The sequence below is a fragment of the Psychrobacter sp. JB385 genome (genome assembly GCF_900163785.1).
Taxonomy (GTDB): domain Bacteria; phylum Pseudomonadota; class Gammaproteobacteria; order Pseudomonadales; family Moraxellaceae; genus Psychrobacter.
The window spans coordinates 1-362,993 of sequence record NZ_FUKN01000010.1; the positions used below are offsets into that span (position 1 = coordinate 1).

The following is a 362,993-nucleotide window of genomic DNA, read 5'->3' on the forward strand; positions in this document are numbered from 1 at the left end:
ACCTGCTGCCACTGTCACCATCACCATAGACACGGTCGCCCCTGATGCGCCAGTGAGTGTCACCGTTGGCAACGATGATGGTTTCATCAATGCAGCAGAAGTGGATGTAGATGGCAATGTCGACGTTATCGTCGGCCTGCCTGACAATGCAGTCGCTGGTGATACCGTGATTGTCAATGGGGTTGAACAAGGCGTGACGCCTGATGACATTGTAAACGGCACCGTCACCGTTAAAGTACCAGCCCCTGTCAATGGTGACGTACTTGAGGTCACCGCCACCATTACCGATGCGGCGGGTAACGTATCGGGTGCCTTAACAGACACGGCTGGTGTGGTCGACATCATAGCCCCTAATGCCCCAACGATTGATACGCCCATCGCCATTGATGACATCGTCAATGACGCTGAAGCCACCGCAGGCTTTACTGTCACAGGTACAGGCATTGACGGTGACACCATCACCTTAAGTAACGCAGCAGGGGGCGTGATTGGCACGGCCACTGTGATAGGCGGCACATGGAGCATTGCCGTTGATCAAGCGGATGTGGATGCCATGGGTGAGGGGTCAGAGGCCTTAAGCGCCACCGCCACCGACCCTGCTGGGAATACAGGACCTGCTGCCACTGTCACCATCACCATAGACACGGTCGCCCCTGATGCGCCAGTGGTGGACATTGCAGAAGCTGCTGGTGGTGTGAATGCCGATGAATTTGTAGATGGCGTTCAGACCCAAGTGACTATACCGACTGGCACCTTAGCAGGCGATACCATCACCTTGACCGTGACGCCAACAGATGGTGGTGATGTTACCAACACAACCTATGAGGTCACAGACGCTGATATCATTAGTGGTGTGGCTGAGGTCACCATTCCAAATGGCATGGATGGTGTCAGTATGAATGGCAACTATAGTGTAGTAGCTACTGTGACAGATAGCGCTGGTAATGTTAGTGCTCCAAGTAATGTTGCTAATTTTGATCTGAATACCACTTTTGATGCTCGAGACGATTCAGATACTTTGGATCTAGGTGAGTTACAAGAAACCACTTATGATCCGGTAACTGGATCTGGTTTAGTCATACTTGGTGCTCTTGAAGGTAGCGATGGTATAGAGAGTGGTCTTGGCTTTACAGTTAATGAAGGTACGAGTGGTACTGTAACTATCGGAGTCCAACAGACTGCACTAGTACAAGTAGCTGATGCGATTAGTCTAGAGATTTATGATGATCAGGGTAATCTTCTTTACATCGCTGCTAATGAAAACAACCCACTTGTAGGTAACGTTCTTGGCTTAGAGGTTTTAGGTTTAACAAACAACGCTGGCGGTTTGACAGCAACTATATCTGGTCTAGAGCCAGGTGACTATACGATAGTAGTTAGTAAAGATGATAGCTTATTAACAGAGTTAGTAAATGGTCTCACGTTAGCTGAGCTAGGTGAAGCTGGTGTAGTATTAGGACCTGAAAACCAAGATCTCATTTTAGATGCAGTAGGAGATGCGCTAGGCCCTCTTGGTGATTTAGTTGTCGGACTTCTTGAGCCAATTCTCACACCATTGCTCTCTTTACCTGATGGTCTAGGACTTGAGGAATTAGAGGATACTCTTGAGGGCTTAGATTTAGGTCTAGGTGTAGGTTTAACGGTTACACAAATTGATCAAATACTTGATAATGTAGTTGCGCCATTACTCAGTAATATCTTAACGTTACTCGAAACGACCGACATCACAGCCACAGTGACTGAGTTCGACTATGCTAACAATACTGTAATCACAGGTAATGTTATTGACCCTAATCCGGGGGCAGAAGGTGAGGATGGTGAAGATACGGTTACTCCTGATACGACAGTTACTGACATAGGCAGTAATAGCAATCAGGTAGAGCCCACATCTGAAACAGTCGATGGTATAACGGTATTTACCATACAAGGTCAGTACGGTGTTTTAATTATCGATGAAAATGGTGACTATACTTATACTGCAAACGGTGATTTTGCATCATTAGGTCAGTCGGAGACATTTACTTATACGGTTTCTGATGGCATCACTAGTGATACGGCACAATTAGTTATCAATATCGATGCTACGACACCACCTGTAGATGCAGTAGATGATCTTGGTACAGCAGAGATAGTCGTTACGCCTATCACGACTACTGAGACTTTATCCAACTCAGCGACATCAGTGTTGAGCCTCCTTGGCGCTGGTAATATTCAAACTGCAGTTGATTTCAATATTGCGGAGAACAGTACAGGCTCTGCAATAATTGATATTTCTGCCACTGGAGCAGTTGATGTTCTAAACAGTAGTAGCTTAGCTCTACAGGTAAGAGATGCTAGTGGAACCTTTGTTAACGTTGGTAACTCTAATACCAATACTGGTTTGATTGATGTGCTTGGCCTCTTTGGTACGAATGCACGTTACGAGATATCAGACCTACCAGCTGGTGAATACCGTCTTATAGGTTATGTTAATCCGGCAGTTGGCGTTATCACAACTGGTACCATAACAGCCACGGTCACTGAAACAGATTTATCATCTGTAGCATCTATAGACACATTAGCTGCTGAAGGTAATGTGATCGATGAAAATGACGCAGCAACATCTGATACGATAGTTACTTCAGTTGAGTTTGATGGTCAATCATTCAGTATTGATGGTACAACGTCTATCATAGGTGATCATGGTACGTTAATCATAGACGCTACTGGTGCTTATACTTATACACCGAACTCTAGTCTTGTTGAGATCGGTCAAACAGACGTATTTACCTATACTATTGTTGATACGGTCACTAATAGTACCGATAGTGCCACACTAACCGTCGGTATCGAAAGTGACTACCCCGCAGTCAACTTCCCAATCGATGCGGTAGATGATGTAGCAACTACAGAACTGATTGTGAATCCACTAGTGACAACGCAAACCATATCTTTATATGATGATGTAGCTATTGCTGGCACTGCAGAAGTTTCACAACAGTTTACGATTACTGGCGACTCAGGATCAGCAGTCTTTAGCGTCGCGTCAAGTGCTTTATTAGGCGGTACTGACCTCATTGTAGAAGTACAAGCTGGCGCTTTTTGGTTAGAGGTTGCTGATCAGGCGGATGCTGGGGTGCTTGAGCTGGGAAGTCTATTGGGGGATCGCTTAGTTCTGACGTTAGACAATCTAGATCCAGGTAATTATCGTGTGATCACTAGAGCAAGTGGAGTAGGTGCTAGCGTGACTCTGAATGGGTCTGTGACGTCAGTAGATTCAGATGTCGCAGGCACTTACGGCTCGCAAGCTGCGGTTGGCAATGTTATCAGTGAAAATGATGATGTCACTTTATCGACTGTTGTATCGTCAGTCGATGGTACAAACGTTATTGGTGCCACTGTTATTGACGGCTTATACGGTACGCTAACGATTAAACCAGATGGCTCGTATTTCTATCAACCTGATCCAGATACTAACGTTATCAATCAAGTAGAAACGTTTGAATACACGATACTTGATGGTTTTAATAATACCGATACAGCCACACTGACCATTAATATTACGAGTGATTGGCCTGCACCAGCGCCAGTTACTGCAGACAGTATGCCATTCGATGATGGTTTTATATTTGCTGATGATAGCAGTGATGACACTATCGAGCTACCTGATACATCATTGACTTTATCAGATGAAGGGCTTGATGTTCTGAGTTTTGAGGGCGCAGATCAAGTGATTAGCTTAGCGGATCTTATTCAACCTGAAACGCTTGATATCATCGATATCAGTGGCTTGGGTGCGAATACCTTGAACGTGGCGGCTGAAGATATGAGTTCCACTCTTTATATCAAAGGTGATAGTGATGATACCGTTGATTTAGGCGGCGCTGGCGATGACCTTAGTGATACCGATGGCGCTGGTAATCCCTCAAGTTGGATCGATACAGGAGTGGATGTCACAGATACGGGTGGACATGCATATAATGTATGGCAATTAGACAATGATATATCTACTCAGATGTACATTGATACGAATATTACGAATGTTATCTAATATTCGGTAATTGTATTTATAAATTCAAAACGCTCTCGAAATGGGGGCGTTTTTTGTATCGTATTTCTAATTTTTCAAATATAGTTAAGGGGTATTCAAAAGTAGCGATTCAATATAATTGCTTGATATTTACGTTGATTAAAAAACAGCATGAAAAAATAAAAAGGATAATAAAAACATGGATGAGCCTATAAAAATAAAGCGTTTGATGAGTCATCTAGCAGACAACCTTCCAGCCATTTATGACCGTTGGATACAAACTCATATTGCTCATATAGACAATAAAAATAATATAAAAGCGAGTAGCACGGACACTTTACCTGGTACTTTTGTTCTATCTATATCTGATGGGTATAAAAAAGCCAAAACAGTTACTTTCATCGTTGATGACTTGATAAAAGCAGATAAAACCGATAGCGCCAATCGCTTTGCAGATTTTGACAAAATACTACCTATCATTCACGCAAAAGTAGACAAACTCTCAGCAAAGTTTGACGCACCAATGGTGTGGCTGCGACTTGAGTGGCTGCATCAGGCAACATTCACAACGTGGACAGATTTACAGCAAGATTTAAAACGCTTTAAAAGAAATTACTATCGCTCAGGTATTGCGTTTGAAGGCATACGTGAGCCATGGTTATTGCTGACAGAAATGGAGCTAAATGCCAATGCTTGTCTCTATGCAGGAAATACTGTGGCTCATGCACAGGTAAATAATACTAATCTTGATGTCTACTTTAAGGCGCGCCATGGTAGCAGCCAAATACCCAATTTTCGTGATGATTTACCAGTAATTAGTTTCAACACAGCGGGTGTGTTCCTTGATGGCGATACGGGTGATTGTCACAATCTTGATATAAAGCCACGATTTAAAGGTCACCGCAAGCTGTTGCCGCTCTCAGCTGATACGACTCACCCTATCATTGAGCAGTCCACGCAGTATTTAGCCAGACAAGTCCAGCCTTCGGGCCAGTATGTCTATGGATATTTTCCTTGTTTTAATCGCAAGATAAATACTTACAATAGCTTGCGTCATGCCAGTAGTACTTATGCATTAATTGAAGGTTATGAAGCCTGTCGTGGTTTTAGTCATCTTAATAGTTCTAACAGTTTAGATAGCGTAAATATAGCTATGCCTGCCAAGTTAAGTTTGACTGAGATGCAGAACAATATTGATGGCTCAATGAGCTATCTGACTCATCAATTGATTCACACCTATGATGACAAAGCGTATGTCATAGATACAGGTGGCGAGATCAAACTGGGCGCCAATGCAGTCGCAATATTGGCAATCGTCAAGTATTTGCAGGTATTTGCAGAGACACCATTGGTAAGTGAATACCGTGATTTGGCCAAGAAGTTAGCGCTGGGCATCACTGAGATGCAGCAAGAAGACGGCAGCTTCGTGCACGTATTACATAAAGATTTAACCCTCAAAGCAAAACATCGCATCATTTATTATGACGGTGAGGCTGCATTTGCGCTCATGCGCTTATATGGTTTAACCAAAGATGAGCGCTGGCTAAACTGCGTGACTCGTGCTTTTGATTATTTTATCGAAGCCAAGCATCACCGTGCTCATGATCATTGGCTGTCTTACTGCTCAAACGAGCTCATTATCTATAAGCCCGAAAAAAAGTATTTTCAGTTTGCGGTCAATAATATCGCAGGCTATACCGATTTTATCAAAAATCGCATCACCACGTTTCCGACCCTGCTTGAGCTGTCGATGGCATTTCACAAAATGCTATTGAAACTTGATGAGCATCCAGAGTTCCATGACGTATTAGTAGGTTTTGATACTCAGCATTTTTATCAAGCCTTACATGCGCGCGCCAATCATTTAATGAATGGCTTTTTCTTTCCCGAGATGGCAATGTTTTATAAAGCGCCGCAGACTATTTTGCATGGGTTTTTTATCCGTCATCATTCATTTAGAGTGCGTATTGATGATGTGGAGCATTACCTATCAGGATTGATTGCGTATCAATATTTTTTAAAAACAGGTCAATATCCAAAAGTCGCGACAAAAAAATTTCGAAGTGCCAACCAGATAGCCACTAAAAACAATGGAGAAACGTTGCCTCGAACACAGGCAGACAGCCCAAAATTAAAGCAATCTGTATTAATACCTCATGCGCTTGTAGCGGCAACCAAAGGTAGGTGGCTGGTCACACCAGCAGAGGATTGGTCAGCGACAGGGATTTGCATTTGGCCACCCAGTTTTGAGTCAGGTCACATAATAGTGGCTCGAGGTAAGACAATGGATGTGGGTTATCTCTCGAAAAAAACGGTGGCATCTTTAGTAAAAAGGGGCGCTGCTGCGATCATCACTGATGATATGGAAGCCTATAGAGACATGGGCATCCCTGTATTGTACGTACGCAATGTGCGTCAAGCGACGATAGATATTGGTCGTTATGCTCGGCAGGCGTTTAATGGTCAAGTCATTGGCATCACGGGTAGCGCAGGGAAGACCACGACCGTCCACATGTTGGCGCATACCCTAAATAGTTTTGGCGAGGCTCATTACACGCAGTCTAGTGCAAATTTGCCCGTCGGTATCGCATGGAACTTGGCCTGTATGCCGCCATGTAATGACTACTGGGTGTTAGAAATGGCGATTGGGTCTATGTCTGTCAATACCGATTTGGTGCGTCCTCATGTGGCGTTGATTACCAATATTGCACCAGCGCATCTTGAGTATCATCATAATACCGATAATATCGCGCTCAAAAAATCGCGTATTTTTGAAGGCATGGCACCAGGTTCTTTAGCCATCGTATGCCGAGATATTGAACAGTATGAATTGATTGAACGTCTCGCACGCATTTGGGGTATTCGTGTCATTAGCTATGGCAAGCATGAAGACGCTGTCATTAGACTAGTAAACTATGGCCAAGAAGACGGACAAGCACAGACAGCAATAGACCATAAGACTTATACGCTGAGTCTGTCAGCCCGTGGTCAGCATATGGTTCTGAATGCAATGGCTATTTTAGCGGTGGCTCAGCATTATCATTTATCAATTGATAACGCTATCACTAGATTGGAATTTTTTACAGCCGTTGCTGGACGTGGACAAGTACTTGATACCACTTATCAGGGCCGAGCAATCACGCTCTATGATGACGCATATAACGCCAACCCACTCTCCATGCAATCGGCGTTCGAAACCTTTGAGCAGTTAGCGGTACCCGCGCATCAAAAAATACTGATTTTGGGCGATATGCTGGAGCTTGGTAATGACAGTCGCAAATATCATTTAACACTGGCGCCCATTATCGAAGCGATGAATTTTAGAGTGTTGCTTTTGGTTGGTAAGCACATGAAAGTATTGGCAGACCAGCTTAAATTATCAAATATACATGCTTATTATGCCGAAGATACGCAAACGCTAGCGACTCAAATACCTAGTTTTATTAAAAAAAATGACCATGTTTTTATCAAAGCCTCTAACGGTATTGGTCTTAATAAACTGTTTTTAAGGGAGCAAAACGATGCCGTGCAAAATCAAGACACAGACTCTGCTGAGCTAAAAAATAGGCTGTTAACAGAGGTTAAAACGAATGCTGCCATATTGGTGGAACGTTTTGAGTTAGACGAATATCAGTTTAGCGAACATAAAGTTATAACGTCTGTCCAACCAAACACTCCAAAAATGATGGCGTCACTGGCGAAACTAATGACCGTCATGCTGATATTGGACAAAGTCAAACAGGACAATATTGACCCAGCGCAAACGCTCATTGAGATGCCTGTGGATTTATTAAAAGGCAGTAGTGAGTATCATCAGTTTTATAAAAAAGGGGAGAAAATCCCATTAATCATACTTATTAAATCTGCTTTAATCGCCAGCTCTAATGAGGCCGCCTTTGCTTTGGCTTGCTGGCATTCTGGTAGCGAAACCAATTTTGTGCCGCATATGGTTCGTAAATCGCACTTGCTTGGTCTCACGCAAAGCCATTGGAGCAGTTGTACAGGACTTGAACGACGGGCTTATACCACGGCCCAAGACATGAGTACGCTTGCAAAAGTGTTTATCAGTCAATACGCAGTAATTGCTTCCTACTGCTCTTTGCAAGCTTTTACACATAATAATAAAAAAGTTTTTAATACCAATAAATTGATACGTTCTTATCCAAACATTAAAGGATTAAAAACGGGCAATCTGGTTGGTATTGGCTCTAATTTAATCAATTATTGGGTGGATAAGGACGTTCATTACCTCAGTATTGTTTTGGAGGCTGAAAATCGAGAGACTTGCTATGCATTGTCTGAAAGAATAATGGAGATGTGTGTTCAACCTATTATGCGAACATAAATTTTGAGTGATTTTTATAAGGATTTACCAATTTATCAAACCTTCTGTGTGTTGAGGTTTGATTATTTAAATTATTGGTGCTTAAATTTTACGACCAACACCGATTTTATTTTCTCTTAAGGATTCGCCATGTCTTTTATTCAAAAAATCACATATATGCTTAATTATCAATAAAAAATGGACAATAATAAGAGTGTAATGCCAACAATATATTGTCGTAGCCCCTGTCTATAAAGGCGTAGCAAGTAATAAAACATGACGCTGGTAGCATGGTGTCTATTTTATATTGACTTGACTGCATCTTGTTTTATCAAAATTATACTGAAAATTACTCATGCATTTTATTTTTTATAATAGTAGATTAATAGTTGAGTCTGCAAGCCTATGACTAGATATAAAAAATTCTGCTTAAAATTCTATAGATTCATCAGGTTACTTCGTATTAATTTTTCTATCATTCATATCTCTTTATACCCATCTGTTATTAAGCCCAATCTCGGCTGATTTATTGCTTTAAACATTTCTTTAGCCAGTATATGATTGTTTTATACTCTAAGTTTTAGTAAGGTTTAACACACAAAAGCTAAACACTTAATCAAGCGCATTTTTATAGGGCTAGCTACTGAAACTTAATATGAAAAAACCGTCAAACAAAAACCAGTTATGCCATCGGCTGTTACGTTGCCATTATGTGACGCTTTTAGTAGTTGGTACGTGTTTTACTATGACAGCGCAAGCCGCCGTACAGGATTTGCGGGTAGACAGTTTGATTACTCAAGCCATTCAGACGCATCCTCTGGTAGGCTCGGCAAGAGCCAATCAGCAAGCTACTACAGAAGGCATCAATGCAGCAAAGCTCAACCTTTTACCGACACCCAGTGTGAGCTCAGGCTACGATAGAGACAATGATTTTATCTCTCAAGTGTCTATTCGCCAGCCTTTATGGACGGGTGGCAAGCTGACCGCCGATGTCAATCAAGCCATCTTTGATGATAAAGCCGCCACAGAATATATCTACGAACAACAAAACCTCGTTGCCAAAACAACAATTGATGCGTGGCAAAGCTATATCCAAGCGATTGCAAAACAAAATGTTCATTCAGAAGCCTTAAAAGAGCTCAGCGAGTTTGAGGCTATGATGCAGCGCCGCGTGGGGCAAGGTGTTTCTGCTCGCATTGAGCTGGATCTTGTGACCAACCGCATCTTGCAAGAACAAACGGCTTATCAAGCAGCTGGCGAGCAGCAACGTATCGCAGCGGCGAGACTTGAGCAGATCATCGGTCAGCCTTTATCGCAAATAAGCGCTATGAGTCTTCCTGATATCAAAGTATTGGTCAATCAAGCCAAACAACAATCTGCTAACTTCGAAAAAATGGCATTTGAAAAAGCCAGCTTTTATAACCCCGTCATCGTCAAAGAGCATTTTCAAATCGAATCTGCCAAACAAGGCGTCGAGTCACAGCAAGCCGCTCGTTATCCCACCGTTTATGCTCAATACGAACACGCCTACTATCATGACGATAATGAAAATGACGGCAAGTTTTCGCTAGGATTGAGTTATGCGCCCGGCGCTGGGTTTTCTAATCTGGCGTTGGCACGCGCCTCTCAGGCACAGGTCAATAGCTTGGTACAAACGCAAGAAGCGTCACGCCGTCAGGTGATTGAGAATATTCAGGTTCAGTATCAGCAGTTTGTAAGCGCAAAAGACCGAGAAAACTCACTCATTGCTGCTGTGGTAGGCGCGCAGATTGTCGTCAACTCTTATCGTAGACAATTCATTGCTGGGCGTAAATCATGGCTTGAAGTATTGAACGCTGTTCGCGAACATAATGATTATAAAGTGCAGCTGGTACAAACGCGCGCAGACATATTGGGTGCATTTCACCGCCTACAAGTAGATTTCGGTACGATGCCGTGGCAACAGTTTGGGCACAACCGTCAGCCTGTGACGTTATTTAGACCGACAGATCCTGTCAGAGAGTGGATAAATAAACAGGATAAAAAAGCAGCCAGCCAACGCTTGGGCTATCAGCCAGAGATGTCAGATGCCAATGAAGAATACATAGAAATCAGACTGCCTGCTGGTGTAGAAGAAAGCCTAAATAAAGGCGAACGTATCATGCTAAACGATGACTATAGCATTACGCCTATCGTTGAAGGAAACAGTGTCAATTAAACAAAATACCACGACCAAAATAATCGGGCTACTAATCATATGGCTGTCCCAAATATCAAATAAGTGATGACTATGAGTTCAAACTTGAAACCGACGAAAGCAGATTTTGTTCATCACGATGAGCAAAACATGCCTGATCAGAGTGAGATGACCTCAAGCCTCGTAGATGCCATCAAGCATTTACTGAGTCAACAAGGATATCCAGTCGATAACATACGTCTGAACGATGTCGTTAAACAGTACAGTGAGCATCCCAAAAACAACCAAAGTATTCGTGAAGTGGGCGGTATTATTGCGGTCTTGGAAGGTATTGGTATTACTGATATGCCAGAAATACTAGAGCAGCCAGACGCCGCTTTTTTACCATTATTGGCCTATCATCCTGATTTAGGGTGGGGGGTTGTCGATGGTCAGACACCGCAAAAAAATTGGAATTTTCGTCAAGAGAAACGTCATGTTCACACACGTGCCGATGAGCTGTCGTTAATCCTAAAAATCCGTTTGAAAGACGACCCTGCCAAACAGCGTAAAGTGTCTTTCTCTGATTTGCTTAAGTCAGATTTAGGCAATTACAAAGGTATTTTGATTGAAGCGGTGATTGCGACATTTTTGATTAATGTATTGGCATTGGCGGTGTCGCTATTCTCTATGCAAGTTTATGACCGAGTGATTCCAACGCGCAGTGAATACACGCTTATTATCTTAGCCAGTGGTGTGTTTCTTATTATTCTTTTTGAAGCCTTTATGAAATTCTCACGGTCGAGAATCATGGATAAGGTGGTTGTGGGACTCGATCAGTATTTGTCTCGCGAAGTGTTTCAGCGCTTGCTCAAAGTGCGTATCGACCAGATGCCAGGATCGGTGGGCTCTATGGCAGCGCAGTTACGCGGCTATGAGCAAGTACGTAGCTTCTTTACGGCAAGTACTTTATTTGGGTTGGTCGATCTGCCGATGACCATTATTTTTGTCAGCTTAGTGGCGTTTATTGGGTCACCTCTGGTGGCTGTCGTCCCTGTGATTGCGGCGGTGATTGCGATAGTCATGGGTTTGTCTGCGCGCAAACGTATTGATGCGATTGCGGCTGAAGGCGCGACGGCCTCTTATTATAAGACAGGCTTGTTGGTAGAGGCGGTAGAAGGGGTTGAGACGATAAAAGCAGGGGCGGGCAATTGGAAGTTTTTGTCACGTTGGCTTGATGTGATGAATGTGACGATCAAAAACGATCTGGATATGAAGCACACCAATGACAATCTCACGTATTTTACCCAAATGCTGCAACAAGTCAGTTATGTAGGAATCGTGATCGTTGGCTCGTTTGTGGTGATACAAGGCGATATGACCATGGGTGGATTGATTGCCTGCTCGATATTGGGTGGGCGAGTGCTAGCGCCAGTGATGACGCTGCCCAGTCTGTTGGTTCAGTATTCGCATGCGAAAGCCGCCAAGCTCAATATCGAAGCTTTATTTGAGCTTGAGCAAGACAACCATGGCGTCGCCTATCCTTTGTCGCCTAGTCGCATTAGTGGTTTTTATCAATGCGACAATCTGGTGTTCAATTATAAAGACAATGATAGGGCGGCTATTAGCATTAACAATCTGACCATTCGTCCAGGTGAGCGTATTGCCATTCTTGGCCCCATAGGCTCAGGAAAATCTACTTTGCTAAAAGTATTGGCTGGCTTATATGCGCCTACCAAAGGAAAGGTATTGTTAGATGGGTTGGATATTCATCAAATCAGCCGCGAAACCTTGAGTGAGTGTTTGGGGTATTTGCAGCAAGACCATCGACTGTTCCAAGGCACATTGAGAGAGAATTTATTGATAGGAATGGCGGCACCTGATGACGATATACTACAAGACGCCTTGATGAAAACAGGACTGATAAATCTGGTGTCCAGTCATTCAAGTGGTTTGGATTTGCCGATTAGTGAAGGCGGTCGCGGCTTATCAGGCGGACAAAAACAGCTCGTTGCATTCACGCGTCTGCTTTTAACCAAACCCAATGTGTTTTTACTCGATGAACCCACAGCTTCGATGGATAACAGACAAGAACAGCGCTGCTTGCAGGTACTGAAACAAGCCTTGAACGAGGGTCAGACTTTTATTGTATCGACCCACAAAACAGCGCTACTAGAATTGGTGGATCGCCTGATTATCATGGACAATCAACGAATTATTATGGATGGTCCAAAACAAGTCGTGCTTGATGGGTTAAGAAAAAACGAGCAAACAAAAGCACAAGCGAGTCAAACACAGAGCAAAACCACTACCATCAAACCTATCCCCACCAAAACCCAAATACAGGCGCAAGGTAAGTAGAGATGGCAGACTATAAATATACGCCCACAAAACTTAAGATTGGCCGCTCAAGATTGAGTATTTGGATCGCTTTGGTGGGCATCATTACGCTACTCATATGGGCATCCTTCGCTAAGATTGATCAAGTAACGCGTGCCAAAGCAACGGTGATTGCTAGCGCACGCACGCAAGAGATTCAAGCGTCAGAAGGAGGCATACTGACAAAGTTGGCAGTTGTAGAAGGTCAGGAAGTAAAAGCAGGACAGCTGCTGGTGGTTTTAGAAGAAGAGCGTGCCAAAGCGGCGGTGGATAACTCTGCCTCTAAGACAGCGGCATTAAAAGCCAAACTGTCACGTCTAAATGCAGAGATTTTTGAGACGCCTTTGGTCTTTCCAAAAGAGGTCAAAAATTATCCAGAATATGTACAAAACCAAACCGCCCTCTATAATCGTCGTAGGCAAGCCATCAACGAAGAGGTTTCTTCACTTGAAAAAATGCTCGTGCTGGCAAGACAAGAGCTTAAAATGAATGAGCCGTTATTGAAGTACGGTGATGTCAGTCAAGCAGATATCATAAAGCTGAGTCGTCAAGTCGCTGACATCGAGGCGCAAATCAATAACAAGCGCAATAAGTATTTTGAAGAAGCGCAAGCGGAGATGACCAAAGCACAAGAAGAGCTAGATACCGAGATTGAGGTGCTGCGAGACAGTCTGCAAGTATTAGAAGAAAAGCGTCTGCTGTCGCCGACAGAGGGCAAAATTAACAACATTAACGTGACGACCATTGGCGGTGTGGTAAAACCAGGCGAAACCATCATGCAGATCTTGCCGACCAGCAGTGATCTTGTGATTGATGCAAAAGTCAGTCCTGCTGATATTGCCTATGTGCAAGAAGGACAAAGCGCAACCGTCAAGCTCGATGCTTATGATTATTCAATCTTTGGGGCTATGAATGGCACAGTAAATTACATCAGTCCAGATACCTTGATAGAGCAAACGCCCAAAGGTGAAGAACCTTACTATCGGGTATTGGTTGTTATTACTGGTGCTGAGTTTGAAGGTCGGGAAGATGAGATCGTCATTAAGCCTGGTATGACAGCTTCTGTCGATATCAAAGCAATGGAGCGTACGGTACTGTCTTATCTCACCAAACCTATCACCAAAACCTTGTCAGAAGGCATGGGGGAACGATAGTAAAGGGTTGATAAACCTTGAGCGTGCAAACAATAAAACCCCAGTTACTCGCTGGGGGTTTATTATCAATGCAATGTTGTAGTTATCTTTAGAGTGAATCACCTTGGCGCTCTTGTTCAATCACCTTGTTGGCGCTTTGACTGTCACTGGTATCAACGCCATTTCTTAACCGCTGCGCCTCATCTATTTTTTGCTGATTGCGGTTTTTGACCTCATTAATGGCGGCGCTCAATTGGCTGTTAATGTCTTCTACTTCAGATTTTACCGAGAGATAGTCTTTGTCTATTTTTATAGTGGGCTGCTGGGTCGGCACGTCGATAGACAACAAACCAGCACGAGTCTTGATACTCTCTAGCGCCTCGATATTGTCTGACGGTATCGACACAGACATCTCCTCTGTATCGGGACTTGGCGGCTTGATTTTTTCGGCACGCGATTTAAGCGTGGACGCTGACTTAGTAGGCATTAAAACCGAGTCTTCGGTCAGTGTTTGAGCAGCGCTGATGTCGTCTGTCTGTGCAAATGTGATAGGGTTTTTCTGAGTCGTTGATGGTGTTTCTGTCGTATCTTTGGAGCTGACGGTATTTACATTTTTGTCAGGTGCAGTATAGGTTTTGGCAATGGTAGGTGGCAAGTCATCTATAATGTCAGGCGTCACGGAAGGCTTGGCCATATCGATACGACTATTGGTCACTGGCAGCGAATCTTCTTTATTCACATTCATATAAAAAATAAAGAAAAACCCCACGTGCACCAATATCGCAAGGCACAATGCCCAAAGCCATTTTTCACGAAATATTATCATTGGATGACGATACCTTTTATAGGTGATAGCGTGCGGTCAGTATCTTGAGACTATAAATGAGGTTAACAAATAATGTCGCACGTTGCTATCGATATCAGTCATTACAAACGTTGGTTTTAAAAATAAAACATACCTATTAAACCAAAAAACCCTTAAGCGATATGACTGAGTATAAAATATCATCATATTGCTTAAGGGATTGCTAGTGTTATAGCAAGTATGGTCACTGCTACTAAAGAGCGTCGCCTATTAGGCAGCGCTTTCTGCATCGTTGCGTTTTTCAATTTTGTGCTGGTCTTCGGTATTGTCAACTTTCCAATAGCTTGAGATGTATAAATGCGTTTTTTCTATCGGACGATCGACTTTAAAAAATTGACGTAGTGCGCGCATGCTATGAAACTCACAAGCTGCCCATACCGCGGGCTCTCCTGTTAGCCACGTTAACGTTTTGGTGTGCGCAAGTAATGGACAGTTCTCTGCGTTTGGCTCTGCATTGATAACCCAGTGAATATCAATGTTTTCGGGTTTTTTGAGCGTTTGACTATCGTCCTCTGTTTTTATCTCAATGATAGCATAGCCACGCGCATCATCAGGAAGCTGGGCAAGATTGACAGTAATTGCAGGTAGGGCCGTCATATCACCAATTAATAAAAACCAATCGGCATCATTGTTTATAAGCTTCTTTGGACCAGGGCCACCCACTAGGATTTTATCTCCGATTTGGGTATTGCGTGCCCAAGTAGAGGCAGGGCCTTCAGCATCATGTAGCGCAAAATCCACATCTATCTCGTTGTCACGTTGGACGCTGACAGTATAGGTGCGCATCAATGGTTTATTTTCTTCGCCCTGAGGGAATATGAGTTTGATATAGGCGCTTTCTTGATCGATAGGAAAATCTATCAACCCTTCACCGCCAAGTGTGACGCGGCACATATTTGGCGTAAGGTACGTTGTACGAATGACTTCAAGCACTCTTGGATTAGATTTTGCCATGGGTATTTCCTTTTTGTATAACGATTCTTTTGATACGGTGTTAATGAGCGTATGGCTTATTATCTTGTGACGGTGTGACAATAATAAAACCCGTTTTTATGCAAACGGTGTTGAGAAAGAGATAGCTTGTATGGATTAAAAATTGGCCTTTAGACTGACTGACAGTTGCCGCTCAGGTCCCATCCAGCAATTATTGATGTCATAGCAGGCACCCACGTAGGTTTTATCAAACAAGTTATTGATGCTAGCGCCAACCGTAAGCATAGGGTTGATTTGATAATTGCCGCCAACGTCTACCAAGGTCACACTTGGCAGCTCATCTGAGTTTTGTTTATCAAGTTGCATGCCATCCTCATAACGCACGCCTGCGTTTAGGGTAAGCTTGTCTGTAGCATAATAATCTGTCCATAGTGTGGCCTTGTGTTTGGCCGTTTGCGCGGGCGTATTACCGACTACATCAGGGTTGAATTCATCTGCTGTGATTTCAGCATCGGTATAACTGTAGCTTGCGGCAACATCTACCCAGTCATTGAGCATGTGACTGCCTGAAACCTCAAACCCTTTCGAGCGGATTTTACCGGTTTGCGTTTGGCTTCTATAGTTGATCTCATCCGCTACGACGACGTTTTTTTGCGTGATATCGAAGACCGCCAATGTACCTTGTGTGGCTCGGTCGGGAGAGAGATACTTGATACCTGCTTCTAATTGATCTGCCGTGGTAGGTTCAAATGGTTTGTTGGTAATAAAGTTGCTGCCTACGACAGGTTGAAAGGACTGCGAGTAGCTGGCATAAGGCGATATACCATTATCAAAAGCATAGATGGCCGCGAGACGACCACTGGTTTTTGATGCATCATTATCAATCGTTTGGTCGCTATAGACTGCACCAGCAGATGCTTTGGTCTGATCAGTCATACTATCAAAGTTATCATGACGCAAACCTGCGACGACCGTCAAATCTTGCCATTTCATCTCGTCTTGTACATAAAACCCAAGTTGGCTTTGTTCGATACTCTCATCCTGACGATAGTTATTTAGCGGTAAAGTATCGGCATTGATCTGCGAAAAATCGGGATTAGACAAATCAAGGTTTGGTGTGCCATCCGCCCCAGCATCATAGTAAGTGGCGGTGCTGTCTGTTTCTTGATATTCCACACCGAACAACAAATTGTGTGATGTATTGGCAGTATCTAGTTGATAAGCGAGCTGATTGTCCGTGGTCCAATTACTCATGCTCTCATCGGTCGTGTAGGCCACGCGATTCAGTATTTTATCACTACCACTCACAAACCCATTGTTGTACATATTGCGCTGCTGCGCCTCGGCATCGGTATAACGAAGTATGTGCTTAAAGGTCAGCTTGTCATTGATATCCCAGTTGACGGTAACACTTGGCATGAGCACTTCTTTGCTAAAGCGATTCCATTTGTCGCCTGCATAAGCATCGCTACCCAGCTTCCCATAGCTGGCATTGTAGACAGTGCCCACAGCAGGTAGCGGCGTCGAGGGCACCATCTCCGGATCGTCTTGATAAAAGACATTGGCAAGCACTGAGATATCTTCTGTCGGTCGCCACTCGATTGATGGGTTAATCAGAGTACGCTCTTCTTCAGTGGTCTGCATCTGACCATCTTTTTTACGCTTTAATGCTACTAAGCGATAATTTAGCGTGTCTGTGATAGGGCCTGTCGTATCTACGCCAACTTCTTTGAGGTTTTGATTGCCAAGTCGCAGCTGCACCTCAGACGCTTGGGTGCTTTTTGGGGTTTTGGCAACTTGATTGACCAAGCCGCCTGGTGATGCGTAGCCATACAACGAGGATGCTGGCCCTTTTACCACCTCGACCGACTCGGTTGCATAGATATCTACTTGCGGCATCAGATTCCAAGCGCCATCGTAGGGCAGTCTTAGTCCATCATAAAAGTTGGAATACGTTTTAAACCCGCGGATATTGTATTCATCAAAGATAGACACTGTCCCGCGGCTCTCAGCACTGATACCCGGCTCGTAACGTAAGGCGGCATTGACGCTGTCTGCCTGACGTTTTTGCAATAATTCTTGATCAATTCTGGTATAACTCATTGGCGCATCATTGGGATCTAAGGCGGTTTTTGTACCTGTACTGCGGTAGCCGTCGGCATAAACAGTGATAGTATCCAAGGTGGTCGATGGTGTGGCGGTCTCATTGTCTTCAATATTGCTTCGTATGTCTTCAGCGTAAGCGCTATGACTGACGCTTAAGATCAGACCAATTTGTACAGCCGTAGTGAGACGTTTTTTTTGAATGGATTTGGAGGTGACAGGAGACCGCATCGTATGTCCTATTAGCAAGTTATCAGTGAATATGGCAGGTTATTTTGGCAAGAGTAACTGCTGTAGATAATAACACTAATGATTATTATTATCATTAAAAATAATCGCAAACCGTCATTGCTTTATTGGATGCAATAACTAAAGAATGGGTCGTCTAATATAAAAATGGACTAAAAATCAATCTGTTACAAAAGTGATTCGCTATGAACAGTGGTGTTTGAATACGTTTTCTCGTATCATGCAGCCGTAGCGAAAATATAGAAAAGATGACTGGCGTAAAAAACGAAGGTAATCACGATATCTGTGATGATTATCCATACGTTTGGGTCATTTATTGAGCAACCAAAGAGTGTTAAAGGTCATATCCATGAACAGACAATCCCTTCAATCGGACAATAATCAGCGCTATTTTACGGTATGGCGTTGGCATTTTTATGCTGGCATGTTTGTAGCGCCTTTTTTAATCATCTTAGCGTGTACAGGGCTTGGGATGATACTCATGTCCAACACCTTGGGCCGAGACAATGATCGTTTGACTGTGCCTACGCCAGAATCAATGGTGCAAGCGCCTGTCGCTACTCAAGCCAAAAATGCGCTGGGCACGTTGCCTGATAGTACATTGATCAAATATATCTCCCCTCGTGAGAGCGATACCGTGGCCTTGTTTCAGGTAGTATCAGAAGGGCATGACAATATGGTGGCGGTGAATCCTTACACGGCCGAGGTTGTTACAAGCACGCCCACCAATAGTGACTTGTATAGTACATTTGATGATATTCATAGCGATTTATTATTGGGCAGAGTCGGCGATTATATTCAAGAAACCACAGCCTCCTTAACGATTTTAATGATTTTAACGGGCTGGTATCTGTGGTGGAAAAAACGTAAATCTGTCAAAGCTATGTTGATTCCTGATGACAACACTACGCTTAAGAAAAAACGCTCATTTTTTCGAACCATTCATGGAACATTAGGAAGTTGGATATCGATTGTATTGTTGTTTTTTTGCATTTCAGGTATGGCGTGGGCGGGTATTTGGGGCGAGCGAATTGTACAAGCATGGAGTCAGTTTCCTGCGGGTAAGTGGGGTGTTGCGCCCATACCGCTTTCGATTGACCATAGTCAGCATCATGTTGGTATGGATATGGATATGGACAACGCTGATGCCGCGCCGCACGTTCATGGCGCAACACCAGCGATTGCACCAACACATGGCGATGCACTAAACACCGGCAGTACCAAGGATGTGCCTTGGGTACTAGAGTTGACACCGATGCCCGTATCAGGGACAACGATGGGTGAGAACGGTATTGCGCCCAATATTCCCATTATGATTGATACGGTAGATCGGTTTGTTCGTGAGATTGGTTTTAAAGGGCGTTATCAGATGAATTTGCCTCAAGGCGCGACTGGGGTATGGACGATTAGCCAAGATTCGATGAGCTATGATATGAAGAGCCCAACAGCGGATCGTACAGTGCATATCGATCGCTATTCGGGTAATGTCTTAGCAGATATTCGCTTTGATGATTACAATGCTTTTGGCAAATTTATGGCCGCAGGTGCCGCCATACATATGGGAACGCTAGGATTATGGAGTGTGCTTGCCAATGTGTTATTTTGCTTATCTGTCATTGCTATTTGTGTGAGCGGATATGTCATGTGGTGGAAGCGCCGTCCGCGTGGCATCGATGAGAGGATAGGATTGAACCCGCCCGCTCGTCATCTTACTTTATCGGTGTGGTGGCCGTTTGCCATTCCTTTATTGATAGTGGCGCTCATATTTCCGACCGCTATCATTGCCATTGTTGCCATAGCATTATTGGATTTCTTGGTGGTATCTCGGGTTGATTTTCTGCGTAAGCTACTAAAATAAAGCTTCAAAAAAATCGCATTTATATCAAATAAGTGATTTGTTTGACTACTAAAAAAGGGCGTCTTTTAGCAAGACGCCCTTTTTATTGCAATCGAATCAATATGATTGACGCTGTATATTTTTACTCATATGGCTTAAAAATTAAAAGTCGCTGACACTTTCAGTGCAGTAGGATCGCCTGCATTTAGATAGCCATAGGTTGGTAGGCCACCTACTGATTGCCAGTAGTCTTCACCAGTGACGTTGGTCACCATGCCTTTTAACGTGACATCTTGTCCTGCCAGTACCGTACGATAACGCGCACCAAGGTCTAGCGTGGTGTAGCCATCAACCTTCAATGTGTTGGCCGCGTCTGCATAACGAGCGCCTGTATGGATAATATCGCCCGTTAATGTTAGTCCTTCGATGGCGGCTAAATCATACTCTAGATTGACGTTGCTTTGGAGCTTAGGCACACCAATCACGCGGTTGCCATCCAATGTTATATCGCCTGTGTCTTTTTGCTTAGCACTCAAATAGGTGACACCTGCGATCAGGCGCATGTTTTCGCTTGGACTACCAAATACGGATAATTCAGCACCTTGATGACGGTTTTCTCCGGCTTCCACAAAAGTGTCATTGTCATCAACATAAGCGCGTGGCTCATCGGTACGGAATATTGCAAGACTGCTGCCAATCATACCATTGTCGTATTTTACACCAACCTCTGTTTGTTTGCTGACATAAGGTGCCAAATCTTGACCACCATTGGTGACCGTGGTGCCACCTTGTACCAAAGGTGCAGTATCTCCTTTGGCTAGGCTCTCGATATAGTTGCCATAGACAGACCAGTCCATACTGGGTTGATAAACAAGACCGACACTAGGTGTCCATTTGCTTTCATCGTAATCCGAGGTCTTTTCTTGCGTGTTGTAATCATAGCTGGTTGTTTGAATGTTTTGATGACGCACGCCCACGGTGGTTTTTAATTTGTCATCGAACAGAGAAAAAGTATCTGCTAGCGCGAAGCTTTGTAGCTGCGTTTCGCCTGTTAGTTTTGGGTTGTCTAAGTCACCACCAAAAAAGGCGGCGTCTGACCAGCTGTTATCACGATACTTAGTAGGGCTGTATAAGTTGGTCGCAAGTAAGTTACTAAAATCAAAACCGTAAGCGCCTTTTTCTTCTTGATCATAAATCTCTGTTGCGATTACCCAATCATGATCTATTTTACCCGTTTGTAATTTACCACGTAGACCAAGCTCCGCACTTTGTACCAAGTCTTTTCGAGCATTGTCAAAGCGGTAAGTTGTGCCTGTACCATCGACGTCATTGACCGTTAAATTGGCTAGTGAGTTTTCTTCCTCGCCACTTCTGACGCCATAAGCACCATAAGCCGTGATGGCATCATTGAAGTCATATTCGCCTCTAATGGTACCGAATACGTCTTCTTCGTTTGAATATGTCCAAGGCTGTGCCCAGTTTTTGGTTGCTTTTGGCGCTTTTGGTACTCTAGAAACTCCTTCAAGCGTGACGTTGGTGCGAGTCTCATTCATCTTGTTGTCTTGCCAACCTAGGTCAGCAGACAATCGATACTGATCGCCTCTATAGTCTAAGCCCAAAGCGGCTAGACCGAGTGTTGCAGATTCGTCGTCGATGGCGCTGTCACCATCTTGGTAAGCAGCATTGAAACGCACGCCAAGTGCATCATCTGTACCAAAGCGGTCACTCACATCTACGGCTACTTTGCCTTGATCGCCCGGACCATAACCGAGCGTTACCTCACGTAGTGGCTCATTACCAGCACGTTTTGGTAGTAGGTTAATCGTACCACCTGAGTTACCGCCACTTGGAGCTGCACCATTTAGCATGGTAGAAGCGCCGCGTTGGACTTCGACGCGCTCAAACAATTCAGTTGCGATGTACTGTCTTGGCAATATACCGTATAGACCGTTGTACATGGTGTCATCTGATGTCGTCACAAAACCGCGCATGAAGTAGGCTTCTTGAAAGTTACCAAAGCCTCTTGCGACGCGGACAGTCGGGTCTTTTTTGAGTAGATCACCCACACTTTGTGCTTGCTGATTGGTGATGTATTCATTGGTATAAGAGGCGGTGGAGAATGGCGTGTCCATAATGTCTTGATTACCCAAAATACCGACTCGGCTACCAGTCGCCACTTGCCCACCTTCATAGGCAGTCGGCAATCCATCAGCTGACGCATCAGCACTGCTGGTCACTACAATTGTATCAAGCACCACACTAGGGTCAGATTGAGTATCCGTGTTTGGCTCAGTTTGTGCCCACGCAACTTGGCTTGCACCAATCAGTAATACTGAGGTAGACAGGCAGGTTGAACCAAGTGATCGTAGAGAAGATGGTGAGCGAAATAAAGCAGAATATAAACGAGACAGTTGCATGCAAGCAGTTCCAGCAGATGGTTGAATTGCTTATTATAATGATAATTGTTTTCATTACAATATTATTACAGGATTAAGTTTTAACCTATCTGTCAAGGATATAAACAGTTACCAACGTTATTTTATTGTTGATCTTCATGCTGATGCAGGGGACTAAGCTTATCGGTAGTCGTTTGGATAACAGTCTGATTGCACGTGCAAAAAAAGCCAATATTTATCCGTAAAAGAATTAACTGTTGTGGATGAATCATAGCGTAAGCTTGTCTTAAGATTCGTTTGTTGTAATAGCGATATCTCACTTAGATTCGATATCTAACGATTCTATTGCTCGCAAATCAACGAATTATTTAAGGAATCATGGCTATGACTAAAAACAGCATAATAAACCCGACTCATGAGTCCGATCCTTTGTTCTCAAATACCCCTAAAACGAGGCAGGTACGCGTTTGGGATATCTTAGTCAGAGTGACGCATTGGACAGTGGCAGCTGGTATTACGGCCAACCTGTTGTTTACTGAAGCAGGTAGTCAATGGCATCAATATGTTGGTTACACTGTGGTAGGGCTGGTGGTCGTACGTCTACTGTGGGGATTGGTTGGCACACGCTACGCCCGTTTTAGTGATTTTTTGCCCACGCGATCTCGTATCAAGCGTCACCTATCTGATTTGGGCGCTCGCCGTATAGATGAGCAGCATCTGGGACACAATCCATTGGCGGCCATCATGATGATTGCACTATGGGCTGTGATTATAGGATTAGGTATCAGTGGTTATCTGATGGAAGCAAACATGTTTGGTGATAAAAACCTGCTGGAAGAAATCCACGAAACACTGGCCAATAGTTTATACTTACTTGTCCCCTTGCACATTATTGCTGCGATTGTCATGAGTTATTGGGAACGACAAAATCTCGTTAAATCGATGATAACGGGTAATAAGACGGTGACAATACGTCGTCCACGATAATATATAAAACAGAGGAGTGCTCATGGCACGCATCTTATTAATAGAAGACGACAACAATATTGCAGAAGGTATCGTGCTTGGCCTAAAAAGTCACGGCATGATGGTCGATTGGTTCTGTGATGCCAAACAAGGTGAGATAGCATTGCAAGAAAACATGTTTGATGCCGTGTTGCTGGATTTGACGTTGCCAAAAGGGGATGGGATGACAGTACTACAAAATTGGCGACACAAACGGATAGATACGCCTGTATTGATCATCACTGCTCGTGATGCCATTGCCAATCGCGTGGCCGGATTGAATGCAGGCGCTGATGATTATTTGGTTAAGCCATTTGCCTTAGATGAGGTGGTGGCGCGCTTGCAAGCTTTGATACGGCGCAGTCAGGGACGCAGTCAACCTGAGATTCGCTATGGCGAAGTCGCTTATTGGCCGCACAACCATCAGGTCTCTTATCAAGGTCAAGTCATCGAATTAACCATCAAAGAAGTGGCTGTACTTGAGCAAATGCTGACGCATCCCAAACAAGTTCATAGCCGAGCCAGTTTGGAGGACAAGCTTTATGGCTGGCAACAAGACATCGATAGTAACGCGATTGAAGTGCATATCCACCATTTACGCAAAAAACTGGGCAATGATTTTATTTTAACCAAGCGCGGTATTGGCTATTATCTCAATCCAGCGCTTGGCTAATGAATGATCTATCTTTAGTTTGACCTTTAATAGATGAGCCGTATGTGAGCTTATGAAAAGTATCCAGCAGCGATTATTAATCTCTTTACTCATTGGTCTGCCTTTACTGTGGCTCATCACATCGAGCTTCATCGCTTGGCGATTGTGGCACGAAATCAATGAGATGAATGACACACAAATCACGCAAGTTGTGCGCTATCTGATTGGCATATCTGCGAATGACAGTGATCAACAAAGCAGCGCGCAAGAAAGCAATGATCAAGAAAGCCGCCAAGGTGAGCGTAAAAGTAGTAACGAAAAGGTGGATAGCGAAATCCCTGTTGCCAAGATATATAATTTAAAAAGTAAGGAGCTATCAGGGGATCTTGGTGATGCTGAAGATGATTATATGGGCTTTGCTATTTGGGATAAGCAGGGGCATCTGTTGGCAGCTGACGAGAATGGTCAGTCTTTTTCTTTTTTGCCAGACCAGCGTGGTTTTGTAGAAGATGATAACTCAGCCTATCAGCGCCTGAATCCGTTTAGCAAGCGCTGGCGATTGTTCTATGCGCACGAAGATTATAGTAATGATAATAATAGCAAAGATGGTAAGCGTGGAGGACGGGTATTGGTGGTTGGTCAAAGCCTTGACTCTCGTCAAGAAATGATTGTTAAAGCCATGTCTGTGCAAGTGCTGCCTATGTTAATTGGCTTATTTGCCTTTATGGTTTTGGCGGTTTGGTTGATACGGCGCGGGCTGATGCCGCTCAGTCAAATCAGTGCTGAGGTTGAACAGCGACAACCGCAAGATGATAGTCCTATCACAGCAAATGTCCCGCAAGAGATTCAACCCTTAGTCACTGCTCTAAATGTATTGTTTATTAAAGTGGCAGATACTCTAGAACGTGAACAGCGCTTCACGGCGGATGCCTCTCATGAGCTGCGCAGTCCGCTGGCTGCGCTAAAGCTACAGGCAGATCTATTGCAACAGCAGCTATTGCAATTGTCTGGTATAGAAGATGACAATCAGTTGTTTTATCACACACAAAGAATCAGTGATGGTATTGAGCGTGCCACGCATTTGGTCGATCAGCTGCTGATTTTGGCCAAATTGGAACCACAACAGCAATTGCCACCTGAGCAATTAGAATGCCCAGATTGGCTTATGCTCACCAATACGGTACTCAGTGATGTGAACCGTCTGGCGCGTGAAAAACACATCCAATTGAAACGTATAGTGCAGTGTGACAATCCTGAGGACATTTTGCCCATCCGTATCAATCCAGTATTGTTTAAATTGTTAATCCGAAACCTATTGGACAATGCCATTCGCTACTGTCCAGAAGGCTGTTTGATTGAGCTGCATTTAGATGTAAACACGATCAAAGTGATCGATAACGGTGTGGGCGTTGATCCAGAACAGCTAGAGCGACTCAGTGAACGCTTTTATCGCCCCGCCGGTCAAGTGCAGTTAGGCAGTGGTCTTGGCCTATCCATTGCCAATCGAGTCGCCGAGCTTCACAACCTTACGCTAGACTTTGCCAATCGCGTAGCACCAAAAACAGGCTTTGTCGTCACAATAAGAAGTAAAAAACCACTATCAAGGATGTTGTCGCAATAAGCTATCGTCAGGTCACTATAAAAAAGAATCATCGCGAGCGCAATGCTATGTGAGTAAAACAAAGGCTTTGTCGTTTGTCGCCTTCGTCGATAATGGTACCGCAAGCCGTCAAGGTTTATACCAACCACGCATCAGCATATCGCGTATCTGTCTCATTGAGTATGAGCTATAGCGTAAGCTTGATATATTCTTATGTCTCAAATGGTATGAGCCGCGGTGGCATCAAAAATGTCATCAGAGTCATGCTGTTCTGTCTGCACTTTTGGGGGTTTTATGCATCATTCTATTCATGACGAAACGCATTTGAGCAATCGCAATCATTGGCTGAGGGCAGCAGTGCTGGGCGCAAATGACGGTCTAATTTCGACTGCCAGTTTGCTGGTTGGGGTAGCAGCGGCGGGGCCGAGCAGCCAGACATTAATGCTGACAGGGATGGCCGCATTGACGGCAGGCGCTTTGTCGATGGCTGCGGGCGAGTATATTTCTGTCTCATCGCAGGCAGATACCGAAAAAGCAGACCTCGATAAAGAAAGATACGAGCTGACGCATAACGCTGAGCGCGAGTTACTAGAGCTCACAAAAATTTATGAGGCACGCGGCCTGAGTCATGAGTTAGCAGAGCAGGTTGCCGTGAGTTTGACTGAGCACAGTGCGCTAGAGGCTCATGCGCGTGATGAGATTGGGCTCACCGATCTTAGTCAGGCAAAACCCATTCCTGCATCAGTCGCTTCGGGCTTGTCATTCGTGGCTGGAGCGATAATTCCGATTATCGGTATAGTACTCTTACCAGCAAGCACTTTGGTGTGGTCATTAGCGATGTTGACTATCGTGGGCTTAATACTACTCGGAATCATCTCTGCTCGGCTGGGCGGTGCACCTGTTATCCCTGCGACTACCAGAGTAGTGGTTTGGGGCGTGCTCGCTATGGTGGCAACCTCGTTGATTGGTCGCTTATTTGGCGTGTCAATTTAAATGCGCATTCACTCCACAACCATCTAGCTGATTATCATGATTTTCCAGCATATTTTTTGATGGTGGGTAAGTCTTTGACAATGGCATTACCAACGACATTGGGAAATAACCGATTGAGCCATGCAAAAAAACGTTCGGGGAATCCCAAATGCTGATGAGACTTTGTGGTTGATATAAAACTCACCAATGCCTTTGCCACTGTTTCAGGCGAGTCCATCTTGACCTTCAATGCTTGATTCATTGCAACGACTGTATTTTTATTCATGGTGGTTTTTGTGGCTCTGGGCGCAAAATAGCGAAACTTCACTGAGGTATCGGCATACTCACGACCTAAGGCTTCACTGGCCCCGCGTAAGGCAAACTTACTGGCGCTATAAGCGCTAAAACCAGGATAGCCAATGCTCCCAAACGTTGAGCCAATACTTATTATTTGGCTAGGGCTTTGTTGAATCATCAACATAGGGAGCAGTCTTTTTATCAGCTGTAAAGGATAAGCCACATTGACCAACATCATCTGTTCGATAATCTCATCACTTTGGTCAGTGAGTAAGGCAAAATCATTGATACCTGCATTGAGGATGACCGTATCAATGACATTGCCACAGTCTTGTACTGTCTCTCGCAGCGCTGCTGTCAATTGGATTTGTGATGCCCGTGAGCTCAAATCACAACTGAGCGACAGTAGTGGTATATCAGGATACGCTTTTGCCAATGTTTTAGCCAAATACGTCAACGTTTGGGCGTTACGCCCAACCAAAATTACAGGTTGATTGTGCGCACATAATTGTGTTGCAATCGCTTGCCCGATACCACCTGTAGCGCCGATGAGTAAAGTGTATGACAGGGTAGACTGAGCTGGGTTTGATTGAGATGTTGATTGCTGGTTAGATGATGTCATGATATCGCATCCTTAGTGAATACTGATTTTTGAAACATGGATTTTTGAAACACAAATTGTAGTGATACGTGCGGCTTTCAATCGTCTGAATCTTTGATACCAAGTCCCATCGCAATATAAAGCTTACGCTCAGCTAAAGGCACCTCGATTTGACGACGACCATGCATGATGCGTTTGTTGTCTAATATCACCACATCACCATTTTGCCAATGCACTTCTTGAGTATGTTTTTCACAGATTTGCGTGAGCTCAGCGACCATTGCCTCATCAACACTTTGACCATCTGCTAAGGTAAACTCAGGTTTTTCATAGTTAAATGATGGCCCGAGCAACGTATTGGCAAAGGCGGGCTGTCCACTTAAATTGTCTGCGCGGATAGCAGGTATTTGTAATACGTAACGCACGCCATCATCAGCTTGAGGCTCTACGTAATGCATTAATGTCTTACTCGTCGTCGCAGTGATAAATGTATCTAAATCATCCAAACTTATTTGATCGGCGTTTGCTCTACCGGTCGCAGTCGCTACATAATTTTGCCAAATGGCTTGAGGCAAATAGCGACTGATACGCATCGGTTGACTAAATAGTGCTTTTAATTCGGGCGATAGTGCTTGATATACAGCATATCCGTCACAAATGGTCGTTTGTGAGCCTTTTTTGGCACTTAATTCGCTAAAAAACGCAATGATATCGGGTGGCATGGGCGTGTTGCCATTCTCGATGTGCAGTCCAATCGCATGTGTGCCAGCATCTACCTTTTGCGCTTCAGAAGTGATGTTTTGACGGGCAGGATCGTAGGTCAGGGTTTGACATAGCTGTCTCATCAATTGGCTAAACGTCTCTACATCGTAGTGCTGACCTCGCAGTAGTATCCAGCCCTGTGTTCTTAAGGCTGTTAAAATATCTGAGGTGTCAGACAAGGGTGGCGTCATTGATGATGGAAAAATGACTGTTTTAGCATCATTATCGTTGAGATGGTTGCTTGACAGTGGATCATGAGACATCGCGTTATGTGCCATAAGAGTGGTTTTCATAATAGAATCCTTCAAAAGTAAATGATAAATACCATGAATCACAAGCCTAATACCGACTTATAAGTGGTGAAAATTTGTGGTCGTCGCAGTTTGCCGTTATCCGTCAATAATCCATTGTCAGTGCTGAATGACTGTTTTTCTAGATGCCAGTGTTTGATACGGGCATAGTCGGGTAAGGCCTGATTAACGGTTTCTATAGCGTGTTCGATCGCCGATTGTAGGTCGCTACAATTGGTCGCTACTTCGTTAGGGTTGGCGACTATTACAGCAGATAGGCTTGGTTCCCCATCTCCCAGCACCGCCGCTTGATAAATGATTGGCTGCGTTAAAAGCTGTGCTTCTACCCATTCAGGCGAGATGTTGCGCCCAAAACTACTGATCAGTACGTTTTTTCGTCGACCCGTGATATATAAATACCCATCGTTATCTATATAACCGATGTCACCTGTGGCGATAATGCCATTGTCTTTGTTATTCATATCTTCGCTGCTCGTGTCATGGTTTAGGTAGCCTTGCATGGCATTGCCTTTTACCATAACTTCGCCACTGGCTGCGATGCTAACCGAGGCATGGGGCATGGGTTTGCCCACACTGCCTTCACGCTTTGCTTTGGGTGTATTTAAACTGACCACAGAGCCACATTCAGACAAGCCATATCCTTCATAGACAGGCAAGCTCAGTGCTTTAGCATCTTGTAATAGGGTGGGCGAGACTTTGCCACCACCGACTGCCATAAACCGTAGAGATGGTAAAGCAGCGCTCGTACGAGCGTCAGGGTTTTTATTGGCTGCCATATACTCGCAAATAGCTTTGAGCATTTGCGGTAACAAGATAACGCTAGCAATGCGATGCGTTTGCACGGTTGTGATCAGTCGTTTGGCGTCAAATGCTTGATTGGATAGCAAGCCAAATTGATCAATCTTACCAATGACTAAGGTGCGACCCATGTATAGACTCACGTAGACGCCAGCCACATTTTCTAACAAAGTGGCAAACGGCAATACGCTCAAGTGACCGAAATGACTTGTGATATCTAAAGGGTTAGCAGCGTCGTCTGTCAAGGTGTCAGCGAGTGCTTCTGCTAGAGATTCGACAATACGCATCAAAGTGTCTTGTCCTAAGCAAACTCCTTTTGGCATACCTGTGCTGCCAGAGGTATAAGTAACTTTGCAAAATTCGCTAGCAATAGCTGACGCTTGAGAGGTCAGCGTATCAGCCGCATCGTTGTTAAGTTGATAAAACTCACCTGTGATATAAGCGGCGTGTTCAAGCTTTAATGCGGCTACTTCTGCTGTTTTAGCAATAACCCAATTATTCACATTGTGATTCACATGATCTACGTCATGTATGGCGGGCAGTGTCAAACCTGCGCCAACGTATACCAGCTCGATCTGTGCATCTTGGAGTAAGTGAGCCACTTGCGAGTCACTAAAAAATAAGGGTATGGGTATTACGACAGCACCTGCGGTACTTAGTGCCAAATCAAGTATGACCCAATCTATCTCATTATGCGCATACAAGGCCACACGCTTGCCTTGCCATGTATGCAATGTCTGATGAAGCAAGGCGAGGGTGCGCTGAAGCGCATCATAAGTGAGGCTAACGGTATGCTCGCCCACTACCGTTTTGATTGCTACTTGCTTGGGTACCTTGCGAGCGTGCTCACATATTGCGGTATAAATTGGTGTCATTTCGTCCTCATTACTTTGTGGTTATACAGTACTATCCGTTAAGTGGTTATTTTGTGAAGAGGAAGATCTGCGGTAGCGGCCATCTCCAACATTTCGGTATAGCGATAATGGGGCGCGCATACGCTTTTGGCGTCCGCCACATTGATGGCAACGACCAAGGGATTTTGTTGATAGTAATGTCCCCATGCTGATATTTGTTCAGGATCTTTTAGAGCCTCGGCAGTGGCTTTGGCAATGATATGGCTACGAATACCCATATGTGCCAATATATGCCGCACAGCCTCTGTACCTGTACAGACCACCCAATCGGCTTTGGTTTGGCTCTCATGGGTTACTGGATGCAGAGTGGGAGTAGATAAATAAAACACCAAAAATGCAATCATAAGCCGAGCGCTGCCAGCATGACCGGATGCCAAATTACCAATCTCAAAAATGCGCTCCCGACTGACTGGCTCGCCTGCTATCTGACTGACTTCATTTTGTATATGAGATTCCAAATACTGCTCTAAAAATATCTTATCTTCAGAAATAGGCCTTAGACCAATCGCAACACTTGTCCCTTTAAATGCAGGTAAGGCGCTGTCATCAGAGGATAACCAATCGCCATAAGAGGGCATATCAGCAAAACCTGAAAACAAAATAGGCATAAAATAACTTAATCTGGCGTGATGGATGTATTCGTAGATTTGCTTGATAAAAGCTTGAGCATCTTGGTTTTGAGCATATGAAGCGGGCGATGCCTCTACTGGCGTTTGTGTGCTGGCGCGAACATATAAAGACGAGGGGATTCCTTGCACATTCAATACTGGCATTGGCTTAACTGCCTCAATATAGAACGTCGTGTTAAAGACATTTTGTAAGGTATGAGTGCTATCGATAAATAATGACATGAGCGATCTCCAAATTGTTAAAAGTGTTTAGAACGATTAACATCATGGAAGAATCATAAGGTACCAACCTTAACTGAACCTTAAGACAATATCGTTGCAAATATCTAATAGGATAAGAGGTTTATACAAGGGTATAAAAGGTAAGGCACGGCACACAAAAAAATAGCGCATCCATATCATGAATACGCCAAAAGCTGATCAATATTGAAAGGGGTTATGGTACTAAATATAAGGTGTTAATCAGTTCTATGTCGATATTGGGGTGTTTAAAGTACTTGACTGGGTTTTGCTTTTTTTACCATCGACAGCTGCACTGAGATTGACTAAAAAGATGGCGACGGCTGCAATCATACCTGGGATGGCAATGAACAAGAAATTGGTCTGATGGCTCAGCTCAAGCGTCAGTAATGCACCCGTCAAGATGGGTCCGACGATCGCGCCAATACGACCGATACCTGACGCCCAGCCCATAGCTGTTGTACGAACGGCGGTCGGGTAGTACTGTGCCACAAAGGTATAAAGCAGTATTTGAGAACCAATCGTGGTCGCGCCAGCAATCGCGATGAGCGTATATAGAACCACCTGCGGGCTGTTATAACCAAGCAGTATCAATGAGATTGCCCCGAGCGCAAACATAATGGTCAAGACGGGTTTAAGATGAAATTTATCAGCAAGCACACCGCCACCAATCGCGCCAATCATACCGCCAATGTTGAGCGCAAATAAGAAAATCATACTTGCTCCTAGCGAATAGCCTGCTTGAATCATCAGTTTGGGTAACCAGCTGGCTAAGGCGTAAACCATCAGTAGACACATGAAAAACGCCACCCAAAACATCATCGTCGTAAAGCCACGGTTTTTTAGGAATAGCGCTTTGATAGGGGCATCATCCCCTTTGGTTGGCTCGTCCAATAGCAAGGTGGTAGCTGGAGTGATAGTTTCTTGTGGAGCCAGTTTTTGTACAATAATCTTTGCTTCGTTATCCCGTTTCTCTTTGACCAAATACATCAAAGACTCTGGCAGCATTTTCCAAATGATGGGAAGTAATAAAGTTGGTATGCCTGCGATATAAAACATGATTTCCCAGCCAAAATCCACCACCAAAAATGATCCAAGTAGGGCAGACGCCATACCACCAATGGCATAACCGCTGAACATAATAGCGACCAACGTACTGCGAATGCGTTTTGGTGCATATTCAGACGTCAAGGCAACGCAGATAGGCATGACACCGCCAATTCCTAAACCAGCAAAAAAACGCAAAGTGGCAAATTGCATTGGACCATTAGCAAAAGCGCCAAAAAAGGTAAAGCTACTAAAAAGCGCAACGCAGATCATAATCGTTTTCTTGCGACCGATTTTGTCAGACAACGTCCCAAAAATCATTGCGCCAAACATCATACCAAAAAGTGCCGCGCTCGCGAGCAGCCCTGCCTGTACAGCAGTCAACGACCACTCTTCCATAAGTAGTGGTAGCGCTACGCCATAAATAACAAGATCGTAGCCATCAAAAATGATAATGAGCAAACACCAAAACAGCACCTTCCAATGAAAGGGTGTAAATTTGGCATCATCAATGACCTTATTGATGTTTAAAGTTGGTGATTCCATTCGACTTTCTCCGTGGGTAATGTCCCTATAAGTACTTATTAAGTTAGGGTTTTATCAGGATCAAGTCAAAAACCCTCTAAGTATAAATTTATACCTAGAGGGTATGGATATTGATTGGCTGATTGGTGCAGTATCGGTATTAATGGTCATCCTTCTTTTAAAAAACTCAACGCCCTAACAATACCAATGTAAAAATACCAATAAAAAACCGCTCATCTATCTTTTAAATAGATGAGCGGTTTTTTATTTAAGCGTGTTAAGTATTCACAAACTGGATCAGTTCAAAATACCATAAGCAACCAACGCATCGGCAACTCTCTTAAAACCAACGATATTGGCACCTGCCATATAATCGATATAGCCATGCTTAGTTTGACCGTACTGCTCTGAGGCATCGGCTGCGCTATCATGGATGTTTTTCATGATATTTTTGAGACTTAAATCTATTTGCTCAAACGTTTTGTATTGACGTACTGAGTTTTTTGACATCTCAAGCGCAGAGACAGCCACGCCGCCTGCGTTGGCAGCTTTGCCAGGAGCATAATGCACACGGTGCAAGCGCACGTAATCAATTGCCTCGGCAGTCAGCGGCATATTGGCACCTTCAACGACATAGGTAACGCCATTGTCAACCATGAGCTTGGTGTCGTCTACCGTGACTTCGTTTTGGGTTGCTGATGGAATTGCAATATCACCTTTAAATTGCCAAGGTTTTTGCTTGGCACACCATTCACCGCCGTACACAGCCACATAGTCGGCCAAAGGTTTGCTTTTTGCTTTTTGCGCTTTAAGCCAGTCGATTTTTTCTTGGTTGAGACCCGCTGCATCGTACAAAGTACCTTTTGAGTCTGATACTGTGACGACGATACCACCCAGCATATGGGCTTTTTCAGCAGCATGTAGTGAGACATTACCTGCACCTGAAATGAGTATTCTTTTGCCATTGATAGATTCGTGTTGCGCCGTCAGCATATTTTCTAAGAAATACACGGCGCCATATCCTGTTGCTTCCGTTCGCATCAAACTTCCGCCAAAACCAACGCCTTTCCCAGTCAATACGCCGCCATACTCATGCGTGAGGTTTTTATACATGGCAAACATGTAACTCACTTCACTCCCACCCACACCAATGTCGCCTGCAGGCACATCAATGTCTTTATTCACGTAGTGATGTAGCTCGCGCATAAAGGCATAACAGAACCGGCGTATTTCGCTGTCCGTTTTGCCTTTGGGATCAAAATCTGAGCCACCTTTACCGCCACCCATTGGCAATCCAGTCAGTGCGTTTTTGAATATTTGCTCAAAACCCAAAAACTTCAAAACAGACTGATTGACGGTAGGGTGAAACCGCACACCGCCTTTATAAGGCCCCAGCGCATTGCTAAACTGAACGCGCCAGCCGCGATTGACCTGCACGTCACCTTGATCATTTTCCCAGTTAATACGGAACGCCATAATGCGGTCAGGCTCAACGAGACGCTCGAATACTTTCAATGCACTGTATTCAGGATGGGCGTCGTATAGTGGTGCAATCATCATGGCAACTTCTTTGACCGCTTGAACGAATTCAGGTTGGTGGGCATAACGCGCTTCGACTTTTTCGATGGCCTGACTGATACTCATATGTTTTCCTTGTTAGTATGGCAAAGCTCGTGGTAATGGTTTAGCGTCATTAAAATGACTAGGCTTGATGTACAGGTTTTATGCGTCACTGATTCATGGCTAAATAATCTATGGCCAGCTGACTCAGCGCTTTAGTACCGATTTTAAAAGAGGATTCGTCGGCGTAAAAATAGGGAGAGTGGTTGTAAGGGGCTTTACTGGCATCTTGTCCTACAGGTGTACCGCCTAAGAAAATAAACAGGCTCGGTACTTCTTGAGAATAAAACGCAAAGTCTTCAGAGGCTGTTAGTTTTGGCACATCAAAGACATTGTCAGCACCCGCTACATTTTTGAGTGTGGGCAGCATCTGTGCGGTAAGCGCGGGATCATTGATGGTGACAGGATAGCCTTTGGTGATTTTGACGTCTGCCTCTGCGCCTGATGCCATGGCTATATGAGAGGCCGTTGTTTTTATATTGTCAAAAATCTTGGCGCGATTGTCCATATCGAAGTTACGAATCGTACCAATCATGTTGACACTATCTGGAATAATATTGTCGCGGACACCGCCACTTATTTTTCCAAATGAGATAATGGCAGGCTCTTTAGTGATGTCAATTTGACGGCTGACAATATGATTGACCCCCGTCACGATCTGTGAGGCGGCCGCGATAGGGTCAACGCCATTCCACGGTGCTGACCCATGAGTCTGTTTGCCTTTTACGGTAATATCAAACGTGTCGCCACTGGCCATGATAGGGCCGCTTCGATAACCAATCTGTCCAGTATTTAGATTCGACATAATATGCAATCCAAACGCAACGTCTGGTTGATACTTCTTAAATATGCCTTCTTTTAGCATCAAGTTGGCACCGCCTTCCTCTCCTTTAGGTGCGCCTTCTTCTGCTGGTTGAAACACAAACATGATATTACCGTTCAGCTCTTTTTGTACCGCAGCTAATACTTCAGCTGTCCCCATAAGCATAGCCACATGGGTGTCGTGTCCGCAGGCATGCATCACACCCACGTCTTCTCCCATGTATTTGGTAACAATCGTTGATTTAAATGGAACATCGGCTTTTTCGGTGACGGGCAGGGCATCCATGTCTGCTCGTATCATCACGGTCGGGCCGGGTTTTGCCCCTTTTAAGTAGCCCACAACACCAGTATGGGCGATATCAGTTTCAACCTGCATACCGAGAGATTTTAAATGCTTAGCCACGAGAGCAGCGGTACGGGTTTCTCGGTTACTTAGTTCAGGATGCTGATGAATGTCGCGTCGCCATTCAATCACCTTTTTTTCAACACTTTTAACTTCTTTATCGATATTGATATCAGCGTGAGCGCTAAAGGCACTACAGGCAGCAATGCTAATAACCAATGCTTGCAATGATTTTTTCATGTTTCTTCCTTGTTTGGGGTAACGTCCTTGTGGGTAGTACTTTTATAGCTTCGCTTGGATACGCCGTAGCAGTGATGTGATCAACGCACCAAGTATTGCCGTATAAACTGATTGAATACGTCAGGTTGTTCAATATTCGAGATATGTGACGCCTCAATGGTAGTAAGCGTGGCATTGGGAATGCGTTCGACCATATATTGAGCGTCCTCAACGGTCGTCACGGGATCGGCTGACCCTGCCACCACGGTAATAGCAGCATCAATATCTTGTAATTGCGAGCGCGTATCAGCGTTCGATAATGCCTCACAGCAACTGGCATAACCTTCGCTACTACCAGCGGCAAGCGCCTCAGACAAGGTCTCGACTACATCAGGATGACTGCTGATAAATCCTTCTGTAAACCAACGCGATGCTGCTGTGGCCGCGATAGGATCTAAACCTTGCTCTCGTACCAATTGCGCGCGATCGTTCCAAGCAGCTTCGTTGCCGATTTTTGCAGCCGTATTGCACAGCATCAAATGATGAAAGCGATTGGGATGATGAATAGCCAGCCATTGACCTGTCATGCCGCCCATCGAGATACCACAAAAAAAGGCTTTATCAATGTGCAAATAATCAAGCAAATCAATGACATCTTGTCCAAGATCATTAAGGCTGTAAGGGCCTTTGGGTGCAGAGGATTTACCATGACCGCGCGTGTCGTAACAGATGATAAAGTACTCGTTTTGTAAGGCAGCGATTTGCGGCTGCCACATCTGATAGTTGGTTCCTAAAGAGTTAGAAAATATCAGGGCAGGGTTGTGGCGATCACCAAAAGTGGCATAGTTTAAGGTAACATCTTTATTTTCAAGTACAGGCATAACGATCATCCTTATTTGTCATTGTGGGGTGATTATGATGGTAGTGGCGCATCGGGTTATGACTACGATGACTGGTGATCTATGCGTTCAATAATCATGGCAATTCCTTGTCCCACGCCAATACACATCGAGCAGATGGCAAAGCGTTTGCTGGTTTTTTCGAGCTGGTTGAGCGCGGTCAAAACCAATCTTGCCCCTGATGCACCTAGCGGATGACCAAGGGCAATCGCACCGCCATTGGAATTGACGCGTTCGCTATCGTCAGGCAATTCCAAGTCACGTGTGCAGGCCAACGATTGGGCCGCAAAGGCTTCGTTCAGTTCGATGACATCCATCTGGTCAAGCGACAGACCTGTTTGTGCCAGTAATTTTTTTATGGCAGGGGCTGGAGCAAATCCCATGATGCGCGGTTCTACACCGACCGTTGTTGCAGCCACAATACGAGCGCGTGGTTTTAAGTCGAACTGTGTCACTGCTTGCTCTGAAGCGATTAAAAAGGCGGCCGCACCATCATTAATACCTGAGGCGTTACCTGCCGTTACGGTGCCATTTTCTTTGACGATGGCACGAAGTCTGGTTAATTTTTCAAGCGTGGTATCAGCGCGAGGGTGCTCATCTGTATCGACAATGACTGCATCGCCTTTGCGCTTCGGAATAATGACAGGGGTAATCTCGTCTTTAAAGAACCCTGATGCTTGCGCCGTATTGGTACGTTGTTGGCTACGTAGCGCAAACGCATCTTGGTCAGCGCGATTGATATCAAATTGTTCAGCGACGTTTTCGGCAGTTTGTGGCATAGTTTCAGTACCATACAAATCATCAAGCCTAGGGTTGATAAAGCGCCAGCCCATCGTGGTGTCTTCAAGTGTTTGCGTACGACCAAATGCTTTGTCTGATTTGCCCATCACAAATGGCGCACGGCTCATGCTCTCAACACCGCCTGCGATAACAAGGTTGGCTTCTCCCGCTTTAATGGCGCGGGCTGCAATGGCGATGGCGTCCATCGATGAGCCGCACAAACGATTGACCGTGGTTGAGGGCACTTGATAAGGCAGACCAGCCAGCAATGATGACATGCGTCCAACATTACGATTGTCTTCTCCGCTTTGATTGGCGCAGCCATAGATGACATCATCTACTTGCTTCCAGTCGACATTGGCATTACGCTTCATTAATGCTTTGATGGGGATAGCACCTAAATCGTCTGCTCTTATTGGTGCCAAGCTGCCGCCATAACGCCCAAACGGTGTGCGAATGGCATCAATAATATAAGCGTCATGTAAACCAGTGATAAAGTCGGTCATGGTCATATCCTGTTCTTAGATTTGGGTTTTGAGTATGGAGTCTTGTTATGCCTGCGTGGCATCAATGAGTGTGGCGCCAGTCACAGCTTGCAACTCAGTAAAGCTCATGCCGTCTACTATCTCTGTCACGACCAGTCCTTTCATCGTGACATCAATGACACATAGATCGGTAAAGATACGATCCACGCAGTGTTTGCCTGTCACAGGATAAGTGAGTTCGCTAACTATCTTTGGCTCGCCTGTTTTGGTCGTGTGGTTGGTCATTACAAAGACTTTTTTGGCACCAACGGCTAAATCCATAGCGCCGCCAACAGCAGGTATGGCATCTGGCGCACCCGTACTCCAGTTGGCCAAGTCACCATTGGCTGCTACTTGGAATGCACCCAGTACACAAATATCAATGTGACCACCGCGCATCATGGCAAATGAGTCGCCATGGTGAAAAAAGCTACCGCCATCAAGCATGGTGACGTATTCCTTGCCGGCATTGATAAGCTCTGGGTCTTCCTCACCTCTGGCAGGTGGCGGGCCAAAAGCCAGTAGGCCGTTTTCTGAATGCAAAAATACATCTTTGTCAGCAGGCAAGTATTTGGCAATTTTGGTGGGTAACCCAATGCCCAAATTGACATAGGCGCCATCTGGAATATCTTGGGCAGCACGCTCAGCGATTTGATCCCGTGTGAGTAATGTATGGCTCATGGTGACGCTCCTTATGATTGATCGTATTAAGCGATAGCCGCAACGTTAGAATGAGCAGGCTGGACTTGCACCACGTGCTGTACAAAGATACCGGGCGTGATGATGTGTTCGGGATCCAGCTCACCAAGCGCAACTGTTTTAGAAACTTGAGCGATAGTGACGTCAGCTGCCATCGCCATTATGGGACCAAAGTTACGGGCAGATTTGCGATAGACTAAGTTACCCCAACGATCGCCACTATCCGCTTTTATTAATGCAAAATCTGCTTTGATCGGATACTCAAGGACATAGTCTTTACCATCGATATGGCGCGTTTCTTTACCTTCGGCAAGTAAAGTGCCAAAACCTGTTGATGTATATACTGCTCCAAGTCCCATACCTGCGGCCTGAATACGGCATGCCAGATTGCCTTGTGGCACCAGCTCAAGCTCGATTTTGCCTGCATGATATAGCTCATCAAATACCCAAGAATCCGATTGGCGCGGAAACGAGCAAATGATTTTGCGTACCGCCCCTGTTTTTAATAGCTTGGCCAGTCCATGGTCGCCATTACCAGCATTATTGTTGATAATCACTAGGTCTTTGATACCCAAATCAATGAGCGCATCAATCAGTTCGGCAGGTTGTCCTGCTGTACCAAAACCACCAATCATAATGGTGGCGCCGTCTTTGATTTGACTGAGCACATCCTTGAGGTCTTTATCTGCTTTGTTAATCATGTTGATATCCTATAAAAAGGGAGAATTGGTTAACGTTGGCTGGCACTTTCTTTAATAAATTGTTTAGTAAATCATACGGCTGATTTGGTTTTAACAAGGGTTACTGGAAAATAGTACTATCAATAGCTCGTGAAATTTGTGATTAAGAAAATGACAATAGACGCTTTTTGTTTAACACATAATGAGCCACCATACCGATAACAATGCCCCAAAACACCGAGCTCAATCCCAAAAATCTCATGCCAGAAGCGGTCGCCAAAAAAGTGATTAAGGCGGCATCTCTTTGTTCGTCGTCTTTCATGGCAATCGTAATGTTGGTAGCGATAGCCCCAATGAGCGCCAGTCCAGCCAATGCCGCGACCAGCTCTTTTGGCAACAGACTAAACACAATGACAATACTGCTTGCAAACAAGCCGCCTAATAAATAAAAGATGCCGTTGGCAACCCCTGCGATATAGCGTTTTTCTCGCAGCTCATGCGCATCTTTGCCCATACACAAGGCTGCGGTGATGGCCGCGAGTACAATGGTAATGCCGCCCACACAAGCGACGGCTAATGACGCAAGGCTTGCCACACTGACAATGGGTTTGGCAGGCGTGTCGTAGCCACTAAGATTCAAAATGGCCATGCCGGGTAAAAACTGTCCTGTTAAGCTGACCAAGATAAGCGGAATGGCAAGGTTAAACGTCGCATTCCACGTCCATTCAGGCCAAATAATCGTCGGTATGGTAATGGCCAAATCCATATCGACAGGGTTCATTCTGCCAAGTAACACGCTTAATATCATCCCGCATAGCAATACCCAAATCATGGTGTAGCGCGGTGAAAACCGCTTGGCGAATAAATAGCAACCGAGCATGCTAAATACGATAAATGGCATGGTGTTGGTGGCAACAAAAAGCTCTAAACCAAACTGAAACAAAATACCGGCCATCATGCCTGCCGCAATACCATTAGGAATCCACCGCAAAATTTTGTCAAAAGAACCAGTAGCGCCTACCAAAAATATCACTACGGCTGAGAGGATATAAGCCGATACGGCCTCATTGATGCTCATCTCAGGAAACACGGTCACCAGTAGTGCCGTGCCAGGCGCTGACCAAGCAGTAATAATAGGTGCCTTATATCTAATAGACAGATAAATGCCAGAGACAGCAGCGCCTATAGATATGCCCCAAATCCAAGAAGCCATCATAGTATCTGAGATCTGAGCGGCTTGCGCAGCTTGAAAGAAAATAATCAACGGGCCAGCATATGAGATGAGTACCGCCAAAAATCCTGCCACAGACGCCGAGAGTGACCAGTCTTTTTTTAAGGTTTGGATGACAGAGGCCATATTGCTTCCTTGCAAATGAGCGATAATCAAAGGGTAGTAACGATGAGTCAGTCTACAATACTGCTAAAAAATTTAGCCTGCGTCGCCACCACCAACAGGAAGGGTGCTGCCAGTGATATAGGAGGACTCATCTGACGCTAAAAACACAATGGCATTGACCTGCTCATCGATTGTGCCGTAGCGTTTCATAAAGGTGCGATCAATGGTTTGGTCAACGACTGCTTGCATCCATAGCTTTTCATCATCTGTTAAGGGCGTAGCATTTCGAGGGATTTTTCTGGGCGGTGCATCAGTACCGCCTGTGGCGACTGCATTGACACGAATTCCATCATTGGCGTACTCAAAAGCGAGCGAGGCGGTCATGGCGTTGACACCGCCTTTTGCAGTGGAATAGGGAATACGGTTGATACCACGTGTGGCGACGGAAGAGACGTTTACGATAGTACCTGATTGCTGCTCGACCATGGCTGGCAATACTGCACGGCAACACCACAAGGTTGGAAATAATGAGCGACTGACTTCCTTTTGAATGTCTTCTTCTGAGAAGTTGATAAAGGGTTTCATCCATATCGCACCGCCAACATTATTCACGAGTACATCGACACGACCATAAGTCTCTATGGCTTTATTGACCGTGTCTTGTGCCCCTTGATAGGTCTCAAGATCTGCTTGAATCGTTATCGCATCACCGCCGTTCGCGATTATTTTAGCTAAGACTGCTTCCACCAATGGCGAGAAGTCTGCCATAACGACTTTTGCGCCTTCGTTTGCGAGACGTAAAGCAACGCCGCGCCCAATACCTTGGGCGGCACCCGTGACGATACAGACTTTATTATCAAAGCGTTTACTCATTGCTATCTCCTAAAAACCTTGCTTGTCTTTTTATAATCTAAGCCCTGTTATTTTTCACTTGGCGTAAATTTCTCATAATAAAAATTGCTGGGCTTGAGCTGACTGGCATCTAACCAATGACTGACCGCGTCAACCATGGCTAAAGGGCCGCAAAGATACACGTCGACATCGCCGCCATTTAACCAATCCTCTTCCACATGACTTGTGACATAGCCTTTACGCTCGTGATGACTGTCTTCGCTTGCCACACAGGTACGATAATCAAACCATGCATGGTTTTGTTTTACCTCTTCTAGCTTTTCGATTTCTACCAAATCCGTATCATTGGTGACACCATAAACCATATTGACAGGGTGATGACCGCCACTCACTTCTAAGCTTTTTAGCATCGATAAGAAAGGTGCAATGCCCGTTCCACCTGCCAAAAATAGAGTCGGGCGAACCAGCGGACGCAAATAAAAGCTACCAAACGGCCCTTCAAAATCAATGTCTTGACCAAGTTGCGCGATATCCGATAAAAAGGTGCTCATCTTGCCGTTAGGAATATTACGAACCACAAACTCAGCCTGCTTGGCATTCGGTACAGAGCTGAACGAGTAAGAGCGTGTCTCGTCAGAATCGGGGATATTGATATTGACGTATTGTCCTGGCAAAAATACCAAGGCATCTGGATTTTCGATATCAATGCCAAAGTGAATGGTTGATTCAGACAAGACATTGAGCTGTTGAAGTTTGCCTTTGAAAGTCGATTTACCGACTTTGCAAGCTTCAGAAGAGCTTGGTACTTTAATGACACAGTCGCTTTCAGGAATCATCTGACAGGTCAATACATAGCCTTCGCTGGCTTCAGCTTCTGTGAGGGCATCTTCGATATACATATCAGGGTGCATGTCATAGCTGCCCGATTCGCAATGACAACGGCAAGTGCCACATGCGCCATCTAGACAATCCACTGGAATGTTAAATTTTTGACGATACGCGGCTTCGGCAACCGTCTCATCTGCTTCACACTTGATGAATCCTGTGACGCCGTCTTCGAACTGTAGAGCAATACTGTATTCCATGAGAAATATCCTTTTTTCAACACGTATTAAATGAAGCATTTACTAAATATTGATTAGGCAGTGGCTGATTAATAGCCAAATAATGAGCGAATATTAGACGTGATAGACATCCATAATTTGATGCACATAGTCGTCTTTTAAAACCACATATTTATCCAAAATCTTTGGACGATCTTGAGTCATGTCTATTTTGTATTGAGAGTAACCCCAGTAGGTATTGGTCTCGTGATAGCGAAAAGACTTGTTGATCCAATTAAAGCGCACCGTCACGATACCGTCGTTATTCTCCAGCAACTCAATATTGGACAAGTTGTGGGCAGTACGAGTATCGGGAATGGTTGCGGATGAGCGCTCCGTTTCGATACGGAAGATACGATCTTCAAGACCACGACGATCAGGGTAATAAATCAGTGAGATCTCTCGTTGCGGGTCACTAATTAGCTCGCCATCATCATCCCAACTCGGCATCCAAAATGGGCAGTCTTCGTCGTAACACGTGAGCCATTCTTCCCAGTTTTTTTCATCCAGTAAACGTGCCTCACGGTATAAAAACTTCCGAATCTCTTCGATACTAATGCTTGTGTTTTTCATAATCCTATCCTTATATATTGATTGGTCTTGCCACCATCAGCCATCGACAGGCTTTGGTCGCCAGCTATACCGTGTCGTTGTTTTTTTGTGCCAAGGCTTTTTTCATCTCTTCATGCCAGTAGCGATGCTGTACGGTATAGAGACCCTCATCTTCGGTCTTAACCCCACTCATCAAAGGTTTAAGATCAATGGCAGCAGCGCCTTCATCAGCCCCTTCAATCCAATGCTCTGAGCCTCGGCACATATCGTTCCATTCCAGCTTAATCCCGTTGTAGCCTTCTTGACATGAGCGGAATTCTTCCAAATCGTCAGGCGTCGCCATGCCAGTGACATTAAAGAAGTCTTCGTATTGACGAATGCGGCGCGTACGTGATTCATCACTTTCGCCTTTTGGCGCGATACACCAGATGGTGACTTCAGTTTTATCAACGGCTAATGGACGAAGCACGCGGATTTGCGAGCCAAATTGATCCATGATGTAGACGTTTGGATACAGGCATAAGTTACGCGAACGCCCAATCATCCAATCCGCCATCGCCTCGCCATATTTGGCCACATAATCGTCACGATACGCATAGTTTGGACGGTCTTGTGGGTTTTCCCAATGTGTCCATAGCAGCATATGACCGTTTTCAAAGGAGTAAAACCCACCGCCTTGACGACCCCATTTCCCTGCATTCATGGCTTTGATATTGTCGGCCTTTATCGCTTCTTGCTCTTTACGGCGCGCAGTCGTCGCCGCGTAGTTCCAATGTACGGCTGACACGTGGTAACCATCGGCACCATTTTCTGCTTGTAGCTTCCAATTTCCATCAAAGGTATAGGTTGAAGTGCCACGTAGGACTTCGAGACCTTCTGGAGATTGATTGACGATCATGTCAAGGATTTTGGTAGAGCCGCTTAGCCACTCTTCGATAGGGGCAACGTCATCATTTAGACTGGCGAATAAAAAGCCTTTATAGTTGGCAAGCTTGACCGGTTTGAGGTCGTGTGAGCCTTCTTTGTTAAAGCCTTCAGGATACCCTGCGTGTCTTGGGTCTTTTACTTTGAGTAGTTTGCCTGAGTTATTAAAAGTCCAGCCGTGGAAAGGGCAGGTGTACGTGGTCTTGTTGCCTTTTTTGTGGCGGCATAATTGTGCGCCGCGATGTGAGCACGCGTTGATCATGCAATGCAGCTCACCTTCTTTATTACGGGCAAGGATGACGGGCTGACGTCCAATGTAGGAGGTGTAGTAATCGTTATTATTTGGCACCTGACTTTCATGCGCCAGATACACCCAATTGCTTTCGAAGATATGTTTCATTTCAAGCTCGAACAGCTCTTGATTGGTGAAGGCGCTACGATGCAAACGATAAACGCCTTCTTCTTTATTTTCTTCTAAAAAATCATCAATGGTAATATCTGATCCTTCAGGTACTAGATTGATACGCTCGCTCATAATGGCCTTCCTTGTATAATAACGGTGTGAAATAAGAGTAAGAGTTGACGCTTGATACGGCAGCTATGGACGTATCAAACGCAAAACGTGATGGTTTATTTATATTTAATAGCGAGTAGTCTTAAACGCTTGCTGTAGTCTTAAATACTTGCTATTGCATGACGCTATCAAGCAACCTTAACCTTGGGCGCGTCGGCGTTCGACTTCGCTGCCTTGAACAGTTTGTTCGATGTCTTTGACAAGATAAAAATCAAAATCAATACTGGCATAAGGCTTATCAACTTCTTTTTCTTTTAGCTTGTCTGCATCTTCGACCATAGTAACCTCTGGTACTAAACCTTCACGGCTTGCAAAAGCAAAGTCATCCCATAAGTATTCATCGCCATCGATGTTGATCTGTGTGGTCAACTTGCGATAACCCTCTGCACTAGCAAAGAAATGAATGTGGGCAGGGCGATGACCATGACGTCCTAATGCCCCGAGTACTTTTTGTGTCATGCCATCTGGCGGTACTGAGTATCCAAGTGGCACGATGCTACGAAAAGCATACTTGCCGTTTTCGTCCGTGATGATACTGCGACGTAGGTTGAAAGGTGTTTGTGATTCATCAAAGAACGAATAATTGCCCAAGCTATTGGCATGCCAGACCTCTACTTTGGCGTTTGGTAGTGGCTGATTGTCTTCACCATAAACCGTACCTTGCATAAATAACACGGTACCAATATCAAGGTTTGTACCGTCATCTAGACGCGCAAAGCCTTTTTCTTCTGGCGCACCAGCGACATATAGTGGGCCTTCGATGGTACGAACCGTCCCACCATCCAGACCCGCTGCTTTTAAATCTTCTTCAATCATCAGATCCATGAAATGATCAAAGCCAAGGCCGGGTGATAATAATCCTGCTTCTTTGCCCAAATCACCGATGAACTCCACACCAGACCAGTATTCGTCGGCCGTGATTTTGAGATCATTGATGGCTTGCATAAGATCGGTGACGATACGTAGTACAATCTCTTGTACGCGTGGATTGACCTGCTCAGGGAAGTCTATTTTGCCTTTGACGAACTGCGTGGCTAAAGATTCAATTTGGCTGCGTTCCATGTCTCTCTCCTTGTTGAGGACTGTTTAAAAGGTCAGGTTATCGAGTATTCTTACTCAAATTTTGTTTGTCTTATTAACTGTTTGATCAAATTTTGGATGACGAAATATACTGGGTCTTATATAGACCACGGCTGTTCAGTAATAAGAAATAAGAAGCTGTTAGTTAGATGTGCTATTGAGGAGGTGTCTGGTTGTGATGACACCTATTGATAGCATTAGCAATTATCAGCTATCGTCATCACGCACAGAGGATGGATGACGGAGTAATGGGGTGATCTCAACTTTCATATAAGGATAAAGCGGCAAAGACATCATAATGTCGTGTAACTCTTCATGACTCTCAACATCGAAGATGCTAAAGTTGGCGTATTCACCAGCCAAACGCCATATGTGACGCCATTTGCCTTGCTCTTGTAGTTTTTGCGATAGGGCTTTTTCGGTGGCTTTAAGCTCATTGACCGCATCTGCATCCATATCGGTCGGTAATAAAACATCCATTCTGACGTGATATAACATAACTGTTTCCTTACATTTAATGAGGGGAATACGACTGATAAGGGCTTTCTATCAGCCTTTATTACTATAGGTATATTCTTATACCCAATAGTGCTCGGTTACACGGTCTCACTATAAGTGTTATTTGCATAATCTAACGATGGCGTTGTTAGCATGGCTGCGGCCTGCTTGGCATAATGATAGACTTTGTCGTTATCAACTTCGATGCCCAGACCTGCACCTGTAGGGACATTTAGGCCAAAGTCTTGATAATCTAATGGCTGCGCTAAAATATCTTCAGTCAATAAGAGCGGACCGAACAGCTCTGTATCGAACCTTAAGCTTGGATATGTTGAGAACACATGGGCTGATGCCGCTGTGCCAATAGGGCCCTCTAACATCGTACCGCCATACAGCTCCACGCCTGCCAAATGTGCCATTTGTCCAATCAGGCAGGCTGCTTTTAGGCCACCTGCCTGATTGATTTTTACCGCAAAAACATCTGCACAGTGGTCGGCTGCTAATTGAAAAGCATTTTGTGGGTCTTGAACCACTTCATCTGCCATAATCGGTACATCAAAGTGCTCCGTTAAGCGCTTCAGTGCTGATTTATTACGCATCGATATGGGTTGCTCGATAAGATCAACGCCGCCATTTTGTAGTAGACTGATACCTTTCATTGCTTCAAGTTCTGTCCAAGCCTGATTGACATCGACCGTGATGCGGCAGTTGGGTAACGCTTGCTTGATTGCCAATACATGCGCCACGTCGTCAAGTATAGGACGGCTGCCAATTTTTAATTTAAAAATGCGGTGCCTGTTTTGTGCAACCATTTGCTTGGCTTCATTGATATCGGTCGCGGTATTACCGCTGGCAAGTGTCCATGCAACTTCGATACGATCACGGACACGACCACCGATTAGCTCACTAACAGGCAGGTTCAGACGTTTGCCTTCAATATCGAGTAACGCGGTTTCAATCGCACATTTCGCAAAACGGTTGCCATTGATATGAACATTTAGCAGTTGCAAGGCTTTTGCTACGTTGGCAGGCTGCTCTTTCAGTAATAACGGGGTAAGGTAGGTATCGATATTGGTTTTGATGCTGTGAGGACTTTCGTCAGCGTAGCTTAGACCACCAATCGTTGTCGCTTCGCCCCAGCCTTCATAGCCATCTTCTGTTTGGATGTGTACGAGTACGAGTACTTGTTCGTTCATGACGGTACAAGCAAGCTTGTGTGCTCGGATAGTAGGTATTGGTACCAGCAGGGTATTAATTGAACGAATCATGACAGTCCCTAATTGATGAATGGTGCTTCCATATGCTTAATAAGAACTATAAATGTTAGATATCAGCATGTCTAAGACCTATTTAGTTTAATACTGATACCTTTTAGGTATTTTGATATTCATCTTGCCTCATGTTATGTTCTTTAGGTATGAAGACCATTATGTCTAATCTTACTCAACTGACATTGTTATCTATATCAAGGAAGAAATAAGATGGAATTGAGGCATTTACGCTACTTTGTGGCAGTTGCAGAAGAAAAAAGCTTCAATAAAGCGGCAACCCGTCTGTATATTTCACAGCCGCCACTTAGTAGACAGATTAAACAGCTAGAGGATGAGGTGGGTGTGACGCTCATTGATCGAGAAAATCGTCCACTTAAGCTGACTGAAGCAGGCGAGTTTTTTTATGATCATGCTATTGAGATCTTAAAAAAGTCAGATGATCTGCGTGCAATGACTATTCGTAAAGGCAATTTTGATAATACGCTGTCTATCGGCTTTGTCTCATCGATTCTATACGGTCTCTTGCCAAAGGTTATTGCTCATTTTCGCGAGGCATATCCAAATATAGAGATTAAACTCTATGAGCTGAACTCTTGGCAGCAAACACAAGGATTGATAGACGGAAAAATAGATGTTGGGTTCGGCAGATTGTTATTTGAGGACGCTTCTATCAGGCGAATGGTACTTCGAGAGGAGAGCTTGGTCGTTGCGGTTCCTATTGGTCATCCTTTAGCAAAAGAAGGTCGCACCAGTCTCAGATTAATCGATCTGACCAACGAAAATCTATTGTTGTATCCAACCGCGCCGCGTCCCAGCTTTATAGATTACGTGCTGGAATTGTTTGAAGCACGCAAATTAAAAGCCAATTATTTTACAGAAGTGCGTGAGTTACATGTGGCATTGGGACTGGTGGCAGCAGGTGAGGGTTTGACCATTGTGCCAAAAACGCTTGAGCATTTGCGTAATCAAGAAGTGACTTATATCCCTTTTGAAGATGGACTGATCACCTCCCCAATTGTGATGAGTGTTAGGCATTTTGACAAATCGGAGCTGCTAAAAACATTACTAAACGTCACTTATCAAATCTACGATGCAGAAGGTTTTGATTATAAAAAAGAACGTATCTGAGGTATATAAAGTACAGCACATTAAGAATACTCAGTGAATATTTACCCAATAAAAACCCCTGATAATTCAATGATTGTCAGGGGGTTTTTTATAATCGTTCAGAAGACAGTATGTTTTAAAATCAATTGGTATTTGAAGGCCATTACCAGTTAGAACCAGGCTTATAAATTTTGCTGAGCGTATTGGCAGCATCAACAATGGCTGGGGTAATATGCTGCTCAAAATGCTCTAAGCTAAAAGCCTGTGCAGGAAAGCTTATAGATAGCGCATATACCATTTTATTGGAGGACAAATCCTTAATAGGAGCGGTACATGCAACCATGTCATTGTTGAACTTTTGCCAACTGGTTAAATGACTTTTGCCGCGCGCGCGCTTGACTGCCTGTAGCAATTCATCAAGGTTTTTAGGTGTGGCATCAGAATAAACTTTCCAGTCCGAAAAATCATCAAACCTTTTTTTAACTTCTTCATCCGACAAATCACTTAAGAGCATCTGCCCAATGACAGTGGCATAAGCGGGCCATCTTAGTCCAGGCAATATATTTGAAGTAAAACTACCTAAAGGTTGAATGTTTTGTAAATTGACGATCTCTGTGCCATCTAAAGTAAAGAGGTGTACGGCAGTTCCCGTATCATCTCTGAGTTGTTCCATGACCGCATAAGCTTCTTGTTTGAATGAAATAGACGTAAGATAAGAGTGAGACAAATCAACCACTTTGATATCTAACATGTAGTTTTTATTATGGTCTTTTTTGATGTAACCCATCTGCTCTAGAGTAAATAATAGTCTATATGCACTGGATTTATTAATACCTAACTGTGTTGCTATTTCTGATAATGACATCTCCACGATCTCATTCTTATTAAACAACTCCATCAACAAAAGCCCATTTTTTAGGCTGTTTACCATATATTTATCATCAGGTAATGATTCGGACATTATATCGATCTCAAAAATTGGTTAGAAATATTCTATCATACAAGGTAATTTATCGCGTAGTCCATAAGACTCGATAATAAATAGACAATGGTGAGCAGTTTATTGACCTATCCATTTTATCTCAATCTCTATCCTTCCTGCCTCTACGCGTATCAATAATATTTTCTAACTAATTTTATAGATCAGTCATTCAAGTCATGCGGTTCATTAGTTTTAGTCATGCGGCTACTGAGCTCTATCATCAATGTCATCTTTCTTATCTAAATCGTTCAAACCACGACTTCTGATTTTCTAATTTATAGGTCATAAAACGACTTTATCCACCTCAGTTACATTGCTTCTTCCTACGTCATTTTGACAGTTTTTATCCTACAAAAATGACGCCTGTTATTCTAGCCTTGCATCAAATACCTATAAATATTTTATAACTTAAAACTTTGTAAGCACAGATAATCGCAGATAAGTTGCTGATTATAAAAATTATTCTTTGAATCTTAGTTGCTTATAAGCCCTTTAATCTGTAGTTGACAAGTGCAGAAAGTCTACGCTATATTAAGTTTTACACATTAAACAGTGTTTCATATACAAAACTAAGGACGGTTTACATGGACTGGTTACCCATATGCGATTTATCAGATCTCAATGAAGATGAGCCTAAATCTGTAGAAGTCAACGGCAAGAAAATTGGGGTTTTTCAGATTGAAGAAGCTTACTTTGCGCTAGAAAATGTGTGTCCACACGCGTATGCCTTGTTGACGGACGGTTTTATCGAAGATGAGACAGTAGAGTGTCCTTTACATGAGGCTATTTTTGATATTAAAAGTGGCAAATTATTGAGTGGTCCTGCTGATCGAAACCTATGTACGTACGCTTTAAAAATCGAAGCGGACAAAATTTACATTCAAGACAAAGCTTAAAAGACTAAAGCAATGCACCAAAAAGGAGAAAGAGGATGCAGCAATACAACGAAAGCTTGATCCGTTGGAAGCAACACAGTCCTAGCAAGGATGCGGGAATCAACAATATTCAAATGCCAGGCCAGCCAACATTGATGGTTTGGCAAACCCGTGATCACGAGCCGACAGACTATGAATTGTCTTTAGCAAAAAATTTAATTGCTGCGTTTTCGTCTGGCGCTGAGACCGTGGAAGAAGTCGTCAGCGCTCTGAATGAGCAAGGCATGCTTCATGGAGATGGCAGCGCTTTTACCACTGAGTCATTTGAACGAGAAATGGCACGGTTGGGATACTAAAAAATCATCAAATAGGGAGTATAAGGCGATGAGACAGTTTCAGTCATTAGAAGAGTATTTGTCATTAGGACTTAGAAATCGCTGGCACCCAGTGTTGTCTTCTTGGGAAATAGAAGCGAATCCAGTCGGTATCACGCGCTTGGGTGAGAATCTTGTGTTATGGAGAGACGAAGCAGGCGAAGTCCATGCCCTCGAAGACAGATGTCCGCATCGCGGTGCCAGACTGTCTTTAGGTTGGAACTTAGGTAACAAGGTTGCTTGCTGGTATCACGGGGTAGAAGTCGACAAAAAGGGTACAGTTGTTGATGTCCCGGCGGTTAATGACTGCCCAATGAAAGGTCAGACTTGCGTACGGAGCTATCCAGTCCAAGAGTCAAATGGTGCCGTCTTTGTTTGGTTTGGTTTAGAAGATGGTCAGACGCCAACGCCACTTGAGTTGCCAGAGCAGCTAGCAAGTGACGAGTGGAGCAGTTTTTTGTGCATGGCTGATTGGAAAGTCAATTATCAGTATGCCGTTGATAATGTCATGGATCCAATGCACGGCGCTTTTTTGCATGCGACGTCTCATTCTATGTCAGAGGGCGATAAACAATCTGATATGGAGTTTAGAAAAACCAAAGATGGCTTTGTATTCGAAAAAACAGGTCAAAAAGGTGTGAACTTTGATTGGGTAGAATATGGCGATACGGGTAGTCCTTGGTTAAGACTGTCTATTCCTTATAAGAAAGATTTTGGTCCTGGCGGTGTGTTTTGGATTGTCGGTTTTGCCACACCGATTGATGAGCATCATACCCGTGTCTTCTTTTGGCGCTGCCGTGAAGTGCAAGGCTGGCAACGTGATACGTGGCGCTTTATGTACCGCACTTATCTTGAAAAACTGCACTGGGACGTCTTAGAACAAGACAGAATTATTTTAGAAAATATGGCACCACAGGCTCAGGCTCATGAATTTTTGTATCAGCATGACGTGGGTCTTGCTCGTTTGAGAAGAATTTTTCAAAAAGAAGGCAAAAAGCAATTTAACCAGCTGCAAGCGTTAAAAGAGCCTAAAGAAGAGAAAGTCAACGCTTAACTGGAATGCTTCTTAAAGGTGACATACAAGCAAAATACAAATTGAAAGGGAGTTCCAGCACTAATGAACAATTTACTACTCAATAAGAGAATTGTTGTATCAGGCGCAGCTCGTGGGTTGGGTCTGTCTTTTGCCACTGCTTGTGCCAAGCAAGGCGCAGACGTGGTCATGTTGGATATCTTAGCAGATGAAGTTCATAGCCAAGCCAACTTGTTAAAAGAGCAGGGGCTAAAGGCAACTGCTTGGCAGATAGATTTGGCAGATGCATCCAACATCAAATCGACAATTGATAACGTGATTGCTCATAGTGCTCAAATTGATGGCCTTATCAACTGTGGGGCTTTAGCAACTGGGGTTGGCGGCAAAAACATGATGGATTATGACGAAGATCTTTGGGATCGCGTAATGCAGATTAATGTCAAAGGTACGTGGCTATTGAGCAAAGCATTGGTTCCATATCTTAAAGCGTCTAGCGCTGGAAAAATCGTCAATATTGCCTCTGATACCGCGCTTTGGGGTGCACCAAACTTGATGGCTTATACCGCAAGTAAAGGTGCCATCATCTCTATGACTCGCTCCATGGCGCGTGAGCTTGGTGAAGACAACATCTGTGTTAATTGTATTTTGCCAGGTCTTACCATCGTTGAAGCAACCGCTTATGTACCACAGCAGCGCCACGACCATTATGTCAATGGTCGCGCGCTCAACAGAAAGCAATATCCAGAAGACATAGATGGTACAGCAGTATATCTCTTGTCCAATTTGGCGTCATTTGTTACAGGTCAAAATATTCCAGTAAATGGTGGCTTTGTATTTAACTGATGGTATTTAAATAGCAAGCTTGTGTCACAGCGAGTGACCTAAGCACTCCAATAAGGATCTCACATGATAAACGGAATTAAAACCTTAAAATTCGGTGTTGAAGACCGAGAGAAATGCCAAAACTTTGCTACTGACTTTGGATTAGAAGAAGTCAGCTCAGATATAGAAGGCACGACAAAATTTAGCATGGACAACGGTAGTGCCATTTATGTCTACGACAAAGATGACACCAGATTGCCGCCTGCTTTTGAAGACGGCTCGACGCTAAGAGAAGTGACTTGGGCTGTTGATGATCAAGAGAGTTTTGACACGCTAAAGGATCGCTTACAAGGTGTCGATGGTTATAAAGTAGATACAGATATTTTGTATTGCCGTGATCCAAATGGGCTGACGTTGTCTTTTGAAATCAGTGTCATGCAAACCAGTCTCGATCAAGCAAGCGCGGGCATCAATCAGTATGGTTCTATTAATAGAATCAATGAAGCCAGTCCAGTCTACGAAAAAGCCGCCCCATTGGGAATTGGTCATGTCGTGCTCTTCAGCCCAAATCTTGTAGCGGCACAAACATTTTACGAAGATAAATTAGGCTTTTATCTATCAGATGCCTATAACAATCGAGGGGCGTTTTTGCGCTGCTCCGCGGAAGGCTGGCACCACAATCTGTTTTTATTAAAACTGCCTCATAAGGATACGCCTGGACTAAATCATGTGGCCTTTATTGTCAGAGACATACATGAGGTCATTGGCGGCGGTCTGCACATGAACCGAAAAAAATGGGATTCGTTTATTGGGCCTGGTCGCCATCCTGTGTCCTCTGCGTACTTTTGGTATGTGCATTCACCATTTGGCGGGGCATTTGAATACTACACCAACGACGATTACTTAACGCCTGAATGGCAAGCTCGTCATTATGATTATTCACTTGATTTGTTTACAGAGTGGGCAGTCGAGGGCGGTATTGATGATACCACGAGACGGCAAATCAACAACATGTGAATGACCAAAGTTGGATGAGTTATATAGAAAGAGATGGCACACAAATAAGGAGGTTTACCATGAATCAGATAGTCGTAATTGGTGCAGGTCAGGCCGCAATATGGGCGGCAAAAACCCTAAGATCCGAAGGTTATACAGGTCGCATCACGATTGTGGGTGACGAAGATCATGCCTTTTACGAACGTCCTCCTTTATCCAAACAGGTGCTATTGGGCGAAGCCACTCATGAGTCGTTACAGATATTTAAGAATGAGGTTGTTGCTGAGCTTAATATCGAGCTATTGAAGCCAGTCAAAGTAACTCGTATTGATCGTCAGAATAAGACGGTCTATACCAACACTAATCAAGCAATTGCTTACGATAAATTATTGATTGCCACTGGCAGTAAGGCAAAAATCCCTGTCGAACAATGGGCGTCTTACGACAACGTGGTTAGCCTACGCAGTATTAAAGACAGTCTGCATATTGGTGACAAGCTCAATCAGGTAAATAAAGTTGGCATCATCGGTGGTGGCTGGATTGGTTTAGAAGTTGCCGCTTCTCTATCCAAAAGAAACATCGACGTGACGCTCTATGAAATGAATGACCGATTGTGTGCCAGAAGCGTGAGTCAAGAGGTGTCAGATTATCTATTAAAACTTCATGAGCAGCATGGCATCCATATCAGACTGTCTTGTAAACACCTTGACTTGGATCAATCAGATGAGGATCAAAGCGTCACCATTCATGTTGATAGTAGCAATGACAACGATACTGCTGTCTATGACTTGGTGTTTTTGGGTACAGGGGCGCACATTAATAAAGAGATTGCGGAAGTATCAGGATTAGAAACAAGCGATGGCATTGTTGTCAATGAATACTGCCAAACCAGTGATCCTGATGTTTATGCGGCAGGCGACGTGGCGATTCATCCGAGTTTGGGATTCTGTATTCAATCTTGGTCAAATGCTCAACATCAAGGCGTCGTTGCCGCTCAGTCCATGCTTTCTCAGCAAGTGCCTTATGAAGAGATACCATGGTTATGGTCGGACCAATACGATAAAAACATTCAAATATTAGGCTCGCCTATCGATATCGACCACTGTCAATTGGTGGTTAGAGCAGACGAAGATGGGGATCATTGCTTTTTTTATCTCGATAATGAGAAAAAACTGCGTTACCTAGTCGCCGTCAACAACAACAAAATTGTCAAAATAGCCAAAAGGTGGATAAAAGCAGAATGGCCACTTGATCCAGAGGTATTAAAAGATCAGTCATTCAATCTTATGAAGATCAAACCCAAATAGCTAATCACAAAAAATAGAACCTGAGACATGCAGTGCTATTTTTTGAATAGGAAAGACGCTTCTACTAGACGATTTGAATGTCATTTAATCATTGATTGAATCATCAAATCTTAAGTTAATTCTCAAGGATGATAGAAATGGATACGACCGTAGACAATGTCGATGCTGTAGGCGCACAAAGAAATAGACCGAGTGGTTTTAGATACTGGTTACCTGCCATTGTATTGATGGTAACAGTGATCTTGGCATTTTTTGACAAGATTAGTATCGCTGTTCTTTTCTCAGACCCCGCTTTTTTGTCTGACTTTGGCATTGCAGGGGACAAAACCAAACTGGGCTGGTTGATGAGTATTTTCTTATTAGCCTATGGTCTCTCATCTGTTTTTCTTAGCTTTGTAGGTGATATTTTTGGGCCAAAAAAGATACTGCTGTGTGGTATTGCCAGTTGGGGGGTGTTGATGCTCCTGATGGGGTTGACCAATAGCTTTTACATGCTTTTGTTTTATCGTGTGTTGCTTGGTATTGCTGAAGGACCGTTACTGGCGCTTTGCTACAGCATTGTTAAGCAAAATTATACGGAATCCGAGCAGGCACGTGCGTCTACTTTATTCTTATTGGGTACACCGCTGGGTGCGGCACTTGGGTTCCCGCTGACCGCGCTTATTCTACAAAACTACCACTGGGAAGCCACTTTCTTCTTCATGTCGTTCATCACCATATTCCTATTCATCCTCGTATTCTTTGGCTTAAAGGGTATTACGTATGTGAAAGCGAATAGAAAGAGTGTTGACCATAAAACGAACTTCACAACACTGTTAAGTAGTAAGCCATTTTGGTTGGTTACCTTCTTTAATGTCGGAACATTGGCCTACCTATGGGGTTTAAACAGCTGGATACCGACTTACCTAATAGAAGCAAAAGGTTTTGATTTAAAGCAGTTTGGCAGCTTATCTATGATTCCATTCTTAGCCATGCTTATTGGCGAAATCATTGGTGCATTTAACTCAGACAGGTTTCCAAATAAGAGAGCGTTACAAGTCTTTGGCGGTTTGTTTGGCGCTGGTGTCACCATGTTCTTATTAATTTATCAACAAAGTGTGGTGAATGTTCTCATCTTCATGTCTGCCAGTGCTTTTTTATGGGGCTTCAATGTTTCAGCGATTTTCGCTTTGCTTGCTAACACGACTGCAAAAGAAGTGGCGACAACAGCAGGCGGCATCTTTAATGGATTTGGGAATTTCGGTAGTGCCTTAGCACCCGTTATCATCGGCTATATTGTTGTTTATACAGGTAATATTGACTACGGAATTATGTTCTTAGCAGGTGTGGCTATCGTATCGTCTTTCTTCTTATTGCCACTACTTAAGAAATACTAGGTTTAAAAAGAAAGAGCGTAAACAGCACAAAATTTTGTTAAATCAACCGATTAAATAGTGAGTGAAACCACAAGGAGTGCAGTTATGAATACTAAAAACACTGAAACTTGGAAAAGACCAGAAGGCAGTACGTTAAAAGATTGGATATCAACCCGTGTTGCAAGATTTGAAAATCGCGAATATGACTTTAGCGCACTGAAGTTTCAAGCAGATTTTGATCCTAAATACAGACGCGCTCAAATGCGCTATATGGGAACAGGGGCGACCGGTATTTCTGGAGATAGCAATACGGTGCCAGCTGAAAACTTTACCTTTTCGACAATGCTCCTGCCAGCAGGATGTGAAGGCCCGCCACATGTGCACACCGATGCTGAAGAGGTTTTCTTTATGCTGCGCGGCTCTATTGAGTTGACGGTAGAAGAGAACGGTGAAGAAACCTCTTTGGTTTTGAATTACAGAGATTTGATCTCAATACCGCCCAATGTCTATCGAGGGCTTCGCAATCATACGCAAGAAGATGCGCTGATGTGCGTCATGATTGGTAACCCAAAACCTGTCATACCCACGTATCCAGAGGACCATCCGTTGTCTAAGATTAAACGTTAGAACTTGCGAACACGTCTTTGCTTCATCGACGGCTTTGAGCTGAACCTGCTCTGATTTTTGGATACATAAAGGAATCTGTATGAAAAATTTTGACAAGGAATATGATCCCATCAGTCGTATTGAGTTTATTCAAAATGATGGGCTAGGTAAGGAGACGATTGTCTTGTTACACGGTATCAGCTCAGGTTCTGATTCTTGGTCAAACCAAATAGATGCCTTGGCAGCTAATGCGTCTGTTTTAGCGTGGAATGCGCCTGGATATGGCAACAGTAAGCAAATCGAACCAGATATGCCTACTGCGCTTGATTACAGCCAGCGTCTATTGGCGCTGCTCGAATCAAAAAATATCGATCGTATCTATCTTGTAGGGCATTCCTTAGGTGCGCTTATCGCTGCGGGTTTTGCCTCCAAATATCCGACAAAGGTAAGCAAGCTAATCTTGGTCAATCCTGCTCAAGGCTACGGAGAGTTTGAGCAAGCAAAGCAGGATGAGGTTGCCAAGATGCGTCCAAAGCTGCTGCAAGAATTGGGCGGCGCAGAGATGGCAAGGCAACGGAGTAGCGCTTTATTATTCGACGCCAGTGATGACAAGGTCGCGCTGCTCGAGAAAATAATGGAACGCATTACGATAGAAGGGTTTGAAAAATCATCACGGCTATTGGCCCATGACAGTATTCACTATTATCTAGCAACGATAGACAAACCTGTCGACTTAATCTATGGCACTGAGGATGGTATCACCACGCCCAAGATTATGTTTGAGATTGCAGCGCGGCATCAAAATATCTCGTTGCATGCTATCGATGCCGCCAGTCATTTATCGTATTTGGATCAGCCAGCGCGTTTTAACCAAGTCCTTTTATCAATCATTCAAGGTGATGATTTATGAGTTTTAAAGTAAGAGATAAGGTAGTCATCATCACTGGTGGCTCCTCTGGTATAGGACTTGAATTGGTCAAGTTATTCCTAGCAGAAGGTGCCAAAGTCGCTTGGTGTGGTAGAAACCAAGAAAAGCTCCAATCAACCTTTGACGCATTGAGTGCAGAATACGATGCAAACCAGATGTTCATTCATCACTGTGACGTGCTTAATAAACAGCAAGTAGCAGATTATGTCGCGTTAGTGATCGAAAAGTTTGGCGCAATTGACATGCTTGTGAATAACGCCGGACAAGGTAAGGTGGCAGATTTTTTTGCCACCGAAGAGCAAGACTGGGTCGATGAGCTTAAATTAAAGGTTTTTAGCGTCGTGAATATGGTTAATGCGACGTTACCACATTTAAAACAGTCTGATATTGCGTCGATAACCAATGTGAACTCTTTACTGGGTCTAAAGCCAGAAACGCACATGGTCGCAACATCAGTCGCCAGAGCAGGCTTATTGAATCTAAGTAAAAATCTCGCTAATGAGCTGGTCAAAGAAAACATTAGAGTTAATTCTATATTGATTGGGTTGGTGGAGTCTGGACAGTGGCGCAGACGTTTTGAGGAACGGTCGGACCAAAGCAAAAACTGGCAAGAATGGACGGCCCATGTCGCTGCCAAAAAGCAGATTCCACTTGGTCGTCTAGGCAAGCCAGAGGAAGCAGCTTACGCACTTCTGTTTTTGGCATCGCCATTATCCTCTTATACCACAGGCTCAGTGGTTGACGTATCTGGTGGCTTGAGCAAAGAAATATAAAAGATATAAATAGGAGTAAGGCATGAAAAGTGTGATGTTCATAGGTTACGGATCAATGGCAAAAAAAGTACATGAGATGCTGCCTGAAAATATCGTTTTATCAACGGTAGTTGCCAGTCCTAAAAGTGTAGACAGTATCAAGGCAGAGATAGGCGACTCTATCGAGGTGATTACTTCTGTCGATGATTTAACCAACATGCCTGATTTGGCCATTGAGATGTCAGGACAAAATGGACTCAAAGAACACGCCATCAAAATCTTGGAAAAATGTATCCCGCTTGGCATTGTCTCCGTCGGTGCGTTTACCGATGAAACGTTTGCCGTAGCACTTGCTGATACCGCACAAAGAAACGGGGTGAAAATCCATATCTTAGCGGGTGCCGTGGCTGGCATTGATGGTATCAATGCGGCAAGTTTGGCAGGACTGGGTCGTGTGGTTTATCAAGGCAGAAAGCAGCCCGACAGCTGGAAGGGCAGTCATGCTGATCAGCTTATCGACTACGATCATTTAAAAGAAGCAACGGTCTTCTTTACAGGCACTGCGAGAGAAGCGGCGGCTTTATTCCCAGCCAATTCAAATGTTGCTGCCACCATCGCGCTGGCAGGTGTTGGTCTTGATAATACAACGGTAGAGTTAATTGCTGATCCAGCACTTGAACACAACATTCATCATATCACCGCTGAAGGCGTATTCGGCAAGCTTGAGATTAGTATGACGGGATTACCCTTAACCGAAAACCCCAAAACCTCAAGTTTAGCAGCCTTTAGTGCTTTGAGGTTGTGCTGTCAGATTGACCAAACCTTACAAATATAAAGCGCCATTAACGTGAGAAATCCTATGAAAAAAATATTTATTGCAGGTAAGTGGAAGCTTGGTGGTGGCAAACCGACAAAAAGCTATTATCCAGCCGATCATTCAGAAAATGCGGAAATATCAACTGCAAGTTTGGATGATGTCAATGAAGCGGTTTTAGCGGCTGATGCTGCTTGGAGGCACTCAAACTGGCGCGACACGCTACCGTCAGAAAAAGCTGCGATTTTATTTAAAGTGGCGCACCTATTAGAAGATAAAAAGATATTTTTAGCCAAAATACAAACCCGAGATAACGGTAAGCCAATCTCCGAAACCATGGGTTTGGTAAATAGTGCGATCGCCACGACCCGCTATATCGCAAGCTGCCTTGAAACCTTAGACAACGAGCTGACCAATCAGCGCATCAAGTCTGTCTTGACGTTCACCACTTATGAGCCGTTAGGGGTAATTGCCGCGATCACACCATGGAACTCTCCAATTGCATCAGAAATACAAAAAATTATACCTGCACTGGCAGGGGGCAATGCCGTTATCTTGAAACCAGCGGAAGCAACCTCTCTTATCGCCCTTGAGCTGGCGACGATATTTGAAGAGGCTGGTTTGCCAGCAGGCTTATTTAGTGTATTGACAGGTAAAGGCTCTGTGATCGGTGAGGCGATTGTCAAACATCCGCTGGTACAAAAAATCTCTTTTACTGGTAGTACCAGTACGGGTAGACATCTAGCACATGTGGCGGCCGAAAAGCTTATTTCTACGTCCTTAGAGCTGGGTGGCAAATCTCCTACGATTGTCTTTGAAGATGCCAATATTGATATCGCCGTAAACGGTGTGATTTATGGCATTTTTAGCTCATCGGGACAAGCTTGTATTGCAGGTTCAAGACTGTTTATTCACCAAAGTATTTACGATAAGTTTTTAGATGCTTTGATTGCAAAAACCAAGAAAATCATCGTGGGCAATCCAGAGGCGTCCAACACACAAATGGGACCTTTAGTCAGCGAAGCGCATCTTAAAACGGTTGATGATTACGTCAAAATGGCTCAAGAAGAAGGCGGTAATGTTGTGACTGGCGGCTACAGACTCACTGGCGAATACTTTGACAAAGGCTCTTACTACGCGCCAACCATTATTACTGATCTGACCAACAACGCCCAAGTTTGCCAAGAAGAGATATTTGGTCCCGTGCTGGTTGTGATGCAATTCAGTGATGAAGAGGCACTGGTGGCTGAGGCGAATCAGAGTGTCTATGGTCTTGCCGCTGGTATATGGACAGAGGATTACCGTAAAGCGCTCAATATGGCAAAACGTCTTGAAGCTGGAACGATATGGATCAACACCTACAAGAAATTCTCTATTGCTACGCCTTTTAGTGGACACAAAGAAAGTGGCGTCGGTAAAGAAAAAGGACGCCTGGGTATTTTGGATTATATGCAAACAAAAAGCATATTTTTGAACCTTGATGACACGCCAAATCCGTGGTGCGAAACCAAATAGCCACGTATTAAATAGCGATGTATCAAAAACCATGTACCAGAAAACCATGTTTAACATTCTTATTAAGCAATCAGATGATACCTATAGACAGGGATGAGATTATGACAACCACGAAGACAAACGGCATAAAAACGACAGTGACTGTTGGTGAATTAGTAGCCAGAGTCTTAGAAGAGCATGGTGTAAGCGATGTTTTTGGCTTGATTTCTATTCACAACCTACCGATTGCCGATGCCATTGGTCGAAGGAATAAAATCAGATTTATCTGCTCACGCGGAGAAGCAGGCTGCGTCAATATGGCAGATGCGTATTCTCGATTCAAAGGATTGGGCGTGGCCATCACCAGTACGGGTGCAGGGTCAGGGAATGCCATTGGTTCTTTGGTTGAAGCCTGTAACGCGGGTAGCCCAGTGATTCATATTACAGGACAAGTCGAAAAAGAATACTTAGATCGTGATGCCAGTTTCATTCATGAAGCGGCTGATCAGCTTGGTTACTTAAAAGCCAGTAGCAAAGCGGCTTTTAGAATTTTGAGTCCTGAGCATGCAGTTGGCATGGTGAGAGAGGCGATTCGGATAGCGACGACTGTACCCAAAGGCCCCGTCAGTATTGAAATACCGATTGATGTACAAGCGACAACCATTGAGCTGCCGACTGAATTGTCGTATGTCGGTGCTATGCAATTACCTGATGCTCCTAAGCACGCTGTGGATTTTGTGGTTGAACAAATTAAATCTGCCAAAAACCCTATTTTATGGATAGGCGGAGGCTGTATCGAAGCGAGCGCTGAGATCAAAAAATTGGCTGATATGGGCATACCTGTGGTGTCTTCCACTCATGCACGCGGTGTCTTGGCCGATACGCACCCAAGAAGTTTAAATGCGTTTCATAATTCATCCGCAGTCGAAGCGCTCATCACAGAGAGTGATGCTTGCATCGTTATTGGCTCTCGCTTACGTAGTAATGAGACAAAAACCTACTCACTAAAATTCCCAGACAACCTGATACAGATCGATGCAAGCCCAATGGCGCAGCAAAGAAATTACTTAGTCAAACACTTCTTTTGTGCTGAAGCAAAATCCTTTTTACAACGCGTGATTCAGCAGTTAGGGGACACTGATAAAACCGATAGCGACTATGATCAGCGGATCAAAGCGGCTAAAGATTTTGCCATTGATGCACTAGAGACTCAATTAGGACCATATGCAGATTTGTGCTACTTACTGCGTAAAGCATTGCCAGAAGACGGCATCTTGGTAAGAGATATTACAATGTCGGGTAGCACGTGGGGCAGTCGATTGTTCCCAGTCAATAAGCCATTACAGAACATTCATTCTTTGGCAGGCGCGATTGGCCTTGGTCTATCACATGGGATTGGTACAGCCATCGCCAATCCAGATAAAAAAACAGTGGCACTGGTCGGTGACGGTGGTTTGATGCTTGGCGTGGGCGAGATTGCCACAGCCATCCAAGAGAACGCCAATATGATTTTACTGGTGATGAACGATGGTGGTTATGGCGTCATGCGCGGTATTCAAAAGGAGTACTTTGATGGCAGACAATACTATAACGAGCTGCACACGCCCTCTTTTGTTGCACTTGGCGAAGCAATGGGCTGCAAATCTTTCAAAGCCGATTCTTTAGAAGAGTTTGATATCAAGATTAATGAGGCTATGAAACAAGACGGTATGTGTCTGGTTGAGGTCAATATGAACGCGATTGGTCCGCTCAAGTTTGCAGGGCCACCACAAAAGAAATTGTACTAAGCATTGATATCGGTTGGTTTTATAAAAAGGATTTTTACTCCCAAGATAATAGGAATGTGTCATGACCAAACTAATTTTCAAATCATTAATAGTGTTAGCGCCAGTGTTATGGCTACCGGCCATTACTAGCGCTCAGGCCAAAGTCCTTGAACTCAAAAGCGAGGACGGCAGCAAAGAACTAAATGTTGGGGGCGTCATTCGATTCAACCAGCGTTATCAGAGCTGGGGTGACGATAAGTACAACTCTGGCTTAGGTGATCCTGATTTTGATATTTTTCGCTTGGATGTGGACGGAAAATACGACGATTTTTATTTAAATAGTAGTTATATCTTTCAAGACGATGATAAAACCTCAATCGAGAAGGCGTACGTGGGTTACAACGTTGATGAACAAAATAGCATTGAGGCAGGTTTGGTGTATAAGCCTTTTGCGATTTATCCTTATCCGCAAAATGGCTGGACCTATCATCTGCCTTTCTTTTTGGGTTACGGCAACAATATTGCCCCAGGTGTAAATCTAAATCATGAAAGCAAAGATTGGGATATAAAGCTTGGATATTATCCTGAAATGTTGGCAGAAGATTTACGGTATTCGCCTGAAAGCGGCGCTTATAGTGAATTGGACAATACGTTTCCGTCTATGAGTAAATATGAGAATGAGAAGAAAAACCAAGTCAATGCGCGTGTCGCTCGTAAGTTTGAAACGACATCAGGCAAGCAGGAGATCGGCTTATCAGGCGCTTATTCCCAATTAGAGAATGGTTTGACCAATGATGATGGCGACTATTACGCAGTTGGTCTTCACACTAATAATAATTTTGACAAGTTCAATGTGCAAAGCTCGCTTATCCATTATGACTATGATGCCAAAAACCCGAGCGGTGTTGATGATAGTATGACGCTGATGGGGGCAAACGGATTAACGCCAGCCTATTTTATTGCCTCAGAAGGTACAGTGGGTAGTTTAAACTTAGCATATACAATCCCAATGAAAGATATGGGTGCATTGAAAGCTGTCAAAGTATATAACGACTACAGTTATCTTAAAAAACATCATGATGACTGGTCTGACTCACAAATGAACACCACAGGCTTGATGTTCATTGCACCGCCATTTTTGGTTTGGTTAGACCATACTTACGGCAAGAATTCTAATATCATTGGCGGTGCGACTAATAGCACAGGCTTTACGTCAACGACGTCTGAAAACAGTGATAAATGGCTGTCACGGGTCAACTTAAATGTTGGATTTAGTTTCTAACGTTAATTATGAATGGTCTATCGCTAGATCTCTTGTTTGAATGAACGCCAGTTGTTGACAAATTATCAATTCGGAACAAGCGCGCATTTTTGCAAGAGATCTAATGGATACCTTTAGACCTATTAAACTTGTTGAGATTTACGCTCACCCTCTCGAAGCGTAAGCACTTCATAACCATCTGATGTGACTGCAATGGTGTGCTCCCATTGAGCAGACAGCTTTTTGTCACTCGTAACCACAGTCCAACCATCATTTTTTGTTTTCACTTTGGCCTTACCTTGATTGATCATGGGTTCAATCGTAAAGGTCATGCCTTCTTCGAGTACTAACCCTTTTCCCTCATGCCCATAATGCAGCACTTCTGGTTTTTCGTGCATTTCACGTCCGATGCCATGTCCACAGTATTCTTTTACGATAGAGTAGCCATGTTTTTCGGCATAAGTCTGAATGGCATGACCAACATCGCCAAGCGTTGCGCCCGGTTTTACCACTCGTATCCCTTCCCACATTGCCTCGTAGGTCTTATCCACCAAACGTTTTGCCAGCGGTGACACCTCACCAATCATATACATTTTGCTCGAATCCGCGATAAAACCACCTTGTTCTAAAGTGATATCCACATTCACAATATCGCCTGATTTGAGGATTTGAGTATCTGAAGGAATGCCATGACAGACGACATTATTGACAGAAGTATTTAAGGCATATTCATAACCATATTGACCTTTGCTTGCTGGACGTGCGCCTAGTTGATCGACGATATAACGTTCAGCCAGATCGTTGATAGCCATTGTGGAAGTACCGATAGTAATGTTCTTATCAAGATAATCAAAAACAGAAGCGAGTAGTCGCCCAGATTCGCGCATTATCTTTAACTCTTCAGACGTTTTTAAAATGATGTTAGCCATCTATCAGATTCCCTATGTTGAGGTTGGCATTGATATCTGCTTTTCTCATTTCCTCATTGATAATCTGAGAGTAAGACAGCGTAGGATTGGCCTCAGCCAGCATACCTATCTTCATCCAATACTCAGCTTGGGCGTTGATGGAGCGCACCATAACAGTACTCGCTTTGCGAATCTCTTCGTGGAGGTCATCATCGATTTTTACGATACCCATGGTAAATTCCTAATATATGAAACGTATACGAATCATATATCATTATCATAAAATTTCAAGCAGACTTTTGAACGGGTGAGTAACAATCTTGGCTTATAAGTTGTCGGTAATTGTTTATGATATATGTCTAGATAGCATGTAATGATGAAACGATCATGCTGGTAGCGATGTATTTGTTTTAAAAGAAAGTAACGACTCTGATTAATGTAATAAAAATTTTGGCTTTGATAAACATAAGTAACTTTACCAATAATAAGACCATACCTATGCAAACATTTGAACGTACGATAAATCTAGAAGGCAAAAATGCCCGATATTATGACTTATCCACTTTGACGAAAGAGAGCAGGCATACCGAAGTGCAACCTGCGCATTTTTATGGCGGTAATGGCTTTACGACGGGTGTCTATCTACCGCTATTGACCAAACTTAGTGAGCGCTTCGAGCTGAGTAGTCTGGCCATGCGTGGATATTGGCAAGATTTGCCTACCCTAAAAAAACTGACCCGTGAACAAGATGCAGATATGTTGATTGGTTTTTTGGAAAAAACGCAAGATAAGCCTGTGGTGGGAATTGGTCATTCTCAAGGCGCGACGGCAACTGCCATCGCTGCTGCCAAACGTCCAGAGCTGTTTTCACAGTTGTATTTAATAGAGCCGGTCACATTTACCAAGTCGCAAAAGCTTGTAATGGATTTGATGCCAGCCACCTTAAAAATAGGTCATGAGCCGTTCAAAAGCACGCTCGCTAAGCAAGCAGAGTGGCAAAGTATTGAAGCTTACTTTGACTATCTGCGAGCACATCGCGCCTTCAAGCGTATTGATGATGACAATCTTTATGTCTTTGCAAAACACAGTCTGATTCAAAATAAACAAGGAAAGTATGATTTGCTGTTTGCGCCTGAGCAAGAACTGGCAAGCTACTTTGACACACCATTCGTCAATGACGCATTAAAAACACTTAATGACATAGCGCTTCCTTATACTATCCTTATGGGTAAGCCTTCTATTTTTATTAGCCAAAAAGTCCGCAAAGTCTGGAAAAGTTTGGTTCCAATCACGCAAATTATTGAGTTGTCAGACCATGGGCATCTTTTGCCAATGGAAGCACCTGTCCAATGTGCAGAGCTGATTGTTAAAACCTTTAACGACAGTGTCAGCAGTGCGGTATGACAGCTACCCAATAAGCATTAGTGTAATGCCTGCGCCAATACCTCAAATATTTTGGCATCGTTCGCTTGAGCGACATTAAAGCGCATGAAACTACCTGCGTTTTTGGATTGGCTAAACGTATTGCCTGGAGCCAAGACCACGCCTTTTGATAAGCAGTGGTTTGCTAATGCTGCGGCGCTATTATTGTCAGGCAGTTTGCACCAAAGAAACATACCTGCCTGCGGTATCAGCCAAGGCACGATACCCAGTTTGGTCAATCGTGGTACGGTTTGGGCACGGGCGCGTGCTAAGCGAGTATGAAGCGCCGCCATATGCTTACGGTAGCCGCTGTCTGTCAGTGCAGACAATACAACCGCGGCCGCTAATTGACCACTGCCAAAACCTGTGGCTATTTTTAAGTCCAACAAACTCTCTACCCATTCACTAGGCGCTGCAATATAGCCGCAGCGCATGGATGCCGATAAGGTTTTAGAAAAACTGCCAATATAAAATACCTTCGATAATCCATCCAATGCCGCAAGCCTAGGCGCTGGTGTGGTCTCAAAATCGGCAAAAATATCATCTTCAATGATGTACAAGCCAGCCGCTTGTGCCAACTGTAATACTCGATACGCCGTCGCTGGCGTTAGGGTCGCGCCAGTGGGATTATGAATGGCGGCGTTAGTAATATAAAGGCGCGGCTTATGCTCGTTTAAGATTGTGGCAAAGGCATCAACGTCTGGGCCAGTTGGCGTATAGGGCACACCAATGACTTTCACCCGATGTGCTCGCAGCAAAGCATGAAAGTTAAAGTAACAAGGATCATCCACCACCACAGTGTCACCAGGCGTCAATAAAAAGCGAAAGATCAAATCTATTGACTGAGTGCCAGACTCCGTCAATATCACCTGTGAGGGTTCTGCCTCAATACCCAGGCCTGCCATGCGCCGTGTCAATAACTGGCGCAGCTCTAGTAACCCTAATGGCGAGGCATACTCACTGATTATCCTAGTATCCGCCTTGGCGACGCCGCGTAGACCGCGGCGCATGCCTTCTGTATACAACCAATCAGGCGGCAACCAGCCGCAACCAGGTTTGAGTGCCTCACTTGTTGTTTCAAGCGACTGTCTTGATACCCATAGCGGGTCTACAGCTCGATCCAGATTTGGCCCTATTGCGGCCAACGACAAAGGTGCTGTGACGTCAGAGACATAAAAACCTGCACCAGGGCGAGAGGTAATGATGCCATCCGTTTGTAAGCGCTCATAAGCTTCTACCACCGTAGAGGGTGAAAATCCATGGTGTTTGGCAGTGGCGCGAACAGATGGTAAGCGAGTTCCCGGCAGGTAAGTGACGGTGGCTATTTTCGCCTTAACATCTGCCATTATGATTTCAATTTTTGTCATTTCAGCGCATCTCAGTACAGAACTTCTTAAAGCGAATTTTCGAACGTAAGCCGACTATGGAAAATTATAGAGAGCCTGCTATCAAAGTTATAGCTAATTCTAAATAAAAAAGGTACAACAATAATGTTGGACTGCCAACGATATATTTTCGTCGCCTCTGTCTGCGAAGGCACAGCAAGCAAGAAAATATGACGTTGGCAGCACTGTGTTTATTTTATAGTGGGGTGACTATAGTGCCCTCTTAATATTAAAAGAACTGTATGGGTAAATGACACCAAACAGTTCTGTCTTATTGTACGGTATTGTATATAGATAACCTATCACGCTTTTGGTGTAATCATCACCTTACCTACACAGTGATATGATTATGAAAAAATTAACTCAAGGATGGATTAGTGGGCTGGTTGGCGTGGTTATTTTTGCAGGATCGCTGCCAGCGACCCGCTTAGCAGTGATAGACTTTGATCCTATATTTTTGACTGCGGTACGAGCAACGCTCGCTGCAATAGTGGGCGGTATGGTTTTATTAATGTTAAAGCAACGTCCACCAACTAAGATGGATTTACCAGCGCTATTTATTGTGACTTTGGGTGTGGTCGTTTGGTTTCCTCTGCTAAGCGCCTTGGCTTTACAGTACGTCACGTCTGCCCACGCCACTGTCTTTTTAGGCATCTTGCCATTATTTACCGCAATTTTTGCCGTTTGGCGAGGGGACGAGCGTCCACCAGTATTGTTTTGGTTATTTGCTCTGTTGGGTAGCTCATTCGTCGCAGGATATGCTGCTCTAAATAGCGGACATGCCTCACTGGTCGGTGGACTGTTGATGTTGGGCGCGGTGATGGCTTGCGGTTTGGGTTATGCAGAAGGTGGGCGGTTGTCACGAACCCTTGGCGGCTGGCAGGTGATTAGTTGGGCATTGGTGTTATCGCTACCTATCATGCTACCGATGGTATGGTTGACGTGGCCTGAGTCTTTGGCAAAGGTGAGCATTGCGGCTTGGGCAGGCTTAATTTACGTGTCTTTATTTAGCATGTTTATTGGATTTGTGTTTTGGTATCGTGGTCTGGCATTGGGCGGTATTGCTGCTGTTGGCCAGCTGCAATTGATACAACCCTTTATGGCACTGGTACTGGCGGCTTTATTACTTCATGAGATAGTGAGCACAGGTATGCTAATCAGTACGTTGGGTGCAGTGGCTTGTGTGGTCGGCGCAAAGAAATATGCGGTTTAAACGAAAGACTAACGTACGCTTTAGCTATTTGTATTTGGCAAGTATCAATCACAGGATTTGACAATCAATGGTTAGCATATACTAACTGCTCATAGATCATCATTATGAGATAGACCAAACCTGCGGCCACGGTCAAACTGCCAAACCATACCACCACAAAATAGCCTGTCTGGTATGATAAGTAGGTCAGTAAAAACGCAATTACTAGTAGCGTAAAGCCTAGCCAACGTAAGCCTTGTCCTTTTGAAACAAGCGGCAGTTTACGTTGAAATTTGTCTTTGTGTTTTTTACTGGTCATCATTAAGGCAATCATCCCCAGCAAATTCAGCAAAAATAGCAGCTCAGATAGCGGCAGACTCGACATGTTATGACGCCTCTATCTGAGAAGTAACGCGACGTTTTGACGTCGTTTGTTGCTTAGGAGAGATTTTCTTAAAACTGGCCGCATAAGTGATGTAAGCAAATATCAGCGCTAGTATCAAAAACGCAATATCAAAGCTAATGAACAACGCATCATCATTCAAAACACTCTGGAAAAATCCACGCTCGGTCGTGAGACTATTAAGAAATGGCGTGAATAAAAGAGATAGGGTGACCAATGATAATAATACACGCCATGCATGACGACTAGGGAGTAATAACGTCAGCACAAAACTACCAGCCCATATCATAAAAAACCCGTCTACTTCCCATTTGGCACGTGCGGTCATCTCTAAAGGTAACAATCGGTTGAGCCATAACAGCCCGACCATAGCCAATGGCAATCCAGCCAGTGTCGCAATGTTGAACTTTTCTACCAGCCAAAATCCCAGATAAGGCTTATCCATAGTGAGCAGTTGGCGACGACGTTTTACGGTCCAAAGCACCAATCCCGTCGCAATCATACCGCATCCTGCTACCCCCAACAAAAAATACATCCAGCGTAACCAATAATCGGCAAAGCGACCTGCATGCAGTCCTACCATGACCGTATGGGTAGTCACAGCGAGTGGCGGTGGTTTACTTTGCTCAAGGATGTCTCCTGTCTGCCCATCATAAATACGAAACGCACCGATTGTCGAGATTTGACGGTCGGCTCTGCTATCAACAATGATTTTACTATGGTCAGTATTGGGGTGATTGATACTGACACTGGTAATCGTATAATTGGGATTGAGTTTTTGCCAATCTGATTGAGCGGTTGTTAATAGCGAGGAAATATCGACCATCGGTGCAGGTTGCAACTCGGTCGCATCGGCGGCTCGATAAGAGTAAATGCCTTCAAAAAGCTGCTTGGTATCAATATCGGCAACTTTGCCGCCCCATGGCATATACAGCGCAACAAGCGTGATGATACCAGTGAACGTAATCATGATATGAAAAGGCAGGGGTAGCACAGAAAAAGCATTGTGTGCATCAAGCCATGAGCGCTGTCCTTTGCCCCAGCGAAACGTAAAAAAGTCGGTAAATATCTTTTTATGAACAATAACGCCTGCAATAATCGCGATCAACATCATCATAGACGCAATGCCGACGATGATTCTGGCCCATATCACACTCATATAATGCAGATCAAAATGCATGCGATAAAAGAAATTGCCGCCCGCCGTGTCTCTTGGTATATAGGCGGTTTGGGTTTGTGTATCAAATTGATAGCGTAATCTTTTGTCGTCAGCACTGGTGGTGACATGTAAACGCTGCTCGTTACTGGTGCTGGTCGGACCTTTGGTGATAAACCAGTTTTTGGCGTTTGGTTGAGTGGCTTGCAAGTGAGCGATTGCCACACCAAAAGGCTCAGGTGTCTGCGCTGTATTTGGCAAATGTTGCGATGAAGAAGGTAGTGTTGAAGACTGAGAGACAGTCGGAATCTCAGGTTGCATCCATGCTGTCAGCTCATTATTAAAATAACTGACCGTGCCCATCAAAAAAATTGTGAACAACAACCAACCCAATAGTAACCCAAACCAAGTATGGACATCAGACATCAGCAGCCGATAGCCTTTTACCTTGGTTTTATCTTTCTGCTGACGTTTGGTCATCGGCACGGATTGGGTTTTAGTAGAGTCTGACATCAAAGATGACCTGATAATAAACGTCTAAATAGTGGCATAACATATCAAGCCTAAGATGCTTGAAATACCCGCCACTACTGCCCATGCTAGCCACAAGCGACGCAATGAAAATACCAAAATAATCACAAGGGCACAGACCACGACACTCGTTATCTGTCCCCAATAAATAGCAGAAATGTCATACATGGGCAACGCCAAAAACATCAGGTCAGTGAGTACCGCGATGCCGTAGCTACCGCCAATTGCTAAAACAATACGACTGATAACGCTAAAGTCTGGTAGATAAAAACCGTGGCTACTTTTTTGGCTACTACGGCGTTGACTCATGTGACGGCCTATGTACTCAAATAATTAAGATTAAAAACGATAGGTCAAGCGGCCCACCACATTCAACGGCTCACCATACGTCAAGCCAAAGAAGTTTTCACCAGCAAGGTACTTTTGGTTGAATAAGTTATTGATGTTGAGTTGTGCGTCTAAATTTTTATTAATAGCATATTTTGCCATGATACTAGCAAGGGTCACATCATCTTGACCATACTTTTCAGAGCGCTGGGTCACAGGATTGGTGACAACGCCATAGTAGCCGTTTGACCAATCAATACCGCCGCCAATAGTTAAGTTAGGAACAACATCGTCAAGATCATAAGTGGCAAATACGTTCAGCGTGGTATCGGCATAACCTGTATTGATGGCTTTGCCGTTCTTGTCTTCAGCATTAAAATGCGTGTAGCCAATAGTGGCTTTTAGTTTGTCGCTAAGCTCACCCGTCACTTCTACTTCGACGCCCTGACTGGTAGCGCCTTTTGCCCCAACGTAAGCATTTTCAAGGCTGGTACCTGGGATGATCTGGCCGCCATCAAGTTGCGCAAGGTTGTCTTGCTCGATTCTAAAAATGCTGACTTGGCTTTGTAGCGCGCCCGTGTCAGATTCGCTTTTTAGCCCGATTTCGTAGTTTTTGCCTTCGATAGGGTCAAGATAGTCGCCTTTGATATCGCGCTGAGTTTGCGGTTTAAAAATGTCACTGTAGCTGGTGTAGAGGCTATGGTTTTTGTTGATATCATAAGTAATACCCGCATAAGGCGTCCAAATATGTTTGGATTCAGTGTCTACATTACGACCATACTGTACACCTGAGCGCTCATAATCAGACACACGAGACCCTAAGATTACGGATAAAGGATCAGACAGTTTGAGCTGGGTCGCAGCAAAAATAGCCTTTTCTTTGATCGTGACATCAGAGCTTTGGGTTTTATCACCCCACGCGGGTTCAGGATAATTACCATCCCAATCTGCAAATTCAGAGACTGGTAGCAATCCATCAGGTGGCGCTTTATAAGTGAATGTATCAAGATCACTCTTATTATAAGATCCGCCAACGATAAGCTTATGCGTTCTACCTAATGCGTCAAAATTACCGGTTAACTCAGTTTTTACATTGACTTGTTTGCGTTCGGTATCCGCATGAAATGGGTTTAAGTTATAAACCAGTCCAACGTCAGGATCAATAACTTGACTGCCATTGGCATAGAGATAGAGCAGTTTTGGGCTACTATCGCTCTCGTTGTAACTGGCTTTAGTAGTTAGATTCCAATCTTCATTAAAATCATGATCGATATCAGCAAAATAGTAAACGTTGTCAGAGTCCCAGTTTGACCAGTTGGGGCTGGCGTTTGTACTGGTATCCCAATCTGCTTTTGAGCCATCACTTAAATAACTTGGCAAACCGCCCCACATGGTTGATTTTGATTTGTTGTGTTGACGACTGGCACCCACACTGACGGTGGTATTGTCACTCACATCTGCATCAACTGTGGCATAAATCAGGCTTTGTCCCAGCTCTTGACGATCGATAAAAGTATCACCATCTTGATAGCTGGCAACCACTCGGCCTCGTACGGCACCGCTGTCAACCAACGCCTGACTACGGTCAACGCTGATACCATAATTGCCATAACGATTGACATTGGCAGACAGCTCTGTGACAGGGATGTCGCTATCTGCACGTTTGCGTATAAGATTGATATTGGCAGAAGGATCACCTGAGCCACTCATCAGACCCGTAGCGCCGCGTACGATTTCCACGTGATCAAACATAGCAGTATTGGCAGAGTATTCGCCCATTGCTGCTTGCTGGACAAAATCCGTATTCAATCCATCGATTTGAAAACCCGTAATCCCAAAACCCCTTGCGGAAAATCCACTACGAGCCCCATCAATACTACCAACCTGAATACCAGAGGTGCGTTTGAGTACCTCTGTTAAGTTGGTTGAGTTTTGATCTTTGATTTGCTGATTGGTGACCACACTGGTGGCTTGCGGCGTCTCTTTTGCTGATAAGGCGAGTCCTGTGGCACTACTGGCGACAGGGATAGTATAGCTATCCGTATTTTCTGTGATTTGTTTGTTTGTTTCTGCTGTGACTACGATGGTGGGTAGCGTGGTGCTTGGTTCTACAGTGCTGTCGGCACGATTGATTTCGCTGCCCTCATCGGTGGTCGTGGTTTGCTGTGAGGTTTCAGCATGGATCATCGAAGAGCTGACAGCCAAAGATGCAATCGCTGATAAGTGCATGGTCTTTTTGACAAACCAACTTAATGTGCTTGGCTTATGTTGCTTTGTACCTTGTGCAATGATAAACATCGGATGATATCTCAATTAAAGTAATAGAAAAATTAGGGCGCCATTTTTCAATAAAGCATTAGATGGCTGACCAATAGACAGTTTGATAAGAAAATATACCGAGAAGTATTCTCAATTGCGTACATGATAATGATAATTATTATGATTAGCAATACAATACAGAAATATTTTTGACACATAGTTTCTGAGTGGAAGTGATGATGAGTTTTTCTAGAGAGGAGAAATCGTAAATATTTATGAACAATATTTTATAGATGTAACAAGCTCATAAGGGTAGGTCTGCGTCAGAGTGACGCTTATTTGTAACTAGGAATTCGCCAAATACAGTGAATAGAAATAAGATAAAATGTATATGAGCGCAGTATTTCAAATAATACTGCGCTCATCATTTGGCTGGATATTGGCTTTGTTTAGTGCAGCATAGAGATAGCATCAGCACTGGCACGCTGTCGTTCTTCAGCATTCAGCTCGATTAATTTACCTCGTTTCATCAACAGCAGTCGATCAGCGTGTTCAAAATATCCGTCATCGTGACTGATGATAAATAAGGTTTTGCCCATGGCTTTTAATTCAGGGATGAGCGTTTGGTAAAATACGCGGCGAAACGCAGGGTCTTGATCTGCAGCCCACTCATCAAGCAGGAGAATATCTTTTTGTTCTGCCACAGAAATCAACATGGCTAAGCGCTTACGTTGTCCTTGTGAGAGCTTATCTGTTGATAGGCGCTCGTCAGTCACGCTGACCTTGTCCTGTAGATTGAGCTTGTGCAGCCACGACGTTACCAACGTCATATCAGGGTCCTTACCTTCGCGACCGACAAGCTGCTTAAACAGATGCTGATCGCTAAAAATAGCAGAAAATAGCTGTCTATAATCAACCACATTGGCATCTGATATAGCCTTCTCATCAACCCTTACCTGACCTATGGTTGGGGTAAAAATGCCAGTAATAATCTTAGCCAAGGTGGATTTGCCGCTACCATTTGCGCCTATCAAAAAGACCACGTCGCCACGTTTGAGCGTCAGATTGACGTCACTTAATATATCGCCAGCCGTATCAGGTGTTTGAATGGCGGCATCTTGAGTATTTTGAACAGTGTCTTCGACACTTTGGTAGCGATATCCAATATCGGTCAATGAGATAGATTGCCAGTTCTGTATGGTGGCATTGGTGGCAAATTCTGGATGATAATCACTAAGTTCTAAAGAGTGAATTTTATCCAGTGCCACTTGAGCGGTTTGTATAGTAGGGTAGGCGCCAACTGCATGTAATAAGGGCGACTGCATAAACAAGATTGTTAAGGAAAAAGTTGTCGCAACACCCATCGGTATATCTAGATAATTGGACAACGCAAACACCACTCCAATAGCGGCGAACATCATAATATTGGACCAATTTACCGCTGATAAATGGAACGTATCGGCCTTGATCACAGATTTTTCATACGATTTAGCATGAGTGACAAAATCGGTTTTGTATAATTTTTCAGCACGGTGCTGGTTCAAAGCCAGCTCTTTGCGTCCTTCGATGATGGACTGATAATCTTGATATAAAAGATCGTTAAGCTCTCTTAATCCTGTTAGGTGTTGATAGACGTGCTTGACCAAGATAGTGCTGATCCAGATTGTTATCGCAATCCAAAATATGACAATCAATAGTAATGGCAGTGATAGCCAACCTAAATAAATCGCCACCCCAGTCGACAAAATCACCCCTTGCACCAACTCTGGCATACGCACAAAAGCGACCGTAATTGATTGAATATCAGAGGACAGACTGGCAATTAACCGCGCACTCCCCAAATGATCGATTTGTGGCACCTTGGTATCGATGATCTGTTTGACCAATTTGGTTCGTAGCTCGTAGACGAACTTATGTCCCAAGCAGGTCAGAGTATATTGCGATATAAACGTGGTAACCAGCAGTAGCACTATCAAGCCTGCAAAGTATCCTAGGCTTAACCATGACAAGGTGTCGAAGACAGGCTGACTGATAAAGGTATGGTTAATATAAGCAATAATGCCCACACTGACGGCCGCATTAATCAAGTTCAGAAAAATAACCTTGAGAAAGGGCAGGCGATAGTATGCCCAAATCATACGATACAAAGACGTTGGAGTGCGAGAAGACATAATGGCTCAGTAATAGAATGAATGTTATGTATGTTTGATGGCATAAAAGAGAGTGAAACCGCGTCCAATCTCTTTTGTGCATGTTATAAATCGTGTCAGGTGAGTAGGGTTGTCAGTGACTCACAGCGAGTGCTTTTAACTCTTTTGTGCTTAGCTACTTCTATTTAGTATTTATGCTTTAATACGGCGCATGAGATACAAGAAGTACGCGCCACCAATGATGGCAGCAATGGTGCCAGCTGGTATCTCGTAAGGAAAAATAATATACCGACCAAGCCAATCTGCGATTACCATCAAAGCGGCACCCAAGATAGCAGCCAGTTGCAACTGGCGTTTGAGCTGAACCGCACCAAGCGTTGTTGCTAAATGAGGAATCATCAATCCCACAAAACTAAGCGGTCCAACTGCCAATGTTGATACGGTACTAAGCGCCGCTACCAAGATTAATATCAAGCTTTGGAACAGTCTTAAAGAAACGCCAAGCTCACGCGCTATGCCACTGCCCAAACTTAGTATCTCTAGGGGTTTTACTATCATTAAACTCAATAAAAAAAGGGCGGCAGCAAACACCACCAGCAGCCATGCAGTCTCAGGACTGGCAAGATAAGTAGAGCCTGACAACCAGCTGAGAACCGCTTGTAGTCGTTGATCTCCGGATATTTTGACCAGACTTAACACACCACCCATTAAGGCTGCAATTGCTACCCCCACCAACAACAAGTAAGCGGCATTTACTCTGCGAGCCAGCCACAAGATCAAACAAAGTACGATAGAGGCGCCCAGTAATCCTGATAGTACAATGCCTGTATAGCCAAAGCTGGGTAAGAAAATAAACGCCAATACCACGCCTATTGCTGAGCCTGAGCTGATACCCAATACTTCAGGACTCGCCATCGGATTGCGAGTCAACGTTTGTAATAATACACCAGCAGTTGCCAGCATGACGCCCGTGGCTGCTGCACTCAAGGTACGAGGAAGCCTAAAATCAATAATTAAATCCCATACGGCATTGAGCTGCCAACCGTTGGCGGTAGCAGTAAAAACGAGTATGCTGCCGATCAGTAAAACCAAAGCAACGCTCCAAGCAAGCAAGTGGGTCTCGCGACGTTCTGAAACAAGTGTTGGCGCAAGATCCTCAGTATGCTTACGGCTTTGCATCATAATCAGCCATATAACCAACGGCGCACCCAATAAAGCCGTCATCGCATCAGCAGGAATATTGAGAGACAGGTAATGCTGTAGTATTGTCGTGACATTACTGGTAATCCACAGTAAAAGCGCCCCAAACCCATAGCCCAATAACAGCCGATACCCGATGTGTCTGACAGAAAACACATTGACGAGAGTAGCCGCGCCCAAACCAATAAATCCAATAGGGCCCACGCGACTGACGACAAGCGCCGTGAGAATCGCCACCAATCCTATGACGATTCCACGAATGAGATTGACAGGCACGCCCAAGCTTTTGGCTTGCCGATCATCTAGGCTCATGATTTCTAGCGGCTTTAACAACGGCATCAAGCTGATAAAGGCAACCACGCTAGCAATGGTCAAAGCGACAGAGACTTGCCAGTTATTTTGGGTAAGACTGCCTGCTGCCCATACCATGATATTTAAGGATTCTTCAGCATAATAGATTAATAATAAAGCGGCGATAGCACCCAGCAAAATATTGGTGACTAGCCCCCCTAGTACCAATACCAAAGGATTCATGCGACTAGGAGCCGCTAGGATAAAGACGATTGCCATACTGCTGATAGCACCAATAAAAGCCACCCAAAAGCTGCCGCCCAAATTGAAACTGGGAAAGAATAATGTGACCAGTAGCAAGGCTATGTTTGCACCGCTACCGACGGCCAAGGTCGTGTCTGAGGCAAGCGTATTTTTTACCAGCTGCTGTAGCAAGACGCTGACCAAGCCTAAGAGACCGCCAGCCGTTGATGCCACCAGCATCGTTGGTAAGATTTGTAGCTGGATACTCATGTCCGTAAGGGATAAGTCAAATGATGGGGTAAACAGCTCAATGAAAGGCAGATTCCATAGCTGCTGCACGACGGCATAACTACTGATTACCGCCATGATTATCAAAAAAACAACCATGAGATAAATACGGCTGGTAGACGAAAAGGTATTTTTAATCATAAGTCGGTATTGCCTACAAAAGTGGCATTCATAAGGCGATCGGCCAAGACATTCATAGAGGCGACGCCACTATTGTTCCATGTTGCGGGCAGTACAGTAAGACAACGGCTTGTACCAGCGGATTTTGGGTTTTCGCTAAAGGCGTATCCTAAGCGCTGCCACACGAGGCTATCTTCTAGCTCTAGTTTTAGAAGATCGCCAATAGGTTCAACGACCACAAGACACGTATCATCATCAAGCTGCGCTAAGTCGCCAAGCATAATGGGCATAAATCCCCATTCGTTGCCGTCTGCAAATGCGGTTAGCTCTAGACCCATGGTATCTAGCGCTGGTTGAAACAAGCTGTTGTATGAAAACATGCGCAAGTTGTTGGTGTCAGCAAATTGTACGACTGCCATTTTTTTGATATAAGGATAGCGTTTGTGAAACGTTTGGCCTGCTTGTGTTATCTGCTTTTTACTCTTATCGAGATACGTTTGAGCGGCTTGCGGCTGATTGATGGATCGTCCTAATTCTAAGGTTGGCTCTATAAAATCTTCCCATTTTGCCATCTGATTTGGACTGGTCAATTCGATAGAATGAATAGGTAAATCGCCGTACATAGGTTGCAGATGCTTATAAAAAGCGTTGTCTATCACCACATCCAAGTCGAGCTGAGAGAACATCTCAGGATTGGGCTGATAGCGTGTACCCACATCGTAGGTATCTGCCGGTATCAGCGGTTTGCCGACCCATTCTTTATAAAACGTTTTGTCACCCATGGCAACTGGCGGATATCCCATACCCGTTAGCGTGGCGGCGATGCCCCAGTCTGGAGTCATCACGCTGGGCGTCTTTTGAGGGTCTGAAGCACTCAATGCTGCTGGCGTTGCATCGGATGATTGGCAGCTACTCAGCAATAAGCTTGAGCAGAGTGCCATGCAGAGTCCGATCGAGGAGGGGATTGCTTTCATATAACCGCTACTTTGTGATTGGTATCGGGATGCGTTAGCAAGGTAAAATCCACCCCAAATATCGACTGCAATACTTCTTTTTGCATGGTGCTTGGAACATCGCCCATGTGGCAAAGCTGACCTTGTTTTAATGCAATGAACTCATCACAAAATCTTGCTGCCAGATTGAGGTCATGTAAGATGATGACCACACCCAATCCTTGCTCGTCAACCAACTGCCGAATCAGCTTTAGTACCTCGACTTGATACACCACGTCAAGTGCTGCTAATGGCTCATCCAATAGCAAAAACTCTGTTTGCTGCGCTAAACACATGGCCAACCACACACGAGCGCGTTCGCCGCCCGATAAGGTAGACACTTGACGGTCTCTAAAGGCATCGACTTGAGTCAGCGCAATGGCTTTGTTTACATGCTCATGATCCTGAGTACTCGGTTTTTGTAGCCATTTTTGATGGGGATAGCGTCCTAGCATGACCAGCTCATAAACCGTAAATGCCCCAGCGTCAGGGAGATTTTGGGGCAGATAGGCGAGATTTTGTGCGAGCGCCTTGGCTGAGAAGTCCTTTAGATTGTGCTCATTGATCTGAATGTCACCTTGAGTCGGTGTCATTTCTCCTGCCATCGCCTTGATAAGGCTGGATTTGCCCGAACCATTATGACCAATCAAAGCATATAGCTTCTTCGGCTCAATTTTAAAAGAAATGGGCTGTAGCAAGACTTTCTTTTGGCGTATCAAGCTTAATTTATTGATGTACATCATAGTGAGCAGTCTAAAGTAAATGAAGCATTCTAAATAAAAACCACTAACTAATGCAAATGATTTTCATTTTTATTCAAGCTGTTTGTGTCACGGTGTCACAATCTTAGGAGGTGCGCCAATACACTTGTATCGTCATGTCTTGACGTGACAGCCCAAGTGCTGACTTTAATTGTGGTCTCAATGATTTGATATCGGCAGCTTCAAGTGCACCCCAGACTTTGTCGATTGTAATTGGCGTGGCGGTTAGGCGCGTGTTCAGGGTGGTCATGATTTGTTCAGTCAGTGTCGTCTTTGCCGTATTGACGATATGTAGCAGATTATTTTGTTTAAAATGCTCGTCATTAGACAATCGCTCACTAAGCGTGAGCGCGTTTAAGTAGCTGATGTCGTCTGCATCATTGGTAATAACGAGGACTAGCGGCGGTAGCGGGTTTTGCCAGTTTTCTAAGAGATTGGCGATGGTGGGTAAAGAGGTTTCGTCACCGATGAGAAGGCATTGACCATTGATAAGGTGGTCAAGCTTTTCAGGATATTCACGCACGCTTTTTATTTGTGCGCCAGTACCAAGAGATCTCGCCCAGTTACCACCTGGGGTATCACCATGAATATAGACATCTATCCAAGCGTTGACAGATGAGCTGTCGGTATCTTGCCATGCTTTTCTTAGTGAGTAATAACGGTACACACCTTGGAACTTATCAGAGTTATCGCTGTCGTCGGCGTCGCTCTGTTCACCTGCGGCTATGGTTGAGGTGACGAAGGATGCACCCAAATCAAATAAATAGGCATAACCGGGCTGATTAAGAGGCGTATTGTCAGGAGCAGTGACCAGCAGACGGTACATATTAGGACTGGCATAATAACCTCCCATCACCGTAAAAAACTGCTCGCGTAGTTTTATCGTGCGTTTGCCAAGCTTGGTGGCGGCTCTCTGTAGTAAGGCGATATACTGCTCTTGCAACGACACTGAGTCACTGACAGGAGCCGTAAAATGAATAAAGTGTTGCTCAGTTGGGTAGGGCGCATGCTCAAAATGAGTTTGGTCGCTATTGATGCTGGTCAACGCCAGCAGCATGCCATCAGGATACAGCTCAACGATTGAAGGTATAGAGTCTTCGCGTAAGGTTGCTTTGGTAAAGACATTGATAAACATGGCCAGCTCGTCTTGGTGCTCATCGTTGATATGATCGACAAACAGGTCTTTATCGGCAACCATCAGTGGCGTTGTATTGGAATTTTCTTGAGTAAACAGTTGAGCCATAGAGCGTTCATCCAGTCTATAAATGAGATAACAGTGATTTTGAGGTGACATTACCGCCTCTAAAAGTGCATGCACAACCAACTTAATTATGCGTATTGGTGATTACAGTGGTTGTAATGTCAGAGGCAGAGTATTGAATAGAAAAAATGAGTGATTGATAATCATTATTATTTTGCTTATTGTTATATCTATTCATTCTCATGTCAATAGCTCACACACCTATTGAGAGGAATGAGGGCAAGACAAACCAGCTTTGACATCATATAGCGAGAAAAAATGTTATATTTAAGCGGCTAAAAGTATGACAAAAATGAGAAAGTTTTGACGGGTACTGTTACTTTTTATACCTCACTACAAAAACGCATCAAGGAGAAAGTATGCGCATCACAGCGAATTTTGACGCAGGTAATATCGACGTTATTAACGTAGAAGATAAAGCAGACATCCAACTGGCTATTCGTCCAGATGTTGGTGGAGAGTTCTTTCAATGGTTTAACTTTCGCTTAGAAGGTCAGGTTGGAGAGCAGTATGTTCTTAATATCCTGAACGCAGGAGAAGCCTCATACTTGGAAGGGTGGGAAAATTATCAAGCAGTTGCTTCATACGATCGTCAGCATTGGTTTCGTCTGCCCACGTCTTATAAAGACGGAAAGCTCACCATCATTGCCGACTTAGATCATACAACCATTCAGATTGCGTATTTTGCCCCTTACAGTTATGAGCGTCATCAAGATTTGCTAGCCGCCGCTCAACAGCACCCTTTAGTAACATTGGAGCATTTAGGCGAAACCCTTGATAAGCGTGACTTAACCTTGGTCAAAATTGGTGATGGCGACACGAGCAAACGAAGCATTTGGATCACGGCACGTCAGCATCCTGGTGAGACCATGGCTGAGTGGCTGATCGAAGGCTTAATAGATAGCTTGTTAGATGATGATAATGCCAATAGTAAGTTGCTATTAGAAAAAGCCAATGTCTATATTGTACCGAATATGAACCCCGATGGCAGTGTACGCGGGCATCTACGTACCAACGCAGTGGGGACTAATTTAAACCGTGAATGGTCAAATCCAAGCCTAGAGAAGAGTCCTGAAGTCTTTTATGTGATCAATAAAATGGAAGAGACGGGTGTCGATTTGTTCTATGATGTACATGGTGATGAGGCATTGCCTTATGTATTCCTTGCAGGTTCTCAAGGAGCGCCAAGTTACAACGAGCGACTTGCACGTCTACGAGATAAGTTTTCAGAAGTATTGACATTGGCCAGTGCTGATTTTCAATCTGAGGTTGGTTACGAGGTCGATAAATTTGGCGAAGCAAATATGACACTTGCTACCAACTGGGTGGCAGAGCGTTTCGATTGTCTTGCCAATACGTTAGAGATGCCTTTTAAAGATAATAATAATTTACCTGATGCAGAGACAGGGTGGTCGCCTGCACGCTCTGCAAAATTTGGCGAAGCCTCGCTAACTGCAATGCTGGCAGTCGTTGATGATCTGCGTTAGTTGCTAAATTAATATTGAGTGTTGAGATGGTATTTATGGTTAAAGATGTTCTGAATCTAGTGAGGTTTACTCGCTAGGATCAGAACCAGGTGGAAACTCATGACGTAGCTGCGCCACATTGGCCGCAGTCACGGTATCTGTGAAGGCATTGAGATCGCTATGCACGTACTGCGTGACGGCTGCTATTTGCTCGTCGTTCATCATGCTATGGAACGATGGCATACCGCGCAGACCATTCATGACGACGCTGATAATATAGTACTTCGATTGCATCTTACTATTATTGGCGAGCGGCGGATAGTAGCCTGCGCCTTGTGCACCTTCACCTTTAGACATATGACAGCCCGCGCAAGAATCATTGTAGAGCTTTTTGCCGTTGGTCGTAAAAAAACCAGTTTTACCTTGGGTGCTGCCTTCAAATTTGGTAAGCCATTTTTGTAAGTTGGCATCTTCGGCCATTTTCGGTATCGATTCGACATCAACGATATTGATGGGCGGATGGGTTAGCTCGTCATCGGACATATAGACGGCGCCCCAAGCACCGTTATTTCGGCTGGCTTGATGATCAAAAGTCGTTGCAGCCGATTGGTCACTGGCAATAGTAGGCGCGTTTTTTTTGGTGTAGTGACTACACCCTGATAAAAAAGCCATACCACCTATCATCACTATGATTGGTAAGTGATATGACTTATGTGAGGTCAAATTCATTAATGTTGTTTTTATCATGACTACTCGCCTTAAGTAATATACTGACTCAGAAATACCTATCAACCAGTCATTTTGGAGGTTATTTGCTGAACTAGCCGAGTTTTTTAGCTCTTTGGTGTAAGCGCTTGGCCGCATCCATACCTGACAGTATCGCGCCTTCTTGCCACGCTGGAATGTGTGAACAGTGCTCACCAGCCAGTACGATACGATGATCGATAGCGCATAGCGTCTTGTAGTATTGTTTGCGGCTCGATTCACTCCAAATACCGTAGCAACCGAGCGACCAAGGAATACGATGCCAAGCGACTGACGTACCCGAACGGAATTCTTTGGTATATTGAGGGTGAATGTATTTGCCATATTCAAGCGCTGCATTGATGCGCTCTTTTGGCGTCAAAGAATTGAATTTGTAAGAGGATTCTCCAAAGCCGTAAGCGCCCAAAAGCACACCTGACCCTGAGGTAAATAAATCTTGCGAAGGATAAGATATTTGGTTGATAGGTAAGTCGGTATAAGTAATGCCGCCATAGATCCACTCATCTTCTTCCCAAAAGCGCCGTTTAAACTCAAGCCCCACTTTGAATGAGCTTTCATAAGGCACAGCAGCCATTGCTTGTTTCATAGGCTCTGAGACATTGATGTCGATTTGTGTCAATACAGATAAGGGGATATTGCAAATACACCAATCAGCGCGAATGCTTTTGACGCTACCTTTTGGAGTGCTATTGTCAGAGTTATTAACATCTACATAATCAACGGTGACGCCAGTGTCGTCTTGATGGATTCTAGTTACCTTGGCGTTAAATTCAATCATGTCACGACATTCACGGGTGAACGCCTCACCGATTTTACCCATACCGCCTACTGGCTGGAACATGGCAGGTTGATGCACATAAACGGTGTAGTTGGTGTATATGTCCGACCACATGCCAGAATTCAATAATTTGTCCCGCGGTATCGGGGTCGATGGCTTGGCATCAGGCATAAGTCCGCCACCTGGATAAACGCTATAACCGCGATGTTTGCTGGTTTCATGGCTTTTGACATAGCGATAGTTATTATCAAGTACGCCCCATCCTTTTAACCCTTCTAACAGCTTTTCTTTGTCTTCTTTGGTAACAGTATCATCCAAGCTACCTTTGTTGACAGCTTTAGACAATAGCTCTGACACGTAGCCACGAATATCGCTTTGTACTTCACCTAAGCGCTGCGGTGTGCCACTAAAATGATTGGTACGATGCAAATACGCGCGATCGTTGGTTTGGATAAAAGGTTGTAAGGCAACATTGAATTTTTTGCAATAATGGAAGACCGCGTAATGATGGATAGGTAATCGCCAAGGTCCGCCATTGAAGTAATTGCCTTTTTCAAAATCACAAGTGACCTCTTCGCCGCCAAGCTCGGTATATTTATCGCCACTATTCAACGTCCAACTGCGTCCGCCACCGCGATTTTGATATTCCAGCACCGTCACTTTATAACCTGCTTTGCGTAACTCATAAGCGGCCGTCAGCCCGCCCAAGCCTGCCCCAAGAATGACAATACTTGCACCAGAAGGCGCGCCTTTTAAATTCATTTCTTGCTTGAAGCTGGACTCAGAAGCGAACCCTAAGGTAGTCATGGCTTGATACATAGCGGTCGCACCAGCCGTTTTACCGATCATCGAGAGCAATTGTCGTCTTGTAGGCGAGGGCAGCGTATCGTTCATCTCATTATCCTTAATTTCGATAGTAACAAAGTCAGCAAGTTTTCAAATCTATTTAAAACGTTAGCTTTTGTTCTTAATAATACGTTCGACATCACTAGCACTGACTTGGCTGGTGGTTAGACCGCCAAAATTAATGCGCACATAATTGGTGATATCAGCGATTTGTGCGTGACTCAAATCTTCATTGAACCCAGGCATTTTGGGCGCAGTATTAAACGCGCCTTTTGCACCAAACGCGATCACACTGATAAGTGCATCGGGTTTCGCACGGCGAATACTACTAAGACCGACGATAGAGGCATAACGCGCATCAGGTTGAGCATAACCATCAACGCCGTGGCAGCTTGCACAATGAGCCAGATATAAAGATTTTGGCGAATGGCTATCGTTTGTATTTTGGCTTAAGAGCGCGGTTTTGGCTTTTGTCTGTGCCAGATAATCTTTTTGCTCAATCAAATCATAAGTAATAGAGGTGCTGACAGGGTTTGGTAGCCGTGCGATATTGACGGGTATCAGATAATCGTCTGTCTTGATGGCAGGGACGACTTTTAGGTAAGATGCCATCGCGCTCAAATCGTCATCAGTTAAGTAGCGGGTGCTATGTCCTACTGCTTCTGCCATAGGGCCGCCCGCATAAGCCCGCTTATCAAGTTTGCCAGTTCGTAGGTAGGTGACGATGTCACGCTCACTCCAACGCCCAATACCAGTGTCAATATCAGGGGTAATATTAGGAGCGAACCATTTACCAAGCGGTGCACCAGAGAGGTAGCGATCTTTATCGAGGCCTTGCGTGAGGTTACGCGGCGTATGGCAAGTGCCGCAGTGTTCTAAATTATTGACCAGATATTCGCCGCGCTGCTGCACGGGTGTCAGATCAGTACGGTTTTCGGTAGAAGGCACATTGATGACATTCCATGCGAGCATCAAGCTACGAATGTTTAAAGGGAAAGACAGGTGAGTGGTTTTTTCAGGTGGTTTATCGACAATAGCAACCGTTTGGAAGTAAGCAAATAAAGCGCTAATATCATCATCAGTCATGCCATGATAAGAGGGATACGGCATAGCAGGGTACATTTGATGATTTGGTGAGCGACCTTTGCGTAGCGCTGTTGCAAAGTCAGCTTGGGTATAGTTACCGATACCGTAGCGCTTAGATGGCGTGATATTGGTTGAGTAAATATTACCAATAGGTGTCTCAATAGCCACGCCGCCGCTATAATCCTCACGGTGACAAGCCATACAATCTGCCGTACGGGCAATATAAGCCCCGCGATTGACCAAATCGCTGTTAGAGGCGCTCACATTGGGTAAGCTGATTTTAGCAGGCAGGTCAGTGTGTGTGATATAAAAGCTGTCCAAATTTTTATCGTCAGCTATGACAGTGCCAGAAGCCAATGTAAGCCCGCTCAATACCAATATCGATGTCGTGATAGAAAATGGCTTCATAATATCCTTATGACGCTAAACAAATAATGTTAGTCAATCGTCCTTGATTACCTTTACTAAAATAAAACTATTTTTCAGTAATAGCTACTGTTTCATCGCCTCAATCTGAATTTTTAAATCAAGATGCTTAGTCAGACCAAACAATGAATATTTATTGATATTCCATTTGGTTCGATCTATGGTAGTGGCAAACTCACCACTACAAACCTGTTTGTTAATGATAGAGTTTACATAGCAATTGAATGTAGTGGCCGTTAGACTGATGGGATGAGTTTTACCGTTTAAGGTTAAATTGCCATCTACTTTCGTCACCGCATTTTTATTAAAATACCAGTTAGTTGACTGAAAGCGAGCAGATGGAAAATGCTGCATGTCAAAAAAATCAGCCCCTTTTAAATTCTTGTTAAGCGTTTGATTGCCTGTTTCTAAAGAGCCAATAGGTATCATCAGTGAGATATTGCCTGATTGTGAACTCGGATCGTATTGGAGTTTACCTTTAACATTGTAGAATCCACCAGTAGAGGCGGCCGTTTTGAAGCGCTCAAGTGAGAAGCGTATATTGGTATTGGTAGGATTGATGATGTAGCTCGCAGCATGACTATTTACGATGCTACTTAACGCCAAAAGGCATCCTGCAAACGGTTTATAAGCATTTACTATTAATCGATTGATCCCTAACCCTACCATAGCCATATTCCATTATTGATGCGTCACTTGCATAACAATCATTGAGTTATGATAAGTTGGCGGTTTTCATAACATGAAAACAGGCCAATATCCAATGATATGAATCAGATGGTTTTTGTATTTTTGAAGAGGAATCACATTTCAATTCAAAGTGTCAATGATATGACACTTAATATAAATGGTAGATCATTAAGAAAACGTTAAGATGATGCAGCCGAGTGAATAAAAGCTGTCTGTAAGAGCTGTTTTTATTGAGTAAGAGGGGTTATCACGATGACAAGCAAGCCTAACATGGGTACATTTATCGTTACTGCCTTAAAACATTGGCATAGCAAACATCAGCACATCACACCGTAGTTATTGATCAATGGTTGAAAACTTTCGAATTGACAAAAATTGTTTGTCATAAACAACAATATGATGCCTACAATCAATAAAATAATCGCCCACAAGAGTAGCGTTAAAGGCCAGTTGGTCAAATCTTGATAGCCGCATTGCTTACAACTCCAAGCAGCACGTTCTAGTTTGGTGCCGCATTTTGGACACTGATTATGATCAATAAACAATGTGGCCTCCTATCCATACAGACTTTATAAAAATTATATATCCAATTAATCAAGTAAGCAATTGTTTATTAAAGTATCGGTAAGGTAACAGGGTTTGAATCAAGATTGATGCGTTCAAAGGTGAGCAGTTCTAAAAACGTAGATTTAGCAATTCATATCTCTCGCTTTCTTTCAATTATTCTTAATTGCTATTTAAGTTGTTCGATTTTTTTCAAGAAGGCCATAATTTCAGTATAATAGTGCTCTGTACTGACAAGCCCACCTAGACGTTTGTTTTACCAGTCGGATGACGTTTAGATCGATGTTGTTCATTAACGAACAACAGTTGTACTAGAATTGGCATTATTATTTGCTATCTTTTTGACAGCTTCCGCTTTAAATTCGGTACCATATGTCTGTATTAACTTCGTACCACCATACACTTTTAATAAGAAGATTTTACTATGCAAACCAAACGTCCGTTATACATTCCTTTTGCTGGACCAGCCCTATTAGAAACCTCTTTATTAAATAAGGGTAGCGCTTTTTCGTCAGAAGAACGGGATAACTTCAATTTAACAGGTTTATTACCTCATAACATTGAGACGATTGAAGAGCAGTCACTACGTGCTTATCACCAACTTCGCTCGTTTAATAATGATATGGATAAGCATATCTACTTGCGTAATATACAAGACACAAACGAGACCTTATTTCATCATTTGGTTGAGCAGCATATTGAAGAAGTGATGCCCCTCATCTATACGCCAACCGTTGGCCAAGCTTGTGAAAAATTCTCACAAATCTATCGTCGTAAACGCGGTTTATTCATCTCTTATCCTGAGCGTCATAACATCGATGACATGCTGCAAAATGCGACCAAGCAAAAGGTAAAAGTTATCGTTGTGACCGATGGCGAGCGCATCTTGGGCTTAGGTGATCAAGGTATTGGCGGTATGGGAATCCCTATCGGCAAATTGTCTTTATATACGGCTTGCGGCGGTATCAGCCCCGCTTACTGCCTACCAATCTTATTGGATGTCGGCACCAATAACCAACAATTGCTTGACGATCCGATGTACATGGGCTGGAGAAACCCACGCATCTCTGGTGATGAATATAATGAATTCGTTGATTTGTTTATCCAGGCGGTTAAACGTCGTTGGCCAGAAGTATTGTTACAATTTGAAGACTTTGCACAAGAGAATGCGACCCCGTTGTTGAACAGATATCGTGACCAATTGTGCTGCTTTAATGATGATATTCAAGGAACTGCTGCTGTTTCAGTCGGTACATTGATTGCAGCGTGTTTAAATAAAGGTCAAAAACTGAGCCAACAAAGAATCGCTTTCTTAGGCGCAGGCTCTGCAGGTTGCGGTATCGCAGAACACATTATTCGCCAAATGCAACGCGAAGGGTTAACAGAAGCGCAAGCTCGCAGCCAAGTATTTATGGTGGATCGTTATGGCTTATTAACAGATAGCATGACAGAGCTACAAAAATTCCAAGTACCGCTAGTACAAAAAGAGTCTGATATTGCCCATTGGGATAAGAGTCAAAAACTTGGCTTGGCGCAAGTGGTTAAAGAAGGCAAAGTCACGGTATTGTTTGGTGTCAGTGGACAAAAAGGTCTGTTTACCCAAGAGGTAATCGAAACCTTATGTGCAAACACGGAACACCCAATTGTATTGCCGCTATCAAATCCAACGTCTCGCGTTGAAGCGACACCGCAGGAAGTGATGAACTGGAGTCGTGGTAAAGCGATTGTTGCAACCGGCAGTCCTTTTCCTCATACCACTTTTGAGGGTCAGACTTTCGAGGTTTCTCAGTGCAATAACAGCTATATTTTCCCCGGTATTGGTTTGGGTGTTCTGGTATCGCATGCGACGGGTATCAGCGATAATATGTTGATGGCTGCTAGCCAAGCATTGGCAGATATCTCCATGGAATATGAAAAAGCACCAGGTGCTATATTGCCTTCAATCAATTACATTAGAGAGATTAGTGAAAAGATTGCTTATGCAGTAGCACTACAAGCGATAGAAGATAAGCTGGCCTTACCAGTCACAGCAGAAAATCTAGAGCGTCGATTAAAAGCCAACTTCTGGTTGCCTAGATATCGCAATTATCGTCGTACTTCTTTCTAGACGTTAGAAAGTAGCTAAGAAGTAACTAAGAAGTAATTAAGAAGTAATTAAGAAGTATCAATGAAAAAGCCGAGTACTACTGTGAGCAGTGGTATTCGGCTTTTTCGATTTGCAGGTTACGTTTTTAGAATGAGTGATTTTGACTTAGAAGATCAAGGTGATACAGAGCCCTCGACTATTATTTTGGTTTAAAATGTTCGCGGTGGCGTCATCCATAAAGACATCAATACCTGCTTGCTCGCAGATTGACTTGACGATAGAGAGTCCTAGCCCAGTTCCTTCCACCGTTTGTGCGCTCTGACTGGCACTATCTGATCTCGATTCATGGCTATCATCACGGAGTTGCTCATCGCTACTTGATAACTGATTAAGCCGTACAAAAGGCTCAAAAGCATTTTTATACTCATGAGGGTGAATGCCTGTGCCTGAATCTATTATCTGTAATACCACTCTGCTATCCGATGCTTTAGACAAATGCCTTGGTTTTCCAGAGTGAAGGACATGGGTGCCAAAATTATACGGCATATCTATAGCGGATTTATGTGAGCTGTCCAAGTTTGGTTCAAGTTGATACAGTTTCACAATGACTTGACCATTAGCTGGTGTGTAAATAATGGCGTTTTGAATAAGGTTTTTGACGAGCATGAATAATGAAGTCTCGTCTATAGTTACGTTGCTATTAGGTTGCAAATCAACGGTCAGCCCGACGTTTTTATGATCAGCAATAGGGATGAGTAAGCCAATGACTTGCTCGACAATAAATGTGACGTTGGTCGGTGTGTCATCGTCTTCTAATGCAGTCTTAATATTGCCAGCTCGAGCGAGTGTTAATAGCTGCTCGACCAAACTTTGATTACGCTTTAGGCGGATAGCCAGTTTATCTAAACCTTCTGACATGGCTTTATCATCAGCAATACGTTGTAATCGCTGTAGCTGTAAGGAGATGGCAGTCAGCGGCGAGCGCAGTTCATGGGCGGCATCTGCTATAAATCGCTGTTGACGCTCGATGCTACGCTTTACCACCGCCAATAATCTATTTAAGGATTCTGCTAGTGGTAGCAATTCAGAGGGCAGTCTGTCAATCTGTAAAGGGCTTAGATCGTTCTCATTACGTGCGCTGATTTCATGATGCAATTGGCGCACAGGCTTCATCATTCGCCACATGATAAAAGGCAATAGAATTATTAAGAAAGCGATACCGATAATAAGGGGTAAAAAAGATTGTAGCGCACTGGCCTTGGCCAAATCGTCTTGGAGCTCCGTTTGTTGACGCAAGATAAGTGCGACTGCTTCATCATGATCTAAGGAGGTAATCTTCACGTCATTCCTATACGTTCGCCAAGAATGACCGTCAATATCTTGATCGCTGATTCCTAATGGAATGTCAGACAGTAACGCCATCGGTATCGGTGCTGAGTAATCATGCTCATCATCAGTTTCATTGTCCTGATAGTCTTGTACTTCATTATCGAGTGGGGCTGTGAGTATGATGATATCAACGGTAATAGCACCATCATCGTCATCGGTGTCAAAATGGATATTGCTGCGCGCCCAATCCTCATGGCCTAAACGAGCTGCATCGCTATCCAAATCTCTATTACTTAAGTCTCTATTACCTAAAACACTGATATCAAGTGACTGCTCTAACAATGCTGCTGTATTTTTCAAGTTATCATCTTGAAAGTCGCTTATCTCATTGTAGCTATACCAAAATCCATAACCACCAGCGACAATAGCCAATGATAATAATGACAAAACAGACCAAAAGATGAGCTGGAACTGTAGGGAGTTTAAAAGCTTACGGCGTTTAGACATCTAAGTTTACTTCTAGCAATGATAACGCACGTTTTTGAGTGGTTCGATTACAGTTAGACATTGCTGATATACCACCCAAGTCCCCGAACATTTTTGATTCTATCTTGTCCGACCTTTTTACGTAAGCTATGAATTAAGAACTCAATGGCATTGCTTTCAACTTCATCGCCCCAGCCATATAAAGAATCTTCCAGCGCGTTTTTAGACATGACTTTATCAGGAGATAGCATAAAGGTCGTGAGGAGCATATATTCTTTTGCAGTTAAATCGATAGGGTTACTATCCATCATAACGCGTTTGTGCGCGGTATCTAGACTTAGATTGCCAACGGTAACGTGATTGTCAGCCATGCCTTGAGAGCGTCGTATCAATACTCTCATGCGTGCAAATACTTCGCCCAATTCAAAGGGTTTGACGACATAATCATCAGCTCCTGAGTCTAAGCCTGCAATTCTATCTTTTAACTGATCACGTGCAGTGAGTATCAAGACCGGTGTCTCAATCTTAGCATCCCGAATAGCCGTTAATACGCCCATGCCGTCAACCTCTGGCAGACCTAAATCTAAGAGAATGATATCATAAGGTTGTACTTTTAACGTCAGAATAGCCTGACGACCATTCTTGACCCAGTCGACCGTATAGGCTTCATCCTGTAATGCTTCGCTAAGACTTTCGCCAATCATCAAGTCATCTTCAACCACCAATACTCGCATTAAATCTCCTTACCTATAGAGCCTATAATAAAATCTGAGACGTTCAGCGCAACTATTTTAGTGATCGCTGTCTATCGGATTAATAATAACCTGACATATCCTATTGTCGATAATAAAATCAGATAGCTGTACCTCTTTAAAAGAAGAGTAGGCGATAGGTTTAGAAAATAAAAAGTACAATCACTATGTAGTTGATGCAATGATCTTTGGGTAAAAGGGTGCAGATTAGTATTCAATTATAGTGATGACGTCTAGAAGATGTATCAATAAAAAAGCAGCAACTAATATCTATGCTATCGAGATATCGGCTACTGCTGTGCATTAACGTTAATGTCTCGTTCAATCTTAGTCGTCTCTATCAATCTGACTGCTTAACACTTTACCAGTATTGGCATCTACGCTTACATCATACTTTTGATTGCCTTTGACCACTTCGATATCATAGATAGACTGACCTTTTTCCAAATCAAATGTAGCGGCTATTACTTTGCCATTCACGCTTTGAGTGGCTTTTTGGATAGCGCTATTCATAGATACTTTGGCTTGCTTCATGGCGCTATATTCAGCCATGTCTTCTTTATCCAATCTCTCTTGTTCAGACTTAATCACTTTACCCGTATCGGCATCGATTTTTACTTCGTAAGAAGTGCCATTTGCGATGAGCTTAACTTCATATTCATTAGTCGCATCGTCGTCGTCATAGTCAAACTCTGCACTGATAAGGTCGCCTTTAGCATTTTTTTTGGCTATAGCAATCGCTTGCGCTAGGCTGATTTTACTTTGCATGGCACTGATGGCTTCATTTGAACTTGTTGCGGCTTTGGTATTAGAAATAGGTGCTGCGAAAGCGGCTGCACTGACACCTACCACCGTAAGGGTAATGATTGCTGACTTGGTTAGCGCTGATAAATTTTGCATGAGGATCACCTTTATATTAAGTTTATGTCTGACAGTTTGTTTATTGATTTTGTCAGCTACCTTGTTGGTATGGGTCTATCATACGAAATAAGACATAGGAGAAACTTAGCGAGAGCCAAAGGTTTTAAATCACATGTTACGTATAATCATCATCAGACAATAAAAAAGACCTTCAATCTCTTAAAGGTCTTGCCTCTTATATATGGTGGGCTAAGTATCAACTTAGCTGAATAATTAAACCATTGGTTTTTAAAGATATTTTAAAAAATAAAATTGTTATACCAATAAGATATTTGAGTAGTAATCCAATTGGATAACTAAACTTATAAATAAAAAATCTGTAAGAAATTATTGTTACTACCTGTAAGATCAGTATTTTATCATGATTGCTAATATCGAAATATCAACAAAAACAGAGCAAGAGTCGCATGAGGTGGAGTGAATTACTTGATAGTTGGAGTCTCTGCTCATTAAGTTTTACAACAGGCTTTCAACAGCTGGAGTGGCAACCCAAGGTACAATAGCAGAGTGGGCGGTTACCTACCTGCTGATTGTCTTTTATCAGACGTATGGAAAAAATTGATGTGGACAGTAATGCTTGACGTTTTATGAGCAGCTACTTAAAAGTGATATTTACAATCACAGCACGCTATTCGATGATAAATAAATACATGGCGTATTTCAATCAGTGTGAGAGAGATAACACTTGTAAAGGCCTTATTCTTTATCTTAGAATGATGCTCTTAACAGTTTATGTGTTATGTTAGATTTTCTTTCTAGAGTCATTCAAACTGCAAAGTATTTATTCATAAATATTACTTATATAATATCAGTTGGTAATAGATGACAACATCATGCTTACTAAGTGGCGAACGCTCACTCTAAGACACTCATCACCAGTAACATTATGGTTTGGCATGCTGCTTGCGTGCTTTGCCTGGATCATGCATTTCTCGATGTTGCTGACGCCTTTATGGGATGATAACGCCCATTTAGGTCACGGCATTTGTATCAAGCTTGCACCTGTTGTCTCAACCGCTAAGCAGTACGAGCAAATACAGGCAGATATTACCCATACTGCACACAATATGCCTGATGATAGCGCCGCTTTTCATCTGCACCATCATACCGCTCCTAATTCCTTAGCATCGACTTCAAACGCCAGCTCAATAGTAAATGCTCACACAGAACTGTCGTCAAAAGAGTTACATAGCAAGCATCACCCTGAAAGCTCTGATCCAGATGCTATAAAACATGCCAGCTGTGATATTTGTCTTTCTATGACGGCGGTGCTTACACCAGAAGTGTTTGCACACACTGACTCTGCTTTATTTGAGTTGCCCGCCGTATTAGTCGCGTTTTTATATCACTCAACCACTCACTATCCTAGTCATTTTCTACGGCCTCTCACCCGCGCTCCTCCTCAAGCCATATTTCAATAACCTTAAACATTCATAGTTCAATATTTTATTGGTGCATTGGCACTCGCTATCAATCAATAAGCTTACTTATTGCTTTGATTGATGGTTTGTACTCGCTTGTCCAAAACACGGTATTTAAAATACAGTGCCCAAAATATTGTGCTTAAAATGCTATTTATTTATATCAGTACCTATTCAGTAAGCACCTCATCTGAGCTCTTAAGTGGCTTGGATTGTATGTTGGTGCAAAAAACGGAATAGCTGATTCAATTATGTTTTAGGAGTCATTTTTATGACGATGGCATTGTTAACAGCAGCGTTGTTAATGGGATTTTTTGGTTCACCGCATTGCTTAGGCATGTGTGGGGGGATTGTTGCAGCATTCGGCTTGTCTATGAAAGACATTAGCCCAGCAAAAAAACGAGGCTTAATCGCCACTTATCATTTAGGTCGATTACTCAGTTATGCACTATTAGGACTGATTGCAGGTTTGATTGGTACGGCTGTACTAGCGCCACTGATGGTGGGCAATAGTACGCCTCGCATCTTACTGGGGCTGGTTTTGGTGTTTGTCGGACTGACGATGCTCGGCCTTCCTTTTTTAAATAAGCTTGAGCGACTTGGTATGCGCTTATGGCAAGCACTCGCACCCCTACGTACAAAAGTCTTTCCCTTAAATACCGTTCCTCGGGCACTGGCAGCCGGTTTGCTCTGGGGCTTTTTGCCATGCGGTCTTGTGTATGGTGCGTTACTCATTGCCGTTGTGGGTCATGACCCATTGACAGGCGCTGTTCTGATGTTTGCTTTCGGTCTTGGGACGATTCCGATGCTGGTGGCTACTCATGAAACCGTCAATTGGGTACGCCATCATATTGGGCGTCTACGTCTACGACAATTGAATGGTGTGATCATGATGATATCGGGATTGGCCGTTATCGCTGTACCCATCATCATGGCAAACATGCATGGACATATGGATCACGGGCAAATGAATCACGAGCAAATGAGTCATGAACAGATGAATCACGAGTAAATGAATCACGAGCACTGAAAACTAAACAGTCGGACTCTGCTTCTAGCGCTTGCCATCCTTTAGATAGCGAAGCCTAAAATGACGAGTGTCGTCAAGAACAGAGCCATATAGCCCATTATTATTTAAGGATCTACTAATGAGTAGACAAAGTCAGAAACCAAAAAATTCTCAGCATTACTTTACCGTGTGGCGTTGGCACTTTTATTCAGGGATTTTTATTGCCCCTTTTTTAATTATTCTTGCTTGTACTGCGCTTGGCATGTTGCTGATGTCTAATACGACTGGCCGAGATTACGATCGCTTGACCATTATGCCGCAGGCTACGGTACAAACGCCTGTTTCCACCCAAGCCAAAGCTGCACTTGAAAGCGTGCCTGATAGTACGCTTGTCAAATACATCGCGCCCCGAGAGCCTAATACCGTTGCGCTGTTTCAAGTACGATCAGACAGTCAAGACAACATGGTCGCTATTGATCCTTATACGGCAGATATCGTCAAAAGCATCCCGACGCAAAGCAATTTGTATCATACTTTTGATGCGATTCATGGTGATCTACTTTTAGGAACAGTCGGTGACTATATCCAAGAAACCACGGCAGCGTTGACCATCCTGATGATTCTAACAGGTTGGTATTTGTGGTGGCAAAAACGCAAGTCGGTCAAAGCAATGTTAGTCCCTGACAATGATACTAATCTGAAAAAAAAGCGCTCGTTTTTTCGAACCATTCACGCCACTTTAGGAAGTTGGATATCTATTCTACTTCTATTTTTCTGTATTTCTGGCATGGCATGGGCAGGTATTTGGGGTGGCAAAGTGGTACAGGCATGGAGTCAATTTCCTGCTGGCAAATGGGGCGTGGCTCCTGTACCTATTTCGATCAATCCCGATGATCCTCATGCGGGTATGGATATGAGTGGGGCTAAGCCACACGTTCATGGTTCAGACAGCACACCAACACATGGTAGCGTCTTAAATACAGGTAAGACTAAAGAGGTGCCTTGGGTACTTGAGCTAACACCAATGCCAATCTCTGGCACGACCAAAGGAGAGAATGGTATAGCACCCAACATACCTATCAACGTAGATACGGTAAATCAGTATGGCCATGAGATAGGATTCACAGGCCGCTATCATATGAACGTACCTCAAGGCGATACAGGTGTCTGGACACTCAGCCAAGATTCTATGAGCTATGATATGCACAGTCCCACGGCTGACCGTACCGTACATATTGATCGCTATTCTGGTAAAGTATTGGCAGATATTCGCTATGACGACTACAACGCGTTCGGGAAGTTTATGGCAGCAGGTATCGCCATACATATGGGCACACTTGGATGGTGGAGTGTGCTTGCTAATGTACTGTTTTGCTTAGCCGTCATCGGCATTTGTATCAGTGGTTATATGATGTGGTGGCAGCGCAGGCCTAGCGCTCAAGAGGTGGCTGGGCTAAATCCACCAGCTCGCGGTAGTAAGAGATCGATACCTATCTGGCTGATGGTCGTACTACTTGTCGTAGCAGTCATCTTTCCCACAGCAATCATTGCTATTATCGGCATAGCGTTGTTAGACTTTTTGGTTATCTCGCGTTTTTCTGTTTTGGAGAAACTGTTGAAATAACGCTTTATCAAAAGTAAGACCACAACAAATGCGATGGTTTTTACTATCACATTTGTTGTGTTATTAAATAGTTCTAAGGAATGACATCATACTTAAATAGCAAAATAGCTACTATCGAGCAAATGAGTACACTAAGAAAGATGTAAAAGAACAAGCCATCATTTGCCAACTTTTTTTCAACTTCAGAGTATCCTAAAGTATCAAACGTAATATGATCAAAATCCTCATCTATGTTGGAATAGTTTATTATCTTGACACATTCTACAAAATGCTCTACAAACCAACTTGGCCAAGTTTCTGGTTTAAATGGCGAAACACTACTTAATTGCGTATGATTTGAAATCTTTTCCCAGTTACTATCGTTTAGATAAAGGCTATGCATGTGCCAATCTGAAAAGCTATAACCACCTACTTTTTCGGTAAAAATAACATCTACCTCTTTGTGATTGACGTCTTGAAAAATTCTTTTCATAAGAGAAAATACAATGCCCTTTGAGCCTTCTAAACACTGCAAAAAGCTTTCTTCGTTATTGCACAAAAAGCCCGTAATATTATTGCCTTTATTGAAGCGCTCTGAGTGAGTCTGTATATGTTTAAACACAGACTTCTTATTGGTATTTACCTTACTGATATATATTAATCGTATGAGAGAATCTGGAGAGATATCGCTCATACAACCTTCTAATGATTCATGATTTATTATGCTCATTCTTACGTCCACTCTCCCGAACAACCTTATACTTTTATTAATAAAATAGTTGCTATTTTACATGTTTTCTAAGTATTGGTTCAGGTTCAGCGTATGAAAAATATCTTTATACGTCCATAATCACAGCTCTGACAATGCATATTGATCTGACATTTCTTAATAATGCCCAATCAATAGATAGGTATAATATCTCTAGATTGCAGCGCGACGCGCACATCATTACCCATCGTATCTTCACTAAGATAAGTAGTACGAGGCTTGACTGTGTTCCAAAGTTTCTTAGCTGTCAGTGTCTCAATGAGACTTGGCTTAATAATAGGGAATTTAGATTTATTAAAAAACTTAAGCGTGAAAAATTCCAGACGGCATTAAGGGCTCGAAAAGTAGCATTGGCTTGTGAGGGGCTGAGTTTGGTTAACGCCAAGTGTTTTTCAGTCACGTTGCTTTGCATAATGTCGTTCATGGACTTATCTAGCCACTCTGCCAGCTTACCTAGTATCTGCCGATTGTATGTAGCAATGGTGGATGGTTTAAGTCCAGATTTATGAGAGAGGTAATATTCATAAACTTCGCTAAGGGTAGGTACAACCACGTTTTTCATATTGTCATTAAATGGGTCTTTGCACGAAACGGCAATCCAACCAAAAGCAGCAGACAATAAAAAACCCTTATAAACCGTGGCTTATAAGGGTTTGAATATGGTGGGCCCAGTAGGACTTGAACCTACGACCAAAGGATTATGAGTCCTCTGCTCTAACCAACTGAGCTATGGGCCCTAACGTTAGACGCACAATGATACCTGATTTTTTGAATTTTTCAAGTAAAAGATAGAAAGTTGTGAAGAAATTTCTTATTAAGCGCAATTTTATATTAAACAAGGCTTCCAGCTAAGGTCAAACTACGCCCGCCATCAATTGTGATAATCTCGCCAGTAATATAATGAGCCTCTACCAGATACAGCACGCTGTGGGCAATCTCATCAGGTCTTCCTATCCGCTGTAGAGGAATTGAGCGTATGATATTTTGTTGTTGCTCATAATCAAGCGCTTGGTCGCTATCCATTTCTGGTAATACATTGACCCCAGGCGCGACGCCGTTGACTCGTATGTCCGGTGCCATCTCTAATGCCAAAGACTGTACCATCATGCGGTGAGCGGCTTTCGCCATGTTATAGACAGTATAGTTAACGAAAGGCCTATCATGGGCATGAATATCGAGTAGGCTGACAATACAGCCTTTTTGCTGTTTCAGGTAAGGGGATAGGGCTTGGCTTAACCACAAAGGCGCTTTGGCATTGGTTAAAAAAAGCTCATTCCACTGTGTATGACTGATGTCTCCAAGCGGACTTGGATAGAAGCGGGAGGCATTGTGAACCAGTACATTTAGCTGACCAAAGGCATGTATGACCTCATAGACGAAAGCAGTTAGTGAGTTAACCTCTTCAATAATAGATAAATCAGCAACCACAATAGCAGCACTAGCGGTACGTATATGATTGAGTTTTGCTGCTAGAATTTTGGCTTCTTGCTCACTAGAGTGACAGTGAATGATGACTCTATAGCCTTGGTAATGTGCGGCTTCGATAGTGGCAGCGCCGATGCGTTTAGCGCTACCAGTCACCAGCATCACTGGCGCATCGTTATGAGCTGTGGGCGTAGTAGGTTTTTGGTTCATCACAATTACTTATTTTATGTTCAAAATTAAATTTTAATAATGTTAGTAGTGATTGGTCTGCAAATGATCGATTCTGGCTTGCTGCAAAGCGTCACCAATCGCAGGACCTTTTAGGTTTGGCTCGATATCTGCCATACCGATAGCATGAAAGCTATTGAGCGCAATCATCATCTGACGGTGCTGGATTGCTAACTGTAAGACATGGCTGGTTACTAGCAGTTGTGAGAGCTTATCAGGCTCCTTGTGAGCACCGCAAACTTGTATCAACTCAATTTTTTCGGCAGCATCAAGCGTATCTATTGTTGCTAGTTTTTTAATCTGTTGAACGAATAACTTGGCAAATTGGGTGTGCGCTTTTGGCACCTTAACCGCATTACCTATATCAAGAATTCCTTTTGTAATCGTTGATTCGTCAGGCTTTGATTCCTTGTATTTCGGATCAAACCAAGCAGGGTCGAGACTGGTCATCAGTAAGGCCCAGCGCTGTGACAAGCTCAGTTGCATTTGACCTGAAAAGTATAACGCTGTTTGTATCGTTTCTCGTACATGAACGTTCGCCCAAGCATGATGTAGCGACGCAAAATACTCGCTTAGTGCACCGATATCGTACAGTTGTTGCCAGTATACTTGAGGTGATAGCTGCATGGTTGCATGACTCGATTCTTGCCAGACACGCTCTGCACTCAAATGCATAAGCTCCCCTGAGTCTACAAGCTGGCGCATCAGTATCAGGGTCTCATCAGCGATGGTAAACCCCAAATCATAATAACGGCTATAAAAACGAGCCGTTCGCAAGACCCTTAATGGGTCTTCACTAAATGCAATGGAGACATGGCGTAAAGTTTTACTCTCTATATCAGCCAGCCCCCCATAATAATCTATCACGTCTCCTGTGATAGGGGAGTCGTCCATTAAGCCTTTGACTTCGATGGCCATGGCGTTGATGGTCAAATCACGACGCTGCATATCGTCTTTTAAGCTGACCTCGGTGCTGGCATGGACACTAAAGCCTTGATAGCCAACGCCTTGCTTACGCTCGGTACGAGCCAGTGCGTATTCCTCGTGACTGATAGGATGCAAAAACACAGGAAAATCCGCGCCCACTTGCTGGAAGCCTGCGTCCAGCATTTCAGACACTGTGGCACCAACCACAACAAAATCTTTGTCTTTAACAGGACGCCCTAACAGATGGTCACGAACAGCCCCGCCAACGAGATAAACTTGCATATCACTCTCTTTTTTTGACCCAATTTTACTTACCCAGCTTGCACTGAGCAAAAAAAACCAGTCAACGCGATTTGAGTGGCGTTGACTGGTTTTAGTATAGCAGACAGGTTCTATCAATAGACAATAGAACCTGCTTAATCATATTTTCATACGGCTATATTCGCATACCAAGTATGAAGTACTGCTAAATATGACGTATTACTGATTCTCGTTTTCTAAGTCTTGAGCTTCTGTCACAGTAAGAGCAGTCATGTTGACGATACCACGTGCAGTCGCTGATGGCGTTAGAATATGTACAGGCTTACAAGTTCCGAGTAGGATAGGGCCAATAGAGGCACTACTGGTTGCTGTTTTTAAGAGGTTAAAGGCAATGTTCGATGCATCAAGTGTTGGCAAGATAAGCAGGTTTGCAGCGCCTTTCAATGGACTTGATGGCATTTGGTTTGAACGAATGATTTCGTTAAGTGCCGCATCACCTTGCATTTCGCCTTCAAACTCGAAGTCAACATTCATGTCAGTCAGTAACTGATGAACTTTGCGCATTTTTACTGCGCTGGCACGATTTGATGCGCCAAAGTTAGAATGAGAAACCAGCGCGACACGTGGCGTGATACCGAAGCGATGTAACTGCTCGGCAGCCAAAACAGTCATCTCAGCCAACTGTTCAGCGGTCGGGTCTTCATGAACATAGGTATCAGCGATAAAGATATTGCGATCTTGCATCAATACAGCATTCATAGCATAAAAATCATTGATGCCTTCTTTTTTGCCAATGACGTTTTTGACATACTCTAAATGCATCTGATAATCACTGAACGTACCACAAATCATGCCATCAGCATCACCGTTGTCGACCAGCAAAGAGCCAATTAAGGTAGTTTTGCGGCGAACATCACGACGAGCAAGCTCAATACTGACACCGCGGCGTTTGTTTTTCTCATAATACCCCTGCCAATATTCTTTATAGCGAGGATCATCATCTTGATTAACGATAGTGATATTTTCACCATCTTTTAAACGTAAGCCTAATTTTTTGATGTGATCGTTGATAACGGCTGGGCGACCTACCAAGATAGGTTGAGCAAGTCCTTCATCAACCACAACCTGTACTGCTAGTAAGATATTGTTGTCTTCACCTTCACAATATACGATACGCTTTGGCGCAGATTTAGCACGAGCAAAGATAGGCTTCATGACAAACGCAGAGTTGTAGACAAACTCTGATAGACGCTGACGATAAGCTCTCATGTCTTCGATCGGCAAGGTTGCTACCCCTGAGTCCATTGCCGCTTTGGCAACAGCAGAAGCGATTTCAATGATTAAGTTTGGCTCTAGCGGACCTGGGATTAAGTAGTCGCGACCAAAGCTCTGAATGGTTTCAATGTTTCTAGCACTAGTGGTTGGTGTGGCTTCAACGTGTGCCATCGCAGCGATTGCTTTGACACAAGCAACTTTCATTTCTTCATTGACCGTTGTTGCGCCAACGTCTAAGGCGCCACGGAAAATATAAGGGAAGCATAGCGCGTTGTTTACCTGATTTGGATAGTCTGAACGACCAGTTGCCATAATGACGTCTGGACGAACGGCGTGTGCCAATTCTGGCATGATCTCTGGCGTTGGGTTTGCTAGTGCAAAGACAATAGGGTCTTTTGCCATACGGCGCACCATATCTTCTGACAACGTGCCTGGCATGGATAGACCCAAGAACATGTCAACATCGTCCATGACTTCTTCGATAGACGTAGCGGTTGTATCACGAGCATAGCGCTGCTTGGTTTCATCAAGATTTTCACGGCTGGTGCTGATAATACCGCGTGAATCGGAAACGAATATGTTGTTTTTATTGACACCCAAAGCGCAAATAATATCTAGACAAGAAATAGCTGCCGCGCCTGCACCTGAACAGACAATTTTAATCTCTTCAATCTTTTTGCCAGTAATCAACAACGCATTGAGCATTGCCGCCGCAACGATAATAGACGTACCATGCTGGTCATCATGGAAGACCGGAATATTCATGCGATCACGTAGCTCGCGCTCGATCTTGAAACACTCTGGTGCTTTGATATCTTCTAAGTTAATACCGCCAAATGTAGGCTCAAGAGAAGCAACGGCCTCGATGAATTTGTCAGGATCATTTTGTGCAATTTCAATATCAAAAACGTCGATACCGGCAAATTTTTTGAATAGAACGCCTTTACCTTCCATCACAGGTTTTGATGCCAATGGACCAATATTACCTAAACCCAGCACAGCAGTACCATTGGTAATAACACCGACCAAGTTGTTGCGCGCCGTATATTTGGCTGCCAATTTTGGATCTTTTGCAATTTCAAGACAAGGTACGGCGACACCTGGCGAATAGGCAAGCGCTAAATCGCGTTGATTGGCCAGCTGTTTGGTAGGGGTGACTGATATTTTACCTGGGCGTGGGAATTCATGGTAATGTAAGGCAGCTTGTTCAAACTGCTCTTTTTCTGTACTAAGATTGTCCGTATTCAAACTGGTATCGTCATTCATAATAATGGCCATGGTTGGAATAAATTGTATTAAAGTAAAGGGTGGTAAGTATGTCAGATGCTTAAAAGATCATTGAATGATGAAGATCAAAGCGTAAACTGACATGGGGCAACAATAATAAGCGATTGAATATCAGATTAAAAAAACAGCCTAATACAGGCCATCCTCCTAATATCATTGGCAATCCACTACATTGTTAACAGCAATGGACAGCACGAATAATATACTAAAATGATATTCATTATTTCGCCACTTGATAATACTAAAGACTATAGTCCTTTATCAACCATAATCTCTACATTATTGTTATTATTATTGCTCAATATTAGCGCTTATGATGAGCAACTGATTGGCATTTGCGGTGCATTAGGATGAGGGGGTGTGCTGTCAAGCTCAGTAGCAATATCCTGTACATCGTAAGGGCTTTTTAATAATGAAAATAAGCGATCGACTTCTTCAAACTGACCTTGCTCTGCCGCCGTGATTGCGCGCTGCGCCATACTGTTCCGTAAGACATAGACAGGATTGTGGGTTCTCATGTCATTGATGGCTTGCTCAAAAGATACAAGCTCTATTCGGGCCAAATAAGCGATTGACCAATCTTGCCATGCTTTTTGTGCTTTTTGATTGAGCTCTGTCGTCATCATTGCGAGTAGATGCCGCTCATAAGGATGTTCGTCTGGCGCGACAAGACCCAATAACGCTCTAAAGCTGTTAGTATAATCCAGCAGGTTGTCTTCGAGCAGCGTCAACCACTCAAATGCCAAGGTTAAGCTGTCTCTTTCATGCGGCAGTCCAAGCTTACGGCACAGTCCTTGTTGATAGTGCTGCATAAAGGTTGCTTCATAAGGCGCTAAGCATTCTGATAGCGTCTCACGAGTCACTCCTTCTAAACGCATAAAATGCGGCAACCATATATTGAGGTTCCAATGTCCAATGGCAGGCTGGTTTTGGTAGGCATAGCGTCCGGTATGGTCAGAGTGATTATTAATCCAAGCAGGATTAAAGCGCTCCATGAAACCAAAAGGACCAAAGTCTAATGTACTACCAGTAATCGATAAGTTGTCTGTATTCATCACTCCATGGGCAAAACCAATCAATTGCCAGTCGGCGATCATCTTTGCTGTGCGTTCAACCACAACCGTCAAAAATACCGGTACTGGTGTCTCACTATCGCGGCACTCTGGATAATAAGTGTCGATCATATAATCGGTAAATTCACCAAGTAAATCCGGTGCAAAGCTGGCAATCCATTCAACATGACCAAGGCGAATATGACTGTCTGCCACGCGCATCAAGGCCGCGCCTGCTTCCATACGCTCGCGGCGCACCTTGGTGTCAGAGACAACAAATCCTAATGCATTAGAAGACGGAATACCAAGCTGAGTAAGCGCATGGCCACATAAGTATTCGCGAATGGTGCTGCGTAACACCGCACGCCCATCCCCCATACGTGAGTAAGGTGTTAGGCCAATACCTTTCAAATGTAAATCTTGCAACTTGCCTTGCTTATCCACCACCTGCGCCATCAATAGCCCGCGCCCGTCACCCAATTGACCAGCCCATTGTCCAAATTGATGTCCTGCGTAAGCCATAGCAAGCGGTTTAAAATCAGCTGGCACATATTGACCAGCAAGAATATCAACCCAGTGTGTCATGAGCTCTTCATCATCTGTCCAGCCCAATTGCTGAGCAACTTGCTCGTTAAAATGCCCAGCACGCGGATTTTCTAGAGGCGTTGGTGGCTGCTCATGATAGAGGCGAGTGTCCAAGTTAATATAAGTGTTTTTATAATGCATACAGCCGCTCCAATTGCTCAATAAAATGAATGACTCACTATAGCATAGCCTTTACGCTGCATCGTTTTACTATGTCCATCTCTTGTAATATATGACAACTTAATCGTTGCTGTAAAATATTGCGATACTAAAATAGTATAAAGCGACATAAAAAAACCCCCTATCTTTTGCAGATAGAGGGAGGGAGAAACATCAAAATAAAAGAGCTTGATTACAAATACATCATTAGCAATTAAGCCGCTTTGGTGTTTTGACCAATAGAACGAAACGCTGTTTTTAAATTGCTATTATGCTCAAGTATCTTTTGCTCAATCTTGGCATAGTCATGCTTTAGCTTATCATCAACTTCATGCAATCGATCAGCAAACTCTGTCTTTTTCAGCTCGATCGTCTTCGCCTTGAGTGCTTGCCATTCTTCAACTGTTTGCGTGAATGCATCGTATTCAAACTTAATGCGATCTTGGAAAGCTTTCATTGCGTGCGGCAAATCAAGGCCTGTGCCAGTTGCAGTATCAATCTGCTGTTGTGCCTTTTTGAACTGCATTTGCACTTCAGCATGCTTGATGGTTGTGTCATCAACTGTCCGCAACTCACTGGTCAAACCAAGTTTTGATAAACCAGCAATCAACCATTTGGTTGGGTCATATTGCCACCATTTCACACCATTACGGTAGTCGTATTGGAAGAAATGATGATAGTTATGATAGCCTTCACCCCAAGTCACTAGTGCCAAGAAGAAGTTATCTCGTGCACTATTGGTATCGGTATAAGGGCGCGTACCAAACATATGGCATAAAGAGTTAATGAAGAAGGTAAAGTGGTGCGTTAAGACCAAGCGTAACAGACCAACGATAACCAGCGTGCCCCATACGTCACCAAGTAGCCAGCCAATTGCAGCAACCATACCGACGTTCAGCGCCACTACCCATAAACCATAATATTTATGTTGAATTTGTAGCGTTCTGTCTTTGGTCAAATCTGGGATGTTTTTGTAGTCAAACTTACCACTCGGGTAGTTACGCAGCATCCAACCAATATGACTGAACCAAAAACCGCGCTTCGCTGAATACGGATCGTCCAAACGATGATCCACATGGCGATGGTGAGTACGGTGACCTGATACCCAATCAAACGCAGAACCCTGAACCGCTAGAGTAGAGCCAAGCAACAAAAAGTTTTTTACCACTGGATGTGCTTTGTAAGCACGATGCGATAACAGACGGTGATAACCAGCAGTGATGCTGATACCAGTCCAAACCATAAAGGCACCGAATACACCCCAAACAGGTGCGCTGACATTATGAGTAAACAAATACCAGGGTGTAATGATAGCCGCAGCGATAGGCGTGGCTACCAGTATGGTCGCTGGAATCCAGTTGATTGGTGCTTTTGTAAACTCAAACTCACGCATATCAATACTGGCTTCTGTGCTAGAAACCTCAGTTTGATCAACGTCAGCGTAGTTGCGTTTGGCAACAGGCTGCTCATTGAGTGCGCTTTTCGTTTTATTCTCATCGTAACGTGTTTTAAAACGTGAGACTTGAACGCTGGCAGCTTTTACAAGCGTATCACCAGATTTGATAGCGAAACGTAAGCCTTTAAGCGGGAAGCCAAGTGCTTTTTTTGCAATCATATAATATCCCTAGCGGTATTAATTTAAGACCCTATAGTACCTGAAAAACATCATAAAGTGAACAGTTATGCACTATAAAAATATTGCTAAATAACAATAACTTGTATCGATTATAGAATGTATTTGCAAAAATAATCGGTCACTTATCAGGCGTTGGGTGAAAGTGTAAGAAACACGGTAAATATGTATGGTTTTGGGGGTAAAAGGTACGAAATGCAAGTGGGCTAATTTAAGAGCAAATAACTCGGAAAATCGGTGATAATAACGTCAGCCTGCCATTTAATCAATTGCTGAATACTATCCGTGTCATTGACTGTCCACGCGCTAACGGGTAAGCCGTAGCGATGGCTATGTTTGATAAAGGAATGACTGAGTAGCGGATGATACACACCGAGTCGAGTACAGCCAAGGGTCATCGCCGTATTGGTAGCGACCATTAAGGCCTCAGGCGTACGAATTAATAAGCCGCGCGGGATATGTTTTAATCGTTCACTGCGCTGTAGTCGTGCATGTAGCTCCACATCGAAACTGGTTAAAACTATGGGTAGAGTGGACAAAGGACTGTGTATCAAATCCTGTACTAGTGCTGCGATCAGTTTATTATAGTTAGTACGAGCATGTGTTTTGATTTCAAGCTCAATATAAATAAAGCCATTCAAAGCTGAGGCGATACTGGTCAATGTGACAATCTGCTGACCGAATTGTCGCTGTCGCTGTATCTCTTTAATATTTAGCTGATCGATGCGCGATTGCTGACCACACATACGTGCCAAATCATCATCATGGAATACTACCAAACAACCATCAGCGCTTAATTGAACATCAAACTCAATGCCGGTTAAGCCGCGTGTCATCAGACGCTGTGCATACTCAAAACCCATTACAGTATTTTCTAATGACTCACCACGAGCACCGCGATGACCTAATAACAGCGTACGTTCAAAATTTATCATGGCTCACACAGTGTTGCGACTTTTACGAGTAATCATATAGTGTCATAGGGATGGCGTCTAATGGTTTTTATGGATAGGTCTTTGTTGATGAATAAAGGTTCAATCTGGTTTATCGATATCGTTCATATCTTAGTTTGTTATGTTTTTGCAACTAAGTGTAGTTTTTAGGCCTAACAAGGGGCGCTATTTGTACATACAGAGGTTACAATAATGACCATTCCGTTCAGAAAACAAACAGTAATGGGTTTTATAACCTAGGATAGTTAGAAGGGCGGTCTGAACATCAATCACTGTCCATCAGTGGCGGTACGAATTAGTAATTGGGAGCAAGAACAGCATGAGCGTAGCAAATAATAGTTTGAGCAAGTGGCACAAAGTTGCTGGAGTTGGCATTGTATGTAGTTTGGCGCTTGCAGGCTGCGATCGCTCAGAGAAGGAAGACACCACTCAGGCAGCAGAAGTAACGGAGCAAGAGCCAGTCGTTGAAGAAAACACGGTGGCCAATGCTGTCAATTGTGATGATCCAATGGTACAAGATCGTCTTAAAGCCGCTTTGAAAAACACACTCAATCAACAAGCCCAAACACTGGCTGCTAACTACGCAAACGACTCAGAAATCAGTTTAGACAACGGCGTCGTCACCAATAAAACCAATGGCATTATGATAGATGTACAAAATGCAGCTGTCATACAAGAAGCCAATAGCAATGGTATGACCACTTGTCAAGCAAGCGTTAGCATGACATTGCCAAGTGAAGATCTATATCAAGCAAGTCAAGTGCAAGCGGCCAATAACCAGCCAAGTTTACAGTCACGTTTGGCACAAAACAACATTCGTATTAATAACAATATGTTAGTTGATGACGCCTTTACCTACGTGGTTGGTACCCAAGGTGGTCAAGTACGCACGCGTATTGCTGGGCAGCCAGCTTTGTTGACCGTAGTCGCTGATGTGATGGCAAGCTCTGTATACCAATCAGCGATGGACAATGAGCGTGCCCAGCGCGCCGCTGCTCAGAGAAGTGACAGCAATAACCAACCAGCGCCAGCTCGCCAGCCTAGACCAACAACGCCAGTAGAGCCAACTCGTCCTGCTGAGCCTACTACGCCACCGACAGTCAATCGTCCAAATAGCAATCAAGACAACGCGACAGGAAATAGTGCAGCAACCGCCCCATCTTCTGAAACCAAAAATTCTACAACACCTGCTTCACCAAAGCTAGTACCTAAAGATGAAAGTATCGATATGGTCATTATTGAAGACGATAGCGCGACTTACTAATTCGTCAGATCAGCACTGTTGTTAAGTATCGGTATCAGTGAATGGTACTTTACCAAAAAATCCCGCAAAACTTATATTGCGGGATTTTTTTATATCATTATTGGTCTTTAGCAAATACTTGTAATACTTGACTGTCCCACAGTACTTCAGACACTTGCTTAGGATCTGTACAAAAGCGCGCAGCGACAAACAACCAATCAGATAAGCGGTTGATAAGGCTCACTGCGGTAGGACGAATCGCCTCTGGACGTTGCTGCTGTAATGAAACCGCTTGACGCTCAGCACGGCGACAAACACAGCGTGCGATATGCAATTGACTGACCAAGACCGAACCCGTTGGCAAAATAAAATCTTTTAGTGGGGGTAAGCTTGTATTCATGGCATCAATTTGCTGCTCTAACCAGTCAATATGAGTGGCATTGATGCCTTCGTATTCTGGCATGGCAAGCTCACCGCCTATATTGAATAATAGATGCTGGATGATGACTAATGCTTGCTCAAAGTCTGCTGCTTGTTGTGGCAACACATGGGCAAGTAGTGGCTGATTTGATATCTGATTGTTGGCTGGTTGAGCCAAGTGTGCACGCACAAGGCCAATGTGTGAGTTGAGCTCATCGACATCACCCATGACATTGAATAAATGATCCGCTTTACTAACGCGGCTACCATCTGCCATGCCCGTACTACCATCATCTCCCGTGCGTGTATATATTTTACTTAAGCGATTGCCCATGTTGATGCCCTTGGTTGTTTTTAGAATCGAATAATATTAGTTGCGCGCTCATTGTAGTATTTTATGGCTGTTTTCGCTAAGATAATGGGTTAAGTTTTATATGACCCGCATTTTTTAATACTAGAATACTTGTATTATCCTCTATGTTTATTGATTCTACGTTTTACTCATAGCGTTGACCTGTCATATTTTACTTATATTGTTATTTTATTCTCTATACTTTTAATAAATAAAAAGGCTTTTTTACTATGACCACACCACTTGCAGACGCTATGTCTCAGCTTGCAATCTACGACTCACTCACTGGGCGCAAGCAGTCATTCAAACCGCTTGTTGAAGGCAAGGTTGGCATGTATGTGTGCGGCATGACCGTTTATGATTATTGTCACATCGGTCACGCAAGGGTGATGGTTGGGTTTGATATGGCCGTTCGCTGGCTCAAGCAATTGGGTTATGACGTCAATTACGTGCGCAACATCACGGACATTGATGACAAAATCATTGCTCGTGCTGCTGAAAATGATGAAGAGATTGGTGTATTGACCGAGCGATTCATTAAAGCGATGCACGAAGATGCCGCTGCACTTGGCTGTGAGAGACCTGATCTCGAACCACGTGCGACAGCGCATATCGATGAGATGCAACAAATGATTGAGACTCTTGTCACAGGTAATTATGCGTATGCAGGTGACAATGGTGATGTCTATTATGCCGTCGATAGTTTTGCCGACTACGGTAAGTTATCGAAGCGTAATCTAGAGGATATGCAGGCAGGCGCACGAGTCGATGTCGAAAATGATAAACGCAATCCTTTCGACTTTGTATTGTGGAAAGCGGCAAAACCTGACGAGCCGCAGTGGGCATCGCCGTGGGGACAAGGGCGTCCGGGTTGGCATATTGAATGCTCGGCTATGTCAACCAAATGCTTAGGTCATACTTTTGATATTCACGGCGGCGGTCATGACTTACAGTTCCCGCATCACGAAAACGAGATAGCTCAATCAGAAGCTGCGACGGGGTGTGAGTATGCTCGTAACTGGATGCACGTTGGATTTATCAACGTCGATGGTGAAAAAATGTCCAAGTCATTGGACAACTTTTTTACCATTCGTGATGTCGTTGCCAAGTATTTGTCTGAAACAGTACGGTTTTTCTTACTATCTAGCCACTACCGCAGTCAAGTGAACTTCTCAGATAGTGCTTTGGATGAAGCACACAATAGCCTAAGCAGACTATATAATGCATTAAAATTGGCTGAACAGCAAAAAGGGCAAGCAATCGTAATCGATGAAGACTTGACTACCGAAGCATATCGTACGACTGCTGGACAAGATTTTATTAAAGCCATGAATGATGATTTTAATAGCTCTACAGCGATTAGTGTGTTATTTGGGCTAGCACGTGATATCAATAAGGCGATTAAAGCGGAAGACGTAGAGACAGCTTGGAAATTGGCTCAGCAGCTCAAAGCGCTGGCACAAGTGCTCAATATTTTACAACAACCCGTGCAGCAATTTTTGCAAGCCGTAGTAGGTGATACCACTGAGAACAGCTTAACAGATGTGATGATCGATGATCTTATTGTTGAGCGTGCAGAGGCCAAGACCAACAAAAATTTCGCGCGTGCAGATGCCATACGTGAGCAATTAAAAGAAGCAGGTATTGAGCTTGAAGACAGCCGAGCAGGTACAACATGGCGCCGTGCATAAGGTAAAAATTACAAAACATATCCATTTATAGTAATAAACTAAGTCAGCTATATGCTGGCTTTTTTTGTAAACTGCATCCACCGATTATTAACTTAAACAACACACGTTTTGCATCCAAACCTTATATGAATTGATGGCTTTTAAAGATATGAATACTCTCAAAGACCGCTCTAGAGCAGTCAATAATATGAAAACCAAGGTTAACGATAGTTCGTTGAACGGTATTCAATACGTGCATGAGAATGACGAATTACGGCGTTATCATGGCTTTCAGTTTCTGCTGGCTTCTTTATTTATTGTGATAAGCGCCATTTGTGTGCCAATTGCGTCTGCCCAAGCAGCAAGCAATGCTGATACACAAAGCAGTAGTGAGGACAGCACAAGCGCGCCAGCTACCCTAGCTGAATATGCATCGCAAAAGATTGATACGATTAAAAGTCATAAGATAAAGCTTTCTGATGTTTCAGAAGAGATGTTTGACCCAACTGAGCGAAATGCCGTAGAACAAGCAGGCACAATGCAAGGCGACGCTAGTCTGACGGGGGAATACAATGAGAGCTATTATGAACTGAATAAGCTCAATGCGGGACTACCGCCATTATCTGTGCCGCCAAACTTGACAACCCCGCTTGCAACCTTAGAGTTTTTTCAATCAGCGGTGATGAAGCAGCAATATGACTTGGCAGCTTATGCTCTTAACATGAATTTAATTGATGAAAAAATTCAGCGCAGTCGTGCTATTGAACTTGCAAAGCGTCTGGATTTTTTGTTATCTGAAAAAAAGCTTTATGTCTTTGATGATTTGCCGGATCGACCAGATGGTTTGATGGAGCCATTACTAGGTAATGAGAGTAGTGTAACAGGTATTGTTAGGCGCTCCATTCAGCTGGGCTATATTGATTACCGCGAACGCCGTGTTCCTATTTATTTGCAACGAGTACGGATAGAAGACAGTGCCCCTATTTGGGTGTTTTCTGAGCAAACAGTGGGCAATATTGACAATCTTTATGAGCAGTATCACCCATCAGAGTTTGAGCGCTATTTACCAGAATGGTTAAAACTTAAGTTTTTTGGTATTGCTCTGTGGGAGTTTATCGCACTCACGACTTTTCTCTTACTCACAATGGGGCTTGGCTGGCTGTTGAGCAAAGGCACAGAAAAGCTGATCAGTCGCTATATCAATGCCGAAGAGTACAGCATGTATGTAGGCAGTAGCAATGGCGTTGCTGATTTGGTTAGTAAGTTGACGGTGCCTTTGACGTTTACCATCAGCTTTTTATTGGTTTTTACATTAGTCTCAGGCGGCTTTCCTTATCTAGATGCGGTCGCTTCATCCACTCGTCCATTAATTTGGATCGTTTTGGTCTTTAGTGCCATGTGGTTGGGTATTCGTGTCATTAACTTCTTTGCCAATCGCTACCAAAGTATGCAGATTGAAAACCTAGGAGAAGAGCAATTCGATAAAGTGCGACGTCGACGCACCTATGTATCAATCTTTCGCCGCGTGTTTATCTTTTTTATGATTCTAGGGAGCATTTGGATTGGACTCAGTGAGTTTACCAATATCGAAGGCTTGGGCCGAACCTTATTGACCTCAGCTGGTATTGCCAGTGTGGTCATCGGTATCGCAGCACAGCCTATATTAGGCAATATCATCGCAGGTGTGCAAGTGGCAGTGACACAGCCCGTGAGAATTGGTGATAGCGTGATTATGAAAGGTAACTTTAGTACGGTTGAAGACTTACGATACACTTATGCTGTCCTAAAAACATGGGACGAACGACGATTGATCGTACCGATGCGTGAGTTGATTACTGAAATGGTTGAGAACTGGTCACATACAGAAGTGCATCAAACCTGTCCTGTGTTTTTGTATATCGATTATGGAGCAGACATTGAGGCCATTCGCCAACATTTCATATCCGTGACTAAAAAAAATGAGCTTTGGGATAATAAAACTGAACCTCAAGTGTTTGTCGTTGAGGTGACTGAAAAGACGATTCAGCTGCGTGGCGCCGTGTCTGGGGTAGGGCCTATCGAGGCATGGACACTCGCTTGTGAAGTACGCGAACAGATGCTTGGCTATTTACATGAGCAGCAACACCAGTACTTGCCCACAGAGCGTTTTACGTTAGGTGAAAGTAAGTAGTAAAAAATGATCAGTAACGAGTCACAGTTGCTAGCTACGACAGGAAGTGACTAATGTCATAAAGCGCTTGTGATTAAATAAAGACATGATTCTACAAAATAAGCATGCGCTCTGTCTGCTTATTTGTTATAATATGGCGTTATTTTTAAGGGATAAATGAGCCGTCAAGAATAAGACAACGCTATATTTGCGTACGTTTATGATTGATGAATCAATAGCAATGATCGAGTGAAATAGTTAGCTGGTCTATTGTTGATTGTTTTAGTGCAAAAATCCCACCCATCAAAATAACCACCACTAGGGGTCTGTATGTTGCGAATTGTCGATGAAGCCTTAACCTTTGATGACGTTTTATTATTGCCAGCCTATTCTGAAGTATTGCCAAAAACTGCCGATCTGTCTACTCGTTTGACCAAAAACATCACCTTGAATCTACCGCTAATCTCTGCGGCTATGGATACAGTGACTGAGTCTGAAATGGCCATCACGATGGCCCAATTAGGTGGTATGGGTATCTTACATAAAAGCATGGATATCGTGCAACAGGCTACTCAAGTACGCCGTGTTAAAAAATTTGAAGCAGGTACGGTCGTGGATCCAATCACTGTGCATCCAGAGATGACCATTGGTGAATTGCTACGTTTGACTCAAGACAATAATATCTCAGGCGTACCTGTGGTTGAAAAGGGTACAGACAATGTCGTGGGTATCGTCACTCATAGAGACTGGCGCTTTGAAACCAACTTGTCAATGCCAGTCAGTCAGATTATGACGCCAAAAGACCAATTGGTAACGGTACATGAAGGCGAAAGCAACGAGAACATCAAAAGATTGCTGCATGAGCATCGCATTGAAAAAGTTATCGTGATTGATGACAAGTTCCGTTTACGTGGTTTGATTACCGTCAATGATTTTGCAAAAGCTGAAAACAATCCAAATGCTTGTAAAGATGAGAAAGGTCGTCTTCGAGTGGGTGCAGCGGTCGGTACAGGGGCAGACACGCAAGCACGCGTTGAAGCGCTGATTGGTGCGGATGTAGATATTATTGTTGTAGACACTGCGCATGGTCATTCAAAAGGTGTGATTGACAAAGTTTCTTGGATCAAGAAAAACTATCCAAACGTTCAAGTAATCGGTGGTAATATTGCAACAGGTGATGCAGCCAAAGCCTTGCGTGATGCAGGCGCTGACGCTGTAAAAGTTGGTATTGGTCCAGGATCTATCTGTACCACTCGTATTATCGCTGGTATTGGTGTGCCACAAATATCAGCCATTGATAATGTCGCCAGTGCTTTGCAAGACAGCATTCCACTAATCGCTGATGGCGGTATTCGTTATTCTGGCGATATGGCAAAAGCCATTGCTGCTGGTGCGTCGTGCATCATGGTAGGTTCATTGATGGCAGGTACGGAAGAAGCACCAGGTGAAGTAGAATTGTTCCAAGGTCGTTATTATAAAGCCTACCGCGGTATGGGTAGTCTTGGTGCGATGTCAGGATCAAATGGCTCATCAGACCGTTATTTCCAAGATGCCAAAGATGGCGTAGAGAAGCTGGTACCAGAGGGTATTGAAGGCCGTGTTCCTTATAAAGGACCAGTAGCTGGTATTGTTAACCAGTTGGTGGGTGGGTTACGTTCTTCTATGGGCTACACAGGCTCTGCGACTATCGAAGACATGCGTACCAATCCGCAGTTTATCAAGGTGACGTCAGCTGGCATGAAAGAGTCGCATGTTCATGATGTTCAAATCACTAAAGAAGCACCAAACTACCGTGTGAATTAAACATCGACTTATAATCCTGTGTTATATTGATAGCAGCGTTTTTGCAGGATTGTAGTGACTTTGATATACAAACGGCCAACAATGCTTTGTTATTGTTGGCCGTTTTTTTTGTAAAATACTTAACGGATTACTATAACAATAGCAATGCCAACATATACGTTTGGCTTTCTACTTTTAGATTGAGTTTACAATTAGGGAACACACACAATGAGCTACTTTGGCACCGATGGTATTCGCGGCAAATTTGGTCAGTTACCGATTACGCCTGATTTTATTTTGAAATTGGGTTATGTGACGGGTCAAGTATTGATGGAAAACAATGACAATCCTGCCCGTAAGCCGAGTGTGGTCATTGGTAAAGATACTCGTTTGTCAGGTTATGTTATTGAAGGTGCCCTGCAAGCAGGTTTTAACGCCGCTGGTGTTGATGTTCACATGCTTGGTCCATTGCCGACGCCTGCTATCGCACATTTGACCCGCAGCTTTAATGCGGATGCTGGCGTGGTTATTTCAGCCTCTCATAATCCTTATTATGATAACGGTATCAAGTTTTTCTCAGCGGATGGTAAAAAGTTAACCGATGAGATGCAAGCTGCTATCAATGATAAATTAAAGGCAGTGATGAGTCAGTCAGACGCTGGCGATGCCGTCATTATGCCAATTCTTGATCCGGCCAGTCTTGGTAAAAACAACCGAATCAATGATGCAAAAGGTCGTTATATCGAGTTTTGTAAAGGCAGCTTCCCTTACCAATACGATTTGAGCCATTTGACCATCGTAGTCGATTGTGCCAATGGTGCAGGTTATAGTGTGGCGCCAAGGGTCATGCGTGAGCTTGGTGCCAATGTAATTGCAATCAACAATGAACCTGATGGCATTAATATCAACGATGACTGTGGCTCTACGCATCCAGAAGGTCTTCAGCAAGCAGTGCTTGATCACGAAGCGGATGTTGGTATTGCCTTGGATGGCGATGGCGACCGTATCGTGATGGTTGATGAAACTGGTCAACTGATTGATGGCGATGGTATTTTATATCTGTTGGCTACCAAAAGTGCTACCAAAGCTAAAGGCGTGGTCGGTACACTTATGAGCAACATGGGGTTAGAGCTGGCGCTCAAAGATGCTGGCATTGACTTTATGCGTGCAAAAGTAGGGGATCGCTACGTCATGCAGACGCTCGAAACCAATGGCTGGATATTGGGTGGAGAACCTTCTGGACACATCCTATGCTTGGATAAGAGTCGCACAGGCGATGCCATCATCGCAGGCTTACAGGTGTTGGCTGTGATGCAAGCTCAAGGACGCGCGCTGAGTGATCTTATTGAAGGGTTCGAAGTATTGCCACAAAAACTGGTCAATGTACGCTTGGCTAAGATGCAAGACCCTTATGATCATGATGAGCTGGTTACTGCTTTTGAAAAAGCACAGTCTACGTTGGAAGGCCGTGGTCGTCTCTTGATTCGTCAGTCAGGTACAGAGCCGATGATACGTGTTATGGTTGAGTCGGATGACATTATAGAATGCGATGTGATGGCAAATGACTTAGCTGATCTTATCAAATCCGTATTAGAATAACCGCCCTTGAACGAATAAGACAAAACGAGGAATAACCATGAGCATGGACTTCACTGACCAACGCCTGTCATACGAAAAAGGCACACTGGATCAAACATCAATACCAGAGTCACCGTTTGAGCTCTTACATGCTTGGATGGATGAGGCAATAGAGCAAAGCTTCCAAGAACCCTATGCCATGAGTTTGGCAACCTGCGGCATGGATAATAAACCCAGTGTGCGTATTGTATTGCTACGTGAGATTACAGCAACGGGTATTATCTTTTATACCAATTACGAAAGTGCAAAAGGGCAGGATATTGCAGAAAATCCTAATGCCGAAGCCCTGTTCTTTTGGCACGAGCTTGAGCGCCAAATTCGTATTAGTGGAAAAATTGCCAAAATTGATGCGACAAAATCTGCGGCCTATTTTCAAAAGCGTCCGCATGACAGTCAAGTCGGAGCATGGGTAAGCCAACCACAAAGTGGCGAAGTGGCTAACCGTGAGGTAATGGAAGAAAAATTTGCACAATTGCAGGCCGATTATCCAGAGACCCTAGCCGTACCTACGCCAGAGTTTTGGGGCGGTTATGAGATTACGGTTGAAAAAATTGAGTTTTGGCAGGGACGGGCGAATCGCATGCATGATCGCCTCGTTTATGTGCAAGATAACAATGAGGGAACACCTACTTGGACAACGAAACGCTTATTGCCGTAATGCTAAAGGTGGGTTGTTAGGAGTATTTGATAGATAGTATAAAAGCCATTCTAAATTCCTTGATTAGTGGATTTAGAATGGCTTTTTTTATGCTACTTTTTGGCGTTGTGATCGGTGTCTATATCGACCGAAACTGACATGCCAGGACGTAAGCGCGCAAGTTCTGGTTGACCTTTATCTAAGTCAATCCGTACAGGAATACGTTGAGCAATTTTGATGTAGTTGCCAGTCGCAGGATTGGCAGCGCCAGCACTAAACTCACTACCAGTTGCTGGTGATATATTACTGACATGACCAGTGAATTCTGTGCCACCCAGTGCATCCACCCGAACGGTTGCAGGTTCACCTATCGCCATATTTGCCACTTGAGTTTCTTTGAAGTTTGCAATAATCCATACGCCTTCAGGTACGATATACATTAGCTGAGTACCCGCGCTGACATACTGTCCTTCTTTAACACTCACTTGACTAAGCTGACCAGATTCAGGCGCTGTGATAATGGTGTTGTCTAGATTGATCTGTGCTTGCTTCACACCAGCTTCAGCACTTTTTATGTTTGCGTCCAGTGAGGAACGGCTACCGCTGGTTTTATCACGGTTTTGACGAGCGGCTTGCAAATTGGCTTCTGCCTGTTGCACACTTGCTTGTGCTTGAGCAAGTTGTGCTTTGATATGAGCCACTTCCGCTTTTGAGACTGCACCAATGGCATCCAAACCTTGATAGCGATTTACATCCTCGCGCGCGCTTTCCACGTTGATTTTGGCACTGTACAGATCCGCTTCTCGTGCTTCGATTTGTGCTTGGCTGCTTTGCGTATCTTGCGTATTACTAGAACGATTGGTGAGTGCTACCTCTGTATCTGCCTGTGCTTGATCAAGCTGTTGCTGAAAGGTGCGATCGTCTATTTTTATGAGCAAGTCACCTTCTTTTACCGTAGCAAAATCTTGTACAGCCACTTCAGTCACATAACCTGAGACTTGCGGACTGATGATGGTTGTTTGACCTTTGACAAAGGCGTTATTTGTCTGCTGTATGGTGGGTGTAAAAGGAGGTAATTTCCACGCATACAAAATCAAGGTCACCCCAATAATAATGAGTAGTACCAATAATCCCAAATTTAAATAGGATTTTTTCTTGGGCGACCAGCCAGTTGAGTCAGGAATAGGCTCTTTTGGCGGCATGGGCGGCTCATTATCAGTTGGCGGATCATCCACACCAGATGCTTCCGTATTGCTAGAATTTGCAGTTGGTTTATGGTTGTCCTGAGCGGAGTCAGTCGCAGCTTGAGCCATACTAGCATCGGATTGTGTCTGTGAGTTCACTGCTGGAGCGCCATCTGACGTTTGAGCTTTTTGAGTCAGATCATTGGGTTTTTCTTGGCTCATGACGCTCTCCTGATTGTATTAAACATAGGCTTACAAGTTTTTAGTGCTGTAGAGTTAATAGATTGGGTCATTTGTTTTCACGCATTTTGGCAATCACTGCCAGCTCTTTGGCCAGTGGATTACGTTTATGATAGCGATAATAGAAATAATTTATCAATAGAATAATGGTAGTGATGGTAGCAATGCTTGCCATCAAAAAGAATAAGTCATTGTACGCCGCGACAGTTGCCTGTTTTTGTATACCTTGCAAGACTTGACTCATGGCGGCTACATTGACTTGCGTGGCATCTGTTATTTGACTTGATAAAGCCCGACTGGCACCTGCAACTTGTCCCATTAAAGCGGGGTCGCCCAAATTCAGTGAGCCAACCATATCTGCATAATGTGATTGCGTACGAATTGTGGTAAAGGCCTGAATAGCGGCAGCACCTGCAAGCCCGCCAACCGTTTGTGAGATTCCGAAAATCACAGAAAAACTGATAATATAGGCAGGCCCACTAGCGATAGCACGTAAAAATCCTTCAAAAACCAGCGGTCCCATGAAGTATATAGCTGCGAATGCAATTAAAGACTGACTGAGATAAAACATATAAGGTGCTGAATTAATAGAAACGCTTGTATCCATCCAAGATCCCAAAGCAATCAATGCCACTGCAAAAATAACGGGACGGCGTAAATCCATTGCATCAGTGCTAAAAATACTGATAATCAATGCCAAGGCACTGGCGGATAGTATGACAGCATAAAAAGTAATCAGCTGATCGTTGCCATAACCTAAACTAGAGAGTAGTCCTGCGGCACCCACATTCTGCTCAGACAGCAAAATACGCATCACAGCACCCGTAATCATAAAGGCAATGATATTGCGACTACGCATCCAGCGAACTTGTAACATAGGATTTTTGCGATGCGTTTCAATCCACAGTGCTATGCTAATATTAACAGCGGCAATAATAAGTGCATAGATTAGCCAAGGCGTTGTCCACCATTGAATACGGCCTTGTACCAAAAACACCGCCAATGCGGCAAGACCACTGGCAAAAAAAGCAAAGCTTAAAAAATCGAGCTTTTCAAAGACTTTTTCGGTATTACCAGGTGGTAATTCTAAAATATTGATCAACCCAAAACAGATCAATGCCAAACCAAACTGAAATAAGAATAAGTTTTCAAGTTGACCATCGATAGCGAGATAGGGTGAAATAATTCGTGACAACGGGATACCAAACTGCACCAAACCGAAGCCCAATATCAAGCCACTGGTGCGTTTGACCGTAGGCATGCCTTGCAAACAATAGAATAAACCTAGGATGGTCATACCACTAGCAACCATTCCACTCAACCCTCTAGCAATAATCTCTAGATAATAAGCATCAATTTGGATATTAATCGCGTCCAAAAAATGACTGTTGACAAACCACTGCAAACTTGTGGCCGCTAATAGAAAAAACAGAGTGATTTTGCTAAAAAGCGACATACCAAATTGCTGGCGAATTTTGTATAACAAAACGGTGATACAAGCATTGGTCATGTTATAACTGACAGATATCCAGCCACCTTCTACTGGTGTTAGATTCATTTCACCTTGGATTTGTGTCAAATTCGCCACCAATAAACCGTTCTGGAAGCTGGCAGTCAGACCAATAAAAATACCGATAAGTAGGTAGAATAATTTACGGCGTGCAGGATGGTCAGGATTGGCTGGAGAGCCAACCATCAATGGTTGTTCATGCGGCTTAAATTGATATTCAGTATTCATGAGCGTACGACGATGTTTGTAAGAGAGTCAATGACATGGGGCAGCGCCCAGACAAAAACTGTACCTATTGGATGGGTATCAATTAAGACAGACGCTATTCAATACGGATAAGACAAAAATATAACTTAAAAATAGCGGGCAGGATTTTATCATAACTTTTATCAAGTTTTTGTCATATACACGTAACGCGCTATGCTATTTTTAACTTATATTCAAATACTATCGTACGCCAACTTATAGATAATGGACATATGATTGAATCAAAAATAAAAACAGCTCTTTACAGAACTGTTCTTATGTCATAAAAATTAAGTGAGAGTATTAAAGGAAAATATTAAATCGACTGGTCATAATTTGCTTCCAAACGCATGGTACGCTGATAACTGTCAAGACTAGCGAGTTGTAAGGCGTACTGTTTTATAGACGGGTAGTCTTCTAACATCTCGCGCTTGGCAAGCATAATCAAATCAAAAGACAACATAAAGTCAGCCCCGCTCAATTTATTGCAAACAATAAAAGCCTTACCAGCCACTTCATCATTCAAATAGCTCAGCAACTTGTGTTTTTCTGCGGCAATATAATCATTCAAAAACTCGTTATCGTTAATACCCGCTTTTTTGGTAAATAGTTCAAGTAATAACGGCAACATAAGTGAGCTTTCGGCAAAATGGATCCATTGCAAATACGTCCCATACTCTGTGCTATCTATAGAAGGACGTAAATGCTCTGGCGCAAATCGTTCAATCAATAGCTCAGTAATAGCCCCCGACTCAGTATAACATTTGCCATCCATTTCAATAACTGGAGACTTACCAAGTGGATGTACCACTTTTAGACTCTCTGGTGCCAAATGAGTCTTAGCATCGCGTTGATGACTAATGACCGTATAAGACACGCCAAGCTCTTCTAGAAGCCACAGGATGCGTAGCGAGCGTGATTGATTGAGATGATGTAAGCGAATCATGGTAGTGGCCTTTTTGAGTGGTTGATTATATTCACCTTAAAGTCTCAGATTAACCTTTTAATTTGGCCATTAGGCGTTTGGCTGTTTCTTCTGATGAGGCGGGGTTTTGCCCAGTAATCAGCAAGCCATCTTCGACAACAAATGATTCCCAATCGCCCGCTTTTTCATAGTGACCGCCATTGTCTTTTAACGCATCTTCTACTAAAAAAGGTACGACATCGGTTAGGCTAACGGCTTCTTCTTCTGAGTTAGAAAACCCAGTAACGGTTTTGCCTTTGACCAGATACTCGCCATCAATTTTGACATTTTTTAGTGCCGCAGGAGAGTGGCAAACAAAAGCCACTGGCTTGTCTTGCGTCACAAACGTCTCAATCAAATTGATTGAGTTTTTATCGACGGCCAAATCCCATAATGGTCCATGACCACCTGGATAAAAGACAGAGTCAAAATCTTCTGCTTTCATATCAGCAAGTTTTTCAGTGTTGGCAAGATGTTCCTGTGCTTTTGCATCTTCTTTAAAACGTTTGGTGTCTTTTGTCTGTGCATCGGCTGTATCACTACTAGGGTCAAGTGGTGGTTGGCCGCCTGCAGGAGAAGCTAGTGTTACGTTGACACCAGCGTCAATAAAAGCATAGTAAGGAGCGGCAAATTCTTCTAGCCAAAAACCTGTTTTTTTACCAGTATCGCCGAGGCGATCGTGTGAGGTTAGTACCATTAAAATATTCATAAGTATCCTTGGTTATTATTGATATTTGATTAAATTTCATGAGTAGCCAAGCGCTAATAGTCATACTGCATAAAGATATTATGATTAACACTTGGTTATTGAACGAGTTGTCATTGCTTGTCTATTTGTCATTAATAGTATTAATGCAATGTAATCAGTTTGCAGTAGCAATATGAGTAAATTGTGTTGTTAAGTAGTTATTATCACTCATCTAATGTTAACTAATCAAAAAGTACTAAAAGTACTAGTTGACGTCAGCAATTTTAACCACTGTTTTACCAAAATTGTCACCGTTTAACATGCGAACGAAAGCATCAGGGGCATTGTCTAAGCCTTCAGCAATGTACTCTTTGGTTTTGACATCACCTGATTCTACCCATTTGCTCATGGTTTCTAAGAATTCAGGATAATGATCTCCATATTCTTCAAAAATAATAAACCCTTTGATCGTCAAGCGGCGGCTCAGGATGAGGCCTGTCAACACACTCAAACGATCTTTACCTTCAGGTAAATCAGTCGCATTGTACTGAGCGACCAAACCGCAAACTGGGATGCGAGCATGAGCATTCAAGAGGGGCATGACAGCATCAAACACGTGACCGCCGACATTTTCGTAGTAGATATCGATACCATCTGGACAGGCGGCTTTTAACTGCTCAGCAAAATCCTCAGCTTTGTGGTCGATACAGATATCAAAACCAAGCTCATTAACCGCGAAGTCACACTTCTCTTTACCGCCAGCGACACCCACCGTACGTGTGCCATATTGTTTACCCACTTGCCCGACAGTCGCACCAACTGGACCGGTTGCGGCTGCAACCACCAACGTCTCACCCTTTTGTGGTTTACCAATGTCAGTCAAACCCATATATCCGGTAAAGCCTGGCATACCTAATACACCTAGCCCATAAGAGGGGTTTTCCATATCTTTATCAAGCTTTAGGACGCCTTCGCCATTGCTAACGCTATAATCCTGCCAGCCTGAGTTTGAGACAACCAAATCACCGACAGCGAATTTATCTATATTGGATTCAACAACTTGGGCAACTGTTCCACCCATGATGACATCACCTACTGCCAAGGGATCGGCATAGCTTTTTGCATCGCTCATGCGCCCACGCATATACGGGTCTAATGATAGATAAACGGTGCGTAATAGCATCTCATTGTCGTTGGGTGAGGGAATATCGCTAGTCACTAGGTCAAAATTTTCAGCCTTTGGCTCACCTTGGGGGCGGCTGGCAAGTTTGATTTGACGATTGGTATTCTGGTTTTGTTGCTTATCAAAGCTCATTTTAATAATCCTTTTTTTATTTATAAATATTAGTATTCGTTGTTAAAGGAGTAACCACTCAGTGCCGAGTGGTTACTCTACAATACAATCAAAAAGACGTATTTTTATTATTATCGTATTGCTGATTACGACGCTTTACTAGTGACCGCACGTTGCAAAATACGGCGTGAGACATCTAGGTCATTTTTGCCATGCTCACCCAGTTTTACCATGTTATGTGCTTCAAGCTGTGTGACGATTGGGTCAATTGCCTCTTCTGTTAAATCAACATCTTCTAAGCTAACTGGTAAACCAAGATCGCGGAAGAAGTTTTCGGTATAAACAATAGCCGTCTCAATGATAGTGTCATCATCTTGCGCTGTATCAGTGATGTTCCATACATTGCGAGCATACTGAAGCAGCTTCTCTTTTTTGCTTTCTTTAAGCTCACGCATGACGGATGGAAGCACGATGGTCAAGGTACGAGCATGATCGATGCTATGCAACGAAGTCAATTCGTGACCAATCATGTGGGTTGTCCAATCTTGCGGAACACCTGTACCGATTAGGCCGTTCAGTGCCATCGTGGCTGTCCACATAATGTTCTTACGAGTCTCTAGGTTATTTGGCTCTTGCTTGACCACCAAACCTTCTGCGATAAGAATTTTAAGCAGGCTTTCAGCAAAAGCATCTTGAACCTTAGCATTTACTGGATATGTTAAGTATTGCTCCATTACATGGACAAAAGCATCAGCAACACCATTCATAACTTGACGCTCAGGTAGTGTCAATGTCTTGATAGGGTCTAGGATTGAAAACTTAGGGAAAGCAAGTGGATTGCCAAATGGTAGTTTTGCTTGGCGTTCACTGTAATTGATGACACCACCTGAATTCATCTCAGAGCCAGTTGCTGGAATGGTCAGAACCGCGCCTAAGTCAACCGCAGAGTCAAGATTTTTGCAATAGCTGATTAAGGCATCCCATGCTTGCTCGCGTGAAACGGTGCCGTCTTCTTCAGTTAAAGACGCAACCAAAGCGACAAACTTACTACCATCAATCACCGATCCGCCACCAACTGCCAAGATAAAGTCAATATTATGCTCATTCACCATATCTGCCGCTTTTAGTAGTGTCGTGAATTCTGGATTGGCTTCGATACCACCAAACTCAAACACTTCACGTGACCCACTTGCTGCCAAAGCTTCTTTTACTTCATCTAGCGTACCAGTACGCTGCGCTGAACCACCACCATAAGTAATGAGCACGCGTGCTTCTGTAGGCACTAGTTTTGATAATTGAGCGATTTGACCTTCGCCAAAAACGATACGGACAGGATTGTAATATTGAAAGTTGTTCATAAAATTCCTAAATGTTATTAGATATTTGTTAAATAAAAAGTGTATGAAGATGACGGTGGCTTATTTGCCAATCCGTTCATTGCATCTGCGGCTATTGTACATTAATTAGACCGGTCGTCTAGTAAATTTACAAAACTCTCTAACAATGCAAATTTTCTGCTAGAAGATATTTCTATACACGTGGTTTACAGCAATCGAATTAACGTCCCATTTGTGTGGTCGTCATCTGCCAAACTTCTGCAAGTGGAGTGTTGGTCTGACTGGTTTTGGCAATTAGGCTGGCACCTAACCAAGCAAAGTACCACCGTTTGGCCATACTCTCAGCCGCAACATTATCAAAGCGAGGGACAGAGTTGTCAGCCCAACCAGCTTTGATCTGCTCAGCCAGCCAATTGATGATTTGTTGATAACCAGCATTTAGGGCAAGACGCATAGACTCAGACATGTCTGCTACCTCAGCACTGAGTTTAACCACCAAGCATTTTCCGTGGTCACAACCGTTTTGCTGGGTGTCATACCAGTTCTGAAAATAGTTATAGAGCTTTTGCTGAGCACTAATGTCTTGGTCTGCAATAGCGTCTAAGCGCACTTTATAATGAACAAAATAATTACTGATGATCGCTTCACCAAAAGTCTCTTTTGAAGCAAAGTAATGATAAAACGAGCCTTTAGGAATACCCGCTGTATCTAGTATCTGTTTGATACCAACAGCGGTAAATCCTTTTTTAGCAATAAGTTGATAGCCTATATCTAACAAATGGGTTTTGGTGTCTGGTAGGGTATTCGCCGAGTTAACAGACATAATAGTCGTATGCTCCTAAGATTGAATAAGTGGTATGAATGGATAAGTGTCATCAATGAAAAGCTGAACGAGGTTAAATAGGGCAATACGCTTCACTTGTTTTTATCAAAGGTTATGTTGTGAAGTTACGTTTTTTCAACAAGACTTAATGATCAAATATGCTCATTCTCATTAAGTTTATGGTAGCATTAGACCAGTCGTCTAGCAAGTATATGTTTTAAAGAACGTTACTAGATGTTACTCATCCTTTATAGATTTGCCGCAAGTTTAGAGCAGCATTTATAACTGAGTACCTATTAATAAGAATAATATGGCGCCGGCGTGATGTGTTGTAAATCTCGTCGCCAACTATTTTTATTCAAGTAGATTTTTACTCAATATGACAACCACAATTATAAAATACTTAGGATAAATTATGTCAACTGATACCAATAGTACCAAACCCACTGTCTATCAAGATTTTCATTTGCAATATATCGCAGGTGAATGGCAAAGCGGACAAGACGATAGTGTCAACACCAATACCAATCCCTATAATGGTGACACGCTAGTAGAAATCCAGCAGGCGACCAGCAAGCAGCTTGATGAAGCTTATCAGGCAGCCAATACGGCTCAAAAAGAGTGGGCGCAAAGCACCCCAGCTCAGCGTGCTGCTGTTCTGTATAAAGTCGTCAGTATTTTTGATCAGCGCCAAGAAGAGATTGTCGATTGGCTCATCAAAGAATCGGGCAGCACTCGTATTAAAGCGATGGTAGAGTTCAGTAGTGCACGCGCCATTACGCTTGAAGCGGCCAGTTTCCCAAGCCGTGTGCATGGTGAGATTCGCCCTTCTAATATTGCGGGTAAAGAAAACTTCATTTATTGTGAGCCGCTTGGCGTAGTGGCTGTGATTAGCCCATGGAATTTTCCGTTGCATTTGACACAGCGCTCTATCGCACCAGCTTTGGCGCTTGGTAATGCTGTAGTATTGAAGCCTGCAAGTGACACACCTATTACAGGCGGTTTGTTATTGGCGAAAATATTTGAAGAAGCAGGTTTGCCCAAAGGGCTTTTGAATGTGGTCGTTGGTGCGGGCAGTGAAATCGGTGATGCCATTGTTACGCATGACATTCCAAGCTTTGTGTCATTTACAGGCTCTACGTCAGTCGGTAAGCATATTGGTGAGCTGGCAAGTGGCGGTGATTATATCAAACAAGTAGCGCTTGAGCTGGGTGGCAATAGTCCATTTGTTGTGCTAAAAGATGCCGATATTGAGCAGGCAGTCAAAGCCGCCGCTTTTGGTAAGTTCTTGCATCAAGGTCAAATCTGTATTGCTATTAACCGTATTATCGTAGAAGACGACATTCATGATGAGTTTGTAGAGCGCTTTTTGGCTCATGTAAAAACACTAAGTGTCGGCGATCCTAGCAAACAGGATACAGCAGTTGGTCCCATTATCAATGAAAAACAAGTCAAATCCCTCAAAGACAAGATCGCTAAAGCTCAAGAAGAAGGGGCCACGTTGTTATTAAGTGGTGAGATTAAAGGTCAAGTAGTACCGCCGCATGTCTTTACAGAGGTGACGCGCGAGATGGACTTGTCTTGTAACGAAGTATTTGGCCCATTGGTCGGTATCATCCGTGCCAAAGATGAAGAAGATGCGCTGTCGATAGCCAATGATTCCATGTATGGCTTATCGAGTGCCGTTTTTACCACAGACATGCGAAAGGGATTGCGTTTTGCCCGTGGTATCAGAGCAGGTATGACTCACATCAATGATATCTCAGTGAATGATGAGAGCAATGTGCCGTTTGGTGGCGAGAAGAACTCAGGTATTGGTCGTTTTAATGGTGAGTGGGTACTAGAAGAGTTTACTCGAACGCATTGGATATCTATGCAGCATAAGCCCCGTGATTATGCATTTTAATAACGGTTGACTCCGTTAAGCACCAAGTCAGACATATAAAAAAGACCGCCTTAATGGCGGTCTTTTTTATACATAGTATTTTATCTGGCATGGAAACCAAGCAGACCTTCAATCTCTTCCATACTCATTCGTCTAACCAGCGCTTGCTCCTCTACAGATAAGCGATTGGTATGCTCTTTAATCATTTTATAGAGACTGCGAGCGATTTCGGAGGTGGAGGCATAATACATTTGTGGTTGCTCTTTTGTCAGTATGATCAAAAAGCGGTTAATAAGCTGACGTTTTTCGTCTGAGGCATTTTTTTCAGTCATACCATATTCTCCTAAGGGCGAACTATTCATGTCTAAATACTAAATATAAAAATAGGGCAACCCTTTTGTATGTTGTTACATGTTCAAGACAGATGGCTAGTTAAGTATTTTCTAACTTTGGACGCGCTTTATTGATAGCCTTTAACAGCGCTTTTTTGAATTCTCCTTTGTGAAAGGTCACCAGATACGAATGTGCGGCGCAAAAATGACGAACATCTTGCCATTCATGTGCCAGATTGGTTGCCCAGTCGCAATACTGCTGACCAGCATTTGGTTTGTCTTTTAGTGCTTTTTTGGTCGTAGGGTGTAGTATCAATTCAGGCAATATGGCTTCTAAAGCTTTGATCGGTGGACTTATAAAAGTGTCATCGACATGCAAGCTTTTGCTGGCAGGGTGGTAGGCCAATAAAGAGCCTGCATGGATCATCTCATTGGAGGAGATATAATCAATACCTCTCACTATCGAAAACTTAAGCTCGGGATAGCGCTGAGCCACTGCGTCACTTTCGACCAAGTCTTCGGCCCATTGGACTTCAGGTACTTTTGTCGGATGGCGGCTACTGCCATAAAAGATGGCTTGCGGAAAATCTTTTGCCATTTGTGCACAGTGGATTGTATGAAAGGGATGTAAATTGAGCACCGCTTCCACTTTCTGACCGTTATCAGTCAGAGCCATGACCTCATCTCGAACGTCACCAGTGAGCGCATAACTGTCTAAAAAGATAAAGTTCCCTGATGCTAACTGAATAAGTGAGCATTGCGCGCCGATATTTAGTATACCACCAATGCGAAACGAGCCGCGTATGTTCCAAAATCCTGCATCTAAATTGTATATTTTATCTGACATTATTGTCTCTTCTTAGCTAGTGTTTAAAAGAGTGGCTTAAAGTGTGAATAAGTCTTAAAAGACATTTCCTTAAATATTGTTTTTACTTTGAGCGTTATTTTATGGTCTATGGTGATTGAAGCTCAGAACGAGCCGAGTCAATAGCAGACAGTAGCGCTGATTCAAACCTGCCTTCGCCAAACTCCACCAAGCCTGAGTGCGCACCGCAAAAGTATCGGGCGTCACGCCATGCGTGCGCAAGGTTTGTTGCCCAATCGCAATATTGCTCGCTTGCTGTAGCTTCATCGATTAGCGCTTGCTTAGTTGTAGGATGTAAACCCAAACTCGGTTGTACCGCATGAAACAGTTTAGAAGGTGGAATCTCAAAGGTATCATCAATATAGAGACTTTTGCTTGCTGGATGATAGACTAATAAAGAGCTTGCATGGACGTTTTCATTAGGCGAAATGTAATAGATGCCTTTAGGAAGTGAGAATTCAAGTTCCGTGTAGCGTGTTGTCACAACCTCGCTTTCGACCAAATCCTTGGACCATTTTACGTTTGGTACTTGCTCTTGATGACGACTACTGCCATAAAAAATGGCTTCTGGGAAGTCTTTTGCCATTTGTGCGCAGTGGACAGTATGAAACGGATGAACGTTTAGTACCGCTTCAACATCTTGACCATCATGGGTCAGTGCCATAACTTGCTGTCGAACCTTACCAGTTAGTGTATAGCTGTCCAAAAAAATAAATCGCCCTGAGGCCAGTTGTACCAGAGCAGATTGTACCCCGATGTCCATTATGCCATTTTTGATAAAGGATCCTCGTATGCTCCAAAACCCTTGGCCTAAATCATAAATTTCATCGGTCATAAAATTGGTTCCTCGATACTGGATTTTTTAATTATTCATTATTGTCATTAAGAAGATTATAGTTACGAAGTTTCGGCCATAAATACTATCGAAAGTGTCTAAGACTATACGAGTATGATTTTTTAAAGGCGTAATGTCTGTAATAAAAAAGATAGAAACAATGTAGATGTGTAAAAACAAAACGAACAATATACTGAACCTTTCGCTTATTATTCGCTATGATAGTCAGCATTAGCGAGAATGTTGCTACTGTGCGGTGGCTATAAGTCTCGCTTCTATTATCCCATTTCTATCACCCACGCCTATCTAGCCTTTGCTGACAGGCGCCCAATATAGTCAGTAATATTTTGAATAATCATATAAGCAGTAACAATAACGGTAACAGTCAAATCAATCAAAATACGCGTGCGACGGAGATAAAGACGCCTATCGTGTCTGCTCACCAGCCACCATTTGATTCGCCTTCATGGGGTTTAAAACTAACAATCGGTCTGATTGCAATGTTTGCTTTTTTGCAGGTCTATTCTATTCAGGCCATTTTGCCTGTCTTAATGATAGATCTTTTGGCAAGTGAGGTGCAGGCAGGAATGGTGGTCGGTGCGACTGTGTTAGCGATTGCTATTATGTCACCGTTTTTGGGGATGCTCTCTGATGCAGTAGGCCGTAAGTCATTTATCGTCGGTGCGTTATTATTTTTAGCCATACCGACGGCGTTGATTGCACAAAGTCCTAGCATCGGTTGGATGGGCATGTGGCGTTTTTTGCAAGGCTTGTCTGTACCTGGCATCACCGTGGTGACCATTGCTTATATCGGTGAGGAATTTGAGGGACGGGCGTTAACCGAGTTGATGTCTTTTTATGTATCAGGGTCAGTGCTCGGCGGTTTTTTGGGTCGGTTTTTACTGGGTCACTTGCATGAGATGATCGGTTGGCGTTATGGCTATTATGTGATGGCTGGCATGACGCTGATAGGTGCCTTATGGGTGATTAAGATGCTGCCATCGTCTCGTCGTTTTGTGGCCAATCCAAACTTTCGCTCAGCCATACAGACATTGGGCGAGCATGTGACCAATCGTTATGTGGTGACCGCCTGCCTGCTCGGTGCCTGTGTCTTATTTTCTCTGGTAGGGTGTTTTACTTTCATCAATCTTCATCTTGCCAAATCGCCTTATGAGTTAAGTACGGGCGCGCTTGCCAATATATTTGCGGTGTATCTGATAGGCGTGATTATCACACCATTGTCAACCAAGCTCCTCAGACGATTTGGTTCAGCACGGACAGTCAAAGTCGCTGTTTTGGTATCAATGGCTGGCGTGTTGTTGACGCTTGTTACGCCTTTGTGGGGTATCATCGTAGGGCTTGCTGTGATGTCATCAGGGGTGTTTATTACGCAATCTGCGACTATTAGCTACATCGCTGTCAATGTCAAAAAGGGACGCTCATTGGCCTCGGGTCTATATTATATGGGATATTACGCGGGCGGAACGTTGGGTGCTTGGCTTGGCGGTATAGTCTATGCACGCGGGCAGTGGTCACTCACAGTATGTCTGCTGTTGTTGGTGCAAGTGTTGGCGCTGCTTATGGCAAGTTTTGGTATGATTAAAACCAAGTCACCTGCTCCTTAAACACTTACATCTCTAGGAAACGACTGGTTCTATATTGGCTGTATGATACTTACTCAAGGTTGCTTTACATAACACTGATTTTTTCTTACTATCAATGGAGATACGATTAATTTTATTGATAATGCAAATAGTGGCTATCAAGAAAGACTCGCGTTCTAAAACATTGATCGTTGCATTGCTATTCGGATTTATACACATAATAATTTATACATATGACCAACAAGGAAGTCAGATCTATGTCAAATATTTACCAGAGTGCGCCGTCTGCTTATGATTATCCATTATTGGTAAAACAATTATTAAATCGCGCCAAAACAGTATCGCAAGAGCAAGAAATTATTTATGCAGACAAAAAGCGTTTCACTTACAAAGACTTATTCAACCGTATCAACCGTTTAGCCAATGTATTAGCGGGCTTGAATCTCGATGCAGGTGATGTAATTGCTGTCATGGATTGGGACAGTCACCGCTACCTTGAGTCCTACTTCGCTGTGCCAATGTCAGAGTATATCTTGCAAACGGTTAATATACGTCTGTCGCCAGAAAAAGTCCTTTACACCATCAATCATGCTAAGCCTAAAGTATTGTTACTCAACTCTGAGTTTGCACCATTAGTCAAAGATTATCAGTTTGAAAACTCTAGCATCGAGCATATCATTTGGTTAGATGATAATGGGGCAACGTTTGAAGGGGTTTTTGGCGGTAATCAAGGTCGGGTAATAGGGGAGTATGAGGCATTACTAGACGCCGCTGACAGTGAGTTTGATTTCCCAGATTTTGATGAGAACACCATTGCAACCACTTTCTATACCTCAGGTACGACAGGAGACCCAAAAGGAGTGTTCTTTAGTCATCGCCAATTGGTATTGCATAGCTTGGCTGAAGCGGCAACGCTTGGTATGCTGCCTAACAAGCAAGGTGTCAGCTACGGGGATGTTTACATGCCATTGACACCAATGTTTCATGTACATGCGTGGGGGTTTCCATTTACCGCCACGATGGTTGGACTAAAGCAAGTCTATCCAGGACGCTATGCACCTGATGCTTTGATGGATTTGATTATTAATGAGAAGGTGAGTATCACGCATTGTGTACCGACGATCTTGCAGATGATACTCAAAGAAGCGCAGGATCGTAATGCCAATTTCAATGGTCTTAAGATGATTATTGGTGGGTCAAGATTGACAGAAGGTTTGGCAAAAACGGCCATGTCACAAGGTATCGAAGTGTATACAGGCTACGGCATGTCAGAGACAGCACCGCTCATTAGTTTGACAGAGTTCAGTTTGAATGAGCCCAAGATGACAGAAGAGGAAGATATTGCCCGCCGCTGTATGACAGGTAAGCCTGTTTTGATGGTGGATGCACAGGTATGGGGTGAGGACAATCAATCGGTAGGTACGGGTAAAGACAATACGGGTGAGCTGGTATTGCGCGCGCCTTGGCTGACTCAAAGCTATTTGAAAAATGACGATGCAGGTAAGGAGCTGTGGGAAAATGGCTATATGCATACCCAAGATATCGCTTACATACGCCCAGATGGTTATCTTAGAATCACCGATCGTCTAAAAGATGTCATCAAATCAGGCGGTGAGTGGATTTCGTCCCTTGAGATTGAGACAATTTTATCTCTGCATCCAGCGGTTGGAGATGTGTCTGTTATCGGCATTCCCGACAAGCAATGGGGCGAGCGTCCATTGGCGCTCATTGTACTCAAACCCAATTGCCAAGATACCAGTGCTGAGGATATCAAAGCGATTGCTGAAAAAGCGGTAGAGCGCGGTATGATCCCTAAGTATGGCGTACCCAATCAGTTTAAGTTCGTGGATGAATTGCCAAAAACCTCAGTAGGCAAACATGACAAAAAGGTCATGCGCGAGATGTATGCCAAACCAGTTGAAAAACGCTAATACCCAATTGTCTATCAATTAGGCAGGTGTGCTTACTAATATCGACTAAAGTACACGCTTAACAGTTGACCTTTACAATTTGCTCTGTTACATTTTAAACCGATACATATTGTATCGGTTTTTTATTTTGGCAGGGACAGCCAGTTTTATATTATTATCTAATAAAATCGCATTATTATCGTTTATGCTAAGGACAGCCATTATGAGCGAGCACGCCACCAATCCAGATTTTAATCATACCTCTCAAGCACCAGCCGCTACTACCTCAAGCTTCACTGACATATATCAGGCTTCACTCAGTGACCGAGAGCAATTTTGGGCCAAGCAAGCTGAGCGTATTTATTGGCATAAAAAACCTGAGCAGATTTTGGACGATAGTAGATTGCCCTTTGCCAAATGGTTCGTTGGTGGTGAAACCAATCTTTGTTATAACTGTGTGGATCGCCATCTAGAAGAGCGCGCAGAACAAGATGCCTTCATTTGGCTATCGTCAGAGATCAATCAAGAGCTGATTGAAACCTTTCCAGGCGTTGTTAACGCATTCAAAGACTTAGGCAACAACGTCGAGTTTTATACTGACTATACCAAGCGTCGCCTGACCTATAATGACTTGTATAAAGAAGTCAATTATTTCGCCGATGTGCTACAGCGTTATGGGATTAAAAAAGGCGATCGTGTCATCATCTACATGCCAATGATTTTGGAGGCAGCTTACGCCATGCTAGCCTGCGCCCGTATCGGTGCGGTTCATTCGGTCGTGTTTGGTGGCTTTGCTGCTCATAATTTGGCGATACGCATGAATGACGCTGATGCAAAAATGGTCATCACAGTCGATGCAGGCTTGCGCGGTGGTAAAGTCATCAATTATAAAAACTTGGTCAATCAAGGGGTTGAGCAAGCAACCAAAAAGCCTGAGCATGTGCTTGTGGTAAACCGCGGTGTATTGCCTTTTCAACCGCAAGATATCGATGTGGATTACGCGACAGAGCGTCGCTATAGCTGTGAGGCCAATGCGATAGTGGCACCCGTCTGGCTTGAGTCAAACACGCCATCGTATTTACTTTATACTTCTGGTACCACGGGTACACCAAAAGGGGTACAACGTGATACAGGCGGTCATGCCGTCGCACTCACCACCTCAATAGATTATATTTACGATGGGAAAGCTGGCGAAACCTTTTGGGCAATATCAGATATTGGCTGGGCGGTTGGGCATTCTTATACGATCTACGCACCATTACTTGCAGGTATGACCAGTATTATGTATGAAGGATTACCACATCGCCCAAATCCAGGTATTTGGTGGCGTATTGTCGAGGCCAACAAGGTCAATATTTTGTTTACTGCACCTACAGGTGTGCGTATGCTCAAAAAACAAGATGAAACTTGGATGACTCGCTATGATGTTTCAAGTGTTAAATCGTTCTTTTTGGCAGGTGAGCCACTAGATGAATCTACCGCCAATTGGCTCAGCAGGCATTTGGGTGTGCCTATTTTGGATCATTACTGGCAGACAGAGTCGGGCTGGCCCATCTTGAGTAATACGCCCAAATTCGATGATAAGCAGCACAAACAAGGCTCGCCTGGTTATCCTATGTATGGATATGATGCGCAAGTCATCAATGAAGAAACAGGCAAACCTTGCGCGGCGGGTGAAAAAGGTCTGCTAGCCATTAAAGCGCCTTTGCCGCCAGGTTGTCTCACGACAGTATGGGGCAACGATGAGCGTTTTATCAGTAGTTATTTTGGCTTATTTGACGGTCAGCAATACTCTACCTCAGACTATGCGGTCACGGATGAAGACGGTTATTTCTATATTTTAGGACGTACTGATGATGTGATTAACGTAGCAGGCCACCGTATAGGCACACAAGAAATTGAGGAAGCCATTAGTAGTCATCCTGAAATGGCAGAGTGCGCTGTTGTGGGTATCCAAGACCAATTGAAGGGTGAGTTGCCGATTGCGTTTTGTGTACTAAAAGATCACGAGCAAGTGGCAACCACCGAAAACCGTTTCCGCCTTGAGCAACAAGTGATCGGTGCGGTTATCAAGTCATTGGGCGGCATCGCGCGTCCAGCAGCGATTTATTTTCCGCAAGCCTTACCAAAGACCCGTTCTGGCAAAATCTTACGTCGAGCTATTCGGGCATTAGCAGAAAACAAGGACACAGGAGACATGTCAACGCTTGATAATCCAGCAGCGATTGATGCCATCAAACAATCTATGAAAGAGTATTAGCGTTCTCATTCAGACGAGAGTTATAACAGAGTATCGATATGAAATAACAGGCTCATGAAACCTCATGGGCTTTTTTATTGCTTGGCTTCTCAAATCAGCTAAAAGTTCAATAAAGCGCTTGACCCTAAAATTGTTTTATTGTTATAGTCAATAACGATACAAAATAAATCATTTTAAATTATAACTTTTTAAATTATAGCCGTAAAAACAGTCGTTTTTAGCGCTTTTTATAGATATACAGACATCACAAATATAGCGATATTGTCGCCGCAGTCACATAAACAAGATAAGGATATCTTATGCACCATGTTCAGCAACTCATTAATGGTCAATTTACACAGTCTACTACTGATGAATGGATTGACATTACCGACCCTGCCACTCAAGAAGTCATCGCAAAGGTGCCACAAACAACTGATGACGAAATCAATCAGGCCGTTAACGCTGCTCAGGAAGCCTTTCAAACTTGGCGTAAAACACCGATTACTACTCGCGCTCGCATTTTCTTAAAATATCAATCCCTGATTCGTGAGCACATGGATGAGCTTGCAGAGATTTTGACCGCAGAACAAGGCAAAACCATTGCCGATGCCCGTGGTGATGTATTTCGTGGCTTAGAGGTGGTTGAACACGCAGCAGGTATTGCCAATTTGCAGATTGGAGACTTTGTCGAAAACGTCGCCTCTGGTGTCGATACTTATAGCATTTGGCAGCCGCTCGGGGTCTGTGCGGGTATTACACCCTTTAACTTTCCTGCCATGATTCCGCTATGGATGTTCCCAATGGCAATTGCGACGGGTAATACCTTTATCCTAAAACCCTCTGAACAAGATCCAATGGTAACCATGCGTCTGATTGAGCTTGCCGTAGAAGCGGGCGTTCCTGAAGGGGTGCTCAATGTGGTTCATGGTGGTAAAGCGACGGTGGATGCTATTTGCGATCACCCAGATATCAAAGCGGTGTCTTTTGTTGGTTCTACCAGCGTCGGTCAACATGTCTATGAGCGCGCGAGCAAATCAGGCAAGCGTGCACAGTGCATGATGGGCGCCAAAAACCACGGGGTAATTTTACCTGACGCTAATAAAGAACAAACGCTCAATCAATTAGCAGGTGCTGCCTTTGGTGCTGCCGGTCAACGCTGTATGGCGCTATCGGTGGTTGTGCTAGTCGGCGCAGCAGGGGAATGGATTGATGACATCAAAGCCAAAGCAGAAGCCTTGGTCGTATCGGCTGGCAAAAATGATAAAGATTTAGGGCCGCTGATTTCACCAGCTGCGAAAGCTCGTGTCGAGCATTTGATTGGTACTGGTGTTGAAGAAGGCGCTAGCTTGATTCTTGATGGTCGCGGCATTACCGTTGAAGGGTTTGAAAAAGGTAACTTTGTCGGACCGACTATTTTTGACAATGTCACAAGTGATATGCAAATTTATCAGCAAGAAATCTTTGGTCCCGTATTGTGTATTATGCGCGCTGCGAGTTTGGATGAGGCGATAGAACTGCTTAACGCCAATCCACATGGCAATGGTACGGCCATCTTCACCCAATCAGGTGCCGCTGCGCACAAATTCCAGCAAGACATTATGGTCGGCCAAATTGGTATTAACTTACCGATTCCTGTGCCACTACCTATGTTCTCATTCTCAGGTTCACGTGCCAGTAAGCTTGGCGATCTTGGTCCTTATGGTAAGCAAGCCGTACAGTTCTATACTCAGACGAAAACGGTGACGGCGCGATGGTTTGATGACGAAGCGAGTCGCGGTGTAAATACGACTATTTCGATTTAATAGCTGACTCATTATCGTTGCAGTGTGTTCATTGTTCTGATTGTTATTTTGCAGTAGGATTCGTTTATCACCATACTGCGTTGATGATGAAATAACAAAACAAGAAGACAATGACACACTCAAGCTCATTCACCATATTTGCTATACATGCACAAGGATGACCATATGGATTTTTCACTCACTGATGATCAAATTGCCTTTCGTCAAACTGCCAGACAGTTTGCTCAAAAGGAGCTTAAACCAAACGCAGCAGAATGGGATCGGACATCGCATTTTCCCATTGATGTTATCAAAAAGTCAGGCGAGCTTGGCTTTTTAGGACTGTATACCAATCCAGAGTACGATGGTTTAGGATTGCCACGTTTGGATTCTGCCATGGTTTTTGAAGAACTGGCGTGGGGCGATACGGCAGTCGCGGCTTATATGAGTATCCACAATATGGCAAGCTGGATGATTGGTGAATATGGCAATGATACGTTGTGTAAGAAGTATCTCCCAAATATGGTCAGCGGTGAGTGGCTTGGCAGCTACTGCTTGACAGAACCAAATGCGGGTTCTGATGCCGCCTCTTTACGTACCAAAACTGATAAGCAAGGCGATTACTATATTTTAAATGGAGAAAAAACCTTTATATCAGGTGCAGGATCGACCGATATATTGGTGGTGATGGCACGTACGGGCGGTGCAGGACCAAAAGGTGTGTCAGCATTTGTGGTCGAAGCTGATAGTGCTGGTATCGAATACGGCAAAAATGAGCACAAAATGGGCTGGAAAGCGCAGCCAACACGAACGATCAGTTTTAAAGACGTCAAGGTGCCTGCAGAAAACTTAATAGGTGAGGAAGGTCAAGGCTTTCGTATTGCTATGAAAGGTTTGGATGGTGGACGTATTAATATTGGGATATGTGCGGTTGGTACGGCACAGTCTGCGTTAGAAACCGCAACCAATTATGTCCAAGAGCGTAGTCAATTTGGCAGTCCGATTGCTAGCTTACAGTCCGTACAATTTAAACTAGCAGATATGCTGACCCAAACGATTACGGCACGGCAGATGCTGTATTTAGCAGCAAATAAGGTCGATAACCAAGATTCGCAGGCCTCTGTATACTGTGCAATGGCAAAACGCTTATCGACCGATCTTTGTTTTGACGTCGCTAATGAAGCCTTACAGTTACATGGCGGCTATGGTTATCTGAATGAATACCCACTTGAGCGCCATGTTAGAGATTTACGTGTCCATCAGATTTTAGAAGGTACCAATGAAATCATGCGAGTGATTGTCTCACGTCAACTGTTACAAGATGACGCGCTCAGCCAATTACGCTAATACATCGATATTAAAACAAGGATGTTTTATGACAGATTATACCAATCTTACATTATCCATTGACCATCATACGGCGATTGTGACACTGAATAATCCACCTGCCCACACGTGGACAATGAACAGCTTACAAGCGCTCAAAAAACTGATTGCTGACTTGAATGCAAAGGATGATGTCTATGCTTTGATCATTCATGGAGACGGCGAGAAGTTCTTTTCAGCAGGCGCGGATCTGAATAATTTTGCAGATGGGGACAAAGGTCATGCAATCAGCATGGCCATCGCTTTTGGCGAAGCTTTTGAGGCCTTATCTGCCTATCGTGGCGTTAGTATCGCTGTTATAAACGGCTATGCAATGGGCGGCGGTCTTGAGTGTGCACTTGCCTGTGATATTCGTATCGCAGAAGCACATGCGCAGATGGCATTGCCAGAGACGGGCGTCGGATTACTGCCTTGTGCGGGTGGTACACAAAATCTGCCTTGGCTTGTAGGTGAAGGCTGGGCAAAACGAATGATATTGTGCGGCGAGCGCGTCGATGCAGATACAGCATTACGAATTGGGTTGGTCGAAGAAGTAACGGCTAAAGGCGCGGGTCTAACAGCAGCACAAGCACTGGCACAAAAGGTTGCCAAACAGTCACCAGTTGCTGTCAGCTATTCTAAAGCACTTATCCAAGCAGCTAGAGACACACCGCCTGCACAGAACCTTATTCTTGAGCGTGAAGCCTTCGTTAAATTGTTTGATACCAAAGATCAGCGTGAAGGCGTCCAAGCATTTTTGGAAAAACGTCAACCAAACTGGCAAAACAAATAAATTAAACTTTCTAATTTTTGTAGGTGACCTTGATGGCAACAGCGATGACAGCGATGGATGATAGTGACAATCAAAAAACGATAGAGCAGGATGCGTCTGTACTTTTCGATACGGAGCCAACAGATTGCGGTCATCTTATCGGAATAATGACCTTAAACACGCCCAAATCCTTGAACGCGCTGAGCGTCGATATGTGTCAGCTATTATCAGCACAATTAGAGCAGTGGCAAAATGACGAACAGGTAGTCGCTTTGATATTAAAAGGCGCAGGCGATAAAGCGTTTTGTGCAGGCGGTGATATTCGTAAACTGTACGACAGCATGTCAGCGAATGCGCCACTGCCAAACCCGTATGCCACAGAGTTTTTCAGTCATGAATATCGTCTCTATCGCCAGATGCATTTTTACTCAAAACCATTAATACTATGGGGTGATGGCATTATCATGGGCGGCGGTATGGGACTGATGGCAGGTTGCAGTCACCGCATTGTCACCGAGCGCACGCGTTTTGCCATGCCTGAGGTGACTATTGGCTTGTTTCCTGATGCCTCTGGTAGCTGGTTTTTGCAACGCATGCCAGCCAAGACAGGGTTGTTTTTGGGACTGACGGGTGCGATGTGCAATGGTAATGACGCTCTCTTAGCCAATCTTGCAGAGTATGCAGTCGCAAGCGATGATTATGAAGCCATTATTCAGCGTTTAAAACAGAGTAATTGGCAAGCGGCAACTGAATCTACTGATGCTAAGAATCTTCATGATAGTAATGCTTATCATATCGTCAGTCGTGCACTGGCTGCACAGTCCGCTGTTGACTTACCCCCTAGCAAGTTGGCTACCTACTGGTATCCAATTCAGAAACTGATGAATAGTGGCGGTTTGGGCGATATTGATGCGCTGCTACAAAGTGATGAGGCGCTTGCACAGCTAGGGGCAGATTTTTTTGAGGACAGTTGGACACAACGAGCGGTAGCAACCTATCGTCATGGTTGCCCTACGACGGCTGCATTGACTTATGCGCTGTATCATAAAGTGACTGATTTATCGATAGAGCAAGTTCTGTATTTAGAAACCAATGTGGCCGTACATTGTGCTGCCAATCCAGATTTCAAAGAAGGCGTACGAGCATTACTGATTGACAAAGATCGCAATCCGAAGTGGTCACGTTCGTTGGCTGATTGCTTGAATGAAGAAGGGCAGGCATACATTCAGCAGCATCTCGTCAATCCTTATCCTAAGGGTGAACATCCTTTAGCGCATTGGTTGAGCGATCATGCTTTGGGTAATGAGCTTGTACGTTAAAGGTTTGATTTGACGCATCAGAATAATTACTAATTATAAATAAGACTTAAAAATAATACATACCATATGTAGTGATACCTACATAGCAATCATCAAGGAGCGATGAGATGGATATCAACGATAAAAACGCAACTGATAAAGACGGCGATAAGCCAAATATAGCTTTTATTGGGCTGGGTAACATGGGCGCACCCATGGCAGAAAACCTACTAAAAGCAGGCTATACCTTGTGTGTCTACGACTTGTCGCAAGCTGCAACAGAACGATTGCAGCAAGTAGGGGCAAGCGTTGCATCTAGCCCTATTGAAGCTGCGCGTCATGCTCAGGTGGTTATCAGTATGTTGCCTGCTGGCAAGCATGTTCATTCTGTTTACTTGGGTGAAAACGGTTCTAACGGATTACTGACTGAATTGCCCAAAGGCACGCTTGTGATTGACAGCAGTACGATAGCGGCCGCAGATGCGATAAAAGTCGCTGAGGCAGCAAGTCAGCTTGGTGTCGATTTTTTAGATGCGCCCGTATCTGGTGGCACAGGCGGTGCAATCGCTGGTAGCTTAACCTTTATTGTTGGGGGCAGTGATGAAGCTTTTGCCAAAGCGCAGCCAATGCTAGCCGTCATGGGCAAAAATATCTTTCATGCAGGCGATCAAGGCGCAGGACAAGTCGCAAAAATATGTAATAACATGCTGCTGGGTATTTTGATGGCGGGAACAGCAGAAGCCATCAATCTAGGAGTTAAGAATGGCCTAGACCCCAAAGTTTTATCAGATATTATGCTGCAAAGCTCAGGTCGTAATTGGACATTAGAGGTTTATAATCCTTATCCCCAAGTCATGGAAAACGTGCCCTCTAGCAATGGCTATCAGGGCGGCTTTATGAGTAAATTAATGCAAAAAGACCTCAATCTTGCCATGCAAACCGCCCAAGATACCAATGTCGAAACGCCCATGGGGTCGAAAGCCGCAGAGCTGTATGAAGCCCACACCGTAGAAAATGGCGATAAAGATTTTTCAAGTATTATGGGTCGTCATGATCATTCAGTGCTCTTTTAAAATATTCTTTACCTATCCTATCAAAATTTAGTTTGCTGACGTCTCTTGCGGCCAAAATTAAAAGAATAAGCAAATAAAAAAGGGTCTGCATGACTATATAATGCAGACCCTTTTTTATTTTATATGAATTGCTCTATTAGCTTTGCAAGTCATACACAAGGGCTTGAAGGTCTTGTGCCGCTTTTTGCAGGCGTGGAACATGAACTAGGAGTTCATCCAGTGATACACGTATGGTTGGCGCATGTAGGTATAACGAGGCCAGATAGCGAGACTTTTTATCTAATATAGGTACAGCCACTGCTACCATTTCAGAAATAAACTCTTCATTGTCTATGCCAATACCGGTTTCAGCAATACGATCAAGCTCGGCGTTCAATGCCTCAATGTCCGTGATGGTATTTTTAGTGAACTTATCGAGTGGCAGGCCTTGGAGTATCTTATGGCGACTGGTAGCAGACAACTGGCTCAAGTAGAGCTTACCTGTTGCAGTACACCACATTGGCGATTTTGCGCCGACGGGTAAGTAAATTTGTAGCGGTAGGGTCGTTTGAGCACGATTGGTATAAATCATATTCATATGATAAGGAACCCCAATACCGCAGGTTTCTTTTAGCTCATCAACCAGTTTTTGCAAAATCATTTGTCGTTCATTAAAGAACAGTCTTTGCTGCCAAAGCTCAACACTCAGATTACGTACGCGTTTTCCAGGGATAATACCGCCACCAATATCGACAGTCAAAAACCCTTCATCAACTAAGTTTTGGATCAATCTATGAATGGTTGGTTTGGGAATATCCAATTCTTGCGATAGCTCAAGTGGAGACAGGGGTTTTGAAGCGTAAGAGACTGCTTCTATAATCTCTAGCACACGGGTAATCGACGATACTTTAGGCATATAGAGGGCTCAACAGTGGTAAAAAGAACAAACAAAGACCATTACAAGCAGTCACAAAGCAAATAAATAGAGACAAACACAATGGATTGTAACCTCTTAATTTTTGCTTCTGATTCAGTACAGTACTGAACGTAGAGGACGTTTTTTCTTATTATATAGAAACATTAGTCTTACGTGGGCATCTATCCCAAATTTTATATAAAGGTAATAATAGATACGTGAACTCACAAAACACAACAAACTGTAGTATTAAGCTATATAACTGTCATTGAGTTAAATAATAAAGTAAGCCATGATAATGACATATTTTGTAATATCCTCACATGAACATTAAGCATCTAGTGTTCCTGTCGGGGTCACTTAGTTGGTTTGAGAGTATTGTGTAACAGAAAGTCGAAGTTTTACGGGTTAGTGTAGTAATTATTACAATATCTATGCAATCTTTACATAACGGTAAATAAAAAGCGCATCTGTAGGGGTGACTTTTTGAGCCAAAATTGTTTTAATCTGCTCAACAAAATGATCGATTTAAAAAAAGCTAAGTTGTCATTTTTTTTGGGCGAGTTATTCCACACTTTAGGAGAGTATTTATGAAACTTATTAAATTAACAGCAATTTCTGCTGCCGTTTTAGCGTCAACTGCTGCACTAGCAGCTGAACCTGTTATTGTTGTTGATAATAACGATGCAATGGCTTATGAAGCACAACCAGTTGCAGTAGCTTATGAAGCAGAGCCAGTTGCAATGGGCTACGAAGCACAACCTGCTCCTTCTTATGCTTACAACGCTGATGCTGGCGTACTAAGCAACACTACTGGTGCTGTATTAGGTGGTACTAAGACTTTGTTCCAAACTGCTATCAACCCAGCCTCTGTAAGTGCTGAAGTTGGTACTTTAGGTTATGGTGCTAACGTTGCTTGGTCAATGAACGAAAAAACTGAATTGCAAGCTGGTTGGGCAGGTGGCGATGTTGCTGACCTATTCGGCGGTGATTTTGATGCCAATGACATCAACTATGATGTAGATGCTGATTTTAGTAACCCATACCTAGGTGTTCAGTACCGTCCAGTTGCTAACTGGTTCACAATGGGCGCTGGTATCATTGTTCCTGATAACGATATCGATGTACGTGCAAATTCTAAAGGTCCAAACTTCAGAATCGACGATGTTGATTACAACGCTAGTCAGACTGGTACATTGTCTGGTACTATCGAACACCGTAACAAGTTAGCGCCTTATGGTACTATCGGTTTCCGTCCTAACATCACTAACAACTTCGGTGTGTTTGGTGAAATCGGTGCAGCATACATGGGTAAAACTGATGCTACTGTTCGTTCAAGCAATCCAGACGGCCTAGTTACTGCTGTATCTGGCAATAGCGGTAATACTTCTACTACTGTTGTTACAGGTAAAGACGTTGCTAAAGCTGCTGAGCAAGAGCTTGAAGATAAAGATTACTTAGAGTGGTTCCCAATTGTTAAAGTTGGTGCAACTTACCGTTTCTAATCTAATGACAGTCTAAATACTGTTACTAGAAAAGATTAAAGTAAAAAATGACCCTTTTTAGGGTCATTTTTTTTGCGAAAAAATCATAAAGTAGTTTATTTAAAATATAACGATCGTTTGTTGGTTAGGCAAAATAGCAACACGGTAATGAGGTAAATCACATTGAACGACTTGGATAGTGGATTCGCCTTCTAGGCAACACATCAAATCAGGAATGAGAGCGGCATAATTCATACCCAATCCTTGTGCCAAGGTATATTGATGAATTTTGATAAAGCTTTCTTTTATTTGCCATAATAGTTTAGCAAGATTATCACGTTGACTAATAGGCAGTGAATTTAGGACAGAAAGCTCATTGATTGAGTAAAAACGCTGTGCGATTCGCCATTTCACATGATTACTTTCTACATCAATACCTACAGGACGATGACGACTGATGATGACGGCAACGCGACTTTCGAGCGTCTCATTGAGTGTTGAAGCAGAGCGTTCATTAACGCTACTCTTGTTAGCGCTGCTTGTATGGCTAAAGCATACATAATAGCCATTATTATTGAGGCGATAAGGGAAACTTGATTCGTCTAAAGAATCATTTATATTGAGCTTGCTGAGTAGTTTCTTTAATAATAATCGAACGCCTTGCCGTTGTAGTTGGCGCTGCTTGTGAGCCAGTTCTCGTACCGATAGAGTCATGGCTACAGAGTAATGCTGCCAATTTAACTCTGCAAAGTCATAGCAAGCTATATGAGAAGTAAAAGCAGCTGTTTGCCGTATTATTTTTTCTTGCTGGGCTTTAAAGGTTTCACTTACTTTTGCAGTAGCACACCATGTTGTGGCGTCAAGCTGAGTATAATGCAGCTGGGTCAGACTCAAGGTTGATATCATTGGTCAGTATCGATTGATATAAGTTTGCTTAGTAAAACATAAAAAGCCCAGCAATATAATATCGTTGGGCTTTTTATTATCAAGTAGAATGCACTTGATGAGCTGTACCAGTATTAATAAGACAATTCAGCACGGCGGTTTTGCGCATAGGCTTCTTCAGTCGTACCAGTAGCAGCAGGACGCTCTTCGCCATAGCTGATAACACGAACGTTATTTACAGCGACACCTTGAGCCGCTAGGTAGTTACGAGCAGCCTGTGCACGGCGCTCACCCAATGCCATATTATATTCACGGCTACCACGCTCGTCAGTGTGACCTGCGATAACAACACCAGCGTTCGGGTTTGAGCTTAGTAAGCTTGCATGCTGATTGAGGACGTTTGCAGCTTGTGAAGTGATTTCACTGCTATCGAAAGCAAAATAGACGACCGCTTGCAAATTTTCAGCACCAGTAACCACTGCACTAGAATTATCGACGATGACAGCACCGTTATATCCTGCTTGACCACCTGGAATACCTAATGGCGCAACGACAACTTCAGAGGTAGCGCGTTTGGTAGCACAACCTGTGGTCAATGCCACAGCACTTGATAGTACAGCGAGGACTACGATCTTAGAAAAACTGGTTGACATAATAAGCTCCTAAAATTTTAATTAATTTTGTTTTTTTAAACTGCTTACGATAAAACCTAGGCAATTGCTATCTAGCATATACTAAATGTTACATTATGTAAGTAGTATTACTGTAAATAACCCTTGAATTTACATATAGATATCGGCTGTATTACCAACGGCTTTTACCCCAATTCTCGGGATTGGCCCAATAATCAGCATTGAGCCAGTTTGGTAATTGCTTATAGTCATATAAGTTAAATTGCCACAAAGTAGCTGAGTTTAATGAAGTATTTGATAAAGAAGATTTTGCTCTATCAATAGCTTTATCTTCTAAATTTTGCTCACTTAAGACATCAAAAGGCGTAAATCCATAAGCTTTGAGATCTACAGTATTATCTAAAGCGATTAAAACGTGAGCGGCATAGAGATCGCGATAGCGCATGAGTAATGGAATATATTGTTGTAGAAGCTCTAGTGATAATGTTGGTAGCCAAAAGCAGGCGAGTGTATAACGCTCAGGTATGGCTTGGTGAAAAAGCTTCGATAATGTATATATCTGTGGTTTTTGCATGTGTGCTGTTGATGAGCTGTGGCTCTCATTAATCACATGGCTATTTAACTGTGGCTCAATTGCTAATTGCGCTTCTTTATCTTGTAGTACCCATAGCACTTCAGCGTTATCATGAGTTTGACTAGATATTGCGTCCACGTGTGTGGTCAGTGATGGTAACAAGGCATCAACATAATCTATGAGGAGAGGCAAGGTAATGTTTGAGTAAGTAGTATTATATTGGGTCATGTAATAAGCCATTTATCGGATGTGAAGTGTCAATGTGCTTATTAAATCATTTTAGTGGCCATTATCCAATGTATAGGATAAGTTAATTATTTTGGTAGCTATTTCTTGTCTTGAAGGCTGTTCTGTCTTAGCAACACAGTCAAAAAACAACTGCTTTGGCGTACGCTCTTGAAATTTGAGGTTTTAGGTCAATCTAACTATCAGATCAGGAAGGTAAATCGTCTCTTACCCTTGGCCTTATCTGATCTATTGCACGTATGATTCAGTCCTTGTCATCGTCACATGCTACTATTGCTACTCATATACTATAAATAATAATAGGAATCTATATGTCTATCGCCGAAACTGATGCTCAAATCATCAATCCAAATATGCCTGATGTGCCGCCAACTGCCCCAAACAAAATCAATTTAAAAGACTATAAAAAACCAAGCTTTGATGTAGAAACTGTCAATTTGGATATCAAATTGTTTGAGGAGTATGCGCAGGTAAATAGTACTTTGAGAATGATGCGCCAAACCGCAGGTGATCTAGTGTTATTTGGTGAAGAGCTTGAGTTACTAGCACTTACGATGAACGGCCGTCAATTGGGTGAAGAAGACTATCATCAAGAAGCAGGTAAGTTAACCATTGCACATGCGCCTGATGAGGTAACATTGGACATTCAAGTACGTATCTGTCCGCAGACAAACACCGCGCTAGAAGGACTATATATGGCAGGTAGTGGTGACGATACGATGTTTGTGACGCAGTGCGAGCCAGAGGGTTTCCGCAAGATTACTTTTTATCCTGATCGCCCTGATGTGCTAGCGATATTTACCACTCGACTCGAAGCTGATAAGCGCTATCCAACGCTATTAGCCAATGGTAATTTAGTCGAAGCAGGCGAAGTGGCTGATGCACCAGAGCGTCATTATGCGATTTGGCAGGACCCAACCAATAAGCCAAGTTATTTGTTTGCCTGCGTTATCGCTGATTTGGATGTGTTGACAGATTCTTATACGACGAGTGAAGGACGAGAGGTCTTGCTTGAGGTGTATGCAAAATCTGCCGATATCGATAAATGTGATGTTGGCATGCAAGCGCTAAAAGATGCCATGAAATGGGATGAGGTCAATTACGGCCGAGCCTATGACTTGGATCGCTATATGATTGTGGCGGTCAGTCAGTTTAATATGGGCGCAATGGAGAACAAGGGTCTTAATATCTTTAACACCGCTTGCGTGTTATCGAGCCCTGAGACCACGACCGATGCGCGCAGTTTTAGCGTAAAAGCCATCATCGCCCATGAGTATTTTCACAACTGGACGGGCAACCGTATTACTTGCCGTGATTGGTTCCAATTGTGCTTAAAAGAAGGTTTTACCGTCTACCGTGACCAATCATTTTCAGCGGATCAGCAGTCAAGTGCCGTACAGCGTATCGATGATGTGGCGACATTGCGTGCGCATCAGTTTGCAGAGGATGCAGGACCGCTGGCGCATCCAGTACGCCCCGAGAGTTTTGTTGAGATTAATAACTTTTATACGACAACCGTCTATGAGAAAGGCGCTGAAATCGTACGCATGATTGCCAACACGTTAGGTTCAGATGATTTCCGCAAAGGAACGGACGAGTATTTCCGTCGTTATGATGGACAGGCGGTCACGGTAGAAGACTTTTTATCAGCCCTTAGCATCACTGATGACAAGATTGAAGATTTCATTGATTGGTATCGCCAGCCAGGTACGCCCGTCGTTTCGGGTCATCAAAAGTATGATAGCGCCGCACAAACACTCACCATTACCTTGAGTCAGCAAACACGTCATGTGAAAGGCTTTGATGCACCAAAGACATTACCGATACCCGTTGCGACCGCATTGTTTGACAAAGACTCTGGCCGCATTGTTGCTGAGCGTATGCTACTACTTGATCAAGCCACACAAACCTTTGTATTTGAAAACATCACTAGTGAGCCTGTTGTGTCTTTACTGCGTGATTTTAGTGCGCCAGTACAGCTCAACTATGATTACCAAGATGCAGAATTAGCATTTTTGCTCAAGAATGAAACCAATGGTTTTAACCGCTGGCAAGTGACTCAAATGCTCGTCAATCGTATTTTACTACAGGGACAAAAATCAAAAAGTAGTCCTGATATATATCTACAAGCATTGGCACAGGCATTGCCCATCCTAGCGTCTGATGATGCGATGCTGGCCGCACGATTGCTCGATATTCCCTCAGCACAAGAACTGGCTTCGGCAATACAGAAAGATTATGATCCAGAATTAGTCAAATCTCAGCGTGAAAGCTTGTATCAACAAGTGGCAGATACATTTAAAGATCAATGGTCAACGCTCTATAAACAGATACCTGTAGTCTCTTATGAGGATAGCGCTGAAGCGCGCGGTGAACGCGCTTTGCGTAATGTGGTACTCGACATGGCTTTGACTGCTGATGTCAATGGTGCAGTAGAATGGGCTGAGCAGCAGTACACTAATGCCAGCTGTATGACAGAACGTTTTGGCGCTCTAAAAGCCATGGTCAATCATCAGCTGCCAAAAGCCAATGATTATTTGACCGATTTTTATCAGCGTTTCCAAGCAGATGATTTGGTCATCGATCTATGGTTCAGTGTGCAAGCGTCTGCCAATAATGTGAGCGTCGATGTGATCGAGTCATTGCTTGCGCACGAAGATTTCGATTGGAATACGCCCAATCGTGTACGCTCAGTTGTTGGAGCATTCAGCGCGCAACCTACTGTACTGTGGACCCAAAAAGGTCTTGATATGTATACTGGTGTGATTAAGAAGTTAGATGATGCCAACCCTGTCTTGGCATCACGCTTGCTACAAGTATTAGCGCGCTGGAATACATTGGTTGAACCACGACGCCAAATGGCTCATGACAGCTTATTGGATTTAAAGAAACACGCTACTTCCAAGCACGTGCTCGAAAGTTTAGACAGTGTGTTAAATGCTGCAAACAGCTAACTATTGACCTATCCTTGAGTAAAAGCTATAAAAAGCCCGTTTGACAGTAGTATGTCAAACGGGCTTTTTATAGCTGATGAACATCAACATCATTGATGTTCATAGTGATTAACGGTTAGGCAATACGTCTTTTACCATGTCACGTAAGTTACGTAGTGACGCGACCGTACTTTCCCAGTCTAAACAGCCATCAGTAATTGATTTACCGTATTCAAGTGCATCCAAATCAGCAGTCAGTTCTTGGCGACCACCTTTGAGATGGCTCTCAATCATCATGCCAATAATGGATTTGTTACCATTTTGGATTTGTTCGGCGACGTTTTGGATGACCATTGGCTGCAAATAAGGATCTTTGCCCGAATTGGCATGACTTGAGTCAATCATGATTTTGCCATTCGTCTTACCTTTTGCCAGCTCATTTTCGACTTGAGCCACGGCAGTTTCATCATAATTAGGTTTACCGTTACCACCGCGCAGTACCACATGGGCGTAAGGGTTACCTTTAGATTTGATAATACAGACTTTACCATCAGATGACAGACCCAAGAAGCTATGACCAGCTTTTACGGCTTGCATCGCGTTGACAGCAACTGTCATACCGCCGTCAGTACCATTTTTGAAGCCGACAGGGCAAGATAGGCCAGAGCTCATTTCACGATGTGTTTGGCTCTCAGTCGTACGTGCACCAATAGCAGACCAGCTAATCAGATCCTGCATGTACTGCGGAGTATTAGGATCTAAGGCTTCGGTCGCACATGGCAAGCCTTTTTCGTTTAGGTCAAGCAATAGCTTACGAGCAGTACGTAGGCCTTTTTCGATGTCAAAGCTGTCATTCATATCAGGGTCATTAATCATACCCTTCCAGCCGACAGTGGTACGTGGTTTTTCAAAATACACGCGCATCACAACAAATACGCTGTCTTCGATCTCTTTCGCCAATACGGCCAAACGATCGGCATATTCGTGAGCGGCTTTGATATCGTGGATAGAGCAAGGGCCAATGACCACAAATAGGCGCTTATCTTTACCATCTAGGATATCTTGGATGGTGTTGCGTCCTTTTAGAACCGTATCATACGCTTTGTCTGATAAAGGCAGCTCGGTTTTTAATTCAGCGGGAGTAATCAAAGGAATAAATTTTTCAATATTCACGTCGTCAATGTCTGCATTATGGGTAACTGATGTTGTCATGGTTATATATCATCTAGCTGATTTATAGGAATATTCATTATGCGGACAAAACACTTAGTTGACAAGGGCAGTCGAGCAGTTAATTAACTGATAACTGGAATGTGGAAACCAAAACTTAGTTATACTTACACCAACTTAGGGTTGTATTTAACATCGCAAATGCATGTTTGGTATTTCGTTTTTCTGTCTATTAATAAGTATTGATTAACCATTGGCTATCCAATACTCAGTTTTTATGCGTGATTTTCGCTATTTTTGCCATCGTCACGTATGATGGCGACTTACACAATATGATTGAGATACCCTAAATAATAAAGAGGCTCAATGGCTTTAGCATTTTATCTCTCATTCTCTGTGGTATATTTTATAATATCCCTTTTGTATCAATTGTATTTTTGAATATTGAGAGCTTGTCATGACAGATTTTGCGACGCCTAATAGATATACTGACTTAACAAATTCGACAGCGATAGATTCTCAGGTAGCTGATTTAAAAAAAGCGCCACTCATTATAGGTATCGTGGCAGGGGAGGCATCAGGCGATAGCTTAGGTGCAGACTTTATGCAACAAATGAACAATTTGCGTGATGATATTGTCTGGGTAGGCGTTGGTGGTAGTAAGATGCAAGCGCAGGGACTACAAAGTATTTTTCCCTTGGAACGTTTGGCTGTGATGGGACTGGTAGAGGTCATGGCACAGTTGCCTGACTTACTCAAAGCCCGTCGCGAGCTATTGACTGCGTTTGAAGCAGCTGATATTGATTGGTTTATCGGTATTGATGCGCCAGACTTTAATCTTAGGGTCGCTAAAAAATTAAAGCCCAAAGGTATATTTTGTGTGCAGTATGTGAGCCCCTCTATTTGGGCATGGCGTGAGTCGCGCATTCATAATATCAAAGCTGCGACTGACTTGGTGCTGTGTTTGTTTCCCTTTGAGTTACCCGTCTATGAGCGCCATAATCATCCTGCCATCTGTGTTGGTCATCCGCTGCTTCGTACTATGGATCGAACGCTGTTAGAGACACCGATCAATCAGCGACGTAGTGAATTGGTCTGGCATAATGATGGCTTGCAGCAGTTTTTTATTGAGCGCTTCGATGATGTCAGTCAACTTATTTGTGTGATGCCTGGCTCTAGGCGCAGTGAGATTACTGCTATTTTGCCCTTGATGCTAGATGGTATTCAAAAGCTTTTATTATTAGATCCTAAGCTGTGCTTTATTGTTCCAACTGTCGATCAAAACCATCAATATATCGTACAAGATGTCATTGATCAGCGGTCAGAGCAGCTGCGTTCTGCTATCGTGGTGGTGTATGATAATAGTCAGCCAACCTTTAGTCAGCAGGCAATGGCAGCATCAGATATTGTCATGCTGGCATCTGGAACAGCAACTTTGGAGGCAATGCTGCTTGAGCGCCCAATGGTGGTGGTTTATCAATTAAATCAAATGACTTATCAGATTGCTAAGCGTCTTGTTAAAGTTCCCTATGTTGCATTGCCCAATATTTTGGCAGGTACAGCGATTGTTCCTGAGCTTATTCAAGAGCAGGCAAGCGGCGATAATATTTGCCGTACCGTCATGCGTCTTCTACAACCTCGCGCGTATGCTGAGCAATCCAGCGATCTCTTAGCTACCAAACACGCGTTAGAGCAGCAAAGCAATCATGAGCCTGCCAATAGTGTGATTGAGCAATGGTTCATAAAAAACAACCAACAATCCTAACGTATAATCACTTTTAATCCATATTTATCCCATTAATAACATAGACATAATAACTCTATGAGTAACCAGCACTCTACCAAGAACTCTGCCACACCGTTTGATATCATTATCGAAACCATTGATATTAACGGTCAGTATATCCATTTGGCTGAGCCTGTCCATTTATCAGGTCAGCTCAATGTCTCTGAGCTGCGTGCTCAATATTTGACAAGTTCAGAAGAAGATTTGGCGTTACAGATGGGGGTTGATGAAGCAGGACGCGGCCCACTTTTGGGGAGTGTCAATGTTGCGGCTGCAATATTACCTAGCGCTTGGGCAGGACTGATTGAGAATCAGCCTCTCAAAGATACCCCGTTGTCCATATTAACCGACTCCAAACAGTTGAGTGAAAAAAAGCGTGACGTGCTTTATCCCTTGGTGCAGAAATATGCAATGGGGTATGTGGTTGCAGACGTTCCAGCCGCCGTTATTGATCAGATCAATATCTTGCAAGCGACGATGCTTGGTATGCGCCTGTGTACGGAAGTATTATTAGAAATGGTCGCTCCGTACCTTATGATTGACAACGCTGATAGCGATTTGCAGCAAAAGTCTCATACGTGCGTACAGGTATTATTCGATGGCAATCGGTGTCCTGATTTGGACGAAGCCACACTTGAAAAAGCAGGTATCAAAAAATCTGCCATCGATAGTCAAGCGTGGGTAAAAGGTGATGCGCGTCATACCAGCATTGCCGCCGCCAGTATATTGGCAAAAGTCAGTCGCGATAAAACCATGTATACGCTTGATAATCAATATCCAGAATACGGAATTGCCAAGCATAAAGGGTATCCAACAAAGGCACATATAGAAGCCATTGCAATGCACGGTATTTTGCCAGCGCATAGACGCAGTTTTGCACCAGTCAGAAAGGTGCTTGAAAACTAAAACAATCACTCATTTGAGAACAACTTAGATTCAAATAGCCTAAGCAAAATATATAAAATAACATTATATCGCTTAATGACATTGAGATAGTTAACTTTAAGCTATATTAAACTCGTATGAGGGCTACTACGCTATAGGATAAAAAGGAATGTCACACACCTCACATGACAACGTTGCAACCATCCTGTTTTTGACGGTACTTTTGACGGCTTGTAATGGGGGCGGGGAAGATGCTGATAAGACTCCTGCCCCAAGAGTCACGCCACCTATCATCGAGTCAAGCGATACCTCTATAGACCAATCAAATGATAATCTTGACGATCAGGCTGCCAATTCAATAGGGAGCAATGATACCAATGCGGCGCTAATTGCCAACAATGCATTCAGCTTGGCGAGGACCAGTTGTGGGCTGAATGGCTTGTCTGCTGATACAGCCTTAGAAGATATTGCCACCCAGCATACCAATTATATCCAATACGTTTTTGCCAATAGCATACCGACCGTATTCAATGCGCATTACGAAAATGAGATTGCAGATATTGCAAACGTGACCAATACCAATAATCCGTTTTTTGGCGGGCTGGATTTGGGAGCGCGGTTATCCAATGCAGACTATGCTAATGCACGTTTTGGGGCTGCCGAAAATATCGCACAATCGATGTATTACAGTTCAGCAGGTAAGCTATTTAGCTCAGAGGTCATGGCAAACTCAATGGCCAAGTCATTGCTAGCCGCGCCGTATCATTTGCGGTCTCTTATGTTGCCAAGTTTATATCTGACTGGTACGAGTATCGTTACCTATAAGCCACATAATAAAAATGCTACCAATAACCAAGGTTATATATTGGTCAATAATAGCGCAGCCACGCAAGCAACCAAAAATGAAACCGTCAAAGGCGTATTTACTTATCCATGTCAAGGTGTCACGGATACTGTGACCGCGCTATATAATGAAACTCCTGACCCTGTTAAACATACAGGTCGGGACTTACAAAATGATCCGATTGGGCAACCCATTTATATCAGTGTGCCGTCTGCGCGCACGATTACTATCAGCAATGTGACGTTTTATGATGTTGGGCGCAATATCAATGTACCGATTGAATTGCTAGATTATCGTCAAGATCCCTACAAAGATACAGTCAATGAACTGCCAGCAAATGAAGCGTTTATCTTACCTATTACTGACGATTTAAAAAGCTGTGAGGCTTTTTATAGTAACAATAAAAACTGCGGCTTGTATGGCAATAGTGAATATCGCGTGAGCTTTGATGTATTGATAGATAACAAGACGATAGAACGTAAGAGCTTCGTCTTTAAGACGGGCGCTGTAAATGAAGCATAGACAGCACCCTGACTATGGTTTTATGTCTGTGAAATCAAAAAGAAGAGTTCGGCTGCTGCAAAAAGGCTTCTTCATCATCGCTTGACTCACGATCTAGCGTGTCATTACGATGAGGATAACGACCAAACTGCTCAATAATACTTTTATGACGATGTTCAAAATCCAAGGTTTCAGCATCGTTCAATTGTTCAAACAAAGGTAGATAACGCTCATGAATCATCAGAGACTCAGAGTGCATGAATGGCATAATCATAAATTTGCGCCAGTCTACTGGTAGCGTATCAAAATGTGGTTGCTGGATGGCTTCTTGTGCCAAGACTACAGCCATACTGTCCTGCGCAAAAGCACACGCCTGTCCGCGACACAGATTACGCGAGAATTGGTCTAAAACAATAATTTCTGCTAAACGTCCAGCCAAAGCGGTAATAGAGCTGTTGCTGTCCTTGGCGGCTTTTGCACTACGCCATGTCACGCATTCGCCTCGTTTTGCCGCCTGCCAAATTTTTCTAAACTGATCGTTTATTTGCTGGTCAAAACGATCATTTTTTGCAAACCAATATGACTTATTGTCTTGGTCAAACCAAAAATCTAAAACAGCTCGAGCATCAGCGTCAAGGTATTCCACATTCATATTTTTTGGATCAAGCTGGGATAAATTGGCTTGGCTACTAGCAGTAGAATAGTCGGTTGATAATGACATAAAATATTCTAATTATGATGAATTTAGTCTACTATAGCGCAAATATTTATATCTGTCATGACGCCAATAGCGCGATTAGGTAACCTATTATGAATTTAGAAAACTCAGTAAAACCGTCCGACGTATCATTACCACCAACCCCTTATTACTTGCTAGATGAAGCTGCCATCGTTGCCAATATGCAGATTATTGCTCGTCTGTGTGAGCTCTCAGGTGCCAAAGCATTATTGGCGCTCAAATGCTTTGCAACATGGGGTGTGTTTGATGTGATGCAACCGTATCTGCATGGAACGACTTCTTCATCATTGAATGAAGTGCGTTTGGGTTATGAGACTTTTGGTAATAATACTGACGTCAATAGCAAAGATAAAAAAGAAACTCATGCCTATAGTGTGGCATATAGCGCCGATGAGATCGATGAAGTGCTGAGCTATGCGGATAAGATTATTTTTAACTCAATCTCACAGCTGACAGCGTTTAAAGATAAAGCTGCTGCAAAAAGTATTCCTGTCGGATTGCGATTGAACCCTAAGACCAGCAATTCGTCATTTATTATTGCTGATCCAGCGCGCCCTTTTAGTCGTCTTGGCGAGCACGATAAAGAAAAAATCACAGGGGTGCTTGGTGATATTACGGGTGTCATGATTCACAATAACTGTGAAAATGACAGCTTTGAGGCTTTTAGCGCGAGCTTAGCAGACATTGAGACACGATTTGGCGATATTTTAAAGCAGTTAGAGTGGGTGAGTTTGGGCGGTGGTATTCATTTTATCGCGCCTGATTATCCGCTCGAAAAACTGGCCGAAAGACTAAAAGGCTTTAGCCAAACTTATGGTGTCCAAGTGTATCTTGAACCAGGTGAGGCAAGTATCCACGGTGCAGGGTCATTGGTTACGACGGTATTAGATACCATGTACAATCAAAAAAATCTTGCTGTCGTTGACTCTTCTATCGAAGCGCATATGCTGGATCTGCTGATCTATCGTGAGTCAGCGCCCATTACAGCCATCAATAAAGCGACTATTGATGTCAATCCTGTCAAGTCTATTATCGACGATTCAGCTGTTCATGAGCCCTCGACAGCCAAATCTGAGCAAACGACAGAAAATACGATTATTTATGGTCGTTCTTGTTTGGCTGGCGATATTTTTGGTGAGTATGAGTTATCGGACAGTTTGACAGTAGGTGATACCATCACTTTTGGTAATGCTGCCGGTTACACCATGGTCAAGAAAAATTGGTTTAATGGTGTTAATATGCCAGCCATTGTCATTCGTCGTTTAGGTGGGCGCATTGATGTACAGCGTGAGTTTGATTATCAAGACTATAAAGCGAGTTTGTCTTAATTTTAAGTCTGCTGGTTTTTAATATATAAAACTATTGGTTATCTTAGCGATTAATTGTTGCCGAAAAGCATGTAAAAATTGCTATAATCGCCACGGGCAAAAATAGCCATATTTGCCCGACGGGTGCGTGGGTTTTCCTCGGTCTTCCTTTTTAATTCACGCATATCATTCACTCGTTTCTGCTTTGCATAGCCACTATTAATGGTATCTACAGGAACACAAAGGAGGATTGTTCATTGAACACAAACCAATCAGTTAAGCCCAACAAAAAAGACGTACTCATCATTGGAGCCGGCGGAGTCGCTCAAGTGGTTGCGCATAAGTGTGCCATGCACAATGATGTATTGGGTGAGATTCATATTGCCTCGCGTACGGTAGATAAATGCAGTGCAATCGCCCAAAGCGTGATAGATAAAGACAGTTTTAAGCTGCCTGCGGTATTGCATACGCACCAAGTTGATGCCATGGATACCCAAGCATTGATAGAGTTGATCCAAGCCACAGGCGTACAGATCATCATCAATGTTGGATCAGCATTTATTAATATGACGGTGCTTGAGGCTTGTATTGAGACAGGCGTGGCATATATTGATACTGCCATTCATGAAGACCCGCGTAAGATTTGCGAGACACCGCCATGGTATAACAACTATGAATGGCAACGTCGCGAGCGCTGCGCAGACAACAATGTCACTGCTATTTTAGGGGCAGGTTTTGATCCTGGAATGGTCAATGCGTATGCGCGTCTTGGGTATGACATGATGGATGCAGGATCAGTCAGTGACATTGATATTATTGATATTAATGCAGGCAGCCATGGCAAATATTTTGCGACCAACTTCGATCCTGAGATTAACTTCCGTGAGTTCACGGGTACGGTTTACTCTTGGCAAGACAGCAAGTGGCAGTCTAACAAAATGTTTGAAGTCAAACGTACCGATGATTTGCCAGTTGTGGGCGTGCAAAACAGCTATCTGAGTGGTCATGATGAAGTGCATTCATTATCTGCTAATTTAGATGTACCAAACATTCGCTTTTGGATGGGCTTTGGTGAGCATTATATCAATGTCTTCACTGTCTTGCAGAATCTAGGTCTACTATCTGAGCAGCCAGTGATGACTGCTGAAGGCCAAGAAGTGGTGCCGCTAAAAGTTGTTAAAGCAGTACTACCAGATCCAAGCTCACTTGCACCAAACTATACAGGAAAGACCTGCATTGGTGACAAAGTCAAAGGCAAAATCAATGGCGTTGGGGCTGAAGTGTTTATCTATAATGTTTCAGATCATAAAGATGCCTACAACGAAGTGGGTAGCCAAGGCATCTCGTATACCGCAGGCGTGCCACCTGTTGCGGCAGCTATGCTAGTTGCAACTGGCGAGTGGGATGCGGGCAAAATGGTCAATGTTGAAGAGCTAGATGCCAAGCCATTTATCAATCTGCTCAACAAGATTGGTTTGCCAACGCGTATCAAAGACAGCAATGGTGACAGAGCGCTTGAGTTTGATATTTGAGCCTACGATCAAAATAAGTGTTGTTATCAATAGCAAAAAGCCTATCTATTATAGATAGGCTTTTTTATGTTAATAGAATTAAGAGGGTTGATGCTAAAAATATTCAATCCCTCACATGTTCTACTATGCTTTATTGGGCTATGCTTCACTAGGGTTATACTTTCGCAATGCTTCAATACGATCATCAAGCGTCGGGTGTGAACGGAAAAAATTAGCAATACTAAAGCCTTGAGTTTGCCCTGTTGAGATCGCAAACGCTTTCATGTTCTCAGGCATTTGGTCTGGACGTTGTTCAGCTGGGCGTAAGGCATTTAACGCACTGATCATTTTTTCACGGCTGGCAAGTTTCGCGCCCATCTCATCTGCACGGAACTCACGTAGACGTGAGAACCACATCACGATGGCAGATGCCAAGAAACCAAGCAAGATATCCATCACAATACTGGTGACAAAATAGCCAATACCAGGTGCATCGCTTTCATTTTTGAAGACAGTACGATCAACAAAGTTACCAATGATGCGAGCGAAGAACATAACAAAAGCGTTTACCACTCCCTGAATAAGGGCCAGTGTGACCATATCACCGTTTGCCACATGACCAATCTCATGCGCCAATACTGCTTCCACTTCATCCGCTGTCATATTTTGCAATAGGCCAGACGATACAGCAACCAATGCTTTGTTCTTATTCCAGCCAGTTGCAAAGGCATTGGGTTGTGAATTGTTGAAAATACCAACCTCAGGCATGCTAATATTCACAGCACGTGCTTGTTTTGCCACGGTATCCATAAGCCATTGTTCTGTTGGGTTTTTTGGCGTGTCAATCACAACTGTGCCAGTCGAGCGTTTCGCCATCCACTTTGAGATAAACAATGAAACCATTGAACCAATCATACCGTACAAGCCACACATAATAGCAAGACTGGTATAGTTGAGCCCGCCTGCTGAATGCACACCGCCAATACCGAAGACTCGGGATAAAATACCAAACACGATGCTAAATACGACAATCACAGCTAAGTTGGTTAATAAAAATAATCCAATACGCATCATTTCGCTAATTTCCTAATAAAAGTTTAAATGAAACTTTAGAATAAAACGCTTTAATAAGCGATTACTTGTATTTTGATGTTATATAAATGGCGTTATTTTGGTAAATAACAATGCCATCATGGGTTTAAATTGGGCGATATTCTCAAAAATATATAGATCAGCAAACATTCATTAAAAACGCTAAAGTACGGCCAATATTGATCGATATAATGATACAAACCGTTGAAATGAGAACATAACATGCAACTAGAAATCAATACTATTGACGCTTTTACCGATACCGTGTTTAAAGGCAATTCTGCGGCAGTTATTATCACAGAGCGTTGGTTATCCAATGATTTGATGCAGTCCATTGCTTTTGAGAATAACTTATCTGAAACGGGGTTCATTGTCCCTAATACTGACGGACTTTATCATATACGCTGGTTTTCACCATTTAAAGAGATTGCTTTTTGTGGACATGGTACATTGGCATCCGCTTTTGTTTTATTTAAGAAAAACCCTACAGCGAAGAGCATTCGGTTTTCAGCCAATGCGGTGGGCATTTTTACCGTCATACAAACCGCTGACGGCAAGATACAAATGGATTTTCCCAATAGAATGCCTAAAAAGGTGGATGAAATCCCTGACAGTTTGTTAGCAGGTCTCTCTATCGCACCTACTGACGTTTATTACAATGAAAAAGCCTATTTTGTGGTCTATAACGCTGAATCTGATGTGCTCACTGTTGCTCGCAATAATGAGAAGTTAAAAGAGCTATTACCACTAAATGTCGTGGTCACTTGTCAGGCGACGTCCGACGAATATAGTGATTTTGATTTTATCTCCAGATATTTTTGGTCAAACGATGGCGGCGGCGAAGACCCAGTAACAGGTTCAGTGCATACTGGGCTTGCGCCTTTATGGGCACAGCGTCTAGATAAAAATAAGTTGACTGCATATCAAGCGTCCAGTCGAGGTGGTGTGCTTGATTGTGAAATAGTAGGGGAGAGAGTACTTATTTCTGGCAATGCCGTGCAGTATTTGACGGGCTTTATTACGATTGAGGAAGCATAGGTTTTGACAGAATTAAAAACAGTTGGGCTTTTTGCGCTGACGGCCCTTGCAGAGATTGTAGGTTGTTATCTGCCTTATCTGTGGCTGCGAGAGGGTAAGTCAGTGTGGCTTCTTGTGCCTGCCACGCTTAGTTTGGCAGCATTCGTCTGGCTATTGACGTTGCACCCAACAGCTGTCGGTAGAGTCTATGCTGCTTATGGTGGGGTATATGTGGTCATGGCAATATTATGGCTGTGGACGGTTGATGGTATTCGTCCAACTATGTGGGATATGATGGGCTCTGCGGTTGCACTTTGTGGAATGGCAATTATTATGTTTGCACCGCGTGGCACTTAGATTTAGAAGTACCTAGTGATTTAGAAGTACCTAGTTGGACAGGTGCCTATTTTAAACTGTGGATTCTTAAAAGCGCTAATCGAACCATAGATTCAATTAGTGCTTTGATGTATAAGATATTAGTGTTTACCTAAGATACTACCATTGTCATCTTTCTTCGCTTGTTTGGCTGCTTTTTTCTCTTTGGCAGTTAATAGAGGTTTCTTTTTAACGTTCTTTTTGCTGTCCTGACCTTTACTCATCATTTTTTTCTTTTGGGGTTGGGCAGGTTGCCTTGTAAAAGCAATTAGACTTGAAGACAAATGCTACCCGTGACGCAGAGAGTGCGTATTTGATTGAGTATAGGCTTAAGACTGAGCAATAGATAGCATTTGCACAACCCCTCTACCTTTTTATCTTTTTATAAGTCGACTGTTATTTTATTTACCTATAAATTTATCAGCTTGGATTGATTCGTTCAATCAATACGAGTATTCATAAGTGCTTACTTACGGATACATGACGATTTGCTATAATAAGCAATAAGCCGATAACTAGAAGCGGCAAATTTTATTTAGCACGACTACCTTTAGCACGACAGTGCTTACTGTTTTGGTTGATTATTATGCGTATCCGTAAACTCTTCAAATTTGAAAATGCTCATATTGTTCGTAACTGTAGTTCTGAGCGCTGCAAGCACTCTATCCACGGCCATAGCTATCAGATCGAATTGATCTTGGAAGCGAAACGCTTGGACCATGGACAAATGGTGTATGATTTTGGATTATTAAAATCTTCGATTAAAGACATTATTGACAGTTTTGACCATGCTATCTGTTTTTGGAGCAAAGACGATCCTGAGTATGTCGCTGCTTGCAAAAAGTTCAGTGCGCGTTGGATCAGTTTGCCAGTCTCACCATCCGCAGAGCAGTTTTCACGAGTTATTTTCTTTTGGGCGCAAGAGATCTTGCAACAAACTCAAATGCAAAATGGCGAGACAGATGTTAGCGTTTATTCGGTGATTGCTCACGAAACCGCGACGGGTTATGCGCAATGTTTTGCTGATGATGTTGCCAATGAACAAATGGGCAAACTTGTCTTGGAGGACTTCGAATTTAGTGATCAAGTCCGCGCTGAATGGCACGATACCGATCTGTATGCCAAGCTGATTCGTGGTGAGCGCTTTGTGAATCCATCAGTGACCATGCAGGTTCAGCCCGATGCATAATGATAACGCTCAAATTGCTACCGACAAAGATAGCAAAGCGGTGCACACGTTAACCTTACACTCTGAAGACGATACGCAGGCATTGGCTCAGCAATTGGCAGCGCTACCACTGACAGGAAGCGTTTGGCTGGCAGGTGACTTGGGGGCGGGCAAGACCACTTTGACGCGTTATTGGCTACAAGCTTTAGGACATAAGGGCGCGGTAAAAAGTCCGACCTATACGTTAGTAGAGCCCTATCGTATTGACCAAGGAAACGGCATAACCAAACCTGTCTACCATGCTGATCTATATCGTCTACAAGACCCAGAAGAGCTATCATTTATAGGGTTTGATGAATATCTTGATGAGCCAAATGTACTGGTGATTATTGAATGGGCGAGTCGCGCGGATGGCTATTTACCAGTACCAGACTTATTCGTTGATATCACGCAAAAGGCGAATAGCGATGATGGTAAAGAAGTTCGTCAGATTGAGCTAAGACTGTCCAAAACTGGACAGGCACAAGGGTTAGATTTATCCATACTCAATATTTAAATATTACCTCACATATTTGCCAAAACGTAATCTACTACAATATATAATCGTTATTCATGACCAATAATCCCTCTGATACCCGTATTAAAAAGCTATCGCCGCTGCTCATCAACCAATTGGCAGCTGGTGAGGTAGTAACGCGTCCTGCCGCCGTGGTCAAAGAGTTGCTTGAAAATGCCATCGATGCGGGTGCGACTCATATTGAGGTACATGTTACTCAAGGGGGCATGGGGATGATCGAAGTGGTGGATAATGGGATTGGTATCCATCCTGATGATATGATCATGGCGATTACTCGTCATGCAACCAGCAAAGTGGCTGATGTGGCCAATCTACACGGTATTATGACCTTGGGTTTTCGAGGCGAAGCATTGGCGGCAACGGCGGCGGTTTCTCGTTTGACACTGATTAGCAGTCATGATCATAGTGGTATCGGTCGTCAACTCCAAGTTGCTGGGGTATTGGATGACATACCAAGACTGTCGCCTGTTGTACACAATCGTGGTACGACAATTACGGTCAGAGACTTATACTTTAATGTACCGGCACGCCGAGGCAATTTAAAATCAATGGCCATCGAGTTTGGTCATATTGAGACTGTGGTTCGTGAGGTTGCCTTGGCACGAGCGGATATTACCATCACCCTTTTTCACGATAAGAAAAAACGACTGTCATTATCTGCAAGCACCATATCTACCAATACCGTCGATGGCGATAACAACCGTTTATCCGTGTCCCGTCTTGAGCAAGCCATGGGTGTCTCGTTAACAGATAACGCTATTGAAGTCGCTGTGGACTTATCGGGCTTGGTGCAGCCACCGATAGGATACGATGTCAATCAAAGCGAGCGCCATGCGGGTATTACTGGCTGGTTGTGGCCGATGCATGAAAAAAATGATGCATTGCCAAAATTGATTTATGTGAATGGTCGATTGGTCAAAGAAGCCATCATTAGCAATCAGCTTCGACAAATCGCCCAAGAGGCGCAGCTGGCAGGTATTGGCTACGCACTCTATTTTGACTTACCTATTGAATGGTTGAATGTCAATGTACATCCATCCAAACAGCGGATTAGAATCAGCCCGTTAAATAATATTATGGCACATTTAAGTCATACGCTACGCCCAAAGCTTGTGGCACGCAAGTTGAGAAATAATATTCAACAAGACAAGAGAGTATCAAGCGATGTCTTTTCAAATATTGATTCTATAAATACTGGTTCTGCACATGCTGATGTTATAAATCAGCCATCTGATAAAGACTTACCAAAGACTGGCTCGATCAATCATAATGATGTTACACAAGGCAGGCAGGTGCAGTCGCCAAAAGCTTCCTATCAATCCTCAGAGAAGAGTGAATACCCTAAGCATGTAGACTCTTTTATTAGGGAGCCTTTGAGCCCAAGCTCTAGTACGCCCAATATGCCTACAACTGATGCTGCTGCGGTTCGGAGTAGATCCTCTGGTGATATAGCGTCTTTACCGCATTGTCTAGATGTCATTACTGGCGTGAGCGATGTGGTTTCCGAGTCTATCATTGGTCAGTATCGTTATGATAAACCGCTACCTTGGTTACTTTTTTATTATCAAAGGCAGTGCCTATTGATTGGCGCAGAGGATTGGCGAGTGCAAGTTGGCTTGTTGTTTGAATCTACAGTATTAGATAGTCATATATCCAAAAATCGCAAAATTCATGCCAATGAGATCAATCAACAACTAGCGACCATAAGTGCTCAAATGACGCAGCAGGACTTAGCATTATTTATAACGGATATTGAAGCTTTGTTAATGAGTAATGCCATAAAAGTGATCAATCGTGATCAGCTAGTTGCATTGATGCTCACATCCATATAAGCATCATTACTTACCATACAAATTAATACTAAAGGCAATTCTATGAGACAGTCGTCTGATAGCCTATCTCACCATCTCACAGATAATAGTGTGGTGTGCTTGATGGCACCAACAGCAAGTGGTAAAACCGCTTTGGCCTATGAGCTTTATGATACAGGGCGTTATGAGCTGATATCAGTAGATTCAGCGCTGATATATCGTGATATGAATATTGGAACCGCCAAACCAACGACTGCTGAGCTTACGCGTTATCCTCACCATTTAGTAGATATTGTTGACCCGATGCAAAGCTATAGCGTGGCAGAGTTTGTCAATGATGTTGCGCAGCTGATTGATAACTGTCACCAAAATGGCAAAATACCTCTACTTGTAGGCGGTACAATGATGTATTACATGGCGCTGCTTGATGGATTGTCTCCTGTACCAGATAGCGATCATGACGTGCGCGCACGCGTGGAGCAATGGCGACAAGAAGAAGGCATCGATGCACTATATGAGTATCTGAGTAAAGTGGATCCAGCAAGTCATCAGCGTCTCAATGCGACTGACACCCAGCGCATCACCCGTGCAGTCGAAGTGTATTTACAAACCAATACTCCAATCAGTGACTGGCAAGCTCAGCCCAAACAGGCATTGGCACAAAACCCAAATCAGCAGTGGTACGCACTAGGTGTTATGCCAGATCGTCCATGGCTGCACACACGCATTGAGCAACGCCTAGAGATTATGTGGAATGATGGCTTGGTAGCTGAAGTCATTGATTTACTGAATAAATACCCTTTGACACCCAACTTACCTTCTATGCGCTGCGTGGGTTATCGGCAAGTTTTAGAGTACTTAGTACAGATTGAGCACCCAGTATTTGAGCAACCGCATTTGGACAAAGCCGTGTTTTATGATGCGTTTAAAACGGAGAAAGACACAGCCTACAAGAATACGAAGGCAGAAAATACGTTGCAAATACTATCGCAATCAATTACCTCAGATGCACAGATTCAGGCGCTTGCTTGTCAGCAAATGCAAAATAAGGCATTATATGCTACAAGACAGCTTGCAAAGCGTCAGTACACGTGGCTAAGAAAAGTAAGTCAGTTATCTGATGCTTCAGTAGATTCATCGATTAACGCTAGCCCAATCGATACTCAAAACGCTCTTATTAATCGAGGTATAAAGATAGAGATGTTTACCTCTATGGCGCAAGCAAAAGATTATTTACAATAATAACTCATTATTGTAAATAATAAGGGCATAAAATTTAGACTATTCTCAAAAGATAGTTTCTTAACCATATCGCTCAGTAAAAGTTTTTATAAACAAACAATACAGCGATGACAATTAGTTTCAAAATACACCTTTGATAACTGTTATAATTTGATTTAGTTGTAATAATAAACTGGACATTGGTCTTGTTCGCCTCTAATTATTACTGATTAGTGAGTGTTTATATGGTTTTTTAATGAGATAAGCAGCTGTTACATTGCTCATCGCATGAATATATTTATAGTCACTTAATATCGGTAAAGCACGTTGAATGTTTATTTAGATACGTTTTAAAAAGAAAACCTAGCATTGTATCTACCTTTGGCCATTATAATGACAGTAACACTTAAAATAATTGGCACTTAAAATATAACTACATAATATTTAGGAGAGATTTCATGTCAAAAGGACAAACTTTACAAGATCCGTTCTTGAATTCGCTGCGCAAAGATCGCATTCCTGTTTCTATTTTTTTGGTTAATGGTATCAAGCTGCAAGGGCAGATTGAGTCTTTTGATCAATACGTAGTATTGCTTAAAAATACTGTCAGTCAGATGGTATACAAACATGCCATTTCAACCGTTGTGCCAGCGCGTAATCCTCGTAGTGCAACCACAGGCGCCAGTAGCCAAGCGCAGGGCGTAGCACCAGCTGGCTATCAAGGCGGTGGCTTCGAACGTGGTAATAATCCAGCCAGTGCAGGCGGCTTTGAAGAACGTGGTTTTGCTGCCAATCGTAGCGGTTTTAATCGCGGTGGCTTCAGTCAAGGTCAAGATCGTGGTTTTGAACGTGGCAGCTTTGGTCAGAGTCAGGAGCGTGGTTTTGAGCGTGGTGGTTTTGGTCAAGACCGTGGTTTTGATAACTCGATGGAAACTCCAAGATTTGAAGACAAGCCAAATGACGGTTCTGATGAGAATAACGGCTAAGTGTGTGCATTATTGAAGATGCGCTGTTGAGACATGTTTATTTGATCAAGACCTGCTTCTAATAGTGGGTTTTTTTTGTTTGAATGAATATGTCGAGAACAGCTGTTTGGCACTATGTGTGAAGATAACGGCCTTTGATTTCGTAGATTATTATTAATATGAGACATAGTATAGTAAAATACTATGCTGATTCATTATAAAAATAGAGTGGATTCATGAGTAATACCCAAGTCGATTTAACCTATGAGCAATTTATAAGCACCGCTATAGAGGCGATTAATACTGAGATCTCTGCCTTGTCATTATTGACTGAGCAGATAGATGATAGGTTTGCGCAAGCGTGTGATATTATTTTGGCTTGTAAGGGCCGTGTGGTCGTCACTGGTATGGGCAAGTCGGGACTGATTGGCCGAAAGATAGCAGCGACCTTTGCATCGACTGGTACGCCAGCTTTTTTTATGCATCCGGGCGAAGCGGGACATGGCGATTTGGGTATGCTGGTGAAGGGTGACGTCTTGCTGGCAATTTCTAATTCTGGGGAGTCAGATGAGATTAAGATGCTGTTGCCTGTTGTAAAACGGTTAAACATTCCTTTGATTAGCATCAGTCGTGACAAGCGTGGGATGTTGCCACATGCGGCCGATATCGTTTTGACGCTTGGTAAGTCGCAAGAAGCATGCCCATTGAACCTTGCACCTACTTCAAGTACAACAGCAACGCTCGCGCTAGGAGATGCCTTGGCTGTTGCCTTAGTACACGCCCGCAACTTTACTTCAGAAGATTTTGCTTTATCGCATCCTGCAGGCGCATTGGGTCGTCAATTACTGACGCGAGTTGAGGATTTGATGCATACTAAGTCTGAGTATTTGCCTCTCATTCATCAAGATGAGCCACTACAAGAAGCTCTATTTACCATGTCTGCTGGTCGTTTGGGTATGACAGTAGTGACTGACGACAATGATAAGGTTGTTGGGGTGTTCACAGATGGCGACTTACGCCGTGGCCTAGAGAAAGGTATTGATCTAAAAACGCCAATGCGTGAGCTGATGGTAAGCAATCCGCGCCATGTTAATAAGACCATGCGCGCATCTGATGCACTTAGTGTGATGAATGAAAGCGGCATCAGTCAGTTGTTGATTATTGATGAAAATAATTGCCTAGAAGCGATTATTACTGTACATGATTTGCTGCAAGCTGGCGTGAAATAACGACTGTATTAAAAATGGCCTTTAATAAGAGACAACAGATGCAAGACTTAATCAAAAAAGCGGGACAAGTGAAGCTGTTAGTAATGGACGTTGATGGTATTTTATCAAATGGCCAAATCATTTATGATGCTAATGGTGTCGAGACCAAAGCATTCTCTGTTCAGGATGGCGTCGGCGTTAAGTCTCTGGCGCGTTATGGGATTTTGACGGCTATCATTACAGGTCGTAGTAGTGCCATGGTCGATAAGCGTGCTACAGAAATGGGCGTCAATTATGTGGTGCAAGGTCGTGATGATAAGCTGATTGCATTAAACGAGCTGTTGTCTACGCTTGATCCTGCTCTCGGTATTACCGCTGCTGATTGTGCTTATATGGGCGATGATTTGCCAGATATCAAAGCGATGCAAACTGTAGGATTTGCGGCCACAGTCCCGAATGCGCATGCAGAAGTTATTAATCGTAGCGATATGGTGACGACTCGCGCAGGTGGTACAGGTGCCGTACGAGAAATCTGTGATTTGATATTAAAAGGTCATGGTTATTATCAAGACTTTATCGCACACTATACACTTGATGAAGCAAAAACTCAGGATGATTTGTCGTGAATACTCGTGTCTTAATAATCCTTGCATTGATTGTGGCTGGTATTGCAGGCTGGTTTTTTCAGCAGCAAGGTGAAGTATCGCCGCCTGTTAGTATGGGAACGTCTGATGTTGATTATGAAGCAACAGAGATCAAAGCGGTGCAGACCAATGAGAAAGGCGAGACAGAATACGAGCTTACTGCTGAATCATTGAAGCACAATCCACAAACCAATTTAGATGAGATGTCAGGCATTACCATGAATTGGGAGCCGTCACCCGAGCAACGCTATCGTATTGAAGCGGGTAGTGCGGCAATCAGTCAGCAGACGGGTGATCTTAATTTATCAGGGGGATTTACCTTAGTTAGTGAAGGCAACAAAGGTGGGTCTGATATTGAACCGATAAAGGTAACTGGTAATACCCTCAAAGGTAACACCAAATCTGGGAAAGTCTATAGCGAAGAGCCTGTCAAAATTGAACAAGGTATGAATCGGTTTGAAGCCTCAAGCATGACAGCCAATCTTGAAACAGGTGAGTATGAGTTTGGTCAAGTTGCTGTTGCTTTTACGCCTTCTGATCGCCAAGATAAAGCGTTGTTCTGATCTCAGTTGCGTTTATACTAAACCATATGACAAAGCACTAGCTCGCATGAAGTTTGCAAATCCTACTACCCCTTATAAACGAGTGATTTTTATGACATCTAAATTTTTGCCTACTTTGCGCTCATCATTGACCCGCTCTCATTCAACACTGTATCGCTTGCGTCGATTGCAAGCGTTGCCAGTAGTCATGCTTTTGGCGCTACCGCTTTATAGTCACGCATTGCCATCAGATGCCAATCAAGAGATTAAACTGTTGGCTGATAAAGCAACTTATAGTGAACGTACAGGCGTTACCAGTTACTCTGGTAGTGTTATTATCACTCAGGGTACATTCAAGATGACGGCTGATAATATCACTGTCAATTTGTCACAACAGCGTAGTATCAACTCTGCTGTAGCAACTGGACGTCCAGCGACAATGCAGCAAGTCGTCACGCAGGAAAAAGGCCTAGCCAAAGGTCAAGCTAATAAAATCGATTATAATGCGGTCACAGGCATCATTACATTGACAGGGAATGCAAAATTGGTTCAAAACGGAGCGAGTTTTGCAGGTAATGTCATTCGCTATAGCCTAAAAGCAGGTGACGTTGAAGCGACGGCAGGTGGTAATCAACGAGTAGAGCTTGTTTTCCCGCCAAGCGGTAACAATAGCCAAAGTGGTGTACGCTAATAAGAAGAGACTGAATCGTTCATTTATCGATACACAAACAAGTCCGTATGTCTCTAACGGTGCTTGTATGTCGCCACAGTATGAGTAAGTTATGAGTGATAATAAAAATGCAGATTCTTTAATAACCGATGCACCTGCTGCGCGATTAACCATGCAAAATTTGGGTAAACGCTATGGCAAACGTTGGGTGGTTAAAGACGTTTCTTTTTCTGTTGAGCAAGGTCAAGTTGTTGGACTGTTAGGCCCCAATGGTGCGGGCAAGACCACCAGTTTCTACATGGTGGTTGGTCTGGTCAATATGGATAAAGGACGTGTCACCTTAGGAAAAATGGACTTGTCTAAATATGCAATGCATGAGCGCGCGCGCGCGGGTATTGGTTATTTGCCACAAGAAGCCTCTATTTTTCGTAAATTATCTATTGAAGACAATATTTTGGCTATTTTGCAAACCCGCAAAGAGTTAAATGTAAGCCAGCAGCGACAAGAGCTTGAAAAATTGATTGGCGAGTTCCATCTAGAACACGTACGCAAGTCATTAGGTATGAGTGTCTCGGGTGGTGAGCGTCGTCGCTGTGAGATTGCTCGTGCCCTAGCTGCCAATCCAAAATTTATCTTACTAGATGAGCCTTTTGCAGGGGTTGATCCTATCTCTGTGGGTGATATCAAAGACGTTATTTTGACCCTCAAGAATCGGGGAATTGGTGTACTCATAACCGACCATAATGTTCGTGATACGTTGGCGATTTGTGAAAAGGCATATATCGTATCAGAAGGTGCGATTATTGCTGAAGGAACCTCTGATGAGGTCTTAGATAATGAGCTGGTGAAGTCTGTCTATTTGGGTAAAGACTTTCAAGTATAGGTCAATATATCAAGACATATTAAACCCGATATCTACGTTTAATGCTGGTTCAAAATTTTAAAGTAAAATCTTGAGCCAACTGTCACTAATCCTCTTTTCTTATGTATACATTCTTCTTATATTTTGCATTGTCTCTTCTATAAAACTAAGCCAGTTATATCGACTATAGGCTTCCCTGAAAAACTATTCTTAAATTAACGCTCATTGAAGCGTCACGTTATTTTATTCATTATTCTCGATTGACCCTCTGAATAAGGCTGATAGGTTATGGCAAAAAGTAAAAGTAGTTATGTCTGCCAACATTGCGGAGCGCATTTTGGAAAGTGGGCTGGACAGTGTACAGATTGTGGCGAGTGGAACAGTCTGGTGGAAGCGCCAAATGTCAGTATGCCGCACCATAATAAAAATACGACCAAGCCCAATGCCAGCCGTGCTACTCCTCGCAATACTAGCACGCCAGCTGGAAATTACTCTGGTACTCATAGTGCCGTTATGCCTCTCAATGCGGTTAGTGTCACATTAGATACTCGCTTACCAACAGGTATCAGCGAGTTTGATCGTGTGCTTGGTGGCGGTTTGGTTGCAGGTTCCGTCGTATTGATCGGGGGCGACCCTGGCATTGGTAAGTCGACAATCTTGTTACAGACGGCGACCAACATGGCCCGTGCTGACTCACTGGCAGGTAGTGCATTATATGTCACTGGCGAGGAATCACTAGCACAGGTTGCTATGCGGGCTAAGCGTTTAGATTTGCCTGCTGACAGATTGAGAGTATTGGCCGAAACCAATGTTGAAACCATTTGCGCTGCACTGACACAAGAGCAGCCTGCCATTGCCATTATTGACTCTATTCAGACTATTTATACGGACGCGATCAATTCAGCACCAGGTGGCGTTAGTCAAATTAGAGAGTCGGCTGCGATTCTGACGCGCTATGCTAAGCAAACGGGTACTGCGCTATTCTTAGTGGGTCATGTGACTAAAGAAGGAACGCTCGCAGGCCCACGCGTCCTTGAGCATATGGTTGATACGGTATTGTACTTTGAAGGTCAGTCTGATTCACGCTTTCGAATGATTCGCGCAGTCAAAAATCGTTTTGGCGCAGTTAATGAGCTGGGTATCTTCGGTATGACGGATATGGGTCTCAAAGAGGTTGCCAATCCATCGGCGATATTTTTAAGCCGCTATGATAAACCTGTCGCAGGCTCTGTGGTGATGGTGAGTCGTGAAGGCACGCGACCGCTATTGGTTGAGGTGCAGGCATTGGTTGATGATTCGCAAGGGCAACCGAGACGTATGGCTCTAGGCTTAGATTTTCAGCGCTTATCTATGCTATTGGCTGTCATGCACCGTCATGGCGGTATCCATACTAGCGGACAAGATGTATATGTCAACGTGGTTGGTGGGGTCAAAGTGATCGAAACAGGATCAGATTTGGCAGTATTATTGGCTTGTGCCTCTAGTATTAAAGAGAGAGCATTGCCATCTTCACTGGCGGTATTTGGTGAGGTGGGGTTATCTGGAGAGATTCGCCCCGTACCCAACGGACAAGAGCGTTTAAAAGAAGCCATGAAACATGGATTTAAACACGCTATCATCCCGAAAGCCAATGCACCTGCTAAGAATTCGCCACAATTTAAAGGTATTAATGTCATTGCGGTAGAGCGTCTGGATGATGCGATTGAAAGCGCTTTTGAGCTGTAAATTCATCTATTATTAGTTCAATATAAGCACGCGTCAGTGTGACTGGAATGCTTATCTTTAAACGAGAAGTGATGCTTATTTTTATGACAAGCATTAGCCAAAAAAAGAGCGCCTAACTATTAACCAAGTTAGGCGCTCTTTTTTGCTCTGGTTTATAACCATAAAGCTAAAACTATGGACCTGAAACACGCTCGATAGCAACGTTACCAACACCTTTACTCGTGATACCTAGACGCTTCGCAGCACCATAAGATAAGTCCATCACACGGTTGCCATGAAATGGACCGCGGTCATTGACTTTTACCACGACGCTTTTGCCATTTGTTTTATTGGTCACTTTAACGTAACAGTTAAGCGGTAATGAACGATGAGCGGCTGTCAAAGCATTCATATCAAATGTTTCGCCACTGGCTGTTTTGCGACCATGGAACTTACGACCGTACCAAGACGCCAAACCAGTTTGTTTGAATTTACTCACTGAGTTAGAAGCCACTGCGGTCAGACGTTCTAATACATCTTCATCATTACTGGCTAGTGTGGTATCACTTGCTAGTAGAGAGCTGTTGAGTGCTAGCGAAGTGGGTTGACGTGCTGATTTGACCAAACTTGATGCACCGTCATGTTGACGGCTAAGTTCACCAAGTACACGATCGATGTGGGAGGCGTTATCTTGTGAGATCATCGCAAGAGAGGTTTTTGCTTCTACCGCATTTGCATTGGTAGCGACTGCAGAGCCAGCAAACAATATAGCTGACATAGTAAGTAGACCAGATAAACGCTTATTCATAGATACCTCTATAACTTATATATCAAAACCTAGCTCTAATCATCGTTAGATTGAGTGTATAAGTAATAGACCAATCTAATACTCACACAAGCTCTAAAGCCTTCCATCAATGCATTGTCTATATCATCGTTGATGTCAAATTATGGCTTTTATAGATTTTAATATATGGTAATTTTCATTTCATTATAATAAGTGGGTAACGGCAACATAGCCGATAATACTTATAAAACGCTCAAATGATAGTTAGTAATACGGGTAAGCCCATAATTTACAATAAGAATCTGGGTGCTAATACCACTATATGCCAAATTTACAAAATCTCTTTCTTTGCTAAATTAATATGTTTTTTAAAGGACATTACGTATTGCTTTGTTATTAAAACGTTAATTAAGTAGTGTATTTGAAATTCGTAAATCTATAAGCTGCTAACTATACGTAAGGGCTATAACCAAACTATAATTAAATGCAAAGTTTATTAGCAGCTATGTACGGGTTATGTATCACGCTGCAATAAAACGAGGTTAACGCAATTATTTGTAAAAAACAAGGACTAAGTTCTTTTTAACCGCAGTGTCAAACCTCGTGATTCTGAAGAAATCCTTATAAAATGCATACTAAAACCAAAAAAATTACAGTCAATAATAATAACTTTTTTGTAACTACTGTCAAAAAGTTATAGCCCCTGACCGCTCCTAAGTTGATTTAAGGATATCAATCATGACTATTCATGTTTTTAGAGTAATGGAATCAGTAACAGATTAGAAGAGTAATCGTCTACGTGAAATGATTACGCAAATTTCTTTGTTCAAACTGAAATAAGACGGGCGTTAGCAAGAAGGGTAGGAATGCCAGTTGAAAAATAAACAGCATTCTTATGTAGCTTATAAAGATTGGATACTAACTTTGCATCATATTTATTATAGCGAGGAGGTTTATATAATGGGTTTACTGACACATTTCAAGGGCATTGTAAGATAAAAGTGACAGTAAACCGTTGATTTATATATAATTTGGTAGACTGGAGCCTAGTTGCTTTTATGCGTATGAATAGACATCAATAGCCCAAATCCAGCCATTAGGGTGACGATAGCTGTACCGCCATAACTGATGAAAGGTAAGGGTACACCAACGACAGGCAAAAGACCGCTGACCATCCCAACATTAACAAACACATAAACAAAGAAAGACATGGCAATAGCGCCAGCTAACAATCTGCTATAAACGTCAGGATGCGTAAACGCAATATACAACGCGCGCATAAGCAAACAAGAGTAAATAAACATCAATAGCATGACGCCTAACAGACCAAACTCCTCGGAGAAAGCGGCGATGATGAAATCGGTATGACCTTCTGGTAAGAAATGCAAATGGGATTGTGTGCCTTCCAAATAGCCTTTACCAGTGAGACCACCTGCACCGATAGCCGTTTTCGATTGAATGATATTCCAGCCAGCCCCTTGGACATCTGCTTCTGGATTGAGTAGGGTCAAGACACGTGTGCGTTGATAATCATGTAATAAAAAATTCCATGCAAAAGCAATAAAAGGCACGGCTAAAATGGCAGCGGCTGAAATCAATCGCCAAGACAACCCTGCCAAAAACAGGACAAATATACCACTGCCTGCTACCAGAAGCGATGTACCAAGATCAGGCTCTTTAGCAATCAGTAATACGGGAACAACGATCAAGGTCAAGGTAATCGCAATACTCGAAAAAGAAGGTGGCAGGTCACGTTTGGATAAAAACCAAGCGCACATCATGGGCATACCCAGTTTCATAAATTCAGACGGTTGTACACTACCAAATCCGGGTAAATTAATCCAGCGCTGAGCACCCATACGTACTTCGCCGATGATATCGACCAAAATCAGCAGCACTAAGCCAAGTACATAAAAAATAGGCGTAAAGGTGCGATAGATACTGGGTGGTATCTGCGCCATAGTAAACATAACCGAAAAAGCCACCCCATAGCTGACCATTTGACGTATGACCATATTCACTTCTTGGCCAGAAGCGCTGTATAAAATTGTCAGACCAATACAGCAAACCGTTAACAAAAGAAGGGTCAACCAAGGATCTATATGTATACGTTGCCATAGTGTCGGTGCATGACCTTGACCTAAGTGATGGCTTTGACGTGAAAAACGATACTGCAGGTTAGAAGACATAGGCAAAAGGTGACTAGCAATTGAAGGAGTAAGGAGTTTTTACTTAAAAAGAAGGCTCAAAATGTGACAATACTGTGTCTATTCTAATTGAACATCAACAATAAGGTAACGTACAAGTACCAAAATCACGTAATTATAAAAACTGTGAGGATAAGTGTTAATTACGAATATCACCTCTCTAATTAGAGACGATAGTTTAGCTTGCTTACCAAAAATTTGATAGTATCGATAAAACCTTTTTATTGGTAGTTTCTTGCAATGACCAACACAAAAAATTCTACTTACAGACAAATTCACAAACCGCTTGTCGTACTATTTATCTGTGCCAGCAGTCTCTCTGCCCAAGCCGCTTTACTGAGTGACAGCAGTGAGCGCCGTATTCAAATACGTCAGGGTAATAACACCGATAGTATTAATGCTTATATCAGCGCTTCTACCAATGCTTCAAATCACAGTCCTGGTGTAACGATGCTAAGCGGTGCAAATACTGGCGATAGTATGCAAGGGCTCATTGCCCAAAAGCAGCGTGATTTTACGCCCAATGCAAACATATCGATTCAAGAGAGCAAGCAGGTAAATATCAATCGCCGTACGCCTGTATATAGCACCACTTATAATAAATACAGTACCGCAAACAATACTTATAATAGTACCAATAGTGACTCTAGCAACATAAGTTTTAATGCGTGGTTAAACAGCAATAGCTACCGTGCTCAGCAAGTTGCAGAATATCAACGATATCTGACTACAAGAGTAGGAGCGCGAAACGTACCACCCTTGTCGCAACTGCTCACTACAGCGCGTAGCTGGGACAAATGTGGCTATGAGCCTTACCAGTTACCCCCACAAGAGTTATGGGCAAATATAGTACCGACGTTACGTTTGTATACTGAGCTCAAAAACCAAGGCATTATTCCAGCCACCAGTGAGATACGCTCGGTATATCGCAGTCCTGGCTTAAATAATTGTGCAGGTGGTGCAGACAGTAGCAAGCACATGAATGGAAGTGCAATGGATATCTGGGTACCAGAGTACGAAGATAATTTGTGGCAGCGCAGTACCATGCAAGATGGTTTGTGTCAGTTTTGGCAGTATCAAGGAAAAGAGCACAATTTTGGTTTGGGATTGTATGCCACAGGCGCCATTCATTTAGATACAGATGGTTACCGCAAATGGGGTTTTAACCATGCTAGTAGTAGCTCTTCTTGCCGTTACTAATTGATCTTATCTATAAACCATTCGGACTTTAGATGAGCATTTTGCAAGGCGAGAAATAGAATAACACTCATAAAGATTGGTACAGAAGTTCAAATATTGTAGATTTAAAAGATAGACGGTCAAGTCATCATAAATTTTCTAACACTCATAAATTGTGCTTTAATAGTAAGTTTTATTCACTTTATATTTTTGATGCATAAAGTAAAAAAACAGCACTGACTATGAGCAGGATTTATGAAAAAACGGTATTCAATAATACCTAAAGATGACGATTCTGGTAAATCAAAAAGGACTTTTCTACGACCAAACAATATAGCCGTGGCTTTGTTTGGTCTGGTTTTTCTGTTCTTACTATTTGTGAGTGCTTGTAGTCCAGAGACCTCGCCTGAAGACCATTCGTTGACGAGAGATAAATCTACCAAGCTCAACAGAAAAGCACAAAATGCGAAAGAGGTTGAGGAAAACATCAAAAACTCTTACGCCAGATTGGCGGCTGAGCGTACAGACCTTTGTCCAAAACTCATACAAGAAGAAGTGGGCAGTCAGGTCATCGAACGCACTAAAGAAGTTATGATAGACAACCATTGCGATTATTTTTTATACCCACGTAGTGGTCAAAGCATCTCTGTCAAAGTCAATGACAGTCAAATCGAAGCACTATTGATAGTACCTATGATGCATAATTTCGCCAATGGCGATTATAAGGTCGATTCTTACGACAAACATGTGATTCGATTGGCATATAATGGGGCAACTTATAAACCCAAAAATCTTGTGTATGACGTGGCCGTAACGGTTTCTGATTAATGGGTTCAGTTTTAAAGTGACATATATATTATTGGTATTTATACTAAATAAGGGGCGATGCTGTATGCATTGCCCCTTATTTATATGTCTTTTACCGCAGGTTTTATGACGATGGTTTTTTACCCTTTTTGTCTTTCCATGGGTCGTCTTGTCCAACGGTGACAATTAAAAAGTCTTCAGGTTTTAGGGTGTCGCGCATCGCTTGATTGACGCCTGCAAGCTTCACTTGATCAATACGATTGATATAGTTACTTAGATAGTCATTGGGTAATTGATAAAAATTCATCATACCGAGTAAGTTATTGATACCAGCATTGCTTGCAAAGCCCATCGGGAAGCTGTTTTTAAGATTGTCTGTTGTTAGGCGCATCTCACTATTGGTAATGCCTTGATCCAAAGTGTCATTGATGACGGCTAAGCTGGCATCAATGGCATCACGCGCTTTATCATTACGGGTCGAAAAACCAATCTGATAAGGGCCTTTGGCCAGCATCGGATTCATTGAGCCCGTAATTCCATAGGTATAACCAAGGTTTTGCCTAACCTCAGTCATCAAGCGTGCATTAAAACTGCTACCGGCCAGCACTTCATTACCCACCGCAAAATTGGTTTGTTGCTGCTGATCTTGTGGGTTGGTCGCACGTTTACTGCCCAATTGACCCATTAATATGGTGGTCTGAGTACTTGGAAACGGAATGTGGATGTGTTTTGTCTGATTGAGCGGTTTTGGCTCAGGTAACGTTGCGGCAGATTGACCAGCGGGTAATCCAGCAGTGATACCTTCTGCCAGTTTTTTCGCTTGTGCCAAGGTCAGATTGCCTGTCATCGCAATAGAAGCGTTGGCAGCAACCAAATAACGGTTTTTAAAGTCAATCAATTGTTGTCTGTCGATATTAGGTACAGTGTCTAAAGTACCAGCTGACGGATGGGCGTAAGGATGGTCACCATACAAGGCTTGGTTAAAAGCGTTACTTGCCAAACTGTTTGGGTCTTGCTTTTGCTGCTGTAAGCCCACCAGAAGCCGTGCTTTGTTGCGGGCTAATGTTTGATCGTCAAAAGCAGGATCAGTGAGCATCTGAGTCATTAAGTCGATACCAGGTAGTAAATGTTTGTCGTCAGACAAGCTACGCAGCGAGACGATAAACATATCCTTATAGGCACTGCTGTTTAGATCAATACCCAATGTTTCACCTGCTCGGGTGAACTCATCTTCATTGAGCTTGTTGGTGCCCTGTGTCAGCATCGTCGCAGTCATATTGGCAATACCAAAACCGTCTTTACGTATGCTGCCATCACGAGCGCTACCAGCGTTAAAACGCAAATCAATATCGACAATTGGTAGGGTGGTCGTTCTTACAAAGAGTACGGGCACGCCAGCTTTTGTTTTAAATTGTTGAATTTCGGGTGCGGTAACCTTTAAGGGCTTGGCCTTGTCAATGCTGGTCAATTTTGATAAGGCAGCAATTGGTGCGTTGGTGTCAACCAATGTCGCTGATCCACGAGGCTCTTCAGCACCTGCGGTCTCTGCCTGTGCTGTCACAGTCAGCGTTGTAAGACCTAATAATACGCCAACGCTCAGACTGGATAATTTCTTGAGCGTAGATGTGGCTACTAGCGTTGAGGGGCGCGCGTTATTCAACGACTTTTTTCTAATTTGATATAAATCACTGGGTTGGGTCATGGTTTTCTTCTTATTAATGAAGCCTGCTTAGTTGGCTTTTTGATTGGATGAAGGAATCATGCATTATCATTACTAATCTTTTTTAGCAGCACTATCGTTGGGCGGTATGATATGCATCACTGTCAAATTATCCTTTACCAAGTACTTTTTACTTGCCGCTTGAATATCAGCAATCGTTACTTTATCGAGTTTGGCGGGTAGCTCGGCAAGCAGCCTGTCATCAAGACCAATAGACTGTAGTGAACCAATCATACGTGCTTGACCTTCCATACTATCTTGAGCGTAGACGAGACCTGTTACTGTGTTGGTTTTGGCACGACTGATTTCATCGGCGTTGATGGGGTCGGTCTTTAGCTTTTCTATTTCAGCGATGATGGCTTGTTGCGCTTGATCGAGGCTGACGCCTTCACGCGGCGTCGCCTGAATCAAAAATAGCCCGTCGCCACGATCTAGTAGGTCATAAGATGTACCTACTGTCGTCAAAAGGCCTTTTTCACGTATTAATCGACTCTCCAATCGTGCAGACAAACCGCCATCTAATACGTCCTGAGCCAATGACAGTGCATAAGCTTGATTTTCATTATTAGCACCTGCTGTTACCAGACTTGGTACGTTGTAACCCATCAATAGCACTGGAACTTGTACGGCTTGCTCAGAATCGACTTTCTGATAGCCACGGAAACCTTTTTGATTGACAGCAGGACGATTTGGCAGCTCGCTAGGGGACAGCTCACCAAAGTAACGTTTGACTTGCGCCAATACCTCTGTCGGCTCGACATCACCCACAATGACTAGTGTGGCATTGTTTGGGGCGTACCATGTCTTGTACCAGTCTTTTAGGTCTGAGAGCTTGATAGATTCCAGCTCATTCATAGGCCCAATGACAGACTCGCCTTTAGGGCTATCAGGTAAGGCAAGTAAACGAAACGACTCGTAGGCTTTAGCCAATGGATTGTCATCAGTGCGCTGGCGACGTTCTTCCATCACAACTTGATGCTCTTTAGCAAAAGCGTCATCGTTAAACATTAAGTTTTTCATGCGATCTGCTTCAAGCTCTAATGCTAAAGGAAAGCGGTTGGCCGGAAACAGCTCGTAGTAGCCCGTATAGTCATAGCTAGTAAAAGCATTATTGACGCCGCCGAACTTGGCAATCAAACGCTCATAATCATCACTTGAAACATTAGACGTGCCTTTGAACATCATATGTTCAAGCAAGTGAGAAATACCGCCTTTATCAGCGGGCTCATCTGTAGAACCCACCCGATACCAAATCTGTGTCATAACCACTGGTGCGCGATGATCTTCTTTTACCACTACTTTTAGGCCGTTTTCTAACTGATATTCATGTCGACCTGACGTATTCATGGTCAGCTCAGATGATATGTCTGTTTGCGCTTTTTTGTCTTGATCTGCTGTGTTTTGACCTGAAGTGTTCTGGCTCAGGGTATTTTTATTTGAAACCGCTTGGGTAGCTGGATTGTTGAGAGTAGAGGAGTTAGAGCCAATAGTACTGGTTTGGCAAGCAGCAAGCGTAGTGGTCATGGCCAGCGCACAGGCGATACGCAGCGAAAGAGTCGATAGAGGTAAAGACGATGACATGGTATGTTCTACTTATATAAATGACAAGTTGTAGAGGAAGGGATGGATGCACTACATCCAAATATAACCATAAACGGTTTTATAATGATTTGTGTGCCCCAACCATTACGCTGGCAGTCGGTTTAAATTCTTGTGTGGTTGTGCAACCTGAGACGGCTGATAGAGCAAATGTCGCAAATAATAAGGTGGCGCTCATAACCACTGTTTTTTTGCTTTGTCTTTTACGAAGAGTAGATAACGATGTCATGGGGGATTCCTATAAATTAAGTATAAAGTGACAAAAAAATGATGAAGTAAAGCTTGTTAGAGTAGGCGAAGTTCGTCTGATAAGAGGTCAGATTTTTGTGTCCAAATCTTAAGCAAAACTTTCTTAAACGCTCCATTAGTCTCTTGAACTTGTAAATTTTGATGATAGTCTACGATGGTAAGGTCTGAGAGCCACTTGAACTATGCTAAACTAGGCTAAAAATTGTCTGTCATAAGGCAGTATGCTTATGACGATGAATAAATCTACTTAAAATAAACGAATAATTGATAGTGATAACTTTTAGGGCGAACTTATGAACAATCCAAATAATAGCAATCGTGTGGTCATCAATCTTGACGGCGATCTTGATGACTTAGATGACGATGATATTACCTTACCCAGTCTGCCGACGCAATCTGTCCCCATCATTGACGAGACTGAAGAGACTGTCGCAACCAAAACGCCCAATAACAAAGGCATATCAGAGCAACAAGTCAATGATACGAGCGAGCAAGATATTGTCAGTACTGACGAATCCAATAGTATCGCTCTGGCCACGCCCGTTGGTATGACAGAAGGACAGAGTACCCTTCATAATACATTTGAAAGCTTTTCAGATGCCAAAGAGACAGAAGCAGCTGTCAATGTTAATACTAATGTTAACACCGATGCCATGTCTTCTATCCCAGCGATGCCGTTACAAGAGCAGCTAGGGGATACGCCAAGCGTTGCGCCTATGGACAACCCACCAAAAGCGCCAGAACTAGAAAACTCTGCTGTAGCATCACAAGAGACTCAAGAAAATAAAAAATCAGGCAGCTGGTTTAATCGTATGAAAACGGGGCTTAGTAAGTCGCGTAAGAATTTGGCTGAAGGTATGGTCAGTATTCTTATCGGTGGGAAAGAGATCGATGATGAGTTGTTAGAAGAAGTGGAAGATCAGTTGTTGGTTGCCGATATCGGTGTCAATGCCACCAATCGCATTATCAAAAGCTTAACTGAGCAGACGGCCCGTGGCGATCTAATCTATGCTCATTCATTGTATAAAGCACTACAAAGTGAGTTGGTTGATATCTTAACCCCTAAAGTCGAGCCACTCGTGATTGATACCAGTAAAAAACCTTTTGTTATCTTGATGGTGGGTGTCAATGGAGTGGGGAAAACCACTACCATCGGTAAGCTTGCTAAGCGTTTACAAGGTGAAGGCAAATCAGTCATGCTGGCGGCAGGTGATACGTTTCGTGCGGCGGCTACTGAGCAGCTACAAATTTGGGGTGAGCGCAATAACATCCCAGTCGTCGCACAAGGTCATGGTTCTGATAGTGCCTCTGTTATCTTTGATGCCATGCAATCTGCCAAAGCAAAAAATATTGATGTGCTCATAGCCGATACGGCAGGGCGTTTGCAAAACAAAACGCATCTGATGGCTGAGCTCGAAAAAGTAGTACGAGTCATGCGTAAAGCGGATCCAAGCGCACCGCACGAAGGCATGATTGTTCTTGATGCGGGCACTGGTCAAAATGCGATTAACCAAGTTGAATTATTTAATAAAGCAGTACCATTGACGGGTATTACTATTACTAAATTAGATGGTACGGCTAAAGGCGGGGTGGTCTTTAATATTGCTGAGACGACCGATGTGCCTATCCGTTATATTGGGGTAGGCGAATCAATTGACGATTTGCGTGCCTTTAGTCCAAAACAATTCGTTGCTGCATTGTTTGAAACAGACAATAAAGAGTAGCTAGAGTAATCATTGATATTGCCAGTAATCAGATAATAGGAAAGGAGTCTCAATATGATCGTTACCAGCGTTGCATTAACCGATATCGTTCATGACGATAGCTCATCACCTAAAGCAGCTTTGTTGCTGGCAAGCCACGTCATTAACAATACAGCAAAGCTGATTTGGTGTAATTGGCTTACGCTTGATGAGCACTGGCAAGATAAAATCAAACTCAAGGCTCTATCAAAGCATTATAAGTTTGATGCCGATGAGGTGATATTTATTGCAGCTGAGCAGTTAGATGCTAATGACAAGGAACAAGCGGTATTGCTGGCAAGCATTGCTCAGATACAGCATTATATGCAAGGACAGCGCTGCGACTTTGATTTGCCGATTGATACCAGTTCGGGTACAGAATTTCAGCAAAGAGTTTGGAACGCACTGCAAGAGATTGGATATGGCGAGACTATTAGCTATGCCACTCTTGCTCAACGAGTAGATAACCCCAAAGGCTTTCGCGCAGTAGCAAATGCTAATGGTAAAAATCCCTTTAGCGTGATTATTCCTTGTCACCGAGTCATTAGCAGTGATGGTAAACTTGGCGGTTATACAGGCGGGCTGGATAAAAAGGCATACTTGTTGGCACTAGAAGGGGTTCGTTGCAAAGTCTAGTTTGAGTTAAGTCACAACCCATAGTTATCAGTCGTAAAGTAAAAAAAGGCCAAACGTCATAAACGTTTGGCTTTTTATGTGAGTAACAACCAATAACGGAATAAACTTATCCCTCAAGCTGTGCCATTACGTCAGCAGAGAAGTTCACGTTCGTATAAACTTCTTGCACATCATCAGCATCTTCTAACATATCGATCATTTTGAGGATTTTTTCGGCATCATCCACATTGTCTATCTCAGCGGTGGTTGATGGCGACATAGTCACTTCTGCATTGTCAGAGACAAGACCAGCAGCATTAAGCGCGTCTTGAACTTGACCAAAACTTTCCCATTCAGTGATGACCATCAATGTTTCGCCATCATTTTCGATATCGAGCGCGCCAGCCTCTAGCGCAACCAGCATGATATCTTCTTCTAAGCTGGTATCATTAAAACTGATTTCACCGCGTTTGGTAAATAGGTAAGCCACCGATCCTGACGTGCCCAAATTACCATCATTTTTTGTAAATGCATGACGTACTTCGCTGACAGTACGATTAAGATTGTCAGTCATAGTCTCAACCAATACTGCCACACCGCCAACCCCATAGCCCTCATAGCTGACTTCTTCCATGTTTTCGTTGTCACCGCCACCAGTACCGCGATCGACAGCGCGATTGATGGTGTCTCGGGTCATATTGACCGACAATGCTTTTTCGATGACAGCACGCAAGCGTGGGTTCTTATCCGGATCAGGATCACCTTGCTTGGCAGCAGAAACAATTTCACGAATAATCTTGGTAAATATCTTACCTTTTACCGCATCCTGACGGGCTTTACGGTGTTTGATATTTGCCCATTTTGAATGGCCTGCCATATTACATCCTTAATTTTTGCGTATTATTTTTTATGCTTAAAAAACCGATTAATAACACTTCTCAACGCTTAAATGTATATCTGTCATTGAGCCTATCTGAGTACTTAAAGTAATAGAGCTACCTACGTACTAACGATTTTTATGTCGTTAGAAGTGCTTTTTTGCTACACTGTGGCAACTTATGCGTTATATTCACGGTGATAAGTCGGGAATATTATAAACCAGTTTCGTGTATTTTAACCAATTTGGCCTTATTCCTCATATTTTAAGTCATTGCTTATTATCAAGCCATTGATTTTACGACGTACGGACTCTATGAAACAACCAACCACCGAAGCCATCACACACTTACGCAACCGCATTCATATCATCATTGAAGGTACGGATACCCGTTTGGGTAAGCTTTTCGATATTGTGTTGCTGATTGCTATTTTGGCCAGTGTGGGCGTGGTCATGTTAGACAGTGTGTTGTTTGTACGCTTGCAATATGGAACGATATTTTTTTATGCAGAATGGTTTTTTACCATTTTGTTCACGATTGAATATATATTGAGGCTGTTTTCGGCGCCCAATCGTTTTCGTTATGCATTCAGTTTTTTTGGTATTGTAGATTTGCTGTCTATCTTACCCAGTTACTTGAGCCTTGTCTTTGGTGGCGTACAGTACCTTATTGTCATACGTATTTTGCGTCTTTTACGGGTGTTTCGGGTTCTTAAGCTCAAAGGTTATATGCAACAAGCAGGTTTTTTGGCGTCAGCACTAAGAACCAGTCAGCAAAAAATAACGGTATTTTTCTTATCACTCGTTCTTTTGGTGACTATCTATGGCTCCATCGTATACGTGGTGGAAGGTCCAGAAAACGGTTTTACCAGTATTCCAATCTCTATTTATTGGGCCGTTGTGACATTAACCACAGTAGGATATGGTGATATTTCACCGAAAACGCCACTTGGTCAGGCCATCGCAACGATGGTCATGATTACAGGTTATGCCGTCATTGCGGTACCAACCGGTATTTTTACCTCAGAGTTGACACGTAACATGCGTCCGCAGCTTAATCCAGTGACCTGCCCGAACTGTGGCAAGTTCGGTCATGCCATAGGGGCTGAGTTTTGTGATCGCTGTGGTCATGCATTACACGTCTAGATAGTGACACTGGCGTTCGTCTAACATCCAGAAATATACTTATTGTCTAGACATCAATATAATCATCGACGAATGGTGACAAATCAATCTTAACACCCAAATTGACTAAGTTCCAATACTGTCCAGATATGGTACGATCTAGCATCATAGTGGTTGCAGACGGCTGAAATTGACCAAAGTATTTCAAAGAGGTACGCATTTGCGCAATGGCTTCGTGATGTATTTGGCTACTACCAAAATCAAAATCGCCTTCATGATAAGGCTTAATAGATAAAGGTTTTAGACCAATGGATAGCCATTTTTCATAGAATTCCCCAGGTATGTTTTTGTCATCATCTCGGCGGATATCTAAGGCAATCAAATCCTGCTCAAGCGCCGTTACATCGCCTCTAATGGCATGTTTGGCGAATCGACGAAACAATTGAACCTCGCTGTCACTATAGCTACGAATACCACCAAAATCATAAGCGACAACACTGCCATCTTCTCGAAAAGCAAAGTTGCCGGGGTGTGGGTCACAGTGCATGCGATATAAGCCAAATAATTGCCCTGCAGTAAAGTGAAACAAGCGCTCAGCTATCTTTTCTTTGATGTCGTTGTCCCAAGTGGCAGCAACTGTTAGGGTTTCGCCCATCTCTTCAGTCAAGGTCAAAATGCGCTTAGATGAGTGACTGCTGATGACTTTAGGGATAACAAGACCTTCATCATTGGCATGGAAAGCCCCAAACACTCGTAAATTGTGGGCTTCTTTAATATAGTCCAATTCATCATGCAAGCTTTGGCGAATTTCATTAAATAGTTGTTCTTGTAGTTGCTTGCTCATATTGAGCACACCAGCGATTTTCAACGCCATACGGACTTGCTTTAGATCACTGTCACAGTTTTCATCCACATCAGGATACTGAACCTTCACCACCACTTTTTGTCCAGATGGCAAGATGGCTTTATGCACCTGCCCAATGGAAGCGGCGGCAAAGGGCATCTCTTCAAATTCGCTGAATAGCTCATTGATGGGTGCTTTTAATTCACGCTCTACTTGTGCGCGGATTTGCGCATAAGGCATCGGCGGTGCGTCTTTTTGCAGTTTTTCTAGCGCAGTTGCCACTTCAGGAGGGAATACGTCTTTGTATTGTGAGGCAATTTGTCCTACTTTCATGACGGCGCCTTTCATCTCCCCCAAGGTTTCGGCTATCTGAATACCCACATCTTGCATCAACTCTGAGCGCGCTTGTATTCGCTTTTCTTCGTCGCTTGAGAGATGTCTAAATGAGTTTTTAGCTGCTTTACCGGCAATACTTGCTGTCATACCAGCGAGTTTCATAAAGCGCTTTCCAGACGATTTTGCCATTCATATCACCATATAGTGGATTGTTTGCTCAGCCGTAATTCTAATACTTTAACCAGATGATTGCTGTTTAACTAATGTGCTGATAAAAAAGTTATCTGATACAAACCCTGACCTGTACTTACCTTTAGTTGCTACTATGGATATTGTGAGTATCTATATCGCTCATATCTATAGAGTAGAGATGATCAAGCCAATACGTCAACGCCATCTGATATCCTAAATGTCCCAAGCCGCAGATAACCCCAACAGCGACATCGCTCAAGTAAGAATGATGGCGAAAAGGCTCGCGCGCATGAACATTGGATAGATGCACTTCGATAAACGGTTTTTGTGTGCCAAGTAGGGCATCGCGTAGCGCCACCGAGGTATGAGTGAACGCGGCAGGATTGATAATGATCGCATCTACTTGCTCGGTTGCATTGGCCAACAACCCATAATGCTGTATGTCATCGACCAGCTTGCCTTCATGGTTTGACTGTATACAAATCAACTCGATACCGTGCTCGGCAGCACGTGCTATCAAACGCTTCTCAATGTCTGCAAGCGTTGTATGACCGTAAATCTCAGGTTCACGCTTACCCAGCAAGTTTAAATTGACGCCATTAATCAGCAGTAATTTATGGGTTAGGTGTTTGGTGGTATTTTGCTTTGAGGTTTTTGTATTTGAGGCAGGTACAGAAGGGGTTGTCATAATGATCTCTATAACAGTTGAGCAGTAAGGGTAAATTATAATTTATTGTAAAATATATCGATGGTAAAAAAGTAAAAAAGCTAATTTCATAGTATTTGTCTTTATGATAACAGCTTGCCCATAAGGTTATAAAAAAATTATGAGGTAAATAAAATAAAGAATAAAAAACAGATTAAAAGTCTTTATGTTGCTAAAAACCCGTGCTATGATATTTTTTACGCAATATTTATTGCAAGTTTGTTACTATCATTATGATAAGCTTGAGTAGAAGAGAAGCGTTGGTTGTAAGAACGACTCTTTGAAGCCATGGCTTTATGCAAATAATGATGGTAAAAGTAGTACTCTTAAGTTTTTGATTTTATAATCTTAGATCCCGTTTGTATGCAATGTTGCAAAGGAATTTGGGGCTAAGCGGACTTTTTTAGGAAGCAATATTATGTCAGCTCGTGAGCAAGGTATCGTTAAGTGGTTTAATGACTCAAAAGGCTTTGGTTTCATTCAACGTGACAGCGGAGAAGACATCTTTGTTCATTTCCGTGCGATTCAAGGTGATGGCTATCGTTCTTTGAAAGACGGTGAAAAGGTTGAGTTTAGCGTAGTTGAAGGCGATAAAGGTCTTCAAGCTGAAGAAGTCAGAAAAGTAGGAGAGTAATCTATCCAGTCATGACAGCGGTTTCGCTATATTGTCTGTATACACTACTGATATACTACTGAGTCAAGCCCAGCTTATCTTACCTGTGTTGAGTGACATCAACATACTCGGTAGAATAAGGTATTGGGTTTGACTTTTTTTATGCTCCTATGTTTGTCAATGATATGCAAATCAAACGCTGCTCTCATGATTGCGCTCATTGCGCAATAAGACAACCGATTATCCACTTTCCATTCATAATCAATAACAAGTAGCCATTCATTTAAAAGGATATTTTTTTGAGTAATTTTACGACTTTTACTGACTTGCCACTGTCAGCTGCAACGTTACGCGCTGTTAATGACTTAGGGTTCACAGCATTAACCCCAATCCAAGCAAAAATACTGCCTCATACTTTGGCAAATCAAGATGCTATTGGACAGGCACAGACGGGTACTGGCAAGACGGCAACGTTTTTATTGACTATCATGGAAGCCTTGCTTAAGCGTCCTTTTGGTAATGATGAAGAGCGCTACTTAGGGGAGCCGCGTGCTGTGGTCATGGCGCCCACTCGTGAACTTGCTCAGCAAATATTTGAAGATTGTCTTGCGTTGACTAAGTACACCTCACTTCATAGTGTGTGTATCATGGGTGGAACCAATTATGAAAATCAGCAGCATGAGCTTGATCGTCAATATGTTGATATTCTAGTAGCAACGCCTGGCCGTCTCATTGATCTTGCCAATAAGGGCATGGTTTTTTTAGATCGTGTAGAAGTGCTGGTATTAGATGAAGCCGATCGCATGCTTGACATGGGCTTTATCCCAGATATCAAGCGTTTGGTAGGCCGAATGCCCGCCAATACAGATCGTCAAAGTCTACTGTTTTCAGCCACCTTTAACCAAGATGTCATGAATCTGGCCTATCGCTGGTTACATGAACCACAGTTTGTTGAGATTGAACCTGAACACAAAACCAGCGAGTTGGTCGATCAGCATTTTTACTTATTGACAGAAGATCAAAAGCTGGCAGCGTTGCAGCGCATTATTAGCGATACAGCGGTAGATAAAGTGATTATCTTTGCCAATCGTAAAGATCAAGTTAAGCGTCTCTACCATAAGCTGCGTCAAGCCCATAAAATTGTCATGTTATCAGGTGACGTCATTCAACAAAAACGTGAGAAGTATCTACAGCGCTTTAAAGACGGACATGCCTCAATCTTAGTAGCGACGGACGTGGCAGGTCGCGGAATTCATGTCGATGATATCAGCCATGTCATCAATTATACGTTGCCTGATCAGCCAGACGATTATGTACATCGTATTGGACGTACTGGTCGTGCTGGACAAACAGGTATTAGTATCAGCTTTGTGAGTGAAGATGATGCCTTTAATATACCGGCGTTAGAAGACCACTTAGAGACTAAGTTTGCGCTTGAGCAATGGCAAGAGTAAATTTTATACAATAAGAATTACTCAATAAAAAAGTCCCTACTATCAAAAGTGAGAGTAGGGACTTCTTTATTGTGCATAGAAAAATTTAGCGTTAAAAAAATTACTGGAAATCAGTGAGTATGATGCATCGTCTCCGTGTCATCACTCATATTATGCATACTATGATCCATCTCTTGGTTCATATCATGATTCATTTGACTCATGTCAGAGTGGTTAGCAGGATCCGTAGTCGTATGATTGCCGCCGTGATTGTGTTCACCGTGCATGCTAGACATGACAATGGGTGTAAAGACAACGGCTAAACCAGATATCACTAACACCGCACCATTTAACTGCCTTAAACGAAAACGTCCAATTTTATCACGCAACCAACCAACAGTCTCATGAGTGGCGACAAGCATCGGCACGGTTCCTAAACCGAATACAAACATAAGCGCCGCACCGCTCAGTGGATTATGCGTAACCACAGCGATAAGTAATGCACCATATACCAGACCGCAAGGTAAAAACCCCCAAAGCAGCCCTGCAGTTAGCGCGCGCGGGAAGGTATTTAAGGGAAATACTTTTTGACGAAGCGGGCTTAGATACTGCCAAAAACGCATACCAAACCGTTCAAGTTTATTCAAAAAGGGTGCGCCAAGCATGGTGACGCCAACAAATGCTAGTACTAAGCCCAATAAGATACGTGGCAGGTTATTACCCGTCATCAGCGGCTCTAACACAGTCGTACCAATCAAGCCTGCCATCAAACCTAAAAATGCATAACTGGCCAAACGACCAATATGATAGGTGGCAACCAGCGCACGACGTTTGGCTGGGCTTGAATCTTTCATCGATAACCCAAATGCGGTTACAAGACCGCCGCACATACCTAGGCAATGGGGAGAGCCGAAAAACCCCATAAGTAACGCGGCGACAAGTAAAGCGGTGGTCATAGAGGGCATCTCCAAAAAAGAAAACCTAATACTGTCTTTAATAGTGAGTATAAGAGTGCGCTAAACAGCTCAATGAAGGAGAGAACAGATGACAATCAAAGTGTGAATGTTTTTTATTTACTAACGTGCTTGATGGACTTTGTATCGGTACGGTCCGCTTTTGTGCTATCGATGTCAGCCTCAGTCAGCTTGCTCTTCTGAGAGGTAGGCTCTGTATGAGCTTGCATGGTTTGCCTACGTTCTTGACGATCGTCCAAGATGATACGCTGTGAGGCATTGTCTAAGTCTTCGAACTGGTTTGATTTGACAGCATATCGTACGGCCCAAATGGCAACCACAAACAGCATGAGACTTAATGGAATTAGTAAAAATATACTGAGCATGGTCACTCTCTTAAATAGCAATTTCCCTAACCATTATACACCTATTGTCAGTGTGGTGATGAATGTGAGGCAAATGAGTATCATAAAATATGCTACCAAGGCAAAGGTCTGTCGCTATTCATCCGTTGTCTTAGTAGCATTACCTCGTGGCGTTAGCAACTGCTGTGACGTCACGTCTCTCGCTTGACGGCAATCTACCTGCGGTCGTATCACATCGCGCAAATAAGCGGCAACCTCATAAACAGCACGTCTTGAATGACTGAGGTTTTGTGCAGGTTTCATCCAATCACGATTGACGGGTAAAGGCGCATTAAGCGGCGTACTATTGATACCATTTAAAGCAAACTGTCTACGGGCGCGCGCCATATGATAACTATCAGTAATGAGATACACATGGTATAAAGGAATGCGTTTGGCAGTAAAGCGCGCGTTTTCGCAAGTATTCATACTGGCATTTTCGCTAATCAAGCCATCAATGCCATGTTCAATAAGCCATTGACCAAGCCATGGCGCTTCAGCACCACTTAAGACAATGGGCAACGGCAAGTCGTGATAGGCGCTAGCAGCTGTACGAGCACGATTGAGACTGTAATTATTGAGGATGATTTGATTGTTATTATCATTGGTTAATCCTCCTCCTAATACCACATAAGCAGTCGGTGGCGAAGTCATCGCCATGCCAGACACTTTGGGTAACGGTAGTAGGGTAAATAGATAAACAACTGTTTGAGAAAATAACGGTGTGAATAAGCTGATGAGTACTAAAATAACAGCCGTTGAACCCAGCACAAAAGTAATATTGATAATACGAAACACCCTCATCATACGCTCAGCTGAGCGCAAATAATACCGCCATAGCCTTTTAGATAACGGCTTTCTAGACGATCGTCTATTGGATCTTGACGATTTACGCCACATACTCATCATATCCAACTGAGCCATCCGTATTTACCCAAACTGGCTCACGGGATAATTGAATAGCAAATTTTTCAAAAACAACCATGGCGATATATTTTTGAGAGGTTGCCACGTCATCTTGGGTTGCTTGATAAGGCGTATGATTAGTCAGTACTAAGGCTTGATGTTGATGAGTAACGATAGGTGCAATGCCGCCACCTTTTAATCCTGATTGCTCAATCAGCCATCCTGCTGCAACCTTGACCATATTATCAGGCATTGGGTAGCCAACGATAGCAGGATAGGTGGTTTGTAATTGGGTGAATTGCTCTAGAGATATGATAGGGTTCTGGAAAAAGCTACCACAATTGGGTAAATGTTTAGGATCAGGCAGTTTTTGCTGACGGATATCTATGATCGCCTGCATCACATCAACCGGCGTTGCTTGAGTACGACCTTGCTGCTCAGCATAGCGCTGTGCAACCGTTTGGACATCTCCATAACTGGCTAAGACTTTGTTGATATCAGTATGCAATCTGAACCCAACGCAACTGATTAACCATGTATTGGGGGCGCGTTTAAAGATACTATCGCGATAGCCAAACTCGCAATCAGCTGTACTTAACTGGTGCCATGTTTTGGTTGGTAAATGATAAGCGCGTACATATTGCATGCAATCTTCTAGCTGCACGCCGTAAGCACCGATATTCTGTACAGGAGCAGCTCCAGTAAGACCAGGTATTAACGCAAGATTTTCAAGTCCATACCAGCCTTGGTTTACCGTATGTACCACCAAGTCATGCCAGTTTTCGCCCGCCATGACTTCAATATCAACGTACTCATCAGTCTGCGCTACTAGAGTAATACCGCGCATTTTTGGCTGTAATACGATTGCATCTAATTGTGGTGGCAGTAAGACATTACTGCCACCAGAGAGTACAAATAATGGTTTTTGGTTTATGATGTCTGCATAACTTGCCATAACAGCGTCAAGTTGCGACTCATCTGTCAATGTCACGACTGAATCAGCAGCACAGGCCAGTGCCATTGTATTACTGTGTGATAAATCCACCGATACATCAGAGGGTAATAGGTTGGATGAATCAATTCCCATGGTAGATGGAGCGCTAGTATCAAAACGTGCAGTTGAGGTCATAATAGAGCCTATGTGGCGAATAAATAGCAAACTATGCGGCGTTTATTATAAAGGATAAGAAACATAAAAGGAGCATAAATGAGCATTCAAACCTAGCAAGCTTTCCAACTCTCAATCCAAGCTTGGGCGCTTGATTCGATACGTTCAATGACATCTTCAAAATCGTCATTCTCCCCTTTATAAGGGTCAGGCACATCATCACCGCTGTAGATAGGATCTTCTTCGCTAAACAATGCCAGCTTGGCTAAAGAGTCCTCAGGATCAGCTAACTCATCTTTGATAGCCTGTAAGTCAGCTAAGTTTTGTGCATCCATCGCTAAAATCAAATCAAAATTACGGAAGTCATCGGCACTTACTTGACGTGCGACCAACTTATTGATTTTATAGCCGTGTGATTTTGCATGGCGCTGCGAACGCTTATCAGGAGCATCGCCTACATGCCAATCACTTGTCCCTGCCGAGTCCACTTTAATTGATAATCCCGCAATGGCTGCTTGCTGACGGAAAATCTCCTCAGCTGTGGGCGAGCGACAAATATTGCCTAAGCAAACCAGTAGTACAGAAGAGGGCGTACAGGTTTTTATCAGCATAATATGACCTTTTAGAACGAAAAAACATGTCACAAGAAACCAGCATGAGTAATGCGATTCTTAGTAACATGCTATCAATAAAAAACAGATGCCAGAGTAACGGTTAATGCCTTGAATGGCAAGGGCAGAGGCTGAACACAGTGGTCATCCAAACATTAGATAATGACAGCAGTCACAGTCAAACACCTTGATATTGTGGTGGCTTTAATCTTGCTTACTTTTAAAGCGTTGAATGTCGCGGCGCTCTTTTTTGTTGGGTTTGTTATCGGGCCTGGCAAGGTTGGCAAGTTTACGCTGCTCAGCATAATAAGCGCGCCGTGTTTCACTTTCCTCAGTCTCTGAATATAAGACTTGAGCCGCATCGGCATTGCCACGTTGGGCAGATAGCGCCTCAACGATCACGGTCTTTTCAGTCATTGCAGTGGCTGACCCTTGACGAATCGTTAGTTCATCCCCGACTGCAATCTCTTTACTGGTTTTGACTCGGCTACCACCATAATGTACCCGTCCACTTTCGATGGCCTGTTTGGCAAGTGTGCGCGTTCGATAAAAACGTGCTGCCCAAAGCCATTTATCAAGACGAATTCTAGCAAGTGCTTGATTTTTATCATCAATGTTGTTTTTCATAATAATCACTCTGTATTGATTTCTGTCTCTCTTTAAAACAAGACAATACTCATAATATTAGGGCGAATTTCGCATTTACAAATAAATTTTTCTTATTAATTACAATAAGGTAGCCACTTTTGGTCAACGTTTAGAATGACGATAAACCTTTACTGCCATGGTTTTTGCCGTATTCGATTTTAGATTTTCTAAGCCATCTATCACGCCATCGATATCTTCTACCGTTTTATTTTGACTTAGTTTAAATTGGGCTTGTATTGATTCAATTGTGAGTTTGAATCCAACAATACCTCGACACATTGCATTGATATAATCATCAGGTGCATCATCCAATGACCAAGGATTATCTGAGATAGCTTCTTGTTGCATGGTCATCGTGCTTAATAACCATTTAAGCTTGTTGGTTTCTTCAATCAGCTCTATTTTAGATTGGATATGAATACTCTGGTAATTCCAAGTGGGTACTACTTTATGTGCTTTAGCTTTGGAAGGATACCAATTTGGACTGATGTAGTGTCCTGAATCTTGAAAAATAACCAACCATGAAGCATTTGGTAAAGCGGTTTGATAGATAGGGTTCTTACGACCAAAGTGACCGTAAAGACAGCCATTTGTCTTATCAGAATCATTGCTTTCATTGTGCCAGAACAAAGGTATATGACAAGCTTCCATATCATTAGGCGTTTGTGCGACTGATGTCGCTAAAGGGTTCGCTGCTATAAACTCAACAATAGTATCTATATTGTCTTCGGCGAAAGTTGAAGGAATGTGCATGATGCTCTCAAGGTGAAAGAGCGATCCGTCTTACTAAGAGAGATCGCTCATACTTGCTATGTACAAGAAGATAATTTTTTATAGTATGCTACTTTTGTTGATAATGACTCATTTCAAAAATAGCTGATAGCCGATATTGTCATTTAGCATCGTACAGTCATAGCCAATATCGAGTAGGGCGTCTTGTAATTGGCGAGAGTTGCTTTCAGTCGCTTGTAAACCGACCAAAACGCGTCCTTCAGCAGCGCCATGATTGCGATAATGAAACAAGGTAATGTTAAAATCATCGCCCAATTTTTCTAAGAACGTCAGTAAGGCACCTGGGCGTTCTGGAAACTCCACTTTTAGCAGTTGTTCATTTTCGATATGAGCATGACCTCCAATCAAATGACGGATATGCGATTTGGCAATGTCGTCATCTGTTAAGTCGTGGGCTTCATAGCCGTCATCTGCTAATTGATTGCTAATGGTTTGTCGTTCTTTTTCACCTTCTTTTAAGGCGATACCGACAAAGATGGCTGCTGGCTCCATAGAATCAGGGGATTTTTTACTACTGGCACGATAGTTAAACTCAGTGATATTGCGTCCATGTAGACTGCGGCAAAAGTTTAAAAAAGCACCCGTTTGCTCAGGAATCGCAACGCCAAAAATGGCTTCTTTCTTCTCACCAATTTCGGTACGTTCAGCGATATAACGCAAACGATCAAAATTCATATTGGCACCGCAGACGATACCGACACAGTTTTTGCCCTGTAGGTTGTTTGCTTTGATATATTTTTTCATGCCTGCTACAGACAAGGCACCAGCAGGTTCGACAATGCTACGGTTTTCTTCAAAGATATCTTTGACAGCGGCGCAAACCTCATCATTAGTACAAGTAACGACTTCAGGCTCGACCACAGGACCTGAACGATCGCTCTTTTGCATACGTACCACATCAAAAGGCAATTCGCCTATCTGTGCGACTGCGACGCCATCTACGAACAAGCCGACTTGCTCAAGCTTAACACGTTCACCTGTTTCAAGTGCTGCCTTCAAGCAGGCAGATTGATCCGCTTCTACTGCAATGACTTTGACATGCGGCGCGACCTCTCCTAAAAACGCGGCAACCCCTGAGATTAGACCGCCACCGCCTACCGCTACAAAGACATAATCCATATTACGCCATTGCTGAGTCAGCTCTAGACCAATGGTGCCTTGTCCAGCAATGACCAACTCATCATCATAAGGCGGGATAAAAGTGAGGCCTTCGCGCTCAGCACGCTCAATGGCATAACGATTGGCTTGATCAAAGCTATCACCATGTAAATCGACGTTGCCGCCCAATGCTTTCACCGCCTCTACTTTAATATCAGGCGTGGTAGTGGGCATGACGATGATGTTATTCAGCGATAATTTGCGAGCAGAGTACGCAACCCCTTGCGCGTGGTTGCCAGCCGAAGCACAAATCACGCCACGGGCTTTTTGCTCGTCGCTCAATTGGCTAATACGGTTATAGGCACCGCGCAATTTGAAGGATTTGACGGGTTGCAAGTCTTCACGTTTGAAGCGAATGTCGTTGGCAAAACGTTGGGTCAACTTGGGTGCAATTTCCAATGGTGTTTGAATGGCAACGTCATAGACAGTGGCTTGCAAAATGGCTCGTACCCAACGTGACAGCATAGTAGTTCCTAAACAGATGGTAAATGAATATAAAAAATGAAATAGATTAGCCTATGCTGATTTTGATTGTCTTGCAAGACACAATTGCATTTTTTGCTATGATTGACGGTTTTGTGGCTCGCCAGTAAAAACTGCGCCAGTAAAAAAGTGAAAATACGCGACGCACTTTAATAAAATGCCGCATCAGAGACTTGACGTACTTTAATATGTCTGTATTATTAGACATATGGAAATGACTACTGCTATCGCCAGCTTTGCTGCGCTCTCTCAAGACACTCGTTTAAAAGCCTTTCGGTTACTTGTCAATCAAGAGCCGAACGGCTTACCTGCGGGTGAAATAGCCCGTCAATTGGACGTGCCCCACAATACTATGTCAACGCATTTATCTGTGCTGGCACGAGCGGGATGGGTCGTCTCAAAAAGACACAGCCGTCAGATAGTGTATCGTGCTTCTTTGTCGCATATGGAAGCGGTCGTTCAGTTTTTATTGCAAGATTGTTGTGCAGGACATCCTGAATTTTGCGCATCGCTTGTCAGTAGCTTGAGTGGGTGCGAAGTGGTTAAAGCCGACCATTAAGATGATTACCAACGCATATTTTGATAAACATATTTATAAAATAGACGAGGTTATTGTGAAACCATTTGAAGCATCAAAACCATTGATTTTTCATAATCCTAACTGCGGTACTTCGCGTAATACGTTGGCTATTATGAAAGCCTCAGGTGAACAGCCAGACATAGTGGAATATCTAAAAACACCACCAACGCGTGACTATCTGGTTGAGCTATTAACAAAAATGGCGATACCTCCGCGCGAGCTGCTACGAAGTAAGGAGCCAATCTGTAAGGAGCTGGGTTTAGACAATGCTAGCGTCTCTGATGATCAATTGATTGATGCCATGATTGCGCATCCTATTTTGATCAATCGTCCTATCGTGGTGACGGATAAAGGCGCGGCCTTATGTCGTCCTTCAGAGCGAGTGTTTGACCTACTAAACACGCCAGTGAGCAGTTTTACTAAAGAAGATGGAGAGGTTATTCATTATGGACAACCGTAACCATCAAGCAGAAAAAGCAAACCTTGAATCGGCGGACTCAGAGTCGGTAGGGTTAGAGAGTATTAATTTTGATGAGTTACCCAATATTGATCCAAGTCACATACAGCCGATTGATATTGAATCTTTGGTTGGTACAAGTGATCCACGTCATCCACCCAAGATACTCGTATTGTATGGGTCTTTACGCACACGCTCATTTTCTAAATTGGCGGCGCAAGAAGCCAGTCGTTTATTGCGTTGGTACGGCTGTGAGGTCAAAATGTTTGACCCATCAGGTTTGCCGCTGCCCGATGATGCAGACTCTGAGCATCCCAAAGTACAGGAATTGCGAGAGCTGGCACAATGGTCAGAAGGGATGCTTTGGGTCAGTCCAGAGCGTCACGGTAGCATGACCAGTATTATGAAAGCGCAGATCGATTGGATACCACTATCACTTGGTGGCGTACGTCCGACCCAAGGCAAAACGCTGGCTGTGATGCAAGTGAGTGGTGGCAGTCAAAGCTTTAATACAGTCAATCAGCTACGGATTCTTGGTCGTTGGATGCGAATGATTACGATCCCTAATCAATCTTCTATTCCAAAAGCCTTTTTAGAGTTCAACGATAACAATCGCATGGATATGTCTCCTTTATATTTGCGCCTCGTGGATGTCTGCGAAGAGTTAGTGAAGTTTACTTGGCTCACACGCGGGCGCTCAGCGTATTTAACCGATCGCTATTCAGAACGCGTAGAAAGTGCCGAAGAGCTCTCACGCCGTGTGAATCAAAAATCAATTTAACCTCATTACTAAATTAACGGTTCTAAATTGAGTCTACTTAAATAAGGCTGTTCCATGCTTGCGCTCATTATATTTATTATGACTTTGGTTTTGGTGATTTGGCAGCCCAAAGGATTAGGCATTGGGTGGAGTGCATTAGGCGGGGCGTTGATTGCCTTGGCTTTTGGTGTGGTGCAATGGTCTGATGTGGGCGTGGTTTGGGATATTGTTTGGGATGCGACTTTTACCTTTGTGGCGCTTATTATCATATCGCTGATCTTAGATAAGGCAGGGTTTTTTGGGTGGGCCGCGCTGCATGTGGCAAGATTGGGCAATGGGCAAGGGCGCTTACTGTTTCCCATGATTGTGATTCTGGGTGCGTTTATATCGGCATTTTTTGCCAATGACGGGGCTGCGTTACTACTGACGCCCATTGTGATTGCTATCTTACTGCGTTTGAACTTTTCACCGCCCTCTGCATTGGCTTTTATCATCGCAACGGGGTTCATTGCTGATACGGCAAGCTTACCACTGGTGACGTCTAACTTAGTCAATATTGTCAGTGCCAATTATTTTGATATTGGTTTTGGGCGTTATGCAGCGGTGATGGTACCTGTGAATATCGTTTCTGTGATAGCAACATTAGCTGTGTTGTGGGTGGCATATGCTCGCCATATTCCAACACATTATTCAATTGCCAATCTGAGCAAGCCTTCGTCCGCGATCGAAGATCCTTTAGTATTTAAGGCCGCTTTCCCATTGTTGGCATTATTGTTGATGGCTTATTTTGCCACTGAATCTTTGGGTTTGCATATTTCACTTGTCACGGGCGCGGCGGCCTTATTCCTGATAGCAATTGCCAGTCGCTTTTGGCAGGGCGGTCGCGGGGCGGTTGTTTCCGTACGTGATGTCGTGCGTGACGCGCCTTGGCAAATTGTACTGTTTTCAATCGGCATGTATTTGGTTATTTATGGATTAGGAAATGCAGGGCTGACTGCTTATGGCGCGCAAGTTCTAAACTGGTTGGGGCAGCAAGGTGCAATCACTGCAACGTTAGGTACAGGGTTTTTGTCTGCTATTGTGGCATCAATTATGAATAATATGCCATCGACGTTGGTCGGTGCACTGGCGATTGATAGTGCGCAAGTACCCGTAGCGACTCGCGAGCTAATGATATATGCCAATGTGATTGGTAATGATTTGGGGCCAAAATTTACGCCCATCGGTAGTCTTGCGACTTTATTATGGTTGCATGTGTTGGCAGAAAAAGACTATAAGATCAGTTGGGGCCAGTATATGAAGGTGGGGTTGCTTATCACGCCGCCTGTGCTATTAGCGACGTTACTGGCTTTGGTATTTTGGTTGCCTTACTTGTCAAATGTGTAAACTCAATCTAAAAATACCATGAGCTAAAAAATTGACATGAGCTAAAATTGTGGTCAGTTCAAAATTTAGAAAAAGGATTACGCTGACATTCAGTAAAGTCATCGGTTATAATAGCCGCGCATTTTATCTCTTTTAGCCTTTTACTTTTTAAGACGATACGTTTATTTTACCAAGGATTTATGATGAGTGATCAGCAAGCACAAAAGCAAGCCGCGGCCAAAGCTGCTCTAAGTTACATTGAAGACAATATGATACTTGGGGTAGGAACAGGCAGTACGGTGAACTGTTTGATTGAGCTGTTGCCGACGCTAAAGCTTGCCGGAGCCGTTGCAAGCTCACAGGTGACGGAAGATAAATTACGCGCACTTGGCATAGAGATAGTCGATTTGAACTTTGCGGGCACGCTTGACGTTTATATCGATGGCGCGGATGAAGTCAATAATAACCTACAATTAATAAAGGGCGGCGGCGGGGCACTCACTCGCGAAAAAATCGTGGCAGCGGCTTCAAATAAGTTTGTGTGTATGGTTGATGCCAGTAAAAGTGTTGAAACATTAGGTCGCGCCTTTCCAGTACCGATTGAAGTGCTACCACAAGCACGCTCTTATGTGGCGCGCCAATTGGCGAAATTGGGCGGTGAGCCAGTCTATCGTGAAGACTTTGTCACCGACTATGGCAATGTGATTCTTGATACGTATGACTTGGATGTCAGTGATCCACTAGCGCTCGAAAAAGCGTTAAACAATATCGTTGGCGTCGTCTGTAACGGTATTTTTGCCGCTAATCAAGCAGATGTGCTACTCAAAGCGAGTAGTAACGGGGTTGAGACGCTCATTCGTTAAACACTGCTCCGTTAATTGAGCGTGAACACTTGGATAAACACAAAAAAGGCAAAGCACATTTATAGTGTTTTGCCTTTTTTATTTGCTACTGTCTATTTTTTAAATATTTTATAAACTGTTTTTGAGTTAAGCAGGTAGCTTAATTTTGTCTTTTAATAAAAATTCCATCAAAGCTTTTTGCGCATGCAGACGGTTTTCGGCTTCGTCCCACACCACTGAACGCGGATCGTCTAGCATATCATGAGAAATCTCTTCGCCGCGATGCGCAGGTAGGCAATGCATAAACACCACTTCAGGATCAGCTTTATCTAGCAGAGAAGGCGTCACTTGATATGGTGCAAAACGGCGCGCGCGGGTATTTTGTTCAGACTCTTGTCCCATACTTGCCCATACATCGGTGACAATGAGGTTAGAATCTTTTGCTGCATCTTGTACGTTTTCGACCAAACTTACGCAATGAGAGAAGCGCTCCATCAGCTTTGGGTCTGGCTCAAAGCCATAGGGCGCAGCCACTCGTAGCTCAAAGCCGAACTGGTTTGCCGCTTGCATAAAGGATGAGCACATGTTGTTGCCATCACCGACCCATGTCACGATTTTATTTTCGATACTGCCGCGATGCTCATAGTAAGTTTGCATATCAGCAAGCAATTGGCAAGGATGAAATTCATCAGTCAGCGCATTGATAATCGGCACACTAGAGTATTCAGCAAAGGTTTCGACCTTTTCGTGACCAAAGGTACGAATCATAATGATATCGACCATACTAGAGATAACACGGGCAGAGTCTTCTAATGGCTCACCGCGTCCAAGCTGGGTATCGTTCGGCGATAAAAAGATCGCATTACCGCCAAATTGACCCATACCCGTTTCAAAAGAGATGCGCGTACGGGTAGAGGATTTTTCAAAAATCATACCAAGCGTACGACCAACAAAGGGCTGGTATATTTCGCCCGCGTGTTGCATCTTACGTAACTCGCTGGCGCGTTTGATAAGGGTTTCTAGTTCTTGTTTGGTTAAATCAGATAAGGTCAAAAAATGGCGCAAACTCATAGTAATCCTAGCAGTCGATCGCAGTCAGTGAAACGTTATCAATCTTCAATAGCATCGCATTAGTGTGCATACTGGGGTGACAACAAACTTTTAGTATAGCGCAATTACTTCCAATGTAAATGTCCAATTTACGCTGAATGATAAGTCGCTTAAATAGACCATTCATTCGTCATTCTCTAACGCCAGTTACGCCAGTAAGCGTTTTGGTCGCATGGTCACACGGCACAGTAATTCATAGCTAATGGTATCAGCATGTACGGCTACCTCGTCAATGCGTGGCGTATCTCCCCACAGCATTACTTGACTGTTTAACAGCGCCATGTCATCTGGCACGGTGCTGATATCAATGACAATCATGTCCATTGCCACACGTCCAATCACAGCACACGGGTAGCGTTGGTTAGTCGTACTATCAATAACAGACACGTAAGCATCATCACTGACAACACGCGGATAACCATCTCCGTAACCCACACTGACTAGGGCTGTTTTTGTGTCTTGCTGTGCTACCCAGCGACTACCATAACCGATTGCGTCATTTGCCTTAACCGTTTGCAGCGCGATAATCTGTGCGCTAAAGTCCATAGCGGGTTGTAAGTCAAGGTCTTGTGCAGTTTTATCAATAACAGGCGAGCTGCCATATAAAATAATACCGGGGCGTACCCAATCGTAGTGATATTCTGAAAAATTAACCGTGCCAGCTGAATTGCACAATGATCCCTTAATATCAGCGCTAACGACCTCTCGTAAGGCAGTTAGGGCGTCGGTAAAACGCTGTATTTGTAATGCATTTAGTGGATGGTCGTGGTTATCAGCATTGGCAAAGTGCGTGGTCAAAATCAGCTTGTATCCTGCTTCGTGTAGGCGCTTAGCTGCTGCCATAACCCCTTCGGCATTGAAACCTAAGCGGTTCATACCCGTATTGTATTTTAGCCACACCACATGGGTTGCACTGTCAGCTGGTGGCACGTTGTCTAGTGCCCACTCTAATTGTGGTAGATGATGAATCACGCAGCTCACATCTTGTTCAATTGCTTGCTGCCACTCATCAGCCGTAAATGCCCCTTCTACCAAACCAATGGTTTTGTTCCAGCCCAATTGTCTGGCTTCTAATGCCTCTGCAAAGGTAGCGACGCCAATACCATCTGCTTGCGTTAACGCTGGTAGTACTGCTGCTACTCCATGACCATAAGCATTGGATTTGACCATCGCAAGGACTTTGGATTGTGGTGCCAATTTTTTGACCTGATTGAGGTTGTGAGTAATGGCTTTTGGTTTGATGGTAATGGTACGCATAATCGCCTTCTTTATTAGCAAAATGTCAAAATTAGCAGAGCTATGGAATGGTAGTACGAAGGTATAAAGCCAGCAATACATCAATCACGCTGATGCATTACTGGCTATTTTATCAAAATTTACTTGTTGGCTTATCTTTAAGCTCAAACTGTATAAGGTTATTTATTCATCGTTCTCAAAACTAACCCCTTGATAATACTCTGGCGTCAGGTTGATAAAGCGGGTATATTGCCCCTCAAAACCCAAACGGACAGTACCAATCGGGCCATTACGCTGCTTACCAATGATGATTTCTGCCACACCTTTATGGTCAGAATTCTCATTATAAACCTCATCGCGATAGATAAACATAATCAAATCGGCATCCTGCTCAATCGCACCAGATTCACGCAGATCCGACATGATAGGGCGTTTGTTGGGACGATTTTCTAGACTACGGTTAAGCTGCGACAAGGCAATGACTGGGCACTCAAGCTCACGTGCCAGCGCTTTTAAACTACGAGAAATTTCAGAGATTTCGCCCACACGGTTGCCATCTAAGCTTGGTACTTTCATCAACTGTAGATAATCGACGACGATAGCGCCCAAACGTCCGTCATGGTTTTTGGCAATACGGCGGCAGCGAGATCGCATCTCAGATGGTGGCAGCGCCGTACTGTCATCAATATATAAATGCTTTGATTGCAGGTGCTGAATGGCATTCATCATTTTTGCCCATTCATCCTCGTTCATTTGCCCAGAGCGCAGATGCGTCTGGTTAATCGCGCCCCATGAGGACAGCAAACGCATGACAATAGACTCAGCAGGCATCTCCATCGAAAATACCACAACCGGCAAATCTTCATTGAATAAAACCCCTTCTGCCAAGTTCATGGCAAAAGTGGTTTTACCCATAGAAGGACGGGCTGCCACAATGATCAAATCGCCTGCTTGTAGACCTTGGGTTTTGTTGTTCAATTCAACAAATGGCGTTTGCAAACCAATCATGCCATCAGGGTTCGATTTTAGCTCTTGTATTTTATCAATGACGTTGGTCAATACAGAGGTAATTCCCACAGGACCACGCTGTTCAGCACGTTTGTTGTGCTGCTCATTAATGCTAAATATCTTACCCTCAACACTGTCTAAAATATCGCTGACGGTTTGGTCTTTTGGGTTATAAGCCAGCGTCAGCATCTCGTTGCCAGTGGTAATGAGCTGGCGTAGGGTGGATAGCTCACGTACGCGCTGTGCGTAAGCGGTCAAGTTAAACAATGTCGCAGGACTTTGACTCAAAATATCTGCCAAATAACTGTCGCCGCCCGCACTTTTTAACAGCTTTTGCGCTTCTAACCAGTCATGTACCATGACCGTATCATAAGGCTCATTGACGGCTGCAAGATGGGCAATGGCATCAAAAATATACTGATGTCGTCCTGCATAGAAGTCATCTTTGGTAACGATGTCTGCAATCTTGTCATACGCCTCTTCAATACTCATCAAAGACGCCAGCAACGCCTTTTCAATGTCGATATTGTGAGGCGGTGTCTGATTGAGTAGTTCGTCGGTTTTTTCGGTGTCTGCCATGAGTGCCCAATGTGTCAAAAGAGTGTTTAAAAGTCGGTATAAAAAATATTTGTGACTAAAAGAGAATCGATAGTAGCGCCCACCCCATAAGTCTGGTTTCTAAAAGAGAAGTATCAAAATGGCGTCTCAGCATCATCAGGTAAATGCTACAATCAGAAGCGAAAGTTTAACACATAATGTGATTTTTTAGGCTTCATCGCTAACTAAATCTAAAGTGATTGTTGTTCGTCAAAGAGAAAATAACAGAGAGTGTCTAGATATAAAAACCAAATATTTTATTTATAAACATAATAAAATCAATAATTTAAAATTAGGTAGTTACCATGAATAAAGAAAAGAAACCGTTATTAATTACGACAGGTGAACCAGCTGGCATTGGTATGGACGTTGTGTTGCTGCTCGCAGCAGAAAATAAGTTGCAAGATTTTTTGCGTCCAATATGGGTCAGTGCTGATGCTAATGCCATGAAAAAGCGTGCAGATGAGCTTGTCGCCGCTGGCGTGCTCAAAAATTGTCCTACTTGGCAAACCTTTGATATAGATGGTGTAAAAGAAGACGCTATAACACAGCAAATATCGCAACGAAGTACTGATAATGATAGTGCTTTTGTCTTATTAAATGTACCTTGTGCTGCACCAGTCACTGCTGGGCAAATCAATATTGATAATTCAGCGATGGTGGCACAGCAGTTAGCAATTGCCCATAAACTTGCGACAAACCAAACCGTCGCGGCAATTGTCACAGGGCCATTACAAAAATCAGCGCTCATAGATGCAGGTATCAAGCTACCAGATGGCACGATGTTTAGCGGTCATACTGAGTTTTTTATGCAGCAAAGCGGCTGTGAAAAAGTCGTGATGATGCTGGCCAATCAAGCTATGAAAGTCGCGCTTGTGACCACCCATTTACCGCTCAAAGACGTTGCTTCTGCTATCACTATGGACAACGTACGACAAACGGTGCAAATTGTCATCGATGATATGAAAGAGAAATTCGGACTCACGCAGCCTCGTATTTTGGTGTGCGGTCTTAATCCGCATGCAGGCGAGGGCGGTCATTTGGGGACAGAGGAGATTGACATTATCAATCCTGTCCTACGTGAGTTTATCAAGGCTGGCGTGGATATTTCAGAAGCCATGCCAGCTGATACCTTGTTTACGTCTAGGCACTTGGCAAACTGTGATGCGGTGATTGCTATGTATCACGATCAAGGATTGCCTGTACTCAAGTCACATGGTTTCGGCGATACAGTCAATCTAACCTTGGGCTTGCCTTATATTCGTACCTCGGTCGATCATGGGACAGCGCTTGATCTCGCAGGACAGGGCGGTGCAAGTGCCACCAGCTTATATCAAGCACTGAATATGGCTAATGAGATGGCTGATAGATCACTTATCAATAAACCTCTTGCATAAGTCGCTGCCTTGATGAGATTTATTCCGCAGTATTGAATAAGTCTAGCATCAGTAATGTCGATTTATAAATTATCAAGCATGACCTAATATGAGTGGTTCTATTATATTGGCCTGTTTTAAGTAATCTATTAATAGGTTTGAGGGGCGAAATAACTGGTTCCCTTGGGGTATGCTCAAATGAGAGTTTTTATAAGCTCAACAAAATCACCAAAAGGCATTTAAGCACTTAATCCCATTGTTTATGCATTGAGCTAGGCATCACTAACTTTCAAAATGATAAATAGACTTAGCGCTGCTTGTCGGCGCACTTTCTATAGTATTTAAATCGTCAGTGATGCTAGCTTTAACATTGCTTGAATTGGGAGATGAAGGAGTAAGCCACAGCACCATAATCATGCCTAGTAGAACAAAAGTCACACCTACTAAACGCCCAGCATTTATTTCTTTCATCGGTAAATTCATAAGACCGTATTGGTCTAATATTAATGAAATAAGCATTTGCCCTGCTATCACGCACACGATAAAGCGAGTTGCGCCTAAACGAGGGACTAAAATCAATGCAGAGGTAATATAGATGACGCCAGCAATTCCACCAAACCACACCCATATTGGTAATTGTCCAATTTGATCCAATATTGGCGCAGGGACACGCATAGCGAGAATGACAGGTATTGCTATAACTACGCTCACTAATAGCGACACTACTGTGGCCCAAAGAGGATGTCCAAGAGCACGGCCTAGCTCAGCATTACTCGCCGCTTGAAGAGGGACTAAAGCGCCAGCAACTAAGGCTATAATGGCAAAAGAGATACCAGTCAGTGAGAGATTCATAAGTTTGCTCCAGATTTATTTAATTTTCTGGAATAATTATTTCATATTAAAAATTTGAATTGAAATTCTTGTTTTTTTACTTCACTATTCGTCATATGAATAACTTAAGACGTATAGACCTGAATTTGCTCGTGACGTTGCATGCCTTGTTAATGGAAAAGCACGTGTCGCGAGCCGCTCTCCGATTACATAAAAGTCAGCCAGCAGTTAGCCACGCGCTGGCCCATTTACGTACCATATTTGATGATCCTCTATTGGTGCGACGTTCGGGAAAATTGGAATTGACTTCGCGAGCGAGTGAGTTGATTCTGCCCTTAACGGATGTTTTAGAGCAGCTCGGTGCACTGATTGAGACACCAGAATTCAATCCTCTTAGTGCGAAGCGAGTATTTCGTCTGGCCATGTCTGACTATGGCGCGCGTGTATTGCTGCCTGATTTGGTGAAATCCTTAAGAGTGCTTGCACCTAGTATTGAGCTTGAAGTGACTCAAGGAAGCCGCAAAGCGATGATGGCGGATGTGTTCGATGGTGAAACTGACATGGCTTTGGGTGTGTTTCCAGATGAAGTGCCAGAAGCGCTTCGTACGCACACCTTATTTGTTGAGTCTTTTGCTTGTTTAGCAGACAAAAACACTTTGCCAGAGAGTAGTAATCTTGACCAGAATAGTTGGTTGGCTCGACCGCATATCCTCGTTGCGATGCAATCAGGTGCCAATAATGAGATTGAACGTGCACTTAGTGGCGCAGGATTAAGTCGTCATGTTGTAATGACTTTGCCACATTGGGGAATTGCTAATCAATTAGTAGCTGGTACTGACCTGATTTTGACAGCGGCGAGGCGTAGCTTTGATCTAACTGATAGCAACTCACAGGTTCAAATATTCGAACCGCCTTTTCCAATTGAATCATTCGATTTTAAATTGCTATGGCATCAACGCCGTGAGGGCGATGCAGCGCATAATTGGCTGAGGCAATTAATTATTAGTGTGCTTAATTCAGAGCTTAACGAAAGAAGTTAGAAGAACTACCTAGAACAATGACTCAACCTAGGCTGCAAGCATATAGTTCTATGCCTGTATAGCGCATCGATCACGATTTCATACTATTTTCATGCTTGCAAAGCGTATTAGTCAATATAAGGTTAATTCAATAAATGGCTCATTTGGATATACATGCTAAAGCAGAGATTGGTAAATCCTTAGCAGGGTTCACACTAGGTGAAAAATTGCAAAGCTTTTTGCATTATGTCGATCAGAGTGTAGATGGGAACAAGGTTTCTTGGAATGTTGATTTAGTAAACAATAATGAAGGTGTTTTACTATATAAATGGGGTTCATCGTACGGTAATGGATACGCAATATTCTTTAAATACCCTACACTAGAGCTTAGTTTTTCTGAACAAGGTACGCTTATCTTCATTCAAGCTGGTGAAGGTTATCAAGGTGAAATCTTTGATGGTGGTATCAAAATTGGCAGTCGTATCGGAGATATAGATCATGCGTTAGTTTTGGATGATACGGAAGATGTGCATTATCTAGCGGATGAGAAAGGACATTTCATTGAAGGGATATATTTCGTAGCTGGGGGCTTAGAGCTTGAAGAAGATCCTGACGCCATCATAGAAGAAGTGAGAGTTTATAATTACAACTTAATATAATAACTATTCTGGTCTAGATACCATCTTACTCAAGTAACCTTGCATCGCCCAACAAGTACACTGTGAAGTACACTACAGTTATCACTATAATTCAAAACCTTGATACCATTAGCCTACATCTTGATATTCGAGTCCTCACTAGGGTACCGAACCGATGGAAGCACCTCATTGGTTTCTTATAAATATACTAATACCTAACCATAAAATTTCGTGGAGAGAATTTCTTACACATCGCAAATAACAGCAAAATCCCAACAATCATTCCAACCCATGCTCCTGTTAAATCACTTGAAGCATCAATCAAAATACCTGCCATGAACGGGAATGCTGAAGCAATCAAATATCCACCACCTTGCACAAAAGCCAATAGAGTCACTGCCTGCTTAGCATTAGAAGCGTAATCAAGTGCTGTGATTAAAGATAAAGGAAATAAAGCACCAATCCCTAACCCTAAAATTATAACGGTTAAAAATGCAAGCTTTGAAGGGATATAGATAAGCAATATTAAACCAACTAATATGAGCGATAGGGTGACAAATAATGGCTTTCGGCGATCGGTGAGTTTTTTGATAAATATAGAAATTAAGGTGCCAGAAATGACTTCTGCAACCGTTAAAATACTTAGTAAAGCGCCAGAAGCATTTCTACTCCACCCAAGCTGGGTATAATTTAGTGGTAACCAAGCTAAAACTAATGTGTATGCACCTGTCCCTATGCCAAAGAAAAGCATTAACAGCCATGCATTTTTAGATTTTATAGGTAGAGATAAATAACCGTTTCTACTGCTCTTAATATGTGGCATACCAGAGGAAAACAGTATAATTGCTAATATGACAGGGATAGCCATAATCGATAAAGCGATATTCCATCCAAATGCTCCTTCTAAAGGAGAGGTTATAGCAGCTGAGATTGCAGCACCAGCCATAATACCTGTTGTAAACAATCCCATAAAAACGCTAGCATTGTCTGGCGAAATTCTTTTTAAATAGGCGGGCATTAGAGTTTGGATGATTGCTATACCAATGCCTCCGATGAGAGAAGTCAGAAGTAGAAGTAATGTAGAGTCAGCAAAAAATCGGTAGCCACAAGAAAGTGCTATCGCCAACAATCCAACTAATATACCTATATACATACTCGCTTACTCTAGATTGAATTCTGGGACCTAAAAGTGCAAAGCAGCCCATCATTGCAACTGGGAAAGTGGTCAGTAATCCAGCAGTTTGATTATTAATTTTTATAGAGTCTGTTAAAACGGGTACGATTGGAGATATCGAGGCCATAATAGGCCTAAGATTAAGACCTACAAATATTGTTATGGCGGCTAGTATCCACTGGTTATAACTAAACCTACTCATTTCCTACCTCACTCTCTTGGTTATATGTCTTTTTAGTTATGAGTCGATGCATGATCACTATTTTAAAAGAAAGATAAAACTTCCTAAGTTCAGGCTTCATTACTCACTTCAAATTTTTGTTCTAATCGTGCCATCATTTTCATACCACCCCATGTAACAAGCGCAACGCCAAGTGCAATCAAAGATGCACCTAGAATAAGTCCATCCGGTGGAGACTCACCTTGTAAAAAAATAGCGACAGGAACACCTACAATGGCGCCAATAGATCCTAATAAGCTTAGTAGAACCGGACCACCCGTTTTTTGAAGTAGAAACAATAATTGAAACTGACCGGCGAATATGAAGGCCTGTAAAGTAATTAAACCAAATGGCAGAAAATCTTCTAGTGGAAGAGTAAGTGAGAAGTCAGGTAAGAGGCTTGTTACGCTAAGTAAGAGTACAGCCGCAATGAGCATTCCTGGAGCAAGCGCATTGGGAGACGCTCCTTTCGGCCAACGCAATGTACGATAGATATTGCCAATGGCAAGCAAAACAGGACCGCAGAGTGCTATTAAAATCCAAAACACACTGGCATCTGGTGCAGAAAATTTACGGGCAGCTAGTATACCTGCACCGGCAAGTGCAGCTGCTACCCCAAGCGCTCGAACAGTCTGAAATCGCTCTATTCCTAATGCTAGTGCCCCAAGATAAGTGAGAAGCGGTGGTAAAGAAATAATTAGAGCGACAAAACCAGCACCGACATGAGGAATAGCGGAGAATAAAAATAAGTTGGAGCCTGCAACGCTGACCAAAGCAGAGATAAAGTAATACTCAAAGCTGCGCTTATTGAGAGGTGGAAGTTCATGACGCAGTAATGCAATAATTAATAAGATGGTGGCAGCACCAGCAATTGACCAAAATAAAAAGGCAAGTGGAGATAAACCAATTTCACCCGCATATTTTGCCACATTGGTAGAGATACCAAGTAATGCGCCTCCAACCAGAAGACAAATTAAAGGAGTTAACCATACACTCCTACGGGGAGGTCTATCTCGCTCTATAAATTTAGTCATACAATATCCTAATGGCCGAAATGAACTTGGTGTCAGAATATCATTTAATGTCTTGATGTCAAGATAAAAATATTGCTACTATTCCTGCTTATAAGTAATATCTCAGTAGAAATAAACATTTTAATATCTCCAAAATCATAAAAATTTTGATCGTAATGAGGAATAAATCAATGCAAAATGAAGGGTGTGTACAAGAGGATGCAGTACAGAAGATTATTAGTCAGTGGCAAAACCAAGGGTTTGCTACTGATAGTTTATTAGCCATGGAGACTATGGGGCGTATAAAGCGGTTAGAAGTGATATTAATGCGAAGGCTATCTGTTAACTATAAGATAAACTATCAAATATCACGTTGGGAGTTTGATGTGTTGGCGACATTACGACGCACAGGAGCCCCATATTTAATGAGCCCAACCGTTTTATTTGATAGCATGATGGTTAGTTCTGGAACGATGACCAATCGCTTACAACATTTAGAAAAGAAGGAACTCATTGAGCGCATTGATAACCCAGAGGACAAGCGAAGTTTATTAGTTAAACTGACTCCGAAGGGTCTTGAGTTGATTGATAGAGCTGTCGCATCACATGTGCAACTGCAGAATGACTTGATGAGTGATATGAGTAAGGAAGAACTACTTATCATCAATTTATTATTGAAGAAAATTGAGAATCAACTTCCTATTATTTAGTTATTAAATATACCTCTATATGAAGATAGTTTTTTATATGGCGATAATATTTTAAGGTAACTGGATTTACCTTCGAAAGTCTTGACTAATGTAAATTATAAGTACATCGTAATTCCATAACTTACGAAGGGTATTGATATCAGTAGCCTGCTGTCGAAGATCCAAATCTAGGCTTGGAAGTTACTCTTTATTCTCATAAAGGTACATTATGGTAAATGATTCTAAGGGTGGAAAATTATGATGCTGATTGCGCTAAGTTATGAATGCTCTATCAATAATAACGTCTCGAAAATATGCCCTAATTATGAGCTGTGGTATAATTCATCATTATAGAAAAAGCACGTCGTTGCTATAGCGCTATTGCCCATTTATCCTCTATACATTAAGACTCTCTTATGTCCAACTCTACGTTTGATGCTCAAACCATTTCTAACAGCTTAAAAACTGCCAAACACCAACCGCGTAAACGCTTTGGTCAAAACTTCTTGCATGATACCAGTGTCATTCGTCAAATTGTCGATAGTATTCGTCTGGAACGTGATGATAATTTGATCGAAATCGGACCAGGTATGGGTGCGCTGACTGAGCCACTGTTGGCAGAAGTGGATGGCATGACAGTGGTAGAACTAGATCGAGATTTGGCAGACAGTTTGCGTATTCGGATTGGTGCCAATAGCCATCCAAACTTCACCATTATCAAAGACAATGCGATGCATGTTGATTACCGTGAGTTATATAGTGAAGAGCGCGGTAAGCTTCGTGTGGTAGGTAATCTGCCTTACAATATTTCTACGCCGATCTTGTTTCATTTGCTAAGCTTCGCTGATGTGATTCAAGACATGCATTTTATGCTGCAAAAAGAAGTGGTTGAGCGTATTACAGCTGACGTTGGCAGCAAAACCTATGGCCGCTTGTCTGTCATTATGCAGTATCATTGTGATACCGATTATCTGCTGACTGTACCACGTGGCGCATTTAATCCGCCACCAAAAGTCACCAGTGCTGTTTTTCGGTTGACGCCGCATATCGATAAGCCAGTCGTGGCAGAAGATGAGGATTATTTTGCCATTGTGGTGCGCGAAACATTCAATCATCGCCGCAAAACGCTGCGCGCGATTTTTAAGAATTCGACCCTATTGCCGACGCTGAGCGAAGAAGACTTTGCTGCCTGCGATATCAATCCACAAGCCCGTCCTGAGACCTTAAGTGTTAAGGACTTTGTGACGCTAAGCAATCGCGCAAAACAAATAGAAGCGTAAACAATCATTGATGAAGAGAGCGAGCTTGTCTTAATTTTGACGCTCGTTTTTTATTATTTTCAAACCTGTGAGGTCGTATGAGTTTTCGACATCAATATGTCATTGGTGACTTACAAGGTTGCTATGCTGCCTACTGTCAATTACTTGAAACGCTGGATTTTGATCCCAGTCAAGATAAGCTGTGGTTTGCTGGTGATTTGGTCGCAAGAGGCGAGGACTCGTTGAACACCTTGCGCGATGTTAAGGCGCTATGTGAGCAAGGTGCGGCTGCAACAGTACTTGGCAATCATGATCTCAACTTGATTGCGGTGTGGCGTGGCGCAACCAAACTCAAGAAAAAAGACAAAACAGCACCGATTTTTGCCGCCGCTGACTGTGATGAATTACTCGAATGGTTAAGACATCAGCCATTATTGGCTTATCCAGACGAGCAAACGGTATTGGTGCATGCGGGTATCCCACCGCATTGGAGTATCGAGGCGGCAGCAGCCTATGCAAAAGAGTTAGAATCACAGCTGCAAGGTAGTTTAGAGCAGCTTGATGAATTATTACCGAACTTATATAGCAAAAAAGCAGATGACTGGCATTCAGATATTGCAGGCTTTGCCAGAATGCGCGCCATTGCCAATTATTGTACACGCATGCGCTTGTGTAAACAGGACGGGACGCTTGAGTTTGGATTTTCAGGAACTTTAAGTGAAGCCATGCCAGAAGATTTTTTGCCCTGGTTTGAATGGCAGGTGCCGCGCTCGCGTAAGATACTGTTTGGTCATTGGGCAGCGTTGCAAGGGGAAATTGATTTGCCTTATGCTCGAGCCCTTGACGGTGGCTGCGTCTGGGGCAATTACCTATTGGCTTACAGATTGGGTGATGAAGAAGTCATAACCTCAAGTGCGCAGTGCGAAAAACCATAATGGGTCATTCAAAATTAATGGTTAGCGCTTTTTGAGCGCTAACCATTATTCTATACAAACCACCAAAGTTATCTCTTTAATTGGGCAACTTTGGTGGTTTTTTAGGTTTTGGCAATGGCGTTTTGGCATCGCCTGTCGTCTTACTGTCAAGGCCAGTCGGCTCTACTTCATTGCCAGCCAATTCAGGATTATCGCTATTGGCAGTGTTTAGCGTTTTGGTTGCTTGGTCATACTGAATATCATCCGTATAAGGTGAGCTGTTCAATTCTTCATCTACCAAGCCATCATCTAAATCGACGACTTTTTTGGGCGATGTGTGCGGCTTTATATGTTCACCTTGAGGTTGGCTGTCATAGTATATGTCGGTATTCGTTTGTGAGTTTTCTTGGCTTGCTTGCTGAGATTCAGGTAATACTCTGACATCAGACAATCTTCGCACCACATAGTTGCTGGGTATTGCCTTGCTACCTTTTTGTACGGCAGAACTATCGTCAAATATCATATGACCTTGGCTGTCAATACGGGCGTATTTCATTGGTTTGTCACGCGGCCAAAAAAAGTCAGAAGGATGACTGATAATGTGACCAAAAATCAGCTTTGTGAGACGACCCCATTCGAAGAAGCGAACCTCTTTAGAACGCAGCGCAACAAATAATGCCAGCGAGAAACTGACAATGAGGTTGACCATACCAATAAGCGCTACGCCAAGTATCGACAGTAAAATTACATTCCAGCTTATTTGATCGGCAGAAAGGTTGAATAGGCCATGGGCTAAGTTTGCTGAAGCGAAGGCAATGTGACGAATGTCAATTGGTAAGCCAAATATAAAGCCAATAGTAGCGGTACTACCTAAAAATACCCCAAATAGGAAATTGCCCATAATGGCGCCTAAATTGGCTTCTACAAAGCCCCCTAAGCGTTTAAGCCATGACTCGGGCAGTATGGCTTTGAGTAATCTGTGGCGCTGAATACGCGCCCCCACATGGTTATAAACCGCTAAGTTATCATAATAACCTGCTATCAAACCCGCCAAAAACAAATAGACACCTGCAATAGCCGCATGAGGAAGGGCTAGTGAATGAAACGGATCAAGGTCATGAAGCAGGTGCCCTGCTTTTTCAGAGTCAATCATCGGTGCGCCTGTATATTGCAACCACGCAAAAGAGATAATGAGTGCGACGGGTATCGCAAGCATAACGTTACCCATGATCGCAATAAACTGAGTACGCAAGATATCGACGATCAACTCTGACAATTTGGTCAATTGATGAGACTTTTTGCCAGAACTTTCAGATATGGTAGACGCAATGGCTGCTGCTGTCATCGCTGGCTGTTTGGTTGCCACCGTCCCTCGAATAACATGGATAAATACGAAACCCAATCCATAAATCATACTGTTGATGAAAGCACGACCCATAGGGGCAAGCGCCAATTGATATGCCAGTATTTTTAAGGTCGCCATGAACGCAATGACAAACCCGCCGATAGAGGCTTTTTTAAACATTTGGCGATAGCCAGCTCTATCGGTGCTGATATAGTGCTCACCAACACGGCTGGCATTTTCAGTGACTTTACGTGAGAGCAGTTTGGTGTTGTTATCGATCAAATAGCCAATACTGTAGCGGCGATTGGAAGTTGTAATCAGAGTTTGAATCAGTTCAATCACTGCACGATCACGATTCTGATGACTTTCGGTTAGTAGCGCTGTCAAGATACGCATGCGTTGTAAGCTTTGATCCAAGCGCAGCATCATATTAGTCAGGCGAATGGAGATACCTGTCTTATAAATACGTTTTCGGACAGTGGCCACAATGTCTTCACACTGCTCAATCATCACCAATAAAGGCGCAGGATCGACTGCCTGTTCAGGCGTAATATCCGTCAAGCTATCTAACTCATGCGCTTGTCTATATTGATTGACAAACAGTACCGCTTCTTGGTTTTGAGCCACAAAAGATGCCGAATAGTTCAATATCTGCGGATAAGATTCCATCAAATCAGGATGTAGACCGATACCACTGATTCGATAAGATAAAATAATAATCGCATTCAAGATACTGTTTTTTGCTGTGGCAACCAAGTCTAAGTGCTTTTGTTCTACTCTGATTAATGAAACCAGCTCATCCCACTTTTCTTTTTCGACATTGGCAAGCCATCTCTCATCAGATCGCTTATTGAATAAGTAACCGGCCAATTCGACCACGGAATCATCTTGAGGTAATAGCGGTAAAAATCGATGACCGATTAAACGGCGTAAGCTATTAAAAAATCCTTGATCTGACATGATGCCAGTATCGGTATAGAGCGAGATCTGACGGTATTGAATGATTAATTTTAAAACAAAACTTGATAAGCCATCGCCATATTCTGGATGTTGACGAAGAATATCAATCAAAGACTGAATTTTTTCATTGGCCAGTGCGGTTTCTTTTTCGCTTACCCGCAGCTCATCTATTAAGCGTTTGAGTACCGCAGGATCGGGCACATCACTCAGGGCTGTAATCTGCTGTAAAATGCGTTTTAATTCTGACACGTCGCATCCTTTATTATGATTATTTCAGTAGTTTTTATAATGAAGTGTTGACCACTATGTGATGCGTAGTAATGGCAAACATTGCTAAAAACTCGGTAATATTTACATTTAAACTGAGCTATGTAATCTACGCGACACTTTTGCTTGCGTTATTTTAATCGTAACCATGCATCGATGGTTAATTATTTTGTTAGCAGTTATTTTTTCGTAATACATCTAAAAATCATTCCGACAAAAAAAAGGACAGTAGCGTCACTGTCCTTTTGATTAGGGTACTATAAATCGATGAGAATAACTACTTAACTGGCAGGAACATCGAAATAACCAAGATCGAAATTCATCATTGGATCACTACCAGCTTGCACCATTTTTGCATGCGCATCGATACGTGGCAAAATACGGCCAACGAAGTAATCAGCGAGTTTGGCTTTATTGGTATAAAAATCACCTTCTTTGCCATTTGCAGCTTCGACCATTAACGCAAACATGTATGAGTAAGCGAGGTAACCAAAGGCATGCATGTAATCAACGGCACAGCCATTGATCTCGTTTTTACGTTCAGCAATATTGCTTAGGACTGTATTGGTTAAGGTTTCTATCGTATCAGCAGCCTCAAGCGTGGCTTGTTTGATACCATGATTGGCTTGCATATTGTTCACAAAATCACGAATTTCACCTAAGAAATGCATGACATATTTGCCGTTATTTTTTGCCACTTTACGGCCCAATAGATCAAGTGCTTGAATACCATTGGTGCCTTCATAAATCTGGGCAATACGAGTATCACGAACGATCTGCTCCATACCCCATTCACGTATATAGCCATGACCGCCAAAGACTTGCTGACAATCAACGGTGGCTTCTAGCGCTTTGTCAGTCAAGAATGCTTTAGCCACTGGGGTAAGAAGGGCAACGCGCGCAGCAGCAGCTTGAGCAGCTTCAGGGTCAGTACTAAATTTTTCTTCATCAAGGCTTTTTGCCACATACATCGCAAAACAACGTGATGCTTCGGTATTGGCTTTGGCGTTCAATAGCATGCGACGGACATCTGCATGATGGATAATGGCATCGGCTGGTTTTTCTGGGCTTTGTAATTGCGTATCGCTGCGGCCTTGACCACGGTCATTAGCATATAGAGCGGCATTTTGATAAGCAAGCTCTGAACCACCAAGACCTTGCAAGCCCATAGTGACACGCTCATAGTTCATCATGATGAACATTGATGACAGACCTGTGTTTTCTTCACCAACCATCCAACCTTTAGCACTGTCGAAATTCATGACACACGTAGCAGAAGCTTTGATACCCATTTTGTGCTCGATAGAGCCAACGGCTAATGTGTTGCGCGCGCCTAAGCTGCCATCATCATTGACCAAGAATTTTGGCACAACAAAAAGCGAGATACCTTTTGATCCTTCTGGCGCGTTGGGCGTTTTTGCCAACACCAAGTGAATGATATTGTCAGTCAGATCATGCTCGCCGCCTGTGATAAAGATTTTGGTGCCAGAGATATCATAGCTACCATCGTCGTTAGGGACGGCTTTGGTTTTGATAATACCTAAATCCGTACCCGCATGTGGTTCTGTCAAACACATGGTGCCAGACCATTCGCCACTGTACATTTTTTCTAGATAGGTTTGTTTTTGCTCTTCAGAAGCCGCTGCATTGAGACAAAGCGTTGCTCCCACTGTTAAGTTTGGATAAAGCGCAAACGATTGGTTGGCCGTGAATACCATCTCTTCGGTCAACATGGTGACCATTTTTGGAAAGCCTTGACCACCGTATTCAGCATTACCACTTAAGCCAACCCAGCCTGATTCTGCATATTGCTTATAGGCTTCTTTGAATCCAGTAGGGGTCTTGACCACGCCATTACCTTCAAACGTTACGCCTTCTTCGTCACCAGTGCGGTTGATAGGTAATAGGATGTTTTTCGACAGTTTTGCCATTTCTTCCAAAATCATATCGACCGTTTCCATGTCGACATGCGCTAAGTTTTCGTTATTCTGCCAAAATTCTGGCGCTTTAAAGACGTCCTTTAACATAAAGCGCATGTCATTCAGAGGGGCGTTATAAACAGCCATAAACATTCCTTTGGTTCAAATGAATAAAATTGGAGTCACTAAGAATATCAACTGAGCTAATTATCAACTGTTTTTTTGAGGTCGTCTTAGCGATTGACAATCAAAGTTTAACAAATAAGCATGTGGGCGGGTGTATTTCTTCGTGAATTATGCGTGCACCAAAAGTTGGCAGTGGCTATTGTAGTAATAAAATATATTTTGATAACCAGCGCTATTTTTAGAGCTGTTTTGTTTTTTTAATGGTAAGAATAACCAATAGAGTTAACGTTTCTAAAAGGACGGCTGTTTTAAAGAGATGCCTAAAATAAATCGGCAACACACCGAAGTATGTTGCCGATAAAATACAGTATGAAAAGTCTCTAACCTTTCATTAAAAAGCAAATTGATCCACATCCATACTCATGTATGGCTCAACACCCGTGCTGATACGCTGTACATGTGTTGTGGTGCGTGGCAATAGTTTAGCAAAATAGAACTGCGCTGTTTTAATCTTGGCATCATAAAATGCTTGTTCGCCAGTGCCATCTGCAATAGCCGTTTGAGCAACGAGTGCCATACGTGCCCATAAATAAGCAAGAGTCACATAACCGCTAAAGTACATATAATCAACAGCAGCGCCGCCGACAGCATCTGGGTTTTCAGTAGCTTGCATACCAATACGTGACGTTAGATCGCCCCATTCTTTGACATGCTTGGCAAGTGGACGAATGAATTGACCCATCTCATCGTTGTCTTTGTTTTCTTCACAGAATTTTTGAATGATTTTTACAAAATTTGCGAGTAGCTTGCCTTGTGAGCCTAAGACTTTACGGCCTAATAGATCCAGTGCTTGGATTTCAGTCGTACCTTCGTAAAGACAAGCAATACGAGTATCACGAACGTTTTGTTCCATACCCCATTCACTGATAAATCCATGCCCGCCGTACACTTGTACGCCATGATTTGCCGCTTCCAGCCCAGTTTCTGTCAAGAACGCTTTGGCAATAGGAGTTAATAATGACAACATTTGGTCAGCGAACTTAAGCGCATCGCCTTCACCTTTTGCCACTGTATCAGCAAAGTGTGAGAGGTAATAAACCAATGCGCGACCACCTTCTGCAAAGGCTTTTTCTGTCAATAGCATGTTGCGAACGGCAGGGTGAACGATGATCGGATCTGCGACTTTGTCTGGCGCTTTTGCCCCTGAAAGTGAGCGCATTGCTAAGCGATCTTTTGCATAAGTCAGCGAGCCTTGGAAGGCATACTCTGCAGCCGTAAGACCTTGAACCGCTGTACCAATACGAGCAACGTTCATAAAGGTAAACATACATTGCAACCCACGGTTTTCTGGTCCAATCAAATACCCTGTTGCACCATCGAAGTTCATGACACAAGTAGCAGAGGCTTTGATGCCCATTTTGTGCTCAATAGAGCCACACACCACACTATTGTTTTCGCCTAAGCTATTGTCTTCATTGACCATAACTTTGGGTACGATAAACAGTGAAATGCCTTTTGTACCAGCAGGCGCACCAGGTAGACGAGCCAACACAATATGAATGATGTTGTCTGTTAAATCATGCTCGCCTGCTGAAATAAAGATTTTTTGGCCGGTGATGCTATAGGTGCCATCTTCTTTAGGCTCAGCCTTGGTACGGATAATGCCTAAGTCAGAACCTGCATGGGCTTCAGTCAAACACATGGTGCCTGACCATTCACCAGTGACCATTTTTTCTAAATACGTTTGTTTTTGCTCGTCAGTACCATGGTGCTCGATGGTTTGAATAGCGCCATGCGATAGGCCAGGGTACATAGAAAATGACCAGTTAGCGGTACCCACCATCTCATTGATGACTGTAGATAATGAAAATGGCATGTTTTGACCACCAAATTCTTCTTCAGCAGACAAAGCTGGGAAACCAAGCTCACAAAATGCCTGATATGCTTCTTTAAAGCCTTTTGGCGTGGTCACGACGCCATTGTTAAATTGACAACCTTCAGCATCACCGCTTTGGTTCAAGGGTGACAGCTCGTTTTCAGCGAAGCTTGCCGCCATCTCAAACAAGCTATCCATCAATTCACGATCGGCTTCTTGAAACGCGGGCAAGGTTTTGTAATGGCTTTCACTATCAAGCAGTTCATGCATAACGAATTGGATATCGCGTAAGGGTGCTTTGTATTGCATAACTTCCTGTCCTTTTAGAATATAATCGATACCAGATAGTAGGTACATAACTGCATACGCATTTCGTACGCAGATGTTATCCACTTCAATCTAGCGAGCCTAAATGATCCGTAGGCAGGAACGCAGAGTGATGCGGTGATCAATTACTTAAAATATTTATCGAAGAGAATGGTAATTGTCAGAGTCGGCGTATGACTTGATTCAATCTAACAAATTCTTCATAAAAGATAGGCTTTCACAGGCGATTATACAAGTTTGGTCATAACACTGATAAGTCATGAACCTATCTTGCATCGATTGGGTAATCAGCGGTAAGGATACATTTATAAATGTATAACCATTTGAAATTATTATTAATATTAAAAATGATAAAGGAGATAAAATAAATGGGTTAGGGAGCGTATTGCTTTACCAGCATTTCGGTTGCTATGTCTGCTGTCACGGGTTTGCCAAACCAATAACCTTGCCCTTGTTGACAGCCCATGTCTAACAATACATCACGCTGCTCTTCGGTCTCGATACCTTCAGCAATTACTTGCATGTCAAGGGCAACAGCCAAGTCTAAAATGGCTTTTACGATCGCACGCTGGATATGATCAGTCGTGATGTTAGAGATGAAGCTTTTATCAATTTTAATAAAATCGAATGGATACTCTTGAAGATAGCTCAAAGAGGCATAGCCCGTCCCAAAGTCATCTAACGCTAAAAAAACGCCCAGCTCTTTGAGTAAATCAAGTTTTTGTCTGATATTAGAGTGGCGCTGAATCAAAGAGGATTCAGTGACTTCAATATGAAATTGATGAGAAGAGATGCTGTACTCTTTGAGCAGACAACTGACCATATCAAAAAAATCAGGATGACTAAATTCGGCGGCATCAGCGTTGACACAAATGTGTTGGCAAAAGCCTTTTTGTCGCCAGATAGCCAGCTGTTTGGCAATTTGAATGGCCATCTGTGAGAACAGCTCAAACGATAGCCGATTATTGATGATGGCATTGATAAAATGATCAGGTTTTAACAGTCCACGTGTTGGATGCTGCCAGCGTACAAGGGCTTCAAAACCTGTAATGATACCAGTTTTTAGTTCAAACTTTGGCTGGTAATAAGGAATAAACTGACCTTCATTGAAAGCAGCTCTTAGCTCTGCTTCTAGTCGTAAACTGTCATCAGTTGCCTCGTTGATGGTTATGTCATACCAGCAAATGTCGTCCCCACCTTGTTGTTTGACATAATGTAGCGCTTTTTCGGCTTTGGCCAATAGGGTTTTTAAATCATCGCCATTTTCAGGAAAATAGCTGACGCCAACAGAAATATGACAATAGATATTGGTATCAGTCGTAGTATTCTGGCGTAGCGAAAAAGGGCGCTCACACATTTGCATCAAGCTGTCTAACTGATGCCGTATCAGATTGGCATCATTACATTCAAATAATAAAGCAAAATCATCGCCACCGAAGTGAGAAAAACAGTGTAAGTTATCTAGCTTGAGATCTTTGACGCGACCAACAAAATCTTTAACCAAGGTATTGATATCGTCTGGGCCCAGTAAGCTGGCAAGATTACGATAGCGGTCAATGTTCAGTCGGACAATAACCACATCTTGATAACTATCTAATAACAGATCGCTGGTTTGACTTAAGAATACTTTGCGGTTTGGTAAACCAGTTGTCTGATCATAGTTGAGCAAGTGTGCAACTTGTTTTCGGTCTTTAACGATGGCAGACATATCGCGCACCATGCAAGCATAATACACTCTTTGCTCTATACAAATTTTACGATAGGTCATATGACATTCAATGACCTGTCCGTAACGGTTCGGCATAGAAAAGTCATTTTCATAAAAACCATTGATATCTAATTGCTGGATAATGTCTTTTAAGACAACCCTTTCTTCTTCTGACAAAAATTCTGCTGCATAAATACCCAGTGGTCGCCCTAGTATAAACGTCTCGCTATAACCAATAATCATCTCGTAACTGGCATTGACTGCCAGATAACGCAAATCTGCATCTAAAATAAACACAGCATCCTCTAATTGCTCGCACAATGTGGCGAGTAGTTGCTGTTTGTCTGCAATAGGAATAGGCGTGAAATCAGGCATAACAGAACTCACAACGTCAAAGGTGAATCAGAAATGGACATACGTAAATGAGATGCTGACACGCTAAAAGCTTAAAGCGTGCATCGTTGCAAGTGCCACGACTGGCGCAGTCTCAGTACGTAAAACTCTTGTACCAATTTGCCAAGGTTCAAAACCTGTTTCAAAGGCTTGTTTACATTCATCATGACTGAGTCCACCCTCAGGACCAATCAATAACTGAATATAAGACGTTTTTTGTTTCAAGATTTTGGGTAACGACTCAGGCATATTAGCTTGCCCTGCGGCAGGTACACTGAGCTGCATCCGCAAGTCGGCTGAGTGTTGTAGCACTTGATAATGAGCGTCTTGGCTGAGTGCAGCGACAATAGGACTGACAGCTGATGTTAAATTCGAAGAATGGATAGATAGATTGCTCAGCCAATCTCCAATCGACAAAGGCGCTATGATAAGGGGTGGACGATTGAGTCCACATTGCTCGCAAGCCGCGATCGCCACTTGTTGCCAATGCGCCAGCTTCTTTTCTACTTGTGCAGGCTTGAGATTAACTTCGCCATGATGGCTACTAAGTAGCTGAATGGCAGTGACACCAAGCTCAGTTGATTTTTGGATGGCGTAGTCCATTCTTTCACCGCGGCTCATGACTAAACCGATTTGAGTCATGACGGTGCTGCTTCGATCATCCGCCAAATGTGAAAGTAAGGTTGCAGTAGCGTGTTTTTTACTGATGGTCTGCAATTGCACCTGATATTCACCACCAAATCCATCAAATAAGATACCTTGGTCGCCAACATTGGCTCTCAGAACCCGGCACCAGTGATGAACAATACTCTCTGTTAATTCAATACTGGCACCCATAGACAACGTATCCAGTCGAGAGTAGGGTGTAGCTTTGTCAGTATTGATGTCATCACTAATGGCATAAAAAAAACGTCGCACAGTCACTTAGTCCTATATTTTAAATAATAGTATGCTCAAATATCTTAGCAGAATATCATTACAGAAGGTAAAGGTATTATAAGTAGTAGGTGATATCCTACAGTTATTATTCTTTATGTCACCAATGAATAAAAATAACAATGGCAACAAAAAACTGGCGCTCCTAAGAGCGCCAGTCGTTAAGGTATGCATATATTGCAAGTTTACCCAGTCAACCCTAAGGCTTCAACCAAGCGTTTATTTGGCTCAACTTTATTCATGCTATAAAAATGCATGGCTGGCACGCCCTCGCTAATCAAGCGCTCGCACAGACGGTAAACCACATCAAAACCAAACTCACGGATGGCTTTACTGTCATCACCATAGTCAAATAACTGCTTACGTACATAGCGAGGAATGTCAGCGCCACAGCTATCAGCAAAGCGTATCAGGTTGCTAGAGTTGGTGATTGGCATAATGCCAGCTACCAATGGTTGGGTGGTGGTATCGATACCACGTTTTTCTAGCGTGTCACGCAGATACAGGTAACTATCCGCATTGTAAAAAAACTGTGTGATAGCTGCATTTGCGCCTGCTTGAAACTTATTGACTAAGTTGTCAACATCGAACTCGAAGCTGCGGGCTTGAGGATGCATTTCAGGATAAGCCGCCACTTCAATCCGAAAATGATCGCCTGAATGCTCGCGAATGAACTTTACCAAGTCCAATGCAAACGGCAGCTCGCCCATACCAACCTGACCCGATGGCAAATCACCACGCAGGGCCACAAGGCGGTTGATGCCTAAGCTCTTATAATGCTCAAGTAACTCAGCGATTTCTGCTTTGTCATCACCGATACACGACATATGCGGTGCAATATCAGTCTCACCGCGTATGCTTAATGCTTGTACAATGTCTAGGGTGCGACTACGAGTTGAACCTCCAGCACCATAGGTCACTGAAAAGTAAGCCGGTGACAGCTTATTTAACTCATCATAAGTGCCAAGAAGCTTTTGATGACCTTGCTCGGTTTTTGCAGGAAAAAACTCAAAGGAAAAAGCAGGCTTACTCACAGTGTGGCTCCTTTTAGTATTTATAAGCGTCAGGTTTGAATGGACCTTCGACAGGCACACCCAGATATTCAGCTTGCTTTTGGGTCAGCTTAGTCAATGTACCGTTAAAGCCTGCAACCATCGCAGCGGCCACTTCTTCGTCTAACTTCTTAGGCAATACTTTGACGTATAAGTTATCAAAGCGCTCATCAACTGGCAGGTCAGCAAACTTCTCTTCGAACAGATACATTTGAGCCAATACTTGGTTGGCAAATGAGCCGTCCATTACGCGTGATGGGTGACCAGTAGCATTACCTAGGTTTACTAGGCGACCTTCAGCAAGCAAGATCAAATAATCATTTTCATCGTCTGAGCGGAAGATTTGATGTACTTGTGGCTTGATTTCAACCCAGCGCCAGTTGTCACGCATAAACTGAGTGTCGATTTCGGTGTCAAAGTGACCGATGTTACATACCACAGCACCAGGCTTAAGGGCTGCTAGCATATGACGGTCACAAACGTGGTAGTTACCAGTCGTGGTGACGATCATGTCAGTGTCTTCAAGCAAGCGTTTGTTGATGTTGTCTGCGCCGCCAGTGTTGTCGCCGTTGATGTATGGTGACAATACTTCAAAACCGTCCATACATGCCTGCATGGCGCAGATAGGATCGACTTCTGAGACACGTACGATCATGCCTTCTTGACGCAGGCTTTGTGTAGAGCCTTTACCGACATCACCGTAACCGATAACGAGGGCGCGGCGACCCGCAAGGAACATGTCGGTAGCGCGTTTGATAGCATCGTTTAAGCTATGACGGCAGCCGTATTTATTGTCGTTTTTAGATTTGGTCACTGCATCGTTAACGTTGATAGCTGGTACTTTAAGCGTACCTTTACCAAGCATTTCAACCAAGCGATGGACGCCAGTGGTGGTTTCTTCTGAGATACCATGGATATTGTCAAGCAGCTCGGCATAATCGTTGTGAATCAAAGCAGTCAAATCACCGCCATCATCCAAGATTAAGTTGGCATCCCACAGCTGGCCTGACGCTTCGCCGCCAACATGTACTTGCTGGCGTAGACACCATTCATACTCTTCTTCTGTTTCGCCTTTCCAAGCATAAACAGGGATACCAGCAGCAGCAATTGCCGCAGCAGCATGATCCTGAGTTGAGAAGATGTTACATGAGGTCCAGCGTACTTCAGCACCAAGCGCGACTAGTGTCTCGATAAGTACAGCCGTCTGAATGGTCATGTGGATACAGCCAGCGATTTTGGCGCCTTTAAGCGGCTGGTCTGCTTCGTAGCGACGACGCAAGCCCATTAGAGCAGGCATTTCAGCTTCGGCAAGCGTGATTTCACGGCGGCCGTAATCAGCAAGGCTGATGTCAGCGACTTTATAGTCAGTGAAAGAGGGATCGATCGTATGGGCAGATGGTGTAGTAGACACTGCGTCCATAATATGCTCCTATCAGTGGTTGATTTATGATAAAAAGAATAAAAACGCAGGTGCCGTTATTTGCGCTGTTGATGACCTAAAATAGATAACCAACAGTTAACCGAGCCTAACATAAGAGTTAAATAGCAAGTGCTTGAATAAAAACACTGTCATCAATCATTATGGCGCAACACCTCTCGGAGGTCGTTATTGTAATAGATGAGGCTTGGCTTGTCACCTATTGGATAAAGTAAATGATAGGCGGTAATGGCATATGTGGTACGTGATTTCGATTATCATAAAAAAGGCCACCAATCGGTGACCTGTTTATTGTTAGTGGTTATTTACTGTTAAGTGTTCAAAATTAGAACCAGTTATAAGTGAGCGAGGTAAAGTAGTTGATGCCGTCAGTATTATAGCCAATATCTGTTATATAATCTTCGTTAGTAATATTGTTTAGACGTGCAGTCATAGATAGGTTATCAGTAAGTTTGTAGTTACCACTGATGTTCAGCAATCCATAGCTGTCCACAAATTGAGCGTCAGTATTGGTGATTCTGCTGTAATAGTCTCCCACATACTGATATTCAGCGCGTATATCTAAACTTGGTAGACGGTATCCGACATATACCAAGCCCTGGTGCTCAGGACGATAGGGAAGAGAGTTCCCATCATCACTTCCGCCACTACTGTCTTCTGCCTGCTGGTAGTCATAGCTGCCGCCGAATAGATAGTCGTTCATTTCCCAGTCAGATGTTAATGAGACACCTTTGATTTTAGCTTTATTAATGTTTTGACTAGCCCCTGCATAAGGGTTACTAGGCGTAGGGCTTGCGACATAACTGATTAAATTTTCAACATCATTATAATAACCAGTTAAGCGTGTAGTCTGTAACAACGTGTTGTATTCAGCAAAAGCTTCATAGTTGTCGCTAGTCTCAGGCTTTAGATCGGGGTTACCACTATATACAGGGCTTAAATCATTAAAGGAAGGTGCGCGGAAGCCTTTAGCATAGCTTGCGCCAACACGGAAATTAGGACTAAGATGCATCGCACCGCCTAAATTATAGGTGGTTTCATCACCATAACGTGAGTCATCATCGTAGCGTAGGTTGGCTTGTGCATCAAAGCGGTCATTGGCGACAACATAGCCAGCAAAGGCACTTTTGACATTACGGTCATCAATACTGTAAGCCGTGCTATCTAAGTCTTGAGTAAGGTATTCGAGACCATAAATACCTTCACCAGCTAGCAGCTTGTTTTTACCAACTAAGCTAATCTGGTCTTGAGTACTATCGAATACATTCGGAAATTGAGCATAAGATTCACTTTTATCAATAGAGTGACCGTATTGGAGCTTAACAGAGGCATCAGGCATATATTGCCAGTCTACATAAGCTTGCGCTGCGCCATTTTCTTGATCAGCATGAGCGTCTTCAAAAGTACCATCGTCATATTTAGTAGTGGATTTACTGTACAAGATGCTAGCACCTGTCAGTAACGTGTCACCAAAACGCTGATTGACTGCTAGGCTTACGCTGTCGCTCTCAAAACCATCATCGTCTTTATTATAAGGGTCATATTGATTACTGGTATCTGGTCGGGTCGCATTGATACCATCTGTTTCGTTGTGACTGGCTGAAAGGCTTAATGTAGTACCATTAGTATTGGCAAGTTGTGCGCTTGCACCGTATACATAATGATCGTTTGAGCCGATACCCGCGGTAACTGACATACTGCTTCGATCTATATTGCTGCCTTTAGTGAATACTTGAATCACACCGCCCATCGCATCCGCACCATAGATGCTAGAACCTGATGCACCATAGAGAACTTCAATTCGATCAATTTGATCAGCAGGTAGCAAGTTTAACGCGGCGCCTCCAGCACTGACTGAGCTATAACGTATACCATCAATCAATACGAGGATTTGTTTGCTGTCGTAGCCACGCATGTAAAAATTTGAAGTAGCACCAAGACCACCGTTTTGTTTAAAAGCAATGCCTGGCTGACGTTTAATCACTTCCAAAACAGTCTGACCTTGATAACGTTGCAATTCTTCGCTATCAATGACTCGAGTTTGTGCAATCACATTACTGGTTTTGGTAGGCGTACGCGTCGCTGTCACGACGATTTTATCAAGCTCAACTTGTGGTATCTCGCTATCATTAGTGTTGGTTACCTCAGGGGTCGCCGCCATTGCGGTATTGACGGCAAATAAACCAAGCGCGCTTAAAATACTTAGGCGAAGATAGGTACGTGAAGATGAACGTGATAAAACCATTTTTAATTCCAAATTAATCAAAATAGAGAAGTTACAGAAGTGAAAGTCAAGAAGGCAAAAATTACAAAAAGTAATAATTGGTTTACAGGCCGCTATTATCTATAAAACTGCTTCATTTATAAACCACTTTAATCTAATATTTATTCACGCTAAGCTGAATAACTTTCAATAGGGAGTATTATCTGGCGGTTTTGGCACCTATTTTGTCGACTGTTTAGATAGTTTTTATTAGTCATACAGGTGAGAAAAATCGAATTATAAAGTAATCATATCCACAGTTATGTAAATGCGTAATCAAAAGCGTGGCGGTTATAAATAATTGCTATCATAGGAAACCGTTTTATTCATTTCAGTTGTAGTGCCTACCAAGCTAAGAGGTTTGTTTTGTCTATTGAGCGTAATTTGATTGTCAATACTGGGTTGTCTTTGTCATCTCTGATCAGAACAACATCTTTAGCGATGAGGATGTTTTTGTTTGCGATGATAATGAGTTTATTATCACTTGGCACAGCTTTTGCCGCTGAGCCTAGTGCGCTTATTGGTGGGAGCAGCAGTGAAGAGTCGTCGACGAATACACCGCTACCGGATTCTTTTGGACGCGATACGCCACGACATGCGGTCCAAGGGTTCATTAGTGCACTGAGTGAAAACGATTATCTGCTGGCGAGTAATTATCTCAACCTATCAAAGTCTGATAATCCAACCACAATTGTACGACAATTCAAACAAGCTTTAGATGCGGGCGGGCGTTTTCAGCCCGACTTACAGATTAATAATACTCCTGAGGGTAATCTAACGGACCAGTTGCCACCAAGCCAAGAGAATGTTGGTGTTATTAGCATTGGTGACAAAAGCGTTTCACTAGTACTAGAGAGAGTGGTATCTAAGGAAGGTGAGCAGTACTGGCAGTTTTCAAGTGAGACCCTTAGCTCTATCCCAGAAGTCATAGAAAATACCGAACCGACTTTGGTGTCTCGTTATACCTTGGGGTCGTTAGAGGGTAAGAAGCTTTTTGGTTATGAAATGGCGGATTTGGTTGCAGCATTGACCATGATTGTCAGCAGTTTTTTGCTCACTTATATCTTTGTGTGGTTGTTATATCATCTACTGCGAATCACATATCCTCGTGTGCGTGGTGTACCGCTGCCGCTGCCTGACAAAGTGATATTGCCAATGGCTGTGGTCATTATGGCGTTAATATTATCTGAAGTGATGGTATATGCTGGTGTGTCCGTCACACTGCGTGAGCCTATCAATCGCTTTACGCAGATTGCCTCTTGGCTTGCACTGACTTGGTTGCTGCTGCGAGTTATTGATGCCATATTCACACGAGCAGTGAATTTAAGCTATAAGAAAAATTATACTGAACGTGTGTCGATTTTGGGCTTAATGCGCAAAGTCGTCAAAGCATTACTATTGATATTTGCTGTGATCGTCATCTTCGGTAATTTAGGGTTTGATTTGACAACAGGTATTGCTGCACTGGGTGTGGGTGGTTTGGCATTGGCACTTGGTGCACAAAAGACCATCGAAAACCTAGTTGGTAGTGTGGTCGTTGTAGCAGATTCGCCCGTACGAATAGGGGACTATTGTAAATTTGGGACGTATGAAGGCACTGTTATTGATATTGGGATTCGATCATCGCGTGTACGTACGTTGACGCGTACAGTGGTTACTGTACCAAACGGTGACTTTTCATCTATGCAGATTGAAAACTTTACCTCGCGTGATATGTTCCGCTTTTTTCATCAGCTATATATCAAGCGTACGGCCGATATCGATGTGGTTTTCAAAATGGTCAAAGAGCTAGATGAGTATTTGAATGAGCATTATTTAACCAACCAAGAGTGGAATCAGGTCAATATCTTAGAGTTACGCCAAGACTGCTATGTCATTCAATTACAGGCTTATATCAATGCCAATGGAATCGGGGAGTTTTATGACAAACAAAACGTTTTATTTGTCGATATGCTGACCCAAGTGGCCAAGTATAAAGTCGAGCATGCGCTCCCAACACAGCAGCTTATTGTCAATCAAAATGATCCTGATCCAACTTCAGATGAGGATACAGATAGTGGTAAAGAGACAATCGATGAAAGTGGTGTAAATGATACTGACATTATTTCTGCCGATAATAAAAATGACCGCTATAATTTTGTGTTAGACAAAAAAGATGATGATACCCAAAGTAAAGACAAAGTTGATCAGAAAACGAAAAAATCAGAAGCCAGCAAACACAATCATCCTCTTCGGTCATTGAGAAATAAAGGTCGCTTATTGAGAAAAAGCACCTTTAAGCAGGCCAACAAGCAAGAAAAAAGAAAACTGGGTCTTTCCATATGGAATCAGTTTTGATCATATCGCTTGAGCAGACTTGCTGGTAATTTTGATAAAAGAGTTTATGTTTTATAAAGGAATGGCGGTCTTATTGCGCAACAAGCCGTAATAGGACCAGAGTAATAGACTGGCTGCACTGCGATGGGGCGACCAGTCTTGAGTCAGACTTGTCAGTTGCTTTGGCGTTGGACGTTCAGTGAGTTCTAGTATCTCCATCGCTGCAACTTTAATTGCCAAATCGTCCACAGCAAGTATGTCTGCGCGCTTTAATGAAAACAGCAAGTACATCTCTGCGGTCCAGCGTCCAATACCAGTCACGGCAGTCAATGTTTTGATGACTGATTCATCTGGCATCATCTTTAATGCCTTAAAATCAATATTATGCTCGACTAATGAGCGAACGTAGCGCGTTTTTTGTTTAGACAACCCTTGTGTACGTAACGTCTCATCTGTGGCTTCCTCAATTGCTTGCGGAGCCGTCAAACCTGCATCTATTAGTCGTTGCCAAATACTCGCTGCCGCTGCTACAGATAATTGTTGACCTACCATGGCTCTCATCATTTGCTCAAACCCACCAGCATTATGTCTTAGGCTTGGTGTACCAACTTGCCTGTAGACAGAGGCGAATTTTGGTTCAATAGCGATCAATGCTGCAATATGCTCATCAAGCGCTTGTGTATTTTCAATCGTATTTATGCTCATACTGGATGCTCCTTAACAACGAAAAAGATATCTGCATTAAGATAATATAAAACCTTGCTTAAAGGTAGGTGACATATGATATACGGTGCTAGCGATACAAAAAAGGACTGCAAATAAGCAGTCCTTTTTTATGTTTGAATGCTATAACTTACTCGCCATCAGCTTTGGGTTTTTTTAGTAATACCAATACCGCACCGTTGCCACCATCTTTTGGCGGCGCTGAACAAAATGCCAATACTTCTGGCAATTGACGTAACCAACCATTGACACAAGTCTTTAGAATGGCTTCGCTACCTTTACCATGAACGATTTTTACCATGGTTTCATTGTTTTGCTTGGCTTGGCTCAGTAATTGCGTCATTGCATCACGTGCTTCTTCGATGGTGCAACCATGAATGTCGACTGCATCATACCAACGTAACTTGCCTTTTTTGAGCTGATCAAAAATCTTGTTTTGCAAAGTTGGCTGTTTATAAGAAAGATACGCTTCACCTGCCACAGGGTTCAACAGTGCTTGCATGTCTGATAAGCCTGCACCTAGATCGATTGAGTCACTGCCTTGTGCAGCGGCACGTTTCGATAAAGTTGCTGCATCAGGTTTGCGTGCCCTTGCCGTGCTTGTGGGTGAGCGCACGTTTTTGTCTTCAAGTTGATTGACACCATGCATGGCTTGCATGAACAGTACTTTATCGTCATCCACATGTTCGCTGTTCAATTGCTTTACCGTTTTTTTGACCTGTTTTTGGGTAAGCAATGACACAGGCTCATCTGGCTTCTGATTTTCGCCTTCAGGAGCATTGGTATCACGCCCTTTGCTCAATTGGCCTTTTAGCTCTTTGAGTTGATCTTGCATTTCTTTTGAAAATAGAGAGTTTGACATAAAAGTTAACGTATCGTTGATTGATGAATGAATAAGCTCATACTGTGTATGATAGCCAATACTGTATAAAAGTAATCGAGTAGCTTTGATAAAAATTTAGTCTTATCAAAGCTTAAATAGCTAATGAGAGCTACTTTACCCGTCTGCTGCAACGCCTGCAAGTAAGGATTGTAACGCTTGACCAGGATGATCAGTTTTCATAAATTGCTCACCGATTAAAAAGTGCTGAATATCGTGATCTAGCATCAAGCGAATATCATCACTGCTGTGAATGCCACTTTCTGTGACAATCAACGGTTTTGGCGCTGCGTTGTCAAGGTCTGCGTTTAGTGCTTCAATCAACAGGTTTTTCAGATCAAGAGTGGTTTGTAGGCTGACATCAAAGGTATTTAAATCTCGGTTATTAATACCATAAATATTGTGCTGTGAGCGAGGTAGCTGTAGGGCACGCTCAAGCTCAGCTTTGGTATGTACTTCTATCAGTACATCCATCCCCAGCTCGATACTTAATGCATGCAGCTCTCGTACTTGTGCATCATCAAGGCAAGCCATGATCAGCAAGATACAATCTGCTCCCATCAAGTAGGACTGGTAGATTTGATAGGTATCAATCATAAAATCCTTACGTAGTACCGGTAGGCTTGCAGCATTAGAGGCTTGGATGAGGTAGGTGTCATCACCTTGAAAGTACTCACGATCCGTTAATACCGATAAGCAGCTGGCACCAGCGCGCTCGTACTGCTCTGCAAATAAAGCGGGTGTAAAATTGTGATTGATGATGCCTTTAGAAGGAGAGGCTTTTTTGATCTCAGCAATAACACCAATGTCAGCCGCTCGTAGCGCGGCTGCAAAGCCTCGACGCGGTTTGGTGTCTGCCGCGACTTTCGCTTGTAAGTCCTCAAGCGATAAGGCTTGACGGGCGGCTTTTACTTCTTCTACTTTGGTTGCGACAATACGCTGTAGTACGGTGGGAATCTGTGTATGAGTTGTGGTCATGCTGGTATCCGAATAGTGTTAAATGTCAATAAAGAGTAAGGGCTAAGCTCACCTACTGATCGCAATTCTTGCTTAAGCTTTGGCTGCTAACTGCTGTGTATATGTGGCTAATGACTCAAGTTTTGTCAGCGCGTCACCGTTTTGAATGATACTTTGAGCTCGGCTTACCCCATTAGGATAGTTGCTGGCAAGACCGGCAGTATATATTGCTGCACCAGCATTTAAGGCAATCATGTCACGAGCTTTGAGAACAGAGCGATCAGTGGTCTCTACTCCTGATAAAGCCGCACGAATCAACTCAAGACTTTGTTTTGGAGAGTCAACATCGAGACCAATCAGCGTTTGTGATTCAATACCTGCATCTTCTGGCATCATCTCATAAACACTCACTTCACCATCTTTTAGCTCAGCGACTGTGGTAGAGGTGGCAAGGCTGATTTCATCTAGGCCATCTTTTGCACCAACGACCATCACATGACGGGCGCCTAAGTTTTTCATGACTTTTGCAATGGGTTCACAAAGCTGAGCCGTGAAGACGCCAATGACTAAGTTTGGCGTGCCAGCAGGGTTGGTCAATGGCCCCAAAATATTGAAAATTGTACGAGACTTTAATTCGCGACGTATTGGATTGGCATGGCGCATGGCGCTATGGTGATTAGGCGCGAACAAAAAACCAACGCCTTGGGTTTCGATACAGTCTTGGGTTTGCTCAGGCGTGAGGGTCAAACTAATACCAGCTGCCTCAAGTAGATCTGAGCTACCAGACTTGGTTGAAACACCGCGGTTACCATGTTTGGCAACTTGCGCGCCTGCCGCAGCCACCACAAAAGCTGATGCAGTAGACACATTAAATAAGTTTGCTCCATCACCGCCTGTACCTACAATATCTACCAGATAATCACAATTTTTTGGCGTAATGTTTGCTGCCAAATCGCGCATGGCACTGGCAGAAGCTGTAATCTCATCAATAGATTCTCCCTTCATGCGCAGACCAGTCAAGATTGCACCCATCATGGCATCACTACATCTGCCTTGCATAATGATGAGCATTACCTGATACATCTCATCAAAGGTTAAGTCGATATGCTGAAATATTCTCGCTAATGCTGTGGTTAAAATCTTGTGTGTCTCTTCATCAGACAGCTGTGCAACGTTCTGTTTAGAGAAGTTATCTGGGTTAGGCGTTTCTGTCGTTTTAGAGGTGTTCATTATTATCTCTCTTACTAATTTTTTATGAATGGCTTTTATTATAAATACTGATTTTGATTAGCAATTAACCAACTTGTGGCAAATCGTCTGAGGTTAATACTGCCAGATGATGGGTTTGCAAAAAACGGTTGAGTAAATGATATCCTGACTCGCTTAGGATAGATTCTGGATGGAACTGCACGCCTTCAATAGCAAGCGTTTTATGACGAATGCCCATGATTTCCTCAATACTGCCATCGCTATTTTGTGTCCAAGCAGTCAGCTCTAGACAATCGGGTAGGCTGGTTTTATCAATGACAAGGGAGTGGTAGCGAGTTGCCTGTGATGGATTGGGCAATCCTGCAAAGATACCTTTGTCATTGTGATAAATAGCTGATAAGCGTCCATGCATGACTTTGCCAGCTTTAACAATCTGGGCACCAAATGCTTGTCCGATCGCTTGGTGACCTAAGCAAATCCCTAATATGGGTATGATGCCCTTGAAGGTTTCAATAATTTCCAATGAGATACCAGCACGATTAGGATCGCAGGGACCTGGGCCAATGACAATCACATCTGGTTTTAACGTTCTAACTTGCTCGATAGTCATTTGATCGTTACGCCAGACAGTGATTTCCTGCTGCAATTCACCGAAGTACTGTACGATGTTGTACGTAAAGCTGTCGTAATTATCGATCATTAGAATCATTGGGCTATCAACTTATAGGTAGAGACACATGTTTATCTACAGGGCTTTTATATCTTGACGTTTTACCAAAACGAGAAATACTGTTTCATTGGTTTGATAAGACGCGGTTATCTTACCACTATTTTGTGCTCTATCAAATGTGGCATAAAAACAACGCACATGACCCACATTGTGAACTTAAAAATAGCTATCTCGCATCTTATAGAGCTGAATCATCGAATACTTAATAAATTTAAATTCTTATGCTGCACTAAAAAAATACAAGTCGCATAACGATAGCGCTTATTTATGCACTTATTTTGTGCATTATCTTGCTATAACGATTTGTTATCTCGTATTGTAAGTAAGAAGTCACTAATTAAAAATACACGAAAAATATTTTTGATGTACTTAAATAATTGAAAAATATATAAATAAATTTAATGCAGCTTTATTTTTTTATTAAATAAATGATGTTGGCATATCCTTTGCATCGATAATATTATGGTGATTGATGGTTGTTACAAAGCTAAAAATGATGATTGACACATGCCGCAAGAGTTCGGCATGATGGGTCACAGATTATTAGCATAAGATGATAGCTGGTTTGGCAGATTTTATGATGGTTTATAGTCTGATTAAGCCGATGCTCTAGATGAGTCTCTTGACCAATATTATGAGTGCTGATAATGATGCGCATAGTATTAAGGACATTATAAGTTAGTGGCACTATGCTACTATCAGAGACATTATGCTATTAAGCAGTTGAAACCATGACGTCATTTAAGATATGACATTGTTAAAAACACGGTGTCACTTTAGATGCGCATACAATCCTCATTCTTAAACCAAAAAAGTGCAGTAATACTTTTAGATAATTAAATCTTTAAATAAATGAATCGCAATAATGTGATCTACACAACGGAGACTATTTATGTCGAACAAACTACTAGACCTTATCAAATCCTCTAATGCAAAATGGGTCGACTTCCGCTTTACTGATACACGCGGCAAAGAGCAACATATTAGCTTTCCAGCGCACAGCATTGACGAAGAAGTCATGGAAGACGGTAAAATGTTTGACGGCTCATCTATTGCAGGTTGGAAAGGTATTGAAGCGTCAGATATGATCTTGCGTCCTGATCCAGAAACTGCCTTTATTGACCCGTTCTTTGACGCTGTGACAGTAGTCGTCACTTGCGATATCATTGAGCCATCAACACTGCAAGGCTATGATCGTGACCCACGCTCTATCGCACGCCGTGCTGAAGAGTATTTGAAGTCTACTGGTATTGGTGACACTGCGTATTTCGGTCCTGAGCCTGAGTTCTTTGTATTTGACGATGTTAAATGGTCAGTCGATATGTCAGGTGTGAGCCATAAGATTACAGCTGAAGAAGCTGCTTGGTCGACAGGCGAGACTTATGAGTGGGGCAACATGGCGCATCGTCCACGCGTAAAAGGCGGTTACTTCCCAGTACCACCAATCGACAGCTCACATGATATGCGCGCTGTTATGTGTGAACGTATTGAAGAGATTGTTGGTGAAGGCAGCGTAGAAGTACACCATCATGAAGTGGCTTCTTGCCAATCTGAGATTGGTGTGGCATTCAATACCATGGTTCGTAAAGCCGATGAAGTACAACAGCTAAAGTATGTGGTACACAATGTCGCGCATCAGTTTGGTAAAACAGCAACCTTTATGCCTAAGCCAATCGTTGGTGATAACGGTTCAGGCATGCATGTGCATATGTCTATCTCAAAAGATGGCGTCAACACTTTCTCTGGCGATGAGTATGCAGGTTTGTCTGAGACAGCCTTGTACTTCATCGGCGGTGTGATCAAGCATGCCCGTGCTTTGAACGCAATTACCAATCCATCAACGAACAGTTATAAGCGTTTGGTGCCACATTACGAAGCGCCGATCAAATTGGCTTATTCAGCGTCTAACCGCTCAGCATCTATCCGTATTCCACATGTTAGCAGCCCTAAAGCGGTACGTGTTGAAGCACGTTTCCCTGATCCAACAGCGAACCCATACTTAGCGTTTGCAGCACTATTGATGGCAGGTCTTGATGGTATCCAGAATAAGATGCATCCAGGTGAAGCGGCTGATAAAAACTTGTATGACTTACCACCAGAAGAAGAAGCACAGATCCCAACCGTTGCTGAAAGCTTAGATGTGGCATTACAAGCGTTACGTGACGATCATGAATTCTTGCTAAAAGGTGATGTATTCACAAAAGATATGCTAGAAGCATTTATTGCTTTGAAAGAGGAAGAAGTACAGCGTCTTAATGTGACTGTGCATCCTGTTGAATTTGATATGTACTACAGCTGCTAATTTTTGCTCCAAAAGTACATCTAATCTAATAAATAAAACCAGCTAAGTGAATCTTAGCTGGTTTTTTTATATTTTTAATCACTCATAGTATAAATGGATAAGCGAAGTTTCTCTACATTCACTACTGATTTCACCGCAAAAGTACCGCATAATATCGATCATGCTATTCATAACACATACCAGCAAGGTGAACTGACCATGACTTCTTTAATGAAAAATACCGTTTTAAATAATAAGTTGCCGCAAATTTTATTATCCGGTTTTATGATTAGTACTGCCAGTTTTTATATGACCATGGCAACCGCTGCACCTATTTATAAAGTTGTCGATGAAAAGACAGGTCAAGTAACGTTTACTGACCGTCCTCAGAACCATGAGCAGCAAGTGGGCAAGAGGGTGACTGAAATGGCTATCACCACAGGTAATGAGACCAACAGATTAGATAACAATACGACAAGTAATCAGTTATCTGATACTCAGCAAAATACCACCAAGCCTGTGACAAATACTAAACCCGAAGTACAAGTGAATTATCAGATTACCATTGCAGAACCGAGCGAAGAGCGTGCCTACCGTCGTCCAGCGCAAAATATCGATGTAAATGTGCAAATCAAGCCAGCCCTACAGGCAGGCGATACAATTAGCATCTATTTTGATAATAAGGAAGTCGCACAAGGATTGACTGCCTCGATTGCAACCATCGATATTTTGCCAGGTGCGCATAATATAAAAGCAGTGGTAAAAAATCAGAAAGGCGGAGTTGTCCAGCAAGTGACGCGTACTGTCTATGTCATTCAAAACACGACCGCATTACAAAATAAAAAGAAAATAGCGAAGCAACTGTTGGCCTATCAAAATTTGCCATGGCATCAAAAAGTCATGTTAAAAATGCGCCAAAAACAAGCGGCTAACCCTTAAGGCAGCTTTTAAAAGTAGTCAAATCTTGTCAAATCGCTTATTGATACCTCAATATTATTTGCGCTCTATATTAGATAAACTTAAAAAAAGAAGGCAAGCGCTTTTTACAGTGCTTGCCTTCTTTGTTATAAAGACTTCAACTTGCTTCAAATAAGGAGTGACTTATTTGGTCAGCTCAATCGTACCATTCGCGGTCACAGAGATGGTGCTATTACCAGATTCAAAGTTCTGTCTTGGCACAGCATCAGCAGATTCAGCCTTCATAGCCATTGCACTATACATTGGGCGTGGGTAGTTATTACCTGTATTTAAATTGACATTGACCACACGATATCCACGAGCATCCCATGCACGCGTTAGGTTTTTGGCCTGTTGTTGAAAGGCGCGAGAAGCGTCCGTCATCAGTTTTTGCTCTAGAGCATCTTTTTTAGTGTCTGAAACCCCAAAAGTCAAATTGTCCATCACGAGCGTTTCTTGCAGGTCTGCAATAAGCTGGCTCGTTGCTGCAAAGTCTGTGCTTTTCAAATCGATATTGGCTTGTCCAGTCCAGCCGATGATTTTGTCATTTTTGTCATAGCGAGGATAGGTGGTTTGTTGGCCTGTACTGACCGTAACGCTAGGATAGCGCTTAGCAATTTTCATTGCATTGTTAATGGTCGTATTAAGCGTGGTCGCTAGCGTTTTAGAATCCGTTGCCTGAGCTTTTTTGTATAGACTGGCACGTACTTCATCATTTTGTACTTCTTCTTTTACTTCTGCTTGAAAAGTAAGCTGGTCATAGCCAGTGGTCTCTGCGTGCGCGCCGCCCATCATAGCCGTTAATAGAAGCGCCGTACCAGTCGTCAGTGCTGCTTGGTTAAGTAAAGTTGTTTTCATAAATATCTCCTAAATTAATGTCAATATAAGTTTTAGTCCGATAAAACTTATGTAATTGTTGAAAGCTGTTCATTTTATTTGTTAGATGGCCATTTATTAGATAGACCATGTGTGTCCAGCTTCCTGAACTAAAATAACAAAATTTTAGAAGGCTGCTGTTAGAATTTTGTCACTTATGGTTACTATTTTTCTTGTGCAATAAAACAAATAGTTTGGAGAAAGGGGTTGCAATGCTAAAAAATTCTTGTATAATTTGCGACTGGTGGCTCCATTGGTAGCCTCGCAACATTGTTCTATGAATCCCGCCAGGACCGGAAGGTAGCAACGGTAATAGCCACAATGTGTGCCGAGGATTTGCTTTTGGAGTCGCTTTTTTTTGCCTAAAATTTGATGCTTGTGTCAAAAATTATGAGCAACACGCATATATTATATTAAGCCCTTCATTGTAAAGGGCTTTTTTTTTGCGAAAAATTTTGTCTAATAGCAAGATGACATTGACTAAGATGAGTTAAAATAAAAGGTGCTAACTTTTGTTAACCCTAAACGTTTTGGAATCTGACTATGAAGATGTTTGCTTGGTTGTTTATCGCCTTTGTTGTACTGATAGTAGTATTTGGGGTTAAGATTTTTAATAAATTGGTGCGTGCGCGCAATCAAGCAAAAAATGGTTTTGCGCAAATCGATGTGCAACTTAAACGCCGTCATGATTTGATTCCAAACTTGGTTGAGACAGCCAAACGTTATTTGACTCACGAACAAGAGACACTGACTCGCGTTATTGCGGCGCGTAACCATGCCCAAAGTTTGCAAGAGTCAAGTAAGCATCAGCCAGATTCGCTTGAGCACATAGCTTTGTTTGCCAAAGCAGAAGATATGTTGTCTAAGGCCTTGGGGCAGTTTTCCGCTGTTGTGGAAGCCTATCCTGAGCTAAAAGCTGACAGCATGATTAAAGAGCTGATGGATGAGTTGACCAATACTGAGAACCGTATTGGTTTTGCACGTCAGCATTACAATGATAGTGTCATGTTTTACAATAATGATCGTGAGGTCTTCCCAAATAATCTAGTTAGCACAACCTTCGGGTTTCGTCCTTTGAGTCCGTTAGTTTTCGAAGATAGAAAGACCATTGCTCAAGCACCAGTTGTCAATATGGGCTGATATTAAATGTGCTCGATTATTTTGAGGTCGGACAAATAGATGGATTTTTTTGGTGCCCAGCGAATACGCACTAAGCGCAGCTTATTGCTGTACGGACTGTTTTTTATTATTGTGTTTGCCCATATGGCAGTAGCGCTTGCTGTTATGGCATTACTGTTGACGCTGTTTACGGACGGTATTTATCATTGGGTATTGGTGCTGGTCACGATATGGATATTAGGAACCTTTATCGGTGGTAGCTTTTTAGAGTATCGTCGTCTAAAGGCAGGTGGCCGCGCGATCGCTCAGAGAGTAGGGGCGGTGAGACTATTTATTGATCGCAGTCAAGACGAGTGGGAGCAGAGTCGCGGGATTGCTCATCAGCATATACCTATGCAAAAAGTGCGCTACAGCTCCCGTCATATAGCGGTACGAGATGAGCGCGATTTGCCCTCTGTGTATCGTCGTTATTATGAGATAGCCCAGCAGCTAGCCATTGCTTCAGGTGTGCCTATGCCTATCCTCTATGTATTGCCTTATGAGCAAGGTATCAATGGTTTTGTCGCTGGTCGTCATCATCAGGATATGGTGCTTGTCGTGACGCAAGGGGCGCTGGATAAATTGTCTGATGAGGAATTGTACGGACTCATTGGGCATGAATACGGTCACATACTACACGGTGATGCGAGGTTCAATCTGAAGCTAATGGTCGTGCTTGCAGGCTTACAGATATTATATGATTGGAGCGATCCTTTTAATAATACTGGTTCCCGTAACAACTCAAGTGACTACTTTGAGAGTGCAGGCAGTCGCCACGTGCCTTTATCGCAAATGTCGCAACGTACTGTGGACACTCATGCAAGGCGTACTGAGGCACAGACTGATAACTTTAAAAGTCACAGTGATTGGATTGCCTACTGGCAAACACAGTCACAAAGACAGCAATCACAAGCCAAACAGCAGTCGAGGTGGTTACCCAATCGAGCGGCTAGTGATTGGTCAACATCACGTAGTGTGTGGGCATTGTTATTACATGCGTTTAGCTTCTCAAGTATGGCCAGTGCTCAGCTGATTAAACACAGTTTTAACCGTGAGCGTGAGCTACTGGCGGATGCAACCAGTGTGCAGCTGACGCGATCACCTGCCATCATAGAAACCTTAAAAGCCATTCATCAAGATGCAATCGGCTCACGTTTGACAGGTATCGGCAATCTCAATGGCCTCAGTCATTTCTTTTTTGCCAGTAGCGGTGCTGATTTGGGCGATGTGTCATGGTTTGCGACCCATCCCAGCCTGGCCGAACGTATGACGGCGATTAATACCAGTGCTTACCACAGTTTTGCCATAAAAATTGCTAAAGAAAAACAGCTCAATCAGCAGAAAATAAAGCAAATATATGAGCAGCGTCGATTGGGTAATTGGGAAGCAACAGAAAAAAATAGCCTAAGCAAAAGATTCCAAGAAAACACAGCCTTACAATCGCAAATATTATCTAGCAATCAAAAAATCAAAACTCCAGCTGACGAGCAATTACTCCAAACCCCAAACAATACTAATGATAGTGGCTCAGGCGTGTCTTCTGGGACTCTCTTGGAGCATGAGTCAGGGCTTGAGTTCGTCACAGAAACCGATGTCATCGTCGATGGACGCTTGCAAGTAAGTACATTAGATACGGATAGTCAAAAGTTATTAAAACCTTGGCAAGCAAAATCGCATAGCGAATTGCCTAATACAAAGCTGGTTACTAGTGAAGACGTAAAAAGAGCCGCACTACCGCAATATATAATCGATCATAGTCATCATCCGCTGGGCGCACAGGCACTTATTGAGGCGGTCATGTTATGTCATCAAGGTCAGATGTTATCGACAGCGATAAGTTATGATTTGACAGCGATTTGGTATCAATTACCGACGATGCCTGTTGGCACGGATAATAACGCTATAGAAGCGATGGCAAACGCTGCAAAAATATTACCGCATAAGATAGACAGTGAATTGTTAGAAAAAGTTGCCAGCCTTGATCGACGTTTGGATAGTACGCTGATTACATTGGCCATAAAACAATTAAACAACTACGATTTGTCTAAAAGCGCCATTGACGCGCTGCGATTAAAATATGAAAACCAGCCTGATAACCCTAGCTATCAGTATTACATACGGCAAAAAAAATGTCGTACCATGCTTGAGCGCTATCAGGAAGGAATGTTAGCCTTACTCAAAAGACAACTCACCACTGATTTGAGTGAAAAGTTTGCTCATCAGGTATTAAGCGATAAATCTGTTAGCGGCACGCCTCAACCGACACTCTTTCTTTTAGAAGACAATGCGCCCTCAATGTTATCCTTGTGGCAAGCATTACACATGCAACTACTATTACCTAGCTTGTTTGGTGTTTTAAACCATGAACAGCCTGTCGCACAAGCGGCATGGCAACAAGCATTGCAAGCGGGTAGAGGCAGTATTCTGATCCAGCTTGATCCTTCGGGTCAGATATTTGAGACGCTATGCGTTGCTAGGCAAGCGATTTTGATATTATTGGCGTATCGCTTATCAAAAGATATCAAAGGTCAGATGATATCGGCATTGGATAGCTCGACTCTATATTTTAACCATCCCAGTGTGGCTCACTATATTGTAGATTTAAGACGCCATGCACGCTTGATTGATATTGATCTAGCAACGGTCAGTGATGCCAATTTGCAGTGGTTGTTGTTGACAGCCCAAAGCTTAAATGGTGTACAATTATTGGCGTTGATACAGGCAGTGCCTATTTTTATAGCGCCTATCAGTGCAAGTCATCAATATGATAGTGACCAAGAGAAACCACAGAATGGTCTTCAAATAGATTATAATGAGCATACTGATAGCACTGCTCATCCTTACGTCTATAATGATTATAGGCAGTGGCTAAGTACATTGCATACGATGATGTTACACGATACGATAGTCAGCCAAGATGAGTACGACTGCTTGGTATTATTGTCAGAGCATTGGCTAGGCGTTCGAGAGCTTTTTTGAGCGATATGGCGCATCATTTGTACAGTAAAGGTTGGACTGCCAAAGTACTACAGGTGTTAGATCTTCTTTGCAATAAAAACCCATTTGATATTAGCAGGATAGTAAAGACGCATGAGTGATACCCAAGACCCGCTAATTGTATTGCAACATCGTATGCAGCAGCGTCAGATTTTGGCAATGATGGGTATTAATCAATGGGTGCAATCAGGCTCAGACACCATCAATGTTGCCAATATTTCTGCACCTGTCATCGTTGATACGGTAGTTCAGTCAGTGTCTTCTCATACCGCCATTGAATCACTAAATGTTGAACAATCAAGTATCGATGATGATGTAAATAACGATGTATCAGCTATGGATGCTGCTGAGACCGCCGCTTTAAACAATAGCGCTGTGAACAGTGCGTCAATAAGCAATGCGTCTATTAACAGTGATTACTTTGATGATAATGACACAACGTTAAGCCCACCGTCTGAACCAAATCCAGTCACGTATCGTTTTGATACGACGAACACTGATACAGTTACCCCCGATACAGTTAATCCTAATACGGCTGTCAAGCCTCTTGCCGAGAGAACAGAACGGCCAGCAGCCGCTTTTGATAAACAAGTTCAGTCAACGGACGGTTATTCTGACAATAGTCTCAAAGTTGCACCATTTAATCTACAAGGTGGTCGCTATGGCAATTGGGTGGTTTTGGTTGATATTCAAGCTCTAAATAAAAACAGCCAAAAGCTGTGGAGTAATATCACGCAAGCGCTGTCGATAACCTGCGAGACCACATCATTTCCGATCTGTGACGGTATGGATACGGCTGAGCTTGCTAATGCCAGTCTGGCAGGCTATGTCTTCAAAATAGGAAGAAGTGAGGACATACAAGTGGCTGCATTGACAGCGCTACCTGACGGACTTGAGCATCCGAACTTGACTACTGTACCTACATTAGATGAGATGCTCGCTGATAGCCGTTTAAAACGTCAATTTTGGGAGCAGCTCTCTGATGGATAAAGAGCGATTTGACCGTTTTATATATAATACGCCGTAGTCAATACAAAAATATAAGACCTTTTTTAAGGTGGTTTAATAATTACGTTTGAGTCCCAACCAACAACGATTAATCTTTTTATATCTAGGATGATAGCCATGTCTACAAACTCAATGCCTACGAATACAACAGCGACACCAGAAGCGGATACGGCTCCTCACCGTGTACCTAATTTTTCTGCAGGGCCAGCCACGATGCCGACTGCCGTATTGTCACGTGCTCAAAAAGAGCTGCTTGACTGGCAAGGTAGTGGTGTGTCAGTAATGGAAGTCAGTCATCGTAGCAAAGAGTACATTGAGATTACCGATAAGGCTGAAGCCAAACTGCGCTCATTGATGGACATTCCAGATAATTATAAGGTGTTATTTTTACAAGGTGGTGCCAGCTTACAGTTCTCAGCGATTCCTTTAAATTTGCTAAATGGTAAGCGTGCCGACTATCTAACAACAGGAACATGGTCAGGTAAAGCCATCAAAGAAGCCAAACGTTATGCCAATCTTGGTCTTGGTGAGGTGAATCTTGTGGCAACTGGTACAGACAGCAGTTTCACTGATGTGCCAGCTCAAAGCGATTGGAATCTTAGCGAAGATGCCGCTTATTTTCATTATTGTGCCAATGAAACCATTCACGGGTTACAGATATTTGAGCCACCGACAGTGGATGCGCCAATCATTGTTGATATGTCGTCTTGTATCTTGTCACAGCCGATTGATGTGTCTAAGTTTGGGATGATTTATGCGGGTGCACAAAAGAATATCGGCCCTGCAGGATTGATTATTGTTATTATCCGCGAAGATTTATTGGGGCAAGCAAGCGAGTGGTGCCCTATGCTACTAAACTATGAGCATCAGGCCGAAAAAGAATCTATGTCAAACACGCCAGCCACTTACTCTTGGTATTTGGCAGGATTGGTTTTCGATTGGCTAGAAGAGCAAGGCGGTGTCGCTGCTATTGGGAAAGTCAATCAACAAAAAGCAGATTTATTATATAAAACCATTGATGACAGCAGTTTTTATAACAATCCAGTTGCCCCTCAATATCGCTCTATTATGAATGTGCCATTTACATTGGCTGACAGCAATCTTGATAAAGTATTTTTAGAAGAGTCAAAGGCAGCAGGCTTGCTCAATTTAAAAGGTCATCGCGATGTTGGCGGTATGCGTGCCAGTATTTACAATGCGGTGCCTCTAGAGTGGGTACAGCAACTGGTTGACTTCATGATAGCGTTTGAAAAAAAGTATGCTTAAGAATGTATAAGCCGTAAAACGAAAAGACGCATCTCTTATGGATTGCGTCTTTTTTATTGAGTTTGCGCCAATCTTTTAAGAGATTGGTGTCTTTGAGTCTACACTTAGCATGGCAAACCATTAGGTTAAAAAACCTAAGTTTGTTATGATGAATTTTTATGGCGCTGCTCTTTTTTACTCACTCTCGATAAAATTTTAATTTTTCAATAAATTCTCAATACATTCATTGGTGTCGTTTGGAGGCTGGTGGTAACGTTATGATGATAAAAAATGCCCTGCTAAAAACCGCCATGCTCACCATTGCTATAAGCTCGATACCAGTGAGTTTGGCTGCACCAATAACCACCACTGCATTAGGGCACAATAGCCCGACTGAGTATATCAATGCGTCTTATATGCCTTATGCCAATCCAGATGCCCCAACAGGTGGCACGCTTTCATTGGATGCACGTGGTACTTTCAACAGTGCAAACAAATGGATGACCACTGGTGTGGCTATGATTGGAACTGATTATCTCTATGATACCTTGATGACTGGATCATTGAACGAAGCGTTCACCATGTATCCGCAGTTGGCAAATAAGGTCACTTATGACCCAGAGGATACCAGTTGGATTATTTACCATGTCAATCCTAAAGCACGGTTTTGGGATGGTTCACCTGTCACCAGTAGCGATGTCAAAGCGACATTTGATGCCCTGTTAACCAAAGGGCCTATGTATATTCGAAGTTATTTGGGCGATATTCGCGAAGTGCAAGTAATTAGTAAACAACAAGTAAAGTTTGTTTTTGCCTCAAGCGATAATAAAGAGATACTACTCACTGTCGGACAGTTTCCTATATTTGCCAAGTCTTCTATCGATAAAGATTTTGAGAAGATAACGTTGACGCCGTTAATGGGAAGTGGTCCCTACAAAATTGGGCGCGTCGATGCAGGCCGAGCAGTCAGTTATGTGCGTGATCCCAACTACTGGGGACGGGATTTGATGGTCAATCGCGGTCGCTATAATTTCGATATGATTAAGTTTGTCTATTATCAGAGTGATGAGATCGCTTTTGAAGGGTTTAAGTCTGGTCAATATCGCTTTCGTCCCGAAAACAAAGCTTCCAACTGGGCGACAGGCTATACTTTTCCAGCAGTCGAGGCTGGCATGATTAAAAAAGAAACCATCAGCAGTGAAAATCCAGTCCCCATGCAAGCGCTGGTCATGAATATGCGTCAACCGATCTTCCAAGATATTCGTGTGCGTCAAGCATTGAGTGCTGCCTATGACTTTGAGTGGATGAACAAGACGTTATTTCATGGTCAGTATGAACGTTTGCAAAGCTTCTTTCATGGTTCGGAGCTTGCTGCTACAGGCACACCATCGAGCGAAGAGATGAAGGTGCTTCGCCCATTATTATCTAAGCTCGAACCAATACAACGTCAGGCTGTATTAGCAAAGTGGCAGCTGCCAACCAGTGACGGTAGTGGCTTTAATCGTCAAGGATTGCTCGCTGCACGGCAATTATTATTGGATGCTGGGTTTTACTATAAAGATATGAAGTTGTATAAACCTAATGGTCAACCTGCCAAGATTGAAATCTTGATGACAGGCGAAACGATGGGACGTGTACTGCTGCCTTATATTCGTAATTTGAAGCGTTTGGGATTTGATGCGACGCTACGTCAAGTCGATGGCCCCCAGTACTATGAGCGTACGCGTCGTTTTGATTATGACATGATGGTTAATGTCTTCGCGCAAAGTTTGTCTCCTGGCGCAGAACAAGCTGGCTTTTGGGGTAGCGAGGCGGCTGACCAAATGGGTAACAGTAATACCGCTGGTATCAAAAATGCAGTGATTGACACGATTATTAAAAAGCTTGGCAATGCTCATAATCGTGATGAGATTGTTCTTTATACGCATGTGCTTGATCGTCTATTAAGAGCAGGCTATTACGTGGTGCCCTTATACGGTAAGTCTGGCACCAATGTCGCTTATTGGGATCAATATCGCCATGCCAAAAAACTGCCGACCAATGCGGTTGGGATCGATTATTGGTGGACGGACAAAGCGGCAGAAGCACGCGTCAATAATTACTTGAAGCAGTAAATCAGAGCTGCGCGTAAGGAGCGTATCGCCTTTGAAATGATTCGACTATACATAAGTATTTGTATAAAAAATATGAGCAATAATAATAACGACTGGTAAGGATTTAATATGAGTATCCGTATTCACCCTATTAAGGCTTTCAATGACAATTACATTTGGACCTTAATCAATGAAAACAATAAACAAGCGATCGTTATAGACCCCGGTCAAGCGGCCCCTGTCATTGCTTATTTAGAAGAAAATGAGCTGGAGCTAACCTCAATTTGGACCACGCATCACCACCATGATCATATCGGCGGCGTCGCAGAGCTACAAGAGTCTTATCCTATGACGCATTTGGTTGCTCATGCAGAGCACAATGTGGATGAAGACCAGACGATAAAAGAAGGTAGCACAGTGAGCGCTTGGGGCTGCGCGGCTCAAGTATGGGAGGTGCCTGGTCACACCCAAAGCCATGTGGCCTATATTTTAGATATCGAAGGACGTCATTATTGCTTTTGCGGTGATACGTTATTTAGCGCTGGCTGTGGGCGCGTTTTTACTGGTACGATTGAACAATTGCATGACAGCTTTAAGCGTTTGGACAGTTTGTCAGATGAGACGCTACTCTATCCAGCTCATGAGTATACGGCAAGCAACTTACGTTTTGGTTTGTCTATCGAGCCTACCAATGAGGCAATGGCGCAGGCGCTGGTACAAACACAAGATAAGACCGATCAAGGGCTACCAAGTTTACCTGTTACCTTGGAGCACGAGCGCGCGGTAAATGTGTTTTTGCGGGCGCAAGAGCCGAGTGTAATAGCAGCGGTCAAGTCTAAAACGGACATTATTGATGAGAAGTCTTTGACTGTGTTTGCTGCTCTGCGTGAGCTCAAAAATAATTTTTAAACGTTTATGTTTGATTCTTAAACCCCTATGTCTGTACTTGCGGTGTCATGGATGGTTATACAGACTTGGTAAAAGCGAGCTACCCATTTTCTCTGTTGTTGTATGTTTACCTTAGGAAGCTATCATTATGGGTCGTTATATCTTAAAAAGGTTACTGCTAATATTGCCGACGCTTTTTTTGATATTGCTGGCAAATTTTGTGATTGTACAAGCAGCGCCTGGTGGCCCTGTAGAACAACAACTGGCACTTATCGAGCAAAGCGCAAAAGATAACGCGCTGAGCGGAAACATTGGTGCAGGCAGTTCAGGTAGCAACAGTACCTATCAGGGCACTCGCGGCTTATCTGAAGACATGGTTGCTGCGATCAACGCACAGTATGGTTTTGACAAGTCTGCCCCTGAACGGTTTTGGCTCATGCTAAAAAACTATGCTCAGCTTGATTTTGGGGAGTCATTTTTTAAGGGACAACCTGTAACAGATCTTATTATAGAGAAGCTACCAGTCTCAATCTCACTTGGGCTTTGGAGTACGCTGCTCATTTATATGATTGCCATTCCACTTGGTGTGTATAAAGCCATGCATCATGGTTCAGGTATTGATAAAATTACTGCTATGCTCCTCGCTATTGGTCATGCGGTTCCTGTGTTTGTATTTGCCGTTATACTCTTGGTGTTTTTTGCAGGCGGTAGTTACTGGAATATTTTTCCTTTGCAAGGCCTAACATCCGAGAATTTTGATCAATTAAGCGCGCTGGGTAAGGTAAAAGACTATTTTTGGCATCTGGCATTACCACTTCTGGCAAGTACGGTTGGCGGGTTTGCAGGCTTGACCTATTTAACCAAGTTTAGCTTTTTAGAAGAATTGGGTAAGCAATATGTACTCACCGCTCGTGCTAAAGGTCTAAATGAGCGACAGGTTCTATATGGGCATGTGTTTCGCAATGCGATGTTGATCATTATTGCCGGTATTCCAGCCGCTATCGTTGGTATTTTCTTTGCCGGTAATTTTCTGATAGAGATTATTTTTAAACTTGACGGTTTGGGTTTACTGGGCTTTGAAGCCATTCAGCAGCGTGATTATCCCGTGATATTTGGTACGCTGTTTATTTTTACGTTGGTGGGGCTGTTATTACAGTTAATCAGTGATTTAAGTTATCATTTGATTGATCCTCGTATCGATTTTGAGGGGCGCTAATGTCAAGTCATCCACCAATCTCAATGGCATCTTCTGTCTCTATGCAAAAGAAGCGCCGTCTGAATCCTATCTGGCAAGCGCGATTAGGTCGCTTTCGCCGCAATCGTCTTGGCATGATATCGTTATTTATTTTTGCACTGATATTTGTGATTTGCATGGCAGCCAATGTGATAGCCAATGACAAACCGTTGCTGGTGCAGTATCAAGATGATTACTATTTCCCAATATTGAAAGCCTATCCAGAAACCACTTTTGGGGGCGTTTTTGAGACTGAAACCAACTATAAAGATCCAGCGGTACAAACCCTGATTAATGATCAAGGCTACTATGTCATGCCGCCGATTCCTTTTGCGGATCAGACGCCAAATGTCGAGCTTGGTCTACCGTATCCAGCAGCGCCCAATAGTCAGAACTGGTTAGGTACGGATGACTTGGGCCGTGATGTGCTGGCGCGAATACTTTATGGGTTGCGGGTGTCACTATTGTTTGGTCTGGCGTTGACGCTTGCAGGCGCGCTGATTGGCATTGTCGTTGGAGCGATACAGGGATATTACGGGGGCTGGGTAGATTTGGCGGGTCAGCGATTTATGGAAGTGTGGGGCGGTATGCCGCAGCTTTTTATGATTATTATCCTAGTCAGTTTGTTTAGTCCCAGTATCACGATGCTATTTGCCATGATGCTTTTGTTTGGTTGGATGGGTTTGGTGGGTCTGGTCAGAGCGGAGTTTTTGCGAGCGCGTAATTTTGATTATGTGCGTGCTGCCCGAAATCTTGGCGTGTCAGATAGCCAAATTATGCTGAGACATATCTTACCAAATGCACTGGCCTCAAGTCTGTCACAGCTGCCATTTATCCTAACGGCCAATATTATTGCGTTGACCGCGCTAGATTTCTTAGGATATGGGTTGCCACCTGGCTCACCATCACTCGGTGAGCTGATGGTACAAGGCAAAAATAACCTTGATGCGCCTTGGTTGGCATTGTCAGGCTTTTTTAGCTTAACTTTTATCTTATCATTGCTTATCTTCGTTGGCGAAGCGCTGCGTGATGCGTTTGATCCGAGGCGCTCTTAATATGACAACGACTACCGCAAAAGACGACCGCTCTAAGGCCAACCATACAAGTGAAAAAAATAGGCTTGTGCTCATGGTAGATAAGCTCAGTATCGTGACTCCTGCCAACGTCACACTCGTTGATCAACTTTCTTACGAGCTTAGACAAGGACAAACGTTAGCCATCGTTGGCGAGTCAGGCTCTGGCAAATCCATTGGCAGTCTTGCGCTATTGGGATTATTACCAGAAAATCTGACGATTCGTGGTGAGGTGCAACTGGTAAATGATGTAGGCATGACTGCGTTGCCGATAGTGAATAGCCGCGAGCGTAATGCTTCATTGCGCGCTATTCGCGGACAGCGCATTGGTATGGTCTTCCAAGAGCCAATGACGGCATTGAATCCATTACATACCGTTGCCAAGCAAATCGCTGAATCACTGCGATTAAGCGGTGTACCCAAAAAATCATGGCGAGACAGAAGCATTGCTTTACTAAACGACGTCAATATTACTGATCCTACTGATAAGCTCAAACGCTATCCACATGAACTATCAGGCGGTCAGCGGCAACGTGTGATGATTGCCATGGCGTTGGCACAGCAGCCCGATATATTGATCGCTGATGAACCAACCACCGCGCTTGATGTGACTTTGCAACATGAAATACTTGAGCTATTAGATGACCTTAAGCATCAACATAACATGGCAATGGTGCTCATCAGTCACGATCTAAATCTGGTCAGACGTTATAGTGATGAGGTTATTGTCATGCGTCAAGGACAGACGATTGAGCAGGGGCCAACGGCCGCTGTATTTAATCAGCCTCAGGCAGAATATACGCGTACGCTTATCCAGCAAGATTTTGGGCAGGCATTGACGTTACGTACTGATGAGCAGAGCCAGCATGTGACAGTACTGCAAGTCAATCATTTACAAGTGCAGTTTCCAATCGAAAAAAGCTTGTTTGGTAGTACGAAACGCTGGTTTGATGCAGTCAAAGATGTAAGTATGAGTCTAAAAAAAGGGCAAGCGCTGGGAATTGTTGGAGAATCTGGCTCTGGCAAAACGACCATTGCCCTTGCACTCAGTCAGTTACTCAGTAATCAAGCACGTGTGAGCGGTCAAATGCAGATTAATGGACAAGAGATTTCAACATTGCCCAAAAAAGCGCTACGTGCCTTTCGCTCCCAGATTCAAATGGTGTTTCAAGATCCATTTGCCAGTATCAATCCTCGTATGACCGTATTGCAAATAGTTGAAGAGGGATTGCTGGTGCAAGGCGTTGACAAAGTGGCTCGTCAGCAGGCAGTGATGGAAAGTCTTGCTACCGTACATTTACCTATAGAGTTTGCGCAGCGGTATCCACATGAGCTATCAGGCGGTCAGCGTCAGCGTGTGGCTTTGGCACGAGCACTCATCATGAAGCCAAGCTTATTGATCTTGGATGAGCCCACCTCTGCGCTTGATAGTACAACGCAAGTGACGGTGGTCAAATTATTACGAGAAATTCAAGAAAAATTGAACATCAGCTACGTGTTTATTAGTCATGATCTAAAGGTCGTGCGTGCATTATGTCAGCAGGTGATGGTGTTAAAAAATGGTGTATGCGTCGAGTTTGGTGATACCGAAACCGTTTTCAATAGACCGCAACATCCCTATGCAAAAAAGTTATTGCAGGCAGGTATTATTTAGCCTAAGCAAAATTCTTGTCTTAATAGAAAGTAGTTTGATTAAGACAATCAGTAGTGGTCAGTAAGTGAAAATTTGATTACTTCATGCAAATGATTTGACGAAACCACGGCATCATAGTGAGTTAGAATCTTATAACAATCAGAGCATGGCCCTTCATAATAATAACGACATACTCAAAATGGCGGTGGTACAATGAGTTGAAGCCATTGCTCGATAAAATGAATGATTGTGCTGATGTTATTGTTGGTGCAATCAAAAGCATAAATGGTTGAGTAAATAGTCACCATTGCTATGGTTAACATTGTTAAAAAGGATTTTGTACCCATGAAAAAACAAAACAGTATGGCTAAATTGGTAAGTATGAATGGGTTACAGCATGCTGGTTATTTGGCAGTTGCTAAGACCCGTGCCAAAGTACTAAAAGCGTTTTCTTATGTCATACCTATCAGAAGACCAATGTTATTTGTTGGTGAAACTTCTTGTGATGAGCTGTGCGATATGCTCATCAATGAAGGCAATACCAATGTCTTTATCGTCACTGATGCGGTGCTCAATAAACTGGGTGTGCCGACTAGAGTCACTGATTATTTGGATCAGCACAATATCAGTTATACCGTCTATGATGGCGTGACGCCAGACCCTACATTTAAGGTCGTTGAAGAAGGGCTACGCCAGTCGTTGGAAGCCAAGTGTGATTCGATAGTTGCTATTGGCGGTGGCTCAGTAATTGACGCGGCTAAGATGATTGCGATGTCACAAGGCAATGATTGTGCTCCCCAAAAGCTTATCGGTATACTTAAAGCAAGAAAACCTGCAACCCCTTTATATTGTATTCCTACAACGGCGGGCACAGGTTCAGAGGCGACACTAGGCGCGGTAGTATCAGATGACGAAACCCATCAAAAAGCCTTATCTATCGACCCAAGAATGGTGCCATTAGCCGCCGCTATTGATCCTATCATTATGAAAGGCATGCCAGCACATATCACAGCAGACACTGGGATTGATGTGCTGACGCATGCATTAGAAGCATGGATGAGTGTGAATGCGAGTGTGGAAACAGATTATTATGCCGCCTCTGCTGTCAAATCCGTGATGCATTATTTACCATTGGCCTATAAAGACGGCAGTGATTTAAAAGCCAGAGAAGAGATGGGAATAGCAGCACATTATGGCGGCATCGCATTTAACAAGGCTGGTCTAGGTTATGTACATGCCATTGCTCACCAGTTAGGCGCGCACTATAGTATCCCTCATGGTCGCGCTAACGCTATCGTGTTGCCTTATATACTTGATGTAAACCGTGATTCTAGCAAAAAGAGATTGGCGGCACTGGCCAAAAGAACGGGTATCGTGAAAGACAGTCAAACGAATGATAGTAACCTAACCGATTATCTTATTACCCAAGTACGTAATTTGATTGAAATCGTAGGGATCAATCCAACTGTCAAAGGGATGCAGGTCAGCGACTTTGATAAGATTGCTAAAGCGGCTGCCAAAGAGGTCAGTGATACCTATGCGGTTCCGACTTATATGTCGGCATCTGAGATAAAAGATATTTTAATGAAAATCAAGCAGGCGAGTGATGGGCTTTCAGATAATGAAGAGACAAGCGACAAGGTTGCTTAAGAGTAGGTAGGGATTAAAGGACAGAGTATCGCTGAGATACTCTGTCCTTTTTAGTATGGTAATGACTTAAATGATAATAGTGATCTGTTTGAATTACTTATTTTGAGCAAGGTCAAAACCAGTTATTTAAAACGCTGGTTGACGTCTAGGTATCGCCGTCAAAAATTCCATTCGTGCTTGATTGTCATGAACAAACTCACCCAGCATTGAAGTGGTGCGGGTAGTAGATTGTTGTTTATTCACGCCACGCATCATCATACACATATGCGAGGCATCCATCACAACAGCCACACCGCGGCAGCCTGTCACGTCCATAATGGTTTGCGCTATTTGATCACTTAGGTTTTCTTGAACCTGAAGACGACGGGCAAACATATCGACAATACGAGCAAATTTTGACAAACCCAATACCTGACCATTGGGCAAATAGCCTATGTGTGCGATACCATGAAAAGGTAACATGTGATGTTCGCACAAGGAGTAGAATTCAATATTTTGTACCAATACTAACTCGCGATTGCTCGATGGAAATAGGGCGTCGTTGACAACTTCATCCAAGCTTTGATGATAGCCTTGTGTTAAGTGAGCAAAGGCTTTTGCGGCACGCATTGGCGTCTCTTCAAGACCCGGACGTTCTAAGTCCTCGCCAGTTGAGCCAATCAGTTGACGATATGATTCAACGCTTTCTTGGTAATCTGATGTTATAGTTGGGGTGTTACTCATAAGTTTGGCAGCCATCCAAAATGTGGGTGTAGCTTAACGCTAAATCCTATTATGTAAAGGATTTTTATAAAAATTGTGCAAGCTGGGGAGGGTTGTGATTATACTTGAAATCTGACTAACTTCATACTGCTGTAGTGGCAGTTAAATTTTTAATGAATATTTATCAATATCGTAAGTTGTAATAGTTTACGAATGTACACTTAAAATATTTTATGTATAATGTAAAAGATTTTGCTTTCTTACACTGTAGTGAACTTACAGTTATATTAAAACACATTAATTAAACAACTTTTATCGACTAAAAAGGGAATACTATGTTGCTACAAGGCCAAAGATTTGTTGTGACCGGCATTGCAAGTAAGCTGTCTATCGCTTGGGCTATCGCAGAAGCACTACATCGTGAAGGTGCGTCGCTTATCTTGACGTATCCAAACGACAAAATTAAGAAGCGTGTCGATATGGCGGCGGAACAATTCGAAGCAGACTTGGTATTAGAGTGTGATGTGGCATCAGACGATTCTATCGCTGCCTGCTTCGAGCAAGTGAAAGCGCATTGGGGCGATGGTATTGATGGTGTCGTTCATGCGATTGGTTTTGCACCCATGGATCAGCTAGACGGTGATTTTGTGAATGCGACCACTCGTGAGGGCAGTCATATTGCTCATGATATCTCAAGCTATAGTTTTGTTGCATTAGCCAAAGCAGCACGTGAGTTATTGGCAATGCGTCATGGCTCTATGTTGACGTTGACTTATGAAGGTAGTATCTCGGTATTACCGAACTACAATGTCATGGGTATGGCAAAAGCCAGTCTTGAAGCCAGCGTGCGTTATCTAGCGACTTCTATGGGCGGCGAAGGTATTCGTGTCAATGCCATCTCAGCAGGTCCTATTCGTACACTTGCTGCCAGCGGTATAAAATCATTTCGTAAGATGCTCGACATCAGCGAAAAGATTGCACCATTACAGCGCAACGTCACTCAGAATGAAGTAGGGAATGCTGCGCTATTTTTATTATCACCTTGGGCATCTGGGGTTACTGGTGAAATTATGTTTGTTGATGCAGGGTTTAATACTGTTGCAATTAGTGAACAATTGATGTTGCTCGACGAACCAAAGCAATAACCATTTAACCCCATTGGTTATTGTAAATGTTTAACTTAATTTAATATAAAAGGCAACTGTGTTGCCTTTTTGGCCAAATGATAGATGGTTTGGCACTGATTTTTGGACAACACATATGATAACTAAATTACCAAAATGGATAATGTGGGGTGGGGCGCTACTGGCATTGAGTGCAGGTTGCGTAAATACAATTGCGTTAATGGGATTCACGACTTTATCAGTCTCTCATGTGACTGGGAATGTAAGCTTATTTGCAACCGCTATCGCTGCTTTAGATATGCGCAGTATTTTGTTTATTGGTGCAACATTATTAACTTTTTTAATAGGGGCAATATTGAGCGGTGTTATCATCGGTCAAACGTCATTAAAGCTTGGCAAGCGTTACAGTCTTGCGCTTAGTATTGAAGCGGTATTACTGATACTCAGTTATTGGTTATACCAGCAGGAAAATAATATAGGGCAGTTGACAGCTGCCATGGCTTGCGGATTGCAGAATGTGATGGTGGCCACTTATAGCGCGTCTGCTATTAGAACCACGCATTTGACAGGTTTGACCTCAGATGTGGGTCATGCCATTGGTAACTGGATTGCTGGCCGCTCTATCGATAAACCAAAGCTGACATTTCAATTAATTATTTGGCAATGTTTTTGTGGCGGCAGCGTCTTAGGTGCACTGTTATATAGTCAATTTCAATATAGGGCATTATTTATGCCGATCATGATTGTTTCGACAACAGCGATTTTATATAGCGCTATGCTGCAAAAGTTACCAGAAAAAAGACAGCCAATCGAAATATAAGAAGGACATACTTTCTATATAGATACTCTTGAAAACGCTTTTCAAGAGTATCCTTTCAAACACTGAGTATTAAAGTTTAATGCTCTAGCTGTTTATTTTACTACTCTCTACTTACCCAAACTATTATTTATCTTCTTGTTCATGATCTTCATGTTCATGCATACCTTGCATCATATCTAGCATCGAATCATCCGTGCGCTGCTGATCTTTTTTGGCAAGGCCATCTTGGTTGATATCTTTTGGCGCCATTTTGGTCGTCGAATCTGTTTTGTTATCGTTTGGCATAGCATACTCCTAGTCATCTCTATTAGTGTTTTTGCTCAACCTTATAATTATGTGACATCGATTTTGGCTTGTATAGGTCTGAATGATAATTGTTTGAATGCTTTATGTAATTTTTATAAGCCAAAGCGCCCATACGAAGCAGTGAGAGAGCCATGATTGAAAAATAAAAAGAATTGTGAGGTGATTATTGTTAATGAATCAAACAGATATCTTAAGAAACAAAATTAATCAATATGTATTCATATATAAATTATTCTGATATGATATTTTCGCGCGTAATATTCACTATATGAATATTATGATGACTTATAACAAGTGTGTGTTGCAATGATTTTTGTCTTCATACTCACTCTGGATGCGATAAGGATGATTTATGTCAGAGAAAAAGCTGGATAGCCATATTCCTGATGATGGTAATGAATATTTATTTACGGATACCTTTCCAAAAGGTACAGGCAAAGGATTGATCGTGGTCGCCATCGCGGCAATCATCAGTTTTATTATTTACAATGTATTGCCATTTGAAGTCAGTGCAAACAAAGGGCTAGCAATGCTGTTTTTTATCGGCGTGCTATGGCTCACTGAGGCGATACACGTCACTATCACTGCGATCTTGGTGGTCGTAGTTGGAACATTAATTGGCATTCCTGATTTTAATGCTGAAGTAGGTCTGCAAAGCTTTGCTAGTCCCATTATTTATCTCTTCTTTGGTGGTTTTGCCTTGGCTGCCGCATTACATGTGCAGAAATTGGATAGAAAGATTGCGCTAAAGATTTTATCATTGTCTGGCGGCAAACTGAGTACCGCCGTATTTTTGATATTTGGGGTAACGGCATTTTTGTCAATGTGGATCTCAAATACGGCAACAACGGCAATGATGCTACCGCTGGCACTTGGTATCTTAACGCAAGTTGACAGTAAAGAAGATCGCGGTACGTTTGTGTTTGTATTACTTGGTATTGCTTATTCAGCAAGTCTGGGTGGTTTGGGTACGATTGTTGGCTCGCCACCAAATGCGATCGCGGCAAAAGCCTTGGATATTGCGTTTGTTGATTGGATGAAATTTGGTATTCCAATGATGCTGATACTATTACCAGTATTGTTGGGTGCGATGTATTTATATCTGAAACCCAATCTAAACCGCACGATGACCTTGCAACAGGACGAGAACATTCATTGGAACAAGCCGCGGGTATTGACAATCATTGTCTTTATTGTGACAGCAGTGAGCTGGATACTATCTAAGCAAATTGGTGCTGCAATTGGTATTGAGGATACGGATGCCGTTGTTGCATTACTGGCAGCAGTAGCGGTCGTGAGTTTGGGTCTGGTATCTTGGAAGCAAGTGTCAGATAATACGGATTGGGGTGTATTGATGTTATTTGGTGGCGGTATTGCGCTATCGAATATCCTAAAAGTATCAGGCGCATCATTAGTACTGGGTGAGACGGTTGCTAATGGCTTACAAACAGCACCACTATTGGTCGTAATGCTTGCAATCTCAGCCTTTATTATTTTCTTGACAGAGTTTGCATCAAACACGGCATCAGCCGCGCTCTTAGTGCCTGTATTTGTGGCAATTGCCGAGCATATGGGTATACCGAGTGAAGTCTTAGTACTTATCATTGGTATCGGTGCGTCTTGTGCCTTCATGCTACCCGTTGCCACGCCGCCAAACGCTATCGTTTTTGGTACAGGTTTGATCAAGCAAACAGAGATGGTGCGTACAGGTGTTATCCTCAATATCATCTCTACTGTTATCGTTGGGTGTTGGGCGTATTTCTTCCTACTATAAGTCTAACGAACCATTAGCATTACCATGATAAATAGAACCTGATGCCCCAACATTAATGAGGCATCAGGTTTTTATTTTGTGTACTCTATTCATTTACCACATTGCAATTTATGGGGATAATAGACATTATGACGACATTCAATCGTAAGACTTGCATGACAATCGCTGCTATTTCAGACATTCATAGTAATGTCTTCGCGCTTGACGCGGTGCTTGGGGATATCAAAAAGCGCGGTGTCGATCAAATCGTCAATCTTGGTGATATTTTATATGGGCCGATAGCGCCTAGGGCGACCTATGAATTATTAATGGCCCATCGAGATGATATTGTTACCATTCGGGGCAATCAGGATAGGCAAATTTATGAGGCGCTGCATTTATCAACCATGGCAGAAATCGCTGATAATCCAACGATGGATTTTATTGTGAAAGATTTACCCAAAGACGCGATTGAATGGATGCGCGCTTTACCGTTTGATTGTCATTTAAGTGAGGACGTTTATCTTTGTCATGGGACGCCAACTGATGACATGGTATATTTGCTTGAGGATATCGCAACAGGCGTACCGACAGTACGTAGCGACTCGAACATCTTTTCATTATTAAATGGTATCGATAGCCCTGTCATTGTCTGTGGACATACGCATATTCCACGTACAGTCACACTATCGTCAGGGCAAATGGTTATTAATAGTGGCAGTGTGGGTTATCCCGCCTACGAAGATGATTTGCCAGTCGTCCATAAGATGCAAACGTATTCGCCTCATGCCAGCTACGCGCTTATAACCTGTATAGAGACGCCGCAAGGTAAACGCTGGCAGACTGAGCATATTAAGGTGGCTTACAATCATAAAGCAGCAGCAAAACTGGCACTAAACAACGGTCGTGAAGACTGGGCATTTGCATTGAATAGCGGACGGGTATTGTAATAAGACGCGCTCGATATTATGCTCAATTAAAACTAGCTACAATGAAAAATTTATAAGGACTGCGTTACATGTTAACTTTATATATGGCTCAACTTGGTGGCCGTCCCAAAGGTCGTCTGATTGAGCAGCACGATATCTTTTTTGGTGTGGCCAATCACGTCAGTGAGCTGGTAGAAGATATCAATCAGCATTGGCCAGAGGTTAAAAATAAATGGCATATTGATTCTTATCGAGCGATTACTAAGGTTGATGGCTATGCGATCAAACTGGTTGAATCAGATGAGCAGGTAAGCAAAGATGCTGACGTAAAGCTGTTTTTTATCAATTTGGGCGGCTATCAGCAGGGTAGTTTTGAAGAGTTTCACTATAAGCTTCTGATCGTCGCCGCCAGTCAAGCCGAGGCCATTAAGCAAGCAAAGCAAAGCGAGTTTTATAAACAGTTTACTTTTAAAGATGACGCATCGCCGTTCGACGCCGCTTCACATATTGATGATAAGTTTGAGGTCGATATAGATGATATCTATAACGTGAATGATCTGCTCTCAAATGTTCAGCTGTTGATTGAGCCTATCGTTGATGCAGACGGTGTCGATATCAAAGAAGATAAAGAATACGTGGGTTATCTGAGTATTAAAAATTTAAGGAAATTATCCTAATATGTCACTAGATATGTATTATAAAAGTGGTCTAATCCGCAAAGCGCGCTGTCAAATTTCGGATGACATCTTACCCACCTTATATCAGATTCATAATAATGCTAAGTTCCCACAATTGACTTGGTTAATTGACACTCTTTATGACAATCCGCAGATTCAACCTGAAACTGCCAAAGCTTTAGCGAATGAGATGGAGGCGCTAGAAAAATTAATACTTTCGCTGCACCTTCCTTTTCCAATGCAGCCCCTACAAAAAATTCATACCTTTTTTATAGGAGCTGCTACTAATCAGCAGATTATTTATACTGTTAGTGCTTAATTGTAGTATCCATACTCAATAAGTCAGTCGCTCATACAGATAAGGTTCATAGGTTTGAAAAACTTGATTAAAGAATTTATTAAGTGGGTTATTGTCGGTATTTGTATGGGGGTAGTACTTTTCATCGTTTTAGTGGCTATATAAAACTAAGGTAGCAAAAACACATAAGAAGCCTAGGTTAATAATACAAAGGTATTTCTGGCTTTAACCAAACACTATGATCAACTTGAATCACACTTAAAATACCCCCATAATCTAACCACTTCTACATAATAAATAGCCTAAGTAAATATGCCCAATACTCCAAAAAATACGACTTTAGACACTTCTACTATAGACAATAGCCAAGAAGAAAAGAAATTCGTAGTACCAAATGAAGATTCAATTAGCGTACTAGATAGTAAAAAAACATCTTCAATCACTGATAGCATTGATTTGCCAGTACTTGCAAAAGACAGCTATTATCTAAGCCGTCTAGAGCGAGAGTTGGCGCGCGCCGCAGTAAACACTAAAAAATCCAAGAGTACAAATAGCGATAACGATCATAAGAATAATAAAGCTGAAGACGCACTCGCTAAAAAACGTGCCCAATATGACAAAATAAAGAGTCGCTCACAGCAAGCGGTACAGGGGCGTATCGACAGTATTCCTGATGACTTACCTAGTAAGCTAAATCTTGATTTACCCGTCAGTCAACGAGCTGAAGATTTGGTACAAGCGATCATTGATCATCAAGTTATCATCGTTGCAGGTGAGACAGGTTCTGGTAAAACAACACAGTTGCCTAAGCTTGCCATGCTGGCAGGTCGCGGCATTACAGGTCAGATAGGGCACACGCAGCCAAGACGACTGGCAGCGCGTAGTGTCGCAAACCGTATCGCTGAAGAGTTGGGTGAGCAGTTGGGCAATACGGTCAGTTTTAAGATTCGCTTTAATGAGCAAGGCTCAGCCCAATCGGTCGTTAAGCTAATGACTGATGGTATTTTACTCGCTGAGCTGGGTCATGATCGTTTCTTAAGTAAATACGACACCATTATTATCGATGAAGCGCATGAGCGTAGTTTGAACATCGATTTTATCATGGGGTATCTCAAAAAAATGCTGCCCAAGCGCCCTGATTTAAAAGTCATCATAACGTCAGCGACGCTCGATACCAAACGTTTTAGTGAGTACTTTAGTCATTACGATGCCAAGCTAAAGCGCCAAGTCCCTGCACCGATTTTCAATGTTGAAGGCCGCAGCTTTCCAGTAGAAGTTCGTTATCGTCCGCTTACAGATGAGCCTGTTACTAGCTCTGATGATGATAGCTATGATGACTTTGAAGACAATCTGCCACGTGCTGTCGTAGCGGCGGTCGATGAATGCTTTAGTGATGCTCAAAACAAAGGTCATGCCGATCAGGCTGATATCTTGATATTTGCCGCGACTGAAGCTGAGATCCGCGAGTTACAAGAAGTCCTTGTACGTCATGGGCCCAAGCACACAGAAGTACTGCCACTATTTGCACGGCAGACTTATGAAGAGCAGCAGCGTATCTTTCAGCCATCAGGCCGTGGTCGACGTATCGTCATCGCCACCAACGTTGCCGAAACGGCATTGACGGTTCCTGGTATTCGCTATGTGATTGATTTGGGCTTTGCGCGTATTTCGCGCTACTCGTATCGCTCGCGCGTGCAGCGTCTACCGATCGAAGCGATTTCGCAAGCGGCGGCCAATCAACGTAAAGGTCGCTGTGGTCGCGTGGCACCTGGTGTTTGTATTCGTTTGTATAGCGAAGAAGATTTTAGTGGTCGCCCTGAGTTTACAGAGCCGGAGATTTTGCGAACCAACTTAGCGTCTGTTATTTTACAGATGGCAAACCTGCGACTGGGCAGCGTGGATGATTTTGCTTTTATCGAGCCACCGGATAGTCGTCTAGTCACTGATGGACACAAGCTACTTGATGAATTGGGCGCCATTACTACCAAAAGTGAATCGGCTACCACTCAAACCAGCAAGCCAAAACCCAAAAAAGGCATGGATCATCTCAATCTGACTCGTATCGGTCAGCAAATGGCACGCATGCCCATCGATCCAAGGCTGGCACGTATGTTAGTCGCTGGCTCTGATTTTGACTGTATTCGTGAGATGTTGATTGTGGTTGCCGCGCTTGCTGTACAAGATCCGCGCGAACGTCCTGCTAATAAGCGCACACAGGCTGATCAAAAGCATGCGGTTTTCCGTCAAGATGACTCTGATTTCTTGTTTTATTTGAGTTTGTGGAAAGCACTGTTTGAAAAGGATGAGGACGGCAATAAGCTGTCTGGTAATCAGCGTAAACAGTTTGCGAAAAAGAACTATCTGAGCTTCCCGCGTGTACGTGAATGGCATCAGACCCATCGTCAGCTGGTACAAATGGTGACTGAGCTTAGGCTGACCGATGTGAGCGATGCAAAAGCTGATGATGAAGCCAACGTCAAAAATGCTGCTATCGAAGCCGTGACCAGTGATCCTACCGCGATTGAAGACGAAGAACTCAAAGCGGTCAAATACGCCAACTTGCACCGAGCATTATTGACGGGCTTATTGTCCATTATCGCGCATAAAACTGAAAATCGCGGTGAGTATCTCGCAGCGCGTCAACAAAAAGCCAAAATTTTCCCCGCTAGTACTGTATTTAAACAAGTACCGCCTTGGGTCATGGCATTTGAGATGGTTGAAACCTCGCAAGTCTTTATGCGAACGGTCGCTAAAATCGAACCTGAATGGATTATCTCAGCCGCAGGTAACCTATTAAAATATCATTATTTTGAACCGCATTGGTCAAAGAAGACAGGACGTGTGAAAGCTTACGCACAGATCAGTTTGTTTGGTTTGATTATTATTAGTAAGCAGCTGACCAACTATGAGCAAGTCAACCTAAGCGAGTCGCGAGAAATTTTTATTCGCGATGGTTTGGTGACCGGCAATCTAGGTCGCGCTGCACCATTTTTGCAGCACAACATGGATAAAATTGCTGATATCGAGCGCATTGAGGATAAATTGCGTCGCCGTGATTTATTGGTTGATGAAGAGTCGCTATATCAGTTTTATGACAAAAAAATTCCAGCTCACATTGCCAGCCGTAAAGCCTTTGAAGACTGGCGCGCTGAGGTAGAAAAGACCGATAATAAGCATCTGTTCTTCACAGATGACGATGTGCTAAATAGCCAAGCCCCAACGACGGGCGACTTTCCAGAAGTATGGAAATTGGGTGATTTAAAACTGCCACTGCGTTATGTCTTTGATCCTGCTAGCGATGATGATGGGGTGACTATTCGTGTGCCACTTGCGGCGCTGCCACAGCTCGATGCGATTGAGCTACTGTGGGGCGTACCCGGTTGGCGCTTTGAGTTGGTATTGCAATTATTGAAGTCCTTACCAAAAGATATTCGCCGTCAGATTGTCCCTATTCCCGATACGGCTGACAGCTTGTTTGATGAGTTGCAGCCTACTGGCGGTCAAGGGTTGTTAAAGCAACTGTGCCAAGCCCTAAACCGTCGCGGCATCATGTCAGTGACGCCAGAGAGCTTTAATCCATCGTCGATCGATCGTTATTTGCAGCCACAAATCAGTGTGGTCGATGATAAAAACCGTATTATCGAAAAAGGACGTGACCTGCAAACACTACAGATTCGTCATGCGTCTGAGACCAGCCAAGCAGTGACCGAGCAGCAGGGCGTTCATACAGAATTTCCGGAGCACTTTGCCTTTAGTAAGAATCATCACAGTGCAGGTGTGGTGATGAAGCAGTTTTCGGCATTGGTTGCTGATGAGGCAGGAGAAGCTGTATCGATTCATCAATATACGGACGTTAATGCAGCATTGCAGGCGCACCGCATTGGTGTTTTGACGTTAATTAAAGGTAAGCTTGGCGCAAAGAAAAAACAGCTTACCAGTCAAATAGATAAAATATTTAAACTGGCCTTTGCACCGCTTGGTGACATGGAAAAACTCAAAACCATTATTGTTGATGCTGCACTAGACGCCGCGCTCGAAGAGCACTATGTGTTATTTGATCATAGTACAGATATACCTGAAAGTGCCGATAGCATTGCTGTCAGTCTGAGCGAAGAGCTGCCGTTTACCTCCGAAGAGTATCAAAAAACACTAGACGTGGTAACAAGTAACTTCTTATTGACGGGTCAAAGTGTGATAAAAACCCTCAAAAATGTCTATACCCGCTGGCAGCGTATTCGTCAGGGATTGTTGATGCTGGATCGTGAGATATTTGGTGAGTCTATCGAAGATATCGAAGATCAGTTAGAAGATTTGCATTTGGCTGATTTTGTTTACCGAATGGATTACAGTCATTGGCAGCAGTATCCGCGTTATCTTGAAGCTCTAGAGATTCGTCTTGAGCGCCTTGAACACAATCTGGATGCTGATCTAGACGGTGTTTATGCGCTAGACCTACATATGGAGCGTTTGGCAGGACGGGCAGACAAAGAAGCTATTAGTGAATACCGATGGATGGTGGAGGAGTATCGTATCCAGCTGTTTGCTCAGCCGATGAAAACCCGTGTGGCAGTATCGCCGAAGCGCTTAAGTAAAATGTGGGATAAGGTGGGTTAAAAGCAAAAAGTATTTCCAATTTTTAGGCGGGATTAGCAATTGTTAATCCCGCTTTTTTATTTGAAATGTTAATGCCTGATATGCTCTGTCATCACACCCACGCTATAGCATATAAAGGCAATTGTAGTTAGCGCGACGATAAATGGTGTAAATATCCAAATAATGATATTCATCAATATAGAAAGTAATAGGCTGTCGAATAATATATCTTTTGATGTAAAAAAATCTGTCATTACATCGATGGCACGCTTAGCAATAGGAAATAGTAACGTGCTAAGCATCAGCATATAAAGATATTTACTAAAGCTTGGGTCACTCATGACCACCATGAAGTAAAAAACTAAGAAAAAAGTGACACCTAATGCCCAGCATTTGAGAGTGTAGCTTAAATACATCATGGCGGTTCCTCCATAATTCTTCTTATGAGCATGCATAAAGAAAAGAGTACCTCTTTATATTCTAAATAACGAATATTATATATGTTATATTATGAATATATATGTCAAGTCAATCGCTTTTGGATAGAAGATGGAAGATAGGAGATAGAAGGTAATATTGAAGTATTCTGTAGCAGTTGTATTAGCGGGTAAAAAACATGTTGCATCGTTAATTGTATTTTTGATGCCAACAAGATATACCACTGCGATATCGATATACTTAAGAAAGGCAATAAAAAATCCAATGTTAGCGTTTTGATTCAAACGCTTAACACTGGATTTATACACTTAAAATGTGCTTAAGTTAGGCTTCTAACTAGCTTTCTAGTTGCTCAATCATACCTTGATATTTTTCTTTTTTCTCAACAAGCTTCTGACGCTCTTTCTTACTATTGGCATCTGACTCCTCAGAATCTTCAGCCTTTTTATCGAACGCTTCTAATTCAGCATCTATGCCGTCTACAAGTTTGTTCAACAGCATAGCAACCGCTTTTTCAGAGACACCATATGTCATGCCAGAAGCTTCAGATTTAAGATCATCTTTAAGTTTAGACGCCCATTGATAGATATTAGATACAGTGGCACTGTACTTGTCTTCTTTATCTGATTTATCACTGTCTGACTTATTGTCTTCTGATGTTTCACCATCGGATTTTTTGTCACTTGATTTTTTATCATCTGACTTGTTTTTGTCCGACATAAAATCATCTTTAAGCTTGGTAGCCCACTGATAAATATTGGCTATTGTTGTATTTTTATCATCTTCGCTAGATTTGTCGTCTTCGCTAGACTTGTCATCTTCGCTAGATTTGTCGTCTTTGCTAGATTTATCGTCTTTGCTAGATTTGTCGTCTTTGCTAGATTTGTCGTCTTTGCTAGATTTGTCATCTTTGCTAAATTTGTCATCTTTGCTAGATTTGTCATCTTTGCTAGATTTATCATCTTTGCTAGATTTATCGTCTTTGCTAGATTTGTCATCTTTGCTAGATTTGTCGTCTTTGTTAGATTTGTCGTCTTTGTTAGATTTGTCGTCTTGATCAGAGTGGTGATCTTCAGAGATAACATCGTCTCCTTTTAAAACCTCTACTGAGGTTACCGCATTGTTCGTAGGCGTATCTTCTGATTTATGCTCTGCATTATTATTATGTGAATTATTTGACATGATTTTTAGTCCTATTTATATTAATTATCGGAAGATTTGACACTTGATACTAAGCCAGTGGCTCTTTTTATTCAGTATATTAATGTAAATTTTTAGTATGAAATTTTACTTTTATTCCATAAATACTCATAAAATTGTCTCCTTAAACAGCAGAATTGGCTTACATGAGGCGTTATATCATGATTGATAAAAGCTAAGGATAGTTTGATATATAAGGTGTGACAGTGAATAATGATGAACAAGAACGCACTGCAAAAGTTACATTTGACTCATAATAGGTGAATGACGTTTCTTAACACGACTCAATAAAAACACAACATTCGCTATGCTAGTATTTTCTGATTATGACTAATAATGAGGTGCAACATGGAAAAAATAATAAATAATTTGAAAAAAGTGTCTGGTTTGACATTATTGTCTGTCGGTCTGTTTGCCACAGCGCAAGCATCCGCTGCCAGTGGCTGTGATGATGCCTATACTCAAGCGGATATAAATAAATGCATAGCAACTGAGCTATCGGCGGAAGACAAGAAATTGAATAAATCATACAGTGATTTACAACGTCTATTAAACGCTAGTGAAAAAAAGCAATTAAAGACAGTGCAGCTTGCATGGATTGACTTTAGAGACAAGGCTTGCAAATTCTCAGCTCGTAGCTTTAGTGGGGGCAGTGCTTATCCAATGGCAAGCAATGGCTGCCTAGCAACTTATACAAAACAGCGACGTGTGCAACTTGATGAAGAGATTCAAAACCTTAAAAAGTAAAATCTCAAAAATGAAGCCGTAGTATGTGAATCGCAGTCTTTAAAAATAGTATTTAGACAAAAAAATTCATCTTTGCTACTTCTGTTTTATCAAACACATATAGACGATTATACAAAAGCATTGGCTTAGGTTTATCTAAGCCAATGCTTTTGTCTGTAACACTAATATTATCGGTGTTCAATTTGGTTGAGTTTTGGTTCAATAAACGACAAGGATCGCTTAAGTAACTTTGCAAATGCTAGAAAAGTTATTAGGCGGCTGCTACTTCAGACTTATTACTAGAATAAATAAAATAGAGCGCAATCGCCAAACAAACCAACGCACAGATGCGACTGGTGGACAAACTGATTGCTTCATTACCCAACCAACCAAAATTATCAATCAATACGCTCATACTCAACTGACCGAAAATGACGGCTACCGTTGCAACGGCAGTACCGATCCGTTGTACCGCGACAACCATAATTACGATATAAGGCACACCGCACAGCGCACCAAGGAGTTGCCATTTGGGCACATCCATTAAAGTGACCGAATGATTTGGTTCAAAAAAGAAGATCAGCAATGCGGTGACCACAGCACCTACCGAAAAAGTCAAAAAAGCGCTTTTAAAGACACCAACATTACTACCAAGGCGACCATTTAGTGCCGCTTGCACGCTCAAAGTCGCGCCACCAATGATGGCTAGTACAATCATTAAAATAAGTGTCATTTATTTTACCCCTTTGCCATAAAAAACAGTGCTGCAATAATAAAAACCAAGGCAATAATTCTTTTATTGTCTATTTTTCGTTCAGTGGTTCCAAATAAACCATAGTGATCGATGATTAGGCTCTTGGATACCTGTCCTGCCAATATGCCAATCATCGTCAGCGCAATTCCAATCACAGGCGTCACAACGGTGAGTATCACGACATAAATAGGGCCTAAAATACCGCCAATGAGTAGCAAAGGAGGTTGCGAAAAAAACGAAGGGCTTTCGCGCGGGCTAAAAAATAGCATCAAAAAGAAGGTGAGCGCAGCACCGACACCGAAAATACTCAATGTTGCCCATAGTTCTCCAACTTCATGTCCTAATGGACCAAGTAAGCCTGCTTCGACAGACAATCCCATGCCCCCCAAAATGACCACAAGTACTAATAATATTTGCATAAAAAAATCCTTGATGAGCAATGGCGGTATTCTACAGGAGCTTATATTCATGAAAAACGCTATAATGTGGAAATGACCTTTGCATAAGTTGCACAAATGAATAATATCGATAACATCAGCATAAAGACTTTGCTTTTCTATATCAGTGTCTACAATGCTCAGAGTTTTTCGGTCGTGGCTCGAAAAGAAGGGGTTTCTGCGTCTAAAGTGTCTCGTATTATCAAACAGTTAGAAGATTCCTTGGGACAACAGCTTTTTTATCGTAATACTCGTGCTGTCATTCCTACCGAAGCGGGACGCGTGTTTATGACGTACGCGCAAGCTATGACAGAAAGCATGAACAGGGCACAAAAAGAGCTACAGGATAGGACGCTAGAACCAGGCGGCTTACTCAGAATTAATGCGCCAGTATTTTTTGGACAACGACACATCGCGCCTTGGTTGTCTCAATTTAGCGCTCAGTACCCTAAAGTACAGATAGATCTGACGTTGACTGATGACTTTATCGATCCTCATCATTATCCAACAGACGTCATTTTCAGAATTGGGACATTAAGCGATTCGGCTTTTCATGCGCGAATTTTTGGTGAGCAAACCTATCACTTGGCGGCCACTTCTGAGTACATAAATCAGTACGGAGAGCTACAATCGCCAGCAGATTTGATTCATCATAAGGGGTTGGTCTACAAGGGGTCGTCGGGGCCAAATCGTTGGCTTTTTAAGACTCAGGGTGAGGATTGGACGTCTTGTTTAGCACCTGCTTTACTCATGTCCAATAATGCAGAGTCTTTATTGGTAACCGCATTAAAAGGCATGGGGATTGTGCTTTTTCCTGATTGGCTGATTGGTGAATATTTAAAGAGTGGTCAGCTGGTAAAGTTGTTGCCCGAATACACTGCTGCTGTTAAAACCACCACTCAGCACATCGCCGCAATCTATCCCAATACTCGTCATGTTTCTTTAAACGTGAGAACGTTGATCGATTACTTTGCTGAGGTCTACGGCGATCCTTTTTATTGGCAGCTCAATGAATAAATGAAAGTGAGTAAGCTAAAGATAAATTTTGAATGGTGATATTAGTGAAATGACACCTTTAGCTTGATATTTCTGATGTCTTTTTACTTAACATAAAAGTTAAAACTGCGCCTAAAATGACAGTGCTTGCTATCACGAATGGTAAGCTTAACTGCTCAGATAAAAAGACCACACCCAGTATGGCTGCCAGTATCGGTACACATAATTGTACAATCGCTGCTTGTGTGCTTTTCAATAGTGGCATGGCTGTATACCAGATGCTATAACCGATACCAGATGCAATCGCGCCTGAAGCGCCTGCCAGTAGGATTCCTTTGGTCGTGACACTGTCCAAACTGACAGTAGCAAATCCTATGTTATCCATGTAATACATACTTACCAATAATAGTATTGGAACCGAGACAAGGCTTCTGATGAAATTAAAACCGGTGGCTCGTAGTGGTGATACGCAAGTTTTGCCACGTATACTATATATACCCCAAGCGATACCACTCATCGTCATCAGTATGGCCGCCAATGGTGACGGTATTGCCGCTGACGGCAACATTAAATAAATAAATCCCGCTACTGCTACAATAAATGCTGTCCATTGCAATGCGCTTAACTGCTCTTTTTTATAGACACCCCAACCAATCATAGTGAGCTGAACCGCTGAAAATAAAATCAGTGCGCCAGTACCTGTATCTAATTCTACATAAGCAATTGAAAAACATAACGCATAAACGACAAGGGTAAAACTGCTTAACCAGCTGCCTTTATCGCTTAAGATGAGAAGTGTGTCATTAGAAGCACCATTCATCTTATGCACTTGACGTTGTAAGCGAGAGGCGTGCAGCACCATGATGATACCCAAACAGCCAGCAGCACTCAGTAAACGAACGATAGTAAAGCTCCACGCATCTATATAGCCATCTGCTAACGCCATTCTACAAAACAGAGAATTCGCCGCAAATGCGATTAATGCAACAGTGGTATAAATTGTGGCTTTCAAAATAATTCCTACAATGATTCAGTTATTTTTCTAATAAAATAGCGAGTGAAAACGTGGTCGCTCTATCTTGTTTGGGCTGCTTTATTGATTGTCTCATGACTGATTCAATTTTGTGGCGCTTACGACAAATAAGTCGCTTGAATGGTACAGGCGGCTATTAAGCTTATTGGTTCTATTGGTGAGTAGCTGATTGGAACTAACGACAATATCCAACTTAATGTATTAAAAAAATGATAAATAGGAAAGAGATATATGGATTGGGCAAGTATTTTTATTCATGACACCACTTGGGTGTTTGCCATTGAGATTTTAATACGTGTCGTCGTGATGTTTACACTGATTATTTCGTTTTTACGATTTACCGGTAAGCGTGGTGTTCGGCAGCTCTCTATTTTTGAGTTGACCATTATTTTGTCACTTGGCTCTATTGCAGGTGACCCTATGTTTACTGAGGATTTGCCGATTATTCAAGCAGTCCTGATTATGAGTACCGTTATTTTACTTTATCGTCTATGCACTTGGGCAATGATGAAGTTTAATCCTGTTGAAAATTTTTTGGAAGGCAAATCCCTTTATATCGTAGAGGATGGTGTGTTAGTACTTGATAAGATTAAGAAAGGCAAAATGTCACATGATGAGTTTTTTGCAGAAATGCGTCAGCAAGGCGTTGAGCATTTAGGGCAGGTACGTACTGGATTGCTAGAGACAGACGGTAACTTTAGCATATTATTATACCCACCCGAAAAAACGAGATATGGCATGCCACTTTTCCCCAAAGAGTATCAAGCAGTCGAGCAAATAGAGGCAGGGGTGTCTTATGCTTGTATGCATTGTGGTCATGTTGACCATCTCACTGACACCAATCAGTTGTGCGAGCGCTGTGAAAACGGTAGTAAAAACTGGGCAAAAGCTCTGAATTGTAAGATTGTTAGATAATCACCTTATCGGGCAGCTCTAGGCGCATTACATTACGTATATTAATTGAGGCTAACGTAGAACTGCCCGATATGTCACTATATCAGTACGTCTTCATTGAACTAGGCAATTTTATACCAATCGATTTTACGAGTCATTACCATCACGCAGGCAAGAATGGCAAAGCAAAAAACCGCACCCAGTAATAAATTCATATCTTCTGTGGTTAAGATGCCAAAAAACGCTGCATACAATCCTGCCAACGTGCCTGTAAATATTGCTGCTCGTTTTATACCGCCTAAAACATAGTAGGTATACCAACCAATAAGCCCAACACAAGCACTAGCAGCAATGGCATAAGCTTTCCAAAATATGATTTGTTCTGCAAGTGGTAGTAACAAGACATAAAAAACAAATAAGGCACAACCGACCAACAGATATTGGATAGGGTGAATACGGCTCGATTTCATCACTTCAAAGAGAAAAAAGGTACCAAATGAGACGAGGATTAATAATAAGGCATATTTCATGGCTCGTTCTGTTTGTAAATACACATCATTTGGCTCAGCAAAACTCACACCAAAGCTGTTTAAACTCACCTCCCTAAAGCTATTAGGTACAGTGTCTGCGTCTGATATGGGAGAGCTTTCCTGCATTATCATACCAGTATCAGGATTCATTGATTGGTGAGTGCTATCAAGCGTTGCGCGACTTATGACCGTACATTGATTGTTAGCAATATTGATACACTGCGATAAGTTCTGATTATTGGCAATGGTCAAATATTGATTCTGCCAACTGGCCTCAAAGCCTTTAGAGGTCAGTTTTTTGGTATTTGGCAGCGCTTTACCAATAAAATTTGGCGTCAGCCAGTTGCTATGCATTGTCAGACCAAAGTTCTGTCCGGTCGGTACCGTGTTTAGGTTGCTGATACCTGCTAATGGCAGATCAACCATAATATCAATGACCTGATGACGCTTTTCTGTCACGTTTTTTCCTAAGCCACTCAATATTTCTTGTGGAATAGCAACTTCCACGTAGGTTATATTTTTTATAATGGGTATTTGCGGATAAGTTGCTTTGATTGGTTTTTTATCAATCGTCACTGTTGGCAAAGTAGCAAGACCACGCAGATCTGATACGGGAATGATTAATCGTGCTTTGTCCCAGTGAATGGTAGTTTTCTCTGGTTTTATTTTGCTTTTAGTGTTATCAGTGCTGATTTGATTTACTTCTGGATTGGCTACGCTTGTCGATTCGCCCAAGTTTGCGATGGCGTCATCAAAAGTATGGTTTTGAAAAGTATAGTCTTGATCAAATGTCAGGGCCCCATTGTAGCTGGTCGCATGGTAAATACCGCGTTGGTAAGTGTCTGTGCTAACATCAAGATCTTGAGTCGCTTGAGTTTGGTTGGCAAAGATAGTCTCGATCTTGGTATAAGCAGCCGCGCATTTATTGTTTGTCTCTGATGTTTCGGTCTGACATTCAGGTATGAGCGTGGTAGGAATGGCAATGAATGGGGTGATGATTTCTTGTGGATTGACGTGCTGCTGCGCAATCTCTCTTACTACGGATTCTGCATAGGTTTGCCGCTCATAAATGACGGAACCAATCATACTAAGACCGATGGCAAAAATAAGGCAAAGCCCAGCGATGATGGCTAACTTGGTAAATAGTGTTTTTTGCATAAAAGCTCCTCATATGACTCTTTATTCCAAGACTGTCGATAAGGCAGTCAATAGGGTTAAAGGAATCATAGAGGGGCGATAAAGAAAAAAGATGTAAGAAGCGTGGAGAGTGTATGGAAAAATAAGCGCTAGTGCTTATTGGTATCGCCAACAATTTTGTCCATAATCGCAAACAGCAATCCGGACAGAACGAAGGTCATATGAATAATGACTTTCCACATAAGTTTGTCGGCATCGCCTTCGCTCATGCCACTTGTTATATCCATAAAAGACTTTAGAAGATCAATAGCAGAAATGGCGACGATTGCGCCGATGACTTTGAGCTTTAGCCCAGAAAAGTCCACTTTCCCCATCCAACTAGGACGGTCATCATGATCTTTGGTATCGATTTTGGAGACAAAAATCTCATAACCGCTAAATACGATAATAAGTAATAAGCTTGCTACCAGTGAGATATCAACCAACACCAGTATGTCAACAATCACATTTGCTTCAGAAGCAACCAGAATATTTGCAAACATTCCCCAAAGCTTTTGAATGAATTTGATGAATAATAAAATAATGCCAAAAACCAAGCCTAAGTAAAAGGGTGCCAATATCCAACGACTATTGAAGATGGTTTTTTCTAAGTAACGTTCAATATTTTTCAGCATTGATATCTCTTAAGGTACTTATAGATAAAATTACCAATAATTTATGGGATGGAAAGATATTTAATCACTGATTTCAGAGAGCCATGCTGCCACTTGCTGAACCCGATCCTTTCTATCGCCACCAATATGACGATAGGCCTTTTGGTGATTCATTAATTGATTCTCAAAAAATTCACTTATTTCTTCGCGCTGATACGGACTATCCCGTAAGTCATCTGCTACCCAAGGAACGTCCACACTTGTGAGTAATATTAAATCATAATCATGCGTCAATGCTGCTGTCGTTAACGCTTCAGGACAATCACCATAATACCAGTTGGAATAGACCATCAGTTCAAACAAACTGGTATCACAAAATAAATAAGTAGGCGTGTCTGATGTAGACGCAGCTTGCTTGGCCAACGTATTTTCTAGCTTGATCTGACCTTGCGCAATAGGAAGCAGATCCTCCCATGTACAAGTCAGTTGCTCATCATTCCATTTTTTTTGTAGATAGGTGCGCATATATTCAGGAACCCAAAGGCTACCAAAATGCTCAGCCAAGTCACGACACAATGTGGTCTTGCCCGTACTTTCTACCCCTAATATGGCGATGCTAATGACGGATTTAGGCGTATGCTGTGTGAGGTTGCATGCGATAGCGGCGCTGCCATTCATAGTAAGCCCAGATTGCGATGAGAGTAAAGACTACGTATTGGAACGCAGTGAAAGTAAGACCTTTATAAAAATATAAAGGTATGGAAATAGCGTCGGCCACGATCCACAGTAACCAATGTTCAATCTTGCGTCGAGCCATCAGCCACATTGCCATCAAAAACAGCGCAGTGGTAAGCATATCGGTATAGTCGACCCACGTAAATAAATGCAAACCAAGCGTGGCACCATCTAGACTAAAACCATTATTAATGACAGGACGGAAGTAATAAACCAAAGCCACAAAAGCGATGGTAATGGTGGCTAATGCTGCCAATATAGGCACATCTTTAGTGGTTAAATGCTCAACCTGGATAGTATGATTGGTATCAGCCTTTTTCTTTGATCCCTCTTGTTGGCCAGTAGGATTTATGTGATCTTGCTTCGAGTCTTTATTCTTTGTCCAGTTGACCCAACCATAAATACTCATGATGCTATAGTAAGCATTGATAAACATGTCACCAAACAACTGCCATTTCCATAATAAATAAACGAATATGGCGGTACTTACAAGGCCAATAGGAAATACCAATATATTGGTTTTGCTGGCAAGTAGAACGCTTGCAATGCCGAACACCACAGCAATCAGCTCAAGCGCTATGAATACCGTAGAGTAGTCAGCATATTGACCAAATAACCAGCTTAAAAGTTCTACCATTAATATTTCCAAAGATAAGTATCTGTTGTCTTCAATCGTTTTTGATGCGGTTAGATTGCGATCAGCGTATAATCAAACGGCGATGATTATAGCGTAGCTATAATAAACTAAAAGTAATCTTTGCTTATTTTTCTCCACGAACAGATTATTTGTAACAAAGTATTAGAAAAATAATAATATTCAGGCATAATAAGGACACTGATTTTAAGTTTACATTTATTCACTGGAATCGAAAGACTGTGGTCTTTTTTCACCTTTATACTTATACCAATCCCTAAAGTAGTAGACAAGGAAGCTTATCATGACGACTTGTATCACAGGCACGGGCCTGTATATTCCGCCGTATAGCATTAGCAATGAAGAGTTAGTAAATACGTTTAACCAGTATGTTGATAATTATAATGCAAAGCATGCTGATGAGATAGCAGCAGAGACTGTTACAGCACTTCAGCATTCTTCGGCTGAGTTTATCGAAAAAGTATCTGGTATCAAGTCACGTTATGTGATGGAAAAAGAGGGTATTTTAAACCCTGAAATCATGGCCCCAGTGATCGCTTATCGTAACTTAGGCGAAGAGTTGTCTGTAATGGCAGAGATGGGTGCAGCAGCCTTAAAAGACGCGCTTGCTGATGCTGGGTTAGAAGCGAATGATTTGGATGGTATCATCCTTGCTTGTTCGAGCTTTCAGCGTACTTATCCTGCTGTTGCCATCGAGATTCAAAATGAGATTGGCATGGTAGGCGGTTTTGCTTATGATATGAATGTGGCTTGTAGTGCTGCAACTTTTGGTCTCTCACAAGCACATGGTTCTATTGTCTCTGGTCTTGCCAAGCGCGTCGCTGTAGTCAACGTTGAGATTACCTCAGCGCATTTGAACTGGCGTAACCGTGACAGCCACTTTATCTTTGGTGATGTTGCCACGGCTTCTATCGTTGAAGATTTGGATACACCAAAAGGGTATGAGATTCTTAACGCCAAGCTGTTTACAGAATTTTCGACCAATATTACCAATGAATATGGGTTTATGGATCGATCAGAGTATCTAGCAGCGCAAACAGAGATGTATCCTGATATCAAGGATCCTGTCACGCCTAAGCTATTTTTGCAAAATGGTCGCAAAGTATTTCGTGAAGTCTGTCCGAAGGTTTCGGAGATTATTACTGAGCATTTAAAAGAAAACAACTTACCAACGTCCGATGTTAAGATGATGTGGCTACATCAAGCCAATGCCAATATGCTTGATCTTATTCTCAGAACTGTGATGGGCAAAGAGGCAGACAAATCTATCGTACCAAGCGTCATTGCTGAATTCGCTAATACCAGCTCAGCCAGCCCTATGGTTGTATTCCATCGCTACAAAGATGACTTAGCATCAGGTGATTTGGGCGTTATTTGCTCATTTGGTGCAGGCTATTCAATCGGTTCGGTATTGGTACGTAAAGTTTAATCCGTCATTCTAAACGTTTTTCGTGATAAAAATAGCTAAGAGTGCTCTTAGCTATTTTTTTATGCCTATTTTTCGCTTAGTATTTTATAAATTACTAGATCGAAAATAGTGTCAAGCTCTCAGTTTTTGTGATGCTGTATTGTCACTCTTACGACAAGATTTCTTAGAATGAGACCAAGATTTCTGAGAGGTTTTAATTTATGCCAAAAAATTTGCTATAATCACCGTCTTATTCCTCTCATCTAACTAAAAGTCCTTTTATGAAAGAATCCTTACGCCTGCGTTTAGACCAGATGGTAGACCGTTATGAAGAGGTCACTGCCTTATTATCAGATCCTAGCATCATTAGTGATAATAATAAATTTCGTGAGCTATCTGTTGAGCATAGTGACTTGATGGATATCACTACTTTATGGCAAAACTATGTGCGTGCAGAAACCGATCAGGCTGATGCCGAGGCTATGCTAAAAGAAGCCTCAGATCCTGATATGAAAGAGATGATGCAAGAAGAGATTGATAGCGCATGCGAAACCATCATAGACATGGAAGAAGCGCTCAATGTCATGATGCTGCCGAAAGACCCAAATGATAAAGTGCCAGCGTTTTTAGAGATTCGTGCTGGTACAGGTGGTGACGAAGCGGCTATTTTCTCTGGTGATTTGTTCCGCATGTACCAAAAATATGCACAGACGCAAGGTTGGACAGTAGAAGTATTGTCGGCCAATGAAGGTGAGCACGGGGGTTATAAAGAAATCATTACTCGTGTATCTGGCAATAGCGTTTATGGTCGCTTAAAGTTTGAATCGGGTGCTCATCGTGTACAACGCGTCCCCGAAACTGAAAGCCAAGGCCGCGTGCATACGTCAGCTTGTACCGTCGCGGTTATGCCGGAAGTTGAGATCGACGATACGGTTGATATCAATCCTGCCGATATTAAAATGGATACATTTCGCTCAAGTGGCGCAGGTGGTCAGCACGTCAACACCACTGACTCAGCGGTACGTTTGACACATATTCCGACCGGTACCGTGGTAGAGTGTCAACAAGAGCGTAGCCAGCACAAAAACCGTGCGCATGCGATGAAGATGCTGGTCTCTAAAATCCAACAAGCAAAAGTACAGGCGCAGGTCGATGTGGCAGACTCTATACGTCGTGATTTAGTTGGCAGTGGGGATCGCTCAGAGCGTATTCGTACTTATAATTTTCCGCAAGGACGTATGACAGATCATCGAATTAACTTAACGTTATACAAACTTGATTCAATTATGGAAGGCGACTTAGACGAGATTCTTGATGCACTGTTGCGCGAGCATCAGGCAGATTTAATGGCCAGTATTGGCGGCGATTAGTAGCGTTTTAATAAAAGACAAATTGATAACATTTAATTTTATATAAACAGATCCATATCTTATAGGTGAGAATTATTATGAATAATCGTATAGCTTTATATTTTATGGGTTTGTTTGCTCTAATTTTTGTCTCTGCCTGTCAGACACCAGCAGTGACTGCTGAGCAAAACAGTACTAACAATTCGTCAAAAAGCCCTGAAAACCTTGCAAAAGAATGCCTTGCTAAAGGTGGTACATATACCCAGCAGGGCAGACTACAGATGTATAGATGTGTCATGAATTTTTCAGATGCAGGAAAATCTTGTAGTGATAGTTCTGAGTGTCAAGGAAGCTGCTTGAGCTCAGATACAGATATTGCGGCAGGCACATCAAACCTGACTGGAACCTGTGCCGCTACTGACAGCCCCTTTGGTTGCCGTCAGATTATCGAAGGCGGCGTTTCTAAAGGCACTTTGTGTGTTGATTAATTGTGTGTTGATTAATCCTATAATTTTCTAACTATAAAACTTAACTTATCAAAATTTGAGAGCGTTATGTCAAAGTCCAACAATCAAAATCAGAACCAAGATCAAGCCCCAGCAGTAGAAGACGCTAACGAGTTGATTGCGCAACTACAAGCCAAATTAGACGACATCACAGCTTCTGGTAAACAGCCGTATCCAAATACGTTCAAGCGTACTGATTATGCAAAAGACCTACAAACAGCTTTTGATGGCGTCTCGAAGCAAGAGATCGAAGAAAAAGCTGCTAATGGTGAAAAAACACAGGTCAATGTGGCAGGCCGTGTCATGCTTAATCGCGGCGCATTTATTGTTATTCAGGACATGACCAGCCGTATCCAGCTATACGTTGCACGTAAAGAATTAGATCCAGAGATATTGGCGACCATTAAGTCGCTAGATTTGGGCGATATCGTTGGAGTATCAGGTTATATCGGTCGCTCAGGAAAAGGCGACTTGTATGTACATATCGAAACGCTTGAGCTGTTGACCAAGTCATTGCGCCCGATGCCAAACAAATTTCATGGTTTAGCAGATGTAGAAGCCCGTTATCGCAATCGTCACCTTGATTTAATGACCAATGAGACAACTCGCGATACTTTTATGATTCGCAGTCAGGTCATTAGCGGTATTCGTAAATTCATGCTAAATGAGCGCTTCATGGAAGTAGAAACGCCAATGATGCATCCTATTCCAGGTGGTGCAGTGGCGCGTCCGTTTGTAACACATCATAACGCGTTAGATATGCCGCTTTACTTACGTATCGCTCCTGAGCTGTACTTAAAACGTTTGGTTGTTGGCGGTTTTGAGCGAGTGTTTGAGATCAATCGCAGTTTCCGTAACGAAGGTGTATCCACTCGTCATAATCCTGAATTTACGATGATTGAGTTTTATCAGGCTTATGCTGATCACAACGACTTAATGGATTTGACAGAACGCTTATTTAATAATTTGGCAGTAGATATCTTAGGCACGACTGAGATTACGTATCAAGAAGAAGCCATCAGTTTAAAAGCACCTTTTGAGCGTCTTTCTATGCCAGATGCCATTGCAAAGTATGCAGAAAACTTTGACATGACACGAATCAATGACCGTGAGTACCTTGCTGAATATACCTCAACGGTTTTGAAGCAGCAAGTAAAAGAAGGTTTTGGTGTAGGCAAATTGCAAACGATTATCTTTGAAGAAACGGCTGAACATCAATTGCGTCAGCCAACTTTTATCACACAGTATCCAGCAGAAACCTCACCACTGGCACGCCGTAACGATGAGAATCCTGAGATTACGGATCGTTTTGAGTTGTTCATTGGTGGTCGTGAGTTGGCAAATGGCTTTAGTGAGCTTAATGACCCAGCTGATCAGGCAGAGCGTTTCCGTGGTCAGGTTGCTGAAAAAGATGCAGGCGACGATGAAGCCATGCATTTTGATGAAGAATATATCGAAGCATTGTCTTATGGCTTACCGCCAACGGCAGGCGAAGGTATTGGTATTGATCGCTTAGTAATGCTATTGACGGACTCTGCTAGTATTCGTGATGTGATTTTATTCCCACACATGCGCCGCAAAGTTGATTAGCCGTAAAGTTAATTAATGGTAGCTATTTTTTTAATGAAGATCAGCTATTAAATACCTGATGAGCCGTTATTGAACCAGTAAGAAGCCAGACGAATGCGCTGGCTTTTTGCTATAATGAGTATTCAAAATTATATTTAAAACAAGAACATTAACCACTTGGCACAATGGATAGATATGTCGCAGCAATATCAAGTTTTAGCGCGCAAATACCGTCCCAAAAACTTTCATGAGTTGATTGGGCAAACACATGTATCGCAAGCATTGATCAATGCAATTGATTACAATCGTCTGCATCATGCCTATTTATTCACTGGTACACGTGGAGTGGGTAAGACGACGATTGCGCGTATTTTATCTAAATGTTTGAATTGCGATATGGGTATTACTAGCACCCCTTGCGGTGTGTGTGATAACTGTGTAGCTATTGATCAAGGTCGTTTTATTGATCTTATTGAGATTGATGCCGCTTCTCGTACCAAAGTCGAAGACACGCGCGAACTATTAGACAATGTGCCTTACGCGCCAAGCCAAGGGCGTTATAAGGTTTATCTCATTGATGAAGTGCATATGCTATCGACGCACAGCTTTAATGCATTGCTCAAAACATTAGAAGAGCCGCCCGAGCATGTGAAGTTTTTGCTCGCAACGACTGATCCACAAAAACTACCAATTACGATTATCTCGCGCTGTTTGCAGTTCGTGTTGCGTCCATTGCCGCAAACGCTGCTTAGCGAGCATCTGGCAAATATTCTGACTCAAGAGCATGTAAATTATACTCAACCAGCACTTTGGCAACTCGCGAGTGCAGCCAAAGGGTCAGTACGTGATGCCTTGTCATTAACAGATCAGGCCATTGCTTTTGGCCAAGGGTCACTAGATGATGCGACTGTTAATGCGATGCTAGGTCTCATCGATGCCGCTGATTTGGTCAGTCTGATTACCGATATTTATAATCACAATAAGTCTGCCGTTGCCGCGCATATTGAACAGATGCGAGCACAGATGGTTGATGCTACCAGTATGTTTGATGGGCTTGCTGAGCTGCTACATCAATTGGCATTAACGCAGTTATTACCTGAAGTTGCTCTAAATGTAAACGAAGCACAGGCACAAGATATCAATGCGCTTGCGCAACATATTAGCCCAGATGTACTGCAACTGTACTATGAGATTGTTGTGCAGGCACGTGAAGGCGTCAAACTTGCTAGTACGCCTATGCAAGCGCTTGAGATGTGCATTTTGCGATTACTGGCGTTTCGACCATTGCCAGTAGATGAAGTATTGAAAAATACTTACGATAATGTTGACGCAGCACCAAAAGCATCTGCAATAGAAAACAGTAAATCTATGCAGCCTCCACAACTGGCATCTGTACCGCCTTTGCAGTCTTATGAGGTTGATTATCAAGCGCAAGATAACAATGTAGCAAAAGATATCGTCTATGATGATAGTGAATGGTCAGCTAATGGCAGTGCACCTGAGCCAATTGCTGAGCCTGAACCAATTGTTGAACCTGAACCGATTGCTGAGCCTGAACCAATTGTTGAACCTGAACCGATTGCTGAGCCTGAACCAATTGCTGAACCTGAACCAATTGCTGAGCCTGAGCCAATTGCTGAGCCTGAGCCCATTGCTGAGCCTGAACTAATTGCTGAACCTGAACTAATTGTTGAGCCTGAACTAATTGCTGAACCTGAACTAATTGTTGAGCCTGAACCAATTGTTGAGCCTGAACCAGTTGCTGATTCTCAAATAGCCATGCAGCCTGATGATCCTCGTACTTTGCTGCGCTGCCCACCTCAGGATCTGACAGGCGCGTGGACACCCGAAAAATGGGATTACTGGTTACAAACGGCTCGTGAAACTGAAATCCTAGCTCAAGATGAGTTGGCGTTGGCTCGTCAAGGCGTAATAGCAGGGTTATGTAATGGTAAGGCAACTTTTTTAACGAGTGTCGATAGTAGGCATTTACAAGCGACTTTTCAGCAGTTAGCGCAAAAGTTACAGCAACAATTTCCCCAATTAGAGATTGATTTACAAATTGATGGCACCATCATGCATGCTGAGGACAAAACGCCTGAACGACGCCAACAGAAACGTTTGGTGCAAGCCAAAACAGTGGCAGAATCAAAACTGCTTAATACGCCGGTCATGCAGTATTTGACTGAGCGCGGTGAAGGGAAAATGGGTAAAGTTCAGTTGTATTAAACAGTCTAAAAACGTCCTATTAAAAATATTTAAAAAGTATATAAAGCTATTAGAAACAGTTATGATATAAAATATCAAGGTGATGTTAGTCTATCGCCTTGATATTTCTGTTTTTATTAAGTGTAAATAAAGCTGTTTAAATAAAAGTAGCGTATTTTATAACAGTAAGAAAAATTAAAATTCGTTATAATGGTTAAGTTATATTAAAAATTAAGATACAGCTCAGGTGAGAATATGTTAGATAATTTACGCGGTATGGCTGTGTTCGCCAGTGTGGTTGGACATGGTTCTTTTAGTGGCTCAGCTCGTGAGCTAGGTATTACGACAAGTGCGGTCAGTCAACAGATCCGTTCATTAGAAAATGAGCTGGGTGTGATATTGTTGCATCGCTCAACTCGTAAACTGAGTTTAACAGAAGCGGGTGAGAGCTTTTACGAAGCGGCAAAAGATGTGGTCAGTGCGGCTGAACAAGGTAGAATTAAAGTCAATCAGTTACGTGATGAGTTAGCAGGTAGCTTACGCGTCGCCACTACGCCTGAACTTGGTGTTAATCACATTTTGCCTGCTCTATCTACATGGATGGCTGCACATGATGATCTGAGCATCACTTATCTGGCAGATAATCATTATATCGATATGATTGATGAGCGCATTGACATTGCTATTCGTATGAGTCCTACAATCAATGACTCGACGCTAAGCAGTCATCCACTGACTGATGTTCGTCAGATGCTGGTAGCTTCTCCACAATATCTTCGTCAAAACACTAAACTACAAACCCCAAAAGATTTGGCCGATCATCAACTGATTTGTATTGAAATCATGAAAGATGCCAATCAAATCGATCTGATTCAAACAGAAACTGGCAAAAAAACCCGTACAAAAATGAATTCACGCATTTATACAAATAACGTCTTCATGGCAACCACATTGGCCAAAGAAGGTCATGGCTTGGTTAGAATGATGGAGATGGATATTAAGAAGGAATTGGAAAGCGGAGAGCTTGTCGAAGTGTTGACTGGTTATCAATTGCCAAGCTTTGTACTCTATGCAGTCACCTTAAACCGTGACCAGCAACCTGCCAAAATTACTCGTTGTTTAGAAGTATTAAAAAAGTATTTCCATGCAAATTAAATCGACATCAGAGTGATTACTAATCATTCTAAAAACGTCAAAAAATCCTATAGATAGTGGATATCTATAGGATTTTTTTAACATAGAAATTGATAAGTCTTTAAAAACTTGGCGTTAACAGTTTAATTAAACGTTCAGCTACCTGTGTGCTTTCGTCACGGTTCATATTGAGCGGTGGTAATAAACGTATGACATGACCGCCAGTGACGTTAATAATCATTTTTTGCTCGTCACGCGCTCGATCCACCAATTGGCTACAGTCCATATTGTCTGGCATCGCAATACCTATCATCATGCCAGCACCGCGACTACTCACACCATGTTGGCCCAATGCATCAACCACAGTCTCTCGAATGAACAACCCTTCTTTGACAGCATTTTCCATGATGTCACTATTTGCTAGTACATCATAGACGCTGTGTACAACGCGACTTGCCAGTGGCGTACCACCATAAGTAGATCCATGACTACCAGCACCGAATAGGCCGTTAGCACGTCCACGTACCATACACGCACCAACTGGGAAGCCGTTACCCAAGCCCTTAGCTGTGGTTAATACATCGGGGCGAGCATTGCTGTGCTGATAGGCAAAGTACTTACCAGTACGCCCATTGCCCGTTTGAACCTCATCAAGCATGAATAACCAATTATTTGCTTCGCATTCTGCTTGCAACTCTTCAAGATAAGCGAAACCATTAGCCGCTGTATTAAGACCACCTTCCCCTTGAATTGGCTCTACAAATAGGGCACAAATGTCATCATGATCTTGGGCTGCTTGTTTAATCGCATTGATGTCTCCAAATGGCACACGAATAAAGTCTTCATCTAACGTATAAAAACCCTCACGCGCTTTTGGGTTAGCAGTCGCTGATAATGACAATAATGTACGACCGTGGAACGACTGCTCCATAACGATGACTTTAGGACGTTTAAAACCTTGCTTGTGTGCATATAAACGAGCAAGTTTTAATGCAGCCTCGTTTGCTTCAGCGCCGCTGTTGGCAAAGAAGACGCTGTCCATTTGAGCCGCAGTACATAGAATCTCGCCTGCGCGTTCTTGCCAATCAATCCCAAATAAGTTGCTAGTATGTACTAGGGTAGCAGCTTGCTGTTGGATAGCGTCAGTCACCTGTGGATGGCAATGCCCCAACCCACATACGGCAATGCCTGTCAGCGCATCTAGATAAGGGGTATCATCTTTGGTATATAGCCAACTGCCTGAACCGCGAGTAAAGCTGATTGGTTGACGGTTATAAGTGGGCATCAGGTAAGTTGCAGGCATATAAAACATCCTTGAAGTAATAGAGTGGTTAAAAATACTGGTTATAATTCGTCAGAAAAAGGCGTCGTTTCAGCAGGTAAAGTATAGTCTTCATTTGCCCAAGCGCCCAAATCAATAAGTTTGCATTGACTGCTACAAAATGGCTTATATTTATTGTCTTGCCATGCCGTTTGAGTGCCACAACGTGGGCAGGGGTAGGTCTTAGGGGAAGTATTAGCAGTAGAGTCAGACATAATAAGAGAGAAGATATCCTTGAGGTTGGAGATATGCGTAAAGCCATTGATAAATAATAGTAATAAATACTGCCTATCCTAGTATAGATCACACTGATAGATGGATACACACCGTCGTTATATTACTATTCAGTTGGATTGGCTATATAATAGCATGCGACCGAATAATGGCAAAAGACAAATACTTTAAGGACAGTAGATGACTGACAATATCGAGCTTACGCATCGCCAATCACGTGTATTTCAACCAGAAAAGCTCTCACCACCGCGCAATTTTATTATTCCAAATATCATTACAAACAATAAAGACAATCTGCCTCTGCTTTTAGAGATTGGTGCAGGGAAGGGGAAGCACGCTCTAAGCTTTGTATCAAAAAATCCTAATAAGCACTTGATTGCGATTGAGCGCACGCGTAATAAATTTGATGCCTTTGCTAAATTGGCAGACCTACAGAATACTTCTAATCTCAATGCCATACATGCTGATGCGATTGCTTGGATTGTTCATGCTATCGCACCTAGTAGTGTGGCCAAGATTTTTATTCTATATCCCAATCCTGAACAGCATAATCCCAACCAACAGTGGTTAAACATGCCTTTTTTTGAGTTCTTATTGTCACGTTTACAAGATGATGGGGAAGTGGTGCTAGTGACCAATATCGAGTCATACATGGACAATGCTGAGCAGCGAGCCACTGAGGTTTGGTGTTTACCCAATACGCGTTATCAGGTACCAATCGATAGCCAGCGCACACATTTTGAAGTTAAGTATTTAGCAAGGGGTGAAACTTGCTGGGAGCTCAGCATTCATAAGCCACAAGGTTATAAGACCAGATTTGATAACTGGCATATTAGCTACGACTGTACTAAAAAATAGCCTAAGCAAATAGAAGAACTAGGGTGAAGCTACTGAAATTTAATCCAAGATAAATACATAAAATAGCCTAAGTAAATAAAAATAAACAAACAAAAACCGCCACAAAAAGGCGGTCCAAAAATCACCATTAAATAAGCCTATAGATAAGGTCTAACCAATTTATTCGAGTCAGTATAAGAATTTAACACCGTTAAAAGAGTGTAAGCACCTATAAACTTACGACTAATAAACATAAACTCTTTTGGTGGTAAATTAAATTCAAAAGATTGCATGGCACGCGTAGCAGCAGTGGACAGACGAGAGTGAAGTTTGCTATTCGCCCAAATATAACGCCCCCTTTCATCTAAGCGGTCACTAGGAATATCAGGATTGGTTGCAGGGTTGCTAAAAGGTTCTGTCGCTAATAGAAATAAGGATGCGACATCAGAGCGTACCTTATTACTCATACTGTCAAAGAAATCATACCCTGTCATTGCTAATACCATGGCATGATGATCATGATGATAACCAGCCTTTAATAATCCGTGAGCAATAGTTAATAAATTCTCATCAAACTGACGGATAGCACCAAAATCTAATAATACTAATTTATCAACCTCTTCTTCATTTTCACTGACCCGAACCAAATAATTACCAAAATTTGGATCAGTTTGCATCTCTCCCCACACAAAGATTTCTTGCATCATAATTTCTATGGCGGCCTGACCAATAGCACTACGACGCTCATGTGACAACTGTTGCAAAACTTCAGATACCACAGACACACCAGGTTCATAAGACATGCACAACAAGCGCTTTTTTGAATATTCGCGATTAATTTTGGGAACAACGTAGCGTGGATCATTACTTAGACGATCATAGAAACGCTCAGTCGTTACCGCTTCTGCTTCATAATCCACTTCATGATGTAATAAATCACGTATTTCTTCAAACCAAGCATCTAGCGAGCGAGTCTGCGGGACAATATTGCTCACCTTTAACAGTCGTTTGAATAAAGCAAGGTCGGAATTGATAGCATCTGCCACACCAGGATACTGGATTTTTAGTACGATCTGTTCGCCTGTAGCAATGACAGTAGCACGATGGACTTGGGCGAGGGATGCAGTGCCAATCGGTATAGGATCGATATCAAGCTCGTTCAATCTATCGCCCAATAAATCACGTAACGTAAGTTCAATCGTTGGCCATGATAGGGTCGCTGTATCATCATTTAGCGTTTGTAGTGCACGCGTGATTTCAGGCGGTAAAATGTGTTCTCCATAAATGGCAAGCATTTGGCCTATTTTAACAACAGAGCCTTTTAACTTACCGAGTTCAGTCGCCAGATAGTTCGCCTGTGCTTCCATAAACGCTTGGTTGCGCGCTGTACGGGCTTCTTTATTTAAAAACATACCAGACACACTATTACCCGCCCATCGACGACCAATATTCAAGGAAGTTTTGGCAATCGACATTCGACGCTCAAATCCTGAGGTTTTTAAGTTATCGATTGATTGCTTGTTGCTAAAAGGTTTAGACGTATCATTTGACATAAATATAATCATTCATCCAGTTGGTATTGATGTGCGGGTTCGAAACCTACAATACAAGGGAGATGTGATGCACAGATACGAAATTGTATCATAGAAAGCCCGTGTATTTGATGAGCCTTAGTAAGGTGCTGGCAGTTAGTTTGTAAGCTACAAGAGCTTTATAGACATAAGTACATAAACAAGAATGAATGGAAGAATCGATAAAGTATATTGTCTTATCTGTACCCTGTGATCGCACTAGATCCCACAAAAAAGATAAGGCAAGAGTAATAAGTGAGTTAGATACATATAGCGACATCAAAAAATAAGACCTAGCACTCAGCCAGGTCTTATTTTTTGGATATCAGAATGATTCAATTGAGCAAAACAGAGATTAACTCAGTTTACTTGATCCTCAGATTTTAAGCATTTTCACGAGCAATGGCATGATGACCAATATCACGACGATATTGTGCACCATCAAAGCTGATTGCGCCTGTGACTGCTAATGCAGCTTGTTGGGCATCAGAAATGGTATCAGCTAAGGCCGTCACGCAGAGTACACGTCCGCCATTGGTCAATACTTCTTTCTCAGTAGTAGCTTCATCACTATTAGAAAATGCGGTGCCAGCGTGGAATACTTTAACATCATTGTTATCTTCGGCGTTGAGCTCTGGCAAGCCAGCAATCACATCACCCTTTGATGATGTTTCAGGGTAGCCTTTTGAGGCAATAACGATACCTAGGGCAGGGCGTGTATCCCATTTTGCTTCATTCGGTAATTGACCATCTAACCCTTGTGCGACCAAATCTACCATCGAAGATTGTAGACGCATTAAGATTGGCTGTGTTTCTGGATCCCCAAAACGGCAGTTGAATTCGATAACATAAGGATCGCCTGACTGATCAATCATGAGACCAGCATACAAAAACCCAGTGTAAGGATGGCCTGCATTTTTCATTGCATCAACGACAGGTTGGATAACTTGTTTCATAACCTTGTCATGCACGTCTTGAGTCACGACTGGTGCAGGAGAGTAAGCACCCATGCCGCCTGTGTTCGGTCCTGTATCCCCCTCAAAGGCACGTTTATGATCTTGGCTGGTTGCCATTGGTAAAATGTTATCACCGTCGATCATACAAATAAAGCTGGCTTCTTCACCTTGTAAAAACTGCTCGATAACCACACGGCTGCCAGCATCACCAAACTTATTGTCTGCAAGCATATCATCGATGGCTTCATAAGCTTGTGCAATTGTTTCTGCGACGATGACGCCTTTACCCGCTGCCAGTCCATCCGCTTTGATAACGATTGGTGCACCTTGCTCATCAATGTACGTTTTGGCAGCGGTAGCATCAGTAAACGCTTGATAGGCCGCGGTAGGAATGTTGTTCTTTTCCATAAACTCTTTGGCAAAGGTTTTTGATCCTTCTAGCTGAGCACAGTATGCTGTCGGCCCCCAAGCTTTGATACCTGCTTCACGGCAAGCATCGACAATCCCTGTGACCAAAGGTGCTTCTGGTCCAACAATGACCATATCAATTGCATTATTTTGGCAAAACTCTATGACAGCACTATGATCATTAGCGTCAGTAGCTGCTAATACAACGTTTTGGCATTTAGGTTCAAGCGCAGTACCTGCATTACCAGGCGCCACGTAGATATTTTCTACGTTCTGGTCTTTGGCACATTGCCATGCTAGTGCGTGTTCACGACCACCTGAACCAATCACCAAAATATTCATCATACATTCTACCCTTAGCAGCAAAGTTAATTTAGCATCAAAGTTAATAGTGAGTGAGTCACACACTCTTAAATACGTCGGTATATTCTAACAAAAAACCTGCAACAATTACCATGAGTATCCACTTGCCAGCATGAAACATCGATAAGTCAACCTCCTATCCCATGAGTAAATGTTATTGGAATGTTGCTGATTCATGAAATGATGTTGTACCCTTTAGCTAATGGCCTAGGTACGTTAAACTTCACTAGATTAATAGTACTAAATCCGAGCTGCCATATATTCTCAAAATATAAGAGCAAAAAGAGGAGAAAGACCAAAAAAATTAAGAAAAAATAGAATATGCTGCGGAAATGGATATACTACTGCGCTTCATAAAGAATAGTGCTTATATTCTTATGGCAATAGTAGTCAGTACAGATTAATAAACCAGATAAATAAATGCTAAACCAAACCTGTAAAAAAGGACGAAGGACATGCCAAACTCTCTCAGTATCGCAAAAGAGCGCATCAGCCAAATAAGCGATATTGCTACCAGTTATGTACAAAAAGACAAATCATTATTCGACCATTTTGTTCATAGTTATTATCAGCCGTTGCATCAAGAGGCAGCGAAGACTGTTAGTAATGCTGATTTGGCCGGTATGGCACTGCATCATTTTACGCTACTCAAAGCCTATGACGGCAGTAAACCACAACTGACTGTAATCAATCCAAAAGCAGAAGAGCAGCATTTTCATAGCTCACACACAGTTATCCAAATTGTGGCTTATGATAGACCTTTCTTAGTCGACACTATCTTAATGAGCCTTGAAGCAGAAGGCATCGACGTTCATCGTACTTACAATATTATTGTCAGCGTACAGCGCGATGAAGATGGGCAAATCACTCACGTTGAAGGCGCACACGAAAGTGCTACCTCTCATCTGTCATTGATTCATTGTGAAATCGCTTATCAAGATAACAAAGATTTGGCGGCGCTACAGCATATGTTGTTGACCAAAATTGATACTTTGGATACTGTCGTCGGCGATTGGAAGCAAATGCGTTCGCAGCTAATGAATATTAAAGAGGAGCTGGCCAACAAACCGTTGCCAGAAGTTTTTTATTCGCAGCAAGAGATACAAGCATTTTTAGATTGGATCTTGGACGATCATTTCATATTCTTAGGGTATCGTGAGTACCGCTTAGAAGGTGGGCAAGCGATTGAAGTCAATGCAGAACCTAGTGAATTGGATTTATTCGCGATAGGCAATAGCGGTCTTGGATTGCTGCGCGGCGCTGAAGAGGACAAGCTATCAGAAAGCTTTAGCCAACTGCCTAAAGTATTAAAGCAGCTCCTAACTGAGCCACGTGTTTTGATGTTGTCTAAATCAAGCCGTGTCTCTCCCATCCATCGTTCTGTTTATATGGACTTTTTGGGTATTCATAAGTTTGATGACAATGGCAAACTGGTCGGCGAATATCGCTTTGTGGGTTTGTTGACGTCACAAGCGTATCAACTTACCGTACAGCAAATCCCATTATTGCGTGAAAAAGCCAATCAAATTATGGCCATGGCAGAATTGCCACGTGATGGACATGCTCATCATAAGCTGATGCACGTTATCAATACCTTGCCACGTGATGATTTGTTTCAAGCCAGCGTTGAAGAGCTATATCCGATCGTGTCTGGTATCAGCCAGTTGCAAGACAAAAAGAGCCTGCGCTTATTTAGCCGCGTTGACCATTATCAGCGTTTTGTCTCCTGCTTGGTCTACATCCCACGTGATAAGTTCAACACTGAGCTGCGCATCAAAGTACAAAACGTCTTAAAAGACGCTTATGGTGGAACCTCCTCGGGCTTTACCACTGAGTTCACTGAATCTACCCACGCTCGTGTCCATGTACACGTTCGTACCGTACCAGGTGAAGTAAAGAATGTGGATAATGAGGTGCTTGAAGCCAAGCTATCTGCGTTGATGCAGTCGTGGAGTGACAGCTATCAAAAAGTGCTGCTTGATAACGTGGGCGAGCAGCAAGCCAATGCGTTAAACCGTCGCTTCTTAAACTACATACCAGCCGCTTATCAAGAGCGTTTTGATGCTCGTACTGCCGTTGAAGACACTAAGCGCTTGGCAGGATTGACAGCAGAACAACCCATGATCTGGCATCTGTACCAGTCAACGGGCGACGCAAGCAACCAGTTACATCTAAAGTTGTATGGTCGTGAGCAGCCTGTCATTTTATCAAAAGTACTACCAATGCTTGAAAACTTCGGTGTGTCCGTTATTTCAGCACAGACTTATGAGTTTGATTTACCAGAGCAGCCAATTTGGATGCAAGAGTACGAGTTGACATTAGAGCACGTTGATACCGTCAACATGCAAGTGGTACGCGGTCAATTTGAAGACAGTCTCAAGCAGATTTGGGCAGGACAGGTCGAAAGCGATTCGTTTAACGAGTTGGTACTAATTACCAATCTTGATACTTATGATGTGGTCTTGCTACGTGCGTTATCACGCTACATGATGCAAGCGCGCGCACCATTCTCCAGTACTTATATTCAGCAAACAGTTGTCAAAAACAGTGACATTAGTGTGGCATTGAGTAACCTGTTTGATGCACGCATGAATCCTAAGTATAGCGAAGAGGCACGCGCAGAGAAAACCAGTCAGATTCAAGAAAAGATCAATGCCGCACTTGCCGATGTTGATAGCCTAGATGAAGATCGTATTTTGCGTTGGTATTTAGACTTAATCAACGCAATGATTCGTACCAACTTTTATCAAACAGATACCAATGGTCAGCGTAAAGACCGCTTGTCATTTAAGTTTTTGGCAGCAGCCATTCCTAATTTGCCATTACCTAAACCAATGTTTGAGATATTTGTTTACTCACCACGCGTTGAAGCGGTGCATCTACGCGGCGGAAAAGTCGCTCGCGGTGGCTTGCGTTGGTCTGATCGTATGGAAGATTTCCGTACCGAAGTACTGGGTCTTGTCAAAGCACAGATGGTTAAGAATGCTGTCATTGTACCTGTTGGGTCAAAAGGCGGCTTCATTGTTAAAACCAAAACCATGGCAGATGGTCGTGAAGCGTTCCAAGCCGAAGGTATTGCCTGCTATCAGACGTTTTTACGCGGTATGCTCGATATCACAGACAATATTGTCGATGGGCAGATTGTCGCGCCAGCCAACACCGTGCGCCATGATGAAGATGATCCGTACTTAGTAGTTGCAGCGGATAAAGGCACCGCGACTTTCTCGGATATCGCTAATGCTTTGGCAGCTGAATACAATTTTTGGCTGGACGATGCCTTTGCGTCTGGTGGTTCAGTAGGTTATGACCATAAAGCAATGGGTATCACTGCCCGCGGTGGGTGGGAGTCGGTCAAGCGTCACTTCCGTATGCGCGGTATGGACATTCAAAACCGTGATGACTTTACCGTAATCGGTATTGGTGATATGAGTGGCGACGTATTTGGTAATGGTATGCTACTGTCAACCCATACTAAATTGGTTGCTGCATTTAACCACTTGCATATTTTTATTGATCCAAATCCAGACACCGCCGCTTCTTATGCCGAACGTGCCCGCCTATTTGAGCTACCACGCTCGTCGTGGGAAGATTATGAGCAATCATTAATCAGTCAAGGCGGTGGTATATTCTCACGTCAAGACAAAACCATCGCTATTAGCCCAGAGATGAAAGCTGTGTTTGACATCAGTGAGGACAGCCTAACGCCCAATGATTTGATCAGTGCGTTACTACGAGCGCCTGTAGATCTGATCTGGAATGGCGGTATCGGTACTTATGTTAAAAGTGCCAATGAAACGCATGCGGATGTTGGTGACCGTGCCAATGATGCGCTACGTATCAATGGTAACGAGCTACGTGCTGCCATCGTTGGTGAAGGCGGTAACCTAGGCTTTACCCAGCAAGGGCGTATCGAATACGCGCAAAAGGGTGGCCGTATTTATACCGATGCCATTGATAATTCAGGCGGTGTAAACTGCTCGGATCACGAAGTCAATATCAAAATCTTACTTGGTAAAGTGGTTGAGCAAGGTGATATGACGTTGAAGCAGCGTAATGAGCTGTTAGAGAGTATGACAGATACCGTGGCAGAGCTGGTATTGCGCCAAAACTACTTGCAACCGCAAGCAATTGAGCTCAGTCAGCTTCAAGCATCAGCAAACTTAAGCGAACATCAACGCTTTATTCAGATGTTAGAGGGTGAAGGTCGTCTGGACCGTGCCATTGAATATTTACCATCGGATGAAGAGATTGCTAAACGCCAAAAAACAGATGCGGGCCTAACCAATCCTGAATTGGCTGTCATCATGGCTTATGGCAAAATGTGGGTTTATGACAACTTGTTGTTGTCTGATTTGCCAGATGACCCGTACTTCATCAATGAGCTACGCAAGTACTTCCCTGATGAGTTGGCAGAGCGCTTCTTCGATGAAATGACGAAGCATCGCTTGCATCGTGAGATTATCAGTACCTACTTAACCAACAGTGTTGTTAACCGCTTGGGTATTGAAGCCTTATTCCGTCTTTACGAGGAAACAGATCAGTCACTGGCCACCATTATCCGTGGTTATGCGATCACTCGTGATGTCTTCAATGTGTCTAAAGCCTGGAAAACGCTGGAAGATCTAGACAATCAAGCGGATGCCAAGTTGCTACTCACCCTTGAGCTGCGTTTGCGTGATGCGCTTGAACGCGGTGTGGTGTGGTTTATCAATGCCTTTGGTCAAGACTTGCAAGTTACAAACATGATTAGCCGCTTTAGCAATAGCGTGGAAAAACTCACCAAGTCAGGTGGCTTCATTGAGCAGCAATTTGCTCAGTACCTAGAAGAAGATACCACAAGCTTGATGCAAGATGATCTATCCAATAGCGATGCCACCTTGTTTGCCATGCTGCCATATCATGTTGATGCATTAGATGCCGCACTTTTGGCTGAACAATATGGTCGCCCTGTTGATGAAATTGCCACGTTATACTTCGAAGCCTATCAAGTATTACAACTCGATTGGATGATGGATAACATCGCTGATTTACCGCAGCAAGGTTATTGGGATCGCCGTGCTCGTCATGCACTAGTGAATGAGCTGACACGCAGCCTACGTTTATTGATGGATGCGGTATTGTCAAAACCAGATGCCAAGCAGGCGTTTGGGGAGTGGCGCTCACGTCATTTAGATAGCTTGGCGTCTATCGAGTCAGAGATGAATAAGCTTGATAATAATGAAGACAGTAAAGTCAGTTTATCAACGCTTTCTGTACTTATGAGCGAGATTAGCGGGCTAGTCAGCAAATAAATAAAAAGTTAAAACAGTCGTTCCATAAAAAAACCACCGTTAGCATTAACGGTGGTTTTTTATTGTCTGGTGATTATCAAATAGAATAGAGACGATCGGTTCTAAATTTTAGCGGGCGACTCGCCGGCAACCTTGCCCCGTTATTTGACTAAAACCGCCAGAGAGTTTTTCAACCTTAATCTGAGTTAAAATACGCTCTTTTAGTGCCTGTACATGAGAGATCACCCCAATTAATTTGCCTTCTTGCTGTAAGCTTGTGAGGGTATCAAGTGCAATATCTAGTGATTCCTCATCCAACGTCCCAAAGCCTTCATCCAAAAACAGCGAGTCCACACGGATGTTTTGACTGGCCATTTGTGACAAACCTAGTGCAAGAGCCAAGCTAATAATAAACCCTTCACCGCCTGATAAGTTTTTGGTGCTACGAATCTCACCGCCTTGATAATTATCGATGACGTTTAATTCAAGTGGGCTGTCCTCATCGCGGATCAGCAAGTAGCGATCACTCATTTTTTGTAATTGGGTATTGGCATGGCGAACCATAAGATCAAAGGTTAGCCCTTGGGCAAAGGTACGATATTTTTTACCGTCGGATGAACCAATTAATTTATGTAGCTGCTGCCACACTTGCAACTTCTCTTTTTGAGCGTTGATGGCGTCCATCTGTGCTTGCTGGGTATCCTTCTTATCCTCATTGTCTTTTAGTCGTTGACTGATAGCGCCAACCAACTCCATGCGTTTATTAAACTCGTCTTGTGCTTGTACTTTTCGTTGAACGAGTATTTCCTTATCCTCGGTTGTCAGCGGACTTGCCTGCTTAGCAGCGAGCGTTTTTTGGGTCTCTTCAAGTGAGTTTTGCGCCTGCTTTAGCGCATAGTCGATGTGTTGCTGTTGTTGACCAAGTGCATTGCGCTCATCAAGGGGTAGGCGTGCTGCTGTAAAATCAGCTTCGTCAACGAAGTCAGAAGCAGCAAGCGCTGATAAAAAGATGGTTTCTTGCGTACTGAGTGTTTCAGTTACCGTAGTAATTTGCTCGCACAAGCTTTTTTGTTTATTTAGTAATTGATTGAGTGTGTGTTCCGTATTATCCAATTGTCTTTGGGCAGAGATTTTCTTGGTTTGCGCTTGTTCTAACCCCTCACGTAAACGCTTTTCTTCTGCGTCAGGATCTTTATCAGCAAACACACTGGCTCTGTTTTTTTGTAACTGCTCAAAAACCTGCGTTTTTTCAGTCACGAGTTGAATAAGCTGATCAAGCTCGTGTTGGTTTTTATCCAACTGAGTTTGTTTGGTATCGATCTGTATTTCTAGACGACCTAATGCTGTCGTCAGCGTTTGCTGCGCTTCTTTATAGTGGTTGAACTCATTTTTTATGGTGATGAATGCAGCGCGCTGCTGACGCAAGGTATGGATATGTGCTTGATAATCCACGTCGTTCAATATGGTATGGTTATCTATACTATCGGTGAGTGCTTGTAATGTGTGCTGCGAGGCGCGTATCTGTGTTAGTGCTTCTGTCTGAAACGTGCCAGCCGCATATTTCGTTAACAGCTGTACGATGTCATCTTTAAGGGTTGTTAATTCGGAGAAATTGTCCTGAATGCTGTTGTCAATATTCTCTATACCTGCCGATTTCACCTTAATATTCGTTTCAATCTCATTAAGATGGCTTGTCAGCTTATGCTTCTGTTGCGTTAATACACTTATGTCATCACGTATGGTAGTAAGCTTCTCGGCAAGCGTTTCATAGTTGGACAAAGTGTCTTTAAGAGACACTTTACGTTCGGCCAGTTGATGCTTAGTACTCTCTAACAACGGCAGTATAGCCAACTGTGTCTCAAGTGGCTGCAATATCTGTATCGTTGCCGCGATAAAAGGCGAGTAGTTTTTATCCAGCATTAAACTAACTGACTGCTTGATATCAATTGCTAGTTTGCGGGCTTGATCTTGTAGCAGATTTTTCTGATCTTGTTGCTGCTCAAGTTGGTGCTGTTTGGTCGCCTGACTGATACGATGCGCAGATAAGGTGTTTTCCAAATCAGATATGGTGGTGTCCAGCTCTGTTATATGTTGCTGAATCTGATCCGTTTCGGTATCTGATACAACATGCGGGTGGTTTGCGTCATAAGGATGTTCAAGCGATCCACACAGCGGGCAGGGGTGACCCTCTTTTAGTTCGGCAATATGGTTTTCTAAGGTGGCGACTTTTTGTAATAGATACAACTGCTTTTGTTTGTCTTGGCGCTTGTCTTTAGCAGAGTGGATAGTGGACTCAGTATCATCAATAATATCAGCCAGTTCGGTCAGCTCGTTTTGTAACACTGGTAGTGCGGTGTTTATACCTTTGGTTTGTGCACTAATCTCATTCAGCTTATCTGCTTTTAACCCTATTTGTTCAAGTTGACGATTGAGGTCATCAATCTGTTCTTGCTCATCTCGCATTTCAGACAGGGATTGTACTTCGGTTAAAGCTGCTTGCTCTTGTTGTAATGCCGTGATCTGAGCTTGTAATGCTTTTTCTTCAATTACTTGTGTCTCTTGATGTTGATGAAAGGTTTTAAGACTGCTGTGATGCTGGTCTATATCGCTTTGCTGGCTGGTTTTGTTGATGATTAAATCAGCATTGTCTTGTAGCAGTGCTTTTAAACGACTGCAATGACGCTCAAAATTGCCAATATCGCTTTCAATGTTGTTAAGTTCGCTATTATTTGTGAGATAACGCGCTACTTCTGCTGACTGAGTTTTATTTTGTTCTGCTGATTTTTTATGGTCGTCTATCTCTTGGCGTAAATGTTCGGTACTAATGGATAAGGCTTGTTGTCTTTGCTTAGTTTCTTTTAAAGCATGCTGATTCTGCGCAATGTCTGTATCCAATTGGCGCGCCTTTGCAATATCTGGCAAAGTATCTCGTAATGCGTTACTTGCCGTTTGTACTTGGACTTGTGTGATCTCTAGGTTCGTAGTTGCTTGCACTAAATCCTGTTCTTGCCGAGGTTTTGCGTCGCTTATTTGCTGCTGCTCCTTTTGTAAACGTTTTAGATTGTCACGGTTATAGACAAGCTGGCCAAACTGACTATCAATCTCCAGCGCCTTGTTAGCAGCGGTTAGGCGCTTTGCATCAGCAAGAAAATCTTGCTGCATTTGCTGAGCCTGCGCAAGATTATGTTGATAACTGCGTAGTTTTTCTTTTGACTCTGTGACGCTATCAAGCCATTGAATTTTATTGCTTAAGTCTTGAATGTCCTGCTGCTGCTCGCTTTGGACATTTTGATGTGATTGTAAGTCGGCTCTCAGTTGGTTTTCTTCTTCAGTATCTAGAAGCGCTAAACCCTCTAAACCATATTGCAGCTTATGAAGCATGTCTTCTTCAGTGCGTTTTTTATCATGGACATGTGCTGAGATGGTGGCGTAAATGTCCGTACCCGTAATTTTTTCTAAAATGTCTGCACGTTCATCGGCTTTTGCCTTCAAAAATGCAGAAAAACTGCCTTGAGCCAGTAGTATAGAGCGGGTGAACTGCTGAAAATCCATTCGCGTCAGCTCAGTAATCTTATTTTTGGTGTGCTTTAAAGTACTTTCTAGCAGCTCATCTTTTTTTGATTCATCCTTATATATTTTAGCAATTTCATGGGTGGCGTCTTGCAGGTTACCGTCTGCTTTATTATAAGCACGTCGCTGTCCCCAGCGGCAACGGTATAGGCTGCCATTTAAATCAATCACCACCTCAGCGAAGCACTCAGCCGTTTGCCGTGTCATCACTTCGTTACTGCTTTTACTGATACTATTGATCCTTGGTGTCTCACCATACAGCGCCAGACAAATCGCATCGAGTATGGTGGTCTTGCCAGCACCAGTCTGGCCTGTGATCGCAAAGATGCCTTCATTGGTAAAAGCCGTATCAGCGAAATCTATATGCCATTCGCCTTTTAAAGAGTTGAGGTTTTTGAGTCTAAGTTCAATGAGGCGCATGGAGGAGTCTTATTATTGGTAATAGAAACAATACAAAAGATGGGCAAATTTCTTATTAAAAAGAGGGTATAAAGGACAACTCAGCTTATTCAGCCTGTTTGTCGTCATGGCGAAGGCTATAAAGTATTTGCTCATAAGCATCTCGCAAACTTGGTTTTTGCGTGTCAGAGACATCATGAGCTGTCAAGCAACGCTCGAACACCTCCATTTCATCCAAATCTTGTAGCGTCTCGGAGGTTTGCTGCTGATTGAGTACTTTATTGTAGGTACGCGTGTTTTTTATCTTTAACACTTCGCATGGCAAACCTTCTACCATCGCTTGAATGTGCTCGCGCAACTCGCTGACGATATCATCCCCTGTATAAACAATCTCTAACCAGATCGATTCTTGATGGGCAAGGGTACTGACAGCTTCATCAATCCTTACATTGATGGTTTCTAAATCACCCGAAACTTGCGCCAATTTTTGGAACTTTGGAATTGGTAGCGAGGTGATTTGCATCTGCATGGCGTCATCTTGGGGCACATTCTGAGCCGCTACTTTAGAAGGTATTTGACGGATGTCGTGGTCATGTTTTTGCTCATAATCGTCGCTAGAATGGATTTTCGTATCATGCTCTGCTACCGTATCTTGTTCTATTGGCACCTCAAAACCAAATAAGTCATCCATATAGGCAGTGGCTTGAATGGCTACTTTCTTAGTAGTTTTTTCTACTGATTTTTTAACCTCAGTAACCGTATTAGATGGCGGAGGAACAACGCTGTCAGATAGAGTGTTTAATACTAAGCTTTCATTATCAATATTATTGATAGCACCAAACTGTATGAGCAGCACTTGTTTTTGCTGCTTTGCCTCACCAAAGCCCATGGCGATAGGAGAGCCTGAATAGCGAATCGTCTCGCGACCACCGACTCGCTGCGGCACATGCAAATGCCCAAGCGCCACATAATCAAAACCCTCATCGAACATATCGGCAGAGATCTTGCCGAGTGAGCCGACATATAGCTCACGTACGCCATCATCGTCGGTTGTTTTTCCGCCCGCTGCGAATAAATGACCTGTAGCAATGATAGGAATGTGGCGCTTGTGTACTTTGATTAGTTGAGCCTGTTTGGCTTTGGCAATATTTGCGACTGTATCATAGTGTGCACAGATACCTTTGATAACATTGGCATCTTTACTGTCCGCAGACTCGCCAGCGCTACTGCTACGCACATCGCGATCGCGCAAGTAGGGTACAGCGGCAATGATGCAATGCGGGGCATCGTCCTGATCAGTCAAAACCAATACTTCATCGTCCAAGTTGTCACAAGCCGTACCGATAACGTGCACGTTTAAGAACTTTAATATATTACTTGGCGCATCTAGGAAGGTTGGCGAATCATGATTACCAGCCACAATGACCACATGCTGACAGCATGACTTTGAGACTTTGCCCAAAAACTCATAATACAGCGCCTGAGCTTTATTGCTTGGCGTCATGGTATCAAAGATGTCACCTGCAACAATCAAGACATCTACTTGTTGGACAGTAATGGTGCCGTATAGCCAATTCAAAAAAGACTCAAACTCTTCATAACGCAGCCGCCCATATAGACGTCGCCCCAAATGCCAATCGGAGGTGTGTAAGATTTTTAAAGGTTTGGTCAGCATGTATGCAGGAGCAACAGGTGTGGGCATAGTCGAATTTGGGCACAGTTGGTAGAAGGCTTTCATTTTAGCAAGATTTGCGGCGGTTTGCTTTAATGCATCAAAAAAGCCCCGTCAGTAGAGTGGCAGGGCTTTTTTCATCTTATTTTGCAATCAACCATACATATTTTTTAATGAATGATAACTTTATATCGATTGCTACTGCGCTGCTATATTGGCAATCATAGAGAGCGCATGTGCTTGCTGGCCTGTAGATGATTGTGCGTCCTTATTCGGAGCAGCTGAGCCTTCACGTAGCCAGTTATTTGCGGTATCACCAGTGTTTTGATTGTATTGATTATACCAAGACAAATCATGATGCAAGCTGACCACATCGCCCATAATCAGTAGGGCAGGCGTGGGTAATTGCGCGTGTGCTTGTTTGGCGACAATGGTGTCAAGCGTGCCTGTTAAGACTTGCTGGTTTGGCATACTGGCATTAGAAACAATAGCAATGGGGGTATCAGCGCTACGGCCAGCGTCAACCAAGCCTTCAGTCAAACGTGCGAGCGAATGGAGACCCATGTAAAACACCACCGTCTCATCGGTATTTAAAAAGTTTTCAAAATTACTATTGGGCGCGCCTGCCTTCAAAAAGCCAGTCACAAAGCGTACGGATTGCGAGTGGTCACGATGTGTCAGTGGGATGCCCGCATAGCTAGCAGCGGCATTGGCAGCGGTGATGCCTGGTACGACCTGATAAGGCACACCATGAGCACGTAAGCTTTCAATCTCTTCGCCGCCTCGACCAAAAATGAATGGATCACCGCCTTTTAGGCGCACCACCCGCCGACCTTGTTTGGCACTATTGACCAATAACTCATTGATACCAAGCTGTGCCACTGCATGATTGCTGCGTTTTTTACCCACAAATACTTTGTCCGCATCACGGCGGCACAAATCCAGCACTTGTGGCGATACCAATGCATCGTAGTAGACAATATCAGCTTGCTGCATCAGACGCAGCGCTTTAAATGTGAGCAATTCTGGATCACCGGGGCCTGCACCAACGATATAGACTTCGCCAACGGGGGGTAGTTTTTTTTCTAACTCGTCTGACAGAGTAGGCGTTGTATTTTCCGCAGCATTAGGGTGGGCTTTATCATGAATAGCAGCGGCAGTGCTATCTAAGTCAGCTTGCAGCTGCGCAACGGCCTCTTTTTCATTGCCAGCAAACATCAGCTGACTGACTTGACCTTCAAAGGCACGCTCCCAAAATTGGCGGCGGCCCGTCAGCGTCGGTATTTTGGCTTTCACGTCATCTCGAAACTCGCCCGCAAGCTTCGCTAGTTTGCCATAACCTTGTGGGATTAAGGTTTCAAGGCGTGCCCGCAATAGCCGTGCTAGCACTGGCGCTTTACCATTGGAGGAAATACCGATCACAATGGGATTACGATCCACAATGGCTGGAAAAATAAAATCACACAGGTGCGGCGTGTCCACTACATTGACAGGAATGTTTAGCTCAGTCGCATCGGCATGAATCTGATGATTTAGTGTCTCGTCATCGGTGCCTGCAATGATGATGCGAGCGTCTGACATATAGGTTTTATTATAATTTTCATAAATCAATTCGTGCTTATTGTCACTCAGTAACTCTCGTATTTCATGGCTGATATCAGGCGCAAGAATCGTAATACGGGCACCTGCGCGGCTAAGCAAGTCAGCTTTACGTAGCGCTACTTCACCGCCACCCACGATAAGCACTTTTTGATTTTCTAATTTAAAAAATAGGGGAAAGGTGTTCATAGCGTCACCATTTATTGTATTTAAGAGATATCGTCATTATGAGGTATCATAAACGTACGCTCACGTAGTGAATTGGCATTAGTATATTCGTTTTTGTCATGATACAGACATTTTTCAGTGAGAAATGGAATAGTAATAGAGATATGCTTGCTCTTGATATCCTGCTCAAACAGGTGTCAAAGCTGGACAGTATGTAGTCAGGAGTAGGGCAAAATCAATCGATAAGGAGTAAGTTATGGAACATAGGGAGGTAGTCGTACCGATATCAAAAGAGGCTGAGTTCAGACTAAATTATGACGAATGTGAAGATAATCACTTACTTGAATACCCTTTAAAATAACCAGTGAATACTAGAGGAATAAAAACTATAGAGATCTATTTATACATATTTGATGCTTGCATATAATTTGAAACGTTTGAGAGCAAACATGAACTTGATACACTATTGCAGTGAAAGTAGCGCAATAGTGTATTAATCTTCGCCAAAAAATATAGGCAGCCGTAACTTTAAAACTTACTCAAACTCACTTAACATCTTGGTAATGCGGGCGTCTTTTTGTTGCCAGATTTCCTCTAACCAATCAAACATCATGTTTTTAGTGGCTTCATCACGGTCATAACCGCCTTCCATGATCGCGGCAAACAACTCATCAGGAACCTTCAAACGGGTCACATCGACCCCCAAACGGCGAATATTGCCTTTCCACAAGTCATCGTAGTCAGGAATGCCATCTGGGTAAACAATTGTGATGTCCAAAATTGAGTCCAATTGATCGCCTAATGCATTAATCGCTAATGACAGACCACCAGCGCGTGGTTTTAGTAAATGCTGATAAGGGGACTCTTGTTTGTCGTGCTTCTCTGAAGTAAAACGCGTACCTTCCAAGTAATTGAGTAAGGCAAAAGGTTTGTTTTTTAATTGACGACACGCACGCTTGGCCTCAATTAAATTTTTGTTTTTAAGCTCTGAGTTCTTTGCCATCGCTTTGGGTGAGAAGCGCTTAATCATGGGAAAGTCTAGAAAGTAGAAAGCTTGACCAATGACAGGAATATAAATCAGATTAAACTTTGTAAAGAAACGCGTTAATGGCAGAGTATCTTGGCTAATGTATTGCACGATACTGGTATCGACCCAAGACTGATGGTTGCTCACCAGCAGGTATTGTTTGTCTTCGCTAAGGTCTTCCGGTAGGTTGATACGCCAGTCTTTGTGGGGTAACGCATGATCGATAACAGCATTATTACTATTGATCCAGTATTTGGTAATCTCAATTAAAGCCTTATCGGCACGTTTTGATCCGGTCAACACTTTAGCTGCACCAAAAGTCCAGATGGGTAAACCAACAGCGATACTATTGGCAGTGAGGACACCTGTACCAGTCAAAAAAGAAGCTGCTTTGCCGACTGGCGGCAACTTATCATGTAGCTTTGCGTAAAGTGAATTGAGCTTTCGCGTAGAGGCCATAACAGAGATCCATATTGATGAATACAACAAAAGTATTAATGATTGAGCGCTAGGTCTATGTCTAATAATGAGCACATCTCGAAGACATGCCATAGAATAACTCAATGTTATCGGATAAGAAGTAAAGAAAACGTTAAAACATTGCGCAAAAGCATTAGATCAGCAATTTAACAACTAACAACGTTTTACTATAGTCGGCGAAAATTTGAATCGTTTCTGTATCAAACACCTTATTAGATACAAAAAAGCAGGGATGACAGTAAAATCATCGCTGCTTTTTGCAACACGGTTCGTTATTGAGTTTTATCTGTCAGCTTTTATTTATAGCTGAGTATGAAGACCACACTCACGGCTTTCTTCTACTTTGGTTGGATCAAAGTAATCAAACTCGTTCGGTAAGTCATGCTCTTCAAGATACACGTCTAGATCCGCGTCTGTTTTCTCGTACGATGAAATCACTTTCTCAAATCAATAAATTATTTAACACACGCTAACATATCCCAAATCAGGTTGTGCTAGCATCTCTTAAGACAATCAATCGAATTATCAATAATTAAAAAGAGTAAGCATACTATGAAATTACAAGACAGAGTGGCGATTATATTTGGTGGCACTTCAGGATTGGGTGAAGCAACGGCTAAAGCGTTCGCTAATGAAGGCGCTAAAGTAGTCGTCACAGGGCGCGATGAGGAAGACGGCAATCGAATAGTTAAAGATATTACAGATAACAATCAAGACGCCATCTTTGTAAAAGCTAATGTGACGCAAAAGAGCGATATTCAAGCAGTCGTTGACAAAGCGTTAACGACTTATGATCAGATTGATATTTTGTACAACGGTGCTGGTATCCATGACGCTTATGACAATGCTGTTGAGCTAGAAGAAGATTTTTACGATCAATTGATGGCGATTAATGTCAAAGCCCCTTATCTGGCTGCCAAGATGGTGATTCCACATTTTATTAAGCAAGGTGGCGGCACCATTATTAATGTCGGTTCGCAAGCGACACAAATGGCAGGGCCGGGCGGCTCAGCCTATGTGACGTCCAAACATGCTATTTTGGGATTCTCGAAACAGTTGGCTTTCGATTTTGGTAGTCAAGGCATCAAAGTTAATACATTGTCGCCAGGTTTTATAGAAACACCAATGACTGAGGGTATTGACGATGAGCGTTTAGATCGTATTCCGGCTCAACGTGCTGGTAAGCCTGAAGAAATTGCTGCACTTGCCGTGTTTCTGGCCTCTGAAGATTCTAATTACATGCAAGGCGCTAACGTTTTGATGGATGGTGGTTGGGTACTAGGCCGCAAATAACGTTAGTCGTAAATAACGTCAATAGTCATCAACAATATAACGAACGTCTCGCACGTATCTGCCCCAATAAAAAACCCTCTCATTTTGAGAGGGTTTTTTTATAGTTGCCTAACGTTGTGAGCGGGTATCAAAGATTATAAGTAACACCATGGTACGCTCACGTAATGAATTAGCATTAATATATTCGTTTTTGTTATAAAAGTGGTTTTTTGATGGTGAAAGAAATAAATTTTCCATAAAATCGTACAATTGTTTATTTATAAGATTATGTGTTAATATCAACTTTAAGATAGAGAGCATAGGATAAAGCTATGGCAGCTTATATCACTGTAGGGGCAAAGACTACTCATGGTGGCACGGTCATTACTGGCTCACCGCATACCACACATAATGGCGTTCAAGTCGCTCGCAAAGGCGACAAGGTTATGTGTAAAAAATGCAAAAAAGTAACTACCATTCTTACGGGTGATCCTACATTTGTTATAGATGGCTCTCCAATCGCACGAGGCGGTGATGTAACCAGCTGTGGCGCAAAGCTGATTGCTATTCAACAGTCTTTTTGTGAGTCAGATTTTGAAGTGATAGGTGTGGAGCAAGCCGAGAGTATGAAAAAATCAGCTCAGGATTATGCTAATAAAGTTATGAGTAGATACAATACCGCTTTTCAATTTTTAGCTGACGATGATACGCCTTATGCCAACTTTAATTACATTGCTAAAAACAAGCAGACCGGCGAGACCTACCAAGGTATTACAGATGAAGATGGTTGGACGGAGCGCTTCTATTCCGATAACGATGATGAGATTGAGGTTATGCTAGATTTAGAATGGCAAAAAGGTTTAGGAGCGTTCGAATGAGCAATAGTACTAATGGGAATATGAGAAGGGGAGATATCTCTACTAAGATTACGTCCAGACCTTTTATATCAAGACAGCATCCTTTAAATGATCCCAAGGATCCTTTTACCGCAGCAAAAGTAAATCAAGAGCTGTCGGATAGAATGGCGCTTAAGACTTATCCTACTCAAGGGGCATCTTCCTTGTGTGGACCTGCCACACTTTTTTATTGTTTACTTGTTGATTACCCAAAGTTATACAAACGGGCTGTCGCAGAGCTCTGGAGAGATGGTAAGACAACAGTTAACAATTTAAAAATTGAGCCGAATGCAAGAACAAAAAACCCTAAAGATTTATTCAAGACGAAAGATGAATTAAGGATATTAGCTATTGACTGGATAACCTTGGCAAGCCTACGAGACTCAACCAATAATATTATGTCTTATAGCTCACCGTTCGACCAAGCAGCGGGAATTACTTTGCCAGCAGATATTATCGACTGGTTTAAAAAAGCTGGCTATCGACATGTTGATACATTTGTCTTGGACAGTTCTACAAACATTATAAAAATAAACGGCTATCAAAATAATTCTAATTATCATGTTATCTCTTTAGTCAATTCGGGGTTTATTTCGGGACAAGGCTTACCTACTATTAATTTCCCTAACCATTGGGTAATGTGGACTGACCAAGTACGTAATAGGGACGGTAGTCCTATAAGAAGCGACATAAAATCTCATGATGCTGTGAAGCTAAAATTATTTACGTGGGGAGAAATTGCAAGACCCATACAAGCGAACTTGAGTTTTGCAGAATTTCAGAAATATCATTTCCAAGCTATCGTTATAGGGAGGTAAGATGATAAAAAAATATCTAGTAGCTGCTACAGTCTTGCTACTAGTAGGATGCAGTGATCCTGTGAAAGTGTCACCTGATAGATTGCCTGACGCTCATCTGAATAAACCTTATGAAGCAAATATAGAGATCACAGGCGGTGTCGTTGTTAAAGTTGGTTTTTACTCTGAAGTATCTGACGGTAATTTCGAGATTATCCCAAGTATTGCAGAGGGAGGTTATAAAGACTATAACCTTTTGACTGTTACCGGTACTCCAACTACGCTAGAACCTATTCATATTGAAATCGTAGGCGATACCTATGGAACCAATTTTCCTGGTAAGCAATTTGAAAAGATGTACACCATTGAGGTAAAAGAATAGCGGGCCAAATATAATAAAAAAAGCGATGACATGACTATCATCGCTTTTTTTTACTACAAATTCTTAAGCAAAAGACTATAGCTGAGTATGTAGACCACACTCACGACTTTCTTCTACTTTGGTTGGGTCAAAATAATCAAACTCGTTTGGTAGGTTATGCTCATCAAGATAAACGTCTAGATCGGCGTCTGTTTTTTCAAACAACGGCGCGACTTTTAATACGCCATCTTTTGATAAGCTTAGAACATCAAGACCTTGGCGGAACTCGGTTTGATCTTTACGAATGGCGTTGAACCAAACGTCAGGCTGTAACTCATCTAACGCACGGCGGAATGGCTCAAGTTTCACTTGGTCCGTGAACTCGTCATGCTGCGGGTTATCGATTCCTGGGATACCATTCATGGTTGCGTCACGGTAAGCAGCCGTTTGCTTAGGAATATATGTGATGACGTTTAGGTTCAAATCACGAATAACTTTGTTGGCAAATTGATAGGTCGCATCCGTGTTATAACCTGAGTCAACCCACAATACAGTGATATCAGGACGCTGTTTGGCAACTAAATGCAAGATGGCTGATTCATAAGGACGGAAGTTCGTTGTGATGATTGGATTTTTTGCTTGGGTCAATGCCCATGCCACGATTTCTTCGGGTGATTTACCTTGCAAGTCTTGGTTGGCTTGATCGATATCTAGATTTGGATGTAATTGACTCATTATATGTTCCTTAATGGTTGTGAGTATAAAATAAAAATGATTTATTAAAAGGGAGTAAGAATATTAAGCGCCTGAAAACTAGCTACCAGAAAACATCGGTAATGCAGCTGCATTGCGACCATCATAACTACTGGCAAGGGCGCTAAATGCTTGAGAGATATCCGAGATAGACTGCATGTCATGCTCATTGAGCACAAAGCTATCAACGCCCGTCCGCAGCAAATAAGCAATTTGATCACGGCCAAACTGTCCTGCTATACGAATCTCTCCCTGATAGCCGATTTGGCGTAGGGTTTGGGCGTAACTAAAGCCGCGTCCATCGGTGAACGCAGGCACATGAATGACAATCAAATCTTGTTGCAACAAAAATTCTGATAAACCGATCAGTAGATCTGTATCACTGTTGGCGGTCACCCACACACCAACGCGGCTGGCATGCTGGGCAATGAGGTCACGCACCTGCTCTAAGAGACCACCCGCCAACTTGCCTGCTGAATCCAGTAAATCAGAGAGAGGAAGTAAAATCTCAAGTTTTTCTTGTTTTTGTAGTAGCTCAAGTAATGATATATGAGACAGGGCGATACCATCTGGCAGCTCATTAGTACTAAGCGCTAACCACGTATCGTTTTGACTGATATCAGCACCTTCATGGTTTAACACATGATGATTACCCATAGACCTTCTCCTTAAAGGGCGCAATACCAACACGATCGACCAGATCACCAAAACGTTCTACGTCTTGCTCATTGCTTACGCGCTGTTCTAGATAAACATCTAGGATTTTTTGTAGGGTAACTGCTACATCAGTCGCTGGGACAGCCTTGCCCAATATTTTACCGATCTTGGCGTCGTTACTTGAGTTGCCACCAAGGCTGATTTGATACCAATGCTCACCCTTCTTATCCACACCCAAGATACCGATATCGCCTGTATGATGATGCGCACAGGCATTCATACAGCCTGACATATTGAGACGAATCTCGCCCAAGTCATATAAGTAGTCGAGATCATCGAATTGTTTCTCGATTTGCTCAGCGATGTTGTGGGTCGTCGCATTGGCAAGTGAACAATAATCCCAGCCTGGGCAGACAATCATGTCTGTGAGCGTATTGATATTGGCGCGTGCCAAATGCAATGTCGTCAACTGTTGCCACAGTTCATATAACTGATTGGCCTGCACATCAGCGAAGACCAAATTCTGCTGATATGTACCGCGGAGCTCACCAAAGCTATATGTATCAGCAAGATCGGCGAGGGCATCCATTTGTGACTCGCTCACATCCCCTGAAGGCACATAGCGACCATCGACCACACCAGCTTTTAGAGAAATCACCACGGCACGATAACCTGCAACTTTATGTGCCACTGTATTTTGGTTGTACCAATTGGCAAACGCTTTATCGGCATCCAGCTGCTTTTGTAAGTCGTCCTGCACTTGTAGCGCATCAAAGCTCAGATAGTCAGGCTCAGTGAAAAAGCTACTGGCAGTCGCAAAATTTTCCTCAGTCAGTGTTAAAGGGCCGTCTTTGGTATGCGCTTCCCACTCAGCATTGACCAATTTGGCAAACGCAGGGCCGCCCATGCTCTCTACCAATATTTTGATACGGGCTTTGTATTTATTATCGCGGCGGCCATGCAAGTTATAAACGCGTAAAATGGCATCCAAGTAACTGAGCAGGTGCTGGCGAGGTAAAAACTCATTGATCACTTTACCAATCACTGGCGTACGACCAAGTCCGCCGCCAACCAACACTTCAAAACCAAGCTCTCCAGCTTCATTGGTTTTGACATGTAGTCCTATGTCATGTACTTGCGTCGCCGCACGATCATTGGCAGTACCAACCACCGCAATCTTGAATTTACGCGGTAAAAACGCAAACTCAGGGTGAAAGGTTGACCACTGGCGGATAATCTCACAGTAAGGACGCGGATCTGCAATCTCTTCTTGGTGGATACCAGCATAAGGGTCGGTTGTGGTATTGCGAATACAGTTGCCCGACGTTTGAATCGCATGCATCTGCACTGAAGCCAGCTCTGCCAAAATATCTGGCACGTCTTCAAGTTTTGGCCAATTCAGCTGAATATTGGTACGGGTGGTGAAGTGCCCGTAGCCCTTATCATATTTACGCGTGATTTCTGCTAACTTGCGCAACTGATAAGAAGCAAAGAGCCCATAAGGAATCGCAATGCGTAACATCGGTGCATAACGCTGAATATAAAGGCCGTTTTGCAGGCGTAGTGGCAAAAACTGCTCTTCTGGCAGCTCACCTGCCAAAAAACGTTTGGTTTGGTCGCGAAACTGGGCAACTCGTTCGTCTACCAAAGTCTGGTCAGCGTAATTGTATTGATACATGACGTAATCTCAGTTTTTTTAATCTTAAAAGCAGCGATGAGGGGCGTTTTTTGTGGCTATGTGACTCACCCAGTACTAATCGCAATATAAATAATTCAGCTTACCATCATATAAGCTTGCTTCTATAAACATAAATTCCTTTCAGACATATCCATATCCAAACACAGCATAAATTTTCATAAAGAAAGTTAGGTAGCCTATGCTTATCTTATTTAACGTCTGATTATTGGTACACGCTTCTCAGTTTTAGCTACCTTCTTGCGTTATCTCTTATTTTTTTTGACCACTTTTTTCATGTAAGGTTTTAATACTCCTATGACTCAGACCACATCAAAACTTGTTCCTCCTCACGGTAGCCCAGTACTTAAGCCATTACTGTTAAATGGCGAAGCTCGCACCCAAGCATTGAAACTTGCCAGCACACTACCAACTATCACCTTAAGCTCAAGAGAGCGTGGTGATTTGATTATGTTTGGTATTGGTGGCTTTACGCCATTGAATGGCTTTATGAATCAAGCTGATTGGAAAGGCGTGGTAGATGACATGCGCTTGCAAAGTGGCGACAACGCTGGCTTGTTTTGGCCGATTCCCATCACTTTATCTGCGCCCAAAGAAACTACAGACAGCTTAAACCAAGGTGACAAAGTGGCATTGGTGGCGCAAGATGGCGAGATCATGGGTATTTTAACGGTAGAAGAAACCTATACGATTGATAAAGAGTATGAGTGCCAAAAAGTATTCACTACCACAGACTCAGAGCATCCTGGGGTTCAACAAGTCTTAAACCAAGAAGCGGTCAATGTAGCAGGTAGCGTTGAGGTATTAAGCGAAGGCGAGTTCCCAACATTATATCCAGAAATCTATAAAACGCCCGCTGAAACCCGCGAAATTTTGGATGCCAAAGGCTGGAAAACAGTCGCTGCCTTCCAAACTCGTAATCCAATGCATCGCTCGCATGAGTACTTGGCCAAGATTGCTATCGAAATCTGTGATGGAGTGTTGATTCATTCCTTGCTAGGCGCTCTAAAACCGGGTGACATCCCAGCAGAAGTACGCCAAGAAGCAATCAAAACTCTTATTGATAACTACTTCAGAAAAGACACCGTGATTCAAGCCGGTTATCCACTAGACATGCGTTATGCAGGGCCACGTGAGGCATTATTACACGCTGTGTTCCGTCAAAACTATGGCTGTAGTCATCTGATTGTTGGCCGTGACCATGCAGGTGTTGGCGATTATTATGGTGCATTTGATGCGCAGACTATCTTTGAACAGGTTGGCAAGGACGACTTGATCACGCAGCCCCTAAAGATTGGCTGGACGTTCTGGTGTAACGCTTGTAACGCCATGGCATCTGATAAAACGTGTCCGCATGATGCTTCTGAGCACGTTAAGGTTTCTGGTACCAAACTGCGTAAAGCCCTATCAGAAGATGAAGATGTGCCAGAGAACTTTAGTCGTCCAGAAGTGTTAGAGATTTTGCGCAATTATTATGCTGGCATCGCGCGTGAGGAGCGTGCTGAAGTTAAGCTCACAGGCGCTTCTGCTGTATAAATAAGGCCAAGCGTTAAAGATAAAAAAGGAGTCAGATTTATAATCTGACTCCTTTTTTTATTTGCAGTTTCCAATCAATGCGATTACATCAACTCTATCGGCGCTTTTAGCTTTTGATATTTGCCTGCCAATGAGCCACCGCCAGAACAAAAATAACTTAATGCGCCTGACTCTTGTCCATCAATGGTTAGGGTGTTTTCTTTAAACTGAAAAAAGATCTGAGTGTTATTGGCGTTGGTTTGAAAAATGATGCCATGTGCCTCGTCTTGACCCATTAGCACGGCTTTACCATCAAACTGGCACGTGGGTTTTTTGAGATCGCTGCGCGCACGCACCTTAATGTCAATCTGTTTGTCACCTGCTGCTCGTACTATTACACCCACCCAATCATAACCTTGTGCACGGTCAGCATAGCCATCATCTGCATAGTCTCCTACCACCGCTTGCATAACAGGTGAAAGTACGGGACTACTGGGGTTGACCACTTGGCTAGTGGTATTACTGGTCATATTATGACAGCCACTCAGCGTCAACAAAACCGAAGTAGTCAATGAAGCGGCAACAAAAAAACGAGAGACATGGGGAAGGTGAGGGGTCATAAGATGCCTTTGAAATCATAGTGGGAAAATAAAAAACGATAAGCAAACAAGGTACTGGCAATAGTGTATTCAAACCGTTCGCGTGACAGGAAAAATTCAAAATATTGACTGTTATCTTGTTTGATTGGAAATTTTCTCTACGCTTAGCTGTTATGCATAGCCGAAAAATCCATCGTATGAGACACAATAATAACATTACTTATGCCAAGTTAATCACTCGATAAGCTGATTCGTCATTAAGCCTTTTTCAAACAAGCTGCTAGCATATGACCATTATCCATAGAGCCGCACTTAAGTCGTTATCATTTGTAGACCCTGATAGCGAAATTCTAAAAAAATGGCGCTAACATTTTATCGAGAATATTTATGCAATCAATAAGTAAAAAAACACCCAAACCTAATAATAAAGGCGCACAGGCGCAACTGCTTGGCATGAGTGGCGTACTTGCGATGAGTTTATTGGTAACGGGCTGCGGCTCTAACAACGCCGAAACAGCCCAAGATGCGTCAAGCGCCGATGGCAGTTCAAAAAACGTTAGCCTACTGAATGTCTCTTATGATGTGTCGCGTGATTTTTATAAGGATTATAACGAACTCTTTAGCGAAAACTATCAAAAAGAGAATCCAGGCAGTAAAGTGAATATTAAGCAGTCGCATGGCGGTTCAAGTAAGCAAGCCCTGTCTGTTGCCAATGGCTTGCAAGCAGATGTGGTGACTTTTAACCAAGAAAGCGACATGAACTTGTTGGTTGAAAAAGGGTTGGTTGCTACCGATTGGAAACAGGCACTACCAAACAACGCCGTCCCTTATACCAGTACCATGGTACTGCTTGTGCGTAATGGCAACCCAAAAAATATCAAGGATTGGTCAGACTTAGCTCGTAGCGATATTAAGGTCGTTATGCCAAATCCAAAGACCAGTGGCACCGCTCGCTATGCATTTTTAGGCGCTTATGGTTATGGCTTGCATCAATTTAAAGAAAGCCCAGAGACTCATGTGAAAACGGATGGTTTTATCAAAGACATGTTGGCAAACGTGGTGACTTATGACAATGGCGCGCGTGCAGCAACGACCAGCTTTACCCAGCGCGGGCTTGGTGATGTATTGATTACCACTGAGAATGAAGCCCACTTGGCAGCTAAAGACTTTGCTAAAGGACAGGTTGATATCGTTTACCCCAGTTACTCTGTATTGATCAACAACCCAGTAGCAGTGGTGACCGCCGTTACCGATAAAGCAGGTAAGACTGATGCTGCCAACACCTATCTAAAAGGTCTGTGGGAAACCCCAGCTCAAGAGCTTATGGCACAGATGTATATGCGTCCTAGTGATGAGCAAATCCTTGCTGAACACAAAGATACCTTGCCTGCCATTACAACCTTTGAACCAGTGAGTGTCTTAGGGCCGTGGGAACAAATTATGGATACATTTTTTGTAGATGGTGGACGTTTTGATCAGCTGGCACAAGTGAAGTAATAAGCAACGGCAATGTTATATCTGATTCATAGACTGCCGAAAATACCAGATACTATGGTCGTAAAGATAATGGTCATAGAGGTATTTTCGGTGGTCTTTTGATGACGCTGTTAAAATTTTTGATCAATCTCCTTACTGCGTTAAAGCCAGTGCTTTGTTATTCCATTTTGGCAATAACATACGCATATTCATCATTAAACATAATAAGATGGCGCTGTTAGCATACTGATATTATTTAACAGATACCTCTGAGGGATTTATGACATACGCCACGCGATATCAACAGAAAAGTAAAGCATTGAACGTCCTAGGTATGGCAGGCGTTGCATTGACCCTAGGTCTTGCTGGCTGTAGCAATAATGAGCAGGCAGACACAACTGCAAGTGCGGATGGGGCGGCGACAGACAGTCAAAATATCGAGCTATTAAACGTCTCTTATGATGTGGCCCGTGATTTTTACAAAGACTATAACCCGCTATTTATCGAGCATTATAAAGCAGAAAATCCAAACGCTAATATCACCATTAATCAGTCACATGGTGGTTCGAGCAAGCAAGCACTCTCTGTCGCCAATGGCTTGCAAGCAGATGTAGCCACCATGAATCAAGGCTCTGATATTGAGCTGCTTGAGAAAAAAGGGCTGGTTGAATCAGATTGGCAAAGCAAATTCCCAGATAATGCCGTGCCATTCACCAGTACCATCGTGTTTTTGGTGCGTAAGGACAATCCAAAGGGCATTAACGATTGGCAAGATTTGACCAAAGAGGGTGTGGAGATTGTCATGGCCAACCCAAAAGTGACGGGTAATGGTCGCTATGCATTCTTAGGTGCTTATGGTTATGGCTTGCATGCTTTTAATAACGATGAAACCGCTGCTAAAAACTATGTGAAAGACATGCTCAAAAACGTCAAAGTTTATGAGAATGGCGGACGTGCTGCTACGACCACCTTTGTTCAGCGTGGTATTGGTGATGTGTTGGTGACGTTTGAGAATGAAGCCAATCTTGCAGCCACTGATTTTGGAGCGGGTAAAGTAGACATCGTTTATCCAAAGTATTCTATTAAGTCAGAAAGTCCAGTAGCCGTTGTGAAGTCGGTGACTGACAAAAAAGGCACCACTGAAGCCGCAAAAGCCTATCTTGACTATCTATGGAGTGAGCCCGCTCAGCAGTTGGCAGCTGATCTCTATCTGCGTCCTAGCGTCAAAAGCGTCCTTGATAAAAACAGTGACAAACTGCCACCTGTTGACACTTTCCGTCCGAATGATGCGTTTGGTACATGGGATGAAATCATGAGTACTTATTTCAGTGATGGCGGTGTTTTCGATCAATTGGCTATCAAAGCGCCAAAATAATTACCGTCTAACGGCAACAGCGTGCGCTTAATCACGCCTTGTCATGCAATGAGTATGAGCATTAAGTCATTAACAATAATAAAGGACATGGCGTTCTGCGCTATGTCCTTTATAACATAGACTTTATAAGACAGACGGACTAACCATAAATTTGATACGACATGGTCTTACGATAAGTACCATCAGATAGGCAATAGGACATCACTATGAGTGCAACATCTTCTTCTGCCAGTAAACCGCTTAAAAAAGGTTGGCTGACACGTTTGCGTCAACGCAATGTGTTGCCAGGTTTTGGTTTAAGTATGGGTATTACTGTCTTTAGCTTATCGTTATTGGTGGTGCTACCCTTTGCCATGATGGCCTATACCACAACGCAGATGGGCTGGACTGGATTTTGGGAAACCATTACTCAGCCGCAGGTCACCGCTGCTATCAAGCTGAGCTTATGGATGTCGTTTTTGGCCATGCTGACCAATATGGTGTTTGGTACGTTGGTTGCTTGGGTGCTGGTACGTTATGAGTTTTGGGGTAAGTCACTAATCAATGCGTTGGTTGATCTGCCTTTTGCGTTGCCAACAGCAGTGACGGGAATTTCACTTACCACGCTTTATGCCCCGAATGGCTTGATTGGGCAGTGGTTTGCAAAGTTTGACATACAGGTGGCTTTTACGCCGATAGGTATTTGGCTTGCGTTGGTGGTGGTTAGTTTTCCCTTTATTGTCCGTGCTGTACAGCCTGTGCTTGCCGAGCTGTCGGTTGAGTTTGAAGAAGCCTCAGCGGTGCTGGGTGCCAATCGCTTAACCACATTCCGAAAGGTTATCTTACCAGAGCTTTTGCCTGCCTTATTGATGGGTGCAGGGATGATGTTTGCCCGTGCCACTGGCGAGTACGGTTCAGTTATCTTTATTGCAGGTAATATTCCGATGCAGTCTGAGATTTTGCCACTCATTATTATCAGTAAGCTTGAGCAGTTCGATGTTCAAGGTGCCTCGGCTGTTGCGCTATTTATGCTACTGATCTCCTTTGTGATTTTATTGACCATCAACATCGTACAGTGGAAGCTGTCGCGCCGCGTAGGAGCCCGCTAACATGCAAATATCCAATAGCTACGACTACCAAAGCAATCCAGCCACCAAAGATACACCGTGGATACGCCGAACCTTTATTGTGATTGCTGTCTTATTTATGGTTGTCATGTTGGTCATACCGTTGTTGGCGGTATTTTATGAAGCTTTTAAGAGTGGTTGGCAGCTGTATATTGCCTCACTGGTCGATCCAGAAGCACTGGAAGCCATCAAACTTACGCTAATCACTGCTGCTATTGTCTTGCCGATCAATATGGTGATGGGTATTGCTATCGCTTGGTTGGTCACGCGTTATCAGTTCAAAGGCAAGCAGCTGGTCACCACGTTACTTGATTTGCCGTTTTCTGTGTCGCCCGTTGTTGCCGGTTTGATGTTTGTATTGTTGTTTGGTTTGAACTCTACTCTTGGCGGCTGGCTTGAGAGCATGGGTTTCCAAATTATTTATGCGGTTCCTGGTATTGTTTTGGCGACCTTGTTTGTGACGTTTCCCTTTGTAGCACGTGAGCTGATACCTTTGATGCAGACCCAAGGCGATAGTGAAGAGCAAGCTGCGCTAACTTTGGGCGCCTCTGGATGGCAAACTTTTTGGCACGTGACACTACCCAATATTAAGTGGGCATTGCTATATGGTTTGATTCTGACCAATGCGCGCGCGATGGGAGAGTTTGGCGCTGTGAGTGTGGTGTCAGGCCATATTCGCGGTGAAACCAATACGATGCCATTGCTGGTTGAGATCGCTTATAACGATTATAACTTCACTGCTGCATTTGCCTTGTCGAGCTTACTTGCTGCGTTAGCGCTGATCACCTTATTGATTCAGCAAGTCATGACCAAGCTGCAGGAGCGCAAATTCGCTAAATCTGAAAGACTGGCAAGCGCACCTGAGCTTCCAGCAAGCGCGAGTGCGACCATTCCTACCAGTCCAGATAAGCCGTAAAAAATAAATGGTATTTGAGTCGGTGATGTGACTTAAACCTTTAATAATTGAGACATTGAGTGTCGCCCAGATACACTGACACGATACGCCAAAAGAGACAATAAGAGATATTATTATGAGTATCGAGATTCGTAACGTTAATAAAAAATTTGGTGATTTCGTTGCTTTAGACGACATCAATATCACCGTGCCAACGGGTAAGCTGACCACGCTGCTTGGGCCATCAGGTTGCGGTAAGACCACGTTGCTGCGTATTATTGCAGGTTTGGAGTATGCGGACTCTGGACAAATATTATTTGATGATTTGGATGTCACCAATACTCCTGTGCAAAAACGTCACATTGGTTTTATGTTCCAGCACTATGCGCTGTTTCGACATAAAAACATCGCTGATAACGTGGCATTTGGATTGACACTATTGCCAAAAAACGAGCGACCCAGTAAAGCTGAGATCAATAAGCGTGTCGTAGAATTGTTGGATTTGGTACAGCTACCCCAAGTTGCCAATGCTTATCCGCACCAACTATCAGGTGGACAGCGTCAACGGATTGCACTGGCACGAGCACTTGCCGTCAAGCCAAAGCTGCTATTACTTGATGAGCCATTTGGCGCACTTGATGCCAAAGTCCGTAAAGAGCTCCGCACTTGGCTCAAAAACATTCATCATGAGCTGGGTATCACTAGTATCATGGTTACTCATGATCAAGAAGAAGCACGTGCGGTATCTGATGAGATTGTAGTCATGAACCAAGGACGGGTAGAGCAGGTGGGCACGTCGGAAGAGTTGATACACAAGCCTGCCAATGCTTTCATCAGTGACTTCTTAGATCTTGTATAAAATGCTATTTTAAATAAAATGATTCTCTTATAACATTGTAAGTATGCTCTATACTGATTGTATGGATATGATGAGCTTCTCAAAGGCAATAAAAAAGACCTATCTTAAATGGGTCTTTTTTATTGCCTTTAATCATGGTTAAAAGCCAGTCGCGCGGTATCCATCTGCTATCTAAGCAGGTTCTGACATCTCAATGTCTTTGGTTAATATTTGCTTGTAGGTAATCTCCAGAATATCCTCACACCACTCTGGCAAATCATCAGCAACCTCATACCACATCCAAGTACCATCACGAACACAGCTCAAAATACCCAGCTTTTTTAAATGGTTTAAATGACGAGAAATGGTTGGCTGCGGCTGATCTAATATATCAACCAACTCACCCACACAGCGTGCTTCTTTGCGAAATAATATTTGAAATATTTTTAAGCGTGTCGGATCAGATAAGACTTTAAACAACTCAATAGGTCGTATTGTAAAATTATTATCAGACATAGCATGGTTCCAATAAGGCTAGGTTAATAGGCCTTCAATATAACAGCAGTTATCAGCAAAATCGATGAAAAGATAAGCTAAATTACAGTTCGTCGTTAATTTACTACCTTTTATCTTGTTTTGTTACAGTAGTAACCATATTAATCCACACCAGTTAACTGACTGTAATAGAAGACTATTTTTTTGCGCACTCAATTGTAAAATACTATTGCAAATGATAATAATTATCGTTATTATACTTAAACCGCTACGCAGAGTTTTATTAAGTAGTGGATTTATAGAATGAATGAGATGAGAAACTGTTTATCTACAAGCCTCATCATAAATGCTCAGTATTTATAAGCCGTAAAGTAGTTACCGAACAGTGGTATTTAGGAGAGCTGGTGTATGTACGTATGTATCTGTAATGACGTAAAAGAAAAACAAATCAAAGCTGCTATTGCTTCAGGTATTGATACTCTTGAAGGTCTAAAAGATACGCTTGACGTTGCAACCTGTTGCGGCTGCTGTGAGCCGATGGTTAATGATTATCTAGATGAACACCATGCAAAATTAGATATCTTAGCCTATGCTGTCTAAATATAATTAACCTAAAAGTTTTCTATTTCAAACATGTTAAATGTACTGTTATACAATAAAATACAGTACATTTAATCTTAAGCTTTTATCCTTAGTAAATACGTAATATAGAGTCATTATAATATTACTGGCACTTTTCTATATTGCCTGTCAAAGAGCAGTTGTCCTTTTACTCATGTTTTTTAAACGTGATACACAGCTGTCATCTCTACAAACGCTAGCTAATTATGATTCTCAACTAGCATCTTATTCTTAGTTCACAATATTACATGTCATATAGCGCCTGTATGTTACTATATTTGCATAAAGTAACAGAGCATATTATTGCATCTGATTTTTACTGGCATTGCTATTAAGACGTGATGAGTTTTAGGTATACGGTAATGTATAAATATACATAGAGGAGTATGGATTATGATAGGTAGCCAAAAAGTCATAGATTATTTAAATTTTTTATTAGGTGGTGAACTCGCTGCTCGTGACCAGTATTTTATACATTCAGAGATGTATGCTGAGTGGCATTATGGCAAGCTGTACGACCGTATCCATCATGAGATGGAAGATGAGACCTTACACGCGCAAGCCATTATTCGCCGTATATTGATGCTCAGCGGTACGCCAAAAATGACCGTGGACACCATCAATATTGGATCCACTGTCCCTGAGATGCTACAACTGGATCTTGATTTAGAGTATCAAGTGCAGAAGCACTTAAAAGACGGGATTGCATTGTGTGAAGAAGAGCGAGATTACGTCACGCGTGAGATGCTTGTTGAGCAGTTAAAAGACACTGAAGAAGATCATGCTCATTGGCTAGAGCAGCAGTTGCGTCTTATCGACATGATTGGTCTGCCAAATTACCTCCAAAGCCAAATGGCTGAAGTCACTCCCAATCTTATTTAATATCACAGCAGATATGAATCGTCATAAAAACTGGCCAATAGGGTCAGACAAAATAATAAATAAGTAGGGAGAGAGGTTATGAAAGGGGACAAAGAGGTTATTCGTGCTTTAAACAAGGTACTGGGACAATCGCTTATTGCTATCAATCAGTATTTTTTGCATGCACGTATCGCTCGCCATTGGGGCTTAGAAGCGCTTAACGAAAATTTTTACAAACAATCTATCGCTGAGATGAAATGGTCAGATGATCTGATTGCACGTATTTTATTATTAGGTGGCTTACCCAATTTGCAAGATTACGGTAAGATGTTTATTGGCGAAGATGTGCCAGAGCTGATCGATTGCAATTTGCGTTTAGAAAAGCAAAAATTTGCTATTATTACTGATGCCATCGAATTGTGTGAATCAAAAGCCGATTATGTTTCTCGTCAATTATTAACCATTTTAAAAGATGGTAATGAGGAATATGAAGATTGGCTTGAGACGCAAGAAGACTTAATCCAAAGTATGGGCGTAGAACGATACATTCAATCACAGATCAATGATGACGATACGCTCTAAGCGTCGAACTTATTGGTGATTGGTGACAACGCCATATCAAATGCCAGCATGAGTTTTGGTTTGTGCCAATTCGCATGCTGGCATTTTTATGTCTGATATTTAATCAATATTATGGCAATCAATACCAATACTCACTTTCCACCCATCAGTACAAACCACGACCATCTTCAGGTTTCAAGCGCATAAAGACCATTCCTGATAAGATAGTTAGAACCCCCATCACAAAAAACGTAATCTGGAACGCGGTGAGCGTATCCATCTGCATACGCTCACGTAATATGTTTAGCACAGCTGCCCCAAAAGCAATACCGAAACTAATGGCCAACTGCTGGTTGACTGCCATCAAACTGTTGCCACTACTGGTCTGCGTGCCTTGTAGGTCACCAATGGTAATCGTATTCATGGCACTAAACTGTAAAGAGTTACAGGCGCCCATAATGGTTAAGATAGGAATAAACCAAAGCCATTGTGAAGCATCACTGAACTGTGTCAAAACGAGTATGAGACAACCCATGATAGAGGTATTGTAGACCAAGACTTTACGGTAGCTATAACGCTGAATGATCTTACTCACAAACGGTTTAATACCGATGGCGCCTACAGCGATAGGAGCCAGCAGCCAGCCTGCCTGCGATGGTGAGTATTCAAAAACGACTTGCAATAGTAATGGCAACAAGAAAGGAACGGCACTAATACCAAGCCGTGTAAATAAGTTACCAATGATGCCTGTCCGAAACGTACGAACATCGAACAAGGCTAGCGGGAACAACGAGGCAGATTGACGTTTGGCATGCCAAATATAAGCGCCTATCAATAGGCTTGCGCCAAGACTAAAGAGCAGACCATAAAGTCCATGTCCTGTTTGTGAGCCGAATTCTACGGCCAACGTAAACCCGCAAGCCGCTGCCGCAAAGAGTAAAAACCCTGACCAATCAAGACGTTTGGTATCCTCAAATAACGCAGGAACCAGTTTTTTCCCCATCACAAAACCCGCTATTCCCATTGGTATATTAATCAAAAATATCCAATGCCAGCTGGCATATTGCACAATATAACCACCCAAAATCGGTCCTACCAATGGCGCAACCAATGCTGGTATGACCGCAAAATTCATGACCGTTAGTAGCTTATTGCGTGGGTAAGATTTGACCAATATGAGACGAGCAACCGGTGTCATCATTGCGCCACCGATGGCTTGAATAACCCGCGAAGCAACCAAAAGATTCAACGTTGGCGAGGCGGCGCACAATAGTGAGCCAATACAAAATATAATGATTGCAGATAAAAATACGCAGCGAGTTCCATATTTATCAGCCAAAAAGCCACTGAGGGGGATAAATATGGCCAAGGTCAATGCATAACTGATGACTGCCCACTGCATTTTTAAGGGTGATTCACCCAGTGCTTGCGCCATTTGCGGTAGTGAGGTATTTAGTATAGTGGCGTCTAATATTTGCATAAATAACGCTACTGCTAGTACATAAGGCAGATACTTATCTTGTATTGGGGTGAGCGTTACCATGTAAATCTCGTTAAATATTCTGTCATGAAAACGGACAAATAGTGTTGTTTACCACTTACCAATAAATGGTGAGTCAGCATATAAGCCAAGTAGTATAAGAAAGACGTACTGAGAATAAAAGTGACTCAAGGTAACGATTCCCAATTGAGGCAAAAAAACGCTAAAACAAGGTACGATAACATTGCTTACAAGAGAGGACTTTAATATAAGGGTGAATTCTCGTTATAGTGAACATCCATTATAGAGATACACCAAAAAAAATAAATTGAGGATATGTTATGAGTCAGGACAACAATAATTCAAACAATCATGCTACTGAACAAACCAATACTTATGTACCTCCAAAGGTTTGGGTACAAGACAAAGAAAATGGTGGTAAGTTTGCGAGCATCAATCGTCCAACGTCTGGCGCTCGCTATGACAAAGAGCTACCAGTAGGCGATGCTCCGTTACAACTATACTCGTTGAATACCCCCAATGGGGTAAAGGCAAATATATTATTGGAGGAGCTGGCAGAGATTGGTGTAAAAGGCGCTGAATATGATGCTTATAAGATTGATATCTCTAAAGGCGATCAGTTCGGCTCAGGGTTTGTGGCAATCAATCCCAACTCAAAGATTCCAGCCTTAGTCGATCACTCAGGCGGTGACGGCAGCGAGCCTATCGCAGTCTTTGAGTCAGGTGCGATTTTAATGTATTTGGCAGAAAAATTTGGTAAGTTTATTCCTGTATCAGCAGGTAAGGCGCGTGCAGATTGTTTGTCTTGGATCATGTGGCAAATGGGTAGCGCACCTTTCTTAGGTGGCGGTTTTGGTCATTTCTATGCTTATGCACCTGAGCCGTTAGAATACCCCATCAATCGCTATACGATGGAAGTAAAGCGTCAGCTTGATGTGCTTGACACGCATCTGAAAGACAATGAGTACATGTGCGGCAATAATGAAGACGATTACAACATTGCGGATATGATTATTTGGGCATGGTATGGTCAGCTGGTACTGGGTAAGCTTTATGAGGCCGCAGAATTCTTGCAAGTAGATGACTATAAACATGTGAAGCGTTGGGCACAAAAAATCGCCGAGCGCCCTGCGGTGCAACGTGCGGTTGATTTGGCATTAACGCCAATTGATTAAATAAATTGATCACTGATTGATCACTGCAATGTCACTAAGGCCGATAAGTATTCTACTTATCGGCCTTAGTGACATTTAATATATTATATTTAGGTATAAGCATATTATGATGATTATAAAATCGTATTTTTACGAAAAATTACATTATAATAACAAACAGAAACACTGGTGCGTTAAGATAGGTAAGTAATATTCTGACAGACAGATGTTTATCACCAGTTTATAAGTAAAAAATGATGTGAGCTAGGATGATCAAGTGGTTGTCTTTAATCCTTATTCATCGCTTAATTTTATCAAAAATTTTGGTATGGTTTTAAAAATATCAATTGATATATGCCAATAAATGCTTAAGGTCGTACTATATGACTTATTCTACAATCAAATCCAATATAATAAAAAAGATGGCTTCATTGGGGATAAAAAACCACAGGCTTACTCCTGTGGTCGTTGCCATGAGCGCAGCTTTGCTTAGTAATGCCACTATGGCGCATGCAGGTGTTGAGTTTGCCAACCAAGACTGGCAGGTTGCCTGCGACAACACCATGACTTGCAGGCTAGCAGGTTATCAAGCTGAGAATAATAGTGAGCTGCCTGTTTCTGTGTTACTTGTGCGCCGCGCAGGTGCGAATGCCAGCGTAGAGGGCAAAGTGAAGCTTGGAGGCGCTAAAGAAAGCTCATCCAAGGCACTCATGCAATTGGGTGATCGCCATCGTATTTCTTTGTTTATTAACGATAGAAACTATGGCGAAACCAAGACTTTTTCAACCACTGCAGGTAACGCTGAGTTGACTGAAACACAAGTAAGTGCATTATTAGATGCGTTAACCAAATCCAGCAAAATCGAGCTGGTACTGCGTAATTCACGTTGGCAGCTTTCTGATAAAGGTGCTAGCGCCGTTATGTTGAAGGCAGACGAAGTCCAAGGTCGAGTAGGGACGGCAAGCGCCTTTATTGATCGTGATGGTACGTCTAAACCCAATAGTAATGTAATCGCCCCGAAGGCTGCTCCAAAATTAAGCTTTGTAATGCCTAATCCCAAAGCGGTTTCTAACGACAATAAAAAATTTGGCATGCGCTCTTCTCAGCTAGCAGCCATTATGAAGGGTACAATAAAAGATGCGGATAGTGATTGCCCAAATCTATCAGATAAGTCGCTATGGCGTATCAATCGTTTGAATGGCTCGCAATTATTGGTACAGCATGAATGCTGGCGAGGAGCCTATAATGTCGGTACAGGCGTGTGGGTAATGAATGATAGTAAACCTTATAATCCGACCTTAGTCACTACTAGTGCCACCGGTTATGATGATGGCAAAATAACCTCAGTGCAAAGAGGGCGAGGTATCGGTGATTGTTTAGCCAAAAGTGATTGGATATGGACGGGCAAATCATTTGCAAAAAGTTATGAAAGTACCACTGGGCTATGTCGTTTGATTGAAGCTGGCGGTGCGTGGGAGTTACCCACCTACGTGACTGAAGTCAGAGCAGTTCAATGATAGTAACTGATAGACGTCCTAATAGCGTGTGGAAACGGCAATATGGCAACTGTTTCTACACTAATCAAAAAAACAGCTACAAATAATTTTTTAATGTGATATACTGCGTCGCCACGCAAGCTTAGGCTTTCGTGAATTATGAGATTGATAACATCGCCTGCGATTTTGGGTCTAGGATGACCATAAGTAATTGTTGCCGATGATTTTGTGTACTTAAATAACACTTTATATAAATAATCGTTATTTTTGACTCATATCTTATCTACTGACCTGTAAAGAGGGGTCAAATTGGTTGTTATATGCGGTTATCTGCTTTGGACAAAGCATCAATAATACGTCTATATCAAACAAGGATGAGACACTCGGCACTACCACCAAAATACGTCAGACAGCACAAATGCATTTATTATCGAGGCTTTATTGGCTTCGTTTCTTATTATCGGCACTTTTATGTGCTGCGATGATAGGTTAATAAAAGCTGCGTGATGAACGGTTATCAGTGGTATGCATCAAGATTGCTGAATTTACAGCAACTTATACTTACCAAGGATTCTCATGACTGATATCTTATCTACAATCGCTGCTGAAAACGGCATCATCGAAAGCAACAATACTACTGCAAATACTGACACTAATACTCAAGCGGCTACTACTGACGCTGCTGAAGAAAATAAAGTCACCTTTACCGATCTTGGCATTGCCAAACCAATTCTTACGGCCCTTGATCGCAGTGGTTACACCAACCCAACTCCTATTCAAGAACAAGCCATTCCTTTTGCTCTAGAAGGTCGTGACCTATTGTTGTCAGCGCAAACAGGTAGTGGTAAAACGGCGGCATTCGTCATCCCAGTACTTGATCGTTTGAGCCGTGCAACCAGCTTTGACAAACTAACCAAAGCCCTTATCCTAACGCCAACGCGTGAACTTGCTCAGCAAGTACATGATAGCGTCCGTACGTATTCTAAAGACATGCGCGGTCTATTTTGTGTACCACTTGTTGGCGGCGCACCATACAACGGTCAGATCACGGCTTTGAAAAAAGGCGTTCAAGTAATCGTTGCGACGCCTGGTCGTTTGCTTGACCATATCAATGCAGGCCGTGTTGATCTATCAAACCTAGAAGTATTGGTACTTGACGAAGCTGACCGTATGCTAGACATGGGTTTTGCTGATGACATCAGTGATATCCTTCGTGCAGCGCCAATCGATCGTCAAACGATCATGTGTTCAGCAACTTGGGATGGCCCAGTCGGTAAAATCGCTGCCAGCTTCACTAAGAACCCTGAGCGTGTATCAATCAAAGTAGAATCTGCACACATCGAAGAAAAAGTGTACTACTGTGATGATTTTGATCATAAGAACCGTTTGCTTGACAAAATTGTTTGCCAACAAGATATGGAACAGATCATTATCTTTGCTGCCACCAAACGTAGCACTGAAAAACTGGCTAAACAGCTACAAGAAGCGGGCCATAAAGCCAGCTTCCTACATGGCGATTTGCCACAAAGCAAGCGTAACCGTATCGTTCAAGACTTGCGTAACGGTAAAGTTAAAATCCTAGTAGCGACTGACGTTGCGGCTCGTGGTTTAGACATACCAGCAATTTCACACGTTATTAACTATGACTTGCCACGTCAGACTGAAGATTACGTCCATCGTATCGGTCGTTGTGGCCGTGCTGGTCGTACTGGTATCGCAATCAGCCTATGTAGCATGGATGATCGTCCACAGTTGAACGCTATCAACCGTTATTTAGATCGCAAAATGGAAGTCTGTGTTATCGAAGGTATGGAGCCTAAGAAAACATACGTGCCTAGCGAAAACAAAGGTAATGGTCGTGGCCGTGGTCGCGGACGCTCTAACGGCGGTGGTCAAGGCCGTGGTCGCTCGAGCGGTGGCTATGCGGGCAAATCTAGTGGTGGCGGTCAAGGCCGTGGTCGTTCAAGCGACAGCGCAGCAACCAGCCAACGCGCCAGCAATGACAGCGGTTATCAAGGCAAACCACGTGACACGTCTGGTAAGCCGAATGAGCGTTCAGGTGGCAAGCCTTATCAAGGTAAGCGTACTGGTGGCCCAAGCCGCGGTGATAGCACTGGCGTTCCACGTGGTGAGCGTGCAGCAACTGGTCGCGGTCGTCCAAGTGGCAGCCAAGGTCGCCCAGCAGGTCGTTCTGATAGCCGTGGTCAAGGTCGTCCAAACGGCGGCAACCGTGGTAAAAACTCGTAATAATACGATTATTTATGGTTAACGAAGGCTTTTATAAAAGCGACTAAGTTAACGGTAAAGCTAATAAAAAAAGCCAGATACGTGTTATCTGGCTTTTTTGTGTCTACTCATCCGTGTGAGATCAACTATTTTGAGTGGCAAGTACAAGATAGTGGCTTGCGCGTTTTTTTTGCCTTGTCTATACTGGCAGGCTTTTATCGTATGCTTTGGAGCTATTTGATGCCCGCTTTCTCAGATTTAGCAATTGATAGCCTGCCATTAGCGTTTGGTATCATTATGGCAATCATTGGCCTAGTATTTTATACCCAAGGCTTACCCGGCAAGTTTTGGCGACGATTTTATGCGGTATTACCAGGTATTGTTCTGTGCTGTTTTATACCCGCCACATTAAACAGCTTAGGGGTGTTCGCTGACGGAGTTGGTTCGCAGATTTATGGCTTCACAGCCACTTATCTGTTGCCTGCAAGTTTATTATTAATGACTCTATCAATGGATGTGCCTAAAATCCTTGGCTTGGGCTGGAAAGCCATTGCGATGTTCTTTGCCGCCAGTATCGCCATTATTATCAGTGGTCCTATTAGTTTAGGAATCGCCAAATGGGTGTCACCTGACATGTTTGTCGATGATACGTTATGGCGCGGATTTTCCGCTGTGGCAGGCAGTTGGATTGGCGGCGCCGCCAACCAAGCGGCGATGAAGGAGCTGTTTGGCGTCAGCGATGATTTGTTTGGCATGATGATCTTGGTCGATGCGACCAATGCCTCATTGTGGCTACTCGCAATCTTAGTCATGGCGAAACATAGCGAAAAAATAGACCGCTTTTTAAAAGCAGATACCAGCAGTATTGATAAAGTCATTACAGCTGTCGAAAGTTATGAGCGTGACCATGCGCGGCCTGCTACTTTGAATGATTTGATGGTGATGTTTGGATTATGCTTTGCCATGGTTGGAGTCGCGCATTTTGTTGGTGGACAAGTTGCTGACTTTTTTGCCCCATACAAATGGGCAGTGCAATATAGTTTTGCCAGCTCGTTCTTTTGGATGGTGGTGATTATTACCTTAATCGGCGTTATCTTTTCTTTTACCAAAATCCGACGTCTTGACCACGTGGGCGCGTCCAAAATGGGTACCGTATTTATCTTCGTGTTGATTGCCGCCATTGGTATGCAGATTAATTTGGCGGGTATTGTCTCGCAGTGGCGTCTGTTGCTCATCGGCTTTTTATGGATGAGTATCCATGTTGTGATTATCTTTGCTGTCGCAAGGCTTATCCGTGCGCCATTTTTCTTTTTGGCGGTTGGTTCTAATGCTAATACGGGCGGCGCATCGTCGGCACCGATCGTCGCGACGGCTTTTCATCCGTCGCTTGCACCTGTTGGGGTGTTTTTGGGTATTCTTGGTTATGCGGTAGGGACGTTTGGTGGTTATATCAGTACCCAAATGATGCGGTTGGTTGTGGGGTAGCACTGACGTTATCATACTTACAACGACAGTCTCTCCTTTACCAATCAAAGAACCTGCATGAATGCAGGTTCTTTGTTATTTATGAGTGAGTAGATTAAGTTATCGTTTTGTCTGTCTATGCTGCTAATACGTAAGCTCTATCAACTCATCACATGTGCCCGTGTTAATATTTCTGCCAATTATAAAAATAACCACACATTCGGTAGGAACAATAGCGCCATGGCGAACTCCAAAATTTTAGAAGAAAAATCAGATAAGACCATCCCTGCGAAACACATTCTCCATCACTCCAATCAGGATAGCATCCAAATCAGAGGCGCGCGCGTTCATAACCTAAAAAACGTCGATGTGGATTTACCGCGTGATGCACTGGTGGTCTTTACAGGCATATCAGGCTCGGGGAAATCCTCCTTGGCATTTGGGACCTTATTTGCTGAGTCACAACGTCGCTATCTTGATTCGGTCTCGCCTTATGCCAGACGGCTTATTGATCAGGTTGATGAACCCGATGTTGATACCATCGAGGGGTTACCACCAGCGGTGGCATTACAGCAGCAGCGCGGCACACCCTCGGTACGCTCATCTGTCGGTAGTGTCACCACAATATCCAATGGTCTGCGCATGTTGTATTCCCGAGCCGGAGAGTACCCAGCCGCCCAAGAGCTGCTCTATGCCGATGCGTTTTCTCCCAATACGCCAGATGGTGCTTGCCCGAGATGTTCGGGGATTGGCCGTGTGTTCGAGGTCACTGAAGAGCTGCTTGTACCAGATAATACCAAGACCATTCGCGAACGCGCAATTGCCGCATGGCCACCCGCATGGCAAGGTCAAAACCTGAGTCGTATATTAACAACGCTGGGTTATGATATCGATAAGCCTTGGCACACCCTGCCAAAAGAGACCCGCGATTGGATTTTGTTTACGGATGAGACACCAACAGTACCCGTTTATCCTGAATACAATATTGAGCAGACACGTGAGGCCATCGAAAAAGGCGAGAAGCCAAACTACATGGGCACGTTTACCAGTGCTAAGAATTTTATCTTACATTCCTTTGCCACCACTCAAAGTCCGCGCACCAAAAAACGCGTCTCACAATTTATGCAGATATCTGAGTGTCCAGAATGTCATGGCAAAAAATTAAAAAAAGAATCGCTGTCCGTCAAGTTTGCTGGATTGGACATTGGTGAGCTGTCGCAGCTCACATTGACGGATATGGCCATCAAACTTGAGAAAACAGCACACACCAAAGTGGCTGATGACACACCAAACCGTGAAAAAGCCATCGTTGCCCAGCGTATTTCCAGTGATATTCTTTCTCGTATTGAGGCACTAACAAGGCTTGGTCTGGGCTATCTGTCGCTTGAGCGTACCACGCCAACGCTATCGCCTGGCGAGCTCCAACGATTGCGATTAGCGACCCAAATTCGCTCACAGCTTTTTAGCGTGGTTTATGTGCTAGATGAGCCATCCGCAGGGCTGCATCCAGCCGATACGCAAGCGCTGCTAGGAGCACTAGATGAGCTCATCGCGTCTGGTAATTCAGTGTTTGTCGTTGAGCATGACGTGAGTGTCATTCGGCATGCCGATTGGATAGTCGATGTCGGGCCACAAGCTGGCACGCATGGTGGCGAGATTGTTTATAGTGGGCCGGTAAATGGCCTGCGTGATGTTGCACAGTCGCATACGGGGCGCTACCTTTTTGCTGATACAACCTCTAACGCTCAGTCTAAATCTGATACCAGAGAGCCAACAGCATGGCTTAAGCTTGCAAATATTGAGCGTAACAACATCACAGGTTTAGACGTTGCGTTTCCACTTGGGGTGATGACGAGTGTCACTGGGGTATCAGGCTCAGGTAAGTCGAGCCTCGTCAGCCAAGCGTTGGTTGAGCTTGTCAGTGAAGCACTGGGACAAAAAACGGTTACAGAAGCCCCTGTAGGTGAGGCAGATTTGCTTGAGCAAGAGCTTGAATCGGCAACAGGCGGCGAAATCAAAGCTGGCATGGCGCATATCCGTCGTCTTATCAATATTAATCAAAAAGCAATCGGACGTACCCCGCGCTCAAACCTAGCAACTTATACAGGATTGTTCGATGACGTACGTAAGCTATTTTCCGCCACCAAGCACGCAAAGGCACATGGCTATGGCGCTGGACGTTTCTCATTTAATACAACAAAAGGCCGCTGTCCAAATTGTGAAGGTTTGGGTTTTGTCAGTGTAGAGCTGCTATTTTTACCAAGCGTTTATGCACCTTGTCAGGTATGTCATGGACAGCGCTATGATAAAGAAACACTTGCCATCACGTATCGAGATAAAAATATCGCTGAGGTACTGGACTTAACTGTAGAGGCGGCTTATGAGTTTTTTGTTGATGAAACGCCTATCTTGCGGGCATTGGATGCGCTCTTACAAGTTGGGCTTGGCTACTTACGTTTGGGTCAGCCAGCCACGGAGCTATCAGGCGGGGAGGCACAGCGCATCAAGCTTGCCACTGAATTGCAACGTATACAGCGAGGCGATACCTTATACATATTAGATGAACCTACCACTGGTCTACATCCCGCTGATGTGTCCATGCTAATGACGCAGTTAAATGATCTCGTCGATGCTGGCAACACGGTCATCATGGTTGAGCATGATATGCAAGTGGCCAGCAATAGCGATTGGATTATTGATATGGGGCCAGGGGCTGGTGATGCGGGCGGGCTAATTGTCGCTCAGGGCACGCCAAGTGACGTTACCCAATCAGAAGACAGTCGTACCGCCCCATTTTTATTGGTGTAATGAATATTCTTTGAACAAGCTTTGATAGTGCGAAAAATCTAACCCCAATAATCGTTCGGACATTCAGGCAATTCAATCAAGGTATTGCGCAGGGCTGCTGACCACTGGCGACTGATGGTCTTAAAATACTCATCGTCTTCTTCGATACGGCGGCCTTTTGGTAGCATGAGACTGTCATTTTCATAAATCACAAAATCAATGGGCATGCCGACAGACAAGTTAGAGTGTAGCGTTGAGTCAAAAGACAACATCAACGCTTGAGCTGCATGATTGACGTTGGTGTCATATCTGACCGAACGATCCAGAATCGGCTTACCATACTTGCTCTCACCCAACTGAAAAAATGGCGTGTCTCTTGTGGCTCTAATACAGTTGCCTTCAGGGTAGATCATATATAGCTCAGGCGGCTGGCCCTTTATTTGACCGCCCAATAAAAATGAGCTGGTAAACGTGCGACTATTGTTATCATTGGCCACTCGTTGCGCGTTTGCCATGACGTTACGCATACATTCGCCAACCATTTGCGCCCCATCGAACAGCGATGGGACAGTGTTTAAGCTACCCTCTGCACGTGAGTTAATATCGCTTTGAAGTTTATTAAACACAGCCTGTGAGGTCGCCAAACTACCCGCAGTTTGCAGTATCATGAAACGCTCGCCTTCAACGCCGTATTGGTACAGTTTTCTAAAGGTTGAGATGTGATCAACCCCTGCATTGGTGCGAGTATCACTGGCAAAAATCATCCCTTCTTTGAGACGAATGGCAGCACAATAAGTCATAACGGATCCTTTGAAGACAATCGTAAAAAATACTTCATGATAATCTTGAAACCAGTACCTGACTGTAAAGATTTTCGTAACCACCGCCCATTCTCACACCGCGTACAGGCGCTGCATCTAGGTAATCTCGACCAATGGCAACATACACATGAGAGCTTGGCTGGAACAACTGGTTTGAGATATCAAAGGTGTACCAGTAGCCATCTAGCCACACCTCTGCCCATGCATGACTGGCCATATGATTCTCAGTGTCATCATAGAGATAGCCTGATACATAGCGCGCTGGAATCTGCTGATCTCGTAAGCATCCTAAAAAGATATGGGTATGGTCTTGGCACACGCCAGCGCCAATATCAAAAGCTTCGGCAGCCGTTGTGCCGACATGAGTGATATTTTTGATATAAGGGACTTTTGTGAGTAGCTCAGCTGCCATCACCTTTAAATTGTCATGGGTCAGCGTTTTTAAATAAGGGGCCGCAAACGCCCGCATGTTGTCCGAGCACGCTGTCAAAGGGCTTTGTACGGTAAATAACAGATAGGGGACATGGTCCATATCCTCTAATCGCTCTGTACTCGTGTTAATCTCAACAATACCCGACGCCTGCATTTGTAGATTGTTGTGCGCCTCATTACGGCTAAGCGTCAGCCAATCGTTGCCAAACCCATCTTTTTGACTGGTGGCGACCTTGGGTAGCATGACGTTCCACTGATGAATGACTTGATGCGGCAGCTGCATGGGCGTCATGCGAATATATTGCACACTTCGATGGGCCAACTCATCGTAGTAATAGTTGGTTTGGTGACTGATTTGAAGTTTCATGGTATGTTCCTCATAGTCTTTTCTTATTATTTCGTACTTAATGCTTTGTCATTAAGTGATGAGGCATTAGACCCCTTGCTGCAATATCGTGTTACATTCTTGACTCAAGAGCTGAAAGTCACTGAGCTGTTGCGACTTGATCATCTGATTGGTTAGACGAATCAGCTCACGCCAGCGTGTGTTTTCTGGCAGTTTATTGATCCAGTGCTTGAATTCAAGGCTGATATTAACTGAGTCTTCATTGAGAAATACCGTACGCTCCAGTTGTTCAAAATGCCGGCCCAATTGCCAAAAGCATGTCACGATAGGGTGCTCTTGCGCCATGGCAGCATTACAGGCGTGTAGTTGTAACGTCGCCGCTCGGTACGTGCCCGCGCTCGACAGTCGTTTAATCAGGTTGTATAGCTCAGCGGTATCTTTACCAATGACACCCTTGGCTTCTTGTACATTGGTCTCAATAGATTGAACAATATTGGGTATTTTGTCTTGCTCCAAGTCACTCAGCATCTGAGTTTTCATCGACTTTAGCGGCTGATTTGGATCAACGTTGAAACCCAAATGATTAATCAGGTGCTGCAATTGTGTTTTTTTAATATTGCCTTTTACCAACTGTTTGATAATGTTGTCATAATAATACAGGCGCTCACTGTAGCGACCGAGCCACACCAAATGATTGGCAGTAGATAACAGCAATATCATTGGTGCATTGTCAGGATTCTCGTAGCCTGCTTCAAGCGGCTGCACAGGATCATGATAATGTGAATGACTTGCTGTGATGGCCTCTAACGACTGTTTATCCAGTTGGTTGTCTGGTTTTTTGATGATTTGCCTAGATGATGATGTCAAGTTGCTGTCATCAATAATCCACGTGTCTTTGATGCCGCCGCCTTGCGACGAATTGACTACCAAAGAGCCTTCAACCATGGCCACTCGCGTTAATCCGCCAGGTACAATATCTACAGAGCCATCACCATGACTGAGAATAAAGGGACGCAAGTCGATATGACGCGGTGCAATCCCGTCACTGACCGCAGTAGGGTTGGTGGAGAGTGAAATTGTGGGCTGAGCGATAAATCCAGCCGGATTGTCTAAAAGACGCTGACGGTAATCACTGATTTCTTGCTTGGTAGAGGTGGGGCCAATAAGCATGCCATAGCCACCAGAACCTTGGGTTTCTTTGACAACCAGCTTATCCAAATTATCCAGTACGTATTTGAGTTCATCAGGTTTACGGCACTGGTATGTCTCGATATTAGGTAGGATAGGCTCTTCGCCCAAATAAAACTTAATCATATCTGGTACAAAAGGATACAAGCTCTTGTCATCGGCCACACCTGTCCCTGGAGCGTTGACAATGACCACGTTGCCTGCGCGGTAGGCACTCATCAATCCTGACACACCCAAAATAGAATCTGAACGAAACGCCAGTGGATCAATATAAGGATCGTCAATGCGGCGATAAATAATATCGACCTGTACTTTGCCACGAATGCCTTGCATGTAGACCTTGCTGTCTTCGACAATCAAATCATAGCCATGTACGAGCGGGACATTCATTTCGTGCGCCAAAAAAGCATGCTCATAATAAGCACTGTTAAAACGTCCTGGCGTTAAGATGGCTATCTGTGGATCGTATTTGCTGGTTGAGCTGGCAAGACAAGATTTTAGGCGCTGCGGATAGTCACTAACGCCCAAAATAGAGCTTTGGGAAAATTGATCAGACAATAGTGTCTCGGATATCTTTCGGCTCTCAAGCATATACGAGACCCCAGATGGGGTACGTAGATTGTCCTCTAATACACAAAACCGACCTGACTCATCTCGAATAAGATCAATACCGCTGATATGTGAGTAGATGGGCTTATCCAGCTCAATGCCTATCATCCATGGCTCGTAGCAACCACTGGCATAGACGTAGCTGGCAGGTACAATACCAGCTTTCATAATCGCTTGGTCATGATAAATGTCATGCAAAAATGCATTGAGAGCCGTAATACGCTGCTTACAGCCTGCTTCTATTTGACGCCACTCACTGGCAGCAATGATACGCGGAATGATATCAAAGGGGATCATGCGCTCGATGTTTTTCGCATCGCTATAGACCGTAAAGGTCACCCCTTTACGATAAAATATATCGGCAGCTTGCTCGTTAAGGTGATTCAACGCATCAATACTGGTGCTGTCCAGCCAATTGCCGACAGAACTTGCTACCAATCGATACTGTCCTTTGCCGTTTTGCAACTCATCAAAACTTTGCGGTTTTTTCGGTATGCTTTTTGGGGGTTTGTCCGCAGAGCTGGTGGTTTGACTCTGAAGCTGAGATGACTTTTGATTCATAAATACCTCACGTATCCTTGGTAAAGTTATACTTTATGATGAATACACTGTTTGTGCTAAACAGCAGAGCGCTTGTATGACGCCCAACAGGTAGTCTATCTCCTGTATAAACTATACAACGGATACTGAGCAATATACAACAAGAGTTAAATAATAGGTTTTGAGTAATATCAGCCTAATTCTGATAAATTTAACTCAATTTGTATAAAAAAGAGGAAAAGAGTAGACATGAGGATATGTGGTAAGTTTTTGGTGCTGGCTAGTATGGGATTGGCAGGTATGATGAATATGAGTGGTTGTAGTGACGACTCCCAGCAAAACAGCTTGCCAGCTGGTAGCACAGTAATTGCGCTTGGGGACTCGCTGACTTACGGTTATGGTGCGAGTCTAGATGCAGCTTATCCAACGGTACTTGCCAATTTGAGTCAGTGGAAGGTGATAAATGCAGGCGTCAATGGCGATACCTCCGCCGATGTGCTGGCTCGTGTCGATGACATTACTGCTCAAAATCCTGACTTGGTACTGCTGGGAGTGGGCGGCAATGATGTATTACGTCGTATTCCCTCTGAGACCACGCGCGCCAATATTAATACCACTATTAAAACATTGCAGTCTGAGAATATCGAGGTTGTTCTCATTGCTGAGCCATACTTTAGCACCAGTGCGCTGTTTGGTAAGGCCAGTGACAATCCGATATACGAAGAGATTGCTGACGCGAAAAAGTTACCGTTATATTCAGGTGGTTGGTCTGCGGTATTGTCGGATAATACGCTAAAATCTGATCGCATTCACGCCAATGCTGCAGGCTATCGGCAGTTTGCAGAAGGGCTGCATGATTATTTACAAGAAGAAGGGGTGGCACCATAATCTCTGGTCTAAATAATCTTTTGACTAAACAGTATCTTGACCAAAATAGGGATAAGCAAAACGGATTTTTGGTTTTATTGCCTATCCCTATGAATGATCTTAATTTTTCTAAAAGACCACGTCAGATTTTGTCTGGCTTCTCGTCTTAGACAGCTTACCTTGGTCTTGTAACGCCTCAATTTTTTCTAAGTACTGTTGTCCCAATTCAGGCTCTGCTGAGGCAATCCAAGCAGCATATCCTGATAAGGTGTCAAGGGTTTCGCCATCCCGTAAAGACTGTCCTGAATCCAGATTGTGAAGAGCCGCCCGTAGCATACGCTTTATTTTACGTGGTACACGTGGCACACCTTCGCCATTGACCACCATACCAGTGACCGTATGCTGATTACCCATACGAATGACGCGCGTCTTATCATCATTCAAGATAAAGCCTTCTTCTCGCAAAATCTTATGTACAGAACCCAATAGCTGCCCAATGAGTTGATTATGATCAGACGGCTGAGCAGCATTCTCGGTGCTGGTGGAATTGGCTGGTAAGCTAAACGTCAAGTCATCGGCGTAGCGGCTATAGCGCAGACCTACTTTATCCGCCAGTCCTGTCAGGCGGCGGTCAAGGTTGATACAGACAATGTTGGTCAAAGCAGGACTGGTTGGTGCGCCTTGTGGTAAGGCTCTATCACTGAGCGCCACGTAATACGTTTTGCCATTTTGCTGCACCATCTGTCTTGGCGATTCTGTACACAATAAAGCCAATAAGGTGGCTATTTGCTCAGGATAGCCTGCGTGACGAAACACGCCTTTGACGCGCCGCCAATGCACACTAGGAAAAAAATCTTTGACATCCAGCTTGATGAGCAGGGCGCTATTACTGTGTACCGCTGCATTGGTGACAATGGATTTACCACGAACAAAGCCATGAGCGGCGCCATGCGTCGTTAGATTGTTTAGAATGTTCTCCAAAATCCAGCGCTGGACAAATTTGAGCCGAGGAATAGGCGACCATATCTGCCGAGGCGTGCCGTTACGTTTATTGATCGTAAAATGCGTGTAGGGGATATTGGTTGCCACCTCTCTTTGATAGCAAAGCCCTTTTAGCTGCGGCACGCTCAGATTGACAGCGTCTGCCAACTGCGTATGTTTGTTAATGAGTGGGAGTTTATTTTCAATAAGACGATTGCTGGCGTCTTTGATATCCCATTTGTCTATACTGGTGTCATCTGACCAATAAATGTGGCGACCCAAATAGACAATATGCTGTGCTTTGTAAGCTTGCCATGCCATTTTTTTAAAGTTCTTTTCTTCAGCTGCTTCTTTTTTAAGCGCTTTTTTATAGCGTTCGCGCTCTTTTGGCGTCATGTTATCGATGGGCTTGCGCTCGACCATAAACCCGTGCTGTATCATTTGCTGCTGGATATACTGATAACGCCCACCAGCGTCTTCAATGTTTTGCCACAGTTGTTGCCATTGACGCTCAGATGAGGTCATAGTCTGAACGGAGCTAATGTAATCGGTTTGCTGATTGTTTGGTGCGGTCATGGGTTATACCCCTTTATTTTCGATAAAGCCTTTGGCTTCAAATCTGGCAATGTGTTGTAAAAATGCGGCATGAGCGTCGGCAGGTTGATTGAATACGAACTGCTGACGCGTACTGTCATCATCGATGACCTGCTCAATCAACAATTTTTTGTGGTCACAAGTCAAATACACGTAGCGGACAGTATGCGCCGTAGGGTTATTTGACGACGGCTTTGCGTGTGTGTCATCTGATGGCAAGCCTTGAGCAAGAGTCGATAAATCTAAGATATTACTGGTGGGCAATATTGATTGAGCAGTCTCTTTAGTAAATGACGGTTTTGCTTTATTTTTTGGTTGAACCTTAGGGACCCGTTTGCTAAGGGTGCGCGTGTCATGCCAGCTGTTTGTCTGCGTGTGGTCGTATCGATGGTAGCTTAAGCGTAAGGCGATAAGATGCGCGCAGATGCCTTGGCTAAGACGGTGCTGCAAATACTGCGGACAGCTGCACACGGCGCGACTGACCAAGCCATCTTCGCCCAATTGCAACTGACTTTGATAAGTGTGGCGATCTTCTTTGACATGAATATCGGCGCTGATGGATACGCCTTGCGTCGCTATTGTCTGCACGCTTAGATTTTGTACGCTATCCTTACGACCAACTAAGTCAAATGCCTGTTTTTCTGCCTCACTATGATGCGAAAATTGCGCCATATCGAGTGGCGTCTGCGTCAATGGACGATAATAATAAGACTGGTTGGCCGTGTCATAACGAATCAATCCCTGCTGAGCACCTGATAATAACTGCTGGCGTACATAACTAGCTGTCAGTAAATTATCTGATGTACGTAGCGCGGATAAACGCTCGGTTAAGACATCGATATGGCTTGGTTGCTCTGCAAGCGCTTGTATCAGCGGTAACACATCATCGTTATGGCTTTCATCCTTTAGTGCGTTTTGCTGCGGGCGCGTGGGTAATAGCAAATCAAAATTTAGAGATTGCGACCAGTTTGCTTGGCTAAAGCCTGTCATGGCAAAGGTAAAATGAAAGCCTTTACCCGTAAGCGTCCAGTAGCTTGGCATGCCTTGTCCAAGGAGCGACACACTGACGGTGTCGGTATGCGGCAACAAGCGCTTTAATAAGCTTAGGCGGCGACGACCCCACAAGCGAATGAGCTTGGCTTTTTGTCCTTGATAGGGCGTTTGCTGGCGACTGACTTGGCTGGTGACGGCAATATCAAATGGCTCTAAAATAATCACTGGTAACTGCTGCGGTATCAGCTCAATCAATAAACCGCGGCGCTTACCTTTGATGTCGGCATGCATACGCAGCTCAAATAAAACGTTGTATAACGCAATAGGATCAAGATCAATGCGTTCGTGTGCCAGCTGACCTGCTGACTGCACTTGCAACAATGCGCGTATCCAACTCTTAGGCACATTGATACGTTTTTCGATGACTTCATGTTTATTATCATCGTTTACCGTAGCATCCATTTCGGACTCAGCATTGTCTGTCGACGCTAATAAGTCTGAACGCTGTAGACGTACTGCTTCTTGACCAATATCTAAGGTGGTTGTTTGATGATCACGGATTTGCTCAATACCATCAAATAAGGCGCTACTGTAATCAATACTGGTGGTGCCAAGCACTGGCGCTGCGTCCGTTTCAAACAAATCATGCTGCAAGGTCAATTGCGCATAGCAGCCTTCATCACGGCTAAATACCTCAAAACTGACACCTGTTTGGTGCACTTGAATGATAGGGTCAAGAAGACAGAAGGCCAAAGGATCATTGTCAAACAGCCATGTGAAGTAATCACGCTGGGCAGAGAATAAGTTCTTATGACGACTGGCGCGGCGCATTTGCATAAAAACGGCATAGGCGGCGCGGTCTTTTGGCACGTAGCGGTAGTCGCTGCTGACCACGTCAAATAAGGCAAGTAAGCTATCTCGAAACACCAGTGGATCTTTTACCGTGCCATGAAAGCTGACGGCATCACGTTCTAATTGTGTGAACAGCGCCACATGTCGGCTGTGGGTGGATTGTTGATCTACCGATAAGCAGACATGACTTGGCGCAGCATAATTTAGCGCCATTATCAGGCCATCATTGGTCTTGTCATTGCCTGCTGGCGTGTCATCTTGACTGATTGCTGAGGCGTCTTGCTCAATTGGGTTGTCTACTTGATTATTGGTCATGATGCTGTCCTTCGCCCTGATTTTGTTGCGTATCTGCGGCCTTTAAATGAGTTGCCTTCATCACCTGTAAGTTAGGCGCTTGCGGGCGTTTTTGCTGAACGCGCGTCATATTGCGTTGCCAGCGACGCAAAACTTTGTAAGCCAGTTTTTGAATATCAGAATTAACCTCAGCAGATGCTTGAATTAAAGCATCCAGCCACGTGCCAATATTGGGGTCATGCAACTGTCCGAGTGCTTCGATGGCGCGTATTCGTATGGCAGTTTCAGCGTGATGATTCTGTGCGCAGTGATATAGCGCAGCAGCGTCTTTAGCCTTTATTGCAGCCAGTAACTGCTCATTTAGGTCTGTTTGAGGCGTTACGTTGAGTACCTCCGTATCATCACTACGTTGTGAAAACAAACCCACCAACCGTGACAACGCACCCGCTTCATTTACTTTGTTTACTTGAGCATCTTGCACACTCAAGCGCTCGAGTAGGGTGGACAATAGCGCGTTATCGTCTGTAGCTAATTGCACGGTTTGATCATGGGCAATGCCGGTCAGAGTTGGTATTAGCTCAGTCAGCAAATGATCGTCGCTCGCCTGCCGTGCCAGTAGCCCTAATAAGGCTTGCTGCCAATAGTGGCTGACCGCAGTAGCAAGCGCGGTCACGCTACTAATAACAGGTGAGGCTAGCTGCGCTGCTAACCATATAAACACGGCTTTATCAGGTGTAGTATAGCGACAAGTGATCCACAATAGATGGGTGATAGTATTTGCTACTTGCCGTACCTCGGTCAGCCATGAATCATCCTGCCGCATTGCTGGACGCGCTATGAGGCTATCAAGTAGTGCTTGCCATTGCTGCTGAGCGTTGACTAGGTGTTGCTTGCAGTCAATCTGCATCTGCGTATCAAGATACTGATTAGGGTACTGAGTGATATATCGTAGGCCTATGTGCTGTATCTGCGCATCCGGATTGTCCATCAAACTACGAAGCTGCGGATGGCTCATATCTGGTTTTGCCAATAGCGCATTTTGTAATACGGTATATGTCTGTGCGGGTAGTTGATGAATATGCTCAGTGATGAAAGGCGCCAGCGTATCAATGCTGCTATACGTTACGATACGTTTGAGACTCAGCGTTGCTAATATCGCAAAGTCCTCATTTGGGTTTTGTATTGCCGCCCAATCGTATATATAGATATGATCAGCATGGCTGCCCCATAGGTTTTGTGCCGCTGTATAAGCGGTTTCTAGTATCGCTGTCTGCTCGCTGTATTGTTTGAGAATATCTAGTAGCAGTGTTTTATTTGCCTCACTATCATGATGTGACAATAAAGAGATGGCGTGCTGCTGCGGTGCAAACAGTAATTGCTGATGCAGCTGGCGCTGTATGTGACTACGGATTTGCGCCCAAGCGGCATTTGTATTCAACCAGCGCAGCCCATTTAACCAGTGAGTAATAGCTGGGTTATAAGGCTGTAACTCAGGGTCTGATAACTGCGATGTCAGTAAGTCAAAAATCTGAGCGCTATATTCAAAGTGACCACCTTGCGCGATATGCCCCAACGCTTCAGAGGCCACGTCTTGCAAGTAATGCTCATCATCTTCTGCCAGTTTGATCAACTTATCATAAGCTTTGTATAGTGCATTTGTCATGTCCGTGGTTTGGACAGCAGAGGACTGTATCGACTTGTCGGCAGGTTGAGGTTCAACCTGCATCATCTCCCCGATGGCAAGGACACTACGGCGACGAATATCACCATCCGTATGATAATCAATACTTGCCATTAACGTGCTCAAGCCCTCACTATTACCGCAAAGTGCCAAACCTTCCGCGGCCAAAAATGGTATGTGCGCGTCTTTGTTCGATAGCGCTTTTTTGAGTATGTTTTTTAGGGTATCTGCATTATTTTTGCATTTTTTTGCACGGTAAGCGATGGCTTCAATCAGGTTTTGAGTATATTTGGCAGGTAACTGCTCATAAGCCAAAGCCAAGGCTTTATCAATACGCGTAGCAATATCTTCTTTGTCGGTGCTATGGTGTTTACCAATGATATCTTTAATAATAGTAGTGTTTGGCTCGCAGACAGCAGGTATCCAAGCCAGTGATTTTAACAGCTGGGCGGCATGGGCGTAGTCGGCATAGCGAAGGAGTAAAACAAATAAAGACAGTAGCCCTGCAGGATCTCTTGGATACTGCTGTTGTAGCCAGCGCAAATCCTTATCCTCACCCAAGTAATCAGAAATAGGTTGGTCGTAGCCGCTTATCATCACAAGCGTATCAAACAGCTGCTGGCGCTCTTGATGTGAGTGAGAAGCTGGATGTTCGAACAGTTTTTGTAAGCGGTGGCGTAAAGGCGCTGCCATATACTTATCACGAAGCGCGCCAATATTTCGATACAAGTCAGCATTTGATAGCTTGAGTGTTGAATTATCTAGTAAGTCCAATAGCTTGTTGTAGGCTGTCTGAGCCACTTGCTCAACACTCTTTTTATCAAGTTCTTTATTAATATCGTTATTGTGCGCGGCGGCTTGCACGCGCTGGCAAGATTGCAATACTTGAGTAATAAGAGACAAAATTTGACCTTGCTCATATTTGTTTGTACTGTCGAGCAAAAAGGCAAACAGCTCGTCAATAAGCTTTGTATTGTTAAACGCAGTATCGGTAAACAAGACCTCGTCAAACTCTATAAGCTGCATAAAGGTCTGATAACGTGCCTGCCAGTCATGACAATGGCGCGCTTGTAATAAAAAAGTCAGCTTGTCTTGGCGCAATGCTTGCTCTGATAACACCTGATCAGAGGTATCTAGTGTGGTTGCCGTCGTAATGGTCGAATTGGAAGCGCGAGTTGTGATTTGACGCCACTCACTGACCAACTGGCGCAAGAGCGGTAAGCTCTCGGTATGCAGTGCCATTAGGCTTGCTGGTAGATGCCCCACGCGCGCTTTTAATAGCTGATAAGTCTCTTCTGCCAATAGCTGATGATTGGTGAGTAGTAGGCTTCTGAGCTGTTTATCAATAAGGGCAGCGTCATCTTTGCTCTCAATCAGACACTGCAAACCGCGCTTGACCATATCACGATACGGCGTACTCATTGCATACTCAGCCAGCTTTGACGCCAGAACAGGTAGCTGGGTTAGGCAATCCCATGCCAGCTCGCGCGTCTCAATATGAGGACGATGCAGTAGAGGCAACAGCGCACGACTGACACTATCCGCCCAGTCGATAGCTTTAGATGGATTGCTATCGGCTGATGCTTTGGTCAGCCACATTAGCCCGCGAATTGCTTGCTCGGTGCTGCTATTGTCATTGTCGCTTTCACGAATCACACCAAGCCACGCGCCAAACGCAAGTGTCTGGTAGCTATGATCGGTGTCAATTCTGCGTAAACCTTGCTGACTGGCATCATCAGTAACAGGTACACTGTGGTGACGCTGAAGTAAGGCCTCGATACTGCGTCGCCATGATTGTATGGCAGTAACTACTTGTGCCACATCGTCATAAGGTTGCTGCGTCAGTAGATGGGATAAATGACCCAATACTGCTACCGCTTGCGCACGTATCAAAGGGTGCTCATGCTGGGTCAAGTGTGCAAAGTGCTGCAAGTCTGCGACATCCACAGTACTAAGGATATTGGCGCGTGCGTCAGTCGTGCTAAGCGCGTTTGTGCCACTTGTCTCTGATAACAGTGTTAGCGTCTTTGGGTGGGCAGACAAAATGCTGTCAATCTTCTGCGAGAGGTATTTACTGAGGTATTGCCAATTAGATATTAAAGGCAGGTCAAAGCGTGCCAATACATGTGCATAAACAACAGCGGTCTCATTGTCTGCAAAGCTAAGCGCCTCAATCAAGCGCTCAGGTCGCATGAGCGGTAGTGCTAATGGTGACGCCAAGGCATTAAATATGAGCAATAATCTAGCTGCTGGTGCATAAGATTGCGTATCGAATAACTCGCGCAGTTGCTGTGCCTGCGTAATACCCAAACCTGCGCGCGCTTGTAGCCACTGAATAGGGCCAATAGGCTCGACAAGATGGCGCAAGCTACCTTGGTTGTTATCGTTGGTACGAGCACTGTTGCTCGATGTGTTGCTAAAAAAATGCTGGCCGCGACTGTCGCCCCAAACTGCCAAAGCCAAACTGGCTGATTGACGAATAATAGGTCGCTCGTCTTTTTGCCATGTGCCTAACACATCAGCCACTTCGGCATCTTGTGCAGGCGCAACGTACATAAGCTTTGGGGCAAGCGCTTTAAAATCTGCATCTGGATGATGTAGGTAACGCGCATACCAATCTAAAGCGTGATATTTTTGTGGATCAGAGAGCGTTGCTAAGCCCGTTAGTGCTTCTGTGATATGGTGATGCCACTGCTTATAATCCTCATTATTTTTCTTATCAATGACGACTACAGGCATTTCTTTATTTAGATACTGCTCAAAGACTGCGTAAGCACTGGCTTCATACTGCGTTTTTAGCGGTTCAGGGTAATCACGAGATTGACGTGCCAGCAATTTGGCAACGGTCAGTTGAATATCAGGATAAGGACTACTTAGCCCTGCGCTGAATAATGCCTCATGATCGATTGGACTGGTATCATTGTCATTTTTACGACTACTGTTATGGTTTGGACTGAACGAAATGCCCATATCAGTGGCCGCCAAAGCGACCTCTAATGCTTGCTGGCGTAAGTCCATACTATCATCGGCTAACAAAGCGATTAAGGCAGGCATCAAGTCACGCAGATGCTGGGTGCTGGCTTTGGTTTGCAAATGGCTGAGCGCCAAACGTTTGATATCGAGATAAGGGCTCGCCAGTGCGGTCAACATCAGCTCGGTAAATCCGAGGCGCTTGCTATTTTTAAGTGCTGTATCAAACGCTTGCTTACGGATATTGGCAAAGTTATCTGCAAATAGCAAAGTCAAAACGGCTTGATAGGTGTCTGTAGTACTGTCTTGCGTCGTAGCTGATTTTGACGCGCTTTTTAGTAATAACCGCTGCCATTCTTCTAGTGCCACTTGATGCACATCCTCAAATAGACTGTGCTGTAGCTGCTCAATCATATTGATAATGGCGGTTTTGGACGCGCGTTCAAGCGCTCGATTGAGCAGCACTTTGACCACTTCAAGGCGAATACTGGTGAAAGGGTTATTAAGTGCTTGCGCTAGTATTGTGCTCATGCTTGATGAGTCAGCAGATACTTTTTTGTCATTGAGCACTTGTGTCAGCAATATCGCAAGCGCGCGCTCATGAATGTCTTGATGCTTTGATGCAAAACCAAACGCCACCCAAGAAAGATCATCACTGACAAGCTTACCTAACGCGCTCATGGCCACTTGACGCACGCTTGCGTCAGGATCATCAAGCAAGATGGGCAAAATGGCTTTACCATCGACTAACTGTAGATATCCCAAAGCAGCAGCGACGCCTGCACGAATGAACGCATCATTCTTGTGATGCATAAACCGTATCAAGGTGCCAAATGCGCGCTCATCTTGCAAGCAGGCAAGGGCATAGGCGGCACGAAACCCGATGTCTTCGTAGCGATTACTCAAGTTTTGTAATAAAGGCTCAAGGCTTGAGTTATTTAGTATGGGGCTTTTATCTGTTGCTCGTTCTGGTGTGGACGTTTGTGCTGCTGATGCAGCAAAATCCTGCGTATTCAATACAAGGTTGATGGCAGCGCTGTCCTCTTCGGTGCCCTGAGTAGTACGCCCAATCGCATTTTTATTTTGTTGATCAAAACGTTTGCCTATCTTGATAGTTACTAGCTCATCATGATCGGACGTACGCTTATCCGCTTTTACGTTATCAAAGATTGTACCGCGCAGTAAGCGAAAATCATCAAAGTCGGTCAATGTGCGTAGTAACTGAGCGTCATCCAGAGCATGCGCTTGCTGTTTTAAAGCAGTGATGAGCTCAGGCTGCGCCAGTAAAGCGGCATAAAAGGCAGTTTGTCTGACGTCGGCTTGATGATGGCTTTGTAGTAGCATCAGCTGGCGCGATACTTCTGGGTTATCCAATAAGCCACGCTGATAGAGTCGAATCAGACCTGCTTGAATAATGTCAGGGTAGCGACTGTCCAAAGCCATAAAATCTGCTTTTGGACTGATATCTGGCAGTAAATGCTCAAGCGATGCCAACGCTTGCCGGCGAATGGGCAGCATAGAATGTGACAGCGCTTGTTGCAAAATCGGCAATACACGAGGCTGTTTGTCCGCGTCTTGAACGGCGATTTTTAGATAGCTTTGTAGTGCGGCGCTAATGACGTCTTCGTTGGCGCATCCAAGAGCATATTCTAAATAAGCAGGTAGTACGTGAGGACTTGCCGTATGAGTGGCAGCGATAGCCAGACCCTCAAACGCTGCAAGGCGGACACTACTACTGCGCGGTGAGTTGAGCTGCTCCTCGAGTATCGCTAAGCGCGTCTCAAGCGTTGTGCCAGCGAGCCACTGTACTAATTGTAAAGCGCGACTGGCGCTCAAACTATTACTACGATCTGCTAAAAGGCGTCCAACCAGCTTGATCGTTTGCTGATCCGCTTGTGATTCAAGCAGTGCCAAGCCCTCTAAAAACGCTACTTCACTGTTATTGCTATGGTCAGTGAGTAGCTGCTGAACGCGATGATATCCATCCTCGATGACAGTGGCAACCGTTAGGAGCTTACTGTTTTGTGTCTCATCAATCGGCAAAAAACGCAGGCTTTGATCCGTGCCAACTACCAGTAGTGCAGGTTTTTCTGCATAGCTTGAATAGACCAGTCGCTGCGTTTTACTAAGGTCTTCCTTGCAGGTGTTTGGCTGACCTTTATCAAACGCCCATGATTTAATACTGTTGTCATCGGCACTAGTAAATAGGCGCGTATCTGAGACACAAAGCGCAGTGATCATTTGACTGTGCTGGCTTGATTTGGCTCTATCTATCGCTTGTAGTTCACCTTGTACATGAGTGCGATAAAGTTGCTTGTCTGTACCTGCTGAAAAAAAGTAATGACCAATAGGCTCAAAGCACAGGGCATTGACGCGGCCTTGATGTAATGGCTTATGGCTACTTTGAATCAGCTGAGCGCCAGTATCATCATTACTTAGCCATTGATAGCTACTGACGTTACCGAGATTATCGCCTATTACGAGCCACTTACCATCACTGGATGTCGCAAGCGAAGTGGCTTTTTGAGATTTACTATCTGCATAAGGTTGCACGATAATCTGATTGGCGATTGTCTGCACTAATGGGCTTAAAGAATCATTACTAGCAAATGGACAGACGACGATGTCATTGGGATATAACACAAGGACAGCTTGATGCAGCGTGGTCATCGCAATTGCTTGCGGGCTGCTATTCGTTGATAAGGATTTGGTGACAAACTCAGTGTCTGTATTAGTCTCTGTATTTTCAGTGCTATTCTGAGCCTCAATCATGCTTGCAAATAATGACTCTTGACTGATTTTATGGATTATCTCTCCTTGCCAGTCGGTCTGATATAAGTGCCCATCACAGCCGAGCAATATAATAGTGTCATCAGTTATCGTGGTAATGGCATCCATCGCACAGGGTAATGCAGTGGTTGATAAGCTTATTTGCTCACCGATATTATCGAGTCGATACAAGTCTGCATGGCTGCTTTCAGCACCTAGCGGCTGTCGAGTGATGAATAAACTGCGACTCTGTGCGACTGGTAGCGCTGCTGATTTTGTGGTTTTTTGCGGTGTATACTCAGGAGTGAATGGTCTGCTGACCAAACCTATAATCTGACCCCAATAGGGCAATACAATTGTTTTCATGATCTAATCTCAGTTGAAATGGCGTCGTGTGATGTGCTCATTTTTCTTATTTTTTCGCTACTTACTCTCTAACTTGAGCTAGCTGTTAAGGGCTGTAAATGTTCGGACAACTGGGGGTAGCGGTGCAATAAGCGCGTGACAGCGGTCAGACATGCATGACGCTCCATCTTGCCTGCAGAATGGGTAAAGGTGTACAACAAAGGCATAATCAACTTAGCAAAATACTCATCCGCCAATCCCACATCACGGAATGTCTCAATCAATGCCAGTTTTGCTTGGCTGGCAGGTATGGGTTTGGGTGAGAGGATTTCTGCTTGATCTGTCGCTCCCTGTGTTTTGTCAGGGCGCTGCGAATATTTTGAATGACGACCTTGCTCGTTTTTTTGTGAGTTTGATCGTTCATTGTTGTTAGAAGGACTCAATCGTCCTGGTGGCAACTCAAACAGTCCACGTCTTAATAGCATTAGTAATTGATTCAAATCAGCAGGGGGGTTGGTTGACCAATCACTTGGCGCGGTATGCGTAAAGGTTTTTGTGTCAGTTTTTGCATGGGGCTCAGTGTTAGCAGTGCTTGTTTTGCTTGCTAGTGCACTCTCATTTTTATCATGCTGGTTTGCAGGCTGCCAAAGAGGCGAGACATGGCGCGCCTTATACTGCTTCCACAGCATAGTCACTGCGGCATAGCGTATTTCACGATCAGCGCTTTGGCTTAATAAGTAAAGAGACTTCGGATTTTGAAATTGATGATGTCGCTGTAATAATTTCATGCCAAGCTGCCGTGCCAGTCGTTTTTTGCTACCAATGAATGCGTTGAGCATAGCCTCGTTAAACTGCTCTACAGGTACATGGTAAGCGCGATTGCTGACAGAAGGTGCTGCCAATAGCGCTTGTTGCAACAGCTTCGTGACCTCAAGATAAGGCGATTCTGCCATTATCAGCCAAAGCGTCGGCGTTGGCGACCACTTAGCCAGCTCATATTTTGTTAATAAGAGGCCGAAATGACGTAGCGCTTGCTGACTGCTTTGCAATAACGGTATAACGCGCTTGGCGCTAAAAAATGCAGAGGGAATAATCGCATCGGGATCGACAGGCCTATCCGTTAATGCCATACAAATCTGCTCGTGATGATGACTGAGATAACTGATCGCCAGCTCGCTGACGGGTGCCGTAGGATCGTCGATTGCCATTGACCACAGCACTTCTGCACCTGCTACTGTATCGTCTTCGGATGCTGCACGTGATTGTCCTGTCAGCATCTGCAAAAATGCGGTTTCTGATATGATTTTGAGGGGTGCGCCTGCGGTAATTAATGCCTCGGCTTTGAGCTGCTTACTGCCTTTGCGACCAGCGCCGTATAGAGGCGAGCCATCATCACCGATTACCAAATAGTCCAACTTATTATTCACGGCACTACTGATCGCACCATTGGCTGCTTTGACCAGCTTTTCAGCATCGCCTCGGCTCATGCTTTGCATTTTACCTGTAAACAAATAACGCTGATTGTCCAAATCGACAGTAACTTCGTTGGCTCCAGTGGTTTGAGTGGTGTTTGTATTTTTAGCCTGATCTTCTTCTAATGACATCTTCTGAGTGGTCGCAAAATCAGCGGGCAAGAAACCTTTATTAATGCGTTCAATCGCAAATTCACGGTATGCTGAATGCTCACTGCGAGCAAGTGTCATGAGCCACTCAAACCCTAACTCAGTTGGTACAAACCGGCGCACATCAGCTAACCAACCGCGCACGGTATCAGCCAAATATTCATCAAAGGTTAGATCTTTTTGCCACTGTTTGACCGTATTTACATTTGAGGGAGTTTTTCCCTCATCATCATAATGGTTGAGATAGGGAGTGTTTTTGAGCTGTGCAATCTCCTTACTGCTATGCCAATCAGGCTCATAGGCGAGCGCGTGCCAATAGGGCATGGGAATCTTATTTCCTGACAAGATATCTTCATCGATCCAATCAACGATCGTCTGCTGCGCTAGTGGATGCAGCAATAAATACTGCCATACTTTGTTATCTACAGTGCTCAGATCAAGACGCTTGAGTTCTTGTAGCGCAAAGTTCATGCACAGATAGCTGCTGTCACCGCTTTGCGTCATATCCAGATGCATTGCTAAGCGAATAAAATAATCGATCCCAAGCTCTGCTGCGCTATATAGCTCAGGTAGCCTACGTATGGCAAAGCGCATGCTGTAATACTGATTGCTGATCAATCGTTCAAAAAACCATTCAGCCGTCAGATCACGGCGTGTGAAGTGCTTACCGAGTTGCTCGGCGGCAATATTGTGGTGATAAGAGGTATCTAATAACTGTCCCCAACCTGATACCCCAATATCATTGACGGGATGACGACTCAAAATAACACTGATGGCAAAGCTGCGAATAGGCTCATGATCTGACATGGCTAGCATCATTAGCTCTGCCAACGGGAGAGATTGTGCATAACTTTTGGCATAACCGATGGCATACTGATAAGCGGCAGGATAGCTTGAACGTAATAACTTGAGAACCACCTCATGCAATCCAAGCGCTACAAATTTTGACTTCTCAAAATGCGGGGATTGCTCAATCAGCCATACGATCATCTCATCGCGTGCCTGACTGTGTGCATAGCCTGCCGATAGATATTGAATGGTTTGATGGCTCACATCACGTAGCTGGATCTTAAAGTCGTGTTTTAGACTGTCCGTCGCAAATTGCCGTATGGCCTCGTTCTTCGCTGTTGCTAATAGCCTAATCAGCGGTTCAGAATCACGTTGCCATGCGTCTTTAAACGCGCGACCTTTATTATCAAACAATTTACGCGGTGCGTGGCTATGAAATCGACTGACACCATAGTCCGCTGAGTTGTGAAAACAAATGTGATTGAGCACCCAACTGTTGATTTGTGGCAATTGACCGATGGCCATAGTTTCATCATAGCTGGCAAGCACGCAAACTGCGGCCTCAATATAGCCCATTGGCATCTGCTGACCCAATTTACGCAGATAGCGCCATGCTCTGAGGCTCATATAGGTTTTGGTAGCAAGACTGACGGAGTCTCGGGCCTTTTGGTCAAAACGATGCAAATCAATTTTGGCAGTGATAGGCGCAAAAATCTCATAATCTTGCTCATATTCAGCCGCTTTATAAATATATTTTAACCCGCGCCAAACGCCGTAACTCAAAGGCAAATCATTGATAGCTTGCTTTAAGATGGCTCTTGAGTAGGCGCTTTTATCTTCCCAAAGTGCGATTAATATTAAGTGAATTTTGTAGCGATCAGGGAGAGGGTAGGTGCCTTCATCTGATTCTAAGACTGCCATCATCGCTACACGCTCTGCAAACTGTGTTCCAGGATGCTGCTCGCGGAATGAATAACTCAAAATCTTATGTAAAAATCGCTCAAATGTCAGCTCATCCTCTGGTATCGGCGATTCAGGTAACGGATCGGGCTGCTGGGATAATAAACAAAGCTTTTCGACCAAGCTTGGATCTTGTACCTGCCAAGCATGCTGAATTTGTTCGAACGACAGACTCATAGTGGTGTGCCTTAATAATAATGTAGTCAGCGAATGATATTTTGTAAGCATATAAAAGCCTATTTGATAATAAATATCAAGAACTTTTGTTAATTAAAAAATAGAAACACGACATTGTATGACGCGCAAATAGACAAGTAAAACTGTGCGACACTAGATGACGCATCCATATTAAAAGTTGCTACTATTGAACAAAGATTGATTGACAGCTTGATTGAGATTAGGGCAGAATAGGGACGTTGTGAGATTTAGCGTTTCGCCGTTTTCGGTGAAGGACGATGCTGCGTCGTCCACGAGTCAAGCCATTACATTTTACCCAAGGAAGACTGTTTCAGTCCTGCTAATACCTAGATAGTGCCCCTAGTGTCATTAGCTCGCTGGCGCAACCACGCAATCGTGGTTGAGCTAATGCACTAGGGGCACTATCTAGGTGCAGTCCAGTGAGTCTTCCATGTACCAGGTTATGAGGTAGATTACACAACACTGAATGAGACATCGTTATGATGCTATTCAAAACACTAAACCCAAGTCAGTCATTATGTACTGGCTTGGGTTTTTTGTTGTCCTAATTATCATCGATGTACTTAAAAGTTAGATAGCTTAAGATATCGTTATTTTTATTAGATTATAGTGTGATATCACGCGACGAGAGCTTTTTATGAATGATGATGCGGTAAGAGTAGAGATATATGAAAGTGCAGATGGACAGACTCAGATTGAGATTCGCTTAGAGCATGATACTTTATGGCTCTCACAAGCACAATTGGCCACACTATTTGAAAAAGACTCTGACACGATTGGTTTGCACCTAAAAAACATCTATAAAGAAGGTGAGTTAGACCCAGAAGCAACTACCGAGCAATCCTCGGTAGTTCGTCAGGAGGGTAAGCGACAAGTCCGTCGTAATATTCGATTTTATAATCTGGATGCCATTATCTCTGTGGGCTACCGTGTGAACTCCAAAAAAGGCACTCAGTTCCGCATTTGGGCCACCCAGCGCTTACGTGAGTATTTGGTACAAGGATATACGCTTAACCAACAGCGTCTTGATAAAAACTCTAATGAGTTGCAGCAAGCGTTAAACCTTATCAGAAAAACAGCACAAAGCCCTGAGCTGAATACCGATGAAGGACGCGGCCTAGTTGAAATAATCAGTCGCTATACACAGACGTTTTTATGGTTACAGCGCTATGACGAGGGTCTATTAGATGATCCAGCAGGGCAAGAAGGCGGCATCTTACCCAGTCCAACTGACGCAATGGACGCGCTCAACAACTTAAAATCACAGCTAATCGATAGAGGCGAGGCGACTGAGCTATTTGCCAAGCCTCGTGGTGACGGCTTGAGTAGTGTGCTTGGCAATTTAGAGCAAACGGTGTTTGGGGAGCCTGCTTATCCGACTATCGAGAGTAAGGCGGCGCATTTATTGTATTTCATGGTGAAAAACCATCCCTTTACTGATGGCAATAAACGTAGCGGAGCCTTCTTATTTGTAGATTTTTTACATCGTAACGGACGCTTACTTAATGATAAAGGTGAGATGGTGATCAATAACACAGGTCTTGCTGCTTTAACCTTGTTGGTCGCTGAGTCTGACCCGAATCAAAAGGAAACCTTGATTAAATTGATTATGAACATGTTGTCGCTGGAAGTTTGATTTAAAAAATGCGTTGTTTCTTTTTCTTGTAAACCACATTTAATTGAGTTATTTTTTAGTGTCGATTACATTTCTTTAACCAAGGAGAAACAGTTTGCATAATAGATTATCACCGCTCACGATTTCAGTGGTCGCTGCACTGACACTACTTACAGGCTCACAAACATTTGCAGAAGCCCAATACGGTGATTATGGTAAAGAAACGGCGTTAACGCTCGCGCGCGACTATGCTGGTCGCTATACCGGATCTGACAAGGAAACCCAAGCTGCTAACTATATGCAGCAACGTATGACCATTGATGGCAGTAACAATCAAGTTGATCGTCAGACTTTTGATTTCGTTGCACCTCGCGGTTTATTTAGAGGTCAAACACTAACGAGTAATAACATTATTGTGACCCAAAAAGGTATTGCTGATACCAATAAAACACTATTTGTCGGCGCACATTATGATTCTGCCGTCGCCTATCCAAACTATGAAAATCTAGAGGCATTGGACGATAATGCTTCTGGCTCTGGCGTTTTGACTGAGTTGACAAGAAATCTGAGTGGCATTGACACAGAACATGACATTCAGTTTGTGGCGTTTGGCGCAGAGGAGGGCGGTCTCAATGGTTCAAAGGCGTTTGTTGATCAGCTCACTGACGCAGAAAAGTCTACAGCACTGGGTATGATCAACTTAGATAGCTTGATTACAGGCGATAAGATGTATGCCAATGCAGGACGAAATGCTTATGACGATGACGGCAATGAAGTGGCTGCCAATGTAGAATTACGTGAAAACGCGCTGCGTATTGCAAAAGAGCTAGGTATCACACTCGAAGTCAATCCAGCCATCATTGCACCTGGCGCGACAGAACCCTACGAGCCTTATGGCGTTGGCTGCTGTAGCGATCAGGAGTCTTTTGACAACGTGATGCCCGTCGTAGGATTTGAGGCGACCAATTGGGCCCTTGGCCCTGATTATGATGGTTACACGCAAACGGAAAACCCAAATATCCCAGGTGGCTACACGTGGCACAATCCCGAATTAGACAATGAGGACGTGCTGACAGCTGCCTTTGGGGAAGAACGTATCGCACAAAGAATGCGTGACTATTCGCGTATCATTAGCAGATTGATCGTTGAGCAAACCAATGCTGATATCATTGCCGCAAATAAAAGCGCGCTTAATCTTCAAAATAGAATGGGGGCTGCGTTAAAGAGCAGTGCTACTGATTCGCACTCAGCTATTCTTGAGCGTGCCAATGCTTTGGCTTTACCTGCTATTGATAACAATGGCACCCTTGATGCTTCGCGTACTCATGTTTGGGTAGACGGCTCTCAAAGCTATGTTGATTCTGATAACGTACAAGAAGGTACTCGCGCCAATATTGGTATCTATGGTGAATACATTGTGCAACCTAGCTGGCGTGTTGGTGCAGGTCTACAAGCGGCCAATCAAAACAATAAAACTGTAGAGAACGGTATCAAAAAAGACACCAGCTATGGCATTCAAGCTTACTCGCTATTGGGCGGTAAAGACACGGCTTGGTGGAATACGACTTCTGTAAGCTTATCTAAACATGACTTAGATGTTAATAGCACCGTTAGACTAGATGGTAATAATGGTATCAACATTATTAACAATAGCGAACGCGGTAATACTGATGCCGATGTTTTTAGCGCTTACAATGAGCTTGGCTACAACTTTCTTATTAAGAAAAACATCGCGCACGGTGCTTTTTTAGGTTTGAACTACAGTGATACCGACATAGACGGCTACACGAGCGGCAATGCCAACTCTCGCACAGCCCTAAAAATTGACCGCACATCTAGTGAGGCATGGGACTCAGAGCTTGGTTACCAGCTACAGTATGGTTTTGATTTGATGGGTACACCCGCCAAGCTTCAAAGCAAACTCGCTTACGTACATGTCATCGAAGATGGTTTAATGGATCGTTTATCGACGACCTCTCTTGCTGATGGGCAAGACAGAAATATTAGCATCAGCCAAGCAGATAGAGATGATGATTATGGACGCTTTGAGCTGAGTGTTAGCAACAAGGTGCATAACAATGTCTATGCTTATCTGAATGGCGATACCACCTTTGCACGTGATGATAAAGACAGCTCAGTACAGCTAGGTTTACAATATCAATTTTAAAACATAATGTATGGATGACAGTCTGCGCCGCTCAGTAATTTATTTATGAGCGGCGTTTTTTATATTTTAATGTATCTATAAAATTCGCGGTGGTTCAAACCTAGCCTACTATCATCGTTAAGGATTTAACTATGAATAAACAAGAAACAGTTTATAAAACCTCTCTAGTTTTAGTTGAACATTTTCTTAACTGTATTGAACGAAAAAAATTAGGCATTAATTTAGGAGTGCATTCTAGGATTTTCTCCTATATTCTACACCCAGAAGTAGAGTTTGTTACCGTTGGAAAATCACAAGAAGTCGCTGATGGAGCTCCTCCTCATCCAGAGCATGTCGTTCCATGTTCTATTATAATATGGGAGTCTATTCGTTTACTTGAAGAAGGAAAACCAAAAGAAGAGGTAGCTAAACTGATAGCTAAGCACTGGAAAATAGTTTTCATATCTAAAGATGAATCAAGTTTTATTGATACCAAAAAGGGACTAAATCTCAAAAGTAGTATGCCTGATAATTGGGACTTTGAAACAGGTGATAGTTTTGAGCGACTAAACTTAGCTGGAATACAGGTTTTACCTCTTAATTAGGTTTTTAATGATAAAAAGGATAACTTGAATGTTTGACATCATCAAAGACTGGCGTGAGCAGCGCATATTGGACAACAGCGAATTCACACATGACGACTGGACACGGGCAGCTGAGCGTATCGTTGTCCTTGATAGATTAAGCGAGGAGGAGAGAGATCGTTTATTTGACTTAGCGACTTTGTTTTTGGATGATAAGTCTTTTACAGGCGCACAAGGGTTTGAAATTACTGATGCGGTCAAACAATCAATCGCGCTACAAGCATGTTTGCCTATCTTAAACCTAGGTCTTGAATGGTACGCTGGCTGGTCGTCTATTATTATTTATCAAGGTTCGTACAAAAGCGAGAGTACAACGGTAGATGAGTTTGGCATCGTCCACGAAGGCAGTCAGCACCGTAGTGGAGAAGCATGGCAGCGAGGCCCTGTTATTCTTTCTTGGAAGGATGCTAAACATTCAGGTGAGCGTGATGGTCATAATGTGGTGATTCATGAATTTGTGCATAAGCTCGATATGATGAATGGCCGCGCTAATGGCTTTCCACCGATGCAGCCTGACATGGACCCTACGCGTTGGACACAAATTATGTCGCGAGATTTTGAAGATTTTCAAACGCACCGAAAGTCAGGTTTAGATCGTTATGGTGCGACCAATCCAGCCGAGTTTTTTGCCGTGCTCAGCGAAGTATTTTTTGAGACGCCGCAAAAGTTGGTTGACGCGTATCCTGATATTTATGAGATTATGGTGAAGTTTTTTAAGCAAAGTCCGCTTCAGCCAAAACTATAACTTTATATATTGAAAAATGAATATAATGCAATATGAAAAAGAGACAAAAAGGGCAGTGCTTCATATATGACGCATTACCCTTTTTTAATAGACTATATCTGGCCATTCAAATGCTTACGCTTTTATTTAAACAGTCCATTGGTCGCTAATGATAGCCACCAAATATCGTCTTCCTTGATATTCATCAAATACCAATCGCAGTACACGCCAGTCCATACCAGCGTATTCATCGCTGCCTTTGTGATAAAATTCAACCACCTCTGAATTTTGATATACGTCTTTTAAGTTGTTGATAGAATTACCATTATTGTTTAACTCATTGAGGCTAATACTGGCATCATTAAACGTTGCACCTTTTACCCAAGTGTCCAAATACGTCGGCAGTGGCGTGATTAATAGGTCGCCAGTACCGTCTTTTTCACCCCATGTGAAGCGAATATTTGACTGTTGTAAGTATTGTGCATATTGCGCGCGGCTAAACACTTTATCAGACTCAGGGCGGACATAAGCATACATCGAAAAGCGCACACCACGTGTCGGATGAATGTCATTGGTGATTCTAGCAAAGTCTTTATTAGCAAGGGCACGCTGTATACGTAACGCTTGTTGTCTAAGAGTCTGCTGGCTCATATCTGAGGTAACCGATGTTGATGAATAGGCGTTTGATTGATTAGATACCGTCACATCAGATTCGACAGAATGGCAACCAGTTGCCAATAATAAGAACGCTAAAAGGCCACCAATCGCTAATTTGAAAGAATGGGTTTTAGAAGCACATGGCTTAGTCATAAAATATCCTCACTGTGGTTGTTAGCGAAACAAGTATTATTAATATAAATAAGCAGTTCTCAAAAAGGTTGATAAACAAGATTTTTAGTATATGAACCTGAATAATACGATAATACAGCACAGTCACAATATGAGTATGATGTAATAAGTGTGACACATCTTAGATGAGCAAATCTTATAGAGAACGCCATGCAAACATACCATTCATTGCCGATATTATTGACCGTAGGGTTGTTTGCAATCAATCCTGTGGCTGCGACTGCAACGGAGTCATCTCAAGCGCTCGATGTCATAAAGATTGCTACTGTCACCAAGATGTATCAGCAAGATATCGATCATGAAGGCATGGATAATCCAGTTGTGTTGGAACAATACGCCAATGCTGACTTGCAAGCAGCCATGCAGCTTGAGCAGGATTATTTTGATAAAACTCAAATGTCCTGCAATGTTGATTATGATGTGTTGTGGAATTCTCAAGATCCTGATTACACGCAAGACAAAAAGTTTTCGATGGCTGATAAAGGATTGGTTCAAGTCAGCTTGGCGCAAGGTAGCAATATCTATTATGATTTGACGTGCAATGATAAAGAGTGCCAAATCGCAGATGTTAGCTTAAATGAAGACGGTGAAACTTTGAGTAAGCATTTGCTTGAAGCGTGTCGTTAGTAGAAAACTGAATTGATATTAAAGATGTCAGCGCTTCTACTGAAACCGTTGGTATGTTTTCGCATAATGTAACAGACGTTATGACAAATCAGCCCCATGCGACAATCTATGACGCATGGGGCTGATTTGCCCTCGAGGGCGCAGTCATAATGTCCATTATGCGAAATCTAACGCGCCCCGCAACTTTGGTACGCCCGCCCAATGGACGGACGGAAGCAAAGTTGCGGGGCGTAAAAGAGTCCACGTATTCTAATGGTGGACTCTAGTCCGAGATTTCGGAATTATTTAATCTTACCATCCATTCTCAGGTTCAAATATTTCTCTATATCTTCGTTTTTTATTACCTCCAATCCCTTTAGTATTAGAGCGTTTATCACTTCTGCTTCGTCTACAACTTCCTTTCTGTCTATTACATATTTCATTTGTTTCTCTTTTGCCTTCTTCACCAAATCCGCTTTTACTCTGTATGTTTTGCTCTCGTTCATTTCGTCCCCCTTTGTTAAAGATTTACAGATATATATTGTCACATTGTTGCATTGTTGCGTGTGTCAGTGTTATGATTTGCTAAATTGTTGCGTGCAACCATGTTACGAGGGTATTTATGCTAGACCATCTCCGAATATCCATACCGTTTCGTGAATCGTGTCTGACGCGAGTCAGCGATGGTACTGCATTTTTGAACGGTAATATAAGTGATTATGGTTTCGAAATGGCGTCTCGCCATGTAGAGGTGCTGGAGAATGGCGAATTTAAGCCGCAAGACTTATATTCACCTTACGACACTTTACCAAGCTCGTTCACAGGCTTAGCCGTTAAGCTCTTTCATCAGTCCAATTATTCTGACCCCTACGTTGAGATAAAAGCGTCCCCAGCCAAGTTGTTGCAAGGTCACAACGTGTATGGCGGGGAGAGCATTGGAAATGCGGCTTGTGAGATGCTGGGTATACTGTTTCAGTCTATCCCGCAGGTAGCGCCGTTTTTAAATGTAGATCTCGCAACGGTTCGCCATCTTGATGTGACATACAGTAGTCAAGTGCAAAATGAGAAAGTGATACCCGCTGTTATCGACTACTTGAGTCGTATAAAAAGCGGGCAAACAAAGCCTACGAAGAATAAGAAGTATTCGACTACAGCATACTGGGGCGGTGAAACGTCTAGGCTTGTGCAACTGAAATGCTATGCCAAACACCCTGAAATGCTCGTACAGTTGGAGAAATTTAAGAAGAAAGCAGAGGCTGGAGACGAACAAGCGCGATTGATAGTAGATACGGTTTACACGGATGAGTTACTTGATTTCGCTCGTAAGTTGATGCGCTGGGAAGCACGCATCAAGGCTAGGAAGCTCGAAAGAATGGGGCTACCTGTCGGCTTGTTAGACCTGATTAAGTATCAGGAAGCAAACCCTAATTTCTTGCGTGATTTATGGTTCCAGTCATTTAATCCGATATTTGAGACGTTTAAGGGGCAAGCCATGCCGTATGCAACCGACAATGATTTACATGAGCTGCTAAAGCGCAAGCTCGGGACAATCACTAAAGCGGGCCGTCCATCTTATACACGTGCTAATAATGCAATGAATTTTTTCCATCTTGTTCGTGATGTGGGTTTGGACGTTGTGAAAGACCGTTATTCGTCTAGCACCTATTACGATAATTTGAAGCATCTAACTGATGCTGGTCTGTCAAAAGCATGGCTTGAGAACTTACATGCCAAGCGCAAAGGCGACATTGTTCCCCTTGTTAATTTTACCCATGTTGATTTCGCTCATCAGTTCCCAGTGGGCTATGAGCCGCCAATATCGCAATTTAATCTAGCTAATGTATTAGCCGCCTAAGGAGATAGTAATGAAATATATCGTGTCACGAATTGAAAGAGTTAAGAAAGAAGGTAAGGCAAAAGAGACGGGTAATCCTTACTCACTTGATTTTACCAATATTACGGTTTTAGTCCCAGTTAGCGATACCGATCAGTATGGGTCGAAGGAAACAACTTATCAGTATGGTAGTGCTGATAATTTTGCCAAGCTTGACGCCCTGCGCGGCAAATTGCCTTGTGAGGTTGAAATGGATTTGGGCATCGAGATGGACAAATACGGAAACCCAAAGACAGTTTTTACAGACGTGAAGCTGCCGCAGGCTATCAAAGCTTAATTAGTCATAGGCGTTTGTATCAACACAAGCGCTGTTTCAATTAGAGGATTTATCGTTATGTCTTATGCTTGCGCCCAATTGGATACACAGCAACACACACAGTGTTTAATGTGGGTAGAGCAAACTAGCATTGTCGATGAGTTATCTATAACTAGAGCACAAGCTAGTGATTTATCTGTTGCCATTTGTGCGTCACTGATACTCGGTTGGATAATTGGTGAAATTGGTAGCCTAATGAAAACGATGCTCAGGAGATAGTGTTTATGAAATTGTATCGATGGTTTGTGGGTCTTGCTGTCGCGCTCTACGCGATGCTAGCACCTGTGCTTGCCCAAGCCGAAGCAATAGATGTTACCAACATCATTGGTGAGATTGACGGCAACAAAGCGCCGATGATGTCGACGGGTACGGCCATGCTTGGACTTACCGTACTTGTTGTCTTGATTGGAATGGTTCGTAGAGTTCTGAAGTAGTCATGCTGTTGTTTTTTCTTTTGGGGGTTAGTTAGCGCAAGTTAGCTAACCCTTTATTTTTTCAAGTTGTTTAATTAATGGAAATAGGCTTTTTTATTTTCATTAATTAAATAACTACGGGGTTTGGGGTGTAGCCCCAATGGATGGTGATTTTATGGAATATGTTACTCATGATGAAATGATTAATTTGATTAATTTTTTCATGCCTTTTTTTGCTCTTTTCTTTGCCGCTTCTTTGGTTGTTTGTTTTCACATTATTAAAGTCCTTATAGATAATTTATCTTTTTTTTATGATGTTTTAAAGAATAGGTCTAAGTAGTGGATATTTTTTGCAATGTCTTTTTTATGTTTTTAATCGTTGGTTTCGCTACCCTTATTTTTAGGAATTAGTTATGGATGCTCCTAGTATTTTTAATTGGTTAATCGTCTTTACTGCTGTGGCGACGGTTCGCATTATGATTTCTAAGATATGAGATATTTTTTCTCGTTCGTCTTGCTCTTTACCTGTGCTTTTTCCCTAAGCTCTTTGGCTTCTGTTGCCTATGCAATGGGTGGTGCTGGTGGCAGTTGGGGTGGTGATTACACTGGTGACGGTGGTTCTACTGGTGGTAGTGGTGGTGGTGGCAGTTGGGATAGTGGTTTTACTGGTAACGGTGGTTCTTCAGCTACAGCTCAATGTCCGTCTGAGTATTTGTATTATCGTAACAGTGCTCCTACCGTTTTCTTTCCCTCTGGCGAAGCTGCTTGTCAGTCTCGTGGTGATGCTCCCAATTTCAATGGTTCTGCTTGTATTCGTGACAATGGTACTACTCTTGTCTTCGTCGGTAAGAAATCAAACCCTGATTATGATCCTAATTGCGCTTGCCCTGGCGATTCTGTCCGAAATTCATCTGGTCAGTGTGTTGCCCCTTTAAAATGTCCTGCTGGTTACGTCAAAGACGGTAACAAGTGCATTTGGCAGTGTCCTGCGGGTATGAAGATGCTCGGTGGAAACTGTGTGAAAGATGACATGCCAGAAGACTGCGACCCAGTCATTCAGACGTGCGATGAGGATGGAAAGCCTGTTTGTGATTGCTGCGCAACTCTCAAGCAGCTTGTTAGCCAAAATCAGACCATTATAAACAATGACAATCGCATCATATCTCTCACAGAGAATATGACATCAAATCAGAATACAATCATAAACAATACTGAAAATATCAATACTAATATTACGACGACAAATAATAAATTGGATGAGCTGATTAATGTAATTAAGCAGAATAATCCTGATTTTGATACCACTGGTATTGAAAATAAACTTGATGATTTAAAACAGGTTTTAAACGACAAGGAATTTACTATTGACGGTGATATTAATCTTGATATGTCAGAAACAAATGCAAAGTTAAATGATTTAATCCAAGCGGTAAAAGACAATAAATATGACGATACATCATTGAAATTAAAACTAGACGAAGTGATTGATGCAATAAGGGCGCTTGACTTAAGTCAAGTTACAGATAGACAAGACGAGCAAACAGGCTTGTTAGAACAGATAAGAGACTTGTTAAGACCTACGCAACAAGCCGATTTAGCTCCCCAATTAGAAGATATGGAGTTAGATGCTCATCTAGACCCATGGTCTGCAATTAGGGGTTTCAATGTTAATCAGAACATGATTAATGCAAAGGCGCAGTGCCCATCAGGTGAAGCTTATAGTTTTGATGTGTTTGGTGAGCACTTTGCGTTGCCTATGCCTATCTTGTGTGGCTATCTCGGTCAACTTGGGGTAGGGATCATGTTTCTTGCCTATGTCAGTGGCGCTTTTATTATCATAAAAGGAGAGTAATAAGATGCCAGCGGTTTTAATAGCTATTCTTCGGTGGTTTATCGGTTTCTCTATTGCCAAAGTTGTCATGAGCCTTGCGGTTGGTATTGTGAGCTACACCATTATTCAGTATTTCTTTGATAAGTACATAAACCTTGCTTTAGGGCAAATTAGCTTAATGGGTGATGTGGCAGCACTCATGGCGATAGCGCAGCTTGACCATGCCATTAGTGTTGTGTTTGGTGCGTTATCTATCAAAGGGTTTATGATTGCGACTAAGATTGCAGTAGGGGCTAGGGGTTAGCTATGGCAATCGAGTTAATCACAGGACAGCCGCGTAACGGTAAGTCGCAGCGTTTGATGCCAATCCTACATGCCCTTGAAAAGGACAATGATAAGCGTGAGAAGAAAGGGCAGCCGCGTGTTCCTGTCTATATCGATATAGCAGGGATCAACGGAGACGACACACCAATCCATTTTGTAGACTGCATAACGACACTGACGAAAGAAGAGAAAGAAACGATTTGGTTTGGTCTTCATGAAGACCCAGCCAAACCTGAGAATTGCTGGTGTCCGCCTTATGGCTCGTATTTCGTCTTTGATGAGTGTCACAAACTAGAGTGGGTGAAAGATACACATGGTTCTGTCTCGAAGAACCCTGTTACTGTGTCACTCAACGAACACGGTCATGCTGGTCACACAATCTATCTACTTACACAGTTTCCCCAGTATATACACACCCATGTTAGGGGTTTGATTGCTAATCATTGGCACGTCAAACGCAAGATGAACTTAAGATGGGCGAAGGTCTATAAGTTTGATGATTTCAAATTAAGCCCACGTAGTGAATCGACATTAAAAGACGCGCAATCCGTTGAAAATTTTTTCTTCAGAAAGAAATGGGAGAACTCTTATAAGTCAGCATCCGCGCATGAGGCGCAGCCGTTTAAGTTTCCAATGATTCTAGCGTTACCGATTTTTGCTCTTTTTGTGATAGGCGTGATTGTGTATCAGACTGGTAAAGACAGCGAAATATTGAACCCCAGTGCAAGAGAAGATGTGCCAACCGATCAAACCCAAATCACTGATTTACAGTCACAAAATCAGCAACAGTTAGAACGTATTAATGAAATTACCTTTGAGTTGGCAGAACTCAAAGCTAAGTACTTACCAAAACACATAGCGATACTTGCAGAGCATGAGGACGTAAGACCAGCTATGATAATCGCGAGTGACAGCAGTTGTGTCGCATACAATAGGTATGGTGAGCCGTTGCTTGTGTCTGATAGCTTGTGCTATCAGATGAATGAATCCCCAGCGCTTATTCCGCGTTCCCGTCAAGTTACCCAAGTCAGTGCTAATTCTTCGACCGATGACACCAGTGGCAGCGGTGACCTTAATCCTTTATCAGTTTCTAGTAGTTCTGCGCCAGTTGATATCCCAACTTTTGAGTCCCCAAGGCCTTATAGTTAGTTTTCGCATAATGTAACAGACGTTATGACAAATCAGCCCCATGCGACA

286 protein-coding genes, 1 tRNA gene, 1 other RNA gene and 2 pseudogenes are annotated in these 362,993 nt (G+C 43.2%); 147 read left to right on the forward strand and 143 right to left on the reverse strand.

What is annotated here, in order from left to right; translation table 11 throughout:
- From CZ794_RS04145 to CZ794_RS04165, 5 genes are all read left to right on the forward strand, one after another.
- On the forward strand, positions 1-4,030 hold a 4,030-nt coding region (locus CZ794_RS04145), incomplete at its 5' end, for an Ig-like domain-containing protein (protein WP_143515700.1).
- Positions 4,031-4,208: 178 nt separating this feature from the next.
- Positions 4,209-8,354, forward strand: coding sequence for a Mur ligase family protein (locus tag CZ794_RS04150; protein ID WP_087040379.1), 4,146 nt, complete (start codon positions 4,209-4,211; stop codon positions 8,352-8,354).
- A gap of 724 nt (positions 8,355-9,078) precedes the next feature.
- The gene (locus tag CZ794_RS04155; RefSeq protein ID WP_256958858.1) at positions 9,079-10,530 is read left to right on the forward strand and encodes a TolC family protein; all 1,452 of its coding nucleotides are present in this window, start codon (positions 9,079-9,081) and stop codon (positions 10,528-10,530) included.
- 72 nt (positions 10,531-10,602) lie between these two features.
- Positions 10,603-12,849, forward strand: coding sequence for a type I secretion system permease/ATPase (locus CZ794_RS04160; RefSeq protein WP_087040381.1), 2,247 nt, complete (start codon positions 10,603-10,605; stop codon positions 12,847-12,849).
- Between the two features lie 2 nt (positions 12,850-12,851).
- Positions 12,852-14,021 (forward strand): HlyD family efflux transporter periplasmic adaptor subunit, encoded by a 1,170-nt coding sequence (locus tag CZ794_RS04165; protein WP_087040383.1) that lies wholly within the window; start codon positions 12,852-12,854, stop codon positions 14,019-14,021.
- An 88-nt stretch (positions 14,022-14,109) separates the two neighbouring features.
- Here CZ794_RS04165 and CZ794_RS04170 read toward each other — a convergent pair whose 3' ends face one another.
- From CZ794_RS04170 to CZ794_RS04180, 3 genes are all read right to left on the reverse strand, one after another.
- Complete coding sequence (locus CZ794_RS04170; RefSeq protein WP_087040384.1) at positions 14,110-14,826, reverse strand: hypothetical protein; 717 nt, start codon at positions 14,824-14,826, stop codon at positions 14,110-14,112.
- A gap of 249 nt (positions 14,827-15,075) precedes the next feature.
- A complete protein-coding gene (locus CZ794_RS04175; protein WP_087040386.1) occupies positions 15,076-15,819 on the reverse strand; it encodes a siderophore-interacting protein in 744 nt (247 codons plus the stop codon).
- A gap of 135 nt (positions 15,820-15,954) precedes the next feature.
- Positions 15,955-18,132 (reverse strand): TonB-dependent siderophore receptor, encoded by a 2,178-nt coding sequence (locus CZ794_RS04180; protein WP_087040387.1) that lies wholly within the window; start codon positions 18,130-18,132, stop codon positions 15,955-15,957.
- 367 nt (positions 18,133-18,499) lie between these two features.
- Between CZ794_RS04180 and CZ794_RS04185 the strand changes: the two genes are divergently transcribed.
- Positions 18,500-20,008 carry a PepSY domain-containing protein gene (locus tag CZ794_RS04185; RefSeq protein ID WP_087040389.1) on the forward strand — a complete coding sequence of 503 codons (1,509 nt, stop codon included), beginning with the start codon at positions 18,500-18,502 and terminating at the stop codon, positions 20,006-20,008.
- A gap of 134 nt (positions 20,009-20,142) precedes the next feature.
- On the opposite strand, the gene CZ794_RS04190 is transcribed toward CZ794_RS04185, so the two are convergent.
- On the reverse strand, positions 20,143-22,404 hold the full coding sequence (locus CZ794_RS04190; protein ID WP_087040390.1) for a TonB-dependent siderophore receptor: 2,262 nt from the start codon (positions 22,402-22,404) through the stop codon (positions 20,143-20,145).
- Between the two features lie 363 nt (positions 22,405-22,767).
- Here CZ794_RS04190 and CZ794_RS04195 point away from each other — a divergent pair, with 363 nt between their 5' ends.
- From CZ794_RS04195 to CZ794_RS04215, 4 genes are all read left to right on the forward strand, one after another.
- On the forward strand, positions 22,768-23,370 hold the full coding sequence (locus CZ794_RS04195; protein WP_087040392.1) for a cytochrome b/b6 domain-containing protein: 603 nt from the start codon (positions 22,768-22,770) through the stop codon (positions 23,368-23,370).
- Positions 23,371-23,392: 22 nt separating this feature from the next.
- Positions 23,393-24,061, forward strand: a complete 669-nt coding sequence (locus CZ794_RS04200) for a response regulator (RefSeq protein ID WP_087040394.1) — start codon at positions 23,393-23,395, stop codon at positions 24,059-24,061.
- Positions 24,062-24,113: 52 nt separating this feature from the next.
- Positions 24,114-25,661 carry an ATP-binding protein gene (locus CZ794_RS04205; RefSeq protein ID WP_087040396.1) on the forward strand — a complete coding sequence of 516 codons (1,548 nt, stop codon included), beginning with the start codon at positions 24,114-24,116 and terminating at the stop codon, positions 25,659-25,661.
- Positions 25,662-25,934: 273 nt separating this feature from the next.
- Positions 25,935-26,633 (forward strand): VIT family protein, encoded by a 699-nt coding sequence (locus tag CZ794_RS04215; protein ID WP_087040398.1) that lies wholly within the window; start codon positions 25,935-25,937, stop codon positions 26,631-26,633.
- A gap of 34 nt (positions 26,634-26,667) precedes the next feature.
- On the opposite strand, the gene CZ794_RS04220 is transcribed toward CZ794_RS04215, so the two are convergent.
- The 19 genes from CZ794_RS04220 to CZ794_RS04310 form a co-directional block, all read right to left on the reverse strand.
- Positions 26,668-27,531, reverse strand: a complete 864-nt coding sequence (locus CZ794_RS04220) for an SDR family oxidoreductase (protein WP_087040400.1) — start codon at positions 27,529-27,531, stop codon at positions 26,668-26,670.
- Between the two features lie 77 nt (positions 27,532-27,608).
- Positions 27,609-28,565 (reverse strand): TauD/TfdA family dioxygenase, encoded by a 957-nt coding sequence (locus tag CZ794_RS04225; RefSeq protein ID WP_256958859.1) that lies wholly within the window; start codon positions 28,563-28,565, stop codon positions 27,609-27,611.
- A gap of 38 nt (positions 28,566-28,603) precedes the next feature.
- Positions 28,604-30,256: an AMP-binding protein gene (locus CZ794_RS04230; protein WP_087040401.1), complete on the reverse strand. Its 1,653-nt coding sequence runs from the start codon at positions 30,254-30,256 to the stop codon at positions 28,604-28,606.
- Between the two features lie 38 nt (positions 30,257-30,294).
- Complete coding sequence (locus CZ794_RS04235) at positions 30,295-31,146, reverse strand: thermostable hemolysin (RefSeq protein ID WP_087040403.1); 852 nt, start codon at positions 31,144-31,146, stop codon at positions 30,295-30,297.
- 246 nt (positions 31,147-31,392) lie between these two features.
- The gene (locus tag CZ794_RS04240) at positions 31,393-32,757 is read right to left on the reverse strand and encodes an aromatic acid/H+ symport family MFS transporter (RefSeq protein WP_087040404.1); all 1,365 of its coding nucleotides are present in this window, start codon (positions 32,755-32,757) and stop codon (positions 31,393-31,395) included.
- Positions 32,758-33,033: 276 nt separating this feature from the next.
- Positions 33,034-34,380: an NADP-specific glutamate dehydrogenase gene (gdhA, locus tag CZ794_RS04245; RefSeq protein WP_087040406.1), complete on the reverse strand. Its 1,347-nt coding sequence runs from the start codon at positions 34,378-34,380 to the stop codon at positions 33,034-33,036.
- A gap of 85 nt (positions 34,381-34,465) precedes the next feature.
- Positions 34,466-35,761: a M20 family metallopeptidase gene (locus CZ794_RS04250; RefSeq protein ID WP_087040407.1), complete on the reverse strand. Its 1,296-nt coding sequence runs from the start codon at positions 35,759-35,761 to the stop codon at positions 34,466-34,468.
- 80 nt (positions 35,762-35,841) lie between these two features.
- A complete protein-coding gene (gene pcaD / locus CZ794_RS04255) occupies positions 35,842-36,621 on the reverse strand; it encodes a 3-oxoadipate enol-lactonase (protein WP_087040409.1) in 780 nt (259 codons plus the stop codon).
- A gap of 62 nt (positions 36,622-36,683) precedes the next feature.
- On the reverse strand, positions 36,684-37,925 hold the full coding sequence (gene pcaF / locus CZ794_RS04260; protein WP_087040674.1) for a 3-oxoadipyl-CoA thiolase: 1,242 nt from the start codon (positions 37,923-37,925) through the stop codon (positions 36,684-36,686).
- A 45-nt stretch (positions 37,926-37,970) separates the two neighbouring features.
- Positions 37,971-38,624 carry a 3-oxoacid CoA-transferase subunit B gene (locus CZ794_RS04265; protein ID WP_087040411.1) on the reverse strand — a complete coding sequence of 218 codons (654 nt, stop codon included), beginning with the start codon at positions 38,622-38,624 and terminating at the stop codon, positions 37,971-37,973.
- Between the two features lie 26 nt (positions 38,625-38,650).
- A complete protein-coding gene (locus tag CZ794_RS04270) occupies positions 38,651-39,343 on the reverse strand; it encodes a 3-oxoacid CoA-transferase subunit A (protein ID WP_087040412.1) in 693 nt (230 codons plus the stop codon).
- A gap of 142 nt (positions 39,344-39,485) precedes the next feature.
- Complete coding sequence (gene benE / locus CZ794_RS04275) at positions 39,486-40,679, reverse strand: benzoate/H(+) symporter BenE (protein ID WP_087040413.1); 1,194 nt, start codon at positions 40,677-40,679, stop codon at positions 39,486-39,488.
- 72 nt (positions 40,680-40,751) lie between these two features.
- On the reverse strand, positions 40,752-41,531 hold the full coding sequence (locus CZ794_RS04280; RefSeq protein ID WP_373407889.1) for a 1,6-dihydroxycyclohexa-2,4-diene-1-carboxylate dehydrogenase: 780 nt from the start codon (positions 41,529-41,531) through the stop codon (positions 40,752-40,754).
- 47 nt (positions 41,532-41,578) lie between these two features.
- Positions 41,579-42,595, reverse strand: a complete 1,017-nt coding sequence (gene benC, locus CZ794_RS04285) for a benzoate 1,2-dioxygenase electron transfer component BenC (RefSeq protein ID WP_087040416.1) — start codon at positions 42,593-42,595, stop codon at positions 41,579-41,581.
- A 93-nt stretch (positions 42,596-42,688) separates the two neighbouring features.
- Positions 42,689-43,186, reverse strand: coding sequence for a benzoate 1,2-dioxygenase small subunit (gene benB, locus CZ794_RS04290; RefSeq protein WP_087040417.1), 498 nt, complete (start codon positions 43,184-43,186; stop codon positions 42,689-42,691).
- Between the two features lie 64 nt (positions 43,187-43,250).
- The gene (gene benA / locus CZ794_RS04295; protein ID WP_087040418.1) at positions 43,251-44,624 is read right to left on the reverse strand and encodes a benzoate 1,2-dioxygenase large subunit; all 1,374 of its coding nucleotides are present in this window, start codon (positions 44,622-44,624) and stop codon (positions 43,251-43,253) included.
- 177 nt (positions 44,625-44,801) lie between these two features.
- Entirely contained in the window at positions 44,802-45,725 is a 924-nt protein-coding gene (gene catA / locus CZ794_RS04300; RefSeq protein WP_087040420.1) for a catechol 1,2-dioxygenase, read from the reverse strand.
- A 225-nt stretch (positions 45,726-45,950) separates the two neighbouring features.
- Positions 45,951-46,241, reverse strand: a complete 291-nt coding sequence (gene catC, locus CZ794_RS04305; RefSeq protein WP_087040422.1) for a muconolactone Delta-isomerase — start codon at positions 46,239-46,241, stop codon at positions 45,951-45,953.
- A gap of 98 nt (positions 46,242-46,339) precedes the next feature.
- Positions 46,340-47,509 carry a muconate/chloromuconate family cycloisomerase gene (locus CZ794_RS04310; protein WP_256958861.1) on the reverse strand — a complete coding sequence of 390 codons (1,170 nt, stop codon included), beginning with the start codon at positions 47,507-47,509 and terminating at the stop codon, positions 46,340-46,342.
- A gap of 213 nt (positions 47,510-47,722) precedes the next feature.
- Between CZ794_RS04310 and CZ794_RS04315 the strand changes: the two genes are divergently transcribed.
- Positions 47,723-48,640, forward strand: coding sequence for a LysR family transcriptional regulator (locus CZ794_RS04315; protein ID WP_087040424.1), 918 nt, complete (start codon positions 47,723-47,725; stop codon positions 48,638-48,640).
- A 142-nt stretch (positions 48,641-48,782) separates the two neighbouring features.
- Here the strand turns inward: CZ794_RS04315 and CZ794_RS04320 are convergent, their stop codons facing one another.
- On the reverse strand, positions 48,783-49,580 hold the full coding sequence (locus CZ794_RS04320; protein WP_087040426.1) for an IclR family transcriptional regulator: 798 nt from the start codon (positions 49,578-49,580) through the stop codon (positions 48,783-48,785).
- 605 nt (positions 49,581-50,185) lie between these two features.
- Between CZ794_RS04320 and CZ794_RS04325 the strand changes: the two genes are divergently transcribed.
- From CZ794_RS04325 to CZ794_RS04390, 14 genes are all read left to right on the forward strand, one after another.
- A complete protein-coding gene (locus CZ794_RS04325) occupies positions 50,186-50,497 on the forward strand; it encodes a non-heme iron oxygenase ferredoxin subunit (protein WP_087040427.1) in 312 nt (103 codons plus the stop codon).
- Between the two features lie 35 nt (positions 50,498-50,532).
- Positions 50,533-50,832, forward strand: coding sequence for a recombinase-like helix-turn-helix domain-containing protein (locus CZ794_RS04330; protein ID WP_087040429.1), 300 nt, complete (start codon positions 50,533-50,535; stop codon positions 50,830-50,832).
- 28 nt (positions 50,833-50,860) lie between these two features.
- Positions 50,861-51,904, forward strand: coding sequence for an aromatic ring-hydroxylating dioxygenase subunit alpha (locus CZ794_RS04335; protein ID WP_087040430.1), 1,044 nt, complete (start codon positions 50,861-50,863; stop codon positions 51,902-51,904).
- A gap of 63 nt (positions 51,905-51,967) precedes the next feature.
- The gene (locus CZ794_RS04340) at positions 51,968-52,726 is read left to right on the forward strand and encodes an SDR family oxidoreductase (protein WP_087040432.1); all 759 of its coding nucleotides are present in this window, start codon (positions 51,968-51,970) and stop codon (positions 52,724-52,726) included.
- A gap of 63 nt (positions 52,727-52,789) precedes the next feature.
- Entirely contained in the window at positions 52,790-53,722 is a 933-nt protein-coding gene (locus CZ794_RS04345; protein WP_087040434.1) for a VOC family protein, read from the forward strand.
- 59 nt (positions 53,723-53,781) lie between these two features.
- Entirely contained in the window at positions 53,782-55,008 is a 1,227-nt protein-coding gene (locus tag CZ794_RS04350) for an NAD(P)/FAD-dependent oxidoreductase (protein ID WP_087040436.1), read from the forward strand.
- Between the two features lie 137 nt (positions 55,009-55,145).
- Positions 55,146-56,384: an MFS transporter gene (locus tag CZ794_RS04355; RefSeq protein ID WP_087040437.1), complete on the forward strand. Its 1,239-nt coding sequence runs from the start codon at positions 55,146-55,148 to the stop codon at positions 56,382-56,384.
- 84 nt (positions 56,385-56,468) lie between these two features.
- Positions 56,469-56,990, forward strand: coding sequence for a cupin domain-containing protein (locus CZ794_RS04360; RefSeq protein WP_087040439.1), 522 nt, complete (start codon positions 56,469-56,471; stop codon positions 56,988-56,990).
- A 79-nt stretch (positions 56,991-57,069) separates the two neighbouring features.
- Entirely contained in the window at positions 57,070-57,879 is an 810-nt protein-coding gene (locus CZ794_RS04365) for an alpha/beta fold hydrolase (protein ID WP_087040440.1), read from the forward strand.
- On the forward strand, positions 57,876-58,670 hold the full coding sequence (locus tag CZ794_RS04370) for an SDR family oxidoreductase (protein ID WP_087040442.1): 795 nt from the start codon (positions 57,876-57,878) through the stop codon (positions 58,668-58,670). The genes CZ794_RS04365 and CZ794_RS04370 overlap by 4 nt, the downstream gene beginning before the upstream one ends.
- A 22-nt stretch (positions 58,671-58,692) precedes the next feature.
- Positions 58,693-59,484: an aspartate dehydrogenase gene (locus tag CZ794_RS04375; protein WP_087040444.1), complete on the forward strand. Its 792-nt coding sequence runs from the start codon at positions 58,693-58,695 to the stop codon at positions 59,482-59,484.
- Between the two features lie 24 nt (positions 59,485-59,508).
- A complete protein-coding gene (locus CZ794_RS04380) occupies positions 59,509-60,978 on the forward strand; it encodes an aldehyde dehydrogenase (RefSeq protein WP_087040446.1) in 1,470 nt (489 codons plus the stop codon).
- 125 nt (positions 60,979-61,103) lie between these two features.
- Positions 61,104-62,744: a thiamine pyrophosphate-binding protein gene (locus CZ794_RS04385; RefSeq protein ID WP_087040675.1), complete on the forward strand. Its 1,641-nt coding sequence runs from the start codon at positions 61,104-61,106 to the stop codon at positions 62,742-62,744.
- 61 nt (positions 62,745-62,805) lie between these two features.
- On the forward strand, positions 62,806-64,005 hold the full coding sequence (locus CZ794_RS04390) for a hypothetical protein (RefSeq protein ID WP_373407891.1): 1,200 nt from the start codon (positions 62,806-62,808) through the stop codon (positions 64,003-64,005).
- A 122-nt stretch (positions 64,006-64,127) separates the two neighbouring features.
- On the opposite strand, the gene map is transcribed toward CZ794_RS04390, so the two are convergent.
- Complete coding sequence (map, locus tag CZ794_RS04395; protein ID WP_087040447.1) at positions 64,128-64,913, reverse strand: type I methionyl aminopeptidase; 786 nt, start codon at positions 64,911-64,913, stop codon at positions 64,128-64,130.
- On the reverse strand, positions 64,906-65,124 hold the full coding sequence (locus CZ794_RS04400; protein ID WP_087040449.1) for a ParD-like family protein: 219 nt from the start codon (positions 65,122-65,124) through the stop codon (positions 64,906-64,908). Before CZ794_RS04400 ends, map begins: the two co-directional genes overlap by 8 nt.
- A 266-nt stretch (positions 65,125-65,390) precedes the next feature.
- On the opposite strand from CZ794_RS04400, the gene CZ794_RS04405 reads away from it, so the two are divergent.
- Entirely contained in the window at positions 65,391-66,296 is a 906-nt protein-coding gene (locus CZ794_RS04405; protein WP_087040450.1) for an alpha/beta fold hydrolase, read from the forward strand.
- A 17-nt stretch (positions 66,297-66,313) separates the two neighbouring features.
- Here CZ794_RS04405 and CZ794_RS04410 read toward each other — a convergent pair whose 3' ends face one another.
- Positions 66,314-67,660: a PLP-dependent aminotransferase family protein gene (locus CZ794_RS04410; protein WP_087040451.1), complete on the reverse strand. Its 1,347-nt coding sequence runs from the start codon at positions 67,658-67,660 to the stop codon at positions 66,314-66,316.
- 388 nt (positions 67,661-68,048) lie between these two features.
- Here CZ794_RS04410 and CZ794_RS04415 point away from each other — a divergent pair, with 388 nt between their 5' ends.
- The gene (locus CZ794_RS04415; protein WP_087040453.1) at positions 68,049-68,912 is read left to right on the forward strand and encodes a DMT family transporter; all 864 of its coding nucleotides are present in this window, start codon (positions 68,049-68,051) and stop codon (positions 68,910-68,912) included.
- 64 nt (positions 68,913-68,976) lie between these two features.
- On the opposite strand, the gene CZ794_RS04420 is transcribed toward CZ794_RS04415, so the two are convergent.
- The 9 genes from CZ794_RS04420 to CZ794_RS04460 all read right to left on the reverse strand — a co-directional run bounded on the left by CZ794_RS04420 (position 68,977) and on the right by CZ794_RS04460 (position 80,855).
- Complete coding sequence (locus CZ794_RS04420) at positions 68,977-69,276, reverse strand: DUF3325 family protein (RefSeq protein ID WP_087040455.1); 300 nt, start codon at positions 69,274-69,276, stop codon at positions 68,977-68,979.
- A gap of 1 nt (position 69,277) precedes the next feature.
- On the reverse strand, positions 69,278-70,963 hold the full coding sequence (locus CZ794_RS04425; protein WP_087040456.1) for a PepSY domain-containing protein: 1,686 nt from the start codon (positions 70,961-70,963) through the stop codon (positions 69,278-69,280).
- Positions 70,964-70,987: 24 nt separating this feature from the next.
- Positions 70,988-71,290 (reverse strand): hypothetical protein, encoded by a 303-nt coding sequence (locus CZ794_RS04430; protein ID WP_087040458.1) that lies wholly within the window; start codon positions 71,288-71,290, stop codon positions 70,988-70,990.
- Positions 71,291-71,320: 30 nt separating this feature from the next.
- Complete coding sequence (locus CZ794_RS04435; protein ID WP_087040459.1) at positions 71,321-73,606, reverse strand: TonB-dependent siderophore receptor; 2,286 nt, start codon at positions 73,604-73,606, stop codon at positions 71,321-71,323.
- A 410-nt stretch (positions 73,607-74,016) separates the two neighbouring features.
- A complete protein-coding gene (locus CZ794_RS04440) occupies positions 74,017-75,738 on the reverse strand; it encodes a multidrug ABC transporter permease/ATP-binding protein (RefSeq protein WP_087040461.1) in 1,722 nt (573 codons plus the stop codon).
- 171 nt (positions 75,739-75,909) lie between these two features.
- Positions 75,910-77,880: a Fe(3+)-hydroxamate ABC transporter permease FhuB gene (gene fhuB / locus CZ794_RS04445; RefSeq protein WP_087040462.1), complete on the reverse strand. Its 1,971-nt coding sequence runs from the start codon at positions 77,878-77,880 to the stop codon at positions 75,910-75,912.
- Complete coding sequence (locus tag CZ794_RS04450) at positions 77,877-78,833, reverse strand: ABC transporter substrate-binding protein (RefSeq protein ID WP_087040464.1); 957 nt, start codon at positions 78,831-78,833, stop codon at positions 77,877-77,879. Before CZ794_RS04450 ends, fhuB begins: the two co-directional genes overlap by 4 nt.
- Complete coding sequence (locus CZ794_RS04455) at positions 78,830-79,594, reverse strand: ABC transporter ATP-binding protein (protein ID WP_087040466.1); 765 nt, start codon at positions 79,592-79,594, stop codon at positions 78,830-78,832. The genes CZ794_RS04450 and CZ794_RS04455 overlap by 4 nt, the downstream gene beginning before the upstream one ends.
- 103 nt (positions 79,595-79,697) lie before the next feature.
- The gene (locus tag CZ794_RS04460) at positions 79,698-80,855 is read right to left on the reverse strand and encodes a siderophore-interacting protein (protein ID WP_179207242.1); all 1,158 of its coding nucleotides are present in this window, start codon (positions 80,853-80,855) and stop codon (positions 79,698-79,700) included.
- A gap of 377 nt (positions 80,856-81,232) precedes the next feature.
- On the opposite strand from CZ794_RS04460, the gene CZ794_RS04465 reads away from it, so the two are divergent.
- Complete coding sequence (locus CZ794_RS04465; protein WP_087040469.1) at positions 81,233-82,360, forward strand: M14-type cytosolic carboxypeptidase; 1,128 nt, start codon at positions 81,233-81,235, stop codon at positions 82,358-82,360.
- Between the two features lie 66 nt (positions 82,361-82,426).
- Here the strand turns inward: CZ794_RS04465 and CZ794_RS04470 are convergent, their stop codons facing one another.
- From CZ794_RS04470 to CZ794_RS04485, 4 genes are all read right to left on the reverse strand, one after another.
- Positions 82,427-83,068, reverse strand: coding sequence for a cytochrome c (locus CZ794_RS04470; protein ID WP_087040677.1), 642 nt, complete (start codon positions 83,066-83,068; stop codon positions 82,427-82,429).
- Positions 83,069-83,159: 91 nt separating this feature from the next.
- The gene (locus CZ794_RS04475; protein WP_087040470.1) at positions 83,160-84,776 is read right to left on the reverse strand and encodes a flavin monoamine oxidase family protein; all 1,617 of its coding nucleotides are present in this window, start codon (positions 84,774-84,776) and stop codon (positions 83,160-83,162) included.
- Positions 84,777-84,836: 60 nt separating this feature from the next.
- Positions 84,837-86,222, reverse strand: a complete 1,386-nt coding sequence (locus tag CZ794_RS04480) for a cytochrome c (RefSeq protein WP_087040472.1) — start codon at positions 86,220-86,222, stop codon at positions 84,837-84,839.
- An 84-nt stretch (positions 86,223-86,306) separates the two neighbouring features.
- Positions 86,307-86,909, reverse strand: a complete 603-nt coding sequence (locus CZ794_RS04485) for a YceI family protein (RefSeq protein ID WP_087040474.1) — start codon at positions 86,907-86,909, stop codon at positions 86,307-86,309.
- Between the two features lie 1,009 nt (positions 86,910-87,918).
- Here CZ794_RS04485 and CZ794_RS04495 point away from each other — a divergent pair.
- Positions 87,919-89,601, forward strand: a complete 1,683-nt coding sequence (locus tag CZ794_RS04495; RefSeq protein ID WP_087040477.1) for an NAD-dependent malic enzyme — start codon at positions 87,919-87,921, stop codon at positions 89,599-89,601.
- Between the two features lie 144 nt (positions 89,602-89,745).
- On the opposite strand, the gene CZ794_RS04500 is transcribed toward CZ794_RS04495, so the two are convergent.
- The 3 genes from CZ794_RS04500 to CZ794_RS04510 all read right to left on the reverse strand — a co-directional run bounded on the left by CZ794_RS04500 (position 89,746) and on the right by CZ794_RS04510 (position 93,047).
- Positions 89,746-91,416, reverse strand: a complete 1,671-nt coding sequence (locus CZ794_RS04500) for a HAMP domain-containing sensor histidine kinase (RefSeq protein ID WP_087040480.1) — start codon at positions 91,414-91,416, stop codon at positions 89,746-89,748.
- Between the two features lie 53 nt (positions 91,417-91,469).
- Positions 91,470-92,129, reverse strand: a complete 660-nt coding sequence (locus tag CZ794_RS04505) for a response regulator (RefSeq protein WP_087040482.1) — start codon at positions 92,127-92,129, stop codon at positions 91,470-91,472.
- 345 nt (positions 92,130-92,474) lie between these two features.
- Positions 92,475-93,047: a PepSY domain-containing protein gene (locus tag CZ794_RS04510; RefSeq protein ID WP_087040484.1), complete on the reverse strand. Its 573-nt coding sequence runs from the start codon at positions 93,045-93,047 to the stop codon at positions 92,475-92,477.
- 854 nt (positions 93,048-93,901) lie between these two features.
- Between CZ794_RS04510 and CZ794_RS04515 the strand changes: the two genes are divergently transcribed.
- The 3 genes from CZ794_RS04515 (at position 93,902) to CZ794_RS04525 (ending at position 97,122) form a co-directional block, all read left to right on the forward strand.
- Positions 93,902-94,489, forward strand: a complete 588-nt coding sequence (locus CZ794_RS04515) for a hypothetical protein (RefSeq protein WP_143515701.1) — start codon at positions 93,902-93,904, stop codon at positions 94,487-94,489.
- Between the two features lie 271 nt (positions 94,490-94,760).
- Positions 94,761-95,501, forward strand: coding sequence for a sulfite exporter TauE/SafE family protein (locus CZ794_RS04520; protein ID WP_087040486.1), 741 nt, complete (start codon positions 94,761-94,763; stop codon positions 95,499-95,501).
- A gap of 136 nt (positions 95,502-95,637) precedes the next feature.
- Complete coding sequence (locus tag CZ794_RS04525; protein ID WP_087040487.1) at positions 95,638-97,122, forward strand: PepSY domain-containing protein; 1,485 nt, start codon at positions 95,638-95,640, stop codon at positions 97,120-97,122.
- Between the two features lie 73 nt (positions 97,123-97,195).
- Here CZ794_RS04525 and CZ794_RS04530 read toward each other — a convergent pair whose 3' ends face one another.
- The 9 genes from CZ794_RS04530 to CZ794_RS04570 all read right to left on the reverse strand — a co-directional run bounded on the left by CZ794_RS04530 (position 97,196) and on the right by CZ794_RS04570 (position 107,637).
- Positions 97,196-97,795, reverse strand: coding sequence for a BLUF domain-containing protein (locus CZ794_RS04530; protein ID WP_179207243.1), 600 nt, complete (start codon positions 97,793-97,795; stop codon positions 97,196-97,198).
- 322 nt (positions 97,796-98,117) lie between these two features.
- Positions 98,118-98,489: a hypothetical protein gene (locus CZ794_RS04535; protein ID WP_087040489.1), complete on the reverse strand. Its 372-nt coding sequence runs from the start codon at positions 98,487-98,489 to the stop codon at positions 98,118-98,120.
- A gap of 41 nt (positions 98,490-98,530) precedes the next feature.
- Positions 98,531-98,607, reverse strand: a tRNA-Ile gene (locus tag CZ794_RS04540).
- Positions 98,608-98,701: 94 nt separating this feature from the next.
- On the reverse strand, positions 98,702-99,505 hold the full coding sequence (locus CZ794_RS04545; protein ID WP_087040490.1) for a pteridine reductase: 804 nt from the start codon (positions 99,503-99,505) through the stop codon (positions 98,702-98,704).
- Between the two features lie 42 nt (positions 99,506-99,547).
- Positions 99,548-100,732 carry a tRNA nucleotidyltransferase gene (locus tag CZ794_RS04550; protein WP_087040491.1) on the reverse strand — a complete coding sequence of 395 codons (1,185 nt, stop codon included), beginning with the start codon at positions 100,730-100,732 and terminating at the stop codon, positions 99,548-99,550.
- A 198-nt stretch (positions 100,733-100,930) separates the two neighbouring features.
- Positions 100,931-103,252: an NADP-dependent malic enzyme gene (locus tag CZ794_RS04555; RefSeq protein ID WP_087040492.1), complete on the reverse strand. Its 2,322-nt coding sequence runs from the start codon at positions 103,250-103,252 to the stop codon at positions 100,931-100,933.
- Between the two features lie 332 nt (positions 103,253-103,584).
- The gene (locus CZ794_RS04560) at positions 103,585-105,051 is read right to left on the reverse strand and encodes a YdiU family protein (RefSeq protein ID WP_087040493.1); all 1,467 of its coding nucleotides are present in this window, start codon (positions 105,049-105,051) and stop codon (positions 103,585-103,587) included.
- Positions 105,052-105,283: 232 nt separating this feature from the next.
- Complete coding sequence (locus tag CZ794_RS04565; RefSeq protein ID WP_179207251.1) at positions 105,284-106,462, reverse strand: fatty acid desaturase; 1,179 nt, start codon at positions 106,460-106,462, stop codon at positions 105,284-105,286.
- A gap of 446 nt (positions 106,463-106,908) precedes the next feature.
- Positions 106,909-107,637 (reverse strand): glycerophosphodiester phosphodiesterase, encoded by a 729-nt coding sequence (locus CZ794_RS04570; protein ID WP_087040495.1) that lies wholly within the window; start codon positions 107,635-107,637, stop codon positions 106,909-106,911.
- A 337-nt stretch (positions 107,638-107,974) separates the two neighbouring features.
- On the opposite strand from CZ794_RS04570, the gene CZ794_RS04575 reads away from it, so the two are divergent.
- Positions 107,975-108,919, forward strand: a complete 945-nt coding sequence (locus CZ794_RS04575; RefSeq protein WP_087040496.1) for a hypothetical protein — start codon at positions 107,975-107,977, stop codon at positions 108,917-108,919.
- Positions 108,920-109,016: 97 nt separating this feature from the next.
- On the opposite strand, the gene CZ794_RS04580 is transcribed toward CZ794_RS04575, so the two are convergent.
- Positions 109,017-109,652, reverse strand: coding sequence for a cob(I)yrinic acid a,c-diamide adenosyltransferase (locus tag CZ794_RS04580; protein ID WP_087040497.1), 636 nt, complete (start codon positions 109,650-109,652; stop codon positions 109,017-109,019).
- A 248-nt stretch (positions 109,653-109,900) separates the two neighbouring features.
- On the opposite strand from CZ794_RS04580, the gene cysS reads away from it, so the two are divergent.
- From cysS to pdxH, 5 genes are all read left to right on the forward strand, one after another.
- Positions 109,901-111,361: a cysteine--tRNA ligase gene (cysS, locus tag CZ794_RS04585; RefSeq protein ID WP_087040498.1), complete on the forward strand. Its 1,461-nt coding sequence runs from the start codon at positions 109,901-109,903 to the stop codon at positions 111,359-111,361.
- A 148-nt stretch (positions 111,362-111,509) separates the two neighbouring features.
- Positions 111,510-113,510, forward strand: coding sequence for a mechanosensitive ion channel family protein (locus CZ794_RS04590; RefSeq protein ID WP_256958863.1), 2,001 nt, complete (start codon positions 111,510-111,512; stop codon positions 113,508-113,510).
- A gap of 309 nt (positions 113,511-113,819) precedes the next feature.
- Entirely contained in the window at positions 113,820-115,292 is a 1,473-nt protein-coding gene (guaB, locus tag CZ794_RS04595) for an IMP dehydrogenase (protein WP_087040499.1), read from the forward strand.
- A 207-nt stretch (positions 115,293-115,499) separates the two neighbouring features.
- Positions 115,500-116,870 carry a phosphoglucosamine mutase gene (gene glmM, locus CZ794_RS04600; RefSeq protein WP_087040500.1) on the forward strand — a complete coding sequence of 457 codons (1,371 nt, stop codon included), beginning with the start codon at positions 115,500-115,502 and terminating at the stop codon, positions 116,868-116,870.
- 43 nt (positions 116,871-116,913) lie between these two features.
- A complete protein-coding gene (pdxH, locus tag CZ794_RS04605) occupies positions 116,914-117,567 on the forward strand; it encodes a pyridoxamine 5'-phosphate oxidase (protein WP_179207252.1) in 654 nt (217 codons plus the stop codon).
- 92 nt (positions 117,568-117,659) lie between these two features.
- Here pdxH and CZ794_RS04610 read toward each other — a convergent pair whose 3' ends face one another.
- The 7 genes from CZ794_RS04610 to CZ794_RS04640 all read right to left on the reverse strand — a co-directional run bounded on the left by CZ794_RS04610 (position 117,660) and on the right by CZ794_RS04640 (position 125,832).
- Positions 117,660-118,952: an HlyD family secretion protein gene (locus tag CZ794_RS04610; protein WP_143515702.1), complete on the reverse strand. Its 1,293-nt coding sequence runs from the start codon at positions 118,950-118,952 to the stop codon at positions 117,660-117,662.
- Between the two features lie 67 nt (positions 118,953-119,019).
- Positions 119,020-120,708, reverse strand: coding sequence for an MFS transporter (locus CZ794_RS04615; RefSeq protein ID WP_087040502.1), 1,689 nt, complete (start codon positions 120,706-120,708; stop codon positions 119,020-119,022).
- A gap of 334 nt (positions 120,709-121,042) precedes the next feature.
- On the reverse strand, positions 121,043-121,672 hold the full coding sequence (locus CZ794_RS04620; RefSeq protein ID WP_087040503.1) for a glutathione S-transferase family protein: 630 nt from the start codon (positions 121,670-121,672) through the stop codon (positions 121,043-121,045).
- 49 nt (positions 121,673-121,721) lie between these two features.
- The gene (locus CZ794_RS04625) at positions 121,722-122,399 is read right to left on the reverse strand and encodes a type 1 glutamine amidotransferase domain-containing protein (protein ID WP_087040504.1); all 678 of its coding nucleotides are present in this window, start codon (positions 122,397-122,399) and stop codon (positions 121,722-121,724) included.
- A gap of 244 nt (positions 122,400-122,643) precedes the next feature.
- A complete protein-coding gene (locus CZ794_RS04630) occupies positions 122,644-123,693 on the reverse strand; it encodes an NADP-dependent oxidoreductase (RefSeq protein ID WP_087040505.1) in 1,050 nt (349 codons plus the stop codon).
- A 125-nt stretch (positions 123,694-123,818) separates the two neighbouring features.
- Positions 123,819-125,030, reverse strand: a complete 1,212-nt coding sequence (locus CZ794_RS04635) for an iron-containing alcohol dehydrogenase (RefSeq protein WP_087040506.1) — start codon at positions 125,028-125,030, stop codon at positions 123,819-123,821.
- 199 nt (positions 125,031-125,229) lie between these two features.
- On the reverse strand, positions 125,230-125,832 hold the full coding sequence (locus CZ794_RS04640; RefSeq protein WP_087040507.1) for a TetR/AcrR family transcriptional regulator: 603 nt from the start codon (positions 125,830-125,832) through the stop codon (positions 125,230-125,232).
- A gap of 415 nt (positions 125,833-126,247) precedes the next feature.
- Here CZ794_RS04640 and CZ794_RS04645 point away from each other — a divergent pair, with 415 nt between their 5' ends.
- Entirely contained in the window at positions 126,248-127,738 is a 1,491-nt protein-coding gene (locus tag CZ794_RS04645; protein ID WP_087040508.1) for an aldehyde dehydrogenase family protein, read from the forward strand.
- Between the two features lie 80 nt (positions 127,739-127,818).
- Here CZ794_RS04645 and CZ794_RS04650 read toward each other — a convergent pair whose 3' ends face one another.
- The 3 genes from CZ794_RS04650 to CZ794_RS04660 form a co-directional block, all read right to left on the reverse strand.
- On the reverse strand, positions 127,819-128,049 hold the full coding sequence (locus CZ794_RS04650; RefSeq protein WP_062844739.1) for a hypothetical protein: 231 nt from the start codon (positions 128,047-128,049) through the stop codon (positions 127,819-127,821).
- A 100-nt stretch (positions 128,050-128,149) separates the two neighbouring features.
- Complete coding sequence (locus CZ794_RS04655) at positions 128,150-128,896, reverse strand: hypothetical protein (protein WP_087040509.1); 747 nt, start codon at positions 128,894-128,896, stop codon at positions 128,150-128,152.
- Between the two features lie 106 nt (positions 128,897-129,002).
- Positions 129,003-129,749 carry a hypothetical protein gene (locus CZ794_RS04660; RefSeq protein WP_087040510.1) on the reverse strand — a complete coding sequence of 249 codons (747 nt, stop codon included), beginning with the start codon at positions 129,747-129,749 and terminating at the stop codon, positions 129,003-129,005.
- A gap of 431 nt (positions 129,750-130,180) precedes the next feature.
- Between CZ794_RS04660 and CZ794_RS04665 the strand changes: the two genes are divergently transcribed.
- The 8 genes from CZ794_RS04665 to mmsB all read left to right on the forward strand — a co-directional run bounded on the left by CZ794_RS04665 (position 130,181) and on the right by mmsB (position 141,794).
- A complete protein-coding gene (locus CZ794_RS04665) occupies positions 130,181-131,374 on the forward strand; it encodes an MFS transporter (RefSeq protein ID WP_373407895.1) in 1,194 nt (397 codons plus the stop codon).
- Between the two features lie 236 nt (positions 131,375-131,610).
- Positions 131,611-133,284, forward strand: coding sequence for a fatty acid--CoA ligase (locus CZ794_RS04670; protein WP_087040511.1), 1,674 nt, complete (start codon positions 131,611-131,613; stop codon positions 133,282-133,284).
- A 202-nt stretch (positions 133,285-133,486) separates the two neighbouring features.
- Positions 133,487-135,523 carry a propionate--CoA ligase gene (locus CZ794_RS04675; RefSeq protein ID WP_087040512.1) on the forward strand — a complete coding sequence of 679 codons (2,037 nt, stop codon included), beginning with the start codon at positions 133,487-133,489 and terminating at the stop codon, positions 135,521-135,523.
- A 299-nt stretch (positions 135,524-135,822) separates the two neighbouring features.
- The gene (locus CZ794_RS04680; protein ID WP_087040513.1) at positions 135,823-137,307 is read left to right on the forward strand and encodes a CoA-acylating methylmalonate-semialdehyde dehydrogenase; all 1,485 of its coding nucleotides are present in this window, start codon (positions 135,823-135,825) and stop codon (positions 137,305-137,307) included.
- A 165-nt stretch (positions 137,308-137,472) separates the two neighbouring features.
- The gene (locus tag CZ794_RS04685; RefSeq protein ID WP_087040514.1) at positions 137,473-138,633 is read left to right on the forward strand and encodes an acyl-CoA dehydrogenase family protein; all 1,161 of its coding nucleotides are present in this window, start codon (positions 137,473-137,475) and stop codon (positions 138,631-138,633) included.
- A 28-nt stretch (positions 138,634-138,661) separates the two neighbouring features.
- Positions 138,662-139,444: an enoyl-CoA hydratase gene (locus CZ794_RS04690; RefSeq protein ID WP_087040515.1), complete on the forward strand. Its 783-nt coding sequence runs from the start codon at positions 138,662-138,664 to the stop codon at positions 139,442-139,444.
- Positions 139,445-139,476: 32 nt separating this feature from the next.
- A complete protein-coding gene (locus tag CZ794_RS04695; protein ID WP_256958864.1) occupies positions 139,477-140,742 on the forward strand; it encodes an enoyl-CoA hydratase/isomerase family protein in 1,266 nt (421 codons plus the stop codon).
- A gap of 107 nt (positions 140,743-140,849) precedes the next feature.
- Positions 140,850-141,794, forward strand: coding sequence for a 3-hydroxyisobutyrate dehydrogenase (mmsB, locus tag CZ794_RS04700; RefSeq protein ID WP_087040516.1), 945 nt, complete (start codon positions 140,850-140,852; stop codon positions 141,792-141,794).
- Between the two features lie 136 nt (positions 141,795-141,930).
- On the opposite strand, the gene CZ794_RS04705 is transcribed toward mmsB, so the two are convergent.
- The gene (locus tag CZ794_RS04705; RefSeq protein WP_087040517.1) at positions 141,931-142,689 is read right to left on the reverse strand and encodes an IclR family transcriptional regulator; all 759 of its coding nucleotides are present in this window, start codon (positions 142,687-142,689) and stop codon (positions 141,931-141,933) included.
- A 590-nt stretch (positions 142,690-143,279) separates the two neighbouring features.
- Between CZ794_RS04705 and CZ794_RS04710 the strand changes: the two genes are divergently transcribed.
- Positions 143,280-144,194, forward strand: coding sequence for a hypothetical protein (locus CZ794_RS04710; RefSeq protein WP_179207244.1), 915 nt, complete (start codon positions 143,280-143,282; stop codon positions 144,192-144,194).
- A gap of 99 nt (positions 144,195-144,293) precedes the next feature.
- Here the strand turns inward: CZ794_RS04710 and CZ794_RS04715 are convergent, their stop codons facing one another.
- From CZ794_RS04715 to CZ794_RS04725, 3 genes are all read right to left on the reverse strand, one after another.
- Positions 144,294-145,067, reverse strand: coding sequence for a 4'-phosphopantetheinyl transferase superfamily protein (locus CZ794_RS04715; RefSeq protein ID WP_179207245.1), 774 nt, complete (start codon positions 145,065-145,067; stop codon positions 144,294-144,296).
- A 125-nt stretch (positions 145,068-145,192) separates the two neighbouring features.
- A complete protein-coding gene (gene pal / locus CZ794_RS04720; RefSeq protein ID WP_087040519.1) occupies positions 145,193-145,711 on the reverse strand; it encodes a peptidoglycan-associated lipoprotein Pal in 519 nt (172 codons plus the stop codon).
- Between the two features lie 151 nt (positions 145,712-145,862).
- The gene (locus CZ794_RS04725; RefSeq protein ID WP_087040520.1) at positions 145,863-146,492 is read right to left on the reverse strand and encodes a DUF6231 family protein; all 630 of its coding nucleotides are present in this window, start codon (positions 146,490-146,492) and stop codon (positions 145,863-145,865) included.
- Between the two features lie 329 nt (positions 146,493-146,821).
- Between CZ794_RS04725 and pepN the strand changes: the two genes are divergently transcribed.
- The gene (gene pepN, locus CZ794_RS04730) at positions 146,822-149,464 is read left to right on the forward strand and encodes an aminopeptidase N (protein WP_087040521.1); all 2,643 of its coding nucleotides are present in this window, start codon (positions 146,822-146,824) and stop codon (positions 149,462-149,464) included.
- Between the two features lie 108 nt (positions 149,465-149,572).
- On the opposite strand, the gene CZ794_RS04735 is transcribed toward pepN, so the two are convergent.
- Positions 149,573-150,655, reverse strand: a complete 1,083-nt coding sequence (locus tag CZ794_RS04735; protein WP_087040522.1) for a 3-deoxy-7-phosphoheptulonate synthase — start codon at positions 150,653-150,655, stop codon at positions 149,573-149,575.
- A 415-nt stretch (positions 150,656-151,070) separates the two neighbouring features.
- On the opposite strand from CZ794_RS04735, the gene lpxB reads away from it, so the two are divergent.
- From lpxB to CZ794_RS04750, 3 genes are all read left to right on the forward strand, one after another.
- A complete protein-coding gene (gene lpxB / locus CZ794_RS04740) occupies positions 151,071-152,378 on the forward strand; it encodes a lipid-A-disaccharide synthase (RefSeq protein ID WP_087040523.1) in 1,308 nt (435 codons plus the stop codon).
- A gap of 57 nt (positions 152,379-152,435) precedes the next feature.
- Positions 152,436-153,305, forward strand: coding sequence for a ribonuclease HII (locus CZ794_RS04745; RefSeq protein ID WP_087040524.1), 870 nt, complete (start codon positions 152,436-152,438; stop codon positions 153,303-153,305).
- 148 nt (positions 153,306-153,453) lie between these two features.
- A complete protein-coding gene (locus CZ794_RS04750; RefSeq protein ID WP_087040525.1) occupies positions 153,454-154,650 on the forward strand; it encodes a hypothetical protein in 1,197 nt (398 codons plus the stop codon).
- A 34-nt stretch (positions 154,651-154,684) separates the two neighbouring features.
- On the opposite strand, the gene CZ794_RS04755 is transcribed toward CZ794_RS04750, so the two are convergent.
- Complete coding sequence (locus CZ794_RS04755) at positions 154,685-155,281, reverse strand: DUF924 family protein (protein WP_373407896.1); 597 nt, start codon at positions 155,279-155,281, stop codon at positions 154,685-154,687.
- Between the two features lie 158 nt (positions 155,282-155,439).
- Between CZ794_RS04755 and CZ794_RS04760 the strand changes: the two genes are divergently transcribed.
- On the forward strand, positions 155,440-156,696 hold the full coding sequence (locus tag CZ794_RS04760; RefSeq protein WP_087040527.1) for a carboxynorspermidine decarboxylase: 1,257 nt from the start codon (positions 155,440-155,442) through the stop codon (positions 156,694-156,696).
- Positions 156,697-156,932: 236 nt separating this feature from the next.
- Positions 156,933-158,207, forward strand: coding sequence for a saccharopine dehydrogenase family protein (locus CZ794_RS04765; RefSeq protein ID WP_087040528.1), 1,275 nt, complete (start codon positions 156,933-156,935; stop codon positions 158,205-158,207).
- Between the two features lie 138 nt (positions 158,208-158,345).
- Here the strand turns inward: CZ794_RS04765 and htpX are convergent, their stop codons facing one another.
- Entirely contained in the window at positions 158,346-159,260 is a 915-nt protein-coding gene (htpX, locus tag CZ794_RS04770) for a protease HtpX (protein ID WP_087040529.1), read from the reverse strand.
- A 240-nt stretch (positions 159,261-159,500) separates the two neighbouring features.
- Here htpX and CZ794_RS04775 point away from each other — a divergent pair, with 240 nt between their 5' ends.
- Together CZ794_RS04775 and CZ794_RS04780 are read left to right on the forward strand one after the other, a co-directional pair.
- Positions 159,501-160,316, forward strand: a complete 816-nt coding sequence (locus CZ794_RS04775; RefSeq protein WP_087040530.1) for a PhzF family phenazine biosynthesis protein — start codon at positions 159,501-159,503, stop codon at positions 160,314-160,316.
- 3 nt (positions 160,317-160,319) lie between these two features.
- Positions 160,320-160,652: a YnfA family protein gene (locus CZ794_RS04780; protein WP_087040531.1), complete on the forward strand. Its 333-nt coding sequence runs from the start codon at positions 160,320-160,322 to the stop codon at positions 160,650-160,652.
- A 119-nt stretch (positions 160,653-160,771) separates the two neighbouring features.
- Here CZ794_RS04780 and CZ794_RS14155 read toward each other — a convergent pair whose 3' ends face one another.
- Positions 160,772-160,897: a hypothetical protein gene (locus CZ794_RS14155; RefSeq protein ID WP_256958865.1), complete on the reverse strand. Its 126-nt coding sequence runs from the start codon at positions 160,895-160,897 to the stop codon at positions 160,772-160,774.
- A gap of 359 nt (positions 160,898-161,256) precedes the next feature.
- Here CZ794_RS14155 and CZ794_RS04785 point away from each other — a divergent pair, with 359 nt between their 5' ends.
- The 11 genes from CZ794_RS04785 (at position 161,257) to radA (ending at position 172,063) form a co-directional block, all read left to right on the forward strand.
- The gene (locus tag CZ794_RS04785) at positions 161,257-161,859 is read left to right on the forward strand and encodes a 6-carboxytetrahydropterin synthase (RefSeq protein WP_087040532.1); all 603 of its coding nucleotides are present in this window, start codon (positions 161,257-161,259) and stop codon (positions 161,857-161,859) included.
- Entirely contained in the window at positions 161,852-162,394 is a 543-nt protein-coding gene (gene tsaE, locus CZ794_RS04790; protein ID WP_087040533.1) for a tRNA (adenosine(37)-N6)-threonylcarbamoyltransferase complex ATPase subunit type 1 TsaE, read from the forward strand. Before CZ794_RS04785 ends, tsaE begins: the two co-directional genes overlap by 8 nt.
- Before the next feature lie 56 nt (positions 162,395-162,450).
- A complete protein-coding gene (gene mutL / locus CZ794_RS04795) occupies positions 162,451-164,247 on the forward strand; it encodes a DNA mismatch repair endonuclease MutL (protein ID WP_087040534.1) in 1,797 nt (598 codons plus the stop codon).
- Positions 164,248-164,289: 42 nt separating this feature from the next.
- Positions 164,290-165,468, forward strand: a complete 1,179-nt coding sequence (gene miaA / locus CZ794_RS04800; RefSeq protein WP_087040535.1) for a tRNA (adenosine(37)-N6)-dimethylallyltransferase MiaA — start codon at positions 164,290-164,292, stop codon at positions 165,466-165,468.
- Between the two features lie 437 nt (positions 165,469-165,905).
- On the forward strand, positions 165,906-166,433 hold the full coding sequence (gene hfq, locus CZ794_RS04805; protein WP_087040536.1) for an RNA chaperone Hfq: 528 nt from the start codon (positions 165,906-165,908) through the stop codon (positions 166,431-166,433).
- 215 nt (positions 166,434-166,648) lie between these two features.
- Positions 166,649-167,641, forward strand: coding sequence for an SIS domain-containing protein (locus CZ794_RS04810; RefSeq protein ID WP_087040537.1), 993 nt, complete (start codon positions 166,649-166,651; stop codon positions 167,639-167,641).
- A 38-nt stretch (positions 167,642-167,679) separates the two neighbouring features.
- Complete coding sequence (locus CZ794_RS04815; protein ID WP_087040538.1) at positions 167,680-168,246, forward strand: HAD family hydrolase; 567 nt, start codon at positions 167,680-167,682, stop codon at positions 168,244-168,246.
- Positions 168,243-168,827 carry an LPS export ABC transporter periplasmic protein LptC gene (gene lptC / locus CZ794_RS04820; RefSeq protein WP_087040539.1) on the forward strand — a complete coding sequence of 195 codons (585 nt, stop codon included), beginning with the start codon at positions 168,243-168,245 and terminating at the stop codon, positions 168,825-168,827. Before CZ794_RS04815 ends, lptC begins: the two co-directional genes overlap by 4 nt.
- A gap of 187 nt (positions 168,828-169,014) precedes the next feature.
- Complete coding sequence (lptA, locus tag CZ794_RS04825; protein ID WP_179207253.1) at positions 169,015-169,497, forward strand: lipopolysaccharide transport periplasmic protein LptA; 483 nt, start codon at positions 169,015-169,017, stop codon at positions 169,495-169,497.
- Between the two features lie 91 nt (positions 169,498-169,588).
- Positions 169,589-170,359 carry an LPS export ABC transporter ATP-binding protein gene (lptB, locus tag CZ794_RS04830; protein ID WP_087040541.1) on the forward strand — a complete coding sequence of 257 codons (771 nt, stop codon included), beginning with the start codon at positions 169,589-169,591 and terminating at the stop codon, positions 170,357-170,359.
- Between the two features lie 267 nt (positions 170,360-170,626).
- Entirely contained in the window at positions 170,627-172,063 is a 1,437-nt protein-coding gene (gene radA, locus CZ794_RS04835) for a DNA repair protein RadA (protein ID WP_087040542.1), read from the forward strand.
- A 172-nt stretch (positions 172,064-172,235) separates the two neighbouring features.
- On the opposite strand, the gene CZ794_RS04840 is transcribed toward radA, so the two are convergent.
- Complete coding sequence (locus tag CZ794_RS04840) at positions 172,236-172,850, reverse strand: septal ring lytic transglycosylase RlpA family protein (protein ID WP_087040543.1); 615 nt, start codon at positions 172,848-172,850, stop codon at positions 172,236-172,238.
- A gap of 1,025 nt (positions 172,851-173,875) precedes the next feature.
- Complete coding sequence (gene rodA / locus CZ794_RS04845; protein WP_087040544.1) at positions 173,876-175,018, reverse strand: rod shape-determining protein RodA; 1,143 nt, start codon at positions 175,016-175,018, stop codon at positions 173,876-173,878.
- A 258-nt stretch (positions 175,019-175,276) separates the two neighbouring features.
- On the opposite strand from rodA, the gene CZ794_RS04850 reads away from it, so the two are divergent.
- Together CZ794_RS04850 and CZ794_RS04855 are read left to right on the forward strand one after the other, a co-directional pair.
- Entirely contained in the window at positions 175,277-176,236 is a 960-nt protein-coding gene (locus tag CZ794_RS04850; protein ID WP_087040545.1) for a D-Ala-D-Ala carboxypeptidase family metallohydrolase, read from the forward strand.
- 234 nt (positions 176,237-176,470) lie between these two features.
- Positions 176,471-177,043, forward strand: coding sequence for a hypothetical protein (locus CZ794_RS04855; protein WP_143515703.1), 573 nt, complete (start codon positions 176,471-176,473; stop codon positions 177,041-177,043).
- Between the two features lie 103 nt (positions 177,044-177,146).
- On the opposite strand, the gene CZ794_RS04860 is transcribed toward CZ794_RS04855, so the two are convergent.
- From CZ794_RS04860 to CZ794_RS14055, 3 genes are all read right to left on the reverse strand, one after another.
- The gene (locus CZ794_RS04860; protein ID WP_087040547.1) at positions 177,147-178,724 is read right to left on the reverse strand and encodes a pitrilysin family protein; all 1,578 of its coding nucleotides are present in this window, start codon (positions 178,722-178,724) and stop codon (positions 177,147-177,149) included.
- Positions 178,725-178,796: 72 nt separating this feature from the next.
- A complete protein-coding gene (locus CZ794_RS04865; protein WP_087040548.1) occupies positions 178,797-180,323 on the reverse strand; it encodes a pitrilysin family protein in 1,527 nt (508 codons plus the stop codon).
- A 79-nt stretch (positions 180,324-180,402) separates the two neighbouring features.
- Entirely contained in the window at positions 180,403-180,570 is a 168-nt protein-coding gene (locus CZ794_RS14055; RefSeq protein WP_179207246.1) for a hypothetical protein, read from the reverse strand.
- Between the two features lie 313 nt (positions 180,571-180,883).
- Between CZ794_RS14055 and ftsY the strand changes: the two genes are divergently transcribed.
- Together ftsY and CZ794_RS04875 are read left to right on the forward strand one after the other, a co-directional pair.
- The gene (ftsY, locus tag CZ794_RS04870) at positions 180,884-182,314 is read left to right on the forward strand and encodes a signal recognition particle-docking protein FtsY (protein WP_087040549.1); all 1,431 of its coding nucleotides are present in this window, start codon (positions 180,884-180,886) and stop codon (positions 182,312-182,314) included.
- A gap of 54 nt (positions 182,315-182,368) precedes the next feature.
- Positions 182,369-182,968 (forward strand): methylated-DNA--[protein]-cysteine S-methyltransferase, encoded by a 600-nt coding sequence (locus CZ794_RS04875; RefSeq protein WP_087040550.1) that lies wholly within the window; start codon positions 182,369-182,371, stop codon positions 182,966-182,968.
- Between the two features lie 106 nt (positions 182,969-183,074).
- On the opposite strand, the gene CZ794_RS04880 is transcribed toward CZ794_RS04875, so the two are convergent.
- Complete coding sequence (locus CZ794_RS04880) at positions 183,075-183,824, reverse strand: YebC/PmpR family DNA-binding transcriptional regulator (protein ID WP_087040551.1); 750 nt, start codon at positions 183,822-183,824, stop codon at positions 183,075-183,077.
- Positions 183,825-184,139: 315 nt separating this feature from the next.
- Here CZ794_RS04880 and CZ794_RS04885 point away from each other — a divergent pair, with 315 nt between their 5' ends.
- Positions 184,140-184,970, forward strand: a complete 831-nt coding sequence (locus tag CZ794_RS04885; RefSeq protein ID WP_087040552.1) for an ion transporter — start codon at positions 184,140-184,142, stop codon at positions 184,968-184,970.
- A 46-nt stretch (positions 184,971-185,016) separates the two neighbouring features.
- Here CZ794_RS04885 and CZ794_RS04890 read toward each other — a convergent pair whose 3' ends face one another.
- Positions 185,017-186,318 carry an AarF/ABC1/UbiB kinase family protein gene (locus tag CZ794_RS04890; RefSeq protein ID WP_087040553.1) on the reverse strand — a complete coding sequence of 434 codons (1,302 nt, stop codon included), beginning with the start codon at positions 186,316-186,318 and terminating at the stop codon, positions 185,017-185,019.
- Between the two features lie 124 nt (positions 186,319-186,442).
- Positions 186,443-187,009: a type II 3-dehydroquinate dehydratase gene (gene aroQ, locus CZ794_RS04895; protein ID WP_087040554.1), complete on the reverse strand. Its 567-nt coding sequence runs from the start codon at positions 187,007-187,009 to the stop codon at positions 186,443-186,445.
- A 436-nt stretch (positions 187,010-187,445) separates the two neighbouring features.
- On the opposite strand from aroQ, the gene CZ794_RS04900 reads away from it, so the two are divergent.
- Together CZ794_RS04900 and CZ794_RS04905 are read left to right on the forward strand one after the other, a co-directional pair.
- Positions 187,446-187,661: a cold-shock protein gene (locus CZ794_RS04900; RefSeq protein WP_062844694.1), complete on the forward strand. Its 216-nt coding sequence runs from the start codon at positions 187,446-187,448 to the stop codon at positions 187,659-187,661.
- 278 nt (positions 187,662-187,939) lie between these two features.
- Positions 187,940-189,094, forward strand: coding sequence for a DEAD/DEAH box helicase (locus CZ794_RS04905; protein ID WP_087040555.1), 1,155 nt, complete (start codon positions 187,940-187,942; stop codon positions 189,092-189,094).
- Between the two features lie 110 nt (positions 189,095-189,204).
- Here the strand turns inward: CZ794_RS04905 and CZ794_RS04910 are convergent, their stop codons facing one another.
- The 8 genes from CZ794_RS04910 to ilvA all read right to left on the reverse strand — a co-directional run bounded on the left by CZ794_RS04910 (position 189,205) and on the right by ilvA (position 196,118).
- On the reverse strand, positions 189,205-190,029 hold the full coding sequence (locus CZ794_RS04910; RefSeq protein WP_087040556.1) for a sulfite exporter TauE/SafE family protein: 825 nt from the start codon (positions 190,027-190,029) through the stop codon (positions 189,205-189,207).
- Positions 190,030-190,142: 113 nt separating this feature from the next.
- A complete protein-coding gene (gene ccoS, locus CZ794_RS14160) occupies positions 190,143-190,412 on the reverse strand; it encodes a cbb3-type cytochrome oxidase assembly protein CcoS (protein ID WP_256958866.1) in 270 nt (89 codons plus the stop codon).
- Positions 190,413-190,526: 114 nt separating this feature from the next.
- The gene (locus CZ794_RS04920; protein ID WP_256958867.1) at positions 190,527-191,237 is read right to left on the reverse strand and encodes a YdcF family protein; all 711 of its coding nucleotides are present in this window, start codon (positions 191,235-191,237) and stop codon (positions 190,527-190,529) included.
- Between the two features lie 82 nt (positions 191,238-191,319).
- Positions 191,320-192,465 carry a UDP-N-acetylmuramate dehydrogenase gene (gene murB, locus CZ794_RS04925; RefSeq protein ID WP_373407893.1) on the reverse strand — a complete coding sequence of 382 codons (1,146 nt, stop codon included), beginning with the start codon at positions 192,463-192,465 and terminating at the stop codon, positions 191,320-191,322.
- A gap of 92 nt (positions 192,466-192,557) precedes the next feature.
- Positions 192,558-193,055 (reverse strand): low molecular weight protein-tyrosine-phosphatase, encoded by a 498-nt coding sequence (locus tag CZ794_RS04930; protein ID WP_087040558.1) that lies wholly within the window; start codon positions 193,053-193,055, stop codon positions 192,558-192,560.
- Positions 193,056-193,259: 204 nt separating this feature from the next.
- A complete protein-coding gene (locus CZ794_RS04935; RefSeq protein WP_062844689.1) occupies positions 193,260-193,682 on the reverse strand; it encodes an RNA-binding S4 domain-containing protein in 423 nt (140 codons plus the stop codon).
- Between the two features lie 123 nt (positions 193,683-193,805).
- A complete protein-coding gene (locus tag CZ794_RS04940; protein ID WP_087040559.1) occupies positions 193,806-194,456 on the reverse strand; it encodes an FMN-binding negative transcriptional regulator in 651 nt (216 codons plus the stop codon).
- A 108-nt stretch (positions 194,457-194,564) separates the two neighbouring features.
- Positions 194,565-196,118 carry a threonine ammonia-lyase, biosynthetic gene (ilvA, locus tag CZ794_RS04945; RefSeq protein WP_087040560.1) on the reverse strand — a complete coding sequence of 518 codons (1,554 nt, stop codon included), beginning with the start codon at positions 196,116-196,118 and terminating at the stop codon, positions 194,565-194,567.
- A 226-nt stretch (positions 196,119-196,344) separates the two neighbouring features.
- Here ilvA and CZ794_RS04950 point away from each other — a divergent pair, with 226 nt between their 5' ends.
- From CZ794_RS04950 to rpiA, 5 genes are all read left to right on the forward strand, one after another.
- Entirely contained in the window at positions 196,345-196,695 is a 351-nt protein-coding gene (locus tag CZ794_RS04950; RefSeq protein WP_087040561.1) for a helix-turn-helix transcriptional regulator, read from the forward strand.
- Between the two features lie 55 nt (positions 196,696-196,750).
- Positions 196,751-197,176 (forward strand): arsenate reductase (glutaredoxin), encoded by a 426-nt coding sequence (arsC, locus tag CZ794_RS04955; protein WP_256958869.1) that lies wholly within the window; start codon positions 196,751-196,753, stop codon positions 197,174-197,176.
- 61 nt (positions 197,177-197,237) lie between these two features.
- On the forward strand, positions 197,238-197,954 hold the full coding sequence (gene arsH, locus CZ794_RS04960) for an arsenical resistance protein ArsH (RefSeq protein WP_087040684.1): 717 nt from the start codon (positions 197,238-197,240) through the stop codon (positions 197,952-197,954).
- A 54-nt stretch (positions 197,955-198,008) separates the two neighbouring features.
- Complete coding sequence (locus CZ794_RS04965) at positions 198,009-199,319, forward strand: arsenic transporter (RefSeq protein ID WP_087040563.1); 1,311 nt, start codon at positions 198,009-198,011, stop codon at positions 199,317-199,319.
- A gap of 182 nt (positions 199,320-199,501) precedes the next feature.
- Positions 199,502-200,161 carry a ribose-5-phosphate isomerase RpiA gene (gene rpiA, locus CZ794_RS04970; RefSeq protein ID WP_087040564.1) on the forward strand — a complete coding sequence of 220 codons (660 nt, stop codon included), beginning with the start codon at positions 199,502-199,504 and terminating at the stop codon, positions 200,159-200,161.
- A gap of 126 nt (positions 200,162-200,287) precedes the next feature.
- Here the strand turns inward: rpiA and argF are convergent, their stop codons facing one another.
- The 3 genes from argF to dnaB all read right to left on the reverse strand — a co-directional run bounded on the left by argF (position 200,288) and on the right by dnaB (position 204,073).
- Positions 200,288-201,211 (reverse strand): ornithine carbamoyltransferase, encoded by a 924-nt coding sequence (gene argF, locus CZ794_RS04975; RefSeq protein ID WP_087040565.1) that lies wholly within the window; start codon positions 201,209-201,211, stop codon positions 200,288-200,290.
- 186 nt (positions 201,212-201,397) lie between these two features.
- On the reverse strand, positions 201,398-202,507 hold the full coding sequence (gene alr, locus CZ794_RS04980) for an alanine racemase (RefSeq protein WP_087040566.1): 1,110 nt from the start codon (positions 202,505-202,507) through the stop codon (positions 201,398-201,400).
- 162 nt (positions 202,508-202,669) lie between these two features.
- Complete coding sequence (dnaB, locus tag CZ794_RS04985; RefSeq protein WP_087040567.1) at positions 202,670-204,073, reverse strand: replicative DNA helicase; 1,404 nt, start codon at positions 204,071-204,073, stop codon at positions 202,670-202,672.
- Positions 204,074-204,396: 323 nt separating this feature from the next.
- On the opposite strand from dnaB, the gene pdxA reads away from it, so the two are divergent.
- Complete coding sequence (pdxA, locus tag CZ794_RS04990; protein ID WP_087040568.1) at positions 204,397-205,488, forward strand: 4-hydroxythreonine-4-phosphate dehydrogenase PdxA; 1,092 nt, start codon at positions 204,397-204,399, stop codon at positions 205,486-205,488.
- A 261-nt stretch (positions 205,489-205,749) separates the two neighbouring features.
- Here pdxA and CZ794_RS04995 read toward each other — a convergent pair whose 3' ends face one another.
- Complete coding sequence (locus CZ794_RS04995; protein WP_087040569.1) at positions 205,750-206,319, reverse strand: DMT family transporter; 570 nt, start codon at positions 206,317-206,319, stop codon at positions 205,750-205,752.
- A 95-nt stretch (positions 206,320-206,414) separates the two neighbouring features.
- Here CZ794_RS04995 and CZ794_RS05000 point away from each other — a divergent pair, with 95 nt between their 5' ends.
- Complete coding sequence (locus CZ794_RS05000) at positions 206,415-207,338, forward strand: LysR family transcriptional regulator (RefSeq protein WP_087040570.1); 924 nt, start codon at positions 206,415-206,417, stop codon at positions 207,336-207,338.
- A 134-nt stretch (positions 207,339-207,472) separates the two neighbouring features.
- Positions 207,473-207,976 (forward strand): hypothetical protein, encoded by a 504-nt coding sequence (locus CZ794_RS05005; RefSeq protein ID WP_087040571.1) that lies wholly within the window; start codon positions 207,473-207,475, stop codon positions 207,974-207,976.
- Between the two features lie 187 nt (positions 207,977-208,163).
- Here the strand turns inward: CZ794_RS05005 and CZ794_RS05010 are convergent, their stop codons facing one another.
- Together CZ794_RS05010 and CZ794_RS05015 are read right to left on the reverse strand one after the other, a co-directional pair.
- Positions 208,164-209,108 (reverse strand): MFS transporter, encoded by a 945-nt coding sequence (locus CZ794_RS05010; protein ID WP_218778304.1) that lies wholly within the window; start codon positions 209,106-209,108, stop codon positions 208,164-208,166.
- A gap of 312 nt (positions 209,109-209,420) precedes the next feature.
- Entirely contained in the window at positions 209,421-210,383 is a 963-nt protein-coding gene (locus tag CZ794_RS05015) for a DMT family transporter (protein WP_087040572.1), read from the reverse strand.
- A 170-nt stretch (positions 210,384-210,553) separates the two neighbouring features.
- Here CZ794_RS05015 and CZ794_RS05020 point away from each other — a divergent pair, with 170 nt between their 5' ends.
- The 3 genes from CZ794_RS05020 (at position 210,554) to CZ794_RS05030 (ending at position 213,245) form a co-directional block, all read left to right on the forward strand.
- Positions 210,554-211,072, forward strand: coding sequence for a MarR family winged helix-turn-helix transcriptional regulator (locus CZ794_RS05020; protein WP_087040573.1), 519 nt, complete (start codon positions 210,554-210,556; stop codon positions 211,070-211,072).
- Between the two features lie 395 nt (positions 211,073-211,467).
- Positions 211,468-212,331, forward strand: a complete 864-nt coding sequence (gene rsmA / locus CZ794_RS05025) for a 16S rRNA (adenine(1518)-N(6)/adenine(1519)-N(6))-dimethyltransferase RsmA (protein ID WP_087040574.1) — start codon at positions 211,468-211,470, stop codon at positions 212,329-212,331.
- Between the two features lie 77 nt (positions 212,332-212,408).
- Complete coding sequence (locus CZ794_RS05030) at positions 212,409-213,245, forward strand: symmetrical bis(5'-nucleosyl)-tetraphosphatase (RefSeq protein WP_087040575.1); 837 nt, start codon at positions 212,409-212,411, stop codon at positions 213,243-213,245.
- Between the two features lie 76 nt (positions 213,246-213,321).
- Here CZ794_RS05030 and CZ794_RS05035 read toward each other — a convergent pair whose 3' ends face one another.
- From CZ794_RS05035 to CZ794_RS05070, 8 genes are all read right to left on the reverse strand, one after another.
- Complete coding sequence (locus tag CZ794_RS05035) at positions 213,322-215,778, reverse strand: site-specific recombinase (RefSeq protein ID WP_087040576.1); 2,457 nt, start codon at positions 215,776-215,778, stop codon at positions 213,322-213,324.
- A gap of 299 nt (positions 215,779-216,077) precedes the next feature.
- Positions 216,078-217,862 carry an acyl-CoA dehydrogenase C-terminal domain-containing protein gene (locus CZ794_RS05040; protein ID WP_087040577.1) on the reverse strand — a complete coding sequence of 595 codons (1,785 nt, stop codon included), beginning with the start codon at positions 217,860-217,862 and terminating at the stop codon, positions 216,078-216,080.
- A 370-nt stretch (positions 217,863-218,232) separates the two neighbouring features.
- Complete coding sequence (locus tag CZ794_RS05045) at positions 218,233-220,026, reverse strand: acyl-CoA dehydrogenase C-terminal domain-containing protein (protein WP_087040578.1); 1,794 nt, start codon at positions 220,024-220,026, stop codon at positions 218,233-218,235.
- Positions 220,027-220,417: 391 nt separating this feature from the next.
- Positions 220,418-222,127, reverse strand: a complete 1,710-nt coding sequence (locus CZ794_RS05050) for a bifunctional diguanylate cyclase/phosphodiesterase (RefSeq protein ID WP_087040579.1) — start codon at positions 222,125-222,127, stop codon at positions 220,418-220,420.
- Positions 222,128-222,190: 63 nt separating this feature from the next.
- Complete coding sequence (locus CZ794_RS05055; RefSeq protein ID WP_087040580.1) at positions 222,191-223,063, reverse strand: 16S rRNA (uracil(1498)-N(3))-methyltransferase; 873 nt, start codon at positions 223,061-223,063, stop codon at positions 222,191-222,193.
- A gap of 203 nt (positions 223,064-223,266) precedes the next feature.
- Positions 223,267-224,115, reverse strand: coding sequence for a methylenetetrahydrofolate reductase (locus CZ794_RS05060; RefSeq protein ID WP_087040581.1), 849 nt, complete (start codon positions 224,113-224,115; stop codon positions 223,267-223,269).
- A gap of 13 nt (positions 224,116-224,128) precedes the next feature.
- Positions 224,129-225,553, reverse strand: a complete 1,425-nt coding sequence (ahcY, locus tag CZ794_RS05065) for an adenosylhomocysteinase (RefSeq protein WP_087040582.1) — start codon at positions 225,551-225,553, stop codon at positions 224,129-224,131.
- A 343-nt stretch (positions 225,554-225,896) separates the two neighbouring features.
- Positions 225,897-227,816 carry a TonB-dependent siderophore receptor gene (locus CZ794_RS05070; RefSeq protein ID WP_087040583.1) on the reverse strand — a complete coding sequence of 640 codons (1,920 nt, stop codon included), beginning with the start codon at positions 227,814-227,816 and terminating at the stop codon, positions 225,897-225,899.
- Between the two features lie 459 nt (positions 227,817-228,275).
- Here CZ794_RS05070 and CZ794_RS05075 point away from each other — a divergent pair, with 459 nt between their 5' ends.
- Complete coding sequence (locus CZ794_RS05075; RefSeq protein WP_087040685.1) at positions 228,276-230,171, forward strand: mechanosensitive ion channel family protein; 1,896 nt, start codon at positions 228,276-228,278, stop codon at positions 230,169-230,171.
- 51 nt (positions 230,172-230,222) lie between these two features.
- Here CZ794_RS05075 and CZ794_RS05080 read toward each other — a convergent pair whose 3' ends face one another.
- From CZ794_RS05080 to CZ794_RS05100, 5 genes are all read right to left on the reverse strand, one after another.
- The gene (locus tag CZ794_RS05080) at positions 230,223-230,855 is read right to left on the reverse strand and encodes a DNA-3-methyladenine glycosylase (RefSeq protein ID WP_087040584.1); all 633 of its coding nucleotides are present in this window, start codon (positions 230,853-230,855) and stop codon (positions 230,223-230,225) included.
- A 148-nt stretch (positions 230,856-231,003) separates the two neighbouring features.
- Entirely contained in the window at positions 231,004-231,735 is a 732-nt protein-coding gene (locus tag CZ794_RS05085) for a Smr/MutS family protein (protein WP_087040585.1), read from the reverse strand.
- 135 nt (positions 231,736-231,870) lie between these two features.
- On the reverse strand, positions 231,871-232,731 hold the full coding sequence (trpC, locus tag CZ794_RS05090; RefSeq protein WP_087040586.1) for an indole-3-glycerol phosphate synthase TrpC: 861 nt from the start codon (positions 232,729-232,731) through the stop codon (positions 231,871-231,873).
- 72 nt (positions 232,732-232,803) lie between these two features.
- A complete protein-coding gene (gene trpD / locus CZ794_RS05095) occupies positions 232,804-233,940 on the reverse strand; it encodes an anthranilate phosphoribosyltransferase (RefSeq protein ID WP_087040587.1) in 1,137 nt (378 codons plus the stop codon).
- A gap of 64 nt (positions 233,941-234,004) precedes the next feature.
- On the reverse strand, positions 234,005-234,628 hold the full coding sequence (locus CZ794_RS05100) for an aminodeoxychorismate/anthranilate synthase component II (protein WP_087040588.1): 624 nt from the start codon (positions 234,626-234,628) through the stop codon (positions 234,005-234,007).
- Positions 234,629-235,541: 913 nt separating this feature from the next.
- Here CZ794_RS05100 and glnA point away from each other — a divergent pair.
- Complete coding sequence (gene glnA, locus CZ794_RS05105; protein WP_087040589.1) at positions 235,542-236,951, forward strand: type I glutamate--ammonia ligase; 1,410 nt, start codon at positions 235,542-235,544, stop codon at positions 236,949-236,951.
- 198 nt (positions 236,952-237,149) lie between these two features.
- Positions 237,150-237,869: a DUF4124 domain-containing protein gene (locus CZ794_RS05110; protein ID WP_087040590.1), complete on the forward strand. Its 720-nt coding sequence runs from the start codon at positions 237,150-237,152 to the stop codon at positions 237,867-237,869.
- A 162-nt stretch (positions 237,870-238,031) separates the two neighbouring features.
- Here CZ794_RS05110 and CZ794_RS05115 read toward each other — a convergent pair whose 3' ends face one another.
- Positions 238,032-238,745, reverse strand: coding sequence for an SIMPL domain-containing protein (locus tag CZ794_RS05115; RefSeq protein ID WP_087040591.1), 714 nt, complete (start codon positions 238,743-238,745; stop codon positions 238,032-238,034).
- 269 nt (positions 238,746-239,014) lie between these two features.
- On the opposite strand from CZ794_RS05115, the gene ffs reads away from it, so the two are divergent.
- From ffs to CZ794_RS05170, 11 genes are all read left to right on the forward strand, one after another.
- Positions 239,015-239,111, forward strand: an RNA gene (ffs, locus tag CZ794_RS05120) — signal recognition particle sRNA small type.
- 195 nt (positions 239,112-239,306) lie between these two features.
- Positions 239,307-239,903, forward strand: a complete 597-nt coding sequence (locus CZ794_RS05125; RefSeq protein ID WP_087040592.1) for a LemA family protein — start codon at positions 239,307-239,309, stop codon at positions 239,901-239,903.
- Between the two features lie 39 nt (positions 239,904-239,942).
- A complete protein-coding gene (locus CZ794_RS05130; protein WP_087040593.1) occupies positions 239,943-242,900 on the forward strand; it encodes a M48 family metalloprotease in 2,958 nt (985 codons plus the stop codon).
- 111 nt (positions 242,901-243,011) lie between these two features.
- Positions 243,012-243,908 (forward strand): hypothetical protein, encoded by an 897-nt coding sequence (locus CZ794_RS05135; protein WP_087040594.1) that lies wholly within the window; start codon positions 243,012-243,014, stop codon positions 243,906-243,908.
- A gap of 150 nt (positions 243,909-244,058) precedes the next feature.
- Positions 244,059-245,192, forward strand: coding sequence for a 3-phosphoserine/phosphohydroxythreonine transaminase (gene serC / locus CZ794_RS05140; protein ID WP_087040686.1), 1,134 nt, complete (start codon positions 244,059-244,061; stop codon positions 245,190-245,192).
- Between the two features lie 260 nt (positions 245,193-245,452).
- Positions 245,453-247,285, forward strand: a complete 1,833-nt coding sequence (locus tag CZ794_RS05145) for an extracellular solute-binding protein (RefSeq protein WP_087040687.1) — start codon at positions 245,453-245,455, stop codon at positions 247,283-247,285.
- Positions 247,286-247,393: 108 nt separating this feature from the next.
- The gene (gene gloB / locus CZ794_RS05150; protein ID WP_087040595.1) at positions 247,394-248,173 is read left to right on the forward strand and encodes a hydroxyacylglutathione hydrolase; all 780 of its coding nucleotides are present in this window, start codon (positions 247,394-247,396) and stop codon (positions 248,171-248,173) included.
- Positions 248,174-248,300: 127 nt separating this feature from the next.
- A complete protein-coding gene (gene yejB / locus CZ794_RS05155) occupies positions 248,301-249,368 on the forward strand; it encodes a microcin C ABC transporter permease YejB (protein WP_087040596.1) in 1,068 nt (355 codons plus the stop codon).
- Between the two features lie 41 nt (positions 249,369-249,409).
- Positions 249,410-250,441 (forward strand): ABC transporter permease, encoded by a 1,032-nt coding sequence (locus tag CZ794_RS05160; protein ID WP_373407897.1) that lies wholly within the window; start codon positions 249,410-249,412, stop codon positions 250,439-250,441.
- A 1-nt stretch (position 250,442) separates the two neighbouring features.
- On the forward strand, positions 250,443-252,113 hold the full coding sequence (locus CZ794_RS05165) for an ABC transporter ATP-binding protein (protein ID WP_087040598.1): 1,671 nt from the start codon (positions 250,443-250,445) through the stop codon (positions 252,111-252,113).
- Positions 252,114-252,437: 324 nt separating this feature from the next.
- On the forward strand, positions 252,438-253,742 hold the full coding sequence (locus tag CZ794_RS05170) for an iron-containing alcohol dehydrogenase (RefSeq protein WP_087040599.1): 1,305 nt from the start codon (positions 252,438-252,440) through the stop codon (positions 253,740-253,742).
- Positions 253,743-253,868: 126 nt separating this feature from the next.
- Here CZ794_RS05170 and folE read toward each other — a convergent pair whose 3' ends face one another.
- Positions 253,869-254,465 carry a GTP cyclohydrolase I FolE gene (gene folE, locus CZ794_RS05175; RefSeq protein ID WP_179207247.1) on the reverse strand — a complete coding sequence of 199 codons (597 nt, stop codon included), beginning with the start codon at positions 254,463-254,465 and terminating at the stop codon, positions 253,869-253,871.
- A gap of 314 nt (positions 254,466-254,779) precedes the next feature.
- On the opposite strand from folE, the gene CZ794_RS05180 reads away from it, so the two are divergent.
- Complete coding sequence (locus CZ794_RS05180; protein WP_087040600.1) at positions 254,780-255,589, forward strand: enoyl-ACP reductase; 810 nt, start codon at positions 254,780-254,782, stop codon at positions 255,587-255,589.
- Positions 255,590-255,704: 115 nt separating this feature from the next.
- Positions 255,705-256,388, forward strand: a complete 684-nt coding sequence (locus CZ794_RS05185; protein WP_087040688.1) for a YoaK family protein — start codon at positions 255,705-255,707, stop codon at positions 256,386-256,388.
- 123 nt (positions 256,389-256,511) lie between these two features.
- Here the strand turns inward: CZ794_RS05185 and CZ794_RS14060 are convergent, their stop codons facing one another.
- On the reverse strand, positions 256,512-256,673 hold the full coding sequence (locus CZ794_RS14060) for a hypothetical protein (protein WP_179207248.1): 162 nt from the start codon (positions 256,671-256,673) through the stop codon (positions 256,512-256,514).
- A gap of 373 nt (positions 256,674-257,046) precedes the next feature.
- Here CZ794_RS14060 and CZ794_RS05190 point away from each other — a divergent pair, with 373 nt between their 5' ends.
- The 5 genes from CZ794_RS05190 to hrpA all read left to right on the forward strand — a co-directional run bounded on the left by CZ794_RS05190 (position 257,047) and on the right by hrpA (position 264,965).
- Positions 257,047-258,468, forward strand: coding sequence for a DASS family sodium-coupled anion symporter (locus CZ794_RS05190; protein WP_087040601.1), 1,422 nt, complete (start codon positions 257,047-257,049; stop codon positions 258,466-258,468).
- Between the two features lie 128 nt (positions 258,469-258,596).
- Positions 258,597-259,397 (forward strand): metallophosphoesterase, encoded by an 801-nt coding sequence (locus CZ794_RS05195; RefSeq protein ID WP_218778305.1) that lies wholly within the window; start codon positions 258,597-258,599, stop codon positions 259,395-259,397.
- A gap of 68 nt (positions 259,398-259,465) precedes the next feature.
- A complete protein-coding gene (locus tag CZ794_RS05200) occupies positions 259,466-260,053 on the forward strand; it encodes a DUF1543 domain-containing protein (protein WP_087040603.1) in 588 nt (195 codons plus the stop codon).
- A 1-nt stretch (position 260,054) separates the two neighbouring features.
- Positions 260,055-260,372, forward strand: a complete 318-nt coding sequence (locus tag CZ794_RS05205) for a hypothetical protein (RefSeq protein WP_087040604.1) — start codon at positions 260,055-260,057, stop codon at positions 260,370-260,372.
- Positions 260,373-260,789: 417 nt separating this feature from the next.
- Positions 260,790-264,965, forward strand: a complete 4,176-nt coding sequence (gene hrpA / locus CZ794_RS05210; protein ID WP_087040689.1) for an ATP-dependent RNA helicase HrpA — start codon at positions 260,790-260,792, stop codon at positions 264,963-264,965.
- 68 nt (positions 264,966-265,033) lie between these two features.
- On the opposite strand, the gene CZ794_RS05215 is transcribed toward hrpA, so the two are convergent.
- Positions 265,034-265,363 carry a hypothetical protein gene (locus CZ794_RS05215; protein ID WP_087040605.1) on the reverse strand — a complete coding sequence of 110 codons (330 nt, stop codon included), beginning with the start codon at positions 265,361-265,363 and terminating at the stop codon, positions 265,034-265,036.
- Between the two features lie 355 nt (positions 265,364-265,718).
- Positions 265,719-266,564, reverse strand: a complete 846-nt coding sequence (locus CZ794_RS05220) for a hypothetical protein (RefSeq protein ID WP_087040606.1) — start codon at positions 266,562-266,564, stop codon at positions 265,719-265,721.
- A gap of 366 nt (positions 266,565-266,930) precedes the next feature.
- Here CZ794_RS05220 and CZ794_RS05225 point away from each other — a divergent pair, with 366 nt between their 5' ends.
- Complete coding sequence (locus CZ794_RS05225; protein ID WP_179207249.1) at positions 266,931-267,329, forward strand: lysozyme inhibitor LprI family protein; 399 nt, start codon at positions 266,931-266,933, stop codon at positions 267,327-267,329.
- A gap of 250 nt (positions 267,330-267,579) precedes the next feature.
- Here the strand turns inward: CZ794_RS05225 and CZ794_RS05230 are convergent, their stop codons facing one another.
- Both CZ794_RS05230 and CZ794_RS05235 read right to left on the reverse strand, forming a co-directional pair.
- A complete protein-coding gene (locus tag CZ794_RS05230) occupies positions 267,580-268,041 on the reverse strand; it encodes a DMT family transporter (protein WP_087040608.1) in 462 nt (153 codons plus the stop codon).
- A gap of 5 nt (positions 268,042-268,046) precedes the next feature.
- On the reverse strand, positions 268,047-268,481 hold the full coding sequence (locus tag CZ794_RS05235) for a DMT family transporter (RefSeq protein ID WP_087040609.1): 435 nt from the start codon (positions 268,479-268,481) through the stop codon (positions 268,047-268,049).
- A 96-nt stretch (positions 268,482-268,577) separates the two neighbouring features.
- Between CZ794_RS05235 and CZ794_RS05240 the strand changes: the two genes are divergently transcribed.
- Entirely contained in the window at positions 268,578-269,516 is a 939-nt protein-coding gene (locus CZ794_RS05240; protein WP_087040610.1) for a LysR family transcriptional regulator, read from the forward strand.
- 58 nt (positions 269,517-269,574) lie between these two features.
- Here the strand turns inward: CZ794_RS05240 and CZ794_RS05245 are convergent, their stop codons facing one another.
- Positions 269,575-270,507 carry a DMT family transporter gene (locus CZ794_RS05245; RefSeq protein WP_087040611.1) on the reverse strand — a complete coding sequence of 311 codons (933 nt, stop codon included), beginning with the start codon at positions 270,505-270,507 and terminating at the stop codon, positions 269,575-269,577.
- Positions 270,508-270,759: 252 nt separating this feature from the next.
- Here CZ794_RS05245 and CZ794_RS05250 point away from each other — a divergent pair, with 252 nt between their 5' ends.
- Positions 270,760-271,443, forward strand: coding sequence for a DUF421 domain-containing protein (locus CZ794_RS05250; RefSeq protein WP_087040612.1), 684 nt, complete (start codon positions 270,760-270,762; stop codon positions 271,441-271,443).
- Positions 271,444-271,544: 101 nt separating this feature from the next.
- On the opposite strand, the gene creD is transcribed toward CZ794_RS05250, so the two are convergent.
- From creD to pnuC, 4 genes are all read right to left on the reverse strand, one after another.
- On the reverse strand, positions 271,545-273,110 hold the full coding sequence (gene creD, locus CZ794_RS05255; RefSeq protein ID WP_087040613.1) for a cell envelope integrity protein CreD: 1,566 nt from the start codon (positions 273,108-273,110) through the stop codon (positions 271,545-271,547).
- A gap of 128 nt (positions 273,111-273,238) precedes the next feature.
- Entirely contained in the window at positions 273,239-273,763 is a 525-nt protein-coding gene (locus CZ794_RS05260; protein WP_087040614.1) for a TIGR00645 family protein, read from the reverse strand.
- 60 nt (positions 273,764-273,823) lie between these two features.
- Positions 273,824-274,420 (reverse strand): AAA family ATPase, encoded by a 597-nt coding sequence (locus tag CZ794_RS05265; RefSeq protein ID WP_087040615.1) that lies wholly within the window; start codon positions 274,418-274,420, stop codon positions 273,824-273,826.
- Entirely contained in the window at positions 274,371-275,114 is a 744-nt protein-coding gene (gene pnuC, locus CZ794_RS05270) for a nicotinamide riboside transporter PnuC (protein WP_087040616.1), read from the reverse strand. The genes CZ794_RS05265 and pnuC overlap by 50 nt, the downstream gene beginning before the upstream one ends.
- Positions 275,115-275,415: 301 nt before the next feature.
- On the opposite strand from pnuC, the gene CZ794_RS05275 reads away from it, so the two are divergent.
- The 6 genes from CZ794_RS05275 to CZ794_RS05300 all read left to right on the forward strand — a co-directional run bounded on the left by CZ794_RS05275 (position 275,416) and on the right by CZ794_RS05300 (position 283,327).
- Positions 275,416-276,561, forward strand: a complete 1,146-nt coding sequence (locus CZ794_RS05275; RefSeq protein ID WP_087040617.1) for a beta-ketoacyl-ACP synthase III — start codon at positions 275,416-275,418, stop codon at positions 276,559-276,561.
- A gap of 260 nt (positions 276,562-276,821) precedes the next feature.
- Entirely contained in the window at positions 276,822-277,910 is a 1,089-nt protein-coding gene (gene prfA, locus CZ794_RS05280) for a peptide chain release factor 1 (RefSeq protein WP_087040618.1), read from the forward strand.
- A gap of 77 nt (positions 277,911-277,987) precedes the next feature.
- A complete protein-coding gene (locus tag CZ794_RS05285; protein WP_087040619.1) occupies positions 277,988-278,377 on the forward strand; it encodes a hypothetical protein in 390 nt (129 codons plus the stop codon).
- Positions 278,378-278,443: 66 nt separating this feature from the next.
- A complete protein-coding gene (gene lysS, locus CZ794_RS05290) occupies positions 278,444-279,985 on the forward strand; it encodes a lysine--tRNA ligase (protein ID WP_087040620.1) in 1,542 nt (513 codons plus the stop codon).
- 174 nt (positions 279,986-280,159) lie between these two features.
- Positions 280,160-282,193 (forward strand): DNA polymerase III subunit gamma/tau, encoded by a 2,034-nt coding sequence (dnaX, locus tag CZ794_RS05295; RefSeq protein WP_087040621.1) that lies wholly within the window; start codon positions 280,160-280,162, stop codon positions 282,191-282,193.
- Between the two features lie 234 nt (positions 282,194-282,427).
- The gene (locus tag CZ794_RS05300; RefSeq protein WP_087040622.1) at positions 282,428-283,327 is read left to right on the forward strand and encodes a LysR family transcriptional regulator; all 900 of its coding nucleotides are present in this window, start codon (positions 282,428-282,430) and stop codon (positions 283,325-283,327) included.
- A gap of 100 nt (positions 283,328-283,427) precedes the next feature.
- Here CZ794_RS05300 and CZ794_RS05305 read toward each other — a convergent pair whose 3' ends face one another.
- Positions 283,428-284,609, reverse strand: coding sequence for an aspartate aminotransferase family protein (locus CZ794_RS05305; protein WP_087040623.1), 1,182 nt, complete (start codon positions 284,607-284,609; stop codon positions 283,428-283,430).
- 41 nt (positions 284,610-284,650) lie between these two features.
- Positions 284,651-284,842, reverse strand: coding sequence for a DNA gyrase inhibitor YacG (locus tag CZ794_RS05310; RefSeq protein WP_087040624.1), 192 nt, complete (start codon positions 284,840-284,842; stop codon positions 284,651-284,653).
- A gap of 199 nt (positions 284,843-285,041) precedes the next feature.
- Here CZ794_RS05310 and CZ794_RS05315 point away from each other — a divergent pair, with 199 nt between their 5' ends.
- Positions 285,042-285,719, forward strand: a complete 678-nt coding sequence (locus CZ794_RS05315; protein ID WP_087040625.1) for a DUF938 domain-containing protein — start codon at positions 285,042-285,044, stop codon at positions 285,717-285,719.
- 137 nt (positions 285,720-285,856) lie between these two features.
- Here CZ794_RS05315 and CZ794_RS05320 read toward each other — a convergent pair whose 3' ends face one another.
- Positions 285,857-287,251, reverse strand: coding sequence for an AarF/ABC1/UbiB kinase family protein (locus tag CZ794_RS05320; RefSeq protein WP_087040626.1), 1,395 nt, complete (start codon positions 287,249-287,251; stop codon positions 285,857-285,859).
- Positions 287,252-287,652: 401 nt separating this feature from the next.
- Positions 287,653-288,975 (reverse strand): phosphoribosylamine--glycine ligase, encoded by a 1,323-nt coding sequence (purD, locus tag CZ794_RS05325; protein WP_087040690.1) that lies wholly within the window; start codon positions 288,973-288,975, stop codon positions 287,653-287,655.
- Positions 288,976-289,451: 476 nt separating this feature from the next.
- On the opposite strand from purD, the gene CZ794_RS05330 reads away from it, so the two are divergent.
- Positions 289,452-294,287, forward strand: coding sequence for an NAD-glutamate dehydrogenase (locus CZ794_RS05330; protein ID WP_087040627.1), 4,836 nt, complete (start codon positions 289,452-289,454; stop codon positions 294,285-294,287).
- Between the two features lie 108 nt (positions 294,288-294,395).
- Here the strand turns inward: CZ794_RS05330 and CZ794_RS05335 are convergent, their stop codons facing one another.
- From CZ794_RS05335 to CZ794_RS05355, 5 genes are all read right to left on the reverse strand, one after another.
- Complete coding sequence (locus CZ794_RS05335) at positions 294,396-298,256, reverse strand: AAA family ATPase (RefSeq protein ID WP_087040628.1); 3,861 nt, start codon at positions 298,254-298,256, stop codon at positions 294,396-294,398.
- An 85-nt stretch (positions 298,257-298,341) separates the two neighbouring features.
- Positions 298,342-299,910 (reverse strand): exonuclease SbcCD subunit D C-terminal domain-containing protein, encoded by a 1,569-nt coding sequence (locus tag CZ794_RS05340; protein ID WP_087040691.1) that lies wholly within the window; start codon positions 299,908-299,910, stop codon positions 298,342-298,344.
- A gap of 195 nt (positions 299,911-300,105) precedes the next feature.
- Positions 300,106-301,695 (reverse strand): siroheme synthase CysG, encoded by a 1,590-nt coding sequence (cysG, locus tag CZ794_RS05345; RefSeq protein WP_087040629.1) that lies wholly within the window; start codon positions 301,693-301,695, stop codon positions 300,106-300,108.
- A 514-nt stretch (positions 301,696-302,209) separates the two neighbouring features.
- The gene (locus tag CZ794_RS05350) at positions 302,210-303,160 is read right to left on the reverse strand and encodes an acetyltransferase (RefSeq protein WP_087040630.1); all 951 of its coding nucleotides are present in this window, start codon (positions 303,158-303,160) and stop codon (positions 302,210-302,212) included.
- A 321-nt stretch (positions 303,161-303,481) separates the two neighbouring features.
- Positions 303,482-303,619: a hypothetical protein gene (locus tag CZ794_RS05355; RefSeq protein WP_256958871.1), complete on the reverse strand. Its 138-nt coding sequence runs from the start codon at positions 303,617-303,619 to the stop codon at positions 303,482-303,484.
- Positions 303,620-303,733: 114 nt separating this feature from the next.
- On the opposite strand from CZ794_RS05355, the gene CZ794_RS05360 reads away from it, so the two are divergent.
- From CZ794_RS05360 to CZ794_RS05375, 4 genes are all read left to right on the forward strand, one after another.
- A complete protein-coding gene (locus tag CZ794_RS05360) occupies positions 303,734-304,474 on the forward strand; it encodes an SDR family NAD(P)-dependent oxidoreductase (RefSeq protein WP_087040631.1) in 741 nt (246 codons plus the stop codon).
- A gap of 311 nt (positions 304,475-304,785) precedes the next feature.
- Positions 304,786-305,331, forward strand: a complete 546-nt coding sequence (locus CZ794_RS05365) for a PAAR domain-containing protein (protein ID WP_087040632.1) — start codon at positions 304,786-304,788, stop codon at positions 305,329-305,331.
- Complete coding sequence (locus CZ794_RS05370; RefSeq protein WP_087040633.1) at positions 305,328-306,167, forward strand: hypothetical protein; 840 nt, start codon at positions 305,328-305,330, stop codon at positions 306,165-306,167. Before CZ794_RS05365 ends, CZ794_RS05370 begins: the two co-directional genes overlap by 4 nt.
- 1 nt (position 306,168) lies before the next feature.
- Positions 306,169-306,528: a hypothetical protein gene (locus CZ794_RS05375; RefSeq protein WP_087040634.1), complete on the forward strand. Its 360-nt coding sequence runs from the start codon at positions 306,169-306,171 to the stop codon at positions 306,526-306,528.
- Between the two features lie 75 nt (positions 306,529-306,603).
- On the opposite strand, the gene CZ794_RS05380 is transcribed toward CZ794_RS05375, so the two are convergent.
- The 3 genes from CZ794_RS05380 to CZ794_RS05390 all read right to left on the reverse strand — a co-directional run bounded on the left by CZ794_RS05380 (position 306,604) and on the right by CZ794_RS05390 (position 309,595).
- The gene (locus tag CZ794_RS05380; protein WP_087040635.1) at positions 306,604-307,242 is read right to left on the reverse strand and encodes a phosphoadenosine phosphosulfate reductase family protein; all 639 of its coding nucleotides are present in this window, start codon (positions 307,240-307,242) and stop codon (positions 306,604-306,606) included.
- A gap of 78 nt (positions 307,243-307,320) precedes the next feature.
- On the reverse strand, positions 307,321-307,917 hold the full coding sequence (locus tag CZ794_RS05385) for a DUF934 domain-containing protein (protein WP_087040636.1): 597 nt from the start codon (positions 307,915-307,917) through the stop codon (positions 307,321-307,323).
- Positions 307,910-309,595, reverse strand: a complete 1,686-nt coding sequence (locus CZ794_RS05390) for a nitrite/sulfite reductase (protein WP_087040637.1) — start codon at positions 309,593-309,595, stop codon at positions 307,910-307,912. Before CZ794_RS05390 ends, CZ794_RS05385 begins: the two co-directional genes overlap by 8 nt.
- Before the next feature lie 315 nt (positions 309,596-309,910).
- Here CZ794_RS05390 and sat point away from each other — a divergent pair, with 315 nt between their 5' ends.
- A complete protein-coding gene (gene sat / locus CZ794_RS05395) occupies positions 309,911-311,149 on the forward strand; it encodes a sulfate adenylyltransferase (RefSeq protein WP_087040638.1) in 1,239 nt (412 codons plus the stop codon).
- Between the two features lie 83 nt (positions 311,150-311,232).
- Here the strand turns inward: sat and CZ794_RS05400 are convergent, their stop codons facing one another.
- Complete coding sequence (locus CZ794_RS05400; RefSeq protein WP_256958872.1) at positions 311,233-311,658, reverse strand: hypothetical protein; 426 nt, start codon at positions 311,656-311,658, stop codon at positions 311,233-311,235.
- Between the two features lie 456 nt (positions 311,659-312,114).
- On the opposite strand from CZ794_RS05400, the gene CZ794_RS05405 reads away from it, so the two are divergent.
- The 5 genes from CZ794_RS05405 (at position 312,115) to CZ794_RS05425 (ending at position 317,438) form a co-directional block, all read left to right on the forward strand.
- Positions 312,115-313,224: a sulfate ABC transporter substrate-binding protein gene (locus CZ794_RS05405; protein WP_087040640.1), complete on the forward strand. Its 1,110-nt coding sequence runs from the start codon at positions 312,115-312,117 to the stop codon at positions 313,222-313,224.
- A gap of 313 nt (positions 313,225-313,537) precedes the next feature.
- On the forward strand, positions 313,538-314,578 hold the full coding sequence (locus CZ794_RS05410; protein WP_256958880.1) for a sulfate ABC transporter substrate-binding protein: 1,041 nt from the start codon (positions 313,538-313,540) through the stop codon (positions 314,576-314,578).
- A 206-nt stretch (positions 314,579-314,784) separates the two neighbouring features.
- Entirely contained in the window at positions 314,785-315,666 is an 882-nt protein-coding gene (gene cysT / locus CZ794_RS05415; RefSeq protein WP_087040642.1) for a sulfate ABC transporter permease subunit CysT, read from the forward strand.
- Position 315,667: 1 nt separating this feature from the next.
- Entirely contained in the window at positions 315,668-316,600 is a 933-nt protein-coding gene (gene cysW, locus CZ794_RS05420) for a sulfate ABC transporter permease subunit CysW (RefSeq protein ID WP_087040643.1), read from the forward strand.
- A gap of 115 nt (positions 316,601-316,715) precedes the next feature.
- The gene (locus CZ794_RS05425; protein WP_087040644.1) at positions 316,716-317,438 is read left to right on the forward strand and encodes a sulfate/molybdate ABC transporter ATP-binding protein; all 723 of its coding nucleotides are present in this window, start codon (positions 316,716-316,718) and stop codon (positions 317,436-317,438) included.
- Positions 317,439-317,609: 171 nt separating this feature from the next.
- Here CZ794_RS05425 and CZ794_RS05430 read toward each other — a convergent pair whose 3' ends face one another.
- Positions 317,610-317,933 carry a helix-turn-helix transcriptional regulator gene (locus tag CZ794_RS05430; RefSeq protein WP_087040645.1) on the reverse strand — a complete coding sequence of 108 codons (324 nt, stop codon included), beginning with the start codon at positions 317,931-317,933 and terminating at the stop codon, positions 317,610-317,612.
- A 387-nt stretch (positions 317,934-318,320) separates the two neighbouring features.
- On the opposite strand from CZ794_RS05430, the gene CZ794_RS05435 reads away from it, so the two are divergent.
- The 3 genes from CZ794_RS05435 (at position 318,321) to bfr (CZ794_RS05445) (ending at position 319,976) form a co-directional block, all read left to right on the forward strand.
- Positions 318,321-318,512, forward strand: a complete 192-nt coding sequence (locus CZ794_RS05435) for a bacterioferritin-associated ferredoxin (protein ID WP_062844608.1) — start codon at positions 318,321-318,323, stop codon at positions 318,510-318,512.
- Positions 318,513-318,926: 414 nt separating this feature from the next.
- Entirely contained in the window at positions 318,927-319,415 is a 489-nt protein-coding gene (gene bfr, locus CZ794_RS05440) for a bacterioferritin (protein WP_087040646.1), read from the forward strand.
- Positions 319,416-319,493: 78 nt separating this feature from the next.
- Complete coding sequence (gene bfr, locus CZ794_RS05445; RefSeq protein WP_087040647.1) at positions 319,494-319,976, forward strand: bacterioferritin; 483 nt, start codon at positions 319,494-319,496, stop codon at positions 319,974-319,976.
- A gap of 145 nt (positions 319,977-320,121) precedes the next feature.
- Here bfr (CZ794_RS05445) and CZ794_RS05450 read toward each other — a convergent pair whose 3' ends face one another.
- Positions 320,122-321,498, reverse strand: a complete 1,377-nt coding sequence (locus tag CZ794_RS05450; protein WP_087040648.1) for a DHA2 family efflux MFS transporter permease subunit — start codon at positions 321,496-321,498, stop codon at positions 320,122-320,124.
- A 278-nt stretch (positions 321,499-321,776) separates the two neighbouring features.
- Between CZ794_RS05450 and yghU the strand changes: the two genes are divergently transcribed.
- The 5 genes from yghU (at position 321,777) to CZ794_RS05475 (ending at position 330,604) form a co-directional block, all read left to right on the forward strand.
- Positions 321,777-322,631 carry a glutathione-dependent disulfide-bond oxidoreductase gene (yghU, locus tag CZ794_RS05455; protein WP_087040649.1) on the forward strand — a complete coding sequence of 285 codons (855 nt, stop codon included), beginning with the start codon at positions 321,777-321,779 and terminating at the stop codon, positions 322,629-322,631.
- 452 nt (positions 322,632-323,083) lie between these two features.
- Positions 323,084-324,127 carry a DUF1176 domain-containing protein gene (locus tag CZ794_RS05460; RefSeq protein WP_256958873.1) on the forward strand — a complete coding sequence of 348 codons (1,044 nt, stop codon included), beginning with the start codon at positions 323,084-323,086 and terminating at the stop codon, positions 324,125-324,127.
- Positions 324,128-324,682: 555 nt separating this feature from the next.
- Complete coding sequence (locus CZ794_RS05465) at positions 324,683-326,353, forward strand: DEAD/DEAH box helicase (protein ID WP_087040651.1); 1,671 nt, start codon at positions 324,683-324,685, stop codon at positions 326,351-326,353.
- Positions 326,354-326,572: 219 nt separating this feature from the next.
- Positions 326,573-327,817 (forward strand): DUF819 domain-containing protein, encoded by a 1,245-nt coding sequence (locus CZ794_RS05470; RefSeq protein WP_087040692.1) that lies wholly within the window; start codon positions 326,573-326,575, stop codon positions 327,815-327,817.
- A 219-nt stretch (positions 327,818-328,036) separates the two neighbouring features.
- Positions 328,037-330,604 (forward strand): excinuclease ABC subunit UvrA, encoded by a 2,568-nt coding sequence (locus tag CZ794_RS05475; RefSeq protein WP_087040652.1) that lies wholly within the window; start codon positions 328,037-328,039, stop codon positions 330,602-330,604.
- Between the two features lie 38 nt (positions 330,605-330,642).
- On the opposite strand, the gene CZ794_RS05480 is transcribed toward CZ794_RS05475, so the two are convergent.
- From CZ794_RS05480 to CZ794_RS05490, 3 genes are all read right to left on the reverse strand, one after another.
- Positions 330,643-331,383, reverse strand: a complete 741-nt coding sequence (locus CZ794_RS05480) for a peptidase (RefSeq protein WP_087040653.1) — start codon at positions 331,381-331,383, stop codon at positions 330,643-330,645.
- A gap of 34 nt (positions 331,384-331,417) precedes the next feature.
- Complete coding sequence (locus tag CZ794_RS05485) at positions 331,418-332,203, reverse strand: transglutaminase family protein (protein WP_087040654.1); 786 nt, start codon at positions 332,201-332,203, stop codon at positions 331,418-331,420.
- A gap of 66 nt (positions 332,204-332,269) precedes the next feature.
- On the reverse strand, positions 332,270-334,540 hold the full coding sequence (locus CZ794_RS05490) for a circularly permuted type 2 ATP-grasp protein (protein ID WP_087040655.1): 2,271 nt from the start codon (positions 334,538-334,540) through the stop codon (positions 332,270-332,272).
- 228 nt (positions 334,541-334,768) lie between these two features.
- On the opposite strand from CZ794_RS05490, the gene CZ794_RS05495 reads away from it, so the two are divergent.
- A complete protein-coding gene (locus tag CZ794_RS05495) occupies positions 334,769-335,407 on the forward strand; it encodes a GDSL-type esterase/lipase family protein (RefSeq protein ID WP_087040656.1) in 639 nt (212 codons plus the stop codon).
- Positions 335,408-335,515: 108 nt separating this feature from the next.
- Here CZ794_RS05495 and CZ794_RS05500 read toward each other — a convergent pair whose 3' ends face one another.
- From CZ794_RS05500 to CZ794_RS05515, 5 genes and pseudogenes are all read right to left on the reverse strand, one after another.
- Entirely contained in the window at positions 335,516-336,943 is a 1,428-nt protein-coding gene (locus CZ794_RS05500) for a reverse transcriptase family protein (RefSeq protein WP_218778306.1), read from the reverse strand.
- Positions 336,944-336,946: 3 nt separating this feature from the next.
- Entirely contained in the window at positions 336,947-339,121 is a 2,175-nt protein-coding gene (locus CZ794_RS05505; RefSeq protein ID WP_087040657.1) for a hypothetical protein, read from the reverse strand.
- A 343-nt stretch (positions 339,122-339,464) separates the two neighbouring features.
- Positions 339,465-339,581 (reverse strand): annotated as a pseudogene (locus CZ794_RS14265) (hypothetical protein); the annotation flags it as partial.
- Between the two features lie 4,848 nt (positions 339,582-344,429).
- Positions 344,430-346,886 (reverse strand): annotated as a pseudogene (locus CZ794_RS14270) (hypothetical protein); the annotation flags it as partial.
- A 68-nt stretch (positions 346,887-346,954) separates the two neighbouring features.
- The gene (locus tag CZ794_RS05515; protein ID WP_087040659.1) at positions 346,955-350,413 is read right to left on the reverse strand and encodes a BRCT domain-containing protein; all 3,459 of its coding nucleotides are present in this window, start codon (positions 350,411-350,413) and stop codon (positions 346,955-346,957) included.
- 658 nt (positions 350,414-351,071) lie between these two features.
- Between CZ794_RS05515 and rhuM the strand changes: the two genes are divergently transcribed.
- From rhuM to CZ794_RS05535, 4 genes are all read left to right on the forward strand, one after another.
- Positions 351,072-352,070, forward strand: a complete 999-nt coding sequence (rhuM, locus tag CZ794_RS05520; protein WP_087040660.1) for a RhuM family protein — start codon at positions 351,072-351,074, stop codon at positions 352,068-352,070.
- Positions 352,071-352,164: 94 nt separating this feature from the next.
- A complete protein-coding gene (locus CZ794_RS05525; protein ID WP_087040661.1) occupies positions 352,165-354,216 on the forward strand; it encodes an autotransporter domain-containing protein in 2,052 nt (683 codons plus the stop codon).
- A 131-nt stretch (positions 354,217-354,347) separates the two neighbouring features.
- Positions 354,348-354,800, forward strand: a complete 453-nt coding sequence (locus CZ794_RS05530; RefSeq protein ID WP_087040662.1) for a hypothetical protein — start codon at positions 354,348-354,350, stop codon at positions 354,798-354,800.
- 28 nt (positions 354,801-354,828) lie between these two features.
- A complete protein-coding gene (locus CZ794_RS05535) occupies positions 354,829-355,584 on the forward strand; it encodes a zinc-dependent peptidase (protein WP_087040663.1) in 756 nt (251 codons plus the stop codon).
- A gap of 126 nt (positions 355,585-355,710) precedes the next feature.
- Here CZ794_RS05535 and CZ794_RS05540 read toward each other — a convergent pair whose 3' ends face one another.
- Entirely contained in the window at positions 355,711-356,373 is a 663-nt protein-coding gene (locus CZ794_RS05540) for a hypothetical protein (protein WP_087040664.1), read from the reverse strand.
- A gap of 189 nt (positions 356,374-356,562) precedes the next feature.
- On the opposite strand from CZ794_RS05540, the gene CZ794_RS05545 reads away from it, so the two are divergent.
- On the forward strand, positions 356,563-357,039 hold the full coding sequence (locus tag CZ794_RS05545) for a hypothetical protein (RefSeq protein ID WP_179207250.1): 477 nt from the start codon (positions 356,563-356,565) through the stop codon (positions 357,037-357,039).
- A gap of 281 nt (positions 357,040-357,320) precedes the next feature.
- Here CZ794_RS05545 and CZ794_RS05550 read toward each other — a convergent pair whose 3' ends face one another.
- A complete protein-coding gene (locus CZ794_RS05550) occupies positions 357,321-357,524 on the reverse strand; it encodes a hypothetical protein (protein WP_087040665.1) in 204 nt (67 codons plus the stop codon).
- 116 nt (positions 357,525-357,640) lie between these two features.
- Between CZ794_RS05550 and CZ794_RS05555 the strand changes: the two genes are divergently transcribed.
- From CZ794_RS05555 to CZ794_RS05585, 6 genes are all read left to right on the forward strand, one after another.
- Positions 357,641-358,873, forward strand: coding sequence for a phage/plasmid replication protein, II/X family (locus tag CZ794_RS05555; RefSeq protein ID WP_087040666.1), 1,233 nt, complete (start codon positions 357,641-357,643; stop codon positions 358,871-358,873).
- 10 nt (positions 358,874-358,883) lie between these two features.
- Positions 358,884-359,189: a hypothetical protein gene (locus CZ794_RS05560; protein WP_087040667.1), complete on the forward strand. Its 306-nt coding sequence runs from the start codon at positions 358,884-358,886 to the stop codon at positions 359,187-359,189.
- 263 nt (positions 359,190-359,452) lie between these two features.
- The gene (locus CZ794_RS05570) at positions 359,453-359,662 is read left to right on the forward strand and encodes a major capsid protein (RefSeq protein ID WP_087040669.1); all 210 of its coding nucleotides are present in this window, start codon (positions 359,453-359,455) and stop codon (positions 359,660-359,662) included.
- 469 nt (positions 359,663-360,131) lie between these two features.
- Positions 360,132-361,493, forward strand: coding sequence for a hypothetical protein (locus CZ794_RS05575; protein ID WP_087040670.1), 1,362 nt, complete (start codon positions 360,132-360,134; stop codon positions 361,491-361,493).
- A 4-nt stretch (positions 361,494-361,497) separates the two neighbouring features.
- Positions 361,498-361,776: a DUF2523 family protein gene (locus CZ794_RS05580; protein WP_087040671.1), complete on the forward strand. Its 279-nt coding sequence runs from the start codon at positions 361,498-361,500 to the stop codon at positions 361,774-361,776.
- A gap of 2 nt (positions 361,777-361,778) precedes the next feature.
- The gene (locus tag CZ794_RS05585; RefSeq protein WP_087040672.1) at positions 361,779-362,945 is read left to right on the forward strand and encodes a zonular occludens toxin domain-containing protein; all 1,167 of its coding nucleotides are present in this window, start codon (positions 361,779-361,781) and stop codon (positions 362,943-362,945) included.
- Positions 362,946-362,993: the final 48 nt, after the last annotated feature.

What these genes read in the sequence shown, in the direction of transcription:
- CZ794_RS04450 (WP_087040464.1), bottom strand. Translation starts at nt 78,833, where the DNA reads ATGAAAGCAATCCCCTCCTCGATCGGACTCTGCATGGCACTCTGCTCA.
- CZ794_RS05115 (WP_087040591.1), bottom strand. Translation starts at nt 238,745, where the DNA reads ATGAAAACAACTTTACTTAACCAAGCAGCACTGACGACTGGTACGGCG.
- CZ794_RS04620 (WP_087040503.1), bottom strand. Translation starts at nt 121,672, where the DNA reads ATGATTCGCTTACATCATCTCAATCAATCACGCTCGCTACGCATCCTG.
- serC (WP_087040686.1), top strand. Translation starts at nt 244,059, where the DNA reads ATGCCTACGAATACAACAGCGACACCAGAAGCGGATACGGCTCCTCAC.
- CZ794_RS05550 (WP_087040665.1), bottom strand. Translation starts at nt 357,524, where the DNA reads ATGAACGAGAGCAAAACATACAGAGTAAAAGCGGATTTGGTGAAGAAG.
- CZ794_RS04645 (WP_087040508.1), top strand. Translation starts at nt 126,248, where the DNA reads ATGTCAACTGATACCAATAGTACCAAACCCACTGTCTATCAAGATTTT.
- guaB (WP_087040499.1), top strand. Translation starts at nt 113,820, where the DNA reads ATGTTGCGAATTGTCGATGAAGCCTTAACCTTTGATGACGTTTTATTA.
- pal (WP_087040519.1), bottom strand. Translation starts at nt 145,711, where the DNA reads ATGTCAACCAGTTTTTCTAAGATCGTAGTCCTCGCTGTACTATCAAGT.
- CZ794_RS05030 (WP_087040575.1), top strand. Translation starts at nt 212,409, where the DNA reads ATGAGTTTTCGACATCAATATGTCATTGGTGACTTACAAGGTTGCTAT.
- CZ794_RS05190 (WP_087040601.1), top strand. Translation starts at nt 257,047, where the DNA reads ATGTCAGAGAAAAAGCTGGATAGCCATATTCCTGATGATGGTAATGAA.
- CZ794_RS04635 (WP_087040506.1), bottom strand. Translation starts at nt 125,030, where the DNA reads ATGAACAACTTTCAATATTACAATCCTGTCCGTATCGTTTTTGGCGAA.
- CZ794_RS04565 (WP_179207251.1), bottom strand. Translation starts at nt 106,462, where the DNA reads ATGCGTGAGTTTGAGTTTACAAAAGCACCAATCAACTGGATTCCAGCG.
- trpC (WP_087040586.1), bottom strand. Translation starts at nt 232,731, where the DNA reads ATGACCACAACTCATACACAGATTCCCACCGTACTACAGCGTATTGTC.
- CZ794_RS05110 (WP_087040590.1), top strand. Translation starts at nt 237,150, where the DNA reads ATGACTTCTTTAATGAAAAATACCGTTTTAAATAATAAGTTGCCGCAA.
- CZ794_RS05545 (WP_179207250.1), top strand. Translation starts at nt 356,563, where the DNA reads ATGCAAACATACCATTCATTGCCGATATTATTGACCGTAGGGTTGTTT.
- CZ794_RS04550 (WP_087040491.1), bottom strand. Translation starts at nt 100,732, where the DNA reads ATGCAAGTTTATCTCGTTGGCGGGGCTGTTCGTGACCATCTGTTAGGG.
- CZ794_RS04880 (WP_087040551.1), bottom strand. Translation starts at nt 183,824, where the DNA reads ATGGCAGGCCATTCAAAATGGGCAAATATCAAACACCGTAAAGCCCGT.
- CZ794_RS05305 (WP_087040623.1), bottom strand. Translation starts at nt 284,609, where the DNA reads ATGCCTGCAACTTACCTGATGCCCACTTATAACCGTCAACCAATCAGC.
- tsaE (WP_087040533.1), top strand. Translation starts at nt 161,852, where the DNA reads ATGCATAATGATAACGCTCAAATTGCTACCGACAAAGATAGCAAAGCG.
- CZ794_RS04735 (WP_087040522.1), bottom strand. Translation starts at nt 150,655, where the DNA reads ATGACAACATCAGTTACCCATAATGCAGACATTGACGACGTGAATATT.
- CZ794_RS05560 (WP_087040667.1), top strand. Translation starts at nt 358,884, where the DNA reads ATGAAATATATCGTGTCACGAATTGAAAGAGTTAAGAAAGAAGGTAAG.
- CZ794_RS04180 (WP_087040387.1), bottom strand. Translation starts at nt 18,132, where the DNA reads ATGCGGTCTCCTGTCACCTCCAAATCCATTCAAAAAAAACGTCTCACT.
- CZ794_RS05495 (WP_087040656.1), top strand. Translation starts at nt 334,769, where the DNA reads ATGAGGATATGTGGTAAGTTTTTGGTGCTGGCTAGTATGGGATTGGCA.
- CZ794_RS04365 (WP_087040440.1), top strand. Translation starts at nt 57,070, where the DNA reads ATGAAAAATTTTGACAAGGAATATGATCCCATCAGTCGTATTGAGTTT.
- CZ794_RS04220 (WP_087040400.1), bottom strand. Translation starts at nt 27,531, where the DNA reads ATGACATCATCTAACCAGCAATCAACATCTCAATCAAACCCAGCTCAG.
- CZ794_RS05490 (WP_087040655.1), bottom strand. Translation starts at nt 334,540, where the DNA reads ATGAATCAAAAGTCATCTCAGCTTCAGAGTCAAACCACCAGCTCTGCG.
- pcaF (WP_087040674.1), bottom strand. Translation starts at nt 37,925, where the DNA reads ATGACCGACTTTATCACTGGTTTACATGACGCTTATATTATTGATGCC.
- CZ794_RS05350 (WP_087040630.1), bottom strand. Translation starts at nt 303,160, where the DNA reads ATGGCCTCTACGCGAAAGCTCAATTCACTTTACGCAAAGCTACATGAT.
- CZ794_RS14055 (WP_179207246.1), bottom strand. Translation starts at nt 180,570, where the DNA reads ATGACATCGTTATCTACTCTTCGTAAAAGACAAAGCAAAAAAACAGTG.
- CZ794_RS05505 (WP_087040657.1), bottom strand. Translation starts at nt 339,121, where the DNA reads ATGACCAATAATCAAGTAGACAACCCAATTGAGCAAGACGCCTCAGCA.
- CZ794_RS04900 (WP_062844694.1), top strand. Translation starts at nt 187,446, where the DNA reads ATGTCAGCTCGTGAGCAAGGTATCGTTAAGTGGTTTAATGACTCAAAA.
- yejB (WP_087040596.1), top strand. Translation starts at nt 248,301, where the DNA reads ATGGGTCGTTATATCTTAAAAAGGTTACTGCTAATATTGCCGACGCTT.
- CZ794_RS04530 (WP_179207243.1), bottom strand. Translation starts at nt 97,795, where the DNA reads ATGAGCGATATCTCTCCAGATTCTCTCATACGATTAATATATATCAGT.
- CZ794_RS05340 (WP_087040691.1), bottom strand. Translation starts at nt 299,910, where the DNA reads ATGCTGACCAAACCTTTAAAAATCTTACACACCTCCGATTGGCATTTG.
- CZ794_RS04355 (WP_087040437.1), top strand. Translation starts at nt 55,146, where the DNA reads ATGGATACGACCGTAGACAATGTCGATGCTGTAGGCGCACAAAGAAAT.
- CZ794_RS05260 (WP_087040614.1), bottom strand. Translation starts at nt 273,763, where the DNA reads ATGCTGAAAAATATTGAACGTTACTTAGAAAAAACCATCTTCAATAGT.
- CZ794_RS05485 (WP_087040654.1), bottom strand. Translation starts at nt 332,203, where the DNA reads ATGAAACTTCAAATCAGTCACCAAACCAACTATTACTACGATGAGTTG.
- benB (WP_087040417.1), bottom strand. Translation starts at nt 43,186, where the DNA reads ATGAAAAACACAAGCATTAGTATCGAAGAGATTCGGAAGTTTTTATAC.
- CZ794_RS04495 (WP_087040477.1), top strand. Translation starts at nt 87,919, where the DNA reads ATGCAAACCAAACGTCCGTTATACATTCCTTTTGCTGGACCAGCCCTA.
- catC (WP_087040422.1), bottom strand. Translation starts at nt 46,241, where the DNA reads ATGTTATATCACGTCAGAATGGATGTTTTATTACCGACCGATATGGAT.
- CZ794_RS05130 (WP_087040593.1), top strand. Translation starts at nt 239,943, where the DNA reads ATGGATTTTTTTGGTGCCCAGCGAATACGCACTAAGCGCAGCTTATTG.
- CZ794_RS04380 (WP_087040446.1), top strand. Translation starts at nt 59,509, where the DNA reads ATGAAAAAAATATTTATTGCAGGTAAGTGGAAGCTTGGTGGTGGCAAA.
- CZ794_RS04500 (WP_087040480.1), bottom strand. Translation starts at nt 91,416, where the DNA reads ATGTCTAAACGCCGTAAGCTTTTAAACTCCCTACAGTTCCAGCTCATC.
- CZ794_RS04185 (WP_087040389.1), top strand. Translation starts at nt 18,500, where the DNA reads ATGAACAGACAATCCCTTCAATCGGACAATAATCAGCGCTATTTTACG.
- CZ794_RS05405 (WP_087040640.1), top strand. Translation starts at nt 312,115, where the DNA reads ATGCAATCAATAAGTAAAAAAACACCCAAACCTAATAATAAAGGCGCA.
- CZ794_RS05200 (WP_087040603.1), top strand. Translation starts at nt 259,466, where the DNA reads ATGTTAACTTTATATATGGCTCAACTTGGTGGCCGTCCCAAAGGTCGT.
- CZ794_RS04590 (WP_256958863.1), top strand. Translation starts at nt 111,510, where the DNA reads ATGAATACTCTCAAAGACCGCTCTAGAGCAGTCAATAATATGAAAACC.
- CZ794_RS05410 (WP_256958880.1), top strand. Translation starts at nt 313,538, where the DNA reads ATGGCAGGCGTTGCATTGACCCTAGGTCTTGCTGGCTGTAGCAATAAT.
- CZ794_RS04610 (WP_143515702.1), bottom strand. Translation starts at nt 118,952, where the DNA reads ATGAGCCAAGAAAAACCCAATGATCTGACTCAAAAAGCTCAAACGTCA.
- bfr (WP_087040647.1), top strand. Translation starts at nt 319,494, where the DNA reads ATGAAAGGGGACAAAGAGGTTATTCGTGCTTTAAACAAGGTACTGGGA.
- CZ794_RS05075 (WP_087040685.1), top strand. Translation starts at nt 228,276, where the DNA reads ATGAGGATGTTTTTGTTTGCGATGATAATGAGTTTATTATCACTTGGC.
- CZ794_RS04995 (WP_087040569.1), bottom strand. Translation starts at nt 206,319, where the DNA reads ATGAATCTCTCACTGACTGGTATCTCTTTTGCCATTATAGCCTTAGTT.
- CZ794_RS05265 (WP_087040615.1), bottom strand. Translation starts at nt 274,420, where the DNA reads ATGAATGGCAGCGCCGCTATCGCATGCAACCTCACACAGCATACGCCT.
- map (WP_087040447.1), bottom strand. Translation starts at nt 64,913, where the DNA reads ATGGCTAACATCATTTTAAAAACGTCTGAAGAGTTAAAGATAATGCGC.
- CZ794_RS04250 (WP_087040407.1), bottom strand. Translation starts at nt 35,761, where the DNA reads ATGAAAAAATCATTGCAAGCATTGGTTATTAGCATTGCTGCCTGTAGT.
- CZ794_RS05160 (WP_373407897.1), top strand. Translation starts at nt 249,410, where the DNA reads ATGCAAAAGAAGCGCCGTCTGAATCCTATCTGGCAAGCGCGATTAGGT.
- CZ794_RS04580 (WP_087040497.1), bottom strand. Translation starts at nt 109,652, where the DNA reads ATGGGCAATCGCTTAAGTAAAATATATACACGCACGGGAGATGATGGT.
- CZ794_RS04810 (WP_087040537.1), top strand. Translation starts at nt 166,649, where the DNA reads ATGAGTAATACCCAAGTCGATTTAACCTATGAGCAATTTATAAGCACC.
- gloB (WP_087040595.1), top strand. Translation starts at nt 247,394, where the DNA reads ATGAGTATCCGTATTCACCCTATTAAGGCTTTCAATGACAATTACATT.
- pepN (WP_087040521.1), top strand. Translation starts at nt 146,822, where the DNA reads ATGTCTATCGCCGAAACTGATGCTCAAATCATCAATCCAAATATGCCT.
- CZ794_RS05170 (WP_087040599.1), top strand. Translation starts at nt 252,438, where the DNA reads ATGAAAAAACAAAACAGTATGGCTAAATTGGTAAGTATGAATGGGTTA.
- CZ794_RS04510 (WP_087040484.1), bottom strand. Translation starts at nt 93,047, where the DNA reads ATGCAAAATTTATCAGCGCTAACCAAGTCAGCAATCATTACCCTTACG.
- CZ794_RS05335 (WP_087040628.1), bottom strand. Translation starts at nt 298,256, where the DNA reads ATGCGCCTCATTGAACTTAGACTCAAAAACCTCAACTCTTTAAAAGGC.
- bfr (WP_087040646.1), top strand. Translation starts at nt 318,927, where the DNA reads ATGATAGGTAGCCAAAAAGTCATAGATTATTTAAATTTTTTATTAGGT.
- CZ794_RS05215 (WP_087040605.1), bottom strand. Translation starts at nt 265,363, where the DNA reads ATGATGTATTTAAGCTACACTCTCAAATGCTGGGCATTAGGTGTCACT.
- rhuM (WP_087040660.1), top strand. Translation starts at nt 351,072, where the DNA reads ATGAATGATGATGCGGTAAGAGTAGAGATATATGAAAGTGCAGATGGA.
- CZ794_RS04320 (WP_087040426.1), bottom strand. Translation starts at nt 49,580, where the DNA reads ATGTCCGAATCATTACCTGATGATAAATATATGGTAAACAGCCTAAAA.
- CZ794_RS04865 (WP_087040548.1), bottom strand. Translation starts at nt 180,323, where the DNA reads ATGTCATCGTCTTTACCTCTATCGACTCTTTCGCTGCGTATCGCCTGT.
- CZ794_RS05555 (WP_087040666.1), top strand. Translation starts at nt 357,641, where the DNA reads ATGCTAGACCATCTCCGAATATCCATACCGTTTCGTGAATCGTGTCTG.
- CZ794_RS04630 (WP_087040505.1), bottom strand. Translation starts at nt 123,693, where the DNA reads ATGAGCTTTGATAAGCAACAAAACCAGAATACCAATCGTCAAATCAAA.
- CZ794_RS04505 (WP_087040482.1), bottom strand. Translation starts at nt 92,129, where the DNA reads ATGCGAGTATTGGTGGTTGAAGATGACTTGATGATTGGCGAAAGTCTT.
- CZ794_RS04205 (WP_087040396.1), top strand. Translation starts at nt 24,114, where the DNA reads ATGAAAAGTATCCAGCAGCGATTATTAATCTCTTTACTCATTGGTCTG.
- CZ794_RS04690 (WP_087040515.1), top strand. Translation starts at nt 138,662, where the DNA reads ATGACAGATTATACCAATCTTACATTATCCATTGACCATCATACGGCG.
- CZ794_RS04920 (WP_256958867.1), bottom strand. Translation starts at nt 191,237, where the DNA reads ATGATGAGGGTGTTTCGTATTATCAATATTACTTTTGTGCTGGGTTCA.
- CZ794_RS04425 (WP_087040456.1), bottom strand. Translation starts at nt 70,963, where the DNA reads ATGTCAGACTCTACTAAAACCCAATCCGTGCCGATGACCAAACGTCAG.
- rsmA (WP_087040574.1), top strand. Translation starts at nt 211,468, where the DNA reads ATGTCCAACTCTACGTTTGATGCTCAAACCATTTCTAACAGCTTAAAA.
- CZ794_RS04910 (WP_087040556.1), bottom strand. Translation starts at nt 190,029, where the DNA reads ATGACCACCGCTTTACTTGTCGCCGCGTTACTTATGGGGTTTTTCGGC.
- CZ794_RS04760 (WP_087040527.1), top strand. Translation starts at nt 155,440, where the DNA reads ATGAATTTAGAAAACTCAGTAAAACCGTCCGACGTATCATTACCACCA.
- CZ794_RS04455 (WP_087040466.1), bottom strand. Translation starts at nt 79,594, where the DNA reads ATGATGTACATCAATAAATTAAGCTTGATACGCCAAAAGAAAGTCTTG.
- argF (WP_087040565.1), bottom strand. Translation starts at nt 201,211, where the DNA reads ATGAGTTTGCGCCATTTTTTGACCTTATCTGATTTAACCAAACAAGAA.
- alr (WP_087040566.1), bottom strand. Translation starts at nt 202,507, where the DNA reads ATGCGTACCATTACCATCAAACCAAAAGCCATTACTCACAACCTCAAT.
- CZ794_RS05300 (WP_087040622.1), top strand. Translation starts at nt 282,428, where the DNA reads ATGTTAGATAATTTACGCGGTATGGCTGTGTTCGCCAGTGTGGTTGGA.
- CZ794_RS04890 (WP_087040553.1), bottom strand. Translation starts at nt 186,318, where the DNA reads ATGGCAAAATCGTCTGGAAAGCGCTTTATGAAACTCGCTGGTATGACA.
- catA (WP_087040420.1), bottom strand. Translation starts at nt 45,725, where the DNA reads ATGGAACGCAGCCAAATTGAATCTTTAGCCACGCAGTTCGTCAAAGGC.
- CZ794_RS04545 (WP_087040490.1), bottom strand. Translation starts at nt 99,505, where the DNA reads ATGAACCAAAAACCTACTACGCCCACAGCTCATAACGATGCGCCAGTG.
- CZ794_RS04170 (WP_087040384.1), bottom strand. Translation starts at nt 14,826, where the DNA reads ATGATAATATTTCGTGAAAAATGGCTTTGGGCATTGTGCCTTGCGATA.
- CZ794_RS05230 (WP_087040608.1), bottom strand. Translation starts at nt 268,041, where the DNA reads ATGACACTTATTTTAATGATTGTACTAGCCATCATTGGTGGCGCGACT.
- CZ794_RS04745 (WP_087040524.1), top strand. Translation starts at nt 152,436, where the DNA reads ATGAGTAACCAGCACTCTACCAAGAACTCTGCCACACCGTTTGATATC.
- CZ794_RS05225 (WP_179207249.1), top strand. Translation starts at nt 266,931, where the DNA reads ATGGAAAAAATAATAAATAATTTGAAAAAAGTGTCTGGTTTGACATTA.
- mutL (WP_087040534.1), top strand. Translation starts at nt 162,451, where the DNA reads ATGACCAATAATCCCTCTGATACCCGTATTAAAAAGCTATCGCCGCTG.
- CZ794_RS04190 (WP_087040390.1), bottom strand. Translation starts at nt 22,404, where the DNA reads ATGCAACTGTCTCGTTTATATTCTGCTTTATTTCGCTCACCATCTTCT.
- CZ794_RS05515 (WP_087040659.1), bottom strand. Translation starts at nt 350,413, where the DNA reads ATGAGTCTGTCGTTCGAACAAATTCAGCATGCTTGGCAGGTACAAGAT.
- CZ794_RS05135 (WP_087040594.1), top strand. Translation starts at nt 243,012, where the DNA reads ATGAGTGATACCCAAGACCCGCTAATTGTATTGCAACATCGTATGCAG.
- CZ794_RS04435 (WP_087040459.1), bottom strand. Translation starts at nt 73,606, where the DNA reads ATGTTTATCATTGCACAAGGTACAAAGCAACATAAGCCAAGCACATTA.
- CZ794_RS04410 (WP_087040451.1), bottom strand. Translation starts at nt 67,660, where the DNA reads ATGGCAGATGTTAAGGCGAAAATAGCCACCGTCACTTACCTGCCGGGA.
- ftsY (WP_087040549.1), top strand. Translation starts at nt 180,884, where the DNA reads ATGAACAATCCAAATAATAGCAATCGTGTGGTCATCAATCTTGACGGC.
- CZ794_RS05380 (WP_087040635.1), bottom strand. Translation starts at nt 307,242, where the DNA reads ATGAGTCAATTACATCCAAATCTAGATATCGATCAAGCCAACCAAGAC.
- CZ794_RS05195 (WP_218778305.1), top strand. Translation starts at nt 258,597, where the DNA reads ATGACGACATTCAATCGTAAGACTTGCATGACAATCGCTGCTATTTCA.
- CZ794_RS05085 (WP_087040585.1), bottom strand. Translation starts at nt 231,735, where the DNA reads ATGTCAAACTCTCTATTTTCAAAAGAAATGCAAGATCAACTCAAAGAG.
- CZ794_RS05070 (WP_087040583.1), bottom strand. Translation starts at nt 227,816, where the DNA reads ATGGTTTTATCACGTTCATCTTCACGTACCTATCTTCGCCTAAGTATT.
- CZ794_RS05275 (WP_087040617.1), top strand. Translation starts at nt 275,416, where the DNA reads ATGACGACTTGTATCACAGGCACGGGCCTGTATATTCCGCCGTATAGC.
- lpxB (WP_087040523.1), top strand. Translation starts at nt 151,071, where the DNA reads ATGACAGATTTTGCGACGCCTAATAGATATACTGACTTAACAAATTCG.
- cysW (WP_087040643.1), top strand. Translation starts at nt 315,668, where the DNA reads ATGCAAATATCCAATAGCTACGACTACCAAAGCAATCCAGCCACCAAA.
- CZ794_RS05500 (WP_218778306.1), bottom strand. Translation starts at nt 336,943, where the DNA reads ATGACCGCACCAAACAATCAGCAAACCGATTACATTAGCTCCGTTCAG.
- CZ794_RS05365 (WP_087040632.1), top strand. Translation starts at nt 304,786, where the DNA reads ATGGCAGCTTATATCACTGTAGGGGCAAAGACTACTCATGGTGGCACG.
- hfq (WP_087040536.1), top strand. Translation starts at nt 165,906, where the DNA reads ATGTCAAAAGGACAAACTTTACAAGATCCGTTCTTGAATTCGCTGCGC.
- CZ794_RS05480 (WP_087040653.1), bottom strand. Translation starts at nt 331,383, where the DNA reads ATGACTTATTGTGCTGCCATTCGTCTCAAAGAAGGGATGATTTTTGCC.
- CZ794_RS04680 (WP_087040513.1), top strand. Translation starts at nt 135,823, where the DNA reads ATGCACCATGTTCAGCAACTCATTAATGGTCAATTTACACAGTCTACT.
- CZ794_RS05240 (WP_087040610.1), top strand. Translation starts at nt 268,578, where the DNA reads ATGAATAATATCGATAACATCAGCATAAAGACTTTGCTTTTCTATATC.
- CZ794_RS05570 (WP_087040669.1), top strand. Translation starts at nt 359,453, where the DNA reads ATGAAATTGTATCGATGGTTTGTGGGTCTTGCTGTCGCGCTCTACGCG.
- CZ794_RS05375 (WP_087040634.1), top strand. Translation starts at nt 306,169, where the DNA reads ATGATAAAAAAATATCTAGTAGCTGCTACAGTCTTGCTACTAGTAGGA.
- CZ794_RS05310 (WP_087040624.1), bottom strand. Translation starts at nt 284,842, where the DNA reads ATGTCTGACTCTACTGCTAATACTTCCCCTAAGACCTACCCCTGCCCA.
- purD (WP_087040690.1), bottom strand. Translation starts at nt 288,975, where the DNA reads ATGAATATTTTGGTGATTGGTTCAGGTGGTCGTGAACACGCACTAGCA.
- CZ794_RS05580 (WP_087040671.1), top strand. Translation starts at nt 361,498, where the DNA reads ATGCCAGCGGTTTTAATAGCTATTCTTCGGTGGTTTATCGGTTTCTCT.
- sat (WP_087040638.1), top strand. Translation starts at nt 309,911, where the DNA reads ATGACTCAGACCACATCAAAACTTGTTCCTCCTCACGGTAGCCCAGTA.
- CZ794_RS05285 (WP_087040619.1), top strand. Translation starts at nt 277,988, where the DNA reads ATGAATAATCGTATAGCTTTATATTTTATGGGTTTGTTTGCTCTAATT.
- CZ794_RS05475 (WP_087040652.1), top strand. Translation starts at nt 328,037, where the DNA reads ATGGCGAACTCCAAAATTTTAGAAGAAAAATCAGATAAGACCATCCCT.
- CZ794_RS04850 (WP_087040545.1), top strand. Translation starts at nt 175,277, where the DNA reads ATGACCAACACAAAAAATTCTACTTACAGACAAATTCACAAACCGCTT.
- CZ794_RS05250 (WP_087040612.1), top strand. Translation starts at nt 270,760, where the DNA reads ATGGATTGGGCAAGTATTTTTATTCATGACACCACTTGGGTGTTTGCC.
- gdhA (WP_087040406.1), bottom strand. Translation starts at nt 34,380, where the DNA reads ATGAGTATCAGTCAGGCCATCGAAAAAGTCGAAGCGCGTTATGCCCAC.
- CZ794_RS05385 (WP_087040636.1), bottom strand. Translation starts at nt 307,917, where the DNA reads ATGGGTAATCATCATGTGTTAAACCATGAAGGTGCTGATATCAGTCAA.
- CZ794_RS04525 (WP_087040487.1), top strand. Translation starts at nt 95,638, where the DNA reads ATGAGTAGACAAAGTCAGAAACCAAAAAATTCTCAGCATTACTTTACC.
- CZ794_RS04175 (WP_087040386.1), bottom strand. Translation starts at nt 15,819, where the DNA reads ATGGCAAAATCTAATCCAAGAGTGCTTGAAGTCATTCGTACAACGTAC.
- CZ794_RS05080 (WP_087040584.1), bottom strand. Translation starts at nt 230,855, where the DNA reads ATGAGCATAAATACGATTGAAAATACACAAGCGCTTGATGAGCATATT.
- CZ794_RS04330 (WP_087040429.1), top strand. Translation starts at nt 50,533, where the DNA reads ATGCAGCAATACAACGAAAGCTTGATCCGTTGGAAGCAACACAGTCCT.
- glnA (WP_087040589.1), top strand. Translation starts at nt 235,542, where the DNA reads ATGTCGAACAAACTACTAGACCTTATCAAATCCTCTAATGCAAAATGG.
- CZ794_RS04755 (WP_373407896.1), bottom strand. Translation starts at nt 155,281, where the DNA reads ATGAATGTGGAATACCTTGACGCTGATGCTCGAGCTGTTTTAGATTTT.
- CZ794_RS05015 (WP_087040572.1), bottom strand. Translation starts at nt 210,383, where the DNA reads ATGACTAAATTTATAGAGCGAGATAGACCTCCCCGTAGGAGTGTATGG.
- CZ794_RS04400 (WP_087040449.1), bottom strand. Translation starts at nt 65,124, where the DNA reads ATGGGTATCGTAAAAATCGATGATGACCTCCACGAAGAGATTCGCAAA.
- lysS (WP_087040620.1), top strand. Translation starts at nt 278,444, where the DNA reads ATGTCAAAGTCCAACAATCAAAATCAGAACCAAGATCAAGCCCCAGCA.
- benA (WP_087040418.1), bottom strand. Translation starts at nt 44,624, where the DNA reads ATGAGCGAGCGTATCAATCTAGTACCTGAAGGATCAGATATTACCATT.
- CZ794_RS04615 (WP_087040502.1), bottom strand. Translation starts at nt 120,708, where the DNA reads ATGAATACTGAATATCAATTTAAGCCGCATGAACAACCATTGATGGTT.
- CZ794_RS05100 (WP_087040588.1), bottom strand. Translation starts at nt 234,628, where the DNA reads ATGATTCTAATGATCGATAATTACGACAGCTTTACGTACAACATCGTA.
- CZ794_RS04940 (WP_087040559.1), bottom strand. Translation starts at nt 194,456, where the DNA reads ATGCACATTCCTTCAACTTTCGCCGAAGACAATATAGATACTATTGTT.
- CZ794_RS04575 (WP_087040496.1), top strand. Translation starts at nt 107,975, where the DNA reads ATGAGCGTAGCAAATAATAGTTTGAGCAAGTGGCACAAAGTTGCTGGA.
- CZ794_RS05005 (WP_087040571.1), top strand. Translation starts at nt 207,473, where the DNA reads ATGGCTCATTTGGATATACATGCTAAAGCAGAGATTGGTAAATCCTTA.
- murB (WP_373407893.1), bottom strand. Translation starts at nt 192,465, where the DNA reads ATGACCTCAACTGCACGTTTTGATACTAGCGCTCCATCTACCATGGGA.
- lptA (WP_179207253.1), top strand. Translation starts at nt 169,015, where the DNA reads ATGCTTTTGGCGCTACCGCTTTATAGTCACGCATTGCCATCAGATGCC.
- CZ794_RS04855 (WP_143515703.1), top strand. Translation starts at nt 176,471, where the DNA reads ATGAAAAAACGGTATTCAATAATACCTAAAGATGACGATTCTGGTAAA.
- ccoS (WP_256958866.1), bottom strand. Translation starts at nt 190,412, where the DNA reads ATGCTCAGTATATTTTTACTAATTCCATTAAGTCTCATGCTGTTTGTG.
- dnaB (WP_087040567.1), bottom strand. Translation starts at nt 204,073, where the DNA reads ATGGCAGACACCGAAAAAACCGACGAACTACTCAATCAGACACCGCCT.
- CZ794_RS04520 (WP_087040486.1), top strand. Translation starts at nt 94,761, where the DNA reads ATGACGATGGCATTGTTAACAGCAGCGTTGTTAATGGGATTTTTTGGT.
- CZ794_RS04475 (WP_087040470.1), bottom strand. Translation starts at nt 84,776, where the DNA reads ATGAACGATACGCTGCCCTCGCCTACAAGACGACAATTGCTCTCGATG.
- CZ794_RS04350 (WP_087040436.1), top strand. Translation starts at nt 53,782, where the DNA reads ATGAATCAGATAGTCGTAATTGGTGCAGGTCAGGCCGCAATATGGGCG.
- trpD (WP_087040587.1), bottom strand. Translation starts at nt 233,940, where the DNA reads ATGAACACCTCTAAAACGACAGAAACGCCTAACCCAGATAACTTCTCT.
- CZ794_RS04460 (WP_179207242.1), bottom strand. Translation starts at nt 80,855, where the DNA reads ATGGCTCAACTGTTTACTCAAGAAAATTCCAATACAACGCCACTGATG.
- CZ794_RS05435 (WP_062844608.1), top strand. Translation starts at nt 318,321, where the DNA reads ATGTACGTATGTATCTGTAATGACGTAAAAGAAAAACAAATCAAAGCT.
- pdxA (WP_087040568.1), top strand. Translation starts at nt 204,397, where the DNA reads ATGAATAAAGAAAAGAAACCGTTATTAATTACGACAGGTGAACCAGCT.
- CZ794_RS04555 (WP_087040492.1), bottom strand. Translation starts at nt 103,252, where the DNA reads ATGAATGACGATACCAGTTTGAATACGGACAATCTTAGTACAGAAAAA.
- cysG (WP_087040629.1), bottom strand. Translation starts at nt 301,695, where the DNA reads ATGAACACCTTTCCCCTATTTTTTAAATTAGAAAATCAAAAAGTGCTT.
- CZ794_RS04470 (WP_087040677.1), bottom strand. Translation starts at nt 83,068, where the DNA reads ATGAATTTGACCTCACATAAGTCATATCACTTACCAATCATAGTGATG.
- CZ794_RS04430 (WP_087040458.1), bottom strand. Translation starts at nt 71,290, where the DNA reads ATGAGTCAACGCCGTAGTAGCCAAAAAAGTAGCCACGGTTTTTATCTA.
- CZ794_RS05430 (WP_087040645.1), bottom strand. Translation starts at nt 317,933, where the DNA reads ATGTCTGATAATAATTTTACAATACGACCTATTGAGTTGTTTAAAGTC.
- aroQ (WP_087040554.1), bottom strand. Translation starts at nt 187,009, where the DNA reads ATGACAACCCCTTCTGTACCTGCCTCAAATACAAAAACCTCAAAGCAA.
- CZ794_RS04315 (WP_087040424.1), top strand. Translation starts at nt 47,723, where the DNA reads ATGGAATTGAGGCATTTACGCTACTTTGTGGCAGTTGCAGAAGAAAAA.
- CZ794_RS04360 (WP_087040439.1), top strand. Translation starts at nt 56,469, where the DNA reads ATGAATACTAAAAACACTGAAACTTGGAAAAGACCAGAAGGCAGTACG.
- CZ794_RS04270 (WP_087040412.1), bottom strand. Translation starts at nt 39,343, where the DNA reads ATGATTAACAAAGCAGATAAAGACCTCAAGGATGTGCTCAGTCAAATC.
- CZ794_RS04570 (WP_087040495.1), bottom strand. Translation starts at nt 107,637, where the DNA reads ATGATAAATTTTGAACGTACGCTGTTATTAGGTCATCGCGGTGCTCGT.
- CZ794_RS05045 (WP_087040578.1), bottom strand. Translation starts at nt 220,026, where the DNA reads ATGCAATACAAAGCACCCTTACGCGATATCCAATTCGTTATGCATGAA.
- htpX (WP_087040529.1), bottom strand. Translation starts at nt 159,260, where the DNA reads ATGATGCGTATTGGATTATTTTTATTAACCAACTTAGCTGTGATTGTC.
- CZ794_RS04860 (WP_087040547.1), bottom strand. Translation starts at nt 178,724, where the DNA reads ATGACCCAACCCAGTGATTTATATCAAATTAGAAAAAAGTCGTTGAAT.
- CZ794_RS04685 (WP_087040514.1), top strand. Translation starts at nt 137,473, where the DNA reads ATGGATTTTTCACTCACTGATGATCAAATTGCCTTTCGTCAAACTGCC.
- CZ794_RS04200 (WP_087040394.1), top strand. Translation starts at nt 23,393, where the DNA reads ATGGCACGCATCTTATTAATAGAAGACGACAACAATATTGCAGAAGGT.
- CZ794_RS05400 (WP_256958872.1), bottom strand. Translation starts at nt 311,658, where the DNA reads ATGACCAGTAATACCACTAGCCAAGTGGTCAACCCCAGTAGTCCCGTA.
- CZ794_RS04725 (WP_087040520.1), bottom strand. Translation starts at nt 146,492, where the DNA reads ATGACCCAATATAATACTACTTACTCAAACATTACCTTGCCTCTCCTC.
- yghU (WP_087040649.1), top strand. Translation starts at nt 321,777, where the DNA reads ATGAGTCAGGACAACAATAATTCAAACAATCATGCTACTGAACAAACC.
- cysS (WP_087040498.1), top strand. Translation starts at nt 109,901, where the DNA reads ATGACCACACCACTTGCAGACGCTATGTCTCAGCTTGCAATCTACGAC.
- pcaD (WP_087040409.1), bottom strand. Translation starts at nt 36,621, where the DNA reads ATGCCTGTACTTGAAAATAAAGATGTTACCTTAAACTATGCCACTTTT.
- lptB (WP_087040541.1), top strand. Translation starts at nt 169,589, where the DNA reads ATGAGTGATAATAAAAATGCAGATTCTTTAATAACCGATGCACCTGCT.
- CZ794_RS04155 (WP_256958858.1), top strand. Translation starts at nt 9,079, where the DNA reads ATGACAGCGCAAGCCGCCGTACAGGATTTGCGGGTAGACAGTTTGATT.
- CZ794_RS04480 (WP_087040472.1), bottom strand. Translation starts at nt 86,222, where the DNA reads ATGAAGCCATTTTCTATCACGACATCGATATTGGTATTGAGCGGGCTT.
- rpiA (WP_087040564.1), top strand. Translation starts at nt 199,502, where the DNA reads ATGAGTGATCAGCAAGCACAAAAGCAAGCCGCGGCCAAAGCTGCTCTA.
- CZ794_RS05540 (WP_087040664.1), bottom strand. Translation starts at nt 356,373, where the DNA reads ATGACTAAGCCATGTGCTTCTAAAACCCATTCTTTCAAATTAGCGATT.
- CZ794_RS05315 (WP_087040625.1), top strand. Translation starts at nt 285,042, where the DNA reads ATGACTGACAATATCGAGCTTACGCATCGCCAATCACGTGTATTTCAA.
- CZ794_RS04650 (WP_062844739.1), bottom strand. Translation starts at nt 128,049, where the DNA reads ATGACTGAAAAAAATGCCTCAGACGAAAAACGTCAGCTTATTAACCGC.
- cysT (WP_087040642.1), top strand. Translation starts at nt 314,785, where the DNA reads ATGAGTGCAACATCTTCTTCTGCCAGTAAACCGCTTAAAAAAGGTTGG.
- CZ794_RS04310 (WP_256958861.1), bottom strand. Translation starts at nt 47,509, where the DNA reads ATGATTCGTTCAATTAATACCCTGCTGGTACCAATACCTACTATCCGA.
- CZ794_RS04240 (WP_087040404.1), bottom strand. Translation starts at nt 32,757, where the DNA reads ATGGAATCACCAACTTTAAACATCAATAAGGTCATTGATGATGCCAAA.
- CZ794_RS05180 (WP_087040600.1), top strand. Translation starts at nt 254,780, where the DNA reads ATGTTGCTACAAGGCCAAAGATTTGTTGTGACCGGCATTGCAAGTAAG.
- CZ794_RS05320 (WP_087040626.1), bottom strand. Translation starts at nt 287,251, where the DNA reads ATGTCAAATGATACGTCTAAACCTTTTAGCAACAAGCAATCAATCGAT.
- miaA (WP_087040535.1), top strand. Translation starts at nt 164,290, where the DNA reads ATGAGACAGTCGTCTGATAGCCTATCTCACCATCTCACAGATAATAGT.
- CZ794_RS04415 (WP_087040453.1), top strand. Translation starts at nt 68,049, where the DNA reads ATGAAAAAATTAACTCAAGGATGGATTAGTGGGCTGGTTGGCGTGGTT.
- CZ794_RS05425 (WP_087040644.1), top strand. Translation starts at nt 316,716, where the DNA reads ATGAGTATCGAGATTCGTAACGTTAATAAAAAATTTGGTGATTTCGTT.
- CZ794_RS04230 (WP_087040401.1), bottom strand. Translation starts at nt 30,256, where the DNA reads ATGACACCAATTTATACCGCAATATGTGAGCACGCTCGCAAGGTACCC.
- CZ794_RS04710 (WP_179207244.1), top strand. Translation starts at nt 143,280, where the DNA reads ATGAAACTTATTAAATTAACAGCAATTTCTGCTGCCGTTTTAGCGTCA.
- fhuB (WP_087040462.1), bottom strand. Translation starts at nt 77,880, where the DNA reads ATGATTAAAAATACCTTTTCGTCTACCAGCCGTATTTATCTCATGGTT.
- CZ794_RS04280 (WP_373407889.1), bottom strand. Translation starts at nt 41,531, where the DNA reads ATGAGTAAACGCTTTGATAATAAAGTCTGTATCGTCACGGGTGCCGCC.
- CZ794_RS05530 (WP_087040662.1), top strand. Translation starts at nt 354,348, where the DNA reads ATGAATAAACAAGAAACAGTTTATAAAACCTCTCTAGTTTTAGTTGAA.
- CZ794_RS04875 (WP_087040550.1), top strand. Translation starts at nt 182,369, where the DNA reads ATGATCGTTACCAGCGTTGCATTAACCGATATCGTTCATGACGATAGC.
- CZ794_RS04840 (WP_087040543.1), bottom strand. Translation starts at nt 172,850, where the DNA reads ATGAATAAGCGTTTATCTGGTCTACTTACTATGTCAGCTATATTGTTT.
- CZ794_RS04390 (WP_373407891.1), top strand. Translation starts at nt 62,806, where the DNA reads ATGACCAAACTAATTTTCAAATCATTAATAGTGTTAGCGCCAGTGTTA.
- CZ794_RS04785 (WP_087040532.1), top strand. Translation starts at nt 161,257, where the DNA reads ATGCGTATCCGTAAACTCTTCAAATTTGAAAATGCTCATATTGTTCGT.
- CZ794_RS04420 (WP_087040455.1), bottom strand. Translation starts at nt 69,276, where the DNA reads ATGTCGAGTCTGCCGCTATCTGAGCTGCTATTTTTGCTGAATTTGCTG.
- CZ794_RS04675 (WP_087040512.1), top strand. Translation starts at nt 133,487, where the DNA reads ATGAGCGAGCACGCCACCAATCCAGATTTTAATCATACCTCTCAAGCA.
- CZ794_RS04375 (WP_087040444.1), top strand. Translation starts at nt 58,693, where the DNA reads ATGAAAAGTGTGATGTTCATAGGTTACGGATCAATGGCAAAAAAAGTA.
- CZ794_RS04670 (WP_087040511.1), top strand. Translation starts at nt 131,611, where the DNA reads ATGTCAAATATTTACCAGAGTGCGCCGTCTGCTTATGATTATCCATTA.
- CZ794_RS05000 (WP_087040570.1), top strand. Translation starts at nt 206,415, where the DNA reads ATGAATAACTTAAGACGTATAGACCTGAATTTGCTCGTGACGTTGCAT.
- CZ794_RS04935 (WP_062844689.1), bottom strand. Translation starts at nt 193,682, where the DNA reads ATGAAAAACAACATTGATGATAAAAATCAAGCACTTGCTAGAATTCGT.
- CZ794_RS05125 (WP_087040592.1), top strand. Translation starts at nt 239,307, where the DNA reads ATGAAGATGTTTGCTTGGTTGTTTATCGCCTTTGTTGTACTGATAGTA.
- CZ794_RS05235 (WP_087040609.1), bottom strand. Translation starts at nt 268,481, where the DNA reads ATGCAAATATTATTAGTACTTGTGGTCATTTTGGGGGGCATGGGATTG.
- CZ794_RS04885 (WP_087040552.1), top strand. Translation starts at nt 184,140, where the DNA reads ATGAAACAACCAACCACCGAAGCCATCACACACTTACGCAACCGCATT.
- CZ794_RS04560 (WP_087040493.1), bottom strand. Translation starts at nt 105,051, where the DNA reads ATGCATTATAAAAACACTTATATTAACTTGGACACTCGCCTCTATCAT.
- CZ794_RS05470 (WP_087040692.1), top strand. Translation starts at nt 326,573, where the DNA reads ATGCCCGCTTTCTCAGATTTAGCAATTGATAGCCTGCCATTAGCGTTT.
- CZ794_RS05460 (WP_256958873.1), top strand. Translation starts at nt 323,084, where the DNA reads ATGAGCGCAGCTTTGCTTAGTAATGCCACTATGGCGCATGCAGGTGTT.
- benC (WP_087040416.1), bottom strand. Translation starts at nt 42,595, where the DNA reads ATGGAATACAGTATTGCTCTACAGTTCGAAGACGGCGTCACAGGATTC.
- folE (WP_179207247.1), bottom strand. Translation starts at nt 254,465, where the DNA reads ATGAGTAACACCCCAACTATAACATCAGATTACCAAGAAAGCGTTGAA.
- CZ794_RS04640 (WP_087040507.1), bottom strand. Translation starts at nt 125,832, where the DNA reads ATGTCTGTTAACTCGGCGAATACCCTACCAGACACCAAAACCCATTTG.
- rodA (WP_087040544.1), bottom strand. Translation starts at nt 175,018, where the DNA reads ATGTCTTCTAACCTGCAGTATCGTTTTTCACGTCAAAGCCATCACTTA.
- CZ794_RS05165 (WP_087040598.1), top strand. Translation starts at nt 250,443, where the DNA reads ATGACAACGACTACCGCAAAAGACGACCGCTCTAAGGCCAACCATACA.
- mmsB (WP_087040516.1), top strand. Translation starts at nt 140,850, where the DNA reads ATGGATATCAACGATAAAAACGCAACTGATAAAGACGGCGATAAGCCA.
- glmM (WP_087040500.1), top strand. Translation starts at nt 115,500, where the DNA reads ATGAGCTACTTTGGCACCGATGGTATTCGCGGCAAATTTGGTCAGTTA.
- CZ794_RS04340 (WP_087040432.1), top strand. Translation starts at nt 51,968, where the DNA reads ATGAACAATTTACTACTCAATAAGAGAATTGTTGTATCAGGCGCAGCT.
- CZ794_RS04705 (WP_087040517.1), bottom strand. Translation starts at nt 142,689, where the DNA reads ATGCCTAAAGTATCGTCGATTACCCGTGTGCTAGAGATTATAGAAGCA.
- CZ794_RS05010 (WP_218778304.1), bottom strand. Translation starts at nt 209,108, where the DNA reads ATGTATATAGGTATATTAGTTGGATTGTTGGCGATAGCACTTTCTTGT.
- CZ794_RS04215 (WP_087040398.1), top strand. Translation starts at nt 25,935, where the DNA reads ATGCATCATTCTATTCATGACGAAACGCATTTGAGCAATCGCAATCAT.
- CZ794_RS04405 (WP_087040450.1), top strand. Translation starts at nt 65,391, where the DNA reads ATGCAAACATTTGAACGTACGATAAATCTAGAAGGCAAAAATGCCCGA.
- CZ794_RS04750 (WP_087040525.1), top strand. Translation starts at nt 153,454, where the DNA reads ATGTCACACACCTCACATGACAACGTTGCAACCATCCTGTTTTTGACG.
- CZ794_RS04485 (WP_087040474.1), bottom strand. Translation starts at nt 86,909, where the DNA reads ATGGTAGGGTTAGGGATCAATCGATTAATAGTAAATGCTTATAAACCG.
- CZ794_RS05205 (WP_087040604.1), top strand. Translation starts at nt 260,055, where the DNA reads ATGTCACTAGATATGTATTATAAAAGTGGTCTAATCCGCAAAGCGCGC.
- CZ794_RS04225 (WP_256958859.1), bottom strand. Translation starts at nt 28,565, where the DNA reads ATGAAAACCACTCTTATGGCACATAACGCGATGTCTCATGATCCACTG.
- CZ794_RS05220 (WP_087040606.1), bottom strand. Translation starts at nt 266,564, where the DNA reads ATGTCAAATAATTCACATAATAATAATGCAGAGCATAAATCAGAAGAT.
- CZ794_RS05040 (WP_087040577.1), bottom strand. Translation starts at nt 217,862, where the DNA reads ATGGCTGTTTATAACGCCCCTCTGAATGACATGCGCTTTATGTTAAAG.
- radA (WP_087040542.1), top strand. Translation starts at nt 170,627, where the DNA reads ATGGCAAAAAGTAAAAGTAGTTATGTCTGCCAACATTGCGGAGCGCAT.
- CZ794_RS04815 (WP_087040538.1), top strand. Translation starts at nt 167,680, where the DNA reads ATGCAAGACTTAATCAAAAAAGCGGGACAAGTGAAGCTGTTAGTAATG.
- dnaX (WP_087040621.1), top strand. Translation starts at nt 280,160, where the DNA reads ATGTCGCAGCAATATCAAGTTTTAGCGCGCAAATACCGTCCCAAAAAC.
- ilvA (WP_087040560.1), bottom strand. Translation starts at nt 196,118, where the DNA reads ATGCTGTCACGTTGGGTACGAGCCATTTTGCAAGCCACTGTCTATGAC.
- CZ794_RS05450 (WP_087040648.1), bottom strand. Translation starts at nt 321,498, where the DNA reads ATGGTAACGCTCACCCCAATACAAGATAAGTATCTGCCTTATGTACTA.
- CZ794_RS04335 (WP_087040430.1), top strand. Translation starts at nt 50,861, where the DNA reads ATGAGACAGTTTCAGTCATTAGAAGAGTATTTGTCATTAGGACTTAGA.
- CZ794_RS04465 (WP_087040469.1), top strand. Translation starts at nt 81,233, where the DNA reads ATGCGCATCACAGCGAATTTTGACGCAGGTAATATCGACGTTATTAAC.
- CZ794_RS04165 (WP_087040383.1), top strand. Translation starts at nt 12,852, where the DNA reads ATGGCAGACTATAAATATACGCCCACAAAACTTAAGATTGGCCGCTCA.
- CZ794_RS05390 (WP_087040637.1), bottom strand. Translation starts at nt 309,595, where the DNA reads ATGTATCAATACAATTACGCTGACCAGACTTTGGTAGACGAACGAGTT.
- CZ794_RS05145 (WP_087040687.1), top strand. Translation starts at nt 245,453, where the DNA reads ATGATAAAAAATGCCCTGCTAAAAACCGCCATGCTCACCATTGCTATA.
- CZ794_RS04325 (WP_087040427.1), top strand. Translation starts at nt 50,186, where the DNA reads ATGGACTGGTTACCCATATGCGATTTATCAGATCTCAATGAAGATGAG.
- CZ794_RS05360 (WP_087040631.1), top strand. Translation starts at nt 303,734, where the DNA reads ATGAAATTACAAGACAGAGTGGCGATTATATTTGGTGGCACTTCAGGA.
- CZ794_RS04370 (WP_087040442.1), top strand. Translation starts at nt 57,876, where the DNA reads ATGAGTTTTAAAGTAAGAGATAAGGTAGTCATCATCACTGGTGGCTCC.
- CZ794_RS04515 (WP_143515701.1), top strand. Translation starts at nt 93,902, where the DNA reads ATGCTTACTAAGTGGCGAACGCTCACTCTAAGACACTCATCACCAGTA.
- CZ794_RS05330 (WP_087040627.1), top strand. Translation starts at nt 289,452, where the DNA reads ATGCCAAACTCTCTCAGTATCGCAAAAGAGCGCATCAGCCAAATAAGC.
- CZ794_RS05020 (WP_087040573.1), top strand. Translation starts at nt 210,554, where the DNA reads ATGCAAAATGAAGGGTGTGTACAAGAGGATGCAGTACAGAAGATTATT.
- CZ794_RS04265 (WP_087040411.1), bottom strand. Translation starts at nt 38,624, where the DNA reads ATGAGCCATACATTACTCACACGGGATCAAATCGCTGAGCGTGCTGCC.
- CZ794_RS04150 (WP_087040379.1), top strand. Translation starts at nt 4,209, where the DNA reads ATGGATGAGCCTATAAAAATAAAGCGTTTGATGAGTCATCTAGCAGAC.
- prfA (WP_087040618.1), top strand. Translation starts at nt 276,822, where the DNA reads ATGAAAGAATCCTTACGCCTGCGTTTAGACCAGATGGTAGACCGTTAT.
- ahcY (WP_087040582.1), bottom strand. Translation starts at nt 225,553, where the DNA reads ATGGACGCAGTGTCTACTACACCATCTGCCCATACGATCGATCCCTCT.
- CZ794_RS04235 (WP_087040403.1), bottom strand. Translation starts at nt 31,146, where the DNA reads ATGTCATTATTTATCGATAGCACTCATACCTTACAAAATGTCTTTAAC.
- CZ794_RS05535 (WP_087040663.1), top strand. Translation starts at nt 354,829, where the DNA reads ATGTTTGACATCATCAAAGACTGGCGTGAGCAGCGCATATTGGACAAC.
- CZ794_RS04440 (WP_087040461.1), bottom strand. Translation starts at nt 75,738, where the DNA reads ATGTCTTCTCGCACTCCAACGTCTTTGTATCGTATGATTTGGGCATAC.
- CZ794_RS04345 (WP_087040434.1), top strand. Translation starts at nt 52,790, where the DNA reads ATGATAAACGGAATTAAAACCTTAAAATTCGGTGTTGAAGACCGAGAG.
- pnuC (WP_087040616.1), bottom strand. Translation starts at nt 275,114, where the DNA reads ATGGTAGAACTTTTAAGCTGGTTATTTGGTCAATATGCTGACTACTCT.
- CZ794_RS05585 (WP_087040672.1), top strand. Translation starts at nt 361,779, where the DNA reads ATGGCAATCGAGTTAATCACAGGACAGCCGCGTAACGGTAAGTCGCAG.
- CZ794_RS04965 (WP_087040563.1), top strand. Translation starts at nt 198,009, where the DNA reads ATGCTTGCGCTCATTATATTTATTATGACTTTGGTTTTGGTGATTTGG.
- CZ794_RS04695 (WP_256958864.1), top strand. Translation starts at nt 139,477, where the DNA reads ATGGCAACAGCGATGACAGCGATGGATGATAGTGACAATCAAAAAACG.
- CZ794_RS04195 (WP_087040392.1), top strand. Translation starts at nt 22,768, where the DNA reads ATGACTAAAAACAGCATAATAAACCCGACTCATGAGTCCGATCCTTTG.
- CZ794_RS05370 (WP_087040633.1), top strand. Translation starts at nt 305,328, where the DNA reads ATGAGCAATAGTACTAATGGGAATATGAGAAGGGGAGATATCTCTACT.
- CZ794_RS04930 (WP_087040558.1), bottom strand. Translation starts at nt 193,055, where the DNA reads ATGCTGATAAAAACCTGTACGCCCTCTTCTGTACTACTGGTTTGCTTA.
- pdxH (WP_179207252.1), top strand. Translation starts at nt 116,914, where the DNA reads ATGGACTTCACTGACCAACGCCTGTCATACGAAAAAGGCACACTGGAT.
- CZ794_RS14060 (WP_179207248.1), bottom strand. Translation starts at nt 256,673, where the DNA reads ATGCCAAACGATAACAAAACAGATTCGACGACCAAAATGGCGCCAAAA.
- CZ794_RS05465 (WP_087040651.1), top strand. Translation starts at nt 324,683, where the DNA reads ATGACTGATATCTTATCTACAATCGCTGCTGAAAACGGCATCATCGAA.
- CZ794_RS04655 (WP_087040509.1), bottom strand. Translation starts at nt 128,896, where the DNA reads ATGTCAGATAAAATATACAATTTAGATGCAGGATTTTGGAACATACGC.
- CZ794_RS14155 (WP_256958865.1), bottom strand. Translation starts at nt 160,897, where the DNA reads ATGATGAGTAAAGGTCAGGACAGCAAAAAGAACGTTAAAAAGAAACCT.
- CZ794_RS04950 (WP_087040561.1), top strand. Translation starts at nt 196,345, where the DNA reads ATGGAAATGACTACTGCTATCGCCAGCTTTGCTGCGCTCTCTCAAGAC.
- CZ794_RS04660 (WP_087040510.1), bottom strand. Translation starts at nt 129,749, where the DNA reads ATGACCGATGAAATTTATGATTTAGGCCAAGGGTTTTGGAGCATACGA.
- CZ794_RS05185 (WP_087040688.1), top strand. Translation starts at nt 255,705, where the DNA reads ATGATAACTAAATTACCAAAATGGATAATGTGGGGTGGGGCGCTACTG.
- CZ794_RS04775 (WP_087040530.1), top strand. Translation starts at nt 159,501, where the DNA reads ATGCAACTAGAAATCAATACTATTGACGCTTTTACCGATACCGTGTTT.
- creD (WP_087040613.1), bottom strand. Translation starts at nt 273,110, where the DNA reads ATGCAAAAAACACTATTTACCAAGTTAGCCATCATCGCTGGGCTTTGC.
- CZ794_RS04625 (WP_087040504.1), bottom strand. Translation starts at nt 122,399, where the DNA reads ATGAATATTTTAATGGTACTAACCTCACACGATCGCCTCGGCGATACT.
- CZ794_RS04160 (WP_087040381.1), top strand. Translation starts at nt 10,603, where the DNA reads ATGAGTTCAAACTTGAAACCGACGAAAGCAGATTTTGTTCATCACGAT.
- benE (WP_087040413.1), bottom strand. Translation starts at nt 40,679, where the DNA reads ATGGCCTCTGTCATCCAAACCTTAAAAAAAGACTGGTCACTCTCGGCG.
- CZ794_RS05575 (WP_087040670.1), top strand. Translation starts at nt 360,132, where the DNA reads ATGAGATATTTTTTCTCGTTCGTCTTGCTCTTTACCTGTGCTTTTTCC.
- CZ794_RS05050 (WP_087040579.1), bottom strand. Translation starts at nt 222,127, where the DNA reads ATGCCTGATTTCACGCCTATTCCTATTGCAGACAAACAGCAACTACTC.